414 protein-coding genes, 1 tRNA gene, 4 pseudogenes and 4 riboswitches (1 of these 423 running past the window's edge) are annotated in these 454130 nt (G+C 69.3%); of the genes and pseudogenes, 279 read left to right on the plus strand and 140 right to left on the minus strand.

Annotation, left to right across the window (positions count from 1 at the left end; all coding sequences use genetic code 11):
* Nucleotides 1-297: 297 nt before the first annotated feature.
* A complete protein-coding gene (locus tag ACIBL3_RS06935; protein ID WP_396352321.1) occupies nt 298-933 on the plus strand; it encodes a hypothetical protein in 636 nt (211 codons plus the stop codon).
* Between the two features lies 1 nt (nt 934).
* On the opposite strand, the gene ACIBL3_RS06940 is transcribed toward ACIBL3_RS06935, so the two are convergent.
* From ACIBL3_RS06940 to ACIBL3_RS06960, 5 genes are all read right to left on the minus strand, one after another.
* Nucleotides 935-1891 carry an NAD(P)-dependent alcohol dehydrogenase gene (locus ACIBL3_RS06940; RefSeq protein WP_396352322.1) on the minus strand — a complete coding sequence of 319 codons (957 nt, stop codon included), beginning with the start codon at nt 1889-1891 and terminating at the stop codon, nt 935-937.
* A gap of 351 nt (nt 1892-2242) precedes the next feature.
* Nucleotides 2243-3619, minus strand: coding sequence for a glycoside hydrolase family 32 protein (locus ACIBL3_RS06945; protein ID WP_396352323.1), 1377 nt, complete (start codon nt 3617-3619; stop codon nt 2243-2245).
* Complete coding sequence (locus ACIBL3_RS06950) at nt 3616-4461, minus strand: carbohydrate ABC transporter permease (RefSeq protein ID WP_396352324.1); 846 nt, start codon at nt 4459-4461, stop codon at nt 3616-3618. Before ACIBL3_RS06950 ends, ACIBL3_RS06945 begins: the two co-directional genes overlap by 4 nt.
* Nucleotides 4458-5390 carry a carbohydrate ABC transporter permease gene (locus tag ACIBL3_RS06955; protein WP_396352325.1) on the minus strand — a complete coding sequence of 311 codons (933 nt, stop codon included), beginning with the start codon at nt 5388-5390 and terminating at the stop codon, nt 4458-4460. The genes ACIBL3_RS06950 and ACIBL3_RS06955 overlap by 4 nt, the downstream gene beginning before the upstream one ends.
* Nucleotides 5390-6793 (minus strand): ABC transporter substrate-binding protein, encoded by a 1404-nt coding sequence (locus tag ACIBL3_RS06960; RefSeq protein WP_396352326.1) that lies wholly within the window; start codon nt 6791-6793, stop codon nt 5390-5392. The genes ACIBL3_RS06955 and ACIBL3_RS06960 overlap by 1 nt, the downstream gene beginning before the upstream one ends.
* Before the next feature lie 164 nt (nt 6794-6957).
* On the opposite strand from ACIBL3_RS06960, the gene ACIBL3_RS06965 reads away from it, so the two are divergent.
* Genes ACIBL3_RS06965 through ACIBL3_RS06975 form a run of 3 tightly spaced genes read left to right on the plus strand, consistent with a single transcriptional unit; the run spans nt 6958 to nt 9827 of the window.
* Nucleotides 6958-8025, plus strand: a complete 1068-nt coding sequence (locus ACIBL3_RS06965) for a LacI family DNA-binding transcriptional regulator (protein WP_396352327.1) — start codon at nt 6958-6960, stop codon at nt 8023-8025.
* Nucleotides 8022-9479: a glycoside hydrolase gene (locus tag ACIBL3_RS06970; RefSeq protein WP_396352328.1), complete on the plus strand. Its 1458-nt coding sequence runs from the start codon at nt 8022-8024 to the stop codon at nt 9477-9479. The genes ACIBL3_RS06965 and ACIBL3_RS06970 overlap by 4 nt, the downstream gene beginning before the upstream one ends.
* A gap of 3 nt (nt 9480-9482) precedes the next feature.
* Nucleotides 9483-9827, plus strand: coding sequence for a TraR/DksA family transcriptional regulator (locus ACIBL3_RS06975; protein WP_396352329.1), 345 nt, complete (start codon nt 9483-9485; stop codon nt 9825-9827).
* 2 nt (nt 9828-9829) lie between these two features.
* Here the strand turns inward: ACIBL3_RS06975 and ACIBL3_RS06980 are convergent, their stop codons facing one another.
* The 4 genes from ACIBL3_RS06980 to ACIBL3_RS06995 all read right to left on the minus strand — a co-directional run bounded on the left by ACIBL3_RS06980 (nt 9830) and on the right by ACIBL3_RS06995 (nt 16117).
* The gene (locus tag ACIBL3_RS06980; protein ID WP_396352330.1) at nt 9830-10753 is read right to left on the minus strand and encodes a nucleoside hydrolase; all 924 of its coding nucleotides are present in this window, start codon (nt 10751-10753) and stop codon (nt 9830-9832) included.
* Between the two features lie 230 nt (nt 10754-10983).
* Nucleotides 10984-11517, minus strand: a complete 534-nt coding sequence (locus tag ACIBL3_RS06985) for a hypothetical protein (protein ID WP_396352331.1) — start codon at nt 11515-11517, stop codon at nt 10984-10986.
* A 229-nt stretch (nt 11518-11746) separates the two neighbouring features.
* Entirely contained in the window at nt 11747-12286 is a 540-nt protein-coding gene (locus tag ACIBL3_RS06990) for a hypothetical protein (protein ID WP_396352332.1), read from the minus strand.
* A gap of 732 nt (nt 12287-13018) precedes the next feature.
* Nucleotides 13019-16117 (minus strand): DPP IV N-terminal domain-containing protein, encoded by a 3099-nt coding sequence (locus ACIBL3_RS06995; protein ID WP_396352333.1) that lies wholly within the window; start codon nt 16115-16117, stop codon nt 13019-13021.
* Nucleotides 16118-16521: 404 nt separating this feature from the next.
* On the opposite strand from ACIBL3_RS06995, the gene ACIBL3_RS07000 reads away from it, so the two are divergent.
* Nucleotides 16522-17049, plus strand: a complete 528-nt coding sequence (locus ACIBL3_RS07000) for a hypothetical protein (RefSeq protein WP_396352334.1) — start codon at nt 16522-16524, stop codon at nt 17047-17049.
* 582 nt (nt 17050-17631) lie between these two features.
* Here ACIBL3_RS07000 and ACIBL3_RS07005 read toward each other — a convergent pair.
* From ACIBL3_RS07005 to ACIBL3_RS07015, 3 genes are all read right to left on the minus strand, one after another.
* Nucleotides 17632-18138, minus strand: a complete 507-nt coding sequence (locus ACIBL3_RS07005) for an SRPBCC domain-containing protein (RefSeq protein ID WP_396352335.1) — start codon at nt 18136-18138, stop codon at nt 17632-17634.
* A gap of 134 nt (nt 18139-18272) precedes the next feature.
* Nucleotides 18273-19469 (minus strand): hypothetical protein, encoded by a 1197-nt coding sequence (locus ACIBL3_RS07010; RefSeq protein WP_396352336.1) that lies wholly within the window; start codon nt 19467-19469, stop codon nt 18273-18275.
* On the minus strand, nt 19459-19959 hold the full coding sequence (locus ACIBL3_RS07015; protein WP_396352337.1) for a SigE family RNA polymerase sigma factor: 501 nt from the start codon (nt 19957-19959) through the stop codon (nt 19459-19461). The genes ACIBL3_RS07010 and ACIBL3_RS07015 overlap by 11 nt, the downstream gene beginning before the upstream one ends.
* Nucleotides 19960-20079: 120 nt before the next feature.
* Between ACIBL3_RS07015 and ACIBL3_RS07020 the strand changes: the two genes are divergently transcribed.
* Entirely contained in the window at nt 20080-21150 is a 1071-nt protein-coding gene (locus ACIBL3_RS07020) for a glycoside hydrolase family 172 protein (RefSeq protein WP_396352338.1), read from the plus strand.
* On the opposite strand, the gene ACIBL3_RS07025 is transcribed toward ACIBL3_RS07020, so the two are convergent.
* The 5 genes from ACIBL3_RS07025 to thiO all read right to left on the minus strand — a co-directional run bounded on the left by ACIBL3_RS07025 (nt 21147) and on the right by thiO (nt 27561).
* Nucleotides 21147-22343, minus strand: coding sequence for a glucoamylase (locus ACIBL3_RS07025; protein ID WP_396352339.1), 1197 nt, complete (start codon nt 22341-22343; stop codon nt 21147-21149). The genes ACIBL3_RS07020 and ACIBL3_RS07025 overlap by 4 nt on opposite strands.
* A 9-nt stretch (nt 22344-22352) precedes the next feature.
* Entirely contained in the window at nt 22353-23234 is an 882-nt protein-coding gene (locus tag ACIBL3_RS07030) for a DMT family transporter (RefSeq protein ID WP_396352340.1), read from the minus strand.
* A gap of 42 nt (nt 23235-23276) precedes the next feature.
* A complete protein-coding gene (gene pknB / locus ACIBL3_RS07035; RefSeq protein WP_396352341.1) occupies nt 23277-25223 on the minus strand; it encodes a Stk1 family PASTA domain-containing Ser/Thr kinase in 1947 nt (648 codons plus the stop codon).
* An 82-nt stretch (nt 25224-25305) separates the two neighbouring features.
* Nucleotides 25306-26262: a LysM peptidoglycan-binding domain-containing protein gene (locus ACIBL3_RS07040; RefSeq protein WP_396352342.1), complete on the minus strand. Its 957-nt coding sequence runs from the start codon at nt 26260-26262 to the stop codon at nt 25306-25308.
* Nucleotides 26263-26427: 165 nt separating this feature from the next.
* Nucleotides 26428-27561: a glycine oxidase ThiO gene (gene thiO / locus ACIBL3_RS07045; RefSeq protein WP_396352343.1), complete on the minus strand. Its 1134-nt coding sequence runs from the start codon at nt 27559-27561 to the stop codon at nt 26428-26430.
* A gap of 42 nt (nt 27562-27603) precedes the next feature.
* Here thiO and thiE point away from each other — a divergent pair, with 42 nt between their 5' ends.
* Genes thiE through ACIBL3_RS07060 form a run of 3 tightly spaced genes read left to right on the plus strand, consistent with a single transcriptional unit; the run spans nt 27604 to nt 29101 of the window.
* A complete protein-coding gene (gene thiE, locus ACIBL3_RS07050) occupies nt 27604-28251 on the plus strand; it encodes a thiamine phosphate synthase (protein WP_396352344.1) in 648 nt (215 codons plus the stop codon).
* Nucleotides 28248-28670, plus strand: coding sequence for a ribonuclease domain-containing protein (locus tag ACIBL3_RS07055; protein ID WP_396352345.1), 423 nt, complete (start codon nt 28248-28250; stop codon nt 28668-28670). The genes thiE and ACIBL3_RS07055 overlap by 4 nt, the downstream gene beginning before the upstream one ends.
* Nucleotides 28667-29101, plus strand: coding sequence for a barstar family protein (locus ACIBL3_RS07060; protein WP_396352346.1), 435 nt, complete (start codon nt 28667-28669; stop codon nt 29099-29101). Before ACIBL3_RS07055 ends, ACIBL3_RS07060 begins: the two co-directional genes overlap by 4 nt.
* On the opposite strand, the gene ACIBL3_RS07065 is transcribed toward ACIBL3_RS07060, so the two are convergent.
* Together ACIBL3_RS07065 and ACIBL3_RS07070 are read right to left on the minus strand one after the other, a co-directional pair.
* Entirely contained in the window at nt 29079-29447 is a 369-nt protein-coding gene (locus ACIBL3_RS07065) for a DUF4180 domain-containing protein (RefSeq protein ID WP_396352347.1), read from the minus strand. The genes ACIBL3_RS07060 and ACIBL3_RS07065 overlap by 23 nt on opposite strands.
* The gene (locus ACIBL3_RS07070; RefSeq protein WP_396352348.1) at nt 29432-30238 is read right to left on the minus strand and encodes an alpha/beta fold hydrolase; all 807 of its coding nucleotides are present in this window, start codon (nt 30236-30238) and stop codon (nt 29432-29434) included. Before ACIBL3_RS07070 ends, ACIBL3_RS07065 begins: the two co-directional genes overlap by 16 nt.
* Before the next feature lie 94 nt (nt 30239-30332).
* Here ACIBL3_RS07070 and ACIBL3_RS07075 point away from each other — a divergent pair, with 94 nt between their 5' ends.
* The gene (locus ACIBL3_RS07075) at nt 30333-30752 is read left to right on the plus strand and encodes a helix-turn-helix domain-containing protein (RefSeq protein ID WP_396352349.1); all 420 of its coding nucleotides are present in this window, start codon (nt 30333-30335) and stop codon (nt 30750-30752) included.
* Here ACIBL3_RS07075 and ACIBL3_RS07080 read toward each other — a convergent pair.
* The gene (locus tag ACIBL3_RS07080; protein WP_396352350.1) at nt 30749-31837 is read right to left on the minus strand and encodes a polyprenyl synthetase family protein; all 1089 of its coding nucleotides are present in this window, start codon (nt 31835-31837) and stop codon (nt 30749-30751) included. The two genes, ACIBL3_RS07075 and ACIBL3_RS07080, sit on opposite strands and share 4 nt — an antisense overlap.
* A 67-nt stretch (nt 31838-31904) precedes the next feature.
* Here ACIBL3_RS07080 and metF point away from each other — a divergent pair, with 67 nt between their 5' ends.
* Together metF and ACIBL3_RS07090 are read left to right on the plus strand one after the other, a co-directional pair.
* Complete coding sequence (gene metF, locus ACIBL3_RS07085) at nt 31905-32822, plus strand: methylenetetrahydrofolate reductase [NAD(P)H] (RefSeq protein ID WP_396352351.1); 918 nt, start codon at nt 31905-31907, stop codon at nt 32820-32822.
* A 28-nt stretch (nt 32823-32850) separates the two neighbouring features.
* Nucleotides 32851-33381: a SixA phosphatase family protein gene (locus ACIBL3_RS07090; RefSeq protein WP_396352352.1), complete on the plus strand. Its 531-nt coding sequence runs from the start codon at nt 32851-32853 to the stop codon at nt 33379-33381.
* Here ACIBL3_RS07090 and ACIBL3_RS07095 read toward each other — a convergent pair.
* From ACIBL3_RS07095 to ACIBL3_RS07105, 3 genes are all read right to left on the minus strand, one after another.
* Nucleotides 33378-35582, minus strand: a complete 2205-nt coding sequence (locus ACIBL3_RS07095) for a HelD family protein (protein ID WP_396352353.1) — start codon at nt 35580-35582, stop codon at nt 33378-33380. The two genes, ACIBL3_RS07090 and ACIBL3_RS07095, sit on opposite strands and share 4 nt — an antisense overlap.
* A gap of 93 nt (nt 35583-35675) precedes the next feature.
* Nucleotides 35676-36983 carry a phytoene desaturase family protein gene (locus tag ACIBL3_RS07100; RefSeq protein ID WP_396352354.1) on the minus strand — a complete coding sequence of 436 codons (1308 nt, stop codon included), beginning with the start codon at nt 36981-36983 and terminating at the stop codon, nt 35676-35678.
* Nucleotides 36983-37594 carry a DUF4126 domain-containing protein gene (locus tag ACIBL3_RS07105; protein ID WP_396352355.1) on the minus strand — a complete coding sequence of 204 codons (612 nt, stop codon included), beginning with the start codon at nt 37592-37594 and terminating at the stop codon, nt 36983-36985. Before ACIBL3_RS07105 ends, ACIBL3_RS07100 begins: the two co-directional genes overlap by 1 nt.
* Before the next feature lie 161 nt (nt 37595-37755).
* Here ACIBL3_RS07105 and ACIBL3_RS07110 point away from each other — a divergent pair, with 161 nt between their 5' ends.
* Nucleotides 37756-39663, plus strand: a complete 1908-nt coding sequence (locus tag ACIBL3_RS07110) for an N-acetylmuramoyl-L-alanine amidase (protein WP_396352356.1) — start codon at nt 37756-37758, stop codon at nt 39661-39663.
* A gap of 9 nt (nt 39664-39672) precedes the next feature.
* A complete protein-coding gene (locus tag ACIBL3_RS07115) occupies nt 39673-40410 on the plus strand; it encodes a nucleotidyltransferase domain-containing protein (RefSeq protein WP_396352357.1) in 738 nt (245 codons plus the stop codon).
* Here the strand turns inward: ACIBL3_RS07115 and ACIBL3_RS07120 are convergent.
* A complete protein-coding gene (locus ACIBL3_RS07120; RefSeq protein ID WP_396352358.1) occupies nt 40397-40867 on the minus strand; it encodes a YbaK/EbsC family protein in 471 nt (156 codons plus the stop codon). The two genes, ACIBL3_RS07115 and ACIBL3_RS07120, sit on opposite strands and share 14 nt — an antisense overlap.
* 22 nt (nt 40868-40889) lie before the next feature.
* Complete coding sequence (locus ACIBL3_RS07125) at nt 40890-41465, minus strand: DM13 domain-containing protein (protein ID WP_396352359.1); 576 nt, start codon at nt 41463-41465, stop codon at nt 40890-40892.
* Nucleotides 41466-41814: 349 nt separating this feature from the next.
* Here ACIBL3_RS07125 and ACIBL3_RS07130 point away from each other — a divergent pair, with 349 nt between their 5' ends.
* The 4 genes from ACIBL3_RS07130 to ACIBL3_RS07145 all read left to right on the plus strand — a co-directional run bounded on the left by ACIBL3_RS07130 (nt 41815) and on the right by ACIBL3_RS07145 (nt 44402).
* Nucleotides 41815-42309, plus strand: coding sequence for a DUF6504 family protein (locus ACIBL3_RS07130; RefSeq protein ID WP_396352360.1), 495 nt, complete (start codon nt 41815-41817; stop codon nt 42307-42309).
* A complete protein-coding gene (locus tag ACIBL3_RS07135; protein ID WP_396352361.1) occupies nt 42306-42779 on the plus strand; it encodes an SAV_6107 family HEPN domain-containing protein in 474 nt (157 codons plus the stop codon). Before ACIBL3_RS07130 ends, ACIBL3_RS07135 begins: the two co-directional genes overlap by 4 nt.
* A 65-nt stretch (nt 42780-42844) precedes the next feature.
* Entirely contained in the window at nt 42845-43099 is a 255-nt protein-coding gene (locus tag ACIBL3_RS07140) for a hypothetical protein (protein ID WP_396352362.1), read from the plus strand.
* 91 nt (nt 43100-43190) lie between these two features.
* On the plus strand, nt 43191-44402 hold the full coding sequence (locus ACIBL3_RS07145; RefSeq protein WP_396352363.1) for a DUF480 domain-containing protein: 1212 nt from the start codon (nt 43191-43193) through the stop codon (nt 44400-44402).
* A 175-nt stretch (nt 44403-44577) separates the two neighbouring features.
* Here ACIBL3_RS07145 and ACIBL3_RS07150 read toward each other — a convergent pair whose 3' ends face one another.
* Complete coding sequence (locus ACIBL3_RS07150; RefSeq protein ID WP_396352364.1) at nt 44578-44937, minus strand: cupin domain-containing protein; 360 nt, start codon at nt 44935-44937, stop codon at nt 44578-44580.
* Nucleotides 44938-45474: 537 nt separating this feature from the next.
* On the opposite strand from ACIBL3_RS07150, the gene ACIBL3_RS07155 reads away from it, so the two are divergent.
* Nucleotides 45475-46227, plus strand: coding sequence for a methyltransferase domain-containing protein (locus ACIBL3_RS07155; protein ID WP_396352365.1), 753 nt, complete (start codon nt 45475-45477; stop codon nt 46225-46227).
* 633 nt (nt 46228-46860) lie between these two features.
* Nucleotides 46861-47280, plus strand: coding sequence for a DUF3040 domain-containing protein (locus ACIBL3_RS07160; protein WP_396352366.1), 420 nt, complete (start codon nt 46861-46863; stop codon nt 47278-47280).
* A 259-nt stretch (nt 47281-47539) separates the two neighbouring features.
* On the opposite strand, the gene ACIBL3_RS07165 is transcribed toward ACIBL3_RS07160, so the two are convergent.
* Genes ACIBL3_RS07165 through ACIBL3_RS07175 form a run of 3 tightly spaced genes read right to left on the minus strand, consistent with a single transcriptional unit; the run spans nt 47540 to nt 52130 of the window.
* Nucleotides 47540-49897 carry a transglutaminaseTgpA domain-containing protein gene (locus ACIBL3_RS07165; RefSeq protein WP_396352367.1) on the minus strand — a complete coding sequence of 786 codons (2358 nt, stop codon included), beginning with the start codon at nt 49895-49897 and terminating at the stop codon, nt 47540-47542.
* 4 nt (nt 49898-49901) lie between these two features.
* Nucleotides 49902-51188: a DUF58 domain-containing protein gene (locus tag ACIBL3_RS07170; RefSeq protein ID WP_396352368.1), complete on the minus strand. Its 1287-nt coding sequence runs from the start codon at nt 51186-51188 to the stop codon at nt 49902-49904.
* 3 nt (nt 51189-51191) lie between these two features.
* Complete coding sequence (locus ACIBL3_RS07175) at nt 51192-52130, minus strand: AAA family ATPase (protein ID WP_396352861.1); 939 nt, start codon at nt 52128-52130, stop codon at nt 51192-51194.
* Between the two features lie 465 nt (nt 52131-52595).
* Here ACIBL3_RS07175 and mraZ point away from each other — a divergent pair, with 465 nt between their 5' ends.
* From mraZ to ACIBL3_RS07265, 18 genes and pseudogenes are all read left to right on the plus strand, one after another.
* The gene (gene mraZ, locus ACIBL3_RS07180) at nt 52596-53027 is read left to right on the plus strand and encodes a division/cell wall cluster transcriptional repressor MraZ (RefSeq protein ID WP_132144096.1); all 432 of its coding nucleotides are present in this window, start codon (nt 52596-52598) and stop codon (nt 53025-53027) included.
* A gap of 228 nt (nt 53028-53255) precedes the next feature.
* Complete coding sequence (gene rsmH / locus ACIBL3_RS07185) at nt 53256-54221, plus strand: 16S rRNA (cytosine(1402)-N(4))-methyltransferase RsmH (RefSeq protein WP_396352369.1); 966 nt, start codon at nt 53256-53258, stop codon at nt 54219-54221.
* Nucleotides 54221-54871: a hypothetical protein gene (locus tag ACIBL3_RS07190; RefSeq protein ID WP_396352370.1), complete on the plus strand. Its 651-nt coding sequence runs from the start codon at nt 54221-54223 to the stop codon at nt 54869-54871. The genes rsmH and ACIBL3_RS07190 overlap by 1 nt, the downstream gene beginning before the upstream one ends.
* 4 nt (nt 54872-54875) lie before the next feature.
* The gene (locus ACIBL3_RS07195; RefSeq protein WP_396352371.1) at nt 54876-57083 is read left to right on the plus strand and encodes a penicillin-binding transpeptidase domain-containing protein; all 2208 of its coding nucleotides are present in this window, start codon (nt 54876-54878) and stop codon (nt 57081-57083) included.
* 50 nt (nt 57084-57133) lie between these two features.
* On the plus strand, nt 57134-58660 hold the full coding sequence (locus ACIBL3_RS07200; RefSeq protein WP_396352372.1) for a UDP-N-acetylmuramoyl-L-alanyl-D-glutamate--2,6-diaminopimelate ligase: 1527 nt from the start codon (nt 57134-57136) through the stop codon (nt 58658-58660).
* Entirely contained in the window at nt 58657-60078 is a 1422-nt protein-coding gene (murF, locus tag ACIBL3_RS07205; protein ID WP_396352373.1) for a UDP-N-acetylmuramoyl-tripeptide--D-alanyl-D-alanine ligase, read from the plus strand. The genes ACIBL3_RS07200 and murF overlap by 4 nt, the downstream gene beginning before the upstream one ends.
* Nucleotides 60075-61142: a phospho-N-acetylmuramoyl-pentapeptide-transferase gene (gene mraY, locus ACIBL3_RS07210; protein ID WP_396352374.1), complete on the plus strand. Its 1068-nt coding sequence runs from the start codon at nt 60075-60077 to the stop codon at nt 61140-61142. The genes murF and mraY overlap by 4 nt, the downstream gene beginning before the upstream one ends.
* Complete coding sequence (gene murD / locus ACIBL3_RS07215) at nt 61139-62578, plus strand: UDP-N-acetylmuramoyl-L-alanine--D-glutamate ligase (RefSeq protein WP_396352375.1); 1440 nt, start codon at nt 61139-61141, stop codon at nt 62576-62578. Before mraY ends, murD begins: the two co-directional genes overlap by 4 nt.
* Before the next feature lie 4 nt (nt 62579-62582).
* Nucleotides 62583-63839, plus strand: a complete 1257-nt coding sequence (gene ftsW, locus ACIBL3_RS07220) for a putative lipid II flippase FtsW (RefSeq protein ID WP_396352376.1) — start codon at nt 62583-62585, stop codon at nt 63837-63839.
* A 21-nt stretch (nt 63840-63860) separates the two neighbouring features.
* Nucleotides 63861-64949, plus strand: a complete 1089-nt coding sequence (gene murG, locus ACIBL3_RS07225; RefSeq protein ID WP_396352377.1) for an undecaprenyldiphospho-muramoylpentapeptide beta-N-acetylglucosaminyltransferase — start codon at nt 63861-63863, stop codon at nt 64947-64949.
* Nucleotides 64946-66421 carry a UDP-N-acetylmuramate--L-alanine ligase gene (gene murC, locus ACIBL3_RS07230; RefSeq protein ID WP_396352378.1) on the plus strand — a complete coding sequence of 492 codons (1476 nt, stop codon included), beginning with the start codon at nt 64946-64948 and terminating at the stop codon, nt 66419-66421. The genes murG and murC overlap by 4 nt, the downstream gene beginning before the upstream one ends.
* A gap of 183 nt (nt 66422-66604) precedes the next feature.
* Complete coding sequence (locus ACIBL3_RS07235) at nt 66605-67345, plus strand: cell division protein FtsQ/DivIB (protein ID WP_396352379.1); 741 nt, start codon at nt 66605-66607, stop codon at nt 67343-67345.
* A 160-nt stretch (nt 67346-67505) separates the two neighbouring features.
* Nucleotides 67506-68738 (plus strand): annotated as a pseudogene (gene ftsZ / locus ACIBL3_RS07240) (cell division protein FtsZ); the annotation flags it as partial.
* A 319-nt stretch (nt 68739-69057) separates the two neighbouring features.
* Nucleotides 69058-69780, plus strand: a complete 723-nt coding sequence (locus tag ACIBL3_RS07245; RefSeq protein WP_396352380.1) for a polyphenol oxidase family protein — start codon at nt 69058-69060, stop codon at nt 69778-69780.
* The gene (locus ACIBL3_RS07250; RefSeq protein ID WP_396352381.1) at nt 69780-70493 is read left to right on the plus strand and encodes a YggS family pyridoxal phosphate-dependent enzyme; all 714 of its coding nucleotides are present in this window, start codon (nt 69780-69782) and stop codon (nt 70491-70493) included. The genes ACIBL3_RS07245 and ACIBL3_RS07250 overlap by 1 nt, the downstream gene beginning before the upstream one ends.
* Before the next feature lie 69 nt (nt 70494-70562).
* The gene (locus tag ACIBL3_RS07255) at nt 70563-71126 is read left to right on the plus strand and encodes a cell division protein SepF (protein WP_396352382.1); all 564 of its coding nucleotides are present in this window, start codon (nt 70563-70565) and stop codon (nt 71124-71126) included.
* Between the two features lie 50 nt (nt 71127-71176).
* Nucleotides 71177-71482 carry a YggT family protein gene (locus ACIBL3_RS07260; RefSeq protein ID WP_396352383.1) on the plus strand — a complete coding sequence of 102 codons (306 nt, stop codon included), beginning with the start codon at nt 71177-71179 and terminating at the stop codon, nt 71480-71482.
* Nucleotides 71483-71727: 245 nt separating this feature from the next.
* The gene (locus tag ACIBL3_RS07265; RefSeq protein ID WP_132144064.1) at nt 71728-72486 is read left to right on the plus strand and encodes a DivIVA domain-containing protein; all 759 of its coding nucleotides are present in this window, start codon (nt 71728-71730) and stop codon (nt 72484-72486) included.
* Between the two features lie 93 nt (nt 72487-72579).
* Here ACIBL3_RS07265 and ACIBL3_RS07270 read toward each other — a convergent pair whose 3' ends face one another.
* Nucleotides 72580-72804, minus strand: coding sequence for a hypothetical protein (locus ACIBL3_RS07270; protein ID WP_396352384.1), 225 nt, complete (start codon nt 72802-72804; stop codon nt 72580-72582).
* A gap of 76 nt (nt 72805-72880) precedes the next feature.
* On the opposite strand from ACIBL3_RS07270, the gene ACIBL3_RS07275 reads away from it, so the two are divergent.
* Complete coding sequence (locus ACIBL3_RS07275) at nt 72881-73264, plus strand: MarR family winged helix-turn-helix transcriptional regulator (RefSeq protein WP_396352385.1); 384 nt, start codon at nt 72881-72883, stop codon at nt 73262-73264.
* Nucleotides 73265-73374: 110 nt separating this feature from the next.
* Here the strand turns inward: ACIBL3_RS07275 and ileS are convergent, their stop codons facing one another.
* Nucleotides 73375-76515, minus strand: a complete 3141-nt coding sequence (gene ileS, locus ACIBL3_RS07280; protein WP_396352386.1) for an isoleucine--tRNA ligase — start codon at nt 76513-76515, stop codon at nt 73375-73377.
* Between the two features lie 531 nt (nt 76516-77046).
* Here ileS and ACIBL3_RS07285 point away from each other — a divergent pair.
* From ACIBL3_RS07285 to ACIBL3_RS07305, 5 genes are all read left to right on the plus strand, one after another.
* Nucleotides 77047-77760 carry a TraR/DksA C4-type zinc finger protein gene (locus tag ACIBL3_RS07285; protein WP_396352387.1) on the plus strand — a complete coding sequence of 238 codons (714 nt, stop codon included), beginning with the start codon at nt 77047-77049 and terminating at the stop codon, nt 77758-77760.
* Nucleotides 77733-78377 (plus strand): signal peptidase II, encoded by a 645-nt coding sequence (gene lspA, locus ACIBL3_RS07290; RefSeq protein WP_396352388.1) that lies wholly within the window; start codon nt 77733-77735, stop codon nt 78375-78377. The genes ACIBL3_RS07285 and lspA overlap by 28 nt, the downstream gene beginning before the upstream one ends.
* 20 nt (nt 78378-78397) lie before the next feature.
* On the plus strand, nt 78398-79306 hold the full coding sequence (locus ACIBL3_RS07295) for an RluA family pseudouridine synthase (protein ID WP_396352862.1): 909 nt from the start codon (nt 78398-78400) through the stop codon (nt 79304-79306).
* Nucleotides 79303-79920 carry a Type 1 glutamine amidotransferase-like domain-containing protein gene (locus ACIBL3_RS07300; RefSeq protein ID WP_396352389.1) on the plus strand — a complete coding sequence of 206 codons (618 nt, stop codon included), beginning with the start codon at nt 79303-79305 and terminating at the stop codon, nt 79918-79920. Before ACIBL3_RS07295 ends, ACIBL3_RS07300 begins: the two co-directional genes overlap by 4 nt.
* Nucleotides 79921-80027: 107 nt before the next feature.
* On the plus strand, nt 80028-81014 hold the full coding sequence (locus ACIBL3_RS07305) for a type IV toxin-antitoxin system AbiEi family antitoxin domain-containing protein (protein WP_396352390.1): 987 nt from the start codon (nt 80028-80030) through the stop codon (nt 81012-81014).
* Nucleotides 81015-81036: 22 nt separating this feature from the next.
* Here ACIBL3_RS07305 and ACIBL3_RS07310 read toward each other — a convergent pair whose 3' ends face one another.
* A complete protein-coding gene (locus ACIBL3_RS07310; protein ID WP_396352391.1) occupies nt 81037-81816 on the minus strand; it encodes an alpha/beta hydrolase in 780 nt (259 codons plus the stop codon).
* Between the two features lie 69 nt (nt 81817-81885).
* Here ACIBL3_RS07310 and ACIBL3_RS07315 point away from each other — a divergent pair, with 69 nt between their 5' ends.
* The 6 genes from ACIBL3_RS07315 (at nt 81886) to ACIBL3_RS07340 (ending at nt 93407) form a co-directional block, all read left to right on the plus strand.
* On the plus strand, nt 81886-84177 hold the full coding sequence (locus ACIBL3_RS07315; protein ID WP_396352392.1) for an ATP-binding protein: 2292 nt from the start codon (nt 81886-81888) through the stop codon (nt 84175-84177).
* Nucleotides 84178-84322: 145 nt separating this feature from the next.
* Nucleotides 84323-85969 carry a glycoside hydrolase family 13 protein gene (locus tag ACIBL3_RS07320; RefSeq protein WP_396352393.1) on the plus strand — a complete coding sequence of 549 codons (1647 nt, stop codon included), beginning with the start codon at nt 84323-84325 and terminating at the stop codon, nt 85967-85969.
* A 196-nt stretch (nt 85970-86165) separates the two neighbouring features.
* On the plus strand, nt 86166-89711 hold the full coding sequence (gene dnaE, locus ACIBL3_RS07325) for a DNA polymerase III subunit alpha (protein WP_396352394.1): 3546 nt from the start codon (nt 86166-86168) through the stop codon (nt 89709-89711).
* A gap of 106 nt (nt 89712-89817) precedes the next feature.
* Complete coding sequence (locus ACIBL3_RS07330) at nt 89818-90771, plus strand: hypothetical protein (RefSeq protein WP_396352395.1); 954 nt, start codon at nt 89818-89820, stop codon at nt 90769-90771.
* A 119-nt stretch (nt 90772-90890) separates the two neighbouring features.
* Nucleotides 90891-91523: a hypothetical protein gene (locus ACIBL3_RS07335; protein WP_396352396.1), complete on the plus strand. Its 633-nt coding sequence runs from the start codon at nt 90891-90893 to the stop codon at nt 91521-91523.
* A gap of 51 nt (nt 91524-91574) precedes the next feature.
* Nucleotides 91575-93407, plus strand: a complete 1833-nt coding sequence (locus ACIBL3_RS07340; protein ID WP_396352397.1) for a DUF3352 domain-containing protein — start codon at nt 91575-91577, stop codon at nt 93405-93407.
* Here the strand turns inward: ACIBL3_RS07340 and ACIBL3_RS07345 are convergent.
* Both ACIBL3_RS07345 and ACIBL3_RS07350 read right to left on the minus strand, forming a co-directional pair.
* The gene (locus ACIBL3_RS07345; protein ID WP_396352398.1) at nt 93382-94170 is read right to left on the minus strand and encodes an alpha/beta fold hydrolase; all 789 of its coding nucleotides are present in this window, start codon (nt 94168-94170) and stop codon (nt 93382-93384) included. The two genes, ACIBL3_RS07340 and ACIBL3_RS07345, sit on opposite strands and share 26 nt — an antisense overlap.
* A gap of 5 nt (nt 94171-94175) precedes the next feature.
* A complete protein-coding gene (locus ACIBL3_RS07350; protein WP_396352399.1) occupies nt 94176-95288 on the minus strand; it encodes an MFS transporter in 1113 nt (370 codons plus the stop codon).
* Nucleotides 95289-95357: 69 nt separating this feature from the next.
* Between ACIBL3_RS07350 and ACIBL3_RS07355 the strand changes: the two genes are divergently transcribed.
* A complete protein-coding gene (locus ACIBL3_RS07355) occupies nt 95358-96182 on the plus strand; it encodes a helix-turn-helix domain-containing protein (protein ID WP_396352400.1) in 825 nt (274 codons plus the stop codon).
* A 37-nt stretch (nt 96183-96219) separates the two neighbouring features.
* The gene (locus ACIBL3_RS07360; RefSeq protein ID WP_396352401.1) at nt 96220-96585 is read left to right on the plus strand and encodes a VOC family protein; all 366 of its coding nucleotides are present in this window, start codon (nt 96220-96222) and stop codon (nt 96583-96585) included.
* On the opposite strand, the gene ACIBL3_RS07365 is transcribed toward ACIBL3_RS07360, so the two are convergent.
* Nucleotides 96586-97347: an SDR family NAD(P)-dependent oxidoreductase gene (locus tag ACIBL3_RS07365; RefSeq protein ID WP_396352402.1), complete on the minus strand. Its 762-nt coding sequence runs from the start codon at nt 97345-97347 to the stop codon at nt 96586-96588.
* 60 nt (nt 97348-97407) lie between these two features.
* On the opposite strand from ACIBL3_RS07365, the gene ACIBL3_RS07370 reads away from it, so the two are divergent.
* Nucleotides 97408-98565, plus strand: coding sequence for a serine hydrolase domain-containing protein (locus ACIBL3_RS07370; RefSeq protein ID WP_396352403.1), 1158 nt, complete (start codon nt 97408-97410; stop codon nt 98563-98565).
* On the opposite strand, the gene ACIBL3_RS07375 is transcribed toward ACIBL3_RS07370, so the two are convergent.
* From ACIBL3_RS07375 to ACIBL3_RS07390, 4 genes are all read right to left on the minus strand, one after another.
* Complete coding sequence (locus ACIBL3_RS07375; protein ID WP_396352404.1) at nt 98562-99140, minus strand: dihydrofolate reductase family protein; 579 nt, start codon at nt 99138-99140, stop codon at nt 98562-98564. The genes ACIBL3_RS07370 and ACIBL3_RS07375 overlap by 4 nt on opposite strands.
* 88 nt (nt 99141-99228) lie before the next feature.
* Complete coding sequence (recQ, locus tag ACIBL3_RS07380; protein WP_396352405.1) at nt 99229-101073, minus strand: DNA helicase RecQ; 1845 nt, start codon at nt 101071-101073, stop codon at nt 99229-99231.
* Between the two features lie 64 nt (nt 101074-101137).
* Nucleotides 101138-101569, minus strand: coding sequence for a VOC family protein (locus ACIBL3_RS07385; protein WP_396352406.1), 432 nt, complete (start codon nt 101567-101569; stop codon nt 101138-101140).
* Nucleotides 101566-102411: a helix-turn-helix domain-containing protein gene (locus ACIBL3_RS07390; RefSeq protein WP_396352407.1), complete on the minus strand. Its 846-nt coding sequence runs from the start codon at nt 102409-102411 to the stop codon at nt 101566-101568. The genes ACIBL3_RS07385 and ACIBL3_RS07390 overlap by 4 nt, the downstream gene beginning before the upstream one ends.
* 122 nt (nt 102412-102533) lie before the next feature.
* Between ACIBL3_RS07390 and ilvD the strand changes: the two genes are divergently transcribed.
* A complete protein-coding gene (ilvD, locus tag ACIBL3_RS07395; protein WP_396352408.1) occupies nt 102534-104384 on the plus strand; it encodes a dihydroxy-acid dehydratase in 1851 nt (616 codons plus the stop codon).
* 133 nt (nt 104385-104517) lie between these two features.
* Here the strand turns inward: ilvD and ACIBL3_RS07400 are convergent, their stop codons facing one another.
* The 3 genes from ACIBL3_RS07400 to ACIBL3_RS07410 are packed head-to-tail and all read right to left on the minus strand — an operon-like array spanning nt 104518 to nt 105769.
* Nucleotides 104518-104826 (minus strand): type II toxin-antitoxin system PemK/MazF family toxin, encoded by a 309-nt coding sequence (locus ACIBL3_RS07400; RefSeq protein WP_396352409.1) that lies wholly within the window; start codon nt 104824-104826, stop codon nt 104518-104520.
* Nucleotides 104826-105062 carry a ribbon-helix-helix domain-containing protein gene (locus tag ACIBL3_RS07405; protein WP_396352410.1) on the minus strand — a complete coding sequence of 79 codons (237 nt, stop codon included), beginning with the start codon at nt 105060-105062 and terminating at the stop codon, nt 104826-104828. Before ACIBL3_RS07405 ends, ACIBL3_RS07400 begins: the two co-directional genes overlap by 1 nt.
* A 38-nt stretch (nt 105063-105100) precedes the next feature.
* Nucleotides 105101-105769 carry an LON peptidase substrate-binding domain-containing protein gene (locus ACIBL3_RS07410; RefSeq protein ID WP_396352411.1) on the minus strand — a complete coding sequence of 223 codons (669 nt, stop codon included), beginning with the start codon at nt 105767-105769 and terminating at the stop codon, nt 105101-105103.
* 101 nt (nt 105770-105870) lie between these two features.
* On the opposite strand from ACIBL3_RS07410, the gene hisD reads away from it, so the two are divergent.
* The 14 genes from hisD (at nt 105871) to ACIBL3_RS07480 (ending at nt 124536) form a co-directional block, all read left to right on the plus strand.
* Nucleotides 105871-107196, plus strand: coding sequence for a histidinol dehydrogenase (hisD, locus tag ACIBL3_RS07415; RefSeq protein WP_396352412.1), 1326 nt, complete (start codon nt 105871-105873; stop codon nt 107194-107196).
* Nucleotides 107196-108314, plus strand: coding sequence for a histidinol-phosphate transaminase (locus ACIBL3_RS07420; RefSeq protein ID WP_396352413.1), 1119 nt, complete (start codon nt 107196-107198; stop codon nt 108312-108314). Before hisD ends, ACIBL3_RS07420 begins: the two co-directional genes overlap by 1 nt.
* Entirely contained in the window at nt 108311-108910 is a 600-nt protein-coding gene (gene hisB / locus ACIBL3_RS07425; protein WP_396352414.1) for an imidazoleglycerol-phosphate dehydratase HisB, read from the plus strand. Before ACIBL3_RS07420 ends, hisB begins: the two co-directional genes overlap by 4 nt.
* Nucleotides 108907-109548 carry an imidazole glycerol phosphate synthase subunit HisH gene (gene hisH, locus ACIBL3_RS07430; protein WP_396352415.1) on the plus strand — a complete coding sequence of 214 codons (642 nt, stop codon included), beginning with the start codon at nt 108907-108909 and terminating at the stop codon, nt 109546-109548. The genes hisB and hisH overlap by 4 nt, the downstream gene beginning before the upstream one ends.
* Before the next feature lie 118 nt (nt 109549-109666).
* Complete coding sequence (locus ACIBL3_RS07435; protein ID WP_396352416.1) at nt 109667-111058, plus strand: glutamate decarboxylase; 1392 nt, start codon at nt 109667-109669, stop codon at nt 111056-111058.
* A 27-nt stretch (nt 111059-111085) separates the two neighbouring features.
* A complete protein-coding gene (locus tag ACIBL3_RS07440; RefSeq protein WP_396352417.1) occupies nt 111086-112378 on the plus strand; it encodes a DUF2254 domain-containing protein in 1293 nt (430 codons plus the stop codon).
* Nucleotides 112365-114026, plus strand: coding sequence for a thiol reductant ABC exporter subunit CydD (gene cydD / locus ACIBL3_RS07445; protein ID WP_396352418.1), 1662 nt, complete (start codon nt 112365-112367; stop codon nt 114024-114026). The genes ACIBL3_RS07440 and cydD overlap by 14 nt, the downstream gene beginning before the upstream one ends.
* On the plus strand, nt 114023-115735 hold the full coding sequence (gene cydC / locus ACIBL3_RS07450) for a thiol reductant ABC exporter subunit CydC (protein ID WP_396352419.1): 1713 nt from the start codon (nt 114023-114025) through the stop codon (nt 115733-115735). Before cydD ends, cydC begins: the two co-directional genes overlap by 4 nt.
* Before the next feature lie 82 nt (nt 115736-115817).
* Complete coding sequence (locus ACIBL3_RS07455; RefSeq protein WP_396352420.1) at nt 115818-117212, plus strand: cytochrome ubiquinol oxidase subunit I; 1395 nt, start codon at nt 115818-115820, stop codon at nt 117210-117212.
* 21 nt (nt 117213-117233) lie between these two features.
* Nucleotides 117234-118217, plus strand: coding sequence for a cytochrome d ubiquinol oxidase subunit II (cydB, locus tag ACIBL3_RS07460; protein WP_396352421.1), 984 nt, complete (start codon nt 117234-117236; stop codon nt 118215-118217).
* Between the two features lie 57 nt (nt 118218-118274).
* Complete coding sequence (locus tag ACIBL3_RS07465; protein ID WP_396352422.1) at nt 118275-119852, plus strand: GMC oxidoreductase; 1578 nt, start codon at nt 118275-118277, stop codon at nt 119850-119852.
* 34 nt (nt 119853-119886) lie between these two features.
* Entirely contained in the window at nt 119887-121263 is a 1377-nt protein-coding gene (zwf, locus tag ACIBL3_RS07470) for a glucose-6-phosphate dehydrogenase (protein WP_396352423.1), read from the plus strand.
* Between the two features lie 67 nt (nt 121264-121330).
* The gene (locus ACIBL3_RS07475) at nt 121331-122641 is read left to right on the plus strand and encodes an NAD(P)/FAD-dependent oxidoreductase (RefSeq protein ID WP_396352424.1); all 1311 of its coding nucleotides are present in this window, start codon (nt 121331-121333) and stop codon (nt 122639-122641) included.
* Nucleotides 122641-124536 (plus strand): glycoside hydrolase family 15 protein, encoded by a 1896-nt coding sequence (locus ACIBL3_RS07480; protein ID WP_396352425.1) that lies wholly within the window; start codon nt 122641-122643, stop codon nt 124534-124536. The genes ACIBL3_RS07475 and ACIBL3_RS07480 overlap by 1 nt, the downstream gene beginning before the upstream one ends.
* A 6-nt stretch (nt 124537-124542) precedes the next feature.
* Here ACIBL3_RS07480 and ACIBL3_RS07485 read toward each other — a convergent pair whose 3' ends face one another.
* Nucleotides 124543-125736 carry a cation:proton antiporter gene (locus ACIBL3_RS07485; protein WP_396352426.1) on the minus strand — a complete coding sequence of 398 codons (1194 nt, stop codon included), beginning with the start codon at nt 125734-125736 and terminating at the stop codon, nt 124543-124545.
* A gap of 259 nt (nt 125737-125995) precedes the next feature.
* Here ACIBL3_RS07485 and ACIBL3_RS07490 point away from each other — a divergent pair, with 259 nt between their 5' ends.
* From ACIBL3_RS07490 to ACIBL3_RS07520, 7 genes are all read left to right on the plus strand, one after another.
* Nucleotides 125996-126781, plus strand: coding sequence for an ABC transporter ATP-binding protein (locus ACIBL3_RS07490; RefSeq protein WP_396352427.1), 786 nt, complete (start codon nt 125996-125998; stop codon nt 126779-126781).
* Complete coding sequence (locus tag ACIBL3_RS07495) at nt 126778-127602, plus strand: ABC transporter ATP-binding protein (RefSeq protein WP_396352428.1); 825 nt, start codon at nt 126778-126780, stop codon at nt 127600-127602. Before ACIBL3_RS07490 ends, ACIBL3_RS07495 begins: the two co-directional genes overlap by 4 nt.
* A complete protein-coding gene (locus tag ACIBL3_RS07500) occupies nt 127599-129431 on the plus strand; it encodes an AMP-dependent synthetase/ligase (RefSeq protein ID WP_396352429.1) in 1833 nt (610 codons plus the stop codon). Before ACIBL3_RS07495 ends, ACIBL3_RS07500 begins: the two co-directional genes overlap by 4 nt.
* Nucleotides 129428-130315 carry a branched-chain amino acid ABC transporter permease gene (locus ACIBL3_RS07505; RefSeq protein ID WP_396352430.1) on the plus strand — a complete coding sequence of 296 codons (888 nt, stop codon included), beginning with the start codon at nt 129428-129430 and terminating at the stop codon, nt 130313-130315. The genes ACIBL3_RS07500 and ACIBL3_RS07505 overlap by 4 nt, the downstream gene beginning before the upstream one ends.
* On the plus strand, nt 130312-131415 hold the full coding sequence (locus tag ACIBL3_RS07510; protein ID WP_396352431.1) for a branched-chain amino acid ABC transporter permease: 1104 nt from the start codon (nt 130312-130314) through the stop codon (nt 131413-131415). Before ACIBL3_RS07505 ends, ACIBL3_RS07510 begins: the two co-directional genes overlap by 4 nt.
* A 10-nt stretch (nt 131416-131425) precedes the next feature.
* Nucleotides 131426-132727: an ABC transporter substrate-binding protein gene (locus ACIBL3_RS07515; RefSeq protein WP_396352432.1), complete on the plus strand. Its 1302-nt coding sequence runs from the start codon at nt 131426-131428 to the stop codon at nt 132725-132727.
* A gap of 141 nt (nt 132728-132868) precedes the next feature.
* Nucleotides 132869-134269: an alkaline phosphatase PhoX gene (locus tag ACIBL3_RS07520; RefSeq protein ID WP_396352433.1), complete on the plus strand. Its 1401-nt coding sequence runs from the start codon at nt 132869-132871 to the stop codon at nt 134267-134269.
* Here ACIBL3_RS07520 and ACIBL3_RS07525 read toward each other — a convergent pair.
* The 3 genes from ACIBL3_RS07525 to ACIBL3_RS07535 are packed head-to-tail and all read right to left on the minus strand — an operon-like array spanning nt 134241 to nt 135597.
* Nucleotides 134241-134636, minus strand: coding sequence for a YchJ family protein (locus tag ACIBL3_RS07525; RefSeq protein WP_396352434.1), 396 nt, complete (start codon nt 134634-134636; stop codon nt 134241-134243). The two genes, ACIBL3_RS07520 and ACIBL3_RS07525, sit on opposite strands and share 29 nt — an antisense overlap.
* A complete protein-coding gene (locus tag ACIBL3_RS07530; RefSeq protein ID WP_396352435.1) occupies nt 134636-135046 on the minus strand; it encodes a ferritin-like domain-containing protein in 411 nt (136 codons plus the stop codon). Before ACIBL3_RS07530 ends, ACIBL3_RS07525 begins: the two co-directional genes overlap by 1 nt.
* Nucleotides 135043-135597 (minus strand): cell division protein FtsK, encoded by a 555-nt coding sequence (locus ACIBL3_RS07535; RefSeq protein ID WP_396352436.1) that lies wholly within the window; start codon nt 135595-135597, stop codon nt 135043-135045. Before ACIBL3_RS07535 ends, ACIBL3_RS07530 begins: the two co-directional genes overlap by 4 nt.
* 152 nt (nt 135598-135749) lie before the next feature.
* On the opposite strand from ACIBL3_RS07535, the gene rimP reads away from it, so the two are divergent.
* From rimP to ACIBL3_RS07590, 11 genes are all read left to right on the plus strand, one after another.
* Nucleotides 135750-136280 (plus strand): ribosome maturation factor RimP, encoded by a 531-nt coding sequence (rimP, locus tag ACIBL3_RS07540; RefSeq protein WP_396352437.1) that lies wholly within the window; start codon nt 135750-135752, stop codon nt 136278-136280.
* 1 nt (nt 136281) lies between these two features.
* Nucleotides 136282-137274 carry a transcription termination factor NusA gene (nusA, locus tag ACIBL3_RS07545; RefSeq protein WP_396352438.1) on the plus strand — a complete coding sequence of 331 codons (993 nt, stop codon included), beginning with the start codon at nt 136282-136284 and terminating at the stop codon, nt 137272-137274.
* Nucleotides 137275-137331: 57 nt separating this feature from the next.
* Nucleotides 137332-137655: a YlxR family protein gene (locus ACIBL3_RS07550; protein WP_396352863.1), complete on the plus strand. Its 324-nt coding sequence runs from the start codon at nt 137332-137334 to the stop codon at nt 137653-137655.
* A gap of 134 nt (nt 137656-137789) precedes the next feature.
* The gene (gene infB, locus ACIBL3_RS07555) at nt 137790-140882 is read left to right on the plus strand and encodes a translation initiation factor IF-2 (protein WP_396352439.1); all 3093 of its coding nucleotides are present in this window, start codon (nt 137790-137792) and stop codon (nt 140880-140882) included.
* A 101-nt stretch (nt 140883-140983) separates the two neighbouring features.
* Nucleotides 140984-141421, plus strand: a complete 438-nt coding sequence (gene rbfA / locus ACIBL3_RS07560; protein ID WP_396352440.1) for a 30S ribosome-binding factor RbfA — start codon at nt 140984-140986, stop codon at nt 141419-141421.
* Nucleotides 141402-142298: a tRNA pseudouridine(55) synthase TruB gene (gene truB / locus ACIBL3_RS07565; protein ID WP_396352441.1), complete on the plus strand. Its 897-nt coding sequence runs from the start codon at nt 141402-141404 to the stop codon at nt 142296-142298. Before rbfA ends, truB begins: the two co-directional genes overlap by 20 nt.
* Before the next feature lie 342 nt (nt 142299-142640).
* On the plus strand, nt 142641-143480 hold the full coding sequence (locus ACIBL3_RS07570; protein WP_396352442.1) for a c-type cytochrome: 840 nt from the start codon (nt 142641-142643) through the stop codon (nt 143478-143480).
* Between the two features lie 20 nt (nt 143481-143500).
* Complete coding sequence (locus ACIBL3_RS07575) at nt 143501-144979, plus strand: basic amino acid/polyamine antiporter (protein WP_396352443.1); 1479 nt, start codon at nt 143501-143503, stop codon at nt 144977-144979.
* Between the two features lie 30 nt (nt 144980-145009).
* A complete protein-coding gene (locus tag ACIBL3_RS07580) occupies nt 145010-146266 on the plus strand; it encodes an arginine deiminase (protein ID WP_396352444.1) in 1257 nt (418 codons plus the stop codon).
* Nucleotides 146266-147351 (plus strand): S1C family serine protease, encoded by a 1086-nt coding sequence (locus ACIBL3_RS07585; RefSeq protein ID WP_396352445.1) that lies wholly within the window; start codon nt 146266-146268, stop codon nt 147349-147351. Before ACIBL3_RS07580 ends, ACIBL3_RS07585 begins: the two co-directional genes overlap by 1 nt.
* Nucleotides 147352-147380: 29 nt before the next feature.
* The gene (locus ACIBL3_RS07590) at nt 147381-148244 is read left to right on the plus strand and encodes an LLM class flavin-dependent oxidoreductase (RefSeq protein WP_396352446.1); all 864 of its coding nucleotides are present in this window, start codon (nt 147381-147383) and stop codon (nt 148242-148244) included.
* An 86-nt stretch (nt 148245-148330) separates the two neighbouring features.
* Here the strand turns inward: ACIBL3_RS07590 and ACIBL3_RS07595 are convergent, their stop codons facing one another.
* The gene (locus tag ACIBL3_RS07595) at nt 148331-149512 is read right to left on the minus strand and encodes a PEP/pyruvate-binding domain-containing protein (protein WP_396352447.1); all 1182 of its coding nucleotides are present in this window, start codon (nt 149510-149512) and stop codon (nt 148331-148333) included.
* Nucleotides 149513-149551: 39 nt separating this feature from the next.
* Here ACIBL3_RS07595 and ACIBL3_RS07600 point away from each other — a divergent pair, with 39 nt between their 5' ends.
* Genes ACIBL3_RS07600 through ACIBL3_RS07610 form a run of 3 tightly spaced genes read left to right on the plus strand, consistent with a single transcriptional unit; the run spans nt 149552 to nt 151486 of the window.
* Nucleotides 149552-149968: a hypothetical protein gene (locus ACIBL3_RS07600; protein ID WP_396352448.1), complete on the plus strand. Its 417-nt coding sequence runs from the start codon at nt 149552-149554 to the stop codon at nt 149966-149968.
* A complete protein-coding gene (locus ACIBL3_RS07605; protein WP_396352449.1) occupies nt 149965-150588 on the plus strand; it encodes a transcriptional regulator in 624 nt (207 codons plus the stop codon). Before ACIBL3_RS07600 ends, ACIBL3_RS07605 begins: the two co-directional genes overlap by 4 nt.
* Before the next feature lie 19 nt (nt 150589-150607).
* Nucleotides 150608-151486, plus strand: coding sequence for an NAD-dependent protein deacetylase (locus ACIBL3_RS07610; RefSeq protein WP_396352450.1), 879 nt, complete (start codon nt 150608-150610; stop codon nt 151484-151486).
* Between the two features lie 67 nt (nt 151487-151553).
* Here the strand turns inward: ACIBL3_RS07610 and ACIBL3_RS07615 are convergent, their stop codons facing one another.
* Nucleotides 151554-151736 carry a hypothetical protein gene (locus tag ACIBL3_RS07615; RefSeq protein WP_396352451.1) on the minus strand — a complete coding sequence of 61 codons (183 nt, stop codon included), beginning with the start codon at nt 151734-151736 and terminating at the stop codon, nt 151554-151556.
* A gap of 130 nt (nt 151737-151866) precedes the next feature.
* Between ACIBL3_RS07615 and ACIBL3_RS07620 the strand changes: the two genes are divergently transcribed.
* The 9 genes from ACIBL3_RS07620 to ACIBL3_RS07660 all read left to right on the plus strand — a co-directional run bounded on the left by ACIBL3_RS07620 (nt 151867) and on the right by ACIBL3_RS07660 (nt 164280).
* Nucleotides 151867-152829, plus strand: coding sequence for a bifunctional riboflavin kinase/FAD synthetase (locus ACIBL3_RS07620; protein WP_396352452.1), 963 nt, complete (start codon nt 151867-151869; stop codon nt 152827-152829).
* A 116-nt stretch (nt 152830-152945) separates the two neighbouring features.
* Nucleotides 152946-153218 carry a 30S ribosomal protein S15 gene (gene rpsO, locus ACIBL3_RS07625; RefSeq protein ID WP_396352453.1) on the plus strand — a complete coding sequence of 91 codons (273 nt, stop codon included), beginning with the start codon at nt 152946-152948 and terminating at the stop codon, nt 153216-153218.
* Nucleotides 153219-153488: 270 nt separating this feature from the next.
* The gene (locus ACIBL3_RS07630; protein ID WP_396352864.1) at nt 153489-155714 is read left to right on the plus strand and encodes a polyribonucleotide nucleotidyltransferase; all 2226 of its coding nucleotides are present in this window, start codon (nt 153489-153491) and stop codon (nt 155712-155714) included.
* Complete coding sequence (locus ACIBL3_RS07635; protein ID WP_396352454.1) at nt 155711-157024, plus strand: M16 family metallopeptidase; 1314 nt, start codon at nt 155711-155713, stop codon at nt 157022-157024. Before ACIBL3_RS07630 ends, ACIBL3_RS07635 begins: the two co-directional genes overlap by 4 nt.
* 76 nt (nt 157025-157100) lie before the next feature.
* A complete protein-coding gene (locus tag ACIBL3_RS07640) occupies nt 157101-158483 on the plus strand; it encodes an FAD-binding oxidoreductase (protein ID WP_396352455.1) in 1383 nt (460 codons plus the stop codon).
* A gap of 61 nt (nt 158484-158544) precedes the next feature.
* Entirely contained in the window at nt 158545-160380 is a 1836-nt protein-coding gene (locus tag ACIBL3_RS07645; RefSeq protein ID WP_396352456.1) for a hypothetical protein, read from the plus strand.
* Nucleotides 160381-160442: 62 nt separating this feature from the next.
* Nucleotides 160443-161189, plus strand: coding sequence for a 4-hydroxy-tetrahydrodipicolinate reductase (gene dapB, locus ACIBL3_RS07650; RefSeq protein ID WP_396352457.1), 747 nt, complete (start codon nt 160443-160445; stop codon nt 161187-161189).
* A gap of 15 nt (nt 161190-161204) precedes the next feature.
* Complete coding sequence (locus ACIBL3_RS07655; protein ID WP_396352458.1) at nt 161205-161651, plus strand: hypothetical protein; 447 nt, start codon at nt 161205-161207, stop codon at nt 161649-161651.
* 115 nt (nt 161652-161766) lie between these two features.
* Complete coding sequence (locus ACIBL3_RS07660; protein ID WP_396352459.1) at nt 161767-164280, plus strand: ATP-binding protein; 2514 nt, start codon at nt 161767-161769, stop codon at nt 164278-164280.
* 451 nt (nt 164281-164731) lie between these two features.
* Here ACIBL3_RS07660 and ACIBL3_RS07665 read toward each other — a convergent pair whose 3' ends face one another.
* Nucleotides 164732-166510: an alpha/beta hydrolase gene (locus tag ACIBL3_RS07665; protein ID WP_396352460.1), complete on the minus strand. Its 1779-nt coding sequence runs from the start codon at nt 166508-166510 to the stop codon at nt 164732-164734.
* Between the two features lie 242 nt (nt 166511-166752).
* Between ACIBL3_RS07665 and ACIBL3_RS07670 the strand changes: the two genes are divergently transcribed.
* Nucleotides 166753-167307, plus strand: coding sequence for a DinB family protein (locus ACIBL3_RS07670; RefSeq protein ID WP_396352461.1), 555 nt, complete (start codon nt 166753-166755; stop codon nt 167305-167307).
* Nucleotides 167308-167465: 158 nt separating this feature from the next.
* Here the strand turns inward: ACIBL3_RS07670 and ACIBL3_RS07675 are convergent, their stop codons facing one another.
* Nucleotides 167466-167876 carry a cupin domain-containing protein gene (locus ACIBL3_RS07675; protein ID WP_396352462.1) on the minus strand — a complete coding sequence of 137 codons (411 nt, stop codon included), beginning with the start codon at nt 167874-167876 and terminating at the stop codon, nt 167466-167468.
* Nucleotides 167877-167928: 52 nt separating this feature from the next.
* Between ACIBL3_RS07675 and ACIBL3_RS07680 the strand changes: the two genes are divergently transcribed.
* A complete protein-coding gene (locus ACIBL3_RS07680) occupies nt 167929-168900 on the plus strand; it encodes a GlxA family transcriptional regulator (RefSeq protein WP_396352463.1) in 972 nt (323 codons plus the stop codon).
* On the opposite strand, the gene ACIBL3_RS07685 is transcribed toward ACIBL3_RS07680, so the two are convergent.
* Nucleotides 168889-169500 (minus strand): GNAT family N-acetyltransferase, encoded by a 612-nt coding sequence (locus tag ACIBL3_RS07685; RefSeq protein WP_396352464.1) that lies wholly within the window; start codon nt 169498-169500, stop codon nt 168889-168891. The genes ACIBL3_RS07680 and ACIBL3_RS07685 overlap by 12 nt on opposite strands.
* An 18-nt stretch (nt 169501-169518) precedes the next feature.
* On the minus strand, nt 169519-170706 hold the full coding sequence (locus ACIBL3_RS07690; RefSeq protein ID WP_396352465.1) for a DUF418 domain-containing protein: 1188 nt from the start codon (nt 170704-170706) through the stop codon (nt 169519-169521).
* A 184-nt stretch (nt 170707-170890) separates the two neighbouring features.
* Between ACIBL3_RS07690 and paaA the strand changes: the two genes are divergently transcribed.
* Genes paaA through paaE form a run of 5 tightly spaced genes read left to right on the plus strand, consistent with a single transcriptional unit; the run spans nt 170891 to nt 174393 of the window.
* Nucleotides 170891-171817, plus strand: a complete 927-nt coding sequence (gene paaA / locus ACIBL3_RS07695) for a 1,2-phenylacetyl-CoA epoxidase subunit PaaA (RefSeq protein WP_396352466.1) — start codon at nt 170891-170893, stop codon at nt 171815-171817.
* A complete protein-coding gene (gene paaB, locus ACIBL3_RS07700) occupies nt 171814-172095 on the plus strand; it encodes a 1,2-phenylacetyl-CoA epoxidase subunit PaaB (RefSeq protein ID WP_360146066.1) in 282 nt (93 codons plus the stop codon). Before paaA ends, paaB begins: the two co-directional genes overlap by 4 nt.
* Entirely contained in the window at nt 172092-172832 is a 741-nt protein-coding gene (gene paaC / locus ACIBL3_RS07705) for a 1,2-phenylacetyl-CoA epoxidase subunit PaaC (protein ID WP_396352467.1), read from the plus strand. Before paaB ends, paaC begins: the two co-directional genes overlap by 4 nt.
* Nucleotides 172826-173305, plus strand: a complete 480-nt coding sequence (gene paaD, locus ACIBL3_RS07710; RefSeq protein ID WP_396352468.1) for a 1,2-phenylacetyl-CoA epoxidase subunit PaaD — start codon at nt 172826-172828, stop codon at nt 173303-173305. The genes paaC and paaD overlap by 7 nt, the downstream gene beginning before the upstream one ends.
* Nucleotides 173305-174393 (plus strand): 1,2-phenylacetyl-CoA epoxidase subunit PaaE, encoded by a 1089-nt coding sequence (gene paaE, locus ACIBL3_RS07715; protein ID WP_396352469.1) that lies wholly within the window; start codon nt 173305-173307, stop codon nt 174391-174393. Before paaD ends, paaE begins: the two co-directional genes overlap by 1 nt.
* 93 nt (nt 174394-174486) lie before the next feature.
* Here paaE and argG read toward each other — a convergent pair whose 3' ends face one another.
* Nucleotides 174487-175920, minus strand: a complete 1434-nt coding sequence (gene argG, locus ACIBL3_RS07720; protein ID WP_396352470.1) for an argininosuccinate synthase — start codon at nt 175918-175920, stop codon at nt 174487-174489.
* A gap of 119 nt (nt 175921-176039) precedes the next feature.
* On the opposite strand from argG, the gene ACIBL3_RS07725 reads away from it, so the two are divergent.
* Nucleotides 176040-176834 (plus strand): metal-dependent hydrolase, encoded by a 795-nt coding sequence (locus ACIBL3_RS07725; protein WP_396352471.1) that lies wholly within the window; start codon nt 176040-176042, stop codon nt 176832-176834.
* Here the strand turns inward: ACIBL3_RS07725 and ACIBL3_RS07730 are convergent.
* A complete protein-coding gene (locus ACIBL3_RS07730; RefSeq protein ID WP_396352472.1) occupies nt 176831-177307 on the minus strand; it encodes a hypothetical protein in 477 nt (158 codons plus the stop codon). The genes ACIBL3_RS07725 and ACIBL3_RS07730 overlap by 4 nt on opposite strands.
* 228 nt (nt 177308-177535) lie before the next feature.
* Here ACIBL3_RS07730 and dapA point away from each other — a divergent pair, with 228 nt between their 5' ends.
* The 3 genes from dapA to ACIBL3_RS07745 are packed head-to-tail and all read left to right on the plus strand — an operon-like array spanning nt 177536 to nt 181198.
* On the plus strand, nt 177536-178450 hold the full coding sequence (dapA, locus tag ACIBL3_RS07735) for a 4-hydroxy-tetrahydrodipicolinate synthase (protein ID WP_396352473.1): 915 nt from the start codon (nt 177536-177538) through the stop codon (nt 178448-178450).
* Nucleotides 178447-180141 carry a ribonuclease J gene (locus ACIBL3_RS07740; protein WP_396352474.1) on the plus strand — a complete coding sequence of 565 codons (1695 nt, stop codon included), beginning with the start codon at nt 178447-178449 and terminating at the stop codon, nt 180139-180141. Before dapA ends, ACIBL3_RS07740 begins: the two co-directional genes overlap by 4 nt.
* A gap of 25 nt (nt 180142-180166) precedes the next feature.
* Nucleotides 180167-181198 carry a LacI family DNA-binding transcriptional regulator gene (locus ACIBL3_RS07745; RefSeq protein WP_396352475.1) on the plus strand — a complete coding sequence of 344 codons (1032 nt, stop codon included), beginning with the start codon at nt 180167-180169 and terminating at the stop codon, nt 181196-181198.
* Nucleotides 181199-181201: 3 nt separating this feature from the next.
* On the opposite strand, the gene ACIBL3_RS07750 is transcribed toward ACIBL3_RS07745, so the two are convergent.
* A complete protein-coding gene (locus ACIBL3_RS07750; RefSeq protein WP_396352476.1) occupies nt 181202-182272 on the minus strand; it encodes a fatty acid desaturase family protein in 1071 nt (356 codons plus the stop codon).
* A 190-nt stretch (nt 182273-182462) separates the two neighbouring features.
* On the opposite strand from ACIBL3_RS07750, the gene ACIBL3_RS07755 reads away from it, so the two are divergent.
* Nucleotides 182463-183986, plus strand: coding sequence for an alkaline phosphatase D family protein (locus ACIBL3_RS07755; protein WP_396352477.1), 1524 nt, complete (start codon nt 182463-182465; stop codon nt 183984-183986).
* A 95-nt stretch (nt 183987-184081) separates the two neighbouring features.
* Here the strand turns inward: ACIBL3_RS07755 and ACIBL3_RS07760 are convergent, their stop codons facing one another.
* Entirely contained in the window at nt 184082-184936 is an 855-nt protein-coding gene (locus tag ACIBL3_RS07760; protein ID WP_396352478.1) for an alpha/beta fold hydrolase, read from the minus strand.
* Nucleotides 184937-184990: 54 nt separating this feature from the next.
* Here ACIBL3_RS07760 and ACIBL3_RS07765 point away from each other — a divergent pair, with 54 nt between their 5' ends.
* Together ACIBL3_RS07765 and ACIBL3_RS07770 are read left to right on the plus strand one after the other, a co-directional pair.
* Nucleotides 184991-185536 (plus strand): TetR/AcrR family transcriptional regulator, encoded by a 546-nt coding sequence (locus ACIBL3_RS07765; RefSeq protein ID WP_396352479.1) that lies wholly within the window; start codon nt 184991-184993, stop codon nt 185534-185536.
* Nucleotides 185537-185546: 10 nt separating this feature from the next.
* Nucleotides 185547-187607, plus strand: a complete 2061-nt coding sequence (locus tag ACIBL3_RS07770) for a prolyl oligopeptidase family protein (protein WP_396352480.1) — start codon at nt 185547-185549, stop codon at nt 187605-187607.
* A gap of 10 nt (nt 187608-187617) precedes the next feature.
* On the opposite strand, the gene ACIBL3_RS07775 is transcribed toward ACIBL3_RS07770, so the two are convergent.
* Entirely contained in the window at nt 187618-188982 is a 1365-nt protein-coding gene (locus tag ACIBL3_RS07775) for an aminotransferase class V-fold PLP-dependent enzyme (protein WP_396352481.1), read from the minus strand.
* A gap of 16 nt (nt 188983-188998) precedes the next feature.
* Nucleotides 188999-189112: riboswitch (SAM riboswitch) on the minus strand.
* Between the two features lie 94 nt (nt 189113-189206).
* Between ACIBL3_RS07775 and ACIBL3_RS07780 the strand changes: the two genes are divergently transcribed.
* Both ACIBL3_RS07780 and ACIBL3_RS07785 read left to right on the plus strand, forming a co-directional pair.
* Nucleotides 189207-189722: a DinB family protein gene (locus ACIBL3_RS07780; RefSeq protein WP_396352482.1), complete on the plus strand. Its 516-nt coding sequence runs from the start codon at nt 189207-189209 to the stop codon at nt 189720-189722.
* Between the two features lie 151 nt (nt 189723-189873).
* Entirely contained in the window at nt 189874-192513 is a 2640-nt protein-coding gene (locus ACIBL3_RS07785) for a DNA translocase FtsK 4TM domain-containing protein (RefSeq protein ID WP_396352483.1), read from the plus strand.
* Here the strand turns inward: ACIBL3_RS07785 and ACIBL3_RS07790 are convergent.
* A complete protein-coding gene (locus ACIBL3_RS07790; RefSeq protein WP_396352484.1) occupies nt 192478-192816 on the minus strand; it encodes a hypothetical protein in 339 nt (112 codons plus the stop codon). The two genes, ACIBL3_RS07785 and ACIBL3_RS07790, sit on opposite strands and share 36 nt — an antisense overlap.
* Nucleotides 192817-192873: 57 nt before the next feature.
* Here ACIBL3_RS07790 and ACIBL3_RS07795 point away from each other — a divergent pair, with 57 nt between their 5' ends.
* From ACIBL3_RS07795 to ACIBL3_RS07820, 6 genes are all read left to right on the plus strand, one after another.
* Nucleotides 192874-193440, plus strand: a complete 567-nt coding sequence (locus ACIBL3_RS07795) for a hypothetical protein (RefSeq protein ID WP_396352485.1) — start codon at nt 192874-192876, stop codon at nt 193438-193440.
* A 116-nt stretch (nt 193441-193556) separates the two neighbouring features.
* Nucleotides 193557-194312, plus strand: coding sequence for a helix-turn-helix domain-containing protein (locus ACIBL3_RS07800; RefSeq protein ID WP_396352486.1), 756 nt, complete (start codon nt 193557-193559; stop codon nt 194310-194312).
* A gap of 368 nt (nt 194313-194680) precedes the next feature.
* Nucleotides 194681-196501 carry a MiaB/RimO family radical SAM methylthiotransferase gene (locus tag ACIBL3_RS07805; RefSeq protein ID WP_396352487.1) on the plus strand — a complete coding sequence of 607 codons (1821 nt, stop codon included), beginning with the start codon at nt 194681-194683 and terminating at the stop codon, nt 196499-196501.
* Complete coding sequence (pgsA, locus tag ACIBL3_RS07810) at nt 196498-197118, plus strand: CDP-diacylglycerol--glycerol-3-phosphate 3-phosphatidyltransferase (RefSeq protein ID WP_396352488.1); 621 nt, start codon at nt 196498-196500, stop codon at nt 197116-197118. Before ACIBL3_RS07805 ends, pgsA begins: the two co-directional genes overlap by 4 nt.
* A gap of 117 nt (nt 197119-197235) precedes the next feature.
* Nucleotides 197236-197727 carry a CinA family protein gene (locus tag ACIBL3_RS07815; protein ID WP_396352489.1) on the plus strand — a complete coding sequence of 164 codons (492 nt, stop codon included), beginning with the start codon at nt 197236-197238 and terminating at the stop codon, nt 197725-197727.
* 163 nt (nt 197728-197890) lie between these two features.
* The gene (locus ACIBL3_RS07820) at nt 197891-198178 is read left to right on the plus strand and encodes a helix-turn-helix transcriptional regulator (RefSeq protein ID WP_360522379.1); all 288 of its coding nucleotides are present in this window, start codon (nt 197891-197893) and stop codon (nt 198176-198178) included.
* A 68-nt stretch (nt 198179-198246) separates the two neighbouring features.
* Here ACIBL3_RS07820 and ACIBL3_RS07825 read toward each other — a convergent pair whose 3' ends face one another.
* The 3 genes from ACIBL3_RS07825 to ACIBL3_RS07835 are packed head-to-tail and all read right to left on the minus strand — an operon-like array spanning nt 198247 to nt 204207.
* Nucleotides 198247-198789: a DUF4262 domain-containing protein gene (locus tag ACIBL3_RS07825; RefSeq protein WP_396352490.1), complete on the minus strand. Its 543-nt coding sequence runs from the start codon at nt 198787-198789 to the stop codon at nt 198247-198249.
* A gap of 36 nt (nt 198790-198825) precedes the next feature.
* Nucleotides 198826-199614, minus strand: coding sequence for an Fpg/Nei family DNA glycosylase (locus ACIBL3_RS07830; RefSeq protein WP_396352491.1), 789 nt, complete (start codon nt 199612-199614; stop codon nt 198826-198828).
* Nucleotides 199615-199617: 3 nt separating this feature from the next.
* Complete coding sequence (locus ACIBL3_RS07835; RefSeq protein ID WP_396352492.1) at nt 199618-204207, minus strand: ATP-dependent helicase; 4590 nt, start codon at nt 204205-204207, stop codon at nt 199618-199620.
* Nucleotides 204208-204306: 99 nt separating this feature from the next.
* On the opposite strand from ACIBL3_RS07835, the gene ACIBL3_RS07840 reads away from it, so the two are divergent.
* Both ACIBL3_RS07840 and ACIBL3_RS07845 read left to right on the plus strand, forming a co-directional pair.
* Nucleotides 204307-205494, plus strand: a complete 1188-nt coding sequence (locus ACIBL3_RS07840; protein WP_396352493.1) for an LppM family (lipo)protein — start codon at nt 204307-204309, stop codon at nt 205492-205494.
* Nucleotides 205491-205685 (plus strand): DUF3046 domain-containing protein, encoded by a 195-nt coding sequence (locus tag ACIBL3_RS07845; RefSeq protein ID WP_360522364.1) that lies wholly within the window; start codon nt 205491-205493, stop codon nt 205683-205685. Before ACIBL3_RS07840 ends, ACIBL3_RS07845 begins: the two co-directional genes overlap by 4 nt.
* A gap of 34 nt (nt 205686-205719) precedes the next feature.
* Here the strand turns inward: ACIBL3_RS07845 and ACIBL3_RS07850 are convergent, their stop codons facing one another.
* The 3 genes from ACIBL3_RS07850 to ACIBL3_RS07860 all read right to left on the minus strand — a co-directional run bounded on the left by ACIBL3_RS07850 (nt 205720) and on the right by ACIBL3_RS07860 (nt 209367).
* A complete protein-coding gene (locus tag ACIBL3_RS07850; RefSeq protein ID WP_396352494.1) occupies nt 205720-207837 on the minus strand; it encodes an MMPL family transporter in 2118 nt (705 codons plus the stop codon).
* A 145-nt stretch (nt 207838-207982) separates the two neighbouring features.
* Nucleotides 207983-208546, minus strand: coding sequence for a GrpB family protein (locus tag ACIBL3_RS07855; RefSeq protein WP_396352495.1), 564 nt, complete (start codon nt 208544-208546; stop codon nt 207983-207985).
* Nucleotides 208547-208575: 29 nt separating this feature from the next.
* On the minus strand, nt 208576-209367 hold the full coding sequence (locus ACIBL3_RS07860) for a hypothetical protein (RefSeq protein WP_396352496.1): 792 nt from the start codon (nt 209365-209367) through the stop codon (nt 208576-208578).
* Between the two features lie 248 nt (nt 209368-209615).
* Between ACIBL3_RS07860 and recA the strand changes: the two genes are divergently transcribed.
* The 4 genes from recA to ACIBL3_RS07880 all read left to right on the plus strand — a co-directional run bounded on the left by recA (nt 209616) and on the right by ACIBL3_RS07880 (nt 213412).
* Nucleotides 209616-210689, plus strand: coding sequence for a recombinase RecA (recA, locus tag ACIBL3_RS07865; protein WP_396352497.1), 1074 nt, complete (start codon nt 209616-209618; stop codon nt 210687-210689).
* 935 nt (nt 210690-211624) lie between these two features.
* The gene (locus ACIBL3_RS07870; RefSeq protein ID WP_396352498.1) at nt 211625-211837 is read left to right on the plus strand and encodes a hypothetical protein; all 213 of its coding nucleotides are present in this window, start codon (nt 211625-211627) and stop codon (nt 211835-211837) included.
* Nucleotides 211838-212418: 581 nt separating this feature from the next.
* Nucleotides 212419-212940 (plus strand): regulatory protein RecX, encoded by a 522-nt coding sequence (locus tag ACIBL3_RS07875; RefSeq protein WP_396352499.1) that lies wholly within the window; start codon nt 212419-212421, stop codon nt 212938-212940.
* A 79-nt stretch (nt 212941-213019) separates the two neighbouring features.
* A complete protein-coding gene (locus tag ACIBL3_RS07880; RefSeq protein ID WP_396352500.1) occupies nt 213020-213412 on the plus strand; it encodes an MmcQ/YjbR family DNA-binding protein in 393 nt (130 codons plus the stop codon).
* A 163-nt stretch (nt 213413-213575) separates the two neighbouring features.
* Here ACIBL3_RS07880 and ACIBL3_RS07885 read toward each other — a convergent pair whose 3' ends face one another.
* Together ACIBL3_RS07885 and ACIBL3_RS07890 are read right to left on the minus strand one after the other, a co-directional pair.
* Entirely contained in the window at nt 213576-214232 is a 657-nt protein-coding gene (locus tag ACIBL3_RS07885) for a helix-turn-helix transcriptional regulator (protein WP_396352865.1), read from the minus strand.
* Nucleotides 214233-214568: 336 nt separating this feature from the next.
* Nucleotides 214569-214787, minus strand: a pseudogene (locus ACIBL3_RS07890) (helix-turn-helix transcriptional regulator); the annotation flags it as partial.
* A gap of 12 nt (nt 214788-214799) precedes the next feature.
* Between ACIBL3_RS07890 and ACIBL3_RS07895 the strand changes: the two are divergent.
* From ACIBL3_RS07895 to rny, 3 genes are all read left to right on the plus strand, one after another.
* Nucleotides 214800-217082 carry an ATP-binding cassette domain-containing protein gene (locus ACIBL3_RS07895; protein WP_396352501.1) on the plus strand — a complete coding sequence of 761 codons (2283 nt, stop codon included), beginning with the start codon at nt 214800-214802 and terminating at the stop codon, nt 217080-217082.
* Between the two features lie 90 nt (nt 217083-217172).
* Entirely contained in the window at nt 217173-217610 is a 438-nt protein-coding gene (locus ACIBL3_RS07900; RefSeq protein WP_396352502.1) for an Rv0909 family putative TA system antitoxin, read from the plus strand.
* Nucleotides 217611-218174: 564 nt separating this feature from the next.
* Nucleotides 218175-219839, plus strand: a complete 1665-nt coding sequence (gene rny / locus ACIBL3_RS07905; protein WP_396352503.1) for a ribonuclease Y — start codon at nt 218175-218177, stop codon at nt 219837-219839.
* Here the strand turns inward: rny and ACIBL3_RS07910 are convergent, their stop codons facing one another.
* The gene (locus tag ACIBL3_RS07910; protein ID WP_396352504.1) at nt 219840-220208 is read right to left on the minus strand and encodes a nuclear transport factor 2 family protein; all 369 of its coding nucleotides are present in this window, start codon (nt 220206-220208) and stop codon (nt 219840-219842) included.
* A 78-nt stretch (nt 220209-220286) separates the two neighbouring features.
* On the opposite strand from ACIBL3_RS07910, the gene ACIBL3_RS07915 reads away from it, so the two are divergent.
* Nucleotides 220287-220778, plus strand: a complete 492-nt coding sequence (locus ACIBL3_RS07915) for a GNAT family N-acetyltransferase (protein WP_396352505.1) — start codon at nt 220287-220289, stop codon at nt 220776-220778.
* Here the strand turns inward: ACIBL3_RS07915 and ACIBL3_RS07920 are convergent.
* The 4 genes from ACIBL3_RS07920 to ACIBL3_RS07935 form a co-directional block, all read right to left on the minus strand.
* On the minus strand, nt 220775-221065 hold the full coding sequence (locus tag ACIBL3_RS07920) for a DUF6458 family protein (RefSeq protein ID WP_396352506.1): 291 nt from the start codon (nt 221063-221065) through the stop codon (nt 220775-220777). The genes ACIBL3_RS07915 and ACIBL3_RS07920 overlap by 4 nt on opposite strands.
* An 89-nt stretch (nt 221066-221154) precedes the next feature.
* The gene (locus tag ACIBL3_RS07925; RefSeq protein WP_396352507.1) at nt 221155-222318 is read right to left on the minus strand and encodes an acyl-CoA dehydrogenase family protein; all 1164 of its coding nucleotides are present in this window, start codon (nt 222316-222318) and stop codon (nt 221155-221157) included.
* Nucleotides 222319-222363: 45 nt separating this feature from the next.
* Nucleotides 222364-222942, minus strand: coding sequence for a DUF1707 domain-containing protein (locus ACIBL3_RS07930; RefSeq protein WP_396352508.1), 579 nt, complete (start codon nt 222940-222942; stop codon nt 222364-222366).
* A complete protein-coding gene (locus tag ACIBL3_RS07935) occupies nt 222939-223655 on the minus strand; it encodes a type 1 glutamine amidotransferase (RefSeq protein ID WP_396352509.1) in 717 nt (238 codons plus the stop codon). Before ACIBL3_RS07935 ends, ACIBL3_RS07930 begins: the two co-directional genes overlap by 4 nt.
* Nucleotides 223656-223779: 124 nt before the next feature.
* Between ACIBL3_RS07935 and dxr the strand changes: the two genes are divergently transcribed.
* From dxr to ACIBL3_RS07965, 6 genes are all read left to right on the plus strand, one after another.
* The gene (gene dxr, locus ACIBL3_RS07940) at nt 223780-225006 is read left to right on the plus strand and encodes a 1-deoxy-D-xylulose-5-phosphate reductoisomerase (protein ID WP_396352510.1); all 1227 of its coding nucleotides are present in this window, start codon (nt 223780-223782) and stop codon (nt 225004-225006) included.
* The gene (locus ACIBL3_RS07945) at nt 225003-226313 is read left to right on the plus strand and encodes a M50 family metallopeptidase (protein ID WP_396352511.1); all 1311 of its coding nucleotides are present in this window, start codon (nt 225003-225005) and stop codon (nt 226311-226313) included. Before dxr ends, ACIBL3_RS07945 begins: the two co-directional genes overlap by 4 nt.
* 27 nt (nt 226314-226340) lie before the next feature.
* The gene (gene ispG / locus ACIBL3_RS07950) at nt 226341-227489 is read left to right on the plus strand and encodes a flavodoxin-dependent (E)-4-hydroxy-3-methylbut-2-enyl-diphosphate synthase (RefSeq protein ID WP_396352512.1); all 1149 of its coding nucleotides are present in this window, start codon (nt 226341-226343) and stop codon (nt 227487-227489) included.
* 127 nt (nt 227490-227616) lie between these two features.
* A complete protein-coding gene (locus ACIBL3_RS07955; protein ID WP_396352513.1) occupies nt 227617-227871 on the plus strand; it encodes a type II toxin-antitoxin system VapB family antitoxin in 255 nt (84 codons plus the stop codon).
* On the plus strand, nt 227868-228290 hold the full coding sequence (locus ACIBL3_RS07960) for a PIN domain nuclease (protein ID WP_396352514.1): 423 nt from the start codon (nt 227868-227870) through the stop codon (nt 228288-228290). Before ACIBL3_RS07955 ends, ACIBL3_RS07960 begins: the two co-directional genes overlap by 4 nt.
* 2 nt (nt 228291-228292) lie before the next feature.
* Nucleotides 228293-228841, plus strand: coding sequence for a nucleosidase (locus tag ACIBL3_RS07965; RefSeq protein WP_396352515.1), 549 nt, complete (start codon nt 228293-228295; stop codon nt 228839-228841).
* On the opposite strand, the gene ACIBL3_RS07970 is transcribed toward ACIBL3_RS07965, so the two are convergent.
* Nucleotides 228829-229335 carry an NUDIX domain-containing protein gene (locus tag ACIBL3_RS07970; protein WP_396352516.1) on the minus strand — a complete coding sequence of 169 codons (507 nt, stop codon included), beginning with the start codon at nt 229333-229335 and terminating at the stop codon, nt 228829-228831. The genes ACIBL3_RS07965 and ACIBL3_RS07970 overlap by 13 nt on opposite strands.
* A gap of 65 nt (nt 229336-229400) precedes the next feature.
* Between ACIBL3_RS07970 and ACIBL3_RS07975 the strand changes: the two genes are divergently transcribed.
* The 11 genes from ACIBL3_RS07975 (at nt 229401) to ACIBL3_RS08025 (ending at nt 238091) form a co-directional block, all read left to right on the plus strand.
* On the plus strand, nt 229401-229769 hold the full coding sequence (locus ACIBL3_RS07975; protein ID WP_396352517.1) for a MerR family transcriptional regulator: 369 nt from the start codon (nt 229401-229403) through the stop codon (nt 229767-229769).
* Entirely contained in the window at nt 229766-230098 is a 333-nt protein-coding gene (gene trxA, locus ACIBL3_RS07980; protein WP_396352518.1) for a thioredoxin, read from the plus strand. The genes ACIBL3_RS07975 and trxA overlap by 4 nt, the downstream gene beginning before the upstream one ends.
* Nucleotides 230099-230181: 83 nt before the next feature.
* Nucleotides 230182-230346 carry a CopG family transcriptional regulator gene (locus ACIBL3_RS07985; protein WP_396352519.1) on the plus strand — a complete coding sequence of 55 codons (165 nt, stop codon included), beginning with the start codon at nt 230182-230184 and terminating at the stop codon, nt 230344-230346.
* Nucleotides 230343-230981 carry a VOC family protein gene (locus ACIBL3_RS07990; protein ID WP_396352520.1) on the plus strand — a complete coding sequence of 213 codons (639 nt, stop codon included), beginning with the start codon at nt 230343-230345 and terminating at the stop codon, nt 230979-230981. The genes ACIBL3_RS07985 and ACIBL3_RS07990 overlap by 4 nt, the downstream gene beginning before the upstream one ends.
* Nucleotides 230978-231454, plus strand: coding sequence for a GNAT family N-acetyltransferase (locus ACIBL3_RS07995; protein ID WP_396352521.1), 477 nt, complete (start codon nt 230978-230980; stop codon nt 231452-231454). Before ACIBL3_RS07990 ends, ACIBL3_RS07995 begins: the two co-directional genes overlap by 4 nt.
* Nucleotides 231455-231644: 190 nt before the next feature.
* Complete coding sequence (locus ACIBL3_RS08000; RefSeq protein ID WP_396352522.1) at nt 231645-232979, plus strand: MFS transporter; 1335 nt, start codon at nt 231645-231647, stop codon at nt 232977-232979.
* A complete protein-coding gene (locus tag ACIBL3_RS08005; RefSeq protein WP_396352523.1) occupies nt 232928-233752 on the plus strand; it encodes a GNAT family N-acetyltransferase in 825 nt (274 codons plus the stop codon). The genes ACIBL3_RS08000 and ACIBL3_RS08005 overlap by 52 nt, the downstream gene beginning before the upstream one ends.
* A gap of 25 nt (nt 233753-233777) precedes the next feature.
* Complete coding sequence (locus tag ACIBL3_RS08010; protein WP_396352524.1) at nt 233778-234086, plus strand: hypothetical protein; 309 nt, start codon at nt 233778-233780, stop codon at nt 234084-234086.
* A gap of 9 nt (nt 234087-234095) precedes the next feature.
* Complete coding sequence (locus tag ACIBL3_RS08015; RefSeq protein WP_396352525.1) at nt 234096-234467, plus strand: hypothetical protein; 372 nt, start codon at nt 234096-234098, stop codon at nt 234465-234467.
* A 115-nt stretch (nt 234468-234582) separates the two neighbouring features.
* A complete protein-coding gene (locus ACIBL3_RS08020; RefSeq protein WP_396352526.1) occupies nt 234583-236346 on the plus strand; it encodes a proline--tRNA ligase in 1764 nt (587 codons plus the stop codon).
* Nucleotides 236347-236741: 395 nt separating this feature from the next.
* The gene (locus ACIBL3_RS08025) at nt 236742-238091 is read left to right on the plus strand and encodes an FAD-binding oxidoreductase (RefSeq protein WP_396352527.1); all 1350 of its coding nucleotides are present in this window, start codon (nt 236742-236744) and stop codon (nt 238089-238091) included.
* A gap of 25 nt (nt 238092-238116) precedes the next feature.
* On the opposite strand, the gene ACIBL3_RS08030 is transcribed toward ACIBL3_RS08025, so the two are convergent.
* Genes ACIBL3_RS08030 through ACIBL3_RS08040 form a run of 3 tightly spaced genes read right to left on the minus strand, consistent with a single transcriptional unit; the run spans nt 238117 to nt 240551 of the window.
* Entirely contained in the window at nt 238117-239337 is a 1221-nt protein-coding gene (locus ACIBL3_RS08030; RefSeq protein ID WP_396352528.1) for an RNA polymerase sigma factor, read from the minus strand.
* A complete protein-coding gene (locus tag ACIBL3_RS08035) occupies nt 239334-239726 on the minus strand; it encodes a YciI family protein (RefSeq protein WP_396352529.1) in 393 nt (130 codons plus the stop codon). The genes ACIBL3_RS08030 and ACIBL3_RS08035 overlap by 4 nt, the downstream gene beginning before the upstream one ends.
* A 24-nt stretch (nt 239727-239750) precedes the next feature.
* Nucleotides 239751-240551: a GNAT family N-acetyltransferase gene (locus tag ACIBL3_RS08040; protein WP_396352530.1), complete on the minus strand. Its 801-nt coding sequence runs from the start codon at nt 240549-240551 to the stop codon at nt 239751-239753.
* Nucleotides 240552-240675: 124 nt separating this feature from the next.
* On the opposite strand from ACIBL3_RS08040, the gene ACIBL3_RS08045 reads away from it, so the two are divergent.
* Entirely contained in the window at nt 240676-241455 is a 780-nt protein-coding gene (locus ACIBL3_RS08045) for a sulfite exporter TauE/SafE family protein (protein WP_396352531.1), read from the plus strand.
* Here ACIBL3_RS08045 and ACIBL3_RS08050 read toward each other — a convergent pair.
* Nucleotides 241442-241918, minus strand: coding sequence for a GAF domain-containing protein (locus ACIBL3_RS08050; RefSeq protein ID WP_396352532.1), 477 nt, complete (start codon nt 241916-241918; stop codon nt 241442-241444). The two genes, ACIBL3_RS08045 and ACIBL3_RS08050, sit on opposite strands and share 14 nt — an antisense overlap.
* A gap of 53 nt (nt 241919-241971) precedes the next feature.
* On the opposite strand from ACIBL3_RS08050, the gene ACIBL3_RS08055 reads away from it, so the two are divergent.
* Complete coding sequence (locus tag ACIBL3_RS08055) at nt 241972-242736, plus strand: class I SAM-dependent methyltransferase (protein WP_396352533.1); 765 nt, start codon at nt 241972-241974, stop codon at nt 242734-242736.
* On the opposite strand, the gene ACIBL3_RS08060 is transcribed toward ACIBL3_RS08055, so the two are convergent.
* Nucleotides 242717-243838: a cytochrome P450 gene (locus ACIBL3_RS08060; RefSeq protein ID WP_396352534.1), complete on the minus strand. Its 1122-nt coding sequence runs from the start codon at nt 243836-243838 to the stop codon at nt 242717-242719. The two genes, ACIBL3_RS08055 and ACIBL3_RS08060, sit on opposite strands and share 20 nt — an antisense overlap.
* Nucleotides 243839-243961: 123 nt before the next feature.
* Here ACIBL3_RS08060 and priA point away from each other — a divergent pair, with 123 nt between their 5' ends.
* The 8 genes from priA (at nt 243962) to ACIBL3_RS08100 (ending at nt 252648) form a co-directional block, all read left to right on the plus strand.
* Nucleotides 243962-244699, plus strand: a complete 738-nt coding sequence (gene priA, locus ACIBL3_RS08065; RefSeq protein WP_396352535.1) for a bifunctional 1-(5-phosphoribosyl)-5-((5-phosphoribosylamino)methylideneamino)imidazole-4-carboxamide isomerase/phosphoribosylanthranilate isomerase PriA — start codon at nt 243962-243964, stop codon at nt 244697-244699.
* A complete protein-coding gene (locus ACIBL3_RS08070) occupies nt 244696-246999 on the plus strand; it encodes an HAD-IB family hydrolase (RefSeq protein WP_396352536.1) in 2304 nt (767 codons plus the stop codon). The genes priA and ACIBL3_RS08070 overlap by 4 nt, the downstream gene beginning before the upstream one ends.
* Nucleotides 246996-248192: a zinc-binding dehydrogenase gene (locus ACIBL3_RS08075; RefSeq protein ID WP_396352537.1), complete on the plus strand. Its 1197-nt coding sequence runs from the start codon at nt 246996-246998 to the stop codon at nt 248190-248192. The genes ACIBL3_RS08070 and ACIBL3_RS08075 overlap by 4 nt, the downstream gene beginning before the upstream one ends.
* A 72-nt stretch (nt 248193-248264) precedes the next feature.
* Nucleotides 248265-249818 carry a lactate racemase domain-containing protein gene (locus ACIBL3_RS08080; protein ID WP_396352538.1) on the plus strand — a complete coding sequence of 518 codons (1554 nt, stop codon included), beginning with the start codon at nt 248265-248267 and terminating at the stop codon, nt 249816-249818.
* Entirely contained in the window at nt 249818-250750 is a 933-nt protein-coding gene (locus tag ACIBL3_RS08085) for a lysophospholipid acyltransferase family protein (protein WP_396352539.1), read from the plus strand. The genes ACIBL3_RS08080 and ACIBL3_RS08085 overlap by 1 nt, the downstream gene beginning before the upstream one ends.
* 8 nt (nt 250751-250758) lie before the next feature.
* Nucleotides 250759-251346 carry a hypothetical protein gene (locus tag ACIBL3_RS08090; protein WP_396352540.1) on the plus strand — a complete coding sequence of 196 codons (588 nt, stop codon included), beginning with the start codon at nt 250759-250761 and terminating at the stop codon, nt 251344-251346.
* 70 nt (nt 251347-251416) lie between these two features.
* Complete coding sequence (gene hisF, locus ACIBL3_RS08095) at nt 251417-252178, plus strand: imidazole glycerol phosphate synthase subunit HisF (protein ID WP_396352541.1); 762 nt, start codon at nt 251417-251419, stop codon at nt 252176-252178.
* Complete coding sequence (locus tag ACIBL3_RS08100) at nt 252175-252648, plus strand: MarR family winged helix-turn-helix transcriptional regulator (protein WP_396352542.1); 474 nt, start codon at nt 252175-252177, stop codon at nt 252646-252648. Before hisF ends, ACIBL3_RS08100 begins: the two co-directional genes overlap by 4 nt.
* 31 nt (nt 252649-252679) lie before the next feature.
* Here ACIBL3_RS08100 and ACIBL3_RS08105 read toward each other — a convergent pair whose 3' ends face one another.
* From ACIBL3_RS08105 to ACIBL3_RS08115, 3 genes are all read right to left on the minus strand, one after another.
* The gene (locus ACIBL3_RS08105) at nt 252680-254029 is read right to left on the minus strand and encodes a right-handed parallel beta-helix repeat-containing protein (RefSeq protein WP_396352543.1); all 1350 of its coding nucleotides are present in this window, start codon (nt 254027-254029) and stop codon (nt 252680-252682) included.
* A gap of 182 nt (nt 254030-254211) precedes the next feature.
* Entirely contained in the window at nt 254212-255582 is a 1371-nt protein-coding gene (locus ACIBL3_RS08110; RefSeq protein ID WP_396352544.1) for an O-antigen ligase family protein, read from the minus strand.
* A gap of 6 nt (nt 255583-255588) precedes the next feature.
* Nucleotides 255589-257226 carry a Wzz/FepE/Etk N-terminal domain-containing protein gene (locus tag ACIBL3_RS08115; RefSeq protein ID WP_396352545.1) on the minus strand — a complete coding sequence of 546 codons (1638 nt, stop codon included), beginning with the start codon at nt 257224-257226 and terminating at the stop codon, nt 255589-255591.
* Between the two features lie 199 nt (nt 257227-257425).
* Here ACIBL3_RS08115 and ACIBL3_RS08120 point away from each other — a divergent pair, with 199 nt between their 5' ends.
* Complete coding sequence (locus tag ACIBL3_RS08120) at nt 257426-257935, plus strand: MarR family winged helix-turn-helix transcriptional regulator (protein WP_396352546.1); 510 nt, start codon at nt 257426-257428, stop codon at nt 257933-257935.
* A complete protein-coding gene (locus ACIBL3_RS08125; RefSeq protein ID WP_396352547.1) occupies nt 257932-259515 on the plus strand; it encodes an MDR family MFS transporter in 1584 nt (527 codons plus the stop codon). Before ACIBL3_RS08120 ends, ACIBL3_RS08125 begins: the two co-directional genes overlap by 4 nt.
* On the opposite strand, the gene ACIBL3_RS08130 is transcribed toward ACIBL3_RS08125, so the two are convergent.
* From ACIBL3_RS08130 to dacB, 5 genes are read right to left on the minus strand one after another with little or no spacing between them, the layout of a single operon-like run.
* On the minus strand, nt 259512-260762 hold the full coding sequence (locus ACIBL3_RS08130; RefSeq protein WP_396352548.1) for an MFS transporter: 1251 nt from the start codon (nt 260760-260762) through the stop codon (nt 259512-259514). The two genes, ACIBL3_RS08125 and ACIBL3_RS08130, sit on opposite strands and share 4 nt — an antisense overlap.
* Before the next feature lie 13 nt (nt 260763-260775).
* Nucleotides 260776-261360, minus strand: coding sequence for an ArsR/SmtB family transcription factor (locus ACIBL3_RS08135; RefSeq protein WP_396352549.1), 585 nt, complete (start codon nt 261358-261360; stop codon nt 260776-260778).
* Between the two features lie 40 nt (nt 261361-261400).
* A complete protein-coding gene (locus ACIBL3_RS08140; RefSeq protein WP_396352550.1) occupies nt 261401-262330 on the minus strand; it encodes a GNAT family N-acetyltransferase in 930 nt (309 codons plus the stop codon).
* A complete protein-coding gene (locus ACIBL3_RS08145; protein ID WP_396352551.1) occupies nt 262327-263289 on the minus strand; it encodes a GNAT family N-acetyltransferase in 963 nt (320 codons plus the stop codon). The genes ACIBL3_RS08140 and ACIBL3_RS08145 overlap by 4 nt, the downstream gene beginning before the upstream one ends.
* 42 nt (nt 263290-263331) lie before the next feature.
* A complete protein-coding gene (gene dacB / locus ACIBL3_RS08150) occupies nt 263332-264870 on the minus strand; it encodes a D-alanyl-D-alanine carboxypeptidase/D-alanyl-D-alanine-endopeptidase (RefSeq protein WP_396352552.1) in 1539 nt (512 codons plus the stop codon).
* A gap of 174 nt (nt 264871-265044) precedes the next feature.
* Between dacB and ACIBL3_RS08155 the strand changes: the two genes are divergently transcribed.
* From ACIBL3_RS08155 to ACIBL3_RS08170, 4 genes are all read left to right on the plus strand, one after another.
* Nucleotides 265045-266343, plus strand: coding sequence for a family 43 glycosylhydrolase (locus tag ACIBL3_RS08155; protein ID WP_396352553.1), 1299 nt, complete (start codon nt 265045-265047; stop codon nt 266341-266343).
* A gap of 118 nt (nt 266344-266461) precedes the next feature.
* Entirely contained in the window at nt 266462-268594 is a 2133-nt protein-coding gene (locus ACIBL3_RS08160) for an alkaline phosphatase family protein (protein ID WP_396352554.1), read from the plus strand.
* A 3-nt stretch (nt 268595-268597) separates the two neighbouring features.
* The gene (locus tag ACIBL3_RS08165) at nt 268598-269365 is read left to right on the plus strand and encodes an MBL fold metallo-hydrolase (protein WP_396352555.1); all 768 of its coding nucleotides are present in this window, start codon (nt 268598-268600) and stop codon (nt 269363-269365) included.
* Nucleotides 269362-269952: a DedA family protein gene (locus ACIBL3_RS08170; protein WP_396352556.1), complete on the plus strand. Its 591-nt coding sequence runs from the start codon at nt 269362-269364 to the stop codon at nt 269950-269952. Before ACIBL3_RS08165 ends, ACIBL3_RS08170 begins: the two co-directional genes overlap by 4 nt.
* Here ACIBL3_RS08170 and ACIBL3_RS08175 read toward each other — a convergent pair.
* The gene (locus ACIBL3_RS08175; protein ID WP_396352557.1) at nt 269938-270579 is read right to left on the minus strand and encodes a TIGR03085 family metal-binding protein; all 642 of its coding nucleotides are present in this window, start codon (nt 270577-270579) and stop codon (nt 269938-269940) included. The genes ACIBL3_RS08170 and ACIBL3_RS08175 overlap by 15 nt on opposite strands.
* Nucleotides 270580-270679: 100 nt before the next feature.
* Here ACIBL3_RS08175 and ACIBL3_RS08180 point away from each other — a divergent pair, with 100 nt between their 5' ends.
* Both ACIBL3_RS08180 and ACIBL3_RS08185 read left to right on the plus strand, forming a co-directional pair.
* Nucleotides 270680-272527, plus strand: coding sequence for an ABC transporter ATP-binding protein (locus ACIBL3_RS08180; RefSeq protein WP_396352558.1), 1848 nt, complete (start codon nt 270680-270682; stop codon nt 272525-272527).
* The gene (locus ACIBL3_RS08185; RefSeq protein WP_396352559.1) at nt 272524-274320 is read left to right on the plus strand and encodes an ABC transporter ATP-binding protein; all 1797 of its coding nucleotides are present in this window, start codon (nt 272524-272526) and stop codon (nt 274318-274320) included. The genes ACIBL3_RS08180 and ACIBL3_RS08185 overlap by 4 nt, the downstream gene beginning before the upstream one ends.
* 62 nt (nt 274321-274382) lie before the next feature.
* On the opposite strand, the gene ACIBL3_RS08190 is transcribed toward ACIBL3_RS08185, so the two are convergent.
* Both ACIBL3_RS08190 and ACIBL3_RS08195 read right to left on the minus strand, forming a co-directional pair.
* On the minus strand, nt 274383-274703 hold the full coding sequence (locus ACIBL3_RS08190) for a Fe-S cluster assembly protein HesB (RefSeq protein WP_396352560.1): 321 nt from the start codon (nt 274701-274703) through the stop codon (nt 274383-274385).
* A gap of 191 nt (nt 274704-274894) precedes the next feature.
* A complete protein-coding gene (locus tag ACIBL3_RS08195; RefSeq protein WP_396352561.1) occupies nt 274895-275878 on the minus strand; it encodes a hypothetical protein in 984 nt (327 codons plus the stop codon).
* Nucleotides 275879-276059: 181 nt separating this feature from the next.
* On the opposite strand from ACIBL3_RS08195, the gene ACIBL3_RS08200 reads away from it, so the two are divergent.
* A complete protein-coding gene (locus tag ACIBL3_RS08200) occupies nt 276060-276914 on the plus strand; it encodes a GNAT family N-acetyltransferase (RefSeq protein ID WP_396352562.1) in 855 nt (284 codons plus the stop codon).
* On the opposite strand, the gene ACIBL3_RS08205 is transcribed toward ACIBL3_RS08200, so the two are convergent.
* The gene (locus ACIBL3_RS08205) at nt 276911-278005 is read right to left on the minus strand and encodes a dipeptidase (RefSeq protein WP_396352563.1); all 1095 of its coding nucleotides are present in this window, start codon (nt 278003-278005) and stop codon (nt 276911-276913) included. The two genes, ACIBL3_RS08200 and ACIBL3_RS08205, sit on opposite strands and share 4 nt — an antisense overlap.
* A gap of 64 nt (nt 278006-278069) precedes the next feature.
* Here ACIBL3_RS08205 and hisI point away from each other — a divergent pair, with 64 nt between their 5' ends.
* From hisI to ACIBL3_RS08265, 12 genes are all read left to right on the plus strand, one after another.
* On the plus strand, nt 278070-278399 hold the full coding sequence (hisI, locus tag ACIBL3_RS08210; RefSeq protein WP_132211951.1) for a phosphoribosyl-AMP cyclohydrolase: 330 nt from the start codon (nt 278070-278072) through the stop codon (nt 278397-278399).
* Nucleotides 278396-279910 (plus strand): anthranilate synthase component I, encoded by a 1515-nt coding sequence (locus ACIBL3_RS08215; RefSeq protein WP_396352564.1) that lies wholly within the window; start codon nt 278396-278398, stop codon nt 279908-279910. Before hisI ends, ACIBL3_RS08215 begins: the two co-directional genes overlap by 4 nt.
* Nucleotides 279910-280452 (plus strand): Trp biosynthesis-associated membrane protein, encoded by a 543-nt coding sequence (locus ACIBL3_RS08220; protein ID WP_396352565.1) that lies wholly within the window; start codon nt 279910-279912, stop codon nt 280450-280452. The genes ACIBL3_RS08215 and ACIBL3_RS08220 overlap by 1 nt, the downstream gene beginning before the upstream one ends.
* Nucleotides 280453-280508: 56 nt before the next feature.
* Entirely contained in the window at nt 280509-280763 is a 255-nt protein-coding gene (locus ACIBL3_RS08225; RefSeq protein ID WP_396352566.1) for an HGxxPAAW family protein, read from the plus strand.
* A gap of 13 nt (nt 280764-280776) precedes the next feature.
* Nucleotides 280777-281583: an indole-3-glycerol phosphate synthase TrpC gene (gene trpC / locus ACIBL3_RS08230; RefSeq protein ID WP_396352567.1), complete on the plus strand. Its 807-nt coding sequence runs from the start codon at nt 280777-280779 to the stop codon at nt 281581-281583.
* 74 nt (nt 281584-281657) lie between these two features.
* Nucleotides 281658-282869, plus strand: coding sequence for a tryptophan synthase subunit beta (gene trpB / locus ACIBL3_RS08235; protein WP_396352568.1), 1212 nt, complete (start codon nt 281658-281660; stop codon nt 282867-282869).
* Complete coding sequence (trpA, locus tag ACIBL3_RS08240; RefSeq protein WP_396352569.1) at nt 282862-283686, plus strand: tryptophan synthase subunit alpha; 825 nt, start codon at nt 282862-282864, stop codon at nt 283684-283686. The genes trpB and trpA overlap by 8 nt, the downstream gene beginning before the upstream one ends.
* 7 nt (nt 283687-283693) lie before the next feature.
* Nucleotides 283694-284353: an SCO family protein gene (locus ACIBL3_RS08245; protein ID WP_396352570.1), complete on the plus strand. Its 660-nt coding sequence runs from the start codon at nt 283694-283696 to the stop codon at nt 284351-284353.
* Between the two features lie 56 nt (nt 284354-284409).
* Nucleotides 284410-284871, plus strand: coding sequence for a MauE/DoxX family redox-associated membrane protein (locus tag ACIBL3_RS08250; protein WP_396352571.1), 462 nt, complete (start codon nt 284410-284412; stop codon nt 284869-284871).
* Nucleotides 284868-285581 (plus strand): DsbA family protein, encoded by a 714-nt coding sequence (locus ACIBL3_RS08255; protein WP_396352572.1) that lies wholly within the window; start codon nt 284868-284870, stop codon nt 285579-285581. The genes ACIBL3_RS08250 and ACIBL3_RS08255 overlap by 4 nt, the downstream gene beginning before the upstream one ends.
* 87 nt (nt 285582-285668) lie before the next feature.
* Nucleotides 285669-286832, plus strand: coding sequence for a prolipoprotein diacylglyceryl transferase (lgt, locus tag ACIBL3_RS08260; RefSeq protein ID WP_396352573.1), 1164 nt, complete (start codon nt 285669-285671; stop codon nt 286830-286832).
* Nucleotides 286825-287550, plus strand: coding sequence for a VIT1/CCC1 transporter family protein (locus ACIBL3_RS08265; RefSeq protein ID WP_396352574.1), 726 nt, complete (start codon nt 286825-286827; stop codon nt 287548-287550). The genes lgt and ACIBL3_RS08265 overlap by 8 nt, the downstream gene beginning before the upstream one ends.
* 8 nt (nt 287551-287558) lie before the next feature.
* Here the strand turns inward: ACIBL3_RS08265 and ACIBL3_RS08270 are convergent, their stop codons facing one another.
* Entirely contained in the window at nt 287559-288569 is a 1011-nt protein-coding gene (locus ACIBL3_RS08270; protein WP_396352575.1) for a 1-aminocyclopropane-1-carboxylate deaminase, read from the minus strand.
* Between the two features lie 579 nt (nt 288570-289148).
* Here ACIBL3_RS08270 and gltB point away from each other — a divergent pair.
* The 4 genes from gltB (at nt 289149) to pyk (ending at nt 298356) form a co-directional block, all read left to right on the plus strand.
* Complete coding sequence (gene gltB, locus ACIBL3_RS08275) at nt 289149-293687, plus strand: glutamate synthase large subunit (protein ID WP_396352576.1); 4539 nt, start codon at nt 289149-289151, stop codon at nt 293685-293687.
* On the plus strand, nt 293687-295153 hold the full coding sequence (locus ACIBL3_RS08280; protein WP_396352577.1) for a glutamate synthase subunit beta: 1467 nt from the start codon (nt 293687-293689) through the stop codon (nt 295151-295153). The genes gltB and ACIBL3_RS08280 overlap by 1 nt, the downstream gene beginning before the upstream one ends.
* A gap of 98 nt (nt 295154-295251) precedes the next feature.
* Nucleotides 295252-296805, plus strand: coding sequence for a metallophosphoesterase (locus tag ACIBL3_RS08285; protein WP_396352578.1), 1554 nt, complete (start codon nt 295252-295254; stop codon nt 296803-296805).
* Between the two features lie 99 nt (nt 296806-296904).
* The gene (gene pyk / locus ACIBL3_RS08290; protein WP_396352579.1) at nt 296905-298356 is read left to right on the plus strand and encodes a pyruvate kinase; all 1452 of its coding nucleotides are present in this window, start codon (nt 296905-296907) and stop codon (nt 298354-298356) included.
* Between the two features lie 40 nt (nt 298357-298396).
* Here the strand turns inward: pyk and ACIBL3_RS08295 are convergent, their stop codons facing one another.
* From ACIBL3_RS08295 to ACIBL3_RS08305, 3 genes are all read right to left on the minus strand, one after another.
* Nucleotides 298397-298714, minus strand: a complete 318-nt coding sequence (locus ACIBL3_RS08295; RefSeq protein ID WP_396352580.1) for a VOC family protein — start codon at nt 298712-298714, stop codon at nt 298397-298399.
* Between the two features lie 30 nt (nt 298715-298744).
* Nucleotides 298745-299494, minus strand: coding sequence for a helix-turn-helix domain-containing protein (locus ACIBL3_RS08300; protein WP_396352581.1), 750 nt, complete (start codon nt 299492-299494; stop codon nt 298745-298747).
* 35 nt (nt 299495-299529) lie between these two features.
* A tRNA-Leu gene (locus ACIBL3_RS08305) sits at nt 299530-299602 on the minus strand.
* Between the two features lie 105 nt (nt 299603-299707).
* Between ACIBL3_RS08305 and ACIBL3_RS08310 the strand changes: the two genes are divergently transcribed.
* From ACIBL3_RS08310 to ACIBL3_RS08345, 8 genes and pseudogenes are all read left to right on the plus strand, one after another.
* Complete coding sequence (locus ACIBL3_RS08310) at nt 299708-299863, plus strand: hypothetical protein (protein WP_396352582.1); 156 nt, start codon at nt 299708-299710, stop codon at nt 299861-299863.
* Between the two features lie 323 nt (nt 299864-300186).
* Complete coding sequence (locus ACIBL3_RS08315; protein ID WP_396352583.1) at nt 300187-300777, plus strand: ANTAR domain-containing response regulator; 591 nt, start codon at nt 300187-300189, stop codon at nt 300775-300777.
* A 193-nt stretch (nt 300778-300970) separates the two neighbouring features.
* Nucleotides 300971-302197 (plus strand): branched-chain amino acid ABC transporter substrate-binding protein, encoded by a 1227-nt coding sequence (locus ACIBL3_RS08320; RefSeq protein ID WP_396352584.1) that lies wholly within the window; start codon nt 300971-300973, stop codon nt 302195-302197.
* Between the two features lie 85 nt (nt 302198-302282).
* Nucleotides 302283-302621 (plus strand): annotated as a pseudogene (locus ACIBL3_RS08325) (branched-chain amino acid ABC transporter permease); the annotation flags it as partial.
* 90 nt (nt 302622-302711) lie between these two features.
* Nucleotides 302712-303599: a branched-chain amino acid ABC transporter permease gene (locus ACIBL3_RS08330; protein WP_396352866.1), complete on the plus strand. Its 888-nt coding sequence runs from the start codon at nt 302712-302714 to the stop codon at nt 303597-303599.
* Nucleotides 303596-305311 carry a branched-chain amino acid ABC transporter permease gene (locus ACIBL3_RS08335; RefSeq protein ID WP_396352585.1) on the plus strand — a complete coding sequence of 572 codons (1716 nt, stop codon included), beginning with the start codon at nt 303596-303598 and terminating at the stop codon, nt 305309-305311. The genes ACIBL3_RS08330 and ACIBL3_RS08335 overlap by 4 nt, the downstream gene beginning before the upstream one ends.
* The gene (locus ACIBL3_RS08340) at nt 305308-306252 is read left to right on the plus strand and encodes an ABC transporter ATP-binding protein (protein ID WP_396352586.1); all 945 of its coding nucleotides are present in this window, start codon (nt 305308-305310) and stop codon (nt 306250-306252) included. The genes ACIBL3_RS08335 and ACIBL3_RS08340 overlap by 4 nt, the downstream gene beginning before the upstream one ends.
* Nucleotides 306253-306367: 115 nt before the next feature.
* Nucleotides 306368-307084: an ABC transporter ATP-binding protein gene (locus ACIBL3_RS08345; protein ID WP_396352587.1), complete on the plus strand. Its 717-nt coding sequence runs from the start codon at nt 306368-306370 to the stop codon at nt 307082-307084.
* Nucleotides 307085-307137: 53 nt separating this feature from the next.
* On the opposite strand, the gene ACIBL3_RS08350 is transcribed toward ACIBL3_RS08345, so the two are convergent.
* Entirely contained in the window at nt 307138-307854 is a 717-nt protein-coding gene (locus tag ACIBL3_RS08350) for a DUF554 domain-containing protein (RefSeq protein ID WP_396352588.1), read from the minus strand.
* 147 nt (nt 307855-308001) lie between these two features.
* Here ACIBL3_RS08350 and ACIBL3_RS08355 point away from each other — a divergent pair, with 147 nt between their 5' ends.
* Nucleotides 308002-308637 (plus strand): GNAT family N-acetyltransferase, encoded by a 636-nt coding sequence (locus tag ACIBL3_RS08355; RefSeq protein WP_396352589.1) that lies wholly within the window; start codon nt 308002-308004, stop codon nt 308635-308637.
* Here the strand turns inward: ACIBL3_RS08355 and ACIBL3_RS08360 are convergent.
* Nucleotides 308600-309007, minus strand: coding sequence for a hotdog fold thioesterase (locus ACIBL3_RS08360; RefSeq protein ID WP_396352867.1), 408 nt, complete (start codon nt 309005-309007; stop codon nt 308600-308602). The two genes, ACIBL3_RS08355 and ACIBL3_RS08360, sit on opposite strands and share 38 nt — an antisense overlap.
* A 133-nt stretch (nt 309008-309140) precedes the next feature.
* Here ACIBL3_RS08360 and polA point away from each other — a divergent pair, with 133 nt between their 5' ends.
* Both polA and ACIBL3_RS08370 read left to right on the plus strand, forming a co-directional pair.
* Complete coding sequence (gene polA, locus ACIBL3_RS08365; RefSeq protein WP_396352868.1) at nt 309141-311849, plus strand: DNA polymerase I; 2709 nt, start codon at nt 309141-309143, stop codon at nt 311847-311849.
* A gap of 4 nt (nt 311850-311853) precedes the next feature.
* The gene (locus ACIBL3_RS08370; protein WP_396352590.1) at nt 311854-312702 is read left to right on the plus strand and encodes a hypothetical protein; all 849 of its coding nucleotides are present in this window, start codon (nt 311854-311856) and stop codon (nt 312700-312702) included.
* Here ACIBL3_RS08370 and ACIBL3_RS08375 read toward each other — a convergent pair.
* On the minus strand, nt 312699-313172 hold the full coding sequence (locus ACIBL3_RS08375) for an NUDIX hydrolase (protein ID WP_396352591.1): 474 nt from the start codon (nt 313170-313172) through the stop codon (nt 312699-312701). The genes ACIBL3_RS08370 and ACIBL3_RS08375 overlap by 4 nt on opposite strands.
* A 231-nt stretch (nt 313173-313403) precedes the next feature.
* Between ACIBL3_RS08375 and ACIBL3_RS08380 the strand changes: the two genes are divergently transcribed.
* From ACIBL3_RS08380 to ACIBL3_RS08390, 3 genes are read left to right on the plus strand one after another with little or no spacing between them, the layout of a single operon-like run.
* Nucleotides 313404-315164, plus strand: a complete 1761-nt coding sequence (locus tag ACIBL3_RS08380) for a hypothetical protein (protein ID WP_396352592.1) — start codon at nt 313404-313406, stop codon at nt 315162-315164.
* Nucleotides 315161-316099: a carbohydrate ABC transporter permease gene (locus ACIBL3_RS08385; protein WP_396352593.1), complete on the plus strand. Its 939-nt coding sequence runs from the start codon at nt 315161-315163 to the stop codon at nt 316097-316099. The genes ACIBL3_RS08380 and ACIBL3_RS08385 overlap by 4 nt, the downstream gene beginning before the upstream one ends.
* 4 nt (nt 316100-316103) lie before the next feature.
* Nucleotides 316104-317120, plus strand: a complete 1017-nt coding sequence (locus ACIBL3_RS08390; protein ID WP_396352594.1) for an ABC transporter permease — start codon at nt 316104-316106, stop codon at nt 317118-317120.
* A 1-nt stretch (nt 317121) separates the two neighbouring features.
* On the opposite strand, the gene ACIBL3_RS08395 is transcribed toward ACIBL3_RS08390, so the two are convergent.
* Nucleotides 317122-318387 (minus strand): polysaccharide biosynthesis protein, encoded by a 1266-nt coding sequence (locus tag ACIBL3_RS08395; protein ID WP_396352595.1) that lies wholly within the window; start codon nt 318385-318387, stop codon nt 317122-317124.
* A 42-nt stretch (nt 318388-318429) separates the two neighbouring features.
* Between ACIBL3_RS08395 and ACIBL3_RS08400 the strand changes: the two genes are divergently transcribed.
* Nucleotides 318430-320100, plus strand: coding sequence for a hypothetical protein (locus ACIBL3_RS08400; RefSeq protein WP_396352596.1), 1671 nt, complete (start codon nt 318430-318432; stop codon nt 320098-320100).
* Between the two features lie 46 nt (nt 320101-320146).
* A pseudogene (locus ACIBL3_RS08405) lies at nt 320147-320245 on the plus strand (DUF2613 family protein); the annotation flags it as partial.
* Here the strand turns inward: ACIBL3_RS08405 and ACIBL3_RS08410 are convergent.
* Nucleotides 320199-321383 carry a glycosyltransferase family 4 protein gene (locus tag ACIBL3_RS08410; RefSeq protein ID WP_396352597.1) on the minus strand — a complete coding sequence of 395 codons (1185 nt, stop codon included), beginning with the start codon at nt 321381-321383 and terminating at the stop codon, nt 320199-320201. The pseudogene ACIBL3_RS08405 and the gene ACIBL3_RS08410 overlap by 47 nt on opposite strands.
* 116 nt (nt 321384-321499) lie before the next feature.
* On the opposite strand from ACIBL3_RS08410, the gene ACIBL3_RS08415 reads away from it, so the two are divergent.
* Both ACIBL3_RS08415 and ACIBL3_RS08420 read left to right on the plus strand, forming a co-directional pair.
* Complete coding sequence (locus ACIBL3_RS08415; RefSeq protein WP_396352598.1) at nt 321500-322246, plus strand: class I SAM-dependent methyltransferase; 747 nt, start codon at nt 321500-321502, stop codon at nt 322244-322246.
* Nucleotides 322243-326316 carry an alpha-(1->3)-arabinofuranosyltransferase gene (locus ACIBL3_RS08420; RefSeq protein ID WP_396352599.1) on the plus strand — a complete coding sequence of 1358 codons (4074 nt, stop codon included), beginning with the start codon at nt 322243-322245 and terminating at the stop codon, nt 326314-326316. The genes ACIBL3_RS08415 and ACIBL3_RS08420 overlap by 4 nt, the downstream gene beginning before the upstream one ends.
* Here the strand turns inward: ACIBL3_RS08420 and ACIBL3_RS08425 are convergent.
* Nucleotides 326205-327425, minus strand: a complete 1221-nt coding sequence (locus ACIBL3_RS08425) for an acyltransferase family protein (RefSeq protein ID WP_396352600.1) — start codon at nt 327423-327425, stop codon at nt 326205-326207. The two genes, ACIBL3_RS08420 and ACIBL3_RS08425, sit on opposite strands and share 112 nt — an antisense overlap.
* Entirely contained in the window at nt 327422-329182 is a 1761-nt protein-coding gene (locus ACIBL3_RS08430; protein WP_396352601.1) for a hypothetical protein, read from the minus strand. Before ACIBL3_RS08430 ends, ACIBL3_RS08425 begins: the two co-directional genes overlap by 4 nt.
* 111 nt (nt 329183-329293) lie before the next feature.
* Here ACIBL3_RS08430 and ACIBL3_RS08435 point away from each other — a divergent pair, with 111 nt between their 5' ends.
* Complete coding sequence (locus ACIBL3_RS08435) at nt 329294-330397, plus strand: DUF3068 domain-containing protein (protein WP_396352602.1); 1104 nt, start codon at nt 329294-329296, stop codon at nt 330395-330397.
* Here ACIBL3_RS08435 and ACIBL3_RS08440 read toward each other — a convergent pair.
* Nucleotides 330356-331147 (minus strand): class I SAM-dependent methyltransferase, encoded by a 792-nt coding sequence (locus tag ACIBL3_RS08440; RefSeq protein WP_396352603.1) that lies wholly within the window; start codon nt 331145-331147, stop codon nt 330356-330358. The two genes, ACIBL3_RS08435 and ACIBL3_RS08440, sit on opposite strands and share 42 nt — an antisense overlap.
* Before the next feature lie 42 nt (nt 331148-331189).
* Between ACIBL3_RS08440 and ACIBL3_RS08445 the strand changes: the two genes are divergently transcribed.
* The 8 genes from ACIBL3_RS08445 to uvrB all read left to right on the plus strand — a co-directional run bounded on the left by ACIBL3_RS08445 (nt 331190) and on the right by uvrB (nt 340872).
* The gene (locus ACIBL3_RS08445) at nt 331190-332080 is read left to right on the plus strand and encodes a phosphotransferase family protein (protein WP_396352604.1); all 891 of its coding nucleotides are present in this window, start codon (nt 331190-331192) and stop codon (nt 332078-332080) included.
* A 251-nt stretch (nt 332081-332331) separates the two neighbouring features.
* On the plus strand, nt 332332-333810 hold the full coding sequence (gene rpsA / locus ACIBL3_RS08450) for a 30S ribosomal protein S1 (RefSeq protein WP_396352605.1): 1479 nt from the start codon (nt 332332-332334) through the stop codon (nt 333808-333810).
* A gap of 149 nt (nt 333811-333959) precedes the next feature.
* Nucleotides 333960-334556, plus strand: coding sequence for a dephospho-CoA kinase (gene coaE / locus ACIBL3_RS08455; protein WP_396352606.1), 597 nt, complete (start codon nt 333960-333962; stop codon nt 334554-334556).
* A gap of 175 nt (nt 334557-334731) precedes the next feature.
* Complete coding sequence (locus tag ACIBL3_RS08460) at nt 334732-335937, plus strand: PrsW family intramembrane metalloprotease (RefSeq protein WP_396352607.1); 1206 nt, start codon at nt 334732-334734, stop codon at nt 335935-335937.
* Nucleotides 335934-337004, plus strand: a complete 1071-nt coding sequence (locus ACIBL3_RS08465; RefSeq protein ID WP_396352608.1) for a hypothetical protein — start codon at nt 335934-335936, stop codon at nt 337002-337004. Before ACIBL3_RS08460 ends, ACIBL3_RS08465 begins: the two co-directional genes overlap by 4 nt.
* On the plus strand, nt 337001-337879 hold the full coding sequence (locus tag ACIBL3_RS08470) for a hypothetical protein (protein WP_396352609.1): 879 nt from the start codon (nt 337001-337003) through the stop codon (nt 337877-337879). Before ACIBL3_RS08465 ends, ACIBL3_RS08470 begins: the two co-directional genes overlap by 4 nt.
* 34 nt (nt 337880-337913) lie before the next feature.
* Nucleotides 337914-338708 carry a hypothetical protein gene (locus ACIBL3_RS08475; RefSeq protein WP_396352610.1) on the plus strand — a complete coding sequence of 265 codons (795 nt, stop codon included), beginning with the start codon at nt 337914-337916 and terminating at the stop codon, nt 338706-338708.
* Between the two features lie 58 nt (nt 338709-338766).
* Nucleotides 338767-340872: an excinuclease ABC subunit UvrB gene (gene uvrB / locus ACIBL3_RS08480; protein ID WP_396352611.1), complete on the plus strand. Its 2106-nt coding sequence runs from the start codon at nt 338767-338769 to the stop codon at nt 340870-340872.
* A gap of 6 nt (nt 340873-340878) precedes the next feature.
* Here the strand turns inward: uvrB and ACIBL3_RS08485 are convergent, their stop codons facing one another.
* Complete coding sequence (locus tag ACIBL3_RS08485) at nt 340879-341808, minus strand: carbon-nitrogen hydrolase family protein (RefSeq protein ID WP_396352612.1); 930 nt, start codon at nt 341806-341808, stop codon at nt 340879-340881.
* 86 nt (nt 341809-341894) lie between these two features.
* On the opposite strand from ACIBL3_RS08485, the gene ACIBL3_RS08490 reads away from it, so the two are divergent.
* Both ACIBL3_RS08490 and ACIBL3_RS08495 read left to right on the plus strand, forming a co-directional pair.
* The gene (locus tag ACIBL3_RS08490) at nt 341895-342242 is read left to right on the plus strand and encodes an MmcQ/YjbR family DNA-binding protein (RefSeq protein ID WP_396352613.1); all 348 of its coding nucleotides are present in this window, start codon (nt 341895-341897) and stop codon (nt 342240-342242) included.
* Nucleotides 342243-342596: 354 nt separating this feature from the next.
* Nucleotides 342597-343718, plus strand: a complete 1122-nt coding sequence (locus ACIBL3_RS08495; protein WP_396352614.1) for a TerC family protein — start codon at nt 342597-342599, stop codon at nt 343716-343718.
* Between the two features lie 122 nt (nt 343719-343840).
* Here ACIBL3_RS08495 and ACIBL3_RS08500 read toward each other — a convergent pair whose 3' ends face one another.
* The 3 genes from ACIBL3_RS08500 to ACIBL3_RS08510 are packed head-to-tail and all read right to left on the minus strand — an operon-like array spanning nt 343841 to nt 346571.
* Nucleotides 343841-344707 (minus strand): NlpC/P60 family protein, encoded by an 867-nt coding sequence (locus ACIBL3_RS08500; RefSeq protein WP_396352615.1) that lies wholly within the window; start codon nt 344705-344707, stop codon nt 343841-343843.
* The gene (locus ACIBL3_RS08505) at nt 344704-345771 is read right to left on the minus strand and encodes a mandelate racemase/muconate lactonizing enzyme family protein (protein WP_396352616.1); all 1068 of its coding nucleotides are present in this window, start codon (nt 345769-345771) and stop codon (nt 344704-344706) included. The genes ACIBL3_RS08500 and ACIBL3_RS08505 overlap by 4 nt, the downstream gene beginning before the upstream one ends.
* Nucleotides 345768-346571, minus strand: coding sequence for a serine hydrolase (locus tag ACIBL3_RS08510; protein ID WP_396352617.1), 804 nt, complete (start codon nt 346569-346571; stop codon nt 345768-345770). Before ACIBL3_RS08510 ends, ACIBL3_RS08505 begins: the two co-directional genes overlap by 4 nt.
* A gap of 42 nt (nt 346572-346613) precedes the next feature.
* Here ACIBL3_RS08510 and ACIBL3_RS08515 point away from each other — a divergent pair, with 42 nt between their 5' ends.
* The 3 genes from ACIBL3_RS08515 to ACIBL3_RS08525 are packed head-to-tail and all read left to right on the plus strand — an operon-like array spanning nt 346614 to nt 349179.
* Nucleotides 346614-347549 (plus strand): cobalamin biosynthesis protein, encoded by a 936-nt coding sequence (locus ACIBL3_RS08515; protein ID WP_396352618.1) that lies wholly within the window; start codon nt 346614-346616, stop codon nt 347547-347549.
* Nucleotides 347540-348220 (plus strand): phosphoglycerate mutase family protein, encoded by a 681-nt coding sequence (locus ACIBL3_RS08520; RefSeq protein WP_396352619.1) that lies wholly within the window; start codon nt 347540-347542, stop codon nt 348218-348220. The genes ACIBL3_RS08515 and ACIBL3_RS08520 overlap by 10 nt, the downstream gene beginning before the upstream one ends.
* Nucleotides 348211-349179: a DUF3500 domain-containing protein gene (locus tag ACIBL3_RS08525; protein WP_396352620.1), complete on the plus strand. Its 969-nt coding sequence runs from the start codon at nt 348211-348213 to the stop codon at nt 349177-349179. The genes ACIBL3_RS08520 and ACIBL3_RS08525 overlap by 10 nt, the downstream gene beginning before the upstream one ends.
* A 21-nt stretch (nt 349180-349200) precedes the next feature.
* Here the strand turns inward: ACIBL3_RS08525 and ACIBL3_RS08530 are convergent, their stop codons facing one another.
* The 8 genes from ACIBL3_RS08530 to ACIBL3_RS08565 form a co-directional block, all read right to left on the minus strand.
* A complete protein-coding gene (locus ACIBL3_RS08530) occupies nt 349201-350730 on the minus strand; it encodes a carboxylesterase/lipase family protein (protein WP_396352621.1) in 1530 nt (509 codons plus the stop codon).
* Between the two features lie 11 nt (nt 350731-350741).
* Nucleotides 350742-352340 (minus strand): carboxylesterase/lipase family protein, encoded by a 1599-nt coding sequence (locus tag ACIBL3_RS08535; RefSeq protein WP_396352622.1) that lies wholly within the window; start codon nt 352338-352340, stop codon nt 350742-350744.
* A 10-nt stretch (nt 352341-352350) separates the two neighbouring features.
* The gene (locus ACIBL3_RS08540) at nt 352351-353766 is read right to left on the minus strand and encodes a neutral/alkaline non-lysosomal ceramidase N-terminal domain-containing protein (RefSeq protein WP_396352623.1); all 1416 of its coding nucleotides are present in this window, start codon (nt 353764-353766) and stop codon (nt 352351-352353) included.
* Nucleotides 353767-353771: 5 nt separating this feature from the next.
* The gene (locus ACIBL3_RS08545) at nt 353772-355352 is read right to left on the minus strand and encodes a carboxylesterase/lipase family protein (protein ID WP_396352624.1); all 1581 of its coding nucleotides are present in this window, start codon (nt 355350-355352) and stop codon (nt 353772-353774) included.
* Between the two features lie 224 nt (nt 355353-355576).
* Nucleotides 355577-356713 (minus strand): ROK family protein, encoded by a 1137-nt coding sequence (locus ACIBL3_RS08550; protein WP_396352625.1) that lies wholly within the window; start codon nt 356711-356713, stop codon nt 355577-355579.
* Between the two features lie 141 nt (nt 356714-356854).
* A complete protein-coding gene (locus tag ACIBL3_RS08555; RefSeq protein WP_396352626.1) occupies nt 356855-357181 on the minus strand; it encodes a hypothetical protein in 327 nt (108 codons plus the stop codon).
* Between the two features lie 24 nt (nt 357182-357205).
* Nucleotides 357206-357487 carry a nickel-binding protein gene (locus tag ACIBL3_RS08560; protein WP_396352627.1) on the minus strand — a complete coding sequence of 94 codons (282 nt, stop codon included), beginning with the start codon at nt 357485-357487 and terminating at the stop codon, nt 357206-357208.
* 87 nt (nt 357488-357574) lie between these two features.
* Nucleotides 357575-360310, minus strand: coding sequence for an AAA family ATPase (locus ACIBL3_RS08565; RefSeq protein ID WP_396352628.1), 2736 nt, complete (start codon nt 360308-360310; stop codon nt 357575-357577).
* A gap of 64 nt (nt 360311-360374) precedes the next feature.
* A riboswitch (cobalamin riboswitch) is annotated at nt 360375-360443 on the plus strand.
* Between the two features lie 55 nt (nt 360444-360498).
* On the opposite strand from ACIBL3_RS08565, the gene cobN reads away from it, so the two are divergent.
* The 12 genes from cobN to ACIBL3_RS08625 all read left to right on the plus strand — a co-directional run bounded on the left by cobN (nt 360499) and on the right by ACIBL3_RS08625 (nt 377352).
* Nucleotides 360499-364185 carry a cobaltochelatase subunit CobN gene (gene cobN / locus ACIBL3_RS08570; protein ID WP_396352629.1) on the plus strand — a complete coding sequence of 1229 codons (3687 nt, stop codon included), beginning with the start codon at nt 360499-360501 and terminating at the stop codon, nt 364183-364185.
* A 12-nt stretch (nt 364186-364197) separates the two neighbouring features.
* Entirely contained in the window at nt 364198-364971 is a 774-nt protein-coding gene (surE, locus tag ACIBL3_RS08575; RefSeq protein WP_396352630.1) for a 5'/3'-nucleotidase SurE, read from the plus strand.
* A gap of 262 nt (nt 364972-365233) precedes the next feature.
* On the plus strand, nt 365234-366916 hold the full coding sequence (locus ACIBL3_RS08580; RefSeq protein WP_396352631.1) for a DUF222 domain-containing protein: 1683 nt from the start codon (nt 365234-365236) through the stop codon (nt 366914-366916).
* A 287-nt stretch (nt 366917-367203) separates the two neighbouring features.
* Nucleotides 367204-367353, plus strand: a riboswitch (cobalamin riboswitch).
* A 70-nt stretch (nt 367354-367423) separates the two neighbouring features.
* The gene (locus ACIBL3_RS08585; protein WP_396352632.1) at nt 367424-369469 is read left to right on the plus strand and encodes a putative cobaltochelatase; all 2046 of its coding nucleotides are present in this window, start codon (nt 367424-367426) and stop codon (nt 369467-369469) included.
* Nucleotides 369469-370083: a cob(I)yrinic acid a,c-diamide adenosyltransferase gene (cobO, locus tag ACIBL3_RS08590; protein ID WP_396352633.1), complete on the plus strand. Its 615-nt coding sequence runs from the start codon at nt 369469-369471 to the stop codon at nt 370081-370083. Before ACIBL3_RS08585 ends, cobO begins: the two co-directional genes overlap by 1 nt.
* Complete coding sequence (locus ACIBL3_RS08595) at nt 370077-371447, plus strand: cobyrinate a,c-diamide synthase (RefSeq protein ID WP_396352634.1); 1371 nt, start codon at nt 370077-370079, stop codon at nt 371445-371447. Before cobO ends, ACIBL3_RS08595 begins: the two co-directional genes overlap by 7 nt.
* Complete coding sequence (bluB, locus tag ACIBL3_RS08600) at nt 371444-372808, plus strand: 5,6-dimethylbenzimidazole synthase (protein WP_396352635.1); 1365 nt, start codon at nt 371444-371446, stop codon at nt 372806-372808. The genes ACIBL3_RS08595 and bluB overlap by 4 nt, the downstream gene beginning before the upstream one ends.
* Nucleotides 372805-373419 (plus strand): hypothetical protein, encoded by a 615-nt coding sequence (locus ACIBL3_RS08605; RefSeq protein ID WP_396352636.1) that lies wholly within the window; start codon nt 372805-372807, stop codon nt 373417-373419. Before bluB ends, ACIBL3_RS08605 begins: the two co-directional genes overlap by 4 nt.
* 126 nt (nt 373420-373545) lie before the next feature.
* Nucleotides 373546-374619, plus strand: a complete 1074-nt coding sequence (locus ACIBL3_RS08610) for an outer membrane lipoprotein carrier protein LolA (RefSeq protein WP_396352637.1) — start codon at nt 373546-373548, stop codon at nt 374617-374619.
* Nucleotides 374620-374621: 2 nt separating this feature from the next.
* Complete coding sequence (locus tag ACIBL3_RS08615) at nt 374622-375569, plus strand: ATP-binding cassette domain-containing protein (RefSeq protein ID WP_396352638.1); 948 nt, start codon at nt 374622-374624, stop codon at nt 375567-375569.
* Nucleotides 375556-376506 carry an ABC transporter permease gene (locus ACIBL3_RS08620; protein WP_396352639.1) on the plus strand — a complete coding sequence of 317 codons (951 nt, stop codon included), beginning with the start codon at nt 375556-375558 and terminating at the stop codon, nt 376504-376506. The genes ACIBL3_RS08615 and ACIBL3_RS08620 overlap by 14 nt, the downstream gene beginning before the upstream one ends.
* A gap of 12 nt (nt 376507-376518) precedes the next feature.
* The gene (locus ACIBL3_RS08625; RefSeq protein ID WP_396352640.1) at nt 376519-377352 is read left to right on the plus strand and encodes a putative RNA methyltransferase; all 834 of its coding nucleotides are present in this window, start codon (nt 376519-376521) and stop codon (nt 377350-377352) included.
* Nucleotides 377353-377404: 52 nt separating this feature from the next.
* Here ACIBL3_RS08625 and ACIBL3_RS08630 read toward each other — a convergent pair whose 3' ends face one another.
* Nucleotides 377405-378058 carry an FMN-dependent NADH-azoreductase gene (locus ACIBL3_RS08630; RefSeq protein WP_396352641.1) on the minus strand — a complete coding sequence of 218 codons (654 nt, stop codon included), beginning with the start codon at nt 378056-378058 and terminating at the stop codon, nt 377405-377407.
* A gap of 123 nt (nt 378059-378181) precedes the next feature.
* On the opposite strand from ACIBL3_RS08630, the gene ACIBL3_RS08635 reads away from it, so the two are divergent.
* Nucleotides 378182-378754, plus strand: a complete 573-nt coding sequence (locus tag ACIBL3_RS08635; RefSeq protein ID WP_396352642.1) for a MarR family winged helix-turn-helix transcriptional regulator — start codon at nt 378182-378184, stop codon at nt 378752-378754.
* Here ACIBL3_RS08635 and ACIBL3_RS08640 read toward each other — a convergent pair.
* Nucleotides 378751-379407, minus strand: coding sequence for a response regulator (locus ACIBL3_RS08640; protein ID WP_396352643.1), 657 nt, complete (start codon nt 379405-379407; stop codon nt 378751-378753). The genes ACIBL3_RS08635 and ACIBL3_RS08640 overlap by 4 nt on opposite strands.
* 1 nt (nt 379408) lies before the next feature.
* A complete protein-coding gene (locus ACIBL3_RS08645; RefSeq protein WP_396352644.1) occupies nt 379409-380758 on the minus strand; it encodes a sensor histidine kinase in 1350 nt (449 codons plus the stop codon).
* 358 nt (nt 380759-381116) lie between these two features.
* Between ACIBL3_RS08645 and ACIBL3_RS08650 the strand changes: the two genes are divergently transcribed.
* The 13 genes from ACIBL3_RS08650 to ACIBL3_RS08710 all read left to right on the plus strand — a co-directional run bounded on the left by ACIBL3_RS08650 (nt 381117) and on the right by ACIBL3_RS08710 (nt 392306).
* The gene (locus ACIBL3_RS08650; RefSeq protein WP_396352645.1) at nt 381117-382136 is read left to right on the plus strand and encodes an ABC transporter substrate-binding protein; all 1020 of its coding nucleotides are present in this window, start codon (nt 381117-381119) and stop codon (nt 382134-382136) included.
* Nucleotides 382137-382148: 12 nt separating this feature from the next.
* The gene (locus ACIBL3_RS08655) at nt 382149-382943 is read left to right on the plus strand and encodes an ABC transporter ATP-binding protein (RefSeq protein WP_396352646.1); all 795 of its coding nucleotides are present in this window, start codon (nt 382149-382151) and stop codon (nt 382941-382943) included.
* Entirely contained in the window at nt 382940-383719 is a 780-nt protein-coding gene (locus tag ACIBL3_RS08660; RefSeq protein WP_396352647.1) for an ABC transporter permease, read from the plus strand. The genes ACIBL3_RS08655 and ACIBL3_RS08660 overlap by 4 nt, the downstream gene beginning before the upstream one ends.
* Nucleotides 383716-384804 carry an Ldh family oxidoreductase gene (locus ACIBL3_RS08665; protein ID WP_396352648.1) on the plus strand — a complete coding sequence of 363 codons (1089 nt, stop codon included), beginning with the start codon at nt 383716-383718 and terminating at the stop codon, nt 384802-384804. Before ACIBL3_RS08660 ends, ACIBL3_RS08665 begins: the two co-directional genes overlap by 4 nt.
* Nucleotides 384804-385199 (plus strand): RidA family protein, encoded by a 396-nt coding sequence (locus ACIBL3_RS08670; protein WP_396352649.1) that lies wholly within the window; start codon nt 384804-384806, stop codon nt 385197-385199. Before ACIBL3_RS08665 ends, ACIBL3_RS08670 begins: the two co-directional genes overlap by 1 nt.
* A 39-nt stretch (nt 385200-385238) precedes the next feature.
* On the plus strand, nt 385239-386153 hold the full coding sequence (locus ACIBL3_RS08675) for a fumarylacetoacetate hydrolase family protein (RefSeq protein ID WP_396352650.1): 915 nt from the start codon (nt 385239-385241) through the stop codon (nt 386151-386153).
* Nucleotides 386150-386878 (plus strand): GntR family transcriptional regulator, encoded by a 729-nt coding sequence (locus ACIBL3_RS08680; protein WP_396352651.1) that lies wholly within the window; start codon nt 386150-386152, stop codon nt 386876-386878. Before ACIBL3_RS08675 ends, ACIBL3_RS08680 begins: the two co-directional genes overlap by 4 nt.
* The gene (locus ACIBL3_RS08685; RefSeq protein WP_396352652.1) at nt 386875-387600 is read left to right on the plus strand and encodes an SDR family NAD(P)-dependent oxidoreductase; all 726 of its coding nucleotides are present in this window, start codon (nt 386875-386877) and stop codon (nt 387598-387600) included. Before ACIBL3_RS08680 ends, ACIBL3_RS08685 begins: the two co-directional genes overlap by 4 nt.
* 4 nt (nt 387601-387604) lie before the next feature.
* On the plus strand, nt 387605-389179 hold the full coding sequence (locus ACIBL3_RS08690) for an FAD-dependent monooxygenase (protein ID WP_396352653.1): 1575 nt from the start codon (nt 387605-387607) through the stop codon (nt 389177-389179).
* A complete protein-coding gene (locus tag ACIBL3_RS08695) occupies nt 389176-389565 on the plus strand; it encodes a cupin domain-containing protein (RefSeq protein ID WP_396352654.1) in 390 nt (129 codons plus the stop codon). The genes ACIBL3_RS08690 and ACIBL3_RS08695 overlap by 4 nt, the downstream gene beginning before the upstream one ends.
* 1 nt (nt 389566) lies before the next feature.
* On the plus strand, nt 389567-390466 hold the full coding sequence (locus ACIBL3_RS08700; protein ID WP_396352655.1) for an amidohydrolase family protein: 900 nt from the start codon (nt 389567-389569) through the stop codon (nt 390464-390466).
* A gap of 61 nt (nt 390467-390527) precedes the next feature.
* Nucleotides 390528-391472, plus strand: coding sequence for an alcohol dehydrogenase catalytic domain-containing protein (locus ACIBL3_RS08705; RefSeq protein WP_396352656.1), 945 nt, complete (start codon nt 390528-390530; stop codon nt 391470-391472).
* Between the two features lie 141 nt (nt 391473-391613).
* On the plus strand, nt 391614-392306 hold the full coding sequence (locus ACIBL3_RS08710) for a GntR family transcriptional regulator (RefSeq protein ID WP_396352657.1): 693 nt from the start codon (nt 391614-391616) through the stop codon (nt 392304-392306).
* On the opposite strand, the gene ACIBL3_RS08715 is transcribed toward ACIBL3_RS08710, so the two are convergent.
* Genes ACIBL3_RS08715 through ACIBL3_RS08725 form a run of 3 tightly spaced genes read right to left on the minus strand, consistent with a single transcriptional unit; the run spans nt 392269 to nt 394030 of the window.
* Nucleotides 392269-393003, minus strand: a complete 735-nt coding sequence (locus ACIBL3_RS08715; RefSeq protein ID WP_396352658.1) for a PIG-L family deacetylase — start codon at nt 393001-393003, stop codon at nt 392269-392271. The two genes, ACIBL3_RS08710 and ACIBL3_RS08715, sit on opposite strands and share 38 nt — an antisense overlap.
* Nucleotides 393004-393006: 3 nt before the next feature.
* Entirely contained in the window at nt 393007-393471 is a 465-nt protein-coding gene (locus ACIBL3_RS08720) for a PPOX class F420-dependent oxidoreductase (protein ID WP_396352659.1), read from the minus strand.
* Between the two features lie 19 nt (nt 393472-393490).
* Nucleotides 393491-394030, minus strand: coding sequence for a hypothetical protein (locus ACIBL3_RS08725; protein ID WP_396352660.1), 540 nt, complete (start codon nt 394028-394030; stop codon nt 393491-393493).
* A 223-nt stretch (nt 394031-394253) separates the two neighbouring features.
* Between ACIBL3_RS08725 and ACIBL3_RS08730 the strand changes: the two genes are divergently transcribed.
* Together ACIBL3_RS08730 and ACIBL3_RS08735 are read left to right on the plus strand one after the other, a co-directional pair.
* On the plus strand, nt 394254-395015 hold the full coding sequence (locus tag ACIBL3_RS08730) for a hypothetical protein (protein ID WP_396352661.1): 762 nt from the start codon (nt 394254-394256) through the stop codon (nt 395013-395015).
* A complete protein-coding gene (locus ACIBL3_RS08735) occupies nt 395015-396625 on the plus strand; it encodes a DNA polymerase Y family protein (protein ID WP_396352662.1) in 1611 nt (536 codons plus the stop codon). Before ACIBL3_RS08730 ends, ACIBL3_RS08735 begins: the two co-directional genes overlap by 1 nt.
* A gap of 12 nt (nt 396626-396637) precedes the next feature.
* Here the strand turns inward: ACIBL3_RS08735 and ACIBL3_RS08740 are convergent, their stop codons facing one another.
* A complete protein-coding gene (locus ACIBL3_RS08740) occupies nt 396638-398170 on the minus strand; it encodes an MFS transporter (RefSeq protein ID WP_396352663.1) in 1533 nt (510 codons plus the stop codon).
* Nucleotides 398171-398264: 94 nt separating this feature from the next.
* Between ACIBL3_RS08740 and ACIBL3_RS08745 the strand changes: the two genes are divergently transcribed.
* Both ACIBL3_RS08745 and ACIBL3_RS08750 read left to right on the plus strand, forming a co-directional pair.
* Nucleotides 398265-398864 carry a helix-turn-helix domain-containing protein gene (locus tag ACIBL3_RS08745; RefSeq protein WP_396352664.1) on the plus strand — a complete coding sequence of 200 codons (600 nt, stop codon included), beginning with the start codon at nt 398265-398267 and terminating at the stop codon, nt 398862-398864.
* Between the two features lie 34 nt (nt 398865-398898).
* Nucleotides 398899-399690, plus strand: a complete 792-nt coding sequence (locus ACIBL3_RS08750) for a DinB family protein (RefSeq protein WP_396352665.1) — start codon at nt 398899-398901, stop codon at nt 399688-399690.
* 2 nt (nt 399691-399692) lie between these two features.
* On the opposite strand, the gene ACIBL3_RS08755 is transcribed toward ACIBL3_RS08750, so the two are convergent.
* The 6 genes from ACIBL3_RS08755 to ACIBL3_RS08780 are packed head-to-tail and all read right to left on the minus strand — an operon-like array spanning nt 399693 to nt 404204.
* A complete protein-coding gene (locus ACIBL3_RS08755; RefSeq protein WP_396352666.1) occupies nt 399693-400550 on the minus strand; it encodes a PASTA domain-containing protein in 858 nt (285 codons plus the stop codon).
* Nucleotides 400547-401041 (minus strand): SigE family RNA polymerase sigma factor, encoded by a 495-nt coding sequence (locus ACIBL3_RS08760; protein ID WP_396352667.1) that lies wholly within the window; start codon nt 401039-401041, stop codon nt 400547-400549. The genes ACIBL3_RS08755 and ACIBL3_RS08760 overlap by 4 nt, the downstream gene beginning before the upstream one ends.
* Nucleotides 401042-401098: 57 nt before the next feature.
* On the minus strand, nt 401099-401719 hold the full coding sequence (locus tag ACIBL3_RS08765) for a GNAT family N-acetyltransferase (protein ID WP_396352668.1): 621 nt from the start codon (nt 401717-401719) through the stop codon (nt 401099-401101).
* A gap of 31 nt (nt 401720-401750) precedes the next feature.
* Nucleotides 401751-402638: an alpha/beta hydrolase gene (locus ACIBL3_RS08770; RefSeq protein ID WP_396352669.1), complete on the minus strand. Its 888-nt coding sequence runs from the start codon at nt 402636-402638 to the stop codon at nt 401751-401753.
* 19 nt (nt 402639-402657) lie between these two features.
* The gene (locus tag ACIBL3_RS08775) at nt 402658-403839 is read right to left on the minus strand and encodes an RNA polymerase sigma factor (protein WP_396352670.1); all 1182 of its coding nucleotides are present in this window, start codon (nt 403837-403839) and stop codon (nt 402658-402660) included.
* Nucleotides 403836-404204 carry a YciI family protein gene (locus tag ACIBL3_RS08780; protein ID WP_396352671.1) on the minus strand — a complete coding sequence of 123 codons (369 nt, stop codon included), beginning with the start codon at nt 404202-404204 and terminating at the stop codon, nt 403836-403838. The genes ACIBL3_RS08775 and ACIBL3_RS08780 overlap by 4 nt, the downstream gene beginning before the upstream one ends.
* A gap of 218 nt (nt 404205-404422) precedes the next feature.
* Here ACIBL3_RS08780 and ACIBL3_RS08785 point away from each other — a divergent pair, with 218 nt between their 5' ends.
* The 17 genes from ACIBL3_RS08785 to ACIBL3_RS08865 all read left to right on the plus strand — a co-directional run bounded on the left by ACIBL3_RS08785 (nt 404423) and on the right by ACIBL3_RS08865 (nt 422981).
* Nucleotides 404423-405019: a CDP-alcohol phosphatidyltransferase family protein gene (locus tag ACIBL3_RS08785; protein ID WP_396352672.1), complete on the plus strand. Its 597-nt coding sequence runs from the start codon at nt 404423-404425 to the stop codon at nt 405017-405019.
* Between the two features lie 4 nt (nt 405020-405023).
* Nucleotides 405024-405869, plus strand: a complete 846-nt coding sequence (locus ACIBL3_RS08790) for a DUF881 domain-containing protein (RefSeq protein ID WP_396352673.1) — start codon at nt 405024-405026, stop codon at nt 405867-405869.
* A complete protein-coding gene (locus ACIBL3_RS08795) occupies nt 405866-406198 on the plus strand; it encodes a small basic family protein (protein ID WP_360529296.1) in 333 nt (110 codons plus the stop codon). The genes ACIBL3_RS08790 and ACIBL3_RS08795 overlap by 4 nt, the downstream gene beginning before the upstream one ends.
* Before the next feature lies 1 nt (nt 406199).
* Entirely contained in the window at nt 406200-407186 is a 987-nt protein-coding gene (locus ACIBL3_RS08800; protein ID WP_396352674.1) for a DUF881 domain-containing protein, read from the plus strand.
* A 40-nt stretch (nt 407187-407226) separates the two neighbouring features.
* Nucleotides 407227-407610, plus strand: coding sequence for a glycine cleavage system protein GcvH (gcvH, locus tag ACIBL3_RS08805; protein ID WP_396352675.1), 384 nt, complete (start codon nt 407227-407229; stop codon nt 407608-407610).
* Nucleotides 407611-407787: 177 nt separating this feature from the next.
* Nucleotides 407788-408324: an FHA domain-containing protein gene (locus ACIBL3_RS08810; protein WP_396352676.1), complete on the plus strand. Its 537-nt coding sequence runs from the start codon at nt 407788-407790 to the stop codon at nt 408322-408324.
* The gene (locus tag ACIBL3_RS08815) at nt 408311-409006 is read left to right on the plus strand and encodes a MerR family transcriptional regulator (protein ID WP_396352677.1); all 696 of its coding nucleotides are present in this window, start codon (nt 408311-408313) and stop codon (nt 409004-409006) included. The genes ACIBL3_RS08810 and ACIBL3_RS08815 overlap by 14 nt, the downstream gene beginning before the upstream one ends.
* Before the next feature lie 102 nt (nt 409007-409108).
* A complete protein-coding gene (locus ACIBL3_RS08820) occupies nt 409109-409603 on the plus strand; it encodes a bifunctional nuclease family protein (protein WP_396352678.1) in 495 nt (164 codons plus the stop codon).
* Between the two features lie 206 nt (nt 409604-409809).
* A complete protein-coding gene (locus ACIBL3_RS08825) occupies nt 409810-410424 on the plus strand; it encodes a MerR family transcriptional regulator (RefSeq protein WP_396352679.1) in 615 nt (204 codons plus the stop codon).
* A gap of 138 nt (nt 410425-410562) precedes the next feature.
* Nucleotides 410563-410652, plus strand: a riboswitch (glycine riboswitch).
* 148 nt (nt 410653-410800) lie between these two features.
* Nucleotides 410801-413572 (plus strand): aminomethyl-transferring glycine dehydrogenase, encoded by a 2772-nt coding sequence (gene gcvP / locus ACIBL3_RS08830; RefSeq protein WP_396352869.1) that lies wholly within the window; start codon nt 410801-410803, stop codon nt 413570-413572.
* The gene (locus tag ACIBL3_RS08835) at nt 413569-414867 is read left to right on the plus strand and encodes a serine hydrolase domain-containing protein (RefSeq protein ID WP_396352680.1); all 1299 of its coding nucleotides are present in this window, start codon (nt 413569-413571) and stop codon (nt 414865-414867) included. The genes gcvP and ACIBL3_RS08835 overlap by 4 nt, the downstream gene beginning before the upstream one ends.
* Before the next feature lie 313 nt (nt 414868-415180).
* Nucleotides 415181-416671 carry a pyridoxal phosphate-dependent decarboxylase family protein gene (locus tag ACIBL3_RS08840; protein ID WP_396352681.1) on the plus strand — a complete coding sequence of 497 codons (1491 nt, stop codon included), beginning with the start codon at nt 415181-415183 and terminating at the stop codon, nt 416669-416671.
* On the plus strand, nt 416668-418287 hold the full coding sequence (locus tag ACIBL3_RS08845) for an IucA/IucC family protein (protein WP_396352682.1): 1620 nt from the start codon (nt 416668-416670) through the stop codon (nt 418285-418287). The genes ACIBL3_RS08840 and ACIBL3_RS08845 overlap by 4 nt, the downstream gene beginning before the upstream one ends.
* 17 nt (nt 418288-418304) lie before the next feature.
* The gene (locus ACIBL3_RS08850; RefSeq protein WP_396352683.1) at nt 418305-418829 is read left to right on the plus strand and encodes a GNAT family N-acetyltransferase; all 525 of its coding nucleotides are present in this window, start codon (nt 418305-418307) and stop codon (nt 418827-418829) included.
* Between the two features lies 1 nt (nt 418830).
* Nucleotides 418831-420111, plus strand: a complete 1281-nt coding sequence (locus tag ACIBL3_RS08855; RefSeq protein ID WP_396352684.1) for a lysine N(6)-hydroxylase/L-ornithine N(5)-oxygenase family protein — start codon at nt 418831-418833, stop codon at nt 420109-420111.
* Nucleotides 420108-421871 (plus strand): IucA/IucC family protein, encoded by a 1764-nt coding sequence (locus tag ACIBL3_RS08860; RefSeq protein ID WP_396352685.1) that lies wholly within the window; start codon nt 420108-420110, stop codon nt 421869-421871. The genes ACIBL3_RS08855 and ACIBL3_RS08860 overlap by 4 nt, the downstream gene beginning before the upstream one ends.
* A gap of 69 nt (nt 421872-421940) precedes the next feature.
* Nucleotides 421941-422981: a hypothetical protein gene (locus tag ACIBL3_RS08865; protein WP_396352686.1), complete on the plus strand. Its 1041-nt coding sequence runs from the start codon at nt 421941-421943 to the stop codon at nt 422979-422981.
* On the opposite strand, the gene ACIBL3_RS08870 is transcribed toward ACIBL3_RS08865, so the two are convergent.
* Nucleotides 422965-424368: an amidase gene (locus ACIBL3_RS08870; RefSeq protein WP_396352687.1), complete on the minus strand. Its 1404-nt coding sequence runs from the start codon at nt 424366-424368 to the stop codon at nt 422965-422967. The two genes, ACIBL3_RS08865 and ACIBL3_RS08870, sit on opposite strands and share 17 nt — an antisense overlap.
* Nucleotides 424369-424442: 74 nt before the next feature.
* A complete protein-coding gene (locus ACIBL3_RS08875) occupies nt 424443-424598 on the minus strand; it encodes a hypothetical protein (protein WP_396352688.1) in 156 nt (51 codons plus the stop codon).
* 601 nt (nt 424599-425199) lie between these two features.
* Here ACIBL3_RS08875 and ACIBL3_RS08880 point away from each other — a divergent pair.
* Nucleotides 425200-425922, plus strand: coding sequence for a hypothetical protein (locus ACIBL3_RS08880; protein ID WP_396352689.1), 723 nt, complete (start codon nt 425200-425202; stop codon nt 425920-425922).
* Between the two features lie 16 nt (nt 425923-425938).
* On the opposite strand, the gene ACIBL3_RS08885 is transcribed toward ACIBL3_RS08880, so the two are convergent.
* On the minus strand, nt 425939-427480 hold the full coding sequence (locus tag ACIBL3_RS08885) for a carbohydrate kinase family protein (RefSeq protein ID WP_396352690.1): 1542 nt from the start codon (nt 427478-427480) through the stop codon (nt 425939-425941).
* 77 nt (nt 427481-427557) lie between these two features.
* Nucleotides 427558-429474, minus strand: coding sequence for an SCO7613 C-terminal domain-containing membrane protein (locus tag ACIBL3_RS08890; protein WP_396352691.1), 1917 nt, complete (start codon nt 429472-429474; stop codon nt 427558-427560).
* Between the two features lie 300 nt (nt 429475-429774).
* On the opposite strand from ACIBL3_RS08890, the gene ACIBL3_RS08895 reads away from it, so the two are divergent.
* Together ACIBL3_RS08895 and ACIBL3_RS08900 are read left to right on the plus strand one after the other, a co-directional pair.
* Nucleotides 429775-430443 (plus strand): class I SAM-dependent methyltransferase, encoded by a 669-nt coding sequence (locus tag ACIBL3_RS08895; RefSeq protein WP_396352692.1) that lies wholly within the window; start codon nt 429775-429777, stop codon nt 430441-430443.
* A gap of 188 nt (nt 430444-430631) precedes the next feature.
* Nucleotides 430632-431057: a DUF805 domain-containing protein gene (locus ACIBL3_RS08900; RefSeq protein ID WP_396352693.1), complete on the plus strand. Its 426-nt coding sequence runs from the start codon at nt 430632-430634 to the stop codon at nt 431055-431057.
* Nucleotides 431058-431130: 73 nt separating this feature from the next.
* Here ACIBL3_RS08900 and ACIBL3_RS08905 read toward each other — a convergent pair whose 3' ends face one another.
* Together ACIBL3_RS08905 and ACIBL3_RS08910 are read right to left on the minus strand one after the other, a co-directional pair.
* Complete coding sequence (locus ACIBL3_RS08905; protein WP_396352694.1) at nt 431131-432540, minus strand: metallopeptidase TldD-related protein; 1410 nt, start codon at nt 432538-432540, stop codon at nt 431131-431133.
* Nucleotides 432537-434048 carry a TldD/PmbA family protein gene (locus ACIBL3_RS08910; protein ID WP_396352695.1) on the minus strand — a complete coding sequence of 504 codons (1512 nt, stop codon included), beginning with the start codon at nt 434046-434048 and terminating at the stop codon, nt 432537-432539. The genes ACIBL3_RS08905 and ACIBL3_RS08910 overlap by 4 nt, the downstream gene beginning before the upstream one ends.
* A 112-nt stretch (nt 434049-434160) precedes the next feature.
* On the opposite strand from ACIBL3_RS08910, the gene ACIBL3_RS08915 reads away from it, so the two are divergent.
* The 3 genes from ACIBL3_RS08915 to ACIBL3_RS08925 are packed head-to-tail and all read left to right on the plus strand — an operon-like array spanning nt 434161 to nt 436026.
* Nucleotides 434161-434670, plus strand: coding sequence for an RNA polymerase sigma factor (locus ACIBL3_RS08915; protein ID WP_396352696.1), 510 nt, complete (start codon nt 434161-434163; stop codon nt 434668-434670).
* Nucleotides 434667-435338, plus strand: coding sequence for a hypothetical protein (locus ACIBL3_RS08920; RefSeq protein WP_396352697.1), 672 nt, complete (start codon nt 434667-434669; stop codon nt 435336-435338). The genes ACIBL3_RS08915 and ACIBL3_RS08920 overlap by 4 nt, the downstream gene beginning before the upstream one ends.
* Before the next feature lie 49 nt (nt 435339-435387).
* The gene (locus ACIBL3_RS08925) at nt 435388-436026 is read left to right on the plus strand and encodes a hypothetical protein (RefSeq protein ID WP_396352698.1); all 639 of its coding nucleotides are present in this window, start codon (nt 435388-435390) and stop codon (nt 436024-436026) included.
* Between the two features lie 226 nt (nt 436027-436252).
* Here the strand turns inward: ACIBL3_RS08925 and ACIBL3_RS08930 are convergent, their stop codons facing one another.
* Together ACIBL3_RS08930 and ACIBL3_RS08935 are read right to left on the minus strand one after the other, a co-directional pair.
* Entirely contained in the window at nt 436253-436810 is a 558-nt protein-coding gene (locus ACIBL3_RS08930) for a helix-turn-helix domain-containing protein (protein WP_396352699.1), read from the minus strand.
* Nucleotides 436807-437469: a hypothetical protein gene (locus ACIBL3_RS08935; RefSeq protein ID WP_396352700.1), complete on the minus strand. Its 663-nt coding sequence runs from the start codon at nt 437467-437469 to the stop codon at nt 436807-436809. Before ACIBL3_RS08935 ends, ACIBL3_RS08930 begins: the two co-directional genes overlap by 4 nt.
* Before the next feature lie 36 nt (nt 437470-437505).
* On the opposite strand from ACIBL3_RS08935, the gene ACIBL3_RS08940 reads away from it, so the two are divergent.
* From ACIBL3_RS08940 to ACIBL3_RS08965, 6 genes are all read left to right on the plus strand, one after another.
* Nucleotides 437506-437991 carry a GNAT family N-acetyltransferase gene (locus ACIBL3_RS08940; protein ID WP_396352701.1) on the plus strand — a complete coding sequence of 162 codons (486 nt, stop codon included), beginning with the start codon at nt 437506-437508 and terminating at the stop codon, nt 437989-437991.
* A gap of 117 nt (nt 437992-438108) precedes the next feature.
* Nucleotides 438109-439038, plus strand: a complete 930-nt coding sequence (locus ACIBL3_RS08945) for an ABC transporter permease (protein WP_396352702.1) — start codon at nt 438109-438111, stop codon at nt 439036-439038.
* Nucleotides 439038-440036: an ABC transporter permease gene (locus ACIBL3_RS08950; RefSeq protein WP_396352703.1), complete on the plus strand. Its 999-nt coding sequence runs from the start codon at nt 439038-439040 to the stop codon at nt 440034-440036. The genes ACIBL3_RS08945 and ACIBL3_RS08950 overlap by 1 nt, the downstream gene beginning before the upstream one ends.
* A complete protein-coding gene (locus tag ACIBL3_RS08955) occupies nt 440029-441027 on the plus strand; it encodes an ABC transporter ATP-binding protein (RefSeq protein ID WP_396352704.1) in 999 nt (332 codons plus the stop codon). The genes ACIBL3_RS08950 and ACIBL3_RS08955 overlap by 8 nt, the downstream gene beginning before the upstream one ends.
* Nucleotides 440981-442057, plus strand: a complete 1077-nt coding sequence (locus tag ACIBL3_RS08960) for an ABC transporter ATP-binding protein (RefSeq protein WP_396352870.1) — start codon at nt 440981-440983, stop codon at nt 442055-442057. Before ACIBL3_RS08955 ends, ACIBL3_RS08960 begins: the two co-directional genes overlap by 47 nt.
* A gap of 60 nt (nt 442058-442117) precedes the next feature.
* Nucleotides 442118-442783 (plus strand): ABC transporter substrate-binding protein, encoded by a 666-nt coding sequence (locus tag ACIBL3_RS08965; protein ID WP_396352705.1) that lies wholly within the window; start codon nt 442118-442120, stop codon nt 442781-442783.
* Nucleotides 442784-442786: 3 nt separating this feature from the next.
* Here ACIBL3_RS08965 and ACIBL3_RS08970 read toward each other — a convergent pair whose 3' ends face one another.
* Both ACIBL3_RS08970 and ACIBL3_RS08975 read right to left on the minus strand, forming a co-directional pair.
* Entirely contained in the window at nt 442787-443281 is a 495-nt protein-coding gene (locus ACIBL3_RS08970; RefSeq protein ID WP_396352706.1) for an HAD family acid phosphatase, read from the minus strand.
* Nucleotides 443274-443840 carry a GNAT family N-acetyltransferase gene (locus ACIBL3_RS08975; RefSeq protein WP_396352707.1) on the minus strand — a complete coding sequence of 189 codons (567 nt, stop codon included), beginning with the start codon at nt 443838-443840 and terminating at the stop codon, nt 443274-443276. Before ACIBL3_RS08975 ends, ACIBL3_RS08970 begins: the two co-directional genes overlap by 8 nt.
* A gap of 72 nt (nt 443841-443912) precedes the next feature.
* Here ACIBL3_RS08975 and ACIBL3_RS08980 point away from each other — a divergent pair, with 72 nt between their 5' ends.
* The 3 genes from ACIBL3_RS08980 (at nt 443913) to ACIBL3_RS08990 (ending at nt 448095) form a co-directional block, all read left to right on the plus strand.
* Nucleotides 443913-444119 (plus strand): hypothetical protein, encoded by a 207-nt coding sequence (locus ACIBL3_RS08980; protein ID WP_396352708.1) that lies wholly within the window; start codon nt 443913-443915, stop codon nt 444117-444119.
* A gap of 92 nt (nt 444120-444211) precedes the next feature.
* Nucleotides 444212-445342 carry an exonuclease SbcCD subunit D gene (locus tag ACIBL3_RS08985; protein WP_396352709.1) on the plus strand — a complete coding sequence of 377 codons (1131 nt, stop codon included), beginning with the start codon at nt 444212-444214 and terminating at the stop codon, nt 445340-445342.
* Nucleotides 445339-448095: an AAA family ATPase gene (locus ACIBL3_RS08990; RefSeq protein WP_396352710.1), complete on the plus strand. Its 2757-nt coding sequence runs from the start codon at nt 445339-445341 to the stop codon at nt 448093-448095. The genes ACIBL3_RS08985 and ACIBL3_RS08990 overlap by 4 nt, the downstream gene beginning before the upstream one ends.
* Here the strand turns inward: ACIBL3_RS08990 and fdhD are convergent.
* Both fdhD and ACIBL3_RS09000 read right to left on the minus strand, forming a co-directional pair.
* Nucleotides 448079-448912: a formate dehydrogenase accessory sulfurtransferase FdhD gene (gene fdhD, locus ACIBL3_RS08995; protein ID WP_396352711.1), complete on the minus strand. Its 834-nt coding sequence runs from the start codon at nt 448910-448912 to the stop codon at nt 448079-448081. The genes ACIBL3_RS08990 and fdhD overlap by 17 nt on opposite strands.
* Nucleotides 448913-448916: 4 nt before the next feature.
* Nucleotides 448917-449954, minus strand: a complete 1038-nt coding sequence (locus ACIBL3_RS09000; RefSeq protein ID WP_396352712.1) for a phosphotransferase — start codon at nt 449952-449954, stop codon at nt 448917-448919.
* A 56-nt stretch (nt 449955-450010) separates the two neighbouring features.
* Here ACIBL3_RS09000 and ACIBL3_RS09005 point away from each other — a divergent pair, with 56 nt between their 5' ends.
* Nucleotides 450011-450616, plus strand: coding sequence for a trimeric intracellular cation channel family protein (locus ACIBL3_RS09005; RefSeq protein WP_396352713.1), 606 nt, complete (start codon nt 450011-450013; stop codon nt 450614-450616).
* Here ACIBL3_RS09005 and ACIBL3_RS09010 read toward each other — a convergent pair.
* A complete protein-coding gene (locus ACIBL3_RS09010) occupies nt 450599-451318 on the minus strand; it encodes a MerR family transcriptional regulator (RefSeq protein ID WP_396352714.1) in 720 nt (239 codons plus the stop codon). The genes ACIBL3_RS09005 and ACIBL3_RS09010 overlap by 18 nt on opposite strands.
* Nucleotides 451319-451357: 39 nt before the next feature.
* Nucleotides 451358-452557: an MFS transporter gene (locus ACIBL3_RS09015; RefSeq protein WP_396352715.1), complete on the minus strand. Its 1200-nt coding sequence runs from the start codon at nt 452555-452557 to the stop codon at nt 451358-451360.
* A gap of 146 nt (nt 452558-452703) precedes the next feature.
* Here ACIBL3_RS09015 and ACIBL3_RS09020 point away from each other — a divergent pair, with 146 nt between their 5' ends.
* Complete coding sequence (locus ACIBL3_RS09020) at nt 452704-453771, plus strand: ferrochelatase (RefSeq protein WP_396352716.1); 1068 nt, start codon at nt 452704-452706, stop codon at nt 453769-453771.
* On the plus strand, nt 453768-454130 hold the start of the coding sequence (locus ACIBL3_RS09025) for an inositol monophosphatase family protein (RefSeq protein ID WP_396352717.1). Its footprint extends 432 nt past the window's final position; the window shows 363 of its 795 coding nt (coding positions 1-363); the start codon lies at nt 453768-453770; the stop codon falls past the right edge of the window. Before ACIBL3_RS09020 ends, ACIBL3_RS09025 begins: the two co-directional genes overlap by 4 nt.

The raw sequence follows: 454130 nt of genomic DNA on the forward strand, positions 1-454130 counted from the left end.
GGGCGCGGTGTTCTTTGGCGAGAACCGACCTACAGCGTCAGGACCCCACGCCGCAGACACGACACACCCCGTTCACCACAACGTTGTCTCAAGCAACGACACCGCTCAACGCATCCACGCCCGGTGAGAAAACCTCAATGCGCGCTTGACACCCTGCTGTTGACAGATCCATAGCCTCCGCGTAATGCGTACAGAGGGGCCGCGCTGTGAGGGGATGCATTGCCAAGCGCGAGATCTCGATCGAAAAGCAGCCGCATTGTGCGCCCGCTGCGGCGACCATGATCCAGGGGGTTCATCATGCTCGGACGATTCCGCATCGCAGCCCGTGGTGCTGCGAGCACCCTAGTGGCCACCGGACTGGTGGCGTTGTGCGCCGTTTCGGCGACCGCTCAAACCGTGGCGGTTGACGACCCCATTGGCGACTCGGCGAAGAACCTGAATGCGCAGAATTCACGCAGCCAGGACTTCCTGGACATCGCCCGGGTTGAGATCTCCAAGGATTCTGACGACTTCACGATGGTCATGCGCCTCGCAGTTCCGGTGCCGACACGGCCTGCCAACCCGAGTGGCACCGATGGCGAACTCCTGTGGTTGTTTGCCTTGAATACACAGCCAGGTGCGATCGCAGGCGATCCCTTCCCCACCGGACCGGGGCAAGCGCGACCCTTCGAGTATTTCTGCGTTCTGTCGTGGGATGGCGTTTCGTTCAAAGCGTTCATCATCGATCGCACGGCACCTGGTGGTGAAGACCCTGCCATTCCTTTCTCGTTCAACGCAGCCCGCACCGAACTGACACTCGTGGTTGATCCGGCGTTGATTGGCGACCCGGCCGCGTTTGAATGGACTTCGTTGACCGCGGTTCGTACCGCGCATGTGGGGTCGAACGGTGTCCGGCCGAGCGATTTTGCCGGCCCCGCCAGTTGGCCCCAGTAGGTCAGGGGAGGGTGATGACTGTTTTGCCGAGGGAGCGGCCTTGGCCTACGTGGGTTAGGGCGGTGGGGACTTCGGTGAGGGGGAAGGTGCGGTCGATGTGGATTTTGATTTCGCCGGTTGTGCAGAGGGTGGCGAGGGGCTCGAAGTGGGTTGGGCCTTCTTTGACGGCCAGGATTCCGATCGAGCGGCCGGTGGTGCGGCCGACGAGCCAGCCGGCTGTTAGTAGGCGCAGCAGGGTCGGGACCGACCCGCCAACGCAGCGGTAGATCCCGCCGGGTGCGAGCGCGCGCCGGTAGGCGAAGACCGACCGGTGGGCGACTAGGTCCAGGATGAGGTCGTACGGGTCGGAAGTCTTCGTGAAGTCGTCTCGTTGGTAGTCGATGACGTCGTCTGCGCCGACCGATTGCATGAAGTCGAGTTTGGCGCTGTTGTCGACGCCGGTGACATGAGCCCCCAACCGCTTGGCGAGCTGAATCGCGAACGCACCTGATCCTCCGCCGGCCCCGTTGATCAGGATCCGGCGGCCTGCCGCGGCCCACTTCGTGCCCTGCAGCGCGATCGCGCCCGCCTGCGGGATCGTCGAGGCTTCGGCGAAGCTGAGTTTGGCCGGCTTGTGGGCGAGCACGGATTCCGGGGCGATCGTGAACTCCGCGAATCCACCCTTCAGCAACAGGTTGTCGCCGTACACCTCGTCGCCCGGCCCAAACCGGGTCACTCCCTCGCCCACCGCGTCGACCACGCCTGCGATGTCGGACCCGAGCGTACGGCGGGCCGGCGTACGCAGACCGCCGATCCGTGCGTACGCCGGCGATCCACGCAGGCACTCCCAATCGCTGAGATTGACCGACGTAGCGACGATCCTGACCCGCACCTGACCCGCCCCGGGGATCGGCACCGCCACGTCCGCGACCCGCAACACCTCGGGCGATCCGTACCGGTCATAAACGATCGCCTTCACGCGCCCACCCTGATCACGCCCGCAACGTAGCAACTCCCGCCGCCCAACCACCAGCGAGCAACCACACCGCTCTAGCGACTGCGTCCGGCGGAGGTTCGCGGGTCTACCCAGATCCAGACGTCGGTTCCGTCGCCAGCTGGGCGATAGGCGAGTGCCCAGCCACGGACGTCATCCGGTGTCCGGCCCATCCGTTGTGCTGCGCGCCGGCGTTCCTCCCAGTCCTCGACGTAGAAGACCTGGCCGTGACCGGGACCACCGGACAGCCTGACAGTTCGGCGGAGCTCGGCCATTCAGACCAGCCGCCGACCACCCTGACCCATGTCCCGATCATCGGCCGCAGTACCGACAATTTCAGCGCTGCCCGGCGACTCGGGCTCGGGACGCTCCGTCGAGTGACCAGTGGCGTGCGGTGGGTGGGGCTTCGATTCGCCAGGGAGGCGGGGTGGTGGGGTAGACGCGGGTGCTCAGTGCGCGGCCGCCGCTGGTGAAGACCTCGACGACTGAGCCGTCGATGAAGATCCTGGCGGCCGGGCGGTCCGACAGCGGGTCGAAGGCTTGGGTTGCCTGCATTCGACCGTCGTGGGCGTGGGGGTCGAGGCTGGCCTGGCCGCGGTCGATCGTCAGGGTGTCGGCTGCCGGGTCCAGCTCGATCTCGAGCCGTTCGTAGTCACCGAAGTGCACGACGACCCGCCCTGATCCATCCGGTACTTCGATCTCGCACTGGGCGCCTGTGGTCACCCCGTCGGCGGGGGATCCGGAGCCGACGCGGAGGGTGTCGACGGTCGGGACCGGCGTACTGCGGAGTGAGCCGTCCGGACCGAGCCGGACGACCCGGGGGAGTGAGATGACCCCCGCCCACCCGTCGGTCCAGCCCAGCTTGTCGCGCCCTTCGGTCAGCCAGCCGAACAGCAGCGGCCCGAACCGGCTGTCGCGCAGAGCCGATGCCGCATAGAAGTTGGTGCCGTGGTCGACACGATGCGGTAGCGCAGGTACGGCGACATCGAACGACAGCACCTGGTTCGGCCCACCCTCGGGTGACCAGGACGAGACGACGGCGATCCGGCGGCCGTCGAGAGTGAGGACCTGCGGACATTCCCAGGCGGCGCCGGTGTCGTCGCCACCGGCGTGGCTTCGGGGCAGCTCCGCCAGATCATCTTCGGCCGTCCAGGTTCGCAGATCGGCCGATCGGTAGAGCCGGATGCTGGCTCCGCGGTCGACGTACCCCACCCCGACGGCCATCCACCACGCGTGGTCCTCGCGCCACACGAACGGGTCGCGGAACATGATCGCCTGCTCGCCCGGCGCCGGATCGGGGACTGCTTGGCTGGGAGGCCCGAACGTATGGCCGCCGTCGTCGGACACGGCAGTGAGCACGGACTGGTAGGGGAGACCATCCACTCTGCCCGAGTAGAAGGCCCGGATCCGGTCACCGTCCCACACAGTGTTGCCGGACCAGCAGCCGTCGCGGTCCGGTCCGTCGGGCAGCGGCGCCATCGCCGGACGGTGCAGGGTCCAGCGCACGTAGTCGGACGTGGTGGCGTGCCCCCATTCGACCGGTACGTCCATGTCGAGCGACGGGCGGTACTGGAAGTACAGATGTACGTCGGAGCCCGCCTCGATCGGCCCGTTCGGGTCGTTGAGGTATCCGCGCGGTGGCCGGACGTGGAAGGCCGGGCGGAGGTGGGCGACCGTCCGGGCAGTCTCGGTCGCGGATTGGGTTCGGGTCAACGGGAAGCTCCTGCCGTGATGCCTGCGATGAAGTACCTCTGGGCGACGATGAACAGCACTACGCTCGGCAGAATGGCGAGCACCACGCCCGCGAGTACCACCGAGATCGATCCGGTGCCGAGGTTTCCCTGCAGGCCGACCAGGCCGAGCGGCAACGTGAAGTTGTCCTGGCTCTGCAGGAAGATCAGCGGCCGGTAGAACTCTGCCCAGAAGCCGGAGAAGTTCAGGATCGCGAGCGTCGCGATCGCCGGACCGGCCATCTTGGCGTAGACCAGCAGGAACGTCTGGAAGTGGCCGGCGCCGTCGATCCGGGCAGCCTCTCCGAGCTCCTTGGGCATCTGCATGAAGTACTGGCGCATCAGGAACGTCCCGAACGCGCTGCCCAGCGCCGACACCACCAACGACATCGGGCTGTCCGACAGTCCGAGGTACCGGATGATCACGAACACCGGGATGATGATCGTCTGCAGCGGCACCATCATGGTGGCCAGGAAGATCGCGAAGATCACCGAGCGGCCCGGGAAGCTGACCATCGCGAACGCGTAGCCGGACAGCGTGCAGGTGATGGTCTGGCCGACCACGATCAGCGCGGTCACGATCACGCTGTTGACGAAGAACCGGCCGATCGGGATCCGGTCGAACACCGCGCTGTAGTTGGAGAAGTCAGGGTTCAGCGGGATCCACTGCGGCGGGTTGCTGAACGCCTCGGCCGGCGTCCGCAGCGACGTGGTGACCGTCCAGAGCAACGGGCCGAGGGCAACCATTGCCGCGATGACGAGCACCACGACACCGATGATGCGGCCGGTCCGGGCGACCGCGCCGGTCCTGTGCACTGTGCTCATTGGTAGAACACCAACTTCCGGGCCGCGAGGAACTGCAGGCCGGTGATGGCCAGGATCGCCGCCAGCAGGACGATCGCGATCGCCGAGCCGTACCCGAACTCCAGGTTCTGGAAGCCCTTCTGGTACATCGAGATCGTCACCGTCGTCGTCGCCGACCCCGGTCCGCCCTTGGTCATGATGTACGGCTGGTCGAACAGCTGCATCGCATTGATCAGGGCAACCACGGCCGCGAACAGGATGGTCGGGCTGATCAGCGGGATCTTGATCCGGAACAGGGTGCGTACGGCGCCTGCCCCGTCGATCTGGGCGGCCTCCTGAACGTCCGTGGGGACCGACATCAGCGCGGCGACGAACAGGACGAAGGTGAACCCGGCCTGCTGCCACACGGTGATCAGGACGATGGTGGTGGCTGCGCCGAACCCGCTGGTCAGCCAGGGCACGTTCGAGATCCCGATCAGCCCGAGGTAGTAGTTGACGACCCCGAACTTGTAGTCGAACAGGTAGCCCATGAAGATCGACACGGCGGCGGTCGACGCCAGCAACGGCAGGTAGAACGCGGTCCGGAACAGGGTCCGCACCCACACCAGTTCGCGCTGGTTGACCAGGACCGCTAGTGCGAGGCCGATGGTCAGCTGCAGTACGACGATGGCCAGCGACATCCCGAGCGTCACGCCGAAGGACTTGAGCACCGGGCCGTCCTCGAACAACCGCTGGTAGTTCTCCAGCCCGACGAACTGCGGTGCGGAGATGACGTCCCAGGAGAAGAACGACAGGCCGAGGGAGGCGACGATCGGGATGGCGGTGAACACCGCGACGAACAGGACGGACAGGCCGATCATCGCGAAGCCGAAGGGCGCCTCCCGGTGGGAGGTCGGATGCCTTCGCCGCCTCGACGCGGTGGCCCGCAGCTCTGCGGTGGCGGCGGACATCAGCTGGCTCCTGCGGCCTTCTCGAGGTCGGCCTGCAACCCGTCCAGGGCCGCCTTGGCGTCGCCGGAGGAGATCGCCTGCGTGGTGCGCTGGTTGAGTGCCGTGGCCAGGGCGTTGTAGTACGGCGGGGCGGGGATCGGCGCCGTCTCGGGGTGCTTGGTCAGGGTGTCGTAGAACACCGACCAGTGCTTCGGGCCGGTCTTCGCGTACCGGTCGGCCGTCACCAGGGACTTGCGGCCGGGCGTGGTCACGTTCCCGGGGAAGACCAGGTCGAACGACTCCGGCCGCACCATCAGCTTCAGGACCTCCCAGGCGAGATCCTTCTTCTTGGACGACTTGAAGATCGCGTAGCCGCCGGCGCCGAACAGGTGCCGCTGGCTCTTCCACTTCGGGAACATCGTGACGTCGAAGCTGCCGTTCTTCATGCCCGCGTTGGTCAGGCCGCCGGCCCAGAACCCGCCACCGATCGACATGCCGATCCGGTTCGAGGCGAACAGGCCCTGCAGCGTGCCGCCGCCACCGACGTCGGGTGACGGCGACAGGCCCTTCTTGGTCAGCTGGATCATGTAGTCGAGCGCCTCGACGGTGCCCGCGGAGTTGGCGGTGGGAGCACCCCACTTCCAGCCGCCCTTACGACCCGCGGCGGCCGGGTTTCCGGCGTACGCCTTGTTCCACAACCAGTCGCCGCCGTCGTACTTGCCCTCCTCGAGGAGGTTGGCGTTGTTGGCGTACATGAACGAGGTCCAGCTGCCCCACAGCCGCACGACCCAGCCGAAGGCGTTGACGCCGTTGAACTTCGCGATCTTGGTCGCGGCCGACTCGAAGTCGTCGAGTGTCCAGCCGTCGCTCGGCGGCGCGACCCCGGCGCGCTGGAACAGGCTGGTGCTGTAGAACATGTTCCCGGCGTTGAAGCTGTCCGGCAGCTCCCACAGGTGGCCCTGGTACATCATCGACTCGACCAGCGCCGGGTGGATGTCGGCGAAGTAGGACTTCAGCGCGTCCAGGTCCTTGGTGACGTAGTCGTCGAGCGGGATCGCCAGTTCCTTCGAGGCCATCAACTGCAGGCCTTCGGTGGCGACGCTGATGATGTCCGGCGGGGTGCCGGCCGCGATCTGGGTCAGCACCTTGGCGAGGAAGTCGTTCCAGTCGGTGCCGTTGATGGCCGAGATCTCGAACTTGATGCTGGAGTCGAGTTTGGTGATCTCCGGCTGCAACCGGTTCTGCAGCTGCGTCGCTTGTGCCTGCTCGCCGAAGTACAGCATCTTGAGCGTCTTCGACGACGAGCCGCTGCTGTTGCTGCAGGCGGCCAGATCGGCCAGCGCCGCCAGCCCGAGGCCGCCGACTCCGGCCTTCAGCAGGGTACGGCGAGCGACGGAGCTACCGGGTGGGTGGATGCCTGTCATAGGTCTGCCTCCTTGACCGCTGGGTGGTCCGGCGTGCCACCCAATACGTATTGACCGGCGACGGTAGCAGCGGTGTACGGTAGGACGCAATACGTATTGGCCCACGCTGTGATATTGATTTGGTGCGAGCGCGGCAACGGCGCCGCCGACCGTGAGGGGGGACCATGGCGAAGGATTCGGCCGGCCGGCCGAAGCGCATCACGATGACCGACGTCGCGCGCCGCGCAGGCGTTTCCCAGCCCACTGTCTCGTTCGTGCTGAACAACCGCCGCGACGTCGCGGTCGCCGAGGAGACCAGGCGCCGGGTGCTCGAAGCCGCGGCCGAGCTGGACTTCGTGCCCAACCGGGCCGCGCAACTGCTGCGGTCGAACCGGTCGTACACGATCGGCGTGGTGACCAACGGGATCGTCTCCCAGCCGTACGCCGGTCTGATCGTGCTCGGCATCCAGCAGGTCGTCCAGCCGGCCGGATACGTGTGCATGGTCGTCGACACGACGGGCGACCCGAGGCAGGGTGACGACGCGGTGGCGAGCCTGGTGGGCCAAGGGGTCGCCGCGATTCTGTACGCCTCGCTGTCGCCCAAGCCGCTGCACCGCAGCGCCCGACTGGACGGGATCCGGACGATCTTCGTGAACTGCTGGCCCGAGGAGGGTCATGCCGACACGGTGCTGCTGGCCGACGAGTACGGCGGCGGTCGTGCGGCCGCTGCCTCGGTGTTCAGCCGAGGACATCGTGAGGTGGCCTTCCTGGGCGGCCCGCGCAGCGACTACGCCTGCAAGGAACGCCGGCGCGGTTTCGCCGACGCCGCACGGGAGGCAGGTCTGCGCCCGAGCGACCTCGTGCAGCGGTTCGGCGACTACTCGATCGGGTCCGGGTACGACCTGGCGTCTGAAGTAGTGCTCGAACACCGCCCGACCGCGCTCGTCTGCGGGAACGACCGGATGGCGATCGGGGCGATGCTGGCGTTGCGCGACCTGGGGCTTGATTGTCCGCGGGATGTCAGCATCGTCGGGTTCGACGACCAGCCCGATGTTGCGGACCAGGTCCGTCCACGGTTGACCACTGCCGCGTTGCCCCACCTGATGCTGGGCCGCCAGGCGGGCGAGCTGGTGCTGGCCGATCCCGACGGCGCGCCCGAGCGGATCACTGTGGACTGCGACTTGATCGAGCGGGAGTCGGTGGGCGATCCGCCCCGGCGGCGCCGGCAGCCGACGACAGGTCGTCGTACATGATCAACGAACCCCTGCACTGGCGGCCCGGCTCTGGCTACGTCGGTGACGTCATCCCCTTCAGCCATGCCGGCCGCGTCTGGCTGTTCTACCTGCTGGACGAGCGACCGGACGATCCGGCAGCGGGTGCCAGCGGGATGCCGTGGGCCCTGGTGTCGACCACCGACTTCGTCCACTACACCGACCATGGAGTCGTGCTGCCCGGCGGCGATCGGGACGCCGTCGACTTCGACTGCTACACGGGCAGCGTGATCTCGGACGGCGATCGGCTGCACCTGTTCTACACCGGCCACAACCCGCGCATCGGGGCGGCCGCAGGTTCGTTCCAGGTGGTGTGCCACGCGACCAGCGACGGCGATCCGACGCAGTGGACCAAGCATCCTGACCACACTTTCGGCGCGCCACCGGGCTACCTGGCCCAGGACTGGCGCGACCCCTTCGTGTTCCGGACAGCTGACGATGAGCCGTGGCAAATGGTGCTGGCGGCACGGTACGACGATGGGCCGGACCGGCGGCGTGGTGTCGTCGCCCGCCTGACCTCACCCGATCTGGAGAAGTGGACGATCGCAGAGCCGTTGTGGCAGCCGCATCGGTACATCACTCAGGAATGTCCGGATGTGTTTCAGTGGGGCGACTGGTGGTACTTGGTGTATTCCGAGTTCAGCGATGCATTCCAGACGCGCTACCGGGTTGCCCGTCACCCGGACGGTCCGTGGGCGGCTCCCAGCCGCGACACCGTGGACGGTCGCGCGTTGTACGCGGCCAAGTCGGTTGAGCATCAGGGCCGGCGCTTCTTCATCGGCTGGATCCCCACAAAACAAGGGCGATCCGATGCAGGCCGATGGGAGTGGGCCGGCACGCTGGCTGTGCTGGAGGCGGGTCAGGAGGCTGACGGCAACCTGGCGTTCGGCTTCCCGGCGGAGGTTCTCGGGGCTTACCCCGACGCACGTCCCGTGTCGTTGGCTCCGCTTGACGGGGCGGCAGCTGAGCCTGGTCAAGGTGCGGTCGACCGGTATGCCGCGTGGATCGGTGATCCACTGCCTGACAGTTGCCTGATCGAGTTGACGGTCGAGGTTGGCTCAGACACGCAGGCATTTGGGCTACTGCTGCACACCAGCGCCGACGGCGAGGACGGCGCCGTGCTGCGGCTCGAACCACAACGGGACCGGATCGTGTTCGACCGGTGGCCGCGGCAGCGGACCGGTCCGGCTCAGTGGCAGGTCGACGGCGACGTTCCGCACGTGGTCGAGCTCGAACGCCCGTGCCCGCTCCCACCCGGCAGTCACACCGTCCAGGTCATGCTGGATGGCACGACCGCTCAGGTCGTCGTCGACCACCGGGTCGCGCTGAGCTTCCGGCTGTACGACCACCGCCGAGGTCGCCTCGGCCTCTTCGTCACGGACGGCGCCATCGACCTCGGCAACCTCACCGTCGCACGCCGCCTCGGGCCTGGCTGACGGATGGGTGAGGCTCGCGAGCTGCTCGAGGCGGAACGACAGCAGGCGCTCCGGCGGCTTGCGGCGCTGACCGGCGATTTCAACGAGGTGGTAGCGGCCTCGCAGGACGCCAATGCCGACGACGAGCACGATCCTGAGGGCGCGACGCTTGCGTTCGAGAGATCGCAGGTCGCAGCGCTTGTGCTGCAGGTCCAGGGTCAGTTGGCAGAGGTCGAGGCGGCCATCGAGCGGTTGGCCGCCGGCACCTACGGGGTCTGCGAGCAGTGCGGCCAACCGATCGCCCCTGCCCGGCTGGAGGCACGGCCGACGGCGCGCACCTGCATCGCCTGCGCCTCCGCAGCAGGTTGAGCTCAGTCGATCCGGGCGATTGCGTCGACGAGTTTGGTCCAGTACGCCGTTGTGTCGAGCTCGACCGCGACGCGGGCGGTGGCTGGGCGGCCCGTGTACTGATGCAGATCGACCACTGTCGCGCCGGCCGTCCATTCGCCGGCGGTCTCGATCACCACGTTGGCGTCGACGCAACGGACGATCGCCGGATCGATGACTCTGGCGACGGCGACCGGGTCGTGCAACGGGGGTGCCGTGAATCCCCACAGCCGTCGGTACGTCGACGCGAAGAACGTCATCCACTCGACGCAGATGCGCGCCAGCGGCGTACCGATTCCGGCGAACGCGGCGAGGACGTCATCGGTCACCAGCGCTTGGTGGGTGACGTTGAGCCCGCACATGGTGAACGGCACCCCGGATCGCAGGACCTGGTCCGCCGCCTCGGGATCGACGAAGCAGTTGGCCTCGGCGTACGGCGTGACGTTGCCGCGCTCGGTCGATCCGCCCATCCAGACGATCTGCTCGATGTTTGCGTGCAGATCCGGGCGATCGGCGAGCAGCGTGGCGATGTTCGTCAGCGCGCCGGTCGCCACGATCGTGACCGGCTCGTGGCGCTTCGCCAGTACGTCGACCATCAGCTCAGCAGCCGTGGTCGCCGCCTCAGGCACCTCCGGGTCGCCGTCGAACAACGGCCCGTCCAGCCCCGTCTCGCCGTGAACGTCATCGGCGATCCGCAACGGCCGAACCAGCGGCCGATCAGCCCCCCGAGCAACCGGAACGTCCGACACCCCCGCAAGCGACAACACCCGCCGAGCGTTGACCGTGCACTTCTCCACCGTCTGATTCCCAGCCACCGTGGTGACCCCCAGCAGTTCAACCCCCGGATCCGCAACGGCCAACAACAACGCCATCGCATCGTCATGCCCAGGATCACAGTCAAGCACCATGGGAACCACCATCCCCCCAGCCTAGTCCGACCCGGGGATCTGCCAGAGGCGGTTGCTCACAGCAACATTCCCGACCAAGCCAGGTCGCACCGGGTGTCGCTTGCTGGGGACGACATCGCCCAGCCCATGGCCCTCGACTGCTGTCGTGGAGTTGGCTCACCAGCATGGCCGCAAATGCCGTGCGGCGTTTGCGCTCTCAGGATTCGTGATGCGATCTGTCGTGCGATCCCCTAACGCTTGCTGGCCCGCTTGCCGCCATTGCTGCTCAGCGCAGGCTGGATGACGGAAGGCTTGGCCAACTGCATCCTCGCGACGGTGACTTTGTCACCGTCCTCCCAGCTAAGTGACTTATCACCGTTCACCACGAGGAATCGCAGCGGGTCTGTGTCGGACATCGCGACGACCGCGATGTTGCGATGGTCGTCAGTGTCCGGGCCGCCCGGGCGCAGTTCAGCTTCGAGCGGCACTGGGAATCGGTAGATTCCGGTGCCACGGCTGATCGCCCTGGCCTTGGATTCGTTCTTGGCTGCGATGGCGCGGGCGAAGACGTCAGCGGCGCCTCCGACGGCGACGAACGCGAGCACGGCGACCGTGAGTACGGTGAAATGCGTCGCGTTCAGGTTGATCTCCAGGTCCTTCCACCACTCAGTGACCAGGCCCACTATGACGGTGACCACGGGGGCTGATACGGCTAAGACCTTGGTAAGACTAAAGGCCGGTGCCTTGACGACCTCATCGCCCTTTTTCGACTCCTCGCGGTTCAACAGGAATTCAACTATACCTGGCATGGTTCCCCCTCAACGACTAGCTCCCCCGGGGCGTAAGCCCCTATTACGAGGGTGACACACCGTGATGGTGAGTGGAAGACATCTGCGAGGGACTGAATCAGAATGGCAGTTTGATTCTGATCTGACCCGCTCGTGGCGTGGCCCGTGACCTGAATTCAGGTCGTGCCGGTATCGCGGGGGAGGCCGAGGTTCGTTGCGAGCTTGGCTATGTATCGCCTGCCTCCACTACATCCAAGCCGGCGAGAATCCCGTCCAGCCCTTCCTTGATGATGTGCCCGCCCGGAATTTCTTGCACCAACGAGTCGATTGGTGTTTTGGCTGCGCTGACAGCAGCGCGCAGCCACGCACGGATCCGTTGCGACCTGGTACGTGCGGGATCGTTCAGAGCATCCCGACGGACTGCCGACAGTCGCTCCAAGGCGTGTCGCAACACTCGCCGCTTGTACCTACCCGGCGCGCCCCCAATGCCGTTCGCGCGCAGTGCCTGGTCGAGAGCACCTGAAGACACCTCGGCGTGTGCGTGTCCGACGGCTTCATACAGAGTTGGCAGGGTATGTCGGAAGTCCTGCATGACCTCGGCCGGGCACCAGATCCCCAGGACCTCCTCAGTGCCCGCCAAGTAGATGACTGCATGTGCCTGGCCGAGGATCTCATGGGCGATTCGACGTGGTTCGTTGGAGTCGTCCTGTTCTTGAATGGTCCCGGTTGGTGGCGGATCGCCTCCACCGGTTCCGGAAGGCGCCATTGGTGGAGCCCCTTCCTTGCTGCGCTGATCTGATGGCGTGTGCCCAGGCTCGCCCGGTTCGGGCGCCGACTCTGCGTTAGACTCTCCGCGATCAAGGTCGTTCGAAGCCGCGGCTTTTTTTGACCGGCGCCGGGAAGCGGGACCAGGCGCGGATGTTTCTTCCGACACGGCGTGCCCCCTTTCACTGTTGCCATCGTAGGAGATTGCCGCGCAAACGACGCAACAGAATCAAGCGATCGCTTCTCCGTGAACGGCACAAGTGAACGCTTGAATTCGGTCTATGATTCTGCTCTTGCGTCGCAGCCGAGTGGGCGTCGATCGCCGTTGGGATCAGATCGCGATGGTGGCGGCGCCGAGGCAGTCGTGCGTACTTCGTGAGCGTGCGACGGCAGGTGTCTTGCGAATAGGGTGATCGTTGGCCTTCGGCAACGAGTCGTTCGAATCTCGCCGACCCAGTGGTCGTCGAGGAAGTGGTGATCTCGTTCGCTCTGCAGTCGGACCAGTCAACAGGCAGCACCGAGGCACGCGAGTAGCCGGCGGCATCTTTCGCCATCACGCCCCGCTCAGTTGACCACGGGTGAGCGCCAGTGCGAGGCAGCCGGCGCGGGCGGTAGCCCGCAAGGGCCGGCGGCAGCCGGCTAGGGGAGACCGGCGATGAGCCGGGGGTGGGTGGGAGCGGGGCGTAGCGCGGCGACGTAGGAGCCGTGCGTAGCACCGCGTGGGCTGATTGCATCAGCCTTCGCAGCAGGCTCGGTGGAGCCATTCGGGTTCGTGCCACCAGTAGGTGGTGTCGTGGGAGTGGGCCTGGGCGCGGGTGAGTGGGGTTGGTCCGGCCAGGGGCTTGGGTGTGGCGGCGTACGGGGCGAGGAGGTCGTCGACCGTGTGGAGTTTGCCGGCGATCATGATGCGGTCTACGGCGGCTGCGGCTCGGATGTCGGTGAGCGGGTTGCCGGTGACGAACGAGAGGTCGGCTTGGGCGCCGGGTTGGATGACGCCGAGTTTGTCTTCGAGGTTGAGCCAGCGCGCGGGATTGCGGGTCGCAGTGGTGAGGGCTTCGTACGGCGTGAAGCCGCCGGCCACCATCGAACGCAGGTTCGCGTGCAGCGAGATCGCGATGTTGTCCAGCGGGGTGTCGGTGCCGGAGATGACGAACCCGCCGCCACGGTGGATCCGCAGCACCATGTCGACGTTGCCTCGGAGCAGTTCCCGCGTGGTCACGCCCGCAGGTCCCTTGGCTGTGTTCACTTCGCTCTGCAGGGCGTCGTACTCCCAGGTCGGGAAGAGAGTCGTCGTACGGCGGTCGGTCAGCAGCGACGGGTCGTCGACGTGGGCCATCGTCGAGTTGAACAGAGTCGGCGTGACGGACAGCCCGGCCTTGGTGAACAGCGTGACGACGTCGGCGTACGCGCGCCCGAGCCGACTCACCGTGTGCGAGTACCCGAGCCGGTTCGTCGCGCCGGTGTGCTCCATCCCGTCCATGCCGAGGTGCTCGGCCGGGTAAAGGTAGTGCGACGACAGTTGCAACCCAAGCCGGTGTACGGCGGCGATCGCGCGCCGCTGGTACTCGATGGGTAGCCGGACATAGGTCTTCACCAGGTCGTAGGCGAGTCCTTCGACCCGGTCGAGCTCGAGACCGAGCTGCCGCAGCGAGAGCGTCGGGCGCATGAAGTTGTAGTAGACCCGCGATCCGTCGATCGCCTCACCGGTCGCGAAGTACCGCGGCCCAAGCAGCGATCCGTGCGCGAGCGCCTCCCGCGTTTCCTGCATCTGATAGACCGGGTCGCCCGGCGAACGCGTGGTCGTGATCCCGTACGACAGCCACAAGTTGCCCTGCCGAGCACCCCACGCGCGACCGCGCAGGTGCCAGTGGTTGTGCGCATCGATCAACCCAGGCATCACGGTCAGGTGCTTCGCATCGATGTCAGCCTCGCCCTGATGCGGCCGTACGGCGGCGATCCGCGAGCCATCCAGTTCGACGTCAACGTCCCGGCGGAGCGTGGTCGCGCGGCCGTCCCACAGTGCGCCGGCGTGGATCGTGACGTGCTGGTTGACCGTCGCGCGGCGCCACTGCAGGTCGAGTTTGACGGTCTGTGGGCGGGAGCCGGTGACAGTGGTGCGGCGGAGGCGGCCGTTGTTCAGGTAGAGCAGCGTGGTGTTGTCCTGCCAGACCGGTGAGTCGGTGACTTCATCGGTGACGGGTCGTGGCTTGGCCGTGAAGCGACCGCGATTGTCGACCGGGGCGACGTACAGGAGACTCTCTATGACGAAGGCGAGGTGCTTGCCGTCGGGGGAGAAGACCGGACCGTCGTCGCCGCGGGTGGCGAGGGAGCGGAACGGCATCGGCTCGACGTACTCGAGTGCGGTGGTTTCGACGTCGACGTACAGGAGTTGGCTGGTGCCTTCGCGGAACCGCTTGGAGAACGGCTTGACCGCGGCGAGCACGATCGTCTTCCCGTCCCGCGACCAGCTCACCCGACCGGGCTGGAACAGCGTCGGCGTCAGTTGGCGGACCTGGCCGGACGCGAGGTCGAATGTCCAGGCGATGCCGTCCTGGTCCTGATACGCGACCTGCTTGCCGTCGGGGGAGAACCGTGGCGCGGTCTGTGCCCCGGGCAACGACGAGAGCTTGCTGTCGGCACCGGTCTTGAGATCGTGCAGCCAGAGGTCGGCGGTGCCGTCGCGGTCGCTGGCGTAGAGCAGCTTCGTCCCGTCGGGGGAGAAGTCCGGATCGGAGTTGAAGTAGCCGTCGGCAACGAGCTTGCGTGGTTGCTCTCGGCCAGTCGTTGCCGCGAGCCACAACGCGTTCAGTGCCCGGAAGGCGACCCACTTCCCGTCCGGCGAGACGGCCGGGCTCGCGATCCCTCGTACCTGTCGCCGTGCGGTGGACTCCACATCCGGCGCCTTCGACCGCGGCCGCTTCGACGTCACCGGCACGATCGCGGTGAAGGGTACGACGGTGTGCGCACCGTCGGCCTGGTGACGCAGGACGTGGCCGTCGGCGGTGTAGTACAGGTCGGATCCCCAGGACGGTGGGACCGCGAACACGTCCTTGCCATTGGTGACTTTCTGATTGTTGACAATCAGATCGCAGACCGGGCCGGTGAGACGTACGTAGGCGAGCTGGCCGGTGGGGGAGTAGGCCGGGCCGTACACAGTGCTGCCGGTTTGGGTGGGGACGAGGGTCGTGCGTGTGCCGGTCTTGAGGTCGAGCTCGACGATGGACGCTGCGTCGACGGTGAAGACGACCTTGGTGCCGTCAGCGGAGACAGCCGGCTCGGCCTCTTCGGTCGCGTCATCGGTCAGGGCGACGATCGTCCCGGTGCTCAGCTCGAGGCGGTGGATGCCGTAGCTGCCGTTGCCGCCGCGATCCGAGGAGAAGACGACGTACCTGCCGTCGGGGGTGTAGTGCGGCTCGCGGTGGTCGTACCGCCCGGTGGTCAGCTGCCTGAGCCCGGAGCCGTCGGCGTCGATCGTCCACAGGTGGAAGTTGCCGTCCCGATACGACTGGAACACGATCGTGCGCCCGTCCGGCGCCCACCGCGGCCGCGTCGCGTCCTGGAGGTCGTCGGTCAGTCGCCGGGACACTCCACCCGCCGCGGGTGTCACCCAGATGGCGGTGACCAGATCGAACGCCAGCCACTTCCCGTCCGGCGAGACAGCGACCATGAAGTTTGTGCCCTCGGTCAGCACTGCTTGGTTCGGAGTTGCTGTGGGGGAGGCGGTCGCTGCTTCGGTCGCGGTGGTCTGCAGCGTGCCGGCCGCAGCGACGCCACCACTCAGCTGAAGTGCACGACGCCGGGAGATGCTCCACGAACCAGGCTTCTCGGTCACGGGCCGATCCAATCCCTAGGGGGCGGTGGGACTACAGCCGCGTCCGGTGATCCCACGCCTGCTGCGCGGTTCCCGGTACGGCGCCGCGCCGTACTGAGCACCTGGTCGCGGCGGCGTGGGATCACCGGACACGACTTGACTGAATCTGCCAGGAGCGTCAACGGTGCACGATGCTGACCGGCGCGTCGAGCGGTGAGCGGGCCGTGCGCTGCGACGAACGGACGTGCGGTCATACGCCGCCGTCCGGCGCCCGCGGACAACTGGACCCGGCCTCACCGACCCGACAGCGGGCAGTTGGGCGCGGCGTCACCGTCCCGACCGCGGGCAACTGGGCGCGGCGTCACCGGCCCGACGACCGGCATGGGCGTTCGGCTGCTGCTGCGGGGCGGGACTATCGTCTGCGCATGCCATCGGTGTCTCCCCGGATCCAGGCGCTCGGCGCCGCCGTCCTGTGCGTGGTCGTCGCGCTCGCCGCCGCGCTGGCCGTCGACAGCCGGCTGGACCGGCACTGGATCCTGCGCGGTCTCACCCTGGCTCTGGCGCTCTGCTGTGCCGCCCTCCTGCTGACCGACCAGAATCGGCGGATCAGGCAGATCGTCACGGCGATCGGGCTGGTCATGTTCGGGCTGGTGTTCCCGGTGACGCAGACCACCTGGGCGACCCCGCCGGAGATCGACTTCGCCCTCGCAGTCGCGACCGACGCCGAGAACGCCGCGACGAAGAACGCCCGCAGTGTCGTCACCGTCGAGGACGTGAAGAATGCAGCCGAGGCCCGCGGTGGCGCCATCGGCTCGCTGAAGACCGAGCGGAGCCCACAGGTCCGCGGCGCCGACGCCTTCCCCCTGATCGTCCGCGCCAAGGCCACCGAGGGCCGCCCCTGGGCCTGCCTCTCCTTCACCAACGGCCTACAAGCCAAAATCCGCGCCTGCTGACCCACCCTGCTCACCCCAGCAACCCACCCCCCGGCCGACCTGGTGGGTTGTCTCACCACTAACGCGCTGCAGAGCCTGTTGCAAAATGGATTTGGGGCTCTCTGTCCACACCAACACGCCGCGACTTTTCTCGCCGATCGGCCGTCCGCGCTCCACTCAGACAGTGAATTCGGGGTCGATCGGCGCACTGTCCCCACTGAGCTCGATCGGTCGGTGATTCTGCAACAGGCTCTGCAACCCACCAGCGGTCAAATAGCCCGCCAGCCGGCATTCCAGCGCCCGCCACCCACCGGCTGGCGGGCCACGGGCCGGAGCGGGCCTGCTGGCGTGGAGCGGCCGCGCTGCGCGCTGGCTGTCGGGTTGTTGCACCGCTGGCGCGCTAGAACCCGCTATCGGTCACATAACCGTCAGCCGGCACGATCCATGGGCCGTCACCGCGGGCCGTCGCCGCGGGCCGCCGGCCGCCCGCCGTCCGCCGCGGGCCGCGGCCGTCCGCCGCACACTGGCCGCCGGCGGATGGCTGAGGAGGCCAGCAGTTGGCGGCGGCTTGGGTTGGTGGCGGGTGGCGGTGGGGTGGGTGGGTTAGGGGGTGGGGTTGGTGGTTAGGTGTTCGGCGCGGTCTAGGGGGTTCCAGGTGATGGGGGTGTTGTTTAGTTGGGCTTCGATTACTTCGAGGCCGGCTTGCCAGCCTGCGGAGGCTGGTCCGGCGGACTCGGGGTCGGTCAGGACGTTGGTGAAGACGAGCCGGCTGCCCTCCGCCGTGCCGGTGATCTGCCAGGTGAGGATCTCGCCGGACCATTCGTATTCGAGGACCGAGCAGGGTTCGTTGCGGAGCATTCGGCCGTTGGGGGCGGCGGTCGGGTCGTCGGCCATGCCGTAGCGGCGGTGTTGTTCGGTGGTGACGCCGAAGAAGAGGTCCGCCCCGGCTGGGCGGGAAAGGTCGACGACCGCGGGGAACCAGACGGACAGTTGGGTCGGGTCGGTGATGGCCTGCCAGACCTTCTCCGGTGGGTGGGGGAGGAGGCGGATGAAGCGGATTGCCACTCGGCCGTCGTCGGTCTCGAAGACCGTTCCACGTTGGCTGTCCATGCCGTCAATATAACCCAAAAGGCATATAGGCGGGAGCCGGTCAGCCGGAGCGCCGGCTCCCGCCTGCGGCACGTGCGCGGGTCCGCGTCGGCGCCTGGCGACCAACAGGCCCGATCGTGGTCGGCGGCCAACGATCAGGGGATCGCAACGGCGGCGTCGAACCAGGTGTTCGGGTCGCGGGGATTCCCGGCCAGCCGCAGTGTCTCGGCGACCTTGCGGAGCTTGTCCTGGTCAGGCGCGGTGGTGAGGTCCTGGATGACGACGGCCACCCCGTTGCCTTCCAGTCGGATCGCGGTCTTGGGCGGTTTCGGGCGGTCGACCGGCTCGCCGAAGGCCAGCTCGGCGATGTACCAGGCCTTCATGCCGTTGATGGTCAGGTCGGGCTTGGGCTCGGGGAAGCGCGACATCTGGTTCCAGAACTTGTCGGTGGTGACCCTGATCCGCAGGTCGTCCCCAGGCCGGGGGTCGTACGGGCGGTCGACCTTGGCGGAGCCCTTCAGGTCGCGGGGCCGGAAGCCGGTCGCGGGATCGCCATCGCTCACATCAATCGTGAAGTTCTGCCCGGACCCTTCGACCCCGGCGTCCGGGCTGCGATAGGTGATGCGATCGGGCCGCAGGCCAGAGGGCAGGTAGCCCACCTTGACCGGCGATCCGAGGGTCCGCGTCCCTGGTGAGATCGACTTCGCGATCGTCACCGCGAGCGGCTCGTTGGCCTGGTACGGCGCATCGATCTGCGGCACCTTGAGGGTCCCGAGCTCCTGCTGCGAACTGCAGGTCAGCAGCGCCCACAAGCCGTCGCCCGGTTGCCAGACCACTGTCTGCAGCGGGTCGCCCTGGATGACCCCGAGGTACCCGCGAGGCGCCGGGATGAACGGCCGGCTCAGCGTCGAGCGGACGACCCGGCCCGGCCGGCCGTTGAGGTCGACGCGAGGACTGCCGGCCGGGATCTTCACCGGGTCGAAGTCACCGTTGCGATGCACGGTGAGCAGGCAGGTGGTGATCCACGGCTTGCCGGTGAACCCGATCAACTCGTAGTCCTGGCGATTCGCCGTGTACACGCCCGGATTGACCTTCATCCCCTTCGGCACCGGCAGATCGACCCACGGCGTCCACGCCGAGTTCCGAGGCTCAGCCGTCACCGGCCTGTCGTTCCACTGACTCACGACGATCGGCCCAGCGATCGCAGCCGTAGCAGTCGCCAACGCTGTGGCGACAACGAGAGGCGTACGGCGACGTCGTACGCGGCCAAGCTTCGTGAGCAGCTCGTCAGGCGCCGGGGCCGTGCCGGCGAGGTGGTCGAAGGCGGCGCGGAGGTCTTCCTCAGTACGCATGGTTCACTTCCGAGGTCAGAGTCGGGGTGGCGAGTTCGATCCGGAGGGTCGCGAGGGCGCGCGAGGCGTGCGCGCGGACGGTGCCGGCCGAGCAGCCGAGGGTCTCGGCGATCTCGGCATCGCTCAGGCCGCCGTAGTACCGAAGGACCAGTACGGCGCGCTGCCGCCGAGGCAGCTTGGCCAGTTCGCTGATCAGAACGTCCCGATCGGCGGCCGCGTCGGCGTGGTCGGCGGTCTCCTCGGCCGGGAAGATCTCGGCTCGCGGCACGTACCGGGACCACTTGCGCCGCCAGGACAGGTACTCGTTGACCACCATCCGCCGCAGATAGGCGTCCGGATGTCCGGCGCTGGAGACACGGGACCAGTTCCGGTGCGCCTTGATCGCGACGTCCTGCACCAGGTCCTCGGCCAGGTGTCCCGAGCCGCACAACGCGGTGGCGAACCGGAGCAGTCCAGGCAGCCCCGAGCGGGTCCACTCGTCGAAGGTCACGTCCCCTCCCAGGTGCCGGCGGTCTACACCACTACAGACGACACCAGGACCCGATCTGCTGAGTCCAGTTGCTGGGCAATCGATTTCTCACAGACCCGTCCGCGACCTAAGGTCGCGGGTATGACTCTTGGGAAGCTGTCCGGAATCAGCGCGATCGTGGACGTCGAGACGCGCTCCATCAGTGCGGAGAACCCCACCGGTGAGCCCGGTCAGGGCGGCCGCCGGACCGAGGGGACCGGCGCGAAGGCGGCCCGGGATCTCGGCCAGGGCTGGAAGGTGTCGCCGTCGATCGAGATCGGCCCGGGGGAGACCGCGACGCTGGCCGACATCGCCGGCCAGGGCTGCATCACGCACATCTGGCTCACCACGCACGTCGACAACTGGCGCCGGCTGGTGCTGCGTGCGCATTGGGACGGCGACGAGGCGCCGGCGATCGAGACGCCCGTGGGCGACTTCTTCTGCTCCGGCTGGGGCAAGTTCGCCCAGGTCAACTCGCTCCCGGTCGCGGTGAACCCGAACGGCGGCTTCAACAGCTACTGGGAGATGCCGTTCCAGTCCGAGGCCAAGCTGACGCTGGAGAACACCCACGACGAGGCGGTGGTCGTGTACTTCCAGGTCGACTACTGGCTGGGCGCCGTACCGGACAACACGGCGTACCTGCACGCGCAGTGGCGGCGGAGCAACCCGCTGCCCGCCAAGACTGTGCACACCCTGCTGGACGGTGTCGAGGGTCCGGGCCACTACGTCGGCACGTACGTCGCGTGGGGCGTCAACAGCAGCGGCTGGTGGGGCGAGGGCGAGGTCAAGTTCTACCTCGACGGCGACGACGAGTTCCCGACCATCTGCGGCACCGGGACCGAGGACTACTTCGGCGGCGCGTGGAACTTCGACGTACCCCACCTCGGCGGCTACACCGAGTTCAGTACGCCGTACCTCGGCATGCCGCAGGTGATCCGGCCGGACGGGCAGTACGCCAGCCAGCAGCGGTTCGGCATGTACCGCTTCCACCTGCCAGACCCGATCCGCTTCAAGGAGAAGCTGCGCGTCGACGTCCAGGCCCTCGGCTGGCGCTCCGGCGGCCGCTACCTCCCGCTCCAGGACGACATCGCCTCGACCGCGTTCTTCTACTCGGTCAAGACCAGTACTGCGCGCCCGGAAGCGCCGGTGCACGACGCCATGGAGATCTGCTAAGGGATCGGCAACGGCTGCTCGAGTGCAGCGCCGGCGAGGACGACCAGGGCTGAGGTCCAGCCCAGGGGAGCCTCGCCGGCCGGCTGCAGGTTGCGGTTCACCTTCTCCGGCAGAGCTCCGGTGCTCGTGCGGTACTCGTTCAGCCAGTTCAGCAGCTCGCCCGCCGTAGCCCGATCCCCACGGGCCGCAGCGCTCAACGCGAACAACGCGGTCTCCGGTGTCCAGGCGACCCCATCGGTCCGCCAGTCCTCGCCCGGCGTGACCCCGCCATTCGGCTGCGTCAGTGCGGCGCGCGCCCGGTCGATCGCATGGTCGACTTCAGTACGGCGTGGCGCAAACGGTGGACCGAGCACGGTGACGATCGAGTCCGCACCGCCGCCCACCCCGATCGGCTCAAGCCCCGGTTCGAGGAAGGAAACCGCCCGCGCGGGCGTCCGCGGGTAGTCCGGTCCGAAATGCCGATCCGTTGCCTCAGACAACTTCTCCAGCGCCGCGGACCAGCGTGCGGCGTCGTCCGGATGCCGCAGCTCCGTGGCCATCCCGACCGCGGACCGCAACCCGGTGAGCAGCGGAGCCACAGTGCCGAGGGTCGGCTCCGACTCGGGGCGCTCCCAGTAGTCCGGCGACGGCCCAGGCAGGCCGTCCGGCCCGAGCTCGGTGACGATCTGGTCCGCCGACTCCCGCACCAGCTCCCAGTAGCTGCCCCCGGCCTTGCAGAACCACGTTGCCCACAGCACCCATCCCGATCCGTCGAGTTGTGCCTCGCGCCCGTCCCGGACAGCCTCCCCGCTGGACGAATAGCGAGCCTCCCAGCGACCGGTCGACGGCCTGACCCCGTCGAGGAAGTCGAGCACTCGTACGGCGTCCGCCGTACGGCCGATCGCGCAGTACGCGGCGGCGACGAAGGAGGCGTCCCGCGGCCAGACGAAGCGCCACGGACCGTCCCAGCCGGCAAGGGCCGCGCCGTTCGGCAACGTGAGGGCGTCGAGGTCGGCGATCGCGTGCTGCATCATGTCGTCGTACCGACCGTCGTCGGCGGTCAGCGTGGACGCCCCCGGCACGCCCTCCGCGACCAGCAACGGCTGGGGATTGCGCAGGAGGTTGTTCGTCGTCCCGGCGGCCAGGAACGCCAGCAGGACCGCGATCACGACGGCCGGAAACCACCGGACCCGCCGCGCGCCGTCGTCCCGCATCGTCTCCCCCTATTGAGCCAGGTGCTGCACTTCGGCCTCGAACTTGCGCCGCGGTGCGAGTTCCACCAAGTACATGGCAGACAGCACCAGGGCGCCACCCACCAGCATCCGCCACGTCACGCTCTCCGCCCCGAACAGGACGGCGAACGACGACGCGAACACCGGCTCCATTGTCATCGCGATCGCCGCGCGAGTGGGAGTGAGGTGTGCCTGAGCCCAGGTCTGGACGATCAGGGCCAGCGCTCCCGCGACGAGCGCCATGTAGAAGACGCTGACCCAGTCAGCACCCGTGCCCGGCAGAGCGAAGCCGCCCGGTACGGCGCCGATCGCGCAGACGCAGGTGATCACGACCATCTGCAGCGCGGACAGCCCGAAGGCGTTCGACGGGGTGGACCAGGCGCCCAGACCGATGATGTGCAGCGCGTACAGACCGGCCGAGGCCAGCGTGAGCAGTTCGCCGGTGCCCAGGCTGAAGCCGCGCAGCGACAGGACGCCGAGGCCGACCGTGGCGAGGAACACAGCGACCCAGGCCCAGCGGCCGATCTTGTGCCGCAGGATCACCGCGGCCAGCAGCGGCGTGAAGACGACGTACATGCCGGTGACGAAGCCGGAGACACTCGCCGAGGTGTGCCGCAGGCCCTCGGTCTGGACCAGTTGGGCGATGCCGTAGGTGATGCCGAGGGCAACCGCCCGGCCGCGGTCCAGGCGGCTGAGCCGGGCGATCGCGGGCGGGTGCACCAGGATCAGCGCGACCGAGGCGATCAGGAACCGCAACGCCAGGTAGTCGGCGACGTCCATCCTGGTGAGCAGGTCCTTGGTCAGGAAGAACGTCGATCCCCACGCCGCCGCGACCGCGAGCAGGGCCAGTACGGCGAGACGCGGGTGATTCACGCCGGACATCTCATCAGACGCCCACCGGCCGGGGCAAAACGACTAGAGAACCGTGATGACGACCTCGCTGCCCGGCTTGACCTTCTTCTTGGCGCCCGGGTTCTGGGCCGCGACGATGTTCAGGCCGAGGCCGTAGGGCGCCCGCTCCGTCTTCACCGTGAAACCTGCCTCGGTCAGGATCCGCTGCGCGTCGGCGAGCCGCTTGCCCTTGACGTTCGGGACCTCGACCAGCGGCGGGCCCTTCGACACCACCAGTTGCACCTTGTCCTTGGCGAACAGCGTGCCGGTGTTGGGGCTCTGGCTGATCACCTTACCCTCGGCGACCTTCTCGTCGTACTGGTCCGTCCGACCGACCACGAAGCCGAGCTTGCGCAGTTCCTTGCTGGCGTCGCGGTACGACTTGCCGGTCGTGTCCGGGACGGTGATCGGCCGTTTGCCCTTGCTGACCGCGAGGTTGATCGCCGTGCCGGGCTTCACGACCGTGTCGAACCTCGGGCTGAACGCGATCACCCGGCCCGCCGGCACGGTCTCGTTGTACTGCTCGTTGATCTGCCCGGTGATCAGCTTGATCGGGTCCAGCGCCCGCTTCGCCGCCTCCACGTCGAGTCCGGCGAGCTGCGGCACCCGGTACCGCTCCGGACCCTTGGAAACGGTGAGACCGATCTCACCCTCCTTGCGGATCCGGTCGCCGGGGGCGGGGTCGGTCGCCATGACGTGGCCCGTAGGCACCTCCTCGGAGAAGTCCTGGTTGGCCAGGGTCGTCCGCAACCCGGCCTTCCCGGCCTCCTCCGCGGCGACCGCCGGCTCCATGTTCACCAGGTTGGGCGTGGCGGTGTAGCGGTGGATGCCGTAGTACCAGGCCGCTGTACCGATGCCGATGGCAGCGGCCAGGATGGCGATCAGCGCGATCAGCCCACGGCCCTTCCGCTGCGGTGGCACCTGGACCCGCGCGGCACCTGTGGGCCGCCCGTTCTCCACCGGTACGACGATCGTGTCGTGCCGCAGCACCTGCCCGTCCTCCTCGGGCGCGCCGCGCGTGTAGCCGTCGTCGTACCCGCTGTCCTGGCGGATCTGCCGGATCGGCACAGTCAGGTCGCCGGTGAGTTCCGGGTCGTCCGGCAGGCCTTCGTCGAGCGCACTGCGCACTCGGCGCACCTGGCGGCTCAGCACCCGCGCGTCGGCCGGCCGCAGGTCCCGGTCCCGCGCCGTCGCGCGCTGCACGAGCGCATCGACGTACGGCGGGATGCTCGGCTGCTCCTCCGACGGCGCAGGCACGTCGGCGTGGACATGCGCGTAGGCGACCTGGATCGGGGTGTCACCGGAGTGGGGCTTGGTGCCGGTGAGCATCTCGTACAGCAGGATGCCGGACGAGTACACGTCCGAGCGGGCGTCCGCACTACCGTCAGTGACGAGCTCTGGTGCCAGATAGGACACCGTGCCCATCAGCAGGCCCTGCGTCGCGGTGTTGCCGGTCGCGCTGACCGCACGGGCCAGGCCGAAGTCCGCGACCTTCACCACGCCGTTGTCGGAGATCAGCACGTTCTCCGGCTTGATGTCGCGGTGCACGATGCCGGCGTCGTGCGCTGCCGAGAGCGCGGACAGGATCGGCGCCAGCAGGTCAAGCGCTCGAGACGGGGACAGCGGCGCCTGCTCGCGGATGACGTCACGCAGCGTGCGGCCGGGGATGTACTCCATCGCCAGGAACAGCGTGCCGTCGTCGTCGCCCTGGTCGAAGACGGCGACGACGTTCGGGTGCGAGAGGCGGGCGGCGGCGCGGGCCTCGGCCACGAACCGGCGGGCGAACTGGGCGTCGTCGCCGAGCCCGTCGTGCATCACCTTGAGCGCGACAACCCGGTCCAGCCGCATGTCGAGGGCCTGGTAGACAGTGGCCATGCCGCCCTTGGCGACGCGCGCGCCCACGCGGTACCGTCCGTCGAGCACTCGCCCGACGAGGCGGTCGCTGACCTGCGTGTCCACGTCGTCCGTCACTTGCGGTGAGCCGCCTCTCCAAGCCGTTCTGCTCTGAGAGTGTAGATAACGGCTCAGCGTGACCGTGCCAGGCGCACCGCAGTCACCGTAACGGGTCCCAGCCGCGCTCCAGCTGGGCCTTGATCCGGAGGACGTTCTTCACGTAGACCTTCGTGTCCGGGTACATCCCGTTCCGCGTCACCCCGCCCAGCCCCTGGTAGTAGCCCGCGACGGCGATGTCCAGCCGGGCCGCGCCGGTCAGCCGGTCCAGGAGGACCACGCCGGCGGTGACGTTGTCCTGCGGCCGGAGCAGGTCCAGCTTCCGCCCGACGATCGAGGAGGCGAACTGCCCGGTCGACGGGATCACCTGCATCGCCCCGACGGCGTTCGCGGGGGAGACCACCCGCTGCTTCCAGCCCGACTCCTGCCAGCTCACCGCGAGGGCGAGCTCCGGGTCGACGCCGTGCCGCTTGGCGGTGCTGACGATGAGCGTGCGCATCTGGGCCCGGGTGGGCAGCTTGCGGCTCTTCAGGATCGCCCGGTTGCGGTCGGCGCGGGCGACGATGTGGTCGGGGTAGGTGCGCCCGGCGAAGGTGTTGTTCTTCTTCTTGACCGGCGCCTTGGCCTTCGGGCGGACCTTGACCGGGACCTGCAGCGGCTTGCCGGCGTAGATGTGGTCGCCGGCGCGCAGGCCGTTGGCGGCCAGCAGGTTCGCCTGCGAGCACTTGAAGCGCTTGGCGATCTCGGACACGGTGTCGCCCGGCTTGACGACGTACGTCACCCGCCCGAGCTGGGATCGCTTCGCCGGGTGCGCCGCCGTAGTGCCTTTCTTGCCCGGCACCTTGAGCACCTCGCCGGCGTAGATCGCGTTGCCGGTGCCCGGCAGGTTGTTCAGGGCAACCAAAGTCTTGACGGTGGTGCCGTAGCGACTCGCGATGTGGCTGAGGGTGTCGCCGTTCTTCACCTGGTAGGAGCCGAAGCCCGGCGAGCCGGCGGTGATCACCGCCGCGGTCAGCACCGGTACGGCGATGCCGGTCAGTACACGTACGACGTTACGCATGTTCCATCTCCCCGTGTGAACGTCACTTGACCGTAAGTGCTGATACGGATGTGACAACAGGGGCCGATGGGGTGCTTGTTACGCCTGTAATCCAATGTTTACAATTCAAGGCTGAACTACATGCGTGTAGTTCACAAGCGGTGCTTGCTCAGAGCAACCGCTGGGTCAGAACCTGCTGCCGAGGAACGGCTTCCCGAGCTCGGGGACGACGCCGCTGCGGACCGTGTCCGCGAGGATCTGCGCGGTGATCGGCGTCAGCAGCACACCGTTGCGGTAGTGACCCGTTGCCCACAGCAACCCATCGAGCCCGGACGGTCCCAGGACCGGCGCGTTGTCCGGAGTGGCCGGCCGCAGCCCGGCGATCGCATCCACGAGCTCCAGCTCGTCCGTGACCGGCAACACGGTCCGTGCGTCCCGCAGCAACGTGTACACGCCACCGGCGAGCACTCGAGTGTCGTAGCCGAGCTCAGTACTGGTCGCACCCACCACGAGCTCACCACCAGGCCGCGGGACGAGGTACACGGAGAAGCCTCGCGCGGTCGCCCGTACGACGTGGCTCAGGGCCGGCCGATAAGCCTCCGGCACCCGCAGCCGCAGTACCTCACCCTTCACCGGACGCACAGGCGGACGCAGCTCGTGCGGTACGCCGTCCAGCTGCCCGGACCACGGTCCTGCCGCAGCGATGATGTGCCCGGCATGCACGGTGTCCCCGTTGCCCAGGCGTACGCCGACAGCCGTCGTACCGGACGTGATGACCTCGGACACGCGCTCACGGATCAGCGTGACGCCGGAGACCTCCAGCGCGCGGACGAGCGCCGCCACTGCCTGCCTGTTGTCGACCGAGTGGTCGCCCGGGACCCACACGCCGCCGGAGACGCCGGCTGCCAGCATGGGCTCGCGCTTGCGGGCGTCGCGACCAGACAGCTCCTCGACCTCGAGGCCGAGCCGTCGCTGGTAGTCGGCCAGTCGCCGGAGGGCTGCCGCGTCGTCGACGTCGTACGCGACCGAGAGCGTCCCGGTCTGGTGCAGACCGGCGGACATGCCGGTGGTGGCTTCCAGCTCGGCGGCGAACGTGGGCCACGCGGCCACACTGGCCAGGTTGAGCGCGAGCAGCTCGTCCTCGCCGTACTCGACCTCGGTGACCGGGGCCAGCATGCCGGCGGCGACGTTGGAGGTCTGGATGCCGGGTGTCGGGTCACATACCGTCACCTGGATACCGTCTGCCGCCAGCCGCCACGCGGTGGCAAGACCGATAAGCCCAGCGCCGATCACGACCACATCGGATGTCAACACAGGCATGCCACAACCCTACGACGGGGTCGGCATGGCAGGCTTGGCGGTGTGACTGAGCGCACCGAGAGACTCCATGACGCCCGGCTCTACCTGTGCACGGATGCGCGCGAGAAGCAGGGCGACCTCGAACAGTTCCTCGACGCCGCGCTGAGCGGTGGCGTGGACATCGTGCAGCTGCGTCAGAAGGAGATGGAGGCCGCCGACGAGCTGGCCGCGCTGGAGGTCTTCGCGGACGCCTGCAAGCGGCACGGCATGCTGCTCGCCGTCAACGATCGTGCGGACATCGCGTTCGCCGCCGGGGCCGACGTACTGCACCTCGGACAGCGGGACCTGCCGGTGCATGCGGCGCGGGCCGTCATCGGTCCGGAGCCGATCGTCGGGCGCTCCACGCATACGTTCAGCGAGGTGAACGCTGCGGTCGCCGAGCAGGGCTCGGACTACTTCTGCGTCGGCCCGACCTGGGAGACCCCGACCAAGCCGGGCCGCCAGGCCGCGGGGCTCGAGCTGGTCTCGTACGCGGCCAGCCGGCAGCAGTCCAAGCCGTGGTTCGCGATCGGCGGGATCGACCTCGGCCGGCTGGACGAGGTCCTTGAAGCGGGCGCTTCGCGTGTGGTCGTCGTACGAGCGATCACCGACGCGGACGACCCGGCGGCCGCGGCTGCGGAGTTCAGCAGGCGGTTGCGGAGCGCCGGGTGATCAACAACCCGAAGACCGCCCGGATCGTCGCGATCGTGGTGATCGCGATGCTGGTGATCACGCTGGCGGCCGCGCTGTTCGGGTGCAGCACGCAGGAGAAGACGAGCGGCACCGATCCGGACAGCGGTCTGACCATCGTCGCGGTGGCGGAGCTGCCGAACGAGGCGCGGGACACGCTGAAGCTGATCGACCAGGGCGGGCCGTTCCCGTACAGCCGCGACGGCGTGGTGTTCGGCAACTTCGAGAAGCTGCTGCCCCAGCAGGACCGTGGGTACTACCGGGAGTACACCGTGAAGACGCCGGGGGAGAGCGACCGCGGCGCCCGGCGGATCGTGACCGGGAAGGGTGGCGAGCGTTATTACACCGACGACCACTACACGTCGTTCCGCCGGATCGGGGCGGACGGGGGGACCGGATGACTGAGCTGCGCACGCTGCTGACCAAGGGCCTGCGCCCCGGTGTCTACCGCTGGCCGTCGGACACCACCACGGACCAGGTACGGCGTGCCGCGACCGAAGCCGGTTGGGGCTTCGTCCTGCTGGACACCAGCGAGCTGCACGACAAGTCCGGCTTCCTCGACCTGTGTGCGACCGCGTTCGACCTGCCGCGGTGGTTCGGGCGCAACTGGGACGCGCTCGCCGACTCGCTGAGCGACCGCTCCACCGGCGAGCCCGAGATCGTCCTGTGGGCCGGTCTGCACCACCTGCTGGAGCACGATCACGACACCGTCGACGTCGCGCTCCAGATCTTCACCGAGGACGTCACGGCGTCCGGTCAGCTCCGGGTGCTCATCCAGGAACACCCGGACGCCGAGACACCAGACCTACTCAGCTCACAGCCGGTCCTGTAGGCATTAGTCGCTCAGCCAACTCGGACAGCTCGTCGACGAACCACAGCGACCGACCCCGGTTGCTTTCCCGTACCCAGTCGCGCAGCGGCTTGCTGCTCGCCAGCTTGTCCGAGATGTCCCCGACCACGAGCAGCCCCATCCGGTAGTTCACGAACTTCTGCGCAATCGCCCCGGCCAGTCCGGTCCGCAGCTCGAAGAACTCGTCGCCCAGCCCAGTGGCCGGCAGCGCGACCCACTCGGCCTGGTGCTCGTAGTGCGCGGTCGCGATCAGCTGTACGGCGTCGCCCTCGTCGACCACGCCGGTGTCCGCCACGAACACCCGCACGCCGCCTAGCTCCTCAACCACGTCAGCACCCTCTCGGTCTGGGCCGGCAACACGTGTCCGGCGTCCGGTAGCAAGACGGTCGCCTCCGGCAACCGCCGTTTGGTCTCGTGCGAGTCGAGCATCCGGTCCTTCCCGCCGACGACCACGAGCAGCTCGAGCTTCTCCAGTTGCTCGTCGCTGAAGATCGGCAGCGACACCCGCCGGGGCTTGAAGTGCTCATGGATCTGCAGGGCGAAGTCGCCGTACGCCGTTGCTTCCCCTGCGGGCAACGGGCCCGCGACGAGCCGCATCGTCTGCACGATTCCCCAGCGTCCCCAGGGCAGCAGGAACAGCGCGGGCAGGTAAACCAGCAACTTCTGCCGCCCGATCCCACTCGGCGTCAGCAGCGCCAGCTTCGCCACCCGCCGCCTGATCGCGTAGTCGAGGGCGAACCAGCCACCCAGCGAAGATCCGACCATCGACACCGGCTCGGACGCGCCCAGACCTTCGAGTACGTCGTCCAGCCACTCGGCGTGATCCTCCAGCGCCGGCCGCACGTCCGCGCTCAGTCCGGGCTCACCGAGCAGGTCGACGGCGTGGACCCGGAAGTGCTCCGCCCACGCGACCACATCGCCGATCCACTCCAGCGTCGTACTGGCCGAGCCGTGCAGGAGGACGAGCGGTGGAGCGTCGGCTGGGCCGCTGCTGACCACGAACGTCTCGCCCTGGCGGGTCGCTACCAGGCGCTGCTCACTCGGCACCGGCCAGGTCGCGAGCAGCTCGCGGTAGCGCTCATGCAGAGCGTTCCGGCCGGCTACTGACTTCCAGATCATGCTATTAAAGTACCTCAAACGTCCCTATCTGACGAATTATAGGGAATTCTAAGGAAACTGCCGTAGCCTGGAGTCCCCGACGACAAGGACGCGGATGCCTCAGGAGCTGTACTCGGTCGAGCAGGTGGCGAGCCGGCTCGGCCTGCACGTCCGCACGATCCGGAACTACGTCCGCGACGGGCGCCTGAAGGCTGTCCGGATCGGGAAGCAGTACCGGATCGCCCGGGAGGACCTGGAGGCGTTCACCGGCACCAGCGCCGCCGCGCTCGAGGCCGACGAGCAGTCCCGGCACGTCGAGGCGTCGAGCATCGTGCACATCGACGCGATCGACCGCGCGGGGGCGGACCGGATCAACACGCACGTGATGGGTTCGCTCAATCAGAGCGGGATCGGCCGGCTCCGCGTGGAGACCGTGTACGACGAGGATCGCGCCGTACTCAAGGTGATCATCCTCGGCGACCTGGCCCCGACCGCCGAGCTGCTCCGCCTGATCAACCTGATGGCGACGCCTTAGAGCAGCCGCGACGTCGCGGCGATCGCCAGGTCGGCCAGGGCCTTGCGGGCGGTGTCGTCGGCCAGGGGAGCGCGGTCGAGCGCGTCCAGGGCGTCCTCGGTTCGCTCGGTGATCAGGTCCTCGCAAGCCTGCACCGCGCGCGAGTCCTGCAGGATCTCGCGCAGCAGCTGGATCTCGTCGTCGTCCAGGTCCGGGCGCCCGAACAGCCGGTCGAACTCGGCCAGCTGCACCTCCGACGCGTGGTCGACCGCGTACGCCACCAGCACGGTCCGCTTGCCCTCACGCAGGTCGTCTCCGGCCGGCTTGCCGGTCAGCGCCGGGTCACCGAACACCCCGAGCAGGTCGTCGCGCAGCTGGAACGCCTCGCCCACGGGCAGCCCGTACGCCGACAGCGCCTCGACCAACCGCCGGTCGCCACCGGCCAGCGCAGCGCCGATGTGCAGTGGCCGCTCGACCGTGTACGTCGCGGACTTGTACCGCAGCACCCGCAGTGCCTGGTCCATGTCGGACACACCGCTCGCCTGCGCAACCAGGTCGAGGTACTGACCCGCAGTCACCTCGACCCGCACAGCGTCGAAGAACTTGGACGCGCGGGCCAGCGCCGCCGCGTCGAAGCCGGACGTGTGCAGCATCTCGTCGGCCCAGATCAGGCACAGGTCGCCGAGCAGGATGGCTGCGCCGACGCCGAAGCGCTCCGGATCGCCGCCGAGCCCGGACGCCTCGGACCGGGCCCGCTGCAGGGCCTCGAAGCGACGGTGGGCGGCCGGCGCGCCACGTCGTACGTCGGAGGAGTCCATCACGTCGTCGTGCACCAGGGCGCTGACGTGCAGCATCTCCAGGCTGGCCGCTGCGGTCAGGATCGGCTGCGCCGACGGTGTTCCTGGGGTTACCTGGCCGCCCGCGGCCCGGAAACCCCAGTAGCAGAAGGCGGGCCGCAGCCGCTTGCCGCCGCTGGTCGCGTCCCGCGCGGCCTGCACCTGTTCGGTCAGCTCCGGCCCGATCGCCTCCAGCCGCTGCTGCTGCAGGTCGAGGAAACCGGTCAGCGCGCGCTGTACCTCAGCCGGGATGTCCACATCGCCATACACGTCTCGGAGCGTAGTCGGTGGCGGCGCGCAAGTATCACGCAGGGGACACCGCGGGTAACCTGTCGGAATGGCGAACGGTCTCCCTTCGACGCTTCCCGGCGGCACGCCGACGATCCGTGAGCTGCTTGCGAGCGGACACCGTTCGTTCTCGTTCGAGTTCTTCCCGCCGAAGACGCCCGAGGCCGAGGAGGTGCTGTGGCGCTCGATCCGCGAGATCGAGCAGCTCCGGCCGACCTTCGTCTCGATCACGTACGGTGCCGGCGGGACCACCCGGGACGGCACTATCCGGGTCACCGAGCGGGTGGCCCAGGACACGTCGCTCACGCCGCTCGGCCACCTCACCTGTGTCGCCCACTCCCGCGACGAGCTCCGCTCGGTGATCGGTGCGTACGCCGGTGCCGGCGTCCGGAACATGCTCGCCCTGCGCGGCGACCCGCCGGGCGGTCCGAACCAGCCGTGGGTCGCGCACCCGGAAGGCATGAACCACGCGATCGAGCTGGTCGAGCTGATCCGCTCGCTGGGTGACTTCTGCGTCGGTGTGGCGGCGTTCCCGGACAAGCATCCGGAGGCGGTGTCGCTGGAGGCCGACGCGCAGGTGCTCGCGGCGAAGGCCGCCGCCGGTGCGGACTACGCGATCACCCAGATGTTCTTCGGCGCGGACGACTACTTCCGGCTGGTCGAGCGCGCTGCCGAGCTGGGCTGCGACATCCCGGTGCTGCCGGGCGTCATGCCGGTCACCAACATCAAGCAGATCCAGCGGATGGCGGAGCTGACCGGGATGGCGTTGCCGAAGGCCGTCACCGACCGGCTGCTCGCGGTCGAGGACGAGCCGTCCGCGGTGCGCGAGGTCGGCATCGAGATCGCCACCGAGCTGTGCGAGCGGCTGCTCGCGGGTGGTGCGCCGGGGATCCACTTCATCACCCTGAACAGGTCCACGGCGACCCGGCAGGTGTTCCTCAACCTGCGCTCGTCCGTCGTGTCCTGAACCCGGCTTCCCGCCGTATCCTGTGCGGATGGCTGACCCGTCGGATCTGCTGATCGACCGCACGCTCGTCCTGCTCCGGCACTCGAAGGCGGTGCCGCACGAATCGATGCCGGACCCGGAGCGCCCGCTGGCCGACCGGGGCCGGGCCGACGCCCGCGCGGCCGGCCGCTACCTCGTTGCGCAAGGCATCGAAGCGGACCTGGTGCTGTGCTCGCCCTCGCAGCGCACCCGGGAGACCTGGCAGTACGCCGCCGAGGCCGGCGCGACCGCGGCCGACATCTGGTACGACCGCCGCATCTACAACGCCGACTCCGACGAGCTGCTCGACGTCATCCGGGAGGCCCCGGCCGACGCCCGCACGGTGATCCTGGTCGGACACGCCCCCGGCGTACCGTGGCTGGCCGACGAGCTCGCTCTGGACGGCACCAGTCCGGAGCGCGTCGAGCTGACGCAGAAGTACCCGACCAGCGGCCTGGCCGTCCTGCACCTGACCTGCCGCTGGTCGGACCTGTCCGCCGACGACGCCGACCTGGTCTCGTACGTCGTCCCGCGCGGCTAAGGCAACCAGTTGGTCGTGCTGTTGACCGTGACCAGGCGTTGAGTTGCTCTGGTCAGCACGACGTACAGGGCGCGTACGCCGCCCAGTGTGTCGCTGACGATCCGGTCCGGTTCCACCACGACCACTGCGTCGTACTCGAGGCCCTTTGACTCCAAGGGGCTCACTGCAACGACGCGTGGGTCGCCCAGCTCGGCGAGCACCGGGTCGACGGACGGTCGCAGCTTCGGTGGCACGATCACGCCGACCGTTCCCTCGACCAGCTGGAGCAACTCGACGGCCGCGTCTCCCGCCGCCTCGGCAACCTTGCCGTGGTCAACGACCCGGTGCTCGGGCTCCACACCGGTACGGCGTACGGCGTCGGGCAGATCCGCATCGGGCAGGGTCTGCCGGATCACGTCACCGGCGAACGCGTAGATCTCGGCCGAGTTCCGGTAGTTGGTGGACAGCCGGAACGAGTGCCGCTGCAGGTGCGACAGCATCGAGTCCATCGCCGCCCGCGCCTCGTCCGGATCCGGCCACGAGCTCTGCGCCGGGTCGCCGACGATCGTCCAGCTCGCCTGCGGGCCACGGCGGGTCACCATCCGCCACTGCATTGGGGAGAGGTCCTGCGCTTCGTCGACGAGGACGTGCGCGTACTCCTCCGGCTCCTCCGCCTCTCTGGCGGCGACAGCCCGGGCCCGGCGCTCTGACGTGGTCAGCACCTCGTTGACGCCGTCCGACAGGCCCTCCAGCCAGTCGAACTCCTCGTCCTTCACCTCTGCGACGGGTACGCGTCCCAGCAGAGCGCCCAACTCGTCCAGCAGGGCGACATCGGCAATGGTGAACTCGTCCGTGCCACTGATCGCTGCAGCGAGTGAGTCGACCTCAGCGGGGGCGAGGTCGTTGCGTGCCCAGCGCTGCAGCCGCCTCGGGTCACCGAGCCATCGCAGCACCGACTCCGGCGTCAGCACTGGCCACCACTGGCCGAAGAACGTCCGGAACGCAGGCGTGTCGGTCACCTGGTCTCCGAACGCCTCCCGGTCGCCGTACACGCCGTTGCGCAGGTCGTCAGGGAACCGCTGCCACAGCGCGGCCACCAGGCCCTTGCGGGCTTCGGCAGCGGCCCTGTTGCGAGGCGTCCGGCGCAGCGCGTTCCGCCGTACGTTGTCCAGCTGGTTGGCGTCCAGCTCGATCGTGGCTCCGCCGACGAAGACCCGCATCGTCGTGGGCGCGTTGGGCACCCTGTCGCGGGCAGCACGCGACAGCACGCCGCGCATCCGCAGGGAGCCTTTGATCGCGGCTGCGTCGGCCTCGTCGACCGCAGTGGCCTTGATGCCGTCCACCAGCTCGCCCACAGCGCGCAGCGACACGGTGTTCTCACCAAGGCTCGGCAGCACTCGCTCGATGTATGCCATGAACGCAGCGGACGGTCCGACGACCAGTACGCCGCCACGCTCGAAGCGCCTGCGGTCGCTGTAGAGCAGGTACGCCGCGCGGTGCAGAGCGACCACGGTCTTGCCGGTGCCCGGCCCACCGCCGATCACGGTCACGCCACGGGCAGGAGCCCGGATCGCCTTGTCCTGCTCGGCCTGGATGGTGGCGACGATGTCCCGCATGGTGTGACCACGGGCGCGTGACAGCGACGCCATCAGCGCGCCCTCACCCATGACCGGCAGGTCCTCGGGTGCCCGCTCCGGCGCCAGCAGGTCGTCCTCCAGCCCGATGATCCGCGGGCCCTTGTTCCGCAGCACGCGGCGCCGGACGACCTTGAGCCGGTCGGTGGCCGTGGCCCGGTAGAACGGCTCGGCGGCCGGGGCGCGCCAGTCGATCACCAGCGGCTCGTACTCCGCGTCGCGGACACCGATCCGGCCGACGTACCGCTTCTCCAGGTCCGCGGCGGCGTCCGCGGCCGGCTGGTCGTCACCGCGGTCGGAGTCGAGCCGGCCGAAGACGAGTCCCTCGTGCTCGGCGTCCAGCTCGGCAATCCGGCGAGCCGCCGCGAACACCAGCACGTCCCGCTCGTACAGACCGGTCTGCTCCTCCTCGCGGACCCGGCCGACGTTCTGCGCCTGTCCGCGTTGGTGGCCTTCGACCGCGATCCTGGACGCCGACCTGGCCGCCTCCGCGACCCGCTCGTACACCCGGTCGACGTGTTGCTGCTCAGCCGACAGCTCAGCGCGCTCGACGTTCTCGTGATCGGCCGACGTGGGGGATTGATCCACCGAGGTCCTCTCTACTGCCGGGCACCCATCCCGACATGACACACATGAACAATCAATCCTACGTGCGCCGGTTGGCCGAAACCCAACCAGGTCTCAGGCTTTTCCGACCGCGTCCGCCACGATGGCCGCACCCAGAGTCGTGGCCGGCACGCCGGACCCCGGATGAGCTCCCGCGCCGACGCAGTACAGGCCCTTGACCGGCGACACGTTGGCAGCCCGTCGGCGGGCCGTGCGGTACCCCTCCCACGCCACACCCGCCCACCAGGACGGCGATGTCTGCCGTGACACCACCTTGTCCCGGATGTGCAGCCCACGCGCGACCAGGAGGTCCAGTACGTCGTCTGTCGGGTAGCCGTGCACCAGCACGGACCACGCCTGGTGCCCGGCCGGTGCCTGTCCACCGGTCCGTACGACGACGGTCGGCGTACCGTGCAGCACTGTCTCGAACGGCAGGCTCGGCACGGGCTCCTGCAGGCCCAGGTGTACGACGTAGGCAGCTTGCGCCTGGTGCGTCGACTGCACTCTCTTGCGCACCTTCTTGGCCACCGGGTCGTCCACCAGTTGCTCGTAGAGCACACGCGGGTCGATGTCGCTCACCACGATGTCCGCAGCAAGCGCACTCCCATCAGCCAGCCGTACGCCGGTCACACTGCCGTCCGACGTGGTCACTGCGACAACCTCGGCGCCGGTCCGGACGTCCACCTTCCGTTCACTCGTTCGTTGCGCCAGCGCGTCCGCGAGCGCAGCGAAGCCGCCCTCGATCGTCCAGCGGCCGAACGTGCGCTCCAGGTACGACCAGACACCGACGTACCCCGGTGTGAGCTTCGCGTCCGATCCACCTTGTGCTGCGTAGTGCCGCAGTACTGCGCGTGCCCTGTCGTCATCCAGTTGGCGTTGCGCGACCCGCTCCAGTGACTGCCAGGGCTTGAGTGCTCTGACCGCGCCGATGGGCAGCTTGTCCTTCAGCGGCGGCTCCAGTGACGTCTTGCGCAGTACCTGCCAGGTTTCGCCGTAGCCGTCGACCAGTGCGGTCCACTGTTGGGCCGCCTTTTCTCCGGCTAGGTCCGCCCAGGCCTGTTGCTGCTCACCGCGGTCGGCGATCGGCAGGTCGAGCACCGAGCCGTCACCGAACATGTGCCGCCGCGGCTCGGTCACTGGCTCCAACTGAACCAGGCTCTCGATCGGGCGGCCGCTCTTGCGGAACAGGTCGCGCAGGGCGGCCGGGAGCGTCGTACTGGCTGCGCCTGCGTCCCAGCTGAAGCCGTCTGCTTCGATGCGGCCCAGCACTCCGCCGAGACGCTCGTCACGCTCGCAAATGGTGACCTGGTGACCCAGCTTGGCCAGACGGACCGCACTGGCGAGACCGGCCAGACCAGCCCCGATGACTATCACTCGCGCCATTAGATCGCACTGCTCCGAGCCGTCGGGGTGCCGCGTCTCTCCCGCCAGGCCTTGAACCTGGCCCAACCGCGTCTGATGAACCGGAAGGCGATGTACACGCCGATGAGGCCGAGTAGCAGCAGGACGCCCGCGATGATGAGCGCGGCCTCCGGATGGAACGCGGCCAGCGTCACCACACCGGCGACCGCGACGTCCTCACCGGACGACGCGGCGATGTTGGTGACCGGCTCGGGGGAGGTGTTGATCGCCAGCCGCAGGCTCGACTTCACCGCGTGCGAGAGCAGCGCGACCAGGCCGCCGGCGGTGGCGATCGCGGCCTGCTCCAGCGTGCTCGCCGCACCGGACAGCAGCGCGGCGATGATCGCGCCGACGGTCGGCCGGATCACCGTCGAGATCGCGTCCCACGCCGAGTCGACGTACGGGATCTTGTCGGCGACGAACTCGAACGCGAACAGCACCCCGGCGACGATCAGCACGCCGTTGCTGGTCAATGCCTCCGGCACGTCGTCGGCGCCCGCGAACCGGCCGAGCAGGCCGAGGATCAGCACGCAGGCGTAGGCGTTGATCCCGCTCGCCCAGCCGGTCGTGAACGCCAACGGCAACGCTTCCATCGTCCTGCTCCCGTAACCCTCTGTCGCCACCGCTGCTGTCAGTATTGAACCTTTTGTGGCGAGTTTTGGTTAACCGTTGACTTCCGAGTCGCCTCGACTCACAGTGATCAGGCTGCCAGTCTGTGTGACCGGCATCCCCGCCGTCGGTTCAGGAGAACATCATGCGTCGTCGTCCGAAGATTCTCGCCGCATTGGCTGCGGTAGCGCTGGCCATCACCGTGACCGGCGTGTCGTCGAGCGGTCCACCCGCGTCCGCGTCGACACCAGATCCGTCCGCCTCTCCCTACAGCGCGGCTGCGGCGAAGTACGGCGTACCGGAGTCGGTGCTCCTGGCCGTGTCGTACGCGGAGACGCGCTGGGACGACCACCAGGGCGCGTCGAGCACCGACGGCGGCTACGGGCCGATGCACCTGACCGCTGTGGACCCCACCGCGGTCGTGGACCTCTCCGGCAAGCGCAAGGTCGCGAAGGCCGAGTCTCTGCGGACGCTCTACAAGGCGTCCGAGCTGACCGGGCTGGACCCGGTTGCCTTGCGCAATGAGACCGCCGCGAACGTCGAAGGCGGTGCGGCACTGCTGGCGTCGTACCAACGAAACCTCGGCCTCCCGGTTGGCTCCGACACCTCGGCGGCGCAGTGGTACGGCGCTGTGGCGTCGTACGCGGAGGCCGCGGACCGTGCAGCCGCGTCGGCCTTCGCGGACGACGTCTACGCGATCATGGCGCGCGGCGCGGCCCGTACGACGAACACCGGGCAGCAGGTCGTGATGCCTGCCGTGGCTGTCACGCCGGACAAGTCGCAGGTGAGCAAGCTGGCGCTGCCGGCTGGCGTTGCGGCTGAGAGCTCCGGAGTGGAGTGCCCGGAGTCTCTCGCGTGCGAGTGGCTGCCGGCGCCGTACCAGGACCTGGGTGGTGGCGACTACGGCAACCACGACCTCGCGAACCGGCCCAAGACCGGCAAGATCGACTACATCATCGTGCACGACACCGAGGGCGGCTGGCAGGGCACGCTCAACCTGGTGCAGGACCCGACGTACGTGAGTTGGCAGTACACGATGCGCTCGTCCGACGGCTACACCTGGCAGCACGTGAAGGCCGACGACGTCGCCTGGCACGCCGGCAACTGGTACGTGAACATGCACAGCATCGGCATCGAGCACGAGGGCTTCGCGGCTCAGGGCGCGACCTGGTACACCGAGTCGCTCTACCGCAACTCGGCCAAGCTGGTGCGCTACCTGGCCGCCAAGAACAACATCCCGCTCGACCGGGCGCACATCATCGGCCACGACCAGATCCCGGGCACGCTCCCGAGCACCGTCCGCGGCATGCACTGGGACCCGGGACCGTACTGGGACTGGGAGCACTACTTCGACCTGCTGGGCGCGCCGATCTGGGGCAAGTCCGTGTTCCCGGTGAAGGCGGGCTCGATCGTCACCATCAAGCCCGGGTTCGCTGACAACGTGCAGGTGCTGACCAACTGCACCGGTGCGGGCACCACGTGCACCCCGCAGGGCACCAACTTCGTCTACCTGCGACAGGCGCCGGACGACGCGGCTCCGCTGGTCAAGGACATCGGTCTGCGTCCGGACGGCTCCGCCAGCACCACTGTGGTGTCCGACATCGGCGCACGGGCGGCTGCGGGTTCGCAGTACGTCGTGGCTCAGCGGCAGGGCGACTGGGTGGCGGTCTGGTACCTCGGTGCGCTCGCGTGGTTCAAGAGTCCGGCATCGGCGCCGGATGCGTTCGCCAAGCCAGGTCTCGTGGTGAAGCCGAAGGCAGGTAAGGCGTCGGTGCCGGTGTATGGACGGGCCTACCCCGAGCAGTCGGCGTACCCGGCGGGCATCCCGTACCAGGTGGTCACGCCGCTGCAGTACTCGATCGGGGAGGGTCAGGCCTACCCGGTGGGCGACCCGTCCATCGAGACCGACTACTACCGCGCCGTCACCTTCGCCGGTGAGCCGCCGACCGACCACGTCCAGGTGCTCGGCAACGACCGGTACTACCAGATCTGGTTCGGCCACCGGATGGCCTACGTCCGGGCGGCAGATGTGGACCTGAAGCCTGCTGTCTAAGCTCTTGCTGTGATCGACGAAGCCGTCCAGTCCTTGCTGGACGGCTTCGTCACGTCAGTACGGCGGATCGCCGACGTCGACGCCATCTGGCTGCACGGGTCACTGGCGCTGGGCGACTTCCAGCCCGGGCGTAGCGACCTCGACGTGGTGGCCGTGGTCTCGTCGCCGCCACCTTTGGCTGTCGCCGACCTTCACCGGCGGCTCATGGCGGCGTCACCGTTGGCGTCGAAGCTGCATTGCTCCTACATGCTCGCGTCCGAGCTGTCGGATCCCGCGGTCCGGCATCCGACGTTCGCGCAGGAGCGGTACTTCGAGCGGCCGGTCACACCGGTAACGCGACGCGAGCTGGCCTTGGGCAACCGGTCGCTGTACGGGCCGCCGCCCGCCTCGTTGCTACCAGCAACCAGCGATGCCGAGCTCTTTGCCTTCATCCGCGCGGATCTGGCCGAGTTCTGGTTGCCCGTCACGGCGCGCCGCAAGCCCTGGTACGCCGACATCTGGGTCGATCTGGGGCTCGTGACGGTGGCCCGGGCCCACGTCACGTTGTCGTCCGGTGATCTGATCACGAAGCGGGCAGCGCTTGGGTTGCTGCCCGGGATGGGTGCGCCGGAGAGCGTCGTACGGGACGTCGCCCGCCGGCGGTACGGTCCGGCGGGCGTGGTGAACCCCTTCTGGCGTCAGCGGCGGGCGGTGCTGACGCGGGTCTTTCTGCAGGCGGCGATTCCGGCGGTGATCAGTTCACCGTGATCGGCGTGCCCGCGGTGACCTCGAGGAGCTCGGCGTACGTGGTCGGGTAGACCGAGTGCGGGATCCCGGCGGCCGCCCAGATGACGTCGTACTGCTCGAGGGTGGCGTCGACGTGCGTGCGGACCGGGTGCGGGTGGCCGACCGGGGCGACGCCGCCGATCGACTGGCCGGTGTGCTCCTTGACGAACTCCGGGGTGGCGCGGCGCAGCTTCGTGATGCCGAGTTCGGCGGCGACCTTCGCGGTGTCGACCCGGTGTGCGCCGGAGGTCAGGATCAGCACCGGGGCGCCGTCGCCGTCGAAGATCAGGCTGTTCGCGATCGCGCCGACCTCGCAGCCGAGCTCGGCCGCAGCAGCCGCCGCGGTCGGGACCGCCTCATCGAGGATCACGATCTCGCCGGTGGCCCCGGCCGCCCGGAGCGCGTCGGCCACGCGTTGCACGTTGGGATGGTTGCTCACCTTCGTGAGCTTAGGCGGCGTGTCACACCGTTTTGAGCTCGGCTGCCCCGAAGGACACGTTGAAGCGGTCGCACCAGATCGCCACGCTGCGGAAGTCGCCGAGGTCGGCGTCCTTCGGGATGACGTAGTTCTGGTTGCCGTGGTTGCCCTTCAGTCTGCCGATGCTGAGGTAGTTGTCGTCGTCGAAGACGTGCCAGCCGTCGCGGCCGGGGACGGTGCGGGCGTCGCTGAGCCAGACCTTCAGGTCGGGGCCGTCGGAGGTGCTCAGGTTCTCCAAGCGGAGGACGCGGGAGCCGTCGGCGAGCCTGAGTACGGCGACGGTGCCTTTCGTCTCGTGCTCGTGAGTGATCAGCTTCCCGGTCAGGAGAACGGTTGGCGTGGCCGGCTGCCGCGCCCGCGGCTTTGCGGAAACTGTCGGTGGCGTCGTCGACGATGAATTCGTGGAGATCGGAACAGCACCTGGCAGCGCTTCGTCGACGACCCGGTCGGTGAAGAGCCGCCACGGCTGGAAGAGCGGCAGCGCGACTGCGGTGACCACGACGGCCACGGCCGCCGCGGCGATCACCGCTGCCCGCCATCGCTTGGTCAGTCTCGGCATCGGCGTTCCTTCCGTGCTCCTGGTTCCTGTGTTCCCAGTCTGGACGGCGGATCGGTCGCGCGGCGGCGCGCCGGGCTTACGGCCCGTTGACGTTTGTCGGCGGGCGACGATACGCTATTCGTGTTCGAACAGATGTTCGATTACCTCCGGCCCGGTTTCGTCGGGAGACCGGACACGGGTGATCCGGACAGCTGGACGGCTCCGGTGCGGAGTTGCGGCCGCATCGGAAACCGGTGGTCCCGGCGGTCCGGGCGCCGAGGTGGTCCTCGACCCCCACCTCGGGCCTGTCCGCCGGGCCCCGGAACCAGCCGTCAAACAGGGGAAGTTCGTACACAGGAGGCGATGGAGCATGTGGGAGTTCGACGAGGCCGTGGAAGTGCGTTCGGACGTCGTGGACGGCGTCGAGACCCCGGCGCAGTTCCTCTGGCGTGGCCGGCTCTGGCTCGTGTGCTCCGTCCAGGCCCGCTGGACCGAGACCGCCGCCTGGTGGGAGCGCGGCATCATCGGCGCCGGCCTGGGCCCGTCGTACGACGCCCGCCCCGGATCGACCCGGGTCGCCGCTGCGGCGACCCACGTGGACGGCGCGGTGGCGTCGGCGAGCCCCCGATCTCGCACCGACTGCCTGACCGCGCACGCTCCCGGCGGGAGCACCACCGCCCTCGCTTCCGCCGGGATCACGGAAAGCCCGGCGGCGGTCGGCGTACTGGATGCGGATTGGGGACCGCGGCGTGCGGTGTTCCGAGTAGAGGCGGGGTGCGGCCGGCACGGTCGGCGTGAGCTGTTCGATCTCGCGCACGACCCGGACTCCGGCCGCTGGCAACTGGAAAGGGTGACGGACCGATGACTGTCTCACCGGTATCCCCGGCAGCCGCCGGCGCGGCCAGCCGCGAGCTGTCCCGCGCACGAGCCGCGCTGGCCGAAGCAATGGAGACGAGCGACCACCTAATCCGCTACTCGAGCGCCCACGTCGCGGCCCTCCGAGTTGCGGCCGCGGTCCTCGCCGTCCGCGCCCGCCCGGTGCGCTCCGGCACCCGCCGACGGGTGCAGCGCAACGCGTGGGTGTTGCTCGCCGAGGTCGCTCCCGAGTTCGGCGAATGGGCCACCTTCTTCGCCGCCGGCGCATCCCAGCGGGCGGCCGCCGAGGCCGGCCTGGGGCGCGCGGTGAGCACGCGCGAGGCCGACGACCTCGTCCGTGCGGTGGAGACCTTCTACGACCTGGTCGAGACCAGCCTGCGCCTGTCCAGCAGCCCGGCCCTCACCGCCACCACGGACCCCCAATCCGTGCTGACCCAACCCTGGATGCAAGCCAGCTGACCGCTTGGTCCAGCGACCGGCTGACGGCCTGACTGTGTTGACTGCGGACTCGGGAGAACCAACCTGTGAGTGAACTACGCCGAGGCGTCGGCAAAGACGTCTGCGGTCGCGTCCACGCCATCACCGGCGTCGAGTGCTACCTCCCCGACACCCACTACCCAAACCCCCACCACTCCCTCGAAGGCGACTCCTGGCACGACGGCCTCTGCAGCAAGTGCGCCGGCGCCGGCACCCACGCCAACACCATCTGCCCCCGCTGCAACGGCACCGCCTTCGAACCCGTAGCCCTAACAGACCCCGAAACCTACCAACCCGGCTAACCCACCCCGGCCGCCTCAGCCCGGGATCAGCCAGTGAGTGTCGATCGGTTGGGGTGGGGTGTTTGGGGGTGGGGGAATTAGGGTCGGGAGGGTGAGTGAACTTCCTGTGCTTGAGGGTGAGGATCAGCGGGTCCTCGGGAGCTTGATGGAGAAGCAGTCGACGGTGCCGGCGTCGTACCCGCTCACCGCCAACGCGCTGCGGACGGCGTGCAACCAGATCAGCAACCGCGAACCCGTCGTCGACTACGACCAATCGACAGTCGAGCGGACTGCGCGTTCCCTCAGGGACCGAGGGCTCCTGCGGATCGTCTGGGCCGATACCGGTCGCCGTACCTTGAAATACCACCAGATCCTCGACGAGCGCCTGGGACTTGAGCCCGACGAGCGTGCCTTGCTCACGGTGCTGCTCCTTCGAGGCGCCCAAGCGCCCGGCGAGCTGCGCACCCGCACCGAACGCCTGCACCAATTCCCCGACCGGTCCGACGTCGAAGCCTGCCTGCGCCGGATGGCCGCCCGCCCCGAACCCCTGGTCCGCGAACTCGAGCGCCGCGCCGGCCAACACGACCACCGCTGGATCCACCTGCTCGGCCCGGTGCCGGACCAGGCCGAACAGCCCGCCGCCCCAGCTGTCGACCGCGACGTGGTGATCGCCGAGGGCGCGGACGCACGTGATGCTCGAGTGCGTTCGTCGTACGACGCGGTCGCTACCACCTACGCGGATCGGCTGATCGACGAACTGGAGGTCCTGCCCTTTGAAACCTGGCTGCTGGACCGGGTGCTCGCCCACGCCGCAGGACGCCCGATCGTGGAGGTCGGCTCCGGCCCCGGTCACATCACCGCCTACCTAGCCGACCACGGCGCCGACGCCACCGGCATCGACCTGTCACCCGCGATGGTGGAGGAAGCCCGCCGTCGGTTCCCCGACCACACCTTCGAGGTTGGCGACCTCCGTCGGCTGGGCCGGCCGCCGACAAGCTCAGGCTGGGCCGCTGTCCTCGCCTGGTACTCGCTGATCCACCTGGCACCCGCCGAACTACCGGACGCGATCGCGGCCCTGACCCGCCCCCTGGACCCAGGCGGCTGGCTCGTCCTAGCCCTCCACGCCGGCACCGAGGTCCGCCACGTCACCGACATGTTCGGCCACGAGGTCAACCTCGACTTCGTCCTCAACGACCCGTCTCACATCGTCGGCACAGTCGAATCCGCCGGCCTGGTAGACGTCGAGTGGTACCTCCGCGGCCCTCTCGCGACCCACCAAGAAACCACCCAACGCCTGTACGTCGTGGCCCGCACCCCCTCGTAGCCACGCCACGCCCGCCGTCGACCCGACTTTGTGCACCGCGCTTCCATTCCGCGAGCGCTGCAGTGCTCAGACGGTGCACAAAGTGCAACAGCCGCTACGGCGAACGCGCCGGCCACCCCGCACCCGCCGGCCACCACGCTGCCGTGGACGGCACGTAGGTGACCAGGGCTGGTGGTCAGCTCTTGGCGTAGGTTTCGGCGGCTTGGGACTCGAACTCGTACGCGATGGCCGGCTGGTCGCCGACGACCCAGGCGTCGTGGCCTGGTTCGATGATGTAGGCGATGCCGGGCAGCACGCGGGCCTTGGTGCCGTCGTCGTGGACGACCTCCATCTCGCCGGAGATCAAGGTGCCGATGTGCCGGACCTGGCAGGTGTCGCCGCCGACGACGGGACGAATGCACTCGGACCAGCGCCAGCCCGGCTGGAACGTGATACGCGCGACGCTCGCTCCTGGCAGTTTCACCACGTCAACGGTGGTCTTGTCCGGCGTACGCCGCTCGTCGGGCTCGTCGAAGGACTTGCTGTGGATGGTCATGGGTTCCCTCCCTGGCTGATGCGTCTTCCCCTTCCTCCGACCATGGCGCGCCCCGCCGCCCGGCGACAGACACCACGTCTTAACGTCCCCTTACAGCACCCGCCACCAGTCACGCCGGGTGCTTCACCGCTACCCGGCGGTGCCCCGGCAGGCGACGCAGGTGGTGGGGAAGTGGGTGGGGAGTGCTGGGAATCGGTCGTGGGAGTCGGTGCGGGTAGTGGGGCGGAGCGTGCTGCGGCAGCGGCGCGAGTGGTGGGGAGTGTCGCGGCAGTGGTTGTGGGGGAGTCGGCGCGGGCGGTGGGGCAGTGGGGCGGAGCGTGCTGCGGCAGCGGTCGTGAGCAGTCGGCGGGGGTGCTGGGGAATTGGCCGGGGAGTGTTGTGCGTCGGGCGGGGAGTGCTGGGTGGCGGTCGTTAGGAGTCGGTGCGGGTGGTGGGGAGTGCTGGGGTAGCGGTTGTGGGGGAGCTGGTGTGGGTGGTGGGGCGGGAGGGGTGGGGAAGTAGGGTGTGGCGGGGTGGGGGATTGGGTTGAGGAGGGTTATGGCGATGGTCGATCGGCGGCGGCGGTCGGTGCGGACGGCGCTGGTGGCCGAGGCTTTGCGGGTGGCGCTGGCGGGGCGGGCGCGGACTGATCCCGAGGCCGGGTTGGACATCGTCGACCTGGGTGGTGGCACCGGTGGATTCGCGGTGCCGCTGGCCGTCGAGGGGCACCGGGTGACCGTCGTGGATCCGAGTCCGGACGCGTTGGCTTCGCTGGAACGGCGGGCCAGTGACGAAGGCGTCAGCGCGCTGGTTCGTGGTGTCCAGGGTGATGCGGCCGAGCTTCCCGGTCTCGCGGGTGAGTCGAGTGCGGACGCCGTACTGTGCCATGGGGTGCTCGAGGTCGTCGACGACCCGGTGCAGGCTTTGCAGGCGATGGGGTCGGTGCTGCGGGAGGGCGGCGTACTCAGTCTGCTCGTTGCCCAGCGCAACGCTGTCGTTCTTGCTCGCGCGCTCGCGGGGCACCTGGCCGAGGCGCGGATCGCGTTGCAGGATCCGGACGGGCGCTGGGGTGCGACGGATCCGATGCCGCGGCGGTTCGACGAGGCGGGGATCACGGCGCAGCTGGCCGATGCCGGGTTCATGGTGCACACGGTGCATGGCGTACGTACGTTCGCGGACCTGGTCCCGTCGGCCTTCGTCGACTCCGAGCCGGGGGCGGCCGAGTCGCTGGCCGAGCTCGAGCGGGCCGCGAGTCAGCACCCTGCCTTCCGGGCGCTGGCAACTCAGCTCCACATCCTCGCCACCCGCTGAGCAGAACCCTGCCGCCCGCTTGGCCGAGCTCGTCGGCTTCAGGTACGGCGCTCAACGGGCGGCGCGCCGTGGTTGTGTTGTGGGTCACACACGACTGCCGTGGCGGGGCCGGGTCGGCGCGTCCTGGCTGGGCGACGGAGGGTGATGGGCCGGTGACTGCTGTCCGTCGGCGGCGAAGTAGCCGGAGCGGCGGCGCCGACGGTGGCGGAGCGGCGGCGCCGACGGTGGCGGAGTGGTCGGGGGAGCCGCGGTGCGGACGGTGGCGGAGCGGCGGTGCGGGCGGTGGCGGGGTGGCGGGGAGCGGCGGCGCGGACGGTGGCGGAGTGGCCCGGGGGAGCCGCGGTGCGGAATGTGGTGGAGCGGTGGCGTGGGCGGTGGTGGAGGGGCGGGGAATGGCGGGGCGGATGGTGGTGGGGGGTTGGAATAGACCGGTGGGGGTTTGCGTGGAATAGACCGGTGGGGATGAGGCGGTGGGGGTGGGGTTTGTGGGATGCGACACGCCGGGTTCGACAGGTTTGGGAAGAGTGTGATGAGGGCAGTTGCCGGACCGTGACGCGCGGGACAGGCGGTCAGGGTTTCGTGTGAGGCAAGCGCGGCCTAGACTGGAGTCGGCCTATCGAGATCGCGCTCATCATGGAGGGATCGACGGTGCCCCTCTCGGAAGAAGAGCAGCGCCAGTTCGAGCAGCTCGAACGTGCCCTTGCTGCGGAAGACCCGAAGTTCGTCTCCGCCATGCGAGGGACCAATGTGCGCTTGTATTACAAGCGCCGGGCAGTGCTTGCCGGCGTTGGATTCGTGCTGGGCATTGCGGTCTTGATGACCGGCGCGATCATCCCCAACACCATCATCGGAGTCATCGGCTTCGTGATGATGGTCGCCTGTCTGTACATCGCCGCGCTGAGTATGAAGCGGATCAGCAACGCCGGAGACTCCGACGACATTCCGCCGCCTCCGCCGCCGACCAAGCGGCACCGGACCAAGCACGACTCGTCCGGCAGCTTCATGGAGCGGATGGAGGACCGCTGGCGGCGGCGCCGCGACGAAGACCTCTGACGGTGCGGCGCGCCTGAGCGCGTAACGGCCGACATCCACACCCGCGTCCCTGGTGGCGCGGGTGTGGTTTTGTTTGGGTACGGCGGGGGTGCCGCTGCCGCAGCGTTGTCCGCGAGCTTCGGTTCAGGGGCCGGAGACAGGTCCAGGGGCGGAGACAAGTCCAGGGCGCGGAGACAAGTCCAGGGCGCGGAGACAGGTTCAGGGGTGTGGGGACATAGGTCGGCCGCGCAGCTGGGCTGCGCGGCCGGGGCGAGTCTGGTTAGTTGGCGTGGCGGCGGCGGAGGGCTAGGGAGCGGAGGCGGGCCAGGAGGAGGTCGAACTCGTCCAGGAGGTCGGAGGCCTCGGTGCTGCCTCGGCTCAGGTACCAGCGCCAGGACGGGGGCAGCAACCGGGCTCGCCAGCGGCGCAGGTGGGAGGCCTGCGACCACAGGGCCTTGCGTACGGCGGCTGCCTGGGAGCGCAGGTCCACGGTCACGTCGGCGTCACCGGCGTACCGCAAGGCCTCGATGCCGCGGGCCACCCGGATTGCCTGTGGGTGCACCTCGGCAGGCAGTTGGGACACCAGCCACTCGCCGGACTGCCGTGGGGTGGCGATGTCGGACCAGTCCAGTCCGAGGTCGCGAGCCGTGTCGCGGATCTCGGCCCACAAGCCTTCGGCGCCGAGCCGTCCCGGCGGTCTCGCGAACCGCCGTCGCCTGGTCGTGCTGCGGATCAGCCACGGGATGCCGAGCAGCAGGAGCACCCCGGCGGCGATGGCGATGTTCCGCCCGCCGCCGTTGCTGAACCAGTTGCCGCTGTCAATGATCGGGGCGCCGGTGTCGTCCGGCAGGTTCCGGTCGTCGTTCGGCCGCTCCACGCCCGGGTCCTCGGTCGCGCCCGGCGAGGTCGGTGCGGTGGTCGGGGCGGTCGACGGGCTGGTCGGGTTCGGGGCCGCGGGGGAGGTCCAGCCCGGCGTGCTCGCCACCCGCGCGGCCGGGGTCGGCTCGAACCGGACCCAGCCGATGCCCTGGAAGTACAGCTCCGGCCAGGCGTGCATGTCGTGCATCTTGACCGTGTACTCGCCGTCCTTGCCGGCCTGGCCGGGCAGGAACCCGATGCCGACCCGGGACGGGATCCCGATGATCCGGGCCATCAGCGCCATCCCGGTGGCGAACTGCTCGCAGTACCCGGTCTTGCTGTCCAGCAGGAACTCGCGCAGCGCCCGCATCCCGCTGCCGCGCGAGGTGTCGGTGCTGTAGGTGAAGCCGCCACCGCTGCGGAACCAGTTCTGCAGGAGGACGGCGGACTCGAACTGGTTGCTCCCGGCACTCTTCGTGATGTCCAGGGTCAGCTCTTTGATCGACTCCGGCGTCTGCCGGGGGACCCGGCTGGTGAACTGGTCCGGCTCACCCGCGCCGATCGCGTCGTGCAGCTGCTGCGACGTCGGTTGCAGGTCGTACGACGTGACGTCGTACTTCTTGCCGCCGACGACCTGGCCGTTCGACGAGACCACGTCGAGCGTGCCGGCGTCGTACCGCCAGTCCCGCTTCAGCGAGATCGAGCGCACCGGGTAGGGGACCGGGGCGAACTGGGAGCGGAAGCTCCGGCTGACGTCGATCTCCATCTTGGTCTGCGGGACCTTGCTCAGGTCGCCGCCGTACCCCGGTGGCGGGGTCAGTTCGTTGCCGATCTTGCGGCCTTCCTGGCGGGGTGCGATCCGCCAGGTGTCGCCGTCGAAGAAGTCGAGCGCGGTCAGCCGCAGGTAGGTGCCGCCGGCCGGACCGCCCTTGTAGGTGAGGGCGACGACGTTGTCGCCGCGCTTCAGGTTCCGGCCCATGTCGAGCATCGGGTCCGTCGACGAGATCGACGCACCGACACCGGTCCCGGGACCGGTGCCGGCCAGGCCGTTGCCGATGACACCTTCGGGCAGGGCGGGCAGCAGCGCCGGCAGCAACGCGGCCAGCGCGACCACGGTCAGGCCGATCCGGCGGCCCGCCTGACCGAGCGCGGACGCCTCCACGGGCTCGGCGGCATCGAGGTGGGAGACACCGGAGATCCGGCGGCCCCAGCGGCTGAGGCGGCTGCGCCCTTCGGCGGACAGCAGCAGGATGTACCCGAGCGCCGGCGGGATGAAAAGCAGCGCCGGCAGACCGCCGTGCACGGTCGCGGCAGGCACCGTGTACATGATCAGCAAGAGCAGCCCGGCCCACGCGGCCTGACGCAGCTGTACGGCGATGACGTGGATGAGCAGCCCGGTCGCCGCGATCACCGAGGCCGCGAACAACGTGAGGTGCGAGTCCGGCGGCAGTGGCGCGCTGAACCGATTGATCGAGTCCATCGCGTTGACCAGCTGCTGGTTGAACTCCAGCGCGGTCGCCTTCACCGGGATCAGCCCGAACTTCAGCGTGTCCCGCAGGAAGAAGAACGCGATCAGCTCCACCAGCACCAGCAGCTGGACGAACGGTACGACGATCCGCGGCGCCCGCAGGTTCTGCAGCAGGATCCCGACGCCGGTGATCGCCCCGCACAGGAACGCGCTGATGAACAGGAACGGCCCGGAGAACACCGGCGTGAGTACAAGCGACCCGAGTACGGTCGCTCCCCAAGCGGCGAGGGAGATCCTGGCGTGGCCGGTCATACCGTTATGCGATCCTTCCGCTCCGTAGTCCGAGACTGGACCACACGGTGGGCAGGTGGTCGCCGCGGCGGACCCTGGCGACTCGCCAGCCGTTGCGGCGGAGCTCGTTCTCGGTGGCGTCCGCGGCGGCAGTCAGTCGGTCCGCCTTCTCACTTGGCTCGGCGCCGACCGCCCAGCTGGCCGCGTCGAGGACCAGCGCGACGCCGATCGCCTGGCCGGTCCGCCAGCGGTTCAGCGACGTGACATCTTCGGAGCTGAGGGCGCCGACGATCGCGATCACCAGGCTCGGCTCCTGCGCGTGCCGGTCGACGGTCAGCAGCGGGCCGATCTCGGCGTACTTGTGCTCCTCGACGGTCGCGCACTCGGTCAGCAGCTGCTGCGCGCTGAGCGGCTGGTGTACGGCGGCCGACGAACGGTGACTGATTGCCGACAGGGTGGTCGGCCCGCCCAGCATGGTGGTGACGTAGCCGCGGCGGATCCGGTCGGTGCCGATCGAGGCGGCGGCGCTGACTGCCCACTCCAGGCTGGACGACGGGCCGTGGCCGTGGTGCGAGATCGTCCGTGCGTCCAGGAACATCGCGCACCGGCTCTGCCAGGGCTGCTCCTCGCGCCGCACCATCAGCTCGCCGCGGCGCGCGGTCGACCGCCAGTGCACGCGACGCAGGTCGTCGCCGTCGCGGTACTCGCGGACCGTCGCGTCTTCCTCACCGGCCGAGGCGATCGCGCGCGGCCGGTTCTCACCCGAGCCGGCCCGGTCGGCGCCGAGCCGGATCTCCGGCAGCCGGTAGACCCGCGGCGTGACCAGCAGGTGCTGGCTGCGGGTGAACGTCCGGCTCGTCTCCACCAGGCCGAACGGGTCGGCCACAGTCAGCATCAACGGCCCGACCTGGAACAGTCCGCGGACGTCGCTCTTGACCGGGTAGCTGACGGTACGGCGCCAGTTCGGGCTGACGCGGTCGACGACGAAGCGCGGCCGGTGGCCCAGTACATAAGGAATACGGTCCTCGAGCAGCAACAGCCCGGCCGGCATCCGGCCCTGGTTGCTCAGGGCAAGCTCGACCGTCGCCTGCGTGCCGACCGGGACCTGATCCGGTGCGAGGCTGCGCCGTACCTGCAGTCGCAGCCGGGTCCGCCCGACGACGAGCGCCGCGACGACCGGCAGCGCGACCAGAAGGATGCCGACGCGCAGCAGGTCCTTCTGCCCGAGCAGGAGCGCGCACAGGGACGCAGTGATGCCGGCCGCGACGAAGGCCCGCCCTCTGGTGGTCAGCCCGCGCAGTGCCTGCCGCATGTCTCAGTCCCGACGTGCGCGAGGCAGCGCCACCGTGGACACCAGCCCCGAGATGATGTCGGCTGCACCGCGCCCACCGAGATGCGCCTCAGCCGCAGGAAGAACACGGTGTGCCAGCACCGGCACCGCAAGCTCCTGGATGTCGTCCGGCAGGACGAACTCGCGGGAGTCCAGCGCCGCTGCGGCACGGGCCGCACGGATCAGATGCAGCGTCGACCGCGGGCTCGCTCCCAGTCGCAGCTCCTGCGAACGACGGGTCGCGCCGACCAGGGCGACGGCGTACTCCTTGACCGACTCCGAGACGTGCACCGACTGCACCGTCTTCACCAGGCGCAGGATCTGCTGGCCGTCGGTGACCGGCTGCAGCGTCTGCAGCGGGTCGTCGGCGGCGTGCCCGTCGAGCATCCGCAGCTCGGCGGCCGGCTCCGGGTAGCCCATCGAGACCCGCGCCATGAAGCGGTCGCGCTGCGCCTCGGGAAGCGGGTAGGTGCCTTCCATCTCGATCGGGTTCTGGGTCGCGATGACCATGAACGGCGTCTCGAGCTGGTACGTCGTGGTGTCGACGGTGACCTGGCGTTCCTCCATCGACTCCAGCAGCGCGGCCTGGGTCTTCGGCGAGGCGCGGTTGATCTCGTCACCGACTACGATGTTCGCGAACACCGCGCCGGGCTTGAACTCGAAGTCGCGGATCTCCTGGTTGAAGACCGAGACGCCGGTGATGTCGGACGGCAGCAGGTCCGGCGTGAACTGGATCCGGCGCACGCTGCAGTCGATCGACTTGGCCAGCGCCTTGGCCAGCATCGTCTTGCCGACGCCGGGCACGTCCTCGATCAGCAGGTGTCCCTCGGCCAGCAGGACCGTGACGGCGACCTCGACCACGTCGGGTTTGCCCTCGATCACCTGCTCTATCGCCCGGCGGACCCGGCCCGCCACCTCGGACAGCTCGTCGAAGTCCCCGGCTCCTGCCAGCGCCGAGCTGGTCGCGGTGGTGCTCACCCTGTGTCCTCCCCATTCGTTGACGGCCGACACATTCTCACCCGCTGTAGGGGTCCGGCCTAGAGCAGCGGAAGTTTCGTTACCTGGCGTTTCGGTGTTCATCGGCACAGGCCCTCACCGGCGTGGGTCGGAAAGTCGTCCCTCCAAGCGTACGGGTGGCCAAAACAAACCGCCGGGCGTACGACGACGCCGGACCCCGGAAGGTTCGCCGCCGGACCCGGGCAATCGCGGTGGAGCGAAGTGGAGGACGCGGCGCGCGGGTGGACACGCTGGGATTCAGGCGGCGCGTGGGGGAAATGGGGCGGAAGTTGGTTGACGGTGGTGCAAAGTGGAGTAAGGTGGAGCGCAGTGGAACAGAAGTGGTGGAAACAACTCGCCTAAGTCGGAGGGTCCGCAACGGGGAGGTGGAGCGTGTTCCTCGGAACGCACTTCCCCAAGCTCGACGACAAGGGACGGCTGTTCCTGCCGGCGAAGTTCCGGGACGAACTGGCTGACGGCCTGGTGATCACCCGCGGACAGGAGCGGTCGCTGTCCGTGTGGCCCGAGCGCGAGTTCGTCCAGTTGACCGAGCAGTTGAAGCAGGCGCCGATCACCAACAAGGGTGCGCGGGACTACCTGCGGATGCTGTTCGCCGGCGCCTCGAACGAGGTACCGGACAAGCAGGGCCGGGTCACCATCCCGCCGATGCTGCGCGATTACGCGGGACTGGATCGCGACTGCGTCGTCATCGGGGCGATGAACAGGGTGGAGATCTGGAACACGGAGAACTGGAACAGGTACTCCGCGGAGCAGGAGCAGGCATTCGCCGACCTCTCCGAGGAGGTGCTGCCAGGAATCTTCTAGAAGAACAGTGGGCGAGCGGTACCGCGACCACACCGGCCGTCCGGTGAGATCACGGGTCCGACTTCCGACCTCAGGTGTTGGCGCCACTTCCCCGGCGCCAAGACCCCGAGGTACTTCCCCGGAAGGCGTACCCGCGATCTGACCGGACGGAGTCGTATCCGGGCCGCACCACTGCACCACAGGACCTGCGGGGGCAGGGTCGCTCCCGCGGCGACGGAAGGGTCGAGGATGGACGCTGCGGAGCGGCATGTGCCGGTGATGCTGGAGCGCGTGGTCGCGCTGCTGGCTCCCGCACTCGCGCACCCCGGCGCAGTCCTCGTCGACGCGACCCTCGGTCTCGGTGGTCATTCCGAGGCCTTCCTGCGCCAGTTCCCCGACGCCCGGCTGATCGGGCTCGACCGGGACCCCGAGGCGCTGCGCCTCGCCGGTGAGCGGCTCGCGCCGTACCAGGAGCGGACCACCTTCGTGCACGCCGTGTACGACGAGCTGCCGCAGGTCCTGGCCGACCTCGACGTGCCCGCGATCGACGGGATCCTGTTCGACCTGGGCGTGTCCTCGATGCAGCTGGACGAGGCCGAGCGCGGGTTCGCCTACGCGCAGGACGCGCCGCTGGACATGCGGATGGACAGCACCGGCCCGACCACCGCCGCGGACATCGTGAACACCTACAGCGCGGCCGATCTGGCCCGGATCCTGTTCCAGTACGGCGAGGAGAAGTTTGCCCGCCGGATCGCGGACCGGATCGTCCGCGAGCGCGAGACCGAGCCGTTCACGAACAGCGCCCGGCTGTCCGAGCTGGTCCGCAACGCGATCCCGCAGGCGGCCCGCCGGACCGGGGGACACCCGGCGAAGCGGACCTTCCAGGCGCTGCGGATCGAGGTGAACGGCGAGCTCGAGGTGCTGCGGCGGGCGCTGCCGGCCGCGATCGAGGCGCTGGCGCTGCACGGCCGGATCGTGGTGATGAGCTACCACTCGCTCGAGGACCGGATCACCAAGCAGACGTTCGCGGCGGGCACCAAGTCCGACGTACCGGACGACCTGCCGGTCATCCCGGCCGGGCACGAGCCGTACCTCAAGCTGCTGACCCGGGGCGCCGAGCGACCGACCGAGGAGGAGGTCGCGGCGAACCCGCGGGCCGCCTCCGCTCGCGTGCGGGCGGCTGAGCGCGTCCGCGAGAAGGGGCTGGTGGCCTGATGAGTACTGTCTTCAGCCCGCAGAAGGCGCGGGTCACACCGGCGCCGGCGAAGCGGCCGGAGCCGAAGCTGCGGGTCGTCTACGGCGCGCCGTTCCGGCCGCCGCGGATGCCGTTCGTCATCTTCGTGGTGTCGCTGCTGGCAGCCGGCCTGGTCGGCTTGCTGCTGCTCAACACGGAGCTGCAGAGCGGGACGTTCCAGGTGACCGCGCTGAACAAGCAGGCCGACCAGCTGCGGGACCAGCAGGAGTCGCTGGAGAAGCAGGTGCGCACGCTGGAGTCGCCGCAGAACCTGGCCGACCGGTCACTGCGGATGGGCATGGTGCCGAACCCGAACCCGGTGTTCCTGCGGATGTCCGACGGGCAGGTGCTGGGTGTGCCGGAGGAGGGCAAGGCCGGCACGGGTACGGCGATGTTCGGCCCGGGCACGCCGACCGGGGTGACGACGAAGCCGCCGGTCAGCACGGTCAAGCCACCCGCTGCGACCGTGAAGCCGCCCGCGACGACGGTCAAGCCACCTGCGGCCACTGTGAAGCCGCCTGTCACCGCGCGGAAGCCGCCGGCGACCGGCACCACTGCACGGACCGGTACGGCGACCGGCAACAAGCCGCCGGCCCGCACGACAACGCGTACGACCACCACCGGGGGATGATCGGATGACGGACCGACGGGGCAGCGAGCCGCCACGCAAGCGTGGTGAACCGGGGCGGAGCAATCCGCCCCGCAAGGCTCAGCCCCGCCGTCCGTCCGCTACGGACAGCACCCGGGCCACCCCACAGCGTCCCGAGTCCACCCGAGACCGCCTCCTCCGCAAAGCCCGCGAGGAGGCGGCCCAACGTGCGGCCGAGCAGGAGGGCGTGGCGCGGCGCCCGGTGAAGAAGGCCGCACCGAGCCGGCCGGTGAAGAAGACTGCCGCACGCCCGGCGCCCACCAAGAAGGCAGCTGCAAAGAAGACTGCCTCGAAGAAGGCTCCGGTCAAGAAGGCGTCAGCCAAGCGGCCCGCCAAGAAGAGTCCGCCGCGGAAGCGGGCGCCGCAGAGCAGACGGCCGCCCAAGAAGAAGGTGCAGCGGCCGCCGCGGACGTTGAAGTTGGGGCGGCCTACGCTTCGGCTTCGGGTGACGTTCGTGGTGATGGCGTTCGTGCTGTCGTTGTTCGCCGGGCGGCTGGTGCTGCTGCAGGGCGTGGACCCGGACCGGTACGCGCTGGCGGCGAGCAAGGAGAACACCAAGCCGTTCGTGCTGCACGCCACCCGCGGCGCGATCCTGGACCGCAACGGCGTGCCGTTCAGCGTGTCCGAGGACGCGGTCGCGATCACCGCCGATCCGACCCAGACCAGCCCGGTCGCGGCCCAGCTCGCCAAGATCCTGGCGCCCAAGCTGACCGGTACGACGTACGCGAAACTCGTCACGGACATGACCGGGAGGGGCCGGTTCCAATACCTCGCGCGCAAGGTCAGCGCGCAGACCTGGAACGCGATCGAGGCCGAGGTGAAGGCCAGGAACACCGAGATCGCGCAGCAGAACAAGGGCAAGCCGCAGGACCAGCAGGCGCCGCTGCTGGCCGGGATCTACACCGAGGACGACCCGATCCGCAGCCACCCGAACGGCACCATCGCGGCCACCGTGGTCGGCGTGGTCGGCACCGACGGCAAGGGCCAGTCCGGGCTCGAGTACGGCATGAACGACAAGCTGTCCGGCCAGGACGGCAAGGCCATGTACGAGGTGGACACCAAGGGCAACAAGATCCCGAACGCGAACCACACCGTCGAGGAGCCGAAGCCCGGCGTCACCGCGCAGCTGACGCTGGACGCGGACCTGCAGTGGTTCGCGGAGCGGCGGATCGAGCAGGCGGTCAAGCAGTACAAGGCCACCTCCGGCACCGTGGTCACCCAGGACGTGAAGACCGGCGAGATCCTGGCGCTGGCGAACTACCCGACGTTCGACCCGAACAAGCCGGTCAAGCCGAGCCAGCTGTACAACCCGGCGCTCGAGCAGGTCTACGAGCCGGGCAGTGTGCAGAAGGTGGTCACCATGGCCGCGCTCGCCGACGCCGGGCTGATCGACCTGAACACCAAGCTGCAGGTGCCGGGCAGCATCAACGTGCAGCGCCGGACCATCAAGGACCACTTCTCGCACGGCACCCTCGACCTGACCATCGCCGGCGTGATCGCGAAGTCGTCGAACGTCGGCACCATCATCGCGGCCCAGCAGATGAAGTCGATCCCGCAGTTCGTGAAGTACCTGAAGGAGTTCGGGTTCGGCGAGCCGACGGGGCTGAACTTCCCCGGCGAGAGCCGTGGCCTGATGCCGCCGGGGGACGAGTGGAGCGAGCTGACCCGGTCGAACGTCGCGTTCGGCCAGGGCATGTCCGCCAACGCCGTCCAGATGACCGCCGCCGTCAACGCGGTCGCCAACGGTGGCGTCTACGTGCCGCCGAAGCTGGTGAAGAACTACGTCGACGTGAACGGCAACGTCATCCGGAACACGGGCGGCGCCTCCCGCCGGGTGGTGAGCGAGAAGGCGGCGAAGGACGTCACCACGATGATGGAGGCCGTCACCGCCAAGGGGGGTACGGCGACCCAGGCTGCGATCGACGGATACCGGGTGGCCGGCAAGACCGGTACGGCGCAGGAGGTCGACTCCGCCTGTGGCTGCTACCGCAAGTGGGCCACGTCTTTCGCCGGATTTGCTCCTGCCGACAACCCACGCTTCGTTACGTACGTCGTACTCCAGAACCCGACCAACGGGCGTAGTGGCGGTGGACAGGGAGGACCGGTGTTCCGTGACGTGATGAGCTACGCACTGCAGAAGTACGTCGTACCGCCGACTGGTGCGAAGCAGCCTGTCGTGCCGCTCGAGTGGTGACGCAGGGTCAGGTAGGAGTCACACGGGCCGGAGCGGTAGCCTCAGGGCCCGTGTCCACCCCTACCGCCGCAGGCGGCGCCGTCGCAGCGATCAGGCCGCGGCACATCGTGCCGGTCAGTCTGGTCGAGGTCGCCAGGACCGCTCAAGCGCGGATCCCCACCAGCAGCACCGTCGAGGTGACCGGTGTCTCGCTCGACTCGCGGTCAGTCCTCCCAGGCGACCTGTACGCCGCTCTGCCCGGTGCCGTCACGCATGGCGCGGCATTCGTCGCGAAAGCGCAGCAGTCCGGCGCTGTCGCCGTACTGACGGACCCGACCGGTGAGGAGCGATCCCGGGAGACCGGGCTGCCGGTGCTGGTGGTCGACCGGCCGCGGGACGTGCTCGGAGCGGTCGCGGCGCGGATCTACGGCGAGCCGACCAAGGAGCTGCACCTGCTCGGCGTGACCGGGACGAACGGCAAGACCACGACCAGCTTCCTGCTGGACGCCGTACTGCGCCGGCTCGGTCCGGCCGCGCTGATCGGGACGATCCAGACCCGGGTCGGTGACGAGGTGGTGAAGAGCGTCCGGACCACTCCGGAGGCCACCGACCTGCACGCGCTGTTCGCGGTGATGCGGGAGCAGGCGGTCGGCTGGTGCGCGATGGAGGTGTCCAGCCACGCGCTCGCGCAGGGCCGGATCGACGGTGCCCGGTTCGCGGTCGCCGGGTTCACCAACCTCACCCAGGATCATCTGGACTTCCACAACACGTTCGAGGAGTACTTCGCGGCGAAAGCCTCGTTGTTCACTCCGGAGCGCTGTGATGTGGCCGTGGTGACGATAGACGACGAGTACGGGCGCCGACTGGCCGCGCAGACCGTCGTACCGCTGGTGACTGTGTCCACCACGGGTGAGGCCGACTGGACTGTGGCCGGCAAGCACCAGTCCGAGCACGGCACCACGGTGATCGACATCCGCGGGCCAGGCGAGACGCTGACTGTCGAGATCGGACTGCCCGGTGACTTCAACGTGGCCAACGCGCTGCTGGCGACCGCGATGCTGCGACAGGTCGGCGTACCGGCCGAGGAGATCGCGGCCGGGCTGCGGACGGCCGCCGTACCGGGCCGGATGGAGACGTTCACGCGCCAGGACGGCCTGGCTGTGATCGTCGACTATGCGCACACGCCGGACGCGGTTGAGCTCGCGCTCGAGGCTGCGCGGGGTGCGACCAAGGGGCGCTTGTACGCCGTCGTGGGCTGTGGCGGCGACCGGGACGCGGGCAAGCGTCCCGCGATGGGCGCCGCGGCCGGACGGATGGCGGACGTGGTGATCATCACCGACGACAACCCGCGCAGCGAGGACCCGGCGGCGATCCGGGCTGCCGCGCTGGAGGGCGCCCGGGCCGTGCTGCCGGGGGCCGACCTGCACGAGATCGGCGACCGCCGCCAGGCCATCGCCGCGGCGATCGAGCTGGCCGGTTCGGGAGACACCGTCGTCGTACTGGGCAAGGGCCATGAGACAGGCCAGGACGTCGGCGGTGTGATCCACCCGTTCGACGATCGCGAGACTGTGCGTGAATTGCTGGAGGCAGAGCGGTGATCCCTGTCAGTTGCGGCGAGATCGCGGAGGCCGTCGGCGGCGAGCTGGTGGGCGTCGACCCGTCGGCCGTGGTCGACGGCGCGGTGGTGATCGACTCGCGAGCCGCCGGACCGGGTGGACTCTTCGTCGCCCTGCCCGGTGAACGCGTCGACGGGCACGACTACGTCGGTACGGCGACCGAGGCCGGCGTCACGGCGTCACTCACCACGCGGCCGATCGGGGGCAGCCCCTGCATCGTCGTCGGGGACGCGCAGAAGGCACTCGGCGACCTGGCCCGGCTGGTGATCAGCCGGCTGCCGGAGCTGACCGTGATCGGGCTGACCGGCTCATCCGGCAAGACCAGCACCAAGGACCTGATCGCCCAGCTGATCCGCCCGTACGGCGAGACCGTGTCACCGGAGGGATCGTTCAACAACGAGATCGGCCACCCGCTGACCGCGTTGCAGTCGACCGAGTCCACGAAGTACCTGATCGCCGAGATGGGTGCGCGGCACCGCGGCGACCTCACCTACCTGTGCGGGATCACGCCGCCCAAGGTCGGCCTGGTGCTCAACGTCGGGACGTCGCACATCGGCGAGTTCGGCAGCCAGGACAACATCGCGCTGGCCAAGGGTGAGCTGATCGAGGCGCTGGTTCCGGGCGGGACCGCCGTACTGAACGCCGACGACGCCCGGGTGGCCGCGATGGCGAGCCGCACCGGGCAGCGGGTGCTGACCTTCGGTGAGGCCGACAGCGCCGACGTCCGGGCGACCGACGTCAAGCTCGACGCCGAGGGCCGGGCGAGCTTCACGCTGCGGATCGGCGACTTCAGCCGCGCGGTGCAGTTGCAGTTCGTCGGCGAGCACTACGTGTCCAACGCGCTCGGCGCGGCGACCGTGGCGTACGCGGCCGGTCTGACCGCCGAGCAAATCGCAGAGGGACTGGCCGGGGCGACGCCGGTGTCGGCGGCGCGGATGGAAGTGGTCGAGCGCGCGGACGGCGTGACGATCATCAACGACGCGTTCAACGCCAACCCCGACTCGACGCGGGCCGCGCTGAAGGCGCTGGTCGCGATCGGCCGCGCCCGGGGCGCGCGGACCTGGGCGGTGCTCGGCGAGATGCTCGAGCTCGGCGACACCTCCGCCGACGAGCACGACGCGATCGGGCGGCTCGTGGTCCGGCTCGACGTGAACCGGCTGCTCGTGGTCGGCCCGGGCGCGAAACCCATCCATCTCGGGGCCTCGCTCGAAGGCTCCTGGGGCAACGAGTCGGCGTACGTCGACACCATTCCGGAGGCCCTCGACATGCTCCGCGCGGAGTTGCAGGCCGGTGACGTCGTCCTGGTGAAGTCCTCGAAGGCGGCGAAGCTGCGCAGCCTGGCCGACGCACTGCTGCCCGGACGCGATGAGCTGTCCAAGTATGCGGAGGACGCGCAGTGATCTCGATCCTGTTCGCCGGCGCCGTGTCGATGGTGCTGACCCTGCTCGGAACCCGGTGGGCGATCACCCTGCTGGCCCGCCGCGGCTACGGCCAGGAGATCCGCGACGACGGCCCGACCTCGCACCACACCAAGCGCGGGACGCCGACGATGGGCGGCACCGTGTTCATCATCGCCACCATCATCGGGTACTTCGCGGCCAAGCTGTTCACCATGACGCCGCCGAGCGCGTCGGCGCTGCTGGTGCTGTTCCTGTTCGCCGGGATGGGCGCGGTCGGCTTCCTGGACGACTTCATCAAGATCTTCCGGCAGCGCAGCCTGGGCCTGCGCAGCAAGGCGAAACTGGCCGGCCAGACGATGATCGCGGTCGCCTTCGCGGTGCTCGCGCTGCAGTTCCCCGACGAGCGCGGCCAGAGCCCGGCGTCGCCGTTCATCTCGTTCATCCGCGACATCAACTGGCTGCACCTGTGGCCGGTGCTCGTGGTGATCTGGATCCTGCTGCTGATCGCCGGCATGTCGAACGGCGTGAACCTGGCCGACGGCCTGGACGGCCTGGCCACCGGCGCGTCGATGATGGTGTTCGGCGCGTACACGCTGATCTGCATCTGGCAGTTCAACCAGAGCTGCGCGACCGCCCAAGGCGTGGGCGCGAAGTGCTACGAAGTACGAGATCCGCACGACCTGGCTGTGGTCGCGGCCGCGCTGACCGGCGCGCTGTTCGGCTTCCTCTGGTGGAACGCGTCGCCGGCCAAGATCTTCATGGGCGACACCGGCTCGCTGTCGCTGGGCGGCGCGCTGGCCGGCTTCGCGGTGATGACCCGGACCGAGTTGCTGGTGCTGCTGCTCGGCGGCCTGTTCGTCATCATCACCGCCTCGGTGATCCTGCAGGTCGGCTACTTCAAGCTCACCAAGGGCAGGCGGTTGTTCCGGATGGCGCCGCTGCACCACCACTTCGAGATGCTCGGCTGGGAGCAGGTCAACGTGGTGATCCGGTTCTGGATCATCCAGGGCCTGTGCGTGGTGATCGGGCTCGGGATCTTCTACGCGGAATGGGTGGCCGGATGACGCTCGAGACTCGGATCGACGACGGCTGGCCGACCACTCGCTTCGTCGTGCTCGGCTTCGGTACGGCGGGCTACGCGTGCGCCGACTCGTTGCTCCAGGCCGGCGCCGAGCACGTCGTCGTACTGGACGACCGCGACACCGAGGCGCTCCGGGAGAAGGCGCAGATCCTCGACACGCTCGGCGCCACCATCACCCTCGGTGCGGGCAGTACGGCGGAACTGCCGAAGGACGTCGACGTGGTCGTGACGTCTCCCGGCGTACCGCCGCACGCGCCGTTGCTGGCCCAGGCCGCCGAGCGCGAGGTCCCGATCTGGAGCGAGATCGAGCTCGCCTGGCGACTCCGGGACCCGGCCAACGCGGCGCCCTGGCTGTGCATCACCGGGACCAACGGCAAGACCACGACGGTCCAGATGCTCACCGCGATCCTGACCGCGGCCGGTCATCGAGCTGTTGCCGCTGGCAACGTGGGCCTGCCGCTGCTGGAAGCCGTGATGGACCCAGAGCCGTACGACGTGATCGCGGTGGAGCTCTCGAGCTACCAACTGCACTTCACGCACTCGATGTCGGCGCACTCGGCCGCCGTACTGAACATCGCTCCGGACCATGTCGACTGGCACGGCTCGCTGGAGGCGTACGCCAAGGACAAGGGCCGGATCTTCGAGAACTGTCAGGTCGCCTGCGTCTACAACGTCGCCGACCCGGCCACCGAGCAGTTGGTGATGGACGCCGAGGTGATCGAGGGCTGCCGGGCGATCGGCTTCACCCTCGGCACGCCGGGACTGTCGATGGTGGGGATTGTCGACGATCTACTTGTCGACCGTGCGTTCGTCGAGCAGCGTGCGTCGTCCGCCCTCGAGCTGGCGACGCTGAACGACATCACGCCGGCTGCGCCGCACAACGTGGCGAACGCGCTGGCCGCGGCGGCGCTGGCCCGGGCGTTCGGCGTGCCGGCGGCCGCGGTCCGGGACGGGCTGCGCGGGTTCCGGCCGGACAAGCACCGGATCGCACACGTCGCGGAAGTTGCCGGGGTCAACTATGTCGACGACTCGAAGGCGACCAACCCGCATGCGGCCCAGGCGTCGTTGCTCGCCTACGAGCACGTGGTGTGGATCGCCGGCGGCCAGGCGAAGGGCGCGACCTTCGACGAGTTGGTGATCGCGGCGCGCGGCCGGTTGCGTGGCGTCGTCCTGCTCGGCCAGGACAAAGAGGTGATCGCGGAAGCTCTTGCCCGACACGCACCGGATGTCCCGAGGATCGTGATCGAGGCAACGGACACTGAAGCCATGGAGATCGTGGTGGGGGAGGCGGCGAAGCTTGCCCAGGCGGGCGACACCGTGCTGCTCGCCCCCGGCTGCGCCTCCTGGGACATGTTCGCCAACTACGGAGCCCGCGGAGACGCTTTCGCCGAGGCCGTGCACCAGCTGACCCGGGGGTGATCGCTTGACGTCGATCGCAGACCAGCCGGATCAGAAGCGGGAACGCAGCGCCACCGAGCGGCCCTGGGTGGCGGCGATCCGTGAGGTGCTGGACCGGCCGCTGACGTCGTACCACATCCTGCTCGGCGCGACCGGCCTGCTGCTGGTGCTCGGGCTGCTGATGGTGCTGTCGGCGTCGAGCGTGCTGTCGCTGCGCGCGAACGGCAACAGCTACACGATCTTCATTCGCCAGCTGATCTGGGTCGGCGTCGGCCTGCCGATGGCGTACGTCGCCTCCCGGATGACGCCACGGCACTTCCGGATGCTCTCGTACGTCGCCCTGCTCGGGTCGGTGTTCCTGCTCGTACTGACCTACATCCCGGGTCTGGGCGTCGGCGTCAACGGCAACACCAACTGGCTGAACCTCGGCGGTCCGCTGCAGATCCAGCCGAGCGAGTTCGCGAAGCTGGCGCTGGTGATGTGGTGCGCGGACCTGTACGCGCGCAAGGAGAAGCTGCTCACCCAGTGGAAGCACCTGCTGGTCCCGATGGTGCCGGTCTGCGGCCTGGTGATCGCCCTGGTCGTCGGCCAGCACGACCTAGGTACGGCGCTGGTGCTGATGGCCGTGATGCTCGGCCTGATCTGGATCGTCGGCGCGCCGACCCGGCTGTTCGTCGCGACCATCGTGGTCGTCGGCGCAATCGCCTCGTACTTCGTCACCACGGCGCAGCACCGGATGGACCGGCTGATGAACTTCACCAATCCGCTGTCGGACCCGTCCGGCGTCGGCTGGCAGGCGTACCACTCGTTCTACGCGCTGTCGACCGGTGGCTGGTGGGGCGTCGGGATCGGCAACAGCCGGCAGAAGTGGGGCAACCTGCCGGAGGCGCACACCGACTTCATCTTCTCCGTGATCGGTGAGGAGCTCGGCCTGGTCGGGTCGCTCACCGTGCTCGCCCTGTTCCTCGTCCTGGCCTACGCCGGGGTGCGGATCGCGACCCGGAACACCGAGCCGTTCGTCCGCTACGCGGCGGCCGGGATCACCATCTGGATCATGGCGCAGACCCTGGTCAACCTGGGCGCCGTGATCGGACTGCTACCCATCGTGGGGATTCCGCTCCCGCTTTTGTCGTACGGTGGTTCCGCACTGCTGCCGACGCTGATCGCGATCGGCATGCTGCTGGCCTTCGCGAAGGCCGAACCCGGCGCCCAGGCCGCGTGTCAGGAGACCAGGCGGCCGCGGTTCGGGTGGCTGCCGTCGCGACGTCCGTCCGATCACTAGAACGCAGGAGCGTTGAAAGCTGTGCCCAGCATCGTCCTGGCCGGTGGCGGAACCGCCGGCCACACCTCACCCCTGATCGCCACCGCCGACGCGCTGCGCCGGATCGACCCGACCATCGAGATCCTGGCCCTCGGCACGGAGCGTGGCCTGGAGACCCGGGTGGTCCCGGAGGCGGGTTACAAGCTCGAGCTGATTCCACCCGTGCCGCTGCCACGGAAGCCGACGCCGGCGCTGTTCGCCGTACCGGGGAAGATGCTCGCCTCGGTGAGCGCCGCCCGCCGGGCCCTGGACGAGGCCAAGGCCGACGTGCTGGTCGGGTTCGGCGGGTACGTCTCGACCCCCGCGTATGTCGCTGCCTGGCGCCGGAAGACCCCGATCGTCGTGCACGAGGGCAACGCGGTCCCGGGCATCGCGAACAAGTTCGCCGCCCGCTACTGCACGCAGCACGTGAAGACCTCGTTCCCGGCCACCGACCTGCCGCACGCCGAGTACGTCGGCCTGCCGATCCGGCGGGCGATCTCGACCCTGGACCGGGCCGCGCTGCGCGCCGAGGCGCGGGCCTTCTTCGGGCTGGACCCCGACGCGCCGACCGTGTTCGTGACCGGCGGCTCGCAGGGCGCGCAGCAGATCAACCAAGCGGTCTCCGGCGCCGCCGCGGACCTGCAGGCGGCCGGTGTCCAGGTCCTGCACGCGATCGGCCCGAAGAACACGCTCGAAGTCCCCCAGACCGGCCGGTACCCGTACGTCGTCCTGAACTACGTCGACCGCATGGACCTCGCGTACGCCGCGGCCGACCTGGTCGTCTGCCGCTCGGGCGCGAACACCGTCACCGAGGTGTCCGGTGTCGGCCTGCCCGCCATCTACGTTCCGCTGCCGATCGGTAACGGTGAGCAGCGGTTGAACGCGAAGCCGGTGGTGGACGTGGGTGGAGGTGTGCTGATCGACAACGCGGAGATGACCGCCGACTGGGTGCGCGCGAACGTGCCGCAACTTCTGCACGACTCGGCGCGTCTGACAGCCATGTCCACCGCAGCGAAGGGCCTCATCCGCACGGATGCCGACGAGCGATTGGCGCGGATCATCCTGGATGTGGTGGGGTCTGCTTCGTGATCGTCGAAGTATCAAATTTTGGTCCTGATGCCGTCATTCTCCCGGCCGAGAAGCTGGGCAGAGTCCACTTCGTAGGCATCGGCGGCGCCGGCATGTCCGGGATCGCCCGGATCATGGCGTCCCGCGGCATCGAGGTGTCCGGCTCCGACGCCAAGGACGGGAAGGTGCTGGCCGCGCTGCGCGCGCTCGGCGCTACCTGCTGGGTCGGTCACGCCGCCGAGCACGTCGCGGACGTGGACACCGTGGTGGTGTCCACCGCGATCCGCGAGACCAATCCCGAGGTGGTCGCCGCCCGAGCCGCCGGGATCCAGATCCTGCCGCGGGCTGCCGCGCTGGCCTCGGTCATGGTCGGCCGCCGCACGCTGGCGGTCGCCGGCACGCACGGCAAGACGACCACGACGTCGATGCTCACCGTCGCGCTGCAGCACTGTGCGGCCGATCCGTCGTTCGCGATCGGCGGCAACCTGAACGAGTCCGGGTCGAACGCGCACGACGGCACCGGCGACCTGTTCGTGGCCGAGGCGGACGAGTCGGACAAGTCGTTCCTGACCTACCGGCCCGAGGTGTCGATCGTCACGTCGGTCGAGCCGGACCACCTGGACAACTACGGCGACGAGGCCAGCTACCGGCTCGCCTTCGAGCAGTTCTGCGACCGGGTGATCCCGGGCGGATTCATGGTGATCTGCTACGACGACGCCGGTGCCCGCCGGCTCGCGGACTTCGCCCGCGCGCGCGGCATCGACGTACGCACGTACGGCGAGTCCGGCGACGCCGACCTGCGGGTGACCGAGATCACCGCGACCGGGGCGACGCAGTCGTTCGTGCCGGTGTACCGCGGACGCAAGCTCCCGATCGTCCAGTTGCAGCAGGCAGGCAAGCACAACGCGCTGAACGCGTCGGCCGCGCTGACGGTCGGGCTCGGGCTCGGGTTCTCGGCGGCCGACCTGGCCGAGGGGCTGGCGTCGTTCACCGGGACCGGCCGGCGGTTCGAGTTCAAGGGGCTCGAGGACGGCGTGCGGGTGTTCGACTCGTACGCCCACCACCCGACCGAGCTGGCCGTCGACCTGACCGCGGCCCGGCAGGTGGCGGGGGAGGGGCGCGTGGTCGCGTGCTTCCAGCCGCACCTGTTCAGCAGGACCAGGATCTTCGCCACCCAGTTCTCCGACGCGCTCGCGCTGGCCGACGAGGTCGTCGTGATGGACGTATTCGCGGCCCGCGAGGACCCCGAGCCCGGTGTCACCGGCGCCCTGATCGCGAACCACGTGCCGCTGAAGCCGGACCAGGTCCGGTTCGAGCCGTCCTGGTCCGCCGTACCGCAGCTGGTTGCGGACCTGGCCGAGCCGGGCGACCTGGTGGTCACCTTGGGCGCGGGGGACGTGACGCTGATCGGCCCGGAAGTCGTCGGTCTGCTGGCCGAACGGGCCACCGCCCGCGAGTCTGCGGCCGAAGCCCTTGCTCCTGTGGTGGAGTAATTACGTGCCCCGTGCTGCTGTTTCCTTGACGCTGGCGACGCCCAGGCGCGCACCTCGCTGCGTTGGAGAAGCACCCACGATGAACCCCGCATCGCGGATGCTTCTCCGCCTTGCGATGCACGCACCTGGACGCCGCCATCGTTCAAGCAAACAGCAGCACGGGACACGAGTGGGGTCGACTGAATGAGCCAGAGCGCTGATCTGGCTCGGGCACAACAGCGGTTCGCGCGCCGGCAGCGCCTGGTGCGATGGCGGAGCTGGCTGCCATGGGCGATCGGTGGCGCCGTCGCAGTGTTCGGCGGCCTGATCGTGTGGCTGTTCTACTTCTCCTCCGCGCTCGCGGTCGACGGCGTCCGGGTCAGCGGGGCCGACACGGTGCCGGTGGCAACGATCGAGAACGTGGCCGATGCGCCGCTGGGCACCCCGCTGGCGAAGGTCGACCTGAGTGCGATCGCGACCCGGGTCCGGACCATCCCGGCGGTGGCCGACGCGCAGGTGACCAGGGCGTGGCCGAACAAGGTCGTGATCGTGGTTACCGAACGGGTACCGGTGGTCGTGGTCACCGGCGGCTCGCGGTACGAGCTGGTGGACGCGACCGGTACGGCGTTCAAGACGGTGCCGGACCGGCCGGCGGGACTGCCGGAGGCCAAAATCACCGGGGCTCGGCGGGACGTGACGGTCCGTTCGGTGGTGACGGTTTCGGCCGCGCTGCCGGCCACTCTGCGGGCGCAGGTGCGATCGATCTCGGCAGCGTCGCCGGACTCGATCACGCTGAACCTGGAGGACGGTGTGAAGGTCGTTTGGGGCAGTTCCGATGACAGCGAGCGCAAAGCGCAGGTACTCAGCGTGCTGATGAAGCGCAAGGCGACGGTGTACGACGTGTCGGCGCCCGATCTCCCTGTGACCAAAGGGGAAAAGCGGTGACAAGTCACATCACGGGAGAGTGCGGCGAGGCGCGTGGACTTTGGCCGGAAGCGTCCCGTACCGTGCGTCGTAATCTAAAGTTGACATAAGTCTAAGCATCCACTTGAGGTTCAGTCTTTTCGCTGGACAACGGGAAACGAACGAGGCGAGAGGCGCGGACGTGGCGGCACCGCAGAACTACCTGGCACTCATCAAGGTCGTCGGCATCGGCGGGGGCGGCGTGAACGCCGTCAACCGGATGATCGAGCACGGTCTGAAGGGCGTTGAGTTCATCGCCATCAACACCGACGCGCAGGCGCTGTTGATGAGCGACGCGGACGTCAAGCTCGACATCGGCCGCGAGGAGACCCGCGGCCTGGGCGCCGGGGCCAACCCGGCGATCGGGCAGAAGGCCGCCGAGGACCACGCCGAGGAGATCGAGGAGGCGCTGAAGGGCGCCGACATGGTCTTCGTCACCGCCGGCGAGGGTGGCGGCACCGGCACCGGCGGCGCGCCGGTGGTGGCCCGGATCGCCCGGTCGCTCGGCGCGCTGACCATCGGTGTGGTGACCCGGCCGTTCTCGTTCGAGGGCAAGCGCCGCGCCACCCAGGCCGAGGACGGCATCAGCACCCTTCGCGAGGAGGTGGACACGCTGATCGTCATCCCGAACGACCGGCTGCTGACCATCTCCGACCGCGCGGTCTCGGTGCTGGACGCGTTCAAGCAGGCCGACCAGGTGCTGCTGCAGGGTGTCTCCGGCATTACCGACCTGATCACCACGCCCGGCCTGATCAACGTCGACTTCGCCGACGTCAAGGCGGTCATGTCGAACGCCGGCTCGGCGCTGATGGGCATCGGCTCGTCCCGCGGCGAGGACCGCGCGGTCGCGGCCGCCGAGGCGGCCATCTCGTCTCCGTTGCTCGAGGCAAGTATCGAGGGTGCGCACGGGGTGCTGCTGTCGATCGCCGGCGGCTCCGACCTGGGCCTGTTCGAGATCAACGAGGCGGCCCAGCTCGTGTCGGAGTCGGCGCACTCGGACGCCAACATCATCTTCGGCGCGGTGATCGACGACGCCCTCGGCGACGAGGTGCGGGTCACGGTGATCGCGGCCGGCTTCGACGGAGGGATGCCGAAGCGCCGCGAGCAGGCGATGAACTCGGCCCGCCCGCAGACGTCCCGTCCGGCGGCACCGGACGCCCAGCCCGGGTACTCGGCTCAGATGAGTGCGGGCTCTCCCGCTTCCACTCCACCGGCCGCGACCCCGCCGGCTGCCTCGCCGTCCACCGGGATCCCGGCGCCGGCGACTCCGGCTGCTTCGCCGCAGCCTGCTTCGCCGCCGTCCGCGAACGGTCAGGCGCCGGGCAACCAGCCGGCGAACCCGCCGACGCCGACCGACGACACCGTCCCGGTGCCGGCTCCGACCGAGGGCCGTCCGGGCGCCGGTACGACGCACTCGGCGCGCCCGCAGGCCGGTGAGCCGGTCCGTCCGGTCTCGCCGACCGCGCAGCCCACGCCGCACACCCCGGCGTCGCCGACCACCCAGCACTCCTGGCCGGTCAACGGCCCGAGCAACTCGCCGACCGGGAACTCCTCCGGCACGTCGCAGACCGGCCCGACTCGCCCGGCCCGGAAGCCCGAGCCCGAGGAAGACCTCGACATCCCGGACTTCCTGAAGTAACCCGACATTCCGGACGTCGGCAGGTAAGCAGCATCCGGGCCGGTAGGCTCTGGATGTGTTCGGGTATGACGAGGTTCTCGACGACGTCCGCTTCGCCTTCACCGACCGGTTCGGCGGTGCCAGCCAAGCGCCGTACGGCGAACTGAACCTCGGCGGATCGGGTGAGGACCCGGAGCGGATCGCGGAGAACTTCCGGCGGGTCGCGGACGCGTTCGGTGTCCGGCCAGAAGGGGTCGTCCGGGTCAGCCAGGTCCACGGACGCGATGTGCACATCGTCAGCCCCGACGACGACCTGCCGCCGGCGCCGATGCCGAGAGCGGACGCGCTCGTGACGACCAGGTCCGATGTGGTGCTGGCCGTCCGGGCCGCCGACTGCCTACCGGTGCTGCTGGCCGGCGAGGGTGTCGTCGGAGCGGCCCACTCCGGACGCAAGGGCATGTACGTCGGCGTCGTACCAGCGGCCGTGGACGCGATGCGGGACCTCGGTGCGTCGCGGATCACCGCCGTACTCGGGCCGTATGCGTGTGGCAACTGCTACGAGGTGCCTGCGGAGATGCGGGCCGAGGTGGCTGAGCGAGTGCCGGCGTCGTACTCCGAAACGAGTTGGGGGACGCCCGCGATCGACGTGGCCGCCGGGGTCAAGGCGCAGTTGGCCGACCTCGGGGTCGACGTGGTCGACGCGACCGCGTGCACGATCGAGTCGGAGAACCTGTACTCGTACCGGCGCGAAGGCCCGGTCAGCGGTCGGCTCGCCGGCCTGGTCAAGCTGGGCGCGTGATGGTGACGCGCGAGGAGGAGCTGCGGGACAACCTGCGGCTGGCCAAGGAACGGATCGAGAAGGCCTGTCAGGCGGCCGGGAGGTCTCCGGACGAGGTCACCCTTGTCGCGATCACCAAAACCTTCCCAGTCAGCGACGTACGGGCGCTGACAGCCCTCGGGGTGCGGGACGTGGGGGAGAACCGCGAGCAGGAGCTCAAGGCGAAGGCACCGGAGTGCCCGGACGCCACCTGGCACTTCGTCGGGCAGCTGCAGTCGAAGAAGGCCCGCTCGGTGGTCCGGTACGCCTCGGTCGTGCACTCCGTGGACCGCTCGTCGCTGGTGACCGCGCTGTCCAAGGCTGCGGTGGCCGAGGAGCGGACCGTTCGCTGCCTGTTGCAGGTGAGCCTGGCGTCGTACGGATCGGCCGATGCCGCGACCGGCGCCGCCCGCGGTGGCGTCGAGCCGTTCGACGTACCGGAGTTGGCTGCCGAAGTCGCCGCGGCGGACGGGCTGGAGCTTGGTGGCGTGATGGCGGTCGCGCCGCTCGGATCGGACCCCGACAAGGCGTTCGCCGGACTGCGTGAAGTAGCGTCCCGGCTACGCTCCGATCATCCCGGGGCCGACTGGATCTCCGCTGGGATGACCGAGGACCTGGACGCTGCGATCAGGCAGGGAGCGACACACGTGCGCCTCGGGCGCGCCTTACTCGGAACGCGTACTCCACCGGGTTAGTGTCGACATCGAGCAGTTTTGCTTCCTGCTCACCGTTGTCGTCGATCCGGATCGAGGGGCTGGAGGGCCATGAGCGGCGCGCTGCGCAAGATGGGTGTCTACCTCGGCTTGGTCGAGGACGGGGAGCGCTACAACGCGCGGTACGACGACGAGTACGACGACTACGACGAGTACGACGACGAAGCCGTCGACGGGGAGTCCCACGAGACCGAGCCGGTGCCCGCCGGCCGGGCCGGCCGTGAGTCCCAGGACTCGCGCGCCGAGTCCCACTCGCACGCAGGCCGTGAGGACAAGGGCGCGACGGTCAGCAAGTTTCCAGATCGAGGTGTTGCACCGTCCCCGGAGGTAACCGAGTTGGCCCGCATCACCACCGTGCACCCGCGCAGCTACAACGAGGCGCGGGTCATCGGTGAGCACTTCCGCGACGGCACGCCCGTCATCATGAACCTGACCGAGATGGACCACGCCGACGCCAAGCGCCTGGTCGACTTCGCCGCCGGGCTGATCTTCTGCTGCCGCGGCTCGATCGAGCGGATCACCACCAAGGTGTTCCTGGTCTGCCCACCGAACGTGACGGTTGCCGCAGAGGAGAAGGAGAAGATCGCCGCGGACGGGTTCTACAACCAGAGCTGACGCCACGCGTCCGCCACGGTTTCCGCCGGTCTTCTACACTCATTGACGACATGGTTGCTCTAGCGCTCGTCCTCACGGTTCTCAGCTGGGTCCTGCTCGCCTTCTTCCTGACGTTGGTGGCGCGGTTCGTACTCAGTCTGATCGTCATGTTCGCGCCGCAGTGGCACCCGAAGGGGCCGCTGCTGCTCTTCTTCGAGTTGATCTACTCGGTCACCGATCCGTTCCTGCGGCCGCTGCGGCGGATCCTGCCCCCGATCGGGGCCGGCGGGATCCGGATCGACCTGTCCATGCTGATGCTGTTCGTCATCGTCTCGCTGGCGATGTCGATCAACTCGACCGCCCTCCGGTCACTGTGACCCAGTGCACCCGAGGTGGTTCGGAACCGGTCAGTCGCCCGCCGAGTCGGAGGGTGAGGACGCCGGGGACGGGGTAGGTACAGTCTCGGACACGGGGCCGGTTCGTTGCTGGTGTCCGCCGGGCAACGGAGCTTATCGCCCGCCCGGATTCCGTTAGAACACAACGAAGCGATAACGTGATCTACTGAGTCGCCGGGGTGAAGGCCACGGGGACTCCGCCAAGACACAGACAAACGAGGTGAAAGATGCCGCTGACGCCGGATGACGTCCGCTCGAAGCAGTTCACGCCCGTCCGACTACGGGAGGGCTACGACGTCACTGAGGTCGACTCCTTCCTTGACGAGGTCGAAGCCGAGCTCGAGCGACTTCTCGCCGAGAACGAGGAGCTGCGGGCCAAGCTCGCGGCGGCCCAGCGCGCGGGTGCGGGGCAGGACCGGCCGGTCGACCAGACCGCCGCGCTGCCGCCCGTCGTGCAGCAGCCCAAGCCCCCGGTCGTGGTCGAGAAGCCGGAGGAGAAGCCACCCGTCGTCGCGCCTGTAGCCGCCGCGGGGGCTGCTGCGGCGGCAGGTACCGTCGGTGACGCCTCCAGCTCCGCGGTGCGGCTGCTGGAGATGGCCACCAAGCACTCCGACGACCTCGTGCAGGAGGCGAAGGACACCGCCGACAAGATCATCGGCGAGGCCCGTGCCAAGGCCGAGCGGCTGGAGAACGAGGCGCGCGGCAAGGCCGACCGGATGACCGGCGAGGCTCGCGCCCGCGCCGAGAAGCTGGACGGCGAGATCGCCGAGCGCCGGGCCCAGATGCTCGGCACGCTGGAGAAGCAGAAGGGTCAGCTCGAGCGCACGATCGACGACCTGCACGCCTACGAGCGCGAGTACCGCAGCCGGCTGAAGACCTACTTCACCGAGCAGCTCAAGGCTCTGGGCAACGGAGACGACACGCTGAGCCCGCGCAACGGCTTCCGCCCGGAGGCCCGCGCCCAGGCTCACGGTCACGGCGTCTAAAACCTCGGACAAGGGGCGGTGCTTTCCGGCGGCACCGCCTCTTCGTCATGTCTGGACACTTTTGACACAGGGTCCCAGCCCGGTGACACGGTGTCAGGGCCAGACCAGAGGCTCCTTCCGGCCGCTCAGCGTCTCGATGTCGCTCAGCCGAAGCCGGTACGGCGCAAGCCGCAGTAACGAGGGCGCGTCCCCGGCCGGACCATCGGGGAACACGCTCCAGAAGTCGTAGCCCAGTGGGGCCGGCGCAGCCCGGTACAGCTCCCACACTCGTTGCCGAGTCGCCACATCGGCAACCCACTCCGCGGCACAGTCCGCCACCGCCACTTCTTGGCCCGGCTCCCAGTAGCTACAGCTCACATACGGGCTGTAGGCAAGGTGTCGCACCTTCACCGGTGTGGCCCGGGTGACGATCCAGCCGGTCAGCTCGTCGTCGAGCTCCCACAGCGGGTGCGGTCCACTGACCATCAGTGCGCTGGCCGGACGACTCGGCGTCACCCAGCAGGCGGCGTCGAAGTCGGTGGTGGACCTGGAGAAGCGCGGTTATCTGAGCCGCGAGCCTGATCCCGACGACGCCCGCGCCCGTCAGGTGGTGCTGACTGCCCGCGGTGAAGCCGTGATCGCCGCCGCCCGCCGCCACCGCGCCGCCCTGGACTCAGAACTACGCCAATCCTTAGGCGCCGACAGAGTCGAGCAGGCACGCCAACTCCTCATCGACACGATCAACCGACTAGGCGCAGCCCCCGCCCTCCGGTCCCGAACAGCCCGCCCACCCCGCTGACCCCACCCGCATTTGGCTGGCGGACCACCGAGATCGGGGGTTTGCCACCCGTTATCCGGGTGGCAAACCCTTCATTTGGCTGGCGAGCCAGCCAAATGCGGTGGTGGGGGTCAGGCCTTGGTGAGCCAGTAGGTTAGTTGCAGGTCCTCTTCGGTGCCGGTGGCTACGTCGGCGGACTCCGAGGGGGCCGACTGGCTGAGCTCGATGGCGAGCACCTCGCGGGCGATCTCGTCGGCGTGCTTGCCGAGGGCATCGGTCAGGTCGGCGTCGGTCGAGGTCAGCCAGACCTTGATCCGGTCCGACACCTCGAGGCCGGCGTTCTTCCGGGCCTCCTGCAACGTCCGGACCACCTCGCGGGCCAGACCGGCCTGCCGGAGCTCCGGGGTGACTTCGAGGTCCAGGGCAACGGTCTCGCCCTGCTCGTTCACCACCGACCAGCCCTCCCGCGGCCGCTCCGACAGCAGCACCTCGGCCTCGCCGACCTCGACATCCGCGCCGTCGACCACGACCGTCGCCGTACCGGACTCCTTGAGGGCGGCGGCCAGTGCGGCGGCGTCGGCGGCGGCGATCGCGGCGGCGACCACCGGGGTCTGCTTGGCGAACCGCTTGCCCAGCTCGCGGAAGTTGCCCTTGGCAGAGAACTCGACCAGGTCCGCGCCCGCCGAGGACAGCGGCTCGACCGAGCCCACGTTCAGCTCGTCGGCGATCTCCTGCAGCAGCTCGGGCGACAGGTCCGCGATCGCGGCCGACCCGACCAGGGCTCGGGACAGCGGCTGCCGCGTCCGCACCTTGGCTTCGGCTCGGGCTGACCGGCCGAGCTCGACGACGCGGCGCGCCATCGACACGTGCTGCGCGAGTACGTCGTCGATGAGCGTCTCGTCGTACGTCGGGAACGCCGCCAGGTGCACCGACTCCGGCAGTCCGGGCGCGACCGGGCGGAACACGTCCTGCCAGACCCGCTCGGTCACGAACGGTGTCAGTGGCGCCATCACCCGGGTGAGGACGTCGAGGGTCTCGTGCAGCGTGGCGAGCGCCCCGGCGTCACCGGCCCAGAAGCGGCGGCGCGAACGCCGTACGTACCAGTTGGAGAGCACGTCGACGAACGAGTTGACGAGCAGGCCGAGCCGCTGGGTGTCGTAGCCGTCGTACGCCTCGTCGGTGTCCCGGACCAGGCGGTGCGTCTCGCTGACCAGCCAGCGGTCCAGCACCGAGCGCTCGGCCACCGGCGGTACGTCGGCCGGCGACCAGTCGGCCAGCCGTGCGTACAGGGAGTGGAAGGCGACCGTGTTCCAGTAGGTGAGCAACACCTTCCGGACGATCTCGTTCAGCACGTTCGGGCCGATGCCGCGCGCCTTCCACGGCGACCCGGAGGCAGCCATGAACCAGCGCACCGCGTCCGCGCTGTGGTCGTCCATCAGCGGGATCGGCTCCAGGATGTTGCCCAGGTGCTTGGACATCTTCCGGCCGTCCTCGGCCATGATGTGCCCGAGGCACACGACGTTGCGGTACGACGACTCGTCGAAGACCAGCGTGCCGACCGCCATCAGCGTGTAGAACCAGCCGCGGGTCTGGTCGATCGCCTCGCAGATGAAGTCGGCCGGGTAGGCCACCTCGAACTTCTCCCGCGACCCCTCGACCCGGGGGTAACCCCACTGGGCGAACGGCATCGAGCCCGAGTCGTACCAGGCGTCGATCACCTCGGCGACCCGCCGGGACTCGGCGCCGCAGGTCGGGCAGTCGAAGGTGATGTCGTCGACGTACGGCCGGTGCGGGTCGGTGGCGCTCAGGTCGCGGCCGGCCAGTTCACCGAGCTCGGCCAGCGATCCGACGCACACCTGGTGGTCCTCCTCGCAGCGCCAGATCGGCAGCGGCGTACCCCAGTAGCGGGAGCGGGACACGGCCCAGTCGATGTTGTTGCGCAACCAGTCGCCGTACCGACCCCACTTGACCGAGTCCGGGTACCAGTTGGTGTTCTCGTTCTCCCGGAGCAGCGCGTCCTTGACCTGCGTGGTCCGGATGTACCAGGACGGCAGGGCGTAGTACATGACTGGGGTGTGGCAGCGCCAGCAGTGCGGGTAGGGGTGCTCGTACGGCACGTGCCGGAACAGCGCGCCGCGGTCCTGCAGGTCCTTCACCAGCGCCTCGTCGGCCTTCTTGAAGAACTGCCCGCCGATCAGTGGCACGTCGGCGGCGAAGTGGCCGTCGGACTCGACCGGGTTCACCACCGGCAGCCCGTACGCCCGGCAGACCGCGAGGTCGTCGGCGCCGAACGCGGGGGACTGGTGCACCAGACCGGTGCCGTCCTCGGTGGTGACGTACTCGGCCAGTACGACGTAGTGCGCCGGCTCGGGGAACTCGACCAGCTCGAACGGGCGCTGGTACGTCCACCGCTCCATCTCGCGGCCGCCGTACTGACCGGTCACCGTCCAGCCCTCGCCGAGCGTGCCGAGCAGCGGCTCCGCGACGACGAGCGACTCGGTGCCGTCGGTGGCGACGACGTACTGGACGTCGGGGTGGACTGCGACCGCGGTGTTTGAAACGAGTGTCCACGGGGTCGTCGTCCAGACCAGCAGTGACGCCTGTCCGGCGAGCGGACCCGAGGTGAGCGGGAAGCGCACGTACACGGACGGGTCGATGACCGTCTCGTAGCCCTGGGCGAGCTCGTGGTCCGACAGGCCGGTGCCACAGCGGGGACAGTACGGCGTGATGCGGTAGTCCTCGACGAGCAGGCCCTTGTCGTGGATCTGCTTGAGCGACCACCAGACGGACTGCACGTACTCCGGGTCCATCGTCCGGTACGGGTGCTCCAGGTCGACCCAGTAGCCCATCCGGGTGGTCAGCTCGTTGAACGCGTCGACGTGCCGCAGCACCGACTCACGGCACTTGGCGTTGAACTCGGCGATGCCGTACGCCTCGATGTCGTTCTTGCCGTTGAAGCCGAGCTCCTTCTCGACCGCGACCTCGACCGGCAGCCCGTGGCAGTCCCAGCCGGCCTTGCGCTCGACCGAGTAGCCCTTCATGGTCCGGTAGCGCGGGAAGACGTCCTTGAAGACGCGCGCCTCGATGTGGTGGGTGCCGGGCATGCCGTTCGCGGTGGGCGGACCCTCGAAGAAGGTCCACGGCTTGCCGCCGGCGGACTGCTCGAGACTCTTGGCGAAGGTGTCGTGCTCGTCCCAGTGCGCGAGCACCTCGCGCTCGAGCGCGGGGAAGTCCACCTGGGCCGGGACCTGCCGCCACGGAGTTGTTGCCATCTCTTCGTCGTCCTTCGTCGAGCGTGCTGCCTGCTGGACGAGGGACGAAGCTCCGGCCTGATCGCCGGCGGCCGCGCGGTACCACCCTCCTTGGCGACTCGCGGGGAGTCACCCACTTCCTTTCTGCGTCGCTGCCGGTTCTAATAAGTCGCTACGGACCGTTCTTCCGGCGGCTCCGGGGTGATGGCCCCATCACTGCCTTGCGGATCGCGGTTGTCAGTGTACGGCGTCGTACCAGGCAACTACGAATCGTTAATCAGTGGTCAGGCGGGAATTCTGCCGGGAGAATTCTGGCTGCGGTCCAGATTGAGGGGGAGGGGGCTCGGGGGCCGGGCGTCGAACATCTGCTCGGCTATTAGGTAACCGGATGCCGAAATGCGGCTGTGACGCGCGGAACATCGAGCGGGCTTGAAGAACCGACTACCGTATGTCCACGGTCTGCGCGTCGGACTGGCACGTGATGTGCACGTGGCTTAGTGTCTTGCGACCAGTCCGCTTCAGTCTCCGACGAAGGGCAGGGGGTAGCTGACCATGGCTACATCGGCTCCCAAGAAGTCCGCCCCCCAACGTACTGCCGCGGCCAAGAAGAAGGCCGCGAAAGCTGCCGAGCCGGCCACGAAGACGACGGCCCGCAAGGCACCGGTCAAGAAGACGCCGGCACAGAAGGCGCCGGCGAAGAAGACTTCCGCGACCAAGCAGGCGGCCAAGAAGAAGGCCACCGGCAAGGCCGCGGCCAAACGTACAGCGGCGAAGACCCCTGCCAAGCAAGCTCCGACGAAGAGGGTGGCCATGAAGACGAACGAGAACAGGACCCCGGCGACGGCGCCGGCGAAGTCCGCAGCACACAAGGCAGAGACCCTCACGGTGAAGTCCGGCGAGACCCCGTGGACGGCGGCCGAGCTGGCCGAGCTGCGCGGCGAGCTGGAAGCCGACGTGGTGCACCTGCGGCAGGAGATCCGCGACGCCGAGCAGGAGATCGTCGGACTGCTCCGCGACGGCGGTGACGGGGCCGGCAACGACCAGGCCGACGTCGGCTCCACGACGCTGGAGCGCGACCACGAGATGTCGCTGGCCAACAACGCCCGGGACATGCTGGACCAGATCGAGCGGGCGCTGGCCCGGATCGAGGACGGCACCTACGGCATCTGCGAGAGCTGCGGCAACGCGATCGGCAAGGGTCGGTTGCAGGCGTTCCCGCGTGCGACACTGTGCGTGTCATGCAAAGAACGCGAAGAACGCCGCTGAGCGAACCGGACCCGTCCCACCAGGTGGGGGACGCCGCCGAACCAACGCCAGAACCGGCCGACGACGAGTCGGCCGGTTCTCCGTCGTCTCCGGAGCCTGAGCCTGCCGACATCGGCCCGAAGAAGCCCTCGTGGAAGTTGATGGCGCTGTTCGGTGCGGTGGGGTTGCTGGTGCTGTTCCTGGATCAGTTGACCAAGGCGCTGGCGTTGGCGCACTTGACGCCGGGAGAGCCGGTCGACGTGATCGGGAGCTTCCTGAAGTTCAACCTGATCCGGAACTCGGGGGCCGCGTTCAGCCTCGGTGCGGGGTATACGCCGTACATCAGCGCGATCCAGATCATCGTCGCGCTGAGCGTGGTGTACCTGTCCCGGCGACTCGGGTCGGTCGGGTGGGCGGTGGCGTTCGGGTTCCTGTTCGGCGGGGCGCTCGGCAACATCATCGACCGGATCTTCCGGGAGCCGTCGCCGTTCCACGGGCACGTGATCGACTTCCTGCAGACCCCGCACTGGGCGATCTTCAACGTCGCGGACATGGCCGTCACGTCCGCTGCCGCCCTGCTGGTGATCCAGACGCTGCGCGGGATCAGGCTGGACGGGACGAAGGAACTCAAGAAGTGAGCGGTGACTCGCGGACCGTGATGGTTCCGGACGGTCTGGCCGGTGAGCGGCTGGACGCGGCGCTGTCCCGGCTGTTCGGCGTGTCCCGGACCAAGGCCGCCGAGCTGATCGAGTCCGGCCTGGTCCAGGTCGACGGCGCCCCGGCGGCCAAGTCGGCCCGGGTCGCGGCCGGGGTCCTCCTGGACGTGGAGCTGCCACCGCCGCCCGCCGAGGTCACCGTCGTACCGGAGACCGTCGAGAACCTCCGGATCGTGTACGACGACGACGAGATCATCGTGGTCGACAAACCGGTTGGCGTCGCCGCGCACCCGTCCCCCGGGTGGACCGGCCCGACCGTGATCGGCCACCTGGCCGGCGCCGGGTTCAACATCTCCACCAGTGGCGCCGCGGAGCGCAAGGGCATCGTGCACCGCCTCGACGTCGGCACGTCGGGTCTGATGGTGGTGGCGAAGACCGAGTACGCCTATACCGTGCTCAAGCGCGCCTTCAAGGAGCGCACGGTCAAAAAGATCTACCACGCGCTGGTCCAGGGCCACCCCGACCCGTTCACCGGCACCGTGGACGCGCCGATCGACCGGCACCCGCACCACGACTACAAGTTCGGCATCGTGGCCGGCGGCAAGCCGAGCGTCACGCACTACGAGACGCTCGAGGCGTTCCGGTACGCGACGCTGCTCGAGATCACCCTCGAGACCGGCCGCACCCACCAGATCCGCGTTCATATGTCCGCGATCGGGCACCCGTGCTGCGGCGACCTCACGTACGGCGCCGACCCGGTGCTCGCGGAGCGTCTCCAGCTCACCCGGCAGTGGCTGCACGCGATGCGACTCGGCTTCACCCACCCCGGCACGGGCGAGTACGTCGAGTTCACCTCGGAGTACCCGGACGACCTCGACCACGCCCTCGACCTGCTCGTCGACAGCCAGTGAAGCTGTACCTGTCGTCGTTCCGGCTCGGCGACCACCCCGAGCGCCTGGTAGCACTCCTGCCGCCTTCCGCCCGGGTCGCCGTCATCTGCAACTCGATCGACGCCGAGGATCCCGCCGTACGACGGGAGAAGGTCGCCGACGAGATCACCTGGTTGACCGAGCTCTGCCTCCGACCGGAGGAGCTGGACCTGCGTGAGCCTGGTGAGCTCCGGGCGCGTCTGACGTCGTACGACGGGTTATGGGTCCGTGGCGGCAATGTCTTCGTGCTGCGGGCGGCGCTCGCAGCCAGTGGTGCCGACGAGATCCTGCCGGAGCTGATCCGCGACGAGCGGTTCGTGTACGCCGGCTACAGCGCCGGAGTCTGCGTCCTCGCACCGAGCCTGCGCGGTCTGGAGCTGTGCGACCCGACCGACGCGGTCGACGGCGAGGTCATCTGGGACGGCCTCGGCGTACTCGACCACGCCTTCGTCCCCCACCTCAACTCACCCGGCCACCCCGAGATGGAACTCCTAGAGAAGGTAGCCGCCCTCTACGACCGCACCGCCGTCCCCTACCTCCCCCTCCACGACGGCCAAGCCCTAGTCATCAACGGCCCCCTCCGCGAGCTCGTCTAGACCTGGGGCGCAAAACCCACCCAGATCGACTGGTTCCACTCCCCACTTCATCCACAGGCAGGAGGAAGGGGGGAGAAAGGCGGGGGTGGGAGGGGCATGTTGGGGGTGTGGAAGGGAATGAGAGCGGGGCGTGGTTCGGGGAGGTTCGGCGGCGGCAGATGGGGGCGTTCACCAGGGCGCAGGCGAATGCGGCCGGGGTGTCGGATCGGTCGCTGGCGGTGCGTTGCCGGAGTCGGCGGATCCAGCGGCTGCATCACGGTGTGTACGTCGATTTCTCCGGCCCGGTTCCGTGGGAGACGCGGGTCTGGGCTGCGTGGCTGGCGTACGGACCGGAGGCGGCGCTGGGTGGAGAGACGGCGTTGCGGCGCTACGGGCTGGACGGGAACTGGGGTGATGCGATCCGGCTGGAGGTACCGCACCACCGCAGGGTGCGTGGCCAGGCCGGCATCGTGCTGAACCGCTCTCGCGATTTCGACGCGCGGGTGGTTGGGTCGCGCGAGCCGCCGATGGTGCGGTTGGAGGTGGCGGTGCTGACTGTCGCGAGCCGTCGTACCAAGGCTGATGACGGGGCGGCGCTCGTACTCGATGCCTGTCGTCAGCGCCGTACGACGCCGCACCGACTACTGACCGAGCTGGACCGGCTGCCCCACCTGCCTCGCCGTCGCCTCCTGATCCAGGTCCTACGGGACGCCGTCGGCGGGGTCGAGTCCTTCCTCGAGCTGGCCTACGTACGCAAGGTCGAGCGAGCTCACGGACTCCCGGCCGGTGCCCGACAGGTCCGGTGCAGTGACGCGAACGGCATCGTGTACCGCGACATCGAGTACGTCGACTACGCCCTGATCGTCGAACTCGACGGCCGGGCCGGGCACGAGGACGCACGCTCCCGGTGGCGCGACATGACTCGAGACAACGCAGCGCTCATGTCGGCAAAGCCCACCCTCCGCTTCGGCTACCAACTGCTCCACGATCCATGCGCTGCAGCCACCCAGGTAGCCGCAGTCCTCCGCTCCCGCGGCTGGCCCGCCAACCCTTCCCCTTGTTCCCCCACCTGCCCCGTCCAGGCCAACCTGGGGAGCCTGATGCACCTGAACTGACTGGCCAAAGTCCCCAAGTGAACTACGACGGGATGAGGTTGACTACGGCTGCTACCACGTCTGGGCCGTGTACCAGGACGGCGTCGTTGTGGTTGGCGTCGGGGATTTCGATGACCTCGTGAAGTGTTGGTGCTGCCTCGGCTACGGCGCGGCTTTGGGTGGGTGGGACGACGGAGTCGGTGGTGCCGTAGATGACTGTGATCGGTGTTTTCAGGTGGGTCAGGTGCTTGGTGAGGGGGAACTTGTCTCGTAGGAGCAAGTTGATTGGTAGGAAGGGGTAGTGGTGCCGGCCGACTGAGGCGAGGTCGGTGAAGGGGGAGCGCAGGAGGAGGCCGGCGGGTGGGCGTTCGACGGCTAGCTCGGTGACGACGGCGGCGCCGAGGCTCTCGCCGAAGTACACAGTCCGCTCGAGTGGTACGCCGTACTCGGCCAGGTACTCCTGGGCCGCCCGGACATCCCGCGCCAGCCCGCGCTCGCTTGGACTGCCCGGGTTGCCGCCGTAGCCGCGGTAGTCGAACAGCAAGACTGTCAGCCCCTCGCCGGCTAACGCCTGCGCGAGCGGCATCCGTCCGGCCCGGTTGCCACCGTTGCCGTGGGCGACCAGTACGGCGAAGCCACGGTCGGCCCCACGCGGCGGCACCAGCCATGCACCCAGCCGCAGCCCGTCGCTCGTCTCCAGCACCACGTCCTTGGCGCCCACACTCGTAGGCACTGTCGTATCCGGCAGGTAGATCAGCTGCCGCTGGTAGCCCCAGAGCACGGCAAGCAGCAGAAGCACCACCGAGCCCACTACGAGCGCCATGCGCACCATGTAGATCAGTGTGCGGGCCGAGCCGGTCTCAAGAGCAAGGATCCGTCCTACGCTGAGCCAATGGCAGAGGGTCGGTTGCCGGCTGAGTTGACGAGTTTCGTGGGACGACGTCGGGAGCTGGCGGACACGAGGCGGTTGCTGGCCAGGAGCCGCCTGCTGACGCTGACCGGCGCCGGGGGAGTCGGCAAGACCCGTCTGGCCGTGCGGATGGCAGCAGAGGTACGGCGTACGTTCCCCGACGGAGTCTGGTTCGTCGAACTGGCCGCTCTGCGCGACCCCGCGCTCCTCAGCCTCACGCTGACCGGGGCACTGGAGCTCAGTCAGGTCTCGGCGGACCCAACCGCTGACCTGGCCGAGTACCTGGAGGACAAGCATCTGCTGCTCGTCCTGGACAACTGCGAGCAGGTCGCCGAGGCGTGCGCCGTACTGGTCAGCAAGCTGCTCGCCGCCGCGCCACAGCTGCGGATACTGGCGACCAGCCGCCACGTGCTGGGGGTGGAGGGCGAGCAGGTCCTGTCCGTGCCGCCGTTGTCAACGCCACCGCCCGAGGCTCCGACTCCGGACGCCGATCAGTACGAGTCGTTGGTTCTCTTCGCCGACCGGGTTCGCGCCGTTCTGCCCGACTTCGAGATCGACGACCGGAACCGGGCTCAGGTGATCGAGGTGTGCCGGCAGCTGGACGGCGTACCGCTGGCCTTGGAGCTCGCGGCCGTCTGGATGCGGACGCTGTCTCTCGCGCAGATCCTCGACCGCCTCGAGGACCGCTTCCGGCTGCTCGCCGGTGGTCGCCCAGCCGGACCGCCTCGTCAGCAGGCGCTCGAGGCTGCGGTGACCTGGAGCTACGACCTGTGCTCGCCGGCCGAGCGGCTGCTGTGGGAGCGGTTGTCGGTGTTCACCGGCTTCGACCTCGACGGCGCCGAGCAGGTCTGTGCGGGCGACGGCATCGCCCGGGACGAGGTGCTCGACCTGGTCGCCGGACTGGTGAACAAGTCGATCATCACCCGCACGATGGCCACCGGCCACGCGGTCGCCTGGTACGACATGCTCACCACGATCAGCCAGTACGGCGGAACGCGCCTGGCCGAGGCCGGACGCACCCGCGAGTTCCGGCTCCGGCACCGCGACCACCTCCGGACGCTGGCCGCAGGGTGGGCGGCGGAGAGCTTCGGGCCGCGGCAGGCCGACTGGTACATCCGGATGCGCCGCGAGCGCGACAACCTGCGGGTCGCCCTCGACTTCTGCCTGGCCGAACCGGGCGAAGCTCCGGTCGCGATCGAGATCGCGGCCCCGCTCTGGAACTTCTGGTTCGCCGGCTGCCTGCGTGAGGGGCATCGCTTCCTGACCCGGGCGCTCGAGGCCTCGCCGGAGCAGACGCCGCAGCGCGCTCTGGGCCTGTGGGCAGGCAGCTACTTGGCCATGTTCCTCGGCGAGACGGAGCAGACGAGCCGGCTGCTGGCCGAGTGCGCGGAGCTCGCCGAGCGGTACGACGACGACCTGCTCCGGGCCCGGATCGCCGAAGTGGCCGGCCACGCGCTGATCTATCAAGGCGACCTGGCCGGCGCGCTCGGCCACCTCGAGCAGGCACTCGCCGGATTCCGCGCGGTCGGGGACCTGCTCGGTGAGTTCGACGCGCTCATCCTGTTGTCGGCGGCAACGTTCTTCCTCGGTGATCCGCGGGTCGGCGGGTTCAGCCAGGCGGCGTACGAGTTGGCCGAGTCCCAGGGTGCGGACTCGTCGAAGGCGTACGCGCTGTGGAGTGTCGGCATCGTCCAGTGGCGCGACCACAACCGGAACGAGGAGGCGACCCGGTCGTTCCGGCAGGCGATCCGGCTGTGGCAGCCGCTGAACGACCGGACCGGGATCGGGTTCTGCGTCCAGGCACTGTCGTGGTGTGCCGGGACCGGCGCCCCCTCGCGGCAGGCTGCGCTGTTGATGGGCGCGTCCCGGGCGGTCTGGCGGTCCAGCGGAGCCCACGTCGACGAGACCACGCCGTACAGCCAGTTCGACGACCGGGCCGAGGAGCGGATCCGGGCTGTGATCGGGGACACGGCGTACGACGAGTCGTTCGCGGTGGGGGCGGCGTACTCGTTCGAGCAGGCAGTCGCGCTCGCCCTCGGGGAGGACACCGGCGCCGACCGGGCGGCCAAGCCGGGGCGGGCGGGGCGGCTCACGCGGCGTGAGCACGAGATCGCGGTGCTGGTCGGCGACGGGCTGAGCAACCGGGAGATCGCCGGCCGTCTGGTGATCTCCCAGCGCACCGCCGAGACCCACGTCGAGCACATCCTCAGCAAGCTCGGGTTCTCCTCCCGCACCCAGGTCGCCCGCTGGGTCGCCGAGCACCCGGAGCGGTAACGTTTCCACCCGCTTCCGGCGCCGCCCGGTGGGTTTTTGCTGATCTCTACGTAGCGAAATCCGTAGGTGTCCCGATGTCTGCGCAGGCCGGCCCCGGCATCCTGGGTGACAACGTTGTCCCTCCCCTGCGCCACCCGAGGTCCCGATGTCCGAGACAAGTCGCCCGCCGCTGAGTCCTGCCGACTGGTGGCGGACTGCCGTCATCTACCAGGTCTACGTGCGGAGCTTCGCCGACTCCGACGGTGACGGGATCGGCGACCTCGACGGCGTCCGGGGCCGGCTGCCGTACCTGCGCAGCCTCGGGGTCGACGGCCTCTGGCTGAACCCGTTCTACCCCTCACCCCAGCACGACCACGGGTACGACGTCGTCGACTACCGCGACGTCCACCGGGACTACGGGACGCTCGAGTCGTTCGACCGGCTGATCCAGGACGCGCACCGGCTCGACCTGAAGGTGATCGTCGACGTCGTACCGAACCACTGCTCGATCGAGCACCCCTGGTTCCAGGCCGCGCTGGAGGCCGGACCTGGGAGCCCGGAGCGGGCGCTTTTCCACTTCGCCGACGGCGAGGGGGACGAGCCGCCGAACAACTGGCGGTCGATCTTCGGCGGTTCCGCGTGGGAGCGGGTCGAGGACGGTCAGTGGTACCTGCACACGTTCGCCAAGGAGCAGCCGGACTTCAACTGGCGGCATCCGGACGTCGCGGCGGCCTTCGAGGAGGTACTGCGGTTCTGGCTCGACCGGGGCGTGGACGGGCTGCGGATCGACGTCGCGCACGGCCTGCACAAGGCTGAGGGGCTGCCGGACCACGAGGACGCCGACTGCGACGAGGTGACCGGCGACCCGGTCAACCCGCACGCCTGGAACCAGCCCGAGGTGCACGATGTGTGGCGCAGCTGGCGGGCGATTGCGGAGGAGTACACGCAGACCACCGGACGGGAGCGGGTCCTGGTCGGCGAGGTCGGCCTGCTCGACACCGAGCAGCTCGCCCGGTACCAGCGCCCGGACGAGCTGCACCAGACCTTCTTCTTCGAGTTCCTCCGCGCCGCGTGGGACGACCAGTCGCTGTACGACGTGATCGACCGCGGCCTCGAGACGATCGCCGGGTCCGGATCTTCCGTCGCCTGGGTGCTGAACAACCACGACATGCCGAGGTCCGTCACCCGGTATGCCGGCGGTGCACCAGGCGCCGGACCCGGCGATCTCGAGCTCGGCCTGGCGCGAGCCCGGGCGGCGGCGCTGCTCATGTTGGCGTTGCCGGGATCGGCGTACCTCTATCAAGGGGAGGAGCTCGGGCTGCCGGAGGTCACCGACCTGCCGGACCATGTGCTCACCGACCCGATGTTCCACCGGACCGGCGGAGTCCGCCGCGGCCGGGACGGTTGTCGGGTACCGCTACCGTGGAGAGCAGAGCACGACTCCTTCGGGTTCTCTCCGGACGGCGGCTCGGGTACGACGTGGCTGCCGCAGCCGGAGTGGTTCGCCGGACACGCGGCGGACCTGCTGCTGGGCGACGGCGACTCGATGCTGCACCTGTACCGCGAGGCACTGGCGTTGCGGCACCGGATCCCGGCGCTCGCGTCCGGCTCCGGCGTACTGCGCTGGCTGCCGGCCGAGCCCGGCGTACTGGCGTTCACCCGAGGCGACGGCTTCGCGTGCGCGGTCAACTGCACGTCCCGGCCGGTCGTCAACCCGGTCGAGGGCACCCTGCTGCTGGCCAGCGACCCCGAGACCGGCGAGAAGCTGCCCCCGAACAGTGCCGTCTGGACCCTCCTGCCAGACGGTGCCTAGGCCGGCGGACCTGGCGTCCTGAGGACCCCTGCTCGGCGCCAGGTCCGCCGCTCCACCTCCCGGGCCGGACACCCCTCGCGGGGTCCGGATAGCGGCCGCATCGGCGTGCCAGGCCTGCCCCTCACCGAACTTGTCGGTGCCGCCGATTAGGCTGCTGCGGTCACCCTCACTCACGCCCTGGGAGGTCTGCGCAGACATGGCGTCCAGCGACAGTTTCGTGCATCTACACGTGCACACCGAGTACTCCATGCTGGACGGCGCCGCGCGGATCGACGAGTTGTTCAAAACCGCCCAGGAGATGGGCATGCCGGCCATCGCCACCACCGACCACGGCTACGTGTTCGGTGCGTACGAGTTCTGGCGGACGGCGAAGAAGTACGACGTGAAGCCGATCATCGGCGTGGAGGCGTACCTGACGCCGCACACCCACCGCTCGGAGCGCAAGCGGGTCAAGTGGGGCGACGCGAACTCGGGCCGCGACGACGTCTCCGGCAGTGGCGCCTACACGCACATGACGCTGCTGGCGAAGAACACCTCCGGCATGCACAACCTGTTCAAGATGAGCTCGCTGGCCAGCCTCGAGGGCTACTACTTCAAGCCCCGGATGGACCGCGAGCTGCTGAACACCTACGGCCAGGGCCTGATCGCGACCACCGGCTGCCCGTCCGGCGAGGTGCAGACCCGGCTGCGGCTCGGGCAGTACAAGGAAGCCGTCGAGGCGGCCGCGGAGTTCCGCGACATCTTCGGCAAGGAGAACTTCTACTGCGAGCTGATGGACCACGGCCTCGGCATCGAGCGGGACATCCAGAAGGACCTGCTCAAGCTGGCCAAGGAGCTCGGCCTGCCGCTGGTCGCCACCAACGACCTGCACTACACCAAGCCCGAGGACTCCACCGCGCACGCCGCGCTGCTGTGCGTCCAGTCCGGCTCCACGCTGTCCGACCCGAACCGGTTCAAGTTCGACGCGAACGAGTTCTACGTCAAGACCGCGGCCGAGATGCGCGAGGTCTGGAAGGAGCTCCCGGAGGCGTGTGACAACACGCTGCTGATCGCCGAGCAGTGCGACGTCAGCTTCACCGAGGGCGAGGGCCGGTTCATGCCGCGCTTCCCCTGCCCGGACGGTCACAACGAGGAGTCCTGGTTCGTCGCCGAGGTCGAGACCGGCCTGCACAAGCGCTACCCTGGCGGCGTGCCGGACCACGTCCGCAAGCAGGCCGAGTACGAGATCGAGGTCATCACCTCGAAGGGGTACGCGGGCTACTTCCTGGTCGTCGCGGACTTCATCAACTGGGCCAAGGAGCACGGCATCCGGGTCGGTCCGGGCCGTGGCTCGGGTGCGGGCTCGATGTGCGCGTACTCGATGCGGATCACCGACCTGGACCCGCTCCAGCACGGCCTGATCTTCGAGCGGTTCCTGAACCCCGAGCGGATGTCGATGCCCGACTTCGACATCGACTTCGACGACCGCCGCCGCCCCGAGGTGATCCGCTACGTCACCGAGAAGTACGGCGACGACCGGGTCGCGATGATCGTCACCTACGGCACCATCAAGGCCAAGCAGGCGATCAAGGACGCCGGCCGGGTGCTGGACTACCCGTTCGCGATGGGCGACCGGATCACCAAGGCGATGCCGCCGTCGGTGATGGGCAAGGACATCCCGCTGTCCGGGATCTTCGACTCCACCCACAAGCGCTACTCCGAGGCCGGCGAGTTCCGGCAGCTGTACGAGTCCGACCAGGACGTCCGCAAGATCGTCGACACCGCCCGCGGCCTGGAGAACCTGAAGCGCCAGTGGGGTGTGCACGCGGCCGGCGTGATCATGTCCAGCGAGCCGCTGATCGAGCTGATCCCGATCATGCGCCGCGAGCAGGACGGCCAGGTCATCACCCAGTTCGACTACCCGAGCTGCGAGACGCTCGGCCTGGTCAAGATGGACTTCCTGGGCCTGCGCAACCTGACGATCATGGACGACGCGGTCAAGAACGTCGAGGCCAGCCGCGGGATCGCGCTGGACCTGGACGAGCTGGCCAAGACCCTGGACGACGGGCCGACCTTCGAGCTGCTCGGTCGCGGCGACACCCTGGGCGTGTTCCAGTTCGACGGCGGCCCGATGCGGGCGCTGCTGCGGCTGATGAAGCCGGACAACTTCGAGGACATCTCCGCGGTCGGCGCGCTCTACCGCCCCGGCCCGATGGGCGCGAACAGCCATACCAACTACGCACTCCGCAAGAACGGCCAGCAGGAGGTCAGCTACCTGCACCCCGAGCTGGCCGAGGCGCTGGAGCCGATCCTGGGGACGACGTACGGCCTGATCGTCTACCAGGAGCAGGTGATGGCGATCGCCCAGCAGCTCGCGGGCTACACGCTGGGCAAAGCGGATCTGCTCCGCCGCGCGATGGGCAAGAAGAAGCGCGAGGTGCTGGACGCGGAGTACGTCGGATTCTCCGAGGGGATGAAGGCGAACGGCTTCTCCGAGGCGTCGATCAAGGCGCTCTGGGACGTGCTGGTCCCGTTCTCCGACTACGCGTTCAACAAGGCGCACTCGGCGGCGTACGGGCTGGTCTCGTACTGGACGGCGTACCTGAAGGCCAACTACCCGGCGGAGTACATGGCCGCGGTCCTGACGTCGGTGAAGGACGACAAGGACAAGATGGCCATCTACCTGAACGAGTGCCGCCGGATGGGCATCAAGGTGCTGCCGCCGGACGTGAACGAGTCGGACTCGAACTTCACCCCGGTCGGCACCGACATCCGCTTCGGCCTGTCCGCGATCCGCAACGTCGGCGTCAACGTGGTGGCCGAGATCGTCGCGGCGCGGGAGGAGCAGGGCCGGTTCGCCGACTTCGTCGACTTCATCGACAAGGTGCCGCTGCCGGTCTGCAACAAGCGCGTGATCGAGTCGCTGGCCAAGGCCGGTTCGTTCGACTCGATGAGCCACGCCCGGCGCGCGGTCGTCGCGGTGCACGAGCAGGCGGTCGACGAGGCGATCGACCTGAAGCGGAACGAGGCGCACGGCCAGTTCGACCTGTTCTCGATGGGCGACGACGCCGACGAGGGCGAGGGCAACAGCCGGCTCACCGTCACCGTCCCCGAGATCGAGGAGTGGGACAAGGCGACCAAGCTCTCGCACGAGCGGGACATGCTGGGTCTCTACGTCTCCGACCACCCGCTGTTCGGTGTCGAGCACGTGCTCACCAACGGCAGCGACTGCACGATCGGCCAGTTGCTCGCCGACGAGGACCGGCCGGACGGCACCCGGGTGACGATCGGCGGCCTGGTCACGGCGGTCCAGCGGAAGGTGAACAAGCGCGGCGACATCTACGCGATCGTCACCATCGAGGACCTCGAAGGTTCGATCGAGGTGATGATGTTCTCCTCGGCGTACCAGCTGCACGCGCACCTGCTGAGCAACGACGCGATCATCTTGATGAAGGGCCGGCTGCGCCGTCGTGAGGACCGGGTCGAGCTGAGCGGTGACGAGGTCGTCGTCCCGGACCTGACCGAGGGGCCGAGCGGTCCGGTGGTGATCACGATGCCGGTGACCCGCTGCACCCAGCCGGTCGTCGACCAGCTCCGGGACATCCTGCAGGCGCACCCGGGGATGACCGAGGTGCAGTTGCGGCTGCAGGCCCGGCAGAAGACGACGGTGATGCGGATCGGCGACCGGTTCCGGGTGACCCCGACGTCGGCGCTGAGCGCGGACCTGAAGGCGCTGCTCGGCCCGTCCTGCCTGGCCGGTTGAGGACCTGATCGGGGCCGGGAGCAACCAGGTCGCTGGTTGTCTGTGCCGTCAGCTATAGTCGGCGCGATCTCGAGCTCTCGAGACGTTGCTGGAGGGGGAACTCCATATGAAATTGCAGCGCTTCGCGCCTGCACTCGCCGCCGTCGGCCTGCTGGCCGCGACGGTTGCTTCGGTCCCGGCCGCCGCCACCGGTTCGGCCGACCCGAAGCCGCACTTCTCGGAGAAGGTCACCAACCCGCAGCCGGTGCGGGCCTTGGCCCTGAGCGAGGCGTGCCAGATCTGGATGGGCGTGCCGACCGCCGCGGGCACCATGCAGGAGATCGACGCCACGGCCGGCAAGCCGCCGGCGGGCTTCTCCTGGGATCCGTTCCCGTACGTCGGCACCCGGGCCAACGCGACCTGGTACCTGGCGGCGAACGCCACCGGTACCCAGCTCTACTTCTACGGCCTGCTCCTGCAGGGCGACAACCTGTACCGGCACACGACGTACCTGCCGGATGAGGGCAACCCGGTGCCCACCTTCAAGAAGGTCGGTCCGGGCTGGTCGACCTTCAAGGCGATCTCCACGTCCAACTACAGCGTCACGCTGCCCCGGCACGCGTACCTGTACGGCCTGAACACCAACGGCAGCCTGTACCGGTACCAGATGATCGGCACCGGCTTCCGGTCGCTCGGCCCGCTGCCGGGCTTCCGGGGCTTCAAGGCGATGACCGTGATCAGCGAGACCGCGACGTACGACACGCTGCTGATGACGACCACCGCCGGTGCGCTCTACTCCGTCCGCATCCCGGTCGCCGCGGGCGCCAAGCCGGTGCTGAAGCTGATCCGCAGCTCCGGCTGGGCGGCGTACGAGTCGCTGGTCGTCGAGGGCTGCGGCACTCGCGGTGGCTCGCTCGTCGCCGGTGTGGACCACAACACCCAGTCCGGTTACCTGTACGCCATGAGCAAGGCGAACGGCGCCGCGACGGCGATCACGTCGTACGGCAAGATCCCGGGCGTCTTCAACGGCGTCAGCCACGTGTCGCTCACCTCGCACTACTCGCAGCTGGTCGGCGAGTAGTAGTAGCACCGAACGTCCCGCACACCCCCGGTTCGCCGAGGGTGTGCGGGACGTCCGTTTTCAGGGGTTCCTGGCTGGCCGATTGAGGATTGGTGGCTGACGTGCGGCACACTGTCGAGGTGACGCAACCCCAGTCTGCCCAGCCTTCGCCGTACCTGCCTCCGCCGACGGGGGCTCCGTTCGGTACGCCGCCGCCGCAGGAGCCGGCGATGCCGTGGGCGAAGGCGATCGCGGTGACCGTGATCGGGTTCCTGGTCGCCGGTGTGGTGGCCGGGTGGGCGTGGCAGCAGTTCTCGCCGCTGGCGCAGTACACGGTGGACGAGCAGGGTGGCGCGCTGGGGGAGGAGCAGATGACTCGGGTGTTCGGTCCGGACGGGACCTTCACCGCGATCGGGTTCATCGTCGCGCTGTCGCTCGGCGGTGCACTGTTCTGGTGGCTGCGGAACTACGGTCCGTGGTCGGTCGCGATCGTTGCGCTCGGTGCCGTGCTCGGCGCGGGCGTCGCGTGGGGCGTCGGCATGCTGCTCGGCCACGACCCGCTCCAGCCGCGGCTGGAGGCCGCGAAGCCGGGTGATCTGGTCGCAGCCCCGCTCGAGCTGCACACATGGACCCCTGCTGCGGCATGGTTGGTCGGTGCGGCGCTGGCGGCCGCGATCATCGCCGCCACGACCTGGCGTGCCGAGCCGACCGCAACACCGGTTGCAACCACATCGCAACCTGGCACGTCAGAGTCCTCGCCGCAGGTGCACTAGCCTGACTAGGCCCGGACGGGTGAGGCCGTCTGGGACCACGCGAGGGAGCTTATGTCCGAGAACTATCCGCCCAATCCGCAGTACCCGGGCGGTCCGCAGAACCCGAACCAGTACGGCCAGCCGGGCGCGCAGCGTCCGCCGATGAGTGCTCAGGGCAACCAGGGCCCGTACCCGCAGCAGGGTCAGCCGCAGCAGGGTCGGCCGCAGGGGCAGCCGCAGTACGGTCCGCCGCCTGGGCAGTCGCCGTACCAGCAGCCGGGGCAGCCCGGTCCGCAGGGTCAGCCTCAGCAGTACGGTCAGCCGCCGCGTGGGCCGCAGCAGCCGCAGTACCAGCAGGGTGGGCCGCAGTACGGGCAGCCTGGTGGGCAGGCGTCGTACGAGCAGATGCATGTCGGTGGGCAGCCGCCGCAGGGGACCGGGTACGGACCCGGTCAGCACCAGTGGCAGCCGGAGCCGAAGAAGCGCGGCAAGCTGATCCCGATCATCGCGGCGCTGGCCATGGTGCTGGTGGTCGCCGGCGGCGGCGTCTTCGCCTACGGCAAGCTGAACGGAGGCAAGCAGCCGGCCGCGGTGCTGCCGGGCACGGCGGTCGCCTACGCCCGCGTGGACCTCAACCCGTCGGCCGGCCAGAAGGTCGCCGCGATCCGGTACCTGCTGAAGTTCCCGTCGGTGAAGGAGAACCTCGGCCTGACCGGCGAGCAGGACGACCTGCGGCAGAAGCTGTTCGAGACCATCAAGAAGTACGCCGGTGACGACCTCGCCGACGTGGACTACGACAAGGACGTCAAGCCGTGGCTCGGCGAACGCGCCGGTCTGGCCGCGCTGCCGCCGGCCGGTGACAAGGACGACCCGGTCATCGTGGTCGCCGTCGAGGTGAAGAACGAGGACGAGGCCGCCAAGGGCCTGGACAAGCTGATGGCCAACGAGGACAAGAAGCCGGGCCGGGCGTTCAGCAACGGCTACGTGCTGCTCGCCGACGACCAGGCCACCGTGGACCAGGCCGTTGCCGCCAGCAAGGATAACCCGCTGGAGAAGAACGCCAAGTTCAGCGCCGACATGGACGCGCTCGGCGAGCAGGGCTTCGCCTCGGTCTGGGCCGACATGAAGGGCATCGCGGACATCTCCGGCAAGGTCGGGTCCGAGCAGCTGGCCGGGATCTCGGACGCCTCGATGGCGGCCGCGCTGCGGTTCGACTCGTCGTACGTCGAGCTGAAGGGCGTCGCCCACGGTGACCAGAGCGTCAAGGTCGACGGAGCCGACGCCGGTGAGCTGATCGGTCAGCTCCCCGACACCACGGCCGGCGCGATCGCGATCTCCGGTGGCGAGAACCTGGTCGACACGATGTGGAAGCAGGTCGAGAAGGCCTCGAACGGCAACGTCCAGCAGTTGGTCGACGCGTTCCAGGACGAGACCGGGCTGACCCTGCCGGGCGACCTGAAGAGCCTGCTGGGCAAGAACCTGGCGGTGGCGATCGACAAGGAGGCCGGCGACGGCCCGAAGATCGCGGCCCGGATGGAGACCGACCCGGCCAAGGCCGAGCCGGTGGTGGAGAAGCTCACCGACCTGCTGCGGCGCAAGGCGAACGGCAACATCCCGATCGAGACCGCCAAGGACGAGGGCTCGCTGGTGGTCGCCACCGACCAGTCGTACGCCGACCAGGTGCTGAAGGGCGGCAACCTGGGCGGGACCGACACCTTCAAGCAGGCCCTGCCCGACACCAAGGGCGCGGTGACGATCGGCTACATCGACTTCGAGGCAGCCGGCTCGCTGAGCCGGGAGTTCAGCTCCAACAAGGACCTGGCGGCGCTCCGCTCCGGCGGCTACGTCGTCCGCTCGACCGGTGACGGAAAGGCCGAGTTCAGCCTGCGAGTGGTCGCGAAGTAACCCGCTCGACGAAGCCCCGGACGGCCGCTGTGTAGCCGTCCGGGGCTTCTCTGTGGATCCAGTGGCCGGCGTCGATCGTGCACAACTCGGTGTCCGGGCGGCGGGCGGTCATCTCGGCCGCCAGCCGGTCACTCAGCAGGAAGCTCCCGGTTGCTCTGAGCAACAGAGTGGGCTGGTCGGAGGCCTGCCAGTCGCTCCACCAGTTCCCTGCGTTGGTCTGCTGGACTTCGAGCATCTCGCGGGGATCGAACAGGGTCTCCCAGCCGCCGTCACGTTCGACCACGCTCTCCAGGAAGTAGTCCGGTGCTGGGCTGTGCGCGAAGAAGGCTTCCGCCCTGCTTCGGCTTTCGAAGCGCGGCGGCCAAGCGGTCGTGTCCAGCACCGGCTGCTCGAGCTCGGTCTCGTCGGTGACCGCGCCGACGTCCTCGATGACCATCGCGCGGACCAGCTCCGGTCGCTGTGCGGCCAGCCGGTACGTCGTCACGCCGCCGAGTGAATGTCCGACGATCAGGGCGGGTGCGAGGTCGAGGGCTTCGATGAACTCGGCCAGGTCGGTGACGAAGTCGTACGGGCCGCCGTGGTCGGAGGCGCCGTGGCCGCGGAGGTCGGGGGCGATCACGCGATAGTCCGGTGCGAGGCGGCCGGCGATGCCGTTGAACGTCGTACCCCTGCCGAAGGTGCCGTGGACGGCCACGATCGGCAGACCCGATCCGCCGGAGTCCTCGTAGCCGAAGCGTCTGTTGTTCAGGGCAATCATTGGCATGCAGTTCAGGATCGCGGATGACGGGTCGGCCTGGGTACACCTGTCAGGGACAGGCTGGCTGCGACGACCACGGCGGCGAGGCCGGTGCTCAGCCGGAAGCCGATGCTCGTGCTGAGGAGGGCGCCGAAGATCGCGGGCGCGGCGCCGCTGCCGAACTGGCGGGATGCGTTCAGGAGACCGGCGCCCAGGCCGCTACGGTCGGGCGGCATGCCGTCGAGCATCATCGTGGTGACTGCGGGCGCCACGAGACCCGCACCGGCGCCGATCGGCAGCAGCCAGGCGATCACCTGCCAGAGTGTGGCTTCGGTGCCGGTGATTGCGAGGCCGGTCAGTCCGGCGATCATCAGCAGCAGGCCGAGGGGGAGGGGCCGGCGCAGGTGGCCGGCGAGGAGGTTCGCGGGGATGATCAGCAGGGTCATCGGGACGAAGACGAGCCCGGTGGTCCACGCCGACTGGCCGAGGTCCTGCTGAAGCATCAACGTGACGACGAAGATGGCGCCGTACGAGGCGAAGTTGAGGGCGAACCCGGTGGCCGAGCTCACGAGGACCGGTGGCGTGCGGAGTAGTCCGTCGAGACGGCGGCGTGGTTGCGGTGGGGTGCTGGGGAGCCGTGGGACGAGGGTGAGCAGGGCGACGGGCACGTTGAGCCAGAACGTGCCGGGCCAGCCGGCCAGGGTCGTGATCGCGCCGCCGAGCGGGGAGCCGAGGACCAACGCGATCGCGCCTGCGGCGGCCCAGCGGCCGACTGCCTTGGAGCGGTCCGCCGGATCGGGGTGTGCGGCGCTGAGCAGAGCGAGACCGGCGGGGAGGACGGCGGCGGCTGCGGCGCCTTGGATCGCCCGGGCGGCGAGCAGTACGGCGAGGTCGCCGGCGATCGCGCAGATCGCGGAGGTGGTCGCAAAGACGGTGATGCCGAGAGTGAACGCGCGGCGGGCGCCGATGCGGTCGGCCCACGCGCCGGCGGGGTGCAGGCAGACGGCGAACACGAGCGAGTAGCCGGTGAGCACCCAGGCGAGGGTGGGTCCGGCACCGAGGTCGCGGCCGATCGCGGGCAGAGCAGTTGTCACCATGGAGGCGTTGAGTGTGATGAGGAAGAAGGACAGCGCTGCGGCGAACACACCAACTACCGTGGGGCGCGGAACTGGTTGCCGGGTACACCTGTCAGGGACAGTCAGGAGGCGGAACAGATGACGCGCCACTCGAGGCAGCGGGAGCTCGGCGCCTTTCTTCGCGAACGCCGTGCCCGGCTGACTCCCGCAGCCGCCGGCCTCCTCGAAGGCCCAGCCCGGCGCACGCCCGGCCTCCGCCGCGAAGAGGTCGCCAACCTGGCCGGAGTCAGCGTCGGCTACTACACCCGCCTGGAACAAGGCCACGCCTCCCACCCCTCCGACAGCGTCCTCAACGCCCTCACCCGAACCCTCCAACTCACCCCAGACGAAGCCAGCCACCTCAACGCGCTGGTAACGAGCGGACGGCCGGAGATGGCGGTTGAGCAGGTTTCGCCGTCGGCACTGCGGATGATCGGGCTTCTTGCCTCGCCTTCGGCGGCTGTCGTCCTCGGGCGGACTGGGGATGTGCTTGCTTGGAATGGTGCTGCGGAGTACCTGTTTCCGGGGCGGTTCGGTGGTGAGTGGCCGAACAATGCTCGATATGTGTTTGGGGACCGGCGGGCTCGGGGGTTGTTTGTGGAGTGGGAGCTGGTTGCGGACGAGACGGTGGCTCAGCTGCGGTCGGCGGCGGGGCATCTGGTGGAGGATCCTGCGTACCGGGAGCTGGTCGACGAGTTGGTCGAGAGCAGCGCGGAGTTTGCGGAGCGGTGGTCCCGGCGGGAAGTGCGGCGGCACGTGTCGGGGGAGAAGCGGCTGAACCACCCGGAGCTCGGGCGGATCAGCGTGGACTACGAGGTGGTCGCCGTACTCGACACACCGGATCAGTACCTCGTCGTCTACGGACTCAAGAAATCTCAGCTCGGGGATGTCGAAATCTCCCGCGCAGTCTCTACCCCTTGGTGAGAGCACCAGTGAGAGCACCCACCACCAGGAGGTAGAGATGAACCACTTCACCGGCATCCGGACCATCGGTGTCCCCGTCGGCGACCAGGACCGCGCGCTCGCGTTCTACACCGGGACCCTCGGGTTCGAGGTGCTGATGGACGCCCCGCTGCCCGAGATCGGCGGCCGCTGGATCGTCGTCGCCCCGCCCGGCGCCCCGACCAACCTCGCCCTGACCCCGGCCACGTCCGACGAGCCCGTCGACACCGGCATCCGCCTGGTCACCGCCGACGCGTCCGCCGCCCACAAGCACCTGCAATCCGAAGGCGTCGACACCGACGAACTGATCGTCTGGCCCGACGTCCCGCCGATGTTCACCTTCCGGGACCCCGACGGCAACACGCTGTACGCCGTACAGGAGTGATCACCCGGGGAACGGCACCCCGGTGAGCGAGCCGCAGGCCTCGAGGAACGCGTCCTGGACCTCGGGGTCAGCGGCCGCCGGATGCGTCGCGTGCGGGCGCAGGTGGTAGTAGTACCCGCCGCTCGGCGTACTCGGCGCCGTGGCCAGCCACACCTGCGTCAGATGCGCCTGGTTGAGGTCGCCGGGCGCGCCGCGGCCGCCCATCCTCGTCGGCACCCAGCCTGGGTCGACGGCGTTCGACAGTACGTCGGGCCAGCGCCGGGCGACCGCGAACGCGAGGATCACGTCGTGGAGCTTCGAGTCCGAGTACGCCCGCGACCCACTCCACCGGCGCCGTACCCACTGCAGGTCGTCCAGTACGACGTCGCCACTCTCGTGCATCCCCGAGCTCAGATACACCAAGCGGTCGGGCCGCTCGATCAAAGCGGTCAGCAGGTACGGCGCCAGCGCGTTGACCGCGAACACGTGTTCCAGCCCGTCGACCGTCTCGATCCGCGGCTCCTGATACCCGACCGCCGCGTTGTGGACGACAACGTCGAACCGGCCGGAGTCGTTGGCCTGCCGAGCCACGTCGCGCGTCTCGTCGATACTCGACAGCTCTCCGATCAGCACTCCCGCCGCCTTGGGCAGCGCGGCCACGGCATCGTCGCCGCGCCCCGCGTTGCGCGCATGCAGCACCACCTCATGCGCCTGCTCGATCAACTCCCGGGCCACCAGCTGACCCAGCCCATCCGCGGATCCGGTCACCAGAACACGTGCCATAGCCCCACCCTCACACGAGCACGCGGCAGCAGTGAACTCGAAAGGTGCGACCATCGCCAGATGAGACGCTGGGGGATCGTTGCGGTGGTCGGGCTCGCGCTCGTCGGGTGTAATGCGGACAGCGGCGGGCCGGTCGCCTCGACCACCGAGGCGCCGCCGACGTGGCCGCAGCCTGCAACGGCGACGCTGGAGCCGGCGAAGGCCGAGACGCTCCAGGCCGTGCTGGCGAAGGTCGTCGCCCGGTACGCCGCCAATCCGGGAGACGAGTCCGCGTCGCGGGGTGTGAGCGCAGCCGTCGTCACGGACCGGTGGGTCTGGTCCGGCGCGGCCGGGGTCGATGCGGCGGGTACGGCGATCGGGCCGACCACGATCATGGGGGTCGCGAGCATCACGAAGACGTTCGTGGCCGCCGAGGTGATGCGCCTCGCCGGCCAGGGCAACGTCGACCTGGATGCGCCGATCTCGACGTACGTGAAGCACAAGCTGACCGCCAACAACGCAACCGTGCGACAACACTTGGCGATGTTGTCCGGCGTACCGAACTACCTGCCCGCCGACTACGGCCGGATGGACACTGCGATCAAGGCCGCGCCGGGCAAGTCCTGGACCGCCGAGCAGGCGCTGTCGTACCACTCCGCGCCGATCGGGCAGCCAGGCACCTACAACTACAGCAACCCCAGCTACGTCCTGCTCGGCATTCTGATCGAGAAGGTCGCCGGCAAGCCGCTGGCGAAGACGCTTCGCACCGACCTGGCGACTCCCGCCGAGTTGCCGCGGGCCGCGTTCCAGGACGGCGAGAGGCCGCAGTCACCGCTCGCCGCCGACGCGAATCCCGTGTGTGGCAAGGCGGACGACGGCTACCTGCCGTGCCGCGCGATCGCGAGCCTGTCCGCCGCGAACGGCGGGCTCGCGGCCGACGCACCGACGGTCGCCCGCTGGGGCTACCAGTTGTACGGCGGCCGCGTGATCCCGGCGAACCTGGTCAGCGAAATGACCAACGGCGACGGCGAGTACGGTCTCGGCACAATGCTGTTCACCCAGCGTTTCGGCATCGGTACGGCGGTCGGCCACCGCGGGGTCATGCCCGACTACACCAGCCTGCTGGTCGTCGTCCCGGACAAGAAGCTCGCCATCGCCCTTCTCCTTGCCGACGGCAACAGGCAGGTGGACACCGTGATGACCGACTTCACCGCAGCCCTGCAGCCCTTGCTCGGCTAGCGACGAACCCGGTAGCGCAGATGGGTGGCGGCCGGGGTGTCGATGACTCGGACGACGTCCAGCTCGATCCGGTTCGGTAGGACGTCGAACAGTCGGCGCCCCTGGCCGAACAGCACTGGAACCTGATCGATCTGCAACTCGTCCAGAACACCCGCCTCGAGCGCCCTCTGCGCCGTGTACGCGCCGTGGACCAGCACGTCCTTGTCGCCGGCAGCGGCCTTCGCCTGCGCCATCGCGATCGCGATGTCGGACTCGAACGTCACCGCCGGGTACTTCGCCGCCGCTGCCTGGTCGGGTGTGCGACTGAACACGAACAGCGGTGTGCCGTGGTGGTCGCCGCCGTAGTAGTCCACCTGTTCCGCGGTCCGCCGCCCGACCAGGACGGCGCCGGTCGCGTTCAACTCGTCCACGATCTCCCCGGCGGGCCCATCCGGTCGGCCGAACTCGCCGTCCGGTCCTTCGTACCACTTGTGCAGCCGCATGAAGTCGTCGCCGCCCGGGTTGCCCGGGACGTCGTTCGGGCCCGCGATGAAACCGTCCAGGGACATCGACATCAACAACACCGATGAGGACATGAGTCTGCTCCTTCAGTCCGGCGGCGCGGCCGGTCCGCGCCCCATACCCTCCCGTCGAAGAGGCTCGAGCGGATTCGACATCGTCGGATCAGTCTTGTTCGGCGAGGGCTGCCAGCACGCCGTCGCCGTACTTGGCCAGCTTGTTCTCGCCGATGCCGCTGATGCTCCCGAGCTCGGTCAGGCTGCTCGGCAGGTCGGTCGCGATCTGGCGCAGGGTCGCATCGTGGAAGATGACGTACGCCGGGACGCCCTGCTCCTTGGCCACACCGGCACGCCAGCCACGCAGCCGCTCGAAGATCGGCGCGGCTTCGGCGGGAAGGTCCGCGGCGGCCTTTTTCGCACTGGACGACCTGGACGAGCGGGCCGCGCGCTCCGGCTCACGGCGCATCATCACCTCGCGCCGGCGGCCGAGCACCTCGCCGCTCTCCTCGGTGAGCACGAGCGTGCCGTAGTCGCCCTCGACTGCGAGCAACCGCTGCGCGAGCAGCTGCCGGACCACTCCGCGCCACTCGGGGTCCTTCAGCTCGGTGCCGATCCCGTAGACGGTCAGCTGGTCGTGCCGGAACTGCTTGACCTTCTCCGTCTCCTTGCCGAGCAGGATGTCGATCAGCTGACCGGCGCCGAACTTCTGACCGCGTTCGTGCTGCAGCCGGTAGACCGTCGACAGCAGCTTCTGCGCCGCGATCGTGCCGTCCCACGACTCGGGTGGGGTCATGCAGGTGTCGCAGTTCCCACAGGCGTCGCCTTGCTGGCCGAAGTACGCCAGGAGTTGCGAGCGGCGGCACTGCACAGTCTCGCACAGCGCCAGCATCGCGTCGAGATGACTGCTCAGCCGGCGGCGATGCGCGAGATCACCCTCGGAGGTGTCGATCATCTTCCGCTGCTGTACGACGTCCTGCAGCCCGTACGCCAGCCACGCCGTCGACGGCAGTCCGTCCCGCCCCGCGCGACCGGTCTCCTGGTAGTAGCCCTCGACCGACTTCGGCAGGTCGAGATGCGCCACGAAACGCACGTCCGGCTTGTCGATGCCCATGCCGAACGCGATCGTCGCGACCACGACCAGACCGTCCTCGCGGAGGAACCTGGCCTGGTTCGCCGCGCGGGTCCGGCTGTCCAGACCGGCGTGGTACGGCAGGGCCTCGATGCCGTTCTTGGTCAGGAACTCCGCCGTCTTCTCGACGCTGTTGCGGGACAGGCAGTAGACGATTCCGGCGTCGCCGGCGTGCTCGGTCCGCAGCAGGTCGAGCAACTGCCGCTGCGGGCTGTCCTTCGGGACGATCCGGTACTGGATGTTGGGCCGGTCGAAGCTCGCGACGAAGTGCTTGGCGTCGGACAGCTTCAACCGGGTCGCGATCTCCCGGTGCGTCGCCTCGGTCGCCGTCGCGGTCAATGCGATCCGCGGTACGTCGGGCCAGCGCTCGTGCAACTCCGACAGCATCAGGTAGTCCGGCCGGAAGTCGTGCCCCCACTGGGACACGCAGTGTGCCTCGTCGATCGCGAACAGCGCGATCTTGCCTTGGTCCAGCAACCGCACGGTCGCCTCGACCCGGAGCCGCTCGGGCGCCAGGTAGAGCAGATCCAGCTCACCGGCCAGGAACGCCTGCTCGACCTCACGCCGCTGCTCGAAGTCCTGCGTGGAGTTGAGGAACCCCGCCCGCACCCCGAGCGCGGTCAGCGCGTCCACCTGGTCCTGCATCAGCGCGATCAGTGGCGAGATCACCACACCTACGCCGGATCTGACCAGAGCGGGAATCTGGTAGCACAACGACTTCCCGCCGCCGGTCGGCATCAGCACCAACGCGTCGCCGCCCGCGATCACGGTGTCGATGATGCCGGCCTGCTGACCGCGGAAGGCGTCGTACCCGAACACCCGGCGGAGCACCTCGAGTGCTTCGCCGGCGGATTCGTCCAGGACTGCGGCTGTCTCGGTCACCCGGCGATTCTAGTGACTCCGGGACGGCCGATCCCGGACCTCGTGGGCGGGTTGTGGATAACCCCTACTCGGTGAGCTCGCCGGGGTACGTGCCGACACTCCACAGGTTGCCCTCGTGGTCCTTCACGGTGAAGCCGCGGGACCCATAGTCCTCGTCCCGCAGTCCCCGTACGACGACCGCGCCGGCGGCGATCGCCTTGGCCAGCAACGGATCCGGGTCACCGTCGACGACCAGGTAGACCGACTGCGGGTGGTCGGCCAACCAGGAGAAGTCGTCCGGTACGTGCGAACGGCCGACCGAGCTGACCATCACGCCACCACCAGTCGGCCAGGCCAGCTCGGAGTGCGCGATCGATCCTTCGGCGTCCCCGGCGTACAGGCAGACCTGGGTGAAGCCGAGTCCTTCGGTGAGGAACTTCAGGGCCGCGTGGCCGTCGTGGTACACCAGGGTCGGCCAGACGCCGACGACGATCTTGTTCTCGGTTGAAGTGCTCATACCTCCGACTCTGCCGCCGCGCCGGGCGGTGCGTCTTGAATGTTTGGGAGCAACTCCTCGGCGACCCATTGCCGCGGCGAGCAACCGGCGATCGTGTTCCACTCCCGGGTCAGGTGCGCCTGGTCGGCGTACCCGAGCTCGGCCGACAGGTCGGCCAGCTTGGCCTTTGGGTCGCGCCGGAGCCGCCCGACCGCCTGCTCGAACCGCATCACCCGGGCAGCCACCTTCGGAGCCAGCCCGAACTCCGTGGTGAAGCGCTCGGTCAGGTACCGCCGGCTCCACCCGACCTCGGCCGCCAGATCCTGTACGCCGATGCCGCCGGCGGTCTCGCGGAGCCGGCGCCACGCCCAGCCCACCTCGGCACGCGTCTCCCCGGCGGGCGGCTCGGCCCATTGCTCGAGCAGCATCGTTTCCAGCACGTCGAAGCGGTCGACCCAGGTCGGCGCCGCGCGCAGGCGATCGGTGAGCACCCGAGCCGGTGCGCCGATGACCTCATCGAGGCCGACGACGATCGACGCGAGCTCGCCCGGCGGCAGGCCGAACAGCGCGCGCGAGGCAGCCGGCGTGAGGCCGAGCTGGATACCGGACCGGTTGGGTGTCTCGCCGATGTGGACGGCGGTCGAGTGCAGGCCACCGATCAGGGTGTCGTACTTCTCGACGGGCGAGTCCGGCCAGGCGACCCCGAGCGGATCGTCCAGCGTGATGACGAGCGTGAGGTACTGCGAGGGCAGGCCGCGATGCAGTGCCGGTGGGTCACCGACGTACGCATAGCCGCTGATGTCCGCGACGTACGGGCGCAGGGCAGGGTGCACCCGCCGCGAGTGCAGCTCGTAGCCCGTCATGGTTCTCAGGCTAGGACGGCCCGTGGACAGTTTCGAGGCGGCCAGAATCCGGGACCCGCGTACCGCCATCTGGACGGGCGTGGCACCATCAGTGGAGTCGTCCAGCCGCAAGGAGATACCCCGTGCCTGCTCTGAGGTCCCGTACTGTCACCCACGGCCGCAACATGGCGGGCGCCCGCGCGCTCATGCAGGCCTCCGGGGTCGCCCGGGAGGACTTCGGCAAGCCGATCATCGCGGTGGCGAACAGCTTCACCGAGTTCGTCCCCGGCCACACCCACCTCGCACCGGTCGGCCGGATCGTGTCCGAGGCCATCCACGCGGCCGGTGGGATCGCGCGCGAGTTCAACACCATCGCCGTCGACGACGGGATCGCGATGGGTCACGGCGGGATGCTCTACAGCCTGCCGTCGCGGGACCTGATCGCGGACTCGGTCGAGTACATGGTCGAGGCGCACTGCGCGGACGCGCTGGTGTGCATCTCGAACTGCGACAAGATCACCCCGGGCATGCTGATGGCCGCGCTGCGGTTGAACATCCCGACCGTGTTCGTCTCCGGCGGCCCGATGGAGGCCGGCCGGGCGACGCTGGTCGACGGGACCGTGCGCAAGCTCGACCTGATCGACGCGATGTCCGAGGCGGTCAACGAGAACGTCTCCGACGCCGACATCCTGCGGATCGAAGAGAACGCCTGCCCGACCTGCGGCTCCTGCTCGGGCATGTTCACCGCGAACTCGATGAACTGCCTGACCGAGGCGATCGGCCTGTCGCTGCCCGGCAACGGCTCGGTGCTCGCCACCCACACCGCCCGCCGGGCGCTGTACGAGAAGGCCGGCGAGACCGTCGTACAGATCACCAAGCGGTACTACGACACCGACGACGCCACCGTGCTGCCGCGCTCGATCGCGTCCAAGGAGGCGTTCGGCAACGCGATGGCGCTGGACATCGCGATGGGCGGCTCGACCAACACGATCCTGCACCTGCTCGCGGCCGCCCAGGAGGCCGAGGTCGGCTTCGACCTGGACGACATCAACGCGGTGTCGCGCCGGGTGCCGTGCCTGGCCAAGGTCGCGCCGAACGTGGCGCCGAGCGGGACCTACTACATGGAGGACGTGCACCGGGCCGGCGGCATCCCGGCGATCCTCGGTGAGCTGCACCGGGCCGGACTGCTGAGCGAGAACGTGACCACCGTGCACAGCGACTCCATCGACGAGTGGCTGAAGACGTGGGACCTGCGCGGCGGTTCGCCGTCGCCGGAGGCGGTCGAGCTGTGGCACGCGGCGCCGGGGTGCAAGCGGTCGGCGACGGCGTTCTCGCAGTCGGAGCGGTGGGACACACTCGACACCGACGCGGCCAACGGGTGCATCCGCGATCTCGAGCACGCCTACTCCAAGGACGGCGGGCTCGCCGTACTGAAGGGCAACCTGGCTGTTGACGGTTGCGTGGTGAAGACAGCCGGTGTGGACGAGTCGATCTGGACGTTCCAGGGTCCTGCGGTGGTGTGCGAGTCGCAGGAGGAAGCGGTCGAGAAGATCCTCGCCAAGCAGGTCCAGCCGGGTGATGTCGTAGTGATCCGCTACGAGGGCCCGAAGGGCGGTCCGGGCATGCAGGAGATGCTCTACCCGACGTCGTTCCTGAAGGGCCGCGGCCTGGGCAAGGTCTGCGCGCTGGTCACCGACGGCCGCTTCTCCGGCGGTACGTCGGGACTCTCCATCGGCCACGCCTCACCCGAGGCGGCGTCGGGCGGCATCATCGCCCTGGTCCAGGACGGCGACCAGATCCGCATCGACATCCCGAACCGCTCGATCGAGCTGCTCGTGTCCGACGAGGAGCTCGACACCCGCCGCGCCGCGCTGAACGGCGTCTACGCGCCGAAGAACCGCGACCGCAAGGTCTCGCAGGCGCTCCGCGCGTACGCCGCCATGGCGACGAGTGCCGACAAAGGCGCCGTCCGCGACGTGACGAAGCTGGGGTGAACCTTCGGGCGGCTTGTACGACGATGTCGGCTGCCGGGTGAGTCCGGGCCACGGTGTAGTCGAGTTGTGGATTTTGGCTGGCGACACGCTGGCGGGGACGATCGAATGTGACGACTCGGTGAGCCATCCGGGGTCAGAGGGGGTCTTCCAGGTCGAAGGCGAGGACGATCGACTCGTACAGCTGGGCCTCCTGGTCGGGATGGAGGTGGCCGATCAGGCGGCCCAGCTGGAGCTTGGGGATCGTCTGGATGTTGTCGCAGGAGATCGCGCTGTCGTGGTCGAGGCCGTTGCGGCGGCCGACCGGGACCTCGGTGGACAGGCCGCGGATGGTGCTGGTGATCGGCGCGACCGTCACGTTGGTGAGGCGCGGGCGGATCAGCTCACGGGTCAGGACCACGACCGGCCGCGGCTTGTCCAGCCGGGCGATGTGGATCGGCCGCATCAGTCGAGGTCGCTGAGCACGGTCCCGGACGCGGCGGCGGCCAGGCCGTCCAGGTCCTCGTAATCACCGTGTTCGGCCAGGATGGCGAGATCGCGCGCGGCCAGCTCCCGGCGGCGCTCACGCTCCATCGCCCGGGCGACCACGGTAGCCCGGCTCGACGCCTTGTGGGCCGCCACCAGCTGGTCCATGAACTCGACCAGTTCGTCCGGCAACCGCACAGTGATTTGCTTACTCATACCAAAACCATACCAACCTGGGATTCAGATCGGTAGGGTCAGTTCGGGGCCATCGTCGACCAGCTGATGTCGGTGGCGGGGAGGGAGGGGAGGGCGGCGATGGCGGTCAGCTCGCTGTCCAGGAGGCCGACCAGTTGGGCCAGGCGGGACGTGGTGTCGGTGGCTTCCAGGAGTTTCTGGCGGTCGGGCGTGATCAGCGTCATCGCGGCCGAGATCAGGTAGGACAGGGTGCTCGGGTCGTCGGGGAGGTCGGCGATGTGCAAGCCGGGGCGGCTGATCTCGGTGACGGCAGCGGCGTACCGCCGGAACCGGTCGATCGCGATGGTCGCCGCGCCCAGCGGGTCGTCGCCGAGGCTCTCGACCAGCCACTCGACGTCCGCGACCAGGTAGTCGCCGCTGCCGTCCAGCTCCGCCACCTTGAACCGCCGGCTGCCGGTCAGCGTGATCTCGACCGGCCCGTCGTCGTCCGCGTCCAGCGTGATCTCGGAGATCGTCGCCGCGCAGCCGGTGCCGTACAGCGACCGGAACACCCGCTCGCCCAACTCGTACCCGTCCCGGACCGCGAGGGCGCCGCAGACCAGTTCGCCACCGTTCTCGACCAGGTCGCGGATCACCGCGCGCCCCTGGACGTCGGTGACCGGAATGGGGAGCACCAGCCCGGGGAAGATCACCGTGTCGACAGTGAGCAGCGGCAGGCGGGAGTCCATGCCGACGAGCTTAGTGCCCGCTACCCCGTGATCACGCCTCGTGACAGCCAGCCTGTGGATATGGGGCGAAGCTCGCGGGCCGTCACCACTAGACTGAGGCCATGATTCGCCGCGTCGACCTGCGGGGCCGAGTGGCGGCCGGTGAGGTGCCTGACCTCCAAGCCGAAGTGAACGCCCTCGTCCCCCGAGCCGTGTTCGACGTCGAGAAGGCTCTCGACGTCGTCCGACCGATCTGCCTGGACGTCCGCCATCGTGGACTCGAGGCGATCAGGGAGTACGGCGAGAAGTTCGACCATGTGCGAGTCGAGGACATCCGGGTTCCGGCCGACGCCCTGAAGACGGCGCTCGAGGAGCTCGACCCCGAGGTGCGCAGCGCGTTCGAGGAGTCGATCCGCCGGGTCCGCGAGGTCAGCCAGGACGAGCTGACCGCCGACATCGCCTCCGAGCCCGCGCCCGGCGGCCGGGTCACGCAGCGCTTCGTCCCAGTCCAGCGCGTCGGCCTGTACGTCCCGGGTGGCCGCGCGCCGCTGGCGTCGTCCGTGGTGATGAACGTCGTACCGGCGCAGGTGGCCGGTGTCCCGTCGCTTGCGATCGCATCCCCACCCCAGAAGGAGTTCGGCGGTCTGCCGCACCCGACTGTGCTCGCCGTGTGCGCGCTGCTCGGGATCGAAGAGGTCTACGCGATGGGCGGCGCGCAAGCGATCGCCGGGTTCGCCTACGGCTTTGACGGGTGCAAGAAGGTCAACCTGATCACGGGTCCCGGCAACATCTACGTCGTCGCGGCCAAGCGCTTCCTGCTCGGCGAGGTCGGCATCGACTCCGAGGCCGGCCCGACCGAGATCGCGATCCTGGCCGACGACACCGCCGACCCGGCGCACGTCGCCGCCGACCTGATCAGCCAGGCCGAGCACGACCCGATGGCCGCCAGCGTGCTGGTGACGCCGAGCGAGACCCTCGCCGCCAAGGTGGAGGCCGAGTTGCCGCTCCAGGTCGCCAGGACCAAGCACCAGGACCGCGTGACCGAAGCGCTCAACGGTCAGCAGTCGGCCGTCGTACTCGTGGACGACCTGGACCAGGGCACCGCGGTCGTGGACGCGTATGCCGCCGAGCACCTGGAGATCCAGACCGCGGACGCCGAGGAGCGGGCCGGGCTGATCACCAACGCCGGCGCGATCTTCGTCGGCGGCTGGTCGCCGGTGTCCCTGGGCGACTACTGCGCGGGGTCCAACCACGTGCTGCCGACCGCGGGCTGCGCCTGCCACTCGTCGGGCCTGTCCGTGCGCAGCTTCCTGAAGGCCGTGCACGTCGTGAACTACTCCCGCGAGGCCCTCCAGGACGTCGCCGGCCACGTGGTCGCGCTCGCCCACGCGGAGGACCTGCCGGCCCACGGCGCCGCGGTCAGCGTGCGATTCCCCGGGGAGAGCTGATGGGCCGCTTCGACGGGTTGCCGCTCCGCGACGAGCTGAAGAGCTTCGAGCCGTACGGCGCCCCGCAACTCGACGTCCCGATCCTGCTCAACGTCAACGAGAACCCGTACCCGCCCAGCGAGGAGACCGTCGCGGACATCACCGCGTCGGTCGCCGTGGCCGCTCGGGGCATGAACCGCTACCCGGACCGCGAGTTCCTCGACCTGCGCGCGGACCTCGCGGCGTACTTGGGCCGTGAGTCCGGGGCGCAGCTCACCGCCGAGCAGGTCTGGGCGGCGAACGGCTCCAACGAGGTCATGCTGCACATCCTGCAGGCCTTCGGCGGCCCGGGGCGTACGGCGCTGTCCTTCGCCCCGACCTACTCGATGTACCCGGAGTACGCGCGGGACACGAACACCGGCTGGGTGACCGGCCGCCGGGCCGAGGACTTCACCCTCGACCAGAGCAAGGCGCTGGCCGCGATCTCCCGGCACCACCCGTCCGTCGTGCTGCTCGCCTCGCCGAACAACCCGACCGGCACGGCGCTGCCGATCGAGGTGGTCGAGGCGATCGCCGCCCGCACGGCGGCGATGGGTGCCGTCTTGGTGGTCGACGAGGCGTACGCCGAGTTCCGCCGGACCGGGACTCCGAGTGCTGTCACGCTGCTGCCGTCGTACCCGAACCTGGCGGTCGCGCGGACGATGTCGAAGGCGTTCGCGATGGCCGGTGGCCGGGTCGGATACCTTGCCGCGAGCGAGCTGTTGGTGGACGCCCTGCGGATCGTGCGGCTGCCGTACCACCTGTCCGCGGTGACCCAGGCGGTCGCGCGGGCCGCGCTGCGGCACTCCGACGAGCTGCTCGGCCGGGTCGAGCAGTTGCGGGTCGAGCGGGACGAGACGGTCGACTGGCTGCGGTCGCTCGGCCTGCGCGCGGTCGACTCGGACGCGAACTTCGTCCTGTTCGGCACCTTCGCCGACCGGCACGCGGTCTGGCAGTCCCTGCTGGACGACGGCGTGCTGATCCGCGAGACCGGCCCGGACGGCTGGCTGCGGGTCTCGATCGGCACCGGCGCCGAGATGGCCGCATTCCGCGCTTCCCTGGAGCGCGTCCTCAAGACGGAAACGGGAAGGCTGACATGAGTCGCACCGCACGGATCGACCGGGAGACGAGTGAGTCGAAGGTTCTGGTCGAGCTGAACCTCGACGGTGAGGGCCGGGCCGACATCTCCACCGGGGTCGGGTTCTACGACCACATGCTCAACGCGCTGGCCAAGCACGCGTTGCTGGACCTGCACGTGAACACCGTCGGCGACCTCGAGATCGACGCCCACCACACCGTCGAGGACACCGCGATCGGGATCGGCCAGGCGCTGAAGGAGGCGCTGGGCGACAAGCGCGGCATCCGCCGGTTCGGCGACGCGACGGTGCCGCTGGACGAGGCGCTCGTGCACTGCACGGTCGACCTGTCCGGCCGGCCGTACTGCGTGCACACCGGTGAGCCGGACGGTCAGGTGTACGCGATCATCGGCGGCGACTACGCCGGTTCACTGACCCAGCACGTTTTCGAGACGCTCGCGTTCAACGCCGCGATCTGCGTCCACATCCGGGTGTTGTCCGGTCGCGACCCGCACCACATCGTCGAGGCCCAGTTCAAGGCCTTTGCCCGGGCCCTGCGGGCGGCGGCCGAGCCGGACCCACGGCAGCCGGGTATCCCCTCCACCAAGGGTGCCCTGTGAGCAAGAAGGTCGTCCTGCTCGACTACGGCTCGGGCAACATCCGGTCGGGGGAGCGGGCGCTGCAACGCGTCGGCGCGGACGTCACCGTCACCTCGGACTACGAGCAGGCGCTCAACGCCGACGGCCTGCTGGTCCCCGGCGTCGGCGCCTTCGAGGCCTGCATGACCGGGCTGAAATCAGTCCGCGGCGATGTCATCGTCGACCGCCGGCTCACCGGCGGCCGCCCGGTGCTCGGCATCTGCGTCGGCATGCAGATCCTGTTCGCCCGCGGAATCGAGCACGGCGTCGAGACCGAGGGCTGCGAGCAGTGGCCCGGGACGGTCGAGCGCCTGCAGCCGCAGAACGCCGAGCCGGTCCCGCACATGGGCTGGAACACCGTCGACGTCCCGGCCGGCACCGCGCTGTTCGACGGCATCGAGAAGGAGCGGTTCTACTTCGTCCACTCGTACGGCGTCCGCGCCTGGGAGCTCACCGGCACCCGCGAGTCGGTGACCCCGTTGGTGACCTGGACGACGTACGGCGAAGACCGCTTCGTCGCCGCGGTCGAGAACGGACCCCTCTCGGCCACCCAGTTCCACCCGGAGAAGTCCGGCGACGCCGGCGCCGCGTTGCTGGCGAACTGGGTTCGCTCGCTCTGACTCCGGCACGGGCCAAACCTCAGCGCCTCATGCGGAGAGGGTGAGGACGGCACCGGCTCCCCGGTGTGGGATGGATCGCGGCGGCAAGACATGTCGTCGTGATCGAGGGGGGTAGGCGATGGGTGGGATCAGCAGCACCACGGAACGGGCTTCCGGCGATCTGGCCGTGATGCCACGCTTCACCCGGGACAGCGTCCTGGCGGTGCCGAAGGACCGGATGCCGGATCACGAGATGCTGCCGCAGTCGGCGTACCAGATCGTCCGGGACGAGGTCATGCTGGACGGCAACGCCAGGTTCAACCTGGCCACGTTCGTGACCACGTGGATGGACGACGAGGCGGACCGGCTGTACGCCGAGACGGTCGACAAGAACATGGTCGACAAGGACGAGTACCCGCAGACGGCGGAGATCGAGAGCCGGTGCGTGCTGATGCTCGCCGATCTGTGGAACGCCCCGGACGCGGCGGACGCGATCGGGACGTCGACGACCGGAAGTTCCGAGGGCTGCATGCTCGGCGGGCTGGCGCTCAAACGGCGCTGGCAGCACGCCCGGCGGGCCGCGGGTAAGCCGGCCGATCGGCCCAACCTCGTGATGGGCCAGAACGTGCAGGTGGTGTGGGAGAAGTTCGCCGAGTACTGGGACGTCGAGCCGCGGTACGTGCCACTGGAGGGTGACGACCTCTACCTGACCGCCGACCGGGCCTTGCGGTTCGTGGACGAGAACACCATCGGAGTGGTCGTGGTGCTCGGTTCGACGATGGAAGGCAGCTACGAGCCGGTCGCCGAGATCTGTGCCGCTCTGGACGACCTGGAGCAGCGGACCGGATTGTCGGTGCCTGTGCACGTCGATGCCGCGTCCGGTGGCTTCGTGGCTCCGTTCCTGCAGCCTGACCTGGTGTGGGACTTCCGGCTACCGCGAGTGGCCTCGATCCAGGCGTCGGGTCACAAGTACGGGCTGGTCTACCCGGGCGTCGGCTGGGTGCTGTGGCGGCACAGCCAGAACCTGCCCGAGGAACTCGTCTTCAAGGTGAACTACCTCGGCGGTGACATGCCGACGTTCGCGCTGAACTTCTCCCGCCCCGGCGCGCAGGTCCTGCTGCAGTACTTCCAGTTCCTGCGACTCGGCCGGGACGGCTACCGGCGTATCCAGCAGACCTGTCAGGACGTCGCCGTCCACCTCAGCGACGCGATCAAGGAGATGCCCGCGTTCGAGCTGGTCTCGGACGGGCGCGACCTGCCGGTGTTCGCGTTCCGGATGGCCGACGGCATCACGAAGTACACGGCGTACGACGTGTCCCGGAAGCTGCGCGAGCGGGGCTGGCTGGTGCCGGCGTACACGATGCCGCCGAACCGGGAGGACCTGGTCGTGCTGCGGGTGGTGGTGCGCAACGGGTTCAGTCACGACATGGCCGAACTGTTCCTGCGGGACCTGCGGGTCGCGGTCGAGTGGCTCGACGGGCTGACGGCCCCGATGCCGCAGGAGAAGGCGCCGGCCGGGTTCCATCACTGACCGGTCGTGAACGGACAACGTCCGGTGATGTCCTGGGCAGCCGGCTTCCGGACCCGCCAGTTCATCCGGCAGAGCCTGTGGGTGGTGCCGCTGATCGGTGGCCTGGTCGGTGCGGTGCTGGCCGATGTCGACGTGTGGATCGAGGGCCGGATCTCCATGCCGCCGGAGTGGTCATACTCCGCGGGCACCGCGAACAGCGTGCTGTCGGCCGCCGCGGCGGCGATGGTCGGGCTGATCGGCTTCGTGGTCACGATCGGCGTGCTCGTCGTGCAGATGGCGACCGGCACGCTGTCGCCACGCTTCATGCGGCTGTGGTACCGGGATCGGCTGCAGCGGTTCGTGCTCGCGGCGTTCACGGCCACGTTCACGTTCACCTTCGCCCTGCTGCGCCATGTCGAGGCCGACTCCGTGCCCAACCTGGGCATCACCTTGGTCGGACTGGCGGTCGGCGCCGACCTGATCCTGCTGCTGTTGTACTTCGATCGATTCGTGCACGCCCTCCGGCCGGTCGCCGTCGCGGCGGCGATGGCCGAGGCCGGCATCGCGATCGAGGCCGAGGAGGACGGCCTCAGCACGGCTGCCGGGTCCGGCGATCAGAGCGACCGGCGCGGTACGCCGGGTGCGAGAGTGCCGGCGCCTCGGTCGGGAGCCATCCAGGACGTCGACATCACGGGTCTCGTCCGGTTCGCGGCGGCTCACGGGCTGGTCTGCGTCGTACCGCACACGATCGGTGACTTCGTGACGGCAGGGAGCGTGCTGATCGAGGTGCACGGGCCGGCGAGCGAGACCGACCTGCGCCGGTTGGCTTCGATGGTCGCGCTGGGCCGTGAGCGCACCATCGACCAGGACCCTGCCTTCGCACTGCGCATCCTGGTCGACATCGCCATCCGCGCGCTGTCCCCGGCGGTCAACGATCCCACCACGGCGTCTCAGGTGCTCGACCACATCGGCGATTTCCTGCTCCGGATCGGGTCCTCCGACCGCGCCTTCCGGGGGACCGCCCTGGACACCGACGGGCGGGTCCGCCTGGTGCTCCGGACCCGCGCCTGGGCGGACTATCTCGACCTCGGAGTGACCGAGATCCGCAACTACGGCGCCACCTCGCCGCAGATCTGCCGGCGGCTGCGGGCCATGCTCGAGGACCTGCGGGCCGGGGTTCTGCCCGCACGCCGAGCGGCCGTACAAGATCAGCTCGACGCCTTGGACCGGGCGACCGACGCTGCGTTCGCCGACCCGTTCAACCGTGCGGTGGCGCGAATGAGCGACCGGCAAGGCATCGGCACCACCCGGCCCGGCGAGACCTCCGATGCCCGCCGTTGACCCGAGACTGGTCACCCGGACGCGGGCGGTCAGGGAGTTGTTGCTGCGCGCTGCCGGCCTCGGGGTTGCGACATCGGTGTTGGTCGTCGCGCAGGCTTGGCTCCTGGCAGGGCTGCTCTCCAGGTCTTTCCAGAACGGCGCGGGGCTCGCCGAGTTGCGTAGTCCGCTACTGGTCCTGCTCGGCATCGTCAGCGCCCGCGCCGGACTCGCCTGGTGGGCAGAGTTGATGGCGTACCGGGCCGGTACGCAGGCCAAGTCGGAGCTGCGGATGTCCCTGCTTCGGCACGTTGTCGACCTGGGCCCGTCCTGGCTCGCGCGGCACCGCACCGCCGAGCTCGAGACGCTCGCCACCCGCGGCCTGGATTCCCTCGACGGCTACTTGACTCGCTACCTGCCACAACTGGTGCTGGCGATCGTCGTCCCCACCGCAGTCATCGTGGCGACCGTGACCCAGGACATCGTGGCCGCGGCGATTGTCGCTGTCACGGTTCCCCTGATCCCGCTGTTGATGGCCGTCGTCGGCGCCGGCTCCAAGGCTCAGGCGGCCAAGCGCCTCGCCACGCTCCAGCGTCTAGGGGGCCACTTTCTCGACAGCGTCGCCGGGCTGACGACGCTGAAGGTGTTCGGGCGGGCACGTTCGCAGGCAGCCCTGGTACGGCGCGCGACCGACGACTTCCGCAGGGAAACCATGGGCACGCTGCGAGTGGCTTTCCTGTCGTCCCTCGTGCTTGAGTTGCTCGCTTCGTTGTCGGTGGCAGTCGTCGCGGTGGCTGTCGGCATCCGGCTCGTCAGCGGTGGTCTCGACCTCTCGACCGGCTTGTTCGTGCTCATCCTGGCTCCTGAGGCCTATCTCCCACTGCGCACACTCGGTGCGAGCTTCCACGCCGCCACGGACGGCGCCGCCGCGGCAGACCAGGTGTTCACGGTGCTGGACAGCCCGCGTCCGGACCGGCGTACGGGCTCGAGTGTCCAGCGCTGCGCGTCGCTGGAACTGCGCATGGACGAGGTGTGTGTCAGCTATCCGGATCGGGCCGGACCGGCGCTCGACCGGGTCAGCCTGTCGATTCGGCCGAATGAAGTGGTGGCGTTGACTGGTCCGAGCGGCAGCGGGAAGTCGACCCTGATCGCCGTACTGCTGGGCTTCGTCGGTGTGGACTCCGGGCAGGTGACGGTCTGCGGGGTGGACCTTGCAGAGCTCGACCTGACCAGCTGGCGCCGGAATGTGGCGTGGGTTCCGCAACGGCCGTACCTGCTGGCCGCGAGCCTGGCCGACAACGTCAGGCTGGGCAGGCCGGACGCTGCCGAGGACGACGTGCGGCGGGCGATTCACGACGCCGGGCTGGAACAGCTGACCGAACGGCTGCCTCGGGGTCTCGCGACGCCGCTGGGCGAGCGCGGCACCGGTCTGTCCGCGGGGGAGAAGCAGCGCGTTGCGCTGGCGCGGGCGTTCTTGATGGATGCGCCTCTGCTCCTGCTGGACGAGCCGACGGCCAACCTGGACGGAGAGACAGAGGCGTCGGTCCTCGATGCGATCGTTCGATTGACCGTCGGACATACCGCGTTGATCGCCGCGCACCGTCCGGGGCTGGTCGCGCTGGCGGACCGGGAGATCCGGTTGGAGCGCGCGATGTCGCTGGAGCACCGATGAGGTCCGGCGTCACGACCCGGCTGGCTGCGGCGAGTCTGCTCGGAGCGGGTGGTGCCGCCGCCGGCCTCGGTCTCGCGGCGACCGCCGGCTGGCTGATCGCCCGCGCTTCCGAGCGCCCCAACATGGCCGCGCTGGGACTCGCCGTGGTCGGGGTGCGGTTCTTCGGGATCACTCGCGGGCTGCTCCGATACGCCGAGCGCCTGGTCGGCCATGATGCGGCCTTCCGTGCGCTGGCCGACGTACGGATGAAGGTGTACGCCGGGCTCGAGCGTCTCGCCCCGGCAGGCCTGCCGCGGTTCCGGAGCGGTGATCTGCTGGCCAGGTTCGTCGACGACGTGGATTCACTGCAGGACCTGCTGCTGCGCGTCGTCCCGCCGTACGTCGTTTTCGGTGCCTCCATCGGGTTGACGGCCGGTCTGGTGGGGACCTTGGTGCCGACCGCCGGTGTGGTGGTTGTGGTGGCCGCGCTGCTCTGCGCGACCGCCGTCCCCGTTCTCGCCAGGCACCTCGTGCGGCGGTCCGAGGCAAGCCAGTCGACGACCCGAGGCGAGTTGTCGACCGCGGTGGTCGACTTGGTCCACGGTGCGCCAGACCTGATCGCGTACGGCGCTGCGCAAGCGCAGTTGCGGCGGGCCGAGCGAGCCGATGCCGAGTTGAGCGCGGTGGCCCGGGGAGCTGCTCGCACCGCCGGGACCGGCTCCGGGCTCACCACACTGCTCGCGGGCCTGTGCGGCTGGGGTGTGCTCGTGGCCGGAATCGTTGCCGTCGACAACGGCCAGCTCCCGGGAGTCCTGCTCACCGTCGTCGTCCTGGTCTCGTTGGCCGCCTTCGAGCTGGTCACCGGGCTCCCGCAGGCCTTCGCGACCTTCGAGCGGGTACGACTGAGCCGCGCCCGGGTAGGCGCTCTCCTGGCTGTCGACGACCCGGTCCGCGAGCCGGCGAATCCGGTGCCGCTACCGGCCGCGCCGTACTCGATCCGCCTCCGCGGCGTGCGGGCGCGCTACCCGTCCGGACCGCTCGCGCTCGACGGAATCGACTTGGATCTGGCTCCTGGCGACCGCGTTGCGGTGGTCGGGCCAAGTGGGGCGGGCAAGTCCACGCTGGCCGCCGTACTGCTGCGGTTCCTCGACCTCGAGTCCGGTACGGCGTCGCTGAACGGGGTCTGTCTCGGCGACCTGGAATCGGAGGTACTCCGGCGGGTGGTCGGCGTGGCCGAGCAAGACGCTCATGTCTTCGACCGGACGATCGGCGACAACCTCCGCCTGGCGCGACCAGAGGCGACCGAGGCCCAGGTTCGGTCCGCATTGGCAGTGGTCGGGCTGCTGGCCTGGGTCGATGATCTGCCCAACGGCCTGGCCACCGAAGTCGGCGAGCACGGGGCCCGGCTCTCGGGCGGCCAGCGGCAGCGGCTCGTCGTCGCTCGCGCTCTGCTGGCGGACTTTCCGGTGCTGATTCTCGACGAGCCGACCGAGCATCTCGATCCGCGGGCCGCGGACGCGCTGACCTCGAACCTGCTCACCGCGGCCTCCGGGCGGACCACCCTGCTCATCACCCACCGGCTGAGCGGGCTGGAGGCCGTCGAGCGGATCGTGCTGCTGGAAGCGGGCCGGGTGGTCGAGTCGGGTACGCACGCGGAGCTGCTCGCGGCGGGCCGGGCGTACGCGCGGATCTGGGCCAGAGAACAGGCGGATCTCATCCACCGCGAGTGATGTCTCGATGGTGAGCCCGCGTGAGCCTGCCGGGGACGACGACTTTCGACGAGGGACGATCAGCCCGGGGGAGGGGGAGGGGATGGACCCGACCGATCTTGCGCGTATCCAGTTCGCCACGACCACCATCTACCACTTCGTCTTCGTCCCGGTGACGATCGGGCTGGCGTTCCTGGTGGCCGTCCTGCACACCAAGTGGTACCGATCGGGCAAGGACGACCACAAACGTTTGACCCGGTTCTTCGGCCACCTGCTGCTGATCAACATCGCCGTCGGGGTAGTCACCGGGCTGGTGCAGGAGTTCCAGTTCGGCATGAACTGGTCGGCGTACTCGCGGTTCGTCGGCGACGTGTTCGGCGCGCCGCTGGCGATGGAGGGATTGGCGGCGTTCTTCCTGGAGTCGACGTTCCTGGGGTTATGGGTCTTCGGCTGGAACGTGCTGCCCCGGCGGGTCCACCTGGCCACGATCTGGCTGGTCGCCGTCGGGGCCTCGCTCTCGGCCGCGTTCATCATGGCCGCGAACTCGTGGATGCAGCACCCGGTGGGCTACACCATCAACGCCGAGACCGGGCGGCCGGAGCTCAGTTCGATCGGCGACCTGTTCACGAACCCGGTGTTCGTGTGGGGTTACATCCACGTGCTGCTGGCCTCGCTGGTGACCGGAGCCGTGCTGATGCTGGCGGTGTCCGCGTGGCAGCTCCGGCGCCGCGCGGACGGCGGAATCTTCCGCGGGTCGGCAAAACTCGCGATCATCGCCCTGGTCCCGGCCTCGATCCTGGCGCTGGGGGTCGGCAGCCACCTCGGTGTGGTGGAGGCGGAGTACCAGCCGATGAAGATCTCCGCCGCCGAGGCTCAGTGGGAAACCTGTCAGCCCTGCTCGTTCTCGCTGTTCCAGATCGGCGGCGGCAGGAACGACGAGACACCGACACAGCTCATCGAAGTACCCCATCTGCTGTCCGTGCTGGCCACGGGAACGTGGGACGGCGAGGTGGAGGGCCTCAACGAACTGCAAGCGGCCGACGTCCAGCGGTACGGACCTGGCGAATACGTGCCGAACGTGTTCGTGCAGTACTGGTCGATGCGGGTGATGGCCTACCTCGGCAGCCTGACAACGCTGCTCGCGCTGTGGGGCGCGTGGCTGCTGTACCGCCGCAAACTGACGCAGTCGCGGGTGTTCCTCGCGGTGGCGACCTGGGCGGTGCTGGCGCCGTTCGTGATGAACACGGCCGGCTGGATGCTGACCGAGAACGGCCGCCAGCCGTGGCTCGTGCAGGGGCTGATGAAGACCGCGGACGGCGTTTCCTCCTCGGTCAGCACGACCGAGCTGGCGATCAGCATCGCGGTGCTCGTCATCGTCTACGTGCTGCTCGGGATCGTGTACGGCTTCCTGATGCTGCGCTACGCCCGGCGCGGCCTCGAGCTCGAGCATGCCGAGGAACCCGGCCGTGATCCCCGGACGCCGGCGATCACCTACTAGCGAGCGTTCCGGGAGGCGACTGTGGGACTACCCGAGCTGTGGTTCGTGATCATCGCGATCCTGTGGACCGGCTTCTTCGTGCTGGAGGGCTTCGACTTCGGTGTCGGGATGCTGCACCGGTTCGTCGGCCGGACCGGACGCGAGCGCCGGGTGGCGATCAACACGGTCGGCCCGTTCTGGGACGGCAACGAGGTCTGGCTGATCGTCGGCGGTGCGGCGATCTTCGCCGCCTTCCCGGACTGGTACGCCAGCTGGTTCTCGGCGGCCTACCTCGCGGTGGTGCTGCTGCTGGTGGCGCTGATCGCGCGCGGCGTGTCCTTCGAGTTCCGCGGCAAGGTCGACCGGCATGACTGGCGCCGGCTGTGGAGCGGCACGCTGATGACCGGGAGCCTGGTGGCGCCGCTGGTCCTCGGGATCGCTCTGGGTGACCTGGTCGCCGGCCTTCCGATCGACGCCGACGGTGAGTTCACCGGCACGTTCTGGGATCTCTTCACACCGTTCGGCCTGTGGACCGGGGTGACGCTGGTGGTGCTCTGCCTCGTGAACGGGGGGACGTTCCTGGGCATCAGGACGACTGACGCACTGCGTACGCAGGCACATCGCGCCGCGCGGTGGTTCGGCTGGGTGAGCTTCGTGGTGGTCACGGTCTACGCAGTCTGGATCCTGGTCATCTCCGACCACGGCTGGACGCCGGTCGTGCTGCTGGCGGTCTGCCCGGCAGCGCTGGCCGTCTCCATCTGGGCAGTGCACGCGGCACGCGACGGTACGGCGTTCGTCCTGTCGGCGACGGCGATGGCGTGTGCTGTGGCCGGACTGTTCGCCGCTCTCTACCCCGAGGTCCTCGTCTCCAGCACGGACGCCGCGTACAGCCTCACCGTGACCAACGCGGCATCCGCCGACTACGCGCTCACCGTGATGAGCGTTGTCGCGTTGATCTTCATGCCCTTGGTGCTGGCCTACCAGGCCTGGACGTACGTCGTCTTCCGTCATCGGCTGAGTACCTAGGCCACGTCACCCGCCACGGGTGATTCATCCGCGCTGCACACGTCGAAAGGTAGAAGGATGGCAGCCGATCAGCACTACGACGTGATCATCATCGGTACCGGTGCGGGCGGGGGGACGCTGGCCCATCGGCTGGCGCCGTCCGGTCAGCGGGTGCTGCTGCTCGAACGGGGGGACTACCTGCCACGAGAACGCGAGAACTGGGACTCCTCGGCGGTGTTCGTCCAGGGCCGGTACCGGGCCCCGGAGTTCTGGTACGACGAACACGGCCACGAGTTCCCGCCGGAGACCAATTACTACGTGGGTGGAAACACCAAGTTCTACGGCGCCGCGCTGTTCCGGCTGCGACCGCAGGACTTCGGTGAACTGCGGCACCACGGCGGCGTGTCACCCGCCTGGCCGCTGGGGTACGACGACTTCGAGCCGTACTACACCGAGGCCGAGCATCTCTACCGGGTCCATGGCCGTCACGGTGAGGATCCCACCGAGGGGCCGGCCAGTGCGCAGTACAAGTTCGCGCCGGTCGAGCACGAGCCCCGGATCCAGCAGTTGAGCGACGACCTCGAGAAGCAGGGGCTGCATCCGTTCCACCTGCCGATCGGCGTCGATCTCCTGCAGGACGACCAGGGTCGGGCGACCCGGGACAGCGCTTGCATCCGGTGCGACCGGGTGGACGGTTTCCCCTGCCTGCTCCAAGCGAAGTCGGACGCGCAGGTGATCTGCGTCGACCCGGCGCTGCAGCACGAGAACGTCTCGATGCTGACGAACGCGCACGTCCTGCGGCTCGAGACCGACCCGGGCGGGCGAACCGTCTCGCAGGTGGTGACCGAGATCGACGGGTCCACCGTGCAGTTCAGCGCGGACCTCGTGGTCGTCTCCTGCGGCGCGGTCAATTCCGCCGTACTGCTGCTGAAATCGGCGAACGACCGCCATCCGCAGGGGCTCGCGAACAGCTCGGACGTCGTCGGCCGGCACTACCTGCGGCACAACAACCTGGCGCTGATGGCGGTGTCGAAGGAGCCGAACCCGACCCGGTTCGAGAAGACCCTGGCGATGAACGACTGGTACCTCGGCGACGACGACTGGGACTACCCGCTCGGCGGGATCCAGATGCTGGGCAAGTCCGACGCCGAGCAGGTCCGCAGCGGCGCGCCGCGGTGGGCCGGCAAGATCTCACCGAACATGCCGTTCGAGACCATCGCCCACCATGCGGTCGACTTCTGGCTGTGCGGTGAGGATCTTCCGCAGCCGGACAACCGGGTCACGGTGCGCGCGGACGGCTCGATCCAGCTGGCCCTCGACGAGAAGAACAACGTCGAGGGCGTCCACCGGCTCCGGCACAAGCTGGAGGGCATGCTCGGCGACCTCGGCATGCACGAACACCGGCTGCTCGACCACAGCATCTACCTGCACAAGGGAATGCCGATCGGCGCCACCGCTCACCAGGCCGGCACCGTGCGGTTCGGCGACGACCCGGCCAGCTCCGCGCTCGACGTGAACTGCAAGGCCCACGACCTCGACAACCTCTACGTCGTCGACACCAGCTTCTTCCCGAGCATCGGCGCCGTGAACCCCTCGCTGACCGCGATCGCGAACGCGCTCCGGGTCGGCGACCACATCATCGACCGGCTCGGCTGAGACCGGCTGAACTGGACTGAACAGGAGAAGTTCTATGCCAACCGCCGACATGGATGCGCTGGTCATCTTCGGTGCGACCGGTGACCTCGCGAAGCTGGAGACCTTCCCTGCCCTGGTCGGACTGGTCGACCGGGGTGTGCTCGACGTACCGATCGTCGGGGTGGCCAAGAGCGGCTGGGGACTCGACCAGTTCCGCGCCTACGCGGAGGCGTCGTTGCGGGCCAACGGGATCGATCCGGCCACCCCCGCGGCGGCCGGCATGCTCGGCCTGCTGCGCTACGTCGACGGCGACCTCGACGACGATGCGACGTATGCCGCGATGGCCGACGAGGTCGGCGCCGGCGGACGGGCGCTGTTCTACCTCGAGGTGCCGCCGCCGCTGTTCGGCCGGATCGCCGAGGGCATCGCGACCGCGGGCAAGGCCGAAGGAGCCCGGGTGATGGTCGAGAAGCCGTTCGGCACCGACCTGGCCAGCGCCCAGCAGCTCAACGCGACGATGAACCGGGTGTTCCCCGACGACGCCATCTACCGGGTGGACCACTGGCTCGGCCTGGACCCGCTGGAGAACGTGCTGTTCGCCCGCTTCGCCAACTCGGTGATCGAACCGCTGCTCAACCGCGACCACGTGGAGAGCATCCAGATCACCATGGCGGAAGCCTTCGACGTCGCTGACCGGGGCAGCTTCTACGACCGCACCGGTGCGATCCGCGACGTCCTGCAGAACCACATGCTGCAGGTGCTCGCGAGCGTCCTGGCGGACCCGCCGGGTCGTCTCGACGACGCCGCCTGGCGGGCGCAGAAGACAGCGCTCATCAATTCCCTCCGCCCACTCACCGCCGAGGACACGGTGCTCGGCCAGTACGAGGGCTACCACGACGTCGCCGGTGTCGATCCGCAGTCGCGGACCGAGAGCTACGTCGCGGTCCGTCTCGCCCTCGACACCTGGCGCTGGTCCGGCGTGCCGATCGCGATCCGCGCCGGGAAGTGCATGCCGGTCACCGCGACCGAGGTGGCGATCCGGTTCCGCCGTCCGCCGCAGGACTTCTTCCAGTTGGGGCGTGCCGCCGACACGAACCAGCTGCGGTTCCGGATCTGGCCGGAGAGCCAGGTCGGGATCACCCTGACCGGCAAGAAGCCCGGCGCCGGCTGGACCCCGCAGGCCGAGGACCTCACGTTCGCCGAGGCGCCGGGATCCGACCAGCGGCCGTACGACCGGCTGATCGGCGCGGCGCTCGCGGGCCGGCAGGCGCTCTTCGCCGCGCAGGACACGGTCGAGGCAGCCTGGCGAGTGGTCGAGCCGGTGCTCGGTGACGTCGTACCCGTCGTCACCTATGCCAAGGGCAGTTGGGGGCCGAAGGAGGCCGACGCCCTGCTGCCGCACGACGTGATCTGGCACGACCCGGCCGGATGATCCAGGGGGCGGATCGATGAGACTGCGAACCAGGGGCGGTGCAGCGGATCGGTCGGAGCCTCGCCGGGTGGTGATCGTGGGGGGAGGCTTCGCCGGGCTGTTCGCGGCGCGCGCGTTCCGGCGGCGACCCGTGCAGGTCACCATCGTCGACCGCGCGGCGCACCACCTGTTCCAGCCGCTGCTGTACCAGTGCGCGACCGGGATGCTGTCCGAAGGGCAAATCGCCGTGCCGCTGCGGGCGATCCTGCGCCGGCACCACAACATCGAGTGCGTGCTCGCCGAGGTCACCGGTGTCGACGTCGAGGCCCGCGTCGTGCACGCGACCCGGCCGACCGGCGGCGACATCGAGTTCCCGTACGACGACCTGATCCTGGCCGCGGGCGTCCGGCAGTCGTACTTCGGGCACGACGAGTTCGCCAGGTTCGCACCCGGGATGAAGACGCTGGCCGACGCCTTGCTGATCCGGCGCCGGATCTTCGGCGCCTTCGAGATGGCCCAGTCGGCCACCGACCCCGCGGAGCGCCGGCGGTGGCTGTCGTTCGCGCTGGTCGGCGCCGGGCCGACGGGTGTCGAGCTGGCCGGGCAGATCCGTGAGCTCGCCACGTCGACGCTGAGCAGGCAGTTCCAGGACTTCGATCCCACCGAGGCCAAGGTGCTGCTCTTCGACGGTGGCGACGCGCCGCTCGCGCCGTTCGGCCCGAAGCTGTCCGCCAAGGCGGCTGCCGCGCTGACCGACCTCGGCGTCGAGCTCCACCTGGGGTCGATCGTCACCGACGTGAACCAGAACGGGCTGGTGGTCCGCGGGCGCGACGGTGTGCACACGCCGTACGACGTGGGAACTGTGCTGTGGGCCGCCGGCGTGTCGGCGCCGCCGGTCGCCGACGTGCTCGCCAAGGCGGCCGGCGCGGAGCAGGACCGCGCCGGGCGGATCAAGGTCGAACCGGACCTCACCCTGCCTGGTCACCCGGAGATCTCGGTGGTCGGCGACGTGATGAGCCTCGACGACCTGCCCGGTGTCGGCGAGGTGGCGATGCAGACCGGCTACTACGCGGCGAAGCGGATCCGGAACGAGGTGGACGGGCGGACCGATCCGCCGAAGCCGTTCCGGTACCGCGACCTGGGTTCCGCGGCGTACATCGCGCGCGGTCAGGCGGTCGTCGAGGTCGGTCCGGTCCGCCTCAGCGGCAGGATCGGCTGGCTGGCCTGGCTCGGCATCCACATCGCCTTCCTGACCGGGTTCCGCAACCGCTTCGGGGCGGTGCTCAGCTGGGCGATCGCCTTCAGCCGGGAGACCCGGCGCGAACGAGCCTTCACGATGCAGCAGGTCGCGCCCGGTGGCGCCGATCTCTACCGCAACCGAACAGGAGACGATCCCTGATGCCTGAGTACCCACCCATCGCCGACCACGGACTGATCGGCGACCTGCAGACCGCCGCGCTGGTGTCCACCGACGGGTCGATCGACTGGTACTGCTGCCCGAGGTTCGACTCGCCGAGCGTTTTCGGCGCGTTGCTCGACCAGGAGCGCGGTGGCTTCTTCCGGGCCCGCGCGGTCGGCGCCGACGTCACGAGCCGGCAGCTGTACTTCCCGGACACCGCGATTCTGATCACCCGGTTCCTGACCAAGGATGGCGTGGGCGAGGTCATCGACTTCATGCCGCCGAGCGGCAAGCAGCCCACGGCCAACCACCAGATCATGCGGATGGTTCGCTGTGTCCGCGGGCGGATCAAGTTCGAGGTGGACATCCGGCCCCGGTTCGACTACGGCCGCAAGCCGCACGAGCTGCAGGTGGTAGGTCCGGGCGCCGTCTTCGTGACCGACGACCTGAGTCTGACCGTGCACATCGTCCGCGAGCCTGATGACGAGCGGCTGGCGCAGGCCCGGGCCGACGACGGCGACATCCACGTCGACATCGAGATGACGGCCGGGCAGACCCGGGGGATCGTGCTGGAGTCGGCGGCCGACGGGCCACCGCGGGAGATCAGGGTCGCGGAGTTCACCGCGATGTTCGACGACGCGGTGAACTTCTGGCGCGACTGGCTGTCCACGTCGACGTACACCGGCCGCTGGCGAGAGATGCTGCAGCGCTCGGCGATCACCCTGAAGCTGATGACCTATGCGCCGACCGGCGCGCTGATTGCCGCGCCCACCGCCGGACTGCCCGAGCAGGTCGGTGGTGAGCGCAACTGGGACTACCGCTACACCTGGGTGCGGGATGCGTCGTTCTCCGTGTACGCACTGCTCGGAATGGGCTTCACCCAGGAGGCGGCCGAGTTCTGCGCCTGGCTGCGGGACCGGGTGCACGAGAAGGCCACGGGGCCGAGCGGTCCGCTCAACATCATGTACCGCGTGGACGGTTCGACCGACCTGACCGAGGAGTCCCTGGACCACCTCGACGGGTACCGCGGGTCCCGCCCGGTGCGGATCGGCAACGGCGCCTCGGGCCAGCGGCAGATGGACATCTTCGGTGAGGCGCTGGACAGCATCTATTTCGCCGACGAGCACGGCATCGAGCTCGATCACCACGGCTGGATCGCGCTGCGTGGCATCGTCGACTGGCTGACCGACCACTGGGACCTTCCGGACGAAGGTATCTGGGAGACCCGTGGCGGGCAGCAGGACTTCACCTACGGCCGGGTGATGAGCTGGGTCGCCTTCGACCGGGCCATCCGGCTGGCCGCGAAGCACGGCCGGCCGGCGGCGCTGGACCGCTGGGAGCACAGCCGGGACGCGGTCTACCACCAGGTCATGCACCGCGGCTGGAACGAGAAGACCGGCGCCTTCGTGCAGCACTACGACGACATCGTCCTCGACTCGTCGATGTTGCGGATGGCAACGGTCGGGATGATCACGCCGAACGACCCGATGTGGCGGTCCACGCTGGACGCGATGGCGGCCGAGCTCGTCGTCGACAGCCTGGTCTACCGCTACGACCCGGCCGCCTCGCCGGACGGACTCGCGGGCGACGAAGGAACGTTCTCACTGTGCACCTTCAGCTACGTCGACGCCCTGGCCCGGGCGGGCCGGCTGGAGGAGGCACGGCTCATCTTCGAGAAGATGCTCACCTACGCCAACCACGTGGGGCTGTACTCGGAGGAGATCGGCTTGACCGGTGAGCAGCTCGGCAACTTCCCGCAGGCCTTTACCCACCTGGCGCTGATCGACGCGGCGATCACCCTCGACGCGGCGCTGGACCAGGCGAAGGCTGCCGGAAACCACGTCGTGATGGACGTCGCGGCCGCGCGCCGCCGGGCGGATGCGGTGGCGACCTGATCGGCGTCAGGGACGGGTTTCGTCGACCGCGTCGCGGGTGCGGGCGAGCCGGGTGTCGATGGCGACCGCGATCGCCGGGTACACCAGGACCGACAGCACGCCCGCACCCACGAGCGCGGCGGCGTTCTCGGGCAGCATGTGGCCGGTCTCGAGCCCGATCTCGCTGAGGGCGACGAGCAACGGCAAGGCCGTCGACACCACGAACGTGAGCTCGAGGCGTCGCGGCCAGGGGAGCGCGGATCGGTACACCAGCAGCGTCGGCAGACCGCGTACGACGAGCAGCAGCACGAACAACAGGAACAGGCGCGCAGGTGCCTCGAGGATCGACTGGAGGTCGAGACTCATCCCCGACGACACGAAGAAGATGGGGATGAAGAAGCCATACCCGATGGCATCGAGCTTGTGGTCCAGAGCCTCGCCGTCCCCGGGTGCCCAGCGGCGCAGGACGACGCCGGCCACGAAGGCGCCCAGCACGACGTCGAGCCCGAAGTTGTCGGCGACGACGAGCAGCAGCAACAACATCGCGACCGTCCACCGCAGCGTCGTCTGTGAGGTCGCGTGCTGCCCCTCGGACAGGATCCGCGCGACCCTGCCGCCGCGCCCCAGCCTGGGGGCCAGGCTCAGCAGCAGCCCGAGGACGCCCATCGCGACCAGCGAGATGAGCCCGATGAACCGGCCGTGCGACCCGAGGAAGATCGCGATCGCCACGATCGGCAGGAACTCCCCGACCGCCCCGGCGGCCAGCACGTAGGAGCCGAACGACCCGCGCAGCATGTTGTGGTCCCGCAGGATCGGCAACAGCGTTCCGAGCGCCGTCGTCGTCAGTGCGAGCGCGACCGGCACGAACGCCCGCACAACTCCCAGCGCAGCGAGCGTCGCGACGACCGCGACGGCCAGGGTCGCGGTGACTAGCCAGCCGACGACCGCGAGCTTGCCGGCTCGCTGCCGGAAGACCGCCAGGTCGAGCTCGTAGCCCGCCAGCAGGAACAGGAACCCGAGTCCGACATTTGCGAGCAGCTCGATGCTCTCCGGGTCAGCCAGGTCCAGCATCTCCGGCCCGACCACCACCCCGCCGAGAATGAGTACCACCACCTGGGGAATCCGGAACCGGCCGAACAGCCCGACGAACACGGGTGTCAGCGCGGCCACCAGCGCGACCACGAAGAGGCTGGTCAGTCCCCGACCGAGTTCGGTGCTCATCCCGCCAGCCTGACGGCCGGCCGGCGCCGGAAACCTCCCCCAGCCAGGACGATCGCCGCCGGATCGCGACCTGATGACCGCGCAGCGGGACCGACTACTCTGATACCAGTGCCATAGCTGGTTTTACCCCTGACCAGGGATCACGGTTGGGTGCCGGTGTCCGATTTTCGGGCTGCGAGGACTTCAAAGTCGGCAGTCGCGGTGTCACACTCACTCGCCAGGACGGTGGTTGGGAACCTCCAGGCACTGAGGAGGCCGGGTGCTGGCGGCGAAGAACCTCGAGGTCGTCTACGACGACGTGATGCTGGTGCTGCGGGGCGTCGGTCTCGAGGTCCCGCAGGGACGGATCGTCGCCCTGCTGGGGGCGAACGGGGCCGGCAAGTCGACGCTGCTGCGCGCGTTGTCCGGCCTGCTCGACGTGCACGAGGGCGAGGTACGGCGCGGCTCGATCACGCTCGACGGGGAGCCGATCCACACCTACGGCGCCAGCCGGATCGCCGCCCTGGGGATCAAGCAGGTGATGGAGGGCCGGCGGATCCTGGCCGACCTGACCGTCGAGGAGAACCTCCGGATCGGCGGTCACGTCAGCCCGCGCTCGATCCGGCGCAACCTGGACCGGACGTACCAGCTGTTCCCGGTGCTGGCCGACCGGCGCCGCGCGTTGGCCGGCTACCTGTCCGGTGGCGAGCAGCAGATGCTGGCGATCGGCCGGGCGCTCATGTCCGACCCGAAGTACCTGCTGCTGGACGAGCCGAGCCTCGGCCTGGCGCCGATGATCGTCCGGCAGATCCGGGACGTGATCGTGCAGATCAACCAGCAGGGGACCACGGTCCTGCTGGTCGAGCAGAACGCGGCGATGGCGTTGTCGATCGCCGAGCACGGCTACGTGCTGGAGAACGGCGCGATGGTGATGGACAAGCCCGCGGCGGAACTGCTCGCGGACGGCGACGTCCGGGAGTTCTACCTCGGTCTCGGCGCGGAGGGTACGGCGAAGTCGTTCCGCGACGTGAAACACTACCGGCGCCGGAAGCGGTGGCTGTCATGACCGCGACGGAGGCGCGGCAGAGCGAGACCACCCAAGCATCCACGCCGGTGCTCAGCTTCGCCGACGTCGTCCTCACCTTCGACGGGGTGACCGCCCTGAACGGCGTGAGCTTCACCGTGAACCCCGGCGAACTGTTCGCCGTGATCGGCCCGAACGGCGCCGGTAAGACCTCGATCTTCAACGTGCTCTCCGGTGTCTATCGGCCACAGCGCGGAACGGTCCGCTTCGGCGACCACGACCTGATCGGCCGCCGTCCGCACGCGATCGCCCGACTCGGTCTCGCCCGTACCTTCCAGAACATCGAGCTGTTCTCGAACCTGACCGTGCTCGACAACCTCATGCTCGGCCGGTACCACCATCACCCGTACGGCGTCCTCGCCGCGTTCGCGTGGATCGGCAAGGCCCGCCGCAGCGAGCGCGCGAACCGCCGGGCCGTCGAGGAGATCGTCGACTTCCTCGAGCTCGCGCAGTGGCGGCGGCTCCCGGTCGGCCTGCTCCCGTACGGCGTCCAGAAGCGGGTCGAGCTCGGCCGGGCACTCGCCTCCGAGCCGAAGCTGTTGCTACTGGACGAGCCGGTCGCCGGGATGAACCTGGAGGAGACCGAGGACATGGCCCGGTTCATCCTCGACATCCGCGAGGAGCTGGGCCTGCCGATGATCATGGTCGAGCACGACATGGGCCTGGTGATGGACCTCGCCGACCGGATCATGGCGATCGACTTCGGCAGGCCGATCCGCACCGGGACCCCGCAGGAGGTCGCGACCGACCCCGAGGTGGTCCGCGCCTACCTCGGCGAAGAGCACCAAGTGGACCGGCCATGACCGCCACCATCGCCACACGGATCTGGGACCGGGCGCGGACCACTCCGCACGTGATCGCCTTGCGGGAAAAGGATCTGGGCATCTGGCAGCAGGTCAGCTGGGAGGAGTACTGGGACACCGCCGCGCTGGTCGGCCACGCCTTGCTTGCCCTCGGCATCGAGCCGGGGGACCGGGTCGCGATCCACTCGGAGAACCGTCGCGAGTGGCTCTACACCGACGTCGGCACGGTCGCCGTACGGGCTGCCACCGTCGGTCTCTACCCGACCAACCCGGTCGCGGAGGTCGGCTACCTGCTGCGGCACTCGGGCGCCAAGGTGCTGATCGCCGAGGATCAGGAGCAGGTCGACAAGGCGCTCGCGATCGACGACCTGCCTGACCTCGAGCACATCGTGTACGTCGAACCACGCGGCATCCGGCACCGGTACGACGACCCGCGGCTGATCGCCTGGCCCGACTTCCTTGCCATCGGCCACGAGCACCGCGAGGCGAACCCGGACGCCGTCACGCAACGCATGGAAGCGGCACAAGCCGGCGACGTGGTCACGCTGATCTACACCTCTGGCACCACCGGCCCACCGAAGGGCGTGATGCTGACCGCAGCGAACGTCGACTTCGCGATCCAGGAGCTGGTCGAGCGCGGCGGCTTCACCGCACCGCCGCCGTCACCGCGCGACAGCGTGCTGTCCTACCTGCCGCTGTGTCACGTCGCCGAGCGGATCTTCAGCGGCTGGTTCGGCGCCGGTGCCGGGGTCTGCGTGCACTTCGCCGAGTCGATCGAGACCGTCGCGACCAACCTGCACGAGGTGCAGCCGAGCATCCTGTTCGGCGTCCCGCGGATCTGGGAGAAGATCGCGGCCGGCGTCCAGATCCGGATCGAGTCCGCGGACCCGGTCAAGCGCCTGATCGGCGGCTACTGGCTCCGCCGTGCCGACTGGATCGGCAGCGTCCTCGCGGCCAACGAAGGACGGCACACCCCTGCCTCCAAAGCGGTCTACGCGATCGGCTGGTTGTTCTGCTACCGCGCACTGAAAGACCGGGTCGGCTTGCGCAAGGTCCGGTACGCCGCCTCCGGGGCGGCGCCGATCGCGCCGGAGGTCCTGCGGTTCTTCATGGGGCTCGGCCTGCCGATGCACGAGGTCTACGGCATGACCGAGAACACCGCCGTCGCGACCGCCAACCGTCCCGGACGGGTCAAGGTCGGCACCGTCGGAGAGCCGCACCAAGGCGTCGAGGTGAAGGTCGACGAGCTCACCGGCGAGATCCTCACCCGGCATCCCGGCACCTTCGCCGGCTACTGGCGAGACCCCGAGGCGACCGCGAAGGTGATCGACGCGGACGGCTGGCTGCACACCGGTGACGTGGGGGAGTGGGTCGACGGCACGCACCTGCGGATCACCGACCGGATGAAGGACATCATCATCACCGCGGGCGGCAAGAACGTCGCGCCGTCGGAGATCGAGAACGCGCTCAAGGCGTCGCCGTACATCAAGGAAGCGGTGGTGATCGGCGACCGGCGCAAGTTCCTGGCCGCCCTGATCGGGATCGAGCCGGACACCGTCGGCCACTGGGCCCAGCTGCACCGGCTGCCCTACTCGACGTACGGCGACCTGTCCGCGAAACCCGAGGTGGTCGCGCTGGTCCAGGGCGTCGTGGACGAGGTCAACGCGCGGTTCGCCAGCGTCGAGCAGGTGCGGTCGTTCCGGCTGCTGCCGAAGCTGCTGGACCACGAGGACGGCGAGCTGACCGCGACCCAGAAGGTGAAGCGCAAGGCGGTCGCGGACACGTTCTCCGGCCTGGTCGACGCGATGTACGCCGGGGGTGCGAGATGAACGAGTTCGTCGCCACCGTCGTCCGCGGTCTCGGCCAGGGGTCGATCTACGCGCTGCTCGCGCTCGGCTTCGTGATCGTCTACAAGTCGATGCGGGTGATCAGCTTCGCCCAGCCGGCGTTCATGATGACCGGTGCGTTGCTGGTCGGGTACCTGGTGCTGGAGCTGAACTTCTTCGCCGCCGTCGGGATCGCGCTGCTGCTGACCGCGCTGCTCGGCGTCGGCGTGGAACGGGTGGCGCTGCGGCCGATGATCGGCAAGCCGGTGTTCGTGATCGCGATCATCACACTCGGCGTCGACATCGTGATCCGGACGGTGGTGAACTCGTTCATCGGCTTGGACATCCGCCAGATGGGTGACCCGTGGGGCCTGCAGCAGGTCGACGTACTCGGGGCCAAGATCGACCAGCGGCACCTGGCCACGCTGGTGACGACGCTGATCGTGGTGGGCGCGTTGTTCGCGTTCTACCGCTGGTCGCGGACCGGGCTGGCGATGCGGGCGGCGTCGTCGGACCAGGAGGTTGCGCTCGCGCAGGGAGTGTCGGTCGGACGCGTGTTCTCGCTGTCCTGGGCGCTCGCGGCGGCCCTCGCCGGACTGGCCGGGATCTTCCTGTCGACCGGGATCGGGCTCGAGCAGAACCTCTGGCTGACGGCGCTGAAGGCGCTGCCGGTGATCATCCTCGGCGGCCTCGACTCCCTCGGCGGCGCCGTGATCGCGGGCCTCTCGATCGGCGTGGTCGAGGCACTCGTCGGCAGCTACGGCGACAACCTGCATCCCGTGTTCGGCGGCGACTTCTTCCTGGTCGTCCCGTACCTGCTGATGCTGCTCGTCCTGCTGGTCAAACCGTACGGCCTGTTCGGCACCAGAGAGGTCGAGCGGATATGAGCCGGCCGCTGCTCTACCTGTCCTACAAGCAGGACATGGCGTTGCTGAACACGCCGGCGAAGCGGGTGTGGACGCTGGTGCTGGCGGTCCTCGCGGTGTCGTTGCCGTTCCTGCTGACCGACGACCTCCTCGTCGTACTGGCGACTGCGTGTGCCGCGTCGATCGGGGCGATCGGGCTGAACATCGTCACCGGGTACGGCGGCCAGGTCTCGCTCGGTCATGCGTTCTTCCTGGGGATCGGGGCCTACACCGCGGCGGCGTTGTCGGGTGACCCGGACAGCACCCGGCTGATCGGGTTCGGCATCACCTCGCTGCCGATCTGGTTGCTCGCGGCGGGGCTGGTCGCCGGGTTGGCCGGGTTGATCGTGGCGCCGCTCGCGGCCCGGTTGCGTGGGCTGTACCTGGCCGTGGTGACGCTCGGATTGGTGTTCATCGGGGAGCACATCTTCAAGCACTGGCGGGAGCTGACCGGGGGAGTCGGGGTCGGGCGGCCGGCCGCCGTACCGGAGTTGTTCGGGTTCGACTTCGCGGTGGACGGCGCGACCTTCACCAAGGCGCAGAAGCTGTACCTGCTGATGCTCGTGCTGCTGGTGATCTTCGGCGTGCTGGCCCGGAACCTGGTCCGGTCCCGGATCGGCCGCGCGCTGGCCGCCGTCCGGGACCGGGACCTGGCCGCCGAGGTGATCGGCGTCGACGTGACCCGGTACAAGATGATCGCGTTCGCGGTGTCGTCGTTCTACGCCGGCGTCGCGGGCGCGCTGCTGTACGTGATGATCGGCTTCGTCGAGCCGGGGTCGTTCAACCTCGGCATGTCGGTGCAGTACATCGCGATGGTGCTGATCGGCGGTGTCGCGACGATCTCCGGGTCGGTGCTCGGCGCGCTGTTCATCACCCTGCTGCCGCGGGTCACCCGCGAGCTCCCGGCCGTGCTGCCGTTCGTCAGCGCCAGCTCCACGGCCGGGGGCATCACCGTGTTCCAGGTCGAGACGATCCTCTACGGCCTGTTGATCATCGGCTTCCTGATCTTCGAGCCGCGGGGGCTGTTCGGGATCTGGATCAGAGTCCGCACCTACTGGAAGGCGTGGCCGTTCTCGCACTGAAGGAGTAACGATGAGCGTGCACAGGGGTATCGCCGTCGCCGTCGTGGCGGCACTGGTGTTGGTCGCGGGGTGCCGCAACGACGCCCCGGAAGCCCAGCAGGGCAGCTCGGGGGTCAAGTTCGACGTCGGGGTCACCTCCGAGGCGTGCCCGCAGGCCGTCGACACGTCCAAGGGCTGCATCTACCTCGGCTCGATCTCGGATCTGACCGAGGGCCCGTTCAAGGCGCTCGGGGTCCCGATCACCGAGAGCCAGAAGGCGTTCTGGAAGCGGGTCAACGAGGCCGGCGGCATCGGCGCCTTCGAGGTCGACGTGACCAAGTACACCAAGGACAACAAGTACAACCCGCAGATCCACAACGAGGTGTACGCCGAGATCAAGCCGGACGTGCTCGGGTTGGCCCAGACCCTCGGCTCGCCGACCACCGCGGCGATCCTGGGCGACCTCAAGTCCACCGGCATGGTCGGCGTACCGGCGTCCTGGACGTCGGCGTGGGCGTTCGAGGACGTCATCCTGGAGTCCGGCACGAACTACTGCTTCGAGTCGATGAACTCGGTCGACTTCGCGGTCGAGACGTTCAAGCCGAAGAGCGTCGCCGCGGTGCACTTCCCGGGCGACTACGGTGACGACGCCGCGGCCGGGACGAAGCTCGCGGCCGAGGCCAACGGGCTGGCGTTCACCGACATCCCGACCGCACCCGGGCAGGAGAACCAGGGCGCGGCGATCCAGAAGCTGGTCGCGGCCAAGCCGGACCTGGTCATCCTGACCACCGGACCGACCGAGGCGGCGACGATCGTCGGCGGGGCCGCGCAGAACGGGTTCAAGGGCCAGTTCATCGGCACCAGCCCGACCTGGAACCCGGCCCTGCTGAAGAGCCCGGCTGCACCCGCGCTGCTTGCGCTCTACCGGCAGTCCGGGCCGTGGGCGCCGTACGGCGCGAACACGCCGGGGCACAAGGCGCTGGCCGAGTCGATCGACCAGGCGACGTTCCGGGCGGCGCCGAACGACGGTTACACGGCCGGCTGGGTCTGGTCGTACCCCTTGAGGGCCGCGCTGCAGAAGGCGGTCGACGCCAAGGACCTCACCCGGGCGGGGCTGCTGAACGCGGTGAAGTCGCTGGAGACGGTGGACTACGAGGGGATGCTGCCGGCCGAGGCGGGCCGGTTCAACGGCGAGCCGAACGACCGGGTGTTCCGGGCCAGCATCATCTCCAAGGTGGATCCGTCGGCGCCGACCGGTGTCACGGTGGAGCGGGACTTCTTCACCGGCAAGACCGCGACGGCGCACGAGTTCACCAAGCCCTGTTACCAGTAGTTAGTTGAAGTTCGTGGCACCCGCGGCCCCAGGGAAGTCGCGGGTGCCACGGCACGCGGTTCGCCTTGTCGTTGTCTGTCGTTCACCGTACGTTCATCTCTGTTCGGCAGATCCTTTCCGCTCACGAGGAGGCCACCCACCGTGTCCGTTGAGCACAATCCCCTGTCCCGGCGGCAGTTCGTCGCCCGAGCGGCCGCGGCGGGTGTCGCGGTCAGCGTCGCGGGCTCCGTCGAGGCGCTCTACACCGCCCAGCCGGCGCTCGGCACGTCCGGCCCGAAGATCGGCTACGGCCCGCTGATCGAGGACCCGAACGGCATGCTCGACCTGCCCCGCGGGTTCAGCTACAAGATCCTGTCCCGCGAGGGCACCGTCCGTCCCGACGGTCTCAAGACGCCGAGCCGGTTCGACGGCATGGGCGCGTTCCCGGACCGGGACGGCGGCTCGCGCCTGGTCCGCAACCACGAGTGCAGCCCGACCGCCACGATCAAGGTGGTCGCGCCGCCGGAGCGCACCTACGACCCGGGCGGTGCGGGCGGCACCAGCACGCTGGTGGTGGACCGGCACAACCACACCGGCAAGGAGTTCGTCAGCCTCGGCGGGACCGCGATCAACTGCTCCGGCGGCATCACGCCGTGGCGCACCTGGCTGACCTGTGAGGAGACCGAGGCCAAGGCCGGCACCACCGGCTACACCAAGGACCACGGCTTCATCTTCGAGGTCGACCCGTACGACGACCGCCGCAACGTCGACCCGACGCCGCTGAAGGCGATGGGCCGGTTCCAGCACGAGGCGGTCGCGATCGATCCGGCGACCGGCATCGTCTACGAGACCGAGGACGCGTTCGTCGCGCCGCTCGGCGGCTTCTACCGGTTCCTCCCGAACCGTCCGCGCGGTGGATGGGGTTCGCTGCGGGCGGGCGGGGAACTGCAGGCGATGTACATCCCGGACCTCCCGGACCTGTCCGTGGTCCAGGAGGCGGGCTCGGAGTTCGGCGGCGTGCAGTGGCTCAAGGTGCCGGACCCGCTGGCGACCACGCAGTCGGTCCGCGCACAGGACTACGGCAAGCCGATCACCGGCGGCTACAAGCTGGAAGGCTGCTGGTGGGGCACCCGGGACCGGTGCGTGTACTTCGTCTCGTCGTTCGCCCGGACCGAGCTCGGCCCGAAGGTGAACCACGACGGCCAGGTCTGGCGGTACGACCCGCGCAAGCACACGCTGCGCCTCGAGGTGATCTTCACCCGGCCGTCGCCGGGCTCCGACGACCCGGAGTTCGATGCCCCGGACAACATCACGATGTCGCCGTACGGCGGCCTGATGATGTGCGAGGACGGCCTCGGCGAGCAGCACATCCTCGGCACCACCGAGGACGGCGAGGTGTTCAAGTTCGCCCGCAACCGGGTGAACAACGGCACGCCGGAGGACCCGGAGTTCGGTGAGCTGGCCGGCGCCGGCTTCTCCGCCGACGGCCGGACGATGTTCTTCAACGTCTACACGCCGGGGATCACGTACGCGATCACCGGCCCGTGGCGTCGACGGAGGTGACGTAGACCCAGGCGCCGTCCTCGCGAACGAAGCGGCTGTTCTCCTGCTGGTTACCGGTTCGGCTTCCGAGCCGGTAACTGGCCCGGAACTCGACGGTGCCTTCGGTGTGGAACGGGCTGCCGCCGGTGCTGCCGAGGATCTCGAGACCCGTCCAGCGGATGTCCTCATCCAGCTGGAGCTCGGCTGGACGGGTCGCGGCCGACCAGGTGCGGAGCAGGTACGCCGTGTCGCCGACGACGAAGGCCGAGTAGCGCGAGCGCATGAGCTGCTCGGCGGTCGTCGCCGTACCACCTTGGTGGAGGCGGCCGCAGCAGTCGGCGTACGAGGCGTCGAGCCCGCACGGACAGGGCGTGGTGCGAATGGCCATCAGGCGTCGCCGGGGAAGGCGACCGGCGCTCCGCCCCAGGCGAGCTGGGCGCTCGCGGTGGTCAGCAGGCTCTGGATCGCGAAGGCGCGGACTGCCGGTTGCTCGGCCGCTTCGACGAGGTCGCCGTACACGGCTGCCAGTCGGCGCTCGATCAGCAGTACGAGCGCTGAGGCGGTCGCCGCGTTGGAGACCGCCTGCGGCAGGTCGTACGCCGCCTCGGCGGCGACTGGGGTCTCGCCGGCTGCGACCACCAGCTGGGACAGGCGGTCGCGGTTGCGCCGGTGCTGCTCGTACGTGTCGGTCGCCGCCCGGAAGCGGGCACCACTCAGCTTGCCGCCGGCAACGCCCACGCCGTACATGGCTGCGTGCTCACCGGCGAGCGCTGCCTGGAGTGCCTCGACCTCGTTCACTCCTTGTCGCCCTTCTTCTTCGGGGTGAGCGTGATGGCCAGCTGGGTCTCGGCTGCGGCGATCATCGCGAGCAGCCGAGCGGGCGCTCCGGCCAGCTTGGCGGCTGCGGCGGCGTGCGCGACCGCGGCGGCCTTCTCGCGCTTCGCCAGGTCCGCCAGCGCGGCTGCCGACGTACTCGGGAGGACCGGCGCCGTGCCTGCGGCGGCCGCTTGCACGCCCGCGGTCTCCTTGAGCCGGGTCAGGTGGGCGGCGTGGTACTTCGCGCCCGCCGCGAGTTGCGTGCGGACCGCAGGAAATTTCCGGGTGATTGTTGAGTAGCGGAGCGACAATTGAGTCACCTGGGCGGCCGCCGCGCTGAGTGCCGCGACGACCACCGGATCGGTGCTGGGTGTCTCCTCGGCAGGCTGACCCGATTTCGAGTCGTTCACGGCGCCCGGCGTACCGGAACCGCTCGGGTTGTCGTCGCAGGCAGTCAGGACGACGGCGCCCGGAAGCAGGGCGGCGGTCGTCAGGGCGGCCCGGCGCGACAGGCGGACAGGTTCGTTCGGCACGGCGGAACGATACCCGGTGACGGGCCGTTGACCGGCCTGGGACGAGGCGGTGACATGCAGATCGTCGCGGGCCGGATATGGTGGGCTACTGCCCTCGGTCGGATCGCCGGGTGGTGGAACGGGTGCACAACTGGAGAGAGGCAGGTCAACCTGTGAGCCGAAAGACTGACCACACGGACACCTCGAGCCTCGAGAACTTCCTGCGGCCGATCGTCGAGCAGTTCGGCTGCGACCTGGAGGCCGCGGACATCGCGCCGGCCGGCCGCCGCCGGTTGCTGCGCGTGCTCGTCGACCGCGACGGCGGGATCAGCCTGGACGACGTCGCGGAGGTCACCCGGGCCATCTCCAAGGCACTCGACGCCGACGACATCATGGGCGACGGCGCCTACACGCTGGAGGTCTCCAGCCCGGGCGTCGACCGGCCGCTCACCCTGCCCCGGCACTGGCGGCGCAACGTCAGCCGGCTGGTCGCGGTCACGCTGACCGCGGGCGGGAAGGTGACCGGCCGGATCAAGTCCGCCTCCGAGGAGGCGGCCGAGCTGGACGTGGACGGCACGCTGCGCACGGTCGCGTACGCCGACGTGGCCAAGGCCAAGGTCCAGATCGAGTTCAACCGGGCTGCCCCCGGCAACGACGAGGCTGCCCCAGGATCGAACGCCGCGGGCACGGTGGAGGAGAACTGACATGGACATCGACATGGCTGTCCTGCGGTCGCTGGAACGGGAGAAGGACATCTCCCTGGACGTGGTCGTCGAGGCGATCGAGCAGGCGCTGCTGGTGGCTTACCACCGCACCGAGGGCGCCCAGCAGCACGCGCGGGCCGAGCTGGACCGCAAGACCGGGCACGTGACCGTCTACGCGCGCGAGTTCGCCGAGGACGGCACGCTGGCCCGCGAGTACGACGACACGCCCGCCGACTTCGGCCGGATCGCGGCCACCACGGCCAAGCAGATCATCCTGCAGCGGCTGCGCGACGCCGAGGACGAGGTCCGCTACGGCGAGTTCTCCGGCAAGGAGGGCGACATCGTGTCCGGCGTCATCCAGCAGGGCCGCGACCCGCGCTCGGTGATGGTCGACCTCGGCAAGATCGAGGCGGTGCTGCCGGCCCCGGAGCAGGTGCCGGGGGAGAAGTACGAGCACGGCGCCCGGCTGCGGGTCTACGTGGTCGGGGTCCGCAAGGGCTTCAAGGGCCCGCAGATCACGGTCAGCCGGACGCACCCGAACCTGGTCAAGAAGCTGTTCGCGCTCGAGGTGCCGGAGATCGCCGACGGGACGGTCGAGATCACCGCGATCGCCCGGGAGGCGGGGCACCGCACCAAGATCGCGGTCCGGACGCTGAACCCGTCGGTGAACGGCAAGGGCGCCTGCATCGGGCCGATGGGCCAGCGGGTGCGCAACATCATGCACGAGCTGCACGGCGAGAAGATCGACATCATCGACCACAGCGACGACCCGGCCACCTTCGTCGGGAATGCGCTGTCGCCGGCGCAGGTTACGTCGGTTGAGGTCGTGGACGCCGCGGCCCGCGCCGCGCGGGTCGTCGTACCCGACTACCAGCTGTCGCTGGCGATCGGCAAGGAGGGGCAGAACGCCCGCCTCGCCGCCCGGCTGACGGGCTGGCGGATCGACATCCGGCCGGACACCGATGTGACTCGTGATGACAAGAAGGTAGACTGATCTCTCGGTCGGTCGACTGAGTCGCAACCACTCCCGAAGGATCACGTGACAGTGAGTGTGGAAGCGCGCCCTGGCAAGGTCAGGGAGCGCACCTGCATCGGGTGCCGGAAGCGGTGCAGTCCGGCTGACCTGCTGCGGATGACGGTTTCCGGAGGGCTTGTCCTCCCGGATCCCGCTCATCGGGCGCCCGGCCGCGGAGCGCACCTGCACCCGGTGGCCGAGTGTCTCGACCTCGCCGTGCGGCGCAAGGCGTTCCCGCGGGCCTTCCGGGCCCAGGGGCCGCTGGACGTGACCGCGCTGCGGGACTACGTCGCGCAGCGTGATAGGCAAGTACAAGAAGCAGTGCCAATGGCGGCCAACCGGCCGTCCGCGGCGGTCTGACCGGATCGTCGTGACGACATGAAGGCGGGTCATCGACTCATGACCACTCGATGAGTGTCTACCGATGAGTGCAAAGCGATGAGCACGTACGTCAACTAACGGTCCGCGCCCAGGCTCGGACCAGAGGGAGAGTAGTGGCAAAGGTCCGGGTCTACGAGCTCGCGAAGGAGCTCGGAGTTACCAGCAAGGTCGTTCTGACCAGACTGAACGACATGGGCGAGTTCGTCCGGTCGGCGTCCTCGACGATCGAGGCGCCGGTAGTCCGTAGGTTGGCGGAGGAGTTCGAGAAGAACCCGCCGAAGAAGCGCGCAGCCAAGAAGGCTGCCGCCAGCACGTCCGCCGCGCCGCAGGCGACCGCACCGGTCGCGCCTGCCGAGCCGGCGAAGAAGGCCGCGCCCGCGGCCCCGGCCGAGCGCCCCGCGCCGGCCGCTCCGGCGACCCCGGCTCCGGTGGCCGCCGAGCCGACCGTGGCCGAGAAGGCTGCGCCGGCTCCGGCCAAGGCAGCCCCGTCGCCGGCCAAGCCGGGTCCGCGTCCTGGCCCCAAGCCGGGTCCGCGGCAGGAGCCCGCTCCGGCGGCTCCGGCCGCCAAGGCGGCACCCTCGTTCGAGGCGCCCGCGGCCAAGGCGACGCCCGAGGCCCCGGCTGCGCCGGCTCCGGCACCTTCGCGTCCGGCTCCGTCTCCGGGTCCGCGGCAGGAGCGTCCCGCCGACGGTGGACCGCGTCCGGCCACGCCGCGTCCGGGTGCGACCCCGCGTCCGGGTGGTGGCGGTCCTCGTCCTGGCGCCCCGCGTCCGGGCGGTCCCCGTCCGGGTGCTCCCGGCGGTCAGGGTGGCGGCCCGCGTCCGGGTGCGCCGCGTCCGGGCAACAACCCGTTCAGCTCGACCCAGGGCATGCAGCGCGGTGGCGCTCGTCCGGGTCCGGGTGGTCAGGGCGGATCCGGCCAGGGTGCGAGCCCGGCCGGGATGCCGCCGCGCCCGCCGCAGAACCGCGGTGGCGGCGGTAGCGACCGCCCGCGTCCGTCGGGTGTGCCCGGTGCGCCGCGGCCCAACCCGGCGATGATGCCGAAGTCCTCGGCCGGCACGTTCACCGGCCGTCCGTCCGGTCCCGGCGGTGGCGCCGGTGGCGGTGGTGGCGGCCGTGGCCGCCCCGGTGGCGGCGGTCCCGGTGGTGGACCGGGTGCCGGTCCGCGCGGTGGCGGCGGCGGTGGCGGCGGCGGCTTCCGTCCGGGTGGCGGCGGCCCCAGCGGCCCGCCCGGTGGCGGTGGCGGACGTCCGGGTCCGGGCAACCGTGGCCGGGGTGGGACGCAGGGTGCCTTCGGGCGTCCGGGCGGCCCGGCCCGTCGTGGCCGCAAGTCCAAGCGGGCGAAGCGCCAGGAGTTCGACAACATGCAGGCGCCGGCAGTCGGCGGCGTCCGCGTCAAGCACGGTGACGGCGAGGTCGTGCGTCTGGCCCGCGGTGCGTCGCTGACGGACTTCGCCGAGAAGGTCGGCGTCGACCCGGCGTCGCTGGTGCAGGTGCTGTTCCACCTCGGCGAGATGGTGACCGCGACCCAGTCGGTCAACGAGGAGACGCTGCAGCTGCTCGGCACCGAGCTGAACTACGACGTCCAGATCGTGTCCCCGGAGGACGAGGACCGCGAGCTGCTGCAGTCGTTCGACATCGACTTCGGGTCCGACAAGGGCGACGAGAGCGACCTGGTCAAGCGGCCGCCGGTGGTGACCGTGATGGGTCACGTCGACCACGGTAAGACGAAGCTGCTGGACGCGGTCCGCGAGGCGAACGTGGTCGCCAAGGAGGCCGGTGGTATCACCCAGCACATCGGCGCCTACCAGGTGACGACCGAGGTCGACGGCGAGCAGCGGGCCATCACCTTCGTCGACACCCCGGGTCACGAGGCGTTCACCGCCATGCGTGCCCGTGGCGCCCAGGCCACCGACATCGTCATCCTGGTGGTCGCGGCCGACGACGGCGTGATGCCGCAGACGATCGAGGCGCTGAACCACGCCCGTGCGGCGGGCGTCCCGATCGTGGTCGCGGTCAACAAGATCGACGTGCCGGCGGCCGACCCGGCCAAGGTGCGCGGTCAGCTGACCGAGTACGGCCTGGTCCCCGAGGAGTACGGCGGCGACACGATGTTCGTCGACGTCTCGGCGAAGTCCCGGATCAACATCGACGGGCTGCTCGAGAGCGTGATCCTGACCGCGGACGCGGCGCTGGATCTGCGGGCCAACCCGAACATGCACGCCGAGGGCATCGCGATCGAGGCGAACCTCGACAAGGGCCGTGGCCCGGTGGCGACCGTGCTGGTGCAGCGCGGCACGCTGCGGGTCGGCGACTCGATGGTGGCCGGTCCGGCGTACGGCCGGGTCCGGGCCATGCTCGACGAGCACGGCGACCCGGTCGAGGAGGCGACGCCGTCGCGTCCGGTCCTGGTCCTCGGTCTGACCGCGGTCCCGGGCGCCGGTGACAAGTTCCTGGTGGTCGACGACGACCGGATGGCCCGGCAGATCGCCGAGAAGCGCGAAGCCCGCGCCCGGGCGGCGGCCAACGCCAAGCGGCGCGCGCGCCGGACCCTCGAGGACTTCATGGCCTCGATGGAGAAGGGCGAGACCCAGGAGCTGCTGCTGATCCTCAAGGGCGACGTGTCCGGTTCGGTCGAGGCGCTGGAAGACGCGCTGGTCCGGATCGAGGTCGGCGACGAGGTCAACCTGCGCGTCATCGACCGCGGTGTCGGTGCGATCAACGAGAACGACGTCAACCTGGCCATCGCGTCGAACGCCGTCATCATCGGCTTCAACGTGCGGCCGGCGGGCAAGGCCGGTGACCTGGCCGAGCGCGAGGGCGTGGATGTCCGGTACTACTCGGTCATCTACTCGGCGATCGACGACATCGAGGCCGCCCTGAAGGGCATGCTGAAGCCGATCTACGAGGAGGCCACCTTGGGCCAGGCGGAGATCCGGGAGATCTTCCGCTCCTCGAAGGTGGGCAACATCGCCGGTTGCTGGGTGACCAGTGGACTCATCCGCCGCAATGCCAAGGTCCGGTTGATCCGGGACGGCGCGGTGGTGGTCGACAACACCGAGCTGTCGTCGCTGAAGAGGTTCAAGGACGACGCGTCCGAGGTCCGCGAGGGCTTCGAGTGCGGTCTGACCATCAACGGCTACAACGACATCAAGATCGGCGACGTGGTCGAGGCGTTCGAGCTTCGCGAGAAGCCGCGTAACTGACAGCAGTCGGTGCCCGGATGCTCCGGGCGCCGGAGTAACGTCCGGAGAGGCGGTAACCCTGCCTCTCCGGACGTTGTTCATGAATGAGGGAGTGAGCCCTGATGGGTGAAGCAAGGGCGAAGCAGCTCGCCGACCGGATCCAGGTGCTGGTGGCGGAGTTGCTCGAGCGCCGGGTGAAGGACCCGCGGCTCGGCTTCGTCACCGTGACCGACGCCCGGCTGACCGGCGACCTGCGCGAAGCCAGCATCTTCTACACGGTGTACGGCGACGAGCAGGAGCGGGCCTCGACCGCGGCCGCCCTGGAGTCGGCGCGTGGGCTGATCCGCAGCGAGGTCGGCAAGGCGCTCGGTCTGCGGCACACGCCGAGCGTGGCCTTCTTCCTGGACGCCGTACCGGAGAGCGCCGGGCACATCGAGGAGCTGCTGGAGAAGGCCCGGCTGGCCGACGCCGAGGTGGCCAAGAGCGCCGCGAACGCGAAGCCGGCCGGCGACGCCGACCCCTACAAGCGCCGCGAGGACGATGACAGCGACGACGAGTGAGCCCGCTGTTGCCGACGGCATCGTCGTGGTGGACAAGCCGGCCGGCCTGACCTCGCACACGGTGGTGGCCCGGATCCGCCGGCTGGCCGGCACCCGGAAGGTCGGCCACGCCGGCACGTTGGACCCGATGGCGACCGGAGTCCTGGTCGTCGGTCTCAACCGCGCGACCCGGCTGCTGGGCCATCTCCAGCTGGCCGACAAGTCGTACGACGCCATCGTGCTGCTCGGCGCGACCACGACGACCGACGACGCCGAGGGCGAGATCGTGTCGACCGCGCCGGTGGACGGGGTCACGGCCGAGGCGATCGAAGCCGCGGTGGCGGGCTTCCGCGGCGAGATCTCGCAGGTGCCGTCGAAGGTGTCCGCGATCAAGGTCGACGGGCGGCGCGCGTACGAACGCGTGCGCGCCGGCGAGGAGGTCGCGCTGAAGGCTCGCAGTGTGACGGTCTCCCGGTACGACGTGCTCGACGTACGCCCGGGGCCGTCGGGGATCGAGGTCGACATCTCGGTCGACTGCTCCAGCGGCACCTACATCCGGGCCCTCGCCCGCGACCTCGGCGCCGAGCTCGGCGTCGGCGGTCACCTCACCGCGCTGCGCCGTACCCGGGTGGGTTCCTTCGACCTGTCCGTTGCTCACACGCTGGAGTCGCTGGCCGAGTCCTTCGACTGGCTTCCGATCGCCGAGGTCGCGGCCGGAACCTTCCCCCGCTACGACGCCGACGCCGACCAGGCTGCCGCCATCCGCACCGGCCGCCCGCTCCCCGGCCTCAACCTCCCCGCCGGCCAAACCGCCATGTTCGACCCCACCGGCACCTTCCTGGCCCTCTACGAACCGCACGGGCCGGTCGCGAAACCCACCGCGGTCTTCGTGAGTTAGGCGTGCGGTGTTGGCGGGCCCGCCTGGCGGCCCCAGGCAGCGTCTGGGCCGATCGGGGCTATTCGGCGACGCTCGTGGGGGAGAGTCGCGGCCCGGCGCATTCGGCAGGCTGTCCGGGTAGTGGGGTATTTTGCCGCCAGGCGAACACCCCCAGACTAGGCCGATCCGGACCGGTGCGTGCCGGAATCTGGGCGAAGTGATCCGCTGAGCGGACGTTTCCGCGCGAAAATCGCCTACTCCGGGTGACGCGAACTGTGTTGCCGAGGGCCACAGTGACGGATCATGGGACGGATCATGGGTGGTGATCCGCACCAGCCCGCGTCGAGGGTCAAACGATTGTCCATGGCAAGGATTCGCTCCGTACGGCGGCACCGGTCAGCCGGTCTCGTCGTACTGCTGTTCGGTTTGCTGGCAGTCGGTTCGGCGTACGCCGCCGTCGTTCCGGACCCCGCGGTCGCGGACAACTCGTCGCAGTCGCAGTCCATTGAGGAGGGCAAGAAACTCTTCGCGGTCGGCTGCTCCAGCTGCCACGGCCTGAACGCCGAAGGTGGCGGCAACGGCGAGGGCGAGATGGCCGGTCCGTCGCTGATCGGGGTCGGCGCGGCCGCGGTCGATTTCCAGGTCGGCACCGGCCGGATGCCCGCGACGCAGCCCGGCGCCCAGATCCCGCGGAAGGCGCCCGCGTACACGCAGGAGGAGATCGAGGCGCTGTCGGCGTACATCGCGTCGCTCGCTCCGGGCCCGGCGGTTCCTCCGGAGGAGGCGTACGACGTCAGCAACGCCACCGACGAGCAGATCACGCGTGGTGGCGAGCTGTTCCGCACCAACTGCACGGCCTGCCACAACTTCGCCGGTCGCGGTGGCGCGCTGCCGAACGGCCGCTACGCGCCTTCGCTGATGGACAGCACGCCCAAGCACATCTATCAGGCGATGCTGACCGGTCCGCAGCAGATGCCCGTGTTCTCCGACCAGGTGCTGCAGCCTGAGGACAAGCGGGACATCATCGCCTACATCGTCGCGCTGCAGAACGAGCGGGATCCCGGCGGCTTCGGTCTCGGCCGCCTCGGCCCGGTCTCCGAGGGCCTGTGGGGCTGGCTGGTCGGTATCGGCGCACTGGTCGTCGTCGCGGTCTGGATCGGCGCGAAGGGAATGAAGGCGAAGGGCAGCAAGCCACCGGCCTGACCTGATCTCATCCACCGCGGGTGATCAAGCGCGAGCGCGCCGTCGGCATCATGCCAGGCGTGGCCGGCGCAGAGACTGTCTCCAGCACCTCGGCACAAAAGCTGACCTTCATGACCATGACCGCCATGGTCGTGGGCTCGATGGTGGGCGCCGGCGTGTTCTCGTTGCCACGCCGGTTCGCCCAGGAGACCGGAGTCGCGGGCGCGCTGATCGCGTGGGCCATCGCGGGCACCGGCATGCTGATGCTCGCCTTCGTCTTCCAGACCCTGGCGATCCGCAAGCCCGAGCTCGACGCAGGTGTGTACGCCTACGCGAAGGCGGGTTTCGGGGAGTACCTCGGCTTCTTCTCGGCGTTCGGCTACTGGGCCAGCGCGTGCGTCGGCAACGTGACCTACTGGGTGCTGATCATGTCGACGGTCGGCGCCCTGTGGTCGGCGCTCGGCGACGGCGACACGGTCGTCGCCGCCGTACTGTCGTCGTTCGGGATCTGGGTGTTCTACCTGCTGATCCGGCGCGGGGTGAAGGAGGCCGCGATCATCAACCGGATCGTCACCGTCGCGAAACTGGTGCCGATCCTGGTCTTCATCCTGATCTCGGCGTTCTACCTCGACCCGCATGTGTTCGCCGACAACTTCAACGGCTCCAGTTACGGGTCCCTCTACGACCAGGTGACCGGGACGATGCTGGTCACCGTCTTCGTCTTCCTCGGCGTGGAGGGGGCGAGCGTGTACTCGCGGCACGCCAAGGGGCGCGAGGACGTCGGCCGGGCAACCGTGCTCGGACTGCTCAGCGTGCTGGCCGTTTTCGCGTCGGTGACAGTGGTGTCGTACGGCATCCTGCCGATCAGCGAGCTCGCCGAGCTGCGGCAGCCCTCGATGGCCGGGGTGCTCGAGGCGGCGGTCGGGCAGTGGGGCAAGGTTTTCGTCAGCGTCGGCCTGATCGTGTCGGTCCTCGGCGCCTACCTGGCCTGGACGCTGATGTCCGCCGAGGTCTTGTTCGTGGCCGCCCTCGACGACGACATGCCGCGGTTCCTGCGCCAGTCGAACGACGCCGACGTGCCGACCGCCGCGTTGCTGCTGACGACGATCCTGATCCAGGTCGTCCTGGTGGTGACGATGTTCTCCGAGGACGCGTTCAACTTCGCCCTCGACCTGACCAGCGCGCTCAGCCTGATCCCGTTCCTGCTCGCGGCCGGGTACGCACTGAAGTTGGCGGTCACCCGCGAGACCTACATCGAGGCGCCGCAGGGACATCGCCGGGAACTGGTGGTGGGCGGGCTCGCGACGCTCTACACCGCGTTCCTGCTGTACGCCGCCGGGCCCAAGTTCATCCTGTTGTCGTTCATCGTCTACGCGCCCGCGAGCATCCTGTTCGTGATGGCCCGCCGCGAGCAGAGCCGCCGCGTGTTCAGCCCCGGCGAACTCGTCATCCTCGCCGTCTCGGTCCTCGGCGCCGTCCTCGGCGTCATCGCCCTCGCCACCGGCTGGATCACGATCTGAGCCGGACACCGCAGCAAGGAGTCGATCCGCATGACCAGTCAGCACACGACCTCGACGTACGGCGTCCACTCCGAAGTCGGCCGGTTGCGCAAGGTTCTCGTCTGCTCGCCCGGTCTGGCCCACCGCCGGCTCACCCCGACCAACGCGGCCGACCTGCTGTTCGACGACGTGATGTGGGTGGAGAACGCCCAGCGCGATCACGCCGACTTCGTGAACAAGCTGGCGAACCGTGGGGTCGAGGTGGTCGAACTCCACACGCTGCTGGCCGAGACGGTCGCGTCGGCGGAGGCGCGGTCGTGGCTGCTGGACCGCAAGATCGTCGCCAACGACGTCGGCCTCGGCCTCGTCGACGGCACCCGGAGCTTCCTGGAGACCCTGGAACCGCGACAGCTCGCAGAGTACCTGATCGGTGGGCTTGCCACCTCCGACCTCCCGGGCGACTTCCGCACCGGCTACATCGGGCTGGCCCGGGAGGCGACCGGCGCCCGTGAGTACCTGATGCCGCCACTGCCCAACACGCTCTACACCCGCGACACCACCTGCTGGCTGTACGGCGGGGTCACGCTGAACCCGCTGTACTGGCCGGCCCGCCACGACGAGACCCTGCTGATGAAGGCGATCTACCAGTTCCACCCCGACTTCGCCGGCTCCACCGTCTGGTGGGGTGACCCGGAGCAGTCGTGGGGACGCGCGACGTTCGAGGGCGGCGACATCATGCCGGTCGGGAACGGCGTCGTACTGATGGGCATGAGCGAGCGGACGTCCCGGCAGGCGATCACCCAGGTCGCGGCGGCGCTGTTCGAGAAGGGTGCGGCCGAGCACGTCGTGGTGGCCGGGATGCCGAAGCTGCGGGCGGCGATGCACCTGGACACCGTGCTGACGTTCGCCGATCGCGACATCGTCACCTTGTACCCGGCGATCATGGACGCCGTCCACACGTTCTCGTTGCGGCCGTCGGACACCGCGCCCGGCGTCGAGGTGGTGGACGAGGGATCGCGGCGGTTCGTGGAGGTCGTGGCCGCCGCTCTCGGCCTGTCGGAGCTGCGGGTCCTGGAGACGGGCGGGGACGTGTACGAGTCCGAGCGCCAGCAGTGGGACAGCGGCAACAACGCGGTCGCGGTCGAGCCGGGCGTGGTCTTCACGTACGACCGGAACACGCGGACGAACACGCTGCTGCGCCGGGCCGGTGTCGAGGTCATCACGATCGTCGGGGCCGAGCTGGGCCGCGGACGCGGTGGCGGCCACTGCATGACCTGCCCGATCATCCGCGATCCGGTCGACTTCTGATGGCCGATTCTGAGCAGTCCAGCCCGTGGTGGCGCCGGTCCCAGGTGTGGCCGCTCCTGGTTGCCCTTGCGGTCATCTCAGTCGTTGCGGTGGTGGCTTCGGTCGGGTGGGCGCGGAGCGACGGGCCGGAGTGCGACGCCAAGTCCGTGGCGGAGACCGCGATGCCGTCGGTGGTGACGATCTACGTGCAGTCCAGCACGGGCGGGGGCGGCAACGGGTCCGGCCAGTTCCTCGACACCGAGGGACACATCCTGACCAACAATCACGTCATCTCCGCTGCTGCCACCGGGGGCACGATCACCGTGCTGCGGCCGAACGGCGAGGAGCTGACCGCGACCCTGGTCGGACGGGACATCCAGACCGACCTCGCGGTCATCTCGGTGACGCCGAAGTCGACGGTGGTGCCGATCGAGTTCGGTTCGCCGCCGGCGGTCGGCGACCAGGTCTTCGCGATCGGCGCCCCGCTGGGCCTGACGGACACGATCACGGCCGGCGTGGTGAGCGCGCTCGGCCGGTCGGCCCGGGTGCCCGCGGACAACAACACCACGGCGTTGCTCACCTCGGCGATCCAGACCGATGCCTCGATCAACCCCGGCAACAGTGGCGGGACGCTCGCGAACTGCGCCGGCCAACTGGTCGGGGTACCGACCGCCGGGGCGACTGCCAGCGACTCACGCGGGGTGCCGGTGGCCGGCAGTATCGGCCTGGGGTTCGCGATCCCGGCGGATACGGCCCGGACGATCGCTGACCGGCTGATCGCCGACGGTCGCGTCGTACATGGGTACTTCGGGCTGGAAGTCGTACCGCTGTCGCGCGGTGACAGCGCCATCAATCCGGACGGGCTGTACGTGGCGGCCGCGCCCGTCGGTGGGCCCGGCGCGGCGGCTGGTCTGCGCCGCGCCGACGTGATCACCGCCCTCGACGGCGAGGACGTCACCAGTGCTGACCAGTTGCAGGAGATCTCGCTGACCAAACAGCCGGGGGAGACGGTCGAGGTCACCTTCGAACGCGCCGGCGCGACCCAGACGACCACGGTCACGCTCGGCAGACAGCCGGATCCGACCGCGCGACGCATCGGCGGCTGATTGTCGGCGCTGCCCGTTAGCGTCGGAGGATGAGATACGGGTTCGTGATGGCGTACGGCGATGCGCGGGCGGCGGCTGAGTTGGCGGCGCTGGCCGAGCAGCACGGGTGGGACGGGTTCTTCGTCTGGGAGTCGGTGTGGGGAATCGACGCCTGGGCGATGCTGGCCGCGGCGGCGATGACGACCGAGCGGATCCGGCTCGGCACGATGCTGACGCCGTTGCCGCGGCGCAAACCGTGGGACGTGGCCGGGCAGACCTCGACCGTGGACAACCTCAGCAACGGGCGGGTCACCCTGGTGGTCGGGCTCGGGGTCACCGGTGAGGACCGGTTCTGGCTGTTCGAGGACGATCCGGGGCGCAAGGTCCGGGCGGAGTTGATGGACGAGTCGCTGGAGATGCTGCAGCACCTGTGGCGGGACCAGCCGTTCGAGTACGCCGGCAAGCACTACCGCTCGCGGAAGATCGACGACCTGATGCCGCCCGCGCCACCGCCACCGGTCCAGCAGCCGCGGATCCCGACCTGGGTGGTCGGAGCCTGGCCTCGCCCGAAGTCGATGCGCCGCGCAGCGCTGCAGGACGGCTGGATACCGACGTACGCACCGATCGCCAAGCCTGGCGAGGATCCAGGCGAGTGGTCGCCTGCCCTCCTCGCCGACGCTGTCGCCTGGATCCGCCGGGAACGCGCCACCCACGGCCTGACCATGGACACGTACGACGTCGTCGTCGAAGGCACCACCACAGCCGACGACCCGAAGGCCGCCGACACCGTCCGCCCCTGGGCCGAAGCCGGCGCCACCTGGTGGATCGACGCCGACTGGTCGTCCATGGACCCCAAGCAGGTCCGAGCCACCGCCGAACGCCGCCTCAAAGCCGGCCCACCCCGAGTCACCTGACTTGAGCTGGCCGCTGGCGGGTTGTTTGACCGCTGGCGTGCCAACCCGCCAGCCGTGCAACAACCCGGCATCGCCCGCCCACCGCGTCAGTCGGTGACGGTGCCGGTGGTGCCGTTGAGGGTGATGGGTTGGCCGTCGTGGAGGGCGGTGGTGGCGTCGGGGACGCCGAGTACGGCGGGGATGCGGTGCTCGCGGGCCACGATCGCGGCGTGAGACAACAGACCACCGGTCTCGGTGACCACGCCGGCCACGACCCCGAACAAGGGCGTCCACGCCGGATCCGTAAACCGGCAAACGAGGATGTCACCCGCCCGAACCCGCCCAAAGTCCCCAGGCCCCCGCACCACCCGAGCCGGCCCGGAGGCGATCCCCGCACTCCCACCCGTCCCACGTAGTCCGGCACCCAGTCCAGGTGCGCCATCGGTGTGCTCGGAGGCTGGAAGGGGCGTTGTGATGGGGCGGGATTGGAGGAGCCAGAGGTGGTTGTTTGTGAGGGCGAACTCGATGTCTTGAGGGGTGCCTATGTGGGCCGCGGCGTTGTGGGCGAGCTCGGCCAGTTGCAGGAGTTGCAGGTCGTCGAGGCACAGGCGGGCGCGGTCGGTGGGTGGGACCTCGGAGGTGGTGGTGCCGTCGAGGCGGGTTTGTTTGGTGCCGGGGCGGCGGGTCCGGACAGTGGAGTTACTGACGGTGTAGGTGTCGGGGGTGACGCGGCCGCCGACGACGGATTCGCCGAGTCCCCAGGAGGCTTCGATGACGGTGGGGTCGCCGGTGAAGAGGACTCCGGCGACGTCGGCGTCGATGTGTCGCTGGACGATGACCGCCATCTCTGGGAGACCGCTCGAGCGGTAGGCGATCGCCCGGTCGGACCACAGTGACGCCCAGACAGCCGACACCCGGGCGGCAACCGTCTCCCGGCTGACCGCCAGGAACGAGTCGTGCTGCCCGGCAGCCGACGCCGCCGCCGTGTCCTCGTTCGAAGCCGACGACCGTACGGCGACCGCATGCCCGCCGAGGCGCTCCAAAGCCTCCACGAGCTCATCCATGACCCCTGACGGCAGCGGCTGCGAAGCGACCAATCGCCGTACCTCAGCGGGCCCACGCTCAGCCAGTACGGCGGGAAGGTCGAGCCGGCGCGTCACCGCTCGATACACCTCGACGGGCACGACGAAGCCCGGTGGGACCGGGAATCCGGCGCGGAGGAGCTGACCGAGGACGGCAGCCTTGCCGCCGGCCTGCTCCGGAGTGGCCTCGATGAGGCTGACGAGCACGAGCACCTCTTCAACACGATGTTGACAACATTCTGTTGAATGATCCAGGGTTCTGGGGTGAAGAGCAACTACCTCGACGATCAAGCGCAGGCCCGGCGTGAGCACGAGGCGCGCAGCCTGCTCCTCGAGCGCGGCGCCGACCAGCTGGCCCGGCGCCCCTGGCAGCACGGACGCATGCCGCCATCGGCAGCCGATCTGATCCAGTTCGTCCTGTGGCAATCCACGGAAGAGCAGGCGGAACGGGAGACCGCGCTGGCGGGTCTGCGGTTACTCGCGGCCGCACGGGCCGAGCTCGAGCAGCTCGAGACCGGTCTGATGTTCACCGCCCGCGGTCTCGGGCTGACCTGGGCCGAGATGGCGCGGGCACTCGGCCTGAACTCCCCGCAGGCGTGTCAGCAGCGACTCGACCGGCTGGCTGCGCGGAGCACTCCATCGACCGAATGGCCGGCGACATGACTCACGCATCCACGCCCGAGCTGCTCACGCTGCACGCGGTACGCCTGCTGGGCGTGGCGAACGACGAAGCGGTCGCGAGCCGGTTCGCCCTCGACCCAGCGGTGGTCAAGGAACTGCTGCTCGACGACCAGGCGTTCGGTTGGATCTCGTGGAGCGCGTTCGCCGGCATCGGCGGCTGGTCGCTCACCGACTCCGGACGCGCCGAGAACGAGCGCGCGCTCAAGGCGGAGCTAGGCGACGGCGAGGCGACCGTCCGGCAGGTCTACGCGGAGTTCCTGCCGCTCAACGCCCGCCTGCAGACCGCCTGCACCCAGTGGCAACTGCGCCCCACCGCCGACGACCCGCTCGCCTTCAACGACCACACCGACCGAGCCTGGGACCAGCAGGTCCTCGACGAGCTGGCAGACCTGGCCGACCACCTGGATCCGCTGTCCAACAACCTGGAAGCGATCCTCGACCGCTTCCAGGGCTACCACGCGAGATTCACCGCCGCCCTCGACCGCGCCCGGGCCGGCGACCCCGCCTGGATCGACCAAACCGGCGTCGACTCCTGCCACAAAGTCTGGTTCGAGCTCCACGAGGACCTGATCGCCACCCTGAACGAATCCCGCGCAACCTGAGCCCGGTTACGCTGGAGCGGTGCGTTCGCGTCCGACACTGCAGTGGGTTCCCGGCCCTGACGTGTTGGCGCTGGAGCCCGGTACGACGGATGTCACGCCGATCGCGGACGTGGTGGCCGCCGGGGAGGTCGTCGTACTGACCGGTGCGGGGATCTCCACCGAGTCGGGGATCCCGGACTATCGCGGTGAGACCGGCAGCCTGCGGACGCACACACCGATGACGTACGGCGACTTCGTGGCCAGCGACTCGGGTCGGCAGCGGTACTGGGCGCGCAGCCACCTCGGCTGGCGCACGATCGCGCGAGCCGCGCCGAACGAAGGCCATCGCGCGGTCGCCACCCTGCAGGCGAGCGGCTACCTGGACGGCGTCATCACCCAGAACGTCGACGGTCTCCACCAAGCCGCCGGTGCGCGGGACGTGATCGAGCTGCACGGCAACCTCGACCGGGTGATCTGCCTCCAGTGCGGTACGACGTCCGCCCGCGAAGCTCTCGACGCTCGGCTCCGCCTCACGAACCCGGAGTTCGAGGCCGAGGTGACCCGGATCAACCCGGACGGCGACGCGGAACTCCCCGAGGAGGCTGTGCGCGGCTTCCGGGTCGTGGACTGCACGGTCTGCGGGGGAGTGCTCAAACCCGACGTGGTGTTCTTCGGCGAGAACGTGCCCAAGAACCGGGTCGAACGCTGCTACCGCCTGATCGACGACGCGGCCTCGATGCTGGTGCTCGGCTCGTCCCTGACCGTGATGTCCGGCTTCCGGTTCGTCCGGCACGCGGCGAAGGCCGGAAAACCGGTGCTGATCATCAACCAGGGCGTCACCCGCGGCGATCCGTACGCCGCCGAGCGCGTCAACCTCCCGCTCGGCCGGGCACTCACCGAGCTGACGCAGCTGCTCTGAAACACCACCGGGCCGCGCCACGCGTGAGGTGGCTCGGCCCGGGGTCCGCCGTACGGATTGGAAAGGGTCAGCGTTGCGCGCTGGTCCGTAGGCGGTCTGTGGAGGCCTCGAGGGCCTTGGGGGAGGCGGCGGCCTGCCGCGCGAGCTCCTTGCCTTTCGTGGTGTCCGCGCCGCCACAGCTCACGTCGGTGAACTGGTAGACCCGCAGCGTCGCGGCCAGCAGCTTCGGGTAGTTGCCGAACGACCGCACACAGCCGAGCGACAGCGACCTCCCGGAAACGACAGTGCCGACACACCCTAAGTTGAGTGACACTCCGATTACAAGGGGTGACCGTGGACCTGCCGCATCGACCCCGGGCTGGGCATGGAATCCTGCTGTCATGCGTGTCTGGCACGGTTTGGACCAGGTGGAGCCGGAGTTCGGCCCGTCGGTCGTCACCATCGGCAACTTCGACGGCGTGCACCGGGGGCACCAGCAGGTGCTCGCGCACGCCAAGGCGCGAGCGGCCGAGCTGGGTGGCCTGCCGGTGGTCGCGCTCACCTTCGACCCGCACCCGATGGCCGTACTGCGGCCGGACCGGGCGCCCGCGATGCTCAGCGAGCCCGCGGACCGGGCCGGGCTGCTCGGGCAGTACGGCGCCGACGCCGTGCTGATCCTGCCGTTCGACAAAGAGGTGTCGAACTGGTCGCCGGTCGAGTTCATCGAGCGCGTGCTGGTCGGCACGCTGCACGCCAAGGCGATCGTGGTCGGCGAGAACTTCCGCTTCGGCCACAAGGCAGCCGGGCACGTGGACACCCTGGTCGAGGCCGGGGTCACGCACGGGTTCCAGGTCGAAGGGCTCGGCCTGGCCGGCGACGCGCAGCCGTGGTCGTCGACATACATCCGAGGCCGGATCGCCGACGGCGACGTCGAGGCGGCGGCGGAGGCGCTCGGCCGGCCGCTGCGGGTGACCGGGGTCGTCGTCGAGGGTGACAAGCGCGGCCGCGAGCTCGGGTTCCCGACCGCGAACATTCCCGCCGACCCGCAGGCCGCGGTCCCGCTGGACGGCGTGTACGCGGGCTGGCTGACCGTGCTCGAGCCGGCTCCGGGCGGCCCGTCGTACCCGGACCCGCTGCCGGCCGCGATCAGCGTGGGCAGCAACCCGACCTTCGACGGCGTGGACCGGCGGGTGGAGTCGTACGTGCTGGACCGCGACGACCTGGAGCTGTACGGCGCCCGGATCGCGGTGGATTTCGTCGCCCGGCTGCGCGGCACCCAGATCCGCTTCGACACCATCGACGAGCTGATCTCCCAGATCAAAGCCGACGCCAACGAGGCGCGCCGGATCCTGACCGGGAATTAGGGTGACGCGTCCACGGACTGATACGCTGGCTGCTGCCGTCTGAACGGCCGCGGACTGAGAGTGCTCGGGTGACGAATGCCCCGGTGCGCCGCGCAACGGAAATCGAGAGGAACTCCGTGTCATCTGTTGATGCCGCTACGAAGAAGAAGATCATCGGTGAGTACGCCACCGTCGAGGGTGACACCGGCTCCCCCGAGGTCCAGGTCGCGCTGCTGACGCACCGCATCACGCACCTCACCGAGCACCTGAAGGAGCACAAGCACGACCACCACAGCCGTCGTGGCCTGCTGCTGCTCGTCGGCCAGCGCCGCCGGCTGCTGAACTACCTGGCGAAGAAGGACATCAACCGCTACCGGTCCCTGATCGAGCGGCTCGGCCTCCGCCGTTGACGTCGCGAGGAGCGGCCCCCGACCTCGGGTGGCCGCTCCTGGCGTATCCGCGCCCGGGCGCGGAACCCACAACTGAATAACGAAGCACGCAAGACGAACGAGGCGACGCGAAGCGCGTGGCGGGAGGACGACCGGTCCTCGGTAGTGGCTTTCGGGTGCGGAACAACACCCGCGGGCCTCGATCGAAGACCGGCACCCCGGAAGCTCGCGCCTCGCAGTCGTCACACTGTGAGAGAGGGGTATCCCGTGACGGGATCCACCGGTACGCCCATGGAGGGCACCGAATTCGCCGAGGCCGTCCTCGACAACGGCAGCTTCGGCAACCGCACCATCCGCTTCGAGACGGGCCGCCTGGCCCAGCAGGCCGCCGGTTCGGCCGCCGCCTACCTCGACGGCGACACGATGGTGCTGTCGGCCACCACGGCCAGCAAGAAGCCCAAGGACCAGTTCGACTTCTTCCCGCTGACGGTCGACGTCGAGGAGCGGATGTACGCCGCGGGCCGGATCCCCGGCTCGTTCTTCCGCCGGGAGGGCCGCCCGTCCGAGGAGGCCATCCTGACCTGCCGGCTGATCGACCGCCCGCTGCGGCCGTCGTTCGTGTCCGGCCTGCGCAACGAGATCCAGGTCGTCATCACGGTCCTGGCGCTGAACCCGGACAAGCTGTACGACGTGCTCGCCATCAACGCGGCGTCGATGTCGACCCAGCTGGCCGGCCTGCCGTTCTCCGGCCCGATCGGCGGCGTCCGCGTCGCCCTGATCGAGGGCCAGTGGGTGGCGTTCCCGACCCACACCGAGCTCGAGGACGCGGTCTTCGACATGGTCGTCGCGGGCCGGGTGACCGAGTCCGGTGACGTCGCGATCATGATGGTCGAGGCGGAGTCCACCCCGGGCACCTTCGACGCCGTCGCCGGTGGCGCGCAGGCGCCGACCGAGGAGATCGTCGCCCAGGGCCTGGAGGCCGCCAAGGGCTTCATCAAGACCCTGGTCGAGGCGCAGGCCGACCTGGCCGCGCGGGCCGCGAAGCCGACCGCCGAGTTCCCGGTCTTCCCGGACTACGCCGACGACGCGTACGCCGCCGTCGAGGCCGCGGCCACCGAGGAGCTGGCGCAGGCGCTGACCATCGCCGGCAAGCACGAGCGTGAGGACGCCACCGACGCGGTCAAGGCCGCCACGGTGGACAAGCTGGCCGCCGACTTCGAGGGCCGCGAGAAGGAGCTGTCCGCGGCGTTCCGGTCGCTGACCAAGAAGCTGGTCCGGCAGCGGGTGCTGACGGACAAGGTCCGCATCGACGGCCGCGGGCTGGCCGACATCCGGCCGCTCAAGGCGCAGGTGCGGGTGCTGCCGCGGGTGCACGGCTCGGCGCTGTTCGAGCGCGGCGAGACCCAGATCATGGGTGTCAGCACGCTGAACATGCTCCGGATGGAGCAGCAGCTCGACACGCTGTCGCCGGAGACCCGCAAGCGCTACATGCACAACTACAACTTCCCGCCGTACTCGACCGGTGAGACCGGCCGGGTGGGTTCGCCGAAGCGCCGCGAGATCGGCCACGGCGCGCTGGCCGAGCGGGCGCTGGTGCCGGTGCTGCCGTCGCGTGAGGACTTCCCGTACGCGATTCGCCAGGTCTCCGAGGCGCTCGGCTCGAACGGGTCGACCTCGATGGGCTCGGTCTGCGCCTCCACGCTGTCGCTGCTGTCCGCCGGTGTGCCGCTGAAGGCCCCGGTCGCCGGTATCGCGATGGGCCTGATCTCCGGTGAGGTCGACGGCGAGACGCAGTACGTCGCGCTGACCGACATCCTGGGCGCGGAGGACGCGTTCGGCGACATGGACTTCAAGGTCGCCGGCACGAAGGACTTCGTCACCGCCCTGCAGCTGGACACCAAGCTGGACGGCATCCCGGCCAGCGTGCTGGCCGGCGCGCTGACGCAGGCCAAGGACGCGCGGCTGACCATCCTGGACGTGATGGCCAAGGCCATCGACGCGCCGGGTGAGATGAGCGAGTTCGCGCCGCGGGTCATCTCGGTGAAGGTCCCGGTCGACAAGATCGGCGAGGTCATCGGCCCGAAGGGCAAGATGATCAACCAGATCACCGAGGACACCGGCGCCGACATCTCGATCGAGGACGACGGCACCGTCTACATCGGCGCGACCGACGGCCCGTCGGCCGAGGCGGCCCGAGCGGCGATCAACGCGATCGCGAACCCGACCATGCCGGAGAAGGGCGAGCGCTACCTGGGCACGGTCGTGAAGACGACCAACTTCGGTGCGTTCATCAGCCTGCTGCCGGGCAAGGACGGCCTGCTGCACATCTCGAAGCTGCGTCCGCTGGCCGGTGGCAAGCGGGTCGAGGCGGTCGAGGACGTGCTCTCGGTCGGCCAGAAGCTGCAGGTCGAGATCGCCGAGATCGACGACCGCGGCAAGCTCTCGCTGATCCCGGTCATCGAGGGCGAGGACGGCGACAAGAAGTCTGAAGAGAAGGCTGCCGAGTCCGCCGAGTGATTCGAGCGATCACCAGCACCCTGCTGAGCCCGGAGGCGGGCGGTCCGGTGAAACGGACCGTCCTGCCCTCCGGGCTTCGCGTGCTGTCCCAATCCGTCCCCGGCTTCCGTTCGGTCACGTTCGGGGTCTGGGTCGGCGTCGGCTCCCGGGACGAACCGGAGCAGCTCGCCGGCGCCACGCACTTCCTCGAGCACCTGCTGTTCAAGGGCACCGAGCGCCGCGACGCGCTCGAGATCTCCGCCGCGATCGACGCGGTGGGCGGTGAGATGAACGCGTTCACCGGCAAGGAGTACACCTGCTACTACTCGCGGGTGCTCGACTCCGACCTGCCGCTCGCGGTCGACGTCATCTGCGACATGATCACCTCCGCCACGCTGACGAGCGAGGACGTGGACAGTGAGCGCGACGTCATCGACGAGGAGATCGCGATGCACGCCGACGAGACGTCGGACCACATCCACGACCTCTTCGCCGAACAGCTGTGGGGCAAGACGCCGCTCGGCCGCTCGATCACCGGTACGCCGGAAACCGTCGCCGGACTGTCCCGCCAGCAGGTGGTGGGCTGGTACCGGCGCCGCTACAAACCCGCCAACATCGTCGTCTCGGTCGCCGGGAACGTCGACCACACCGACGTGGTTCGCCTGGTCCGCAAGGCGTTCGAACGGCACTGGGTCACCGGCGAGTCCGAGCCCGCTCCCGTGCGACGCGGCGCCTCCAAGCCGGTCCCGACGTACGGCGGGGTGCGCGTGCACCACCGTGACGTCGAGCAGGCGCACATGGTGCTCGGGATGCCTGGCCTGGTCCGCAGCGACGAACGGCGCTACGTCGCCGGCGTCCTGCACGGGATCGTCGGCGGCGGCATGTCGTCGCGACTGTTCCAGGAGGTCCGGGAGAAGCGCGGCCTGGCGTACTCGGTGTTCACCTTCGGGTCGGCGTACGCGGACTCCGGCATGGTCGGCGTGTACGCGGGCTGCCTGCCGAAGAAGGCCGGCGAGGTGCTCGACGTGGTCCGCACCGAGCTGGAGTCGATTGCCAGCGGCAACATCACTCCGGACGAGCTGCTCCGCGGCAAGGGGCAGATGCGCGGCTCGGTGGTGATGGGCCTGGAGGACACCGGCGCCAAGATGACCCGGATCGCCAAGGCCGAGCTCGTGTACGGCGAGCTGCCCACCGTCGACGAGATCCTGCATCGGATCGACGCCGTCACCCTCGACGACGTCACCCGGCTCGCCGCCGACCTGTACGCCGGCACCCCCGCCCTGACCGTCATGGGCCCCTTCGACGAGGACACCACCGCTTTCACGCTCTGACAGCCTCGACAGCCCCACCCGGCAGGAGCAGACTGGCCGGGAAGGGGGCCTGGGGGAGGGGCTGCGGGAGTGGGTCATGAGCACGATTACTCCGGAGATTCAGGCACTCGGCGAGGACTTCCGTGGGGAGCTGGTCCACCCGGGCGAACCGTCGTACGACGAGCTGCGAAAGGTCTGGAACGGGTCGATCGACCGCAGGCCCGGGGTGATCGCCCGCTGCACCGGGGTGGCCGACATCCGGGCCGCGCTCGCCTACGCCCGCCGTACCGGGGGACCGGTGGCGGTTCGCGGCGGCGGGCACAGCTTCCCGGGGCACTCGACCTGTGACGGTGGGGTCCTGCTGGACCTCGCGCCGCTGAAGGGCATCCGGGTCGATCCGGTCCGGCGTACCGCGCGGGCGCAGGCGGGCGTGCTGCTCGGGGAGCTCGACCGCGAGACGCAGGCGTTCGGGTTGGCCACCCCTGCCGGCATCGTCACCCACACCGGACTGGCCGGGCTCACGCTCGGCGGCGGGATCGGGTGGCTGATGCGCAAGTACGGGCTCACCATCGACAACCTGCTCTCGGTCGACCTGGTCACCGCCAAGGGTGAGCTGCTGACCGCGAGCGAGGACGTCAACGCCGACCTGTTCTGGGGGATCCGCGGTGGCGGAGGGAACTTCGGCATCGTGACCGAGTTCGAGTTCCGGCTGCACCCGGTCGGCCCGATCGTCTACGCGGGCCCGATCATGTGGCCGATGACGGAGTCGCCGCGGCTGCTGCGCTTCTACCGCGAGTGGATCACCGACATTCCCGACGAGCTGACCACCGCGGTGATGCACCGGTGGATCCCGGCGGTGCCGACCATCCCGTCCGAGCTGCACGGCGTGCCGGTCGTCGTCGTGCTGGCCTGCTACGCGGGCTCGATCGAGGTCGGTGAGCGGGTGGTGGCGCCGCTCAAGGCGTTCGCGCCGCCGCTGCTGGACCTGTGCGCGCCGAAGCCGTTCGTCGACCTGCAGGCGATGTTCGACCTGAGCTTCCCGCACGGCCGCTGGTACTACATGCGCTCGTCCGACGTCGCCGAGCTCACCGACGACGTGGTCGACGTCGCGGCCGCGCGCGGGCTCGCGATCAACGGGCCGCTCACGTCGTACCCGATCTTCCACCTCGGCGGCGCGATCTCCCGGGTGCCGGCCGACGCCACCGCGTACGGCGGCCGCGCCAGCGGGCACACCTTCAACTTCGTCGGCTCCACCTACGGCCCGGAAGGCTTCGAGGAGCAGCGGCAGTGGGCCCGGGACTCCTGGCAGGCGCTGGAGCCCCACCAGAGCGGCGTCTACGTCAACTTCCTCACCGACGAGGGCACCGGCCGCATCCGCGACGCGTACGGCGCCCCTACCTACGACCGCCTCCAAGCCCTCAAACAGAAGTACGACCCCAACAACCTCTTCCACTTGAACCAAAACATCCCACCGCACTGAGCGGCCCCCAGGCTGCCCGCCTGATGAGGTAACTCTGGAGTGATGGCCTAAGGTGTCGGCCGTGAGGTTGGAGGCCGGAAGGGACACGCTGCGTAGGCAGACGGTGTTGCTTCTTGGGGTGATCGTGGTCGCGGGTGGGCTCGCCGCGTGGTGGGTGGTGACCGCGGGACGGGCCGCGAACGAGGGGTTCGACCTCACCGACGAGGGCTACTACCTGCTGTCGTACCGCTGGTGGGACCAGAACCCGCTGGCGCTGACCGGGGTGCAGTACCTTTACGGGCCGATCTTCGAGTGGCTCGGGTACGACATCGTCGGGCTGCGGTTCTTCCGGTTGTTCACCGTGGTCGCCGTACACCTGGTCTTCGGCTACAGCTTCATGCGGTGGCTGCGCGGCCGGCGACCGGGCGCGCCGCCGACCAAGCTGTGGGAGCTGGCCGGGATGGCGACCATCCTGGCCGCGGGCGGGATGTGTTACAGCTGGCTGCCGATGTCGCCCGGGTACAACGACGTCATCCTGCTCGGTGCGCTGACGCTGGTCGCGTGCGTGCTATGGATGGCGACTGCGGTCGACCGCGGTACGCCGGTGCCGTTCTGGGTGCTCATGGTCGCCGGGGTCGTGATCGGCGTGATGGTGCTGGCGAAGTGGACCTCGGTCGTGGTGATCGGGCTGATCGTCGTCGCGGCTGTGGTCGTGCTGACCGGGCAGGGCTGGCGAGCCGTTGCCCGAGGCATCGGTCTCGCCCTGGCCGGGCTGGGCCTGGCAGCGCTGGTGGTACAGCTTTTCGTGGTCCGGCTGAACGTCGCGGTGCCCGGAATCATGGCCGTGAACAGGTTCATCGCGGAGACGTCGTACTCGCCGACCGCCTTGCTGGAGGTGTACTGGTCGACCGGTCTCGAGCTGCTCGGCAAGACGCTGCGCCAGCACGCGGTCCTGCTGGTCGCGGCCGTCGTGGCGGTGATCGGCCGGTGGCCCTGGTTGCGGATCGCCGCCGGGGCTCTCGTGGCTCTCGGGTTCGTCCTCTCGGTACGGCGGGTAGTCGTCGACGATGCCGCGGTCGGCGGGTCGGCGCACACGTCGGACTACACCGTCACGCTGCTGGCCGCCGTACTGGTCGGGTTGGTGACGGCGGTCGCGGCTGTGGTCGCGGGCCGGTACGGGCTGACGCGGCGGTCGACGTTGAGCCGGGAGAAGGCCCGCGGGTGGGTCGTCCTCGGACTGCTCGTGGTGCTGCCGATGGTGCAGGCGTTCGGGACGAACAACCCGCTGTACACGATCGGGTTCAACGCGTTCGCCTGCTGGGTCGCGGTGATGATCGCGGTGCTGACCGGGATCTGGGCGGTGCCGGTGGTCGCGCGGGTGACCGTCGGTGTGGTCACGGTGGCTTCGCTGGTGGCGGTGGCGTCCATCTCGTACAGCGGAATGTTCCTGCACCCGTACCGCTCGGTCGGGCACACCGAGCTGACTGAGCCGGCCACGCCCGCGCCGCTGAAGGGGCTCTACCTCCAGCCGTCGGCGGCGAAGAACTACGCCAGCCTGGAGGCTGAGCTGCGGCCGTACCTGCAGCCGCCGGGCCGCCCGATCCTCGCCTTCGACAAGATGGCCGGCCTGGTCCTGATGCTGCAGGGCAAACCGGTCGGCGAGGCGTGGGTCGCCCCGAAGGAACGCAACCGGACGGCAGCCGGGATCGAGGAGGTCTGCCGGGACGGGCAGCCGTGGAGCCCGGGCCGCCCGCCGATCATCCTGCTGAACCGTCGCATCTCCGACGTCGAGATCACCGCGCTGCGCGCCTGCGCGCTGGACTTCAAGGCCGACTACCAACTGCTGGCGCCGACGCAGCAGACGATGAACCTGCAGGTCTACGTGCCACGCGCCGAACGGTCCGTCGAGACACCCTGACTCCAGGCCGATCGGCCTGATGAGATCCTTGGGGCGGTCGAAAGTCTGTCGAAAGGGTGCGGATGATCAAGGTCGGTGTGCTGGGGGCCAAGGGCAAGATGGGCGCTCAGACGTGCCTCGCGGTGGAAGAAGCCGACGACTGCGAGCTGGTCGCGCGGCTCGACCTCGGCGACGAACTGGACGAGCTGACCAAGGCCGGCGCCCAGGTGGTGGTCGACTTCACCCGGCCCGAGGTGGTGATGGACAACCTCGCGTGGTGCATCGAGCACGGCATCCACGCGGTCGTCGGCACCACCGGTTTCGACGAGGCCCGGCTCGAGACGCTGCGCGGCCTGCTCGACAAGTTTCCCGGCGCCGGCGTGCTGGTCGCGCCGAACTTCTCGATCGGCGCCGTCCTGATGATGCAGTTCGCCGCCAAGGCCGCCAAGTACTACGAGTCGGTCGAGATCATCGAGCTGCACCACCCGGACAAGGTCGACGCTCCCTCGGGTACGGCGCGCCGTACTGCCGAGCTGATCGCCGAGGCCCGCCGGGAGGCCGGCTCGGCGCCGATCCCGGACGCCACCACGACCGCGCTGGACGGCGCCCGCGGGGCCGACGTCGACGGGATCCGGGTGCATGGCGTCCGGCTGCGCGGCCTGATCGCGCACCAGGAGGTGCTGTTCGGCGACACCGGCGAGACGCTCACCATCCGGCACGACTCGATGGCCCGGGTCTCGTTCATGGCCGGTGTGCTGCTCGGCGTCCGCCGGATCGGCGGCGCTCCCGGCCTCACCGTCGGTCTCGAGCACTTCATGGACCTCGACTGACATGACTGGGCCGTTGTGACCGCCAAACGCACGGCGATCGTGCTGGCGGTCGTATTCGTCGCGTACGCCGTCCTGCTCGGCTGGCGCGGGGTGCTGCTGATCGGCACTGGTGATCGGGTCGCCGTCGGACTCGGGGTCGCCGTACTGGTCATCCCGGTGCTCGGCGCATTCCTGGTGTGGCGGGAGCTGCAGTTCGGACGCCGTACCGAGATCCTGGCGCGTGAGTTGGAGGCGGCCGGTGGACTGCCGGTCGACGACCTGCCGCGCCGTCCGTCGGGGCGGGTCGACCGGGCCGCGGCGGACGTCGCCTTCGAGAAGTACCGGGCCGAGGCCGAGGCCGCGCCGGACGACTGGCGGGTCTGGTTCCGGCTCTCGACGGCGTACGACGCGGCCGGTGACAGGCGGCGGGCACGCGCCTCGATGCGGACGGCGATCGCGAAGCACGAGGCGGCAGTTACTTGAGAGTTGGCTGTCAACAACACCGAGGTAACTGACAACGCGGTGCGGAACGGGATATTTTCAAAGCAAGTGCGTGGCAACCGCCACGTGCAGGTCGGAGACTGGGTGGAGCCGTCCTGTGCCATCAGACGGGTCTCGCCGTGGCTCGGACGACGTGCAGGGGGCAGGTTTCGGTGGCCTGTTGCGCCGGCACCGGCGGGAAGCCGGGCTGTCGCAGGAGGGACTGGCCGAACTGGCCGGCCTGAGCGTCGACGCGATCGCGGCGTTGGAGCGGGGTCGTCGTCGCGCGCCCCGGGCGCACACGCTGCGCCTGCTCGCGGACGCCCTGCGGCTCGGCGCGTCCGACCGGGCTGCGCTCTCCACCGCTGCGCGCCGGGACACCGAGTCGCCACAGATCCAGCTGCGCCGGCCCCCGGCCCCGCCGAACGAACTGATCGGCCGCAGCACGGAGCTGACGACCACCAAACGTTTGCTTGGCCAGCAGATCACCCGGTTGCTGACCCTGACCGGGCCGGGCGGTGTCGGGAAGACCCGCCTCACGCTCGGGCTGGCGGCTGAGCTCGAAGACAGCTTCGCCGACGGTGTCTGCTGGGTCCCGCTCGCGTCGCTCACCGATCCCGCCGGCGTGGTTCCGGCGGTCGCCGACTCAACCGGGTTGCACCCGCTGGACAATGCCCGGCTGGTCGAAACCATCGCGGAGCTGATCGGCCGCCGGACCATGCTGCTGGTGTTCGACAACTGCTCGCATGTCGTCGCCACCGTCGGTCAGGTCTGCGCGGCCCTGCTGGAGTACTGCCCGAACCTCTCGGTCCTCGCGTCCAGCCGGGAGATCCTGAGGGTCCCCGGCGAGAGCGTGTACGTCGTACCCGCCTTGGCGCTGCCGCACGACGAGGACCAGCTCGAGGCGTCGGCCGCCGTACGGCTGTTCGTCGAGCGTGCGGCCGCCCGTGGGTACGACGTGGACGGCCAGCTCGACCAGGTCGCCCGAGTGGTCCGGAGGCTGGAGGGGATGCCGCTCGCGATCGAGCTGGCCGCCGCCCGGACGAACGTGATGACGATCGAGGAGCTCGCGTCCGAGCTGGAGACCTCGTTCGGTATCCTGGCCGGCGGACCGCGGACGGCCTCGCCCCGGCAGCAGTCCATGTACGGCGCGATCGAGTGGAGCCACGACCTGCTCACACCGGCGGAGCGGGACGTGTTCGCGCAGCTGTCGGTGTTCGTCGGCGGGTGGACGTTGAGTGCGGCCGCCACCGTCATGTCCGGGCAGCCGTCGCCGGGTCCGCTGGTCCGTGCGGAAGCGCTCGACCTGATTGGTCGGTTGGTCGACAAGTCGCTGATCCGGGTGACCCGGCGCAGCGGGGTTGCGCGTTACTACATGCTCGCCGTGATTCGTGAGTTCGCTGCAGACCGGCTGAAGGCCGCGGGTCTGACGGAAGAGGCGGCCCGTCGGCATGCGCACTTCTACATCGGCTTCGCCGAGGAAGCCGAAGTACAGCTGCGTGGCGTGAACCAGGCCGAGTGGCTGGAACGGCTCGACGGCGAGCTGGACAACCTGCGGGCAGCAATGGCGTGGTCGCTGCGGACCAGGTCGATCAACGAGGCTCTGCGGCTGGCCGGTGGGCTGTGGCTGTTCTGCTACCTGCGTGGGCACTACGCCGAAGGCAGTCAGTGGCTCGAACGCGCACTGACGCTGGCGGACACCGTCCCGGAGTCGGACACGGCCGGTCTGGCGCCCGTGTGTGCGAAGGCGAACCTGGGCGCCGGGATGCTCGCCTTCCTGCAGTGCGAGTACGACGCGGCGACCGCACGGCTGCAGACGGCTCTGACGCAGTACAAGGACCTGCACGACACAGCCGGTACGGCGCTCGTGCTGCAACGGCTCGGTGGCGTCGCCAGGGAGCGCGGGGACTATGCGGCCGCGGAGGATCTGCACTGCGAAAGCTACGACCTCTACGAGAGTCTCGGCGACCAGTCAGGGATGGCCTGGGCGCACAACCACCTGGGGTTCGTCGCCTGGCTGCGCGGTGACCTGGAGGTCGGTGCGCGGCGCTGTGGCCGGGCGCGGGACAGGTTCCGCCTGCTCGGCGACGGCGAAGGACTCGCCTGGTCGTTGATCAGTCTCGGGACCATCGCGCAGTACGGCGGTGAACTCGTCGAGGCGGAGGACCTGCTGCAGGAGAGCCTGGCGTTGTCCCAGCGACTCGGGTACCGCGAGGGCGTTGCGTGGTCGCTGAACCAGCTGGGCATCGTCGAACGACGGCGTGGCCTGACGGAGCGCGCCGTACACCTGCTGGACGAGAGCCTGGCAGAGCATCGCGATCTCGGTGACCGGTGGCGGTCGGCGAGCGTGCTCGAGGAGCTGGCGACGGTCGCTCAGCAGCGGGGGAGAAGTGAGTACGCCGCGTTCCTCCTCGGAGCCGCGGACGGGGTGCGTGAGGTCATCGGTGCGCCGGTGCCGGAGATCGAGAAGGCCGACTACCTGGCGACCCGGAGCGCGATCGAACAGTCGCTCGATCGCCGGGCCTTCCGAACAGCCTGGTCGGCCGGGCGAGCCGCACCTTTGGTCGCCGTGGCCGACGGATACCCGCCATCCCCGTCCAGCCCGAACCCCGATCACACCGGCAGGCTCTGAAGGTCCTGGAAAAAGAGACCGATCAGCAGTCCACCGGGTCTGCTGATCGGACGGTTGCCTCGCGGAGCACCACGACCTGGGGGATCGACGGTACCCCGCGAGGGATCTGAGGGCGCGGGATCCGAGTGACGGACCCGGCCGGCTGTGTCCCTGTCTGACCCCCCAGGCAGTCCCCCCACCTCACAGCCGGCCGAAGCCACGTCGGCGATGTCACCTCTCGTCGAGCCCTCCCAGTCGACGGCCGGTTCCTCCGCGCTGACTCAAGGTTGTCGAAATCACGCTGAGTCGCACAGGGACGGAGCCCTGACATCGCCCTGACAAATATGTCCTGACAACGAAAGCCCCACGGGAAATTCGCCGACGGTGATCACCGAATGCCGGTCCGTAGGGGATTCCGCCGGAAATCGTGTGCATTTTCCGCCCGATCGGGCACGCTCTGAATTCAGTAGCGTCAGTGCAAATATCCGGACACGGCTTTGGTGAATCCGGCGATCCGGCGTAACGGAGCGTGATCATATCCCTGACCGGCGTCGTACTCCTCGAGGCTCGGCGGCGTCGACGGCGCCGGGATGCCCTCGCCGACGCAGGTGACGTCCTTGGCCGGCGCCGTGCCGGTGGTGAGGAACGTGTTGACGATCTTGTCGGCGCACTGGTTCACGCCGCCGTAGACGCCGTGGTCGCCCTCCCGGCTGACCGTGACCAGCCGCGAACCGGCGTACCGGCTGTGCGCCGACACCGCGAGCGAGTAGCTGGTTGCCGGGTCGTGCACCGACTGGACCATCAGCGTGGTCGGCAAGCCTTGGCCGGTGGGCTGCGGCATGGTCAGGTTCGGGCGCTTCCAGTAGAAGCACGGGTTCTCGTTCAGGCCCCAGCCGAGCAGCGGGTACTTCGGCCCGAGGCGGCCGGCCAGTTGGTCGCCGTACGCGCGACCCTGCGGCCAGGGGGTGTCGTTGCAGGTGACCGCGGTGAAGGTGGCGTCCTCGGCGTCGTCGCCGACGATCCGGCCAAGTGGGCGCAGGCCGACGGTGTCGCGGGACGCGCGCCGTACCAGCTGCTGCTGCCGGGCCGGGGACAGCGCGTCGACCTTACGCTGCGCAGCGCGTGGGCCGCCCTTGGTCTGGACCGCGGAAAGGTCGCGGAGAAATGCCAGGTCGACGGCCAGTGAATAAAAGTCGATCTTTGTGTACATATCCCCCGACACGATCTGGTCCAGAGTGTTCTGGTCGTAGGTGACCTTGATCGAGCCGTCCAGGAACTCCTCGACCACCGGCTGCTTTTTCAGCGTCGCCCGGAGCCGCTCGTAGGTCCTGATCACCAGGCGTGGCGACGTGCCGAGGTGCAACTCGCCGTCGTACTTCGCCGCCCAGGTCGCGAAGTCCTCGCGGAACCGGCGCTCGAACGCCTCCGGCTGGGCGACGAACGTGGTGATCCAGGGCTGGGTGAAGTCGGTGTTGGAGTCCAGCACGAACCGGCCGACGTGCTGCGGGAAGTAGGTCTGGTAGTACGCGCCCATCCAGGTGCCGCCGGAGTAGCCGACGAAGTCGATCTTGTCGAAGCCGAGCAGCCGGCGGATCAGGTCCATGTCCTGCACGGTCTGCGCGGTGTTCACGTAGGGGAGGAGCCCGCGGGACTGCCGGTCGCAGTACGGCTGGCTCAGCTGCGACGCCTCCGCGATCAGGTCCAGGTTCCACTGGTCCCGGTCGCGCGCGTCCATCGTGTAGCCGGGTGCGCCGTCGCAGGTCACGTTGCTGCTGTCGCCGGTGCCGCGCGGGTCGAACCCGACCGCGAGGTGGTCCTTCGCGAGCGGCGCCTGACTGGCCAGGTACGGCGCCATGCCGAGGCCGGCGCCGCCCGGTCCACCCGGGTTGCCGAACACCACCCGGCTCGGCTTGCCCTTGGCCGGCGCGACCTTGCTGACGGCGATCTGGATGTCGTTGCCCGAGTACTGGTTGGCCCAGTCGCGCGGGACGGTGATCTTCGCGCAGTACGTCCGGAGCTCCGGATCGCCGCACTGCTTCCACACCGGTGTCTGCTTCAGGTACCGGTTCGCCACCGGATGCGCCCGGTCGACGACATACGCCTGGTCCATCGAGGCCGTCGCCCCTGACCCCGGTACGACGAGAACAGCAGCGGCAGACAGCCCGAGGGCTACTCCGATCACCAGCTGCGTGCTGCGCGGTGCTCGGTGGGCACCTCGCCGCGCCGGAGAGAAGGTCACGATGCTCCGCATCGAAACCTCCTCTCCGGCGCGCCGATGCACTCCACCGAGCACCTGCTCGCGACTGCAGCTGGTGATCGGAGTAGCCCTAGGCCGACGGCCAGGGGTAGGTACTTCATGCAGACTCCAGCGGGTGGCCATGCGTGATCGGACCGTGACAATTTGTCATGCCGTGGTGGAACGGTCGAGCACCACCCCCGGCTCGTCGCCGATCGGGCCCGTGGTATGTCGGTACGGCGCTCTACCGTCGTCGCATGGACTGTGGTGACTTGGTGATCGGGCAACTGGAGTTCTACTGGGACATGCACTTGTGGCCGCGGCTTCAGGGGCTGACGGACGACGAGTACCTGTGGGAGCCGGCCACGCCGGCCTGGTCGGTGCGCCCGGACGCGGACGGCCGGATCGTGGTCGACCACCAGGACCCAGTGCCGGATCCGCCGCCGGTCACCACGATCGCGTGGCGACTGGTGCACATCGGTGTCGGCTGCTTCGCGACCCGGACAAGTGCCTTCTTCGGCGACGGGAGTGTGCCGGACGACGCGGACATGTTCGACCCGCGACACATCCCGGCCGACCTCCCGGGTACGGCGGCTGACGGCCTGGCGTTCCTCGATTTCTGGTACCGCCGCTGGAACGAGTCGATCCGCGCCCTGTCCGAAAGCGAGCTGAGCCGGCCGCTAGGCCCGAAGGGGTCCTTCTTCGCCGAGGACACCATGCTCGGCCTGATCACCCACCTCAACCGCGAAACCATCCACCACGGCGCCGAGATCAGCCTCCTCCGCGACCTCTACCGAGCCGGCCTCCGGTGAGGAGACATGCGGACGTGTGAGCGATGTGGTGCTCGCGGGGCTCGCTGGCGGGTTATGTCATCGGTGACGTGCTGCAACGCGCCAGTGGTGACACAGCCTGCCAGCCACCAGTCGCACCATCCACCACCGTCCACGACCGGCGAACTCGCCGGCGCTGCTCAGCCGGTCGGGTCGGGCTCCGACGCGAGCTCGAGGCCGGTGTGGGTCTTGATGTGGTCCGGGATCGGGTCGTGGCGGTCGCCTGTGGTTGGGATGCCTGCGGGCTCGATGACGACGATGGAGGCGCCGCCGTCTGAGAACGGGCGGTGGTAGACGCCGCGAGGTACGACGAAGACCTGGCCGGGCGCGAGCGAGACGACCCGCTCGTCCGGGTCCCGGACCGCGATGCTCAGTTCGCCGTCGAGGACGAGGAAGAACTCGTCGGTGGTCTCGTGGACGTGCCAGATGTACGAGCCCGCCACCTTCGTGAGCCGGACGTCGTAGTCGTTGATCCGCGCGGCGATCCGCGGGTTCCAGAGGTCGTCGAAGGTCTTCAGGACACCGCGCAGATCGACTGGTTCGTTGCTCATGTGGACAGTCTCGCCAGGTGCGCGGCGCGGGCGTGAGTGCTAGAAATGGCAGATGCCGCAAGGATCCTCGCATCGGGTGGTCGTGATCGTCGACCACGGGTCGAACCCGTTCGAGCTCGGGGTCGCGACCGAGTTGTTCGGTCTGCGCCGACCCGAGCTCGGCCGGGAGTGGTACGAGTTCGGTCTGTGTACGCCGGACCCGTCGGTGCGGATGCACTCCGGGTTCTTCACCCTGACCGGGGTCGCCGGACTCGAGGAGGCGGATCGGGCAGACACGCTGATCGTGCCGAATCGCCCCGATCCCGAGACGCCACCGTCGCCCGCCGTACTGGATGCCGTCCGCCGGGCCGAGCAGCGAGGCGCGCGATTGGTGAGCTTCTGCACCGGGGCGTTCACGCTGGCTGCCGCGGGGGTGCTGGATGGACGGCGGGCGACGACGCACTGGCGGTGGGAGCGAACCTTCCGGCGGCTGCATCCGGAGGTCGAGCTGCTGCCGGATGTCCTATTTGTTGACGACGGCAACGTTCTGACCGCGGCCGGGAGTGCGGCGGCGCTCGACCTCGGCCTGCATCTGATCCGGCGCGATCACGGTGCCGAGGTGGCGAATGCGGTGAGTCGGCGGCTGGTGTTCACGGCGCATCGCGACGGCGGGCAGCGGCAGTTCATCGACCAGCCCGTGCCAGTGGTCGCGGACACCTCGCTGGCCCCGCTGCTCGAGTGGGTGCGGGCGCGGCTCGGCGGTCCGCTCACGGTCGCGGACATCGCGGCGCATGCGGCCGTGAGCCAGGCGACCCTGCATCGACGGTTCCAGGCCGAGTTGGGGACGACGCCGCTGGCCTGGCTGACGGCAGAGCGGGTGGCGATGGCCTGCCGTTTGCTCGAACGCGGCGAGGTCAGGCTGGAGACGATCGCGCGGAACTGCGGCCTGGGTACGGCGGCCAATCTCCGGATCCAGCTGAAGCGCACGACCGGGCTGACCCCGAGCGACTACCGCCGGCGGTTCGCCCTCCGATCAGTCGGCTGATCCGGGGTCGGTGTGCAGCCGGATCTGCTTGATCCGGACGGACTCGTCGCCGTACAGGTCGAGCTCGCGGTGCGCGCCGTCGGGACCCCAGCCCGCCTCGGTGTAGAACGCCCGGAGCACGTCATCGGTCGAGTTGACCCAGACGGTGACCCGGCCGAAGCCGTCGGCGCGGACGGTGTCGACGACGGCGTTCAGCAGCCGCGAACCGTGGCCGGCGCGGGTCGCCTCGGGCTTGATCGCGAGCTCGGCGATCAACGCGTCCCGCTGCGGATCGGCGTCCGGGTCGTCGGACGGCGTGATCGCGGCGAACCCGACCAGCGTCCGGCCGGCCAGCGCGACCATCACCCGGTTACGGGCCTCACCGGGCGCGATCAGCGCAGCCCGCCACTGAGCGGCGAACTGCGCCGGGTTGAGATCGGCGAGCACGTCCACCGGCAGCAGTCCGGCGTACGACGCCCGCCAGGACGCGACCTGGATCTCGCCGATCTCGTTCGCCTCGGCCGGGAGCGCCAGCCGCACGCTCGTCTCCGCGATCGGGTTTTCGCTCGCGCCGGACAGGTCGGAGAGGTTGGCGGGTTCCGGGACGCCGAAGTCACTCATACCCGCCATCCTCGCAAGTCAGTACACGACGTTCCGCAGCAGGGTCTCGGCCGGTCCGCGGTAGGAACGCTTGCTCATCGCGTAGGCGCCGGCCACCGAGACCACCCACACCGCGATCGCGATCAGCGCTGCGGTGTACGCCGTACTCCCGAGGTCGAGGTCCAGCGTGAACGGCGCCAACAGGACCAGCCACGACACCGACTGGAAGAGGTAGCCGGACAGCGACCGCTGACCCAGTGCCGAGATCGCGCGGACCGGGAGGGAGATCCTGCTGAGCCGGGCGACCAGCAGGCCGAACAGGGCGACGTACCCGGGTCCGCCGAACATGCCGCTCACGTGCGACAGGTAGCTCAGTTGATCGACCGCTGCCGCGTCGACGTGCAGCCAGCCGGCGCCGACCAGGGCGAGCGGGAGACCGCCGACGATCGTGATGCCGAGGCCGGTGAAGGCCACGCCGCGCAGCAAGCTGCGGTGGGCGGCCGGGTTCTCCAGGATCTGCTTGCGGGCGGCCCAGGTGCCCAGCCAGACGACGATGAGGAAGCCGATCACGCTGGCGGTGTGCATCGGGTACTCGTGCAGCCGGTCGACGATGCTCGCGCCGTACGACGTGGCCGCCAGCGACGGGTTCGGGCTGTTGGTGAGCGGCGCCGCGGGACCGGAGCTGTTGAGCACAGCCGCGACTGATTGGAAGGCGGTGAAGAGCACGTAGAGGATTTCGAAGGCCCAGATGGCGAGCACGATCCGGTGGAACTTGTCGCCGCGGTTGAGCAGCAACAGCGTGCAGATGATCCCGACGATGCCGTAGGCGCCGAGGAAGTCGCCGAAGTACAGCAACGTCGCGTGCACCAGGCCGAACGCGATCAGCCATCCGTTGCGCTTGAGCAGGATTCGCCGTACGGCGCTCGTCGTGGCGCCGGCCGAGCGCTGCCGCCGGGCCAGCTGGACCAGGCCGTAGCCGAACATCACCGCGAACACCGGGTAGGCCCGGGCGTCCACGAAGGTGAGCTTGAGGAAGTTCAGCACCCGCTCGAAGCCGTGCGGGGAGCTTTCCACCCCGGGTTGCCCGGCGAAGGCGAAGTTGGCGCTGTTGGCCAGTCCGATCAGCAGCAGCATCGCGCCGCGGATCAGGTCGGGCGCGAGGGCGCGCTCCCTGCCGGTGACTGGACCGCGGTGATCCGCGGCCGGGAGAGTCGTCGCAGTGGTCATGGGATCCACCCTTGGCTAGAAACTGTGTAAGCCTTGCACTGAAAATCTTCGCGGCCGGCCCGGCCGTGACCCAGCGCGTTGCCACCACTTCCCGGGGTGGAGGTAGCCCCACCGTCGTCCGACTTTGTGACACCTGTTCGCTGATCTGGACAGAAAGTGTCACAACTCGGCTATGCTGGCGGGCATGGACGACAGCTTCCAGGCGACCATCGACGCCGACGGCCGGGTCGAGCCGCGGGACGCGATGCCGGACGGGTACCGCAAGACCCTGATCCGGCAGATCGCGCAGCACGCGCACTCCGAGATCATCGGCATGCAGCCGGAGGGCAACTGGATCAGTCGCGCGCCGTCGCTGCGCCGCAAGGCGATCCTGATGGCCAAGGTGCAGGACGAGGCCGGCCACGGGCTCTACCTGTACGCCGCCGCCGAGACCCTCGGCGTGGACCGGGCCGACCTGCTCGACCTGCTGCACAGCGGGAAGCAGAAGTACTCCAGCATCTTCAACTACCCGACCCTGACCTGGGCCGACATCGGCGCGATCGGCTGGCTCGTCGACGGCGCCGCGATCGTCAACCAGGTCCCGCTCTGCCGCTGCTCCTACGGGCCGTACGCGCGGGCGATGGTCCGGGTCTGCAAGGAGGAGTCGTTCCACCAGCGGCAGGGGTTCGAGATCCTGCACACGCTGTGCAACGGCACTCCTGAGCAGAAGGCGATGGCGCAGGACGCGCTGGATCGCTGGTGGTGGCCGTCGCTGATGATGTTCGGGCCGCCCGACTCCGCGTCGACGCACTCCGAGCAGTCGATGGCGTGGGGGATCAAGCGGCACAGCAACGACGAGCTGCGCCAGCGCTTCGTCGACATGACCGTCCCGCAAGCCGACGTACTCGGGCTGCGGGTGCCCGACGACGGTCTGTCGTACGACGAGGAGACCGGGCACTACCGCTTCAGTGAGCCGGACTACACCGAGCTGTACGAAGTGGTGAAGGGCAACGGGCCGTGCAACCAGCAACGGCTCGCGCACCGGGTGAAGGCGCACGAGGACGGCGCGTGGGTCCGCGAGGCTGCAGCGGCGTATGCGGCGAAACGAGTTGTGAAGGAGAGCGCTGCATGAGTGTCGAGCCACTGTGGGAGGTCTTCGTGCGGTCCCGGCGTGGACTGTCGCACACGCATGTCGGCAGCCTGCACGCGCCGGACGCGACGATGGCGCTGCGGAACGCGCGGGACGTCTACACCCGGCGCCAGGAGGGCGTGTCGATCTGGGTGGTGCGGGCTGCCGACATCACCGCGTCGAGCCCGGACGAGAAGGACGAGTTCTTCGACCCGGCCGGTGACAAGGTCTACCGGCACCCGACCTTCTACCAGGTCCCGGAAGGCGTCGAGCACCTGTGAACGACCTCTTCGTCTACACGCTCCGGCTCGGCGACGACGCGCTGATCTCCGCGCAGCGCACCGCCGAGTGGATCGCGGCCGCCCCGCAGCTCGAGGAGGACGTTGCCCTGGGCAACATCGGCCTCGACCAGCTCGGCCAGGCCCGGTCGCTGCTGCAGTACGCCGGCCAGGTCGAGGGGGAGGGGCGGAGCGAGGACGACCTCGCCTACTTCCGGGACGAGCGCGACTTCCTGAACCTGCAGTTGTGCGAGCTGCCGAACGGTGACTTCGCGCACACGATGGCGCGGTTGCTGTACTTCGCGACGTACCAGCAACTGGTCTACGAAGAGCTGCTCGGGTGCTCCGACGAGCTGTTGTCCGGAGTGGCGGGCAAGGCGGTCAAGGAGGTCGCGTACCACGTCGACCACGCGACCCAGTGGGTGTTGCGACTGGGTGATGGGACCGAGGAGAGTCACCGCCGGATGCAGGCTGGGTTGGAGGCGTTCTGGCCTTACACCGCGGAGATGTTCGAGTCCGACGAGCTTGTACGGCGGTTGGCGGTCGCCGTCGACCCGTCGACGCTGCGGGACGAGTGGGAGCGCCGGGTGTTCGCGGTGATCGACGAGTCCACGTGTGCTCGGCCGGCGGCGTCGTACCAGCACAGTGGTGGGCGGAGTGGTCGGCATACCGAGCACCTGGGGTATCTGCTGGCTGAGCTGCAGCATGTGGCGCGGTCGCATCCGGGGGCGACATGGTGACGGACGCGGCCATCCTCGAGGCGGTCGGCGAGGTGGCGGATCCTGAGGTGCCGGTGCTGACGATCGCTGACCTCGGTGTGCTGCGTGGGGTTCGGCATGAGGGTGACGAGGTGGTCGTGACGATCACCCCGACGTACTCCGGGTGCCCAGCGATGGACCTGATCCGGCACGAGGTCGAGCTGACTCTCCAGGCGTTGCAGGTCGACGGACGTGTCGAGACTGTGCTTTCGCCTGCGTGGACGACGGACTGGATGAGTGACGCGGGGAAGGCCAAGCTGACCGAGTACGGCATCGCACCGCCGACCGGTCGCCGTGCGGTCGGCGGCCCGGTTGCTCTGTCATTGACCATCCGGTGCCCGTTGTGTGGGTCGCCGGACACGGTTGAGCTCAGCCGCTTCGGGTCCACCTCCTGCAAGTCCCTGTGGCGGTGCAACTCCTGCCGCGAGCCCTTCGACCACTTCAAGGCTTTGTGATGACGACGACCACGATGCCGCGGCGGCGTGCTGTCTTCCACCCGTTGAAGGTGGCCGCGATCGAGGCGATCACCGACGACTCGGTGGCGATCACGTTCGCGGTGCCTGCGGACTTGGCGGACGAGTACGAGTTCACCGCGGGCCAGCATCTGACCATCCGCCGTACCGGGGAGGACGTGCGACGCAGCTACTCGATCTGCTCGCCGGCCGGGTCCGGTGTGCTGCGGATCGGGGTGAAGCGGATCCCGGGTGGCGAGTTCTCGGCGTACGCCGCCCATGAGTTGAAGGTCGGCGACGAGCTCGAGGTGATGACGCCGCTCGGGCGGTTCGGTACGACGTTCGACCCGGCGAACGCGAAGCACTACGCGTTCGTTGCCGCGGGCAGCGGGATCACGCCGGTGCTGTCGCTGGTGGCGACGATCCTGTCCGTCGAGCCGTCCAGCCGGGTCACGCTGCTGTACGGCAACCGGACCGCGGGGTCGGTGATGTTCGCCGACGAGCTGGCCGATCTGAAGGACGTGTACGCCGAGCGGTTCCACCTTGTGCACGTGCTGTCGCGGGAGTCGACGGAGGTGGAGCTGTTCAGCGGGCGCATCGACGCCGAGCGGCTGGAGCGGATGTTCAAGACGATCCTGCCGATCGGGACCGTCGACGAGTGGTTCCTCTGCGGTCCGTACGCGATGGTCGTCGGCGCCCAGGACCTCCTCCTGACCGAAGGCGTCCCCCGCGAACACGTCCACGCCGAGCTCTTCCACGTAGGCGACGAGGCCCCGGCCGCTCCCGTCGACGAGGCCCCGGTCGACGAAGACGCAGCCCAGGTCACGGTCATCCTCGACGGCCGCCGCTCGACCTTTGCTCTGGCCGAGCACTCCAAACCAGTCCTCGACGCCACCCTCGCCGTACGCTCCGACGCGCCTTTCGCCTGCAAGGGCGGCGTCTGCGGCACCTGCCGAGCCAAGGTCCTCGAAGGCTCAGTCCGCATGGACACAAACTGGGCCCTGGAACCCGACGAAATCCGCTCCGGCTACGTCCTGACCTGCCAATCCCACCCCACCACCCCAGCAGTAACCCTCGACTACGACGCCTGACATTTGCCTGGCTGACCAACGAAATGAGGGGTTTGCCACCCGGGGTACAGGTGGCAAACCCCTGAACTGGCTGGTCTGCCAGTCAAATGGTGGTCAGTCGGTGCCGGATTCCATGGCGGCGCGGTCCAGGAGCTCGTCCTCTTCGGTGGCTTCGCCTCGGGAGGCGATGGCTTCGGCTCCGCCGGTCGGCATCGGGCCGATGAGGTCGGTGGAGGAGGCGAGCGCCGGGTTGGTGGTGCCGAACATGCCGAGGCCGGCGTACTGCTCCAGCTTCGAGCGGGAGTCGGCGATGTCCAGGTTCCGCATGGTCAGCTGACCGATCCGGTCGACCGGGCCGAACGCGGAGTCCTCGATCCGCTCCATCGACAGCTTGTCCGGGTGGTAGCTGAGCGCCGGGCCGGTGGTGTCGAGGATCGAGTAGTCCTCACCCCGCCGGAGCCGCAGCGTGACCTGACCGGTCACCGCCGTACCGACCCACCGCTGCAGGGACTCCCGCAGCATCAGCGACTGCGGGTCCAGCCAACGGCCTTCGTACATCAGCCGCCCGAGCCGCCGGCCCTCGTTGTGGTAGTTCGCCAGCGTGTCCTCGTTGTGGATCGCGTTGACCAGCCGTTCGTACGCCGAATGCAGCAAAGCCATCCCGGGAGCCTCGTAGATACCCCGGCTCTTGGCCTCGATCACCCGGTTCTCGATCTGGTCCGACATGCCCATGCCGTGCCGGCCGCCGATCGCGTTCGCCTCCAGCACCAGGTCGACCGCGGAGCCGAACTCCTTTCCGTTGATCGTCACCGGCCGGCCCTGCTCGAAGCCGATCGTCACGTCCTCGGCCTCGATCAGCACCGACGGGTCCCAGTGCTTCACACCCATGATCGGGTCGACGGTCTCGATCCCGGTGTCGAGGTGCTCGAGCGTCTTCGCCTCGTGGGTGGCGCCCCAGATGTTCGCGTCGGTGGAGTACGCCTTCTCGGTGCTGTCCCGGTACGGCAGGCCGTGCGCGACCAGCCACTCCGACATCTCCTTGCGGCCGCCGAGCTCGTGCACGAACTGCGCGTCCAGCCACGGCTTGTAGATCCGCAACTGCGGGTTCGCGAGCAGGCCGTACCGGTAGAACCGCTCGATGTCGTTGCCCTTGAAGGTCGAGCCGTCACCCCAGATCTGCACGTCGTCGTCGAGCATCGCCCGGACCAGCAGCGTGCCGGTCACCGCCCGCCCGATCGGGGTGGTGTTGAAGTACGTCCGCCCGGCCGAGCGGATGTGGAAGGCGCCGCAGGCGAGCGCGGCCAGGCCCTCCTCGACCAGCGCCGCGCGGCAGTCGACCAGGCGGGTGATCTCGGCGCCGTACGCCGTGGCGCGACCCGGGACGGAGGCGATGTCGGGCTCGTCGTACTGACCGAGATCGGCCGTGTAGGTGCAGGGGATCGCTCCCTTGTCCCGCATCCACGCGACCGCGACCGACGTGTCGAGACCGCCGGAGAAGGCGATGCCGACCCGTTCACCTACAGGCAAAGACGTAAGAACCTTGGACACAGAAAAAGTATGCACTGCCCTGCATGATTATGCAAAGCGGCTGTGACGGGCGTGGCTGCTGGGGCGGAAGCGAAAGGATGGGAGGATGTGAGCCGACCGGAAGGGGAGTGAGGCAACGGATGATGGGGCGGTCGCATGCGTTGTCGGGGTGGTGTGCGGGGTTGGTGGTGGCGCCGCTGGTCGGGTTGACGACGGTGGCGGAGGTCGTGCCGTTCGCGGCGGCGACCGCCGGGTATGCACTGGTGCCGGATCTCGACCACCCAGGCGCGCGGGCGTCTCGACTGGTCGGTCCTGTGACGCGGATCGTGTCCGAGGCGGTGCGCGCCTTCTCCAGCGTGCTCTACAACCTCACCAAGGGCCCACGCGACGAGGACAGCACCGGCAAGCACCGCCACGCGACGCACACTCTCGTCGCCGCGATCCTGCTCGGCATGCTCGCCGCCAGCGCCGGCGATCGCGGCAAGTGGGCGGTCCTCGCCGTCGCTGTCACCGGTCTGCTGCTCGCGGCCGACGTACTGGGTGACTGGCTGATCGTCCTCGTCCTCGGTGCCACCGCCTGGTCCGTGACCGGTACGGCGTTACCCGGCACGACCACCGCGGACGCCGTACAAGCCGGCCTCACCGGTATCGGCGGCTGGATCGGAGTCGCCGTCGCCCTCGGCATGTTCGTTCACTGCCTCGGTGACAGCCTCACGCGTTCCGGCTGCCCGTGGCTGTGGCCGCTGCCGATCCGCGGCGAGACCTGGTACGAGATCCGCCTCCCGCGCCCGCTCCGCTTCCGCACCAACGGCTGGTTCGAGCGGCTGATCGTCGTACCGCTCCTGCTCGGCGCCGCCGTACTCCTGCTCCCGGGCGCTCTGCAAGCAGTCGAGCGCCTCTTCACCGCAACGTCGATCTGGATCGCCGGACGCTAGACCTGGGTCAGGTACGACGAGACGCCGCCGGACTCGAGTGCGGCGGCGAACCGCTGCTGATTGCGGGCGCCCGGCCACACCTCCCACAGGAACAGCGGGATCGCCAGCGCGGCCCCGATCAGCACCAGCCAGAAGCTGTCGACGACGAACGCCAGCGGAATCGAGATCAGGAAGACCGCCTCGCACGCCGCGAACCGGAGGAAGGTCGACGCGGTGAACCGCTGCCACGACTCCGTCGCGACCTCCGCCTGCGACCGGTCGCTGATCTTCAGCGGGCTAGTCCGGAAACCGATAAGCTCACAGAATGCATAAGCAAGCGCCGCGGCAAGTAACACGAACGACGGCGCCCAGGTCGGCGGGAAGTCACCGATCCCGTCGACGGCCAGCACGTACCAGAGGACGAGGGTGATCATCGGGATCGCGGCGAGCATGGCGCCGGCCGTGGTCATCAGCGATCGCTGCGCGGGAGTCACGCGGAGAGACTAGCGGTCCGGAAAGTCACCGATTTCCCGACACTCAGCAACGAGGAATCGACGGAGAGTATTCACAGAATTTTTTCCGGACTTTTTTGCCAGAAGCTGTAACGCCTACCGGGCCCGGCCCGATAGGACGAGTGAGCCTGGTGGCTGCCCGGACCCCCGAGCGGACAGCCATCAGGCCTACTCATTTGTCAGCGGCTTCGGAGCGGTAACCTGAGCCCCATGTCCCAAGCTTCTTCAGCTTCCTCAGAGGCGCTGCCGTTCGGCCGCCTCACGACGGCGATGATCACCCCGTTCCGGGCCGACGGCTCGCTGGATCTCGACGCGGCGCAGAAGGTGGCGAAGTACCTCGTCGACCGCGGGAACGACGCGCTGATCGTCAACGGGACGACCGGTGAGGCGCCGACCACCTCCGACCGGGAGAAGGTCCAGCTGCTCAAGGCGGTGCTGGACGCGATCGGCGACCGGGCCAAGGTGGTCGCCGGCGTCGGCACCAACGACACCGCGCACACGATCGAGTGCGCCAAGCAGGCCGAGGCCGCCGGCGTGCACGGGCTGCTGGTCGTCACGCCGTACTACAACAAGCCACCGCAGGACGGGCTGCGCGCGCACTTCGCCGCGGTCGCCGACGCCACCGGCCTGCCGAACATGGTCTACGACATTCCCGGCCGGGCCGGTGTGGAGGTCAAGACCGACACCCTGATCGCGCTCGCCGAGCACCCGCGGATCGTCGCGGTGAAGGACGCCAAGGGCGACATCGCCGGGACCACCAAGGTGCTGGCGAACACCGATCTGTTCTACTACTGCGGTGCCGACGAGCTGAATCTCGCCTCGCTCGCGATCGGTGCGGTCGGCATCGCCAGTGTCGTCGCGCACGTCGCGAGTCCGGAGTACCGGCAGCTGATCGACGCCGTGGTGGCCGGCGACCTCGCCACCGCACGAGAGATCGACCGACGGGTGGTGCCCGCCGTCGAAGCGATCATGACCAGGACCCAGGGCGCCATCATGGTGAAGGCCGCGCTCAAGCTGGCCGGCGTCATCGAGCACGCGACACTCCGGTCGCCGTTGGTTGAGGCGACCGCCGAGCAAGTGGACTGGCTCACCACCGACCTCAAGACGGCAGGACTGATTGCATGAGCCATCCCCATCCAGATCTCGACGCGCCCGGGGCCCTCGCGCCGGGCGCTTTGCGGGTCATCCCGCTCGGCGGCCTCGGCGAGGTCGGCCGCAATATGACGGTGTTCGAGTACGACGGCAAGCTGCTGATCGTCGACTGCGGCGTCTTGTTCCCCGACGAGAACCAGCCCGGCGTGGACCTGATCCTGCCGGACTTCCAGCCGATCCGGGACCGGCTCGACGACATCGTCGCCGTGGTCCTGACGCACGGCCACGAGGACCACATCGGCGGCCTGCCCTACCTGCTGCGCGAGCGGGGCGACATCCCGGTGATCGGGTCGCAGCTCACGCTCGCGCTGCTCGAGGGCAAGCTGAAGGAGCACCGGCACCGCAACGTGCCGCAGCAGACCGTGGTCGAGGGCGAGTCGCTCCAGATCGGCCCGTTCGTCTGCGAGTTCATCGCCGTCAACCACTCGATCCCGGACGCGCTCGCGGTCGCGATCAAGACGCCGGCCGGCCTGGTGCTGCACACCGGTGACTTCAAGATGGACCAGCTGCCGCTGGACAACCGGATCACCGACCTGCGTGCGTTCGCCCGGCTCGGCGAGGAGGGCGTGGACCTGTTCTGCGTCGACTCGACCAACTCCGAGGTGCCCGGGTTCACCACCCACGAGCGCGACATCGCGCCGGTGCTGGACGGTGTGTTCACCAAGGCGAAGAACCAGCGCATCATCGTCGCCTGCTTCGCCTCCCACGTGCACCGGGTCCAGCAGGTGATGGACGCGGCCGTGAAGCACCGCCGCAAGGTCGCGTACGTCGGCCGCTCGATGGTCCGCAACATGGGCGTGGCCCGCGACCTCGGCTTCCTGAACGTGCCCGGCGACACCCTGATCGACATGCGCGAGCTGGACAACTACCCGCCGGAGCAGGTGGTGCTGGTCTCGACGGGTTCGCAGGGCGAGCCGATGTCGGCGCTGTCCCGGATCGCCGCGAACGACCACCACGTCGTCCAGATCCAGCCGGGCGACACCGTCGTCCTCGCGTCGTCACTGATCCCGGGGAACGAGAACTCGGTGTACCGGGTGATCAACGGCCTGACCCGGCACGGCGCGAACGTGGTGCACAAGGGCAACGCCCTGGTGCACGTGTCCGGTCACGCCAGCGCGGGTGAGCTGCTGTACTGCTACAACATCGTGAAGCCGCGCAACGTGATGCCGGTGCACGGTGAGATCCGGCACCTGCACGCGAACGCGGACCTGGCCATCCAGACCGGCGTACCGGCGCAGAACGTGGTCGTCGTCGAGGACGGTGTCGTGGTCGACCTGGTCGACCGCAAGGCCGTGGTGGCCGGCAAGGTGGACTGCGGGTACGTTTTCGTCGACGGGTCGACGGTCGGCGACATCACCGAGACCTCGCTGAAGGACCGCCGGATCCTCGGCGACGAGGGTTTCATCTCGGTGATCGCCGTGATGGACTCGGTGACCGGCAAACTGACGGCAGGGCCGGAGATCCAGGCGCGCGGGTTCGCCGAGGACGACACTGTCTTCGACGACCTGAAGCCGAAGATCGAGGCCGAGATCGAGAAGGCGATCGGCAGCGGCGTGGACGACATGTACCAGCTGCAGCAGGTGATCCGCCGGGTGGTCGGCAAGTGGGTCAGCGACACCCACCGCCGCCGCCCGATGATCATCCCGGTCGTGGTCGAGAGTTAGACAACAGGGGAGAGAGGGGCCGGCGATGACCATCAGCGGAGTGAACGGGACGGGCCAGCGCCGGCCCACGATGAAGGAGGTCGCGGCCCGGGCCGGGGTCGCGCTGAAGACCGTCTCCCGGGTGGTGAACGAGGAGCCGAACGTCAGCCCGGAGCTGACCGCCAAGGTCCAGGCCGCGATCAAGGAGCTCAACTACACCCCGAACGAGAGCGCCCGGATGCTGCGCCGCGGCAAGACCGGGACGATCGCGGTGGTCATCCGCGACATCGGCGACCCGTTCTTCGCCTCGCTCGGCCGGGCGGTCGAGCTGTGGGCGCGGTCGTCCGGCTCGGTGGTGATGATCGGCCTGACCGACGAGGACCCGGACCGCGAGCGCGACGTCTGCCTCGAGTTCGTCGCCCGCCGGCCGGACGCGCTGATCATGGCGCCGATCGGGGAGACCCAGGAGTACCTCGCGCCGCACGTGGACGCCGGGATGGCGGTCGTCACGATCGACCGGCCGGCGCACGGGATCGAGGCGGACGCCGTGCTGGCCGACAACGCCGGCGGGATCGACCAAGCGATCGACCACCTGGTCCGGCAGGGCCACCGGCGGATCGCCTACCTCGGTGACGACGAGCGGATCTTCACCGCTCGCGAGCGGGTGGTCGCCTACCGGGCGGCGATGTCGCGGCACGGCATCGAGGTGGACGAGGACCTGGTCCACCTGTCCGAGCCGACGACCGAGGGCATCGGCATCACGCTGTCCGCCGTACTCGATCGTTCCGAGCCGGCCACCGCGTTGCTGTCGGCGAACAACATGACCACGGCCGAGGTGCTCCGCGGGCTCGCGGGCCGCCGGGACCAGGTCGCGCTGGTGTCCTTCGACGACCTCGCGCTCGGCGATCTGCTCAGCCCCGGGCTCACCGCGGTCGCGCAGTCCGCCGACGTGATGGCCCGTACGGCGATCCAGCTGATGACCGAGCGCCTCCCGGAACCTCACCGCCCCGGCCGCACGGTCCGCGTCCCGGTGAAGCTCACCATCCGCGGATCAGGCGAGATCCCGCCCACCAGCTGACCGTCACTTCCGGTAGAGCTCGACCAACGGGCATTGGAAGGGATCGCGGGCCCGCAGCCCGACGTTGTTCAGGTAGTCCACGACGATCCGGTACGACGTGAACAGCCCGACCTCGGTGTACGTGATGTCATGCCGCGCGCAGTACTCGCGGACGATCGGCCGGACCAGCTTGAGGGTCGGCCGGGGCATGCTCGGGAACAGGTGATGCTCGATCTGGTAGTTCAGCCCGCCCATCGCGAAGTCGACCAGCACCCCGCCACGGATGTTGCGCGACATCAGCACCTGGCGGCGCAGGAAGTCGAGCTTCATCGTGGCCGGCACCAGCGGCATGCCCTTGTGGTTCGGCGCGAACGAAGCACCCAGCCAGATCCCGAACACTGCCAGCTGGATGCCGAGGAACGCGCTGGCCTTGCCGACCGGTAGCAGGAGGTACAGCGCGGCGACGTACCCGCCGATCCTCGACACCACGACCGCAGCTTCGACGCGCTCGAGCCGGGTCGCGCCGCGGCGGAGCAGGTGCCGCAGACTCGACACGTGCAGGCCGACCCCCTCCAGCGTCAGGAGCGGGAAGAAGAGCCAGCCCTGCCGGGCGGCGATCCACCGACCGGTCCGACCGCGCTTCGCGACGGCGTCGGGGTGGAACGCGATCACGTCGAGCTCGACGTCAGGGTCCTTGCCGACCTGGTTCGGCGCGTTGTGGTGCCGATTGTGCTTGTGGCGCCACCAGGTAGCACTCATGCCGGCGATCGGCCCGGCCAGGAAGCGCGCCGTCCAGTCGTTCCAGGCGGGGGAGTGAAAGATCTGCCGGTGGGCGCTGTCGTGACTGAGGAAGGCGACCTGCGTGAGCACCGCGGCCAATGCGCCGGCGAGCAGGAGCTGGTACCAGGAGTCGCCCAGCAGTACGACGCCTGCGCCGACGCCGGCCAGTGTGGTGAGCACGAGCCCTATCCGGGTGAAGTAGTAGCCCTTGCGGCGTCGGAGCAGGCCGAGCTCGCGGACAGTCCGCATGAGGTCTGTGTAGAGGCTGGTGTACTGCTGCTGCGTGCTTTGGGGGTGGGCGGCGAGCTGTGACATGGGTCTGCCCCGTCCTGGGAGGGTGCGCACAGCATCCGGCCGCCCCGCCACCGGGCCGTTAAGCCGGTCGGGCCCGCAGATGGCCCGTGGCCGTCGGCTCGGCAAAGCCGGCACCGGCGCCCTGGCTGATTTGGCGCCCAGTTCGCCCGGCTGTCACCTGGCCGTCATCGCGGCGGCGCACCTTCAGGTCATGAACTTGAGCCGCCGCCAGCTCCTGGCCGCATCCACCGTTGCCGGTGCGTCCCTCGCCGTACCTGGGGTAGCAACTGCGACGCCGAACCTCGTCCGCCGCGATCGGCCCGCGTTGCCGTCCGGGATCATGTCCGGTGACGTCACCGAGAACTCGGCCGTCGTCTGGTCTCGGACCGACCGCCAGGCCCGTCTCGTCGTCGACCTGACCAGCCACGGCCGGTTCGACCGGGCGATCCGGTTGCGCGGTCCGATCACCGGGCCCGACGACGACTTCACCGCGCAGCTCCCGCTGAAGGGCCTGCGCCCGGGCCAGCGGTACGACTACCGGATCGCGTTCGAGGACTCCAGCGGCCGCCGTGGCGAGTCGCTCGAGGGTTCGTTCAGTACGCCGGGACGCAACCGCGGACTGTCCTTCGTCTGGACCGGCGACACCGCGGGCCAGGGCTACGGCATCAACCCCGACCTCGGCGGCATGATCGCGTACCAGGCGATGCACGACACCCGGCCCGACTTCTTCCTGCACTCCGGCGACAACATCTACGCCGACGGCCCGATCGCGGCCGAGGTGAAGGTTGCCGACGGCACCATCTGGCGCAACGTGGTGACCGAGGAGGTCGCCAAGGTCGCCGAGACGCTGGCCGAGTACCGCGGCCGGTACAAGTACAACCTGCTCGACGAGCACGTCCGGGCCCTGTACGCCGACGTGCCGATCGTCAGCCAGTGGGACGACCACGAGACCGTCAACAACTGGTACCCGGGAGAGATTCTCACCGACGCGCGCTACACCGAGAAGCGGGTCGACGTCCTGGCGGCCCGGGCCCGGAAGGCGTTCCTGGAGTACCTCCCGATGGAGCACACGGCCGGTCGGGGCCGGATCTACCGCAAGGTGAGCTACGGCCCGCTGCTGGACATCTTCTGCCTGGACATGCGGACCTACCGCGACACCAACCCGAAGCCGGACGTGGCCGGCGAGGTCGCGATCCTCGGCGCGGAGCAGTCCGAGTGGCTGGTCCGCGAGGTCGCGAAGTCCAAGGCGACCTGGAAGGTGATCGCCAGCGACATGCCGATCGGCGTGCTGGTCCCGGACGGCACCGAGATCGAGGCGGTCGCGAACGGCCTGGCCGGCGCGCCGGGTGGTCGCGAGCACGAGATCGCCTGGATCCTGAGCCAGTTCAAGCGGCGCGAGATCCGCAACACGATCTGGCTGACCGCGGACGTGCACTACTGCGCGGCGCACCACTACGACCCGTCGCGGGCGTCCTTCACCGACTTCGACCCGTTCTGGGAACTGGTCGCCGGGCCGATCAACGCCGGCACGTTCGGGCCGAACGCGCTGGACCCGACGTTCGGGCCGAAGGTCGAGTTCGTGAAGGCGGCCGACTTCCCGAACCAGCCGCCGAGCGGCGGCAACCAGTTCTTCGGCCATGTCGACATCGACCCGCGCACCGGCGTGTTCACCGCCTCCCTGCGCGACCTCTACGGCAAGGTCCTCTGGTCCAAAGACATCAAACCCGCCCGATGAGACAGGCGGTGCAGAAGGGCCGCTGAGGCCCGTCGTGCTCACTGGCCCCGGCGCCTGTGCGGGATGCCGCCCACCGGGGCCGGTGGGTACGACGCTCAGCCCTTGAAGAACTCGAGTGCGAGGCGCGTGACCTCGTCAGGTTTGTCGTCCACGACGAAGTGGGACGCGCCGGCGACCTCGTGGATCCGCAGGTCGTCGACGTAAGGCTCGTAGCCGTGCAGGAATTCGGCCCGCACGTTCGGATCCTCGGCGCCGAGCAGTACCAGCGTCCGGGTGGTCAGCCGCTGGTCCTTGTACTTACCGCGAAGCATTCGCGTACCGACCGGCTGGATGAAGTGCCGGTACAGCGCGGACCCGGCGCGGGCGCGGGCCGGCTCGCGCAGTCGCTCGGTGAAGATCTCCAGGTCCTCGTCGCTGATCCCGTGGGAGACCGACGCCAACAGGTAGCGCGTCAGCCACGTCCGCAGCGCCCACGGACCGAGGCCCGGCACCGGCAGGATGAAGTTGAACCAGGCATGCCGTAGGAGGCTGCGCACCATCGCGCCGTCGAAGTCGATGTACGGCGGCGGGATCGCGATCGACACCTGGTCGCGGACACGGTCCGGATGTTCCAGGCACAGCAGATACGCCACGATCGCGGACCAGTCGTGCGCGATCAGGTGCACCTGGTCGAGGTCCAGCGCGTCCAGCAGCGCGAGTAGGTCGCCGAGCAACTGATCGGCGGTGTACCCGTCCGGCGGCGCGTCGGTCCAGCCGGCGCCGCGCAGGTCGGGGCAGATCACACGGTAGTGCTGAGCCATGGTGGGAATGACGTCACGCCACTCCCACCAGTGCTGCGTGAAACCGTGGAGCATCAGGACGGCGTCGCCGCTGCCGGCTTCGGTCACATGCATCCGGAGTCCAGGCAGCTCGACGTAGGTGTGGGTCACCCCATCGAGTGTCGGAAGCATGCCATCGACGCTACTACGAACGTAGTACAAAGTCACTACGTCTATAGTGACCGCATGACGCCAACTCGTGTTCGCGTCCTGGACGCCGCGGTCGAACTACTCGGCACCGAGGGTCTGCGCGCTCTCACCCACGCCCGCGTCGACGACAAGGCTGGCCTGCCGAAGGGCTCGACCTCGAACTACTTCCGCACCCGGGCGGCGTTGCTGTCCGGTGTGGTCGACTGGATCACCGAGAGCGAGGGGCAGGCGCTGAGCACAGCGTTCGCTCCGGCCACGGCCGAGGAGTTCGTCGACATCATGTGCGGACTGTTCGACTACCTCACCCGGGTCAACCGGGTACGCACCACCGCACGGCTGGTGCTGTTCCTGGAGGGCAGCCACGATCCAGCCATCCGGGCCGGATTGTCCCGCGGCCGGGAGGTGATGGAGAACATTGCCGTGACGGCACTGGCCGGCCTCGGCGCACCCGATCCGCTGGCCGCCGCCCGGGCGATCGCCGCCGCCTCGGAGGGCCTGATCCTGCACCGCATCGCACGGCACGACGACGTCGACCCCCGCCCCACCTTCGAACTGCTCTTGAAGGTTGCACTAGCCAGCTAGCTTTGTCCCCATGACCTACCCGGAGACCCGGCGCGACGACGTCGTCGAGACATTGCACGGGCGCCTGATCACCGATCCGTACCGCTGGCTGGAGGACCCCGACGCACCCGGCACCCGGGACTGGGTCACTCGCCAGAACGCGTTCACCGAGGCCCAGCTGTCGAGCTATCCGGAGCGGGCGTGGTTCCAGGCCACGATGTCCGCGATCCTGGCCCGGCCGCGGGCCGGCGTCCCGGTGAAGAAGTCCGGCTGGTACTTCGTCGGCCGCAACGACGGCACCCAGGCGCAGGACGTCGTGTACGTCGCGGACACGCTTGAGGATCTCGTCGACGGCGGCCGGGTGCTCATCGACCCGAACACGCTGTCTGCCGAGGGCACGGACTCGCTGGGCACCTTCACGGTCAGCCCGGACGGCAAGTACTTCGCGTACGGCATCAACGAGAGCGGCAGCGACTGGACGACGTTCCGGCTGCTCGACATCGCCACCGGCACACCGGTCGACGACGTGGTGACGGAGGCCAAGTTCTGCGAGGCCACGTGGTTGCCGGACAGTTCGGCGTACCTCTATCTGCACTACCCGGCCAGCGGTCGCAGCGAGGGCACCGAGACGAAGTCGCTGTCCGGTGGCCGGTTGATGCTGCACCGGGTCGGTACGCCGCAGTCGTCGGACGCACTCGTGCTGGACTTCCCGGACAACGACCGCATCTTCATCACGCCCGAGGTGTCCGAGGACGACCGGTATCTCATCGTCCACATCAGCGAAGGCACCGACCCGGCGGCCCGGCTGTGGGTCTTCCCGATCACGTCCGACGGCGGCATCGGCGAGCCGATCAAGGTGGTCGACTACCTCGCGGACGAGATCGCGTTCGTGCGGATGTCCGGTGACCAGCTGGTCCTGCGCACCGATCGCGACGCACCCCGCGGTCGCGTCGTGCTCGCCTCCCTCGACGGGCAGTACACCGATCTGATCCCTCAGGGCGAGGGCACGCTGCAGGCGGTCCGCGGTACTGCGAGCGGTCTCGCGACGCTGACGCTGGTCGACGCGCAGCCCGTGCTCACCCTGTACGCGTTGGACGGCTCCGACGCCCGCGTCGTGGAGGCGCCGGGCGGGGGAGTGGTCGGGATGAACGCCTCCCCGGAGTACGACGAGCTGTTCGTCGGGCTGTCCACACCGACCGACCCGACCCTGTCGTACGTCGTGTCGGCCTCGACCGGCGCCGTACGCGCGCTGCCCGAGCTCGTCCGCGGGTCGGGCGGCTTCACCTCGCCGACGATTACCGTCGAGCGCCGGATCGAGCCCGGTCGCGAGGTGCCGTACTTCCTGATCAGCCGCGCCGACCTGGACTACTCGTCACCACGCCCGACCCTGCTCTACGGGTACGGCGGCTTCCGCATCCCGATCCTGGCCGAGTACAGGCCGGGCTGGCCGGCGTGGCTGGCCGCCGGCGGAGTCCTGGTGATCGCGAACCTGCGCGGCGGCGGCGAGTACGGCAGCGCCTGGCACGAAGCGGGCCGCCTCAAGAACAAGCAGAACGTCTTCGACGACTTCATCGCCGTCGCCGAGCACCTGCGCGACACCGGCGTGACCACGTCCGAGCAGCTCGCCATCCACGGGCGCAGCAACGGCGGTCTGCTGGTCGGAGCCGCGCTGACGCAGCGGCCCGACCTGTTCGCGGTCGCGCTGCCGGGCGTCGGCGTACTCGACATGCTGAGGTTCCACCTGTTCACGGTGGGGGCCGCCTGGACGTCCGACTTCGGGCATCCGGGCAACCAGGAGCAGTTCGAGGACCTGCTGGCGTACTCGCCGCTGCACCGAGTGCAGGAGGGGACGGCATACCCGGCCACGCTCGTGGTCACCGGTGACCACGACGACCGGGTGGTGCCGCTGCACAGTCACAAGTTCATCGCCGCGTTGCAGCATGCCCAGTCCTCGGCCGAACCTGTCTTGACCAGGGTCGAGGTCAACACCGGTCACGGCTTCGGGAAACCCGCCGCGATGGTCGCGTCGGAATGGGCGGACCTACTGGCGTTCGCTGCTCACCACGTAGGCCTTGTTCCTCCTGAGCAGTAGGCGGGCTGCATCACCAGATGCGAGGCGCTTGCAGGTCGCGGGGGTCGTCGGTGGGCTGACAGCCGTGCGCGGACTCCTCGTACTCCGACCGCGGTCCGCTGGTGGCCAGCGTCCGTACGGCGTTGACGAGTCGGTCCACGTGCTCACGCGTCGTCCCGAGGCCGAGGCTCGCGCGGACCGCCGTACCGTGCTCGGGGGAGTCGGCCAGCAGGTGTCCGACGAGCGGGTGCGCACAGAACTTGCCGTCGCGGACGCCGATGCCGTACTCGGCGCTCAGCGCCGCGGAGACCAGCGTCGAGGTCAGGCCGGCGACGGTGAAACACACCGTGCCGACGCGGTCCGCGTCCTGGCCGAAGATCGAGTACGTCGTGACGCCCGGAATCTGCGCGAGACCGGTCCGGAGCCGGGCGAGCAGGCTGCGCTCGTGCTGCTCGATGGCGTCGCGGTGCTTGCTGATCGCCGCACAGGCCGAGGCCAGCGCGATCGCGCCGATGACGTTGGGGGAGCCGCCCTCATGCCGCGCCGGACCGGTCGCCCAGACCACGAGGTCTTCGGTGACCGCGGTCGTCGCGCCGCCGCCGTACAGGTAAGGCTCGGCGGCGTCGAGCCAGTCGGAGCGGCCGATCAGAGCGCCGGCACCGTACGGGGCGTAGAGCTTGTGGCCGGACAGGGCGACCCAGTCGACGTCCAGCCTGGCGATGTCGACCGCGCGGTGCGGGGCGATCTGCGCGGCGTCCAGGCAGACGCGCGCACCGTGCGCCTTGGCGACGGCTGCGATCTCGGCGATCGGGAAGATCTCACCGGTGACGTTGGACGCACCGGTCACGACGACGAGCCGCGGGCCCTCGGGCGCGTTGCGGAGTGCGTCGGCGACGTTGGTGACGGCCTCACTCGGGCTCGCCGGCGCAGCCAGGCGCACGGTCCGCTCGGCCGGCCAGGGCAGCAGCGCGGCGTGGTGCTCGGACTCGAACACGATCACGGTCGCGTCCGCAGGGACAGCGTGGGCGAGCAGGTTCAGCGCGTCGGTCGTCTGCCGGGTGAAGATCACCTGGTCGTCCGTACGGGCACCGACGAAGGCGTGCACCTCGGCACGGGCCCGCTCGTACCACTGGGTCGTGATGCGCGAGGCGTAGCCGTTGCCGCGGTGCACCGACGCGTACGACGGCAGTGCCGCCTCGACGCTGGCGCGGACCGACTCCAGACACGGCGCGCTGGCGCCGTGGTCGAAGTTCGCGTAGTCGGTGACCCGGCCGTCGGCCAGCGGGACCAGGAGGTCCGAGCCGACCGTGGTGGGCATGGTGCCAGTGACGAGGCGGGCCACCGTCGGCCGCGGGGTCGTCGTACTGGCAGGCTCGAGGATGGAGAGAATCGACATGCTGCTGCTCCCAGGAAGTCCGCACTTGCCGAACGGGGTATCCGCACGGCCTGGTCTTCACCCGGGGCACCCCACCGCGGAGGAGGGTTGCCGGCCAGCGAGCCGGGGCTTGACGCTGGCGCTCATGACCTGCCGAAGACGGTAACGAACGGGCTACGGCTGACGCCAGCGCCTATCTCATGTGATGAGATAGGCGAACACATCGTGGACACCTTGGGGATCGCATGACTTGGAGAGCACCTGCCGTCGAACGACCGGCCGGCTCGTTGACCGCACCGGAGCGCTCGTTGCTCCAGGGCTACCTGGACTTCTACCGCACGACGCTGCTCTTCAAATGCGCCGGCCTGACGGCATCGCAGTTGGCCGAGCGGCCGTCGCCACCGTCGAACCTCTCGCTGCTCGGGCTGATCCGGCACCTGACCAAGGTCGAGCGGATCTGGTTCCGGATCCACTTCGCCGCCGACCCCGCCGAGCCGGTGTTTCCGCTGGAGCTCGGGAAGGACGCGGACTTCGAGCTCATCGATCCTGCCGACGCCGAGGCGGCGTACAACGGCCTGATCGAGGAGTGGAAGCTGTCCGACGAGGCTGCCGCCGGGCACTCGCTGGACGAGCGCTTCACCTTCAAGGACACCGAGTCGACGCTGCGGATGATCTACATCCACCTGATCGGCGAGTACGCCCGCCACTGCGGCCACGCCGACCTCGTCCGCGAACAGCTGGACGGCACCACCGGCGCCTAAGCCGCGGCTGTGCCCTTCACGCTTGCCCACCCGGGGGTACGTGGTGCTCTGGCACCTGTTCGGGTGGCGGCGCCGTGACGCTACGGATGGGGCGGCGTGATCGGCGTGTGACACGTGGGACTCGAGAGGTAATCGGGGTAGCCTGAGGTATATGGCGACCCGCACGTCTTCCCCGGCGCGGGCGCAGAAGTCGGCAGCCAACCGGCCGAGGACGGCGCGGTCGGCTGCTGGTGGACGCTCCCGTCCGTCAGGCGCCCAGAAGCGTGGGCAGAGCGCACAGAGTGCACGGAGCGCGAAGCGCGGCGGTGGATCCACCGCCGCGCGGACCAGCACGCCCAAAAGCAGCGGACCGGGCCCGTTCGCGGCCGCCATGCTCGCGCTCGGCCGCGGCTTCGTGAAGCTCTGGATCGGCATCGCGCACCTGCTCGGCGGCATGGTCCGCGGGATCGGCAACGGCGCCCGCGACCTCGACCCCGAGCATCGCCGCGACGGCGCCGGGCTGTTCCTGATCGGCCTGGGCGTCGTGGTGGCCGCTGCCATCTGGTGGGACCTGCCAGGTGCCGTCGGCAACGTCATCCGGACCGTCGTCAGCGGCAGCGTCGGCATGCTCGGCTGGGCCGTCCCGCTGATGCTGCTGTTCATCGCGCTGCGCACCATGCGCCACCCAGACCGCAACGGCCCGGCCGGCCGCCAGGTGATCGGCTGGACCACGTTCGCGCTCGGTGTGCTCGGCCTGATCCACATCGCCAACGGACTGCCCCGGCCCGGCAACCCGGCCGACGCCCCTATCAAGGAGGCCGGCGGCGCGATCGGGTACTTCATCTCCACGTTCCTGTCCGACCTGCTCACGCAGTACGTCGCCGCCCCGCTGCTGGTGCTGCTGTCGATCTTCGGCGCGCTGGTGATCACCGGGACGCCGGTCTACGCGATCCCACTCCGGGTCCGCGCGGCGTTCGACGTACTGATGGGACGTACGGCGCTGCCCGAGGACGCGCCGTCCGTTGTCGCGTCGACCGACGACACCGTCCGGCTGACCCGCAAGGAGCGCCGCGCCAAGGCGGCCTCCTCCGAAGACGAAGATGGCGAGCCTACGGTCAAGCCGTACGACTCGCCGGTGCTCGAAGGGCGCGAGCTCACCAAGCGCGGCCGGAAGTCGAAGGCCGCGCCGCCTGCTCCGGAGGGGGACGACGTCGACGCTGCGGCGGCCGCCGTACCTTCGCCGCCGCCGGTCGTTGCCTCGGGCAAGTCGTCGTCGGACGCGCCGCCGGAGCCGCCGCCGCATACGCCGCTGCCGGTGCGGGTCGAGCAGCTGAGCCTGTCCGGCGACATCACGTACACGCTGCCCGACGGCCAGATCCTCAAGCCCGGCTCGGTGCACAAGGCGCGGACCAAAGCGTCCGACCAGGTGGTCGACCGGCTCACCGAGGTGTTCGAGCAGTTCGGCATCGACGCCCAGGTCACCGGCTACACCCGCGGCCCGACCGTCACCCGGTACGAGGTCGAGCTCGGCTCCGCGGTCAAGGTCGAGAAGGTCACCGCGCTGTCGAAGAACATCGCCTACGCGGTGGCATCGGCCGACGTACGGATCCTGTCGCCGATCCCGGGCAAGTCCGCGATCGGCATCGAGATCCCGAACACCGACAAGGAGACCGTCAGCCTCGGCGACGTGGTCCGCAGCGCGACGGCCCGCAACGACCACCACCCGATGGTGGCCGGGCTCGGCAAGGACGTCGAGGGCGGCTTCGTGGTCGCGAACATGGCGAAGATGCCGCACCTGCTGGTCGCGGGTGCAACCGGTTCGGGCAAGTCGTCGTTCGTGAACTCGTTGATCACCTCGATCCTGATGCGTGCCACGCCGGACGAGGTGCGGATGATCCTGGTCGATCCCAAGCGGGTCGAGCTGAACAACTACGAGGGCATCCCGCACCTGATCACGCCGATCATCACCAACGCCAAGAAGGCCGCCGAGGCGCTGCAGTGGGTCGTCCGCGAGATGGACATGCGGTACGACGACCTCGCGGCGTTCGGGTTCCGGCACGTCGACGACTTCAACAAGGCGGTCCGCGGCGGCAAGGTGAAGCCGCCGCCGGGATCCGAGCGGGTACTCACGCCGTACCCGTACCTGCTGGTGATCGTCGACGAGCTCGCCGACCTGATGATGGTCGCGCCGCGGGACGTCGAGGACTCGATCGTCCGGATCACCCAGCTGGCGCGGGCGGCCGGTATCCACCTGGTGCTCGCCACGCAGCGGCCGTCGGTGGACGTCGTGACCGGTCTGATCAAGGCGAACGTGCCGTCGCGGCTGGCGTTCGCGACCTCGTCACTGGCCGACAGCCGGGTCATCCTCGACCAGCCGGGTGCGGAGAAGCTGGTCGGTCAAGGTGATGGCCTGTTCCTGCCGATGGGCGCGAGCAAGCCGATGCGTATCCAGGGGTCGTGGGTCGACGAGGCCGAGATCCGCGGGGTGGTCGAGCACTGCAAGACCCAGCTGGAGCCGACGTACCGCGAGGACGTCACCGCCGCGGCCGGGCCGAGCCGGGAGCTCGACGACGAGATCGGCGACGACATGGACCTGGTCGTCCAGGCGGCCGAGCTGATCGTCTCGACGCAGTTCGGCTCCACGTCGATGCTGCAGCGTAAACTCCGCGTCGGCTTCGCCAAGGCCGGCCGCCTGATGGACATCCTGGAAAGTCGAGGCGTCGTCGGCCCCAGCGAGGGTTCCAAAGCCCGCGACGTCCTCGTCAAACCCGACGACCTAGAGGACTTCATCACCACCCTCCGAGGAGAGTGACGTGCCCCACCGCACCCCCCTCACCCAGGTTCGGCTGACCGCAGACTCCGTCGGCTCGCCGTCGGTCTCGGCAAGCCGCACCGCCTCCGCCACGCGCCCGGCACCGGGCGCCACCACCGTGCCCGCACCGAGCCCCGCCAGCGGCAACACCACTGTGCCCGCCACGCCGCCCCGGCTCCACACCACCGCCTCGCGCTCAGTCGCGCTCCGCTCGGGCGGTTCCTCCACCAGCCGGGCGACCAGCCGGCTCGAGATCACAAGCACCGGTCCGGGCGTCTGCCCAGCCACGCCCCGGATCGGCACCGTTCACCTTCACCCGGTCGCGCAGCGGCCGGGTTGTGTTGGGCGAGGGATGTGACCATGACTGCTGCCAGTGCGCTGCCCAGGCAGGAACGCTTCGACCTCGACCCGGAGCCGGTGCCGTTCACCGTCCGCGCCTCCCAGAAGGTGCACGGCGGGATCGCCCTCGGCGCCCTCCTGGTCGCGATCGGCTTCGCCACCTCCGCGTCCAGCAGCCCGACCGGTGTACTGCGCTGGATCGCGGCCGCCGCGTTCGCCGTACTGGCCCTGGTCTGCGCGCGAGCGCTGACGGTCGGCGACATGCTCGTGGCCGACGACGTCGGCATCCGCCTGCGCATCCACAACGAGTGGATCGGAACCCGATGGGAGGACATCGAGGAGGTGACCGTGCTGAAGCGCCGGCACCCGCTGGACGACGGCCGGATCGCCGTCCACCTGCAGGATCCGGGCCCGATCCTGGGCGCGATGCCGAGTTCGACTCGCAAGACAACCGATGCGAACCGGCGGTTGACCGGCTCGTCACTCGCGGTACCGTTCGGGTTGACGGCTCGGCCGTCGGACGGGGACGTGGTACAGGCACTGCACATGCTGGCGGATGCCAGGTGTCCGGTCAGGGAACAACTCTGACTCGTCCGTGACCCCGTCGTAGGAAGGCCGTTGACTTGGTGTCGGCGGTCCAGCTGTCGGCGTTTCGGAGTCGACGGTCCGCTGAACAGTCGGGCGATGGAGAGGACGGTGGGGACGTGAGCATCGGCAGCGAGCTCACGGCGGCCCGCGAACGGGCCGACATGACGATCGAGCAGCTGAGCGCCGCAACGCGGATCAGAACGGGTTTGCTCGTCGCCATGGAGGCCGACGATTTCTCCCGCTGCGGCGGGAATTTCTACGCGCGCGGCCATATCCGCGCGATCGCCCGCGTGGTCAAGGCCGACCCGGCGCCACTGCTGGCGACCTTCGACGACGAGCACGCGGTCGAAGAGGACAAGTCCCGCCGCGAGGAACGCGCCGCCGTCAAGGGCCCGACCCTGCACCCGGCCCGCCCGCGCTGGGCGGTCGTGGTCGGCGCGATCCTGATCGGCCTGATGGGCTGGGGCATGGTCCGGCTGTTCACCGTGCCCAGCGACGTCGAGGCGAACGCCTCTAAGACCGCCACCTCGACCCCGGCCGTCACCACCGCGACCCCGAAGGCGACCCCGACGCCGACCGTCAAACCCACCAAGCGCAAGCCGACCAAGGCACCGGTCCCCACCAAGACCAAGCTCACGCTCACCGCGAAGGGCGACGGCTCCTACGTCACCGTCCGGGACAAGAAGGGCAAACGCCTCTTCCAGGGCCTCCTCGGCCCCGGCACCTCCCAGACCGTCACCACCACCGGCGACGTCCGCGTCTCAGTCGGCGTCCCCGCCAACCTCTCCATCACCGTCAACGGCCACACCCACTCCACAACGCTCTACCGCTTCGTAGCCCACCCCAACGGCACCCTCACCAAACCCGACTGACCACCCACCCGCCACCACCGCCGAGGGGCGCGCTCGCTCCAACCGCCGAGCGGCTCCCCCGTCCCGCCACCGAGCAGCGCCCCCGCCCCGCCGCCAATGACCGGCGCCCCCGACGCGTCCATCGCGAGTGGCGAGCGCCCCGCGTCGGCGCCTCCGCCGCTCCGCGGAGCCCCGCCCGCCGCTTCACCGTTTCGACTGCTGAGTGGGGCCTCGCCCCACCGCCTTCATCGGCTGGGGCAGCCTGGGGCGGACCGAGGCCGTTGGGCTGCGGGTTGGCGGCGGTGCCACCGTCAGCCGGGTTCGTGCGGGCGGGGGAGATGTGGTGGTGAGTTAGGTCGGGGGGTGCACGGCGCGTCATACTCGTGCTGATGACTACGCCTCCCACCACCGTCGCCCTGGTCACGCTGGGCTGTGCCCGCAACGATGTCGACTCCGAGGAACTGGCCGGCCGGCTCGAAGCCGGCGGATTCCAGCTGGTCGAGGACGCCGCCGAAGCGGACACCGTGGTGGTGAACACCTGCGGTTTCGTCGAAGCCGCCAAGAAGGACTCGGTCGACACCCTCCTCGCCGCTGCCGACTACAAGGAGGGCGGCCGCACCCAGGCCGTCGTCGCGGTCGGCTGCCTCGCCGAGCGGTACGGCGAACAACTCGCCGAGGCCCTCCCCGAAACCGACGCAGTCCTCAGCTTCGACGACTACGCCGACATCTCGGACCGCCTCCGCTCGATCCTGTCCGGCACCAAGCACCAGGCCCACGTACCTCGTGACCGCCGCAAACTCCTCCCACTGGCCCCCGCCGCCCGCGCATCAGCGACCGAGGTAGCCATCCCGGGCCACGGCGACCACATCCCCCAATCCCTCAAGGGCCGCACAACCCCCGCCACCCAGCCCGCGGCCCCCGCCGCCTCGCCGGGCGCAGCATCCGCCGCCACGGCAGGCGCAGCATCTGCTGGCACGCCAGGTGCAGCGCCCAGCGGTACGCCAGGCGCAGCGCCCACCGGTACGCCAGGTGTAGCGCCGGCCGGTGCGAATGTTGCGGCGGCTGCGCGAGTGCTAGGCGGTCCGTCGTCGGCGGGGCGTGAGCGCTCGGCGGACCTCGGATCGGACGCGGCCGAGCGCGGGCTTGAGTTGAAGATCGAGGCACCGGACCTCGAGGCTGCGCCGGCGAGCGGGCCTCGCGTGATGCGGCGGCGGCTCGATGGTGGACCGATGGCGCCGTTGAAGCTGGCGTCGGGGTGCGACCGGCGGTGCGCGTTCTGCGCGATCCCGATGTTCCGCGGCGCGTTCGTCTCGCGGCGGCCGACCGAGGTACTCGGCGAAGCCCACTGGCTCGCGGAGAACGGCGTACGCGAACTCTTCCTCGTCTCCGAGAACTCCACCTCGTACGGCAAGGACCTCGGCGATCTGCGGCTGCTCGAGACCTTGGTCGGCGAGATCGCCGAGGTGCCCGGCATAACCCGGGTGCGGGTCTCGTACCTGCAGCCCGCCGAGATGCGCCCGACGCTGGTCACTGCCATGACCTCTACGCCCGGCGTCGTCCCGTACTTCGATCTCTCCTTCCAGCACGCCTCGGGTCCGCTGCTGCGCCGCATGCGCCGCTTCGGTGACGCGGAGCGTTTCCTGGAGCTCATCGCCCAGGTCCGCGCGGCCGCACCGTCCGCGGGCATTCGCAGCAACGTGATCGTCGGCTTCCCGGGCGAGACCGAGGACGACGTCGACATCCTCTGCGACTTCCTTTCCCGCGCCGGCCTCGACGCGATCGGCGTGTTCGGCTACTCGGACGAGGACGGCACCGAGGCCGAGACGTACGACGGTAAGCTCGACGAGGACACCATCGCCGCTCGCCTCGACCGCGTCACCCGCCTCGCCGAAGACCTCACGTCGGCCCGTGCAGAATCCCGCATCGGCGAACTCGTCGAGGTCATCGTCGAGTCCGTCGACGCCGAATCGACCGCCGTGGCGAACGTCTCCGACCGCGCCTCTGAGGGGCGTGCCGGTGAGGGCCGGGCGGCTCATCAGGGGCCTGAGGTGGACGGGTCGACGTCGGTGACTGGCCTTCCGGATGGCGTGCGAGTTGGTGATCTTGTCACGGCGAAGGTGGTCGGAAGCGACGGGGTTGACCTGATCGCGGAGTTCGCGGCACTCGTGAACCCCCGGGACGGCCGTCCGGCAGCTAACCTGACCGCGTGACCAACCCGCCGTCGAACCCGGTGCCGCGCGCAGCCGGTCCACTCAGCGCGCCCAGCGCGTGGAATGTGGCCAACGCGCTCACGGTCCTGCGGCTGATCCTGGTCCCGCTGTTCGTCTGGTTGCTGCTGCGCGACGGCGGTACCGACGACGGCAACCGGCTGCTTGCCACCGCCGCGTTCGTGGTCGCGATCGTCACCGACCGGTTCGACGGCGACATCGCGCGCCGGTGGAACATGGTCACCAACTTCGGCAAGATCGCCGACCCGATCGCCGACAAGGCCCTGACCGGAGCCGCGTTCATCGGTCTGTCGATTCTCGGCGAGCTGCCGTGGTGGGTGACCGTGGTCGTGATGGTCCGCGAGTGGGGTGTGACCGCGCTGCGGTTCTGGGTGATCAGGCACGGCGTGATGCCGGCGAGTCGCGGCGGCAAACTGAAGACCGTCCTGCAGGCGATCGCGCTCGGCCTCTACCTCCTGCCTTGGCAGGACGTGGCAGTCCTGCACTGGACTGCAGTCGCCTTCATGGGCGCCGCCGTCCTCGTGACCATCGTCACCGGACTCGACTACGTCGGCCGGGCCCTGCGCCTCCGAGCCGCCGCCAAACGCCCCCTCCCGTAAACCGAGCGAGGCTGGACGGGGCAGCGGGTATGTCGGGGAGCCGTGGGAGCGGGCAGGCGGTTGTCGGGTGCCGTCGTCGGTGGTGAGCATGGGGAATCTGCTTTCGGAGGTGTGTGGGTGTCGGATGGGCTCGAGTCGGTTCTGGACCGCTTGGTTGGGCTGCTCAAAAGCCGCGGGGAGACTGTCGCCACGGCGGAGTCGCTGACTGGCGGGATGGTGGGTGCGGCGCTGACCGACATACCCGGTGTGTCGGCTGTGTACCGCGGTGGCGTGATCGTGTACGCCACTGACCTGAAGGCCAAGCTTGCGGGCGTTCCTGACGACCTCCTCGCCGCTGTCGGGCCAGTCCACCCGGACACAGCCGGAGCACTGGCTACGGGCGTGCGGGAGCGGCTGGGCGCGACCTACGGGCTCGCCACGACCGGTGTGGCCGGCCCGGACCCGCAGGCGGGGGTGGAGGCCGGCACTGTTTATGTCGCAGCCGCTGGACCAGACACGGTTGAAGTGCGCAAGCTAGAGCTGAGCGGGGATCGGACTGCCATCCGCAAGGGGAGTGTGCAAGCGGTTCTGGAACTGGCCGTGGCTGTGGTGGCGGAAGAACTCGACTGAACGGCGTGTTGAGACCAGCATGGGGACAGGTAGGGCAGACTGGCACGGCGCACCGAAGCTGGACATTGCGACGAGTAGTGACCCAGCAACGGGTACCGTTGGTTCCTACGGTCGAGCTACCGTGCGAGTAGAGACGACCGGACAGGCGGAAGGGAGAAACCTCATGGTGCTGGTTCGTGGCCTGCTGGGCGACGTCCTGCGGCGTAAGCGGCTGCGCCAAGGGCGCACCCTCCGCGAGGTATCCGCCGATGCCCGGGTGAGCCTGGGCTACCTGTCCGAGGTCGAGCGCGGCCAGAAGGAAGCCTCCAGCGAGCTGCTCGCGGCGATCTGCATGGCCCTCGACGTCCCGTTGTCGACCGTCTTCGCCGAGGTCAGCGAGGATTTGGCCCGTGAAGAGGCCCTGGTCCTGGCTCACCCGACCATCGAGCCCGAGGTCGCCTCCGCCGCCTGACCGAACAGCCCGACCCGGTGCGGGATGCCCGCGAGATTCCGGCTCAGTCTGGATGTGCTTGCGGGCCGTCATCGGTCCGCGTCCCCGCGTGGCGGCGTTGTCAGCGCGGCTTGGACAAGGCTGTTTCGGGCCGGCCAGAACAGCTGCAAGGCCGGAATGGGGCCTTCGCCGGGCCGGCGGAACATGGTGTTCGCCGTGAACAAGTGAGTTGCCGAGTCCGGAAAGCGGAGAAGCGCGGCCTGCTCCGGAGGCGGAAAGTACGCCGAGAGGTCGTCGCCCTCATCGAATTCCTCGCCGGTCTGCACGGCCCAGACCAGCGGCTTCAGACCGAAGTAGATCCAGGTCGGGTCTTGGTCGAAGACGATGATCTCCGGGTGCTCGTAGAGGCTGAGACCGAGCGTGTAGCCGAACGCGGGGTTGCGTACGCCGTCCCCCTCGACGAACTGCATGGTCCAGCCAAAGGTCTGAATGTTCCGCACCAGCTGGCGCGAGATCTCCTCGTCGGTCTGTCCGCCGCATGAGTCACACATGAGCCTCTCCTCTCGTTCGAACAGATGTTCGATGCATCGGAGAAGATATCCGTGTTCGGGCCGGTCACTGCGGTTGTCCACAGGCCATTTCCCGGGCGACCTGATCCTGGGCTCTGGTCAGGGACTCTCGGGTTGGCAGGTGGGGCACCAATAGCTGACTCTGTCGCGTGGGGGAGTGCCGATGGAGGCGGTCTCGATCTTCGTGCCGCAGCGGCGGCAGGCTTTGCCGGCACGCTCGAAGACCCAGCTGCGTTGGCCGGGGCGGTCGATGCCGGTGCTGACCTGGGTGCCGTTGCGGAGGTTGGCTTTCATCAGGCGGCGGCTCAGGTCGACCGCGGCGGCGACGTCGACTGATGCGACCGGGCGCCAGGGGTGGAGGCCGAGCAGAAAGCAGACCTCGGTCCGGTAGAAGTTCCCGATGCCCGCGAGCTTGCGCTGATCGAGCAAGGCCTCGCTGATCGTCCGCTCCGGCTCGGCCTGGACGTTGGCGATCGCCTGCTCGCGGTCGAACGCCGGCGACAGCAGATCCGGCCCAAGATGACCGACCACGCTCGCCTCGTCATCCGTCGCGACCAACTCAAGCACCGGCAGGCGATAACCGACGGCGATCCAGGACGACGTCTCCAGCACCGCGCGCACCTGGTGGTCCGGGCCGCCTCGCCAGCGCTCGCCGGGCCGGTACAGATGCCAGCTGCCGTCCATCCGGAAGTGGCTGTGCACGGTCACCCCACCCGACAACCGCATCAGCAGATGCTTGCCGCGCGCAATGACCTCGAGCACCGTACGCCCACTGAGGTCAGTCGTGGCCAAGGCGGGCACGCGGAAGTCCGTGCGGACCAGTTCCTGCCCGCGCAGAGCCTGGTCGAGCCGCTTGCAAGCCCGCCAGACGGTGTCGCCCTCAGGCATGGCTCAGGCTCGCAATCGCAATCCCCGCGGCGTCGCGTGGAAGCCCGCCTTCGCCAGCGCATCGCCGAACGCCGTATGCCGCACCTGCTCACCATCCGCCGTCTCGACGCTGAGTTTGCCGAGCTGCCCGTCCCTGATCGCCAGAGCGAGCGCATCGACCGCAGGCTGCAGCAGGTCCGGGTCTTCGGTGAAGCTGAGCACGGTCCGACCGCCGCGTTCGACGTACACGATCAGTTGTCCGTCGACCAGCATGACGAGCGCTCCGGCCTTCCGGCCTGGCCGATGCCCGCCGGCGTTCTCCCGCTCGGGCCACGGCAGCGCGGCGCCGTACGGGTTCGCCGGGTCGGAAGCCGCGAGTACGACGGCCCGCGCAGCTGGCTCCTCATCGCGCCGACCGCGAGCCGAACCAACAGACCCGGGCAACTCGGCCATTGCCCGCAACCGGTCAACCGCGCCAGGCAACGCGAACTGCGCCGCACCCAACCCAGCCACGAAGTATCCGCGTCGACAGCGTCCGGACTCCTCGAAAGCGCTCAGCACCTTGTAGACAGCCGCAAACCCACCGGGCGTCCGCTCGGTGATCACCGACCCTCGCGTGACGATCCCGTACCGGTCGAGCAGCGTCTCGGCGGCCGCGTGCGCTCGCCTGGTCGCGTCCGGATTCCGGGCCGGAAGCAACGACCAGCGCCCACCCGCCGTCGGTGGTCCGCTGCGCGCCGGCATCGCCGGTCGTCCCGGCCGCGGTAGGCGTCCGGGTCGAGCGCGAGGCGTCGTACGGCGAGCTCGATGAGTCCCACGGCCACCCCCGACGAGTGACCGAACTGGTGCGAGCGTGTCGTTCGTCAGCTGGCCCGCCCAGACCAGATCCCAAAGCACGCCGACCAAGGTCTCGTCGTCCACGACACCGGCGGCGGCTCCGACGACATCGCTCAGCTGACGGAAGAAGAACGCACCGCCGCCCGACAACGCGTCGAGCACAGCCTGATGTGTCTCACCGATCTCGAACGCCGGATCCGGATCGGGCAGCGTCAGGTCGCAGTTGTCGGCGAGATGCAGCGACACCCAGCCGTCCGTCCCCGGCAACGAACCCGAGCCCGCCCACACGACCTCACCAGTCGCGGTCAACTCGTCCAGCATCGACGGCTGATACCCGGGCACCCGCGACGGCAGCACGATCGACTCCAACGCCGACGCCGGCACCGCACAACCGGCCAATTGCTCGACCGCTCCGAGCAGCACGTCGTACCCGCGGCCGCGGCTGCTCGTGATGCCTTGCCAGGCCGGTAGGAAGCGCGCGAGCGCCGACGGATCGACAGGCTCGACCTCCTTGCGCAGCGCGGCCAGCGAACGGCGCCGCAGCAACCGGAGAACCTCGCTGTCGCACCACTCCAAAGCGATGCCGCCCGGCAAGAACTCGCCCTCGACGACCCGCCCAGCCGCACCCAACCGCCGCAGCGCATCCGTGACCACCGCCACGCCGATGCCCAGGTGCGTCGCGAGATCGACCGCACGGAAGGGCCCATGCGTCCGCGCGTAACGCGACACGAGATCCCCGAGCGGATCGGCGACCGGCTCGGCATGCGCTTCCGCGATTCCTGGCGGAAGAGGTACGCCGAGCGCGTCGCGAAGCCGCGCCACATCCTCGACGACAGCCCACCGACGCTCACCGGCGATCCGCACCCGGACTACTCGCCGAGCGGCCGCCAGCTCCGTCAACCACGACTCGGCATCGGCGTCGTCGACACACCGCTGGGACGCTTCGGACAACGACAGCGGGCCAATCATCCGTAGTACGTCGAACAAACCCTCGGCATCACGAGCGCGACGATCCTCGGCGAGCCGCTGCAGCTCGGCCTCGGTCCGCAGCACGACCTCGGCGTCGAGAAGCTCACGCAACTCCGTCCGGCCGAGCAGCTCCGCCAGCAGGCTCTGGTCCAGCGCAAGAGCGGCCGCCCGTTTCTCGGCGAGCGGTGTATCGCCCTCGTACATGAAGGCGCCGACATACCCGAACAGCAGCGACTTCGCGAAGGGCGAGGCCTCCGGCGTCTCGACCTCGACCACCGAGATCCGCCGCTCGCTGATGCCCGTCAGCAGATCCTTGAGCGCCGGCAGGTCGTAGACATCCTGCAGCACCTCGCGCAACGTCTCGAGCACGATCGGGAACGAACCGTACTTGCTGGCCACACTGAGCAGCTGCGCCGACCGCTGCCGCTGCTGCCACAACGGTGACCGCCGCCCCGGATTCCGCCGCGGCAGCAGCAACGCACGCGCCGCACACTCCCGGAACCGCGAGGCGAACAGCGCCGATCCACCGACCTCCGCGGTGATCAGGTCCTCGATCTCGGCCGGGTCGAACAGCACCAGCTCGGCACCCGGCGGCGCCTCGTCGGTCTCCGGCAGCCGCAGCACGATGCCGTCGTCACCCGACACCGACTGCGCGTCCATCCCGTACCGCTCGCGCAGCCGCGCCGCGATCGCCAGCGCCCACGGTCCGTGCACTTGGCCGCCGTACGGCGAGTGCACGCAGACTCGCCAGTCGCCGAGCTCGTCGCGGAACCTCTCGACCAGAACGGTCACGTCGTCCGGCACTCGGCTCGTCGCCTCACGTTGCTCAGCCAGGTACGACACCAGGTTGTTGGCCGCGAACTCGTCCAGTCCCGCGGCGCGTGCTCGCTCGACGGCCTTGGGTGCCGGCAGCGACGCCATCTTCCGCACGAAAGCACCCGTCGCGGCACCTAGCTCAGCCGGCCGCCCCACCGCGTCGCCCTTCCAGAACGGCAAGCGCCCCGGTTGACCGGGCGCAGGGGAGACGAGCACGCGGTCGTGGGTGATGTCCTCGATCCGCCAGCTCGACGCGCCCAGTGTGAAGACGTCGCCGACCCGCGACTCGTACACCATCTCCTCGTCCAGCTCACCGACGCGATGGTTCGTCGACTCGCCGACCAGGAAGACACCGAACAACCCGCGATCCGGGATCGTGCCGCCGCTCGTCACCGCAAGCCGCTGTGCACCCGGCCGCCCGGAGATCTCCCCGCTCACCCGGTCGAAGACGATCCGCGGCCGCAGCTCGGCGAACTCGTCCGACGGGTAGCGGCCCGACAGCATGTCGAGCACCCCGTCGTACGCCGACCGCGGCAGCGTCGCGAACGGCGCACAGCGTCGTACCAGCGCGAACAGTTCATCCACATCGACCGTGTCCAGCGCGACGATCGACACGATCTGCTGAGCGAGTACGTCGAGTGGGTTGGCCGGGATGTGGAGGCTCTCGATCAGCCCGTCGCGCATGCGCTGCACGACCACCGCCGTGTCGATCAGGTCGCCACGGAACTTGGGGAACAACACGCCACGCGACACAGCGCCGACTTGGTGACCGGCGCGGCCGACCCGCTGCAGGCCGCTGGCGACCGATGGTGGTGCCTCGACCTGTACGACGAGGTCGACGGCGCCCATGTCGATACCGAGCTCGAGGCTGCTCGTCGCGACCACGCACGGCAGTCGCCCGGACTTCAGGTCCGCCTCGATCAGCAGCCGCTGCTCCTTGCTAACCGAACCGTGGTGGGCCCGTGCGATCAAGGGCGGCGCCGCGAGCGATGCACCCGACTGTGCCATCAGCTGCGCCGGCGAACCTGCGTCCGGAAGCTCCAGCTCCGCGCGCTCGGCGGCGATCTCGTTCAGCCGGGCGGTGAGTCGTTCGGCCAGCCGGCGCGAGTTGGCGAAGACGATCGTGGACTTGTGCTGTGCGATGAGGTCGAAGACCTGCTCCTCCACATGCGGCCAGATCGACGCATGCTGCGGCGGACCGGCGGCCGATCCGGAGGTCTCGATCTCGGTGCTCGCCAGCTCGGCCATGTCCTCGACCGGAACGACGACACTCAGGTCCCACTGCTTGGTGAACTTCGGCTGCACCACGGTCACCGGCCGCTCGCCACCGAGGAAGCGCGCGACCTCCTCGACCGGCCTAACGGTCGCCGACAGCCCGATCCGCTGCGCCGGCTTGGGCAGCAAGGAGTCCAGCCGCTCCAGCGTGAGTGACAGGTGCGCCCCACGCTTGGTCCCCGCGACCGCGTGCACCTCGTCCACGATCACGGTCTCCACGCCGCGCAGCGCTTCGCGTCCCTGCGACGTCAGCAACAGGAAGAGCGACTCGGGAGTGGTGATCAGTACGTCGGACGGCCGGCTGGCGAACCGCCGTCGTTCACCGGCCGGGGTATCGCCCGACCTGACCGCGACCTCGACGTCGACCGGCGCCTCGCCGAGCCGCCGTGCGGTCTCGCGGATCCCGATCAGCGGCGCCCGCAGGTTGCGCTCCACGTCGACCGCGAGTGCCTTCAGCGGCGACACGTACAGCACCCGGCAGCGCAGCTTCGGATCGTCCGGCGCCGGCACAGAGGCCAGCCGGTCGAGTGCCCACAGGAAGGCGGCCAGCGTCTTGCCCGAACCCGTCGGGGCGACCACCAGCGCATCCCGGCCCGCGGTGATGGCGTCCCACGCCTCGAGCTGGGCCGGGGTGGCCGCCTCGAAGACGTCGCCGAACCACGCCCGGGTCGCGGGCGAGAACCGGCTCAACGCGCTGGTCTTCTTCACGCCGCCCATCTTGCCGGGTCCCTGGGACAGTTTCCGGTTTTCGGGCTCTGACCAGGCAGTTCACGTCCGGTGACGGCGTTGTCCCCTTCTTCTGGAATGATCGGCCGCATGATGAACCGCGTACGTGCAGCGCTCGTCGTCGTGGCCTGCCTGGTCGCGTTGACCGGGTGCGTGAAACTCGATGCCGACCTCAAGGTCAACTCGAACGAGACCGTCTCGGGCACCATGCAGATCGGGGTCGACAAGGACCTGCTGGAGTCCAGCGGCCAGTCGCTCGACAAGGTCCGCGGGCAGATCGAGAACGGGATCAAGGAGACCACCACCGACGGGGTCACCTGCAAGGCCTTCGAGGACGAGCGGTACGTCGGTTCCAACTGCACGTTCGAGAGCGTGCCCTTCGACAAGATGGGCAGTTCGAGCGGGGAAGGCGTCGGCTTCCGCAAGGAGGGCGACAAGGTCATCGTGACCGTGAAGGCGGACAACCTGGGCAACAACGTGCCGTCCGGCAGCCAGCCGACCGTGGACTTCAAGATCACCATGCCCGGCAAGATCCTCGAGCACGACGACGGCGCCAAGATCGACGGCCGCACTGCGACGTACGACAGCCTTGACAAGCTCGGCAGCGTGTCGCTCACCTCCGAGGCGGGCAGCAGCTTCCCGATGTGGGCGATCATCCTCATCGTCGTGCTCCTGTTGCTGGTTGTCGGCGCGGCTGTCTTCTTCGTGCTGCGCAGCCGCAAGGCCAAGGCGCAGCAGGGCTACGGGCAGTACGGGCAGTACCCGGGCCAGCCGCAGCAGGGCCAGTGGGGCCCCCAGTACGGCGGCCAGCCGGGGCAGTACCCGGGACAGCCGGGCTATGGCCAGCAGCAGGGCTACGCCCAGTCCGGTCCAGGCGGTCAGTACGGCGGCCAACCCGGCCCGTACGGCGGACAGCCGGGCCAAGGTCAGCCTGGTCAAGGCCAGCCGGGCCAGGGCGGTCAGCCGGGTCAGGCGCCGTACCCGGGACAGCCTGGTCAGCCGCAGTACCCTGGACAGCCTCAGCCGCAGCAGGGTCAGCCTGGGCAGGGCCAGTGGGGTCCGCAGGGGCAACCGCCTCAGCAGGGCGGCTGGGGACAGCAACCAGGCCAGCCGCCGCAGGGCTACGGTCAGCAGGGGCAACAGCCGCAGGGCGGTTGGGGCCCGCCGCAGCAAGGCCAACCGCCGGCTCAGGGGCAGCCTGGACCGCAGGACGGCTCGCAGGACGGCTCGCAGGGCGGTTGGGGACAGCCACCGAAGGACAACGACGGGCAGGCATGAGACTGACGGAGTTCTGGGCGCGGATGGACGAACATCTCGGTCCCGCCTATGCACGGACCTGGGCAGAGACCCAGGTCGTTCGGGAGCTCGGAGGCCGTACGGTCGTCGAGGCCCTGGCCGACGGTGAGCACGCCAAAACCGTCTGGCGGGCCGTCTGGGCCCACCTGCAGCTGCCACCGAGCGAGCGCTGACAGCCGGACCGGCTGTCAGCGCTGCGTGCCAGCCTCAGGTGCTCGTCAGCTCCGGTTCCGGCTCTGTCAAGTCGTCGCTCGGCTCCGGGTCGCGCTTCTTCGCCAGCTTGCTCGGCCACCACAGGTGCCGGCCGATGTCGAGGTTGAGCGCGGTCACCAGCACCGAGCGGACGACGATCGTGTCCAGCAGGACACCGAGCGCCACCGCGATGCCGATCTCCGCGAACGCCACCACCGGCAACGTGGCCAGCACCGCGAACGTCCCGGCCAGCACCAGTCCGGCCGAGGTGATCACGCCACCGGTCGCGGCGACGCCGATCAGCGCGCCGCGCCGGGTGCCGTGCGTCTTGGACTCCTCGTGGACCCGGGTCATCAGGAAGATGTTGTAGTCGATGCCCAGAGCAACCAAGAAGACGAAGACGAACAGTGGCAACGACACGTCCGCGCCGCCGAACCCGAGCACCTGGTCGAACACCAGCGCACTGATGCCGAGCGCCGCGCCGAAGGACAGCACCACAGTCGCCACGAGCAACACCGGTGCGAGCAACGACCGCAGCAAGAGCATGAGGATCAGCAGGACGACCGTCAGTACGACGGGGATGATCACCTTGTTGTCCCGGTCCGCGGCTCGCTGGGTGTCCAGCAAGATCGCTGTCCCGCCGCCGGCGAGCGCGTCTGCTCCCGGCACTGCGTGGACAGCCGCCCGGACTCGGTCCACGGTGTCCTTCGCGGCCTGCGTGTCGGCCGCGTCCGTCAACGTGCCTTCGAGGTAGGCCAGCCCGCCTGCCACTCGGGGCTCCGCAACCTCAGCAATACCTTCCGTCGACTCCATCGCCGTACGGACCTCTGTCGCACTCTCCGCGTTGCTCACCACGACGAGTGGATTGCCCGCGCCGGCCGGGAAGTGGGCGGCCAGGACCTTCTCGCCGACCACTGACTCCGGCGTACCGACGAAGGACTCCTCGTTGCTCAGACCGCCCGCGTCCAGGCGCAGCATGCCGAGTGAAGCGACGGCCAGTACGAGCGTGGTGGTGACCCACGTCAGACGCGGGCGTACGGCGATCCGTCGGCCGATGCGGCCCCACACACTCGTCTCGGTGTGGTCTGCAGAGCCGTACGTCGGCTTGAGCGGCCAGAACACCCAGCGACCGCAGATGACGAGTAGTGCGGGGAGCAAGGTCAGCATGGCGGCCAGAGCAACGACGATGCCGACCGCTGCGACCGGTCCGAGGCCGCGCGTCGAGTTCATCGAGGCAAGGAGCAGACAGAGCATGCCGGCCACGACAGTCGAACCAGAGGCGATGATTGCCGGTCCGCAACGGTGCAGCGCGAACGCCATCGCCTCGTGCCGGTCCTCGTGTCTCCTGAGTTCTTCGCGATATCGGGCCACCAGGAGGAGTGCATAGTCCGTCCCTGCGCCGAACACGAGCACTGTCAGGATGCCGGCGCTCTGCGCGTTGACGGTGAGGTCTGCCTCGGTTGCAAGGTAATAGACGACCGCCTGCGCGGCGAACAGGGCTGCTGCGGCCGAGAACAGTGGCAGCAGCCAGAGCACTGGGCTGCGGTACGTCAGCAGGAGGATGACGATCACTACGGCGGCAGCGGAGTACAGGAGCTTGCCGTCGATACCTGCGAACGCCTCCTGCGAGTCGGCAGCGAAGCCGCCAGGACCGGTCACGTGGAAGGACATGCCCTCGGGGCGGTCGGCTGCGACGCGCCTGAGGTCGTCTGCGCGTTCGCCGATCACCTCCCAGCCACCGGAGCCGGCGTTGATCGGTACGAGTACCTGCAGCGCCTTCCCGTCCTCCGATGGGATCGGTCCGACCACCTCACGGTCGACGTCGGGCAACTCCGCGAACTGCCTCACGTGCTGTGCGACCGCCTGCTGGTCCGCAGGGGTGATGCCGGACGACCGTTCGTAGACGAGCACTGCAGGGATCTCGTCGGGCGAGGAAAACTGCTCTGTCGCCTTGAGCACCTCGGTGGACTCGGCTTTGCCGGGCAGCCAGGAGACAGCGTCGTTCTCCTGCGCACCGGTCAGCTTGCCCGCTGGTCCGAACGACGCCGCGATGGCAACGATCCACAGCGCCAGGACGATCCATTTGGACACCTTGCCGCACGGCAACGCCGCCAGCCGTCCTACTCCGCCCACCAGAACCACGCCCCCTTGGAGGAGACGCCCGCCCGTACGTCGGACCGTCCACGACGCACCCCCGATCCAGCCTGCTGGCTGGACCGGACAGGGTCAACGACCACGCTGTAGTACTGCACTCACCCTGCGTCCCGGTGCCGGTCGGTCAGGGCGTCCAGCCCGTACGGGCGGCCCACTCCTCGGCAGGCAGATAGATCAGGTCGCAGACCGGGTCCTTGAGGTTGGCGTAGTCCGCGGTCGACTCGATCGGCAGTGCCGCGGCCCGTCGTTTGAATTCGCCGTACGCCGCCGCAGTCTCCGGATGGTTGCGCAGGTAGTCGCGGAACAGCAGTGCATAGCGTTGGTTGGCTCGCCCCGCGACCCGGACGTGCAGGTTCACCCGCCGGCGGTACATCGGCTCGACCAGTAGGCGCTTGACCCACTGCACGTCCTCGGCAGGCAGACCGGGCACCGGGTGGTCGCGTCTGGGCGGACGCAGCTCCCAGTCGGCCGCCACCATCCGCTCGACCACGTCGTCCAGCTCCGGCTCGGTCCCGACGGTCACCTGCATGTCGAGGACGTCCTTCGCAGCCAGCCCAGGCACGGAGGTCGACCCGATGTGGTCGATCCGCTGTGCCGCTTCCCCGAGCAGCTCGCTCACTGCGCGCGCAATCTTCTCGTACTGGGCCGGCCAGCTCTCGTCCGCCCTCACGATGACGATCCCAGTCATGCGGAGATCATCCCAGCCTTGCCCTGTGCTCAGACAGGCTTTGTCCGGAAGGCGCCGGTCATGAGCAGGTCAGCAGCCTCGTACGCCGCCTTGCGGATGCCCGTGCGTTCGTCGAAGAAGCCGCCGACCAATCCGACCGCAGGGAGCTTGCCGAGGAGTCTGGCGCCGAGACTGCCGCGCGGGCGCTCCTCGAACACCTCACCCAGCCCGCCGAACAGCTTGCTGATCCGCCAGACCAGCCTGACTCCCTTGCGCAGCCCAGCCTCCTCCGACTCGTCACCGAAGCCCAGTTGCTTGGCGACGTCCTGGCCGGCCGCGGTGGGGTCGTCGTACTTGAGCACGTCGTCCGGTGTGATCGGCCGGTCGGTGAGTACGCGTGCGATGACCGCCGTACGGTCGGCATGCGCCTCGACGCCGTACTCGCGGCAGACTGCGCCGATCACCATGGCCTGTACGGCGGCGCCGAGGGTGTCCTTGATCGGCAGGCGGTCGGCGGCGGCTCCGCTGATCCGGGGAAGACCCGCGACGACGGCGGCGAACCCGCCGAGCCGCTCCACCCACCAGTCGCAGCGCTCCGCCAGCGGCAGCGTCGGCCACTCGGTGTGCCCGGGGACCCTCATCTTCAGCAGCCGGTCGATCGCCAGGATCAGGCCCTTCTCGGCCAGGTTGGGCTGCTCCTGGGCGGAGTACTCGGTGAGGACGCTGCGGATGCCGAACGGGTCCTGGGTGCGGAGCGAGTCGAGCACCGAATCGATGCCGAACTCGACCCGGCTGAGCGCGAGAATGACGGCGGAGTCGGGGATGTCTGGACGGTCTGCCACGCCGCAAGGGTAGGGAGTCGGCGGTCCAGGACGGCTGCCGGGACAACTTCGGCGTGTCAGTTGCGATTCGAACACGTGTTCGGGATAGTTTGGTCTCCTGAAGGTGCGCTGGCGGCCGAGTTTGTCCACAGATTTCCGGTGGCGGCGAAAACTGTCCGACGTAACCCGTACCTTCTCTGGCGACAACGAAATCCTTCGGGCGGCTGGGACAGCGGCCCCGATACGTAGATGGGTCAGGTGGCGGTCACATGGCTGGTGCAACGAGTGCGGAACGCGCAGCGACGGATCGTGAGAAGGCGCTGGCGACCGCGCTGACGCAGATCGAGCGGCAGTGTGGCAAGGGCGCGGTGATGCGGCTGGGGGAGCAGGGCAAGGCTCCCATCGAGATCATCCCGACCGGGTCGATCGCGCTCGACATCGCGCTCGGCATCGGCGGCCTGCCGCGTGGCCGGGTGGTGGAGATCTACGGTCCGGAGTCCTCGGGTAAGACGACGGTCGCCCTGCATGCGGTGGCCAACGCCCAGCGGGCCGGCGGTATCGCCGCCTTCATCGACGCCGAGCACGCGCTCGACCCGGAGTACGCGCGGAAGCTGGGCGTCGACACCGACGCGCTGCTGGTCTCGCAGCCCGACTCCGGTGAGCAGGCGCTGGAGATCGCCGACATGCTGGTCCGCTCCGGCGCGATCGACATCGTCGTGATCGACTCGGTGGCCGCGCTGGTGCCGCGGGCCGAGATCGAGGGCGAGATGGGTGACAGCCACGTCGGTCTGCAGGCCCGGCTGATGAGCCAGGCGCTGCGGAAGATGACCGGCGCCGTCAACGGCACCGGTACGACGGCGATCTTCATCAACCAGCTGCGCGAGAAGATCGGCGTCATGTTCGGCTCGCCGGAGACCACGACCGGTGGCCGGGCGCTGAAGTTCTACGCGTCGGTGCGCCTGGACGTGCGCCGGATCGAGTCGCTCAAGGACGGCAGCGACGTGGTCGGCAACCGGACCCGGGTGAAGGTCGTGAAGAACAAGGTCGCCCCGCCGTTCAAGCAGGCCGAGTTCGACATCATCTACGGCCAGGGCATCAGCCGTGAGGGCAGCCTGCTGGACCTCGGTGTCGAGCAGGGCTTCGTCCGCAAGGCCGGCGCCTGGTTCACCTACGAGAGCGACCAGCTCGGCCAGGGCCGGGAGAACGCGCGGAACTTCCTGCGCGACAACCCCGACCTGGCCAACGAGCTGGAGAAGAAGATCAAGGAGAAGATGGGCATCGGCCCGACCCTGGACTCGCCGGCCGACGACGCCGCCGCGGCCGAGGTCGATGTCGACTTCTGATCGACCCACCGCGGGTGGCAGCGACTCTCGGCACTCCGCCGAAGACGCTGCCCCCGCGGCCCTGTCCCTACCGCACGCCGACCGCTTGGCCCTGGCCAGATCCCTCCTGGCCCAGGGCCCCGGCGCAACCCGCGACGGCAGCACGCAGGACCAGCGGCGACAGCGCAACACCCCCGTCGATCCACAGTCGGCGAGCGACGACGCCGTACCCAAAGCTCCATCGCCCTCGAACCGCCGCCGCCCCGTCGGCAGCATCAGGCGACGCCCTCGCACCAACGAGCCATGGGCGGAAGACGACATCCCAGACGAGCCGTCAGCGGAAGACGTCACCGCCGAAGAGCCCCAAGCGGCAAGCCGCGCGAGCCGAGCGGCCTCTACACCGACCGCTTCCGGGGAACTCCGCGGCCAGAGCGGCCGGCGCAAGAGAAGCAACAACCGCGCGCGCGTCGACCCAGGGAACGCGGCAGCCGACGCCGTACTCGACACCACGTCGTCCTCGACATCCCGCCGGCGTGGCCCTGCCCGCATCGGGCGGGCTGTGGACGCCGCCGATCCGTGGGCAGACGAGAATTCGCCGGAGGAGTCCGCGGGCTCGGGGCGTAACGGCCTCCGAGTAGGCAGGATTCGGCCGACCTCAGGCACCTCGGATCCGTGGGACGAGCTTGAAGACCTCCAGCCGACCGACTCAGACCGTGCTGGTCGCGGTGGTCGAGGTCGACGAGCTGCGGGGTCGGTAGATCCGTGGGCTGACGCGGCCGACAACACGGGCAAGTCGAGCAGCGACGGTCGTACAGGTGGGGCCGGACGGGCTGTGGGCTCGGTAGATCCCTGGGGTGATGGGGCCGACAACGCGGACGAGTCGAGTGGTGACCGTCGTACAGGCGGGGCCAAGCGGGCGGCCGCGCTGGTGGATCCGTGGGGAGACGATGCGGGCGATGAGTCGACTGCGTCAGCTCGTGGCGAGCGTCGTACCGGTGCTGGTCGGCGGGTTGCTGGGGCTGTGGATCCTTGGGGTGATCCGGCGGATGACGAGGCCGGGTCGGGTGGTGCTGGTAGCCGTACCGGCAGCAGAGGCGATGCGGAGGCCAACGAACGGTGGGCGGCCGCAAGGGCTTTCGGGGCTGACGAGGAGCCTGCCTCGGGTGTGAAGGGGAGCGGGCGAGTTCCCGCAGCGCCCGCCGATCCCTGGGCGGAGTCGGACGACGTACCTGTTGACCGTGTCCAGCGGTCGGGAGCTGGGGCTGGCTCGGGCGAGGTGCTTACGCCTGCACGCGAGGCTCCGGCGGATGAGCCGACTCAAATCGACGGTGGAGTTGCAGAACGCGCCGTTGTCAGAGCTCACGGGAAGGATGTCACCAGGGCCAGGGATGCGGCTCCCGACACCGCTGGAGCTGAGGCTCGCGGCAGTGCTGGGGATACGACTCGGACTCGTTCATCCAGCGACGGGGTTGGTGCTGGGCGGTCTCGGGGCGCTGGGCGTGGTGAGGCAGGCGACCGGGTTGGTGAGACGGGGAGCGGTGGTCGGACTGGCGGACGTCGTGACGCCAGCGAGGGTGGTCGGTCCGGCGGACATGGTGGGGCTGGCGGACGTGGTGATGCCAGCCCGCGTAGTGGGGTTGGCGGTGGCGGTGCGGGTGGGGAGCGGCGTGAGGTTCGGAAGCGGGGGTTTGGGGGATCTCGGCGAGGTCGGGGTGCGGCGGAGGGGCCGGAGGGGCCTGCGGATCCGGTGGTGGATGGGGAGTCGGATCCGTATGCGGTGGCTCGGACGATTTTGTTGGACAAGCTGACGGGGCAGCCGCGTACGCGGGCTGAGTTGGCGGGATTGCTTGCTGAGCGGGAGATTCCGGATGACGTGGCTGACGAGGTGCTCGATCGGTTCACTGATGTCGGGTTGATCGATGACGCGGCGTTTGCGAATGCTTGGGTTGAGTCTCGGCACCGGGGGCGTGGGCTGGGGAAGCGGGCGCTGGCGCAGGAGCTTCGCCGCCGGGGTGTGGATGATCAGTTGGCGCGTGATGCGCTTGATGAGCTGGATCCGGAGCAGGAGGAGGAGACGGCTCGGGCGCTGGTACGGCGGAAGCTCAAGTCCATGCGTTCGTTGGATCGGCAGGTGGCCATGCGTCGTCTTCTTGGCATGCTCGCCCGCAAGGGGTATCCGGGTGGCCTGGCCATGACCATCGTCAAAGAAGAACTCTCCGCCTCCCACGAGGAGCTGCCCCTCCTGGACCCCTCCGGCATCGAGCCCGACTGACCCCACCGCCCCTAGGCCGGTCCCCACACCATCAGACCGGCCCCGCAGGGCTGGAGTGGGGGGCGCGTAGGTTGGGGGCATGGCTGGCTTCGAGGATGTGGAGCGGGTGGTGGCGGGGTTGCCGGAGACTGTGGAGACGGCTCGGCATGGGAGTCGGACGTGGGCGGTCGCAGGGAAGGCGTACGCGTGGGAGCGGCCGTTCAGTAAGGCGGATTTGCGGCGGTTTGGGGATGAGACTCCGCCGGAGGGGCCGATTCTCGCGGTTCGGGTAGAGGATCTCGCTGAGAAGGAAGCGGTGCTTTCGGCGCGGGCGGGGGATGGGTTCTTCACGATTCCGCACTTCGACAATTACCCGGCGGTGTTGATCGAGCTCGACAAGGTGTCTGAGCCGGTCCTTCGGGAAGCGCTTCTTGATGGGTGGCTCGTGTTCGCGCCGCCCCAGCTCGCGAAGGAACACCTCGACGGGCAGTAGTTCCGGTCGACGCGCTCGAGGGGCCGCTCGGCTGGGGGCGGGTGTGATGGGACCGGTGCGGGTGTGATGGGACCGCTGCGGGTGTGATGGGACCGCTGCGGGCGAGATGGCCCACTGGTAGTAAGCCGGTGGCGAGGGCAGGTCTGGGCGGGCGATAGGCCGGCTAGGTGACTGCTGCGTTGGTGGCGTCGAGGAGGCGGTGGGCGAAGGTGCGGTAGGCGGGGGTGAAGGGGGAGGTCGGGGGGAGGTGGAAGTCTGCGTCCAGGAAGGCGAGGGGCTGGAGGAGCCATTGCCAGGTGTCGAGGGTGATGGTGACGGAGGTGCGGTTTGCGTCCAGGGGGTGGATTTCGGCGTCTTGGTATTTGAAGGCGTCCAGCACGGGGTCGATGGGGGCGTCGATGGTGAGAGTGAGCTTCTGCTTGGACTTGTTGAGGCCCTGGCGGAGGTAGGCGGTGGCGGAGTCGGCGGGTAGTGGGCGCGGGGTGTAGCGGGTGTTGGTACGGCGCTCGTCGGTGATGCGATCGAGCCGGAACACTCGCCAGTCGTCGCGATCGAGGTCGAAGGCGAGCAGGTACCAGCGCAGCATGTAGTGGAGCTGGCGGTAGGGCTCGACTCTGCGGATCGCCTGTCCGCCGCGGGCGTTGACGTATGCGAACGAGATCGTCTCCTCGGCAGTGATGGCTTCGGCGATAGTGCCGAGTTGGTCCGCGGTGACTGCCGGCGCCGGTTGGGGGCTGGTCTCGAGGCTGGAGCGGACGGAGACGACCTGGCCGCGGAGGTGGGCGGGGAGAAACTGGTCGACCTTGCCGTAGGCACGCAACGCCGCATCGTCGATTCCCCGCTCACCTGAAGGCGAACCACCCGAAGAACCACCTGAAGAAGAACCGGCCGCAGGAGAACCGGCTGGCGGGGCGGCTGCAAGAGGACCGGGTGGGGGTGGGCTGGCTGCAGGAGAACCGGGTGCAGGAGAACCGGGTGGGGGTGGGCCGGGTGAAGAGGAACCGGGTGAGGGTGGGGCGGCTGGAGGTCGAGTGGTTGGGGAGGGGCCGGCTGCGGCGAGGGCGGCTAGGGCTAGGAGGGTTGCGACGGCTTCGTCGTCGTCGAGGACGAGGGGTGGCATCGTGCGGCCGGCGGCGAGGCGGTAGTAGCCGCCGGGGCCGGGTTGGGTTTCGACGGGGTAGCCGTAGCTGCGGAGGCGGTCGACGTCTCGTCGCAGCGTTCGCGGGCTGACAGTCAAGCGCCGAGTCAACTCGTCCCCGCTGAACGACCGCCCGGACTGCAACGTCGACAACAGGGCCAGCATGCGCGCGGTCACGTCTGCCATGCCGACCATGGTGGCACCAATTGCGGCCAGAATCCGGCCACATCTGCGCATAATGTCGTACCCATGGCTGACCGGAACATCACCATTCGCCAAGCCCGGACCAACAACCTCGATGGACTCAATCTCGTCGTACCGCGTAATCAATTGGTCGTGTTCGTCGGCAGATCGGGGTCGGGGAAGTCGTCGCTGGTGTTCGACACGATCGCCGCCGAAGCGGGCTTTCAGCTGAACGAGACGTTCCCGCCGTTCGCGCGCAACCGGCTGCCGAAGTGGGCCCGCCCGGAGGTCGAGCACATCGACGGGCTGACCCCGGTGATCGTGATCGACCAGCGGCGGATCGGCGGCAACGCGCGGTCGACGGTCGGCACGATCACCGACGCGTGGACGTACCTGCGGCTGTTGTTCTCCCGCCTGAGTGAGCCACACGTCGGGGAGTCGAACCGGTTCTCGTTCAACGACCCGACCGGCATGTGCCCGACCTGCCACGGTCTCGGCGAGGTCGTGGTCAGCGCCGTCGAACGCTTCCTGGACCTCGACAAGTCACTCGCCGGCGGCGCCATCCGGCTGCCCGGCTTCGGCAACGGCGGCTACTGGTACACCCAGTACGCCGACATCGGCACGTTCGACGTGGACACTCCACTGCGGGACTGGACCGCTTCGGAACTCGAAGCACTCCTGTACGGCGGCCAGGCCGCGGCCGACCTGGGACACAAGCCACCCAAGGACTACGAGGGCGTGGTCGAGCGGTTCGAACGCATCTACCTGCGCACCGCTGACAACCTGTCCGAGCGCAAGCAGGACGCGATTCGCAAGTTCACGAAGTCCGGGACCTGCCCGGACTGCGCGGGCGATCGCCTCAACGAGGCCGCGCGTACGGCGACGGTCGACGGCAACACCATCGGCCAACTCGCCCGACTGGAGATCACCGAGCTGCTCGACGTCGTACGGCAGATCGACACAAGGATCGTCGGACCGGTGGTGGCAGCGTTGACGGCGCGGTTGGAGGCGATGGTCACCATCGGCCTCGGGTACCTGGCCCTGTCGCGGGCGACGACCACGTTGTCCGGCGGCGAGTCGCAGCGGATCAAGACGGTCAAGCACCTCGGGTCGAGCCTGACCGAGATGACGTACGTCGTCGACGAGCCGACCGTCGGCCTGCATCCGACTGACGTCGACTCGATGGTCAAGTTGCTCGAGCAACTGCGCGACAGTGGGAACACCGTGCTAGTGGTGGAGCACGACCCGGCGGTGATGCGCCATGCGGATCAGGTCGTCGAGGTGGGGCCGGGTGCGGGAGCCGAGGGTGGGCGGCTCGTGTTCCAGGGGGCGTTCGCCGAGCTCGGCGGATCCGGCACACCGACCGGGAAAGCGTTGGCCCGCCAACGCGCGATGAAGGTGACGAATCGCCGGGAGAACGGGAAGCTGACCGTGACAGATGCCGAGCGCAACAACCTGCAGAAGGTGACCGTGGGCTTCCCGACCGGGGTGATGACCGTGCTGACCGGTGTCGCGGGTTCGGGGAAGTCGAGCCTGGCGCAGGAACTGGTCGAGCAGCAGCAGGCGATTGTCATCGACCAGAAGCCGGTCAGTGCCAACCGCCGCTCGACACCGATCACGTACACCGGTATCGCGCCGGCGATCCGGAGGCTGTTTGCCCGCCTCAACCAGGTGCCCGCCGCGTTGTTCAGCGCCAACTCCGACGGCGCGTGCCCGGAGTGCAAGGGGCTCGGCGTGTTCTACACCGACCTCGCGTTCATGGAAGGTCAGGAGGTGGTCTGCGAGACCTGCCAGGGACGGCGGTTCACGCCGGAGGTCCTCGCGCACACGGTGAACGGGCACTCGATCGCTGACGTGGAGGAGCTGACGATCGACGAGACGATCACGGAGCTGCCGGATGCACGGATCTCGCGGGCGCTGCAGCAACTCGCCGCCGTCGGGCTCGGGTACCTGCGGCTGGGGCAGTCGCTGAACACGCTGTCGGGTGGCGAGTGCCAGCGCGTAAAGATCGCCAAGGAACTACGGGAGGCCGGCGAGCCCACGACGTACGTGCTCGACGAGCCCACGACGGGCCTGCATCTGGATGACATCGACACGCTGCTCGAGGTGCTGGACAGCCTGGTCGAGCATGGTCACACCGTGGTCGTCGTCGAGCACAATCTGGACGTGATTCGGCAGGCCGACTGGTTGATCGACCTGGGTCCGGGGCCGGGCCGGCACGGCGGCACGGTCCTGTTCGAAGGGCGACCTGCCGACTACGGCGGCCACTCGACACCGACCAGCCTGGCGCTGGCTGGCGCTGGCCGGGCGACCGCCGTACGGCGAGGGGCGTTGACGGGTCGGGTGTGACGGTGTGTTATCCGAAGTAGGACCGGTGTTTGGACTGGTCCGTAGGCTGGGATTTTCGGTCGATCCGCCCCTGACACCGCGGAGGGTGCAATGAACGATTTCCAGGAACAGGCCAAGAACTGGCTCCGGAACGTCGTCAAGCAGAACCCGGACAAGATCAAGACCGGCGTGGAGAAGGCCGGCGACCTGATCGACAAGCAGACCGGCGGGAAGTACGCGGACAAGGTCGACACCGTCCAGCAGAAGGTCGGCGGCTACGTCGACTCCCAGTCGGGCGACACCCCCGCGAGCCCGCCCGCCGAGACGCCGGAGGGCCGGGCCGCCGAGTCGGCTCCTGACGACGGCGCGCCGCAGGCGGCGAGCCAGGGGAGTACGTCGGCCGAGAGTGAGGCGACCGGAGTCGTCGGTGGTGAGGCGCCGGACCCGTCGTCCGAGCCGGCGAGCTCAGCCGGCTCCCGCCCGGAGGGCTCCCAGACCGGCAGCACCGTGACCGGCGAGGAAGAAGGCCTCCCGGGCCCACGCCCGTAGGCCGGCGGCATACCCGAAGGCCCACCACGAGACAGCCAAGCTACGCGTAGTACTTGAGCGGTTCGGTTCTGGAGTGGACCAGTGATTACAGTGGTCTGCTGGTGCGACCGGGTCGCAGGGTGACGGAGGACGTTGGGTCCGGTGCCTGGTGTGACCGGTCTGGTGGGGTGGGAGTGTCCGTCTTGACCGGGTGATGGGGCACGCCTAGCCTCGGAATCAGTAAGGGATCACTCCACCTGACGGTGGCGGCTATAGCACCGGCAGGGCGGTTGATCACCGGCCGACCGGCCGGAGAGAAGACACGACACCACGCTCGACCGAGCTGAAGACTGACGACGGCGACTCGCATCGCCGGCGGATAGACGGCACCGCGGCAAGCACCGAACCTGGGTGACGCACACCCATCGGCCGCCCGGCGGTACCGCCGTAACGGAACGGACAGGCGCACCGCCGTACGCCGGCGGTGCGGTCAGCCGTACCGTCAGTCGCCGTACATGTGGCGAATCCCTTCGACCGAGGCCACAGTCCCGCCTGGTGCGTGACTCGAAACGAGGGGAGACGCCGATGACGGCTACGTCGATCGGACTGTCCCTGATCGGACTGCTGATCGCCGGCCTGCTGGCCTGGATCGGCGTCACCCTCTCCCGCCGGAAGGCCGCCGAAGGGTCGGCCGCCGTCGAGCTGGAGGCCGCGAACATCACCGCCGCCGCGAAGTCCGCGGCCGAGCTGGTGCGCCGTCAGGCCGAGGAAGAGGCCGCCGTCCTGCGGGTCCGGGCCGAGGCGGCGGAGCAGCGCGCCGAGGAGATCCGGCGCGCCGCGGAGGACCGGGCGTCCGAGGTACGGCGGGAGACCGAGCAGCGATCGTCCGACGTACGGCGGGAAGCCGAGTCGGAAGCGCAGTCGATCCGGGACGACCTGCGTGAGCAGCGCCTCGAGATGGAGCGCCGGGAGCACCGGCTGACCGAGCGGGAGGAGCGCCTCGACGAGCAGCACCGCTCGATCGAAGAACGCCAGACCGAGCTGACCGCGCAGCTGGCCGAGCTGGACCGCCACAAGGCCGAGATCCGGGACCTGGAGGACGAGCGCCGCCGGATCCTGGAGGGGGTCGCCAACCTGACCATCGAGCAGGCGAAGACCGAGCTGGTCGCGTCCATCGAGGCGGAGGCGAAGCGGCACGCGCACACGATCATCCGCGACATCGAGCGGCAGGCGCTGGACGAGGGCGAGACGAAGGCCCGCAAGATCATCACCGGCGCGGTGCAGCGGCTCGCGTCGGAGCAGACCAGCGAGTCGGTCGTGTCGGTCGTACACCTGCCGAGCGACGACATGAAGGGCCGGATCATCGGCCGTGAGGGCCGCAACATCCGGTCGTTCGAGCAGACCACGGGCGTCAACCTGATCATCGACGACACCCCCGAGGCGGTGCTGCTGTCCTGCTTCGACCCGGTACGGCGGGAGACCGCCCGGCTGACCCTGGACTCGCTGGTCCTCGACGGCCGGATCCACCCGAGCCGGATCGAGGAGATCTACGAACGCAGCAAGGGCGAGGTCGCCGAGCTGTGTGAGCGGGCCGCCGAGGACGCGATGGCCGAGGTCGGCATCACCGACCTGCACCCGGAGCTGGCCCGGACCATGGGTCTGCTGCGCTACCGGACGTCGTACGGGCAGAACGTGCTCAAACACCTGATCGAGTCGGCGCACATCGCCGGCATGATGGCCGCCGAGCTCGGGCTGGACCCGAAGCTGTGCAAGCGCGGCGCGTTCCTGCACGACATCGGCAAGGCGTTGACGCACGAGTCCGAGGGCAGTCACGCGATCGTGGGCGCCGAGCTGGCCCGCAAGTACGGCGAGAACGACGACGTCGTGCACTGCATCGAGGCGCACCACAACGAGGTCGAGGTGCGGACCGTCGAGGCGGTGCTGACCCAGGCGGCGGACGCGGTCAGCGGTGGCCGGCCGGGTGCGCGGCGGGAGTCGCTGGAGGCGTACGTGCAGCGGCTCGAGCGGCTGGAGGAGATCGCGATGCACCACGACGGTGTCGAGAAGGTGTTCGCGATGCAGGCCGGCCGGGAGATCCGGGTGATGGTGCTGCCGGACGCGGTCGACGACATCGGCGCGCAGGTGATGGCGCGCGACATCGCCAAGCAGGTCGAGGAGGAGCTGACCTACCCCGGCCAGATCCGGGTCACGGTCGTCCGCGAGTCCCGCGCCACCGAGGTCGCCAAGTAGTCACGCGTACTTCGCCCGCCACGCCGGCGGTTCGAACGGCGCGCCGTAGATCCGGGTCTCGCGTGCGATCCGCCCGTCCCGGAACTCGACGACGTTCGCGACGTAATAGATGTCGCCGCTGTAGTCCGAGCGCCCGAGCACGACGAAATGGTCGCCTTCGCCGGTGATCCGCAGGATCGTGATCGACGGCGGATTCGGGTACTCCTGCTGCATCGCCCGCATCTTGTCCCGGCCGACGATCCGTTCGCCGGACTGCGGCATCTCCAGCACGTAGTCCTCGGCGCGCATCTCGTGCTCGGCCTCGGCAGACAACGACAGCTGTCCTTCCGCCGCCCACAGTCGCTCCAGCAACTCGCGATTCCTGTCCATGGCTTCACCGTCCCCGCGACCCTTCAGGCAGTCTTAAATGCGGGTGCGAGCGGTGGCAACCCGCCGTACGGTCGGACGATGGACATCAGGCCCGCAACCCAAGCCGACGTCGACGGACTCATCGCCCCTGCCGCACCGGCCGCCCAGCATCACCTGCGCGAACGGTGGGCCACGCAGCAGCGCGGTGACGGCCTGTTCCTGCTCGCCCACCGCGACGGCGAGGTCGTCGGCCACACGATGCTGTTCCGGGCCTCGAAGTACGACGAAGTCCGGGACGCTCACGACGTCGCCGAGATCAACGCCCTGCACGCCTACGTCCAGGGGCAGGGCATCGGTACGGCGATCATCCGCGCCGCCGAGGTGATCGCGGCCGAGGAGTGGTCCCGCCCGGCGATCGGCCTGGCGGTCGGCGCAGACAACCCCGGCGCCCGCAGGCTGTACGAACGCCTCGGCTACCAACTGTGGGAGGGCGATCCGGTGATCGACCGGTGGACCGAGCAAGATGCCGACGGCAACGTCGTACGGGCGCATGCGGATCGCTGCGACTATCTGCTGAAGCCGCTGGGCTAATTCTCGCGCTCCTCGCGCAGGTGGCTCGGGGTCACGTCGATCGGCCGGGTGGCGACCTGCTCCGGCGGGTCGGTGTTGTACTGCTTCTCGACCTCCGGGTCGATCACGGTGAAATCGTCGCGCTTGTGCGGGTTGGCCAGCCGGTACGAGACCCAGATGCCGGCCACACCGGCGAGCATGATGATGATCCCCAGGGCGGTGAGGTTCAGAGTGTCGGACGTGTCACGAACGGCGAACGCGATGATCGCGCCGAGGGCGATCAGCGCGATTCCGGCTCCGATCCTCATGACCGACTCCTTCCTGAACTCCGAGGGTTGTCACTTGCAGTAACTGACATCACTCCCGGTACTCAGAGCATGCCCTGGCATGCATGCGGTCAGCGGAAGGCAGCCTGCCCGGTGAGTGCCTGGCCGATGACGAGCTGATGCACCTCGGAGGTGCCCTCGTAGGTGAGGACGGACTCCAGGTTGTTGGCGTGCCGCATGATCGGGTACTCGCCGCTGATGCCGTTCGCGGCCAGGATCGTGCGGCACTCGCGGGCGATCGCGATCGCCTCGCGGACGTTGTTGAGCTTGCCGACGCTGACCTGCTCGGGCCGCAGCGCGCCCTTCTCCTTGAGTCGGCCGAGGTGTACGGCGAGCAGAATGCCCTTGTTCAGCTCGACGGCCATGTCGGCGAGCTTCGCCTGGGTCAGTTGGTAGCCGGACAGTGGTTTGTCGAAGACGGTCCGCTCCCCGGCGTACGCGAGAGCCGTCTCCAGGCAGTCCCGGGCGGCGCCCATCGCGCCGAAGATGATGCCGAAGCGGGCCTCGTTCAGGCAGCCGAGCGGCCCGGACAGACCACGGGCCTCGGGCAACAGTGCGGACGCCGGCAACCGCACGTCCTCCAGCACCAGCTCGGACGTGACCGACGCGCGCAGCGACAGCTTCCCGGTGATCTCCGGCGCCGAGAAGCCCGGCGTCGAGGTCGGTACGACGAAGCCGCGCACGCCGTCGTCCGTCCGGGCCCAGACCACCGCGACGTCGGCGACGGAGCCGTTGGTGATCCACATCTTCGAGCCGTTCAGCACCCAGTCGTCGCCGTCGCGGCGGGCGTTGGTGCGCATGCCGGCCGGGTTGGAGCCGAAGTCGGGCTCGGTCAGGCCGAAACAGCCGATCGCCTCGCCGGCGGACATCCGCGGCAGCCACTCGTTCTTCTGCTCCTCGCTGCCGTACTTCCAGATCGCGTACATGGCCAGCGACCCCTGGACCGACACCAGCGAACGCATGCCGGAGTCCGCCGCCTCGATCTCCAGACAGGCCAGCCCGTAGGCGACCGGTCCGACGCCGGCGCACCCGTACCCGGTCAGGTGCATCCCGAGAAACCCGAGCGCCCCCAGCTCCTTCGCCAGCTCCCGCGCCGGAATGCTCGCCGACTCGAACCACTCCGGCAGCGACGGCCGCAACCGCTCGTCCGCAAACCGCCGGGCCGTCGCCCGAACGTCGACCTCCTCCGAGGTCAGCAACGAGTCCACATCCACAAGATCCAGCGAAGCCGTCATGAAGCTCACGCTAGCCGGTACGACGCCATCGTGGAGCGACGCGCATCACTTGCGGTACCAGGGCCACCACCAGTGCCGTTTGCGGGGATGGCGGACGACGATGGTGCCGTGCTTGGCCTGGCCGGTGACGCGGAGCCGGACGCCGCCGGCTCGGGGCGTGGTGGCCTTGTTGCGGGCGGTGCCGTGGACCATGTCGATGGCGTCCATATCGATGCTCCAGCCCTCCGGCACGATCATCACCACCGAGCTGTGCACGGCCTGCGCGTCTACGTGGATCTCGGGCCACCGGATCACCGCGTCGGTGAAGTCGAGCCGGACTGCCGAGTGCTCGGCGACCGCGTTCACCGTCTGCGGCACGGTCCACGGACCTTCCCGCCGCTGGGCGCTGTGCTTGGCCCGGATGGTCAGCTCGACCGCGTTGCTGCCGTGCGCGACCGGAACCAGGTCGGCGGTCGCGTTGCGCAACTCGAGCTGGGTCTTGGCCGAATAGATCTGGGTCAGCCGCTCGTCCAGCTCCTCGAAGTCCAGCCGCCCGTCGCTGTGCGCTTCCTGGACCACGGAGGCGGCGCGCTCGCGGTCGTTGTCAGAGGCCCGATGCCCGGGCGGCGGCTGCTCCAGACTCATGCCCCAAAGGTAGCGCCGCTACCGGTCCGCTCCAGGAACCGGCCGAACACCGCTGACCAGATCGCCTCCAGCTCAGCGTCGTACACCTCCGCCTCCGCGACCACGGCCGCCGGATCGAACCCCAAGGACCGCACTCGCTCCGGGTCCCAGCGCCGTACCCGATCGGTGGTGACCTCGGGATGGAACTGCACGCCCCAGCTCTGGCCGAGGCGCAGCATCTGGTGGGGGCAACGCTCGCTCGACATCAGCAGGACGGCACCATCCGGCAGCCGGGTGATCTGGTCCTGGTGACTCTCGACCGCTCGCACTGTGGAAGGCAGACCGGCGAGCAGCGGGTCGTCCTCAGCGTCCGGCAGCAGGCGAAGCTCGGTCACACCCTTCTCGGGTAGGCCGTGCTTGCCGAGCACCTCACCGCCGAAGGTGTGCGCCAGCAGTTGCGCACCCAAGCAGATGCCCAGCACCGGTACGCGGTTGTGCGCTGCCTGCAACAGCTCACGCTCGGCCTTCAGCCACGGCGAGGCGTCGTCGGCGTCGGGCAGCATCCCGCCACCCAGGAGGATCAGCGCAGCGTGCCCGCCGATGCCGGACGGGATCGGCTCACCGGCCCACGCGCGTACGACGACCGGAGTGAAGCCGCTCGCCTCGAGCCAGTCGAGCAGCCGGCCCGGACCGCTCTCGGGATCGTTCTCGATGATCAGCACAGCTGCAGACACGGTCGTCACCGTAGACGACCAGCTCCGCCTCGGAAGCTTCCCCCTCAACCTCTACCCGGCCTAGCGCGGGTGAGGTCGTGTCTGCCAGTCCCGACCTAGTCCGTGGACCTGGGACAATGGCGCCGTGAACCCGCGAACCGTCGTCATCCTCGGCTCGACCGGCTCCGTCGGCACCCAGGCTCTGGAGCTGATCGGCCGGAACCGCGACCGGTTCCGGGTGCTCGCGCTCTCGGCCGGCGGCGACAACGTCGGCCTGCTCGCGGCGCAGGCGCTCGAGTTCGGCGTCGAGGTCGTCGGTGTGGCGAAGGCCACGGTGGCCCAGGACCTGCAGCTCGCGTTCTACGCCGAGGCGCAGCGCCAGGGCTACGCGCAGGGCGAGTTCCGGATCCCGAAGATCGTCACCGGGCCGGACGCCGCCGGCGAGCTCGCCGCGATGCCGTGTGACGTGGTTCTCAATGGCATCAACGGGTCGGTCGGGTTGCAGCCGACGCTGGCCGCGCTCGATGCCGGGAACACGCTCGCCCTGGCGAACAAGGAGTCCCTCGTCATCGGCGGTCCGCTGGTCACACGCCGGGTGAAGCCGGGTCAGATCGTCCCGGTGGACTCCGAGCACAGCGCGATCGCGCAGTGCCTGCGCGGTGGCTCGCCAGACGAGGTGCACAAGCTGCTGCTGACCGCCAGCGGAGGCCCCTTCCTGGGCCGGCCGCGCAGCGAGCTCGCGGACGTCACGGTCGAGCAGGCCCTGGCGCATCCGAACTTCGCGATGGGCCCGGTCGTCACGATCAATTCGGCCAACCTGGTGAACAAGGGCCTCGAGCTGATCGAGGCGCACCTGCTGTTCGGGATCCCGATGGACCGGATCGACGTCGTCGTACACCCGCAGCAGGCGATCCACTCGATGGTCGAGTTCTCCGACGGGTCCACGATCGCGCAGGTCGGCGTACCGACCATGACGGTGCCGATCGCGCTCGGCCTCGGCTGGCCTGACCGGATACCGGACGCGTCGCCGCCGTGGAACTGGGCCGAGGCGAGTACTTGGCAGTTCCTGCCGCTCGACAACGAGGCGTTCCCGGCGGTCCAGCTGGCCCGCGAGGCCGGGACCCGCGGGGGGACCGCGCCGGCCGTTTTCAACGCCGCCAACGAGGTCTGCGTGCAGGCGTTCCGGGACGGGCGGATGCCGTTCCTGGCGATCGTCGACACGGTGGCACGGGTGGTGACCGAACACGACGTACCCTCGTATGGGGAACTGTCCATCGACGACGTACTCGCCGCGGACACCTGGGCCCGCGCCCGGGCTCGTGAACTGACCGCCGCTTCGACCGACCGCAGCCAGGAGACCACGAAGGCATGACCGCGCTTCTCACCGTAATCGGCATCGTGCTCTTCGTAGCCGGGATCCTGATCTCGGTCGGGCTGCACGAGTTGGGCCACATGGTGCCCGCGAAGGCGTTCGGGATGAAGGTGACCCAGTTCTTCGTCGGCTTCGGCCGGACAGTGTGGTCGGTCAAGCGCGGCGAGACCGAGTACGGCATCAAGGCGATCCCAGCCGGTGGGTTCGTAAGGATCATCGGCATGATGCCGCCCGCCAAGGGGGAGGACCCAACCAAGGTCCGCAAGGCCAACACCGGCCCGATCCAGTCGATGGTGGAGAACGCCCGGTCGGCCGAGTACGAGACCATCTCGCCGGAGGACAACGGCCGGCTCTTCTACCAGAAGGTGTGGTGGAAGAAGCTGATCGTGATGGCGTCCGGTCCGCTGGTCAACGTCGTGATCGCGTTCATGCTGTTCGGCGGCCTGTTCATGCTGTACGGCGCCAGCGTCGCGCAGACCACCGTGGCCACTGTCACCGACTGCGTCATCCCCGCCTCGCAGGCGACCGCCGACCGCAAGTGCGAGTCCGGTGACCAGGTGTCGCCGGCCAAGACCGCCGGCTTCCAGGTGGGCGACCGGATCGAGTCCTTCAACGGCACCCAGATCACCAGCTGGGACCAGCTCACCCCGCTGATCCGGGCGAACACCGACAAGGCCGCCACGATCGTTGTCGAGCGCAACGGTCAGCAGGTGACCCTGCAGACGAAGACGATCATCAACCAGGTCCGCGACGAGGCCGGCTCGGACAAGATCGTCTCGGTCGGCTTCCTCGGCGTCTCGCCGGAGATGAAGGTCGAGCGGCAGGACTTCGGCTTCGTGGTGGACAAGATGGGCGAGATGACCGTCGCCACCGTGAAGGCGATCGGCAACTTCCCGGAGAAGCTGGTCGGCGTGGCCAAGTCGATCGTCGGCGGCGACCGCGACGAGGACAGCCCGATGAGCGTGGTCGGCGCCAGCCGGGTGGCCGGCGAGATCGCCGCCAACCAGTCGATGACCGGCGGCGAGCGGATCGTGCTGGGGATCTCGCTGCTCGCCTCGCTGAACCTGTTCCTTGCCCTGTTCAACTTCATCCCGCTGCTCCCGCTGGACGGCGGCCACATGGCCGGCGCCATCTGGGAGGGCATCCGGCGCGGCTTCGCGCGGCTGTTCGGCCGGCCCGACCCCGGGTACGTCGACGTGGCCAAGCTGCTCCCGATCGCCTACGTCGCGGCCAGTGTGATCGTGGTGATGGGCGTCCTGCTCGTCATCGCCGACATCGTCAACCCGATCCGGCTGTTCAACGGATAACGCGCCACCTCAACGGACAAAGGACTCATGAGCATCAACCTGGGCATGCCCGCGCTGCCGCCGCCGACCCTCGCCCCGCGCCGCAAGACCCGCCAGATCAAGGTGGGCAAGGTGCTGGTCGGCGGTGACGCCCCGATCTCGGTGCAGTCGATGACGACGACGCTGACCGCGGACGTCAACACCACCCTGCAGCAGATCGCCGAGCTGACCGCGGCCGGCTGCGACATCGTCCGGGTGGCGTGCCCGTCCCAGGACGACGCGGACGCGCTGCCGGAGATCGCGAAGCACTCGCAGATCCCGGTGATCGCCGACATCCACTTCCAGCCGAAGTACGTGTTCGCCGCGATCGAGGCGGGCTGCGCGGCGGTCCGGGTGAACCCGGGCAACATCCGCAAGTTCGACGACCAGGTGAAGGAGATCGCGGCCGCGGCCAAGGACCACGGCACCTCGATCCGGATCGGCGTCAACGCCGGCTCGCTGGACCCGCGGCTGCTGCAGAAGTACGGCAAGGCCACCCCCGAGGCGCTGGTCGAGTCGGCCGTCTGGGAGGCGTCGCTGTTCGAGGAGCACGACTTCCACGACTTCAAGATCTCGGTCAAGCACAACGACCCGGTCGTGATGGTCCGCGCGTACGAACTGCTGTCCGAGGCCGGCGACTGGCCGCTGCACCTCGGCGTCACCGAGGCGGGCCCGGCGTTCCAGGGCACGATCAAGTCGTCGGTCGCCTTCGGCGCGCTGCTGTCCAAGGGCATCGGCGACACCATCCGGGTGTCGCTGTCCGCGCCGCCGGTCGAGGAGGTCAAGGTCGGCCTGCAGATCCTGCAGTCGCTGAACCTGCGCGAGCGGAAGCTCGAGATCGTCTCCTGCCCGTCCTGCGGCCGCGCCCAGGTGGACGTCTACACCCTGGCCGAGCAGGTCACCGCCGGCCTGGAGGGCATGGAGGTCCCGCTCCGGGTCGCCGTGATGGGCTGCGTCGTCAACGGCCCCGGCGAGGCCCGCGAGGCCGACCTCGGCGTCGCCTCCGGCAACGGCAAGGGCCAGATCTTCGTCAAGGGCGAGGTCATCAAAACCGTCCCGGAGTCCGCCATCGTCGAAACCCTCATCGAAGAAGCCCTCCGCATCGCCGAAGAAATGGACACCCCCACCCCCGGCGAACCCACCGTCACCGTCAGCTGACACCCGCCGTGCCAGAAGGTGCCACTCCCAACTCGGGTGCGGCACCTTCTGTCTTTGCCAACTTGGTGCTGAGTTGCTGACTCTGCAAGCACCATCCCGAGGAGCAATTTGGTGTAGAGTTGGCGGCATGACGCGCATCTCGGTGGACGTGAATGACGAGTGGCTCGACGCCGCTCGTGAGGTGCTGGGCACAGACAGCAAGGTCGCGACGATCAACGCCGCCCTGCGCGAGTTCGCCGGGCGGAAGCGGGCGAAGGACCTCATCGCGACCCTGGATGAGGTTGAGCTGGATGTGAGCGGCTCGGCCGACGCGTGGAGGTACGGCGGCGGGCGTGACCTGGGCCGGCTCGAGGAAGACGCTCGCGAGGCGCGCACCGCATGATGGCCGGCGCCGCCTATCTGGTGGACACCTCTGTCTTCGTTCTGCGTGGACGGCATGCGTCCGTCAAACAGCGTTTCGACTCGCTGCTGATCGAAGGTCGCTTGGTGCTCTGTCAGATGGCGCTGCTCGAGTGTCTCAACAATGCGCCGAATCCCGCGTCGTACGAGCGGTTGTGGGCGGACCTGCACGGTCAGCGGTGGGCCGACGTCACCACGGAGGCGATGGACAGAGCTCTGGACGTTCACCACGAGCTCGGGAAGCGGAGCCAGCACCGAGGCTTCAAGCTGCCCGACCTGATCATCGCGGCGACGGCGGAGTTGGCTGGGCTGACGGTGCTGCACTACGACGAGGACTATGACCGGATTGCGAAGATCACTGGGCAGCCGGTGGAGTGGGTTGTGCCGAAGGGGTCGCTCTGAGGATGGCTGAGTTTCTGGTGGTCGGGGCTGTTGCCGGCGAGCTTCGGTATGTGCCGGAGGGGGTTCCGGTGGTGGTTACCGGGATCGGGAAGACTGCGGCGGCGGTGGCTACTGCTCGGGCTTTGGGGGAGCGGGATACCCGGGATCTGGTGGTGCTGAATGTGGGGACTACGGGGGCGTTGCGGGATGGGATGGCGGGGTTGTACCTGCCGTCGCGGGTGATCAATCACGACATCAACGCGGACGCGGTGCGGGCGTTGGGGATCGATCCGCAGGAGACGCTCGAGGTCGAGGGTGGGGACGGGACCGTACTGGCGTCGGGGGATGTGTTCGTGACCGATCCGGTCGTTCGCGCGCGGCTGGCGGAGCGCGCGCAGTTGGTCGACATGGAGGCGTACGGCGTCGTCTATGCGTGCCGTGAGTACGGCGTACCGGTCCGCGTCGTGAAGCACGTCTCGGACTCAGCCGACGAAGCCGCCCTCGACTGGCCCGCCTTGGTCGACGCCAGCGCCAAGGTCCTAGGGGAGTGGGTCGCCACCTACGTCGCCTGAGCCGCCAACCACTCGAGTACGGCGGTCTCGCGCACCAACCACCGCATCACACCAACCCCACCCGCCTGCACTGCCCGGTTCGCCGCCAGCGCCTCGTCGACCGTCACCCACCGCGGCACCAGTTCCAGCTCGGCCTCGTATCCCTCCAACGCCTGCTCATACTCGGCAGCACCGCCCGAGCAGCGGAAGTAGTGCGAGGTCATCCGGAACACGTCGTACGCCGACTCCGCCGCCGGCACCTCCTCGATCGTCGAGCCGACGCCCGGGCCGACCTCGACGCCGACGAGACCGCACTCCTCGCGGAACTCCCGGCGCAGTGCTTCGGCGTGCGACTCACCCGGCTCGACTCCGCCACCGGGGAACTTGTAGTCGCCGTGACGTGACGCGAGCAGGAGCAGCAGCCGGCCACGGAAGAGCACCCCGCGGACGGCGGTCCGCTCGACGACGCGTCCGCCGGGGGCGAGATCTGGCGAGCTGAACCTGCCGAGGAGCATGCGGACTATGCTGGCTTGACCTTGACCCCGGGGGCAAGGTTTAGCGTCGGGGTGAAGGAGGCGGGATGCGGATCAGCGATCTGGCGGCCGAGGCCGGAGTGACGGTCAAGGCGGTGCGGTACTACGAGGCGCAGGGACTGCTGAAGCCCCGGCGGGAGGCCAACGGCTACCGCGCGTACGAGGCCGGCGACGTGGTCGTCGTACGTGAGGTGAAGGCGTTGCTGTCGCTCGGGCTGACGGCGGAGCAGACGTACCCGTTCATCGAGTGCCTGCGGGCCGGCAACGACCGGGCGGACGTGTGCCCGGCGTCGCTGGCGGCGTACCGGAGCCGGATCGCCGACGTGGACCGGCGGATCACCGAGCTGACCGAGCTGCGAGCCCGGCTGACCGACCTCCTGGCCGATGCCGAGAGCTGGAGGACGAGAACAGGATGAGTGACCTGCGGACGGTCGACGAGTCGACCTTCGACGAGGTGGTACTGCGGGCGGACCAGCCGGTGCTGGTGGACTTCTGGGCGCAGTGGTGCCCGCCGTGCCACCAGATCGCGCCGGTGCTCGCGCAGATCGATGCCGAGCGCAACGACTTGACGGTGGTGAAGCTGAACTCCGACGAGAACCCGTCGATCTCGGCGCGCTACCGCGTGATGGCCCTGCCGACGCTGATGGTGTTCCACCACGGCGAGGTGATCTGGTCGGTGGTCGGCGCCCGGCCGAAGCACAAACTGGTCAAGGAACTGGACGACGCCCTGCACGCCGCCGTCTGACGACTCGACCACAGCCCGCCGGCGGATGCACCCGCCGGCGGGCTTCTTGCGCGCGAGTAATCTAGCTTGCTAGCATCCTAGATATGAGCGATGACGGAGGGAAGAAGACTCAGTTCAACGTGTACCTGCCCCCGGAGTTGGTTCGCCGGGTGAAGCACAAGGCGATCGACGACGCGGTCAGCCTGTCCGCGCTGGTGGAAGTCGCACTGACGGAGTACCTGGACAAGCACGGGGAGGCGCGAGGATGAACGACGTAGTGATCCGGCCGCTGCGGTTCACGGCCGACGTGGACGCGATGCGGGCCTTCCTGGAGACGCTCGGCCTGCAGGCGCGGATCGAGTCCGAGCGCGGCGGATGGACCGTCTTGCTGGCCGGGCGTGGGGCCGTCTCGCTGCACGACGCGGCGACCAGCGACACCGGAGGTCGGCCGGGCCAGACCCGCCTGACGTTCGAGGCCGAGGACATCGACGAGCTGAAGTCGACACTCGAGAACGCCGGGTACGACGATGTGACGATCTTCGACGAGGCGTTCGGGCGGGTGCTCTCCGTCGCCGGCCCGGACGGGACGAAGTTGTGGATCGACGAACGCAGCAAGGACCTGTACGGCTACCGCGAGCTCGACACGCGCCCGGACGAACGCCTGTCGGTGACGCCGCGGCTGACTGTGTCGGACCAGCCGGCGTGGGAGCGGCTGCTGGACGTGCTCGGCGTCGACCAGAAGGTGTACTTCGCTGCCGGTGACGAACCGGCCGTCCGGCTCGAGCTGACCACGTCGGAGGATCTGGACGGCGTAGTACGACGGGTAGGTGCGCACGCCACCCGGACCGATGATGGTCTGGAGATCGTGGATCCGGATGGGGAGACGGTGGTGGTGCACGGGTGATCGAGGTTCGGAGAGCCGAGCTCGGCGATGTCGAGGGGATCCGGCAGATCGGGCTGCAGACCTGGCCGGTGGCGTACGGCGGCCTGGTCTCGGAGCAGTTCATCGCCGACGGGCTGGCCCAGTACTGGTCGCCCGAGGCGGTAGAGCGCGGGATGCGCTACGGGATCACGCTGGTCGCAGCCGACGGTGAGCAGTTGGTCGGGGTAGTCGGGCTCGGCCGGGAGGACGACTTCTGGGTGATGTGGAAGCTGTACGTGCTGCCGGATCACCAGGGCAAGGGCGTCGGCAAGGCTCTGCTCGACGCAGCGATCGAAGCCCTGCCCGCCGGTACGACGGAGCTGCTGCTGGACGTCCTGGTCGGCAACGAGCAGGCGATCCGCTTCTACCGGGCCAACGGCTTCGGCGATCCGGCCCGAACCCCCGACCGCGACCTCGGCGTCGAAACGATGTGGATGAGCCGTGGCGGCCTCTGATGGTCCCGCGCCTACTGCGCGGCACTCGGCACGGCATCTCGCCGCACTGGAGCAAAGGCCACGATGCAACCACATCGAGGCCTTCACTCCAGCACGCCGAGCTACCGCACCGAGCACCTGCTCGCTACGGCGCGGGACCATCAGACGCCGCCTTGACCTCCAGACGGCTTGAAGTTGCAAGGTTCTCCGCATGACGGTGACTGAACCACTGCGGTTGCGGGACGATCCGGACTTTCGGCGGTACTGGATCGCCCGGGTGCTGTCGTTCACCGGCTCGATGGTGACCGCGGTCGCGCTGCCGGTGCTGGTCTACCGGCTGAGTGGTTCGACGTTCCTCACCGCACTCACGACAGCGCTCGAGGCGGCGCCGTACCTGTTGACCGGGTTGTTCGCCGGCGCGCTCTCGGACCGGTGGAACCGGCAGCGGGTGATGGTGTCGTCGGATCTCGTCAACGCGGTCCTGATCGGCTCGATCCCGGTCGCGCACCTGCTCGGCGTTCTGACCGTCGGGCAGGTGCTCGTGGTCGGGTTCGCGGTGCAGGCGGTCTTCACGTTCTTCGACGGCGCGAACTTCGGCGCGCTGCCGGTGCTGGTCGGACGGGCCCGGGTCGCGCAGGCGAACTCCGCGGTCTGGACGGCGTCCAGCCTGGTCGAGTTGTTCGTCCCGGCACTCGCCGGTCTGGCGCTGGCGGTGCTGAACCCGGCCAGCCTGCTCGCTCTCGACGCGTTGAGTTTCGTGGCGTCCGCGATCGCCGTACGCGGCATCGTGCGGGCGATGTCGGAGCGGCGGGACGGACAGTTGCCGCTGCGGCCACGGGTGCTCTTCGCGGACATCGCGGAGGGCGTGCGGTTCCTGGTCCGGCACCCCGGGGTCCGGACGATGACGATCGTGGGCAGCCTGCAGTCGTTCGCCGGCGGCGGGTTCGTCGCGCTGATGGTGGTCTGGTGCGACCGGATCCTGCACATCGGTACGTCGGGAATGCGGTTCGGACTCGTATGGGGTGCGTGGGGGATCGGTGGGCTGATCGCCGCGCTCGGATTGCCGCGGCTGCTGAAGCGGATGCCGCCGGCCGCAATCACGCTGTACGCGTTGCCGATGTCGGCGGTGCTCGGGATCGTCACAGCGCTCGTGCCGGGGTGGGGTTTGGCCGCGCTCGCGTTGCTGGTGTGGGGTTCGGCGTACGTGCTGGTGATCGTCAACTCGATCTCCTACCGGCAACAGGTGACGCCGGAGCAACTTCTCGGCCGGGTGAACACGGCAGGCCGGATGCTGTCCTGGGGCGTGGGCTGGACGCTGGGCTCGATCGCCGGCGGCCTCCTCGGCAACCAGTACGGCGTCCGCACCGCCATGGTCGTGATGGGCGCCTTCGGGTTCGTCGCGGTCGCGGTCGCGTGGACCTCACCACTGCGCCGGATCGCGGCAGCCGCGACCCGTTGCGCGCTTGAGGGGGGTTCATCAGCTAGGTTCTGCGCGTGGGCGTTCGGGTTCTGGGTCCTCGTGACCTCGCGGCGGCGCGTGCCGTGATCGGCCGCGACCCGGTCGTCAACGTGTTCGTCGACAGTCTGGTGCAGGCGTCCGGACTCGATCCGCGGCGTGGCGCCGAGGTCTGGGGGTACGTCGAGCGGGGCGTGCTCGAGGCGCTGTGCCACGCCGGCGGCAACATGGTGCCGGTCGGCGCGGACGACGCTGCGTTGCGCGCGTTCGCGTCGTACGCGTTGCGGCGTGGCCGGAACTGCTTCCAGATCCTCGGCCAAGCCGGCGCGGTCGAGCAGTTGTGGAACACCCTGGAACCGCACTGGGGGCCGGCCCGCGAGGTGCGCGACAACCAGCCGTTCATGGTGATCGACGGACCGCCGGCCATCGACCCCGATCCGCTGGTCCGGGCGGTCGAACCGGTCGAGCTGCCGATCCTGTACCCGGCCTGTGTGGCGATGTACACCGAGGAGGTCGGCGTACCGCCGCAGACCGGGCCGGACGGGACGTTCTATAGGTCGCGGGTGGCCGAGCTGATCCGGGCCGGGCGGGCGTTCGCGCGGATCGAGGACGACCGGGTGGTGTTCAAGGCCGAGGTCGGATCGGTCGGGACCGGCGTCTGCCAGATCCAAGGGGTCTGGGTGGACCCGGAGTTCCGCGGCCGCGGACTGGCCGCGCCGGGGATGGCGGCGGTGGTCGAGCTGGCCCGGCAGATCGCGCCGGTGGTGACGCTGTACGTGAACGCCTTCAACACCCCGGCGCGGGCCGCGTACGAGCGGGTCGGGTTCCGGACGATCGAGACGTTCGCGACGATCCTGTTCTGATACTGGGCGCCCACCGTGATGCTCGATGCAGTTGCCGGCCGGGGTGACGGTCGCGGACCTCATCCGGGCGGGGTACGACATCGGCCACGGGCACGGGTCCCGGTCGACAGTGCTGGCGACTCCGGACAAGGCGAAGCTGGTTGCCCTGGGCAAGAAGATGGGGGCGCTGACCGGGTATCCGGTGTCGACCGGTGACGGCGGGGTGGGGTATCTGGCGCCGGGTGCGACGGTGCGTGTCGCCGACGTTCTGGCCGATTCTGAAACCAGCGTTGGTTTACGCGGCGCGGGTCGCGGCGGCGCCGTACGGGAAGCTGCCGTGATTACCGTCCGGTAGGCTCCGCGCATGGCGACTCGGAGCAAGACCACCACGGGGCTGGCGGTGCTGTTCGGCGTACTCGGCACGCTGCATTTCGTGAAGCCCGAGCCGTTCGAGCAGATCGTCCCCAAGGCGCTGCCGCGGAAGAAGGAGTTGGTCTACGCGTCCGGCGTGGCGGAGCTGGCCTGTGCTGCCGGTATGCTGCATCCGCGGACCCGGCGAGCGGCCGGTCTGGTCAGCGCGGGGCTGCTGGCGGCGATCTTCCCGGCCAACGTGCAGATGGCGATGGACCTGCAGCGGAAGGGTTCGCCGACCGCGCGGGCGATCGGCTGGGCGCGGCTGCCGCTGCAGATTCCGTTGATCAGGTGGGCGCTGAAGGCGTCCCGTGAGCGCGACTGAGGCCGTCAGTGCCCGTGGCCTGTGGATAACGTGGTGAGAGCATGGTCGCGGGGCGGATATCCTCTGTGACGTCCGATGTTCCATCCATCTTTTGTCAGGCTTTTTGGAGACTCCCGTGATTCTGCGTATGTCGTCGCTGTTCCTCCGCACCCTTCGCGAGGACCCGGCGGACGCGGAGGTCCCGAGCCACAAGCTGCTCGTCCGCGCCGGCTACATCCGGCGGACCGCGCCCGGCATCTACACCTGGTTGCCGCTGGGCCTGCGGGTGCTGCGCAACGTCGAGCGGATCGTGCGCGAGGAGATGGACGCGATCGGCGCGCAGGAGCTGGTGTTCCCGGCGCTGCTGCCCCGGGAGCCCTACGAGGCCACCGGCCGCTGGACCGAGTACGGTCCGAACATCTTCCGGCTGAAGGACCGCAAGGGCGCCGACATGCTGCTCGGGCCGACGCACGAGGAGATGTTCACGCTGGTCGTGAAGGAGCTCTACTCGTCGTACAAGGACCTCCCGCTGTCGATCTACCAGATCCAGAACAAGTACCGCGACGAGGCGCGGCCGCGGGCCGGCGTGCTGCGCGGGCGCGAGTTCGTGATGAAGGACTCGTACTCGTTCGACGTGGACGACGCCGGGCTGGAGACGTCGTACGAGCTGCACCGCGACGCCTACATCAAGATCTTCGACCGGCTCGGCTTCGACTACGTGATCGTCAAGGCGATGTCCGGCGCGATGGGCGGGTCCCGGTCGGAGGAGTTCCTGGCGATCGCGGAGAACGGTGAGGACACCTTCGTCCGTTCGCCGGGTGGGTACGCCGCCAACGTCGAGGCGGTCGTGGTCCCGCAGGCGGCGCCGGTGGACGCGTCCGGTGTGCCCGCGGCCGAGGTGGTCGACACCCCGGACACGCCGACCATCGACACGCTGGTCGACGCGATGAACGCGAAGCACGCCCGGACGGACGGTCGCGAGTGGACCGCGGCGGACACGCTGAAGAACGTGCTCGTGATGGTCGTGCACCCCGACGGGACCCGCGAGCCGCTGGCCATCGGCGTGCCCGGCGACCGCGCGATCGACGAGAAGCGGCTGGGTGCGCAGCTCGAGCCCGCCGAGGTGGTGGCCTTCGAGGAGGCCGACTTCGAGAAGTTCCCCTCGCTGGCGAAGGGCTACATCGGGCCGGGCGTGCTCGGCAAGGAGAACACCTCCGGGATCCGCTACCTGCTCGATCCCCGGATCGCCGAGGGCTCGGCGTGGGTGACGGGCGCGGACAAATCCGGCTTCCACGTGGTCAACCTGGTGCACGGCCGCGACTTCACTGCCGACGGCACGATCCAGGCTGCCGAGGTGCGCGACGGTGACGAGGCGCCGGACGGGTCGGGGCCGCTGGAGACGGCGCGCGGGATCGAGATGGGCCACATCTTCCAGCTCGGCCGCAAGTACGCCGACGCCCTCGACCTGAAGGTGCTGGACCAGAACGGCAAGCTCGTCACGGTCACGATGGGTTCGTACGGCGTCGGCGTCACCCGCGCGGTGGCCGCGATCGCCGAGGGCAACCACGACGAGCTGGGCCTGGTGTGGCCGCGGGAGATCGCGCCGGCCGACGTACACCTGGTTGCCACTGGCAAGGACGCCGAGGTGTTCGAGAAGGCCGCCGAGATCGCCGCCGAACTGGAGTCGCGCGGCCTCACGGTCATCTACGACGACCGCAAGAAGGCCGCCCCAGGCGTGAAGTTCAAGGACGCCGAGCTGCTCGGTGTTCCGACCATCGCCATCGTGGGCAAGGGCCTCGCCGACGGCACCATCGAGGTCAAGGACCGCCGCACCGGCAACCGCGCCGACATCCCCGTCGCCGACGTCGTAGACCACCTGGTCACCACGGTCCGCGGCTGAACCACCGGCGGCCGCAGCACCGCGGCCCGCCGTCCCACCACATCACCCACCGGCCCCGACTCCACCCCGGAGTCGGGGCCGGTGGCTTGTTCTCCGACAGTCGGCGACCCCGACCCCGCCGGCCGGATTCCGGCTCGGACTGTGCCCGGGTGGCAGGTTGTGTCACCACTGGCGGTACAGCACGCCAGCGGTGACATAACCCGCCAGCGCAGCACCCCGACCCGCCAGCGCAGCACCCCGACCCGCCAGCGCAGCACCCCGACCCGCCAGGGCACCACTCCGGCCGCATTCTCGGCGGTTCTGAAGATTTCTCCGCGGGGGATGTCGACGGGTGGCGGTTGGCTTCGATCACTGGGGGAAGGCGCCAAGTGGGCGCTGGGATTGAGGGGTTTGACATGGGTGCAGGGGCGCGCGGGATCGGGCGGCTTCGGGCGGGTGTGGCTGGTGAGGTTGTCGTCGCGGGAGATGCCGGGTATCGGGAGGCCGGGCGGACGCTGGTTGCGCAAGGGCGGCCGGCGGTGGTGGTTCGGTGTGCGGGGCCGGCTGATGTTGCGGCGGCGCTCGGGTACGCCGAGGCGCACGGGCTGACCGTAGCGGTGCGGAGCGGTGGCCACCACATGGCGGGCTTCGGGACCAACGACGGCGGTGTGGCGATCGACGTCCGGCCGATGGATGAAGTCGCCATCAGAGACGACGCAGTGGTGAGGATCGGGACGGGCGCGACCTGGGGGCAGGTGGCTGAGCGGCTGGGGGAGTCCGGGCTGGCGATCTCGTCCGGCGACACGGCCGGTGTGGGAGTCGGCGGGCTGATGGCCGGTGGCGGGATCGGGTGGATGGTGCGCAAGCACGGTCTCGCCATCGACCACGTGGTGGCGGCCGAGGTGGTCACCGTCAACGGGACAGTACGGCGGGTGGATGCGGCCACGGAGCCCGAGTTGTTCTGGGGCCTGCGCGGCGCCGCCGGGAGCCTCGGCGTCGTGACGTCGTACGACCTGGTCGCTGTACGCCGGCCGACGGTGCACTTCGGCACCCTGCTGTTCCCGTGGACGCAGGCGGAGCAGGTGCTGAACGGCTGGGCCGAGTACGTCGTGGACGCGCCGGACGAACTGTCCTCGTCGTTGCAGCTGCCGCCGACGATGATGGCGGACCGGCAGGCTCCGATCGCGGTGATGGTGTGCATCGCCGGGGACGAGAGCACGCGAGACAAGGTCCTCGGACCGCTGCGGGCCCTGGGCACGGTGCTCACCGACACCGTGGCCGAGATCCCGTACGCACAGGTGTTCTCGAACGAGTCGATGCCGGCCGACTGGACGCCGCGGGTGCGCAACGGGCTGTTCGATCAGTGGTCGCCGGAGCGCGGTGAGACGATCCTCGACGCCCGGCTGCGGCTGCCCGCGATGGCCGTGGAGATCCGGGCGCTCGGGGGTGCGTTCGGCGCGATGCCTGCGGACGCGACCGCGTTCGCGCACCGGGATACGCAGTTCATGGTGAACTCGGTCCTGATCGGATCGACCGACCTGCACGGGTCGCAGGTGGCCAGCTTCGACTGGCTCTGGGAGGCGCTGGCGCCGGAGCGCGCGTACGCGAACTTCCTGTCGCACCCGACGGCGGCCGATCTCGACCGGTGCTACCCGGAGTCGCACCGCTCGCGGCTGGCGGCGCTGAAGCAGGAGGTCGACCCGGGCGACGTGTTCCACAACAGCCTCACAGTGCCGCCCGCCGAGCGCGTCCCACCGGCGGCGTGAGCCAGTCGGTGAGGCGGGCGATGGCTCAGTCGGTCAAGCGGGCGAGGCGCTCGCGGAGGTAGTTCTGCTCGGCGGTGTTGCGGGTGCGGTCCAAGGCGGCGAGGTAGTTCTCGCGGGCCAGGTCGGGCCGGTCCGCGAGCTCGTGCAGGTGGGCGAGCACCGACAACCGCCGGTGGTGGTCACCGAGGTGCTTGTCGCCGGCCAGGCCGTCGACGATGGCGATCCCGGCCTGCGGGCCCTCGGTCATCGCCACCGCCACCGCCGAGCCGAGCGTCACCATCGGTCCGGGATCGACCTGCGCCAGGATCCGGTACAGGCCGGCGATCTGTTCCCAGTCGGTGCCCTCGACCGAGTCGGCCTCGCTGTGTACGGCGGCGATCGCGGCCTCGAGCTGGTACGCGCCGACGGGTCCCGACCGCAGCGCGTCCTCGGCGAGCCGCGTGCCCTCGGCGATCTCGTCGGCGTACCAGCGAGTGCGGTCCTGCCGATCCGCCGGGATCAGGTCGCCACCCGGACCGGTGCGGGCGTCGCGGCGGGCGTGGGTGAGGATCATCAGCGCGAGCAGCCCGGTCACCTCGCTCGACCCGGCGGCCTGATGCAGGAGGCGAGTGATCCGCAGCGCCTCCGCGGCCAGGTCAACGCGCTGCAGATCGTCGCCCGCGCTGGCCGTGTGGCCTTCGTTGAAGATCAGGTACAGGACGTGCAGGACCGCTCGCAGGCGTACGCCGTACTCCTCGCCGGTCGGCAGCTCGAACCGCGCGCCGGCGTCCTGGATCAGCCGTTTCGCCCGGCTGATCCGCTGTGCCACGGTCGCCTCGCCGACGAGCAGGGCGGCGGCGACCTCCGCGGTGGTGAGGCCGCCGACCGAACGCAGCGTCAACGCCACCTGCGACGCGGGTGTCAGCGCCGGGTGGCAGCACAGGACGAGCAGACGGACGGTGTCGTCGGCATCCTCGCGATAGTCCTCCGGGTCTTCCTCCGCTGGTGACCGCAGGAAGTCGTTGAGCTCGCGCCGCCGCCGGGCGTTGTCCCGCCGCCAGCCGTCCATCAGCCGCCGCGTCGCGACGCTGATCAGCCAGCCGATCGGCTGCTCGGGTACGCCGTTCCCGCGCCACTGCACGAACGCCTCGAGGAGCGCCTCCTGGACGGCGTCCTCGCACTGGTCGAAGGCGTCGTACCGCCGGACGAGTGCCGCCAGCGCCCGCGGCGCAGCCGCCCGAATCGCAGCCTCGAGGCCGTCCGTCACCTGAACGCGGCGCCCGGTGCGAAGTCGGCGTCCTCGAGCTCCATCACTGGACGGACCTCGATCCGGCGCAGCTCCGGCGCCGGAACCTCGGCCGCGAGCTCCAGCGCCCGCTCGATCGTCGGGCACTCCACCAGGAGCGCGCCCGCCAGGAACTCCTTCGTCTCCAGGAACGGCCGGTCCGAGATCACGGGTGTCCCGGCGACCAACTGGACGCTCTGGCTCGTCGACGGGTCTTCCAGGGCCAGGACGGACAACAGCTCTCCGCTTGCCCGCAGCTCGCGCACCCGGGCAGCCAGGCGCTCACGGTCGCCTGCCAGCTCGATTTGCTGCTCCGGGGTCAGTCCGGCCAGAGCCTCGGCGTTGTTATGGATCAGCAGTAGGAATTTCACTCAGCCATTGTCCCGATCCAGGGATCAGGGCCGGATCCAGACGGTCCAGCGTTCGATGCGTAGGTAGTTGAGGCGCTCGTACACCGGCTGGCCGTCGTCGGACGCGAGCAGGACCGACGGCTGGTCTTGATGAGTGGCGGCGGCCCACGTGAGAGCGGCGCCGGCGCGGCGGCCGCGGGCGGCGGGCAGGACGGCGACGTTCTCGACGACGGTCACCCCGGCGGCGTTGTGGGCGACGGCGGTGGCGAGCGGTACGTCGCCGTCGTACCCGACCCAGACCGTGCTCGGGCCGTCGAGGAAGGTCGCGTCGTACAGGACACCGCGCTCGACGGGCTGGAGCTCCGGGACCGGGTAGCCCTCGATGAACACCCGCTCGGCGTCGGCGAGAGCGGCGGCGTCGGTGACCCGGCGGACGTCGAGATCGGTGGTCGGTGGGGACGCCGTGGCGTCGGGAAAGCGGACCATCAGCGGGGGATGGCCGACCAGGGCGAGGCCGTGTTCGCGCAAGTCGCGGGTCGGCCAGGGGCTGACGAAGAGGTACGGCACATTGTTCGGCAGCCGGCGCGCGACGTCGGCGAGCACCTCGGCCGGGTCGACCGGCTGTTTCGCCACCACCAGGTTCGTGAACGGCCCGCGGTCGCCGAGGAATCCGCCGGCCCAGGCGTCACCGTCGTACCAGGGCCGACCGGCCCGGCGGGCGCCCTCGGTCACCCAGGAGGCGTGCGCGAGGACCGCTTGGCGGACGAGCGAGTCGGCCGGCGCGAGGCCCGGTTCCCAGCCGGTGGCCAGCGACTCGCCTTCGGGTGGCACGATCGAGGACGCCATGCGCCCACTGTCGCACCGCCAGGCCGGGTATGTCGTGGATCACGTCGCCCGGTGTAAGGGTTTTTTGGGACAACGTCCTTACCTGATGATGGGCCGGTGAGTGCTTTCCACCTGGTGAATCGCTGTGCCTGACATCTCGCTGTGGACCCTGGTCTTCCTGGTGGTCGCGGCCTTCTCGGCCGGCTGGATCGACGCAGTGGTCGGGGGTGGTGGCCTGATTCAGTTGCCGGCGATGCTCCTCGGACTGCCCGGTGCGACCCCGGCGCAGATCCTGTCGACGAACAAGATCTCCTCGCTGTGCGGTACGGCGACCAGCGCCGTCACCTTCAGCGTCAAGGTGCGGCCGGACAAGCGGACCGTCATCCCGCTGGCGATCCTGGCCGGTCTCGGGTCGGCCGTGGGCGCGCTGGTCGCGACCAAGATCCCGATGTCGTGGTTCAAGCCGATCGTCCTGGTGCTGCTGATCGGCGTCGCGATCTACACCGCGATGAAGCCGTCACTCGGTGCGCGTACGGCGCTGCGGTTCGACGGCCGTGATCACTACGTCGCGGCCAGTGTGGTCGGCGTGCTGATCGGCTTCTACGACGGCGCGGTCGGGCCGGGGACCGGGTCGTTCCTGATCTTCGCGCTGGTCGGGTTCCTCGGCTACAACTTCCTGCAGGCCAGCGCCAAGGCGAAGATCGCCAACGTCGCCACCAACCTCGGCGCGATCGTCATCTTCGCCCTGAACGGCGCGCCGCTGTGGATCCTCGGCCTGATCATGGGCGCGGCCAACATGCTCGGCGGCCTGCTCGGCGCCCGGACCGCGGTGGCTCGCGGCAGCCGGTTCGTCCGGATCATCTTCCTGGTGGTCGTGTCCGCCCTGATCCTGCGACTGGGCTACGACGTCGTCAGCGGTTGGTGAACGTCGGCGCCCAGGGGGCGTCGGCCAGACCGATGCGCTGGATGGCTTCCGCGGTGCGGGTCGCGAGCCCCTGCAAGGCGTCGATCTCGGCCTCGGTGGCGCGGTGCCGGCGGGACCAGTAGGCGCCGATCGCGGCGGCCGGGGCCGGTGAGCCGACCGGGACCATCAGCAGGCTGCGGACGAAGGTTGGCAGGTACGCATCGAGCGGGATGCGGTCGTCGAGCTCGATGTTCGGCACCACGGCGGTCTCGTCGTTCAGCATCGCCCAGCCGCTGATACAGCTCGTGATCGGGAACCGTTGTCCTTTCCACAGCGGCGCGATCGCGTCCTCGTCGGCGTAGAAGCAGCGGTCCTGCTCCCGGATCACGAAGGTCGCGCCCTGCGCGCCGGTGAGCCGCCGGGCCTCGACACGCACGATGTCGCCGACCTCGGCGAGCGACTGCGCGTCTGCCAGGTTCGTCATGCCGTCATTGTGCGGTCCGCACACACTGCCTCGCCAGTACTAGTGTCCGCATCATGGTCGACTACAACGGACGGTTGAGCACCGTGTACACCGCGGGACGAGGAATGACCGCGGACGAGGTCAAGCGATGGACCGACGCGTTCCAGGCCCACCTACCGGGTGAACGGCCGTTGACCCTGCTGGACCTGGGCAGCGGGACCGGCCGCCTCACGCCCGGCCTCGCCGAGGCGTTCGGGGGACCGGTGTACGGCGTGGAGCCGTCGGACCGGATGCGGGAGATCGCCGAAACCACCGCGGCACACCCGGACGTGGTCTACCGCAAGGGCAGCGCCGAGGCGATCCCCTTGCCGGAGGCATCGGTCGACGGGGTGCTCATGTTCCTGTCGTTCCATCACTACCGGGACCAGCCGAAGGCGCTCGAGGAGGTCCGCCGGGTGCTGAAGCCCGGGGGAGTGGCGTTCCTGCGCAGCCAGTTCGCGGACCTGATGCCGGACCTGTTCTGGTACGACTACTTTCCGTCCGCGCGCGAGGTCGACGCCGGGATGTACCTGTCGCTCGACGCCGCCAAGAGACTTGCGCGCCAGGCGGGCTTGGAGCCGGCGGACGACGTGGTCTGGGTGCACACCGAGCTGCCACGCACCCTGCGCGAGAGCTACGACCGGCTCGAACTCCGGGCGTTGTCGACGTTCGAACATCTGCCGGACGACGAGATCGAGGAAGGCTTCACCCGGTTGGCCGCCGACGCCGACCGCGATCCGGACAAGCAAATGCCTGTCCACCCCGCCGCGATGCTGGCGCTCAGGTCACATCCCAGGTGACCTTGAGCGCCGGCGGCTTGCGGAAGACCAGCCCGCGGGGTGGCGGCGACGAGGGATCCAGCCGGAGGCCTGGCAACGCGAGCAACGCGCTCACTGCGGTCAGCGCCTCGAGGCGGGTCAGGTGCATGCCGAGGCAGATGTGCGGACCGCTGGCGAAGGCCAGATGACGACGGGCGTTGGCACGGCGTACGTCGAAAACGTCAGGCGACGGGAACAGCGCCGGATCCCGGCCCGCGCCCGCCAGCGAGACCGTGACGAAGTCGCCCTGGCGTATCGAGGCGCCGGCCAGGTCGACGTCGCGGGTGGCGTAGCGGTCGACCACCGCCGCGGCAGGTTCGAGGCGCAGCGATTCCTCGATCGCGTTCGGGAGCAGGGACGGATCGGCCAGCACGAGATCCAGTTGATCCTGGTGATTGAGCAAGTGCCACAAGGCGTTGGTGATCATGCCCTCGGTGGTCTCGATCCCGCCGAACATCAGGACCGCGGCGTTCGCGACCACTTCGTCGACACCGAGGCCGGCCCCAGCGGCCGCGGCGATCAGGGAGTCGTGGGAATCGATGCCTGAGGCAACGTGTGCGTGCAGGGCGGCGAACGCCTCCGAGCCCGCCGCGGTGACCGGACGCCCGGCAGCGACGCCGGAGACCGAGTCCGAGATCGCCGTGTACCAGTCCAGAACGGTCGCAGCCGACGCCGGCGGTAGGCCGAGCGAGTAGGCGACGACAGCGACCGACAGCGGCCCGGCGACGGTCGGCCGGAGGTCCGCGGCGCCGTCCGCGCGGATCGCCCCGACGAGCTCGTCGACCGTCTGCTGCACGGGCTCGGTGAAGCGCCGACGGGTCTCGGCGAGCGTGAACGGCTGCTCGAAGGGATCGCGGTGCGCCTTGTGCGTGGCGCCGTCCAGCGAGAGCATCGACGGCCCGACCACCTGCGCGGTGGAGAAGCGCGGATCGTCGACGGTGAAGGTGTCCGGATCCCGCAGTACCTGGAGGGCGAGAGCACGACCGGCGACCACCCAGCCACCGAGCGCATCCACCCAGCCGATCGGACGGAGCGCCGCCAGCGCCGGGTGCGGATCCGTCTCGAGCTCTTCCAGGGTGACCATCCCGCCACCCTAAAACGAGCAGACCACCTTCTAGAGTGGTATTGCTGAGACAGATTGGATCTCAACGACTCAGCGGGGCAGCGGGTTACGAAACCCGAACACAGGCCATCTAGGGTGTGGGCCATGTCTGAGAACCTGGTGCTGCTGCCTGCCGTCGATGTGGCGGACGGTCAGGCGGTTCGGCTGGTGCAGGGGGAGGCCGGGAGCGAGACGTCGTACGGCGATCCGCTGGCGGCCGCGATGGCGTGGCAGGAGGCCGGCGCCGAGTGGATCCACCTGGTCGACCTCGACGCCGCGTTCGGCCGCGGCAGCAACCGTGAGCTGCTCGCGGACGTGACCGGCAAGCTGGACGTCCAGGTCGAGCTGTCCGGCGGCATCCGCGACGACGACTCCCTCGAGGCGGCCCTCGCGACCGGCGCGCGCCGGGTCAACATCGGCACCGCCGCGCTCGAGGACCCGGAGTGGTGCGACCGGATCATCCAGCAGTACGGCGACCGGGTCGCGATCGGGCTCGACGTCCGTGGCCGGACCCTGGCCGCCCGCGGCTGGACCAAGGAAGGCGGCGACCTCTACGAGGTGCTCGAGCGGCTGGAAGCAGCCGGCTGCGAGCGGTACGTCGTCACCGACGTGACCAAGGACGGCATGCTGCAGGGCCCCAACCTGGACCTGTACCGCGACCTGTGCGCGCGCACCGACAAGCCGATCATCGCCTCCGGCGGCGTCTCCAGCCTCGACGACCTCGTGGCTCTCGGCACGCTGGTCGAGGACGGCGTCGAAGGCGTCATCGTGGGTAAGGCCCTGTACGCCGGTGCGTTCACCCTGACCGAGGCACTCGAGCTCACGCGTGGAGGCGACAAGTGAGTCTGGCCGACAAACTCAAGGACAAGAAGGTCCTGGTCACCGGCGTCACCGGGTTCGTCGGTGAGGCGCTGCTGCACCGGATCATCGGGGACCTCCCCGGGACCACGGTGGTCGCGATCATCCGCCCGAAGGGCTCGCTGACCGGCACCGCCCGGATGGCCCAGCTGCTCAAGAAGGACATCTTCAAGCCGTTCTACGGCGAGGGCACCGAGCACGCCGACGCCGAGGCGCTGACCGCGGCCCGGATCGAGGTGATCGAGGGCGACCTGTCCGACGTGCCGGAGCTGCCGAAGGATCTCGACATCGTCGTGCACTGCGCCGGCGACGTGAGCTTCGACCCGCCGATCCACGAGGCCTTCACGACCAACGTGCTGGGCACCAAGAGCCTGCTCGAGCGGATCGATGAAAGCCGCGCAGGGACCGAGCGTCGTATTCATTACGTGCACATCTCCACCGCGTACACCGCGGGCCGCCGGCGCGGCGCGATCCCGGAGGCCCCGGTCGACCACAGCGTCGACTGGCGGACCGAGGCCGAGGCCGGCATGGCGATGAAGGCACGGATCGAGGAGCAGTCCCGGTCGGCCCCGATGCTGGCCAAGTTCCGCAAGGACGCCGAGAAGCTGCACCGCCGGGCCGGTCACCTGACCGCCGCGGCCGACACCGAGCGCCGCCGTACCGAGTGGGTCGCGAAGAAGCTGGTCGAGACCGGCACCGAGCGGGCCCGCAGCCTCGGCTGGACCGACTGCTACACGTTCACCAAGGCCCTCGGCGAGCGCGTGGTCGAGGAGTTCTCGGCCACGCTGCCGACCTCGATCGTCCGTCCGGCCATCATCGAGTCCGCGGTGCAGAGCCCGCACCCGGGCTGGATCGAGGGCTTCAAGATGGCCGAGCCGCTGATCCTGGCCTACGGCCGGGGCGAGCTGCCGGAGTTCCCGGCCTCGCCGGACTCGGTGATCGAGATCATCCCGGTCGACCACGTGGTCGGCGCGATCTGCGCGGTGATGGCGACCGAGCCCGAGCTGAGCAGGCCGGAGTACTACCACATCGGCTCCGGCGCCCGGAACCCGCTGACCTTCGAGCAGCTGTACGCCGGGGTCCGCGCGTACTTCTCCAAGCACCCGTTCGACCTGGGTGAGCGTGGCGCGGTCCGGCTGCCGGTGTGGAAGTTTCCCGGCGGCGACTCGGTCGAGAGCATGCTCCGGTACGGCGAACGCGCGCACAAGATCGCCGACAAGATCATCACCACCGTCCCGCGCAGTGAGCGGACCCGGAAGTACGCCCGCGAGCTCGACGTGCAGAAGCGCCGGCTGGACTTCCTGCGCCGCTACATGGACCTGTACTCCGAGTACGCGCAGGCCGAGCTCCAGTTCGTCGACGACAACGTGCTGGCGCTGCACAACGCGCTCGAGGGCGACGACCGGGAGAAGTTCGCCTGCGACACCTCCGTGGTCGACTGGCAGCACTACCTGCAGGAAGTGCACTGCCCGAGTGTCACCGACTCGCTGCGCCGCCTGGACGTCGTCCGCAAGAAGCGGAACAAGGCGCTGGCCGAGTCCGCCGGAGTGCTCAAGAAGGTGGAGCCGCAGCAGGACGCCGAGGTGATCGCGGCCTTCGACATGGACGGCACGCTGCTGTCGTCGAACGTGATCGAGACCTACCTGTGGATGCGGCTGCCCGAGCTGGACAGCCACCAGCGGATCGGCGAGATCGGCTCGATGCTGCGCCGGTTGCCGAAGCTGATCTCGGCCGAGCGCAAGGACCGCGGCACCTTCCTGCGGACGATCTACCGCCGCTACGAGGGCGCCGACCTCGAAGAGCTGAACCGGATCGTGGACGAGCTGCTGGCCGAGCACGTCCTGGAGCGGCTGAGCGGTGACGCCGTACGGCGGATCCGCGAGCATCGCGCGGCCGGGCACAAGACGATCCTGATCACCGGCGCGGTCCGGCCGCTGACCCGGCCGCTGGAGCCGCTGTTCGACGAGATCGTCGCCGCCGAGCTGGCCGTCGACGACCGTGGCCGGTGCACCGGGTTCCTGTCCGGTCCGCCGCTGGTCGGGGAGTCCCGGGCCGCCTGGATCAAGCACCGCGCCCGCGGCACGAACATCGACCTGTCCAAGTCCTACGCCTACGCCGACAGCCACTCGGACCTGCCGATGCTGCAGGCGGTCGGCAATCCGGTCGCGGTCTCGCCGGACGTGTCGCTGTTCCGGGCCGCCCGGGCCGCGCGCTGGCAGATCGTCGACTGGAAGACCCCGTCCACCTCGTCCCGACTGGAGCTGCCAGGGGTGAACGCTCGATGATGCTCGCGCTGGAGATGTACCGGTCGCCGGCCAAGTTCCTGGCGGCCAAGGCGGTCGGCGGCCGGATCCCCGGCATCCTGACCGGACCGGCGGCGCCGCTGCGCCTCGTCACCATCAACGAGCCGAAGGCCGAGCGGGAGGGCTGGGCGCGGATCCGGCCGATCCTGTCCGGGATCTGCGGCTCCGACCTCGGCATGGTCACCGGCTCGACCAAGCTGTACTTCTCCGCGATGGTGTCGATGCCGTTCGTGCCCGGCCACGAGATCGTCGGCGAGCTGCTCGACGACTGCGAAGACCTGCCGAAGGGCACCAAGGTGGTGATGGACTCCGTCCTCACCTGTGCCGCGCGCGGCGTCGAGCCGTGCCAGGGCTGCGCGTCCGGCAACACCAACCGCTGTGACCGGATCACGGTCGGGCACGTGGCGCCGGGGCTGCAGACCGGGTTCTGCCAGGACACCGGTGGCGGCTGGGGCAACGTGATGGTCGCGCACCGCAGCCAGCTTTACGCCGTTCCGGACGGGATGTCCGACGAGCGCGCCGTACTGACCGAGCCGCTGGCCTGCGCCGTCCACACCGCGCTGCGGGCGAAGGTGGAGCCGGGCCAGTCGATCCTGGTCAGCGGTGCGGGCGCGGTCGGCCTGTTCGCGACCCTCGCGCTGCGCGAGCTGACCCAGGCCGGCCGGATCACGGTCGTCGCCAAACACGCGAAGCAGCGTGAGCTGGCCCGCGCGTTCGGCGCCAGCGACGTGGTCGCGCCCGACGAGGTGTTCCGCGGCGTACGGCGCTCGACCGGAGCGTTCCGGTTGAAGCCGGAGATGGCCAAGGAGTTCCTGCTCGGCGGTGTGGACATCGCCGTGGACGCAGTCGGCAGCAAGGACTCGATCGACACCGTGCTGCGGGTGACCAAGGCCGGCGGACGGGTGGTGCTGTCCGGGATGCCGGCCAGTGGCGCCGACCTGTCGCCAGTGTGGTTCCGCGAGCTGGAGCTGACCGGCACCTACGCGTCCGCGCGGGAGGAGCCGAACGACAAGCCGGCCTTCGAGACCGCGCTGGAGCTGGCAGCCAAGGCTCCGCTGGACGGGATCGTCGGTGCGCGCTACCCGCTGTACCGCTGGCGCGAGGCGATCGACCACGCGCATTCGGCCGGCCGACTCGGCACGGTCAAGGTCGCATTCGATGTGAGGGCCTCATGAGGGCCGTGACACTGGTGCAGTACGTACGACGAGAGGGCTTCTGAGATGTCTCGGCCAGGTTTTGTGCTTGAGGTGGACGACCGGACACCGCCGCTGATCGTGCACTCCGGTGAGGGTTTCCTGCTGGAGCGCTTCCCGCTCGGCACCCGGGTGGTGTACCCGCCGGAGGCGCTGCCGCCGGTCCGCGACGTCGAGGAGGCGATCCAGAACGCGCTGCTGAACCCGACCGAGTCCGAGCCGCTGCCGGAGCTGCTGCGGCCGGGGATGCGGTTGACGATCGCGTTCGACGACATCTCGCTGCCGCTGCCGCCGATGAAGAAGCCGGACATCCGGCAGCGGATCATCGAGGCGGTGCTGGAGCTGGCCGCCACGGCCGGGGTCGACGACGTCGAGATCATCTCGGCGAACGCGCTGCACCGCCGGCTCACCCCGAACGAGCTGCGCGACATCGTCGGCGAGCGGGTGTTCCGCTCGTTCTTCCCCGACGGCAAGCTCTACAACTTCGACGCCGAGGACCGCGACAACCTGACCCACCTGGGCCAGACCCGGCACGGCGAGGACGTGGAGATCTCCAAGCGGGCGGCCGAGTCCGACCTGCTGGTCTACGTGAACGTGAACCTGGTGGCGATGGACGGCGGCCACAAGTCGACGTCGATCGGGCTGGCGTCGTACAAGTCGCTGAAGCACCACCACAACAGCCACACGATGATCCACTCGCGGTCGTTCATGGACCACAAGGCGTCCAAGATGCACCACTCCGCCTGGCGGATGGGCGAGGTGCTGACCCAGCACGTCAAGGTGTTCCAGATCGAGACGACGCTGAACAACAACGTGTTCGGCGGCGGCCTGGAGTTCCTGCAGAAGCGCGAGTGGGAGTGGTCGATCAAGGACCAGGCCTCGATGCTGGCCACCAAGCGCGGGCTGGCCGCGGCGCCGGCCAAGCTGCGGCACAAGATCTTCACCGACGTCCGGGCGAACTACGAGCTGACCGGCGTGAACGCCGGCGCGATCGAGCCGGTGCACGACAAGACGCTGGAGATGGTGCACCGCCAGCACCTGGTCGAGGTGCAGGGGCAGTCCGACGTCGGCATCATCGGCGTGCCCTACCTCGGCCCGTACAACGTGAACTCGGTGATGAACCCGATCCTGGCCGCCTGCATGGGGCTGGGCTACCACTTCAACGCCTACCGGGGGAACCCGATCGTCCGCAAGGACGGCGCGCTGATCCTCTACCACCCGGTGCCGTACGAGTTCAGCCAGCTGCACCACCCGTCGTACGTCGACTTCTTCGAGGAAGTGCTGTCGGAGAGCACCGACCCGGCCACGATCGAGGCGAAGTTCGAGAAGCAGTACGCCGAGGACCCGTGGTACATCCACCTGTACCGGACGTCGTACGCCTACCACGGCGTGCACCCGTTCTACATGTGGTACTGGATCTCGCACGCCCTGGACCACTGCGGTGACATCGTCTGGGTCGGCGCGAACCGCAAGACGGTCGAGCGGATGGGCTTCCGGTCCGCGTCCACGCTGCAGGACGCGCTGGAGATGGTCAGCCACTCGGTCGGCCGGTCGCCGTCGATCACCTACCTGCACAACCCGCCGCACCTGCTCGCGGACGTGCGCTGATGGGTACCAGCCTGGTGAAGTTCAGCCGCGACACCGCGCGCGACGTGAAGCAGGTCGCGCGCGGGTGGCGGTGGGGCCGGCGGCCGCAGGTGCCGCGGTCGGCCGAGCCGTACGTGATCCCGAAGGAGACCCCGGTCTTCCCGACCCGGTGGGCCCGCACCCCGGCCGCGATCGCGGTCCGCGACCTGATCCAGAAGGGGCCGCTGAACGCCGTACTGCGATTCGAGGTCAACCCGCGGGTGAGCGGGCTGGACTCACTGCTCAAGGTGGACGGCCCGGCGCTGATCGTCGCGAACCACTCGTCGCACCTGGACACCCCGTTGATCCTGTGCACGCTGCCGGACGCGATGCGCCGCAGGACGGCCCTCGCGGCCGCGGCCGACTACTTCTTCGACACCTGGTGGCGGGCGACCACGTCGGCGATCGTGTTCAACACGTTCCCGATCGAGCGGCGCGGCGGCAAGATGAGCTCGACCCCGGGCGACCTGCTCGCCGACGGCTGGAACGTGGTCGTGTACCCGGAGGGGACGCGGTCGCCGGACGGCTGGATGCAGCGGTTCCGGATGGGGGCGGCGTACCTGGCCGTGGAGCACGGTGTGCCGGTCATCCCGGTCGGGATCAAGGGTTCGTTCGCCGCGATGCCGCGCGGTCGCGGCTGGCCGGTGCCCGGCCGCCCGACGGTCGCGGTCCGGTACGGCGACCCGCTGCGGCCCGCCGAGGGTGAGAGCGCCCGCGACTTCGCGGTCAGGATCTCCGGCGCGGTGTCGGCGCTGCTCGACGAAGAGTCGACCACCTGGTGGGAGGCGCGCCGACGGGTCGCCGCGGGCGCCTCGCCGTCGCAGTCCGGTCCGGACGCCGCCCGCTGGCGCCGGGTCTGGGAGTCAACCGCTCCGATCGAGCCGGCGGGTACGAAGCGCCGCGCCTGGAAGTGACGCCGCTGATGTTCCGGCCGAGGTTCGCCTCGGCCGGTGGTCAGTTCTGGGTGCTCGCGGGGTCGTACGTGGGCCTTGGCGCGATCCTGTGCGCGTCGCTCGCGACCTGGGCGATCAGCTGGGTCGCGGCCGCGGCGCTCTTCGGCGTGGTGGTGCTGGCGATCGTGAGCATGCTGGCGCTCACCTTCCGGCACACCTGGTTCGCGATCGACGCGGAGACGGTGACGTGCAAGGCGAGTCCGTGGGGCCGCCCTCGGACGCTGCAACTGGCGCACGTGGTGCGGGTGCTGTCGATCGGCCGGGTCAAGAACTCGTTGCCGATCGGAGTCCTGGTCATCCTGTCGGCCGACGGCGCACGCCTCGGCGCATCACGCTGGCTGTGGGACCAGGCCACGCTGGAGCAGGTGGCCGCGATGGTCTCGGCCGGCCGGGTGCCGATCGAGCGCCGGCCTGTGGTCGGGCAGCTCGAGATGATGCGGGAGATCGGCGTCGATCCGGAGTTCAAGAGAAATCCCGCGCATGCGCTGGTGCTGCTGGCGGCCGCCGGCGCCGGCGTGCTGATCGCCTGGCCGATCGTCCGGGCGCTCCTGCTCTGACGGTGCTGCCGTGTGGGCGTTGGTGGGGCTGGTCACGGGAATCCTCGGCGGCACCTAATACGCTGGCCCCGTGACTCTAGCCGTGCGAGTGATTCCCTGCCTGGACGTCGACGCCGGGCGGGTGGTCAAGGGTGTCAACTTCACCGATCTGCGCGACGCCGGGGATCCGGTCGAGATGGCCAAGGTGTACGACGCGGAGGGCGCCGACGAGCTCACCTTCCTCGACATCACCGCGTCCTCGGGGTCCCGGGAGACGACGTACGACGTGGTCGGGCGGACCGCCGAGCAGGTGTTCATCCCGCTCACCGTCGGCGGCGGTGTCCGGGAGGCGGCCGATGTGGACCGGCTGCTGCGAGCCGGCGCGGACAAGGTCGGCATCAACACCGGCGCGATCGCCCGGCCGGAGGTGATCCGCGAGATCGCGCACCGGTTCGGCAACCAGGTGCTGGTGCTGTCCCTCGACGTACGGCGGGCGCCGGAACAGCCGAGCGGATTCGAGGTGACCACGCACGGCGGCCGGAAGTCGGCCGGGCTGGACGCGATCGAGTGGGCGCAGCGCGGGTGCGAGCTGGGCGCGGGGGAGATCCTGCTGAACTCGATGGACGCCGACGGCACCAAGCAGGGGTTCGACCTGGAGCTGATCCGGGCGGTCCGGGCGGTGGTCGACGTACCGCTGATCGCGAGCGGGGGAGCGGGCGCGCCCGAGCACTTCCCGCCCGCGGTCGAGGCGGGGGCGGACGCCGTACTGGCGGCGAGCGTGTTCCACTTCGGCGACTTCCGGATCGCCGACGTGAAGAAGGCGCTACGCGACGCCGGGATCGTGGTCCGGTGACCGTGGGCACGCAGGAGACCGAGCAGAACGAGCAGCTGGTCGCGGACATCGAGCAGCAGCTGTCCGCGCTGTTCCGGCGGTCGCGGTCGGCCTCGCTGCGGCTGGCCCGCCGGGTGCACCCGGACATGGACGCGGCCGGGTACGCGCTGATCTCGCAGATCGAGCTCGGCTCGGCGGGCGGCGGGGCGGGTGTGCGCGCGTCGGACGTCGCTCAGGCGCTCGGCCTGGACAAGTCGACCGTGAGCCGCGGCATCACCCAGCTGGAGAACCTCGGCCTGATCGAACGCGTCGGCGACCCGGACGACGGCCGCGCCCGCCTCCTCCGCCTCACCACCGTAGGCGCCACCCGCTTCGACGCCATGCGAGCCCAACGCCAAACAGAATTCCGAGCCCTCCTCACCCGCTGGAACCCCACAGAGCTGGCAGACCTGGGTCGCCTGTTGACCCGCCTCAACGACGACCTGACCTGAGCCCACTTTCCGGGCGGGCCGGTAGGACACGTCACCGAGGTGGGGGGTTGGCGTGGCCGTGGTTGTCGTTGCCGGTGGTGCGCCAGGTGGACCAGGTGAGGTCGGTGTCGTTCCAGCTGAAGTGGGGGGATTCTTGGGAGGGGAGTAGGTAGGTGTTGTTGTCGAAGCGGTTGTTGTTGGCGGTGTAGACGGCGGGGTCGCCGATGTCCTGGACGGCGCCGGTGCGTTGGCCGGGGGACATGGCGACGCGGTTGTCGTGCACCCAGACGTTGCGGACGACGTGCGGGCCGTACGGCGCGGGGTTCTCGGCGGCGCGCCCGCCGCTCTCGATCAGGGCGATCCCGTTGGCGTTGTCGCTGAGGTCGTTGCCGGCGACCTCGATCAGTTCGGTGCCGCCGGAGGACTGGATCTGGATCCCGGCCTCCCAGAGCCAGCCGCGATGCCGGCGCCCGTTCCCGGAGATCTCGTTGTCCCGGATGATCGCGTCGTAACTGATCTCGTGCTGGATCCCCGCACCCCAGTTCCCGGTGATCCTGTTCGACGAGTACTCGGTGTGAATGTTGCCGCCGTCCGTCCACAGCCCCGGCCCGTAGTTGTCGTGGACGTAGTTGTGCCGGACCGTGTGCCGCTCGGTCTGCCAGCTCTTGCTGCCACCGGCCTCCCACCCGGAGGAGTACCCGGCCGCCCCGTTGAACGAGATCTCGTTGCCCTCCACCACCGACCCGTTGCCCCAGGCACCGAAACCGAGCTGCCCCTGGTGATGCACGAAGTTCCCGGTCACCACCGCACCGTCGGCCAGCCCGAGGCCGACGCCGTGGTTGAGCCGCACCTCGTTGTTCAGGATCCGCCACCCCGACCCCATCGCGTACGGCGTCGTCCGCCGACTCTCCACCGCCGCCACCTGAGCCTCGTTCGCCGCCTGCTCCAGGACGAGGTTGGCCACAGTCACGTCGCCGACGATCGCCTGGACGAGACTGGACGCGACGGCCTGTTCGACCAGCCGCCCGCGCGGGTCGGAGCCGATCGTGATCGAGTTCGTCCGGTAGTCCGCATAGACCGTCCCGCTGGTCACGGCCGATCGGGACCCCACCCGCGTCAGCCGCTGCTTGTCGACGAAGACATCCTCCGCATACGTACAGGTCGGCGCCGACTCCAGACACTCGCCGTGAGAGCTCGGCTCCGGCGGCAGGAACCCATGAACAGACCACGCATCCCCGTCCTGCCGCCACCCGGTCAACACCTTCGCCCCACTGAGCACCGCGCCCCGAAGCCCGATCAGCGAGTCACCTTCCTTCGGCGTCAGTGGTTGCTCCAGCCGGAACACGCCGGGAGACAGGCAGTACGTCGTACCCGCCGGATGCCCGTCGATCACTGCCTGCACGTCGTCGGACGCCCTGACCGGGACACCGTCACACGACCGAGCGACCGGCCCGACGGGACCGGTGGGACCTGGCCGACCAGCCGGCGTGAACGGAGTCGACTCGTCAGCGCCACCCAAGGACCACGACACCGCAACCACCGCCACGAGCGCGCAGGCAGCCGCGATCCACCGCCGCGGGAGGCTCACGGCGTCGTCCGGTCACGGAACCAGGGCCGGACCGTCGTCACCGCCACCCCGATCCCGAAGATGGTCCACAGCAACGCCGCCACCTGCGGCCCCTCGAGCTGTGGATCGAAGAAGCACGACACCAGCACAGCCGTGCTCGTCATCAGGCAGAGCACACCCACCTGACGTCTGGTCTGCTGTCCTTCTCTGGCAAGGCGTCGGCAGCCGGCGACCATCCGCCAGTACCAGCCAACCCACAAGGCGATCCACAACGTGATGCCGACGATTCCCATCCGGGCCAGGATGTGCAGGTGTGAGTTGTGCGGACTCCGCAGGGTGTCCTTGCCCGCGTCCAGCACGCCGACCTCACTGGCCAGGTTCTGCCCGAACCCGGACCCGTCGACGAGATGTCCGTCGTCGATCTGCTTGTCGAGAATCCGCGTCCACAGCTGCTGACGGCCTTCGACCGTACCGCCGAGGTTGCCGGGGGAGTCCTTACCGCCGAGGCTCACCACGTTCGCGACCAGCTGCGAGGCCGAGAACTCCCGGCCCTGCAGGCCGGGCATCGGCACCTTCAGCGAGAGCAGCGAAGCGACGCCCAGCCCAACAACCATCACGAGTACGACGCGAGCGGCGAGACCGACCCGGTTCCGGAGGAACGCCAGCCCGACGGCGCCACCGGCCAGCACGCCGAGCAGACCGCCACGGTTCTGGGTGGCGGCGAGGGCCACCACCAGAAGGGCCATCAGACTCCAGCCCACCCGGCTCCGGGCGCTGCGCTCACCAGGCAGCAGCCACATCACGCCGAGGACGAGCAGCGCCGCAATCGCCGCACTCCCGGACTTGTGCGACAGCACCGACACGGTGCTGAACGGCACCGAGGGCGCGCTCGGGGACAGCGGGTAGAGGATCACGGCAAACGGCAGCCACAGCAGTAGCCAAGGAGTCAGCCGGCTGAGCCCGCTGATCCATCGATCTACGAGCTCCGGCGATCGGGCCAGCGCCCCGGTGACGAAGAACGCGAACAGGCAGTAGAGCCAGAGCACGGCATCCCGCAGCGCATCCATCTGGTACGTCGCCACGCCAGGCACCGTCCGAATCAGTCCCCAGACCGCGAACACACCGAGCAACGCGAAGATCGACTCGTCCCGAAGCGGACCCTTGAGGTACTGCGTCGACACCACGGCGGCTGCCGCGCCGACCCCAAGCACCATCTCGCCGACGAACAGCGGACTCCCCGGCAGGTGCAGATACGCGAACGCCCGGTCGAACAGCAGGTATCCGGCCAGCAGGGGACCGACGAGGCGGCCGTACAGGACCCACAGCCGCCCCGAGTTGTCCGGCGAGGCGGCGCCGACGAGACGTCGGGTGACGACGGGCGAGGACATACCGGATCAACCTCGCGGCGCGCCTGCCGACGTACGACGTTCCTTCGGTGGGCGCCGGAAGGCCAGCAACTCAGCCGAAGGATGAGCCTGCGGACCGGTCTGGCGAGTGGCCCGGGCGACGATCCAGTCGCGCAGCGTACGGATGAATCTGGCCTTGCGGCCGGTCCGGCGGAACACGTAGCCGACGAGGTTCGGCTCGACCTGCTCCAGCCGCTCGACCATCGCGACGTGGTCCTCGACCGGGTCGCCGGCGCCGAGGACGACGACGGTCGCGTCGGAGCATTGCGTCAGCTCGACGGCGTTGGCCACCTTCAGCACCGCCGGACTGTCGATCAGCACCAGGTCGAACGACTTCTTGGCCTCGGTGATCAGCCGCTCCACCGCTTCTGCGTACGCCGCACCGGTGGTGCGCCGTACTCGGGAAGGGCCGGCGCGGAGCACGGTCACGTCCGCGTTCAGCGGGCTGGGCTCGATGCAGTCCGACACCAGACGGGACCCGGACACGACCTGCTCGAAACCGTCGGCCTCCGGGCTCCCCGGGAGGAGGAGTCCGCTGAGAGTGCGCGTGGTGGTGTCGGCGTCCACCGCGAGCACCGGACGGCCGCTCTCGGCGAGGGCGAGCGCGACGTTGGCGACGACCGAACTCCGCTCGGCGCCGTTGGTCGCCGAGACGAAGACGAGGGCCAGTTCGCCCCCGTGAGCGGCGCACAGCCGCTCGACCGATCCCGCGGTGAACCGGAAGGCCTCGGCGGCCTGGGACTGCGGGTTGACGGCCATCGGCAGCGCGCCGGCGGCCGACAAGCCGGCCAGGACGCTGCTTCTCCGAGGCGACGGGATGTCGCCGATGAGCGGTGCCTCGTAGATCGCGACCGGGTCGAGCCGATCGTCGATGCAGCGCCGGCGACTGGCTCGCCAGTACGCCAGCCCGGCGCCCAGGACGAGCCCGGCCAGCAGCCCGATCGCACCCGACCGCTTCGAGTTGCCGTTGACCGGCACCCGCGGTTCGACGGCCCAGGAGAACGTCGGGTGACTGGCCAGATCGAGTTGCAGGTCGGTGAGCATCTTCGTCCGCTGGTTCAGCAGGTCGGCCGTCTGGCCCCGGGTCCGGGTGTCCTTGATGGCCCGATCGACGGCCGCCACCTCGGCGGCGCCTCGGGCGGCGATGGCGGCGGATCGTACGTCGTCGAACGCCTGCAGTACCGCGTTCGCACCGGCTTGCGCCACCTTCGGGTTCGGCCAGGTGAACGTCAGCGCGACGATGCTCGACCCGAAGCCGCCCGGGGTCGCTTGCTCCGGCGGCGTGATCTCCAGCGCTGTGTGCTCACCGGAGAAGTCTTCCCGGGTCAGCACGTTGTCGTTCAGCGCCGCGTTGGCGATCCGGGCAGCGCGCTCGGCGACCTCCTGGGACTGCAGCAACAGGACCTGGCTGTCGAAGTACTGCGTCCGGGCCTCGCCCTGCGCGAACGTGCTCTGCGGCACCGTCACCGTCGCGTACGCGCGGTAGACCTCCGCCTGCATCAACGAGTACCCCACCGCCGCCGCGGCCGTCAGCACCGCGATGGCGAGCACCATCAGCCGGTACCGGCGGATCGCCCCCACCACCGTCGGCTCGAAACGTGCCTGTTCGATTTTGGTCGCCCTCACTGCCCCACCTCAGTCGTTCCCCTGGACTTCGGTGCACCCCACGCCCCAACAACAGAAGTGCGCTCCCCTTGCAGGGGATGATAGACGGAGAGTGGCCAAAAGTGACTAGGTCCAACCGAGAATTCACTTTCCGTAAACGAGACTCGACAGTCTCTCCATATGGTTGCAGAAACCAACTATCCAGGCATATAGTTGGGTTATGCAACTAGCTCGTGAATCCCTCGTCCCGGGGACAGCGCGGGACCTGCCGGCCCAGGAGCTGCTCGAAGGGGTCAGCTCGCTGGTGCGCGCGGTTCGCTGTGTCGAGCACCGGCACCTGGCACCCGACGGCGGGCTGCGGCGATCCGACGCGAGTGTGCTCAAGGTCCTGCTCAGGGACGGCGAGCAGCGCGGCGGCGAGATCGCGGCCAAGCTCGGCGTCGACGCCTCCGTGGTGAGCCGGCAGGTGACCGCCCTCGAGGCCGACGGACTGGTGAGCCGTCGGCCGGACCCGGCGGACGCCCGGGTCGGGCTGGTCAGCCTGGCTCCCCGCGGCAAGGCCCAGCTCGAAGCCCTCTACTCCTCCTACACCCAGCATCTTCGTGCCGCCTTGGCGGATCTCGACGACGACGCCCTACTCGCCGCTGCGCAGACCATGCAGCGGATCGCGCAGGCGATCACCGAGGTCACCAAGAGCGCGCGCCGCCCGCAATCGACTGGAGACCGATGACTGTCACTGAGACCCGGCGGGACGTGCCCACCGCGCCGGAACTCACTCACCGCGAGATCCTCGAGATCCTGATCGGCCTGCTCGCCGCGTTGTTCACCGCGATGCTGAGCTCGACGATCGTCAGCAACGCCCTGCCGACGATCATCGCCGACCTCGAAGGCTCGCAGACCCAGTACACCTGGGTGCTGACCGCGAGCCTGCTGGCCACCACGGTCTCCACCCCGATCTGGGGCAAGCTCGCCGACCTGATGAGCAAGAAGTTGCTGGTCCAGGTAGCGATCTCGCTGTTCGTGGTCGGCTCGGCGCTGGCCGGACTGTCCCACAACGTGCCGTTCCTGATCGGCGCCCGCGTCCTGCAGGGCCTGGCGATGGGCGGACTGATGGCGCTGGCCCAGGCGATCATCGGCGCGGCGATCCCACCCCGCAACCGCGGCCGGTACTCCGGCTACATGGGCGCCGTGATGGCCGTCGCGACCGTGAGCGGTCCGCTGATCGGGGGCGTTATCGTCGACACCTCGTGGCTCGGCTGGCGCTGGTGCTTCTACGTCTGTGTCCCGCTGGCCGTGATCAGCCTGGTGATCCTGCAGAAGTACCTGCACCTGTCGGTGATCAAGCGCCGGGTCCGGATCGACTACCTCGGCGCCGTGCTGATCAGCGTCGCCGCGAGCCTGCCGCTGATCTGGGTCACCTTCGCCGGTCACGACTTCGGCTGGTTCTCCTGGCAGTCCGCGCTGTTCGTGGGCGGAACGTTGCTCTTCGGCATCCTGGTTGTCGTGGTCGAGAACCGCGCGGCCGAGCCGCTGGTCCCGCTGAACGTGGTCCGGGAACGCACCACCGCGCTGGCGATCGTGGCCAGCCTGGCGGTCGGTGTCGCGATGTTCGGCAGCGCGTTGTTCCTCGGCCAGTACTTCCAGATCGCCCGTGGCTACAGCCCGACCGAGGCCGGCCTGCTGACCATCCCGATGATGCTCGGGTCGTTCCTCGGCTCGGTCGGCTCCGGCCAGATGATCACCCGGTTCGGCAAGTGGAAGCGCTACTTGGTTGCTGGTGGCATCCTTCTGGTCGGCGGCCTGGTGGTGCTCGGCACCATCGACCACACCACGCCGTACTGGTACGTCGGAGTCGGCATGCTGGCGATGGGCCTGGGCATGGGCATGACGATGCAGAACCTGGTACTCGCCGTGCAGAACACGGTCGACGTGAGCCAGATCGGCGCGTCGAGTGCGACGGTCGCGTTCTTCCGCAGCCTGGGTGGCGCCGTCGGCGTGTCCGTGCTGGGCGCCGTACTCGCGGTCCGGGTCAAGGATCTGATCGTGCAGGGTGTGCTCGCCGGACCCGGTGGCGCCGAGGCGGCGCGGAAGCTGCAGGAAGGCGGTTCCGGGAGCACGAGCCTGCTGGATGTCGGCCACCTGCCGCCCCAGCTGGCCGAGCTGGTGCGGCAGTCGTACGGCGATGCCACCGGCCGGATCTTCCTGATCGCTGCAGCCTGCGCAGTCGTCAGCCTGATCGCAGTCCTGTTCATCAAGGAGGTCCCGCTCCGCAGGACGGTGGCCAAGATCGAGATCGACCTGGACGACTAGGGCGGTTGCAGGCCGTCGAGGTCGCGGGTGCGGATGATGGGGGAGCGGATCAGCCACAGTACGGCGAGGAGGCCGCCGGCAGCCGAGATGAGCAGTGTCTCGCGGACGCCGATCCACGTCCCCAGGAAGCCGCCGACGAGAGCGCCGAGCGGGCGGACGCCGTAGTTGATGCTGCTGAACGCGCCCGCGACCCGGCTGCGCATGTGGTCGTGCGTGACTGCGGCCTGCAGTGAGTTGAGCGGTACGTCGAAACACATCACCGCGAACGCCCCGACGAACTCGGCGGCGGCCAACGCGCTGGCCCGGACCCAGGTCGGGCCGTCCGCCAGGGCCGCGATCGCGACCGATCCCGGGAAGATGATCGAGCCGGCCGCGATCACCCGGCCGGCGCCGAAGATCCGGCTCAGCGGTGACGCGGCGAGCGCGCCGAGCAGCCCGCCGGTGGCGCCGATGCCGAACGCCAGGCCGATCGTCCCGGCGGACAGTTCGAGGTTGCGGCTGGCGAACAGCACGAGCAGCGCCAGGCTGATCAGGTTGAAGAAGTTCACCGTCGTCGCGCAGCCGAGGCTGCGGCGCAGGTACGGGTGCTGAAGCAGGTAGGTCATCCCGGCTCGGGCGCGGTGGAGGAGTGGTTCGGTCGACTCTTCGGCCGGGCCCGGCGGTGTCTTCAGGCGGCCGAGCTGGACCGCCGCCACCAGGAACGAGAACGCGTCGACCAGGATCGCGACCGGTGCGGTCAGCCACTGGACGAGAGCGCCGGCGACCGCGGGTCCGCCCATGAAAGAGATCGACCGGGTCGCGGAGAGCTTGGAGTTCGCCTCGAGGAACTTGTCGCGGGGCACCAGCCGGACGAAGAACGAGGCGTACGACGTGCCGAATACGACGTCGGCGATGCCGGCCAGGACGGCGATCGCGTACAAATGCCCGAGCGTCAGCAGGTCCAGCCAGTACGCGACCGGCAGGCTGAGCAGCAGGGTCGCCCGGAAGAGATCGGCAGCGATCATCAGTTGCCGCTTGTCGGGCCGGTGGTCGACCCAGGTGCCGATGAACAGTGACGCGATGTTCGGCAGCCAGACCGCGGCGGTCAGGAAACCGACCTGAGCGGGGGTGGCATCCAGGAGCAGAACGGCGATCAGCGGCAGCGCCAGCTCGGTCACCCGGTCGCCGAACTCGGAGACGGTCTGCGCGGACCAGAACCGGCGGAACTGCCGGTCCCGCCAGAGACTCGTGGCGGTGAGAGTCGTCATTGTCGGCCCCGGCTCAGTTCGGTGCTTCAGGCAACGACATGCGGAGGTAGCGGACCGCGCGGGCGTCCGCGGGCGCGCCTTCTTCGCCCCGCTGGACGTACGGCGCGAGCAGCTGCTCGATCGCGTCCTCGACGGCCTCCGCCTCGGCGCTGGTGAGCACCAGCCGGGTGTTCGCCGAGCCGGCCAGCCGGCTCCACTCGGGGTCGAGCTCGGGCTCGGTCTCGACCAGCCACTGCTGTGCGGACTCCAGCGCTTGGTTCATCATCTCGGTGCGGAGCAGCCGGCCGGCCTCGTTGCCCTCGGGGGTGTCCGGCATCTCGTACCGGAACCCGCGGGCCACCGCCTTCCACCACCGCTGCCGCTTGTCTGCTCCGTCCGGCGGCTGCTCGTCGACCACCAGCCCGAAGTTGGCCAGGTGGCGCAGGTGCCAGCTGGTCACCGACGGCGAGGCGCCGACGTGCTCGGACAGCTGGGTCGCCGTGGCCGGGCCGTTCTTCTGCAGCCAGCTCAGCGCAGCCAGCCGGACCGGATGCGCCAAAGCCCGCATCGCCTGCGGGTCGGTGATCTCGAAGTCGCCGTACGGATTTCTGAGAGACATGTTTCGAGAGTAACCTCTCAGATGTCGTGAGAGCAACCTCTCAGATCTGGATCGTCCGTCGCCAGATGTCGCTGATCAGGTCGGGACGCATGCCGACGGCGGTGTAGACAGCGACGGCCGGCGTCGGGTTCGAGCTGTCGACGTGCAGGATCGTGCCGGCCCGGCCGGCCGCGGCGTCGGTGGCGAAGGTGTCGTACAGCAGGTACTTCCCAAGTCCCTTGCCTCGGGCCTCGGGTACGACGGCCAACCGGCCGACGTACCCGCAGTTGTCGGTACTGACGAAGTTGTCGTTGCACTCGCAGACCGCGACCGCCCTCCCGTCGAGCTCGACCGTGGTGAGCTGCGACCAGTCGAACGTCGACCGGCTCTCCCGCGACGCCACCCACTCGTCGTACGGCCGCGGATCCGCTCCCGGCTGCGACCGGAACGCCTCCACGAGTACGGCGTGCGCCGCCCGCCGACTCGCCTCGTCCAGGGCCCCGCGCCGTACCACCGCGCCGGCCGGAACCGCCGGCCGTTCGACGGCGCCGTCGAAGGTGATCCGCATCCGGCGGATCGACGTACTGACCGCGAAGCCGTGCGCGGCCACGATCCGCGGCATGAACTCGTCCTGCCGGATCACGCCGATGCTCAGCACCACCTCGCCGCGGCCGACCTCGCGAGCCCGCTGGATCCCGCGATCGATCAGCCATTCGGCGACGGCCGGAATCTCGCTCAGCACCTCGAGGTTCACCCGCGACCCGTCGCTGCTCCCGGCTGCCGTGGCCGACCCGGCGAATCCGCCCTCGGCGTCGACCACGACCCACCCGTCGGTCGCCGGATCGAAGCCCGGATCCCGCAGGTATTTCGCGACATCCTCGACGCTGAACTTCGGGAAGCCGATCAGCGCGGTCGTGTAGGCGCCGGTTCGCTCGGCGATCAGCGCCGCGTCGTCGACGGTCATCGGGCGGACGGTGAAGCCCTTGATCACGCCGCCACCTCCAGACGCCAGACGTCGAGCACCAGGGAAGCGCGCATGCCGACGCCGAGGTAGAGGCCGAGCGCCGGCGTCGGGTTGTTGGTGTCCACGTGGAGCACAGTCCCGACCCGCCCGGCCGCCGCATCGAGTGCGAACTGCTCGCGGAGCAGGAACTTCGCCAGGCCGCGACCGCGCGCCTCGGCCAGGACGCACAGCCGGCCGATGTGCCCGCAGTTCTCGTCCTCGAGGTACTGGTCGTTGGCCTCCCGCAACGCCACCGGCTGTCCGTCCAGCTCGAGCACCGTCAGCTGCGACCAGTCGAAGGCGGAGTGGTTCTCGTGCGCCGCATGCCACTCCTCGAACGTGCGTGGCGTGAACCCGAACTGGCCTTGGAAGCACGCCGTCACCAGCGCATGCGCCGTGCGCCGGCTCGCCTCGTCCGGTGCGCCGCGCCGGACCGTGACTCCCTCCGGTACGACGGGCGCATCAGCGGGTGAATCGACGGCGCTGGTGTGATCGACCCGCATCCGGTGGAACGTCGTAGCCCGAGCGAAGCCGTCGTCGGACAGTCGACGGCCGCGGGTCTCGTCAGCCCGGTAGACCACGGCGTCGAGCTGGACCGACGAGTGGCCGTGCTCGCGGGCGATCTCGCCCGCCCGGCGGGTGATCCTGCCGAGCAGGTAGGTCTCGACCGCCGGGTCGGCGGTGAACAGGTCGGTGTCGAGCAGGTGGCGATCGCCCTTGCCGAAGATCCAGCCGTAGCCGACCGGAGTCTCGCCGTCGAACACCAGCCAGCCGTCCGTCTCCGGCACGAACCCGGGCTCGGTGAGCGCGTCGACCGCATCGTCGAGGGTGTAGTCGGCGAAACCGACGATCGGCGTGTTGTAGGCGGACACCAGCGCCAGCACCGCCTCGGCATCCTCCCTGGCCGGGGGTCGGACGGTCACGGTCTCGGGCAGTACGGCGGTCATTCCGTCATCGTGGAGAAACGACCGCCGTACTGTCCAACCGGTTTAGCAGGCCTTCTCCCACTCGAGGTCGCACGCGGCCTCGGTGGTGGTACGGAGGTTGCTCGCGGTCTGGTTCGGCCAGGACGCGAGCGTGACGCCGACCGCGTCCTCGATGGAGCGCGGGCTGACCAGGTAGTTGTTGCTGATCATCGAGAAGACCAGCTTGCGGCCGTCGGCGCTGGTGACGTAGCCCGACAGCGACGTCACGCCGGTGAGCGAGCCAGTCTTGCCGTGCAGGTTGTTGGCGGCCGGGGTATTGGCCATCCGGCTGCGCAGCGTGCCGCCGACGAAGCGTTGCGGGTTGCCCGCGATCGGCAGGGCGTCGTACCACTGCTGCCACCAGGGCTCTTTCTGTACGGCGATCAGCAGGTCGGTGATGCTGTCGGCGGTGACGTTCACCTTGCGGGACAGACCGGAGCCGTCGGACAGCCGGATCGTGCCGGTGGCGACGCCGACGCTCTGCGCGTAGTCGCTGACGACACCCAGCCCGGCCGGCCAGCTACCCGACGCCTCCGCGACTGCGCCCATCGCCTTGACAAGCGTCTCGGCGTGCATGTTGTTGGACAGCTTGAGGAACGGGTTCATCAGCTCGCCGACCGTCATCGACTCGTCCCGGGCCAGCACGCGAGCGGTGGCGGGGGAGGCGGCGTTCGTCACCTTGCCGACGACGCTGACGCCCTGCGCCGCGAGGGCACGCCGGAACACGTCGGCGGCGTAGAGTTCGGGCTCCCAGACCGTCACCCACTCCTGCCCGACGGACGCGCCGAGCGGCACCGAGCCGGTCACCCGCACGATGTTGGTGCCGTGCTCCCGCTCGATGTTCAGCGTGTTGGCCGACCCAGCCGCGCCGGTCTTCGCGGTGTTCACGAGCTTGAGTACGCCGTTCGCCGGGACCAGGGCGAGCTGGACCGGAGCACCGGCGGTGGCACCGGGTCGGCTTTCGACGATCGCCGTACCGGAGTCGTAGTCGGTGTTCGGGGCGAGGGTGAGGGCGGAGATCTGCGCCGAGTAATAGAACGGCTCGTCGTCCCAAGCCCAGCTGTCGCCGAGCCGGACGGAGTCGAAGTACGTGTCGTCCGCGACCAGGTCACCGACGACGTGGCGGACGCCGGACTGGGCCAGCTGTTTGGCCAGGGCGACGTAGTCGGACTCGAGTGCGGTCGGGTCGCCGTACCCCTTGAGGTAGAGGTTGCCGAGCAGCGAGCCTCGGTTCACCGGACCGGTGGCCAGCACGTCCGTGTGGAAGCGGTACGACGGGCCGAGCACGTGCATCGCGGCCGTCGAGGAGAAGAGCTTGGTGTTCGACGCGGGCAGCATCCGCGTGCCGCCGTTCCGGTCGTACAACGTCTCGCCGGTCGTCGCGTCGCGGACCACCAGCGCGACCTGCGACCCGTTGTAGCGGCTGTCGCTCAGCAGGCTGTCAAGGCGCTCCTGCAACGGCGTCGCTTGTACGGTCGCCGGCGCACCGGCCGATTGCGTGACCACTCCACCGACCGCGGTCGCGAGCACCGCGACGGCGGCGATCACCCCGCGTCCCGACACTCTCGGTAAATGTCTCACGAGAACACCCCTCCATCCAGGCGGAATCCAACTAGCGGGAGTCTCCACCCCGGAACGCCCCGGGTCCAGTCATCAGCCAAATCGACCTCTGGTCATCCAGGTGAATCGATGGAAAAGTTCGGTCCACAGGTATCCGCCCCCACCTGAGGAGTCCCGATGCGACGACTTCTGCCGGCCGTGCTCGCCCTGCTCGGCGTGGCCACCTTCCTGTCACCGCCGGTGCACGCGGCCACTACCGCGGCCGTCTTCCCGGCCGAGATCATCGGGGAGGACTTCCCCGATCCGGACGTGTTCGAGAAGAACGGCACCTGGTACGCCTACTCGACCAACAACGGCCGCGGCCACGTCCCGGTCGCCACCGCCCCGAGCGCGAACGGCCCGTGGACGATCCGCGGCGACGCGATGCCGGGCGGACCGTCGTCCGGGTGGGCGCAGTCCGGCCGCACCTGGGCGCCGGACGTGTTCCCGAACCCGAACGGCTCGTACACACTGACCTACACCGCCTGGCACAAGTCATCCGGGCGGCAGTGCATCGGCGTCGCCACCGGCTCCTCGCCGCTCGGCCCGTTCACCCCGGTCGGCAGCCAGCCGCTGATCTGCCCGCTCAACCTCGGTGGCGCGATCGACGCGAGCACCTTCGTCGCGAACGACGGCACCCGCTACCTGCTCTGGAAGAACGACGGCAACGCCATCGGCCAGCCGTCGACCCTGTGGCTCACCCGTACGGCGAACAACGGCACGACCCTGGTCGGCGGCAACTCGGCGCTGCTCACCGCGAGCGGGGTGATCGAGGCGCCGGACCTGGTCCAGCGCGGCAGCCAGTTCGTCCTGTACTACTCCAGTGGCGGCTACACCGACTGCAACTACCTGACGTCGTACGCGACCGCCCCGAGCCTGAGTGGGCCGTGGACGACTGCCTTCCGGCCGCTGATGACGACGGCGACGTTCGACAACCACATCTGCGGGCCGGGTGGCGCGGACTTCGTCGGCGACAAGGTGTTCGTGCACGGGTGGGTCGGAGGGTCGCGGCATCTGTACGTCGCCGATCTCGGGTACGCGAACGACTACCCGGTGGTCCGCGGCAGCCGGGTCCGGTACGAGGCCGAGCGCGGGACGCTGAACCACTGCGTCGTCCGGTCGAACGCGGCCGGGGCATCGGACGGGAAGGTGGTCGCGTACATCGACTACGCCGACTCGTGGGTGCAGAACACTGTGTTCGCTCCGGTTGCAGGCGGTTACACACTGCATGTGGGCTACGCGAACGGATCGGGGGCGACCGCCAGTCACGGCCTGGTTGTCAACGGCAACAACCATGGCTCGGTGAGCTACCCGGTGACCGGCTGGGACAACTGGCGGCAGAGCTCGGTCTCGATCACCCTGAACGCCGGCTGGAACACCATCCGCCTGACCAAGGGCGCGCTGTACGCGGAGGTTGACTACTTGGAGGTTCAGTGACTGGTCAGGGATTACCCGGGATCGTCCCGCTCGGTGCGTGGCGCGATGCGGCTGGACTGGACCATGGCTCGTACGCTCGGTACAGCACAGCAGCAGCGACGGGGAGCACGAGCGGGAGATGGCGAAACCACCAGAGCAGGTGTCCGGTGACCGGCGGCGACGACGACCGGTCTGGCTGGACCTGCGTCGCCGTACCGGCCGTGGCCTGCAGGCGATGCTGTTCGGCGGCCTGGCCTCGCTGATCTCGCTGATCATCACCTTCTGGACGCTGCCGCAGATCAGCAGCGACGGCTGGCTGCCGATCCTGCGGCTGGTCGTGCTGCTGGCCGTCTTCAGCATGCTGATGCGCTGGGCGCTGGCCGGGGTCGCGATCCTGATCGGCTCGATCGGCGTCCTGATCGGCGGGCTGCTGTCCCAGTTCGGCGTCGTCTACCTCGGCATCACCGTCGACCCGGGCGTGAACCTGCACGGTGGCGTCGAGGCCCCGCTGCTGGTCGCGGTCGTGATGGCCTCGGTCAGCGCGTTCGTCGGCTGGATCGCGTACGCCGGCAGCGACGACGCGTACGTCGCCGAGGTGATGCGGGTCGTGCACCGCCGGGCCCGCAAGATCACGCCGGCGCCGAAGACCGGGATGCTGATCATCCAGATCGACGGCCTGTCCGCACCGCTGCTGAACTGGATGGTGCTGGCCGGCAACCTGCCGAACCTGGGCGGCTGGATCCGGGACGGGAAGCACTCGATGGTGGGCTGGCACACCGGTGTGCCGTCGACGACCCCGGCCAGCCAGGCCGGCATCCTGCACGGCGGCTCCCGGCAGATTCCGGCGTTCCGGTGGTACGAGAAGGACTCCGCCCGGGTGGTGGTGACCAACCGTGGCCGGGACGCCGCCGAGCTCGAGGACCGGATGTCGACCGGTCGTGGCCTGCTCGCGGACGGCGGGGTGAGCATCAGCAACAACTGGTCCGGCGACGCGGATCGGTGCGAGCTGGTGTTCAGCCGCGCCTCGCTGCCGAGCAACCGCAGCCGCGGGTACGTCCGCTTCTTCTCCAGCCCGCAGGGCGCCGCCCGCGGCCTGGTGCTGTGCGTCGCCGAGATCGTCAAGGAGCTGCACCAGGCCCGGCGCCAGCGGGCGCGGCACCTGGTCCCGCGGGTCAAGCGCGGCAGCCCCTACATCTTCCTGCGCGCGGTCACCAACGTCCTCCTTCGCGACCTGAACGTCTCGCTGATCACCGACGAGCTGGTGAAGGGCACCCCGGTCATCTACTGCGACTTCGTCGACTACGACGAGGTCGCGCACCACGCCGGACCGACCCGCGCGGAGTCGCTGCAGACCCTCGAAGGCCTGGACCGCGTGCTCGGCGCGTTGCAGCGGATCATCGACACCCTGCCGCACTCGTACGAGATCGTCGTCCTGTCCGACCACGGCCAGAGCCAGGGCTCGACCTTCTTCCAGCGGTACGGCCGGACGCTCACCGAGGTGGTCGACGACCTGGTCGACACCACCAAGGAGCCGGTGGCCGCGGTCGGCAAGGCCGAGGGCTGGGGTCCGGTGAACGCGTTCCTGACCGAGCTCAGCCTGCGCCGCAGTGTGGCCGGCTCGGTCACCCGGAAGGCACTCCACGGCAAGGCCAGGAGTGGCGAGGTGGAGCTCGGCCCGAAGGACTGCGAGCCGCAGATCGCCGCGGACGAGCAGGTGGTGGTCACGTCGTCGGGCAACCTGGCCCTGATCTACCTGGCGACCACACCCGGCCGGGTGCCGCTTGAGGAGATCGAGCTACTGCACCCGAAGCTGATTCCCGGGCTGGCGACCCACCCGGGCGTCGGGTTCGTCGTGGTCGACTCGCTCGCCGAGGGGCCGGTCGCGATCGGCCGAGCCGGGGTACACGTGCTGCGCAGCGGCCGGATCGAGGGTGAGGACCCGCTGCCGCCGTACGGGCCGTTCGCGACCGCGTCGATGCTGCGGCAGGCGGAGATGCCGCACAACGGCGACATCGTGGTGATCAGTCGGCTGGACGACTACACCCACGAGGTGGCCGCGTTCGAGGAACTGGTCGGGTCCCACGGCGGCATCGGCGGCTGGCAGACCGAGGCGGTCCTGGTGCACCCGAGCCGTTGGGAAGTCGACGAACCTCCCGTAGGCTCCGACGCGGTCCACGCGCTGCTGATCAGCTGGCTCGAGCACCTCGGCCACCGCAAGGACCTCCGGGCTGCGCAATCCGCTCCCGGGGTCGAGTCGAAGGTGGAGGCCTGAAGCGTGCGGATCACCTGGTGGGGGCATGCCACCACCACGATCGAGGAGAACGGCACGCGGTTGCTCACCGATCCCGTGCTCACGTCCCGGATCGCGCATCTGCGCCGCCGCCGTGGACCGGCCCCGCTGCCCGTCGCGGCCGAGTGCGACGCCGTACTGATCTCGCACATGCACGCCGATCACCTGCACCTGACCTCGCTCACGCTGGTCGCGCCAGGTGCCGCGCTGGTCGTGCCGCAGGGTACAGCCCGGTTGATCGCCCAGGAGTTCGGTACGGCGATGGCGGACCGGTGCATCGAGGTTGCCCCGGGCAATCAGGTCCGGATCGGCGCGCTCGACATCACCGCGATCACGGCTCACCACGACGGCCGGCGGTTGCCGTGGTCATCGTTCAGCGGGCCGGCTCTCGGCTACCGGATCGAGGGTTCGCCGAGCGTGTGGTTCGCCGGTGACACCGACCTGTTCGACGAGCTGGGGGCCGAAGCCGGGCCGGTCGACATGGCGCTGGTGCCGGTCGGCGGATGGGGGCCGTCGCTCGGTCCGGGGCACCTCGATCCCGTCCGCGCGGCGGAGGCAGTGCAGCGGGTGCAGGCGCGGGCGGCGATCCCGGTCCACTTCGGGACGTTCTGGCCGATCGGGTGCGACTGGCTCAAACCCGAGCTGTTCCTGCCGCCGGGGGACCGGTTCAAGGCCGCGATGGCGGAGCTCGATCCGGCGGTGAACGTCGAGATCCTGGCGCCGGGGGAGTCGACCGAGGTGGTCGCGCCGTGACGGGCGAGCCGCGGTTCGATCTCTGGTACCTCTTCGCGCTTGCGGGTGCCGTGCTGCTGGGCGCCGTACTGCCGGTGCTGCCGACCGGGGCGGCGGTGTCGGCGGGCGCCGTACTGGCGTCGCACCACAATCCGATCGGGCTGGCCGGCGTCCTGGTCGCGGGTGCGCTCGGGGCGTATCTCGGGGACCTGATCGTGTACGCCGGATGCCGGTTCGGCGGGGAGCGATTGGCGAAACGAGTCGGCTGGCTGCGGGACAACGCGTCACTCGACGCGCTGCGGGTCCGGCTGGGCGAGCACGAGATCGGGGTGCTGCTGACCTCGCGGCTGATCCCGGGTGGACGGGTGCCGGTGCTGCTCGCCGCCGGGCTGGCCGGGTACCCGTGGGAGCGGTTCGCGCTGGTCGACCTGACCGCGTCGTCGCTGTGGGCTGCGGTCTACATGGCGATCGGCCTGCTCGGGTACGCGCTGTTCGACGAGCCGTGGCAGGGCGTGGTCGCGGCGGTCGTGCTGGTCATCCTGACGACCGTGGTGAGCGGCCTGGTCCAGCGCTGGCGACGGAGCCGGCGCGCCTCACACTCCGAATGACGCGGTGCGGATCCGCTCGACCGTCTCCGCGTCGCCGTCCAGCTGTACGGCGGCCACCCGCTGCCGGCCGAAACAGAACAGCACCAGTTCCGACGGCTCGCCCGTCACCGTGACCGAACCCAGCTCGGTCGGCTTCTTCGCGACTGTCGTCGTACCGTCCGGCAGTCGCAGGACCAGCCCACTCGGAGCCTTTCGGGTCATCGACTTGGCGGCCAGCCGGACCGCCTTCCACAGTCCGGCCTGCTGGCCGGCCGGGAGGGTCCGGACGTCGTACGACGGTTGCGCCCGGCGGACGTCCTCGTGGTGGACGAAGTACTCGGTCGTGTTCAGCTGGTGGCCGAACTTCGGCACCGCGTAGATCGACACCTTCGGCGGACCGTTGCGGACCTTGTCGACCACTTCGCTGAAGCTGTACCGCTCCTTGGCCCGCGCCATCCGTTTCTCGGTGGTGTCCGACAGCGCCGGAATCATGATCCCCGGACCGGCCATCGGGTCCGATTCCCGGACGTACAGATGCACGGCCAGGTCGTAGGTGTCCCACCCTTCACACAGCGTCGGCTGATCAGGCCCGAGCTGGTCGAAGAGGTCACACAGAGCAAGACGTTCCACCCGGCTGTAGTCGGTCACAACTCGATCGTAGTTGTCGGAGTGGAATGGCAGAATGTCAATCGTTGTCATGACTGTGCCCGGTCTACGCACCTGATTTGCCCTGGAGAGCGTCTTGCCCATGCCGAAGGTCCCCGACAAGGGCAGCGTCACCCGTCGAGGGTTGGCCGTCTTGAAGGTCGCGATCTGGGAGGAGCCGTGGATCTTCACCCTGTCCGTGCTGGCCAGCATGCTGTACGGCGCGATGACGGTGGCCGACGGATGGGCGCTCGGCTGGGCCACCGACAACGTCATCCGGCCGGCGCTGGAGCGCGGTGACACCACCTTCGGCGCGATCGCCTCGCTGGTGACCCTGTTCCTCGGGATCGCGGTCCTGCGCGCGATCGGTGTGGTCGGCCGCCGGATCGGCGCCGGCGTGATGCAGTTCCGGCTGCAGGCGACGTACCGGCGGCGCGTCACCCGGCAGTACCTGAAGCTCCCGCTCGAGTGGCACCACCGGCACCCGACCGGGATGCTGCTGTCGAACGCCAACGCCGACGTCGAGTCGATCTGGTTCGTGATCGCACCGCTGCCGATGGCGATCGGCGTGATCGCGATGCTCGCGTTCGCGACGGTCGCGATGTTCATGGCCGACGTCTGGCTCGCGCTGGTCGGCTGCCTCGTCTTCCCCCTGGTGTTCGTGGCGAACGTGATCTTCCAGCGCTACCTGCAGCCGCTCGCGACCCGCGCGCAGCAGCTTCGCGCGGACGTGTCCGAGGTCGCGCACGAGTCGTTCGACGGCGCCCTGGTGGTGAAGACGCTGGGCCGCGAGGCCGCCGAGACCGAGCGCTTCCGCGCCCCGACGTACGCGCTGCGGGACGCGAACATCGCGGTCAACAAGGCTCGCGGCATGTTCGACCCGGTGATCGACGGCCTGCCCCGGCTCGGCGTGCTCGCGGTGCTGCTGGTCGGTGTCGGACGGGTCAGCTCGGGTGCCGCCGACGCGGGCGACGTGGTGCAGGTGGCGTTCCTGTTCACCCTGATCGGCTTCCCGATCCGGGCGCTCGGCTGGGTGCTCGGCGAGCTCCCGCGCTCGGTCGTCGGCTGGGACCGGGTCCAGCGCGTGCTGACCGCCGAGGGCGGGATGGAGTACGGCGACGAGCGGCTCACGTCGACCAAGGCGGCCCGGCTCGAGGTGTCCGGCGTACGGTTCGGTTACCTGCCCGAGCGGGACGTGCTGGCCGGTGTGGACTTCGCTATCGAGCCCGGACGGACCGTCGCGATGGTCGGCCCGACCGGCGCCGGGAAGTCGACGCTGACCACGCTGTTGACTCGCCTGGTCGACCCGGAGGAAGGCGCGGTCAAGGTCGACGGCCTCGACCTGCGCGACCTCGCCCGGGACGAGCTGGCAGGCTCGGTCGCGCTGGTGGCGCAGACCGCGTTCCTGTTCGACGACACGATCCGCGGCAACATCACGCTCGGCGGCGACTACAGCGACGAGGACGTCTGGGACGCGCTGCGGATCGCCCAGGGTGACGGCTTCGTGAAGGGCCTCCCGGACGGCCTCGACACCAAGGTCGGCGAGCGTGGCACGACGCTGTCCGGTGGCCAACGGCAACGAATAGCGCTGGCCCGGGCCCTGGTCCGGCGGCCGCGGCTGCTGATCCTGGACGACGCGACCAGCGCGGTCGACCCGCAGGTCGAGGCGCGGATCCTGGCCGGGCTGCGGTCCGCGGTCCAGGACTCCGAGGCCGCCACGACGGTGCTGGTGATCGCGTACCGGAAGGCGACGATCTCGCTCGCCGACGAGGTGGTGTTCCTGGACGAGGGCCGGATCGCCGCCCACGGGACCCACACCGAGCTGCAGCAGACGTCGGCCGCCTATCGCGAGCTGGTCGACGCCTACGAGAAGGACGCGGCCCGCCGGCAGGAAGAGTCGGAGCTGGCCGCCGAGATAGATGACTTGGACGCGGAAGGAGCATCCGCGTGAGTACGGCGGAGACGAGCCGGCTGGATCACGCTGACGACGCGGGTGGTCTGGAGACACTGCGACAGGGGCTGCGCGTCTCGCCGGAATTGGGGCAGGGCTGGTGGATTACCGGGCTTCTTGCGCTGGTGATGACGGCCGGGCGGATCGTGGTACCGATCGCTGTGCAGCAGACGATCGACAAGGGGCTGTCCGGCCCGGGTGGTCCGGACATGTCCTACGTGGCGTGGATGTGTGCGGTCTGTGCGGCGGGTGTGCTGGTCACGGCGGGGGCGTCGTACCTGACCACTGTGCGGCTGGCGATCAACTCCGAGCGCGGCCTGTCGACGATGCGGATCAAGGCGTTCCGGCATGTGCACGACTTGCCGGTGCTGACGCAGAGCACCGAGCGGCGCGGCGCGCTGGTCAGCCGGGTCACGTCGGACGTGGACACGGTGTCGCAGTTCCTGCAGTTCGGCGGGTTCATCTTCCTGGTCAGCATCGGGCAGATGCTGCTCGCGACCGTGGTGATGTTCGTCTACTCCTGGCAGCTCGCGCTGGTCGTGCTGGTCTGCTTCATCCCGCTGTTCGCCAGCCTGAAGTACCTGCAGCGGCTGATGTCGGCGGCCTACGGCGTGGTCCGGGCGAAGGTCGGCGAGATGCTGTCCGCGATCGCCGAGCCGGTGGTCGGGGCGCAGGTGGTCCGCGCGTACGCGATCGAGAAGCGCACGCAGGAGCGGATCGACGCCTCCATCGAGGACTACCGCCGTACGGCGACCAAGGCGCAGGCGATCACCGGTCTGACCTTCTCGATCGGTGGTCTGGCGGCCGGTCTGGCCAACGCCGGCGTGCTGACCGCGGGCGTGCTGCTCGGGGTCGACGGGCAGGCGACGCTCGGCGAGATCCTCGCGTTCATGTTCCTGGTCGCGCTGTTCTCGGACCCGGTGCAGATCGCGACGCAGGTGCTGACCGACGCGCAGAGTGCGTTCGCCGGCTGGCGGCGGGTGCTCGGCGTGATCGCGACCCCGGCTGACGTGGTCGACCCGGGGGAGTCGGGTGTCGTGCAGGCGCGCGGGCCGATCTCGGTCGAGTTCGCCGACGTGGACTTCGCGTACCCGGACGGCGAGCTGGTGTTGCGGGATGTCGACGTACGGCTGGAGCCGCATCGGCGGGTCGCGGTGGTGGGGGAGACCGGGTCCGGGAAGACGACGTTCGCGAAGCTGCTGACCCGGTTGATGGACCCGTCGTCGGGCGCCGTACTGCTGGACGGGGTGGACGCGCGGGAGATCTCGTTCGCGTCGCTGCGGGAGCGGGTCGTGATGGTGCCGCAGGACGGGTACTTGTTCGACGCGTCACTCGCCGAGAACGTGCGCTTCGGGCGGCCTGAGGTGACGGACACGCAGTTGCTGGAGGCGTTCGAGTCGCTGGGGCTGACGGACTGGCTGGAGTCGCTGCCGGATGGGCTGGACTCGCCGGTCGGCCAGCGCGGTGAGTCGCTGTCGGCGGGTGAGCGTCAGCTGGTCGCGTTGGTACGGGCGAACATCGCCGACCCCGACCTGCTGGTCCTCGACGAGGCGACGTCGGCGGTCGACCCCGGGACCGAGGTTCGGGTGAACGCGGCGCTGGAGCGGCTGATGGCGGGCCGGACGTCGGTGACCATCGCGCACCGGCTGTCGACGGCCGAGGCCGCGGACGAGGTGCTGGTCTTCGACAACGGCGAGGTCGTCGAGCGCGGCCCGCACGCGGAGCTGGTCGGCGCCGGCGGCGTCTACACCCGCCTGCACGACAGCTGGATCGCCCAACGCGACGCTGTCTAGACGTACGACGGCCGGGACCGAAGAAAGGGGCCGGTCCCGGCCGTCCATCTCACACGATCGACTCAGGGAGTCGGGGCGGCACCGTTCTCCCGTCCGGTCCCCGGCTGGGGTACCAGCAGGAACTCGACGCCGCCCTTGTCGTCGACCGCCGCGTCCAGGATCTTGTCGTCCAGGGCGTTCGCCGCGTTCTCCTCGAGGAAGACGCGCGCTCCGGCCTCCTCGACCACCTGGTCACCCGGGCGCGGCGCTTCCGTGGTCGTCACCGCCAGCGCGGGGTTGGCCGGATCCTCCTGCGAGATCCGTACCCCGGCGCCTTCCGGCGCACCCTCGACTCCCGTGATGCTCTTGATCACCAGAGTCGCGTTCTCGGTCAGCGTCAGCACAACTACTCCAACCTCTCGACATCACTGAGCCCGCCCCGTGCCCGATCCCCCACAACGCAAACCCCACCCCACCCCGCACCCGCCGAGATCGACTTTGTGCACCAGATCCGTCCGAATCGGCGAACGCCGTACGGATGCCGTGCACAAAGTCGAGCTGGAAACGGGCCGGAGGCTCGGGGGGGCCGCGGTGGCTAGGCGGGGGTGACGCGCCAGGTGGGCGCGGGGCCGGTCCGGCGGGAGCCGCGGGCGAAGGCGGCCCGGAGGCGAGCAGCGAGCTGCCCGGGGCGTCGTACGGCGTCCTCCCAGCCGAAGTGGACGAGTTCGACGCCACGATCCGCCAGTCGCTGGTCGCGCTCGAACGAACGCCGCAGCAACCGGCGACGTTCCTCGGGCGTCGCAGCCTCGAACTTCTGCAGACCGTCCGCCTCGCCGATCGTGCGGACCTCGGGCCACCAGAGATCGACTCGCTCCGGCAGCCAGCGATGGCCGTCCCAGAACTGAACCTGGAGGACTGGAGCGGGCAGCCCGGCCTCCGCGAACACCGCCCGCGCGTACGATTCGAGCGCCGACTCCGAGCGTGGATTGCCAAAAGCAACCGCCACGCGCGCCCGCCGTACACCAGGCCAGCGGTATTGGCGATCCAGCACTGCCTCGAGATCAGCGCGGGACACCGATCTGGACAGAGCGTGGTCTACGGTCACCACAGCCTCACGAAGCGGCAATTCCCGGGCCAGGTCGACCGTGGTTCGGGCGTCCGAGGTGATCCACAGGCCGTGCCGGAGCTCGAGATCGGCCTCCGTCAGGCCGGCCTTGCGCAGCAGTATGTCGGCTCGCTTGAGATTACGCCTGCGGCCAGGTTCGCAGCTGAGCCACACCGTGTCCGGAGCCGGCCGCCCGGTCGAGCTCGTCCAGACCCGGAGCCCGGTCAGCTCGGCCGCCGTGAAGTGGCTGATGACCGATCGCGGGTGCGCCGCCTGAGCACACGCTATCCGGGCCAGCCGTGGGTCGAGGTTCCCCCCGACGTACTGAGCGTGCGCCCGTTGCAGCCCGCCGTTGCGCAACAGCCGCTCGACGTCGTACTTCTGTAGCCCGAGCCGCCGCAACTCCCCATGTCCCAACGGCCGGCCCAAGCCGCTGACCAGCCGCGCCCGCACCTCCTCCCCAAGCCTCTCCACCCCCAAAGCCTCACCCAAACCACCACCCCGCCGCCGAACCCCTTGTGGATAACCCCACCTTGTGCGCCAGATCCGTACGGCGAGACGCCAGATCTACGGATCGGGTGCACAAAGTCGCCGCGCGGAAACCCGGATGCGGAGTGTCGGTGGGGTGGTGTGTGATCGGGGGATGGTGATTGTGATGGGCAGGCCGGAGGTCGACGGGCTTGATGGCGTGGTGCGGGTGTTGCGGGAGTGGCAGGTCGACGGGGCGCCGATGCAGCTGCACCCGGGCGACCTGGGGTGGTTCTGGCGGTTCGGCGGCGAGCGGACCGCGGCGGCGGTGCGGACGTGGAGCCGGGGCGGGGAGGTAGTTGCGGTCGGCATGCTGGACGACCCCGAGCTGTTGCGGCTCGCGATCGCGCCGGAGCTCCAGCGTGACGAGGAGCTGGCGCAGCGGGTTGCGGAGGACGTGTCGTTGCCGGAGCGCGACGTACTGATCGAGGGCAAGGTGTACGTCGAGGCGCCGACGGGATCGCTCGTCCCGGAGCTCCTGCACAAAGACGGCTGGGACTTCGACGACCCGTGGGTCCCGCTGCGGCGTGACCTCAGCACGCCGGTTTCGGATCCGGGTCTGCGCGTCGAGGTGGTCGGGCCGGAGCAGGCGGCCGAGCGGATCGCGGTCCAGCGGGCCTCGTTCGACGGGTCGACGTTCACCGACGAGCGCTGGCACGCGATGGCAGCCGGAGCGCCGTACGACGACGCACAGTGCCTGATCGCCCGCAACGAGCAGGGCGAGGCGGTCGCCGGGGTGACAGTCTGGTCGGCCGGCGAGGGTCGACCAGGGTTGCTCGAGCCGATGGGTGTGCACCGGGCCCACCGCGGCCGCCGATACGGTGAGGCGATCACGATCGCAGCAGCCCGCGCTCTGCAGGAGCTGGGCGCGTCGAGCGCGACCGTCGCCACGCCGGCCTTCAACGTCGGCGCGGTCGCCACCTACCGGTCGGCCGGCTTCGAGCAACTCGGCGACAAGCGAGACGTCTACCGCAAGGGCTAACCCGCAGCGTCATCGGCGGCCCGGAGCACCCGGAGGATGTTGCCGCCAGCAAGTTTTGCCAGCTCGGTGTCGTTCCAGCCGCGATCCGCCAGCGCCTGGAACAACACCGGGTACGACGCCACGTCCGGCAGCTCCTCGGGGAACTCCGGGCACCCGTCGTAGTCGCCGCCGATCCCGATGTGGTCGACGCCGGCGATCCCGCGGACGTGCTCGATGTGCTCTACCACGTCGTCCAGGGTGACCGTCGGCTTCGGGACGTCGTACACCTCGGACAGCTTGACCTGGTCGTCCGGGCGGAGCGGGTTCAGGTCCGGCACCGCCTCGCGAGCGGCCGCGATCCAGTCGACGTACCGCTGCGACACGAACGCCGGCACGAACGTGACCATGCACACACCGTCGTTGCGCGCGAGCGTCTCCAGCACGTCGTCGGGCGCGTTCCGCGGTACATCGCACACCGCCCGCGCCGACGAGTGGCTGAAGATCACCGGCGCGCTCGTCACCCGGAGCGCATGCCGCATGGTGTCCGCGGACACGTGGGACAGGTCGACCAGCATGCCGATCCGGTTCATCTCCCGGACCACCTGCTCGCCGAAGTCGTTCAGCCCGCCGAGCACCGGCTCGTCGGTCGCAGAGTCCGCCCACGACACGTTGTTGTTGTGCGTCAAGGTCATGTACCGGACGCCGAGCGCACGCATCACCCGGAGCACGCCGAGCGACTCCCCGATCGAGTGACCGCCCTCCATCCCCATCAGCGACGCGATCCGGCCGGCCTTGATCGCCGCCTCCACGTCGTCGGCCGAGGACGTCAGCTCGAGGTCCGCCGGGAAGCGCTCGACCAGTCGCCGGACGAAGTCGAGCTGCTCGAACGTGCGCCGTACGGCGTGCTCGTCCTGCGGCACCCACAGCGACCAGAACTGGGCGCCGACGTGGCCCTCCCGCAGTCGCGGCAGGTCGGTGTGCAGTTGCGGGACCGGGCCGCTCAGGTCGTGCGCGTCCAGGTCGTAGCCGCACAGCTCGTAGAAGGCGATCGGCAGGTCGTTGTGACCGTCGACCACCGGGTGCTCGCGCAGCAGTTCCGTCATCCTCGGCATCGGGCCATCCTCGCAGTTCCGGACCGTGGTCAGAAGGCCACCGGGGATCGGGGACAATAGCCGGGTGAGTATCGACGAGCTGACCTTCGACGCGGCCGGGCTGATCCCGGCAGTGGTGCAGCAGTACGACACGCGTGAGGTCCTGATGGTGGGCTGGATGAACGCCGAGGCGGTACGCCGTACCGCGGAGACCAAGCGGAGCACGTTCTGGTCCCGCAGCCGGCAGGAGTACTGGGTGAAGGGCGAGACCAGCGGCCATCGTCAGCACGTCAAGCAGATCCTCGTCGACTGCGACGCCGACACCCTGCTGGTCCTGGTCGACCAGGAGGGTCCGGCCTGCCACACCGGGACCCGCAGCTGCTTCGAGCACGGCGAGATCGAGGTCAAGCCGTGAGCCTGGAGATCCAAGAAACCGTGAACAGCCCGAGCCTGGAGACCTTCCGCGAGTACGCCAAGGACCGCCGGGTGATCCCGGTGACGCGCCGGCTGCTCGCGGACGCCGAAACGCCGATCGGGGTGTACGGCAAGCTCGCCGCCGAGCGTGAAGGCACCTTCCTGCTGGAGTCGGCGGAGAACGGCGGCGTCTGGTCCCGCTACTCGTTCATCGGCGTCCGGTCCACCGCGACGCTCACCGAGCGCGACGGCCAGGCCGTCTGGACCGGCAACCCGCCCGTCGGCCTCCCGGATCACGGTGACCCGCTGCAGGCGCTCCGCGAGACGGTAGAGATCCTGCACACGCCGCGGCTGCCCGGCCTGCCCCCGTTGACCGGCGGCATGGTCGGCTTCCTCGGGTACGACGCGGTCCGCCGGCTGGAGCGGTTGCCGGACACAACGACCGACGACCTCGGCCTGCCCGAGCTGACCTTCCTGTTCGCCACCGACCTGGCCGCGCTCGACCACGAGACCGGCGAGATCTGGCTGATCGCGAACGCGGTGAACTGGGACGACTCCGACGAGCGCGTCGACGAGGCCTACGCGGACGCGGTCCGCCGGCTCGACGCGATGGAGGCGGACCTGGCCGAGCCGACCCCGTCGTACGTCGTCCGCGCCGATCGGACCGCGCAGCCCGAGCCGCACCGGCAGCGGTCGAGCGCGGAGTACCGGCAGGCGGTCGAGCACGCCAAGGAGGAGATCCGGGCGGGCGAGGCGTTCCAGATCGTCGTGTCGCAGCGGTTCGAGCTGCAGACGTCGGCGAGCGCGCTGGACATCTACCGGGTGCTCCGCCGGTCGAACCCGAGTCCGTACATGTACCTGGTCCGCCTGGACGGGTTCGACATCGTCGGCTCCAGCCCGGAGGCGCTGGTCAAGGTCACCGAGAACAAGGTGATCCTGCACCCGATCGCCGGCACCCGCCGCCGCGGCGCGACGCCGGAGGAGGACCACGCGCTGGAGGAGGAGCTGCGGGCCGACGCGAAGGAGCGGGCCGAGCACCTGATGCTGGTCGACCTCGGCCGCAACGACGTCGGCCGGGTCTGCGCGCCCGGCACCGTCGAGGTGGTCGACTTCATGGACGTCCGGCGCTACAGCCACGTCATGCACCTCGAGTCGACGGTCACCGGGCAGCTGGCGGCCGGCAAGACCGCGTTCGACGCGCTGACCGCCGCGTTCCCGGCCGGAACGTTGTCCGGGGCACCGAAGCCGCGGGCGATGGAGATCATCGACAAGCTCGAGGTGACCCGGCGCGGCGTGTACGGCGGTGTCGTCGGCTACCTCGACTTCGCCGGTGACGCCGACACCGCGATCGCGATCCGGACCGCGGTGCTGCGCGGCACGACGGCGTACGTCCAGGCCGGTGCCGGGATCGTGGCCGACTCCGACCCGGCAGCGGAGGACGCGGAATGCCGGACCAAGGCCGCCGCCGTGCTCAACGCGATCGCTGTCGCCGGAACGTTCAGTGATGTCTGATGCGATCGCAGCGACTCGTTGACCTGTTCACCGTTGCGGCGCTGGCTCTGCTCGGGTTGTCCGCCTACCTGACCTGGTCGTCGGCCGACCCGGGCAGCGGCCGCCCAGTGGTGGACTTCAACGGCTACACGGTCACCAAGGCGCCGGTGACGCTCGCCCTGGCCTCTGTGGTCGCTGTGGTCGTTACGAAACTCGCCGGTACGGCGTTGCGCCGCGTGCTGGGCGCACTGGTCTTGCTGATGGGGGTCGCCGCGATCGGTGTCGCCTTGCAGGTGCGTCCGGACACGGACGAGCTGAGCCGGATCCGGCCCGAGCTGAGCCAGGCGGTCACCGACAGCGTCGTACTGAGCAATGGAGTGGCTCCCTGGTTCGCGCTGGCCGGGGGAGTGGCTTTGGTCGCGGCTGGGCTGATCGCGCTGCTGACAGCGCACCGCTGGCGGCGTCCTACGGCCCGTTACGAGCGTGATCCGGCCGCGAGTGGGGCGGATCACGGAGCCGATCAGTGGAAGGCGATCGACGCCGGGGAGGACCCGACTCTCTGATCGCGGCGGGCTACCGCCACAATAGGACGGGACGACGACGAGGAGTGGGCGCCACCATGGACAATACGACGGCGGATCAAGCGGTGACGCAGGTGAGCGAGGAGGCTCACGACCTGCACGGCAACAGCCCGGCGGCCTGGACCGCCGTGACCATCGTGCTGATCGCTTTCACCCTGGGCGCCATCGCGATGGTGCTCGGGCCGAACTGGGTGCTGTTCTGGATCTCGGTCGGCATCGCCGTGCTCGGCGCGCTGACCGGCAAGGTGATGCAGCTGCTCGGCTTCGGTGTCCCGGCCGACGGCCACCACTGAGGAGACCACGAACATGACGGTGCTTGACGACATCCTCGCCGGGGTCCGGGAGGACCTCGCGGAGCGCCAGGCGCGGGTCAGCCTGGACGATCTCAAGCTGGAGGCGCAGCGCAAGCCGGACGCCAAGGACCCGATGCCGATCTTCCGCGGCGACGGGATCGCGATCATCGCGGAGGTGAAGCGTTCCAGCCCGTCCAAGGGCGAGCTGGCCGAGATCACCGACCCGGCGGCGCTGGCCGGGGAGTACGAGGAGGGCGGCGCGGCCGCGATCTCGGTGCTCACCGAGCAGCGCCGGTTCAACGGCAGCCTGGACGACCTGCGGGCGGTGCGCGGCCGGGTCGACGTACCCGTGCTGCGCAAGGACTTCATCATCTCCTCCTACCAGCTCTGGGAGGCCCGCGCGGCCGGCGCCGACATGGTGCTGCTGATCGTCGCGGCGCTGGAGCAGGAGGCGCTGGTCTCGCTGATCGAGCGGGCCCACTCGATCGGGCTGTGTCCGCTGGTCGAGGTGCACGACGAGGAGGAGACCCGGCGTGCGGTGGACGCCGGAGCTCAGCTGATCGGCGTGAACAACCGGAACCTGAAGACCCTCGAGGTCGACCGGGACACCTTCGCCCGGATCGCGCCGACGATCCCGTCGCAGCTGATCCGGGTGGCGGAGTCCGGGGTCCGCGGCCCGCATGATGTAATCGAGTTCGCGCGAGCCGGGGCCGATGTCGTCCTCGTCGGTGAAACCCTGGTGACCGGCCGCGATCCTCGCGCCTCGGTCGCCGACCTGGTCGCTGCCGGATCGCACCCCGCCATTCAGCAGCGCCACTAGAACCCGGCCGGTCCACACGGCACGGGTCAGACACTCTCCCGCGCTGCAGAGCCGGGTTTTGGAAGGTTTGTCGGATGACAACTGTGCTGCCCGACCAGTTCGGGCACTTCGGCCGTTTCGGCGGCAGGTTCATGCCGGAGGCGCTGATCGCGCCGCTCGACGAGCTCACCAAGGCGTGGCGGGAGGCGATGGCCGACCCGGCGTTCACCGGTGAGTTCGAGCGGATGCTGAACCAGTACATCGGCGCGCCGAGCCTGCTGTACGACGCGACCCGGCTGTCGGACGTGGCCGGCGCCCGGATCCTGCTGAAGCGCGAGGACCTGAACCACACCGGCGCGCACAAGATCCGCAACGCGATCGGCCAGGCGCTGCTCACCAAGCGGATGGGCAAGACCCGGGTGATCGCGGAGACCGGCGCCGGTCAGCACGGCGTCGCGACCGCGACCGCCTGCGCGTACCTGGACCTCGAGTGCGTGGTCTACATGGGCGAGGTCGACACCGAGCGGCAGGCGCTGAACGTGGCGCGGATGAAGCTGCTCGGCGCCGAGGTGATCTCGGTCAAGACCGGCAGCCGGACCCTGAAGGACGCGATCAACGAGGCGCTGCGGGACTGGGTCGCCAGTGTCGACAAGACGCACTACATCCTCGGCACGGCGGCCGGTTCGCACCCGTTCCCGGCGATGGTGCGCGACTTCGTCCGCGGGATCGGCGACGAGGCCCGGGCGCAGTCGCTCGAGCTGCTCGGCAAGCTCCCGGACGCCGCGGTCGCCTCGGTCGGCGGCGGCTCGAACGCGATCGGCCTGTTCGCGGCGTTCATCCCGGACGAGAACGTCAAGCTGTACGGCGTCGAGCCCGGTGGCGAAGGCCTCGACACCGGCCGGCACGCGGCCACGATCTCTGCCGGGCAGGTCGGCGTACTGCACGGCGCCCGGTCGTTCCTGCTGCAGGACGAGGACGGGCAGACGATCGAGTCGCACTCGATCTCGGCCGGGCTGGACTACCCGGGCGTCGGGCCGGAGCACGCGTGGCTGGCCGAGACCGGGCGGGCGTCGTACCGGCCGATCACCGACGCCGAGGCGATGGACGCGTTCCGGCTGCTGTCGCGGACCGAGGGCATCATCCCGGCGATCGAGTCCGCGCACGCGGTCGCCGGCGCGCTCGACATCGCGACGGAACTCGGGCCGGAGGCAACCATTCTGGTGAACCTGTCCGGCCGTGGCGACAAGGACATGGACACGGCCGCCGCCTGGTTCGGCCTCGGGGGCAAGGAGACCGGACGTGAGTGAACTCGTTGCCCTCGGCAAGGCCGGGGTCGCGGTCCGGAAGGCCAACGACGTGGGCCGCGGTGCCCTGGTCGGGTACCTGCCGGCGGGTTACCCGACGTACGACGGTGCGCTGGACGGCCTGAAGGCGCTGGTCGACGGCGGCGCCGACGTACTCGAGCTCGGCCTGCCGTACAGCGACCCGGTGATGGACGGCGTCACCATCCAGCGGGCCACCGAGATCGCGCTCGCCGGTGGCCTGCGGACCCGGGACGTGCTCAGCACGGTCGAGAAGATCGCGGCGTACTCCGACGTCCCGGTGCTCGTGATGACGTACTGGAACCCGATCGAGCGGTACGGCGTGGACCGGTTCGCGGCCGACTTCGCGAGCGCCGGGGGAGCCGGGCTGATCACGCCCGACCTGATCCCGGACGAGGGCGCGGAGTGGATCGCAGCGGCGGACAAGCACGACCTGGACAAGGTGTTCCTGGTCTCGCCGTCGTCGACCGACGAGCGGATCGCGATGACGACGGCCGCCTGTCGCGGGTTCGTCTACGCGACTGCCGTGATGGGCGTCACCGGTGCGCGGGACAAGCCGTCGGAGCTCGCGGCGCCGTTGGTCGCGCGGGTGAAGGCGGCGACCGACGTACCGGTCGGTGTCGGCCTCGGGATCTCGAACGGGGACCAGGCGGCCGGGGTGGCGGCGTTCGCGGACGCGGCGATCGTCGGCGCGGCGCTGGTCAAGGCGCTCGGGGACGGCGGTCCGGCCGCCGTACGCGAGCTCACCGAAGAGCTGGCCGAGGGTGTCCGACGGGAACCTCGCGCCGCCGCCGGTCGTTGAACACGCCGTGAGTCGAACCAGAAACGCGGCCCTTCTGCTCGCCGCGGTGGCTCTGCTCGCCCTCGCGGGCTGCAGCGGCAAGGACAAGGAACAGGCGGACAACCCCGGTGGCGCGGTCATCCGCACCACCCAGGACCCGAACGGGTTGCGGGGGGCGGCGCTGGACCGGCCGTACGCGATGCCCGCCCAGACCCTGACCGACACCGCCGGCAACTCGTTCAACCTGGTCACCTCGACCAAGAAGCCGGTCACGCTGGTGTTCTTCGGCTACACCAACTGCCCGGACGTCTGCCCGACCGTGATGGCCGACGTGGCGTCCGCGCTGACCAAGCTGGACGAGCCGGTCCGGGACCAGGTGCAGGTGTTGTTCATCACCACCGACCCGTCCCGCGACACCGGCCCGGTGATGCGTAAGTACCTGGACCGTTTCGACCCGGCCTTCGTGGGGCTGACCGGGTCGCTGACCGAGATCAAGACCATCGCGAAGGCCGTCGGCGTACCGGTGGAGGGCATGAAGAAGTTGCCGTCCGGCGGTTACGAGGTCGGCCACGGTGCGCAGGTGCTCGGTTTCGGCAAGACCGACAAGGCGAACGTGCTCTGGTTGTCGAACGCCGCCATCGGCGACCTGGCGCACGACTTCGGAAAGCTGGTGGCGGACAACCAGTGAAGGCCCCTTCAACTTCTTCTGCTTTTCGTGCGAAGCACCAGTCTTGGTTTCCCTGGGTGTCTTTGGCGGCGCGGCTGGTGCTCGGCGGCGTGATGCTGGTGGCCGGCGCGTTGAAGGTGACCGATCCGGAGACCGCGTCCCAGGCGGTCCGCGCGTACGAACTGCTGCCGGAGGCGCTGGTCGCGCCGGTCGGCTGGGGACTGCCGTTCCTGGAGATCGCGATCGGATTGCTGTTGATCGTCGGTTTCGGTGTCCGCGCCGCGGCGGTCGCCGCGGGTGTTTTCATGGTCGTGTTCATTGCCGCGGTGGCCTCCGCCTGGGCGCGCGGCCTGGCGATCGACTGCGGCTGCTTCGGCGGCGGCGGGCAGGTCGCCCCGGGTGACACGAAGTACCTGCAGGAGATCCTGCGGGACCTCGGCCTGCTGCTGCTGGCAGTCTGGCTGTGGTTGAACCCGGTGAGTAAGTTCGCCCTCGAGTCCGATCCGCATACACCCCCGACAGGAGCCCCGGCGTCGTGAGCAAGACCAAACCTCCCGTGAACCCGCTGCTGCAGCAGAAGAAGCGGTGGATCTCGCCCGGGATCGTCGTGGTGATCGTGCTGGTGCTGGCTCTGGCCGGCGGTGTCGGAGTGCAGTACTGGCGCAGCCACTCCAAGGTCGAGGTGAGCTCGAACGGCCGCCCCGAGCCGGCCGTGATCCAGGGACCAGGCACCTCGGGCAAGGGCGTCACGGTCGGCCAGGAAGGCGCCAAGGCGCATATCGACATCTACCTGGACTTCCGCTGCCCGCACTGCGCGGAGTTCCACGAGGAGACCGGCGCGACCGTCGACAAGCTGGTCCAGGACGGCACCGCCACGCTGACCTACTGGCCGCTGAGCTTCGTGAACCCCGACGCCTCGCCGCGGCTGGCCAACGCCTTCGCCGCTGCGGCCGCGAACGGCAAGGCGCTGAGCTACGCCGACGAGATGTACGCCGACTTCTCGAAGTCGTGGACCACCGACCAGCTGATCGAGCTGGGCAAGCAGCTGGGTATCGACGACGCGAAGTTCGAGCAGGCGGTGCGGGACAACAGCTACGCGGGCTGGCTCGACACCGTGTCCAAGGCCGCGGACGACCGCGGGGTGACCGGGACGCCGACCGTCTTCGTCAACGACAAGCAGCTGGAAGCCGACAGCCTGACCGCCGAGGGCCTGCAGAAGGCCGTCGACGAGGCCGCGGCGGCCGGCTGAGGCTCACGCACCGAGTCCCCATCGTGACCCCGAGTTCCTGGCCGCGGTGGGGACGGTCGAGTAGCGTTCCTGCTTGCCATGATTACTATGCCGTCTAGCCTGATCTCCGCCGTGATCGTTCCGGCGTCCATTCCCAGTCCGAGCCAGGGTGTCTGGCATCTCGGTCCGCTGCCGATCCGCGCCTACGCGCTGTGCATCCTGGCCGGCATCTTCGCCGGTTACTGGCTCGGCCGCCGGCGGTGGGTCGCCCGCGGCGGGTCGCCGACGGTGCTGGCCGACATCATGTTCTGGGCCATCCCGTTCGGCCTGGTCGGCTCCCGGATCTACCACGTGGTCACCGACGCCGAGCTGTACTTCGGCCCGGGCGAGAACCCCATCGACGCGCTGAAGATCTGGCACGGCGGGCTCGGTATCTGGGGTGCGATCGGGTTCGGCGCACTCGGCGCCTGGATCGCCTGCCGGCGGGCCAAGGTGCCGTTCCTGGCGGTCGCCGACGCGATGGCGCCGGGGCTGGCGCTGGCGCAGATCTTCGGCCGGTTCGGCAACTACTTCAACCAGGAGCTGTTCGGCCGGCCGACGAACCTGCCGTGGGGCCTCGAGATCGGCTTCAACGAGCGGCCGGCCGGTTTCAAGGACTTCGCCACCTTCCACCCGACGTTCCTGTACGAAGCGCTCTGGAACGTCGGCGTGATCGCGCTGATCATCCTGCTCGGCCGCCGCTTCACCCTCGGCCACGGCCGCGCGTTCTTTCTGTACGTCGCCGCGTACACCGCCGGCCGCGCGTGGATCGAGAACATGCGCATCGACACCGTCAACCACTTCCTCGGTCTGCGGCTGAACGTCTGGACCTCGTTCGTCCTGTTCGTGCTCGCCGTGGTCGCCTTCGCGATCAGCGCCGTCAAGTACCCGGGCCAGGAAGACATCTCCACCGGCCCCGCCGCCGGCCAGCCCCTCGACGACGCCGAGGCATCAACCGACGCGCCGGACGAACCAGCGAAGCCGGAAGACAGCACAGCTCCGGTCGGCGCCACCGCAACCGCCGCAGGAGCCGAGTCCACCGCGGGTGCCGAGTCCGGCGCGACCGCGGATGCCGAGCCCGGCACGTCGTCGGAGCATGACGAGGCGACCTCCGCAGCTCCTGAGCGGAGCTCGGAAGACTCCGCCGAGGCGGAGCCGGCCGGAGGATCGGCTGCCTCGGACACCCGGCAGCCGGTCGAGTCGAGTAACGGATCAGATGGGGCCCGTGACTGACGGACCTGAGGTTTCGGCCGAGCATCTCGGGGACCACACGCACCGGGATGTGAACGGCGGCTGGCTGCGCCCGGCGGTGTTCGGGGCGATGGACGGGCTGGTCTCGAACTTCGCCCTGATCGCCGGCATGGACGGCGGCACCGAGTCCGGCTCGCAGTTCATCGTGCTGGCCGGGCTGGCCGGCCTGGCCGCGGGCGCGTTCTCGATGGCGGCGGGGGAGTACACCTCCGTCGCCTCGCAGCGCGAGCTGGCCCGCGCGGAGATCGAGCTGGAGCGTCAGGAGATCGAGCGGCACCCGGTCGACGAGGAGATCGAGCTCGCCGAGACCTACCGCGCGAAGGGCCTCGACCCGGACCTGGCCAGCAAGGTCGCCAAGCAGTTCCACACCGACCCGGACCAGGCCCTCGAGGAACACGTCCGCGAGGAGCTCGGCATCGACCCGCACGACCTGCCGAACCCCGTGGTCGCCGCAGCGTCCTCCTTCATCTGCTTCGCCGTCGGCGCGTTCATCCCATTGCTGCCGTACCTGCTCGGCGCCGGCAACGTCGTACCCGCCCTGATCCTGTCCCTGGGCTCCCTGTTCCTCTGCGGCGCGATCGTCTCCCGCGTCACATCCCGCTCCTGGTGGTACTCCGGCCTCCGCCAGCTGATCCTCGGCGGCCTGGCCGCGGCCCTCACCTACTTCGTCGGCACCCTGGTCGGGCCGGGCATCGGTTAGGACACGACCTAGGCGCGGAACAGCCCGCTGTATGCGTTCAGTGCGGGCTGGCCGCCGAGGTGGGCGTACAGGACGGTGGAGTCCTTGCCGATGTCGCCGTTCCGGATCAGGTCGATCAGGCCGGCCATCGACTTCCCTTCGTACACGGGGTCGATGATCATGCCTTCGAGCTCCCCGGTCAGCCGGATCGCGTCCAGCGTCGACTGCACCGGGATGCCGTACAGGTCGCCGGCCCAGCCCTCGAGCACGGTGATCTCGTCGTCGCGGAGCTCGCGACCGAGCCCGATCAGCTCCGCGGTGGCGCGGGCGATCCGCTCGACCTGGTCGCGGGTCTCCTGCAGCTTGGCGCTCGCGTCGATGCCGATCACCCGCCGCGGCCGGTTCTGCCCGGCGAACCCGGCGATCATGCCGGCGTGCGTCGAGCCGGTCACCGAGCAGACCACGATGGTGTCGAAGAAGACGCCGAGCTCGCGCTCCTGCTGCTCCACCTCGTAGGCCCACTGCGCGAACCCGAGCCCGCCGAGCCGGTGGTCCGAGGCGCCGGCCGGGATCGCGTACGGCGTACCGCCGCGCGCCTCGACGTCCGCGAGCGCCTGCTTCCAGCTGTCCTTGAAGCCGATCCCGAAACCGGCCGGGTCGAGCCGGACCTCGGCGCCCATGATCCGGCTGAGCAGGATGTTGCCGACCCGGTCGTTCAGCGCGTCCGGCCACTCGACCCAGTTCTCCTGGACCAGCACCGCCTTCAGGCCGACCTTCGCGGCGACCGCGGCGACCTGCCGGGTGTGGTTGGACTGGTACCCGCCGATCGAGACCAGCGTGTCCGCGCCCTGGGCGAGCGCGTCGGGGATCAGGTACTCCAGCTTCCGCGTCTTGTTGCCGCCGTACGCGAGCCCGGAGTTGCAGTCCTCCCGTTTCGCCCAGATCCGCGCGCCACCCAGGTGGGCGCTGAGCCGGTCGAGCGGATGCACCGGACTCGGCCCGAACAACAACGGGTATCGCGGGAAATCAGCCAGTGCCATGCGTTCCTCCGAAACTCGGTCGCCGGGCGGCGGCGCCGTGACTAGGGTCGGCCAGATGTTCCCCGGCGAGATCCAGGTCCAGCCGTCCACCTACCTCGACCACCTCGGCACCATCTTCGCTCGCTTCGGCTCCGACACCCAGGACTCCGGCAACATCTCGTACGGCGTCCAGACCGCCGACGACCGGTACTTCGTCAAGACCGCGGGCGATCCGGCGGCCACAGCGCGCTCTGCGGTCGTCAGACGGTCTCGGAGTCGGTTCTGCGCACCCCACGAGGGCTCGGCCAGGTTCACCCGCGCAAACCGGCCTAGAGCGCCTGCCAGAGCCTCTCCAGACCACACCGCAGGGTGGGTTGTCTCAGCAGGTGAGTTTTGGGGGAGGTGGGTGGTTCGGGGCGGGGGGTTGTTGGGAAGATAGGGGCTGGTAGTGAGCGCTTGCTTACTATGGGTGAGAAGGGCGTGGTGACGGTGGAATGGAAGTCCATCTGTCGGGCGTCATGAGGTAGTCTCGGGACTCCCGGCTTGGGCCAATGTTGTCCCGCGGCCAGTTGTTGACCGTAGGACGACGGGAGCTCCTGAATGTATGGTCGCCCGCCCCTCTTCAGCCGGCACCGCCCGAGCGAGGGTCTTTACGACGGACAGCACGAGCATGACGCCTGTGGTGTCGCCTTCGTCGCGACCCTGACCGGTGAACCGAGCCACGACATCGTGGCCAAGGCGTTGACCGCCCTGCGCAACCTCGAGCACCGCGGCGCTTCCGGCGCCGAACCGGACTCCGGCGACGGCGCCGGCATCCTGATCCAGGTCCCGGACGCGTTCTACCGCAAGGTGTGCGAGTTCGAGCTGCCGGTGCAGCGCAGCTACGCGACCGGTATCGCCTTCCTCCCGGCCGATCCGGACGACGCCGCCAAGGCGGTCGCGCGGATCGAGGAGCTCGCCGCGGAGGAGAACCTGGCCGTCCTGGGCTGGCGCGACGTCCCGACCACCCCGGACCTGCTCGGCGCCACCGCCCGTTCGGTGATGCCGACCTTCAAGCAGCTGTTCGTCGCCGCCAAGGCGGGCCGCGTGCTCGGCCTGGCGCTGGAGCGGATGGCCTTCCGGCTGCGCAAGCGCGCCGAGAAGGACACCGAGACGTACTTCCCGTCGCTGTCGGGGCGGACCATCACCTACAAGGGGATGCTGACCACCGACCAGCTGGACAAGTTCTTCCCGGAGCTGACCGACCCCGACCTCGCCTCCGCGATCGGTGTCGTGCACTCGCGGTTCTCCACCAACACGTTCCCGTCCTGGCCGCTGGCCCACCCGTACCGGTACATCGCCCACAACGGCGAGATCAACACCGTGCAGGGCAACCGGAACTGGATGCGGGCCCGCGAGGCGCTGCTGGCCAGCGACCTGATCCCGGGCGACCTGGAGCAGCTCTACCCGATCTGTACGCCGGGAGCCTCCGACTCGGCGTCGTTCGACGAGGTCCTGGAGCTGCTCCACCTGGGCGGCCGGTCGCTGCCGCACGCGATGCTGATGATGATCCCGGAGGCGTGGGAGAACGCCACCACGATGGACTCGCAGCGGCGCGCCTTCTACGAGTTCCACTCGACCCTGATGGAGCCGTGGGACGGCCCGGCGTCGGTGGTCTTCTCCGACGGCACGAAGGTCGGCGCCGTGCTCGACCGCAACGGCCTGCGCCCGTCGCGCTACTGGGTCACCGAGGACGGTCTCGTCGTACTCGCGTCCGAAGCCGGGGTGCTGGACATCGACCCGGCCACGGTCACCGAGAAGGGCCGGCTCGAGCCGGGCAAGATCTTCCTGGTCGACGTCGACGCGCACCGGATCATCACCGACTCCGAGGTGAAGAACGCGCTCGCGGCCGAGGCGCCGTACGACGAGTGGCTGCACGCCGGCCTGATCCGGTTCGAGGACCTGCACGAGCGTGAGCATGTCGTGCACAGCCACGCCTCGGTCACCCGTCGCCAGCAGGTGTTCGGGTACACCGAGGAAGAGCTCCGCGTCCTGCTCACCCCGATGGCCAAGACCGGCACCGAGCCGATCGGGTCGATGGGCACCGACACGCCGATCGCCGTCCTGAGCGAGCGGCCGCGACTGCTGTTCGACTACTTCGCGCAGCTGTTCGCGCAGGTCACCAACCCGCCGCTGGACGCGATCCGCGAGGAGCTGGTCACCTCGCTGTCCTCGTCGCTCGGCCCGGAGGCGAACCTGCTCAGCCCGAGCCCGGCGTCCTGCCGCCAGGTGGTGCTGCCGTTCCCGGTGATCACCAACGACGAGCTGGCCAAGCTGCGCCACATCAACCTGGACGGCGACATGCCGGGCCTGGCGACCACGGTGCTGCGCGGCGTGTACGACGTCGAGGGCGGCGGCGAGGCGCTGAAGGCACGGCTCGAGGCGATCTGCGCCGAGGCGACCGCCGCGATCGAGGACGGCGCCCGGATCCTGGTGCTGTCCGACCGGCACTCGAACGCCGACAGCGCGCCGATCCCGTCGCTGCTGCTGACCGCCGCGGTCCATCACCACCTGGTGCGGGAGAAGACCCGGACCCAGGTCGGCCTGGTGGTCGAGGCCGGTGACGTCCGTGAGGTCCACCACGTCGCCCTGCTGATGGGGTACGGCGCGGCCGCGATCAACCCGTACCTGGCGCTGGAGTCCGTCGAGGACCTGTGCCGCCGGGGCACCTACCTGCCGGGTGTCGAGCCCGAGCAGGCGGTCCGCAACGTGGTGAAGTCGCTCGGCAAGGGCGTGCTCAAGGTGATGTCGAAGATGGGTGTGTCGACGGTCGCGTCGTACACGGGAGCCCAGATCTTCGAGGCCACCGGTTTGGCGCCGGAGCTCGTCGACACCTACTTCACCGGTACGTCGTCCAAGCTCGGCGGGATCGGGCTCGACACGATCGCCGAGGAGGTCCGGCGCCGGCACCTGCGGGCGTACCCGGCCGACGGCATCCTGACCGCGCACCGCAAGCTGGAGATCGGCGGCGAGTACCAGTGGCGCCGTGAGGGCGAGCCGCACCTGTTCGACCCGGACACGGTGTTCCGGCTGCAGCACAGCACCCGGACCGGGCGCTACGACATCTTCAAGCAGTACACGTCCCGCGTCGACGAGCAGTCGGAGCGGCTGATGACGTTGCGCGGGCTGTTCGGGTTCGATTCCGACCGGGAGCCCATCCCGGTGGAGGAGGTCGAGCCGGTCAGCGAGATCGTCAAGCGGTTCTCCACCGGCGCGATGAGCTACGGCTCGATCAGCGCCGAGGCGCACGAGACCCTCGCGATCGCGATGAACCGGCTCGGCGGCAAGTCGAACACCGGTGAGGGCGGCGAGGACGCCGACCGGCTGTACGACCCGAACCGGCGCAGCTCGATCAAGCAGGTCGCGTCCGGACGGTTCGGTGTCACCTCGGAGTACCTGACGAACTCCGACGACATCCAGATCAAGATGGCGCAGGGCGCGAAGCCCGGCGAGGGCGGTCAGCTGCCCGGCCCGAAGGTGTACCCGTGGGTGGCCAAGACCCGGCACTCGACTCCGGGGGTCGGGCTGATCTCGCCGCCGCCGCACCACGACATCTACTCGATCGAGGATCTGGCCCAGCTGATCCACGACCTGAAGAACGCCAACCCGCAGGCGCGCGTGCACGTGAAGCTCGTCTCCGAGGTCGGCGTCGGCACGATCGCCGCCGGCGTCAGCAAGGCGCACGCGGACGTCGTACTGATCTCCGGTCACGACGGCGGCACCGGCGCGTCCCCGCTGACGTCGCTGAAGCACGCGGGTGGTCCGTGGGAGCTCGGCCTGGCCGAGACCCAGCAGACCCTGCTGCTCAACGGGTTGCGGGACCGGATCGTGGTCCAGACCGACGGTCAGCTGAAGACGGGGCGGGACGTGATCGTCGCGGCCCTGCTCGGCGCCGAGGAGTACGGTTTCGCCACCGCGCCGCTGGTGGTGTCGGGCTGCATCATGATGCGGGTCTGCCACCTGGACACCTGCCCGGTCGGCGTCGCCACCCAGAACCCGGTGCTGCGCGAACGGTTCTCCGGCAAGCCGGAGTTCGTGGTGAACTTCTTCGAGTTCATCGCCGAGGAGGTCCGGGAGTATCTGGCCGAGCTGGGCTTCCGGTCGCTGGACGAGGCGATCGGGCACGCCGAGGTGCTGGACATCCGGCGCGCGGTCGACCACTGGAAGGCCGACGGCCTCGACCTGTCGCCGATCCTGCACGTGCCGGCGCTGCCCGAGGGCGCCGCGCTGCACCGGACCGTCGAGCAGGACCACGGCTTGGACAAGGCGCTCGACAACGAGCTGATCCGGATCTGCCAGCCGGCGCTGGAGACCGGTGAGCCGGTGCGGGCGCAGCTGCCGATCCGCAACGTCAACCGGACCGTCGGGACGATGCTCGGCCACGAGATCACCAAGCGGTACCGGTCCGCGGGCCTGGCTGACGGCACCATCGACCTGACCTTCACCGGGTCGGCCGGCAACTCGTTCGCCGCCTTCGTCCCGCGCGGTGTCACGCTGCGCCTCGAGGGTGACGCCAACGACTACGTCGGCAAGGGCCTGTCCGGCGGCCGCGTGGTCATCCGGCCCGACCGCCGGGCGCGGTTCGACGCGGCCGACCAGATCATCGCCGGCAACGTCATCGCGTACGGCGCGACGTCCGGCGAACTGTTCATCAGCGGCGGCGCCGGCCAGCGGTTCTGCGTCCGGAACTCCGGGGCCACCGCGGTCGTCGAGGCGGTCGGTGACCACGCCTGCGAGTACATGACCGGTGGGCGCGTCGTCGTACTGGGCGCCGTCGGCCGGAACTTCGCGGCGGGCATGTCGGGCGGCGTGGCCCACGTGCTCGACCTGGACCACTCCCTGGTGAACCCGGAGCTGGTGGACCTGCACCCGGTCACCGAGGACGAGTCCGAACTGTTGCACGACCTGGTCCGGCGGCACCACGAGGAGACCGGTTCGGAACGGGCAGCGAAGCTGCTCGCCGACTGGCCGGCCGCGGCTGCCAGATTCACCACGGTGATGCCTCGCGACTACGCCCGGGTGCTGGCGGCCAAGGCGGCCGCCGAGCGGGACGGGCTGGACGAGGACGCCACCACGCGAGCGATGATGGAGGCCATCTGATGGCTGACCCGAAGGGATTCCTGACCACCGGCCGGGAGGTCGCCGGACGGCGCCCGGTCGACGAGCGGGTCAAGGACTGGAAAGAGGTCTACCCCGGTGGGCCCGGCAAGGCGCTGCTGCCGATCATCACCAAGCAGGCCGGCCGCTGCATGGACTGCGGCATCCCGTTCTGCCACAACGGCTGCCCGCTGGGCAACCTGATCCCGGAGTGGAACGACCTGGTCTGGCGCGACGACTGGTCCAGCGCGATCGAGCGGCTGCACGCGACCAACAACTTCCCGGAGTTCACCGGGAGGCTGTGCCCGGCGCCGTGCGAGACGTCCTGCGTGCTCGGCATCAACCAGGACCCGGTCACGATCAAGAACGTCGAGGTCGCGATCATCGACAAGGCCTGGGAGACCGGTGACGTCAAGCCGCAGCCGCCGGAGTGGCTGACCGGCAAGACGATCGCCGTCGTCGGCTCCGGCCCGGCCGGCCTGGCTGCTGCCCAGCAGCTGACCCGTGCCGGTCACACCGTCGCGGTCTACGAGCGGGCCGACGCTCCGGGCGGGCTGCTGCGCTACGGCATCCCCGAGTTCAAGATGGAGAAGGAACAGGTCGACCGCCGGATCCAGCAGATGAAGGAGGAGGGCACGGTCTTCCGCTCCGGCGTCAACGTCGGCGTGGACGTCACCGGGACCCAGCTCAAGCAGCGGTACGACGCCGTCGTCATCGCGACCGGTGCGACCGCGGCCCGCGATCTGCCGGTGCCGGGCCGCGAGTACGGCGGCATCCACCAGGCGATGGAGTACCTGCCGCAGGCCAACCGGGTCGCGCTCGGCCAGCACGTGGACGACCAGATCCTTGCCACCGGCAAGGACGTGGTGATCATCGGCGGCGGTGACACCGGCGCCGACTGCCTCGGTACGGCGCACCGCCAGGGGGCCCGCTCGGTCACCCAGCTGGAGATCATGCCGCGGCCCGGCGACGACCGGCCGGCCGGTCAGCCGTGGCCGACGTACCCGATGATCTACCGGGTCGCCTCGGCGCACGAGGAGGGCGGCGAGCGGGTCTACTCGGTCTCGACCGCCAACTTCGAGTCCGATGCCCACGGCAACGTGTCCGGGCTGAACCTGGTCGAGGTCGAGCTCAAGGACGGGAAGTTCGCGCCGATCGAGGGCACCGAGCGGACCATCCCGGCGCAGCTGGTGCTGCTCGCGATGGGCTTCCTCGGCCCGGAGCGCGAGGGCTTCCTCGAGCAGCTCGGCGTCGAGCTGGACGAGCGCGGCAACGTGAAGCGGGACAAGAACTACCACACCTCGGTCGAAGGGGTGTTCGCCTGCGGCGACGCCGGCCGCGGTCAGTCCCTGATCGTCTGGGCGATCGCCGAGGGCCGCTCCTGCGCCAACGGCGTCGACACCCACCTCACCGGTTCGTCCACCCTGCCGACCCCCATCCCACCGACAGCCCGCCCGCTGGCGGTCTGATCCGACGGCGATGAACCGGGCCGTGGGCAACAAATCGTTGCCTGCGGCCCGCGGCCGTTCAACGTGCAATGGCTTGCCCGGACCAATACGGTTGACCCATGGCTAGCCGCCGCCTGGTGACCAGAGCCCGGCTCCGTGCGATCGCACCGTGGGCCGGGCTCACCCTGCTCTTCCTGATCACGTCCGTCGCCGTCGGGCTGTTCGGGTTCGCCAACGACTCCGAGCGGACCACCATCGGCGCCCACGCCGCCACCGTCTCACCGACCTTCGACGGCCACGCGACGCTCGACCTGGGCGCCGTACTGCCGCGGCTGCGGCTGGCCACCGACGCTCCGCTCGGGATCGGCGTCAACATCGACATCCAGGAGACCGACGCCGACAACCTCACCGAGCTGCTCAACCGCGACGCGCTGATCGCCTCCCAGCCCGATGGTGAGATCGCCCGGATCCAGCAGGTGATCGCGGAGATGGCGGTCGACAACGCGGTCGCCGGCGCCGGGACCGGCCTGCTGGTCGCGGTCGTGGCCGCAACGGTCTGGACCGCTCTCGGCGCGCGCCGGCGGCGGGAGCTGTGGGACCTGGTGCACAAGCACGAACGCCGGTTCGAGCACCGCGCGATCGTCGTACTGGTCGCGATGCTGATCACGATCGCGTCGATCTTCGGCCCGGGCCGGATGCGGCCGGCCCAGGTGCCGCCGACCGAGTGGCGCCCGCTGCACCAACTGCTGCCCGAGCTGTCCTTCGACGAACGGCTGAAGAGCGTCGAGGTCGCTTCCGGGTTCTCCACGACCGGCGGTGTCGGGGTGATCCGGACAGCGGTCGAGACCTACGAGCGCTCCACCGAGTTCTACGGCCGGCTGCAGGAGCGGGTCGGCCGGGTCGGCGGCAGGATCCGCCAGGCAGGCGAGGGGGAGACCGTCGCGCTGCTCGTGTCGGACCGGCACGACAACATCGGCATCGACCGGTTCGCGTCGGAGGTGGCCAGGGTGGCCGGCGCGAAGGTGCTGATCGACGCCGGCGACGACACGTCCTCCGGGCAGTCGTGGGAGGTGTTCAGCATCAACTCGCTGGCGCAGCACTTCCGCGACCTCAAGGTGGTCGCGGTGGCCGGCAACCACGACGCCGGTGGGCACATCGAGGACGCGATGCGCAAGAACGGCTTCACCGTGCTGGACAGCAAGCCGGTCGAGGTGGAGGGGATCCGGTTCCTCGGCGACAGTGACCCGACCCGGACCGGGCTCGGCAGCGCCGACTCGCCGGGCGAGGAGACGATCGCCGAGCAGTCCGAGCGACTCGCCGAGGTGGCCTGCGAGCAGCCGGAGGACAAGCGGATCTCGACGTTCGTCGTTCACGACCCCTCGTCGTTCGCCGACACCGCCGAGCAGGGATGCGCGACGCTGCTGCTGTCGGGGCACCTGCACCGACAGGTCGGGCCGGAGCACAAGGTGGTCAACGGTCTGCCGGTGACGACGTACACGAACGGCACGACCGGGGGAGCGGCGTACGCCTTCGCCCTCGGCTACACGCTGCGCCGGCCGGGTGAGGTCACCCTGATCACGTACGCCGACGGTCAGCCGATCGGCCTGCAGTCCGTCACCGCCGAGCTCAGCGGCGAGGTGACCGTCGGGGCCTACACCCCCTTGCCTTCTTGACGATTCAGGCTCTGCCCCTGATTGCCATCAGCTGTTAACTGTCCAGTAACGGGGGCGGACCAGCGGGCACAGTGGTTTGTAGGAGTAGGGTTTTGTGACGTGCGTCGCGCAAAGATCGTTTGTACGCTCGGCCCGGCTACGGCCGCCCCCGAGCGCATCCTGGAACTCGTCCAAGCAGGTATGGACGTCGCAAGGCTCAATCTGAGCCATGGTGCCCATGCCGAGCATGAGCGCATCTATCAGCGGATCCGCACCGCAGCGGCCGAGACCGGCCAGAACGTCGGCATCCTGGTCGACCTGCAGGGGCCGAAGATCCGCTTGGCCGAGTTCGCCGAAGGCAAGGTGACACTGACCTACGGCGAGCGCTTCACCATCACCACCCGGGAGGTCCCGGGAGACGCGACCATCTGCGGTACGACGTACGACGGTCTGCCCGGTGACGTGAACCCCGGCGACCAGCTGCTCATCGACGACGGCCGGATCGCGCTGGTCGCCGAGGAGGTGACCGAGACCGACGTGGTCTGCCGGGTCACCGTCGGCGGGCCGGTGTCGAACCACAAGGGCATCAACCTGCCGGGTGTCGCGGTCAGCGTGCCGGCATTGTCCGAGAAGGACGCCGAGGACCTGCGCTGGGCGCTGCACCTGCCGGCCGACATGATCGCGCTGTCGTTCGTCCGGGACGCCTCCGACGTCCAGCTGGTGCACAAGATCATGGACGAGGAGGGCCTGCGGGTCCCGGTCATCGCCAAGATCGAGAAGCCGCAGGCGGTCGCCAACCTGGACGAGATCATCGAGGCCTTCGACGGGTTCATGGTGGCCCGCGGCGACCTCGGCGTGGAGCTCCCGCTCGAGGAGGTCCCGGTGGTGCAGAAGCTGATCATCGACCAGGCCCGGCTGAACGCGAAGCCGGTGATCGTGGCCACCCAGATGCTGGAGTCGATGATCTCCGCCCCGCGCCCGACCCGCGCCGAGGCCTCCGACGTCGCGAACGCCGTACTGGACGGCGCCGACGCGGTGATGCTGTCCGGCGAGACCAGCGTCGGCCGGTTCCCGATCGAGACCGTGAAGACGATGTCGCGGATTGTCTCCTCGACCGAGCAGCACGGCCTGAGCCGGCTCAAGGAGATCGAGTGGGAGCCGCGCACCAAGGGTGGCGTGATCGCCCGCGCCGCCGCCGACGTCGCCGAGCGGCTGGACGCGAAGTTCCTGGTCGCGTTCACCCAGTCCGGTGACACCGCGCTCCGGCTGGCCCGCTACCGCACCGAGATCCCGGTGCTCGCCTTCACCCCGGTCCCGTCGGTCAGCGCCTGGCTCAGCGTGGTCTGGGGGATCGAGACGCACATCGTCCCCACCGTCGACCACACCGACGAGATGGTCCGCCAGGTCGACCAGCGCCTGCTCGAGCTCGGCAAGCTCAACAAGGGCGACATCGTCGTCATCGTCGCCGGCTCACCCCCGAGCATCCCCGGCTCCACCAACGCCCTCCGAGTCCACCGCATGGGCGACGCCATCGAAGGCATCGCCCCCGCGTACCGCACCCCGGAGGCCTAAACCCCAGGCGAGAGGCGGGCGGTCAACTGACCGCCCGCTGTCAGTCGGGGAGGTTGTACGCGACCGGGTGCAGCGGTTGGTACACGGGCAGACTTGCCCCGCTCGGCATCGGGATCGTCGCCAGCCGTCCCCAGCCCGCCTCGGTGATCTCAGGCGAGACCGCCAACCTGGCAAGCAGCGCTTCGATGTCCTCGCACATCAGATAGAACTCGTGCCGCCCCTCGCCGTCGGTCGGATGGACGGCGATCTCTGCCGGCGGCAGCCGGAAGATGAGCCACCCCGCCCCCGCGTCGACGTGCGGGAAGCCGAGCACGTCCCGGAGAAACCCCCGATCAGCCTCCGCTGTACACAATGACATGCGCTCCGGTGAACATGTCGCACTCCCTCTCTAGCTCTTCGGCCCGATGAACTCGTCCAGCCGAGCGACTCCGGCCTGCCGCGCCACGGACAGCGCGTTCCGTCGAGGCATCCGCCAAGGTACGGCGAGCAAGTCGAGCGCCCACTGGCACAGTCCCATGATGTCGGCGGACTCGTTGGAGAACATGTATCGCGGATACTCGTATCTCTTGAGTACGCCGCCGACCATCTGGGTCGTCCAGTTCGCGACACGACACCCGTCCGCATTGAACAGTCCGCGCAGGAACAGCTCGGGGCACATCGCAACGATGTCCACCTGCCAGTCGGCCAGCTCGATCCGGCGCAGATGCTTCGGCCCGGCACCGTGCTGCGGGAACAGGCATGGCCAGTGCTTCCAGTAGGACACGACCGAGGTGTAGCCGGCAGCCTGCACGCGGTGGACCGGTCGGGTCGGATGAACGGCCGCGATCGCTTCCGCCGCCTCGTCGATCAGTCGCGGGTACGAGTCGTCGCACGCGATCCGCAGGGAGTAGACAGCCTTCTTCAGGTTCGACAGACAACCGTCGCCGAGGTATAGACCCAGCAGATGCGCGTAGGGGCCGTGCGGGAGATGCCCGTTCGAGCACCGGGGACAGTCGGTCGGGAGGTTCGCAGCACCCGGACGGTCCCGCCAGTCACGGAGCGTAGCGCGGCTCACCCCAAGCCGCTTGCTGATCGAATTGAGACTCTCGCCCGCCACGACGGCGGCCAAAGCGAGCGCGCGCGTCTCCCCGTCGTACACCCTCAGAGATTCGCACGCGGCGCCGACAGAAAATGTGCCCTGGGTGGGATTCGAACCCACACTGTACGCAGTTTGAGTGCGCCCTCTCTGCCGTTGGAGTACCAGGGCCGTGCGCGAAGATCCTAGCCCATCGGAACGGTCGAATCGCGACAAAGGCAGCTCGGCCCGTCAGCCGTCGCAGAATCTGTCGGAGCGGTGCGCGAACGTTGTGGCATGGCTCACTTCAGATCGCGCGAGACGGTTGAATCGGCGCTGCGCATGTCCGATGAAGGCGTTGACGATCAGGTCAATGCCGAGATCCACGGTGTTGCGCTGCAGACGATTCGCACCTGGCGACGAACGCGAACGATCAGAAGTATCCCGGGCTGAACCAAGAGATCGCGGCAACCATCAAGCGGGTCAAGCCGAATCCGAGCCCGTGCCTGCGCGGCGGGTCGAGCACCGCCGTGATGACCAACCGGGCCTTCGATGCCCGAGTCTCAAACCACCCAAATGTTTCCTATGTCTTGAGACACCCGTTTCCTATCTCCTGAACCACAACACCACACCCGGCACCCCCTCGACCACAGTCGACGTCATCCGGCGGACCGTCCGGGCCCGGTGTTCTTCCTTGACCCCGGCAACCACCCCTTCAACCACCGCGGCAACCACCCCGAGCGCCGCTGCCCGACGGGCGGCGGCGGATCGATAAAGTGTGGGGCGTGACTGCTAAGCGTGTGGTGATCGCTGAGGACGAGGCGCTGATCCGGATGGATCTGGCCGAGATGCTGGCCGAGGAGGGGTACGACGTCGTCGGGCAGGCCGGGGACGGGGAAGAGGCCATCCGGCTGGCCACCGAGCATCGGCCCGACCTGGTCATTCTCGACGTCAAGATGCCGAAGCTGGACGGGCTGAGCGCGGCCGAGAAGATCGCCGGCGAGCGGATCGCGCCCGTGCTGATGCTGACCGCGTTCTCGGAGCGCGAGCTGGTCGAGCGGGCCCGCGACGCCGGTGCCATGGCGTACGTGGTGAAACCGTTCTCCAAGGCCGATCTGCTACCCGCGATCGAGATCGCCGCGACCCGGTACGTCGAGCTGGCCGAGCTGGAGCGTGAGGTCGCCGACCTGGCCGAGCGGCTGGAGACCCGCAAGCTGGTGGATCGGGCCAAGTCGGTCCTGCAGACGAAGTTCGGGCTGTCGGAGCCGGACTCGTTCCGGTGGATCCAGAAAACCGCCATGGACAAAAGAGTTTCCATGCGCCAGGTCGCGGAGTTGGTCGTTGACGAGGCGGGCGGTAGTGACTGACTCACTCTCCGCACGCGGCGTCCAGCGGGCGTACAGCAATGACAAGCACTCACGCTGCTTACCGCTGTAACGACCTCACAACACACCCTGCGTGACATCGCCTCAGGAGCCATGGGAGGTCTAACCTGCGGGTGCTCGCGGCATTCGCGGGAGTCCGGGGATCTGCTCGGACTATCCAGACATGGGAGGAACAGTGCAACAGCGTTCCGTAGTACGGGTCGGCGCGTCGCTGATCGTTGCGTCGTTGGCCCTGACTGCCTGCGGTTCACGCAGTGGCGACGACGGTGGCGGGGGCGGAGAAGCGACGAAGACCGCCAAGATCGGCGTCATCGCGCCTTTGTCAGGAGACCTGTCGGCGCTGGGTCTGGGTATCCAGCACTCGGTCGAGCTGGCCGTGAAGCAGGCCAATGATTCCAACGCGATCCCCGGGTGGAAGCTCGAGGTCGACGCCAAGGACGACGAGGCCAAGCCGGAGCCGGGGAAGAACGCGGCCACCGCGCTCGCCAGTGACGCCGCCGTGATCGGCGTGGTCGGCACGCTGAACACCAGCGTCAGCCAGCAGGTCCAGCCGGTCCTCGCGCCGAAGAACATCGTGCAGGTCTCGCCGGCCAACACCGGCCCGGGTCTGACCCAGGGCGCGAACTGGCAGACCGACCCGAAGCGGCCGTACCCGACCTACTTCCGGACCTGCACCACCGACGCGGTCCAGGGCCCGTTCGCCGCTCGCTACCTGTACGAGACGGCGAAGATCACCAAGGTCGCCACGATCCACGACAAGAAGGCGTACGGCCAGGGCCTGGTCGGCACCTTCACCGAGGAGTTCAAGAAGCTGGGTGGTCAGGTCGTCGCGGCCCAGACCATCAACCCGGACGACGCGAACTACCAGGCCGTGATCTCGGCGATCAAGCCGTCCGCCCCGCAGATGGTGTACTACGGCGGTGAGTACCCGCAGGCCGGGCCGCTGTCGCAGCAGATGAAGGCCGCCGGCCTGAACGTGCCGCTGATGGGTGGCGACGGTATCTACGACCCGAAGTACATCAGCCTGGGGGGTAAGACCGCCGACAACGACCTGGCCACCTCGGTCGGCGCCCCGATCGACGAGCTGGACACGGCGAAGAAGTTCGTCGAGGACTACAACGCGGCCGGGTTCAAGGACCCGTACGCGGCGTACGGCGGCTACTCCTACGACGCGGCGAACGCGATCATCAACGCGCTCAAGGAGTCGCTGAAGGACGCGTCCGACGTCGAGTCGGCCCGCGCGAAGACGGTCGAGGCGCTCGGCAAGGTCTCCTTCGACGGCGTGACCGGCAAGGTCGCCTTCGACCAGTACGGCGACACCACCTCGAAGGTGCTCACCGTCTACAAGGTGGCCGGAGGCAAGTGGGCCACCGTCGAGACCAAGGACTTCGAGAGCAAGTAATCGAGTCGACCTCATGCCTCGGGGGTGGGAGCGGATCCTCCCACCCCCGCGGCATGTTCGGAACTGAGGCAGTTGGGAGGTCGACGTGGACCAGTTCTTCCAGCAGCTCGTGAACGGGCTGACCCTGGGATCGCTGTACGCCCTGATCGCCGTCGGGTACACCGTCGTCTACGGCATCGTGCAGCTCATCAACTTCGCCCATGGCGAGGTCTTCATGATCGGTGCGTTCGGCGCACTGACCACCTACTTGTTGTTCTTCGACGGTGAGACCGCCGTGTGGATCCTGCCGATCATGATCATCGGCGCCATCTTCGCGTCGGTCGGCACCGCCGTGGCGATGGAACGTGTCGCGTACCGTCCCCTGCGGAACGCGCCACGACTCGCACCGCTGATCACCGCGATCGGCATCTCGGTGTTCCTGCAGGAGTTCGTCCGGCTCTTCTACGAGCGGCCGGGCTGGACCGTGGTGGCGTTCGCCGTCATCGCGCTAGGAGTCGGATACTACGTCGGCTCGGTGCTGACGAAGGCTGACCTGAACCACCAGACGACCAAGTGGTACGACCGTGCTCCGCTGATCGGTGCCGCGCTCGGCGCCGTCGCGCTGTGGGTCGTGGCCCGGCTGATCGAGCCGGACCAGGGTGTGGTCCTGACCGTCGGTATCGTCATCGTCGGCATTGCCCTCGGTACGGCGGTCGGCTGGCTGGCCGGCCTCGCCGCACGGCGGCGGGCACAGAGCGAGGTCAAGCTTCTGACAGTCGTGGAGACGGCCGCAGCGGCGGTCGTGTTCCTGGAGCTGTTCTGGGTGTTCTACAAGCAGGTCATCACCAGCATCACCTGGCCGAGCGCCAAGCAGCGCATCCCGTTCCCGCAGATCGACGTGGTCACCGGGCCCGCGCTGGAGGTCGGTGGGGTGACCATCCAGCGGTCCGCGATCTTCACCGTCGCGGCGCTGGCGGTGTGCGCGGTGCTGCTCTGGGTCTTCATCAACCGGACCCGGCTGGGCCGTGGTATGCAGGCCGTGTCGCAGGATCCGGACACCGCCCGGTTGATGGGTATCAACGTCGACCGGATCATCGTGGTGGCCTTCGCCCTCGGTGCCGTGCTGGCGGCGATCGCCGGGGTCTCGCAGGGCTTCCAGAACAACAACATCGACTTCCGGATGGGCTTCCTGGCCGGTCTGAAGGCGTTCACCGCCGCGGTTCTCGGTGGTATCGGCAACGTCTGGGGCGCCGTCGTCGGAGGTCTCGTGCTCGGCGTCGTCGAGGCACTGGCGACCCAGTACATCCCAGGTCAGTTCGGTGGCGGTTCCTGGAAGGATGTCTGGGCGTTCGTCATCCTGATCCTGGTACTGGTGTTCAGGCCGCAGGGCCTGCTCGGAGCGAGGGTGGTGGACCGGGCATGAGTGACGTACAGACAAGCACTCCGGCGGAGCCGGAGGCGGCGGCTCAGCAGCCGGTGAAGCCGATCGCGTGGCCGGCCGGTCTCGCCGGCGTGGTGCTCGTGATCGTGGGCTCCTTCCTGTCCTGGAGCTACGACGGCTCGATCCTGAACGACCTGTCGATCAACCTGTATCCGGGCGGCCTGCAGATCCTCGCGATCATCGGGGCCCTGCTCGCGCTGGTCCTGCTGCTCGCCGAGCGGGGGCCGCTGACGGCGCTGGGGTCATGGCTGGACGCGACCCTCGGCCTCCGGGCACTGGGTCTCGGCCTGACGCTGTACATGGTGCTGGTCGTCGTGGCGATCACGGTGGAGTCGGACGGCCTGATCAACGTCAACCCGGGTGCCTACATTTCCCTGGCCGGTGCCGTTCTGATCCTGGTGAGCGCGTGGATGCTCCCGTTGCGGCAGCTTCGCGACCTGAGCCAAGCGCGGCTGCCGGGCTGGGTGGAGATCCTCGCCATCTCGGTGATGATGGCGGCGATCCTGTTCGGTGCGGCGTACGCGCTGGACCTGACGGACGCGTGGTCGTTCATCCTCTGCCTGCTCTTCTACGCCACGGTGATCGGGGCGCTGTTCCGGACCGGGGTGATGACCTGGTTCGGCCACGTCGCCCAGCGACACAAGAAGGTGCTGACGCTGGCGGCCTTCGTGGTCGCGTTCTTGTTCCCCTTCACCCAGCAGGGGTCCGACGCGAACATGTCGATCGCGTGCCAGGTGCTGATCTTCGCGGCGACCGCGATGGGCCTGAACATCGTGGTCGGTCTGGCCGGTCTGCTGGACCTCGGCTACATCGCCTTCCTCGGTTCCGGCGCCTATGTGGCCGCGATGTTGTCGAACTCGGCGTTCTCGACGGTCGACTGGCACCCGCCGTTCCTGATCGTGATGCTGATCGGCGCAGGGGTGGCGGCGACGCTCGGTCTGATCATCGGGTCACCGACACTCCGCGTCTCAGGTGACTACCTGGCCATCGTGACCTTGGGCTTCGGTGAGATCTTCCGGCTCTCGATGTTCAACCTGGACGGCATCAACGGCCCGCTGCTGACCAACGGCCCGAACGGTATCCCCGGCATCCCGGACCTGCAGATCGGCAACTTCAACTTCGGCGACGAGCACACGATCGCCGGGCTGGAGTTGGGTCGCTTCTCGAACTACTACTTCCTGCTGTTGCTCCTGATCGCGTTCGTCATCCTGGTCTTCGCCCGGCTGAACGACAGCCGGATCGGCCGGGGCTGGGTCGCGATCCGGGAGGACGAGAAGGCCGCCGAGGCGATGGGCGTGAACGTCTTCGGCCTGAAGGTGCTGGCCTTCGTGGTCGGGGCCTTCCTGGCCGGTCTGGCCGGAACCATCAAGGCACACCAGGACGTTGCCGTCAGTCCCGACCAGTTCATCTTCCTCGAGTCGGCGTTCCTGCTCGCGGCCGTGGTCCTGGGCGGTATGGGCACCATCGCCGGTGTGTTGCTGGGAGCAACGATCCTGAAGCTGCTGCCGGAGAAGCTGCGGTTCTTCTCGGAGTACCGGCTGATGATGTTCGGCCTGTTGCTGGTCCTGATGATGCGGTTCCGGCCGGAGGGCCTGGTGGCGAGCAGACGCCGGCAGTTGGAGTTCCACGAGGAGGACGAGCAGTTGGCCGTCGAGGTTGAGGAAGAGCACCTGGCCGTCGAGGAGGCGAAATGACCGTCACCGAGACTCAGCCCACGACCGGCCGGCCGGTCGGCCAGCCGGTGCTGGAGGCCTCCGGCGTGACCATGCGGTTCGGTGGTCTGCTGGCGGTCAACGATGTGAACCTGACCGTGCGGGAAGGCGAGATCGTCGGCCTGATCGGCCCGAACGGGGCCGGCAAGACGACGTTCTTCAACTGCCTGACCGGCCTGTACAAGCCGACCTCCGGGGTGGTCCGGTTCGCCGGCGCGCCGCGCAAGCCGGAAGCGGCCAAGCGTCAGGTGAGCGAGGCGGACGACGCGGTGGCGGTGCAGCCGCTCGCCGCGCTGACGCCGTTGCCGCCGAAGCCGCGGGCAGTGGTCCGGGCCGGGATGGCGCGGACGTTCCAGAACATCCGGCTGTTCGCCAACATGACCGCGCTCGAGAACGTGATGGTCGGCCGCTACTGCCGGACCAGTTCGGGTGCGTTCACCTCGATCCTGCGCGGGCCGAAGTTCCGCCGGGAGGAGGCAGCCACCCGGGAACGGGCCCGGGAACTGCTGACCTTCGTCGGGCTGGGCAAGTCCGCCGAGCACCTGGCCCGGAACATGCCGTACGGCGACCAGCGCCGGCTCGAGATCGCGCGGGCGCTGGCCACCGACCCGAAGCTCATCCTGCTGGACGAGCCGACGGCCGGTATGAACCCACTGGAGACCAAGCAGGCCAGTGACCTGATCTTCAAGATCCGGGACTCGGGGTTGTCGGTCGTGGTGATCGAGCACGACATGCGGTTCATCTTCAACCTCTGCGACCGGGTGCTCTGCCTGGTCCGCGGTGAGACGCTGATCGAGGGCTCGCCGGCCGAGGTGCAGTCGGACCCGCGGGTGATCGAGGCCTACATCGGCACCGGCGAAGAAGAGGACGAGGCCGAGGCAGAACGTCTGCGGGACACCGTGGACGGGGAGGACCAGCCATGACGGTAGTGATGCCACGCCTCCGGCGCGGCGGGTCCCGGGGCTGTGACTCCCGGTTTTCCCTCGTCCCTCCGGTCGCTTCGCTCCCTCCACTCCTCAATCCAAACCGGGAGGCCCCGTGACCGCGATGCTCGAGGTCCGTGACCTGGAAGTTGCCTACGGCAAGATCGTCGCGGTGAAGAAGATCAGCTTCACTGTGGAGCAGGGGCAGGTGGTGTCGCTGATCGGCACCAACGGCGCCGGCAAGACCACCACGCTGCGGACGATCTCGGGTCTGCTCCGGCCGGTTTCCGGCGAGATCCTGTTCCAGGGCGAGCGAATCGACACCGTCGCCGCGCACGACATCGTCGCGCGCGGGCTGGCGCATTCCCCGGAGGGCCGGCGGATCTTCCCGAGGCTGTCGGTCGAGGAGAACCTGACGCTCGGCGCGTTCGCCCGCCGGGACCAGGCCGGGATCCGTTCCGACCTGAACGCGGCGTACGAGCTGTTCCCGATCCTGGGGGAACGGCGCAAGCAGCCGGCCGGGACGTTCTCCGGCGGTGAGCAGCAGATGCTGGCGATGGGCCGGGCGATGATGAGCCGGCCGAAGCTGCTGATGCTGGACGAGCCGTCGATGGGTCTGTCGCCGATCATGATGCAGCGGATCATGTCGACGGTGACCGAGCTGCAGCAGCAGGGCACGACGATCCTGCTGGTGGAGCAGAACGCGCAGGCCGCGCTGAAGCGGGCCGACTACGGCTACGTGCTCGAGGTCGGCAAGATCGTCCTGTCCGGCACCGGACGCGATCTGCTGGTCAACGAGGACGTCCGCAAGGCCTACCTCGGCGAGGACTGATTCACCTGTAGTTGCCGAGAGCCCCGGTCCGGAGACGGACCGGGGCTCTTGTCTCAGCTCCGGATGACGACCAGGAGCTGCACCAGCAGCGGCGCGACGATCAGGGCGGGCAACAGGTCCGCCACCGCGATTTGCTTGAGCTTCAGCAACCGCAGCGCGACACCGATCAGCATCACGCCTCCAGTCGCGCCCAACGCGGTCACATGCGCGTCCGGCAGTACGTCGCCCAGCACCGCGCCGACCGCGGTCATCAGGCCCTGGAGCACCAGTACGACGAGCGCCGACGCCATCACGCCCCAGCCGAAGGACGCCGCGAAGGCGATCGCGGCAAAGCCGTCCAGCACCGCCTTGAGAAACAACTGGTCCGCGCCACGGCCGAGCCCGTCGGACAACGCCCCGAGAAACGTCAGCGGCCCCACGCAGAACACCATCGACGCGGTCACGAACCCCTCGACGAACGTGCTCTCACCCTCGCCGCGGCTGAACCGGCGCTGCATCCACGCGCCGAACTCCTCCAGCCGCTCCTCGATCCGCAGCAGTGAGCCGGCGATCCCGCCGATCAGCATCGCGCCGAGCACGATCAGGATCGGGGCGCTGCCACCGACCGCGTCGCCGAGCACCTGGTCGCCGACGGTGAGTGCCGACGTGATCGCGATCAGCAGCGTGACCAGGCCGAGCGCGTCGGTGACGAGATCGCGGGTGCGGTGACTGAGGCGGTGGCCGATGAGTACGCCGAGTACCGATCCGATGAGCACTGTCGCGACGTTCACGACAGTACCGATTCCGATGAACAAACTTGGTCTCCGATCAGCCGGGGGGCAGCTTTGCAAGTGACCCCCGAGGGCCTACTGTTGCGCGAGGACGAGCGTATCCGCCGTCCCGTTCACCTCGGGGGTGGACCAGACCAGGAGGTCGCTGTGGCAGCAGCCATCGAGGTGAGGGACGCCCAACTGGGTGACGCCGGCGCCTTGGTTGCGTTATGGCGTGAGATGACCACGGGCTCCGGCCATCCGCTGCGGCTGCCCGCGCCGCCGACGGCCGCTGCCGTCGAGGTTGCTGTCGGCAAACATCTGGACGACCCGTTCGGCCGGCTGGTGGTCGGTGCGCTGGACGGCGTCGTGCACGGGATGGCCTACCTGCGCCGTACGGCGGTCAGCCCGCTGCACGACGACTACACCGTCACGGTGGAGTACCTGCACGTCAGCGACGACGCCCGCCGGCACGGCCTGGGTAAGGCGCTGATCGCGGAGGCGGCCGCCTGGGCCGAGCACGAGAACTGCGCCCACCTGGCCGCTGTCGCGCCCGCGATCGCCCGCGAGGCGAATCGCTTCCTGGCCCGGCTGGGTCTCGGGCAGGCCGGCGTACTGCGATTTGCCACCACGCACACGGTGCGCCGCCGGCTCGCGGCCGAGCACGCGCCGAACCTGCTGGCCCTGCTGTCGTCACGCCGTTCCGTGCTCGCCCGTCGGGCCCAACTGGCGCGACCGCTGCCGGTCGACCCGACCGACGTCGACGTCAGCTACCCGGCGGCACCGGAATCAGCTGGCACGTGATCCGCGCGGTGCACACCCGCTTGTCCCGCTCGTCGGTGATGACCACCTCGTACGACGTCGTCGTACGGCCGAGGTAGATCGGGGTGGCGACGCCGGTGACCACGCCGTCGCGGACCGCGCGGTGGTGGGTGGCGTTGATGTCGACCCCGACCGCGACCTTGTCGTACGCCGCCGCGTGCAGGGCCGAGCCGATCGAGCCGAGGCTCTCGGCGAGCACGCAGGACGCGCCGCCGTGCAGCAGGCCGTACGGCTGGGTGTTGCCCTTGACCGGCATGGTGGCGACGATCCGCTCCGGGGCGGCCTCCTTGACGACGATGCCCATGGCCTGGAGGAGAGTTCCCTCCATGCCCATGCCCGGCCCGAGATTCATTTGATCAGTCACGGAAAGCAGACTACGCGGCTGTGACAGAACTGCCTGTCCGGGGCGGTGGGGCGGGGAAGGAAAAGTGTCCGTGGGAACCACTAGAGTCGGGGTTGTGGCTCCCGAAACGAACACCTCGACGATGACCAAGGACACCGCGCAGCCGGGTACAGCGTCAGTCCGACCGCGGATCCTGCTGCTGGACGGGCACTCGCTGGCGTACCGGGCGTTCTACGCGCTGCCGGTGGAGAACTTCTCCACCACCACAGGTCAGCACACGAACGCGGTGTACGGGTTCACCTCGATGCTGATCAACATGCTCCGCGACGAGCAGCCCACCCATGTCTGCGTCGCCTTCGACGTGTCCCGCAAGACCTTCCGCTCCGAGCAGTACGCCGAGTACAAGGCGGGCCGGTCGAAGTCGCCGGACGAGTTCAAGGGGCAGGTCTCGCTGGTCAAGGAGGTGCTGGAGGCACTCCGGATCCCGACCACCGAGATCGACGGCTGGGAGGCCGACGACATCATCGCGACGCTGGCCACGCAGGCGTCCGAGCAGGGCTTCGAGGTGCTGATCAGCAGCGGCGACCGGGACGCGTTCCAGCTGGTCAGCGAGGACGTCACGGTGCTGTACCCGAAGCGCGGCGTGTCCGAGATCGCCCGGATGGACCCGGCCGCGGTCGAGGAGAAGTACGGCGTCACCCCGCAGCTGTACCCGGATCTCGCGGCGCTGGTGGGGGAGTCGAGTGACAACCTGCCGGGTGTGCCCGGGGTGGGGCCGAAGACGGCGGCCAAGTGGCTGAACCAGTTCGGCTCGCTGAACGACGTGGTCGACCGGGTGAACGAGATCAAGGGCAAGGCCGGCGAGTCGCTGCGCGAGCACCTGGCCGACGTGATCCGGAACCGGCAGATCAACGAGCTGGTCCGCGACCTGACCCTGGACGTCACCGTGGACGACCTGGTCCGGACGCCGTGGGACCGGGAGAAGGTGCACACGCTGTTCGACAGCCTGGAGTTCCGGGTGCTGCGTGAGCGGCTGGTCGCCGAGCACGAGGAGGTCGACGCGACCGTCGACCACGGGTTCGAGCTGGAGGGCGTCCAGCTGAAGCCCGGCGAGGTGGCCGGCTGGCTCAAGGAGCACGTGAGCGGCGGTGAGCGGGTCGGCGTCGCGGTCCAGGGCAGCTGGGGTCGTGGCACCGGCGAGATCACCGGCCTCGCGCTGGCGAACACCTCGGGTGCGGCCGCCTGGTTCGACCCGACCACGCTGACGCCGGACGACGACGCGGCCTGGCAGGCGTGGCTCGCCGACCCGAAGCAGCCGAAGGCGCTGCACGACGCGAAGGGGCCGCTGCTCGGCTTCCTGGAGCGCGGCTGGACGCTGGCCGGGCTCAGCTCGGACACCCAGCTCAGCGCGTACCTCGCCCGCCCCGACCAACGCTCGTACGATCTGGCCGACCTGACGGTCCGCTACCTCAAGCGCGAGCTGCGCAACGAGGAGGCCGACAACGGCCAGCTCAGCTTCGACGACGTCGAGGGCGGCCCGGCCGCGGACCACACGATGCTGCGCGCGCGGGCGATCGCCGACCTGGCCGACACCCTGGACGCCGAGCTCGAGAAGCAGGCCGGGACATCGCTGCTGGCCGACGTCGAGCTGCCGCTGATCGACGTCATCGCCGGCATGGAGCGGGACGGGATCGCCGTCGACCGCCCGTACCTGGAGGAGCTCGAGGCGCGGTTCGCGACCGGGGTCCGGGAGGCCGCGACGGCGGCGTACGAGGTGATCGGCAAGGAGATCAACCTCGGGTCGCCGAAGCAGCTGCAGGTGGTGCTGTTCGACGAGCTGCAGATGCCGAAGACCAAGCGGACCAAGACCGGCTACACCACCGACGCGGACTCGCTGCAGGCGTTGTTCGAGAAGACCGAGCACCCGTTCCTGGCGTACCTGCTGGCGCACCGGGACGCGACCCGGCTGCGGCAGACGGTCGAGGGGCTGCTGAAGACGATCAGCCCGAAGGACGGGCGGATCCACACCACGTTCAACCAGACCATCGCGGCGACCGGGCGGCTCAGCTCGACCGACCCGAACCTGCAGAACATCCCGATCCGCACCGAGGAGGGCCGCCGGATCCGGCAGGCGTTCGTCGTCGGCGAGGGCAACGAGTCGCTGATGTCGGCCGACTACAGCCAGATCGAGATGCGGATCATGGCGCACGTGTCCGCCGACGAGGGGCTGATCTCCGCGTTCAACTCCGGGATGGACTTCCACTCGGTGACCGCGTCCCGGGTGTTCTCGGTGCAGCCGTCCGACGTCACCCAGGAGCAGCGGGCCAAGATCAAGGCGATGAACTACGGGCTCGCCTACGGCCTGTCGGCGTACGGGCTGAGCCAGCAGTTGAAGATCGGCGTAGACGAGGCGAAGGGGTTGATGGACGAGTACTTCGAGCGCTTCGGCGGCGTCCGCGACTACCTGCGCAGTATCGTCATCGACGCCGGCAAGAGCGGCTACACCGAGACGATCCTGGGCCGCCGGCGGTACCTGCCGGACCTGACCAGCGACAACCGGCAGCGCCGCGAGATGGCCGAGCGGATGGCGCTGAACGCCCCGATCCAGGGTTCGGCCGCGGACGTGATCAAGATGGCGATGCTGAAGGTCGACGCGTCGCTGCGCGAGTCCGGCCTGAAGTCGCGGATGCTGCTGCAGGTGCACGACGAGCTCGTCTTCGAGATCGCCCCGGGCGAGCGCGAGCCGCTCGAGGAGCTGGTCCGCCGCGACATGGGCCACGCCGTCGAGATGGCCGTCCCCCTCGACGTCTCGGTAGGCGTAGGCCGCACCTGGCACGAGGCGGCGCACTGAGCCGATGGTGGAGCCGAACCGGCCGTTCCGGTGGGACCTGGTGCGGCCGGACCAGCTCGGCTCCTTGCTGGACGGCGTCGAGGAGCCGGATCTGTTCTTCCTCGACGACCTGGTCGAGTGCGCCGCCCGCGTGCTGGCGCAGTGCGCCGACGGCGAGCTGTACTTCGTGGGCCGATCCGTCGACAGCCTCTTCGACCTCCTCAGCGGTGCCCTCGCGGACACCGCTTGGAGCTCACGCCTCCACCCGCTGCCGCTGTCGCTGTTCCGGGGTGCCGGCCAGGACCTCGCCGACGCGGAGCTCCGGCAGCTCCGGACCAACCTGGCCGCAGACGGACTCGCGCCCGCCGACCTGATGCGAGGACGGCCGACCGTCTTCGTCGATCTGGTCTACCAGGGCTCGACCTTCGAGAACCTGTACGACGTGCTGCGCCGGTGGATCGCCGACGACCGGGCTCAGTGGGACGTGATCCGCAAGCAGCTCCGGTTCGTCGGGATCACCGCACGCACCAAGACCAGCCCGAACACCTGGCGCTGGCAGCAGCACGCCGAGTTCGCCGCCGAGCTACCGCCGTCGGCGATCCGGAACGTGTCGATCGACGGGCGGCTGTGGTCGTACTTCGGCGACTACCAGCCGAAGACGGCCGCGTCGTTCCGCCGGAACGCCTGGTCCGATCCTGCAGTGGCGGACCCACGCCGGGACGAGCGGGCCCGATTCGCGTTGGCTCAGGCCGTCCGTTTGGTCGAGCGAGCACGCACCCCAGAGGTCCGACGTCAGCTGGCGGAGCACCTGACCCGCGAACCGGCTCTTAACGAACGTTGGTTGCGTGACTTGCAACTTGCCCTACGGCGTTAGCTGCGGGCGAAGGCCGGGGTGGAGTCGGGGGAGAGGGCGTTGGCGATCGCCTGCTGCTCGTGGGGAGACAGCGGCGGGAGGTCGGACAGCGGGAACCAGGCGACCTCGAGGGACTCGTCGTCGTTCACGCGCGGGTCGCCGTGCAGCGGGCGGCAGCGGAAGCAGAGGTCGAGGTACTGGACCTGGTCGCCGTTCGGGTAGCTGGACGGCGGCAGCGACTCCATGCTGACCAGGCGGTCCACCTCGACGGTGACCGCGGTCTTCTCCTGGATCTCCCGGACCAGGGCGACCGCCGGCTGCTCACCGGGCTCGAGGATGCCGGCGACCAGAGCCCATCGGCCGTTGTCCGCACGCCGTACCAGCAGCACCTGCCCGGCGTCGTTCAGGACGACGCCGCTGATGCCGGTGAGCCACAGCAGGTCGTGACCGATCTTCTCGCGCAGCTCGAGGATGAACTTCGGGGTCGCCATGGTGTGAATCCTAGAGAAGCCGGGAACGGCCTTTAGTTTCCGCAAGAAAGTTGACCACGGGACAGCAAGGGCAAGCGGTTTCCACGCAAGACACGGACAGTACCGATTCGGTCCCGGTCAGTTAAGAGCGAACCCTTCCGAAGTCATCCGATCTGTGCCATTCTCCCGCCAAAGATCCGAGATCCTATCGGATATTTCGTCTCTTCTGTCCTAGACCGCCTTGGAGGACCCATGCCGAAGAACGCTGCCGGGCCGACGGGACTCAGCCGTCGATCACTCATCGCCGGCGCGCTCGGACTGACCGCCGCGACCGCCGGTGGAGGTCTGCTGAGTGGCTGCAGTAGTTCGGGGAACGCGAGTGGCGCCGCCGGTGCCGCCGCAGGCCAGGCCGCCGCGCCCAGCGTCACGCTCGGCCCGAAACTGGCGGGCGTGCTGTACCCGGACGGCTACGTCGGCCCGGTGGCCCGTGAGCACAAGCTGCTCACCAACGAGAAGGTCACCTTCAAGATCGTGGTCAAGCAGGACGTCACGATCGGCGACTGGAAGACGAACGCCTTCACCAAGTGGCTGGAGGAGAAGACGAACGTCCACATCGAGTGGAACCAGATCGGCGGCACCGACGACGACGTGATGACCAAGGTGAACGCGATGATCGCCGCCGGCGACATCCCGGACGCCTTCATGGGCATCGGCTTCACCCGCTCGCAGCTGTTCCTTTACGGCCAGCAGGGCCTGTTCACCGACGTGAGCCAGTACATCGACGGCTATGCGCTGAACCTGCAGCAGGCGATGAAGGACTACCCGGACGCCCGCAAGCTGGTGCAGGCTCCGGACAAGAAGATCTACTCGGTCCCGAACATCAACGACTGCTACCACTGCCGGGCCAGCAACGGCCGCACCTTCCTGAACACCGACTGGATCAAGCAGGTCGGCCTGGACATCCCGAAGACCACCGACGAGTTCCGCGAGCTGCTGCGGGCCTTCAAGAAGGCCGACCTCGGTGGCAACGGCCGGACGATCCCGTTCGCCGGCTACAAGGACGCGCCGTTCGACACGTTCTTCATGAACGCCTTCCTCTACAACCCCGGTGACCCGTGGCTGGTCGTCAACGACAACAAGGTCGACGTGACCTTCACCAAGGACGAGTGGCGCGAGGGCCTGAAGTTCATCCACTCGATGTACGCCGAAGGCCTGATCAACAAGGACGTGTTCACCGCCGACCAGGACCAGATGCTGCGCTACGGCAACGCGCCGGGCAAGCCGATCATCGGCGGCGCCCGGTCGTACTACTGGGGCGGCTTCCTGGACATCGACCAGAAGGACCCGAACGCCCGCTGGCGCAAGTACACCGCGGTCCCGCCGATCAAGGGCCCGAACGGCGTCCAGTACGCCGCCTGGAACTACCTCGGCGTCGGTGTCGAGGTGGCCAAGCTGGTGGTCACCAAGAAGTGCGCGAAGCCGGACCTGCTGGTCCAGTGGGCCGACGCGCAGATGGAGCTCGAGGCGATCCTGCGTGGGTACGCCGGTCCGCAGTTCGCGTGGGCGAAGAAGGGCGAGCTGGGCATCAACGGCAAGCAGGCGGTCTACGGCTACGCCGCCACCTGGAACAGCCAGAAGAACCTCAGCTGGGGCCAGGACAACACCATGTACCGCTCCCAGGACTTCCGGCTGTCGGAGCGGGTGGACCCGAAGGACCTCACCTTCGAGCAGCCGCTGTACCAGCAGACCGTCGACAACTACTTCCCGTTCAAGCAGCCGAAGGAGATGCAGTTCCCGCCGGTCACCCTGGACCAGGACCAGGCCGCGCAGGAGGCCGAGCTGAAGACGAACCTGAAGAGTGAGGTGGACCTGTCCTTCTCCAAGTTCGTCACCGGCCAGCTCGACCCGAACGACGACGCCGCCTGGAACGACTACAAGGACCGGGTCGAGAAGATCGGTGTGAAGGCGTATCTGGAGCTGCAGCAGGCCGCCTACGAGACCTACAACTCATGACCGCCACCCCTACGCTGCCGCCGGACGAGAAACGGCTGGCGGTCGGCGCACCGATCCAGGACACCCGGGGCGACAAGATCGCGCTGGCCTGCATCTACGCCGCACTCGGCCTGTTCTGCGTCGCGGTGCTGTACCCGCTGGTCTACGTCCTCAGCGCCTCGGTGAGCAACACCAAGAACGTGTCTGCGGGTGAGGTCTGGCTGTGGCCGGTCGGCTTCACCCTGGACGCGTACAAGGCGATCTTCGACTACGACTCGATCGTCAGCAGCTTCGGCAACTCCGTGTACTACGCGGTGGTCGGAGCCGTCGTGGCCACGATCCTCACACTGCTGGCGGCGTACCCGCTGTCCCGGAAGGGGCTGCCGGGCAAGGGCTTCATCATGGCCGCGTTCGTGTTCACGATGATGTTCAGCGGCGGGCTGATCCCGACGTACCTGGTGGTCGACCAGCTGGGACTGCTGAACACCCGGTGGGCGATGATCCTGCCGACCGCGCTGGCGGTCTGGAACGTGATCATCACCCGGACCTACTTCATGGTGACGATCCCGGAGGAGCTGGTCGAGGCCGGCAAGGTGGACGGCTGCAGCGACTTCGGGTTCTTCTGGCGGATCGTGCTGCCGCTGAGCAAACCGATCATCGCGGTGAACCTGCTGTTCTACGCGGTCGGGCAGTGGAACTCGTTCTTCAACGCGCTGATCTACCTGACCAACGAACACCTGTTCCCGTTGCAGGTGGTGCTGCGCCAGATCCTGATCCAGAGCAAGGTCGACCCGTCCCAGATGCCCGACACGAGCAAGCTGGCACAGCTGAAGGAACTGCAGCAGCAGCTCAAGTACTCGCTGATCGTGATCGGCATGATTCCGCCGTTGCTGGTCTACCCCTTCGTGCAGAAGCACTTCGTCAAGGGGGCCATGATCGGCTCGCTGAAGGGGTGACGAGATGACCGCATCGACCGAGACCCGCGTCCAGCCCACGGCGACCCCGCCGGCCCGGCACCAGTCACCCAGGGGCCGGAAGAAAGGACGGGTCAAGGAGCCGAAACCCTCGGTCCGGCTCGGCGTCCGGATGCGCCGGAACTGGCAGCTGTACGCGATGCTGGCGCTGCCGCTGATCTGGCTGGCGATCTTCGCGTACTGGCCGATGTACGGCGTCATCATCGCGTTCAAGGACTACAACGTGGTGTCCGGGATCTGGGGCAGCCCGTGGGCCGGGTTCAAGTACTTCGACCGGTTCATCGAGTCGTACCAGTTCTGGAAGCTGATCAAGAACACCGTCTACCTGCACGTGTACGAGCTGGTCGCGACGTTCCCGTTGCCGATCATCCTCGCGCTCTGCCTGAACACGGTCCGGAGGAAGTGGTTCAGCCGGTCGGCCCAGCTGATCACCTACGCGCCGCACTTCATCTCGACCGTGGTCGTGGTCGGCCTGCTCGTCGTGCTGACGAACCCGACCACCGGCGTGGCCAACCAGATCCTCGGTCTGCTCGGCATCGGGCCGGTCGACATCATGGGTGACTCCGGGCTGTTCCGGCACCTGTACGTGTGGTCGGGGGCCTGGCAGACGATGGGCTTCTCGGCGATCATCTACCTGGCCGCGTTGACCAGTGTGCCGCCGGAGCTGCACGAGGCGGCGATCGTGGACGGCGCCTCGCGGCTGCGCCGGATGTGGCACATCGACCTGCCGGCGATCGTGCCGGTCGCGGTCATCCTGCTGATCCTGAACATCGGCTCGATCCTGTCGGTCGGCTTCGAGAAGGTGCTGCTGATGCAGAACAACCTGAATCTCGATACCGCCGAAGTGATCGACACCTACGTGTACAAGATCGGTCTGGCCTCGGCGGTGCCGCAGTTCAGCTACGCGACCGCGATCGGGTTGTTCAGATCGGTGATCGGCCTGGTTCTCTTGGTACTGGCGAACACCTTCGCCCGCCGCTTCGCCAAGTCCAGTCTCTGGTGAGTCAGCTGCCGCCGGTGGTCTGGCGGTGCAGTCCCGCCGCCAGGACCACCGACAGCACGACGGCGCAGGTGCTGGTCATCGCGACCAGCACCTGCACGCCGGCCATGCCGGTGGCGATGCCGGTGCCGAGCACGATCCCGGCGCCGATCGCGAAGACGGCCAGGCCGATCCAGATCACCAACGCGGCCCGCTTCTCCTGCTGCGCGATCGCGGCATAGACGACCAGCTGCAGTACGGCGTACGCCGAGCCGGAGATCGCGAACAGCCAGGTGTACGGACCAAGTGGCGCATAGTCCTCCTTGCCGCCGATCACCGCCAGGACCAGGTCCGGCAACAACAGTGCGCCGATCACTGTGCACGCACCAAGACCCGCCACGGCCAGGATCGCCCGGCGCAGGCGGACGGTGTCGCCGGGGGAGCTGGCCAGCGACGGGAACACGATCACGATCACGAACTGCGGCAGGAACAGGCATGCCTTCGCCACGATCACACCGGCCGCGTAGTACCCGCTGTGGCGCCCGTCGAGCAGTGCGCGCGCGAACAGCACATCGGCGTTGGCGATTGCGAAGAACGCCAGCAGCGTGTGCGTGCCGTGCACGGTCTCCCGCAGTACCTCCTTGACCTGCGGGGACGTCCCTCCATGGGACCCACGCAGCAGGAAGCCGCCCAGCAAAGCCGGTACGGCGGCTCCCAGCGCGAGACCGATCATCGCTGCATTGAGGGACGGGTGGATGAGGAGCGCACCACCGCCCAGGAGGAGCCGTCCGACGCCGACCGAGGTGTAGACAGCAGCCAGCTCGGTCCAGCGTTGACTGCCCTGGAGTACGCCAAGCTGCGAGCCCATGAGGGTGAGGCAGCCGAGCGTGGGCGCGAGCAGCAGGATCGCGACCACGGAGTCGATGTGCAGCAGCCAGACGAACAGTGGCGTGGCCAGCAGGCAGACGATCGTGAGTCCGAGCGCGGCGCGGCGGCCTGCCTTCAACATGGCGTCGGCCAATGTCTCGGCCCCCGTGCCGGTGTGGGTGGCGAGCTGGCGGGCGCCCGTCGCCTGCAGCCCGAGTGATGCGACATTGCCGATCAGCAGCAGGCCCAGCAGCGCGGTGATGGCGCCGAACTGCTCGGGCACCAGCCGGTGGACGCAAATCAAGGTGAAACCGTAGGCGGCTACGTTCATGATGGCCATGCCGACGGCGACGACGGTCGCGCTGCGCAGGAAAGCGAAGCGCGGTGCCCTGGGCTCTTGCTCAGGGGTGGTCTCAGCGCTCATGCTCTACTGCCTCGTGAGGGAGCAACGGAGGGGAAGGTGGTCATGTCAGAACGTGCCGTGCGCGTCCTGGCCTGGCTGTGGCCTGTCCTGCTCACCTTGTTGATCACTGCTCCGCTGCTCGCTCCGGGCTACGTGGTCGGCTACGACATGGTCTTCGTGCCGGACCTCACGGTACGACTTGACCTGTTCGGTGTCACAACGGCCATGCCCCGTGCGGTCCCGTCGGATGTGCTCGTCGCCGTACTGGACGAGGTGGTCGGTGGCCAGGTGCTGAACAAGGTCGTCCTGGTGGCCATCCCGCTGCTGTCCGGGCTGGGCATGACAGCGCTGTGGCGGGAGCTCCGACTGGGCACCGCGTTGCCTGGCGCAGCGGCGGTGACCCTGTTCGTCTGGAACCCGTTCGTCGCCGAGCGCCTCCGCCTCGGTGCCTGGGCGCTCCTCCTTGGGTACGCCGCTCTGCCGTGGCTGGTGCGGTCCGCACTGCGACTGCGGAAGGGGACGGGGTGGCCGGGCTTCATCCTCGCCTCGGCAGGCTGCGCACTGACCGCCTCCGGGGGCATCGTCGGTCTGCTGGTCGCTGGGCTCATCCTGCTGTGGCCGGGGCGTCGCGTGGTGTGGCCGCTCGGTGCGGCGGTGCTGCTGAACGCTCCCTGGCTGGTGGCAGGCCTTGTGCACGGCGGCGGCGCCACCTCCGACCCAGCCTCGGTGACTGCCTTTGCGGCCCGCAATGAGGGCTACGGGGGAGCGCTGCCGACGCTGCTCACGCTCGGCGGCGTCTGGAACGCAGACGTTGTCCCTGGCAACAGAGGCGACCTGTTGCCGGTCATCTTCGCCTTCATCATGCTGCTCGTCTCGGTCACGGGCGTAGTGCTCTGGTGGCGACAGGACCGCATTGCCGGCGCACTGGCCGTGGCTGCGGGCGTCGCCTTGCTGGTGGGCATGGTTGGCGTCGTCGCGCCCGGTGGCTTTGCGGAGGTCGTGGCGAACGTCCCGGGCGCCGGGCTGTTCCGCGATGGCCAGCGCTACCTCGGCCCGCTCGTGTTGCTCGAGTCGATCGGCTTCGGTGTGGCAGTCCACGCATTGCTGCAGCGCGTCCCGCTCCACCGGGTGGTCGGGGTGACCGCCGTACTGCTGCCGATCGCGGCTCTGCCTGCCCTGGCGGGTGGGGCCGGGCTCAAGGCGTCGCACTACCCAGCGGAGTGGGCGCGGGCGCAGCAGGCACTGGGCGGTCCGTTCATCCCTTGGCCGTTCGAGTCCTACCGGGCACCGGTCTGGAACGACCGCCGTCCAGTGCTGGACCCAATGCCGCGGTACTTCGACCAGCCTGCGGTCGTCCCCGACGAGCTCATCGTCTCCGGTCACCGCCTGGCCGGCGAGGATCCACGCGCCACCGCAGTGGCCACAGCGGTCCGTACGGCGATGCGCACTGGAACCGACCCGACACCGGTGCTCCTGCAGCAGGGCGTCGGCTGGCTCGTCTACGACCGTGATGCCGGCGGACCGCCACCGCGCGACTCGATCCCCGGACTGACCGAGGTCTACTCGGCGATGACGGTGAGCGTTTACCAGCTGGCCGGAACCCCTGCCCCGCAACACGATCCGCCGTGGCGCACCGCCGTCGTCCTGTTCGCGTGGGTCCTCGCCGGAGCAACCTTGGCCGCCGCCTTGGCCGGTCTCGCGACCCGTCGCTCCATGGTCTGGCGGAGTCGCTGAGCGGTTGTTACTCTTCGGTTCACTTATCGAGGAGGGGACACGCTTCATGGGATCACTGATCGGTGCGGCCATCGCCGTCTTCGCGGGCCTGGCGGTGGCTACGACCACGGTTGTCGGGGTCGTGCAATCGGTGCAGGACGACCCGCAGCCGCCGGCGGGACAGACGCAGGGACAGGCTGACGTTCCGGTCGTGGGGTACGGCCAGAAGTAGTCAGCAGCCGATCGAAGGCCAGTGCGGTCGCTTCCCAGGTGAACCTGCCCGCACTGGCTGCCGCTCCCTCGGACAACCGCCGCCGCAGCTGCACGTTCTGCAGCAGCTCGATGATCGCCGCGGTGAACTCCTCAGGGTCGTCCACCAGCACGCCTGAGACCCCGTCGTGCACCGACTCGGTCGGACCACCCGCACTCCGGTAGGCCACCGTCGGCACACCGTGTCCGGCAGCCTCGCCGACGACGAGGCCCCAGCCCTCTTTGAGGCTCGGCAGTGCCTGGACCCACGCCTCGTCGTACGCCGCGTGCTTGTCGTCCTCGCTGACGTGACCGACGAACTTCACGGCGTCCTGCAGTCCGCGCTCGACGACGTACGCCTTCAGCGAGTCCTCCCACCAGCCCGAGCCGACCACGACCAGTCGCGCGCCGGGCAGCACCTTGCGTGCCTCGGCGATCGCGTCGACGGCGTGCTCGACCTGCTTGTGCGGGACGATCCGGCCGACGCACACCACTGTCGGTACGGCGGCCTGCGGTCGCTGCCGTGGTGGCGCCGGGTCGGTGCCGTTGTGGATCACGTCGATGCTCTGTACGCCAAGGCCGGCCAGCTCGTCGCGAGAGGCCGCCGACACGGTCACGTAGCGGCAGTCGTCGTACAGGCGTGGTGCGGCGACTGACTCGAGCCACCAGCCCAGTCGGCCGCGCCAGCCCGGGTACACGACCTGCCACTGCTCTTGGTGGACGTGATGCACGAGTACGACGACGCCGGTACGACGTACGAGACGGGTAAAGAATGGGAGTCCGTTCTGCACGTCGATCACGTGGTCGGGGCGGCGCAGCCAGGTGTGCAGCAGCCCGCGGAGGTACACCGTGACCTTGGTGCCGCGGTACAGGTACCGCACGTCGTCCCGCCGCGACTCCCGTGGACTGCCCGGGTAGGCCGCGCAGAGCACGGTCACTCGCCAGCCCAGTGCCGCAAGGCCTCTTGCCACCTCCTCGACGTACCGCTCGGAGCCTCCGCCCTCTGGGTTGGTCGTGTCCCGCCAGTTCAGCAACAGCACGCTCTGTGCACGCACTTGATGAGCCCCACCCTCCGGTAACCTCCCCCGAGGTAATGGGGCCGGACGTTACCAAGGAGTAACGATGTCCGCCAGACCTCGGGAGATCCGTTAATGTCCCGCCTGTGCCAGTGATGACGAGTGCCACAGCGAACAGCGCGTGGACAGCCGACCTCGGTCGCGCCGTCCGGCTGTTCCGGGCGTTCGGGGTCGAGCAGACGGACCCGGATCATTTCTACGGAACGCTGGCCGCGGACTCGGTCGGCCAGCTCTGCCAGTACGTCGACCTGCGCGGCTCGCTGATGCTGGACGTCGGCGGTGGTCCCGGGTACTTCGCCGACGCGTTCCGGGAGGCGGGAGCGACGTACTACGCGATCGACTCCGACCTCGGTGAGTTGAGCGGTCGCGGGGAGCCGGAGCCGGGCACTGTGCTCGGCAGCGGCATGGCACTGCCGGTCGCCGATGCTTCGGTCGACATCTGCTTCTCGTCCAACGTGCTGGAGCACGTGCCCGACCCGTGGCTGATGGCCGACGAGATGGTCCGCGTCACCAAGCCGGGTGGCACGGTATTCCTGTCGTACACCGGCTGGTGGGGCCCGCACGGCGGCCACGAGACCGCGCCGTGGCACTACCTCGGTGGACACCGAGCCGCCCGTCGCTATGAGCGGATCAAAGGCCACCCGCCGAAGAACCGTTTCGGCGAGTCGCTCTACCCGATCACCGTCGCCGGCGGACTGCGCTGGGCCCGCGCCTGCCCTGAGGCGGACCTGATCGCCGCGGCGCCGAGGTACCACCCGCGCTGGGCGTACGGCGTACTCGCGCTGCCGGGGGTGCGTGAAGTCGTGACCTGGAACCTCGTCCTGGTGCTCCGGCGGCGATGAAGCGGCTGAAGGCAGGCAGCACGGAGCAGGTGGTCTGGCGAGCGCGGCTCGTGCTGGGCTGCTTGGTCCTGATTGCCCTGTGCTTCCACCAGGCACCGGGCAAGATCGTCCCGGACACCAAGCTCGACCTCACTGCCGGGCCGGGCGGCTTCCTGGCGCGTTCGCTGCACCTGTGGGACCCGCAGGGCGCGTTCGGGCAACTGCAGAACCAGGCCTACGGCTACCTGCTGCCGATGGGACCCTTCCACTGGCTGCTGGACTCGCTGTCGGTGCCCGACTGGGTGACGCAACGACTGTGGTGGTCCGTCGTCCTGTGCGTCGCGTTCCTCGGGGTGTGGAAGGTCTGCAACGCCCTCGACTACGGCGTGCCCTGGACTCGCTTTGCCGCTGCGCTGCTGTACGCACTGAGCCCGCGCATGCTCGGCGAAGTGTCGATCACCTCGATCGAGGTGTGGCCGATGGCGATGGCGCCATGGGTGCTGCTGCCGCTGGTGACGCCGCGGGCGCGCTCGGGCTGGTGGCGGGTCGGCTGGTCCGCTGTGGCGTTCGCACTGGTCGGCGGAGTCAACGCAGTCGCCACTGGCGCGACGCTCGTACTCCCAGCGCTCTGGTTGATCACGCGGCGGCTGGATCGGTCGACGCTGAAGGTAGTGGTCGGCTGGCTGGGCTGTGTGGCCGCCGTGTCGGTCTGGTGGCTCGTGCCACTCGTGCTGCTCGGCCGGTACAGCCCGCCGTTCCTGGACTGGATCGAGGACGCCGCCGTGACGACCGGGACGGCGAGTGTCTTCGAGTCCTTCCGGGGTACGTCGCAGTGGCTCAACTTCCTGACCGGCGCCGGAGGACCCAGCTGGCCGGCGGGCTGGCTGTACGTCACTCAGCCGATGCTGATCCTTACGACCGCAGTGATCGCTCTGCTGGGCCTGGTCGGCCTGGCGATGGGGTCGCTGAAGCACCGCGGCTTCCTGCAGCTCTCGTTCGTCGTCGGCCTCCTCCTGGTGACCCTCGGCCACGCTGGTACGGCCGGCTCGCCCCTGGCGCCGCAGCTGCATGACCTGCTGGACGGACCGCTCGCTGCGCTCCGCAACACACACAAGTTCGAGCTAGTCGTACGGCTGCCACTGACCCTCGCAGCGGCCCACGCGATGAGCAGGCTGGCGGTGTGGGCGACTGCTCGAGGACTCCACCGCCGGGTCGTCCCAGTGCTGGTCGGGTGCGTGATCGTGTCGGTCGCAGCGCCGGCGGTCTTCGGTCAGCTGCCCAGACCTGAGGGGTACGACGCCATCCCCGCGCACTGGCGTGAAGCCGCGACCTGGCTCGACAGCCAGACGACCAGCGGCAGTGTCCTCGTCGTACCGGCCGCGTCGTTTGCTGATTTCACCTGGGGCTCGACCAAGGACGAGCCGTTCCAGGCGTTGCTGAAGCGACCCATGGCCGTGCGGGACGCCGTACCACTGGGGTCTGCGGGTGCGACGCGGTGGCTGGACGAGGTCGAGCGGCGCCTCGGCACTGGCGTCGGCGACCAGACGCTGCGGCAGGCACTGACCCGCGCCGGAGTCCGGTACGTCGTCGTGCGCAACGACCTCCGGTTCGACGCGCAGGTGACGCCGACTGTGGCCGTCCACGAGAGCCTGGACGAGTCAGGCATCAAGCGGGTGGCCGACTTCGGACCGGCGACCGGCAGCGCCATCGAGCAACCCGGTGTGACTCTCGACGGACACACCCGGCTGCCGTACGCGGCGGTGGAGATCTATGACGTCGGTGACACGAGTGCAGCCCGCCTGATCCCGCAGTCGCAGCTCGTGGAGGTCCGCGGCGCAGCCGAGGACGTTCCGACCGCGCTGACCGCGCTTGGCGGCGACCGCGGCGCCGTGACCACGTCTGACGCCGCTGGCAAGCTCACGGGCCTGCCGCTGATCCAGACCGACGGCATGCAGCGTCGCGAGGTGTCGGTCGGTCGGCCGGCGGAGAACTACTCGCCTGTCCTCGCCGCATCGGAAGCGGGTCGCCAGGGCCGCCGCACCCTCGGGTACGACGTCGGCCCGGCAGCACCTAGTACGACGCGCACATGGGCCGGTGGCGTGGTCGACGTGCGAGCATCGTCGTCGGCGGCAGATGCTGACGCCACCCTGCGCACCGGGTCCGGCAACGGACCGGCCGCGGCCGTCGACGGGGATCCGTCGAGTCGCTGGATCTCCGGCACGTTCGGGCGCAGCAGCGGGGAGTGGCTGGAGCTGACGTTCCCGTCGCCGCGGTCGGTGCACGGGCTCAAGGTCCAGTTCTCGCTGGCGCCGCCGACCACCGAGCCGGTCCGGACGCTGCAGATCGAAACCGACGCGGGCTCGCTGACCTCGGTGGCGACCGGGTCGAGCGAACCGCAGAACATCCCGGTGCCGCCGGGCAACACCCGGCGGCTGCGGCTCAGTGTCGGCATCACGGACGGCCAAAACCCGAATGGCGTGTCCATCGCCGAGGTGAGCCTGCCCGGGATGCTCGCGGTCAGTCGGCTGCAGGTGCCGTCGGAGGACCGTCAGCCGAGCGCTCTGGTGTTCAGGAACCAGCAGCTCGGCCGGTCCGCCTGTCTGCACGTGGCCACGCGGCCGCTGTGTCGGCAGAGCGTCGCCAAGGACTCCGAGGAGCCGACGGGGATTCAGCGGAGCGTGGAGCTGCCGACGAGCGCGTCGTACCAACTGCAGGGGACCGCGCTGCCTAAGGACGGGGCAGCCCTCGAAGGCATGCTCGCCGTACGGGGAGCCATCACCGCCAGTGCCTCGTCGCGAGCTGTCACGGCGCCGGAGGGGCGGCCGGGCGCCGCGGTGGACCGTGACCTCGGCACCGGCTGGGTCGCGGACCCGTCGGACACGCGGCCGTCGCTGACCCTGCGGTTGCCAGTAGCAAGGAAGCTGAGCGGCCTGCAGTTCCTCACCGACCCGTACCTCACCGCGTCGCAGCCGGCCGAGGTCATGCTCCGGTTCGACGGTGGACCGTCGGTCGCGGCCAAGGTCGACGCGGAGGGGTACGTGCGGTTCACCGCTCGGACCGCTCGGACCGTCCAGTTGACGTTCACCAGCACCAGACCGCTGGTCGACTTCGACTCCGCGACTGGCTACGCGAACAACGCACCGGTCGGCGTGGCAGAGGTCCGGGTGCTGGGCGCTGACGACCTGCGCAAGGAACTCGACCTGGACGCCCAGACCGGCGCCTTCTGCGGGTACGGGCCCGGTGTGCGGCTGGACGGCGTACCTGCGGACACGCAGGTGAAGGCCACGGTGCGGGACATGCTGCAACGGCGGCCGGTGACGTTCACGACGTGCGGGAAGGACAGCACGGTCACCCTGCAGGCCGGACGGCACAACGTCGACGTCCTGGCCGGCGGTGGCTTTGTGCCGATCGAGGCGACCTGGTCCAGGGCGGGCTTCGGCAACGTGTCGAAGTCGCCGGTGCAGTCTGTGGACGTGTGGCGAGCGAACCCGGCCGAGCTGACCGTCGAGGTGCCGGCTGCGGAGGAGCCGTCGGTGCTGACCATCGCGCAGAACTACAACGAGGGTTGGGAAGCGTACGACAGCACCGGGCGCAAGCTCACGCCGATCCGGGTCGGCGGCTGGCAGCAGGGCTGGGTGCTGCCGGAGGGCCCCGAGCAGGTGGTCACCGCGCGGTTCATGCCCGACCGCACCTACCGGGCCGGCCTGCTGGTCGGACTACTCGCTCTGCTGTCGGTGCTCGCGATGGCGTTGTTCTTCCGGCGCAGGTCTCGGCACTCCGGGCACCGACTGCGGGAAGGTCGCTACATCGGCCCCTGGGCCGCTGGAGCAGTCGGGCTCACCGCAGGTGCGTTCATGTCCGGCTGGATCGGCGTAGTGGCCGTCCTCGTCGCAGCAGCCGCCGCCTGGTTCCTGTCAGGCTGGCGGGTCATCGCCGTTGCTGCCGGTCTGGTCCTGATCGGGGCGCTGGTCGCTGCGCTTCAGCCGTGGCCGGACGGGGGAGCGGGACTCACTTCCGGAGTCGTCCAGGCGTCGGTCTTGTTCGGCTGTGCGCTGGTGCTCTTGTCCCGGCCGACCGGTGAGACGTCGTAGTCCTTGTCCCGCCGCCCGAGCCGCATGATCGGGCGTTCCATCCCGTAGTAGCTCGCGGCCGCGACGGCAGCCGACACCACCAGCGTCGGGAAGAACAGCAGCGCGAACTTCCCGCTGAACAAGGTGTAGTCGGTGACCTGCTCCACGACAATCAGCACGATCACGTGGTACACGAAGACGCCGTACGAGATGTCACCGGCGATGTGACCGACTCTGCCGCCGAGCACCCGGGCAGTCCGCGCTGTCGGGTTCAGCGCCGGGAACAGCACGCAGGCAGCGATCCCTGTGTAGAGGATGCTCTTCACGAAGGCCTGGCCGGGGGTCGGGGAGGACAGGTTGTACGGCCCGGCCACGGGGGACGCTGCGACGACCAGTAGCGCGACAGCGACGCCCCAGACCGTGCCGGGGATCTTGGTGAGAGTGTCCAGCGCGGACGGGCCGAGCCGTCCGCTGCTACGGGCCACCTGCCACAGCGCGAACCCCATGCCGACTGCGAACCATCCGACGTACCCAGGCAGCCAGAGGCCCGCTCGAGCGTGCTCAGTCGCGTTGACGCCGGCCATCCACACCGGACCTATCAGGGTGAACGCACCGAGTACGGCGAGCCGCCAGCGGACACTGCGTCGAGTGGGACGCTCGTACCCGGTCAGGAGCTTCGCGAGCACCGGCAGCAGCAGGTAGAACGCGACCTCGGTCGCCAGGCTCCAGATCTGCGTGAGCCCGTCCGCCGCGATGCCGTCGAAGTAGATCTGAGTGAGCGTGGCGTGCTGCAGGTACGTCGTCCACGCCACGCCGTCCTTGTGCGGGACGAGGATGGCCGCCAGCACCACGGCGACCCACAGTGCGGGCAGGATCCGGAGTGCGCGGTTACGCAGGTACGGCAAGGTCAGCGGCGGCAGTGTGCCCTCGAACCACGCCACCACGTGTGGCCGGTACAGCAGGAACCCGGAGATCGCGAAGAAGATCGCCACCCCGACGTCGAGCCGCGCCAGCAGCCCCGCAAACGGCCCGTTCAGCGAAGCGCCACTGTGAAACCCGACATGCGTCGTCACCACCGCGAGCGCCCCGACAGCCCGCAGCCCGTCGAGCGCCGGGAATCTCTGTCTCATCTGGGCAGTCCGATCTCGAGGTTCTCCACACACAGGTTCGTCGCGGGATCGGAGGAGCGTAGCCGAACCTCCATGGCGGCGATTCGCCGCGACGGACCGAAGTACATGGTGCCGACTCCCGCGGGCCACCTCGCGGCCGGCAGGCTCGCCACGGCGCCCGCGGCGTCGACCAGCTCGATCGAGACGTCGTTCTCGCGGTTCGAGAAGTACGCCGCCTTGACGAACCAGTTCGCGGTCGCGACCTCGTTCCACGTCGGCGCCAACGCTATGGTGAGCGGTTCGGTGCCGTGGAGCAGCAGGTTGCAGAAGGGGTTGCTGCGCGATGCCGGTTCGCCGCGCGACCACACCGCGAACTGAGCGGGCCTGACCTTCCCGGTTTCGTCCACCAGCAGCGGCTCGCTGCCCGGCTGCTGCGACCGGAACGGGATCCTGGCCATCCGCAGCACCTGCGACAACCGGCTGTCCTGCATGAGCGCGGTGCCGATCGAAGGCGGCAGGGCCGTGTCCCAGAGGTTCACGTTCGGGCCGGCTCGGTCCAGGTCGGCGGTGACGTTCGCGAAGTACGGTTTCGCCGGGTTCGTCGCCCATGTCCTGGCAAAGCCGGCGTCGGACACCACGACACCGGCCAGCAAGGCGCCCAACGCCACGACCGGCACGAGACGGGGGAGCCGCACTGACTTGGCGCTCAGGATGACGGCCAGCGTCAGCGGGATCGAGAGATCGGACCAGTAGTGGTAGTGCACGGTGAAGACGGTGCCGAAGACCGAGAACCGCCCGTAGGACACGAGCACCACCGTGACGAGCACGTAGCTGAGGACGGACGCCCAGAGCAGCAGCGCACGCCGATCGTGCCGCCATGCTGCCAACAGGAGTACGGCGGCCATCAGCCCACCGACCAGGAGCGCCCCGGCGCCCGGATCGGCGAAGCTGAACGGCTGCCCGCTCTCCGCCCACGTCCAAGGTCCACCGGCCAGGGCGGACAACGGCACCTTGAAGCCGCGCGCGGTGAGCTCCAGCAACTGTCCGGCGGGGACCCGGCCGCGGGACGGGTTGCCATGGGTCAGGTAGAGGGCGCCGAAGGCAACTACCGCCGTGGTGAGCGCGGCGGCGAACGGCCAGGTACGGCGGAGCCACGGACGGACCGGCTCCTCGCGGAGATAGAGCGCCAGCGCGACGACCGTGAACAGGATCAGCGCGGACTTCTCCCAGCAGGCAAGGGAGACGAGCAGGGCCACTGGTCCGTAGGCGAGGGCCCGGCGACGGCCGTCGTACCAGTCGATGGTTGCGTGCAGCAACAGCAAGCCGAAGACGTGCGCGGACAGGTTGTTCACGCCACTGGACAGCGACATGAACGACGGCATGCTCAGCGGGGTCAGCGCGTAGATCAGGGTGCCGGCGACGACCCACCAGGACGGGCCGAGGAGGCGGAGCAGCAGGCGGCCCATCAGGAAGATCGCGACGGCCTGCATCAGCACCCGCCAGGCAACGGTGAGGTCGTGGTTCAGCGGCGCGACCTCGGCGAAGACCGCGTAGACGAACCGCAGGCCGGGCGCGATGTGGTCGTTGACCGGTGTGAGAAGCTCGGCCGGCGCGAATCCACGGCTGCCCTGGACCAGGAACTCGAGGTCGTCACTGAGCCAGGAACCTCGGCGCGCGAGCACGCCGAGGACCGCCGTTTGGACGACGGCGATCGCTACGACAAGGCCCTTGAGCACCGATGTCTCGGGTGCCGTCGGCAGGCCGGTGATCCCCCTCATGCGGCGCGACTATATGTCAGTTCGGACACCGGCGGATTTTGTACACTCTGCCGTCTTCTCAAGATCGCTACCCGCTGGTAGCGTCCCGCGGACAGACCGGGAGGGGAAGCAGTGGGGACTCGTAGTCGAGCGACGTTGATCGGGCTCGGAGTGTTCTTCGTGGGCGTGGCCGCGCTGGCCAAGTTCTACGCCTATCCAGCGCTGGCCGTGGCACCGGCGGACCAGGTTGCGCACACGGTGTCGGCCGGGCCGGACGCGACGATCTTCAGCATCGCTGAGCTGAAGGAGAAGCCAGGGGTCGAGTTGGAGGCCCGGCGGACCGTCCGCGGTGACGTGGTCGCGGCCGAGAAGATCAGCAAGGCGCTGAACCGCAAGGTCGTCGTGTTCGACACCGCCGTGGTGACCGACGACTCCAAGAACTACCAGTTCCCCGACGACGCCTCGAAGACCGCGGACCTGCCGCTGAGCTTCGTGCAGGAGCGGGTCGTGCTGGACGCGCACACCGGTGAGGCGGTGCGCTGGAACCCGTCGGGTGACGACAACAGCGGCGAGTACATCGCGACCACGATCGAGAAGGCGGACCGGCTCCGGCCCGACCCGAACAGCCCGCTGTTCAAGGGACACGAGGGCCTGGTGCTGAAGTTCCCGTTCGGCACCGAGAAGACGACGTACCAGTTCTGGGACAGCACGCTGCGCAAGGCGTTCCCGATCCACTACAAGAAGACCGACACGCTCAAGGGACTCAAGGTCTACGTCTTCGAGCAGGAGGTGCCCAAGCAGGAGGTGCCGCTGGCGAAGCCGCTGCTGGTGCCGGGCAACCTGGTCGACGAGCCGGGTCGCGACTCGGTCGAGGTGCAGCGCACGTACCGCAACACCCGGACCATCTGGGTCGAGCCGATCACCGGAGCGATCATCAAGGGCCGGGAGCAGCAGAACGCCACCATCGCCTACAACGGCGAGGACAAGCTGACCGCGACCCAGGTGACGATCGAGTACGACGACGCGACCGTGACGAAGAACGTGAAGGGCGCGGTCGAGAACGACGTCGCCGAGGGCGGCTACCAGTCGAAGGCGTTCCAGCTGAACCTGATCGGCTTCTGGGTGCCGCTGGTGGCGCTGATTCTCGGGCTGCTGATGTTCGCGGCGGTCGCGTTCTTCCAGCTGCGGCCGCGTTCAGAGCCGGTGAGCGGACCAGATGGCGGTGCCGGGGACTAAGGGACCGCGGTCGGGCCCCCAGCCACCCCAGACCAGGTCGTGGCCGGCGGGCCACTCCGGCTCCAGCAGATCGTCGACGACAAAGCCGGCTGTCGTGAGCGCGCGGATCCAGTCGCCGGTCGTCCGGTGGTGCTCGGCGTAGACCGGCGTACCGGTGCCGTCGACCTCGACGTACGGCGTGCGGTCGAAGTACGAGTGCGTGATGCGTAGGCCGGACGGCGACGGGTCGTCCGGCATGGTCCACCGGAACGGATGGGTCACCGAGAACACCAGCAGACCGCCTGGCTTGAGAGTCCTGGCGATCTCGTGGAGCGCGGTGCCCGCGTCGGCCACGAACGGCAGGGCTCCGAAGGCCGAGCAGACGATGTCGAAGCTGGCATCCCGGTACGGCAGGGCCGTCGCGTCCGCGGCGACGGTCCGTACGGCGGTGCCGGTCCGGGCATCGAGTTGCCGGGCGATCCGCAACTGCTCGATCGAGATGTCGAAGGCAACCACATCGGCGCCCTGCCCGACGAGCCAGCGCGAGCATTGGGCACCACCGCAGCCGACTTCGAGGATCCGCTTGTTCCGCACCGGGCCGAGCAGACGGGCGTGCTCCTCGTCGACCCCCTCCGGGCACCAGACGAAGCGGTCGTCCCCGAGGAACTCGCCGTGCTCCGCGAGGTACTCCTTCGCCGCGGAGTCCCAGTAGGTGCGGCTGGCTCGTGACGTCTGGGATTCGGTCAGCTCGACTCTGCGCGGCTCGGCCACGTCGTCAGATTACGCGCCGGCCGGTTTGGCAGGATCGCGGGTATGAGTGACTTCGCGGCCAGTGCGGTGCCGTTGACGGGCGGGTACGGCGGGCAGACGTATGCGGTCAGTGCGGCGGGGGAGGACGCCGTACTGAAGTTGTATGTGAAGGATCCTGACCGGGCTGCGGTTGATGCGGCGTTGCTCCAGCTTGTGCGGGGGCTGCTGCCGGTGCCGCGGATTCTGGATGCGAAGCGGGAGGGGTCGGCGGAGGATCCGCCGTACGTGCTGACCGAACGGCTGCCGGGGGTGAACCTGCAGGCCTACCTGGAGACGGCGGGCGCCGAGGAGCGGCGGCGGGTCGGTGAGCAGCTGGGGGAGTTGCTGGTCCGGCTGAGCGGGATGCCGTTCCTCACGTTCGGGATGTTCCGCGGCAGCGACCTGGCCGTGGAGCCGTTCGGGTCCGGTGACCTGGAGGCGTACTTCGACAGTCTCGACCTGGGGTTCGACCAGGAGCGGGTCGCAGGCTTCCGGCAGGTCCTCGAGTACGCCGGTGACGTGCTCGCCGACGGGGTCGATCGGGTGTGCCTGGTGCACAGCGACTTCAACCCGAAGAACCTGCTGGTGGACCCGGCGAGCGCGCGGATCACCGGGCTGATCGACTGGGAGTTCGCGCACGCCGGGTCGCCGTACACGGATCTGGGAAGCCTTTTCCGGTTCTGCCAGGACCCGGTGCTCGCGGGGGCGGTGCTGAGCGAGGTCCGGGGGAGCGGGCTGGACCTGGGCGCGCCGCTGGTGGACCTCGGCCGGGCGGCGGATCTGTGGGCGCTGCTGGAACTCGCCGGACGGTCCACGGAGCACGAGATCGCGGCGGCCGCGCACGACCTGGTTGCTCGGATGGCGGACACGAGTACGCTCGCCGGAGGACGACCCGCCCTGGACGTCGTACATTGAGATGAATGGCACGTCGGGACACCTCGGCGGGCGGCCGGTCGGCACCGGGTGCCCCAGGTTGTGCTGCCTTCGTCAAGACCGGTATTCTGTGATGTGCGCTATGGGCCCGCGCGACCTCGGACGGAGCAGGCTCGTGCTCGCAGCAGCTCGGTGGTGAATCTGTGCTCTTCAGGCAATCCAGCGGTTTGGTGCGATCCAACGGTTCATGACGCAACCGCACGACACCACCAGTCCACGGAGCAACCCACCACATGACGGCCAGCATCGAGGCACCTCTCGACCCCGCAGTGCGCAACACCCCGCAGGTAGCGGTCAATGACATCGGGTCGGAGGAAGACTTCCTCGCGGCGATCGATCAGACCATCAAGTACTTCAACGACGGCGACATCGTCGAGGGCACCATCGTCAAGGTCGACCGGGACGAGGTCCTGCTCGACATCGGTTACAAGACCGAAGGCGTCATCCCCTCCCGCGAGCTGTCGATCAAGCACGACGTCGACCCGAACGAGGTCGTCAACGTCGGCGACCACGTCGAGGCCCTCGTTCTCCAGAAGGAGGACAAGGAAGGCCGTCTGATCCTCTCCAAGAAGCGTGCCCAGTACGAGAAGGCCTGGGGCACGATCGAGAAGATCAAGGAAGAGGACGGCGTCGTCACCGGAACCGTCATCGAGGTCGTCAAGGGTGGTCTCATCCTGGACATCGGCCTGCGCGGCTTCCTGCCGGCCTCCCTCGTCGAGATGCGCCGGGTCCGCGACCTCCAGCCGTACGTCGGCCAGGAGATCGAGGCCAAGATCATCGAGCTGGACAAGAACCGCAACAACGTGGTCCTGTCCCGCCGGGCGTGGCTGGAGCAGACGCAGTCCGAGGTGCGGATGAACTTCCTCACCCAGCTGCAGAAGGGCCAGATCCGCAAGGGTGTCGTCTCCTCGATCGTCAACTTCGGCGCGTTCGTGGACCTCGGCGGCGTCGACGGTCTGGTGCACGTGTCGGAGCTGTCCTGGAAGCACATCGACCACCCGACCGAGGTCGTCGAGGTCGGCCAGGAGGTCACCGTCGAGGTGCTGGACGTCGACATGGACCGCGAGCGCGTCTCGCTGTCGCTGAAGGCGACCCAGGAAGACCCGTGGCAGCAGTTCGCCCGGACCCACCAGATGGGCCAGATCGTGCCCGGCAAGGTCACCAAGCTGGTTCCGTTCGGTGCGTTCGTCCGCGTGGAGGAGGGCATCGAGGGCCTGGTGCACATCTCCGAGCTGGCCGAGCGGCACGTCGAGATCCCGGAGCAGGTCGTCCAGGTCAACGACGACGTCATGGTCAAGATCATCGACATCGACCTGGAGCGGCGCCGGATCTCGCTGTCGCTCAAGCAGGCCAACGAGGGTGTCGACCCGGTCTCGGACGACTTCGACCCGACGCTGTACGGCATGACCGCGACGTACGACGACCAGGGCAACTACGTCTACCCCGAGGGCTTCGACCCGGAGACCGGCGAGTGGCTCGAGGGCTTCGACAAGCAGCGTGAGGAGTGGGAGCGGCAGTACGCCGAGGCCCACGCGCGCTGGGAGGCCCACAAGAAGCAGATCGAGGAGGCCAAGACGGCCGACGTCGAGGCCGGCGAGGCGTCGACGTACTCCTCCGCCGCGGCTCCGAAGGACGACGCTCCCGTCGAGGGTGCGCTCGCTTCCGACGAGGCGCTGCAGGCCCTCCGCGAGAAGCTGACCGGCCAGGGCTGACCCCCGGCCCCGCACGACCCGAGGCCCCCGCATCCCCGTACTGGGTGCGGGGGTCTCGCACGTCCACCCCCACCCCCCGACTTTGTGCACCGGTCTTCCGTTTCGCGGCGCTCGAAGTACTCGAGCGGTGCACAAAGTAGGGTGCAGGCGTGCTGAGAGTGGGACTGACCGGCGGGATCGGGTCCGGGAAGAGCGCGGTGTCGGCGCGGTTGGCTGCGCGCGGGGCGGTGGTGATCGACTCCGACGTACTGGCGTGCGAGGTGGTCGCCAAGGGCGCCGACGGGTTGGCCGAGGTGGTCGAGGTGTTCGGCGACGGCGTACTGACTCCGGACGGCGAGCTGGACCGGCCGGCGGTCGGGCGGATCGTGTTCGGCGACGAGGCGGCCCGGCGGAAGCTGGAGGCGATCATCCACCCGCGGGTCCGGGCGCGGGCGGCCGAGATCGAGGCGGGCGCGCCGGACGGCGCGGTGGTGGTGCACGACATCCCGCTGCTGATCGAGACCGGCCAGGCGGACAAGTTCGACGTCCTGCTGATCGTCGACGTACCCGTCGAGGTGCAGGTCGAGCGGCTCACCGCCCAGCGCGGGATGTCCGAGGCGGAAGCAAAGCAGCGGATCGCCAGCCAGGCGTCGCGGGAGCAGCGGCTGGCCGCGGCCGACGTCGTCGTTGACAACTCAGGCAGTCTCGAGGATCTGGACCGGCGCCTCGGCGAGGTGTGGGAAGAGTTACAGACCCGCGTCGGCTGATCGTGCTTGCTGCATAGGGCACAGTCCGGACACGAATCCGTGACCCCTGCGCGGTAAATGATGAATCCTGGCCGGCCTGTACAAGAATCTGTCCCGGTCCGGCCCAGGTAACTGGGTCGCGAGCACCGCCGGCGCGCCCCGCGCCGGTCCGGACGTCCGAGGTTGGGAGGATGGCGTGGTCTGTCCGCGCTGCAACTCAGACGTCCCCGAGGTGTCGCACTTCTGCCACCACTGTGGCAACGACGTGCGCTCCGGGGACGCCGAGCGGAAGAAGGCGTACGCCGCCAGACCGGATGAGCCGGTGGCGTCGTTCCGGCTGGTCTCGACGATCATGCCGCAGGGCTCGGGCAAGCAGCCCTACACGTACAAGGTCGCCTTGGGTGTGGCGCTGCTGCTGACCGTGATCACGGCCGCGCTCGGCGCGCTGCCGGTGGCGATCATGGTGGCCGCCTTCTCCATCCCGATCGTCTACATCCTCTACCTGTACGACGTGAACCTCTGGGAGGACGAGCCGATCCCGGTCGTCGCGGCGGCGTTCGTGCTGACCGGCGTCCTGGCCGCGGTCTTCACCTGGCTGTGGTCGGACAAGCTCGCGCTGACGATCGACACGATCGGCGGCACCGACGCCGGCCCGGCGCTGCGCGACCTGCTGATCCTGCTCCTGCTGGTGCCGGTCGTGTCGGAGCTGATCCGGCAGATCGGCCCGCTCTACCTGGCCTCACGGCCGCGGTACGACGACCTGATGGACGGCTTCACGTTCGGCGTGGTGGCCGGTGTCGGGTTCGCCTGCTTCGAGACCCTGGTGCTGCACTGGGGCTGGATCAGCGGCGGCTTCGCCGGACCGGGCAGCAGCGCCGGCACCTGGATCTCGATCGTGGTGCTGCACGGGTTCATCAAGCCGCTGATCTACGGATCCGCGACCGGCCTCGCCGCCGCCGAGTTCTCCGGCCTGGGCGAGGGGTACGACGGGTTCACGCCGCGCTGGGTGGCCGGAGTCATCCAGGCGATCCTGGTCAACGCGCTCTTCCAGGGCGGGGTCTACCTGCTCGGGTTCGTCGGCGGCCACGGGTCGACGGTCGGCTCGATCCTCGGTGTGGTCTGGGGCCTGTTGCTGCTCGGCGCGCTGATCATCCGGGTCCGCTCGGTGCTGCACAAGGGCCTGCTCGAGGCGGCGCTGGAGGCGGCCGCGCGCGGCGGTTCCAACCACGCGTCCGGTGACCTGGCATTCTGCTCGCGCTGTGAGATGCCGCTGCTGCCGCACTCCGACTTCTGCTCCGCCTGCGGCAACTCGGTGCGATCCGTGCCGAAGTCCGCCCGCGGCGTGGCAGCGCCGGTTGGTGCAGGTGGGTACGAGGCGACGACCGGGGAGACGCAGGCATGAGCAACCAGCAACCGCCCTACGGACAGGGCGGCCAAGGGCAGCAGCCGTACGGCGGCCAGCCGGGCTACGGGCAACAGCCGGGCTACGGGCAACAGCCGGGCTACGGGCAACAGCCGGCACAGCAGCCCGGTGGTCAGCCTGGCTACGGGCAGCCGGGGCAGCAGCAGCCGGGTCAGCAGCCTGGGTATGGGCAGCAGCCGGGGCAGCAGCAGCCTGGGTACGGGCGGCCGCAGCAGGCTCCACCGGGATACGGTCAGCCGGGTCAGCCGCCGTACCAGGGCCAGCAGCCGGGGCAGCAGCAGTACCCCGGTCAGCAGCAGTACCCGGGGCGGCAACAGCAGTACCCGGGTCAGCAGGGCTACCAGCAGCAAGGGTACGGCCAGCAACAGCAGCAGTGGGGTCAGTACGGCGGCCAGCCTCCGCGGGGTAAGAGTGGTGGCAACAAGATCCTGTACCTGGCCGGCGGTGCACTGGCCGTCGTCGCGGTGATCGGTGTCGTCCTGGCGCTGATCTTCGGCCGCGGTGACGAGAAGGAGGCGGCCCCGAACCCGGAGCCGACCACCACCAGCACCGAGAACCCGTCGCCGTCGCCGGAGCCGGCCAACACCGACGAGGGCATCGAGGTCGGCGAGGGCGTCTTCGTGAAGCCGCAGCCCGGCTACATCCGCAAGAGCCTGGACAACTTCAAGGGCGTCTACCTGCTCAAGCAGGGCGAGGCGTACTTCATGGTGAACGTGGTCAAGGCCGAGGGTGAGAGCACCTCGACGATGCTGCCGGCGCTGCTGAAGGCCGAGACCAAGGGCCTGTCCAACGTCAAGACGAACACGCCGCGGGAGACCAAGCCGGGTGCGGACGACAAGACTCCGGTCAAGGTCGTCACCACGCAGAGCTACTCGGCGGTCGCGACCACGCAGAACGGCAGCCTGCAGGTGGTCGGTTTCGTCGGTGTCGTCGAGCGCGAGGACGGCGTGATCACGCTGATCCGGGTGTACGCGCGCAAGGACAAGGTCGCGACGGCCGAGGCGGACACCACCAAGATGCTGCAGTCGGTGGTCAAGAGCCAGTGAACGGCAAGCGCGACAAGGGTTCCGGCGGGGGCAACCCCTGGGTCAACCAGCCGGGACCCGACCTCGACGAGGCGGCAGCTGCGAAGGAGTCGGAGCTGCCGCCCTCGCCGTGGGACCTCGAGGTTCCGCCGCCGCCCAGCCCGTGGACGGACGCGCAGGGATCCGGGTCCGGACCGGCCACGGAGACCAGCTCGGCGTGGGGCGAGAAGGTCGGACCGCCCTCGCTGCGCCGGCCGCCGCCGGAGAAGAAGGGCCCGCGGATCCCGCAGCTGCTGCTCCCGATCGGGGCCGGCCTGATCGTGGTCGTGCTGGTCGCGGTGGCGCTGGTGCTGCTGTCCGGCGGTGACGACACCGACCAGCCGCCGGCACAGTCACCCGCACCGACGGCCAGTACGCCGGTGACGTCGTACGCGCCGCCCGCGAACGCGCTCCAGGTCGGGTTCGGCGTGTCCGTCGTACCGGTGGAGGGCTGGAGCCTGCTGGAGAAGGAGACGCAGGGCAAGGAGCTCGTGACGTACGCGCCGAACGGCGAGCCGCGGGCGTTCTTCTGGGTCCGGCAGAAGCAGAACGTGACCGCGCAGGCGTACCTGCTGGCGATCGTCGAGGGCGAGACCGAGAACGAGATCGCCCAGCTCGGGAACACCCGGAACCTGCCGTGCCCGAAGGACGTCTTGGAAGAGTGCGTCGCGATCAGCTACACCTCCACCGCCAAGGACAAGGCAGGGCAGGACGTGAAGGTGCAGGGCTATGTCGAGGTGTACCGGCGCAAGGACAACGTGGCCACCGCCCTGGACTTCCGCACCAGGGTCGACTTCGCCCAGAAGGCCGAAGCGGACGCCGAGACCATGAAGAAGTCGGTGCTCGACAGCTTGTGATGACCACATCGATGACACACCGCGAGGAACAGGTATGAGTCAGCAGTACGGGCCGCCCCCGGGACCGCCACCCGCCCCTTCTGCCGGCGGCTGGGGCCAGGCCCCGAACGCCGCGGGTCCCGGTGGACCCGGTGGCTGGGGGACCGGACCGCAGCGGCCGCAGCAGCGGAAGTCGAACCGGTCGCAGTGGATCATCATGGGCGGCGCGGTGCTGGCCGTCATCCTGGTCGCGGTCGGCGTGGTCCTCTTGGTCACCGGCGGGGACGACCCGAAGCCGACCGCGCAGGACACGCCGAACCCGAGCGGCACCATGTACACGCCGCCGACGCCGACCAAGCCGGTGATCACCAAGGGCCCGAACGACACCGGCGTCGAGGTCGGCGGCGGGATCTGGTTCACCCCGGCCCGCGGCTGGCTGCCGGACTGGGACAAGTCGAAGGGCGGGAAGAACTACATCCTGCAGCAGTTCAACGCGCGCGGGCTGATCGACGGGTACTACTGGGTCCGGCAGACCGAGCTGTACGACGCCAAGGGCTTCGCGGAGCACCTGGTCGACATCGAGTCGAACGACATGAAGAACGTCAAGATCGGCAAGGGCGTGACCTGCAAGCCGGCCAACGAGGCGATCAAGGCCTGCTACGCGCTCACCTACAGCGGCATCTGGGTGGCCAAGAACGGCCGGCAGATCAAGATGCAGGGCTTCGTGACCGCCTACCAGGACCAGTTCGACAAGGTCACCGCGACCGACGCGGCGCTGGAGACCCGGGTCTACAAGCGGCGGGTCGGGGAGCTGATCTACATGAACAACACCCTGGTCAAGAGCTTCTGAACAGCGTCTGACCTGGGGGTTTTAGAAACTGTCGGCGGCGCGCCGTACGGTGGAGGGCATGAGACAGGTCTCGGATCTCCAGCGGATGGTCGCGCCGCTCAAGGTCGTGTCGGATTTCGAGCCGGCAGGCGACCAGCCGACCGCGATCGCGGACCTCGAGCGCCGGATCAACTCCGGCGAGCAGGACGTCGTCCTGCTGGGCGCCACCGGCACGGGCAAGACCGCGACCATCGCCTGGCTGGCCGAGCGGATCCAGCGGCCGATGCTGATCCTGCAGCCGAACAAGACGCTCGCCGCCCAGTTCGCGAACGAGCTGCGGCACTTCTTCCCGGCCAACGCCGTCGAGTACTTCGTCTCCTACTACGACTACTACCAGCCGGAGGCGTACGTCCCGCAGACGGACACCTACATCGAGAAGGACTCCTCGATCAACGAGGAGGTCGAGCGGCTGCGGCACTCGGCGACCTGGTCGCTGCTGACCCGCCGCGACGTGGTCGTGGTCGCGACCGTCTCCTGCATCTACGGCCTGGGCTCCGCCGACGAGTACCTGAACCGGATGATCCACGTGAAGGTCGGCACCGAGATGGACCGCGACGGGCTGTTGCGGAAGCTCGTCGGGGTGCAGTACGCGCGCAACGACCTGGCCGGGACCCGCGGCACGTTCCGGGTCCGTGGCGACACCCTCGAGGTGTTCCCGGTGTACCAGGAGCTCGCCGTCCGGGTGGAGTTCTTCGGTGACGAGATCGAGCGGGTGATGACGCTGCACCCGCTGACCGGTGAGGTGCTGAGCGAGGAGGACGAGGTCTACATCGGCGCCGCGACGCACTACGTGACCGCGCCGGAGAAGATGGAGCGCGCGATCACTTCGATCGAGGCCGAGCTCGAGGAGCGGCTGGCCGAGCTGGAGCGCAACGGGCAGTTGCTCGAGGCGCAGCGGCTGCGGATGCGGACGACGTACGACATCGAGATGATGCGCCAGATCGGCACCTGCTCCGGCATCGAGAACTACTCCCGCCACACCGACGGCCGTGAGCCGGGGTCGGCGCCGCACTGCCTGCTGGACTACTTCCCCGAGGACTTCCTGCTCGTCATCGACGAGTCGCACGTGACCGTGCCGCAGATCGGCGGGATGTACGAGGGCGACATGTCCCGGAAGCGGACGCTGGTCGAGCACGGGTTCCGGCTGCCGTCGGCGATGGACAACCGGCCGCTGCGCTGGGAGGAGTTCCTGGAGCGGATCGGCCAGACCGTCTACCTGTCCGCAACCCCGGGGCAGTACGAGCAGGACAAGTCCGACGGGTTCGTCGAGCAGCTGATCCGGCCGACCGGTCTGGTCGACCCGGAGGTGATCGTGAAGCCGACGAAGGGTCAGATCGACGACCTGATCCACGAGATCCGGCTCCGGGTCGAGCGGGACGAGCGGGTCCTGGTCACCACGCTGACGAAGAAGATGTCCGAGGACCTGACCGACTACCTGCTGGAGATGGGTATCCGGACCAGGTACCTGCACAGCGAGGTCGACACGCTGCGCCGGGTCGAGCTGCTCCGCGAGCTGCGCCAGGGCGAGTACGACGTACTCGTTGGCATCAACCTGCTCCGTGAAGGTCTGGACCTGCCGGAGGTGTCGCTGGTCGCGATCCTGGACGCGGACAAGGAGGGCTTCCTGCGGTCCGGCCGGTCGCTGATCCAGACCATCGGCCGCGCCGCCCGGAACGTGTCCGGCCAGGTGTTCATGTACGCGGACAAGATCACCCCGTCGATGGAACAGGCGATCGACGAGACCAACCGGCGCCGGGCCAAGCAGATGGCCTACAACAAGGAGGCCGGGATCGACCCGCAGCCGCTGCGGAAGAAGATCGCCGACATCACCGACATGCTGGCCCGCGAGGACGCCGACACCGCCGAGCTGCTCGGCTCCGGCCGGACCCAGTCGCGCGGCAAGGCGCCGGTCCCGGGTGGCGGCAAGGCGAAGGCGGGGGAGAAGGCGAAGGAGCTGGCCGGCGGCCTGCCGTCGTCGGACCTGGCCGACCTGATCCAGCAGCTGACCGACCAGATGCACAGTGCCGCGGCCGAGCTCCAGTTCGAGGTGGCGGCCCGGTACCGCGACGAGATCTCCGAGCTGAAGAAGGAGCTCCGCCAGATGACCGCCGCCGGCGCCAAGTAGCCGGCGTCAGGGGCGGCGGATGACGGTGGGTTTGGGGGACTCGTCGACGGTGAGGGTGAAGACATCCGGGCGGGCGTAGTGCCCGTCGGCGTCGAAGTCGAACTTCGCCCGGTCCAGGTCGCCGAGATCGAGCTCGGCGACCAGAACGCCCGCACCGCCCCGCAGCGGTCCGGCGAGCACCTCGCCGAGCGGCGACACGATCACGCTGCCCCCGTCGATGAGCACGGTCTCCGGCGCGTCGCCCTGGATCGGGTGGACGTCGTCCGGCAGGTCCGCCCGGGTGAGGTACTGGTTCGCGCTGATCACGAAGCACCGGCCCTCGAGCGCGATGTGCCGCATGGTCGCTTGCCACTGGTCCCGGTCGTCGACCGTCGGCGCACACCAGAGTTGCACGCCCTTGGAGTACATCGACTGCCGGAACAGCGGCATGTAGTTCTCCCAGCAAATCGCCGCGCCGAGCACGCCGACCTCGGTCTGCACCGCCGGCATGGTCGAACCGTCGCCCTGTCCCCACAGGTAGCGCTCCGCCGCGGTGGGCATCAGCTTGCGATGCGTCGCAGCGAGCCCACGCCGCGGATCGATGAAGACGGCCGTGCAGTACAGCGTTCCACCCGCCCGCTCGATCACCCCGGCGACCAGGTGGACATCCAACTCGGCGGCGAGTTCCGCCAGCCGCGCGGTCTCCGGACCGGGCAGGTCCACCGCAGCCTCGCGATACCGCCGGAAGACGTCCCTGCCCTCCGGCGACCGCGCGCCGACCGTGATCCCGAAGTCGAGCCCCTTCGGATACCCGCCCAGGAACGCCTCCGGCAGCACGATCAGCCGGGCGCCGCTCGCGGCGGCCTCCCGCACGTGCCGCTCCGCCTTCGCCAGCGTCGCGGGCGTGTCGAACAGCGTCGATCCGGCCTGTACGGCGGCAACCACAACAGAAGTCATGTCCCGCAGCGTACGGTCGCCGCATCGAGCAGTCCGGTCGGTGCCGGCCACTACTGTGTCGTCGTACGGGCCGAGAGGGGAGTGGGATGTCGAGATTGCGAGGGGACGACGTGCTGGAGCACTGCCTCGGCAAGCCCGGAGCCTGGCAGGACGAGCCGTGGGAGGGGGACGTGGTGGCGAAGGTCGGGGACAAGATCTTCGCGTTCCTCGGCGGTGACGGGGTCGGGCTCAAGTGCGGCAGCAACCGGGAGGAGGCCGACGAGCTGGTCGACACCTATCCCGACGACGTCGCGAAGATGGCCTACATCGGCCGTTCGGGCTGGAACACGGTCCGGCTGGGCGGCGCCGTACCGGACGACGAGATCCTCGAGCTGATCGACACGTCGTACGAGACGATCGTGGCGAAACTTCCGAAGTCGAAGCGGCCGTCCTGACCGTCACAGCGGGTGATCGCCGGGGTGGTACGCAGGGTATACAGTACGCCGTACACAACCTGACCGAGTGTGATGAGGCGGCGACAGTCCCTTACAACCGGTGACGGAACGGGGATATTCCCGCTGCGAGCCGTGATCATCCCGACAAGTGGATACGGCGCTCCGGATTTGGTGACTTGGACATCGACCGGTCAGAATAGGGGTGGAGAAGGGGAGTATTCCTTCGCGGCGGTATCGTCATCACGGTCAAGGGGACTCGCTTCCCGCGCCCGGTGCCGCCGGCCAGGCTCGTCGAGCGAGTCAGGCGGAAGAGACCTTCGGAGTCCTGTTCCGTCTGCGCTCCGGAGGTTTCCTGTGCACGTTGCTGACTACGTTTGGTACATCACCGTCGGTGTACTGCTCGCGTTGCTCGCGTTCGATGTCTTCATCATCGGGCGGCGCCCGCACGAACCGACCACCCGGGAGTCGGCGACCGCGATCGCGTTCTACGTCGGTCTGGCGGTTGTCTTCGGCCTCGGGGTCTGGGTGTTCTCCGGTGGTCAGTACGCGGGAGAGTTCTTCGCCGGCTGGCTGACCGAGTACAGCCTCAGTGTCGACAACCTGTTCATCTTCCTGATCATCATGTCCAGGTTCGGCGTGCCCAGGAAGTACCAGCAGACCGCGCTGCTGGTCGGCATCATCCTGGCGCTGGTGTTCCGCGGCATCTTCATCGCGGTCGGCGCCGCCGCGATCAACCAGTTCTCCTGGGTCTTCTACCTGTTCGGCGCGTTCCTGGTCTACACCGCGATCCACCTGGCCAAGCAGGGTGAGAACGACGATGACGACTACAAGGAGAACGCGGTCATCCGGTTCGCGAAGAAGCGGCTGAACGCGACCCACGAGTACAACGGCGTCAAGCTGACCGTCGTGCAGAACGGCAAGCGCCTCGTCACCCCGATGGCGATCGTCATCATCGCGCTCGGCACCACCGACCTGCTGTTCGCGCTGGACTCGATCCCGGCGATCTACGGCCTGACCCAGGAGCCGTTCCTGGTCTTCACCGCGAACGTGTTCGCCCTGATGGGTCTGCGGCAGCTGTACTTCCTGCTCGGCGATCTGCTGAAGCGGCTGGTGTACCTGTCGATCGGCCTGTCCGTGGTGCTCGCCTTCATCGGCGTGAAGCTGGTGCTGCACGCGATGCACGTGAACGAGCTGCCGTTCATCAACGGTGGTCACCACATCGAGTGGGCTCCGGAGATCCCGATCTGGTTCTCGCTGGGCTTCATCATCATCACGCTCGGCATCACCACGGTCGCCAGCCTGCGCAAGTCCGCCAAGACCCCACCGCACTCGGAGTCAGCCGGCGGCGGCGAGCTGGACGAGTCCACCCCGGTCGACACCCCCAACGGCAAGACCGAGCCCGACCTGGACGACAGGACCAGGGCGGAGCTGGACTCCATCCCGGAGCCGGAGCAGTCGGACGCCAAGAAGCGCTGAAGCAACAATAGACAAGTCGCCCCCGGACCTGCGGTCCGGGGGCGACTTGCTGTAGGTGGGCGGCGTGCGGTCGCTGGGTGCGCGGTGCCGCGGGCGGGCGCCGGGGGGCGCGGTGGACGTGGCTAGAGGCGGGCGGCTGCGACCAGGGTGGCGCGGCGGGGGCCGGAGAGGGGTTCGTTCTCGAGGCGTTTGCCGGTTTCGGAGGCGTGCAGCATGCCTTCGGGGGAGACGAAGCCGACGTGGTGGACGGGCTTGCCGGGGCGGGCGAAGAAGTAGAGGTCACCCGGCTGGGCTTCGTCGATCGGGATGTTCTCCAGCGTGTCCGCCTGATCGTGGGCGTCCCGGGGCGTGCGCAGCCCCAGCACCCGGCTCACCGTGTGCACCAGACCGGAGCAGTCCAGCCCGTAGGCCGACGTACCGCCCCACAAGTACTCGAGCCCGAGGAACTGCGACCCCAACGCCAGCCGATCCTCGGCCGTCCCGGAGCCCGACCGCAGTACGCCGTCAGCCAGCCAGCCCGACCCGCCATCCGGTGTCGCCACCCGCGTGTACCCGTCCGCATGCTCGATCGACGCGAGCACCGTGGCAAACGACAACTCACCGACGACCCGAGCATCACCGGCCGGCTCAGCCAGCAGCGCAGCAGTGGGTACGGCGACAGCGACCGGATCCGACGCGGCCGACGGTAACTCGCCGAGGTGGCTCGACGGGACCCAGCCCGGATAGCCCAGCGCGTCCTGCGACGACGGCTGCCACGGCGCGACGATCTCCGACCACCCGTCCCGTTCCGACCGCACCACCACGGGCTCGGCGAACAGCAGTTGGGTGAGCGTCCGGTCGTGCAGGCCGAGGCGGGTCTCGGTGTCCATCGACTTCGCCCAGGTGGCCAGGTCGGGCTGGGCGGCGATCGCGGGAGCGTCGATGTCCCGGGGCGCGTCCGGTGCGGTCCACACCGTGCTGACCGGGACCTTGGCGGCGACTAGCTTCATACGGTCAAGCCTGTCACGCCGAGTCCGGGGGCCGACGGCAGGTGGATCAGCGCGCCTTCGTACCGGATTCCACCGGTCACCGGCGCCTCCCGAAGCCACCATGCCGCGTCCAGGTCGTTGACCGCCGACGTCGGGTACGCCGACACCAGCGCAGCCGCCGCGCCGACGCCGACCGGGCACTCCATCATCGACCCGACGATCGTCTGGATCCCGTGCTCCCGGGCCAGTTCGAGCAGCGTCCGCGCCGGACCGAGCCCGCCGCACTTGGCCAGCTTCACGTTCACCATGTCCGCCGCGCCGTGCCGGATCACGGCCACCAGGTCGCGGACGCCGTACACGGACTCGTCGGCGAGGATCGGTGTGCTGACCCGATCCGTCACCCATGCCATCCCTTCGAGGTCGGCCGCAGGCACCGGCTGCTCGACGAGCTCCAGATCGCAGCCGGCGTCCTCCATCGCGCGGATCGCGGTCACCGCGTCGCGCCGCGACCACCCTTGGTTGGCATCGAGCCGTAGCGACGGGCCGGGACCGATCGCCGCACGGACCTGGCGGACCCGCTCGAAGTCGGTACGCGCGTCGCCGGTGCCGACCTTGATCTTGAGCACCTCGAAGCCATCGGCAACGCGAGCTTGCGCGGCGGTTGCGAGCGCGTCGGCATCGCCGACCGACAGCGTCACGTCGGTCGCCACCGTGTCCACCGTGGACCCGAGGAAGCTGTGCAAGGACTGCCCGCGACGCCGGGCGGCGAGGTCGTGCAGGGCGACGTCGACCGCGCCCTTCGCGCCGAAGTTGCCGACGGCAGCGTTCTGCACCCGGCGCAGCGCCTCGGTCAGGTCGTCCGGCTCGAGTCCGTCCAACGCAGCGGCGATCGGCCCCTCGACACATGCCTGTGCACTGGCGAGCGACTCGCCGGTGACCTTCCAGACCTGCGGCGCCTCACCCCACCCGCTGACCGAGCCGTCGCTGATCTCGACCAGCAGCGAGTCGGCGTGCGTCGCCGTACGCAGTGCGGTCACGAACGGGGTGTGCAGCGGCGCCGACACCAAGTGCGTGGAGAGCTTCATCGGACCGACTCCAGTTCGTGGCGGTGGTTCCACGCCTCCAGCGCGATCGACGCGATCAGCTTCTGCGCGTCGGCGTCGGGCAGGTCGGACGTCGTACACACCACAAGCACGAAGGGGTCCGCGTCCGGCGGGCGGACGATGCCGCCGTCGTGCCGGATCCGGGTGTCCCAGCCGTTCTTGTGCTCGACCCGGGTCCCGGTCGGCAGCAGCGCCGGGATCTCGCCGTTCCACTGGTTGCCGGCCAGCAGGTCGCGCAGATACGTGCCCGAGGTGCCGTCCTGATTGCCCACCGCAACCAGTACGGCGGCCAGCCCGGCCGGGCTCATCTCGTTGCTGATCCCCGCCCGCCGCGCCGGGATGTCGTCGATCCCACGCCGGATCGCGCTCGGTCCAGGCCCGAGCTGGGCATCGGCCGCCTCGACGCCGACCAGTTCCAGCACCAGGTTCGTCGCCAGGTTGCTGGACAGCGTGATCATCTCGGTCGCGAGCCAGCCCAGCGGCACCTGCTTGCCCAGCTTGGTAAACGTCGCCGGCGCGTCGTCCTCGTCCTGGCGCACACCGAACCGGCCGCCGGCCGCGGACTCGAAGTCGTTGTGCACGGTCACCAGCTGCTCGAGCGCCAGCTCACCCGCCTCGACCTTGCGCATCATCGCCATCGCCACCGGCAGCTTCATCGTGCTGGCGGAGTAGTGCGTCCGCTCCGCCTGGTGCTCGAACACCGGTACGCCGTCCAGCCGGCCCAGCCACACCCCGAAGTCGCCGCTCCCGTCGACCTCCCCGAGCAGTTCCGCGATTCCCATGCCGCTCACCCTTCCACACCACCGCCTGGCAGACTTCCCAGGGTGTCCAGGGCATTGGGTCTCATCCTCGGCTTCGCCGCCGACCGCGTTCTCGGCGATCCGCGCCGCCATCATCCGGTGGCCGGCTTCGGCCAGGTCGCGACCCGCCTGGAGAACCGCTGGTACGGCGACTCCCGCGCAGCCGGCGCCGCCTACACCAGCGTCCTCGTCGGTACGGCGATCGCCGGCGGAGCGCTCGTGGAGCGGCTGACCCGGAACCGCCCGATCATCCACACCCTGGCCACTGCGGCTGCAACCTGGACCGTACTCGGCGCCCGCAGCCTGGACCGCGAGGCCGAGCACATGGCCGGTCTGCTCGAGGAGAAGGACATCCCGGCGGCGCGCTCGCGACTGAGCCATCTGTGCGCGCGGGACGCGACCAACCTGGAGGCCGACGAGCTGGCCCGCGCGACCGTGGAGTCGCTCGCCGAGAACACCTCGGACGCCTGTGTCGCGCCATTGCTGTGGGGCGGTGTGCTCGGTGTTCCCGGGCTGATCGGTTACCGCGCCGCGAACACGCTCGACGCGATGGTCGGCTACAAGTCGGCGAAGTACCTGAACTTCGGGTGGGCGGCTGCGCGGTTGGACGACGTACTCAATCTGCTGCCGGCTCGGGCGTGCGCCGTACTGACCGGACTCGCCGCTGGGCGGCCGCGCGAGGCGGTCGGGGTGTGGCGGCGGGACGCGTCGAGGCATCCCAGTCCGAACGCCGGTCCGGTGGAGGCTGCGTTCGCCGGTGCGCTCGACCTGCAGCTCGGAGGGCGGAACAGCTACGGGGACTATCAGGAGGACCGTGGCACGCTGGGAGTCGGACCCACGCCGACGGTCGCGGATGTCCGCCGTACCGCGGCCCTCGCGCGGCGGGTCGGCGTCGCTGCCGTCGGGGTGGCGGCGATGCTGGCCGTAGCGAGCCGGCGAAAGGGGAGACGATGGACCTGAGCCGGCGGCCGTTACGGATCGCATTGATCCGGCACGCCGAGTCCGAGGCGAACCTGGACAAGACGATCTTCGAGACTGTGCCGGACCACTCCATCCCGCTCACCCAGCACGGTCACGAGCAGGCGGCCGAGGCGGGGAAGCGGCTGCGGGAGCTGTTCGACAACGAACCGGTCCGCATCTACGTGTCGCCGTACCTGCGGGCCTGCCAGACGCTGGAGTCGCTCGGCATCGACGACCTGATCGGCGTCGTCCGCGAGGAGCCGCGGCTGCGGGAGCAGGACTGGGCCAACTTCCAGGACACCGCGGACATCGAGCGGCAGCAGCGGCTCCGGGACTCCTACGGGCACTTCTTCTACCGGTTCACCCACGGCGAGTCCGGCTCCGACGTGTACGACCGGGTATCCACGTTCCTGGAGACGATGCACCGCGACTTCGAGACACCGGACGCCCCGCGGAACGTGCTGCTGGTGTCGCACGGGCTGACCATGCGGCTGTTCTGCATGCGCTGGTTCCACTGGTCGGTCCGGTTCTTCGAGACGCTGCGCAACCCGGAGAACGCCGAAACACGCGTGCTGCTGCGGCAGCCGGATTTCCGGTACAAGCTGGACCGGCCGTTCGAGCAGTGGACACCTTACGAACCGACGGAACGGGAGCGATCGGCATGGTTGTAGAGCAGACCCGGGATGCGGTCCTCGAGCTGCTGGCGAGCCTCTCGCCGGCCCAGCTGGACAAGATCAGGGCCGCATTCGACACGCCGGACCACAAGGACTGGACGTACCTGCCCGGCGACCGGCCCGGGCTGCCGCTGGCCGAGCTGACCCCGGCCCAGCAGCGGCTCGCGGAGCGGCTGCTCGAGATCGGTTGCAGCGAGCGCGGCGTGGCCGACTCGAAGGCCGTGTTCGAGGCCGAGGTGATCCTGCGCGGGATCCCCGACCTGCCGCCGACAGGGGAGTGGGAAGGGTCCGTGCTGGGTGGGCGGTACTTCCTCCGCGTACTCGGCGATCCGGCCGGCACGGAGCCGTGGGCGTGGCGGCTGAACGGTCACCACCTGGCCCTGCATGTGACGCTGGTCGACGGCGCGATCGCGTTCACCCCGCAGTTCATCGGGTCGAACCCGGCCGAGGTCCGGTCGGGCCCGCAAGCCGGCCGGCGGTTCCTGGCCGCCGAGCAGGACTTGGGTTTCCAGCTCCTGCACGCCCTGGATTCCGACCAGCGCGCGGTCGCCGTGGTCTCCGACGAGGCGCCCGACGACATCCTCACCCGGCACGACCCGGTCGCCGACGCCTCCCTGCTGTACCGGGGTCTCGCGTACGGCGACATGACCGCCGAGCAACGCCAGGTGTTCAGCCTCCTCGTCGGTCAGTACGTCGGCCGCGCCGCCGGGCCGATCGGGTTGCAGACCTGGCAGGACATCACCGACCACGGCATCGAGCGCCTGACCTTCGCCTGGGCCGGCAAGACCGACCCAGGCGTCGGCCACCGTCACTACTACTCGATCGCCGGCCCCACCTTCCTCGCCGAGTACGACAACACCCAGGACGACGCCAACCACATCCACTCCGTCTGGCGCGACCTCCGCAACGACTGGGGCACCGACCTCCTCGCCGCCCACTACGCCATGCACCGCTGAGTAGCGGACCGCCAGGAACCCTCAGGCCCAGAAGCTGCACTGGTGGTTGGCGGACATTTCGCCGACCACCCGCGGGCCGTCGGAGTCGAAGGCAACGACGCGCTCACCTGCTGCCTGGTAGCGGGGAACGCCCGGGAGCCCCTTGGGGTCGAGGGAGCCGGTGCGGGCGAAGGTTGACCAGTAGGCGATCATCGCGCTGGACAGCTTCTCCTGCTGCTTGGTCAGTGGGGTCATGGTGTTGGAGCCCCACAGATACGGCAGTTCGGCGGAGTGCTGGGTCGCCAGCGAGAAGGACGACGGGACCAGTTCGTACGGGCGTAGCGGTGCGGTCTCGTCGCGGAACTCGTAGACGTACGCCGGGACGCTCGGCGTCAGCGCGGCCGCGTTGAAGAGGGCAGCGCAAGCGTTCCCGGAATCCGTGCCGACGGCCGCGAGTGCTGCGCCCGGGGAGTCGTAGTTCTTCAAGGGGTAGCGAGCCAGCACGTCCGCAGCCCTCGCGCCGTACTGCGCGGTGATCCGGGCGATGTAGTCGGCAGCGGTGACCGGCTGGTTGATCAGGTCGTTCTGCTCGTAGACCATCGCGCGGCTCTCGTTCTGTACGGCGCCGACGAGAACGGGCACCTTGTTGAACGCACCCGCCTTGAACGCGTCCCGGGGAGCCAGTGGCAGCACACCGGGCTGGATGACGCGACCCCAGACGCCCGCCTTCTGCTGCGCGTTGACGATCTCGGCCGGCGTCTTGCTGCGGAGGCAGGCGACGACGCCGGTCGAGTCACACCCGATTGCCGTGACGAAGCCGGCGTTGCGCTGCTGGGCGGACTCCCGGGTGTTGACGGCGCACGAGCTGCTCTGGATGACCGCCGTACTGAACAACCCGGCTGCCTTCGGGGAGGCGAGCAGGCCGCAGACGCCGCTTGCGCCGGCCGACTGCCCGGCGATCAGGACGCGGGACGGGTCGCCGCCGAAGCGGGCGATGTTGTCCTTGACCCAGCGCAGCGCCTGAACCTGGTCCAGCAGACCGTAGTTGCCAGAGGCCCCTTCCTCGTCGAGCTGTGGCAAGGTGAGGTACCCGAGGGCGCCGAGCCGGTAGTTCACGGTCACGACCAGCAGGTCCCCTTGGGTGACCATGTCCACCGGCGCGAAGTCCCGTCCGGCGCCGTTGATCGATCCGCCGCCGTGGAACCAGACCGCGACCGGCTTGCTGCCCGTCGTCTGCCGGGGCGTCCAGACGTTCAGGTAGAGGCAGTCCTCGTTCGTGCTGGCTGCAGCCGGTCGCCAGGCCACTGCGGTCTGGACACAATCCGACGCGGGCTCGCGGGCGTCCCGGGTGCCCTGCCATCCGGCGGCCAACTGCGGTGGCTGCCACCGCAGTTGGCCCACCGGAGGAGCGGCGTAAGGGATGCCGTTGAAGACCCGGTAGTTGCTCTTGGCAACCCCTTGGACGGTGCCCGCGGTGGTCTGGACGACGCGTTCCGAGGCGCCGCTGGCGGTTGAGGGCGAGAGGCCGACCGCTACCGCAGCCAGCGCTGTGATGACGTGAGCTAGCTTCATGGTTCCTCCGATCACGGTGCCGGGCTGACGGCATCCCAGAGGGTGCAGTTGTGCTCGCTGTCGATCTGGGCATGACCGACGCGCTCGGCGGACGGCGCCTTGAACTGCAGCAGGTTGCCCTGCGACTCGTACTGCGGCCAGGTCGGCGTCAGCGACGTGTTGGGGTCACCATCCCTGGCGAAGCTGCCCCAGTAGCTGATCATCTGGTTGGACAGATCGACCTGCTGGGTGCTGAACGGCAGCGCGGTCCCCAAGTAGTCCCACAGGTAGCCGAGATCATTCACGTGTGTGGCGCCGAATGGGTAATCGGTGTTCAGCCGCCAGATCGAGGTGAACGCCGGCGGGTTCTTCTCGGCGAACTCGTAGACATAGGCCTTGGTGTTGGCAGCGAGCCGCTCGCGGAGCGTCTGGTCCCGGCACGCGCGCTGGTCGCTCTGGATCGCGCCCCAGGCCACGGTCGGCGACTTGTAGTCCGCCGCCGGGTATGCCGCCTTCACCTGAGCGGCACCGCCCGGGTACGTCGTCGTGATCAGCGAATCCAGTTGTTGCGGGGTGATCGGGTTACCCCTGTAGTCGTAGGCACCGAACACGCTCTGCTGGGACTCGTCCGACGTACCACCGGAGATCACCGGCAGCTTCGTCAACTTGCCCGCCTTCATCAGCTCGACGGGGTCGACGGGCAGGATCGCAGTGCCCGCCACCGCGCCGGACGTCGAGACCTTCTGCTGGGTCGCCAGGACCTCCGCGGGACTCTTCGACCGAAGGCAGCTCACCTGAGCCGCTCCCGGAGCACAACCAAGCTCGGCCGCGAACCGCTCACCGCTGTCACGCGCGGCCGTCAGCGTCCGCGCTGGATTGCCGCCCCCGCTCTGCAGGATCGCTCGATCGAAGAGCCCGCGCGCACCCGGAGAAGCGAGTTGTACGACGGTGTTGCTGGCGCCGGCCGATTGCCCGGCCAGGGTGACGTTGTCCGGGTCGCCGCCGAACGCGCGGATGTTCTTCTGCACCCAGCGCAGAGCGGCCTGCTGGTCGAGGATGCCGAAGTTGCCCGCGGCACCCTTCGCGTCCTGCTCCAGCGCCGGTGTGAGCAGATAGCCCATCGCGCCGAGCCGGTAGTTGATGGTGACGTAGACGACGTCCTCGCGGGTGACGAACTTGTCCGGGTTGGTATCGCGCCCGGCGCCACCGGTGTTGCCGCCGCCGTGGTTCCAGACGAACACCGGCAGGTTCTTCTTCTTGGCATTCGAGGGCACGTAGACGTTGAGGTACAGGCAGTCCTCGGTCAGCGTCGGCTTGTCGTACCCCGGGTCCCAGCCGGTGCCCTGCACGCAGGAGCCACCGAACTGGGTCGCGTCGCGGACGCCCTTCCACGACGCCGCGGCTTGCGGCGCCTGCCACCGCAGGTTGCCCACCGGCGGGGCGGCGTACGGGATCCCCTTGTACGACGTCACCATCGACTTGGCCTCACCGCGGATCAGCCCGTTGTCGGTGCGGACGACGGGATTCTGGCCGGCGTAGTCCGATCCGCCGCCGAGCTGGGCAACGGCTGTCAGGGTCGTTGCCACCGCGGCCGCGGCGCAGACCGCCGCGACCAGGAGTGTCTTGCGCATGGTCGTCCTCCTACTGGGAGATGAGCTGAGCGATGCCGTCGGCGATGCCGTCCTCGGCGCAGCCGGGCTTGACCCGGGAACCGAGGACCTGGAAGGTCAGGTGACCGTAGGACTCGTCGTCCGGGACGTAGCCGGACGCGGCCTTGCCGTTGGCGAGCGTGACGTACATGGTCTTGGACAGTGGCGACTGCTTCTTCACCCGCAGCCCGATCTTCGTGTACACCTCGGCGTCCGTGGTCGCCAGCGCGATGTCGCCGAGTTCGAGCGCTCCGAGCCGGATCGCCACGTCCGGCCCGTCCTCGTACACTCCCGGCACGCCTTCGCGGGCGTTGTCGAGCCGGGTCCGGCCGGCGCAGGTGATCATCGTCTGACGGCCGTGGATGACCGGATCGGCCGCCTTCTGGTCGGTGTGCGACATCACCCGGATCACTTCCTCACCGAGCACGATCCCGACAGCCTCCATGTAGTTGAACAGCTGCCGCAGGACCTTCGGGTCGACGTCGCCGTACGGGACCTTCCCGTCCCGGATCGGCGCCTCGACGGTCTCGCGGACCATCTCGTAGCCGGTGATCGGTACGTCGCTGCGCGATGCGAGCACGTTGGTCCCGGTCCGCAGCCAGCGCGGGTTGACGTCTCCGGACGCGCCTTGGGTGAACACCGCGACCACGTCGTCGCCGAAGGCCTGCTCGACGTACCGGCTGGTGGCGCCGGCGAAGTCGGCGGTGGTGAGGCCGTTGAGGTAACCGTTGACCGGGTGCATGGCGTAGTTCGCGTACGTCGCGAGCGGCGTGCCGTTGGTCCGGTAGAAGGTCAGTACGCCGACGGTCTTGTCCACGGGCGCGTCGAAGTTCGCTGCCTGAGTCCACTTGTGCGTGTCCGGACTGATCACGTCGCGGTTCACGTTGAGCGCGGCCTCACCGGTCGAGTAGCCGACCTGCGCGGGCACCAGCCTGGTCTTCGCCTGTTTGACCGCCTGCAGGGCGACCTTGGCCAGGAAGTCGGTGCCGTACCGCGGGCCGGACACCGGCGGACCGGCCGGCTGCCCGCTGTGCGTGTGCGTTGCGGAGATGATGATGTTCTCGATCGGCGTCCGCAGCTCCGCCGCGACCTTCTTGACCGCGTCCGCCCAGACCGGCTCCTCGATCCCACTCAGGTCGGCGCCGATCAGCGCGCCGCGGACGCCCCTGTTCTCGAACACGATCGCGCGGACGTAGAGCCGCTCGTGCTCGTACTCGTTCAGCGGCGGGTACTTCGGATTGACCGCAGGCGTCACGTCGATCCGCGCGGCCCCGGCCCGGAGTTGTCCCTTGCCCTGTTCCTTGCTCTGGGCAACTTGATTGTCAGCGGTGCTGACCAGCGGCGAGAAGCCGATCGAGACGGTCAGTACGGCGGCGGCGATCAGCCCGCGCAGGGCTCGAAGATTCATGGTTCTCATCCCTCCCGCCAGAAGGTGCAGTTGTGGTCGGCCTCATAGGTGGTGATGACCTGGCTGGCTCCGGCGGTGCGAAGTTGCATGACGTTGTGGGCGGCGCCGTACTGGGGCCAGGTCGGGGCGTTGTGGAAGTTCGGGTTGCCGTCGTGGGCGAAGGCGGCCCAGTAGCGCATCATCTGGTCGGAGAGCTTCTCCTGCCGGCTGGTCAGCGGACGCTCGCCCAAGGTGAAGTCGAACAGGTAGGCCAGCTCGGCGCTGTGGCCGTTGGACATGTCCTCACCAGGGACACGGAACCCGTAGAGCGTCGGTGAGGTCGGGTCGTTGAACTCGTACCGGTACGTCGGAGTCTTCGCCGAGAGCACCTGCGCCGACAGGTCGTTCGGACACGCCCGCTGTGAGTCGGTCTGGACCTGCGTGATCGCGTCCCACGGGCTGTTGAACTTGCTCAGCGGGTAGAGCTTCAGGACGCCGTCGGCCTTGGCGCCGTACGTCTGCCGGACGAGGTCGTAGTACCCCTGTTCGGTGATGCCGGCCAGGGCGGTCGAGGTGAGACGGTTCTCCGACTTGGTGCTGCCGGTCATGATCGGGACCGCGTTCCAGCTGCCGTCGTCGAACGCCTGCTGGAACGTCTTCGGCAGGAACGAGCCGCCTACCTTGGACGAACCGAGGTAGTTCGCCTGGTTGCTGACCAGAGTGCCGGGCCAGGCCTTGCGCAGGCAGGTGACGACGGTCCCCGGATCGGTGCAGCCGACCGACTGCGCCAACTTCAGGCCGCTCTGCTCGCCGGCAGCCAGCGTGTTCCGGGTCGCGCCGCAGACCGAGCTCTCCACGATCGCTTTGTGGAACAGGCCCTTCGCGGACGGCATCACGAGCAGGTCGCAGACGGCGCTGCCGCCTGCGGACTGGCCGTAGATCGTGACGTTGCCGGGGTCACCGCCGAAGTTGGCGACGTTGTCGCGGACCCACTCGAGCGATGCCAGCTGGTCCATCCGGCCGTAGTTCCCGGAGCCGCCAGGAGTGACCGCGCTGAGTGCGGGGTGAGCGAGGAAGCCGAGGGCGCCGAGCCTGTAGTTCACTGAGATGACGATGGTGTCCGTCTTCGCGGCCGGCGTGCCGCCGCCGTAGATGACACCGGTGCCCTGGGTGTGACCGCCGCCGTGGAACCAGACCATGACGGGCAGCTTCTGGTTCTTCGGGACCCGGGACGGGCGGTAGACGTCGAGGTAGAGGCAGTCCTCGCTGACGGTCTGCTCCTCGCGGATACCGGTCGGCTCGAACTGGATGCAGGCGGGCGACTGGCGGTCCGCCGTACGGACTCCCTTCCAGGACGCGGGCGCCGCCGGGGGAGCGAAGCGGAACTCACGCAGCGGCGGCGCGGCGTACGGGAGGCCGAGGAACTCGTCGTACGACGCCTTCGTCACACCGCGGATCACGCCGCTGGTGGTGCCGACGACAGGGTCGTGGGTGGTGGGCTCCGGGCGGAGGCCCGAGCCGGCGGTGGCGACGAGAGTGGCGACGACGGTGGCTGCGGCGGTGAGCGCCGCAAGGTGGTGCTTGGACAGCTTGGACAGGAACCTCACGCGCATCTCCTTGGGCAATCGGGCACGTGCGGGCAGCCGAAAGCTTCGGCCTCGCTCGGCCTGACGTGGTCGGAGGGCGGGTGCTGCGCAACACCCAAGGGATCACCCGTTGTTCGGGTGGGCTCACCAGCTGATTGCGTTCAGAGCTTAGAGAGAAGATTTCTGGGGTGTCAATGGCGCAAAACCGCGCTGTGATTGCCGTATTACGGCAAGAAATCAGACATTTATACGGTGACCAGACCGAACGCCAGGGCGACTCCGCCGAGCACCTCAGCGTGGTCGCCACAGGTCGCGACGCTGACCTGGAGATTGCGCAGCGCGGCCGGTTGGCAGTAGCGGTCGAGGGCTTCCTCGACGCCGCGCAGGACCGGCCCGCCGAGGGAGCCGAGCGCGCCGCCGATCACGATCGCCTCCGGGTTCAGCGTGGTCACCGCGGAGGCGAGCGCCCGGCCGACGGTCCGGCCGGCGTCGCCGAGCAGTGCCTGGGTGCCGCGGTCGCCGGCGTCGGCGAGCCGGATCAGGTCCGAGAAGCCGAGCGGTACGTCGTGAGCGGGCTGCAACGCCTTGAGCAGCGCGGCGCTGGAGGCGACCGTCTCGAGGCAACCACGGTTCCCGCACAGGCAGACCTCGCCCTCGTCGACCACGCGGATGTGGCCGATGTCCCCGGCGTACCCCTGCCCCTGGAAGAGCCGGCCCCCGAGGATCAGTCCGGCGCCGACACCGTGCGAGATCTTCACGTAGACGAAGGTGCCGAACCGGGCGCCGGCGCCGAACGCGGCCTCGCCGGCGGCCCCCAGATCGGCGTCGTTGACGATCCGGATGCGGTCGCGCCAGGCGTCCAGGCCGAGTGCGCTCACCACGTTGACATGGGCGAAGCGGTGCGCCGCAGGCCGGCGCGCAGCGACGTCGATCGGGGACGGTACGCCGATCGTCGCGCCGGTCAGGCCGTCGGCGTCGAGGCCTTCGGTGACCTCGGCGATCAGCCGGCGGCCCTGCTTGAGCGTGTCGTCGACTGCGGCGCGCCGGCCGAACGAGACGACCCGCTCCTGGACGATGTGCCCGGACGCGTCGGCGACGATCGCCCGGACGTGGGTGTGGCCGATGTCGACGCTCAGCGCCCGCCCGCTCGGCGGGGTCAGGGCCAGCAGTTGGGACGGTCGGCCCTTGCTGCTCCCGGAGCTGAACTTGCCGACCTCGCGGATCGCGCCGGCGTCGAGCAGCTCGGTCACGATGGTCGAGATCGTCGGCCGGGACAGGCCGGTGGCGCGGATCAGGTCGGTCCGGCTGGCCGATCCGTGGTCGCGCAGCACGCCGAGCACGTGCACCCGGTGCAGCTCGCGTACGGCGTCCCGTCGTCCCATGGCGCTGAGCCTAACAGTTCTGTCACTGATCTTTACCGAAATGACGATGAGAGCGCGAGCGCCAGCCTCAATTTCTTGAATTCAAGTTATGACGCCAAGGGCCGCGCCCTGGCTCGGGCGCGGCCCGTGGCGGGGTGCCGGTCAGTGCTTGGCGAGCGAAGCGCAGAACGCGGCGAGCTGTGGCTCGGTGAAGCCGTGGCTCATCAGGAACTCCGCCTCGGCCACCGTACCGAGGTGGCCGCCCGGGTTGAACGATCCGCCGAAGCCGCTGGGCAGCACGGTGCCGTCGGGCAACGTCGCCCCGTCCAGGGCGCCGCCTGCGATGGCGCTGCGGAGTGGGCCGAGGCAGCCGGAGAAGTTGGTGGCGAAGTCGTTCGCCGGGGTGTCCGCCGACGCGCCGGCCGGGGCTGCCAGGCCGAGGCTCAGGGTCGCGGCGACGACGAGGACTGTGCGGGTCAAGACGCTCATGGTGATCTCCTTGTCTTCTGATCTTCAGTCGGTGGGCAGCGCGGACGCCGCCAGCTGGGTGGCCACTGCGATGCGGTGGACCGGGATGGCCGCGAGCTCGTTGACCTGCCGGACCGCGGTCTCGGAGGCCGCCTCGAACAGGCAGTGACACGAGCCGTCGGACGGCACGTAGACCGAGCTCAGGTAGCGGACCGGCATTCCTTCGCGGGTGAGTTGGTCGGCTGCGTCGCGGGCTCGGACGGCCGCGGCCGTGAGGTCGCCGGCGGCGACGCCGGGCAGGTGCCGCTCGACGATGTAGGTGTTCATGTGGGACTCCTTGTGCGGCCGGCCCCGATGGCCGGCGACACCGATGACGTTATGAAGGCGGTGGCGGTGGTCGCGTCGGGGAAACCCCTACAGCTCGCCCTGCGCCGGAGCAGGGACTGCGTGGGTCAGCCGTGTGGTGAGCTGGGTCCGGGACGTGACGCCGAGCTTGCGATAGACCCGAGTCAGATGTGCCTCGACGGTCTTCGGGCTCAGGAACAGGCTGGTGGCGATGTCCCGGTTGCGTGCACCGTCGGCGACAAGCAGGGCGATCTGCAGCTCTTGCGGTGTCAGCTGCCGCCGCGGGTCGTCGGTGCGCCGCTGCAGGGTCTCACCGGAAACCTGCAGTTCCTTGCGCGCCCGGTCGGCCCAGAGTGCGGCGCCGCGCTGTTCGCAGATCGCCAACGCCGAGCGGAGATGATCTCGTGCGGCTGAGCGCCTGCCTTGGCGCCGCAGCCGTTCGCCGAGGCACACCAGGGTACGAGCCTCCTCGAGCGGCGTGCCGACGCTTCGGAACAGCTCGAGAGCCTCGGAGAACCACGACTCGCACTCATCGTCCGGAGCGCTCAGACCGCGACACCGCGCGGCCCCGGCCAGCACGCTCGCGGCACCCCGCGGCCGCGCATACGCCTCGAGTCTGCTGACCAACTCCATCGCTTCGCCGACCCGGCCGCACCTGACGTAGGCCTCGGCGAGATCGACTTCGACGGCGAAAGTCCGGGGCTCTGCCACGCCGCCGCTGACCAGGAGGTCCACGGCCACGATCAGCTCGTCGATCGCGTCCTGGTGCCTCCTCGACGCCAGCGCGAGCGTCCCCAGCGCCGCTGCGCGCGTCACCCGCAACTCCGCGGCAGGGTAGTCGGTGATCCGATCGATCTGCGCGGCGTGCGCCCTGCACTCGATACCGCGGCCAAGGTCGGCTTCGATGCGGGCGAGGCCGGCCAGCGCGGTGGCCAGTTGGATCGGCTCGTCGAGCGACTCCGCCAGGGCACGTGCCTCGTCGGCCCGGACGAGGGCGGCATCCAGTCGCGCATTGCGTCGCGCTGCCTCTGCGGCGTTGGTCAACGCGTTCACCAGCATCCAGAGGTCCCCACTCGCCCGGCACAGCTCGATCGCGCGGGCCAGCACCCGCTCGGCGGCCGACGGCTGATCCAGCCATCCGAGGACGGGGCCGAGCATCGCGAGCGCGGTGACGTCGCCGGTTCTCTCGGCCACGGCTGTCGCCCTGGTCGTCAATTCGGCTCCGTCGCCGGTCTCGCCCGCCATCACGAGGGCGTAGGCGACCTTGAAGCTCACCACCAGCGGCTGTTCTCGGTGGCCGATCAGTTCCCACGCCCGTCGCGCGTACGGCACTGCTTCGGCGGGCCGGCATTGCGCTCCGAGATCGACCACGGCGTACGCGAGGAGCTTTGCCGCCCGCTCGGCGTCGTACGGCGCGACGTCGTCAGCGGCCACCTGGAGGCGCTGAGGTGGGTCGGGGCGGCCGCGCCACAGCGCCACTCGAGCACGCTCGTGCTCGGCGTCGGCTCGAAGCAGTGGATCCGTGCTCACCGCAAGGACAGTGTCCAGATGCTGTCGAGCTACCGAATGGCGCCCGGCGAGAAAGGCTGCGACAGCTGCGCGATAGGTGCGCTCTGCCCGGCGTTCTCGACCGGGACTGAGTCGCGCGGCGAGCTCGTACGCACGGCTCTCCGCCCACCTCCCGCCGCGATGGCTGGCGAGCTCTGCGGTCCGCGCCAGCTCGGCGGCCAGTTCTTCATCCGGCTCGACTGCGGCCAGTGCGTGATGCCAGGCGCGCAGCTCCGCCTGTCCGGGCGGCAGCGTGTCCGCCACGGATCGATGCGCAGCCTGCCGCTCGGCGACTGTCGCGTCCTGGTGGACCACCGAGCGGAGCACCGGATGCCGGAAACGCAGTCCGGACGCTGCCGACTGTACGAGTCCGGCGCGCTCGGCGTGATCGAGAGCGGCTGGGTCGCCGGTGCGGGCTCTGATCGCCGGCAGGAGGTGCTCTGCGCGCGTGTCCTCGCTCACTGCCAGCACCAGCAGAGCCGTCCGGGTGTTCGCCGGCAGCGCCGCGAGTTCGCGACGATAGATACTGACGACTTCGCTGCCGACCGGCAGTGGCTCGGGTAGGGGCGCCCCTCCCGTCAACTCGGCGGATTCCAGGGCGGCGACCAGTTCACCAAGGACCAGTGGGTTGCCCGCGGCCGTTCGCACCAGCGATGCCTGGACGGACTCCGGCAGCTCCTGCCCGACGTTGGTCGTGAGCAGGTCGTGTGCCGCGTCGTCGCCGAGGCCCTGGAGTCGCAGTACGGGGAACCCGCGGGGCGGAGCCGTGTCGTCGCGGGCAGCGAACACCATGGCGACGCGCTCGGAAGCGACACGCCGTACTGCGAAGGTCAGGGCGGACTGCGAGGCGACGTCGAGCCATTGCAGATCGTCGACGAGGCAGAGGACCGGCTCGGTGGCCGACACGTCGGACAGCAGCGTCAGGACGGCCGCCGCGACGGCGAACCCGTCGACCTCCTGGGTTGCGGTCTCGGCAAAGGCGGTCCGCAAAGCAGCCGACTGGCGGACGGGAAGGCCGGCGATCCGGTTCGACACCGGCCGGAGCAGTTCGAACAGCCCGGAGTAAGGCAGTTCCGACTCGGTGTCGATGCCGGTTGCTCGCAGTACCCGGAAGCGTGTCGCCGCCGCGGCGGTGTCCTCGAGCAGGGTGCTCTTGCCGATACCAGGCTCACCCAGCACCAGCAGTCCGGCGCCGGACCCTGCCTGCGCACCCTCCAGCAGGCGGCGCATCCGGGCCCGCTCTGTGTCGCGCCCCACCAGCACGATTCAGCCTAACCCCGCCGTCCGTCGGCTAGAGTCGCGCACGTCATCCGACGGCATCAGCAGGAACCCGGTGTGAGTCCGGGACGGTCCCGCCACTGTGACCACCTCGTGTGGAAGTCAGGAACTGCCGCCGTCGAACCTCCGGACGGGGCGTGGACACCCCGAGGAAGGACTCGTGGCGCGTGCCCGCGAACCTGCTGCTGCTCTCCACCGCCGACACCGACCTGCTGGCCGCCTCCGAGGCGGATGCGGGCTGGAAGGTCGCGAACCCCGCCCGACTCGACCTGGCCGAGCTCACTCCGCTGCTGGACGCCGTCGAGGTCGTGGTCGTCCGGCTGCTCGGCGGACGCCGAGCCTGGGAGGAAGGGCTCGACGCGGTCATCGCATCCGGCAAGCCGGCTGTCGTGGTCAGCGGCGAGGCCGCCCCCGACGCCGAGCTGATGTCGCTGTCGACCGTCCCCGCCGGCGCCGTCACCGAGGCGCTCGCCTACCTGCGCGAGGGCGGCGCCGGGAACCTGCGCAACCTGGCCGGGTTCCTGCGCGACACGATCCTGCTGACCGGCGACGAGTTCGATCCGCCCCAGGCCCTTCCGGCGTACGGCGTCCGCGGAGACTTCGTCGAGGACGAGCGGCCGGTCGTCGGCATCGTCTACTACCGCGCGCACGAGATCTCCGGGAACACCGCGTTCGTCGACGCACTGGCCGCCGCAGTCTCGAACGCGGGCGCGCAGCCGCTGCCGGTGTACTGCGGCACGCTCCGCGGACTGGATCCGGCCAGCACCGAGAACGCCGGTCTGTTCGAGCTCCTGCGGAAGTGTGACGTGCTGGTCACCACTCTGCTCGCCGCCGGTGGGTCCGTCGCGGCGGACGCGAGTGCAGGCGGCGCGGACGACGCGTGGGACGCGGGTGCGCTCGCGTCACTCGACATCCCGCTGATCCAAGGCCTCGCGCTGACCTCGACACGTGAGCAGTGGGAGGCGAGCGACGCGGCGGTGAGCCCGCTGGACGCGGCGACCCAGGTGGCGATCCCGGAGTTCGACGGGCGGCTGATCACGATCCCGTTCTCGTTCAAGTCGTACGGCGAGAACGGTCTGGCCCGGTATGCGCCGGATCCGGAGCGCTGTGATCGGCTCGCCGGGATCGCGGTCGCTCATGCGCGGCTCCGGCACGTCCCGATCGCGGAGAAGCGGCTCGCTCTGGTGTTGTCGTCGTACCCGACGAAGCACGCGCGGATCGGGAACGCGGTCGGTCTGGACACTCCGGCGTCCGCGGTCGTGCTGCTGGGTCAGCTCCAGGAGGCCGGGTACGACCTCGGCGGGCTCGACGTGAGCGAGCTGGAAGGTGACGGGCTGATTCACCGGCTGATCGCGGCCGGCGGGCACGACGTCGACTGGCTGACCGACGAGCAGTTGGCGAACGCGGTCGCCAAGGTCCCGCTGGCGACGTACCAGCAGTGGTTCGGCCGGGTCCCGACGTCGTTGCAGGACGCAATGACCGAGGCCTGGGGAGCGCCGCCGGGGGAGTTGTACGTCACCGAATCCGGTGAGATCGCGCTGGCGGCGTTGCGGTTCGGGAACGTCGTCCTGATGATCCAGCCGCCGCGTGGGTTCGGCGAGAACCCGGTGGCGATCTACCACGACCCGGACATGGCTCCGTCGCACCACTACCTGGCGGCGTACCGCTGGCTGGAGGCCTCGACGGACGAGGGTGGCTTCGGCGCGCATGCCGTCGTACATCTGGGCAAGCACGGGACGCTGGAGTGGCTGCCCGGCAAGGGCATCGGGATGGCGGCCGACTGCGCGCCGGACGCCGTACTCGGGAACCTGCCGATGGTCTACCCGTTCATCGTCAACGACCCCGGCGAGGGGACGCAGGCGAAGCGGCGGGCGCACGCGACCGTCGTCGACCACCTCGTGCCGCCGATGGCGCGGGCCGAGACGTACGGCGACATGGCCAAGCTGGAGTACCTGCTCGACGAGTACGCGACCGTGCAGGCGCTGGATCCGGAGAAGGTGCCGACCCTGCGGGCCCAGATCTGGACGCTGATCCAGGCGGCGCAGTTGCACCACGACCTGCACACCTCGGAGAAGCCCGAGGACGACGACTTCGACGAGTTCGTGCTGCACCTCGACGGCTACCTGTGCGAGATCAAGGACGTGCAGATCCGCGACGGGCTGCACGTGCTCGGCGGTGCGCCGACGGGCGAGGCGCGGATCAACCTGGTGCTCGCCGTCCTGCGTGCTCGACAGCTGTGGGGTGGCTCCTACTCGATCTCTGGTCTGCGTACGGCGCTCGGCGAGAGCTTCGGCGTGTCCGAAGCCGACCTGCTGGCGGACCCCGGCAAGGCAGTTGATCTCGCCGACCTTGCGACGCTGGCCGATCTGCCCGCGGTGACCGCCGCGGACGGTGTCGACCTGCTCGAGGCGGTCGCGCGGAAGCTCGTCGTCGGGATGGACACGCTGAGCTGGGACGCCGCCAAGGTCCCGGTGGTCGTCGCCGAGGTCATCGGCCGGTCGTCCGCCGGCGTCGAGGCGTCCCTGACGTTCGCCGCGACGGAGGTGGTCCCGCGGCTCGCGCGGACCGGTGACGAGTTGACCAACGTCCTGCGTGCGCTGGACGGCCGCTTCGTCGAAGCCGGTCCGTCGGGATCGCCGACCCGCGGTCTGGTCAACGTGCTGCCGACCGGCCGCAACTTCTACGCGGTCGACCCGAAGGCGATCCCGAGCCGCAACGCGTGGGACGTCGGCGTCGCGCTGGCCGACTCGCTGCTCAACCGGCACAAGAACGAGACGGGGGAGTGGCCGCGGTCGGTCGGCCTGACTGTGTGGGGTACGTCGGCGATGCGCACCCAGGGCGACGACCTCGCCGAGGTGCTGTGGCTGCTCGGCTGCCGCCCGGTCTGGGACGACGCGTCCCGCCGGGTCACCGGCTTCGAGGCGGTCCCGCTCGACGAGCTCGGCCGCCCGCGGATCGACGTCACGATCCGGATCTCCGGCTTCTTCCGGGACGCCTTCCCGCACGTCGTCGCGCTGCTGGACGAGGCGGTCCGCACGGTCGCCGCACTGGACGAACCGGCGTCCGACAACTACCTTCGCGCGCACGTGGACGCTGATGTTGCGGAAGGCAATGACCTGCGGTCGGCCACCGCCCGGGTCTTCGGCTCCAAGCCCGGCTCGTACGGCGCCGGCCTGCTGCCGCTCGTGGACGCGCGGAACTGGCGCACCGACGCGGAACTCGCCGAGGTGTACGCCGTCTGGGGTGGGTACGCCTACGGCAAGGACCTCGACGGCGTCGAGGCCCGCGGGTCGATGGAGCGCGCCTACGCCCGGATCCAGGTGGCGGCGAAGAACGCGGACACCCGCGAGCACGACATCATGGACTCCGACGACTACTTCCAGTACCACGGCGGCATGATCGCGATGGTCCGCCACCTCACCGGCTCGAACCCGAAGGCGTACGTCGGCGACTCCGCCGTACCGGCGCAGGTCAAGACGCGGACGCTCGAGGAGGAGACCAAGCGGGTGTTCCGGGCCCGGGTGGTGAACCCGCGGTGGATGGCGGCGATGCGGCGGCACGGCTACAAGGGCGCGTTCGAGATGGCCGCCACGGTGGACTACCTGTTCGGGTACGACGCGACCGCCGGGGTGGTCGACGACTGGATGTACGAGACGCTGACCTCTTCCTACGTCGCCGACCCGGAGATGGCCGAGTTCTTCCGCAAGTCGAATCCGTGGGCGCGGCACGGTATCGCGGAGCGCTTGCTCGAGGCGGCGCAGCGCGGTCTGTGGTCGAAGCCGTCCGCCGAAGCACTCGAAACGCTACGCAGCGCAGTCCTTGAGACGGAGGGTGACATCGAGGACCGCGGCTGATTGGGTAGAGGCATGGCGCCGGAGACCCTGAGAGTCCTGATCACCAACGACGACGGTTACCAGGCTCCGGGCATCCGGGCCCTCGCTCCCGCGATCGCCGAGCTCGGGTACGACGTACTGGTCGTGGCGCCGCTGGACGACCAGAGTGGCGTCGGCTCGGCGCGCGCCGGGATGGTCGGCCGCCCGATCCGGACCGCCGTCGAGGAAGAGGGCGGTATCAGCTACCACGGCATCGACGGCACGCCGGCCCTCGCGGTGACGCTGGCGTCGGTCGGGGCCTTCGGGGCCGTGCCGGATCTGGTCGTGTCGGGGATCAACCGCGGCCACAACATCGGCGTACCGATCTTCCACTCCGGCACCGTGGCCGCGGCCCTGACCGCAGCCGCGCAGGGGCTGTCGGCGGTTGCCGTGAGCATCGATTCCGAAGACCCCGCGCACTGGGGCACCGCGGGAGCAGTCGCCGCCGAGGCGCTCACCTGGATCGTGCCCGAGCCCGCCGGGACGGTGCTGACCATCAACGTGCCGGACCGCCCGATCGACCAGTTGGCCGGCGTCCAGCACGCTTCGCTGGCGCCGATCAAGCGGTCCCGGATCACCGGTGCGACCGCGCCGACCGGCGAACCGATGATCGAGCTCGAACCACCGGCCGCGAACCCGGTCCCCGGCTCGGACGAGGCCCTCCTCGCCGCCGGGTACGTCGCGGTGACCCCGATCATCGGAATCCGCGAGGTCAAGGACGACGCAGCCGCCATCGCCTTGGCGAAGCGACTCTCCAGCTATCGCTGAAACCGTTCCCGGTGAGTACGGCCCGTACTCACCGGCCGGATGGTCGATCGGCAGCCTACCGTTGCACCCAGCAACGACCACCGCAGGTACGGCGCGATCAGCGAGCAGCATCCCGCGATATGCCGTACCCGACTGACCTTCAGCCTCAGTGAGTATGCAGCAGAAAGCCGCCCCGACGGATTTCACTTCTCGCCTTGTGAATAAGAGATTCAAGGCACTTCCGAGTTGGTATCAAGTCTGAGTGTGCCATAGAATCGAGCACATGTTCGAAGGAGATCTCACCACCCTCGCGACCGCCGACCTGCTCGAATCGGCCGCCGCGCACCGCGCCGAGGCCAACCGCCTCGACGCCCGCCTCCTCGAACACGCCCAGCTCTACGCCGACCACCACCACCCCGACGCCTGCACACCCCACCCCACCCGGCACCCCCGCGACGGCCGCGAACGCGCCGTCGTCCTGGGCGGCGACGGCTGCCCGGAGATCGCCGAGTTCGCCGCGGCCGAGTTCGGCGCGGTGCTCGGGATCTCGCCGGGCGCGGCCGCCGACTTCATCGGCCAGGCGCTGGCCCTGCGGCACCGCCTGCCCTTCACCTGGGCCCGTGTCCAGGCCGGTGAGGCGACCCCGTGGCGGGCCCGCAAGATCGCCACCGCCTGCCTGGACCTGCCGCTCGAGGCCGCCGGTGCCGTGGACCGCCGGGTCGCGAAGGTGGTCGACACGCTCACGCCCGGCCGGCTGGACAAGATCGTCGAGGCCGCGAAGAAGCACGCCGACCCCGACGCGGCCCGGGCCAAGGCCGAGGAGAAGGCCCGCGAACGCGGCGTCTACCTGGGCCGCTCCGACGAGCACGGCACCAAGAAGATCTACATCCGTACCGCGACCGGTGCCGCGATCCGGTTCGATGCCCGCCTCACCAGCATCGCCGAAGCCCTGAAGATCCTCGGTGACACCGCCTCCCTGCAGCGCCGCCGCGCCGACGCGGTCGGCATCATCGCCGACCCCCGCTACACCGAAGAACTCCTCCACCAAGCCCACCAACTACTGGCCAGCACCCCACCCGCCGTGGACCCCGACCGCGCCCCAGCCGGCACGCGAGAGCGCGCTCCAGGGCACCCTGGGCGTGCACCCGGTGGCGACGACCGCGGCGGCTGGGCCGGTGATGAGGGGCTGCTGGCGGACTGGGGTGAGCCGGGGCTGGGGGACGAGGCTGATCGGGATGCGCCGTACCCCGGTGACAGCGAGCTGCCCGATCCGCTCGACGCGCCGTACGGCGAGGTGGTGGAGCCGTTCGAACCGGGGCTGCGCCTCGACGACACGGACGGGGAGCCGATGGACGCCGCGGCGCGGCGGGTGCTGGAGGCCCGGCTCGCACAGATCCGGCGGGACGCGTACGCCGACCCAGGCTCGGGCCGGGCGGCGCGGCCCGGGCAGACCGAGGTCTACGTGCACCTCACCGACCACACCCTCGCCACCGGCACCGGGGTACTGCGCGCCGAAACCATCGGCCCGCTGCTCGCGACCCAGCTCGCCGAACTGATCGGGCACGGCCCCTACACCGTCAAGCCGGTCATCGATCTCAACGACGCCGTCAGCGTCGACGCCTACGAGATCCCCGACCGGATCCGCGAACGCACCCGGCTCACCCACCCGGTCGAACTGTTCCCCTACGGCTCCCGCGAAACCCACCCAGCCATGGACCTCGACCACATCCAGCCCTACGACCCCCTCGGCCCACCCGGCCAAACCAGCACCAGCAACCTCGTCCCGCTGCGCCGGTTCCCACACCGGGTCAAGACCCATGGCCGCTGGCAGGTCCGCCGCCTCGACCCCCGAACGCTGGAATGGACCAGCCCGCACGGCTTCGCCTTCCACATCGACCCGACCGGCACTCACCGAGCACCGCAACCATCTGACGCCTGCCAGGCATCAGATCCTGCACGGGAATGACAGGCCAGCCGGTTTCCAGATCGCAACTTACGCTCGCTGGAACCGGAGGGGGGCTGGTGCCGGCGCGGGTTCGGGGCCGGAGCGCTGCGGAGACGGCGGCGCTGCTGGCGTTGAATTGCAGCCGAGGCGTGCGCGGGAGGTGATCCACGCGTTCAACGAACAGGGTCCCGCGGCGTTGAAGCCTGACAGGGCTGGTCGAGTTCGTGGCCGAACGCAAGAGCGTTCGCGGGCCGCCCTGCGAAGCCTCTCCGGCAGCGCACCACGCCCGCCGGGTGTGAACCTCGTCGCTGAGGAACGTCGTGGCTTGTGCCATGATCGGGCGGACGGGTGTGGAGGAACACCGGTGACCGGCTGTGGCCGGGAGTCCGGGGCGGTCCCGCCACTGTGACCGGGGTGACCCGGGAGCCAGGACATCTGCACGCCGTCCGCCGGTTCGCGATGTCCGCGGTACGGCGTACCAATTGCCGAAGCGGGCGTGGACACCCGCTCGACGAAGGGACCCCGCCGATGCGGCCTGCAGTTCAGAGCTTCCCGTTCACCGCGGTCGTGGGGATGGAGGATCTGCAGCTCGCGCTGGTGCTGTCCGCGGTCTCCCCGGCGATCGGCGGCGTGCTGATCCGCGGTGAGAAGGGTACGGCGAAGTCGACTGCCGTCCGCGCGCTCACCGAGGTCCTGCCGCCGGTGGACGTCGTACCCGGCTGCCGCTTCTCCTGCGACCCCGATCACCCCGAGCCGACCTGTCCGGAAGGCGCGCATCACAACGAGCGTGCCGTTCGTGCGGCTCGGCTGGTTGAGTTGCCTGTTGGCGCTACCGAGGATCGCGTGCTCGGGTCCCTGCATCTTGAGCGGGCGCTGGCGGAGGGCGTCACGGCGTACGAGCCTGGGCTGCTCGCCGCGGCGCACCGCGGGCTGTTGTACGTCGATGAGGTCAACCTGCTGCACGACCACCTGGTCGACGTCCTGCTCGACGCCGCCGCGATGGGCCGCGCGACCGTCGAGCGCGACGGTGTGTCGGTCACGCACCCCGCGCGGTTCGTGTTGGTCGGCACCATGAATCCGGAGGAGGGTGAGCTCCGGCCGCAGCTGCTCGACCGCTTCGGGCTGACCGTCGATGTGGTCGCCAGTCGCGATCCCGCCGTACGCGTCGAGGTGATGCGCGCCCGGCTCGCGTACGAGGCCGACCCAGACGCCTTCATTGCGAAGTACGACGGGGCGCAGCGTGAGCTGGCGGAGCGCATCGTGAAGGCGCGGGCCCTGCTGTCCGAGGTGATCCTGACCGACTCCGCGCTGCGCCAGATCGCCGAGATCTGCGCGTCCTTCGACGTCGACGGGATGCGCGCCGACCTCGTCACCGCGCGTACGGCGGTCGCCCACGCAGCCTGGTCCGGCCGGACAGTCGTCGAGGTGGACGACGTACGGGCGGCCGCGAAGCTCGCGCTGCCGCACCGCCGGCGCCGCAACCCCTTCGACGCGCCCGGCCTGGACGAGGAGCAGCTCGAAGAAGCGATCAGCAACAGCACGCCACCGCCGGACCCCGACGACGACCCGGACGGCGGACCGGACGACACCGGCGGCCCAGGCGGCGGGATGGATCCCGCCGACCCGGATGGCGGCAGCTCCAGTGACGCGTCCGACCGGGCCGACGCGTCCGACCGAGCCGACCGGGCCGGCGTAGGCCCGGCTGAGCACGAGGCGAAGGGCAGTGGCCGCGGCTCAGCGCCGGTCGGGGAGGTTGTGGGGAGTTCTGAGCCGTTCAAGGCCCGCCTGTTGAGCGTGCAGTCGCCCGGTGCGGGAGTCGCGGGCCGACGGTCGCGGGCGATCACCGAGGTGGGTCGCGTGGTGGGCGACCGTCCGCGCATCGGCAGGGAGTCAGGCCGACCGCACCTGCTGGCGACCATCCGATCCGCGGCGCCCCATCAGCAGGCCCGCGGACGCACCGGCGCAGGGCTCACCGTGCGAGCAACCGACGTACGGCTGGCGGTCCGGGAGGGGCGCGAGGGCAACCTCGTCCTGTTCTGCGTCGACGCGTCCGGCTCGATGGGTACGAAGAAGCGCATGGGCGAGGTGAAGACCGCGATCGTCTCCCTCCTGCTGGACGCCTACCAGCGCCGCGACACGGTCGGCCTCGTCACCTTCGCCGGCGCCACAGCCACGGTCGCGCTGCCTCCCACGGGCAGCGTCGAGACCGCCGTACGGCGCCTTGAAAGCCTGCCAACCGGTGGTCGCACCCCACTCGCCGAAGGCTTGCTACAAGCAGCAGAGGTGCTCCGGATCGCAGCCATCCGGGACCCGCGTCGGCGCCCACTGCTGGTGCTTGTCACCGACGGCCGCGCGACCCAGGGCGACAACGCCTTCGCGCGCGCCAAGCAGGCCGCCGGATGGCTCGCCCAGCAAGGAATCGCCGCTGTGGTCGTCGACTGCGAACCGCGCCGCGGCGTACGACTCGGACTCGCCGCTGAGCTGGCCAACGAGCTCGCCGCGGAGTACCTCGACCTCGGAGAAGTTGCCGCTGGCAACCTCATCCGCACGGTCACCGAGCGGAGGGCGGCCTGATGCCGAAGGGGCAGCCCACCGTAGTACCGCGGGACGGCCTGACCACCCGGCAGCGCCGGAACCGGCCATTGCTGATGGTGCACACCGGGGAAATGAAGGGGAAGTCCACGGCCGCGTTCGGGATGGCGCTGCGGGGCTGGAACCAGGGCTGGAGCATCGGCGTGTTCCAGTTCGTGAAGAGCGCGAAGTGGAAGGTCGGCGAGGAGAGCGCCTTCAAGGCCCTCGGCCAGGTGCACGAGACGACCGGTCAGGGTGGTCCGGTCGAGTGGCACAAGATGGGTGAGGGCTGGAGTTGGTCGCGCAAGGCCGGCACCGAGGAGGATCACGCCGCCGACGCGCTCGAGGGCTGGCGGGAGATTCAGCGCCGGATCCAGACCGAGACGCACGACCTCTACGTGCTGGACGAGTTCACGTACCCGATGAAGTGGGGCTGGGTCGACATCGACGAGGTCGTCGACACCATGGTCAACCGTCCGGGGCACCAGTACGTCGTCATCACCGGACGGAACGCCGACCAGCGGCTGCTCGACGCCGCCGACCTGGTCACCGAGATGACCAAGGTCAAGCACCCGATGGACGCCGGCCAGAAGGGCCAGAAGGGCATCGAGTGGTGATCCCACGGCTGGTGGTCGCCGCGCCCGCCTCGGGCGCGGGGAAGACGACGGTCGCGGTCGGCCTGATGGCGGCGCTGCGGCGGGCCGGGCACACGGTCGCGGGTTTCAAGGTCGGTCCCGACTACATCGATCCGGGCTTCCACGCGGTCGCGACCGGACGCCCGGGGCGCAACCTCGACCCGATGCTGCAGGGGGAGGAGCGGGTCGCCCCGCTGTTCGCGCACGGTGCCGCCGGCGCCGATCTGGCCGTGGTCGAAGGCGTGATGGGCCTGTACGACGGCGCCCTCGGAACCGAGGGGTACGCCTCGACTGCACACGTCTCGAAGTTGCTGAAAGCACCCGTCGTCCTGGTCGTCGACGCCTCCGCCGCCGGTCGCAGTGTCGGGGCCGTCGTCAACGGGTTCGTCGCCTTCGACACCGAGGTGCGCATCGTCGGGGTGATCCTCAACAAGGTCGGATCGGATCGCCACGAGGCCGAGGTCCGGGCCGGTGTCGCCCCGACCGGCGTACCGGTTCTCGGCGTACTGCGACGGGACACGCGCCTCACCGTGCCGAGTCGTCACCTGGGCCTGGTCCCGGCCAATGAGCAGCGTGAGCAGGCGTCCGCCGCGGTCGAGGCAGCCGCCGAACTGGTCCGTCAAGGCGTAGATCTCGAGGCCTTCGTCGCGGCGGCCCGGGCCGCCACGCACCTGGAGACAGCGGCCTGGGATCCAACCAACGAAGTCGCGGAGGCGGAAGCGGCGGAGGCGGGGGCGAGGCGGCCGGTTGTGGCGGTGGCTGGGGGGCCGGTGTTCTCGTTCCGGTATACCGAGACGGCTGAGCTGCTCGTTGCCGCCTGCGCTGAGGTCGTGACGTTCGACCCGTTGTCCGATCCGTTGCCCGAAGCAACGGCGGCGCTGTACCTCGGTGGCGGCTTCCCCGAGCTCCACGCCGAGGCCCTGTCCGCCAATGAGAAGCTCCGCCGCCAGGTGGCAAGCGAGGTCGCAGCCGGCCTACCGGTGATCGCCGAATGCGCCGGCCTGCTCTACCTGTCCCGCGAGCTCGACGGCCACCCCATGACCGGCGTCCTCCCCGCGACCGGCCGGATGACCGGCAGCCTGACCCTCGGCTACCGTACGGCGATCGCCGCAACCACGACCGCGTTCTTCGATGAAGGCCGACGCGTCCGGGGCCACGAGTTCCACCGCACCACGGTCGACCTGGACACCGAGGTCGACCCAGCCTGGTACCTCCCGGGCGGCGTCGAGGGAATCGCTCGGCCCCGAGTCCACGCGTCGTACCTGCACCTGCACTGGACCGCGATGCCCGATGTGCCTGCTCGCCTGGTCGCAGCGGCCCGCGTCCACGCAGGGCTGGCGAAGTGAACCTCGTCGTAGGCATCGGCCTGCGGTCCGGTACGTCGTACCGCGAACTGCGGGACCTGGTCGACGCGGCATTGGCCGCAGCAGGTGGGGGAGACGTGCGCACGGTGGTCACCGTCGACGGCAAGGAGACCGAACCAGGCCTGCAGAGGTTGGCCGCGTCGCTCAACGCCGTCCTGCAGACCGCGTCGGCCGACGAGCTCGCGCGCCAATCGGTGCCGACACCGAGCCAGCAAGTAGCGAGACTCAGAGGTACGCCGAGTGTCGCCGAGGCAGCCGTCGTCCTGACCGGTGCCGAGCTGCTGGTCACCAAGCGCCGCTCGATCAACGCCACCGCAGCGGTTGGCCGGCTGCATGCTGCACCCGGCTATCCACCAACTGAGCGTGAGGTCGTGCACCGGGTCCTGGCCGAGCGCCGCGACGTACGGCGAGGCTTCGTCGACAAGCCGATCGCGGACGAGGTCCTGATGCGCGTGCTCGAGTCCGCACACCGTGCGCCCAGTGTGGGGCTCAGCCAGCCCTGGGACTTCCTGCTGATCCGCGACCTCGCCACTCGCCGCAAGGTCCACGACCTCGCCACCGCCCAGCGGGACGCGTTCGCCGCCTCGCTGCCTCCGGACCGGCGCCAGGCGTTCGACGGCCTGAAGATCGAGGCCATCCTCGACACCCCGCTGAACATCGCGGTGACCTGTGACCCCGGTCGCGGCGGCAGGCACGTGCTGGGCCGCCACGCGGACCCGCGGACGACCTGGTTCTCGGCGGCCATCGCGATCCAGAACCTCTGGCTTGCCGCGCGTGCCGAGGGCCTCGGCGTTGGCTGGGTGTCCTTCTTCGAGCCAGGCGAGGTCGCGGCGGTGCTGAACCTGCCCGCACACATCGAACTCGTCGGCTACCTCTGTGTCGGGCATGTGGAGCAGTTTGCGCCCGCACCCGAGTTGGTGCGGAGCGGCTGGGCTGCACGGCGTCCGCTTGCCTGGGCGGTGCACCACGAGGAGTGGGGTCGGCGTAGTTCGTCGCCAGAGGACGACGCTGCACAGGCCAGTGGGGAGGCCGTGGCCGTCGGCATGCAGCGGGTGCGCTTGGTGATCGACGGTGACCCTGAGGAGCACCTGGGTGAGCCCGACGTGCTCGTCGTACTGCTGGGACCCGACAGACCCTTGGCGGACTTCGGAGTGCTCTGGCGGCCCGCTCGGACACCAGTGGAGGCCGTAGAGCTCGGTGTCGAGGTCGCACGGGACCTGGCGCTGCAGGGGGTCGGGCAACTCGCCGTACAGGTAGTAGAAGAGTCCGAGCGTGCAGATGCCTTCGTCCGTGGGCTGCGGGCGGGTGCAAGAGCCTGCGGGGTGAAAGACTTTCAAGCATGACAGTTCCACCACAGGGTCAAGCCGCCATGTACGTGCCCGCGTTCTCGATGAAGCAGCGGATCACGATGATGGCGAACAAGTACGAGCTGATCGCCACCGACCCGGACGGCTCGGACGGGCAGCTGCTGGCGTTCGCGCAGCAGAAGCGGATGGCCTTCAAAGAGCAGGTCACCTTCTACAGCGACGACACCAAGTCGCAGCCGGTGTTCTCGTTCAAGGCGCGCAAGGCGATCGACCTGGGCTCCGGGTACGACGTCTTCGACGCGAACGGCCGGCCGATCGGCTGGTTCAAGAAGGAGTTCGGCAAGAGCCTGCTGCGCTCGAGCTGGCAGCTGGCGTCGGACGGCCTGGAGGCGGACGGCACCGAGCGCAACCAGACCGTCGCGCTGGTCCGCCGGATCTGGGAGTTCGTCCCGTTCGTCGGCGAGATCCCGCTGCCGTTCATCTTCCACTTCGACTACACCGACCGCGCCACCGGTCAGCCGGTGCTTTCGGTCGAGCGGAAGGTCTCGGTGCGTGACCGGTACCGGATCAGCGTGCAGGACCCGCGCCTGGACTTCCGGGTGGCCGCGGCGATGACGGTGGCGCTGGACGCGCTCCAGAGCCGCTGACATCAACCGAGCGCAGTACGCCGTCCCTCCGGCGTACTGCGCTCGTCGTATCCGGCCCTCACTCTTTTGGGTGAACAGCCCCTGAGACCACTTGGTTCCACGTTGTCACGGTGCGAGTCTTGAGACATGGGGATAGCGCAACGCAGTCGACGGTGGTTCGTACCGGTCACGGCAGTCGCGGTGGTCGCGGGGGTGGGCACGCTCGGTCCGGTGGTTGCGGACGCGTCACCCAACCTGCCCGACATCACCGCGCAGGAGCTGCTGACCAAGGTCCAGACCGCCAAGGTCGACGGCCTGAGCGGGACTGTCCGGTCCGCCGCGGACCTCGGCCTGCCCGCGCTGCCCGGTGTCGAGGGCGGCAACCAGATGCCCGACCTGCTGAGCGGTGAGCACACCGCCCGGGTCGCCTTCGCCAGCCCGAACAAGGCACGCGTCTCCGTGCTCGACAACATGGCCGAGCGGGTCTGGACGACCGACGGCAAGACGGCCTGGGCCTACGACTCCTCCGAGCGCGAGGCGGTCAAGCTGACGCTGCCGGAGCGCGCCCAGCAGCCGAAGAAGACACCGGTCCGGCCGGAGTCCTACGACCCGTCCGCGGTCGCCAAGCAGTTCCTGGCCGCGATCGACCCGACCACCAAGGTCGAGGTGAGCGGGACGCAGGAGGTCGCCGGCCGCGACGCCTACAAGCTGCGCCTGCTGCCGAAGACCGACAAGTCCACGGTCGGCTCGGTCACGCTGGCGATCGACGCGAAGAACTGGGTGCCGCTCGAGGTGACCGTGATGCCGAAGACCGGGGACGACCCGGCGGTGCAACTCGGCTTCTCCTCGGTGTCGTTCGACGTACCGGCGGCGAGCACGTTCACCTTCACCCCGCCGCAGGGCGTGAAGGTGAAGGAGGAGAAGGTCCCGGCGTGGAAGGGCCCGAAGGCGGCCAAGCCGAAGGCGCCGGCCGGCGACAAGCCGACCGTGATCGGCGAGGGCTGGGAGAGCGTGGTCGCGTTCCGTGACGTCGACATCAACCGCTCCGGTCCGGTCGGCCAGTTGCTCGCGAACGCCCGGACGGTCGAAGGCTCCTGGGGCACGGGCAAGATCCTGACCAGCAAGATGGTCAACGCGCTGATCACCGACGACGGCCGCGTCCTGGTCGGCCTGGTCAGCCCGGACACCCTGGTCGCCGCCGCACCGAAGGCTCCACGCTAACCGTGACAGGTCCCGCCTCGTCACCACCGGTGGTGACCAAGGGGCTGACCAAGCGGTTCCGGGGCGGGCAGGTCGCGGTCGACGCGATCGACCTGGAGGTGCCCGCCGGGAGTGTGTTCGGCTTCCTCGGGCCGAACGGGTCCGGGAAGACGACGACCATCCGGATGCTGCTCGGGCTCATCGCGCCGACGGCGGGCTCGGTCGAGCTGCTGGGGGAGTCGATGCCGAAGGCCCAGCTCCGGGTGCTGCCGCGGGTCGGCGCGCTGGTCGAAGGGCCGGCGTTCTACCCGTTCTGGAGCGGGCAGGCGAACCTGCTCCGCTTCGACGCCGCGGACCGGACGGCCGACCCGACGACGCGGAAGGCGCGGGCAGGTCTGGCGCTCGAGCGCGTCGGGCTGTCGAACGCGGCGAACAAGAAGGTGCGCGCCTACTCGCTCGGCATGCGGCAGCGGCTGGCGATCGCGGTCGCGCTGATGCAGCGCCGCGACCTGCTGGTCCTCGACGAGCCGACCAACGGCCTCGATCCGCAGGGCACCCGCGAGGTCCGGCACCTGATCCAGGAGCTCGCGAGTGACGGCACCACGATCTTCACCTCGACCCACCTGCTGGCCGAGGTCGAGCAGGTCTGCACGCATGCCGCCGTGATGAGCCGCGGCCGGATCGTCCGCCAGTCCACGGTCGCCGACCTGCGCGCCGAGCTTCGTCCCCGGCTGGTGGTCCGTACGCCGGATCTCGGTCAGGCCGCCGAGACGCTGAAGAGCCTCGGTGTCACCGACCTGAAGACCACCGCCGAGACCGTCGAGGGTGACGCCGGTGAGCTGCCGATCGACAAGTTCGCCGCCGCGCTGGTCGCCGCCGACGTCCGCATCCACGGCTTCGGCCTGGAGCGCCCCAGCCTCGAGGACGCCTTCGTGGCGCTGACCGGGGAGGGCTTCGATGTCGCCGAGTGAAACCGCGCCTTCGGGCCGGGACGCCGCCGGCACGGCCGTGTCGCCGAGTGGGACCGCGCCCTCGAGCCGGGACGCCGCCGGCACGGCTGTCACCGAGACGGTGAACGTCGGCCGGCCGAGTGCAGGCAGGCACACCCTCGCGCTGTTCAGCTCCGAGCTGCACTTGGTCTTCGGGCGCGCCCGGACCTGGGTGCTGCTGGCGGTGCTCGCCGCGGTCCCGGTGATGATCGGGGTCGCGATCAAGCTGTCCGGCTCGGAGGGCGGCGCCGAGGGCTTCATCGGCCAGGTCGCCGGCAACGGGTTCTTCCTGATCGTGGCGAGTCTCGCGGTCTCGCTGCCGTTCTTCCTGCCGACCGCCATCACGGTGGTGTCGGGGGAGTCACTCGCGGGCGAAGCAAGCCTCGGCACATTCCGGAACCTGCTCACCGCACCCGCGGGCCGGTCCCGGCTGCTCGCGGCGAAGATGGTCGCGCTCGCCGTGTTCTGCCTGGTCGCGACGCTGGTCATCTGGCTGGCCGGGCTGATCGCGGGCTTCGTGCTCTTCCCCGTCGGTGACGTCCTGCTGCTCTCGGGGACGACGGTCTCACTCGGCGACGGCTTGGTCCGCGCGCTCGGCATCGCCGTACTGATCGGGTTGTCGATGCTCGGGCTGGCCGGGATCGGGTTGTTCGTCTCCTCACTGACGTCGACCCCGCTCGCGGCGATGGCGGCCACGTTCGGTGCGTTCATCGTGTGCGGGATCCTGAGCGCGATTCCGCAGATCGACGTGATCCACCCGTGGCTGCTGATGTACGGCTGGCCGTCGTTCGCCGACCTGCTGCGCGACCCGCCGTACTGGGATGCGATCGGGCGCAACCTGCTCCTGCAAGGCGCCTATCTGGTGGTCTTCTACGCCGCCGCCTGGGCCCGCATCACCAGCCGCGACATCAACGGCTGAGACAATGGGACGGTGGAAGCCGACCTGGTCACCGTTCTGCGCTGTCCCGTCTGCAGCGACGCGCTGGCGCTGACCGGGCGTACGGCGGGGTGCTCGCAAGGCCACTCGTACGACCTGGCCAAGCAGGGCTACCTCAACCTGTTGCCGTCAGCATCAAGCGGGATCGACGGCGACTCGGCCGCGATGGTCGGTGCCCGCACGGTGTTCCTCGGCGGCGGCCACTACGCGCCCATCCGGGACGCGCTGATCCTCGCCGCGGCCGGACTGCGGGAGGACGATCTGCTGGTGGAGGTCGGCGCCGGCACCGCCTACTACCTGTCCGGCGTCCTCGGCACGGCACCCGGCCGCCGCGGGATCGCCCTGGACGTCTCCAGGTACGCCGCGCGCCGGGCAGCCAAGGTGGACCGGCGGATCGGATCCGTGGTCTGCGACGCGTGGCAGGAGCTGCCGTTGCTCGACGACTCGGCGCAGCTGATGCTGAACGTGTTCGCCCCGCGCAACGCCGCCGAGATGGCCCGGGTACTCGCGCCCGGCGGCACCCTGCTCGTGGTCACGCCGAACCAGGAGCACCTGGCCGAGTTGGTCGGCGTACTCGGGCTGGTGAAGGTCGATCAGGAGAAGGAACGCCGGCTGCAGGAGTCGCTGGCCGGGAAGTTCGAGCAGGCCGGCACCGAGCTGGTCGAGTCGGTCATGCGGCTCGACCGGACCGCGATCGAGCAGTTGGTGCTGATGACCCCGAGCGCGCGCCACCTGAACCACCGCGAGCTCGCGGCCCAGATCGCCGTACTCCCAGAGCCGTCAGTCGTCACGCTGTCCGTCACGCTCTCAACATGGCAAGTCGCCTGAGTGATGCCGGCTCGAGCTCGGCATCACCGCGGCGCGCTGCCTGGAGCAGCCGTCAGGCGGCGTTGGCGGTGAGTTCGCGGGCCACCACGGTGCCGTGCTGCTCAGCGGTGACGTGCGCCTCGGACTCGGACACCTTCGAGGCGTCGATGAGTTCTTCCATGCCGGGGGTGACCGGGGCGAGGGTGAGCTCGGCGGCGGCGATCCGGACGTTCATGCCGAACACGTCGCCGAAGATGCGCTCCAGGTACGGCGTGGCGTGGTCCCAGCCGTGCTTCGGGGTGCCGGGGCTGTAGCCGCCGCCGCGGGCGAGCGTGAGGATCGCCGGTCGGCCGGCGATCGGGCTCGGGCCGTAGACCAGTTCGGGGTCGATCAGCAGCAGGTCGATCCAGGTCTTCACGTGCTGGGCGATGCCGTAGTTGTACAGCGGCACGGCGAGCAGGACCGCGTCGGCGGCCTTGATCTCGGCGGCGAGCTCCTCGGCCAGCGCCTTGGCCTCGGCGAGCTCCGGACCGGGATCGCCGCCGAGCTTCGCAGTCACCAGCGCCGGCCAGGCGGTCACCGGGAGCTGGTGCTGACCGAGGTCGCGCCGTACCACCACACCGTCCGGGTGCTCCGCCTTCCAGGCGGCCTCCGCGCTGTCCGCCAGGGCGCGGCTGACCGATCCGTCGAGCCGGAGGCTGGCGTCGACACGTAGCAGGGTGGACATCAGGTTGTCTCCATCGTCGTGAGGGGGCTACTCGAAATGAGCTGATCCGAAGATAGTCTGTGGAGCAGAACATATTCAAGTTAGATCGTATTCCGGGTGGCGTACACCACGTACGATGGGGACATGACCAGTACTTCGCCCGACGTCAAAGGCCGGATCGCCCGTGAGGTGGCGCGCCGGGGCGCCGGCGGGGTGGAGCCACGGGTCGCTAGCGGCGCCCCGGTCGAGTCGGACCTGGGCTGGGCGCTGGGCGTGGTGTTCCGGCGGTACGCGAAGGCGGCTGCCGAGTCGCTCGACGACGTGCCCGGTGGACCGCGCGGCTATCAGGTGCTGGCGACGACGGTTGCCGAGGGCCCGAGGCGGCAGCTCGATCTGGCTGCCCAACTCGGCGTGGACCGGACCGTCATGACCTACCTACTGGATGACCTGGAGAAGGCCGGCTTGGTGCAGCGGCAGGCTGACCCAGCCGACCGGCGGGCGCGGCTGATCGTGCCGACCGACGAGGGCAAGGAGACGCTCTGCGATCTGGAGCGCCGGCTGTCCACCGCTGAGGACGAGATCCTCGGCAGCCTGGACCAAGCCGAGCGCGCCAGCTTCCGGATGCTGCTCCAGCGGGTGGCGATGAAGGCCAACGCGGTCGACCCCCTGCACAACGCCTGCGTGCTGGCCGAAACCGACGACCCCGCCAGCACTTAATGGAGTGGCACGAAGCCTGACTCGTAGGCGCGGATCACGGCCTGGGTGCGGTCCCGGGCGTTCAGCTTCGCGAGCACGTTCGCGACGTGGGTCTTGACCGTCTGCAGGCCCAGGATCAGCTCGTCCGCGATCTCCGCGTTCGACAGTCCCTTGGCCATCAGGCGCAGCACCTCTTGCTCCCGCTCGGTCAGCTGGTACTCGTCCAGGCCGTTCTGCTTCGACTGCTCTGCGCCCACGTGTGCGAGGGCGAGCGCGCGGATCGCCTCCGGGAAGAGCAGTGACTCGCTGCCCGCGACGGTCCGGATCGCGGCGATGATGTCGTCCGGCGGCGTCCGCTTCAGCAGGAACCCGGAGGCGCCGGCGCGCAGCGCGTCGTACACGTAGTCGTCGTTCTCGAACGTCGTGACGACGAGCACCCGCGGCGCCGGATCGAGGTTCTCCAGCAGCAGCCGGGTCGCCTGGATGCCGTCGACGGCAGGCATCCGGACATCCATCAGCACGACGTCCGCGCCGGTCCGGCGGACGATCGGCAGCACCTCGGCGCCGTCGCCGGCCTCCCCGACCACCTCCAGGTCGGGCTCGGCGTTGATGATGGCGCGCAGCCCGCTGCGGATCAACGGCTCGTCGTCGACCACGACCACCGACAGGTTCATCTCAGCCCTTCGTCGTCACTGCGACCGGAAGTGTGACCGCGAGCCGCCAGACGTCGCCGTCCAGGCCGGCGTCGACGGTGCCCCGCAGTACGGCGACTCTTTCACGGATCCCGGCCAGTCCACGGCCACCACCCGCGTGGTCCGAGCCGCCGCTGACCGGGTTGGTCAGCTCGAGCCGCAGCCCGAAGGCGTCCAGGCGGATCGTCAGGTGCACGGTGAGCTCACCGGCCGGGCGACCGGCGTGCCGGATGGCGTTGGTCAGGCCCTCCTGGACGATCCGGTACGCCTCCCGGCTGACCGCCGCCGGAAGGCTGCCGAGGTCGCCGTCCTGCTGGACCTCGACCGTGATCCCGCCCGCCCGGGTGGCCTCGACCAGCCGGGGGAGATCGCCCAGGGTCGCCTGTGGCGCGGTCTGTGATCCCGGCCGCCGGTCGTCCCGGAGCAGGCCGAGCACGTGGTCCAGCTCGGCCAGCGCGTTGCGGGCCGAGGTCTCCATCGCCGCCAGCGCGGTCTCGGCGAACTCCGGGTCGGTCGCCAGCACCCGGCGCGCCGCGGCCGCCTGGATGGTGACCAGGCTCAGCGCATGCCCGACGCTGTCGTGCAGCTCCCGGGCGAGACGGTTGCGCTCGGCAAGTGTCGCCGTACGGCGCTCCAGCAGCTCGATGCGCTCCGCCGAGGTCGGACCGAGCACGCGCGGAGCGAGGTAGGCGAGCAGCGCGCCGACAGCGGCGGACAGGAGGAACAGCCCGACGATCCCGCCCAGTGCGGCGGCGGGCATCCAGAGGTCGCGCCAGCCACCGCTGATCTCGTAGCTGATGTCCGGCATCAGCTCGTGCCGGCCGGGGGAGCGGAAAGGGGCCGCGAGCAACACCGCGCCGAGGCCGAAGACGATCGTGCTCAGCGTGCCGACGATGCCGCCGGTGATCAGGTGCAGGCAGAACCAGGTCGTGGTCCGGCGGCGCTGTGCCCAGGTCCGGGCCGGGCCGAGTGGGCGCTCCTCGAACCGGACGCCGAGCAGCGACTCGACCGCGATGCCCTCGACCTCGCGGACCGCGGGCAGGATGCCGAGCGCGATCGGCGGGCCGACGACCAGGATGCCGATGAGGATGCCGCTGGCAACAACCGGCAGGTGCAGATCCTGGGCGAGCGCCCCGAGCGCGCTGTCGACCAGGATGAACGCCAGCACCAGCGCCGCCCCGAGCAGCAGGTAGACCCAGCGCAGGTACGTCGACGCCCGGCCGAGGCAGCCGACGCCGCGGACCAGCGCGGACGCCGTACGCGCGAGTCTGCCCGCCGGACGCGCCGCTGCACGCCCGGAGGCCGCCGACTCAGGCACCAGTCCGTCCACCACCCTCATATGGTCCCAAACCGCGGCGCACGCCACCTCCCTCCCCGGAGGGAACAGTTGTTCGAAGAAATACGTGGGGTGCGTCACTCGCCACGGAGGGTTTACGAAAATTTGACGGGGGAAGGACGGGTTCGGAGCCGATCGGCGTCGCGATCCGCTGTCCGGGCAGGTACGGTCTGTGGTCGGGGCGGGATGCCCGTCCGGTGCGGACAGGTATGGGGAACGGCTCCAGGACGGGTGGCAAGCGGGCTCTGCGGGGACCCGGCGCAGCGGACGTAAAGTCGCTGTGAAGTCCCCGGGGGCCGATTGACCACCCTTCCATATTTGATGTTTGATCAAATATCGGAGGAGAGAGGTCGATATGAGGTTGAGGCGTTCCGCCGTCGCGGTGATGGCGGTCCTGGGGCTCGCCCTGGTCAGTGCGTGCAACAACAGCGGGGACGAGGGCCAGAGTCAGGACTCGGGCCTGCAGAAGGTCAGCTATCTGACCTCGTTCAACACCTTCGGTCGTGAGGCTTACGCCTACGTCGCCCTGGAGAAGGGCTACTTCAAGGACGCCGGCTTCGACGTCACCATCAACCCGGGCTCCGGCACCGTCGACGTGATGAAGCTGGTCGCGGGCGGCCAGGCCGACTACGGCATCGGCGACTTCACCGCCACGGTCATCACGCTGGGCAAGCAAAAGCTGCCGATCACCACGGTCGGGATGATCCACCAGCGCTCGCTGGCCGCGATCGCCGTGCTCGAGGGCGGCCCGATCAGCAAGCCGCAGGACCTGGTCGGCAAGCGGATCGGCGACCAGCCGGGCTCGACCAACCAGGTGATGTTCCCGGTCTACGCCAAGGCCGTCGGGATCCCGGCCGACTCGGTCACCTTTGTCCCGTCGCCGCCGCCGGCGCTGCCGCAGCTGCTCGCCTCGAAGAAGGTGGACGGCATCGGCCAGTTCGTGGTCGGTGTCCCGCTGGTGGAGAAGGCAGCCAAGCAGACGGTCAAGACCCTCCCGTACGGCGAGAAGCTGCCGGACCTGTACGGCAACGCGATCATCACCCGCTCCGACCTGGCCAAGGACCACCCGGACCAAGTGAAGAAGTTCACCGAGGCGCTGCTCAAGGGCCTGCAGGACACCATCGACGACCCGGCCGCGGCGGCCACGATCCTGAAGAAGTACGTGCCGCAGACCGACCTCGCGGTGGCCACCAAGGAACTCGAGCTGATGAAGCCGTACGTGAAGCCGGACAACTTCAAGGGCCCGCTGGGTGCGGTCGACCCGACCCGGGTGCAGACGATCATCTCCGTGCTCGACAACGCCAAGGCCATTCAGCCGGCCGGCTCGATCAAGCCCGCCGACGTCGTCACCGTCGACCTCGCGCCGAAAGGCTGAGGCCGGCCCACGATGATTCGGCTGGACGGTGTGGGACAGGTCTTCGACGGACGCGAGGGCCGGGTCGTAGCCCTCGAAGAAATCGACCTGCACGTCCGGCCGAACGAGTTCGTCACGCTGATCGGCCGGTCCGGGTGTGGCAAGTCCACCCTGCTCCGGCTGATCGCGGGACTGCTGCCGCCGACGTCCGGCACGGTCACGGTGGCGGGGGAGCCCGTCACCGGACCGCGCCGGGACGTCTCGTTCATGTTCCAGCGCCCGGCGCTGCTGCCGTGGCGGTCGGTGCTGTCCAACGTGATGCTGCCGGTCGAGATCGACGGCGGTGACGGCGACCGGGGCAAGGCGGCGTACCGGGACCGGGCCCACCAGTTGTTGGAGCTGGTCGGTCTACGCGGGTTCGAGCGGCGGCTGCCGCACGAGCTGTCCGGCGGCATGCAGCAGCGGGTGTCGCTGTGCCGGTCGCTGATCCGCGACCCGCAGGTGATGCTGATGGACGAGCCGTTCTCCGCGCTCGACGCGCTCACCCGGACCGAGCTGTCCGAGGAACTGCAGCGGATCAAGATGGAGCTGTCCACCACGATCGTGTTCGTCACGCACTCGATCGAGGAGGCCGTCGTACTGGCCGACCGGGTGGTCGTGCTGACGCCGCGTCCGGGCCGGTTGCGTGAGGTCGTCGACATCGACATCCCGCGGCCGCGCAGCCTGGGCCAGAACTCGCACCTGACCGAGGTTGCGCAGATCAGCGGTCTCCTGCATGGTCTGCTGGCAGAGAAGGAGACTCGCGCGGTCGACGAGGTGCGGCCGTGAAGAAGCGCTCCTGGCTCACCACGTCACCGACCGCCGCCGTCCTGCTTCCGATCGTCGGCCTGATCGGCGCGATCGCGCTGTGGTGGGTGGCCACTGTCGTCTTCTCCATCGAGTCATACCTGCTGCCCAGCCCGGACGACGTGATCCGAACGTTCCTCGACCAGCCGGCGTACCTGCTGCAGCAGACCGGCATCTCGTTCCTGGAGACGATCGAGGGCTTCCTGCTGGCGATCGTGATCGGCGTCCCGATCGCGCTGCTGATCGTCCGTTCGGTGATCCTGGAGCGCCTGGTCTACCCGCTGCTGCTGATGGTGAACGCGATCCCGAAGATCGCGATCGCCCCGCTGCTGGTGGTCTGGATGGGCTTCGGGCAGTGGCCCAAGGTGGTCATGGTGCTGCTGATGTGCTTCTTCCCGATCGTGATCTCGACTGCGCAGGGAATGAAGTCGACACCGGTCGAGCTGGTCGAGCTGCTCCGGTCGCTGAACGCGAGCCGGGCCCAGGAGTTCTTCAAGCTGCGGCTGCGCTACGCGATGCCGCAGATCTTCACCGGCCTGAAGGTCGCGATCTCGCTGGCCGTGATCGGCTCGGTGATCGCCGAGTTCGTCGGCGCCACCCAGGGCCTGGGGTACGTGATCCAGCAGTCCGGTGCGAGTGCCGACACCGCGCTGGCGTTCGCCGCGATCACGCTGCTCAGCATCATGAGCATCATCTTGTTCTACGGGCTGGTCCTGCTGGAGTACCTGTTCCTGCCCTGGGCGCAGGAGAACCGATGACAGCTCAGGCTTCCGACGCCGACCGCCGGGTGCTGGTACGACCCGCCTGGCTCGAGGCGACCGTGTCGGCCGTCTTCAGCGCGCTCGGCTTCGACCCGTCGGACTCCGCCAAGATCGCGGCCGCCCTGGTCGAGGCCGACCTGCGCGGCGTCAGCTCGCACGGCATCATGCTCGTCCCGATGTACGTCGAGCGCCTGAACGCCGGCGGTGTCACCCGGGAACGCGAGCTGGACATTCTGTACGACGCCGGCGCCGCGCTGGTCGTGGACGCGCGCGGCGGGATGGGTCAGCTGTCGAGCCCGCAGGCGATGGGGCACGCGATCGAGCGGGCCGGCCGGTACGGGATCGGGCTGGTGTCGGTCCGCAACGCGCACCACTTCGGCGCGGCCAGCCGCTGGGCCATGCAGGCCGGCGAAGCGGGCTGCGTCGGCGTCGCGATGTCCAACACGACTCCGTTGATGCCTGCCCCCGGCGGGGCCGAGCGGATCGTCGGCAACAACCCGCTGGCGGTCGCGGTGCCGACCTCGGCGGGCGTGGAGATCGTGCTCGACATGGCTCTGTCGGCTGTTGCCCTCGGCAAGATCCGGCTCGCGGCGTCGGCCGGGCGGCCGATCCCGGACACCTGGGCGACCGACTCGGCCGGGACCCCGACCACGGACGCCGAAGAGGCTGTCCTCGGCATGCTGCTGCCGGCCGCCGGCCACAAGGGCTTCGGGCTGGCGCTGATGATCGACGTACTGACCGGTGTGCTGAGCGGCGGCGGGTGGGGCGACCGGGTGCGGCCGCTGTACCGGGAGCCGGGTCGGCCGAACGACTGCGCGCACCTGTTCCTGGCGATCGACCCCGAGCTGCTGGGTGGCGTGGACAGCTTCCGGCGCCGCTCGTCCGGCCTCGCCGCGCGGGTGCGGGACAGCGCGACGGCACCCGGGGTGAGCCGGCTGTACCTGCCGGGGGAGATCGAGGCGGAACGGGCCTCGCATCAACGGCGGCACGGCGTACTGATCGAAAGGTCCGGGCTGGACGGCCTGCTGGCGGCCGCGCATGCGGTCGGAGCCGTCGTCCCGGCGGGAGGGGTGCACGACTGATGCCGAAGACACAGGTCTCGACGACCGACCTGCACAGCCCGAACGGCGTGTTCTCGCAGGCGACCACGGTCGAGGCGACCGGGCGGCTGGTGTTCGTCTCCGGGATGACCGCGCGCCGGCCGGACGGCAGCATCGCCGGCGTCGGCGACGTCCGGGAGCAGACCCGGCAGGTGCTGGAGAACGTGCAGGCGGCGGTGCGGGCGGCCGGTGGCACGCTCGCGGACGTCTGCCGGGTGGATGTGTACGTGCGCAACATGGAGGACTTCGCGAAGATCCACGAGATCCGGGCGCAGTACTTCACCGAACCGCTGCCGGCCTCGACGATGGTCGAGGTCAGCAAGCTCGCGCACCCTGACTATCTGATCGAGATCAGCGCAATTGCGGTCGTTTCATGAGCTGGGGGGCAAGTATGCGTGGCGTCGAGTGGACTTGAGATGCGGTACGTGATGGTGGAGCACGCCGGGCGGGAACGGCCGGGCGTGCTCGACGGGGACTCGGTGTCGTTGCTCTCGGCAAACGACCTGACCGAGGTGATCTCGGGTCCGGCTTCGGTGGTCGGCGAGATTCCTTACAGTGAAAGCATTCTCCGGCCGCCGTTGCGGCGGTTCCGGCGGGACATCCTGTGCACCGGGTGGAACTACTGGGATCACTTCGAGGAGAGCCGCGGCAAGCGCGAGGGCCAGGACGTCGACCGCCCCGAGCACCCGACCTTCTTCACCAAGGGCCCGGACACGGTCATCGGCCCGTACGACGACATCGCCTGGGACCCGGCCATCTCGACCAAGTGGGACTACGAGGCCGAGCTGGCGCTCGTGATCGGCAGGACGGGCCGCAACATCCCGGCCGCGGACGCGCTCGAGTACGTCTGGGGCTACACGCTGGCCAACGACGTGTCGCAGCGGGATCTGCAGCGAGCGCACGGCGGGCAGTGGCTGAAGGGCAAGAGCATCGACAACACCATGCCGCTCGGCCCGTGGATCGTGACGGCCGACGAGCTCGGTGATCCGCAGGACGTGCAGCTGCAGTGCTTGGTCAACGGTGAGGTGCGGCAGGATGCGTCGACGAAGCAGATGGCTTTCGACGTCGCCACACTCATCAGCGAGCTGTCTTTCGGTATGACGCTGCGCCCGGGCGACCTCCTGCTCACCGGGACGCCTGCAGGCATTGGGAACGCCCGCGAGCCACAGGTCTTCCTGCAGGCGGGCGACCTGGTCGTCACCCGCGCCGACAAGATCGGTGAGCTCCGCAACAAGGTGACTCGGGGCGTGAACGAGCGGAGCGAGTTCACCATGCAGCACAGCGCGCTTTCCCGTTCATCCGTGCCCGCAGCGAAGCGAGGACGTGGATGAGCGGTCCGTTGGAGCTGTTGCCAGGTGGCGGTCGCGGCGGGCGCCGGACGCTCGCCGAGCACGCCGCGGCCGAGTTGCACCAGCTCATCCTCTCCGGCGAGCTTCCGAGCGGTACGCCGTTGCGGCTGGTCGAGCTCGCGAGTCGTCTGGAGATGAGCCAGATGCCGGTCCGGGAGGGACTCCGCCGGCTGGAGGCGCTCGGACTGGTCGAGATCATCCCGCACCGGGGCGCCTGGGTCCGGGACCTGTCGCTGGACGATCTGCGGGACACGCATGAGACCCGGCTGGCGTTGGAGAGTCTCGCCGTACGTGCTGCTGCGGAGCACTTCGCCGACGAGGACTTCCAGAAGGCGACAGCCGCACTGGCCGAGCACCTGCGGCTGTCTCGCGCAGAGGACTCGGTGGGGGCGCGGCAGGCGCATGCGGACTTCCACTTCGCCATCTACCGGGCCGGTGGGTCGCAGTGGCTTGCCCGGGCGATCGAGCCGGTCTGGCAGAACAGCGAGCGGTACCGGTTCGGCAGCCGGCCCACCACAGCGCTGATCGAGCGGAGCCGGGTGGAGCACCAGGCGATCCTGGACGCGTGCGTGGCGCGCAACCCGGACGCGGCCGAGCAGGCGTTGCGCAGCCACCTGGCTGGCGCGTTCCAGCGAATCACCGAGACCATGACGAGGCGGGCAGAGGGGGATCAGCACAGCCCGTCGAAACCGGAGGAGACGTCATGAGGGTGAGCTTCGACGCGACCGGTGAGGTCGTGGTCATCACAGGTGGTGCGCAGGGCATCGGAGCGGCGCTGGCTCAGGCGGTGACAGCGTGCGGCGGCACTGCGGTTGTCTTCGACGTGGTGAAGCCTGGTCCGGGGGTCGAGTACGTCGAGGTGGACGTTGCGGATCGCTCGTCGGTGGAGTCCGCCGTCGCGGTGGTGATGGCGCGCTACGGGCGGATCGACGGGCTGGTCGCGGGCGCTGCGGTGCAGCCGCGGTCGGCAGTGGTCGACATGGACCCGGCCGAGTGGACCAGGACGCTGCAGGTGAACCTCGACGGAGTGGTGTGGGCGTGCCAGGCCGTCGTACCGCACATGGTGGCGCGGCGGTCCGGATCGGTGGTCGTGTTCACGTCGGGCATGGCCGTCACGGGGTGGGCGGGTGCGGCGGCGTACGCGTCGAGCAAGGCCGCACTGATCGCGTTCGCGAAGTCCCTGGCCGCCGAGGTGGCCGCGGACCGGGTGCGGGTGAACGTGGCCGCGCCGGGGGTGATCGACACCGAGCAGTTCCGAGGAGCGAACGCCGGTGTGGAGCGGGAGCACTGGCAGGACACCATAGGTATCGGCGACCCCGAGGACGTGGTCGGTCCGCTGCTGTTCCTGCTGTCCGACGCGGCCGCGATGACCGGGTCGGTGCTGACCCGCGAACGCGCCTTTGCCAAGCTCGCAACCTTCACGGAGTGAATGAGTGACTGCTGATCAGTTGCCCGTCGCGATCGTCGGTGCAGGCCCGATCGGCCTGACGACGGCGCTCGGCCTGGCGCACTACGGCGTACCGTTCGTGCTGCTCGAGGAGGACGCGGTCCTGTCCTCGGACACCAAGGCCGGTACGACGCTCAGCCGCACCCTGGAGATCTGGAACCGGTACGGCGCGGTCGACGGCATCCTGGCCGCGGCGCTGCGGATCGACGAGATCGGTGACATCGACCGGGCCAGCAACACGCCCCGGGCGTCGGTGCGGCTGGCCGAGCTGGTCAACGACACCCAGTTCCCGTTCGTGATCAACCTGCCGCAGCAGAAGATGGAGCCGATCCTCGCCGCCGCGCTGTCGCAGCCGGTCCGCACCCAGCATCGGCTGACGTCCTTCGAGGTGCGTGACGACCGTGTCGTGCTGCAGGTGGAGACACCGGAGGGACCGCAGACGCTGGAGGCGTCGCACCTGCTCGCGTGCGACGGTGGCCGGAGCAAGATCCGCGACGCGCTCGGCGTGACGGTGGTGGGGGAGACCCTGCCCGAGCGGTACATGCTGATCGACGTCGTGGTCGACCTGGACGTCGACAACGCGCGTGACTACCCCTACCTGGCGTACTTCGCGGACCGGTCCGAGTGGATGGTGCTGATCCGGCAGCCGGACAACTGGCGGTTCCTGTTCCCGCTCGGCCCGGGTGCGGAGCCGCCTGGGGACGAGGATCTGCTGGTCAAGGTGAAGCAGTTCATCGGTGAGGTGGACCGGATCGAGCTGCTCGGCTCGGTCGTCTACAACGTGCACCACCGGGTTGCGGACCAGTGGTCCGTGGACCGGAAGGTGTTCCTGATGGGCGATGCGGCCCACCTGATCACGCCGATGTGGGCGCTGGGGTTGAACACCGGTGCGCTGGACGCGTCCAACCTGCCGTGGCGGCTGGCCTGGGTACTGCGGGGCTGGGCGGACGAGACCCTGCTGGACGGATACGAGCAAGAGCAGCGTCCGGTGGCGATCAACGGCTCCGGTGAGATGGCCGAGGCGGCTCGCAAGTACATGTCCCACCAACACGGAGCGGTGACGGCGTCTGGCAGTGACTGGGCGACGGCGTACACGCGGACCCTGCTGTCGGTGCGGCTGGACGTGACCGGCGAGGGGGACTGGTCGATGGTGGCGACCGCTCCCGAACCACCCGCCGTACGGGCTGGTGACCGGGCGCCGGACCTTCAGCTGCAAGGCCCGTCTGGTCGGGTGACGATCCACGAGTTGTGCCGGCACTCGTTCGTGGCGCTCTACTTCACCGACGTACGGCGGCGACCGGACATCCCACTGAACGACTCGCCGGCGTTGAAGCACTACGCCGTCTCCCGGTGGGACGCGCCGCACGACTCCGGTCTGCGCGACCGGGCGCTGTTCGACCCGGGCAGCATTGCCACCGACAGGTACGGCGTGGACCCGGACACCGTCGTCCTGGTCCGACCGGACGGACACATCGCCGCAGTGGCCCCGCTACGAGCCGGTGTGGCCGACGAGCTCTACTCCGCCATCACCGGCCGCCCTGTACCGCGGGAGGCGTCATGACCTTCGACGAGCCGCTGCGCGAGTTGTTGCTGCAGACGGAGGACCTGGAGTGGGTGGACAAGTCGCTGGGCGGACTGTCCCACAAGATGCTGTGGCGTGACCCGGAGACCGAGGCGTCGATCGCGCTGGTGCGGTTCGAGAAGGGGTCCGGGATCCCGTCGGAACACAAGCATGCGTCGAACCAGTTCATGTTCTGCCTGTCCGGGCGGTACGTGTACCTGCCGACCGGGACGACGCTGACCAAGGGCAGCTTCTACTGGAACCCCAAGGGCAACGTGCACGGACCGACGCTGGCCGAGGAGACGTCCGTCCTGCTGGAGGTGTACGACGGGCCGCACTACCCGGAGCGTCCGTCGTTCTACGACAACGACGAGGACGCCCGCTGACATGGCCGGTTGGGATGTCCACACCCACCTGATCCCGCCCACTGTGCTGACCGCTGCGCACAAGGGCGAGTTCGGGCTGTCCGTCGACAACGGCTCGCTGCTCGTCGACGGACAGCGGCTGCCGCTCGGACGGCTGGCCGACCCGGCCGCACTCCTGCGGTGGATCGACGAGCAGGAGCTGGACGGTGCTGTGGTGTCCGTGCCGCCCGCACTCTTCCGGTACGACGCCGGCGTCGAGTGGGCCGAGTTGGTGAACCAGGGCCTGCGTGAACTCGCCACACCTCAGCTGCGGGTGCTGGGCCAGCTGCCACTGCTCGATGCGGCCGCACCGGCGGTTGCTGCTGCCCTGGCTCGCGAGGGCGTCTTCAGCGGCTTTGCTCTCGGTACTCCGGGCTACGAGGGTCTGGATCCGGTGTGGGAGGTGCTGCACGCGCTGGAAGCCTTCACGCTGATCCACCCGGGGCACAGTGACGACAAGCGGCTCGAGTCGTTCTACTTGACGAATCTGCTGGGGAATCCGTACGAGACCGGCCTGGCCGCGGCCAGTCTGGTCTTCGCGGATGTGCCGGGGCGGTTTCCAGGGATCCGGTTCTGCCTGTGCCATGGGGGTGGTGTGACGGCGGCGCTGGCCGGCCGCTGGCAGCGGGGGATCGACACGGCCCGGCCGGGGATCGAGCCACCGTCGCTACCGGTGGCGGACGCGTTGCGCCGGTTCTACGTGGACGACTTGGTGCACGACGACGCCGTACTGGCGTTGCTCGGCTCGACGTTCGGGCCGGAGCGGGTGCTGGCCGGCAGCGACTGGCCGTTCCCGATGGGCAGCGACTCGGTGTCCGCGCCGCGGGCGCTGGCGGCCGGTCAGCTGACCGTGCCGCTGGCGAAGGAGGTCGTCGCGCCGTGAGACGGGGTTTCCGTCAGGACATTGTTGTGATCAGATATCAAATCGTGAGCGGGGTGAAGAGATGAACGCGCGGACGGGGGCTGTGCTGCGCAGTCATGGACCTGGTCAGCAACTGAAGGCCGAAGAGGTCGAGTTGGTCGCCGGGCCAGGCGAGACGCTGGTCGAGATGCGGTTGGCCGCGGTGACGCAGGCCGACAGGTCGGTGCTGGCCGGCAAACAACCGACGCAGCCCGTCGTGCCCGGGTCCGAGGGCGTCGGTGTCGTTGTGGCCTCAGCGGACCTCGAGCCCGGGGCGCCGGTGCTGATTCGCGGCGAGGGCGTCGGTGTGACGAGACCGGGCCTCTGGGGTCGGTACGCCGTCGTGCCCGATGCCGCCGTACATCGGCTGCCCGCCGAGCTGGATGCTGTCGTCGCGCTTGCTCTGCTGACGCCGGCGTTGACGGCGCACACAGCGGTCCGGCGGGTTGCCGCCGTACTGGACGGCGAGACGGTCGTGGTCACTGGAGTCACCAGTCTGCTGGGGCGGCTGTGCGCAGCGATGGCGCGAGCAGCCGGTGCGAAGAGGGTGATCGGGCTGGCGTGGGTTGGTGAGGCTGTGGACGCGGCTGCGCCGTTGGTCGACCAGATCGTGCGAGTGGACGAGCTGGGGCAGGTCGGGCGTGAGCTGCCTTGGTGTGACGCAGCGATCGACACTGTGGGCGGTCCGGTCACCAGTGGGGTGCTTGGCCAGATCACTCCGGGCGGGCGAATCGCCGTACTGGGTTACAAGGCTGGTGAGTTCACCACGATCGACCTGCACCAGCTGATCGGGCGAGACCTGCGAGTGCTGCCGGTGAACTTGCAACGAACAGTGCTGGAACCTGGTGCGGTCAGCGAGGCGCTGGCTGCGGTCGCACCGGTGCAGGTGCGGCTGGACGTCGAGGTGGTGACTGCCGACCGCGCCGGCGACGCGCTGGACCGGATCGCTTCCGATCGCAGGGTTTTCCTTGATCTGACGGGGTTCTGAGGCAGCTGCCGGTGTGGCTTGCTGGACTAGACCAATCAGCGTTACTGAGCAATCTGCTGTCGAAGCCCCGCAGATCACCCACTGCCCGCTACGGTTACCTCCCAGAGTTGTGCAGTGGAGGAGAGAGGCAGCCCGCACCCTATGACCCGACGACTCGAGCTCACGCCCGGGGGACCGACCGGCCGTCGCACCCTCGCCGAGGAGGCGGCCGCCGAACTGCACGAACTCATCCTGTCCGGCGAGCTTCCGAGTGGTACGGCGCTCCGGCTCGAGGAGCTCGCGAAGCGGCTGGACATGAGCCAGATGCCGATCCGCGAAGGGCTGCGGCGGATGCAGGCGCTCGGGCTGGTCGAGATCGTTCCGCACAAAGGCGCGTGGGTCCGCGAGCTGTCGGTGGAGGACCTGCGCGACACGCACCAGACCCGGCTGGCGCTGGAGTCTCTCGCCGTCCGGGCGGCCGCGACCCGGTTCTCCGACGCGGACGCCACGCTGGCCCGGGCTGCGCTGGCCGAGCACGTGCGGCTCTCGAAGGCCGGTGACAACATCGCCTCCCGGCAGGCGCACACCGAGTTCCACTTCGCCATCTACCGGGCCGGGGGGTCGCGCTGGCTGCCGCGCGCGATCGAGCCGGTGTGGCAGAACAGCGAGCGCTACCGGTTCGGCTCCCGCCAGACCAAGGCGCGGATCGAGCAGACCCGGCGGGAGCACCAGGCGATCCTCGACGCGTGCGTTGCGCACGACGAGGCCGGCGCGGAGGCCGCGTTGCGCGAACACCTCGAGGGCGCGATGAAGCGCATCACGCAAACGATGGAGCGGCGCTACCAGAAGAGCTGAGCACCTCGAAGCGATCGGTCTGCCAGCCACTCACGTCGAAGATCGCACGCAGCAGCAGGGAGTCGCCGCGTCTGCCGTAGGTGGTGACCAGTTCGGGGATGTCCGTCGTACCCAGGCCGTTGTAGTACTGGTCCAGGGCTTTGCGCCGCTGTTGGGCTGCCTCTGCGGTGCTGGTGATCTCTTTCAGTCCTGATTGGCAGCCGACGACCAGGCCGGAGCCCACCTTCTCCCCGGGTAGCAGTTGCTGCAGGTGGTTGTGGCCCGCTTGTACGTCCTGTGTTCGCAGCCGGGCACCCAACGCGTGACACTGCTGCTGTTGCATTGCTCGTGAGATGGCTACGTGGTCCGGGTGTCCGGTGAGCCCGTCCCTGCCGACGGTCAGCACCAGCTGCGGTTGGAGCTCGCTGATGGCGCGCTCGACCTCTGCCGCGACCTCATCGGGCTCTGCACTCGCCAGCGTGTGCGGACCGCCTGACCCACCGTCGTCGATCCAGCGGCCCTTGCTGCTCAGCCAGTCCCACTCGCCGATGCCGAGCAAGTCGCACGAGGCTTGCAGCTTGTCGGCTGCATCGCCGATGCCTGGTGTGGCAACCCGCAGTACGACGTGCCACCCCGCAGCGCTGAGCACTGCGGTGGCGGCACCGGTTGCGAAGACCTCGTCGTCCGGGTGCGCGTGGACGACGAGCGCCGTACGCACCTTTTAGTCGGCCAGCCGGGCTGGGAAGCCACCTGTCGCGACCGGACCCCAGCGCTGCGGGGTGACGCGGATCAGGCACTTGCCCTGCGACCGCATGGCCTCGCGGTACTCGTCCCAGTCCGGGTGCTCACCGGAGATCGACCGGTAGTACTCCACCAGCGGCTCCACTGCGTCCGGCAGCTGGATCACCTCGCCACTGCCGTCCACCTGAACCCACGGGCCGTTCCAGTCGTCCGACAGCACCACGACGCTGGTCTGCGGGTTCCGCTCCACGTTGGTGCTCTTCGCGCGCTCCGGGTACGACGAGATGACGATGCGGCCCGCGCTGTCGACCCCACCCGACACCGGCGAAGCCTGCGGCGTACCGTCCGCCCGAGCGGTGATCAGCAACATGTGGTGCCGCGGCCGCACGAACTCCAGCAGCCCCTCGACCCCGACCTTCGTATTGGTGGCAATAGTCCTCGGCATACCCCCACCCTATGTTTGCTCAGGCGTCCTTCCGCAGGAGGTCGTCGGGGGTGAGGAGGTGTTCCAGTTGTTCGTCGGTGAGGTGGTTGATGAGGTCCTTCGTGCGTTGGGCCTGTGGGGTGGTCGGGAGGGCGCCGGCGAGGAGGTCGGGGAGGAAGAGCTCGTAGCCGGCGCGGGCTCGTGGGGAGTACCTGTGCCTGGTGCGGGCGACCGCGGAGGACACGCGGATGGCGTGCTCGTTGCCCGGTGGTACGTCGGGGCGGTCGACCTCACGTGCGGCGAACCGGAAGCCGTTGGCCTTGTCGCAACTCGCACAGCCGACCGGACCGGCTCCGAGACCCGAGCCGCACTCGCTACACGTCAACTGCTTGAGCGCACCGTCCACGACCCGCCAGTCGAACTCGGACGTGTCCTGCAGCACGACCTCGGCCAGCTCCTGCACCTCCGCCGTACCAATTGCTACGCCTGACTCGGTGCAGAACGCCCGCCAGGCCTCGTCAATGCTGTCCTCGACCACCCGAAGCGCATCCACCAACCGCCCGTGCTCCACCCGCCGCATGCGCTGGACTCTAGTGTCCGGATCGGCTGTGGACGACCGGATTGACATGTTCGAACAGGTGTTCGAACATGGATTCATGACGGGGAGAGCGGCATCGGATCGGGCGCCGGCGGTGACGGCGCTGGATCAGGCGCGCACGCTCCTCGCCCGTGCCAAGGCACAGAAGGCCTCCAGGACTCAGGAAGCGGATGAGACCGCTGAGCCGGTGAGGTTGAGACAGGTGGTGGCGCCGCGGACTACCGAGGCGCGAGTGCAGCAGGCTCTGGACACCGCGAGTGTGGATCGGGTGCTGCCCACGGTGCCGGCGGTCTCCGAGTTGCTGGCCGGTGCCGGGTTGCGTGGTGGTTCGGCGTACTCCGTGCGCGGTTCGTCGGCGCTGGTGATGGCGATGATGGCCGGCCCGTCCGCGGAGGGGGCGTGGTGCGGGGTGGTCGGGTTGCCGTCGTTCGGAGCGGAGGCGGCGCAGGCGCTCGGGGTGGACCTCGAGCGTCTGGTCCTGGTGCCGGATCCGGAGCACGACTGGCTCAACGTCGTCGCCGCTCTGGTCGATGCGCTGACCGTGGTGGTTGTTCGTCCGCCGGGTGAGGTGACACCGGGGGAGGCCTCCCGGCTCGCCGCGCGTCTGCGGACCCGGGGTGCGGTGCTGATCGCAGTCGGCTCCTGGCCGGGGAGCGAGGCGCGGCTGGAGGTGGAGAGCAACGTCTGGACCGGCTTAGGGTCCGGTGAAGGCCTGCTCGCCGCCCGGCAGGCGACCGTCGTGGTCACCGGCCGGCGAGCCGCGGTGCGCCAACGCCGGCACCAGCTCTGGCTCCCCGGACCGGACGGCGCCATCCGCTCGATCGACTCCACCTCGGACGCCGCCTTTCGCCCGGACTCCACGGACGGTGCCATTCGCGCGGTCGGCTCCGCGTCGGACGGTGCCTTCCGTCCGGTCGAGTCGGTCGGCGCGGAGGGTCCGCGCTGGCAGGACGAGGCGGTGGGCTGATGGGACGTGGGGTGATGGGGCGTGGGCTGACTCGCACGATGGTGGTCTGGGCGCCGGACTGGCCGGTGACAGCGGCCGCGGTGGCGGCCGGGCGTTCCCCGGACGAGCCCATCGCCGTACTGGAGAAGGGCAAGGTGCTCGCCACCTCCGCCGCCGCCCGGGCCGGTGGGGTGCGCCGCGGACTGCGCGCCCGGGACGCGCAGTCACGCTGTCCGGAGCTTGTCGTGCTGAAGTACGACCCGGTGGTCGACGCCCGCTCGTTCGATCCGGTGATCGGCTGTCTGGAGGCGCTCATCCCCGGCATCCAGGTGATCCGCCCGGGGATGTGCGCGTTGAAGGCGCGCGGTCCGTCCCGGTTCTACGGCAGCGAGCCGGCCGCGGCCGCGAAGCTGCTCGACCGGCTCGAGACGTTCGACGTGCCCGGGAGCCGGGTGGGGATCGCCGACGGTCCGTTCGCCGCCGAGCAGGCAGCCCGGTCGAGCTCGGCGGAGACGCGGATCCTGGTGGTCCCGCCGGGGGAGTCGGCGGAGTTCCTGGCGCCGTTCAGCGTCGACACGTTCGAGCAGCCGGCGCTCACCGACCTGCTTCGCCGGCTCGGGCTGCGGTCGCTGGGTGCGTTCGCGCGGCTGTCTCCCACCGAGGTGCTGACTCGGTTCGGCCCCGACGGCGCCTTCGCGCACCGGCTGGCCTGTGGGTGCGACGATCGCTCGGTGACCGGCCGCGAGGTTCCGCCGGAGCTCGTCCGCACCCTCGACTTCGAGCCGGCGGTGGACCGGGTCGACCAGGTCGCCTTCGCGGTCCGGTCGGTCGCCGACGAGCTGATCGCCAGGCTGACCGAGCTCGGCCTGGTCTGTACGATGCTGCGGGTCGAGGCAGGCACCGAGTCCGGCCGGATCCACGAGCGGGAGTGGTTGCATCCACGCTGGTTCACCGCGGCGGACGTGGTGGATCGGGTCCGCTGGCAGTTGCAGGGCAGCGGTACGGCGACCACCGAGCTGACGTCACCCGTCGTACGGCTCCGACTCGTTCCCGAGCAGGTCGACCCGGTCGGCGCACACGTCGACGGGCTGTGGGGCGGCGGCCCGGACGAGCGGATCCACCGGGCGCTGTCGCGGGTCCAGAGCATGCTCGGTCATGGGGCCGTCGCGTCGGTGGTGGTCGGTGGCGGCCGCGGGTACGCCGAGCGGCAGACACTGGTCCCGTGGGGCGACCGCCCGGTGCCGGCCCATCCCGCGGATCAGCCGTGGCCAGGGTCGATCAGCTCCGCCGGAACCACGGGCTGGCCCACCCTGGCGCCGACCACCATCTTCCCCACCCCGCTTCCCGCCCAGGTCCTCGCCGAGGACGGCAGCCAGGTCTCGGTCAGCGCCCGCGGCGCGCTCTCCGGCACCCCCACCGCCTTCCGCCTCGGGCCCGCCGCTCAAGTTGCTGACAGCAACAAGCTGCACCCGATCACGGCCTGGGCGGGTCCCTGGCTCGTCGACGAACGCTGGTGGGACCCGGACAAGGAGTCCCGCCGCGCCCGCTTCCAGTTCACCACCGCCGACACCCGAGCCTGGCTCTTCACCCTCCACCAAACCACCTGGCAAGCCGAAGCCACCTACGACTGATCCTCGACCAGTTCACGCGCTCGTGCTTCGCCGAGGTCCACGGGCGAGGACGTAGAGGAACAGGAGTGCCATCAGGACCGCACCCGCCCACATGGCCTGCTGCCAGCCGGTGACAAAGGATTCCTGGGCTGCCCGGACCAGGGACGGTGCGTGGGGACCGGCTTCGGGGGCAGCGGCGAGGGCGTTGGCGATGCCTTCGCGCGCGGCGCCGGCCGCTGGTTCGGGGATGCCGGCAAGTTGCTGGTCGATCGCGTTCCGGTAGCCGGCGGACAGCACAGCGCCAAGCAGTGCGACCCCGAGTGCGGTGCCGAATTCCCGGGTGACGTCGTTGAGCGCTGAGGCGACACCTTGGCGTTCACGTGGCAGCGCGCTGGTGATGGCTTCGGTGGATGGCGTCATCGACAGGCCCATACCGAGTCCCATCGCGAGCATGCCGGGCAGGATCGCGACGTAGCCGCCGTCCGCGGAGACGAGCGTCGCCATCAGCACCAGACCGGCGCCCCCGAGCAGGATCCCGGCCGCCATCGTCGTACGGCCTCCGATCCGCGCGGCGAGCCGCGGTGCCAGCCCGGAGGCGAACATCATCAACAGCGCCATCGGCATCAGCGCGAGCGTGGAGCGCAACCCGGACCAGCCGAGCACAGCCTGGAAGAACGGGAACAGTACGACGAAGATCCCGGCCTGCACACCGAACACCGTCAGCAGCGACACGGACCCACTCGCCAGACCGCGCTCGCGGAACAGGCGTACGTCGAGCAGCGGAGCCGGTCGGCGCAGTTCCCAGGTCACGAAGGCGACTGCGCCGATCACGCCCACCGCCAGGCTCAGCAGCGTCAGAGGCTCGCCCCAACCCCGCACCGGCCCCTCGTGCAACGCGAGAACGAAGCCGAACACAGCCACGACGGAAGCCAGCGAACCGGCGAAGTCGAACCGATGCGCCGACACCTCACGCGAGTTGGGTACCGCTCGCAGCGTCATCACGATCGCCACAACGACCAGAGCGACAGGCAGGACGAAGAGCCAGCGCCAACTCGCGAGATCGACCAGTACGGCGGACAGGTACATCCCGAGGATGCCGCCACCACCCGCGACACCGGTCCACACGCCGATCGCCTTCGACCGGTGCTCGTCCGGGAAAGCCGACGTGATGACGGCGAGCGTGACCGGCATGATCATCGCCGCGCCGACACCACTGACAAGCCGGGCCGCGAGCATCATCCCGGACGACGTGGCCAAGCCGGCTGCCGCGCTGGCCACCCCGAACAGCAGCAGACCGGCCAGCAGCACCGGTTTGCGGCCCCACCGGTCGCCGGCCGCGCCGAGTGGCAGCAGTAGCGCAGCCAGGCTGATCGTGTAGAGGTTGATGAACCACAGGACCTCCGTCTGGGAGGCGTCGAACGTGACCGCGAGCTCCGGCTGCGCGACGTTCAGGCCGGACACCGAGGCGATCACCGCCATCAGCGCGACGCAGACCGCGACCAGGATCGCGCGCCGCCGCCGGGGGTCGTCGATGGTCGGCGCAGTGGCCGCCACGTGGGTGCTCATGGGCTTCCTTTCACAACATCGGGAGTCACCACCGATGGTTGCGAGCGAGCTGCCAAATCAGCAAAGCTTGTTGCCGAATGGCAAACTGGAGGACATGACTGAAGCGGTGAACAGAACGCTGGACGCGGTCGGGCCCAGGCTGAAGCAGTTGCGCCTGCGGCGCGAGGTCACGCTCGCCGACCTTGCCGCCGAGACCGGCATCTCGATCAGCACGTTGTCCAGGCTCGAGTCAGGGCTGCGGCGGCCGACGCTGGAACAGTTGCTGCCGCTCGCGGGCGCCTACGGGGTCACCCTCGACGAACTGGTCGACGCGCCGCCCACCGGCAACCCGCGGATCAACCTGCGACCGATCGCCTGCGGCGACGGGATGGTCATCCTGCCGCTCACCCGCCGGCCCGGTGGCATCCAGGCGTACAAGTTCGTGCTGCCGGCCGGCCGCGACGACCAAGTGCCCGACCTTCGCACCCACGAGGGGTATGACTGGGCCTACGTCCTGAACGGCCGGCTCCGGCTCGTCCTCGGCGACCACGACCTCGTCCTCGAGCCAGGCGAGGCCGCGGAGTTCGACACCCGCACCCCGCATTGGTTCGGCGCCACCAGCGCAGGTCCGGTCGAGTTCCTCAGCCTGATCGGCAAACAGGGCGAGCGCGTCCACGTCCGTGCCGCCCCCAGGCGCACACCGGCAGCCACCTGAGCGGAATTGTCGGCGGCGGGGTGAGAATGGCGCGGTGAACGATCTGGGGCAGTTCGGGCCGCATCGGTGGTCGGCGGGGTACCACGGTGCCGAGGAGAGGTTTCGCGGGGCGACGTTCATGGTGGCGGATCTGCGCGGCGCGCGGTTCGTCGACTGTGATCTGAGCGGGGTGAAGATCGTCGACGCGGCGCTGGTCGACGTCGACATCTCCGGGTGGGTGAGCAACCTGGTCGTCAACGGTGTCGACGTCACCGAGTACGTCGAGGCCGAGCTCGACCGCCGGCACCCCGAGCGCGTGCAGTTGCGGAACATCGGGAACGCCGACGACTTCCGCGCGATGTGGGCGACGGTGAACGGCCTGTGGTCGGAGCTGACCGCCCGCGCCGAGCGGCTGCCCGAGTCCGTTCGTCACGAGCGGGTCGCGGGCGAGTGGTCCTTCGTCGAGACGTTGCGGCACCTGGTCTGGATCACCGACTCCTGGGTGAGCCGCACGATCCTCGACCAGGAGCGACCGTTCCACCCGCTCACGCTCCCGCAGACCGCCTACAACCCCGCGGACGCGGCGACGTTAGGCATCGACCTCGACGCCGAACCGACGTACGGCGAAGTCCTCGAAGCCCGCGCAGACCGCCAAGCAGTGGTCAACGCCGTCCTCGAGGACCTCACCAACGCCGACCTCGGCCGCCTGTGCACACGCTCACCCGCACCCGGCTACCCCGAGGAGGACCGCGCCGTCGCCGACTGTCTCGGTGTCCTGATGGACGAGGAGTGCGAGCACTACCGCTTCGCCCTCCGCGACCTCACCACCCTGGAGTCTCGCCAGTAGCGTCAGGGCGCGACCACGATGAGTGTGACCGTGCTGCCCGGCCGGACCATCGTGCCCGGCTCCGGCATGACCCTCATCAGCTCGCCGGGGGTGTAGCTGGGCCACTTCCTGGTCTGGATGTCGGGCTTCAGCCCCAGTGCGCGGAGTGCGTCGGCGTACTTCGCCCCTGAGTTTCCGTCCTTGGGTTCCAAGGTGCGGAAGGCCGGTACGCCGACCCGGTCCGGGACGATCGTGATCCGCTCGAGCATCCGGTCGACCTCGGCGGCGTTCGTCGACGACTGCGCGTAGAACTTCACGTCGAGAGACGGGAGGTACACGGCGCCCGAGCACACCGTGACCTTGTCGGACGACTCGCTGACACAACTGGTGCGCTGACGTTCGGCACGCACGCCGTCGATCTGGAAGGTCTCGTCGGCGGCAAACTCGAAAAACCGCGTCTTGCCGTCAAGGATCCACACGCTTTCGACTCCAGCGGGGCGAGGCATCAGGCAGAGATGGACGAATCCCACGTCGAACATGACCGTGTCGGCCACCGGCGTCCCGCAGGCTTCCTTGTTGGTGCCCCACTCGGTCGGTATTCCGATGGCCGCATGACCAACGCCGACCAGGCGCGTTTCGGCGGGTGCGACCTGCGGGCTGGTGGATGTGACGGACGGTGTGTCCGAGGCGTTGGGTCTGGTGAGGAGGGCTGTTCCGCCGGCTGCGGCTACTACAGCGAGCGCGGCGGCGACGGACACCACTGCGGTGCGGCGGCGTAGTACTCGGGTGGTGCGGGCGTGCATCGCGTCGATCGGGGGAGGGCCGACGGTGGTCCGCTCGGCGGCTCGTTCGAGGAGGTCGGTCAGCTTGGATTCGTTCATCGGGTTCCCCGCAGTTCGGTCAAATCCGGGTCCTGGGCCAGTGCCTTCACGGCTCTGGACAGTCGGCTCTTCACGGTGCCGGCAGCGACGTCGAGCACGGTAGCCATCTGCTGTTCGCTCAGCTGGGCGTAGTACCGCAGTACCACCGCGGTGCGCTGGTCGCCGGGCAGTCGGTCGAGGGCACGCATGATCGCGTCGGTGTCGTCGACGTTGGTGGTGTGGTCGGCGTCGCCGTACTCGGGCAGCGTCGCTGTCGGCTTCTCGCCGGTCCAGCGACGGCGACGCGCGGACAGGAACGAGTTGACCAGGATCCGGTGCACGTACGCGTCCCGGTCGTCGGCCGCCTGCACCTTGCGCCACTTCAGCAGGCACCGTTCGAGCACGGACTGGACGAGATCCTCAGCTTCGGGATGGGTGCACCCAAGCAGCACCGCCGAGCGCACCAGCCCCGCCCACCGCGCCGCCACGTACTCGCTGAAGTCGTCGCTCATGCCACCCCCTCTCACCGTATAGACAGGCGAGGCCCGGGCCGAGGTTCCAAGCGGGGGTCAGAAGTCGATGCGCATCACCGTACGGCGCACAGTGGGCCGGGTGATCTCCTTGAAGCCGGCCTCTTCGAAGGCCTGGCGCGGCCCGACATGCAGCTCACCCCAGGTGATCTGCTTGCCGGCTTGGGTGACCATCGGATAGGCCTCGAGTGCCCGGGCGCCGCGCGTACGGGCGTGCTCGATAGTGGCACGGGCCAGCAGATAGGTGAGCCCGCGGCCGCGGTAGCCCTTGCGGACGACCATGCAGGTGACCGCCCACACCCCGTCGTCGTCCTTGTCCTCCGACCGGCCGGTCCACGGGATGCGGGAGGTGCGGAGCTTCGGGTACGCCGTCCGCGGCTCGACCGCTACCCAGCCGGCCGGTGTGTCGTCGACGTACCCGACCAAACCGCTCGTTGCCGGAGCGGTCGGATCGCCGCAGCCGGTCTGCTCCTGCAGCATCGTGGTCCGCTCGTCCTGGGAGGAGTCACGCCAGATCCAGCCGCGGATCTTGAACCGCTGGCACTGGCATTGCCCAGCGTCAGCGGTCCCGAAGACCGCTTGCAGGTCCTCCCAGGAGGCCTCGTTCGCGGGGACGACGGTCAACTGCTCCGCCTCGATCGGCGCGCTCACCCTGTTCATGCTCGGCAGGCTAGCCCGGGTTCCGGACGCTCTACTTCCGGAACACGTGCGCGAGTCGATCGGCGAAATCCGCCGGGAACTCGTGCCCCACCCCCGGCAACCACTCCACGGTGATCCCGAAGGGACTCAACCGGTCACCCTCGACCGCCTCACGCAGGTCGTCGTCCGTCCCCATCAACACCACCGCCGGCTCCAGCGGACCCCGCGCCGCGTCCGGTAGCTGCCGCAGCGCAGGAGCCAGTACGACGACGCCGGCAACAGGCCGCGGCTGTCCGGTGAGAGCCCAGTCGAGCGCCACCCGGCCGCCTGCGGAGAACCCTGCAGCAACGAGAGGCAGCGACTGCAGGTCCGCCGGCAAGGAGGCGAGCGCTGACGCCACGTCCGCACGAGCCTGCTCCGGAGACGGCCAGGTGCGGTACATGGGCGACATCAGCTGCGATGACTCCACAGACAAGAGCGCGTAGCCGAGCGCCGGCACACTCGCCCAGTCCCGCGCCGCATGCGTGGCCCGCTGCCCGGCACCATGTAACGCAACCACAACACCCTGCACTGCACCGTCCGGCAACTGCAGGATCGGTGCCGCAGGAGGTGTATCCGTGCGCAGCCTCCGCGACGAGTCGAGCAGCTCGGTGAAGCCCGGCAGCTCCTGCAGACCGGCCAGGTCGTCGTCATCGGTCAGAAGCGCGTCGACCCACCAAGAGCCTGCCGCAGCGGCGGACTGGAGAGCAGCCAGGGCTTCCGACGGTCGACCGAGTACGGCGAGCAGACAAGCCCGCGTGTGGGTCAGCTCGGCCCTCCAGGGAAGCAGAGAGTCGTCGACCTCGTCGAGCACAGCAAGAGCCTCCTGATAGAAGCCCTGCTCGTAGAACTCCTCAACACGATCGATCAGATCGTCGTACCTTGCTTCCGGTGTCTGCACGGCTCGATTGTGACCCACCTCAGAGGGCGTCCGCGCGCGATTGCAGGTAGCGCTGCTCCGGCAGGCTGCCCGTCAGCTGCGCAGCCTGCTGGTAGGCGGTGCGTGCCGCAGGCAGGTCGCCGGACAGCTCGAGAAGATGCGCGCGTACGGCGGCCACCCGGTGGTGGTCCTTCAACGCTGGATCCACGTCATCGAGCAGGGCGAGCCCACGAGCGGGCCCATGCACCATCGCCACGGCGACGATGCGGTTGAGGGTGACCATCGGGCCGGGCGCAGCCGACTCGAGCAGTTCGTACAGCATCAGGATCTGCCGCCAGTCGGTGTCCTCAGCCTGTCGAGCCTGGTCATGTACGGCGGCAATCGCGGCCTGCAACTGGTACGGCCCGACCGGTGCCGTCCGCAGCGTCGACTCGATCAGCTCGGTGCCCTCGGCGATCGCGTCGGCGTTCCACAGCGACCGGTCCTGCTCCGGCAATGGCACCAGCGCGCCGTCGGCCGTCGTACGGGCCGGTCGCCGTGCGTCCGTCAGCAGCATCAGCGCCAGCAGCCCGGCGACCTCGCCCTCGGCAGGCAGTTGCTCCCGCAGTTGCCGAGTCAACCGGATCGCTTCGGCGCTCAGCTCGACCCGGTGCAGCGACGCACCGGACGAAGCGGTGTACCCCTCGTTGAAGATCAGATACAGCACGTGCAGTACGGCGGCCAGCCGCGACGGCAGCTCCTCCGGCGGCGGCATCGCAAAGCCGGCGTCCCGCAGCTTCGCCTTCGCCCGGCTGATCCGCTGCCCGATGGTTGCCTCCGGCACCAGAAAGGCCCGGGCGATCTCACCGGTGGTCAGCCCGCCGACCGCCCGCAGGGTGAGCGCGACCTGCGACTGCGACGTCAGCGCCGGGTGACAACACAGCATCAGCAACGTCAGCGAGTCGTCGACCGAGGACGACTGCTCCGCCTCCGGCCACGCCGCCACCGTCTCCTCACGCCGTACCCGTGCTGCCTCGCTGCGCAGCACCTCGATCCGCCGCCGGGACGCGACCGTGATCAGCCAGCTGCGCGGGTTGTCCGGCACGCCGTCCACCGGCCACTGCTGCGCCGCCGCGAGCAGAGCCTCCTGTACGGCGTCCTCGCAGGCGTCGAAGTCGCCGTACCGACGGACCAGCGGGGCGAGCACCTGGGGAGCGAGCTCGCGCAGCAGCTCCTCGATCACATCAGCGCGCCGAGGTCCCGGACCGGGCGGATCTCGACGATGCTGAACGGCGCCTCCGGGATCTGCGGCACGATCTCGACCGCGCGCTCCATGCTCTCGCAGTCGAGCAGGTAGAACCCGGCCAGTTGCTCCTTCACCTCGGCGAACGGCCCGTCGGTGGTCAGTGCCCGGCCGTCGTGGACCCGCACCTGCTTGGTCAGCCCGGGATCGTCGAGCGACTCCGAGGCGAGCAGCTCGCCGCGCACGGCCAGCGCCTCGTGCAACGCCGTGTAGCCGGCCATCCCCTCCCGCTTCTGCTCGTCGGTCAGCGAGTCCCACACCTTCCGGGACTCCGGATTGCCGTAGATCAGCACCAGGAACTTCACCAGCTCTCCTCCCGTTCAGGTCAGCGTAGAGGCACCACAAGCATCACCCTCTGATATCGATCGGGTCACCGGTTCGCAGCAGGCGTAGCGGGCGCCGAGCGGCGGCGTTCTGGTATCAGGGGAAAGGCAGGGGCTGCCCCGGAGTGGCCGGGCGTAAACCTGTCGGGGCGGACAAGTAGAGTTACGACGGGTATCAGGGTGAGAGAGGGAGGGGTCGCGTGCCGGACTTGGAAGTGTCCGACCGGGTGCTGACGATCCCGAACGCGCTCAGCTTCCTCCGGTTGCTGGGTGTGCCGCTGTTCCTGTGGCTGATCCTCGGTCCGCAGGAGGACGGCTGGGCGCTGCTGGTGCTCGCCGTGTCCGGGTTCACCGACTGGGCCGACGGCCAGATCGCGCGGCGGATGAACCAGACCACCCGGCTCGGCCAGATGCTCGACCCGGTCGCGGACCGGCTGTACATCTTCGCCACCGTGCTCGGCCTGGCGCTGCGCGACATCATCCCGTGGTGGCTGGCGATCGCGCTGCCGCTGCGTGACCTGCTGCTGACCTTCACCCTGCCCGCCCTGCACCGCCGCGGCTTCAACGCGCTGCCGGTGCACTTCCTCGGCAAGTCGGCCACCTTCTGCCTGCTGTACGCGTTTCCGCTGCTGCTGCTCGGTGACGGCGACAGCACGCTGAACATGCTCGCCCGGGTGTTCGGCTGGGCGTTCGCGATCTGGGGCACCGGGCTGTACTACTGGGCCGGCGCGCTGTACTTCGCCCAGCTGCGGCACCTGGTCCAGACCGTGCCACCGATCAAGGACCCGGCCGGGTAGACCCGTGACACAGCAAGCCCCACCGCAGGAAGGCCCACCCAAGAGGCGTGTCGACGCGTCGATGTCGCTGCTGAACAACCTGATGGCCCACCCGCTCGACGAGGGGTACGCCGTCGCCGCCCGCACCCGGCCGAACAAGGACGGCAAGCCGGCCCGGACGCGCCACCGCGTCATGCTCATCGCCGCCACCCTGGTGCTCGGCTTCCTGCTCGCCGTCGCGGCCTCGCAGAACTACCGCAGCGCGCCCGAGGCGGAGAAGCAGCGCAAGGAGCTGATCACCCGCATCAACCAGGCCGACACCCGGCTGAACGGGATGCGCACCCAGCAGATGCAGCTGGCCGACGAGGTACGGCGCTTGCAGGCCAGCGGACTGAGCAACACCAGTTCGGGCGCCGCCCTGCAGCAGCAGCTGGACACCCTGGAGCTGCAGACCGGCGCGGTCGCCGCCACCGGTCCGGGGATCAAGGCAGTGGTGGACGACGCGAAGGACGCCGACAAGGAAGGCCGGCTGCTCGACGTCGACCTGCAGCAGCTGGTCAACGGCCTGTGGACGTCCGGCGCGGAGGCGATCTCGGTGAACGGCCACCGGCTCACCTCGATGACCGCGATCCGCGGCGCCGGCAGTGCGATCACCGTCGACTACAGCTCGCTGACCCCGCCGTACACGGTGCTCGCGATCGGGGACACCGCGACCATGCCGGCCCGGTTCGCGCAGAGCTCGGGCGGCCAGTGGATGCAGTACCTGGTCAGCAACTTCGATGTCCGGATGACGATCACGACGGAGGACTCCTTGCTGGTGCCGGCCGATGCGACCATCGCGTTGCGCTACGCGAAGGTGGGACCGAGATGATCGCCGTACTCGGGCTGGTGATCGGCGTCGTGGTCGGCCTGCTGGTCGCGCCCGACGTCCCCGAATGGGCCCAGCCGTACCTGCCGATCGCGGTGGTGGCGGCGCTGGACGCGGTGTTCGGGGCGCTGCGCGCGTTCCTGGACGGGATCTTCGACGACAAGGTCTTCGTCGTCTCGTTCATCTCCAACGTGCTGATCGCGGCGCTGATCGTCTACCTGGGCGACCAGCTCGGCGTCGGCTCCCAGCTGTCCACGGGCGTGGTCGTCGTCCTGGGCATCCGGATCTTCACCAACATGGCGGCGATCCGCCGGCACATCTTCAGGGCCTGACATGACTGACGAGACACCGGACCCCAAGCCCGAGCCGAAGCCCGACGCCGAGCCCGCGGCCAAGCCCGAGGTCGAGCCTGAGGTGAAGGCCGAGGCCAAGCCCGAGGTGGAGGCCGAGGCCAAGCCCGAGGTGGAGGCCGAGGCCAAGCCCGAGGTGAAGCTCGAGGTGGAGGCCGAGGTGAAGGCCGAGCCGGTCGCGGAGCCGGAGCTGCCGGCCGAGCCGACGCCGATGCCGCAGCCGAAGAAGCCGCGGCCGCCGAACCTGGCCTGGCGCCGGCTGAAGGCCGGCTTCAAGCCGTCGCGCGGCCAGGCGATCGTCGCCGTCGTGCTCGCGCTGGTCGCCTGCATGGCGGTCGTCCAGGTCCGGGTGAACCGGGCCGACGACGGCTACCAGAACGCCCGCCGCGAGGACCTGATCGCGATCCTGGACGGCCTCGGCCAGAACACCCGCCGGCTGGAGAGCGAGATCGCCGAGCTGGAGGAGCGCAAGAACACCCTCGAGTCCAGCGCGGACAAGGCGCAGACCGCCCGCGAGCAGGCCGAGGCGCAGGTCCGGGTGCTCGGCATCCTGGCCGGCACCCTGCCGGCCCAGGGCCCGGGGGTACGGATCACGCTGAACGACCCCGAGGGCAAGATGACCTCCAGCAACCTGCTGGACGCGATCGAGGAGCTGCGCGACGCCGGGGCGGAGGCGATCCAGATCAACGGCTCGGTCCGGGTGGTGGCCAGCACCGACTTCGTCGACGACTCGCCCGGCATCCGGATCGACGGCCAGAAGGTCACCTCGCCGTACGTGATCGAGGCGATCGGCGAGTCGCACAACCTGGCCGAGGCGGCCAACTTCCCCGGTGGCCTGGTCAGTGAGGTGACCGGTCCGCAGGTGGGCGGAACGGCCGAGGTGAACGAGCTGCCGCAGGTGTCGATCACCGCCTTGCACGCGCCCGAGGAGCATCGTTACGCTCGCCCGGCGCCTAGCCCGACCAAGTAGCTGACGGACAGATCTGTACTTGAGCGAAAGAGGAACAAAGGTGTACCCCGAAGACCTGAAGTACACGGCCGAGCACGAGTGGGTGAAGGCCGACGGCGACGGACCGGTGCGGGTCGGCATCACCGACTTCGCGCAGGACGCTCTCGGCGACATCGTGTACGTGCAGCTGCCCGACGTCGGCAGCAAGGTGCGAGCCGGCGACGCCTGCGGCGAGCTGGAGTCGACCAAGAGTGTGAGCGACCTGTTCGCCCCGGTGAACGGCACCGTGACCGCGGTGAACGAGTCCCTGGCCGACCAGCCCGACCTGGTCAACACCGACCCGTACGGCGAGGGCTGGCTGCTCGACATCGAGGTCGAGGACGCCGAGGAGGTCGAGGCGCTGATGGACGCCGAGACCTACCAGGGCCAGCTCGACCAGAACTGAGTTCCACGGCCGCCGAGTGCCTGGGCACCGCCCGTCACCGGCTTGGCGGCTCCTGATAGGTTGGCCGGACCTCAACCGCTGGTAGAGGGTTGAGGTCCGGGTTGTGGCGTCCACACTTGTTCATACGGGGTCTATCGAAAACGTCGCCGGACCGCCGGCGATCGGGAGGATCACAGCATGCCGTTCTGCAACCAGTGCGGGCACGAGAACTCCGAGGGCAGCCGGTTCTGCTCGCAGTGCGGAGCGATGCTCCCTGGCGCGGACCGCCCGGCGGCAACCCCGGCAGCACCCGGCGTCACTCCCGGTGTCACCGACACCGCGATGCTCACCCCGATCGGCGTCGAGCCCGAGCCCGCCGGCACCGGTGAGCCGCTGTCGCCCGACGACGAGGCCGCGGTCGGCGCGCTGCCGGCCGGGTCCGCGCTGCTGATCGTCCAGCGCGGTCCGAACGCGGGCAGCCGGTTCCTGCTCGACGTCGACGTGGTCACCGCCGGCCGGCACCCGGACAGCGACATCTTCCTCGACGACGTGACCGTGTCGCGCCGGCACGCGGAGTTCCGCCGGGACGCGTACGGCGTGAAGGTCCGCGACGTCGGCAGCCTGAACGGCACCTACGTGAACCGCGACCGGATCGACGAGGTCCAGCTCAACAACGGCGACGAGGTCCAGATCGGCAAGTACCGGCTGGTCTACTACGCCAGTGGCCAAGCCTGAGCCGTCCGCCGAAGGCCCTGCTGAGGGCAGGGGGATCGGTGCGGTGCTGCAGCTGCTGCAGGCCGAGTTCGACGGTGTCACCATCTCCAAGATCCGCTTCCTGGAGGCCGAGGGGCTGGTGACACCTGCCCGGACCGCGTCGGGCTACCGCAAGTTCAGCGCCGCCGACGTCGACCGGCTGCGGTACGTACTGACCGCGCAGCGCGACCAGTACCTGCCGCTGCGCATCATCAAGGAGCACCTCGCCGCGATGGACCGCGGCCTCCGCCCGGCGGCCGTGGGCCCGCCGGTGGCCCCGAGCTCGCTGCCGGAGACCCCCGGGCTGCCGGCCGCCGAGGACTTCGGTGCCTACGGCACCGAGCTCAAGCTGACCCGGGACGAGCTGCGAGCGGCGGCCGGTGTCGAGGCCGAGCTGCTCGACCAGCTGGAGAACCACGGGCTGGTGGTGGCCCGCGGCAACCACTACGACGGCGACGCGATTCTGGTCGCCAAGCTGGCCGGCGAGTTCGCCGGCTACGGGATCGAGCCGCGGCACCTGCGCCTGTTCCGTACGGCGGCCGACCGCGAGGCCGGCCTGATCGAGCAGGTCACCGGGCCGCGCCGTACCGGCCAGACCGAGGAGCTTGCGGCGCTCGCCGTCCGGTTGCACGCGGCGCTGGTCCGCTCCCGCCTGCCTCGCTGAGCCTGACTTGTCCCCAGAGTTGTCCCCAGAGTTGTCCACTGTGTTATCCACCGGCGCACCCGTGGGACTGCCCGGGGCTGGCCCGCGGAGTAGGCTGAAGGTGTGCGCGAAGTCGACGTAATCGGAGTCCGGGTCGAGATGCCCTCGAGTCAGCCGATCGTGCTGCTCCGGGAGGTCGGGGGCGAGCGGTACCTGCCGATCTGGATCGGCGCGGCCGAGGCCAGCGCGATCGCTTTCGCCCAGCAGGGCATGGAACCACCCCGGCCACTGACGCACGACCTGTTCGCCGAGACCATCCGGGTGCTCGGGCACACCCTCAGCCAGGTCCGGATCGTGAACCTGACCGACGGCGTGTTCGAGGCGATCCTGGTGTTCGACGACAAGACCGAGATCTCCGCGCGGCCGTCGGACTCGATCGCGCTGGCGCTGCGCACCGGCACGCCGGTGTTCTGCGCCGAGGAGATCCTGGCCGAGGCCGGCATCCCGGTGCCGGAGAGTGAGACGGCCGGCGCCGACGAGGTGGAGGAGGAAGAAGAGGTCGAACGGTTCCGCGAGTTCCTCGACCAGGTGACCCCGGAAGACTTCGACAAGAGCTGACCTACTGACGAGTCAGCAGAGGCAGATTTGAACGGTCTGGTACAAGGCACGCAAGGTAACGATTGAGGTCAGGGTTGCGACACGCTCTCGGACCAGGGCGGTGATCGTTGACCCTCCCTGATCGGCGGCTTACCTTGAAGGAGTTGTGGGGTGTTGTCACTCCACGGATGTGACCCGTTCCAGTCGGTACCCAGGGAGGCTCAGGCGTGACACGCACCGGCGACACGGATCTGACGGCGCAGTCGACGTCCGAAGCGCACGCCGAGGCGGCCGCTGCCGCCGGCGTCCAGGGTCTGCTCTTCGACGACGACCTGCGGCCGATGCCGGAGGACGTCGGGTTCCGCGGGCCGACGGCCTGCGCCGCGGCCGGGATCACCTACCGTCAGCTCGACTACTGGGCCCGCACCGGCCTGGTCTCCCCGTCGGTTCGCCCGGCGACCGGCTCGGGCACGCAACGGCTGTACGGGTTCCGCGACGTCTTGTTGCTGAAAGTGATCAAGCGCCTCCTGGACGCCGGGATCTCGCTGCAGCAGATCCGGACCGCGATCGCGCACCTGAGCAAGCGCGGCATCGACGACCTGACCCAGATCACCCTGATGAGCGACGGCGCCTCGGTCTACATGTGCACCTCGCCGGACGAGGTGATCGATCTGCTGGCCGGCGGCCAGGGTGTGTTCGGGATCGCGCTCGGCGGCGTCTGGCGTGAGGTCGAGGGCTCGCTGTCCGAGCTCCCGACCGAGCGCGCCGACGGTCACGACGACGGCGACCAGCACGCGAACGACGAGCTCGCCGCCCGCCGCCGCGCCCGGATGACCGGCTGACCGACCCTGACCACAGAGCGCCCACTCACCGCGCGGTGTGTGGGCGACTTTGTTGTCACCCCCGGCCGCGGTCGCGTCTGCGCGCGGAGGCTGGTGACCGAAGTGTTCGGCGATTCCTGGTAGCCTCGGGACAGCCGTACACAGCACTCGGGAGAGACCCGTTGATCCGGGCGCCGAAGGGGCAATTCCTCCCCGGAACCTCTCAGGCCCATGGACCGAGTGCCACAGGCGACTCTGGAGCGCGCACCGGGCGTGACAGAGGGGGAGGCCACCGGCAGCACTGTCAGCAACGGAGCCTCTAGTGAACGACACGCCACAGGTCTCGGCCGCCTTCGCCGACCGTCACATCGGACCGCGCCCGGACGAGGTCGCGCGAATGGTCCAGCTTCTCGGGTACGACGACGTCGACGCGCTCGTGGACGCCGCCGTCCCGGCGTCGATCCGGTCCGCCGAGGCGCTCCGGCTCCCCGACCCGGCCTCCGAGGTCGACGCGCTGCACGAGCTGCGCGGGCTCGCGGCGCGCAACAACGTCGCCACCTCGATGATCGGCCAGGGGTACTACGGCACCTTCACCCCATCCGTCATCGTCCGCCGTCTGGTCGAGAACCCGGCCTGGTACACGGCCTACACGCCGTACCAGCCGGAGATCTCCCAGGGCCGGCTCGAGGCGCTGCTGAACTTCCAGACCGTGGTCTCCGACCTGACCGGGCTGCCGACCGCGAACGCGTCGCTGCTCGACGAGGGCACCGCGGCCGCCGAGGCGATGACGCTGGCGCACCGGTCCAACAAGAAGAGCAAGTCCGACCGGTTCCTGGTCGACGCGGACTGCTTCGCTCAGACCATCGCAGTAGTGCAGACCCGGGCCGAGGCGCTCGGCATCGAGGTCGTGGTCGCCGACACCACCGACGGCCTGCCCGAGGGTGACTTCTTCGGCTTCCTGGTGCAGTACCCGGGCGCCGGCGGACTCGTCCGCGACCTCAAGCCGCTGGTCGAAGCCGCGCACGAGCGCGACACCCTGGTCGCGGTCGCGTCCGACCTGCTCGCGCTGACGCTGCTCGAGGCGCCGGGTGAGGCCGGTGCCGACATCGTGATCGGGTCGTCGCAGCGCTTCGGCGTACCGCTGTTCTACGGTGGTCCGCACGCCGGCTTCATGTCCGTCCGCTCCGGTCTCGAGCGGTCGTTGCCGGGTCGCCTTGTCGGGGTGTCGGTCGACGCCGACGGCGCACCGGCGTACCGGCTGGCGCTGCAGACCCGCGAGCAGCACATCCGCCGCGAGAAGGCGACCTCGAACATCTGTACGGCGCAGGTCCTGCTGGCCGTGGTCGCGTCGATGTACGCCGTCTACCACGGGCCGGACGGCCTGAAGTCGATCGCCGCGCGCGTCCACGACTACGCCGGCAAGCTGGCCGCCTCCCTGCGCGCCGGTGGCGTGGAGGTTGTGCACGACAACTTCTTCGACACCGTGCTGGCCCGGGTCCCGGGTCGCGCCGCGGACGTGGTCGACGCCGCCCGGCAGAACGGGATCTGGCTGCGGCTCGTCGACGCCGACCACGTCGGCATCTCCTGCGACGAGAAGACCGACGCCCACGCGCTCCGGTCGGTCTGTGACGCCTTCGACCTGCGGTACGACGGCGCGCTCTCGGCGACCGCGTTGCCCGAGGCGGTGCGCCGTACGTCGGACTACCTGACGCACCCGGTCTTCAACACACACCGGTCCGAGACCGCGATGCTGCGGTACCTGCGCAAGCTGTCGGACTACGACTACGCGCTGGACCGCGGGATGATCCCGCTCGGCTCGTGCACGATGAAGCTCAACGCGACCACCGAGATGGAGCCGGTCACCTGGCCGGAGTTCGCCGACCTGCACCCGTTCGCGCCGGTCGAGGACGCGGCCGGGTACGTGAAGCTGATCGGCCAGCTGGAGCGCTGGCTGGCCGAGGTGACCGGCTACGCGAAGGTGTCGATCCAGCCGAACGCCGGCTCCCAGGGTGAGCTGGCCGGCCTGCTCGCGATCCGCGGCTACCACCGGGCGAACGGCGACCAGGACCGCAACGTCTGCCTGATCCCGGCCAGCGCGCACGGGACCAATGCCGCCTCCGCGGTGATGGCCGGTATGAAGGTGGTCGTTGTCAAGGGCAACGACGATGGCACGATCGACCTGGACGACCTGCGGTCGAAGGCTTCCGAGCACGCTTCGAAGCTTGCCGCGATCATGATCACCTACCCCTCGACGCACGGTGTGTACGAGGAGAGCGTGCGCGAGGTCTGCCAGATCGTCCACGACCACGGTGGCCAGGTGTACGTCGACGGCGCGAACCTGAACGCGTTGCTCGGCCTGGCCAAGCCCGGTGAGTTCGGCGGCGACGTCAGCCACCTGAACCTGCACAAGACGTTCTGCATCCCGCACGGTGGCGGCGGCCCGGGGGTCGGCCCGGTGGCGGTCGCCGCGCACCTGGCGCCGTACCTGCCGAACCACCCGCTGCTCGACCAGGCTGGGCCGGAGTCCGGTGTCGGGCCGATCAGCGCGGCGCCGTTCGGGTCCGCGGGCGTGCTGGCGATCTCGTGGGCGTACATCCGGATGATGGGCGCCGAGGGCCTGACCGCCGCGACCAAGGCTGCCGTACTCACCGCGAACTACGTGGCGAAGCGGCTCGAGGGCGCGTTCCCGGTGCTCTACACCGGCGAGAACGGCCTGGTCGCGCACGAGTGCATCCTCGACCTGCGGCCGATGACGAAGGAGACCGGGATCAGCGTCGACGACGTCGCGAAGCGGCTGATCGACTACGGCTTCCACGCGCCGACGATGTCGTTCCCGGTGGCCGGCACGCTGATGGTCGAGCCGACCGAGTCCGAGGACCTGGGTGAGCTGGACCGGTTCTGCGACGCGATGATCGCGATCCGGCACGAGATCGACCGGGTCGCGGCGGGGGAGTGGCCGGCCGCGGACAACCCGCTGGTGAACGCCCCGCACACCGCCGAGTCGGTGATCAACGACAAGTGGGAGCACGCCTACACTCGCGAGGAGGCCGCGTTCCCACGCTCGGTCGACCGCACCTCGAAGTACTGGCCACCGGTCCGCCGCATCGACGGCGCCTACGGCGACCGCAACCTGATCTGCTCCTGCCCATCCCCGGAGGCCTTTGAGTGACCGAAGTTCGTCCTGCGACCGCCGCTGCTCTGTTTGCCGAGGTTGCGGCGGCGCAGAGCGAATGGAAGTTGCCGTCGGTCAACGCTGGGGTGCTCCGGGACGGGGAGTTGGTGTGGACCGGGTCGCGGGGGCAGTTCGCGACGGTGGACGGTGGGGCGCCTGGTCCGGACGTGCAGTACCGGATCGGGTCGATCACGAAGACGCTGACCGCGGTCCTGGTCATGCAGTGCCGTGACGACGGGTTGCTCGGGTTGAACGATGCTGTGGGCAAGCATCTGCCCGGGATCGCCTTCGGGGACCGGACGATCCGGCACCTGCTCGCGCACAGCGGTGGCATGAACGCCGAGCCGGAAGGCCCATGGTGGGAACGCAATCCGGGTGTCTCGTTCGAGCAGTTGGCCGCGGCGATGGACGAGTCGCAGGCCGCCGGTCCGGCCGATCGGCGGCACCACTACTCGAACCTCGGGTACGGCCTGCTCGGTGAGCTCGTCGCCCGGCTGCGTGGCGCGTCCTGGCTCGAGCTGGTCCAGGACCGCATCCTCGACCCGCTGGAGATGCGCCGTACGACGTACTTCCCGGCCGGACCGTCCGCGCAAGGGTTCTCGGTGCATCCGTTCAGCGGGCAGCTCCTGGAGGAGCCCGCGTACGACTCCGGTGCGATGGCGCCGGCTGGGCAATTGTGGAGCACGATCGAGGACCTGGCGACGTACGCGCGGTTCTGGATCGACCCGGTCCACGAGGTGCTCAGCCGGGACACGGTGGAGGAGATGGCGGCGCCGTCGGCTGCCGATCCGCGGGAGGGTCTGACCGCGTCGTACGGTCTCGGCCTCCGGCTGATCGCCGACGACCCCAACCTGCTGATCGGCCACACCGGCTCGATGCCTGGGTTCCTGGCCGGGCTGTTCGTCGACCGGGCCCGCCGGATCGGTGCGGTGACGTTGGGCAACGCGACGTACGGACGGGTCGCGTCGCTACCGCCGGACCTGCTTCGCATCCTGGTCACCCACGAGCCCTCGCTGCCGCAGGAGTGGGTGCCCGAGCCGACGCTGGACCAGGGCTCCGAGCTGCTCGGTCACTGGTACTGGGGCAACTCGCCGGTGACCATGGTCGTCTCCGGCGGCATCCTGCAGCTCACCGGCGCCCTCACCTCCCGCTTCTCACCCCTCGGCCCCGACCTCTACCAGGGCCGCGACGGCTACTTCGCCGGCGAGAAACTCCGCGTCATCCGCGACAACGGCAGCACCCGCCTCAACGTCGCCACCTTCCTCCTGACCCGCACGCCCTACGACGCCTGATCGCCGGGACGGGATGCGCAGCGTGTAGAGCCCTCCTCGCGGGTCAACCGCCTTGGCATGGGGGTCCACGGAGGCGCGCGACGGGCGGTCGGTTGCAGGTTCTGGGCGGGCAGTTGCCGGTGAGCTGGGTGGGGTGGGACTCAGCCACGTGAAGCTCGCCACACCGGTGGATCGGTGATTGTGGTTTCTCCTGCGGGGATGGGGTTTCAGTTGCCGGACAGCCACGCAGCGGAGTTGACACGGTACTGAGCAGCAGGACTAAGTTAGGGCTGCCTTACTAAGGTTTACCTAACAACTTCTTCGGGAGATCTGGATGCCGCAACCCGCGCGTCTGACTGCGCTGCCCGCCCGGGCGCGCAGCCCGTTCACTTCGTGGCCACTGGCCTCGACCGTCTCCGATCCCGGCCGCGGGCCGTTGCCGGCCGGTTCGCCCGCCGACGTGTTGCGGCGGACCGCCGACGTACTGGGGGAGCCGCGCATTCCCTCGACCGGGGTCGGTGAGTCGGCCGCGCTGGACCTGATCGCGGGACTGCTCGCGGACAACGGAATCGACCTCAGCCACCCGCACGCCGCCGCCCACCTGCAGCCGCCGGTCCTGCAGGTCGCGGTCGACGCAGACGCCCTGGCCTCGGCGAGCAACGCGTCGATGGACACCTACGACTCCGGTCCGGCGACACTGGCGATCGAGCGCTGGGTCGTCCAGGCGCTGGCCGGGCTGGCCGGATTCGGTCCGGACGCGGACGGCGTACTCACTCCGGGCGGTTCGATCTCCAACCTGCTCGCCGTACTGATCGCCCGCGACAGCGCGGCCGCGGCGGTCGGCGTCGACGTACGGCGCAACGGCCTGCAGGGACTCGACCACCCGGTCGTGTTCTGCTCCGAGCTCGCCCACTTCTCGGTCCAGCGGGCGTGTGCCGCCCTCGGGCTCGGAGAGGAAGCCGCGGTCACCATCGCCGCCGACGAGAACTTCCGGATGCGCACCGACGTGCTGGCCGACGAGCTCGCCAAGCCGGGCCGCACTCCGGTCGCGGTGGTGGCGACGGCCGGTACGACGGACTTCGGCTCGATCGACCCGATCGCGCCGATCGCCGAGTTGGCCCGGCAGTACGGCGCCTGGGTGCACGTCGACGCGGCGTACGGGTTCGGCGCGCTGTTCTCCGAGCAGCTCGCCCCGCTGCTGGCCGACCTGTCGCACGCTGACTCGGTGACGCTGGACCTGCACAAGATCGGCTGGCAGCCGGCCGCGACCAGTGTGCTGCTGGTGGCGGACAAGAACCGGTTCGCCTCCTTCGGGCGTTCGGTCGACTACCTGAACCCGGCCGACGACATCGACTCCGGCCTGGACGGCCTGCTCGGCCGGAGCCTGCAGACCACTCGCCGCCCGGACGCGGTCAAAGTCGCCACCACCTTGACGGCATACGGACGGGCCGGCCTGGGCACAATGCTCGACACCTGTCACGAGCTCGCGCACGCCGCCGCGGCCCGGGTCGTTGCCGACAGCAACTTGGAATTGCTGGCGCCGGTGACCCTGACCACGGTGCTGTTCCGGGTCGCGGGGGAGGGCCTGGAGGCGGCCGAGGCGGACGCCCTCCAGGGGGAGGTCCGGCGCCGGTTGCTGACGTCCGGACGGGCGCTGATCGGCCGGACCAAGCTGCCGGCCCGGGGCGGCCGGCCGGCTGCGGTCGCGTTGAAGCTGACGCTGCTGAACCCGAACGCCACCGCGACGGACATCGAGGAACTGCTCGACCAGGTCGTCGCCACCGGCCTGGACGTCCGGGCGGAAAGTGGCGAAGGAGCCGCGTGATATCCATTGCCGTTGCTGCTCACCTGAATGCGATCCTGCGGTGCTACACGCGGGAGACACCGGTCCCGGTCGCGGTCGGTCCGCTGGCGTTCGACGTCGGCTCGTCGACCGTGACGGCGCGGGTCGAGCACGCGTCCCGGACCGGCCTGCACCAGTTCACCGACGTACTTGTGGACGGCGTGCCGCCGGCGCCGGAGGACCTGGTCAGGTTGCTGTCCACCGGTGCGGACCCGGCCGAGGTCGAGGATCTGGCGACCCGTACGGCGGAGTCGGTCCGCAACGTCGACCGGTTCGTCGCCGAGGCAGACGGCGAGCGTGGTCCGGGACGGTTCCTGGAGCTGGAGCAGGCGCTGCTGTTCGGTCATCTGAACCACCCGGCCCCGAAGAGCCGGGACGGACTGAGCGGTGACGAGCTGGCGGCGTACTCGCCGGAGCTCGGCGGCCGCTTCGCAGTGCACTGGTTCGAAGCCGACGCCGAGCTGGTGTCGTCGGACCAGGTGGCCGGCTCGCCCGCGCTGCAGGGACTGGACGCTCTGCAGTTGATGGGCGCGCTGGCCGGCATCACTCCCTCCGCGGGCCGGGTGCTGATCCCGGCACACCCATGGCAGGCGGCGTCCGTGCTGCAGCGCCCACGGGTGGCCGAGCTCGTGTCTGCTGGTCGCGTCAAGGCACTGGGTCCGCAGGGAGCCCAGTGGTACCCGACGTCGAGCCTGCGGACCGTGTACCACCCGGACCTGCCGGTCATGCTGAAGCTGTCGCTCGGCCTGCGCATCACCAACTCCCGCCGCGAGTCGACGCCGACCGAGCTACGCCGCGGCCTGGAGATCAACAGGTTGCTGGACGCGGCGTACAACGCCGGTACGGCGACCGCGCACCCCCGGTTCACCATCGTCCGCGATCCGGCGTGGGTAGCCCTGGATGAGGGCGGACCCACGCTGACCGGCCTGGACGTCGCCGTACGGGAGGTGCCGGCTGATGTCGACAGCTACGCGTGCCTGGCCGGTCTGGTCGCGCCGCGGCCCGGTGGGGTCAGCCGGTTGAGCGAGTACGCCGCTGAGGACCCGGTCGGCTGGGTGGCGTCGTACATCGACAACGTGCTGATCCCGATGTTGCACCTGTATGCCGAGACCGGGATCGGACTCGAGGCGCATCAGCAGAACACGCTGGTGCGGCTTGACGGTGTCGGGCGGATCAAGGGCGGTGCGTATCGCGACAACCAGGGGTACTACCTGGCTTCGTCGTACCTGCGTGGTCTGTTGGCTGTGACCAGGCTGCGGGACTCCACACTGGCGGTTGTCGATGATCCGATTGTCGACGATCGACTGACCTACTACCTGCTGCACAACCAAGCGCTGGCCGTTGTCGGGTGTCTGGCGTACGACGGGATCGCCGACGAGGATGCGTTGCTTGGTGTGGTGCGTGATCGGCTGACGCTCGCGTTGCCGTTGCTGAAGGCTGCTGGGCCGGATGGCGATCGGTTGGCTCGCCGGTGGCTCGAGGCGGACACGTTGCCGTGCAAGGCGAACATGCTGACTCGGTTGCGCGGTATCGACGAAGTAGTTGCGCCTCTGGACGCTCAATCGGTCTACCTCGACATTCCGAATCCGCTGCGATGAGGTGCGACGTCCGACCGATGTTGCATCTCGACAACGGCTTCGACCTGCGACCCGCAGGGCCTGACGACGCCGCGACGATCGCGCTCTGGATGGCACAGCCGCACATCAAGCGCTGGTGGCACCAGGACTGGTCGGTCGAGCAGTGGGCCGAAGAGCTGAGCACGCAGACGGCAGGGGAGCACTCGACACCTTGTGTGGTGTCAGTCGACTCGGAGGACTTCGGGTACGTCGAGCTCTACCGGGTGCGATACGACCGGCTGGCCGAGTACTACCCGAGCGACGACCACGACTGGGGAGTCCACGTCGCCATCGGCGACCTCACCCGGATCGGCCGCGGCCTCGGTCGTCGGCTGCTCCGTGCATTGGCCGACGCCCTCCTGGAGTCCGACGCGGACTGCCGGCGGGTCGTCGCCGAGCCCGACATCGACAACACGCAGTCCGTCCGCGCGTTCGCCGCGGCCGGGTTCGTCCGGCAAGGGGAGCTACAGCTTCCCGACAAGACCGCACTACTGATGGTCCGCACCCGGACCGTGGAGGCATGACATGTATGACGTGATCGCGATCGGCTGCGGGCCGTTCAACCTCGGCCTGGCCGCGCTGGCCGACGGTGTGGACGACGTACGCATCGCGGTGCTGGACAGCCGTCCGGAGTTCACCTGGCACCGCGGGCTGATGTTCGACGACGCGATGCTGCAGGTGTCGTTCCTGGCCGACCTGGTCAGCTTGGTCGAGCCGGCGCATCCGCTGTCGTTCCTGTCGTACCTGCGGGACAACGACCGGCTGTACCAGTTCTACGTCCGGGAGAAGTTCCACCCGACCCGCCGGGAGTACGAGGCCTACCTGCGCTGGTGCGCGGCGCAGCTGGACTCGCTGCACTTCGGTCACCACGTCCGGGACGTGACGTGGGACGGCTCGGCGTTCCAGCTCACAGTAGAGCGCGCCGACGGAGTGGAGGTGTTCGCGGCGCGGCATCTGGTGGTCGGTGTGGGTACCGAGCCGTCCGTACCTGCCGCGTTGAGCGGTCTGCCGGAGGAGCGCTTCCTGCACTCTGCTGACTACCTATTCCGTCGCGACGACCTACTGCGGGCGGGGCGTGTCACTGTCGTGGGCTCGGGGCAGTCCGGTGCCGAGTGTGCACTCGACCTGCTGCGTGCCAACGGCTCTGGTGGGCCTGCAGTGTCCTGGCTGACCCGTACGCCGTCGTTCGCCCCGCTGGACTACTCGAAGCTCGTGCTGGAGATGACGACGCCGTCGTACGTCGACTACTTTCACGCACTGGATGAGTCGACCCGCGACAAGCTGGTCAAGGATCAGTGGCGGCACTACAAGGGCATCTCGTCCGACACGCTCGACGACATCCACGACGTGCTCTACCAACGCGACCTCGGCGCTGCGCCAGTCGCACCGGTCGAGCTGCAGTGCGGCGTAGCCATCGTGTCCGCGGTGGCCCGTGCCGACGGCATCGAACTGACGCTGCACCACGCCGACAGCGGCAAGACCTTCCAGCACTTCACCGACGCGGTGGTGGCCGCGACGGGCTACCGCAACCGCCCGCTGCCCTTCATGACCGCGTTGGAGGAGCAGGTACGACGGGACGCCGCCGGCCGGTGGATCATCAACCGGGACCACAGCGTCGCCACCGAGGACACGCTGACCGGCCGACTGTTCGTCGCGAACGCCGACCTGCACAGCCACGGTGTCGCGGCGCCGGACCTCGGGATCGGTGCCATCCGCAACGCCACGATCCTCAACGCAGTGGCCGGGCGCGAGGTGTTCCGGCTGCCCAAGTCCACGGCCTTCACCAGCTTCACCATCCCCGGATGAGCTCGGCCCGGATGAGCGAGTGGACCCGGTGTTCGTCGGAGCTCCTGGCGAAGCTGATCTCCCAGTTCTGCACCGAGAACCTGCTGCAGCCGGTCGACAATCGCCTCGACCTCGGGCCGGTGTCCTACACCTTCGCCGCCACCCGAGGCGCCTTCGGCAGTTGGCGGGTGGCTCCGGACTCGGTACGCCGTACGACGGCCGGGATCCTGGGCAACGACGAGAGTGAAGTCGCGACCGACCCAGTGCAGTTCCTGGTCGACGCAGCCGACGTACTGGGGCTGGACGGGTCCACTGTGGCCGGGTACGTGGCGGAGCTGGCGAGCACGTTGGCGGCCGACGTACGGATGGCGTCGACCGCAGTCCCGCGGTCGGAGTTGCTGGACCGTCACCACAGCCGCTTGGAAGGTCACCTGACCGGACATCCGTTGCTGGTGGCCAACAAGGGGCGACTGGGCTTCTCGGCCGACGACAGCCTGCGGTACGCGCCGGAGGCACGGACTCCGCTGCGTCTGGTGTGGCTCGCCGTACGTCGGGGGCTTGCGGAGTTCCGTGGTACGCCGGACCTGTCGGAGCACTCGGTGGTCGGGCGAGAGCTCGGACCGGACGCGTTGGAGGCGTTCCGGGGTCAGCTGGTCGATCCGGCCTCGTACGTGTGGTTGCCGTGCCATCCGTGGCAGCTGGACCACGTCGTACGGACGCAGTGGGCGCGTGAGCTGGCCAACGGGGAGATCGTCGTACTGGGGGAGGGGCCGGACGACTACCTGCCGACGCAGTCGATCCGGACCATGGTGAACATCTCCCAGCCGCTGCGCTACCAGGTCAAGCTGCCGCTGAAGATCCTCAACACCTCGGTCTACCGCGGCATCCCCGAGCACTGCACGCTGGCGGCGCCGATGATCACCCAGTGGCTGCGCGGCCTGTGGTACCGCGACGAGATCCTCGGTCGGCTCGGCACCGAACTGCTCGGCGAGGTCGCGTCCGTCACCGTCCGGCACCCGCAGCTGTCGAGTGCTCCCGGCATCCCGTACCAGTGGACCGAGACCCTCGGCTGCATCTGGCGCGACCCACTGGACCCTCGTCTGCACCCGAACGAGACCGCTTGGGCGCTGGCCGCCGTACTGCACACGACTCCCGAAGGTCCCCTCGTCGAGGCCCTGATCGACAAGTCCGGCGCCGCACCCCGCGAGTGGATCTCACACCTGCTGTCGGCGTTGCTCCGCCCGCTCCTGCACCTGATGCACCACTACGGCATCACAGTGAACCCGCACGGCGAAAATCTCGCCGTCGTCTGCGGCCCCGAAGGCCTCCCCGCCCGCATCGTCATCAAGGACCTCGTCGACGACATCAACATCTCCACCACCCCCATCCTTGCCCGAGGCCCCGAACCCGACTCCCACACCCGAGTCCTCCCGCGCAAGCCGTGGCCCATCCTCCGCCAGTACCTCGTCGACGCCCTCCTCCTGGGCGTCCTCAACCCCCTCGCCGACCTCCTCGAAGAAACCAACCTCCTGGACCCCGAAACCTTCTGGGCCCTGACTCGAGGCGAGATCGACCTCTACACCCAAACCCACCCCGAGTACGCCGGCCGCCTGGCCGCCACCGCCCTGACCGCCGAAACCTTCACCCAATACCCCCTCAACGCCTACCGCCTAACCCTCGGCTACACCGACCTAGCCACCCGCCCACCCATCCCCAGCACCGGCCGAATCCCCAACCCGCTGTCGGCCGTCGAACCCCTCCCACCGCTGCGACCTTGGTAGGACGGTCCCCTTCCTGGGTAGGAACCACACCGCGGACGCGATCCGACCGCGCTCTGGGGAGGGGGATCCATGGACAGCTTGCTGCTTCTCTCGTCCGACGACAAACGGCGCTACGCCGAGGACATCCAGACCGTCCTGGCCGCGCCGGAGGGCTTCGTCGTCCAGTTCCGCTACAGCGCCCGCTGGGCGACGCCGGCGGTACGACGCGCGGTGTCGAACAGCCGGGCCGAGGGCGTCCCCGCAGTGCTCGGGTTCGCGGCGAACACGATGGCAACCGATCCCTTCGTGCTGCCGATCCGCTACGCCACCGTGGTGAAAGCCGAGAAGGTGGCGCAGATGTTCATCTTCCAGTTGCGCATCGGCGGCTACCCGAACCTGCAGGACTACCCGGACTCGTTGCCGGGCATCGTCGCGCAGAGCCGGATCACGGTCGACCAGATCACTGCCGCCGAGAACGGCGTGTTCCACTCCGCCACCTCGAACTTCCCGCTGTTGCCGGCGGAGGCTACTGACAACGCGCCCGACCGCTGGCTCGCGGCCGCGGAGCGGCTGGCCCTTCATCGCACCTACGAGAGCTCGTTCTTCCTGCGCGTCGCGTCGGTCGAGACGCACCAGGGGAAAGCCGTGCGCTACGACGGCGACGGGCGGCTGGAGGCGGTCGACGGCCAGTCGCTGCGGATCGTCACGAACATCTACACCAAGCGATACCTGCCGGACGCCGGCTTCAAACTGACCTGTACGCCCGGGGGTCCGAATCTGCGGATCGCGTCCGACGAGGTGTACGACGTCGCGCTGAAGTACGACGTGGTCGACTTCTGGCTGTTCCCGGCGGTGCAGAACTACGACACCTTCTCGCGGGTGAGGATCAGCCTGGCGAGCGAGAAGAGCGATCTGCGAACGGTCCCGGCGCACGTCCCACTGTCGTTCCGGATCAACCGCTCGAGATCACGGAGTCTTCGGCGGTGGCTGGCGACCAGCGCCGGCGCCGTACTGGTCGCGCTACCGGCGATTCTCGGAGAGCAGTCTCCGTTGGGGGTCCGGGTCGCGGCGGCGTTGATCGGGGCAGGGCTGCTGGCCCTGAGTGGGGCTGCGCTCAGTTCTCAGCGGTAGCGGTCGGCGGGCCGTGGCGCCAGAGTTGGAGGTCCTCGTCGATGCGGATGCCCCAGGCCAGCAGATCGGCCTCGCGTTCGGGGAGGGCCGCCAGGGACAGGCCGACAGGGAGGGCGCGGGCGTCGAAGCCGGCGGGGACGCTCAAGGCGGGGAAATCGGCGATCGACCAGGGGACCGACAGGCGGATGCGGGGGCCTTTGGGTGGTCGGGTGTGGTCAATCAGTGGGGGAGCGGCGTCGATGGTGGGATGGGCGATCGCGTCCAGGCGATGGATTTCCATGAGCTGTCGCCAGTCCCGGGTCCACTGGTCGCGCAGGCGGAGCGCTTTGCGGTAGCGCTGCGGGCTGATGCGCTCGCCTTTGCGGACGCGCTCCCGGACCTGCGGGGTGTAGAGGTGGCTGCGCGGAACAAAGGCGTCGTGGAACTGATGGGCTTCGCTGTCGTTGATGGTGTCGAAGACGCCGGTGGACTTCTCCAGGACCTCCTTGGTGTTCGGCGGGTTCTCGATCTCTACCAGTTCGGCGCCGCGGCCGACCAGCAGGTCGAGTGCCTCCCGGCAGACGACCGCGATCCGCGCGTCGACGTCCTGCCAGGACATCTCGACCGGCAGGCCGATCCGGATCCCGGTCAGGTCGCGCGGCGGTTCGAGCGGGTACGGCGGACACGGACCGTCCAGCGTGGCCGGGTCGCGGGGGTCGTGGGCAGCCAGGACACGCATCAGGATCGAGATGTCGAGCATTCTGCGGGCCATCGGACCGGCGACGTCGAACGACGGGCTCAGCGGGATGACGCCGTACCGCGAGATGCGGCCGCGGGCGCTGCGGAGGGTGGAGACGCCGCAGGCGGCGGCCGGGATCCGCAGCGAGCCGCCGGTGTCGGTCCCGGTGGCGATCGGAACCATGCGCGCGGCCAGGGCGGCCGCGGATCCGCCCGACGATCCACCGGGGGTACGGCGGACGTCCCAGGGATTCGCCGTCGGAGTGGACGCCGTACCGTACGCGAACTCGTGTGTGGTCGTCTTGCCGAGCATCCCGGCGCCGGCGGCGGCGAGACGCTCCCAGACGGCCGCGTCCTCGACCGGGACGTAGCCGGCCAGAACCTGGCTGCCCGCCGTGGTGAGCACTCCTTCTGTGAGAAACACGTCCTTCACTGCGACCGGTACGCCGGCCAACGGGCCGACCGGCTTGCCCGCAGCCCGAGCCTTGTCTGCTCGCAGCGCTGCCTCCAGGGCAAGGTCGGGGGTCCGCGTGACGAACGCGCGGATGGTCGGCTCGGCCAGCTCGATCCGGCGCAGGCAGTCCTCGACGAGCTCGCGCGCGGAGAGCTTGCGCCGCTCCAGTAATCGGAGCACCTCGATCAGGCTGAGATCCGCAGCGGAGTCACTCACGTCTGCGAGCCTACGAAAAATACCCGCCCGGGGAACCCCGGGCGGGTGTCGAGCGGCTGAGATTGCGGCGGAGCTCAGTGTCCCATCGCGGCGGCGACGTTGTAGAGGCCGAAGCAGAAGACCAGGACCACTCCGAAGAGCAGAATGAACAGGATCTGTTTCCAGAAGGAGATCAGGAGTACCGCACTGGCCAGCACGACGACGGTCGCGACGAATTCGTTGGGAGGCATGGCGTTTCCTCTTTTCCTTCGGTTCACTTCCCTTGGTTGCTTCTCTTTCGCCGCTCCTGAGTTAGAGTGAGTCGGCGTATCGGCGGATCTGGTTACGCTTTCAGTGAACGTCACGACAATCGGTTGTCAATCCAGAAAAATTGGCACCACCAGATATGTCCGGACATGATTTTGGCAACCGTGTCCGCAGCGGAGGGTGCGAGTTTGGCGGCGTCCGGCAGTACGCCGGCGCGTTTCGGCGTACTGTTCCGCGCCAGTTGGCACACGTCGGCTGCCAACTGGCAGTCAGGAGTGCAACACGCCGCCAAAACACGTTTGTTTGGGACGTTGCGATGACGCGGCAACGGTCGGTTAGCATGCTGGCGTGGTGATCAGCGCCGCCGACGTGGCGGCTTCCGCGGTCGTCCCACCGCCTTCAGTTCCAGTAGCCGGGCCCACCCGGATCTCCTTCGATGCTTGCCGAAGGCACGCTCCGGAGTTCGCCGGCCTGCTGGCCGATGCCGCGCGCCGGCACCGCGTTCCGCAACGAGCCCTGAGCGTTCGCACCCTGCTGCACCTGCCGCGGTGGGCACGTGCGGACGGCACGGTCGGCCGGAATCACGTGATCGACGAACTGAATCGCAACGGCGGGCGTCTGGCGCACGATCAGCGCGCGATCCAAGAATTTATTCCGCGGCACCGGTACGAACTCTCGGACCTGCGTTTCGTGCAGCTCGGGAATCGCCAGGCGGACCCTGTTTTCAGTCGGCTGCATTACCTGCGCAGTGCCCGCCCGGGGTCGCTCAACTTCGGTCTGGTCGACCCGGTGAGCAGGCTTCCGGTGACGTTGTGCAGCGTTTCGTCGCTGGAATGGAGGCAGGTCGGACGGCAGTTGCAGACACAGTTCGGTGTGCCGCTCGGCGCTGCCTGGGACGTGTCCCGGGTGTATTCGTTCGACGTGGCGCCGCCGAATGCGATCTCCTTTCTGCTGGCGAAAGTCAGGCAGGTGATCCGGCAGGAGATTCCGGCGGTTCAGCTGCTCACCACCGCGGTCGATCCCAATCTGGGATTCGTCGGCGCGAGCTACCGGGCGGCCAACTGGCAGCAGTGGATGTCGATCGAGGCCCGTCCCTACCTGTACGTCCACGGCGTCTACGCGAGCCCGCGTCAACTCCGGACGCGCTTCGGCGGAACCAACCTGGCCGAGTTGCGCGCTGCCTATCCGCAGGAGAAGTTCGAGCAGAGTCCGACCAAGCTGCTGCTCCCCTCGGTCATCTACTGCTGCCGCATCCGTGGCGACACCGAAGCTGTCCTCCCCGGCGACCAGCGCCGCCTCCGGCGCTGACTCCCCACGCTTCCGCTCAGGCGCGTCCGCCGTTCGCGCCGAAGGGGGAGCGCGCGAGGAAGCCCTCGATGCGTTTGCGGTCAGGCATCGAGTTGGACAGCGGGAAGTCGGCGGTGGCGCAGGACATGGCGGCGGTGGCCCAGATGGCCACCTTGTCGGAGAACCTTCGGTCGTTGTCGATGAGCTTGGCCGCCAGGGCCGCGCAGAAGGCGTCCCGGGCGGCGGACGACTCTTTGTAGATCGACGCGATCGTCGGCACGCTGAGGACGTCGTGCGCCGGCCCGGAGTAGACCGTGCAGCCGCCGTTGACCAGCATGCAGAGCGTCTCCACGCCGAAGGCGAGCAGATTCCGGGCGACCGGATCCGGGTCGAAGGCGCCTGGGCCCTGTGAAACGAAGCGGCCGAGCTCCCAGGGGTGCGCGACGAGGTAGTCGATCCGGCCGAAGGTCTCGCCCGAGACACGTTCGTCTTCGTACGGCTGACCCGGGGTGACGATCGCCACCGGCCGGTTGTCCGGGTCGCGGTGGACGATGGCCAGCGTGTGCTGCATCGTCTTGCGCGGCACTTCGAACGTCATCAGCAAGGCGTCGCATGCGGAGAGCTGCTCGTACCGGTCGTCCATGTCGTGCTCGGACAGGAAGACCTCGGCCTGGTTGCGCCAGTTGACCGCGATGCTGTCGCCGAGCTCCTTCTCGAACACGCCGGTGAACGGCGTCTGGCTGCCCCGAACCCGCTTGATCAGCGAGGTGTCGACCCCCTCGTCCCGCAAGTACTGCACGATCTCTTCGCCGAAGCGGTCGTCGGCGACTGCGGCGATCAGGGAGGTGTGCAGGCCCAGACGGGCTGCTGCGACCGCCTGGTTCAGGCCTTTGCCACCGGGGGAGAGGTCGAAGCCGTAGGCCTCGGTCGAGGTTTCTGGCGCAGGCAGCGTCCGCATCCGGAAGGTGGCGTCCATCACCGCGCCGCCGACCACGATGATCCGGCCGGCTGGACCAACGTCGATCGCCGGGGCGGCGTCGAGCATCACGACGGTCTTCGAGCCGACCGAGTAGATGTCGCGGCGGATGAGTTGGTTGGCGAGCTCTCGCAGTACGGCGGGTTCGGTCGTGCCGCGGAGGGCGCGATCGCTCGGAGCCTCGCCGGGTTGCTGGCCGAGAGCCTGGTGCAGGCGGTGCCAGTTGCCGAGCAGGGTCTCGCGGCGGCGGCCGAGAGAGGTGCTGTAAAGCGAACGTGTGATGCGGTCCTCGATGCCGGCCTGGTTGTGGACCTCGGCGTGCAGGCCGAGGGCGAGGATTGCGTCGGCGACTATTTGCTGGGTGCCGTGGAGGTCGTCGCGGACGCAGGTGGCGACCAGGTCGAGGGTGGCGGACGCGGGGTCGAGCTCGTGGACCGTGGCGAAGCGGCGGGTCGCGGCCAGCTCCATCAGCGGGACCGCGATGCCGTTCCGGGTGGGGTCCTTCAGCCGGGCGAGGGTCAGGCCGTCGTGGGTGCGGAGTTTTTCGAGCACGCTGGCAAGCAGCAGCACGTCCGCCGTCTGCTTGTCGCTGCGGTTGGTCATCCGGCCCCCGGGCTCCCCGATCCGTCTCGAACCAAGTATGCGGATCAGGGGGCCACCGGGGAACCCGGATGCGCGCGTCAGCGGAGGGCGGTGAGCCAGTGGGCGGCTTGTTTGGCTTGGGTCAGGCGGCGTTCGTAGGTGGCGCCGACGGCGAGGAGGGTGGCGCCGGCTGTGCCTAGGGTGATCCAGCGGGGGATCAAGGGGGCCACCTCGAGGAATTGCCAGATGCCGACTTTGGCCAGGACGGCGGCGCCGATGACGAAGGGGGCCTGGAGGCCTAGTTGGGCGCCCAGGACGATGACGGTGAGGGCGGCGGCTACGACGAGCGTGACGCGGATCCAGCTGTCGTTGCCGTCGGCAATCAGGGCGGAGGGGACCAGGCCGATCAGGAGGCCGGGGCCGAGGAAGACCCAGCTGGGCTGGTCGCGCCAGGCCAGGACGCCGATCGCGATCATCACGATCGCGGGCGGGACAGTGAACCACTCGATCGTGGTGCCGCCGGCGGCCAGGACGAAGGCGGTGTTGGCGACGATCAGCAGCAGGCCGGCCACCAGCAGGGCGGGGCGCCGTACCTGGTTCATGCCGTACGCAACCAGCGGCGCGGCGGCGATCGTGAGCACGACCCCGGTGGCGGCGTCCGTGGACACCATCACCGCGACAACCTCAGCGACCAGTACGGCGCTCGCCGACGACCACATCAATGTGCGCTCGAGCGGCTGACCGATGTACCGGCAGGCAAGGCCGATGCCGCACGCTCCGATGACCGCCAGGCTGACTGCCCCCGCCCACAGGCCGATGAACTCGTCCAGCACGAACATCACGACGGCGAACTGCGCGCCCGCACTCGCCACCCCCGTGGCTGGGACGGCGTCGACCACCTTGCGCAGCGCGGCGAAGACGGCCAGTACGGCGACGATGCCGGCGATGAACCCGAGTTGCCGGACATCCGCCTGCCACAAGCAGAACAGGAGATTGACCAAGGCAACGGTGATCGTCGCGGGGTGCAGGAGCAACGAGAGCGTTCCGGTACGGCGACCTCGCAGGACCACCGCGAATCCGAGCGCTGCGAAGAGCCCCGTGGTCAGCCAGCGACCCGGTCCGGGGATCTGCGGCAGACACGTCGCGACCACGAAGCCGGCGGCGGCAGCGCAGACTGCCTCGCCGAGGCCCTGGGTGATCGATGCGGGCAGCGGCCGCTTCCGCAGGATGAGGACGCCGGTGAGCGCGGCGACACAGACCACCACGGTGGTGGCGACGACGGTCGCGAGTGGCGCGATGAACGACGTTCCGACGGTGCGAGTGAAGTCCACGGAGTAGCTGGACAGCAGCGCGGTGAAGGTCCGGACCATGCCGCTGACGAGGATGCCGCAGAAGACGACGGCCGACGTGATCTCACCGGTTCGGCGGACGATCGCCGTACCCTTCGCCGACAGGATGAGCGTGGCGACCACCTGGGCGAGCAGAGCCGCGAGCAGCCAGGGCAGGCTGACGCGGTCGGCGAGGACCAGCGGAAGCGGGAGTTGGCCGGCGATGACTGTGGTGACGCCGAACGTGACGACCTTCGGCGCCGGCCGGGTCATCAGGAGGTTGATCAGGGCAACGGCAGCGAAGACGATCGCGCTGTACGTGAGATCGTCGACGGTCTCGGCGGAGAACAGTCCGAGGGCGCGGGCGCCGTACAGGTCGAGGATGAGGAGACCGGAGCCGAGGATGCCGAGGGCTTCGGCTGACGCGGCTAGCGAGGTGCGGCTCGCGGGAACGGCGCCGGCGAAGGCGAGAGCGGCGAGGGTGCCGATGATGCCGGCTTGCGCACCGACGGGCAGGCTGTCCCAGTTGACCGCGAGGAAGGTGACGCCTGCCGCGAGCAGCAGGAGTACGCCGAGGCTGAGCAAGGTGGCCTGTGGACTCAGCCGGCGGCGTGGCGGTGCGGGACGCCGTACTGGCTGAGGTGGTGGTGGGAGCGGCTGCTGGAAGGTGGTGGCCGGCCGGCGCATCGGCGGCGGCGTGTACACAGGCGCCGGGATCCCACGCGGCGGAGGCGGTGGGTAGGAAGGTGCAGGTGGGTAGCTGGCCACGGACTGTGGGGGTGCTTCCACCGTGAGGTGTAGCAGTGTGTGACAAGCCGGGCACTCCAGCGGGGCGGAAACCTGCGGGTTCATGGCATTCCTCCTGAGTCTCACCTCACTATCGCGACCCGGAACGGGCGCCCGCGTGAGTACGTCTACTCAATTCGTGACGTAGGCTGCTGCGGTCTGCCGGTCGTCCAGACCGGCGTGACGAACACGGGGAGCACCATGAACACTGGGCATGTCGAGCTCGCGAGGGCTCAGCAGGAACGCTGGCAGACGGCGTACGAGCTGCAGCCGCACCTGCACGGGACGGAACCGTCCGCGGCCGCGCGCTGGGCTGCCGGGGCATTCGGTGCCGCAGGCATCGATGACGTCCTGGAGCTGGGCGCCGGCCAGGGGCGCGACGCGCTCTTCCTGGCGCAGCAGGGATTCAGCGTGCACGCCACCGACTTCTCCGAGTCCGCGCTCGACCAGCTGCGGCTGGATGCGCAGCGTGAGGGCCTCGACGACCGCGTCACGGCGGCGCTGCACGACGTCCGCGATCCGCTACCGCCGGCTGACGCGACGGTCAACGCGGTGTTCGCGAACCTCCTGCTGAACATGGCGTTCGCACGCGCCGAGCTCCGCGCACTGGTCGGTGAGATCCACCGCGTCCTGCGCCCGGGCGGCCTGTTCGTGTACGCCGTGTGGTCAGTCGATGACTCGTGTTCGGGCCGTTGGCAACCGCTCGAGGACGGGCTGTCGGAGCACGACGGGTTCGCCGGCCGGTTCTTCGACGAGGCGCTGATTCGCGAGTTGGCCGACCGCTGGCGGGTCGACGACATCACGTCGTACGCCGAAGGGCCGCGCCAACTGTGGCGGGTCGCGCTCGCGAAACCCAACCCAGCAAGCTGATTCAGCACTCTCCATGGGGAAGCTGAAGCCGGCTCTAGCAGTACCCGGTTCCGAAAAGGTGAAGTTCACTCTAGCTGCGGCGTGCCAGGTTGCGGTGTGGTCACCAAAGCGAAAAGTTGCATTGACGAACCCGACCGGTTCCGACAGGCTCTGTCCGCGTCTCACATTCGACCATCGGAGAATCAGCAATGCAGTGGTACATCGAGGTCCTCAAGAAGTACGCCGTGTTCGACGGGCGAGCCCGGCGCAAAGAGTACTGGATGTTCGTACTCTTCAACGTGATCGTGTCGATCATCCTGAGCATCGTCGACAACGTGATCGGGACGACGTACGGCGCGGCGAACTCGGGTGTGATCAGCTCGATCTACAGCCTGGCGGTGCTGCTGCCGTCCATCGGCGTGGGCATCCGCCGGATGCACGACACCAACCGCAGCGGCTGGTGGATCCTGATCAACCTGATCCCGTGTGTCGGTTTCATCTGGTTCATCGTGCTGGCCGCCCAGGAGGGCACCGTCGGCGACAACCAGCACGGCCCCGACCCGAAGGCCGCCGAGCGCGGCCAGGGCTTCGGCCAGCCGGGCGGTCCGGCCGAGCCGGGCTACCCGACGGTCTGAGCTGCCCGTTCAGAGCTGACGACGCCCCGCGAACTCAGGTTCGCGGGGCGTCGTGCTGTCCGGTGGACAAGAATCAGCTGGCCTGGCTGACCGTCGACATGTTGAAGTCCGGCACGAGCAGCGGCGGCGTCGCGGTCCGGGAGAAGTAGTCACCCCACTCGCGCGAGAACGACGGCACGGTCGCACCGGCCTTGGTGAACCGGGCCAGCAGGTCGACCGGGCTCTCGTTGAACCGGAAGTTGTTCACGGCACCGGTCACCTCGCCGTCCTCGACCAGGTAGACGCCGTCGCGGGTCAGTCCGGTAAGCAGCAGGGTCTGCGGATCGACCATCCGGATGTACCACAGGCAGGTCAGCAGCAGCCCGTGGTCGAGCCCGGCGACCAGGTCGTCGGTGGACCCGCTCGCGCCGTCGACGGTCAGCACGTAGTTGTCGATGTCCGGCGTCACGGTCTGCGCACCGATCAGGTCGGCGGTGTGCCGGCTGGTCATCAGCGCCTCGAGTTTGCCGCTGCGGATCCAGTCCGTCGCGCTCAGTGTGAGCCCGTTGTCGAACACGCTGGACGAGCCACCGGACGACCGGGCCACCGCGAACGGGAACGTCTCCAGCCCGGGTAGCTGCGGGTCCGACCGCAGATGCACCGGCTGCGACGACAGCACGTCACCCACTCGCGTTCCACCTGACGGATTGGCGAACACGCTGCGCCCCTCGAACGCCTCCCGCCCGTCCAGGCACCAATAGAGGTACGTCGTAAGGTCCGCAACGGCAGCCGGTGGCAACACGGTCGCGTGCCGGCCGGCCTCCACCGAAACCGTCCGGCGCGCCCAACCGAGGCGACGGGTCAACTCGGCGTCGATCGCGTGCGCGTCGATGTCGGTGAAGTCGCGGGTGGCGGCGCCGACCCAGGCGGACTGGCTGAGGTCACCCGACTTGCCGGTCGCGGTGACGTACCCGCGGGGGAGTGCCTGGCGCAACCGCAGTCCGGCGGACGAACCGACGTACACGGTCATGACCTGGTGGTCCGCGAAGCCGTAGAGCCAGCGGTTCTCGTGGCCGGCCCGCTTGAGCGTGTCGCCGAGGGCGGGCGCGAACTTCTCGTACACGCTGACCGAGGTCTCCTCGGGCTCGGCGTCCCAGTCCGCGCCGGCGGAGCCGTCCACCAGCGGACGGGCGTCCTCGGCCGGGCTCGACGCCCGGGCGGTCGCGACCGCGGCCGAGACGATGTCCCGCAACGACTTGTCGGTGACCGAGGACCGGCCGACGACTCCGGCCGCCGTACCCTCGCCGGCTCCGACGGTCGCGATCACGGTCACGCTGGAGCCGTGCATGGCGCCGTTGGTGGTCAGGGTGTTGTTGGCCCAGCGCAGGTTCGTGCTGGACGTCTCGGTGACGATGACGACGCAGCCGTCGGCGCCCTCGGCCGCGGCCAGGGCGAGACCCCGCTCGATGGTGTCCTGCGGGGTGAGCTGAATGGCGGTCGTCACCGGCCGGCCTCCTGCGTGGTGTTGAGAATGCGGACGCTGCGGAACAGGGCGGACGGGCAGCCGTGGCTGACCGCGCCGCTCTGGCCGGGCTGGGCCTTGCCGCAGTTCAGCGCGCCGCCGAGGACGTACGTCTGCGGGCCGCCGATGGCCTCCATCGAGCCCCAGAAGTCCGTGGTGGTCGCCTGGTACGCGACGTCCCGGACCTGGCCGTCCAGCCTGCCGTCGGTGATCTTGTAGAACCGCTGGCCGGTGAACTGGAAGTTGTACCGCTGCATGTCGATCGACCAGGACTTGTCGCCGACGATGTAGATGCCGTTCTGCACCCGGGAGATGAGCTCCTCGGTGGACGGGCCGTCGGGCGCCGGCTGCAGCGAGACGTTGGCCATCCGCTGGATCGGGATGTGGCCGGACGAGTCGGCGTACGCGCAGCCGTTGGACCGCGGGGTGCCGAGCAGGCCCTCGTTGACCTTGGCCATCCGGCGGTCGACCTGGTAGCCGACCAGGACGCCGTCCTTGACCAGGTCCCACTGCTGGCCGGCCACGCCCTCGTCGTCGTACCCGACGGTGGACAGGCCGTGCTCGGCGGTGCGGTCGCCGGTGACGTGCATGATCGGCGATCCGTACTGCAGGGTGCCGAGCTTGTCGGTGGTGGCGAAGCTGGTGCCGGCGTAGTTGGCCTCGTAGCCGAGCGCGCGGTCGAGCTCGGTGGCGTGGCCGATCGACTCGTGGATGGTGAGCCAGAGGTTGGTCGGGTCGATCACCAGGTCGTAGACGCCGGCCTCCACGGTCGGTGCGGCCATCTTCTCGGCCAGCCAGCCGGGCAGCTGGGCCAGCTCCTCGTCCCAGTTCCAGCCGGTGCCGGTCATGTACTCCCAGCCGCGGCCGGCGGGCGGCGCGCAGGTGCTCATGGAGTCGAAGCGGTCGGCCTGCACGGCGTGCGCGGTGAGCTTCGGGCCGATCCGGACCCGTTGCTGGGTGTACGACGTACCGGCGGAGTTCGCGTAGTACTTGCACTCGTGGATCGAGGCGACGCTGACGCTCACGTGGTCGACGCCGTCGGCGTTGAGCAGCCGGTCGCTGTAGTCGGTGAGCAGCGCGACCTTCTCCGCGCGCGGCACGCTGAACGGATCGATCTCGTACGACGACACCCAGGTGGCGCTCTTATAGACGGGCTCGCCGGCCAGCTCGATGGTCTCGGCGTTGATCGGCCGGGACACCTGGGCCATGTTCACGGCCTGCTCGGCGACCTGGACGGCCTCGTCCTTGGTCAGCGCGACGCCGGCGGCGAACCCCCAGGTGCCGTCGTGGATCACCCGGACCGCGAGGCCGAGGTCCTCGTCGTCCTGGGCGTTCTCCAGCTGGCTGTCGCGCAGGGAGATCGACTCCGACCGGATCCGCTCCAGCCGGAACTCGGCGAACGTGGCGCCGAGGTCCTTGGCCCGCTGCAGGGCGGCCTCGGCAAGCTCATGACGGGGCAGGGCGAGAAAACTCGCATCAACTTCTGGCACATCACGACCCTATACACGGAACCTGCTGTGCGCCTGCGGTGTAGTCACAATGTCAGCAGGTTGACCAGGAGGCGCGATCAGCGGGAGCGGCGAGGCGGAGATTTTGGCTCGGGTGCGGGGTGGGGAGTCTGCCGCGTACGGCGAGCTGGTGGTGCTGCATGCCCAGGTGGCGAAGCGTACGGCGGTGTTCCTCGGAGCCGGTGCGGACGCGGACGACGTGGTGCAGGAGGCGTTCGTCAAGGCGTACCGGGCACTCGGGAGCTTCCGGACCGGTGCCGCCTTCCGGCCCTGGTTGCTGCGGATCGTGGCCAACGAGACGCGGAACGTACTGCGGTCGCGCAGCCGCCGGTCTCACCGCGAGGAGCTCGCCGCGCCGCAGGACGTCGTACTGGACCCGGCAGACCAGGCGGTGTCGCTGGAGCGGCGACAGGAGCTGCTGGCGGCCGTGCGGGAGCTGCCCGAGCCGTTCCGCCTGGTGGTCACCTGCCGCTACCTGTTGGACCTGGACGAGCAGGAGACGGCCGTGGTGCTCGGCTGGCCGCGTGGGACGGTCAAGTCCCGCCTGCACCGAGCATTGGGCCGCCTGCGGGACTCGCTACCTGACAAGGAGGTGCAGCGATGAACTTGGACGACGAGCTGAGGGCTCTCGGCCAGTCTGCTGTCGTGCCTCCGGTGGACGACGGCCTGACGGCAGCTGTGCTCACCCGGGTGGCCGACATGCCGATCAGGCGCTCACTGCGGGACCGCTGGCGCACATTCCTGGCCCTGTTCCTCGTGCTGGTCGCAGGTGCGGTCGCCACGCCACCAGTCCGGGCGACCGTCGCGGAGTGGCTCAACATCGGGGGAGTGCGGGCCCAACCTGTCGCGAGTGCACCGACCAGTGCGCCGACACTGCCGTCGGTCACTGGGCAGCTGTCGCTGGCGGAAGCGCAGCGCATCGCGGGGTTCAAGCCCGGCGTGCCTGCTGAACTGGGCGCACCGGCGGGTGTCGAAGCCTCACCGGGCTTCGTGGCTGTCGGCTGGACCGGCGTACGGCTGGAGCAGTTCCGCGCCGAGGTGTCGCCGCTCTACGTGAAGAAGTACTACAGCAGCCTGCAGGAGGTGACGGAGCTCAACGGCTACTGGTTCGACGGGCCGCACGAGCTAGTCCTGGAGGAGGCCACCGGGACCGAACGGCGCGTCCGCGTGGCCGGTCCGACACTGGTCTGGGTGGACAGCGGTGTCACGTTCCGGCTGGAAGGGGTCGCCGACAAGGAACGCGCGATCCGGCTCGCTCAGGGAACCTCGTAGCCGTCGGCGGTGTACCAGAGGTAGTCATCGTTCCCAGGGGAGGGCTGCCATGGTCCGCCGTACTCTTGCGTTCTGCATCGCCCTGTTGGCTGTCGCCGCGCTCGGAGCCGCGCCCGTCCAAGCCGGCGGGCCGACCAGCGTGGTGCTCAGCAGCCCGCCGACAGTGGTTGCCGTCGGCTACGAGGACGGCGAGTACGCCGAACTCCAGCGATTGACCGACGTCAGCGGAGCACGCGACCCGGTCGGCAAGGAGCCGCACGAGGTCGGCCGGTTCGTCCGTGCCACCTGGCTGATCCACGACATGTCGGTCTGGCGCGTCGACATCATCTACCCGGATGCTCCTGGTGGCCCCTGGATCGCGACCAGGGCGTCGCTGGACGGCAGCACACTGCCGGAGAAGCCCGTCTGGCACACCGCCACCGACCGCGTGGCGCTGCTGAAGCTCCTGGGCTCCATGAAGCTGCTCGACGGCGACGCCTGGGGCGGTCCGACCGACTCCTACGGGCAGGTCGACGCGGCTCCCGCGGCCGAGGAACCAACGGCGGAAGCAGCCGTGGCCGAGACCACGGGCTTCTTCACCGGCTGGCGCTGGACCATCCCCGGCTTCCTGCTCGGCGCAGTGGTGGCGGTGATCGCCGTACGCATGCTGCCCAAGCGTCGGGACTGGCAGCTGGTCGACGCCGAGTGAGCAGTCAGACCGGCTGAGCCGCCAACTCGAACCCCGCGAACAGCCTCCCTCCGTGCTGGTCGAGGAGGCGTCGCCGCGTACGACGCTGCCGCCGAGCCACGCTGCCCGCGCGTCCGGATACTCCTCGTCCACCAGTTGCCGTGCGACCTCCGCCGCGTCGATTGCCATTGGCCCAGTGTCCGCTGGCCGGCAGCGCGGCTCCACCGAGTTTCAGGCCTACACGGTTTCAGGCCTGCACGGGGGAGGCGATGACGACTGTCACGTCGGCCGAGCTGCCGTTGGTGTGGTAGCCGTGCGGTGCGTCGCCGGCGAAGGCCAGCAGATCGCCCTGCCCGAGTTGGCGGAGATCACCGGACGGTCCGGCCGCCAGTTGGCCCGCGGCAACGAGCAGGTGTTCGTTCGTGCCCGGGGCGTGCGGGACGCCTTCAACCGTGGTGTTCGGTGGCAGGCGGAGCCGCCAGATCTCCAGGCTGTTGCCGCCACTGATTCGTCGGAGCAGCTCTCTGGTCGGTCCGTCGGCGTCAGCCTTGGTCGCCTGCAGGTGCAGCGTGCCGGTGTCGGCAGGGCGAGTCAGCAGGTCAGTGAGGGGGAGTGCCAAAGCGACTGCGATCGCGTCGAGGGTGTCGATCGTCGGATTGCTGGTACCGGCCTCCAGTTGGGACAGAGTCGCCTTGCTCAGACCGGTCCGCCGTGCCAGCTCGGCCTGACTCATCCCGCGCTGCTGACGGCGCCGCAGTACCTGCAGACCGGCCGCCGCAGCCGCACTGCTGACCGACCGCGTCACCGCAGCGGCCGATGGGTCGCCGTGTAGGACACGCGGATGCGTCCCTTCTTCACCTTGACGCCAGAGACAGTGACGGACGCCAGATCCGCGAGGCTGCGTACGTGCGTGCCCCCACAAGGTGCCTCGTGCAAGTCCCCAACCCGTACGACCCGCAGCCCGTCTCGCTCGGTCGCAGTGACGGTCAGATCTGCAGCGACCGCCGCGTCCACACCGGCCTGGATCTGCGACGCGGCATCGGTCAGGTCGAAGCCTTCCGGTGCGGTGAACTCGATGCGAGCCTGCCCAGGGAAGTGGTTGTTGCCCGCCCACGTCCACCCCAGGCCACGAGCAACTCCGTCGACCACATGCCCCGCGGTGTGCAGAGCCGCGTGCAACAGCCGAGCCTCAGCATCAACCCGCGCCCGTACGACGTCCCCCTCGGCCAGCCCGGTCGGCCCAGCCAGGTAGACCAACCCGGCGTCGCCTCGGACTGGCACACCTTCGACATCGCCGATCCATCCGCGGTCCGCCGGCTGCCCGCCACCCTGCGGATGGAACAGGTTGTCCCGCACGGCAACCCCGGCCTCTCCGGCGCTGAGGACCCGCGTCACCACCTCGGTCAGGTAGCTGTCCTCGAGGTAGATCGGATGCTGAACCGCCGGGGCAATCTGATGAACCATATGTTCACTATATCAAACGCAGTTATGCTGACACTCGTGCAGAAGAAGCTGACCCTTCAACCCGCAGCGCCGGACGAGCTCGTCGACGTCCTCGCCGTCCTGGACGAAGCCGCCGCCTGGCTGCGGGAATCGGGGATCGAGCAGTGGCCCGACAGCTTCAAGCCCGCGTGGGTCGAGCCGGCGATCGAGGACGGCGAGACCTGGCTGGCGCGGATCGACGGCGAGGTCGCCGGAACGATCACGCTCGACTGGGACGATCCGTTGTGGGAAGACGTCGACGGTATGGCGGGCTACGTGCACCGGATGGCGGTCCGTCGGTCGGCGAGCGGTCTGGGGGCGGCGCTCCTCGACTGGGCTGCTGCGACCAGCACTGCACTCGGCTGCGCCTACCTGCGGCTCGATTGCGTCGGATCGAACAGCCGGCTCCGGTCCTACTACGAGGCCCGGGGTTTCCAGCATCACGGCGATGTCCGGATCGGCGGCCCGATGGTCTGGGTGAGCCGGTACCAGCTGCCGCTCTGAGATAGCTGAATCTGGAGTTCCCGAGTTGGATTTCTCGGGATTCGAGATGGCACTGGCTGGTGGGAGGATGCGGCCTACCGTTTGTCGGCTGCATGCATCGACCCGTCAGGAGTGCTTGTGAGTTCGTCGGTCGCCGGGACCGTTTCGCCGACCCGGCAAGCGTTGCGCCGGGTACGTCGGGATCGCAGCGCCCGCCTCGGAGTGGCGATCGTCGCCGTGCTGATCGTGGTCGCCGCCGTGGCGCCGTTGCTGGTCAAGTTGGCCGGGCAGGACGCGTACACGTACCACATCGACCTGCTCGATCCGGCCCGCGGCAACGCGCCGAAAGGATCGATGGGCGGCGTGAGCGCCGACCACTGGTTCGGGGTCGAGCCTCTGACCGGTCGCGACCTGTTCTCGATCGTGGTGCTCGGCCTGCGTACCTCGCTGGTGATCGCGATAGTGGTCACCGTCGTCACCACCGTGATCGGCACCCTGGTCGGCATCAGCGCGGCGTACTTCGGCGGCTGGTTCGACGCGCTCGTCTCGCGCCTGCTCGACTTCCTGTTCGGCTTCCCGCAACTGGTCTTCATGATTGCCCTGGGCATCGTTGTGCCGGCCAGCGTGCCGCGGTCGCTGCTGCTGTGCGGGGTGCTCAGCGTGTTCGGCTGGGCGACCCTGGCCCGGCTGATCCGCAACCAGGCCCGCTCGCTGGTCAACCGCGAGTTTGTCGAAGCAGCCCGCAGTGTGGGCTCGAGTGGCTGGCACGTGATCGCCCGCGAGCTACTGCCGAATCTGCTGGGCCCGGTCCTGGTCATCGCGACGCTCGCGATCCCGGGCTACATCGGCGCCGAGGCCGCGCTGTCCTTCCTGGGGGTCGGCGTGCCACCACCGACACCGAGCCTCGGCCGGTCCATCTCCGACTCGATCGCCTGGGTCTACACCGGCGCGGATCCGTGGTTCCTGGTCTTCCCGGGGGTCGCGCTGTTCTTCGCCGTCCTCGGGTTCACCCTGCTCGGTGACGGGGTCCGGGACGCCTTCGACGTCCGGCTGCGGAGGGCGAACTGATGCCGGACCTCGCCTGGTTCGTCGTACGGCGGCTCGCTGCCACCGTCCTGGTGATGCTCGCGCTGAGCCTCGCCGTCTACCTGATCTTCTACGCGATCCCGGCCGACCCGGCCCACCTCGCGTGTGGCAAGCCGTGTACGCCGGATCGGCTCGAGCAGGCGCGGCACTTCATGCAGCTGGACCAGAGCACGATCCAGCAGTACGTGAACTTCCTCAAGGGCATCTTCGCCGGCCGAACGTTCGGCGAGGGCGCGGCCGCGGTCCATTGCAACGCGCCCTGCTTCGGGTACTCGTTCCCGCTGGCCCGTCCGGTCACCACGCTGATCCTGGAACGCCTGCCGGTGACCGCATCGATCGCGATCGGCGCCGCCGTACTCTGGCTGCTCGTCGGTGTCTCGCTCGGTGTGGTCGCCGCGCTGAAGCGAGGCAAGCTGGCCGATCGCCTGGCTGTCGGCTTCGCGCTGATCGGGGTCGCGTCACCCTCGTTCCTGGTCGGTCTGCTGGCCATCCTGGTGTTCGGGTTCTGGCTCAACATGGTCCCGGTGAACGGGTACGTCGCGCTCACCGAGAGCCCGGTCGACTGGGCCTGGCACCTGATCACGCCCTGGCTGGTACTCGCGCTGCTGCAGGCGGCGGCGTACATCAGGCTCACTCGCGCCCAGATGCTCGAGGAGCTGAACCTCGACCACATCACCACCGCCCGGGCCAAGGGCGCGGGCGAAGCGCGGGTCGTCCTGACGCACGGGCTGCGCGGCGCGCTGGTGCCGATCGTGACGCTGTTCGGTCTCGACCTCGGCGGTCTGCTCGGCGGCGCGATCCTGACCGAGAAGGTGTTCTCCATGCAGGGCCTCGGCGAGTTGCTGATCAGCGCTGTCGGCCAGCTGGACGTCGCCGTGGTGGTCGGCACGACGCTGTTCTCGGCCTTCCTGATCATCCTCGCGAACCTGGTGGTGGACATCGTGCATGGAGCGCTCGACCCGAGGGTCAGCCATGGCTGACCGGCCGGTGCTGGAGGTGCACGACCTGCACGTGACGTTCCGGACCGAGAACGGCCTGGTCCCGGCCGTCGACGGGATCGACTTCGCGGTCGCGCCCGGCAAGACGCTCGCGATCGTGGGCGAGTCAGGCTCGGGCAAGAGTGTCAGCTCGGCGGCCGTGATGGGTTTGCTTCCGGCGAACGCCGACGTCAAGGGCGAGGTGCTGCTCGACGGGCGCGAGCTCGTCGGCAGGTCCAGCGAGGAGCTCCGGAGCGTCCGCGGCAACGACATCGCTCTGGTCTTCCAGGACGCGTTGTCCGCGCTCAACCCGTACTACAGCGTCGGCTGGCAGGTCGCCGAGGCGTACCGCCTGCACCACGACGTGCCCAAGAAGGAGGCCCGCCGGCGCGCGGTCGAGATGCTCGACCAGGTCGGCATCCCGGCCGCGGCCCGCCGGGCGAACGACTACCCGCACGAGTTCTCCGGGGGAATGCGGCAGCGGGTCGTGATTGCCATGGCCCTGGTGAACAACCCGAAGGTGCTGATCGCGGACGAGCCGACCACCGCCCTCGACGTCACCGTGCAGGCGCAGATCATGCGGCTGCTGGAGGATGTTCAGGCGGAGTTCGGTACGGCGCTCGTCCTGATCTCGCACGATCTCGGGGTGGTCGCGGAGACGGCCGACGACGTCCTGGTCATGTACGCCGGACGCGCGGCCGAGCGGGGCACGGTCCGCGACCTGTTCCAGCGGGCGGCGCACCCGTACAGCCTTGGTTTGCTCGGTGCGATGCCGCGGGTCGACGTACCACCGAAGCCGCGACTGACCACGATCCCGGGCAGTCCGCCGTCGCCCGGGTCCATCACCACCGGATGCCCGTTCCAGGCGCGGTGTGCCTACACCGAGCGGGTCGGCGAGCGCTGCATCACCGAACGCCCCGAGTTGACGCAGCGACCGGGCGAAGGCGATCACGAGGCCGCCTGCCACCTGGGACGGAGGCCGTCCGACGTCTGAGGAACTGCTTCGCCTCGACGGAGTCCGGAAGTACTTCGGCCTGCGCGGCGCACCGTGGCGGTCCGGCCGTTCGGTGAAGGCTGTCGACGGTGTCGACTTCGTCGTCCGCAAGGGCGAGACGGTCGGACTGGTCGGCGAGTCCGGCTCCGGCAAGTCGACGCTGGCCCGGGTTGCGACCCGACTGCTCGACCCGACCGCCGGCCGGGTCGCGATCGGCGGCCAGGACGTCACGAAGGTCAGCGGGCGCAAGCTGCGGCCGGTACGGCGCAAGATCCAGATGGTGTTCCAGGATCCACAGGCCTCGCTCAACCCGCGGCAGTCGGTCGGCACGATCCTGACCATGCCGTTCCGCGCGCAAGGCGTTCGTCCGACCCGCGCCCAACTCGTCGAGCTGCTCCAGCAGGTCGGGCTGTCGGAGGAACACCTCGAGCGTTACCCGCATGAATTCTCCGGCGGTCAGCGCCAGCGCATCGGGATCGCGCGAGCCCTGTCGGTGAAGCCCGATCTGCTCATCTGCGACGAGCCGGTCTCCGCCCTCGACGTGTCCGTGCAGGCGCAGGTGCTGAACCTGCTCGCCGACCTCCGCGACGAGCTCGGCCTGTCGTATGTGCTGGTCGCTCACGACCTGGCCGTCGTACGGCAGGTGGCGAGCCGGGTGGCCGTCATGTACCTCGGCACGATCGTGGAGGAGGGACCGGCGGCCCAGGTGTACTCGGCCCCGGCGCATCCATACACGAAGGCCCTGCTGTCCGCCGTACCCGTGCCTGCTCCCGGGATCGAGCGGGATCGGATCGTGCTGTCCGGCGATGTGCCGACGCCGATCGATCCGCCGTCCGGGTGCCCGTTCCGGACCCGCTGCTACCGGGCCGAGGACGTCTGTGCGACGAAACGGCCGGTGCTCGAACCCGTCGAGGGCACCGCCGAACACAGGGCCGAACACCGCGCCGAACACCGGGCCGCCTGCTACTTCCCTGAGCCCCCCACCTCTGAGAGGACACTATGGAGCGCATCACAAGAGCGGTCGCGGTAGCGGCCGCACTGGCGTTGGCGGTCGCCGCCTGCAACGCCAATAGTCAGTCGACCAGCAGCGGTGCTGGCACCACGGCGGCAGCCGAGGCAGGCGGCACGTTCCACGTCCTCAGCACCAGCAAGGAGATCGCCGGGCATCGAGGGCTACCAGAAGTACGACCTGTACCAGGCGCCGCCGCAGGGCGACCCGGAGAAGGCCAAGTCGATGCTTGCGGCGGCCGGGGTGAGCAACCTCAACCTGGTCCTGGCCACGGAGAACGAGTCGACCAAGCTAGCCGTCGCCCAGGCGATTCAGCAGGGTCTCAAGCGGGCTGGCATCACGGTCACCCTGAAGCCGCTGGAGTACGAGCCGCTGACCGACCTGATCACCGGCAACAAGCCCGACTTCGACCTGACCGTGGGGAGCTGGCTGCCCGACTACCCGAGCGCGCTCGGCAACATCCAGCCGTTGTTCGCGTCCTCGGAGGCCGGCAACGGCGGCTACAACATCTCGCGGTACTCCAACCCTGCAGTGGACGCCGCGATCAACGCGGCCACGGCCGAGTCGGACCCGGCCAAGGCAGCCTCGGCCTGGGGCGCGCTGGACCAGCAGATCATGAAGGACGCCCCGATCGTCCCGCTGATCTACGCCCGGAACGCGTTCCTGCACGGCTCCAAGGTGCAGAGCTTCTACCTGCCGCCCTACCCGCCGTACCCGAACGTGCTGATCGTCGGGCTGAGCAAGTAGTCCTCAGGTCCGTCCTTCGGCTTCCTGAGCTTCGAAGAGGGTCGGCTGGGTCTCGGCGTCGAGTCCCCAGTCGGCCCTCAGCACTGTGTACCCGGCCCTCTCGGCGGCCGCGCACACCTTCACGTCGTCGTCGACCAGGACGGCGACCGGGCGCTCCTCGGCCAGCCGCTTCAGCCGGCCGAGCTTCATCGTCACCGACGGGCGGCGGTCGGTGTTGCCGCGCATGTAGACCTTGCCGTCCGGGAAGCCGTTGTCCTTCAGCCACTTCAGCGTGTCCCGCCGCAGCCGCTCGGGCCGTCCGGTCAGGTAGACGATCTCGTGGTCGGCCGCCAGCGTGGTCGCGACCGCGAGCCCTTCGTCGAGGACCGCGTCCTCCTTCGCGTGCACGAAGAACGAGTCCCAGTCCTTCGGCCGCTTCTCGAGGAAGTGGATCCGCTGACTGGTGTCGGACAACGTCGCGTCGATGTCCAGGACGGCGTACGGGCGTTGATCAGGCACGTCGTCCAGCTTCCCAGGTACGGCGGTCGACGGCGTACTCGACCTCGCCGAACTCGGTGCCGGGCAGCGGGTCGTCGAAGTGCTCGTGGAAGATCCGCACGAACCGCAACCCGGACCGCCGCATCACCGCACGGGACCGGTGGTTGACGGCCATCGTGTCCGCGACGACGCGCTCCATCCCGAGCTCGGCGAACGCCTTGTCGATCAGCGCCTTGGTGCCTTCGGTCGCGTACCCCTTGCCCCACGCGACCCGGTTCAGCCGGTAACCGACGTCCACGGTCCGCGGCTCCTTGGTCGGCTGCAGCCCGAACCACCCGACGAACTCGCCGTCCGCCTTCTGATGCGCCGCGAACGTACCGAGCTGCGGGTGGTCGCCGTACGCCTTCAGGATCTCCGGCAGGACGACGCGCTCGATCTCCGCCCGCGGCGTCGGCTGACCGGTCAGGAACCGCATCACCTCCGGATCCGAGTCCAACCCAGCCAGCAGCTCCACGTCCCCGTCGGTGAATCGCCGCAGCATCAAACGCTCGGTCTCGAGATACCCATCCACGCGGCCCATCGTCTACTATTCACGGGCTAGTCACACCGCACCGCGCGGTACATCGGAGCCGGGGCCGGGACTTGAGGAGTCGTGCCTGAACCGATCGTCGTCGTACTGCTGTCGGCCCTGATCGTCGGCCTGCCACGGCTGGCGATCGTCATCCTCGCCTTTTGCGTGTTCGAACGAACCGGCGACCCGGCGAGCCTGCGCGAGATCGTGCCGTTGCTGCGGCTCGGTCCGAGGCTCTGCATCCACCGCGACGCGCATCCCGTGGAGCCGTCCGATGACGCCGCCTGAGCGCCGGGCTGTTCGGATGGCGGGCATCCGGACTGGTTCTGGTGTGTTGGGTTGGGCGGTTGTCGGTGGGTCGGGTTAGCGTTCTCAGCGCGATGGAAGAGTCGATCACGTTTCTGCACAGCTCGGACTGGCAGCTGGGGATGATGCGCCGGTTCCTGGGGCCGGACGGTCAGGCCCGGTGGGGTCAGGCCCGGCTGGATGCTGTCGCGCGGATCGGTGACGTCGCAACCACCTCCGGAGCGGCCTTCGTGGTCGTGACCGGCGACGTGTTCGAGCACAACCAGGTCGAGCGGCAGACCATCCTGCGAGCCTGTGAGGCACTCAAGCGGATCCCGGTCCCGGTCGTCCTGCTGCCCGGGAACCACGACGCCCTCGAGCCGGGCTCGTTGTGGACGTCGGCGCAGTGGCAGGCGCACGCGCCCGAGCACGTGACCGTCCTGACCGACACCAAGCCCCTGGAGATCCTGCCGGGGGTCGAGATCGTCGGCGCGCCGTGGCGGTCCCGCCGCCCGCTGTCCGACCCGGCGGCTCCGGGGTACGGCGACCTGAAGCCGACGCCGGCCGGGACGACGCGGATCATGCTCGCGCATGGCCAGCTGACCAGTCTCAGTGGCGGCATGTCCGACGTACCGACCATCGACCAGGCAGCCCTCGAGGCGGCCGTCGCGGACGGGCGACTGCAGTACGTCGGTCTCGGCGACCGGCACTCCACGACGCAGGTGACCGAGCGGATCTGGTTCTCCGGGACGCAGGAAGTCACGACACCGGAGGAGACCGATCCGGGCAACGTGCTCAAGGTGACGATCGGCGCGGGCGCGATCGACGTCGAGCCGGTCCGCGTCGGTGCGTGGCACATGGTCGACCACCGGGTCGAGCTGTTCGACGAGGAGTCGCTCGGCGCGCTCGAGGACTGGTTCGCCGAGCTTCCGGACAAGGAGCGGACCTATGTGCGGCTGGCAGGTGACGGGTCGCTTCCGCTCCCGCTGCACAGCCGGCTCGACATGCTGATCGACGCGCAGGGCGAGGTGTTCGCCAGTGTCGAGCGGTGGGCGAAGTTCTGGACGGTACGGCCGGCACCGGACGCGGCCGACCTGGACGCGTTGCAGTTGAGCGGACCGGCGCGGGCCGCGATGGAAGAGCTCCGGCAGGCGCTGGCCGCCGGCGACGACAGCGCCGGCGCAGCGCTCTCGCTGATGCACCGACTGGCCCGGGACGCGGGATGAGGCTGCATGCTCTGACGCTGCGGGACTTCCGCGGCGTCAAGGACCGTACCGTTCGGCTGCCCGCGCTCGGCACCACCGTGGTGGTCGGCGACAACGAGGTCGGCAAGTCCAGCCTGGTCGAGGCGTTCGGGCTGATCTTCGATCTGCCGGACGACTCGAAGTCGACCCGGATCCGCGACATCCAGCCGGTCGGCCAGGACGTCGGTCCCGAGGTGACGGCCGAGCTGACCCTGGGCGGTCGCGAACTGACCTACACCAAGCGCTGGCTGAAGAACCGCGCCACCGAGCTCACGGTCGTCGACGCCGATGGCCGCCGTACCTCCTGGACCGGGCGCGAGGCGCACAACGAGGCCGAGCGGCTCTTCCACCAGCACGTCGACCCGGTGCTGTGGCAGACCTTGATGGTCAGCCAGGGGCAGTCGCTGGTGCTGCCGACTCCGGCCGATGCGGAGCCGTTGATCACCGCGGTGACCGCGGAGTCCGGGACTCCGATCGACGGTGCGTCGATGCCGCTCGTGACGGCGGTCGAGCACGAGTACCTGCGCTACTGGACGCCGCGCGGCCGGCCGACCGGCGACTTCGCCCGGTCCGAGAAGGCCGTGACCGCCGCCGAGCTCACCGCGGCGCAGGCGCTCAAGGCGATGGAGGAGGTCCAGCAGGACATCCGCCGCGCCGAGCGGCTGGCCTTGGATCTCGAAGACGTCACCAGCCGGCTCACCGATCACCTCACGTCGGTCGAGGAGGTGCGCGAACGCAAGAAGGCGACCGACGAGATCCTGCTCCGGCGTGACTCGGTGCGCGCCCGCGCCGAGACGGCCCGGGCGCGGCTGGAGAACCACACCCGCACCCGGGTCGAGCGGGAGCGGCTGCTCGACGAGGTCGAGCGGTTCACCAAGACCGATGCCGAGCTGACCGGACGCCGTACCGATGCCGAAACGGTCGCCAAGACAGCGGCCGAGACCGTGCACGCGGTCGAGTCGGCGCTGGCCGAGGTGGTCGAACTCAAGGACGGCCGCCGTACCGAGGTCCAGGAGGCCGAGCGCCGGGTCGCGGAGCTGACGGACCGCGCCGAGCTGGACCGTTTGCTCGGGCAGCAGGCCGAGCTGGTCGACGTCCGGGCCCGGATCGCCGCGGCGGGGACGATCCTGGACCGGATCAAGGTCGACGACGCGAAGGTCGCCGCCCTCGAGGACGCGCACGCCGCGGTCGTCGAGGCCCGTGCCGCGCTCGCCGCCGGCGTACCGGAAGTCTCGGTACGGCGAGTCGGCGCCGAGCCGGTCGAGTTGTCGGGCACCGGGCTGGACGTGGCGGCCGGCGCGCTGCCGTCCGAGCTGGGCTTCGACGAGTCGGCCGAGGTGCTCGTCTCCGGTGAGCTCGTCGTCGGCGTACCGGGACAGGTCGAGGTGACCGTCCGGGCCGGCGGGGAAGCGGCCACGCTGCGGTCGCGGGTGGACGAGGCGGTCCGGCGCGAGAAGGACCTGCTGAAGAAGGCCGGGGTGAAGGACGTTGCCGCGGCTCGGGAGCTGCTGCGGAGGGCGGACACGGCCTCGGCGGAGCTGAACGAGGCGCGGCGGACCGAGCGTTCGCTGACCGCTGGTGGTGATCCGGGGGAGCGGATCGCGGTGCTGACAGCACGGCTCGGGACGGACGAACCTGAGGAGACCGCGGACAAGCAGGCGGCGGTCGAGGGTGTACCGGGGCAGATGTCGCTGTTCGAGGAGTTCGCCTCGCCACTCGACACGTTGTTCGAGGGGTTCGAGCCGCCGGTCGCCGAGCCTGGCGATCTGGCTGGTGCGCAGCGGTTCCTCGAGGATGCGCGGGCCGGGCTGGCCGAGGTGGAGCGGTTGCTGGGCGACGCCGAGTTCGCGGCGGCGCACGCTCGGAAGGCGGCCGATGAGGATCGGTCGGAGGCACAGAACGCGCGAGCCCGGTCCGAGATCGCGGCCGAGCGACTGGCCGCTGCTGTCGACGCGTTGGAGTCGGCTCGGGGTGTGCTCGACGACGACGCCGTGGCTGCGGCAGAGACTGAGGCGACCGCTGAGGTCGAGGCGGTGCTCGAGGAGCTGACCGCCGTACAGGAGCAGGCCGACGCGGCTGGGGCCGATCAGGTCGCCGGTGAGTTGGCGGACGCGTTGTCGGTTGCCCAGCGGTTGCAGGGGGAGCGGGACACCCTGCGCGACGCCTTGCGTACGACGGAGGGGCGGCTGGAGCAGTCGGGTCGGGACGGGTTGGCGACTCGGCGCGATGTGGCTGAGCTGGAGCTGGCCGCCGTACGTGCTGAGCACGACAGCTTGCGGCGCCGGGCCGAGGCGGCTCGCCGGGTGTACGAGACGTTGAGCCGGCATCGAGCCGAGGCGCAGACGAAGTACTCCGAGCCGCTGCAGAGCCGGATCGAGTCGCTCGGGCGCAGTGTGTACGGGCCGACGTTCCGGGTCTGGCTGGACGACGATCTCGCGGTGTCGGAGCGGGAGCTGGACGGCACGCGGCTGTCGGTCGAGGCGCTGTCGACGGGTGCCCAGGAGCAGTTGGCGATCATTACCCGACTGGCGATCAGCCACCTCGTCAGCACCGGCGAGGGCAGCGTGCCGGTGATCTTCGACGACGCTCTCGGCTGGTCGGACAAGGCCCGGCTGCGCGACATGGGTGCGCTGCTCGGCCGGGCCGGCGACCACGGGCAGATCATCATCCTGACCTGCATGCCGGACCGCTACGAGTACGTCCCGCGCGCCACCTTCATCAAGCTGGACGCGTGATCCGTTCCGGCGCGCTGTAGACGACGCAGCGGTCGCCGCGGGTGAAGCCGGCGACCGTGACATTGAAGCGGCGGGCGAGGTCGACGGCCAGGCTGGACGGTGCGCCGACGGCTACGATCATCCCGATCCCGGCGGCGACTGCTTTCTGCACGATCTCGTAGCCGGCGCGGCCGCTGACCGCGAGAATCAGGCCCTGGCGGCTGTGGTTCTTGAGGACGGTCCAGCCGACCACCTTGTCGACGGCGTTGTGCCGGCCGACGTCTTCCTTCACCACGACCTGCTGGCCGTCGGCGGTGAACAGGCCGGCCGCATGCAGTCCGCCGGTCCGCGAGAACATCGGCTGGCCCTCGCGCAGGAGGCCGGGCAGCCGCCGTACGACGTCGATGTCTGCTACGACCGGATCGACGGGGGCGTAGTCGCGCTCGGCCAGCTCGTCGAGGCTCTGCTGGCCGCAGACACCGCAGGCTGCCGACGTCACGCCGTACCGCTGGGGTGGCTCGCGGTCGGGCGGGCCGTCGAACGTGACGGTGACCGTGTTGAACTGCTGGTCCGGCGTCAGCTGCACATCGGTGCAGTAGGCAACGGTCTTGATCGCGTCCGGGCGCACCGCGAACCCTTCGCCGAGGCAGAACCCGGCCGCCAGCTCGAAGTCCGAGCCCGGCGTGCGCATCGTCACCATCAGCGGCTCGGGCGGACGGCCCGGCCACTCCAGCCGGAGCTCGAGCGGCTCCTCGGTGACCACGACGTCCTCCCGCCGGGACGTCCGGTCGCCGTCCAGCACCTCGACCTTGAACCTGGTGGTGGGACGTTTGGTCATACCTTCACCGTAGCCACTCCCGCCGTACGGCGAGCCACTCGAGGAATGTCCACGCGTAGAACCGCTGGTGCTCACGCAGTGCCGGGGTGCATCCGAACGGTGGAGGCTCGTCCGCCCTCGTCATCATGTACGCCGCGACGGCCGCGATGAAGCAGTCGAGATGATCAGCCGGTACGTCGGCCGTCAGCGGACTGCTCCGGATCGCGGCGGCTGTGTCGATCCCGTGGTGCTGCGCGACCGGGAGGAGGCCGACCCAGTCCATCCAGCGCGGGCCGAGCGCCAGCCAGTTCCAGTCGACCGTCCAGCAGGTGCCGTCGCCGTCGATCAGCAGGTTGTCGGGCCGCAGATCACTGTGCGTCGCCGTCTCGCCGGCGAACGCCTCCTGCGCCAACTCCAGCAGACCCGTCACCTCGGGCAGAACCTTCGGCACCCACGGCTGCAGTCCCGCCGGGAGCGGCACCTCACCCGCCAGAATCCGCCCCGGCGTCCGCAACGGCGACCCGCCCTCCTCCAAGTCCGCCAAGAAGCTCCGCAACCCCTCCAACGGACTCGGCTCCATCACCACCGCAATCCCCTCACAAGCCGCAGTAACAGCCGCAAAGTCCACCGCCGTCCACGGATTCCCCGGCATCCGCCCATCAACCCACTCGGACACCACAGCAAACCACCGCCCGTGTCCGCCGGCCGAAGAAGCAGGAGCGGTGACGCCCGACCGTCCACTTTCGGCGACTGCGTGGGCGGTTGCGAGGATGGCGGGGACCCGGATCGCCGGTGGGAGTTGGGGGACTACCTTCGCCTCGCGTTGGTAGGCGCGGTAGGAGTGGAGGGTGTTGTCGGAGGCTTTGGCGAAGACTCGGCGGCCGTCGGCCAGCAGGAGGGGTGCCGCGAAGCCGCCGGTGAAGCCGGAGCGGACTGACGGGCCGGCGTCGACGATCTCGCTGCCCAGGGCAACGGTCAGGTTTTCGCGGAGGGCGAGCGGGAGCGCGTGCCAGTCAGGGCGGAGCGAGGTTGCGGTGTAGTCGACGGCGGGCGCTCGGGTCATGTCCAGAGACGATAGAACGGCAGGGCAGGCCGCCGCCTGTGGTTTAGCGTGCGGGCATGGCTCTGCATGTGCTCGACCTGCTCGGGATCTTCGTGTTCGGCATCACCGGGGCGCTGGTCGGCGTACGCAAGAAGCTGGACGTGTTCGGCATCCTGGTGCTCGCGCTCGTGACCGGGCTGGGCGGCGGCTTCATCCGGGACGTGCTGATCGGCGCCACCCCGCCGGCCGCGCTGGAGGACTGGTGGTACCTCGTCGTCCCGGTCGTGGCCGGATTGCTGACCTTCTTCCTCCATCCCGGGATCGGCCGGCTCGAGCGGCTGGTGAACATCTTCGACGCCGCCGGCCTCGCGCTGTTCTGCGTGACCGGAGCGCAGAAGGCGATCGACCACGGTCTGTCGCCGCTCTCGGCCGCCCTGCTCGGCACCATCTCCGGGATCGGAGGCGGCGTGATCCGCGATCTGCTCAGCGGCCGCGTCCCCGTCGTACTGCGATCTGAGATCTACGCCACCCCGGCCTTCCTCGGCGCCGGCATCGTGGTGATCGCGGCGGCTCTCGACTACGACGCGCTCTGGGTGCCGATCGCGGCCGCGGTGACCTGCTTCGGCATCCGCCTGCTCGCGATCCGCCGCGGCTGGAACGCTCCGCTACCCCGCAACTCGTGACGGCGGCGCCCACCCGTTGACCACGGCCAGCAACTCCAGGTACCGGTCCCAGCGGGAGTCCGCCTCGGTACGACGGAGCTCGATCAGCCGCCCGCGGAGCTGAGGATCACGCCAGTCGCCGGCGAGCGCGCGGTAGCCGACGGCCATCCGCCGTACTGATGATCGGAAGTCCTCGTCCTGGACCAGCGCCGCCAGCTCCAGCCAGGCTTCGACCTGCTGCGCGTCGGCGTCCTCGGAGAGCACGGGCGTGAGGTTCTGCCGGGCCGCGGCGAGGCCGGGGTCGTCGCCGAGCGTCGAGGTCAGGAAGTCCGTGATCAGCGCGCGGCGCTGCTCGGCGGAACGGGCGGTCAGTTCGTGCATGAGTTCGAGGTCCTCCGGGGTCGAGTGCCGACGGGCGGCGACCGACAGCACCGCATGCTGCAACTGCAGCGTCCGGATCTGTACGGCGACCGCGCCGGCGTGCGCTGTGAGTACGTCGGCAAGCGTGCGCTCCTGGTCCAGCACGGCACGGACCGTGGCCAGATCGATGCCCAGGGCACGCAACGTCCGGATCAACTCGAGCCGGGCCGGCGCGTTGCCGTCGTACCGGCGGTGCCCGGCAGCAGTACGGCGAGACGCCAGCAGACCCTGGTCCGAGTAGTACCGGACCGTCTTCACCGACACCCCCGCCCGGTGCGCGAGCTCACCAATCGAGTAATCCACCAGACAACCCTCACATCTCCCCTCAGAGGAGATACAACCCTAGTTGTGGGCGAACCTGGTCTTCGGCCTCGCGAAGGTGATGGATACGGCGGCGACGAGGGCGCAGGCGATGCCGATGGCGAACGGGACCCAGTAGGCGGTGGACGCGCCCCAGACGTCGACGGCGTGGCCGGCGGCGGCGTTGCCTGGGGCGACGCCGAGCAGGATGCCGGTGACGGTCCAGGTGATCGCCTCGGTGAGGCGCTGCGGTGGTACCCACTCCTCGACGCAGGCGGTGACGGCGACCATCGTCGGCGCGATCGTCATACCGCAGCCGAACAGGACCACGCCGAGCTGCCACACGCTGTTGACCCAGGGGAGCGGCGCCAGCGTGATCGCAAGCGCGATCGTCCCGATCAGCAGCCGCCGCTCGACGGGCGCTCGCCAGTGCACCGAGCCGTACCAGAGACCGGCCAGCAAGCTGCCGAACGCCCAGACGGCCAGCACGACGCCGGACATGCCGGCCTGGCCGCGCTCGGTGGTGAACGCGACCGTGATGACCTCTGTACCACCCAGAGTCGCGCCCAGCCCGAGCCCGATCAGGCTGAGCAACATGATCGAGACCCAGGGGAGTGGTGCCTGCTCGGTCCCGTCGGACTTGCCGCGTCCTGGCGGGTCGGATGCCCGCAGCAGCGCCAGCCAGATGCCGCCCGCCAGTCCAAGCACTCCGGCTGCGGACAGAGCGGCGTACGGGCTGACCTGGGTCGCGAGCAAGGTGACCAGCACCGGGCCGACGATGAAGACGACCTCGTCACCGACCGCTTCGAGAGCGAAGGCGGTCTGCAGCGCGCGACCGCGGCCGAGTAGGTGCGTCCAGCGCGCGCGGACGAACGAGCCGACCTGCGGACGGGTGCCACCGGCAACGAACGAGAGCACGTACAGCACCCAGGTAGCGGCGTCGGCACGTACGGCGACCAGCAGGGCGGCCAGCGCGATCGTGCAGACCACGGAGCCGATCATCAGCAGCACTCGCTGCCCGAACCGGTCGACCAGGCGGCCCTGGATCGGACCGGTCAGCGCCCCCGCGATGACGGCCACCCCGGACACCGCGCCGGCCAGGCCGTAGGAGCCGCTCTCCTGCGCGATCAGGATGACGATGCCGAGACCGATCATCGAGATCGGCATACGCCCGAGGATCCCGGCGGCGAAGAACGCACTGGCACCGGGACGGCGCATGAGGTGGACGTAGGGCTTGAGCATGAGGAACCGGCAACACCTTAACTGCTGGATCGCCAGGCCATCACAACCACCGGCACCGGCCCCGGGCGGCGCTCGATCGGCCCGGGGCGGCGCGATTGTGATGGCCTGGCGGTCCGCGCCTCGACCCCAACTGCGAAACTTGGGGCATGCCTGTCGATGCTTCGCCGTACGACGCGGTGCTGTTGCTGTCCTTCGGAGGGCCGGAGAAGCCGGACGACGTGTTGCCGTTCCTGCAGAACGTGACCCGGGGCCGGGGGATTCCGGACGAGCGGCTGAAGGAGGTCGGCGAGCACTACTACGCGTTCGGCGGGAAGAGCCCGATCAACGACCAGAACCGGGCCCTGCTGCAGGCGCTGCGGGAGTCGTTCGACGAGATCGGCCTGGACCTGCCGATCTACTGGGGCAACCGCAACTGGGCGCCGTACCTGACCGACACCCTGCGCGAGATGGCCGCCGACGGCATCCGGCGGGCCGTGGTGATCGTGACCTCGGCCTACCCGTCGTACTCGGGCTGCCGGCAGTACCGCGAGAACCTCGAGGACGCCGCCCAGCAGATCCCGGACGCACCCCGGATCGACAAGCTCCGGCACTACGCGAACCACCCCGCCTTCGTCGGCTCGTTCGTCGAGTCGACCGCGAAGGCGCTGAGCGAGCTGCCCGACGGCTCGGCGATCGCCTACGTGACGCATTCCATTCCGAACGCGATGAACGCCACCAGCGGACCGGACGGCAACGGGTACCTCGACTGGCACCTGGACGTGGCCGCGGAGATCAGCGCCGAGCTCGAGCGCCGTACCGGCCAGACCCGCCGGACCGACCTCGTCTACTGCTCGCGGTCCGGCCCGCCGCAGGTGCCGTGGCTCGAGCCGGATGTGAACGACCACCTGGAGGCGCTCGCGGCGGATGGCGCACCGGGGGTGGCCGTCGTACCGATCGGGTTCGTCAGTGACCACATGGAGGTCATCTACGACCTCGACACCGAGGCGGCCCAGACCGCCGAGAAGCTGCGGCTGCCGATGGCCCGGGCCGCGACGCCCGGCACCGGCAAGCCGTTCGTCACGATGCTGCGCGACCTGGTCGTCGAGCGGGCCGCGGCCGAGCGCGGCGAGCAGCCGGCCCGGCCGTGCGTCGGCAAGCTCGGCCCGGCCTGGGACGACTGCCGCCACGACTGCTGCCCACCGCTACGCCGTCCTACCCCTAAGGAAGCTGTATGACTGACCCTCAGGACCTGCTGAAGTTGGCCGTGGAGGTGGCGGAGGAGGCAGCGAGGCTGATCGTCGAACGCCGCCGGGGCACGATCACGGTCGCCGACACCAAGAGCACCGTGACCGACGTGGTCACCGCGGTCGACCGGGAGTCCGAGGAGCTGATCCGGGCCCGGATCCTGCAGGCCCGCCCGGACGACTCGTTCCTCGGCGAGGAGGGCGACGACGTGGTCGGCACCAGCGGCGTCCGGTGGGTCGTCGACCCGATCGACGGCACCGTGAACTACCTGTACGACCTCCCGACGTACGCCGTCTCGATCGCCGTCGAGTACGACGGGCAGACCGTCGCCGGCGTGGTCGTCGACGCG

Source organism: Kribbella sp. NPDC050124, from assembly GCF_044460355.1.
In the GTDB taxonomy this organism is placed as follows: domain Bacteria; phylum Actinomycetota; class Actinomycetes; order Propionibacteriales; family Kribbellaceae; genus Kribbella.

What these genes read in the sequence shown, in the direction of transcription:
- recA (WP_396352497.1), top strand. Translation starts at nt 209,616, where the DNA reads ATGGCTGGTGCAACGAGTGCGGAACGCGCAGCGACGGATCGTGAGAAG.
- ACIBL3_RS08505 (WP_396352616.1), bottom strand. Translation starts at nt 345,771, where the DNA reads ATGAAGCTCTCCACGCACTTGGTGTCGGCGCCGCTGCACACCCCGTTC.
- ACIBL3_RS08160 (WP_396352554.1), top strand. Translation starts at nt 266,462, where the DNA reads ATGGCGAAACCACCAGAGCAGGTGTCCGGTGACCGGCGGCGACGACGA.
- ACIBL3_RS08535 (WP_396352622.1), bottom strand. Translation starts at nt 352,340, where the DNA reads ATGCGCAAGACACTCCTGGTCGCGGCGGTCTGCGCCGCGGCCGCGGTG.
- ACIBL3_RS08040 (WP_396352530.1), bottom strand. Translation starts at nt 240,551, where the DNA reads ATGGCGTCCTCGATCGTGCCACCCGAAGGCGAGTCGCTGGCCACCGGC.
- ACIBL3_RS07420 (WP_396352413.1), top strand. Translation starts at nt 107,196, where the DNA reads ATGGGCCGCTTCGACGGGTTGCCGCTCCGCGACGAGCTGAAGAGCTTC.
- ACIBL3_RS08465 (WP_396352608.1), top strand. Translation starts at nt 335,934, where the DNA reads ATGAGCAACCAGCAACCGCCCTACGGACAGGGCGGCCAAGGGCAGCAG.
- ACIBL3_RS08400 (WP_396352596.1), top strand. Translation starts at nt 318,430, where the DNA reads ATGTCAGAACGTGCCGTGCGCGTCCTGGCCTGGCTGTGGCCTGTCCTG.
- ACIBL3_RS07740 (WP_396352474.1), top strand. Translation starts at nt 178,447, where the DNA reads ATGAGCCATCCCCATCCAGATCTCGACGCGCCCGGGGCCCTCGCGCCG.
- ACIBL3_RS07750 (WP_396352476.1), bottom strand. Translation starts at nt 182,272, where the DNA reads ATGTCACAGCTCGCCGCCCACCCCCAAAGCACGCAGCAGCAGTACACC.
- ACIBL3_RS08585 (WP_396352632.1), top strand. Translation starts at nt 367,424, where the DNA reads ATGCGGCCTGCAGTTCAGAGCTTCCCGTTCACCGCGGTCGTGGGGATG.
- ACIBL3_RS08865 (WP_396352686.1), top strand. Translation starts at nt 421,941, where the DNA reads ATGGACAGCTTGCTGCTTCTCTCGTCCGACGACAAACGGCGCTACGCC.
- ACIBL3_RS08735 (WP_396352662.1), top strand. Translation starts at nt 395,015, where the DNA reads ATGGGACGTGGGGTGATGGGGCGTGGGCTGACTCGCACGATGGTGGTC.
- ACIBL3_RS08270 (WP_396352575.1), bottom strand. Translation starts at nt 288,569, where the DNA reads ATGGCACTGGCTGATTTCCCGCGATACCCGTTGTTGTTCGGGCCGAGT.
- paaB (WP_360146066.1), top strand. Translation starts at nt 171,814, where the DNA reads ATGAGTGTCGAGCCACTGTGGGAGGTCTTCGTGCGGTCCCGGCGTGGA.
- ACIBL3_RS07835 (WP_396352492.1), bottom strand. Translation starts at nt 204,207, where the DNA reads ATGGGCGGCGTGAAGAAGACCAGCGCGTTGAGCCGGTTCTCGCCCGCG.
- ACIBL3_RS07375 (WP_396352404.1), bottom strand. Translation starts at nt 99,140, where the DNA reads ATGTCCTCATCGGTGTTGTTGATGTCGATGTCCCTGGACGGTTTCATC.
- ACIBL3_RS08415 (WP_396352598.1), top strand. Translation starts at nt 321,500, where the DNA reads ATGACGAGTGCCACAGCGAACAGCGCGTGGACAGCCGACCTCGGTCGC.
- ACIBL3_RS06990 (WP_396352332.1), bottom strand. Translation starts at nt 12,286, where the DNA reads ATGGCGCCTTCCGGAACCGGTGGAGGCGATCCGCCACCAACCGGGACC.
- ACIBL3_RS08370 (WP_396352590.1), top strand. Translation starts at nt 311,854, where the DNA reads ATGGTGGAGCCGAACCGGCCGTTCCGGTGGGACCTGGTGCGGCCGGAC.
- ACIBL3_RS07365 (WP_396352402.1), bottom strand. Translation starts at nt 97,347, where the DNA reads ATGGCACGTGTTCTGGTGACCGGATCCGCGGATGGGCTGGGTCAGCTG.
- ACIBL3_RS08110 (WP_396352544.1), bottom strand. Translation starts at nt 255,582, where the DNA reads ATGTCCTCGCCCGTCGTCACCCGACGTCTCGTCGGCGCCGCCTCGCCG.
- ACIBL3_RS08550 (WP_396352625.1), bottom strand. Translation starts at nt 356,713, where the DNA reads ATGGGACGACGGGACGCCGTACGCGAGCTGCACCGGGTGCACGTGCTC.
- ACIBL3_RS08225 (WP_396352566.1), top strand. Translation starts at nt 280,509, where the DNA reads ATGGACAATACGACGGCGGATCAAGCGGTGACGCAGGTGAGCGAGGAG.
- ACIBL3_RS08855 (WP_396352684.1), top strand. Translation starts at nt 418,831, where the DNA reads ATGTATGACGTGATCGCGATCGGCTGCGGGCCGTTCAACCTCGGCCTG.
- ACIBL3_RS07455 (WP_396352420.1), top strand. Translation starts at nt 115,818, where the DNA reads ATGGACCCGACCGATCTTGCGCGTATCCAGTTCGCCACGACCACCATC.
- ACIBL3_RS08755 (WP_396352666.1), bottom strand. Translation starts at nt 400,550, where the DNA reads ATGAACGAATCCAAGCTGACCGACCTCCTCGAACGAGCCGCCGAGCGG.
- trpB (WP_396352568.1), top strand. Translation starts at nt 281,658, where the DNA reads ATGACAACTGTGCTGCCCGACCAGTTCGGGCACTTCGGCCGTTTCGGC.
- ACIBL3_RS07525 (WP_396352434.1), bottom strand. Translation starts at nt 134,636, where the DNA reads ATGGCCATTCGCACCACGCCCTGTCCGTGCGGGCTCGACGCCTCGTAC.
- ACIBL3_RS07190 (WP_396352370.1), top strand. Translation starts at nt 54,221, where the DNA reads ATGAGTACTGTCTTCAGCCCGCAGAAGGCGCGGGTCACACCGGCGCCG.
- ACIBL3_RS08485 (WP_396352612.1), bottom strand. Translation starts at nt 341,808, where the DNA reads ATGACTTCTGTTGTGGTTGCCGCCGTACAGGCCGGATCGACGCTGTTC.
- ACIBL3_RS08740 (WP_396352663.1), bottom strand. Translation starts at nt 398,170, where the DNA reads ATGAGCACCCACGTGGCGGCCACTGCGCCGACCATCGACGACCCCCGG.
- ACIBL3_RS08560 (WP_396352627.1), bottom strand. Translation starts at nt 357,487, where the DNA reads ATGAACACCTACATCGTCGAGCGGCACCTGCCCGGCGTCGCCGCCGGC.
- ACIBL3_RS07360 (WP_396352401.1), top strand. Translation starts at nt 96,220, where the DNA reads ATGAACCACTTCACCGGCATCCGGACCATCGGTGTCCCCGTCGGCGAC.
- ACIBL3_RS08385 (WP_396352593.1), top strand. Translation starts at nt 315,161, where the DNA reads ATGACCGCCACCCCTACGCTGCCGCCGGACGAGAAACGGCTGGCGGTC.
- ACIBL3_RS08705 (WP_396352656.1), top strand. Translation starts at nt 390,528, where the DNA reads ATGAACGCGCGGACGGGGGCTGTGCTGCGCAGTCATGGACCTGGTCAG.
- ACIBL3_RS08380 (WP_396352592.1), top strand. Translation starts at nt 313,404, where the DNA reads ATGCCGAAGAACGCTGCCGGGCCGACGGGACTCAGCCGTCGATCACTC.
- ACIBL3_RS07505 (WP_396352430.1), top strand. Translation starts at nt 129,428, where the DNA reads ATGAACGAGTTCGTCGCCACCGTCGTCCGCGGTCTCGGCCAGGGGTCG.
- ACIBL3_RS07160 (WP_396352366.1), top strand. Translation starts at nt 46,861, where the DNA reads ATGGAGGGATCGACGGTGCCCCTCTCGGAAGAAGAGCAGCGCCAGTTC.
- ACIBL3_RS08145 (WP_396352551.1), bottom strand. Translation starts at nt 263,289, where the DNA reads ATGACCGCCGTACTGCCCGAGACCGTGACCGTCCGACCCCCGGCCAGG.
- ACIBL3_RS07665 (WP_396352460.1), bottom strand. Translation starts at nt 166,510, where the DNA reads ATGCGGAGCATCGTGACCTTCTCTCCGGCGCGGCGAGGTGCCCACCGA.
- ACIBL3_RS07680 (WP_396352463.1), top strand. Translation starts at nt 167,929, where the DNA reads ATGCCGCAAGGATCCTCGCATCGGGTGGTCGTGATCGTCGACCACGGG.
- ACIBL3_RS08620 (WP_396352639.1), top strand. Translation starts at nt 375,556, where the DNA reads ATGTCGCCGAGTGAAACCGCGCCTTCGGGCCGGGACGCCGCCGGCACG.
- ACIBL3_RS08010 (WP_396352524.1), top strand. Translation starts at nt 233,778, where the DNA reads ATGCAGTTGCCGGCCGGGGTGACGGTCGCGGACCTCATCCGGGCGGGG.
- ACIBL3_RS08445 (WP_396352604.1), top strand. Translation starts at nt 331,190, where the DNA reads ATGAGTGACTTCGCGGCCAGTGCGGTGCCGTTGACGGGCGGGTACGGC.
- ACIBL3_RS06950 (WP_396352324.1), bottom strand. Translation starts at nt 4,461, where the DNA reads ATGAGCACAGTGCACAGGACCGGCGCGGTCGCCCGGACCGGCCGCATC.
- ACIBL3_RS08200 (WP_396352562.1), top strand. Translation starts at nt 276,060, where the DNA reads ATGGGCAGGCCGGAGGTCGACGGGCTTGATGGCGTGGTGCGGGTGTTG.
- ACIBL3_RS08085 (WP_396352539.1), top strand. Translation starts at nt 249,818, where the DNA reads ATGGGTACCAGCCTGGTGAAGTTCAGCCGCGACACCGCGCGCGACGTG.
- ACIBL3_RS07805 (WP_396352487.1), top strand. Translation starts at nt 194,681, where the DNA reads ATGACTACGCCTCCCACCACCGTCGCCCTGGTCACGCTGGGCTGTGCC.
- ACIBL3_RS07965 (WP_396352515.1), top strand. Translation starts at nt 228,293, where the DNA reads ATGGCTGAGTTTCTGGTGGTCGGGGCTGTTGCCGGCGAGCTTCGGTAT.
- ACIBL3_RS08890 (WP_396352691.1), bottom strand. Translation starts at nt 429,474, where the DNA reads ATGCGCCGGCCGGCCACCACCTTCCAGCAGCCGCTCCCACCACCACCT.
- ACIBL3_RS06965 (WP_396352327.1), top strand. Translation starts at nt 6,958, where the DNA reads ATGGCGAAGGATTCGGCCGGCCGGCCGAAGCGCATCACGATGACCGAC.
- ACIBL3_RS07765 (WP_396352479.1), top strand. Translation starts at nt 184,991, where the DNA reads ATGACGCCAACTCGTGTTCGCGTCCTGGACGCCGCGGTCGAACTACTC.
- paaA (WP_396352466.1), top strand. Translation starts at nt 170,891, where the DNA reads ATGGACGACAGCTTCCAGGCGACCATCGACGCCGACGGCCGGGTCGAG.
- priA (WP_396352535.1), top strand. Translation starts at nt 243,962, where the DNA reads ATGTCTGAGAACCTGGTGCTGCTGCCTGCCGTCGATGTGGCGGACGGT.
- ACIBL3_RS07320 (WP_396352393.1), top strand. Translation starts at nt 84,323, where the DNA reads ATGTCCGAGACAAGTCGCCCGCCGCTGAGTCCTGCCGACTGGTGGCGG.
- gltB (WP_396352576.1), top strand. Translation starts at nt 289,149, where the DNA reads ATGTATGGTCGCCCGCCCCTCTTCAGCCGGCACCGCCCGAGCGAGGGT.
- ACIBL3_RS07285 (WP_396352387.1), top strand. Translation starts at nt 77,047, where the DNA reads ATGGCTACATCGGCTCCCAAGAAGTCCGCCCCCCAACGTACTGCCGCG.
- ACIBL3_RS09020 (WP_396352716.1), top strand. Translation starts at nt 452,704, where the DNA reads ATGCCTGTCGATGCTTCGCCGTACGACGCGGTGCTGTTGCTGTCCTTC.
- ACIBL3_RS06980 (WP_396352330.1), bottom strand. Translation starts at nt 10,753, where the DNA reads ATGGTGCTTGACTGTGATCCTGGGCATGACGATGCGATGGCGTTGTTG.
- ACIBL3_RS07670 (WP_396352461.1), top strand. Translation starts at nt 166,753, where the DNA reads ATGGACTGTGGTGACTTGGTGATCGGGCAACTGGAGTTCTACTGGGAC.
- ACIBL3_RS08640 (WP_396352643.1), bottom strand. Translation starts at nt 379,407, where the DNA reads ATGAACCTGTCGGTGGTCGTGGTCGACGACGAGCCGTTGATCCGCAGC.
- ACIBL3_RS07985 (WP_396352519.1), top strand. Translation starts at nt 230,182, where the DNA reads ATGAGCGATGACGGAGGGAAGAAGACTCAGTTCAACGTGTACCTGCCC.
- ACIBL3_RS07255 (WP_396352382.1), top strand. Translation starts at nt 70,563, where the DNA reads ATGAGCGGCGCGCTGCGCAAGATGGGTGTCTACCTCGGCTTGGTCGAG.
- ACIBL3_RS08025 (WP_396352527.1), top strand. Translation starts at nt 236,742, where the DNA reads ATGGGTGCAGGGGCGCGCGGGATCGGGCGGCTTCGGGCGGGTGTGGCT.
- ACIBL3_RS08655 (WP_396352646.1), top strand. Translation starts at nt 382,149, where the DNA reads ATGATTCGGCTGGACGGTGTGGGACAGGTCTTCGACGGACGCGAGGGC.
- fdhD (WP_396352711.1), bottom strand. Translation starts at nt 448,912, where the DNA reads ATGACCAAACGTCCCACCACCAGGTTCAAGGTCGAGGTGCTGGACGGC.
- ACIBL3_RS08490 (WP_396352613.1), top strand. Translation starts at nt 341,895, where the DNA reads ATGTCGAGATTGCGAGGGGACGACGTGCTGGAGCACTGCCTCGGCAAG.
- ACIBL3_RS07090 (WP_396352352.1), top strand. Translation starts at nt 32,851, where the DNA reads ATGGCTGACCCGTCGGATCTGCTGATCGACCGCACGCTCGTCCTGCTC.
- ACIBL3_RS06975 (WP_396352329.1), top strand. Translation starts at nt 9,483, where the DNA reads ATGGGTGAGGCTCGCGAGCTGCTCGAGGCGGAACGACAGCAGGCGCTC.
- ACIBL3_RS08525 (WP_396352620.1), top strand. Translation starts at nt 348,211, where the DNA reads ATGGTTGTAGAGCAGACCCGGGATGCGGTCCTCGAGCTGCTGGCGAGC.
- dapB (WP_396352457.1), top strand. Translation starts at nt 160,443, where the DNA reads ATGATCAAGGTCGGTGTGCTGGGGGCCAAGGGCAAGATGGGCGCTCAG.
- ACIBL3_RS07845 (WP_360522364.1), top strand. Translation starts at nt 205,491, where the DNA reads ATGAGACTGACGGAGTTCTGGGCGCGGATGGACGAACATCTCGGTCCC.
- ACIBL3_RS07135 (WP_396352361.1), top strand. Translation starts at nt 42,306, where the DNA reads ATGACTGTCTCACCGGTATCCCCGGCAGCCGCCGGCGCGGCCAGCCGC.
- cobO (WP_396352633.1), top strand. Translation starts at nt 369,469, where the DNA reads ATGCCGAAGGGGCAGCCCACCGTAGTACCGCGGGACGGCCTGACCACC.
- ACIBL3_RS07410 (WP_396352411.1), bottom strand. Translation starts at nt 105,769, where the DNA reads ATGGACTCCCGCCTGCCGCTGCTCACTGTCGACACGGTGATCTTCCCC.
- ACIBL3_RS07385 (WP_396352406.1), bottom strand. Translation starts at nt 101,569, where the DNA reads ATGAGCACTTCAACCGAGAACAAGATCGTCGTCGGCGTCTGGCCGACC.
- ACIBL3_RS08360 (WP_396352867.1), bottom strand. Translation starts at nt 309,007, where the DNA reads ATGAATCTCGGGCCGGGCATGGGCATGGAGGGAACTCTCCTCCAGGCC.
- ACIBL3_RS07010 (WP_396352336.1), bottom strand. Translation starts at nt 19,469, where the DNA reads ATGCGTACTGAGGAAGACCTCCGCGCCGCCTTCGACCACCTCGCCGGC.
- ACIBL3_RS07485 (WP_396352426.1), bottom strand. Translation starts at nt 125,736, where the DNA reads ATGAGCACCGAACTCGGTCGGGGACTGACCAGCCTCTTCGTGGTCGCG.
- ACIBL3_RS07685 (WP_396352464.1), bottom strand. Translation starts at nt 169,500, where the DNA reads ATGAGTGACTTCGGCGTCCCGGAACCCGCCAACCTCTCCGACCTGTCC.
- ACIBL3_RS07500 (WP_396352429.1), top strand. Translation starts at nt 127,599, where the DNA reads ATGACCGCCACCATCGCCACACGGATCTGGGACCGGGCGCGGACCACT.
- ACIBL3_RS07465 (WP_396352422.1), top strand. Translation starts at nt 118,275, where the DNA reads ATGGCAGCCGATCAGCACTACGACGTGATCATCATCGGTACCGGTGCG.
- ACIBL3_RS07675 (WP_396352462.1), bottom strand. Translation starts at nt 167,876, where the DNA reads ATGAGCAACGAACCAGTCGATCTGCGCGGTGTCCTGAAGACCTTCGAC.
- ACIBL3_RS07515 (WP_396352432.1), top strand. Translation starts at nt 131,426, where the DNA reads ATGAGCGTGCACAGGGGTATCGCCGTCGCCGTCGTGGCGGCACTGGTG.
- ACIBL3_RS08120 (WP_396352546.1), top strand. Translation starts at nt 257,426, where the DNA reads ATGCAACTAGCTCGTGAATCCCTCGTCCCGGGGACAGCGCGGGACCTG.
- ACIBL3_RS08840 (WP_396352681.1), top strand. Translation starts at nt 415,181, where the DNA reads ATGCCGCAACCCGCGCGTCTGACTGCGCTGCCCGCCCGGGCGCGCAGC.
- ACIBL3_RS07310 (WP_396352391.1), bottom strand. Translation starts at nt 81,816, where the DNA reads ATGGCGCTCGTAGTGGGCTCGGTGGTGCTTCTGCTGCTTGCCGTGCTC.
- ACIBL3_RS08760 (WP_396352667.1), bottom strand. Translation starts at nt 401,041, where the DNA reads ATGAGCGACGACTTCAGCGAGTACGTGGCGGCGCGGTGGGCGGGGCTG.
- ACIBL3_RS07260 (WP_396352383.1), top strand. Translation starts at nt 71,177, where the DNA reads ATGGTTGCTCTAGCGCTCGTCCTCACGGTTCTCAGCTGGGTCCTGCTC.
- ACIBL3_RS08060 (WP_396352534.1), bottom strand. Translation starts at nt 243,838, where the DNA reads ATGGTCACCCTGGAAGAGCTCGAGACGGATCCGCACCCGGCGCTGGCG.
- ACIBL3_RS08580 (WP_396352631.1), top strand. Translation starts at nt 365,234, where the DNA reads ATGTTCGAAGGAGATCTCACCACCCTCGCGACCGCCGACCTGCTCGAA.
- ACIBL3_RS07405 (WP_396352410.1), bottom strand. Translation starts at nt 105,062, where the DNA reads ATGAGTAAGCAAATCACTGTGCGGTTGCCGGACGAACTGGTCGAGTTC.
- ACIBL3_RS06970 (WP_396352328.1), top strand. Translation starts at nt 8,022, where the DNA reads ATGATCAACGAACCCCTGCACTGGCGGCCCGGCTCTGGCTACGTCGGT.
- ACIBL3_RS07745 (WP_396352475.1), top strand. Translation starts at nt 180,167, where the DNA reads ATGACCATCAGCGGAGTGAACGGGACGGGCCAGCGCCGGCCCACGATG.
- ACIBL3_RS07900 (WP_396352502.1), top strand. Translation starts at nt 217,173, where the DNA reads ATGAACGATTTCCAGGAACAGGCCAAGAACTGGCTCCGGAACGTCGTC.
- ACIBL3_RS07265 (WP_132144064.1), top strand. Translation starts at nt 71,728, where the DNA reads ATGCCGCTGACGCCGGATGACGTCCGCTCGAAGCAGTTCACGCCCGTC.
- ACIBL3_RS07005 (WP_396352335.1), bottom strand. Translation starts at nt 18,138, where the DNA reads ATGGACAGCCAACGTGGAACGGTCTTCGAGACCGACGACGGCCGAGTG.
- ispG (WP_396352512.1), top strand. Translation starts at nt 226,341, where the DNA reads ATGAGCATCAACCTGGGCATGCCCGCGCTGCCGCCGCCGACCCTCGCC.
- ACIBL3_RS08540 (WP_396352623.1), bottom strand. Translation starts at nt 353,766, where the DNA reads ATGAATCTTCGAGCCCTGCGCGGGCTGATCGCCGCCGCCGTACTGACC.
- ACIBL3_RS06935 (WP_396352321.1), top strand. Translation starts at nt 298, where the DNA reads ATGCTCGGACGATTCCGCATCGCAGCCCGTGGTGCTGCGAGCACCCTA.
- ACIBL3_RS07510 (WP_396352431.1), top strand. Translation starts at nt 130,312, where the DNA reads ATGAGCCGGCCGCTGCTCTACCTGTCCTACAAGCAGGACATGGCGTTG.
- ACIBL3_RS08220 (WP_396352565.1), top strand. Translation starts at nt 279,910, where the DNA reads ATGCGATCGCAGCGACTCGTTGACCTGTTCACCGTTGCGGCGCTGGCT.
- nusA (WP_396352438.1), top strand. Translation starts at nt 136,282, where the DNA reads ATGGACATCGACATGGCTGTCCTGCGGTCGCTGGAACGGGAGAAGGAC.
- truB (WP_396352441.1), top strand. Translation starts at nt 141,402, where the DNA reads ATGACAGCGACGACGAGTGAGCCCGCTGTTGCCGACGGCATCGTCGTG.
- ACIBL3_RS08050 (WP_396352532.1), bottom strand. Translation starts at nt 241,918, where the DNA reads ATGACGAACCTGGCAGACGCGCAGTCGCTCGCCGAGGTCGGCGACATC.
- ACIBL3_RS07925 (WP_396352507.1), bottom strand. Translation starts at nt 222,318, where the DNA reads ATGACGGCTTCGCTGGATCTTGTGGATGTGGACTCGTTGCTGACCTCG.
- ACIBL3_RS07955 (WP_396352513.1), top strand. Translation starts at nt 227,617, where the DNA reads ATGACGCGCATCTCGGTGGACGTGAATGACGAGTGGCTCGACGCCGCT.
- ACIBL3_RS08955 (WP_396352704.1), top strand. Translation starts at nt 440,029, where the DNA reads ATGGCTGACCGGCCGGTGCTGGAGGTGCACGACCTGCACGTGACGTTC.
- ACIBL3_RS08425 (WP_396352600.1), bottom strand. Translation starts at nt 327,425, where the DNA reads ATGAGACAGAGATTCCCGGCGCTCGACGGGCTGCGGGCTGTCGGGGCG.
- ACIBL3_RS08875 (WP_396352688.1), bottom strand. Translation starts at nt 424,598, where the DNA reads ATGCCTCCCAACGAATTCGTCGCGACCGTCGTCGTGCTGGCCAGTGCG.
- ACIBL3_RS07760 (WP_396352478.1), bottom strand. Translation starts at nt 184,936, where the DNA reads ATGCTTCCGACACTCGATGGGGTGACCCACACCTACGTCGAGCTGCCT.
- zwf (WP_396352423.1), top strand. Translation starts at nt 119,887, where the DNA reads ATGCCAACCGCCGACATGGATGCGCTGGTCATCTTCGGTGCGACCGGT.
- hisB (WP_396352414.1), top strand. Translation starts at nt 108,311, where the DNA reads ATGAGTCGCACCGCACGGATCGACCGGGAGACGAGTGAGTCGAAGGTT.
- ACIBL3_RS09015 (WP_396352715.1), bottom strand. Translation starts at nt 452,557, where the DNA reads ATGCTCAAGCCCTACGTCCACCTCATGCGCCGTCCCGGTGCCAGTGCG.
- ACIBL3_RS07165 (WP_396352367.1), bottom strand. Translation starts at nt 49,897, where the DNA reads ATGACCGGCCACGCCAGGATCTCCCTCGCCGCTTGGGGAGCGACCGTA.
- ACIBL3_RS07915 (WP_396352505.1), top strand. Translation starts at nt 220,287, where the DNA reads ATGGACATCAGGCCCGCAACCCAAGCCGACGTCGACGGACTCATCGCC.
- ACIBL3_RS07125 (WP_396352359.1), bottom strand. Translation starts at nt 41,465, where the DNA reads ATGCCGAGACTGACCAAGCGATGGCGGGCAGCGGTGATCGCCGCGGCG.
- ACIBL3_RS08950 (WP_396352703.1), top strand. Translation starts at nt 439,038, where the DNA reads ATGCCGGACCTCGCCTGGTTCGTCGTACGGCGGCTCGCTGCCACCGTC.
- ACIBL3_RS08530 (WP_396352621.1), bottom strand. Translation starts at nt 350,730, where the DNA reads ATGAAGCTAGCTCACGTCATCACAGCGCTGGCTGCGGTAGCGGTCGGC.
- ACIBL3_RS07000 (WP_396352334.1), top strand. Translation starts at nt 16,522, where the DNA reads ATGCCATCGGTGTCTCCCCGGATCCAGGCGCTCGGCGCCGCCGTCCTG.
- ACIBL3_RS07250 (WP_396352381.1), top strand. Translation starts at nt 69,780, where the DNA reads ATGGTGACGCGCGAGGAGGAGCTGCGGGACAACCTGCGGCTGGCCAAG.
- ACIBL3_RS08850 (WP_396352683.1), top strand. Translation starts at nt 418,305, where the DNA reads ATGTTGCATCTCGACAACGGCTTCGACCTGCGACCCGCAGGGCCTGAC.
- ACIBL3_RS08610 (WP_396352637.1), top strand. Translation starts at nt 373,546, where the DNA reads ATGGGGATAGCGCAACGCAGTCGACGGTGGTTCGTACCGGTCACGGCA.
- ACIBL3_RS08500 (WP_396352615.1), bottom strand. Translation starts at nt 344,707, where the DNA reads ATGAAGCTAGTCGCCGCCAAGGTCCCGGTCAGCACGGTGTGGACCGCA.
- ACIBL3_RS07775 (WP_396352481.1), bottom strand. Translation starts at nt 188,982, where the DNA reads ATGTCGATTCTCTCCATCCTCGAGCCTGCCAGTACGACGACCCCGCGG.
- ACIBL3_RS07040 (WP_396352342.1), bottom strand. Translation starts at nt 26,262, where the DNA reads ATGCGTAACGTCGTACGTGTACTGACCGGCATCGCCGTACCGGTGCTG.
- ACIBL3_RS08390 (WP_396352594.1), top strand. Translation starts at nt 316,104, where the DNA reads ATGACCGCATCGACCGAGACCCGCGTCCAGCCCACGGCGACCCCGCCG.
- murD (WP_396352375.1), top strand. Translation starts at nt 61,139, where the DNA reads ATGACGCTCGAGACTCGGATCGACGACGGCTGGCCGACCACTCGCTTC.
- ACIBL3_RS08000 (WP_396352522.1), top strand. Translation starts at nt 231,645, where the DNA reads ATGACGGTGACTGAACCACTGCGGTTGCGGGACGATCCGGACTTTCGG.
- ACIBL3_RS07330 (WP_396352395.1), top strand. Translation starts at nt 89,818, where the DNA reads ATGAAATTGCAGCGCTTCGCGCCTGCACTCGCCGCCGTCGGCCTGCTG.
- lspA (WP_396352388.1), top strand. Translation starts at nt 77,733, where the DNA reads ATGCAAAGAACGCGAAGAACGCCGCTGAGCGAACCGGACCCGTCCCAC.
- rbfA (WP_396352440.1), top strand. Translation starts at nt 140,984, where the DNA reads ATGGGTGAAGCAAGGGCGAAGCAGCTCGCCGACCGGATCCAGGTGCTG.
- ACIBL3_RS08310 (WP_396352582.1), top strand. Translation starts at nt 299,708, where the DNA reads ATGGCTCACTTCAGATCGCGCGAGACGGTTGAATCGGCGCTGCGCATG.
- ACIBL3_RS07755 (WP_396352477.1), top strand. Translation starts at nt 182,463, where the DNA reads ATGAACTTGAGCCGCCGCCAGCTCCTGGCCGCATCCACCGTTGCCGGT.
- ACIBL3_RS08935 (WP_396352700.1), bottom strand. Translation starts at nt 437,469, where the DNA reads ATGGTTCATCAGATTGCCCCGGCGGTTCAGCATCCGATCTACCTCGAG.
- rpsA (WP_396352605.1), top strand. Translation starts at nt 332,332, where the DNA reads ATGACGGCCAGCATCGAGGCACCTCTCGACCCCGCAGTGCGCAACACC.
- ACIBL3_RS07235 (WP_396352379.1), top strand. Translation starts at nt 66,605, where the DNA reads ATGAGCCAGAGCGCTGATCTGGCTCGGGCACAACAGCGGTTCGCGCGC.
- cydD (WP_396352418.1), top strand. Translation starts at nt 112,365, where the DNA reads ATGCCCGCCGTTGACCCGAGACTGGTCACCCGGACGCGGGCGGTCAGG.
- ACIBL3_RS08885 (WP_396352690.1), bottom strand. Translation starts at nt 427,480, where the DNA reads ATGACCAACCGCAGCGACAAGCAGACGGCGGACGTGCTGCTGCTTGCC.
- ACIBL3_RS08765 (WP_396352668.1), bottom strand. Translation starts at nt 401,719, where the DNA reads ATGAACAGGGTGAGCGCGCCGATCGAGGCGGAGCAGTTGACCGTCGTC.
- ACIBL3_RS07195 (WP_396352371.1), top strand. Translation starts at nt 54,876, where the DNA reads ATGACGGACCGACGGGGCAGCGAGCCGCCACGCAAGCGTGGTGAACCG.
- ACIBL3_RS07315 (WP_396352392.1), top strand. Translation starts at nt 81,886, where the DNA reads ATGGCAGAGGGTCGGTTGCCGGCTGAGTTGACGAGTTTCGTGGGACGA.
- uvrB (WP_396352611.1), top strand. Translation starts at nt 338,767, where the DNA reads ATGAGACAGGTCTCGGATCTCCAGCGGATGGTCGCGCCGCTCAAGGTC.
- ACIBL3_RS08895 (WP_396352692.1), top strand. Translation starts at nt 429,775, where the DNA reads ATGAACACTGGGCATGTCGAGCTCGCGAGGGCTCAGCAGGAACGCTGG.
- ACIBL3_RS09000 (WP_396352712.1), bottom strand. Translation starts at nt 449,954, where the DNA reads ATGACCCGAGCGCCCGCCGTCGACTACACCGCAACCTCGCTCCGCCCT.
- ACIBL3_RS07870 (WP_396352498.1), top strand. Translation starts at nt 211,625, where the DNA reads ATGAGTCGACTGCGTCAGCTCGTGGCGAGCGTCGTACCGGTGCTGGTC.
- ACIBL3_RS09005 (WP_396352713.1), top strand. Translation starts at nt 450,011, where the DNA reads ATGGCTCTGCATGTGCTCGACCTGCTCGGGATCTTCGTGTTCGGCATC.
- ACIBL3_RS07150 (WP_396352364.1), bottom strand. Translation starts at nt 44,937, where the DNA reads ATGACCATCCACAGCAAGTCCTTCGACGAGCCCGACGAGCGGCGTACG.
- rsmH (WP_396352369.1), top strand. Translation starts at nt 53,256, where the DNA reads ATGGACGCTGCGGAGCGGCATGTGCCGGTGATGCTGGAGCGCGTGGTC.
- ACIBL3_RS07580 (WP_396352444.1), top strand. Translation starts at nt 145,010, where the DNA reads ATGACCAGTCAGCACACGACCTCGACGTACGGCGTCCACTCCGAAGTC.
- surE (WP_396352630.1), top strand. Translation starts at nt 364,198, where the DNA reads ATGGCGCCGGAGACCCTGAGAGTCCTGATCACCAACGACGACGGTTAC.
- ACIBL3_RS08055 (WP_396352533.1), top strand. Translation starts at nt 241,972, where the DNA reads ATGGTCGACTACAACGGACGGTTGAGCACCGTGTACACCGCGGGACGA.
- ACIBL3_RS07570 (WP_396352442.1), top strand. Translation starts at nt 142,641, where the DNA reads ATGGCAAGGATTCGCTCCGTACGGCGGCACCGGTCAGCCGGTCTCGTC.
- metF (WP_396352351.1), top strand. Translation starts at nt 31,905, where the DNA reads ATGGCGAACGGTCTCCCTTCGACGCTTCCCGGCGGCACGCCGACGATC.
- ACIBL3_RS08795 (WP_360529296.1), top strand. Translation starts at nt 405,866, where the DNA reads ATGATCGCCGTACTCGGGCTGGTGATCGGCGTCGTGGTCGGCCTGCTG.
- ACIBL3_RS07780 (WP_396352482.1), top strand. Translation starts at nt 189,207, where the DNA reads ATGACTTGGAGAGCACCTGCCGTCGAACGACCGGCCGGCTCGTTGACC.
- ACIBL3_RS08650 (WP_396352645.1), top strand. Translation starts at nt 381,117, where the DNA reads ATGAGGTTGAGGCGTTCCGCCGTCGCGGTGATGGCGGTCCTGGGGCTC.
- ACIBL3_RS07495 (WP_396352428.1), top strand. Translation starts at nt 126,778, where the DNA reads ATGACCGCGACGGAGGCGCGGCAGAGCGAGACCACCCAAGCATCCACG.
- ACIBL3_RS07025 (WP_396352339.1), bottom strand. Translation starts at nt 22,343, where the DNA reads ATGCGGGACGACGGCGCGCGGCGGGTCCGGTGGTTTCCGGCCGTCGTG.
- ACIBL3_RS07020 (WP_396352338.1), top strand. Translation starts at nt 20,080, where the DNA reads ATGACTCTTGGGAAGCTGTCCGGAATCAGCGCGATCGTGGACGTCGAG.
- ACIBL3_RS07640 (WP_396352455.1), top strand. Translation starts at nt 157,101, where the DNA reads ATGAGCACGATTACTCCGGAGATTCAGGCACTCGGCGAGGACTTCCGT.
- ACIBL3_RS07620 (WP_396352452.1), top strand. Translation starts at nt 151,867, where the DNA reads ATGCGTGTCTGGCACGGTTTGGACCAGGTGGAGCCGGAGTTCGGCCCG.
- polA (WP_396352868.1), top strand. Translation starts at nt 309,141, where the DNA reads ATGACCAAGGACACCGCGCAGCCGGGTACAGCGTCAGTCCGACCGCGG.
- trpC (WP_396352567.1), top strand. Translation starts at nt 280,777, where the DNA reads ATGACGGTGCTTGACGACATCCTCGCCGGGGTCCGGGAGGACCTCGCG.
- ACIBL3_RS07585 (WP_396352445.1), top strand. Translation starts at nt 146,266, where the DNA reads ATGGCCGATTCTGAGCAGTCCAGCCCGTGGTGGCGCCGGTCCCAGGTG.
- ACIBL3_RS08710 (WP_396352657.1), top strand. Translation starts at nt 391,614, where the DNA reads ATGACCCGACGACTCGAGCTCACGCCCGGGGGACCGACCGGCCGTCGC.
- ACIBL3_RS07880 (WP_396352500.1), top strand. Translation starts at nt 213,020, where the DNA reads ATGGCTGGCTTCGAGGATGTGGAGCGGGTGGTGGCGGGGTTGCCGGAG.
- ACIBL3_RS07110 (WP_396352356.1), top strand. Translation starts at nt 37,756, where the DNA reads ATGCGTCGTCGTCCGAAGATTCTCGCCGCATTGGCTGCGGTAGCGCTG.
- ACIBL3_RS07435 (WP_396352416.1), top strand. Translation starts at nt 109,667, where the DNA reads ATGGGTGGGATCAGCAGCACCACGGAACGGGCTTCCGGCGATCTGGCC.
- ACIBL3_RS07820 (WP_360522379.1), top strand. Translation starts at nt 197,891, where the DNA reads ATGGTGCTGGTTCGTGGCCTGCTGGGCGACGTCCTGCGGCGTAAGCGG.
- ACIBL3_RS07480 (WP_396352425.1), top strand. Translation starts at nt 122,641, where the DNA reads ATGCCTGAGTACCCACCCATCGCCGACCACGGACTGATCGGCGACCTG.
- ACIBL3_RS08125 (WP_396352547.1), top strand. Translation starts at nt 257,932, where the DNA reads ATGACTGTCACTGAGACCCGGCGGGACGTGCCCACCGCGCCGGAACTC.
- ACIBL3_RS08280 (WP_396352577.1), top strand. Translation starts at nt 293,687, where the DNA reads ATGGCTGACCCGAAGGGATTCCTGACCACCGGCCGGGAGGTCGCCGGA.
- ACIBL3_RS08975 (WP_396352707.1), bottom strand. Translation starts at nt 443,840, where the DNA reads ATGGGCCGCGTGGATGGGTATCTCGAGACCGAGCGTTTGATGCTGCGG.
- ACIBL3_RS08420 (WP_396352599.1), top strand. Translation starts at nt 322,243, where the DNA reads ATGAAGCGGCTGAAGGCAGGCAGCACGGAGCAGGTGGTCTGGCGAGCG.
- ACIBL3_RS08475 (WP_396352610.1), top strand. Translation starts at nt 337,914, where the DNA reads ATGAGTCAGCAGTACGGGCCGCCCCCGGGACCGCCACCCGCCCCTTCT.
- ACIBL3_RS07830 (WP_396352491.1), bottom strand. Translation starts at nt 199,614, where the DNA reads ATGCCTGAGGGCGACACCGTCTGGCGGGCTTGCAAGCGGCTCGACCAG.
- ACIBL3_RS08155 (WP_396352553.1), top strand. Translation starts at nt 265,045, where the DNA reads ATGCGACGACTTCTGCCGGCCGTGCTCGCCCTGCTCGGCGTGGCCACC.
- ACIBL3_RS07945 (WP_396352511.1), top strand. Translation starts at nt 225,003, where the DNA reads ATGACCGCGCTTCTCACCGTAATCGGCATCGTGCTCTTCGTAGCCGGG.
- ACIBL3_RS08695 (WP_396352654.1), top strand. Translation starts at nt 389,176, where the DNA reads ATGACCTTCGACGAGCCGCTGCGCGAGTTGTTGCTGCAGACGGAGGAC.
- ACIBL3_RS07075 (WP_396352349.1), top strand. Translation starts at nt 30,333, where the DNA reads ATGCCTCAGGAGCTGTACTCGGTCGAGCAGGTGGCGAGCCGGCTCGGC.
- ACIBL3_RS07770 (WP_396352480.1), top strand. Translation starts at nt 185,547, where the DNA reads ATGACCTACCCGGAGACCCGGCGCGACGACGTCGTCGAGACATTGCAC.
- ACIBL3_RS07590 (WP_396352446.1), top strand. Translation starts at nt 147,381, where the DNA reads ATGAGATACGGGTTCGTGATGGCGTACGGCGATGCGCGGGCGGCGGCT.
- trxA (WP_396352518.1), top strand. Translation starts at nt 229,766, where the DNA reads ATGAGTGACCTGCGGACGGTCGACGAGTCGACCTTCGACGAGGTGGTA.
- ACIBL3_RS07340 (WP_396352397.1), top strand. Translation starts at nt 91,575, where the DNA reads ATGTCCGAGAACTATCCGCCCAATCCGCAGTACCCGGGCGGTCCGCAG.
- ACIBL3_RS08130 (WP_396352548.1), bottom strand. Translation starts at nt 260,762, where the DNA reads ATGACGACTCTCACCGCCACGAGTCTCTGGCGGGACCGGCAGTTCCGC.
- ACIBL3_RS08430 (WP_396352601.1), bottom strand. Translation starts at nt 329,182, where the DNA reads ATGAGGGGGATCACCGGCCTGCCGACGGCACCCGAGACATCGGTGCTC.
- ACIBL3_RS08990 (WP_396352710.1), top strand. Translation starts at nt 445,339, where the DNA reads ATGAGGCTGCATGCTCTGACGCTGCGGGACTTCCGCGGCGTCAAGGAC.
- ACIBL3_RS08295 (WP_396352580.1), bottom strand. Translation starts at nt 298,714, where the DNA reads ATGTCATTGTGTACAGCGGAGGCTGATCGGGGGTTTCTCCGGGACGTG.
- ACIBL3_RS07060 (WP_396352346.1), top strand. Translation starts at nt 28,667, where the DNA reads ATGACTGAGCTGCGCACGCTGCTGACCAAGGGCCTGCGCCCCGGTGTC.
- ACIBL3_RS08745 (WP_396352664.1), top strand. Translation starts at nt 398,265, where the DNA reads ATGACTGAAGCGGTGAACAGAACGCTGGACGCGGTCGGGCCCAGGCTG.
- ACIBL3_RS07910 (WP_396352504.1), bottom strand. Translation starts at nt 220,208, where the DNA reads ATGGACAGGAATCGCGAGTTGCTGGAGCGACTGTGGGCGGCGGAAGGA.
- ACIBL3_RS07970 (WP_396352516.1), bottom strand. Translation starts at nt 229,335, where the DNA reads ATGCTCCTCGGCAGGTTCAGCTCGCCAGATCTCGCCCCCGGCGGACGC.
- paaD (WP_396352468.1), top strand. Translation starts at nt 172,826, where the DNA reads ATGGTGACGGACGCGGCCATCCTCGAGGCGGTCGGCGAGGTGGCGGAT.
- ACIBL3_RS07840 (WP_396352493.1), top strand. Translation starts at nt 204,307, where the DNA reads ATGATGAACCGCGTACGTGCAGCGCTCGTCGTCGTGGCCTGCCTGGTC.
- ACIBL3_RS07130 (WP_396352360.1), top strand. Translation starts at nt 41,815, where the DNA reads ATGTGGGAGTTCGACGAGGCCGTGGAAGTGCGTTCGGACGTCGTGGAC.
- ACIBL3_RS07725 (WP_396352471.1), top strand. Translation starts at nt 176,040, where the DNA reads ATGATGGGGCGGTCGCATGCGTTGTCGGGGTGGTGTGCGGGGTTGGTG.
- thiO (WP_396352343.1), bottom strand. Translation starts at nt 27,561, where the DNA reads ATGCCTGTGTTGACATCCGATGTGGTCGTGATCGGCGCTGGGCTTATC.
- ACIBL3_RS07355 (WP_396352400.1), top strand. Translation starts at nt 95,358, where the DNA reads ATGACGCGCCACTCGAGGCAGCGGGAGCTCGGCGCCTTTCTTCGCGAA.
- ACIBL3_RS08395 (WP_396352595.1), bottom strand. Translation starts at nt 318,387, where the DNA reads ATGAGCGCTGAGACCACCCCTGAGCAAGAGCCCAGGGCACCGCGCTTC.
- ACIBL3_RS08180 (WP_396352558.1), top strand. Translation starts at nt 270,680, where the DNA reads ATGCCGAAGGTCCCCGACAAGGGCAGCGTCACCCGTCGAGGGTTGGCC.
- ACIBL3_RS08810 (WP_396352676.1), top strand. Translation starts at nt 407,788, where the DNA reads ATGCCGTTCTGCAACCAGTGCGGGCACGAGAACTCCGAGGGCAGCCGG.
- ACIBL3_RS07930 (WP_396352508.1), bottom strand. Translation starts at nt 222,942, where the DNA reads ATGAGTCTGGAGCAGCCGCCGCCCGGGCATCGGGCCTCTGACAACGAC.
- rny (WP_396352503.1), top strand. Translation starts at nt 218,175, where the DNA reads ATGACGGCTACGTCGATCGGACTGTCCCTGATCGGACTGCTGATCGCC.
- ACIBL3_RS08090 (WP_396352540.1), top strand. Translation starts at nt 250,759, where the DNA reads ATGTTCCGGCCGAGGTTCGCCTCGGCCGGTGGTCAGTTCTGGGTGCTC.
- ACIBL3_RS07390 (WP_396352407.1), bottom strand. Translation starts at nt 102,411, where the DNA reads ATGACGGGCTACGAGCTGCACTCGCGGCGGGTGCACCCTGCCCTGCGC.
- ACIBL3_RS07975 (WP_396352517.1), top strand. Translation starts at nt 229,401, where the DNA reads ATGCGGATCAGCGATCTGGCGGCCGAGGCCGGAGTGACGGTCAAGGCG.
- lgt (WP_396352573.1), top strand. Translation starts at nt 285,669, where the DNA reads ATGCCGTCTAGCCTGATCTCCGCCGTGATCGTTCCGGCGTCCATTCCC.
- ACIBL3_RS07600 (WP_396352448.1), top strand. Translation starts at nt 149,552, where the DNA reads ATGATCCAGGGTTCTGGGGTGAAGAGCAACTACCTCGACGATCAAGCG.
- ACIBL3_RS07155 (WP_396352365.1), top strand. Translation starts at nt 45,475, where the DNA reads ATGGCGATGGTCGATCGGCGGCGGCGGTCGGTGCGGACGGCGCTGGTG.
- ACIBL3_RS08635 (WP_396352642.1), top strand. Translation starts at nt 378,182, where the DNA reads ATGACCAGTACTTCGCCCGACGTCAAAGGCCGGATCGCCCGTGAGGTG.
- ACIBL3_RS07440 (WP_396352417.1), top strand. Translation starts at nt 111,086, where the DNA reads ATGTCCTGGGCAGCCGGCTTCCGGACCCGCCAGTTCATCCGGCAGAGC.
- ACIBL3_RS08285 (WP_396352578.1), top strand. Translation starts at nt 295,252, where the DNA reads ATGGCTAGCCGCCGCCTGGTGACCAGAGCCCGGCTCCGTGCGATCGCA.
- ACIBL3_RS07795 (WP_396352485.1), top strand. Translation starts at nt 192,874, where the DNA reads ATGACTGCTGCCAGTGCGCTGCCCAGGCAGGAACGCTTCGACCTCGAC.
- ACIBL3_RS07990 (WP_396352520.1), top strand. Translation starts at nt 230,343, where the DNA reads ATGAACGACGTAGTGATCCGGCCGCTGCGGTTCACGGCCGACGTGGAC.
- ACIBL3_RS08205 (WP_396352563.1), bottom strand. Translation starts at nt 278,005, where the DNA reads ATGCCGAGGATGACGGAACTGCTGCGCGAGCACCCGGTGGTCGACGGT.
- ACIBL3_RS08075 (WP_396352537.1), top strand. Translation starts at nt 246,996, where the DNA reads ATGATGCTCGCGCTGGAGATGTACCGGTCGCCGGCCAAGTTCCTGGCG.
- ACIBL3_RS07785 (WP_396352483.1), top strand. Translation starts at nt 189,874, where the DNA reads ATGGCGACCCGCACGTCTTCCCCGGCGCGGGCGCAGAAGTCGGCAGCC.
- dapA (WP_396352473.1), top strand. Translation starts at nt 177,536, where the DNA reads ATGTCCCAAGCTTCTTCAGCTTCCTCAGAGGCGCTGCCGTTCGGCCGC.
- gcvP (WP_396352869.1), top strand. Translation starts at nt 410,801, where the DNA reads ATGGTCCAGCTTCTCGGGTACGACGACGTCGACGCGCTCGTGGACGCC.
- ACIBL3_RS07400 (WP_396352409.1), bottom strand. Translation starts at nt 104,826, where the DNA reads ATGCGGCCGATCCACATCGCCCGGCTGGACAAGCCGCGGCCGGTCGTG.
- ACIBL3_RS08670 (WP_396352649.1), top strand. Translation starts at nt 384,804, where the DNA reads ATGCCGAAGACACAGGTCTCGACGACCGACCTGCACAGCCCGAACGGC.
- ACIBL3_RS07960 (WP_396352514.1), top strand. Translation starts at nt 227,868, where the DNA reads ATGATGGCCGGCGCCGCCTATCTGGTGGACACCTCTGTCTTCGTTCTG.
- ACIBL3_RS08375 (WP_396352591.1), bottom strand. Translation starts at nt 313,172, where the DNA reads ATGGCGACCCCGAAGTTCATCCTCGAGCTGCGCGAGAAGATCGGTCAC.
- ACIBL3_RS08135 (WP_396352549.1), bottom strand. Translation starts at nt 261,360, where the DNA reads ATGTCTCTCAGAAATCCGTACGGCGACTTCGAGATCACCGACCCGCAG.
- ACIBL3_RS08900 (WP_396352693.1), top strand. Translation starts at nt 430,632, where the DNA reads ATGCAGTGGTACATCGAGGTCCTCAAGAAGTACGCCGTGTTCGACGGG.
- ACIBL3_RS07100 (WP_396352354.1), bottom strand. Translation starts at nt 36,983, where the DNA reads ATGGCGCGAGTGATAGTCATCGGGGCTGGTCTGGCCGGTCTCGCCAGT.
- ACIBL3_RS08510 (WP_396352617.1), bottom strand. Translation starts at nt 346,571, where the DNA reads ATGGGAATCGCGGAACTGCTCGGGGAGGTCGACGGGAGCGGCGACTTC.
- ACIBL3_RS08555 (WP_396352626.1), bottom strand. Translation starts at nt 357,181, where the DNA reads ATGAGCGTCTTGACCCGCACAGTCCTCGTCGTCGCCGCGACCCTGAGC.
- ACIBL3_RS08675 (WP_396352650.1), top strand. Translation starts at nt 385,239, where the DNA reads ATGCGGTACGTGATGGTGGAGCACGCCGGGCGGGAACGGCCGGGCGTG.
- ACIBL3_RS08015 (WP_396352525.1), top strand. Translation starts at nt 234,096, where the DNA reads ATGGCGACTCGGAGCAAGACCACCACGGGGCTGGCGGTGCTGTTCGGC.
- ACIBL3_RS07920 (WP_396352506.1), bottom strand. Translation starts at nt 221,065, where the DNA reads ATGAGGATCGGAGCCGGAATCGCGCTGATCGCCCTCGGCGCGATCATC.
- ACIBL3_RS07170 (WP_396352368.1), bottom strand. Translation starts at nt 51,188, where the DNA reads ATGCGGCAGGCACTGCGCGGGCTGACCACCAGAGGGCGGGCCTTCGTC.
- ACIBL3_RS08335 (WP_396352585.1), top strand. Translation starts at nt 303,596, where the DNA reads ATGAGTGACGTACAGACAAGCACTCCGGCGGAGCCGGAGGCGGCGGCT.
- ACIBL3_RS07370 (WP_396352403.1), top strand. Translation starts at nt 97,408, where the DNA reads ATGAGACGCTGGGGGATCGTTGCGGTGGTCGGGCTCGCGCTCGTCGGG.
- ACIBL3_RS08680 (WP_396352651.1), top strand. Translation starts at nt 386,150, where the DNA reads ATGAGCGGTCCGTTGGAGCTGTTGCCAGGTGGCGGTCGCGGCGGGCGC.
- hisD (WP_396352412.1), top strand. Translation starts at nt 105,871, where the DNA reads ATGATTCGCCGCGTCGACCTGCGGGGCCGAGTGGCGGCCGGTGAGGTG.
- ACIBL3_RS07345 (WP_396352398.1), bottom strand. Translation starts at nt 94,170, where the DNA reads ATGCCAATGATTGCCCTGAACAACAGACGCTTCGGCTACGAGGACTCC.
- ACIBL3_RS08720 (WP_396352659.1), bottom strand. Translation starts at nt 393,471, where the DNA reads ATGCCGAGGACTATTGCCACCAATACGAAGGTCGGGGTCGAGGGGCTG.
- cydC (WP_396352419.1), top strand. Translation starts at nt 114,023, where the DNA reads ATGAGGTCCGGCGTCACGACCCGGCTGGCTGCGGCGAGTCTGCTCGGA.
- ACIBL3_RS06960 (WP_396352326.1), bottom strand. Translation starts at nt 6,793, where the DNA reads ATGACAGGCATCCACCCACCCGGTAGCTCCGTCGCTCGCCGTACCCTG.
- ACIBL3_RS06955 (WP_396352325.1), bottom strand. Translation starts at nt 5,390, where the DNA reads ATGTCCGCCGCCACCGCAGAGCTGCGGGCCACCGCGTCGAGGCGGCGA.
- ACIBL3_RS08520 (WP_396352619.1), top strand. Translation starts at nt 347,540, where the DNA reads ATGGACCTGAGCCGGCGGCCGTTACGGATCGCATTGATCCGGCACGCC.
- ACIBL3_RS07690 (WP_396352465.1), bottom strand. Translation starts at nt 170,706, where the DNA reads ATGACCACTGCGACGACTCTCCCGGCCGCGGATCACCGCGGTCCAGTC.
- ACIBL3_RS08920 (WP_396352697.1), top strand. Translation starts at nt 434,667, where the DNA reads ATGAACTTGGACGACGAGCTGAGGGCTCTCGGCCAGTCTGCTGTCGTG.
- ACIBL3_RS08985 (WP_396352709.1), top strand. Translation starts at nt 444,212, where the DNA reads ATGGAAGAGTCGATCACGTTTCTGCACAGCTCGGACTGGCAGCTGGGG.
- ileS (WP_396352386.1), bottom strand. Translation starts at nt 76,515, where the DNA reads ATGGCAACAACTCCGTGGCGGCAGGTCCCGGCCCAGGTGGACTTCCCC.
- ACIBL3_RS07295 (WP_396352862.1), top strand. Translation starts at nt 78,398, where the DNA reads ATGGTTCCGGACGGTCTGGCCGGTGAGCGGCTGGACGCGGCGCTGTCC.
- ACIBL3_RS08800 (WP_396352674.1), top strand. Translation starts at nt 406,200, where the DNA reads ATGACTGACGAGACACCGGACCCCAAGCCCGAGCCGAAGCCCGACGCC.
- ACIBL3_RS07070 (WP_396352348.1), bottom strand. Translation starts at nt 30,238, where the DNA reads ATGATCTGGAAGTCAGTAGCCGGCCGGAACGCTCTGCATGAGCGCTAC.
- ACIBL3_RS08630 (WP_396352641.1), bottom strand. Translation starts at nt 378,058, where the DNA reads ATGTCCACCCTGCTACGTGTCGACGCCAGCCTCCGGCTCGACGGATCG.
- dnaE (WP_396352394.1), top strand. Translation starts at nt 86,166, where the DNA reads ATGGCGTCCAGCGACAGTTTCGTGCATCTACACGTGCACACCGAGTAC.
- ACIBL3_RS08685 (WP_396352652.1), top strand. Translation starts at nt 386,875, where the DNA reads ATGAGGGTGAGCTTCGACGCGACCGGTGAGGTCGTGGTCATCACAGGT.
- paaE (WP_396352469.1), top strand. Translation starts at nt 173,305, where the DNA reads ATGACGACGACCACGATGCCGCGGCGGCGTGCTGTCTTCCACCCGTTG.
- ACIBL3_RS08700 (WP_396352655.1), top strand. Translation starts at nt 389,567, where the DNA reads ATGGCCGGTTGGGATGTCCACACCCACCTGATCCCGCCCACTGTGCTG.
- ACIBL3_RS08605 (WP_396352636.1), top strand. Translation starts at nt 372,805, where the DNA reads ATGACAGTTCCACCACAGGGTCAAGCCGCCATGTACGTGCCCGCGTTC.
- ACIBL3_RS07105 (WP_396352355.1), bottom strand. Translation starts at nt 37,594, where the DNA reads ATGGAAGCGTTGCCGTTGGCGTTCACGACCGGCTGGGCGAGCGGGATC.
- ACIBL3_RS08860 (WP_396352685.1), top strand. Translation starts at nt 420,108, where the DNA reads ATGAGCTCGGCCCGGATGAGCGAGTGGACCCGGTGTTCGTCGGAGCTC.
- ACIBL3_RS07605 (WP_396352449.1), top strand. Translation starts at nt 149,965, where the DNA reads ATGACTCACGCATCCACGCCCGAGCTGCTCACGCTGCACGCGGTACGC.
- ACIBL3_RS07855 (WP_396352495.1), bottom strand. Translation starts at nt 208,546, where the DNA reads ATGACTGGGATCGTCATCGTGAGGGCGGACGAGAGCTGGCCGGCCCAG.
- ACIBL3_RS08340 (WP_396352586.1), top strand. Translation starts at nt 305,308, where the DNA reads ATGACCGTCACCGAGACTCAGCCCACGACCGGCCGGCCGGTCGGCCAG.
- ACIBL3_RS08665 (WP_396352648.1), top strand. Translation starts at nt 383,716, where the DNA reads ATGACAGCTCAGGCTTCCGACGCCGACCGCCGGGTGCTGGTACGACCC.
- ACIBL3_RS08925 (WP_396352698.1), top strand. Translation starts at nt 435,388, where the DNA reads ATGGTCCGCCGTACTCTTGCGTTCTGCATCGCCCTGTTGGCTGTCGCC.
- ACIBL3_RS07630 (WP_396352864.1), top strand. Translation starts at nt 153,489, where the DNA reads ATGGAGGGCACCGAATTCGCCGAGGCCGTCCTCGACAACGGCAGCTTC.
- ACIBL3_RS07895 (WP_396352501.1), top strand. Translation starts at nt 214,800, where the DNA reads ATGGCTGACCGGAACATCACCATTCGCCAAGCCCGGACCAACAACCTC.
- ACIBL3_RS08725 (WP_396352660.1), bottom strand. Translation starts at nt 394,030, where the DNA reads ATGCGGCGGGTGGAGCACGGGCGGTTGGTGGATGCGCTTCGGGTGGTC.